The sequence below is a fragment of the Burkholderia sp. KBS0801 genome, assembly GCF_005937855.2.
Lineage (GTDB): Bacteria > Pseudomonadota > Gammaproteobacteria > Burkholderiales > Burkholderiaceae > Burkholderia > Burkholderia ambifaria.
In genome coordinates, this window is sequence record NZ_CP042177.1 from 3,014,485 (window position 1) to 3,471,888 (window position 457,404).

The following is a 457,404-nucleotide window of genomic DNA, read 5'->3' on the forward strand; positions in this document are numbered from 1 at the left end:
CGAGTACGGCATCACCGGGAATTTCGCGTCGAGTTCGACGTCGATCGTCGTCTTGAAGATGTGACGGATCATGTCTTCGAACAGGTCACGGATTTCCTGCTCGCCGAGGAACGACGTCTCGCAGTCGATCTGCGTGAATTCCGGCTGGCGGTCGGCGCGGAGGTCCTCATCGCGGAAGCACTTGGTGATCTGGTAGTAACGGTCGAAGTTCGCGACCATCAGCAGCTGCTTGAACAGCTGCGGCGACTGCGGCAGCGCGAAGAACTGGCCCGCGTTCACGCGCGACGGCACGAGGTAGTCGCGCGCGCCTTCCGGCGTGCTCTTCGTCAGCATCGGCGTTTCGATGTCGATGAAGCCCTGCTCGTCGAGGTACTTGCGCGCTTCGATCGCGACGCGGTAGCGCAGGCGCAGGTTGTGCTGCATCTGCGGACGGCGCAGGTCGAGCACGCGGTGCGTGAGGCGCGTTGTTTCCGACAGGTTGTCGTCGTCGAGCTGGAACGGCGGCGTGACCGACGCATTCAGCACGTTCAGTTCGTGACACAGCACTTCGATCTTGCCGCTCTTCAGGCCGGCGTTGACCGTGCCTTCCGGACGGTTGCGCACGAGACCCTTGATCTGCACGCAGAACTCGTTGCGCACGCCTTCGGCGGTCGCGAACATTTCCGCGCGATCCGGGTCGCACACCACCTGCACGAGGCCTTCACGATCGCGCAGGTCGATGAAGATCACACCGCCGTGATCGCGGCGGCGCTGCACCCAGCCGCACAGCGACACGGTTTGGCCCAGCAGGTGTTCGGTCACGAGACCGCAGTATTCAGTACGCATCGACATGATGTTTGCTTTCGTTCGGTTTGATCAACGGGTGCCGCAACGCGCGGCCCGGGCGATGATTCTTTACTTACAGCGGCGGCTCGACGGGGCGGCGGGCGGGCACCGGAGCCGGCGCCGAAGGCGCCACGACGCCCATCGAGACGATGTACTTGAGCGCGGCATCGACCGACATGTCGAGTTCGATGACTTCGCTCTTCGGGAGCATCAGGAAGAAGCCCGACGTCGGGTTCGGTGTCGTGGGCACGTACACGCTCACGTACTCTTCCGTCAGATGGTTGACCACGTCGCCGCCGGGCGCGCCGGTCAGAAACGCGATCGTATACGAGCCGCGACGCGGGTATTCGATCAGCAGCGCCTTGCGGAACGCGTTGCCGCTGCTCGACAGCAGCGTGTCCGACACCTGCTTGACGCTCGTGTAGATCGGCCCGACGACCGGGATGTGACGCACGACCGCGTTCCACCACGTGACGAGCTTCTGGCCGATGAAGTTCTGCGTGGCCAGCCCGACGACGAAGATGAACGCGAGCGTCAGCACCGCGCCGAGCCCCGGCAGGCGGAAGCCGAGCGCCCGCTCCGGCTGCCACGATTCGGGCAGCAGCAGCAGCGTCTGGTCCATCGTGCCGATGATGAGACCGAGCACCCACAGCGTGATCGCGAGCGGGACGAGAACCAGCAGGCCGGTCAGAAACACCGATTTCAGGGTCGTCTTTTTCATCATCTGCCGTCAATGAACCGCGCCGGAAGCGCGGTGTGGACGCGGCCCGGACGGGCCGCGACTGTCAACTGCCGGCGGCGGGCGCCGCAGCCTGGGCCGGCGCGGCGCTCGTCGTCGTACTTTCGGAACTCGTGGCGGCTGCCGCCGGCGCCGCGGCGGCGGGTGCCGCAGCCCCCGCTTCGCCCGTTGCCGTCGCCGGCGCGCTGGTGCCGCCCGAGCCACCGCGGAAATCGGTGACATACCAGCCGGAGCCCTTCAGCTGGAAGCCGGCGGCGGTGACCTGCTTGCGAAAAGCATCCTTCCCGCATTCGGGGCACTGCGACAGCGGCGCGTCGCTCATCTTCTGGAGCATGTCCTTCGCGAAACCGCACGCTTCGCATCGATAGGCGTAGATCGGCATGATATTTTTCCCGCGGAAACTGGAAACGGCTTGCAAAACCTTGAATTATATCCGAAACCCCGGCGCGCTCCGGCAACGGCCGCGACGCACCGGGCTTCAGCGACGGCGCCACGTGAGCCAGCGCTCGTGTCCTTCGAACACGGCCAGCGAATCGGTCACGGGCAGATCCTCGATCAGCTCGAAGTGCGGCGCGAGCAGCGCATCGAGTTCGGCGCGCTCAATGCCGAACGGCGGGCCCTTCGGTTTCTTCGTCACGAAGAAATAACCGGCCAGCAACGCGCCGGCGGCCAGCAGTTCGGCCATCCGCGCCGCATAGCCGGCGCGCAGGCTCGGCGGCAGCGCGCACAGGAACGCGCGCTCGTACACCCACTGCACGTCGAACGGCGGCCGATACACGAAGAAATCGGCCTGCTCGACGACGTCCGCATGCACGCCGAGCTGCGCCTTCGCGGCCGCCACCGCCTGCGCGGCGAAATCGATCGCGCGCACGGGCCAGCCGGCCTGCGCGAGCCAGCCGGCCTCCTGCGCACTGCCGCAGCCGGGAATCAGCACCGCGCACGGGCCGAGCCGCTGCGCAAACGCGCGAAAGCCGGCCGGCACGCCGCCGAATTCCCACGGCGTCACGCCGCGCGCGAAACGCTCGTCCCAGAACGATGCGTCGCTCGGGTCGCGCGTCGCGAAATCGGCGGCGCCCGGCGTGGACGGTTGCTTCGGTTCGGACATCGCGCGGCTCCTTTCGGTCACGCGCCGTACGCGAGCGCGAGCAGCACGCGCGCGACGAGCGCCCCGACGCCGACGGCAAGACCGAAAATCAGCAATGCCTGCAACAGCCGGTTGGTCCGTTTCTGCTCGATGAGGACCTGACGCATCAGGTCCTCGCTCGCCGCACGCGGCGCATCGTGGCGCGCCGCCATCGCGTGGTGGATCAGGCGCGGCAGTTGCGGCAGCGTCTTGCTCCACTGCGGCGCCTCGACCTTGAAGCGCTCGTACCAGCCGCGCAGGCCGATCTGCTCGGTCATCCAGCGCTCGAGATACGGCTTCGCGGTCTTCCACAGGTCGAGTTCGGGGTCGAGCGAGCGGCCGAGCCCCTCGACGTTCAGCATCGTCTTCTGCAGCAGCACGAGCTGCGGCTGGATCTCGACGTTGAAGCGGCGCGACGTCGAGAACAGGCGCATCAGCACCTGGCCGAGCGAGATGTCCTTCAGCGCGCGGTCGAAATACGGCTCACACACCGCGCGGATCGCGCTTTCGAGTTCCTCGACGCGCGTCTCGGGCGGCACCCAGCCCGATTCGAGGTGCAGTGTCGCGACGCGGTGGTAGTCGCGCTTGAAGAACGCGAGGAAGTTCTGCGCGAGGTAGTTCTTGTCGAAATCCGACAAGGCGCCCACGATCCCGAAATCGAGCGCGATATAGCGGCCGAAAGTCTTCGGATCGAGACTCACCTGAATGTTGCCCGGGTGCATGTCCGCATGGAAGAAACCGTCGCGGAACACCTGCGTGAAGAAGATTTCGACGCCTTCGCGCGCGAGCTTCTTGATGTCGACGCCCGCGGTGCGCAGCGTCTCCACCTGGCTGATCGGCACGCCGGTCATGCGCTCCATCACGAGCACCTGCGACGTCGAGAAATCCCAGAACATCTCGGGCACGAGCAGCAGGTCGAGGCCCGCGAAGTTGCGGCGCAGCTGGCTGCCGTTCGCGGCCTCGCGCATCAGGTCGAGCTCGTCGTGCAGGTACTTGTCGAATTCGGCGACCACTTCGCGCGGCTTCAGGCGCCGGCCGTCGGCCCACATGCGCTCGGTCCACGTCGCGATGTCGCGCATCAGCGCGAGGTCGGAATCGATCACCGGCAGCATGTTCGGGCGCAGCACCTTGACCGCGACGGCCTTGCCCGCGTGCACGCCCTGCTTCAACTTCCCGAAATGCACCTGCGCGATCGACGCGCTCGCGATCGGCTCGCGCTCGAATTCGTCGAACAGCTCGTCGACCGGCGCGCCGAGCGACTTCTCGATGATCGCTATCGCGACAGCCGAATCGAACGGCGGCACCTGGTCCTGCAGCTTCGCGAGTTCGTTCGCGAAATCGACCGACAGCAGGTCGCGGCGCGTCGACAGCACCTGGCCGAACTTCACGAAGATCGGGCCGAGGCTCTCGAGCGCGTGACGCAGCCGGACGGCGGGCGGGTCGGAATAGCGGCGGCCGATCGTCGTGAGCCGCAGCAGCAGCTTCACGCGCCGGTCGTCGATCCGGGACAGCATCACCTCGTCGAGGCCGAAGCGGATGACGGTGTAGACAATCTTGATGAAACGGAAAATGCGCATGCCCTGCGGCCCCTCAGTGCGCGCCGCGCGGGCCGGAACCCGTGCGCGCGCCGATTTTTTGTTCGAGTCGCTCGATCCGTTTTTCGACCCGTGCGAGCGCATCGCGCGCACGCGCCAGTTCGGCGTCGAAGCCGCCGAGCACCGTGCGCCGAACGACTTGCGGGTTCTCGTCGAGCCAGTACTCGGCGACGGAATCGAGCACGTTGCGGCCGGTGCGGCGCGCGCGCGCGCCGGCGTCGCGCACGACCGTCGCGATCCGGTGCGCCGCCGCGTCGCCGACCAGCTTCGCGAGATCTTCTTCAGGTTCCCAGCGCAGGTGCTCGGCCAGCTTCGCGATCTGCGTCGCGAACTCCGCGTCGCCCTCGATCTTCACGTGCTTCATCACGGCCGGCTGGCCGCCCTGCAGGAACGCGGCGAGCGTGTCGCCCGCGAGCGCGATCGACACGTCGACGTGTTGCGCATCGTGCGCGTCCACCGCGGACAGATAACCGTCGGGCTGCACGAGCAGCGTGAGCGTGACGGGCGGCACGTCGAGCCGGGCGGTCTTGCCCGCGTAGGGGATCAGGCGGTCGCGCGCCCACGATTCGCGCGCGAGCAGGTGATTGACAGCAGCAGCAAAAGGCTTGGCGGCAAAGGTCATCGGGCTGGGAAAGAAAAACCCGCGCAGGCCGGGCGCCTACGCGGGTTTCTATTGTAACGTCGGATCGTCGGCAGACCGCGGCCAACCGCACACCCGGGCGGCAAGCGGTCGCAGTGCGACGACCGTCGCCCGGGCAGCCGGCAAGCCGGCCGCCGGCCACGCTCAGTGCGTGTTGATCTGCTGGATACCCGCGAGCAGCCAGCCCTGGCTGCCCGACTTCGACAGGTTCCACACCTCGTCGAGCGGCGCGGCCGGCGCATTCGCCGACTCGCGGATCAGCCCGTGGAAGCGCACGCTCGCCGACTGCTCGATGCCGCGATCCTCGATCGCGACCAGCTCCGCGTCGAGCTGCACGACATCGGTCTGGTTCGCTTCGTTGCCGCGCGAATCGAGATCGATCTTGATCTCGGCGAACATTTCAGGCGTCGTGAACTCGCGGATGTCGGCCAGGTTGCCCTGGTCCCATGCCGCCTGCAGGCGCACGAAGTAGACCTTCGCGCTACGCAGGAACGCTTCGGTGTCGAAGCCGGCCGGCACCTGCAGCGGTGCGGCCGCCATCGCGCCCGCCGCACCGGCAGCCGCTGCGCCGCCGCCGAACACGCCTTGCGCTTCGTTCGCATAGCTGCTGCCGCTGCCCGCATAGTTGTTGCCGGTGCTGCCCTGCTGGAACGACGGGCTTTGCGAGTAGCCACCCGACGACGATGCCGAGCCGCCGACCGAATATGCCGGCTCCTGCGAACGGCGGCGGTTCATGAACTTGCGGACCAGCCAGATGCCGATCATCGCGAGCAGTGCGATCACGATGACGTTCGCCATCATGCTCGCGAACGCGCCGCCCAGGCCGAAGTGCGACAGCAGCGCCGCGATGCCGAGGCCGGCCGCGAGACCGGCGATCGGCCCGAGCCAGCGCGAGCGGTTCGGCTGCGCGGCCGGCGCCGGGGCGGCCGGGTTCGCGCGCTGCGCCTGATTCGGTGCGGCCTGCTGCATCGGCTGCTGCGCGGGCGGCGTGGCCTGACGCTGCGTGACGGTGGAACTCTGACGGCCGATGCTGCGCCCGCCGCCCATGCGCTTGGCCTCGGCGTCGAGCGATGCGAACGTGCCGGCCGTGAGCAGGCCGACCATCAGCAGCGTGCCGGCCCGTCGAGCCCACGGCTTCGACGGCTTGCTACGGTTGAACAACGAACGCGATTCGGACATCAGTTTCTCCAGATGTAAGACGAATGTATGGGAAGAACCCCTTAGTACTTGGTTCCTAGGTGTAAAGCTACCACGCCACCTGACAAATTGTAATATTTGACGGCATCGAGGCCCGCTTGTTCCATCATCGTCTTCAGCGTGTCCTGATCGGGGTGCATCCGGATAGATTCAGCAAGATACCGGTAACTTTCAGCATCTTTCGCGAACTTGTCGCCAAGCCACGGTAATACTTTGAAAGAATACAGATCGTACGCTTTTTTCAGCGGATCCCAGACTTTCGAGAATTCCAGCACCATCACGCGGCCGCCGGGCTTCGTCACGCGGCGCATCTCGGCGAGCGCGGCGTCCTTGTGCGTCATGTTGCGCAGCCCGAACGCGACCGTGACCACATCGAAGTAGTTGTCCGGAAACGGAATTTTCTCCGCGTCGCACAGCAAGGACGGCGTCACGATGCCCTTGTCGAGCAGCCGGTCGCGGCCGACGCGCAGCATCGATTCGTTGATGTCGGTGTGCCAGACTTCGCCCGTCGGCCCGGCCGCCTTCGCGAACGACTTCGTCAGGTCGCCCGTGCCGGCCGCGATGTCGAGCACCTTGAAGCCGGGGCGCACGTTGGCCTGCGCGATCGTGAACGCCTTCCACGCGCGGTGCATGCCGGCCGACATCAGGTCGTTCATCAGATCGTAGTTGCTCGCGACCGAATGGAACACGCCCGCCACTTTCTTCGCTTTTTCGGTTTCCTCGACGCTTTCGAAGCCGAAGTGGGTTTTACTCATCGCGTTGATCCTCAGTAAATGGCAAGACGGCGCCGAGCGGGCGCCGTCGATTTCAGTGGCAGTGGCCGTGCGGCGCGGGTGCCGCCTGCATCGGCGCGTCGCGCTCGACGCCCGCCGCCTTCAGTTTGTCGAAATAGTCGCGCCACAGCGCGTCCTGCTGCGTCGCCAGTTCGTACAGCAGATCCCACGAGTAGATGCCGGTCGAATGGCCATCGGAGAACGTCGGTTGCAGCGCGTAGTTGCCCACGCCCTCGAGCGCGGTGATCGTCACCTCGCGCTTGCCGGTCTGCAGCGTCTCCTGGCCGGGCCCGTGGCCGCGCACCTCGGCCGACGGCGAATAGACGCGCATCAGCTCGAACGGGATCCGGAAGTTCTCTCCGTTCGGGTATTGCAATTCGAGCACGCGCGACACCGCGTGCACGACGACGCCGGACGGAATCGGCGTCGTGGAAGTCAAACCGCTCATGGCTGCCTCGAATCGGTCGTTCGTTGAATTTCCTCGCGCACCGCATTGTGCAGCAGCGAGGCCTGCGCCGCGCGCGAGCGCAGCAGCGCCTCGGACACGCTGCGCTGGCGCGGCGCCCAGACGGGCTGCGGGAAATGGGCGTCGTTCGAGAAGCGCGGGATCACGTGCCAGTGCACGTGCGGCACCATGTTGCCGAGGCTCGCGAGATTCACCTTGTTCGGCTGCATCACGCGGCGCACCGCACGCTCCACCGCATACACGATGCGCATCAGGTGTGCCCGCTCGGGCTCGCCGAGATCGGAGAACTCGGCCACGTGCGCGCCCCAGATCACCCGGCAGAAGCCCGGGTAGTCGTGCTCGCCCGCCGCGAGGACGACGCGCAGCATGTCGTCCTGCCAGAGCACCTCGCCGCCGTCTTCACGGCAAAACACGCATTCCATCGTCGCTCCCATGTGCACGGGCGCCGGCGCTCATGCGCCGGCGCCCGCTCATCCCAAGCCCGGTCGGGCGGTCGTCATGCCCGCATTAGACCAGCACGCGCTCGATCCCGCCATTGTTCGCGTGTGCGACATAGTCGGCCATCCAGTTCTCGCCGAGCACCTGGCGCGCGATTTCGACCACGATGTAGTCGGCCTCGATGTTCGCGTCCTCGTTGTAGCGCGACAGGCCCTGCAGGCACGACGGGCAGCTCGTCAGGATCTTCACGTCCGGGCCGTTCGCGGCGGCGGCCTGCGCCGGCGCGTCGCCGGCCACGACCGGGATGCTGCGCAGCTTCGCGGCACCCTTGCGGATTTCCTCTTCCTTGCGGAAGCGGACCTGCGTGGAGATGTCAGGACGCGTGACCGCGAGCGTGCCCGATTCGCCGCAGCAGCGATCGTTCTTCTCGATCTTGTAGCCGTCCTTCTCCGCGCCCATCAGCTCGTTGACGAGCTTGACCGGATCCATCGTCTTGATCGGCGTGTGGCACGGGTCGTGATACATGTAGCGCGTGCCCGTCACGCCGTCGAGCTTCATCCCCTTCTCGAGCAGGAACTCGTGGATGTCGATGATCCGGCAGCCCGGGAAGATCTTGTCGAATTCGTAGCCTGCAAGCTGGTCGTAGCAGGTGCCGCACGACACGACCACCGTCTTGATGTCGAGGTAGTTCAGCGTGTTGGCGACCCGGTGGAACAGCACGCGGTTGTCGGTGACGATCTTCTCGGCCTTGTCGTACTGGCCCGAGCCGCGCTGCGGATAACCGCAGCACAGGTAGCCCGGCGGCAGCACCGTCTGCACGCCCGCTTCCCACAGCATCGCCTGCGTCGCGAGGCCGACCTGCGAGAACAGGCGCTCGGAGCCGCAGCCCGGGAAGTAGAACACCGCTTCCGAATCGACGGTGGTCGACTTCGGGTTGCGGATGATCGGCACGATCTTGTTGTCCTCGATGTCGAGCAGCGCGCGCGCCGTCTTCTTCGGCAGGTTGCCCGGCATCTTCTTGTTGACGAAGTGGATCACCTGCTCGACCACGGGCGGCTTGCCGACCGTCGCCGGCGGATGCTGCGTCTGCTTCGTCACGACCTTCTTCAGCATGTCGTTCGCGAAGCGCTGCACCTTGTAGCCGACGCCCATCATCGCGCCGCGCGCGAGGTTGATCGTCTGCGGGTTGGTCGCGTTCAGGAAGAACATGCCCGCCGCATTGCCGGCGTTGAATTTCTTCTTGCCCATCTTGCGCAACAGGTTGCGCATGTTCATCGTGACGTCGCCGAAGTCGATCTTCACCGGGCACGGCGTCGCGCACTTGTGGCACACCGTGCAGTGGTCGGCCACGTCGTTGAACTCGTCCCAGTGCTTGATCGACACGCCACGGCGCGTCTGTTCCTCATACAGGAACGCCTCGACCAGCAACGAGGTCGCGAGGATCTTGTTGCGCGGGCTGTACAGCAGGTTCGCGCGCGGCACGTGGGTCGCGCACACCGGCTTGCACTTGCCGCACCGCAGGCAGTCCTTCACCGAATCGGCGATCGCGCCGATGTCGGACTGCTGCATGATCAGCGACTCGTAGCCCATCAGCCCGAAGCTCGGCGTGTACGCGTTGCGCAGGTCGGCGCCGTCGAGCAGCTTGCCCTTGTTGAAGCGGCCGTGCGGGTCGACGCGCTGCTTGTACGCGCGGAATTCGGCGATCTCGTCGTCGGTCAGGAACTCGAGCTTCGTGATGCCGATCCCGTGCTCGCCGGAGATCACGCCGTCGAGCGAGCGCGCGAGCTTCATGATGCGTGCGACCGACGCGTGCGCGTCCTGCAGCATCTCGTAGTTGTCGGAGTTGACCGGGATGTTGGTGTGGACGTTGCCGTCGCCCGCGTGCATGTGCAGCGCGACGAACACGCGGCCGCGCAGCACGCGCTTGTGGATCGCCTGCGCTTCGTCGAGGATCTGCTTGAACGCGCCGCCGTTGAAGATCGCGCGCAGCTCCGCGCGAATCTCCTGCTTCCACGAGATGCGGACCGTGCGGTCCTGCGTGATGTGGAACACGGTCGCGCCCGGCTGGTCGTCAGCACGGTCGGCGAACTTCTCGGCGAGCGCCTCGTAGCCGAGCTGCACGAGGTAGTGCTGCGCCTCGCGCAGCGGCTGGTCGAGGCGGTCGCGCACGAATTCCCAGCGGGCACGCACGCGCTTGAGCAACTCCAGCGCCTGCTGCACGCGATCCTCGAGCAACTCGGCGCTCGGGATCTCGTTCGCGTCGTCGGTCTTGCCGAGCGGCAGGTTGCCGCCGCGGAAGAACGCCTCGAGCGCGTCGACCAGCTGCAGCTTGTTCTTCAGCGACAGCTCGATGTTGATCCGCTCGATGCCGTCGGTGTACTCGCCCATCCGGTTCAGCGGGATGACGACGTCCTCGTTGATCTTGAACGCGTTCGTGTGCTTCGCGATCGCGGCCGTGCGGCTGCGGTCGAGCCAGAAGCGCTTGCGCGCCTCCGCGCTGACGGCGACGAAGCCTTCGCCGCTCTTGCCGTTCGCCATCCGGATCACTTCGGACGTCGCTTGCGCGACCGCATCGGCGTCGTCGCCGACGATGTCGCCGATCAGCACCATCTTCGGGAAGGCGTTGCGCTTGCTCTTGGTCGCGTAGCCGACCGCGCGCAGGTAGCGCTCGTCGAGGTGCTCGAGGCCCGCGAGGATCGCGCCGCCCTGCTTCGACGTCTCGAACAGGTAGTCCTTGATTTCGACGATGCTCGGGATCGCCTCGCGCGCCTGGCCGAAGAATTCGAGGCAGACGGTGCGCGTGTGCGCGGGCATCTTGTGCAGCACCCAGCGCGCGGACGTGATCAGCCCGTCGCAGCCTTCCTTCTGCACGCCCGGCAGGCCGGCGAGGAACTTGTCGGTGACGTCCTTGCCGAGGCCTTCCTTGCGGAACCGGCGGCCTTCGATCTCGAGCATCTCGGTCTTCAGCAGCTTCTCGCCCGGCGCATATGCGCCGTCGAACCACTTCAGCTCGAAACGCGCGACCGCGATGTCGTGGATCTTGCCCTGGTTGTGCTCGTGGCGCGTGACTTCGAGCCAATTGCCCTCCGGGTCGACCATCCGCCACCAGGCCAGGTTGTCGAGCGCGGTGCCCCACAGCACGGCCTTCTTGCCGCCGGCGTTCATCGCGACGTTGCCGCCGATGCACGATGCGTCGAGCGAGGTCGGATCGACCGCGAACACGTAGCCGGCCGCTTCGGCCGCTTCCGTCACGCGGCGCGTGACGACGCCCGCGCCGGAGAAGATCGTCGGCACCTTGTGCGCGACGCCCGGCAGTTCGGTAAGCTCGACCGCGCCGAGCTGTTCGAGCTTCTCGGTATTGATCACCGCGGAGAACGGCGTGAGCGGCACCGCGCCGCCCGTGTAGCCGGTGCCGCCGCCGCGCGGGATCACGGTCAGGCCGAGCTCGAAGCACGCCTTGATCAGCGCCGCGATCTCGGCTTCGGTATCGGGGGTCAGCACGACGAACGGGTATTCGACGCGCCAGTCGGTCGCATCGGTCACATGCGACACGCGCGACAGCCCGTCGAAGCGGATGTTGTCCTTCTGCGTGCAGCGGCCGAGCGCCTTGGTCGCGCGACGGCGCAGGTCGGCCATCTTGTCGAATTCGTCGGCGAATTCGTCGACCGCGCGCTGCGCGGCGGCCTCGAGCATCTCGACACGTTCCGCGCGTTCGCGGCCGGCGTCGTCGTGGTGCGCGGTGAGGTCGGCGCGGCGGCGCTTGCCGATCTCGGTCAGGCGGTGGTTCAGCGCCTCGATCAGGAGCGCGCGGCGCTTCGGGTTGTCGAGCAGGTCGTCCTGCAGGTACGGGTTGCGGCGCACGACCCAGATGTCGCCGAGCACTTCATACAGCATCCGGGCCGAGCGGCCCGTGCGGCGTTCGGCGCGCAGCTCGTCGAGCACCGACCACGCGTCCGCGCCGAGCAGGCGGATCACGATCTCGCGGTCGGAGAAGGACGTGTAGTTATAGGGAATCTCGCGCAGTCGGGGCGCGGGGTCGGCGGCGACGGCGGCGGCCGCGCCATGCGGATCGAAAACTTGTGGTGCGTTCATGTTCGGACGACTCGGAGGGCCGATACACCGTGCACGGGCGTCGGCAAGCGCGTAGGCGCAATCTTGGGGAAATCTGTTCTGTTGCCAGGCGCGCGATTATTTCGCATGGGGCCGGAGCGGGTCTGGACTCACCGTTCCGGGTTGGCAGGGCCTGGCGGCACTCGGAGCCATCAGCACGATCGCGCGCGGCGCGCATGCCGTTCCGCCGCAGGGCTGGCTGCGCGCGGCGTCGGCTTCAACGGGGCGATCCGAGGGTGCCTCTGCATCTTCCGATCCTTGATTCAAAACAGAATTCTAACCCATGATCGCGCCGTCCGTGACAGGCCGGACAGGTCGTGGGGCTTTCGCCGCAACCCGCACCAGGCCTGGTTCGGCACGAATTCGCAGCGGCATTTGCCGTCCGTCCGGTCGGTAACCATGCGGTTAAGCCGGTAAACAGGGACGCGTCGCGCCGCAAACACGGCCGCCGCCGCGGTTTCGCGACGGTGCGCCCGGCATGCCGCTTGCGTGCGGGCGGACCCTTGGCGCTATCATTGACCTTTTACCGTCTGCTTCCGCACCGCACGCGAGCGCCCATGGCATCCCACGATTACCTGAAGAAAATCCTCACCGCGCGCGTCTACGACGTCGCGCTCGAGACGGAACTCGAACCCGCCCGCAACCTGTCGGCCCGACTGCGCAACCCCGTTTACCTGAAGCGCGAGGACAACCAGCCGGTGTTCTCGTTCAAGCTGCGCGGCGCGTACAACAAGATGGCGCACATTCCGGCCGACGCGCTCGCGCGCGGCGTGATCACGGCATCGGCCGGCAATCACGCGCAGGGCGTCGCGTTCTCGGCTGCCCGGATGGGCATCAAGGCCGTGATCGTCGTGCCCGTCACGACGCCGCAGGTGAAGGTCGACGCGGTGCGTGCGCACGGCGGCCCGAGCGTCGAGGTGATCCAGGCGGGCGAGTCGTACAGCGATGCGTATGCGCATGCCGTGAAGGTACAGGCCGAACGCGACCTCACGTTCGTCCACCCGTTCGACGATCCGTACGTGATCGCCGGCCAGGGCACGATCGCGATGGAAATCCTGCGGCAGCACCAGGGCCCGATTCACGCGATCTTCGTGCCGATCGGCGGCGGCGGCCTCGCGGCCGGCGTGGCCGCGTACGTGAAGGCGGTGCGGCCGGAGATCAAGGTGTTCGGCGTGCAGGCCGAGGATTCATGTGCGATGGCGCAGTCGCTGGAGAAAGGAGAGCGGGTCGAGCTGAGCGAAGTCGGCCTGTTCGCGGACGGCACCGCGGTGAAGCTCGTCGGCGAGGAAACCTTCCGGCTCTGCAGCGAATTCCTCGACGGCGTCGTGACGGTCGACACCGACGCGCTGTGCGCGGCGATCAAGGATGTGTTCCAGGACACGCGCAGCGTGCTCGAGCCGTCCGGCGCGCTCGCGGTCGCGGGTGCGAAACGCTACGCGGAACGCGAAGGGATCGAGAACCAGACGCTCGTCGCGGTCACGTCCGGCGCGAACATGAACTTCGACCGGATGCGTTTCGTTGCCGAACGCGCGGAAGTCGGCGAGGCGCGCGAAGCCGTGTTCGCGGTCACGATCCCCGAGGAGCGCGGCAGCTTCAAGCGCTTCTGCTCGCTCGTCGGCGAACGCAACGTCACCGAGTTCAACTATCGGATCGCCGATGCGCAGGCCGCGCATATCTTCGTCGGCGTGCAGATCAAGCGGCGCGGCGAATCGGCGGAGATCGCCGCGAACTTCGAGTCGCACGGCTTCAAGACCGTCGACCTGACGCACGACGAGCTGTCGAAGGAACACATCCGCTACATGGTGGGCGGCCGCTCGCCGCTCGCGCTCGACGAACGCCTGTTCCGCTTCGAATTCCCGGAACGGCCGGGCGCGCTGATGAAGTTCCTGTCGTCGATGGCGCCGGACTGGAACATCAGCCTGTTCCATTACCGCAACCAGGGTGCAGACTACAGCTCGATCCTCGTCGGGCTGCAGGTGCCGCAGGCCGATCGCGCCGAGTTCGAACGCTTCCTCGCGGCGCTCGGCTATCCGTATGTCGAAGAGAGCGCCAATCCGGCGTATCGGCTCTTCCTGTCGTAAGGCTTCGTGCAATGAATCCCGAACACTCCCCGCTCGGCAAGGCCACCGCCTATGCCGCCCAGTACGACGCGTCGCTGCTGTTCCCGATCCCGCGCGCCGGCGCGCGCGAGCAGCTCGGCATCACGTCGGCGCTGCCGTTCTTCGGCACCGACATCTGGAACGCGTACGAACTGTCGTGGCTCAACGCGCGCGGCAAGCCGCAGCTCGCGGTCGCGACGTTCTACGTGCCGGCCGAATCGCCGAACATCGTCGAATCGAAGTCGTTCAAGCTGTATCTCGGCTCGTTCGCCCAATCGAAGTTCGACTCGCTCGACGCGGTGCGCGACACGTTGAAGCGCGACGTGTCGGCCGCGTGCGGCGCGAGCGTGTCGGTGCAGCTCGTGTCGCCGCACGATTTCGGCAAGCTCCAGATGGAAGAGCTCGACGGGCTGTCGCTCGACCGGCTCGACCTCGACACCGACGTATACGAACCGGATCCGTCGCTGCTGTCGGCCGCGCAGGAAGAAGCGCCGGTCGAGGAGACGCTCGTGTCCGACCTGCTGCGCTCGAACTGCCCGGTCACCGGCCAGCCCGACTGGGGCAGCGTGCAGATCCACTACGTGGGGCCGCAGATCGACCATGCGGGCCTGCTGCGCTACATCATTTCGTTCCGCAATCACACGGGCTTTCACGAGCAGTGCGTCGAGCGCATCTTTCTCGACATCCTGCATGCGTGCAAACCGTTGAAGCTGGCGGTGTATGCGCGCTATACGCGCCGCGGCGGGCTGGATATCAACCCGTTCCGCACGAATTACAACCAGCCGATGCCGGATAACGCGCGGACTGCGCGGCAGTAACGGCGCCTGGCGGGCAATCGCCGCGAGCCGCAGCCACCGGCAATCACGAGCCCGTAACGAAACAGCCCCGCCGGCTCGCGCCGACGGGGCTGTTTTGCTGTGCACGGGAAGCGCGCGTTACTTCGCCGGCGCCTTGTAAGCAATGCAATCGACCTCGACCTTGCAGTCGATGACCATGCTCGACTGCACGCACGCACGCGCCGGCGGATGCTCGCCGAAGTACGACACGAACACCTTGTTGAACGACGCGAAATCGCGCGCGTCGTCGAGCCACACGCCGCAGCGCACGACGTGCTCGAGGCCGTAGCCGGCTTCCTTCAGGATCGCGATCACGTTCTCGATCGTCTGCTTCGACTGCGTGACGATCCCGCCTTCGACGACTTCGCCGTTCACCATCGGCGTCTGGCCCGACACGTACAGCCAGCCGTCGGCCTCGACCGCGCGTGCAAACGGCATCACCTGGCCGCCGGTACCCTTCGCTTCGCCCACGCCATATCGCTTCATCGTTTCACTCCTGGTTTGTCGACCGGCATCGGCACGTCAGCGCCCGCGCCAGCCCATGCAACGCACGGTTGCGGATGCGCGCGCCGACATGGCGCACGCGGCAAATCGGTTGGAGACCGCGCTCAGAACGCGGCGTCGGCACTCGCCGGCACGCGCTCGCCGCGTGCGACGAAACCGCCGGCGCGCTCGCCGGTCGGCTGGCCGTTCTCATAGGTCAGCACGCCGTTCACCCACACGGCGTCGATCCCGTGCGCGGGTTGCTGCGGCTTGTCGAACGTCGCGGCATCGATCACGCGCGCCGGATCGAACAGCACGAGATCCGCGTGGTAGCCGACCTGCACTTCGCCGCGCCGCGCGATCCCGTAGCGGCGCGCGGACAGCGACGTCATCTTGCGGATCGCTTCCTCGAGCGGCAGCAGGTTCGTGTCGCGCACGTAATGACCGAGCACGCGCGGGAACGCGCCCCACAGCCGCGGGTGCGGCAGCGGATCGTTCGGCAGGCCGTCCGAGCCGACCATCGTCGCCGGGTGCGACAGGATCCGGCGCACGTCGTCCTCGGACATGTTGTGGTACACGGCGCCGGCCGGGCGGATCCGCTGCGCGGCCTCCTGCTCGGTCACGCCCCAGTCGGCCGCGATCGCCTTCAGCAGCTTGCCGGCGACTTCCGGATGCGGCTCCGACCACGTGATCGTGATGTCGATGTCGCCCGTCACCTGCTTCAGGTCGAGCGTCGACGAGCTGCGGCTGTACGGATAGCAGTCGCAGCCGACCGGCTGGTAGCGGCGCGCGCCTTCGAGCGACGCGAGCACCTCGGTGCTGCGCCCCCAGTTCGACGGGCCCGCGCACTTCAGGTGCGAGATCACGACCGGCACCTGCGCGTGACGGCCGACGCGATACGCCTCGTCCATCGCGTCGAGGATCGCGTCGAATTCGGTCCGCATGTGCGTCGTGTACAGCGCGCCCGCATTCGCGAGCGGCTCGGCGAGCGCCATCACTTCCTCGGCCGGCGCCGCGAACGCGGAGCCGTAGGCCAGGCCCGACGACAGCCCGAGCGCGCCGTTCGCGAGCGCCTCCTCGAGCTGCGTGCGCATCCCGGCGATTTCGCCGTCGGTCGCCGCGCGGTCGAGGCGGTCCATCTGGTTGTTGCGCAGCGCGGTGTGCCCGACGAGCGCCGCGACGTTGACGGCCGGACGCGCATCGTTCACGGCCGCGACATAGGCGGCGAAGGTCGGGTAGCGGAACGCGTCGCGATCGCCGAGCAGGTTCATCGGATCGGGCGGATCGCCGGCGAGCATCACCGGCGACGCGCTGATCCCGCAGTTGCCGACGATCACGGTCGTCACGCCCTGCGAGATCTTCGGCAGCATCTCCGGCGCGCGGATCACGTGCGTGTCGTCGTGCGTGTGCACGTCGACGAAGCCCGGCGCGAGCGCGCGGCCGTTCGCATCGACGACGGTTTCGGCGAGCCAGTTCGACAGGTTGCCGATGGCCGCGATCACGCCGTTGCGGATCGCGACGTCGCGCGTGACGGGCGGCGCGCCGGTGCCGTCGTACAGCTGCGCACCGACGATCAGCGTATCGGCGGCTTCGGGATGCGAATGCATGGTCAGTCTCCTACCGGTTGACGGTCTCCGCCGCCGCGGTGCGCATCGAGCGCATGCTTGATGCGGCGCAGCGATTCTCGGCCCGCATCGCCGAGCCGCAGCGCGACTCCGGTGACGAGCACGTCTATCGCCATCATCATCGCGTAGCGCGATGTCGAAGGCTTGTAAATGAAATCGGTTTCGAACGCGACGACCGGGATCAGGTGGTCGGCAAGCTTCGCGAGCGGCGAAGCCGGCGCGGTGATCGCGATCAGCGTCGCGCCGTAACGCTTCGCGAGGCGGCAGCTCTCGAGCAGCTCGGGCACGCGCCCGCTCACCGACAGCGCGACGACCACGGCGTCGCGCGACAGCGTCGCGGCCACCATGCGCTGCAGCAGGCTGTCCTGGTAGCTCGCGACCGGCCGGCCGAAGCGCACGAGCCTGAAGCGCAGCTCGTCGGCGAGCGCGGTCGAACCGCCGCCCTGCCCGTACACGTAGACCATCTTCGCGCCGGCCAGCAGGTCGGCCGCCGCGTCGAACGACGTGTTGCGCAGCAGCTGGTGGTTGTGCGCGAGCGCCACGCGGATCTCGTCGTAGACGACCGATGCCGGGCTCGCGTCTTCGTCGGGATGCGCGTCGGACGGCACGAGGAAGCGCTGGCCGACGGCCGCGGCCTGCGCGACGAGCACCTTCAGCTCGCGCACGTCGCGGCAGCCGACGGCCTTCGCGAAACGCGTGACCGTCGCGACGCTGACCCCCGCGTCGCGCGCCAGCGCGCCGATGCTCGCATGCGCGGCGCGCGCGAGATCGGCGAGGATGTATGCCGCGACCTTGCGTTCGGCTTCGCGCAGCTCGGGCGCGCATTCGGCGATGCGCGCGACGATATCGAGAAGCGGCGGGGCGACCGCAGCCGTGGGGTCGGCGGCGAACGGCGTTGACGGGGTGGTTCGCGAATTCATCTGCTGAAAGGGTGGGCGCTTTATGTTACTAAATAACATCACCGCGCCGATGCTACTTTCTGTACCATCGGCATGTCAACTTCAGTGCAATGTATAGTGATGATGGAGCGGGATGACATGAAAGTTACAAACTATCAGGAACCGACAATCAATCCGTTGGGCAAGGGGCTCGGCAATCTGCCGAGCGCGAGCGTGCCGCTCGGCGACGCAACCCGCCTCGAGTGGAACCTGCTCGCGGAAGACGTCAGCCTGCCGGCCGCGGTGCTGTACGCGGATCGCATCGAACACAATCTGAACTGGATGCAGGCGTTCGTCCAGCAGTACGGCGCCCAGTTCGCGCCGCACGGCAAGACGACGATGGCGCCGCAACTGTTCCGCCGCCAGCTCGCCGCCGGCGCATGGGGCATCACGCTCGCGACCGCGCACCAGACGCAGGCCGCGTATCACGGCGGCGTGCGGCGCGTGCTGCTGGCGAATCAGCTGGTCGGCCGCCAGAACATGACGATCATCGCGGAGCTGCTGTCCGACCCCGACTTCGAATTCTTCTGCCTCGTCGATTCGGCCGACAGCGTCGACCAGCTCGGCCGCTTCTTCGGCGACGCGAAGAAGACGCTGAACGTGCTGCTCGAGCTCGGCGTGCCGGGCGGCCGCGCGGGCGTGCGCGATGCCGCGCAGCGCAAGGCCGTGCTCGACGCGATCGCGCGCTATCCGGACACGCTGAAGCTGGCCGGCATCGAACTCTACGAAGGCGTGCTGAAGGAGGAAGGCGAGATCCGCGCGTTCCTGCAGGACGCGGTCGCGCTCACGCGCGAACTGGCCGAAGCCGGCCGTTTCGCGCGCACGCCGGCGATCCTGTCGGGCGCCGGCTCGGCATGGTACGACGTGGTCGCGGAGGAATTCGCGAAGGCGTCCGACGCCGGTTTCGCGGAAATCGTGCTGCGTCCGGGCTGCTACCTGACGCACGACGTCGGCATCTACAAGAAAGCGCAGACCGACGTGTTCGCGCGCAATCCGATCGCCCGCAGGATGGGTGAAGGGCTGCTGCCGGCACTGCAGCTGTGGGCGTACGTGCAGTCGGTGCCGGAGCAGGATCGCGCGATCATCGCGCTCGGCAAGCGCGATGCGGCGTTCGACGCGGGCCTGCCCGAGCCGGCGCGCCACTTCCGCCCGGGTCGCGACAGCGCGCCGCGCGACATCGCCGCGAGCGAAGGATGGGCGGTCACCGGGATGATGGACCAGCACGCGTACCTGCAGATCCCGCCGGGCGCGGACGTGAAGGTCGGCGACATGGTCGCGTTCGACATTTCGCATCCGTGCCTGACGTTCGACAAGTGGCGCCAGCTGCTCGTCCTCGATCCGCAATTCCGCGTGACGGAAGTCGTCGAAACCTTCTTCTGACGCCCCGCGCATGCCGCCCCGCCGCCGCGCGGGGCGGCCGTCACGCGCGCTTCAATCTGCCGGAGTACACTGCGCTTTCGTCCTCGGGGCCGCTTCGCCGCCGTAGCGCCTGTCTGCCGCGCGCGGCGCGAACGGCCCTCAATGCTGTTCAATGGAGAAAGCCATGGCCGCGAAGAAGATCCTGTTCCTGACCGGCGATTTCGCCGAAGACTACGAAACGATGGTGCCGTTCCAGGCGCTGCAGGCCGTCGGCCATCACGTCGATGCAGTCTGCCCGGGCAAGCGCGCGGGCGACAAGATCAAGACCGCGATTCACGATTTCGAGGGCGACCAGACCTACACCGAAAAGCCCGGCCACCTGTTCACGCTGAACGCGACGTTCGACGACGTCGATGCGTCGGGCTACGACGCGCTCGCGATCGCGGGCGGCCGCGCGCCCGAGTACCTGCGCCTGGATTCGAAGGTGATCGCGCTGGTGCGCGCGTTCGCGGAAGCCGGCAAGCCGATCGCGGCGATCTGCCATGCGGCGCAGCTGCTCGCGGCCGCCGACGTGATCCGCGGCAAGCGCATCTCGGCCTACCCGGCCTGCGCGCCCGAAGTAAAGCTCGCCGGCGGCGAATACGCGGACATCCCGGTCGATGCGGCCGTGACCGACGCGCCGTTCGTTACCGCACCCGCGTGGCCCGCGCATCCGGCCTGGCTCGCGCAGTTCCTCGTGCTGCTCGGCACGCGCATCGAGTTGTAAATGCAGTTGAAATGAGGTGAAGTGAAACGCCGGGCGGCGGCGAGTTCGTGCGCCCGGTGCGCCTCGCCCACCCCGCCCCAGGTGCCGCGCCGGCCGCAACCGAACGCCGTGTGCGCGCCGTCGCGCCGCTTGCCGCCCTGCTCTTCAATGCGATGCCGGCGTCGAGCCGACATCCGCGATCCGCGCCTCCAGCATCGCCAGCGCGCCCGACAGCGCATTCAGCACGTCGTCCGGCAGTTGCGCCATCGTCTGTTCGAGGAACGCCTTGCGGCGCGGCAGGCACGCGTCGAACGCGGCGCGGCCGGCGTGGGTCAGCGTGACGTTGGTCACGCGGTTGTCGCGCGCATCGGACGCGCGCTCGATCCAGCCGAGCGCGTCGAGCGATTTCAGCTGGCGCGTGAGCGCGCCCGGATCGATGCGCAGCACTTCGACGAGCTTCTTCTGCGACGCATGCCCGTCCATCGTGTGCAGCGCGACCATGATCCGCCAGCGCGGCATCGGCTGCCCGACGTTCGTTTCGAACGCGGTCATGAACGCGCGATACGTGCGTCCGAATTGCTGCAAGATCGCGACGCGGTCCTGTTCTTCCATGCGGTGAATTCGTGTCCGGTGAATCGTTGAATCGGTCAATCGGCCGCGACATGCGGCTCGATCTTGCGCCGCAGCGCGATCGGCGGCACGCGGCGGCACTGCCACACCGACACCACGGCGACGACGGCCGCCATCGCGACACCCAGGTGAATCGCGCCAACCAGCGATTCGCGGGCCGCTTCCAGCAGCAGCGCGCCATTATGCCCGGCGCGGGTCAGCTCCGCGACGAGACCGCCTTGCGCGGCGCGGTCGATCAGGATCTGCGGATCGGCGAGCCGCGCATGCCATTGCAGCGCGTGGTCGCCCGACAGCGCATCGCGCACGCCGCTCGAATACATCTGGTTGACGAGCGTGCCCGTCAGCGCCGTGCCGAGCATCCCGCCGACCATCCGCAGCGACTGCAGCAGCGCGGTCGCGATGCCAAGGTGCTCGCGGCCGGCCGTCTGCTGCGCGAACACGGTAAGGTTGGGCAGCACGAAACCGAGACCGATGCCGCCGGCGACCATCAGCGCCATCAGCATCCAGGTCGGCGTCGCGTGGGTCGACACGACGATGCCCGCGCACGCGATCGCGAACAGCACGAAACCGACCTGCAGCATCGCGTTCGGATGGCGGATGCGCGTGATGACGCGGCCGTTCATGATGCTGCCGATCGTGATGAACACGACGAGCGGCGTGATCACGAGCCCCGCCTCCTTCGGCGACATCCCGAAGCCGCCCTGGAACAGCAGCGGCGCGTAGAACAGCAGCGAGAACATCGAGAAGCCGGCGAGGATCGCGAGCACGAACAGCGCGGACAGCGCGCGGTTGCCGAACATGTCGAACGGCAGGATCGGCTGCGCGCAGCGCTTTTCCCAATGCCACAGCCCGATACCGGCGCCGACCGCGACGAACAGCAGCAGCGACGCCCAGCTCGTGACGCCGTACTTCGGCAGCCATTCGACGAACAACTGCAGCGCGCCGAGCGACAGCGCGATCAGCAGCGCGCCCGGCCAGTCGAGGCGCATCTTGCGGTCGTGCTCGACATGCCGCAGGTGCGGCAGGTAGCGCCACACGAAGAACAGCGAAAGCAGGCCGACCGGCAGGTTCACGTAGAACACCGAGCGCCAGCCGAACGACTGCGTCAGGATCCCGCCGAGCGACGGCCCGACCGCGTTCGCGATGCCGAACGCGGAACTCATCAGCACCTGCCAGCGCAGCCGCACGACGGAATCGGGGAACAGGTCGGGAATGCACGCGAACGCGGTGCCGACCAGCATCCCGCCGCCGATCCCCTGCAGCCCGCGCGCGAGCACCAGGTACAGCATGTCGTTCGCCATTCCGCATAGCACCGATGCGCCGGTGAACACGACGATCGACGCGATGACGAACGGCTTTCGGCCGTAATAGTCGCCGAGGCGGCCGAAGATCGGCACGGTGATGACGGAACTGAGCAGGTACGAGGTCGCCACCCACGCGTACAGGTCGAAGCCCCTGAGTTCGGCGACGATGGTCGGCAACGCGGTGCCGACGACCGTCTGGTCGAGCGCGACGAGCATGGTGACGAACGAGATCCCGATCATCGCCAGCAGCGATTCGCGGAACGGCAGGACTTGCCCGCTCGAATGGTGGGCGGCAGTATGGACGGCCATTTTTTGTTGATGCAACTTTTGACGAGTCAAACAATCTTAAAATTCTAGCACGCCGGAGTAATCTAGGATGGCGACGGTTCACCCGGCCCCGGCCGCCAAGGAGAAAGATGGAACCGATTTCAATCACGCCTGCCGCGACGCTGTCGCCGGAGGATCAGGACGCGCTGCGGCGCGCGAAGCAGGTGCTGGAAAGCCCGTCGCTGACGATGAAGCTGACGGGCATGCTGGGCGCGCCGGTCGAGAAAATGATCGCGCGGCTGCCGGACTTCGCGACCGGCAAGATCAACGACGCGACGCAGCTCGCGCTGCGCAAGTGCCTGAACATCGCGCTGCGCACGCTCGGCAAGCCGCAGACGCCCGATGCCGAGCCGGACAAGCCGAGCAACCTGCTGCACAAGCTCGCGGTCGCGACGACCGGCGCCGCCGGCGGCGCATTCGGCTTCCTCGCGCTGCCGGTGGAGCTGCCGGTGACGACCACGCTGATCTTCCGCTCGGTGTGCGACATCGCGCGCAGCGAGGGCGAGGACCTGGGCTCGGTGGATACGCAGCTGCAGTGCCTGGCCGTGCTCGGCATGGGCGGCAACCCGGACAAGGACGAAGAGGACGCCGATCTCGGCTATTTCGTGCTGCGCGGCGCGCTCGCGCAGGCGATTTCGAAGGCGTCGTCGGACATCACGACGAAAGGGATCGCCGCGCACAGCTCGGCGGCCGTGTTCAAGCTGGTGCAGACGGTCGCGTCACGCTTCTCGGTGCAGGTCACCGAGCAGATGGCCGCGAAGTCGATCCCGGCGATCGGCGCGGTGCTCGGCGCGACCGTCAACACGCTGTTCATCGACCACTTCCAGCAGATGGCGCACGGCCACTTCACCGTGCGCCGGCTCGAGCGCAAGTACGGCTCGGTGGCCGTGAAAGCCGCGTATCACGCGATCGACGGCTCGCCGACGCGCTGAACCGCCCGCTCGATCGCAACGCGGCGCAGGAACGCGGCCGCCCGGTCGAGCGCGTCGCGCGACTCGGGCACCATCGGCGCGTACAGCTGCCACACGTGCGGCATGTCGGGCCACACCTCGAGCTCCACCGGCACGCCGGCGGCCTTCGCCTTGTCGGCGACGCGGCGCGAATCGTCGAGCAGCACCTCGGTGCTGCCGACCTGGATAAAGAGCGGCGGCAACCCGGTGAAATCCGCATAGAACGGCGACGCGTACGGATGCGTGGCCGACGCATCCCCCAGATACAGCTTCGCCGCCTTCGGCAGCGCCGCGCCCGCGAACATCGGGTCGGGGCCGTCGTTGCTGCGCATCGTGCCGCCCGTGCCGGCCAGGTCGGTCCACGGCGAGAACAGGATCGCGCCGGCCGGCAAGGGTTCGCCGCGGTCGCGCAGCGCAACGAGCGTCGCGAGCGCGAGGCCGCCGCCCGCCGAATCGCCGCCGAACACGATCGATTCGGGCGGCGTGCCGAGCGCGAGCAATTGCCGGTAGGCGGCCAGCGCGTCGTCGAGCGCGGCCGGAAAGCGGTTTTCGGGAGCGAGCCGGTAGTCGAGCGAGAACGCGCGCACGCCCGCGCGCTTCGTGAGGCCGAACACGAGCGGTCGATGGGTTTTCGTCGAACAGAAGTAGTAGCCGCCGCCGTGGAAGTACAGCAGCGTGCGGCCGGGCCCGCGAGTAGCGACCGCGTCGGTGCGTTCGAGCCATTCGCCGCGCAGCGGCGCGTCGCCAGGGCCGTAGCACTCGCGCAGCCGGTAGCCCGACGGCGCGCGACGCGGCACGATCATTCTCAGGTCGGTGAAGCGCCGCGCGCGGGCAGGATCGAGCACCGGGCGCGTCGTCTCGGGACGAAACTGCCAGCGCAGCAGCCAGCACGCGAACTTGCTTTGCCAACTCATCGAACACACTCCGTCATCGCAGGGTCACGATGGTACGTGCGATCGCCGCCGCGCCGCTCGACGGGAGCCTCTATATCAAACGCCGGCGCCCGGCCGGCCGGCTCAGTTCGCCGGCATCATCTGGCCGCGGATCTCGCCGGACGGATGCTCCTTCGTGTGCACGTTGAAGTACCACTTGCCGCTCATCAGGTCGGTCACCTGCGCGTCGGTGAGCTCCTTCGCACCCTTCATCGGGCTCGCCAGCTCGTCCTTCGGGACCGGCACCTGCACGCCGGCGTTCTGGCCGACCGGCGCGGGCCCGTGGAAGTGCGCGGCGGTCGCCGGCCCGGTGAGGTGTTCGTACGTCGCCGTCCAGTGCAGCATGTGGGTGGCCGTGTCGTAGGTGGCGTCGACGGCGCCGGAGCCCTTCGTCGCGGTGGGCGGCACCTCGCTCGACGGCTGCAGGTTGGCGGACAGGCGCACCGTTTCGGCAGCGGCACCGCCGGCGGCCAGCACGCCCGCGAACAACGCCACCTGGAGCAAACGCAGCTTCGGCATGAATCCTCCTTGAACGACGTGGTACGCCACCCGGACGGGGGCGTGACATGATGGTAGTCGATCGCCGCCGATCCGGCAGCCCCATGCGGCGTCGGCGCGTGCCGGAATCTGGAACAGACCTTTCCAGCCGGAGCGCTGAATCCGCGCGCGGCCTTTCGCTACACTTCGTTTCACAGTTGCTTGTTTCCTTCGTCCGAAGGAGTCTGCGAGTATTCACGCGGCCATCCGGCCGCGTTTTTTTTGCCGGCGCGGCACGGCTACCGTCCGACACGACGACGCAACGACGCACCGCGCACCACACGATGCGTAACAGGTTGTTGTGCAAACCCGCGTCGACACCGGCCCTGCCCGCGCGGGACAATGCCCCCCGTATTGTCGTGACTGGAAAGTGAACCGTGCCGGCCCGTCTCCCGATGCCCTGCCCGACCCGCCCCGTCCGTGTCCGCCCGCTGCTGGCCAGCCTCTGCTCCATCGCCGCGTTTTACGGCGCACCTGCCAACGCGCAGGAATTCTCGCTGTTCGCCGGCTCGCTGTGGGGCGGCGGCGACCGCTCGTATGCGTGGGCGTTCGACTATCAGGAAGGCTTGAGCGCGCATACCGCGCTCGGTTTCACCTGGTACAACGAGGGTCACATACCGAATCACCATCGCGACGGCCAGGCCGTGCAGTTCTGGGGCCGCGTGCCGCTCGAGAATCGCCGCTTCGTGCTGTCGGCCGGCGTGGGCCCGTATCGCTACTTCGACACCGTGCCGGCCGGCGAAGGCCGCGGCTACTCGAACACGCACGGCTGGGGCGTGCTGATGAGCATGCGCGCCGCGTATTACACGTCGCACCGCTGGATTACGCAGCTGCAGCTCAATCGCGCGCAGGTGTTCAGCGGCCCGGCCACGACGTCGGTGATGTTCGGCGTGGGCTACCAGCTCGATGCGCCCGACACGCCGGGCCCGCGCGACACCGCGCTGCCGCGCACGCGCAAGGTCACGAACAACGAAGTCACCGCGATGCTCGGCGAGACGATCCTCAACAGCCGCTCGTCGCCGTCGACGCTCGGCGGCAGTCTCGAATACCGGCGTGGTCTCACCCGCTCGATCGACTGGACCGCGACGTGGTTGTACGAAGGCGCGAAACAGGGCGTCCGTCGCAACGGCATCGCATCCGAGCTGTGGCTCACGCGCGCATTCCTGAACGACAAGGTCACGCTGTCGGCCGGCGCTGGTGCGTACGTCACGGTCGATCAGCACAATCGCGCAGTCGAGCCGAACGCGGGCGGCGGCCGGCTCTCCGGCATCGTGTCGATTTCGGCGAGCTACCGGATCTCCGACCGCTGGCTCACGCGCGTCACGTGGAACCGCGTGGTCACGCGCTACGACCGCGACACCGACGTGATCCAGGCCGGCCTCGGCTACCGGTTCTAGCCGGCGCGCGGCGCGTGCCTCACGCGCGATAGCCGGGATCGATACGATCGACGATGCGCTGCAATGCGTCGAACGCGTCCTGCCCCGCGCCGTGCTTCGGATCGAAATTCAGCGAATCGCGCACGCAGCCCTCGAGCACCGGCAGCGCGATCGGCAGCGCGTCGCCGATCGCATGGGTCGCGACCTGCACCTCGCACGCGCGATTGAGCAGCCACATCAGCGAGAAGGTCTGCGCGAGCGTCGCGCCGATCGTCACGGGCCCATGATTGCGCAGCAGCAACACGGGCCGCCCGCCGGCGCTCTCGACGATGCGCCGCCCTTCCTCGAGATGCACGGTGATGCCCTCGAAATCGTGATACGCGATCTTCCCGTACAGCTGCGCCGAGTAGAAGTTCGAGAACGACAGCCCGTCGCGCGAGCAGCACACGGCCATCGTCGGCGTCGTATGCACGTGCATCACGCAGTGCGCGTCGGGCAGCGCCGCATGGATCGCGCTGTGGAACGTGAAGCCCGCCGGGTTGATCGGCCAATCGGAATGGCCGATCACGTTGCCGTCGATGTCGATCTTCACGAGGTTCGACGCGCATACCTCGCGGTAATGGAGCCCGAACGGATTGATCAGGAAATGGCCGTCCTCGCCCGGCACGCGCAGCGAGATATGGTTGTAGATCAGCTCGGTCCAGCCGAGATGGTCGAAGATCCGGTAGGCGGCCGCGAGCTGCACGCGCGCCTGCCATTCGGCCTCGGAGAAACGGGCGGGACGCGTGAACGGCTGGTTCGGTACACGTTGCATGGGGCACTCCGGTGGCGGACGGGCGCGGCCGCGCGGGCGGCGGCGCGCATCGTCGGTCGCCTGCTGGCGTCGCACGCGGCGTGGGCTGCGTGGCGGCTGGTTCGGCGTCGTCAGGCGTCGTCAGGCGTCGTCAGGCGTCGTCAGGCGTCGTCAGGCGTCATTCGGCGCCGGTCCGGCCCGCATTGCGCGAGCCGTCCGCCGGCGCCGTCACGATGCGCACATCGTTGCGCGCACAACCATATCACCTTTCCGCGCGCACCGGAATCGCGGGTTTGGCCTGAGTCGTTCCGGCCCTTACAGCTGGTCGTCGACCGGCAGCAACATGAAGATGCCGGTCATCACGTTGCGCATCAGCCCGGCATGCGGATCGACGTGATACGTGGTCGGCTGACCGCCGTCGACGCCGGTCCATTCGAGCGCGGGCCGGCCGCCGTCAGTCTGCTTCGCGAGCGTGACGCGATAGCTTTCGTCGGGCTGCGTCACGCGCGCGAAGATCGCCGCGGCCTGCTGCGCGAGCACCGGGCTGTGGATCACGAGCGCGAGCTCGGTGTTGAGGTGCGCGGAGCGCGGGTCGAGGTTCAGCGATCCGATCACGAGGATTTGCCGGTCGATCACGTACGCCTTCGCATGCAGGCTCGCACGCGAGCGCGAGCCGAACAGGCGGGCAGGCTGCTGGTCCGGCTGCGCCTTGAATTCGTACAGCTCGACGCCGCGCTGCAGCAACGGGATGCGATAAGGCGCATAGCCGGCCTGCACCGCGACCGCGTCGGTGGCGGCGAGCGAATTCGTGACGATCGCGACGCGCACGCCGCGCGCGGTCGTATCGCCAAGGATCTTCACGCCGGCGTCGTGCGGCACGAAGTACGGCGAGAACGCGAGGAATTCCTTGCGCGCGCCGCGCGTGAGCTCGCCCAGGCGCTGCATCGGCGGGCTCACGTACGCGTCGGTCGGCCGCGCGATCTTGTCCGGCGCATCGACCTTGAATTCGGCCGGCGCCCACACGAGCTCGAGCTGGTCGCGCGCGATCTGCTGCGCGAGCGGCGTCGCGTTCAGCGGCTTCGCGTTGTACGGATCGGCGTTCTTGCGCCAGTGCTCCCGCAGCTCGTCGCGCATCGCGTCGAGATCCTTCGGATCGAACTTCTGATGATTCAGCACGCGCAGCGGATAGCTGCTCGCGCTCGCCCAATAGTCGTCGAAGCTCTTCGAGATGTCGTGCGTCACGGGGCCGGCCGCGAGCACGTCGAGATCGCGGAACTGCAGCGTCGGGCTCGCGCTGAAGTACTGGTCGCCGAGATTGCGGCCGCCGACGATCGCGAGCTGGTTATCCGCGATCATCGCCTTGTTGTGCATCCGGCGCGTGAAGCTGTCGATCCGCGTGAAGAAGTTGGCCGTGCGCTCGACCATGCCGCGCTGCGACGCGCCGAACGGGTTGAACACGCGGATCTCGATGTTCTGATGCGTATTCAGCGCGGCCATCACGCGGTCGATGTCGTCGAAGTTCAGGTCGTCCACCAGCATCCGCACGCGCACGCCGCGATCGGCCGCGTACAGCGCCGCGCCGAGCAGCAGCTTGCCGGTCGTATCCTCGGTCGCGATGTAGTACTGCATGTCGAGCGTCTTCGTCGCCGCGCGCGCGAGCGCGATGCGCATCTGCAACGCGGTGGCGCCGTCGGCCAGCAAGCGGAAGCCCGACTGCCCCGGATGCGCGGCTTCCGGCGCGGCGAGCGCATCGCGCAGCGGGGTCGCGGTATCGGCAGACAACGCGTGGGACACGGGGCGATCGAGCGAGGTGGCGGGCGGGTGCGTCGCGCAGGCGACGAGCGGCAGCAGCGCGCAGACGATCAGCGCGCGGGCCGGGCGGCACACGGCGCGCCACGACAGCGAGGCCGGTGCGCGCCGAATCAAAGACGTAAGCACGGAAACTTCCTCGACAGGCGGATCAATGGGTCCGCGATCGCCGCGGCGCGCGGCTGACAGGCGGCTCCAGCCGATTCTAGTGGGCGCCGGATGAACCGGTCAATCGCGCGGCCGCAGCGCGGGTGGCGCCGCGCCGCAGCAAAACGCGCGTCGCCCGCGGCGCGCGCCCCGGCCCGGCGGCCTGCGGCTCGCGATCGTCCGCCATACGGCCTGAGGCGGCCATGGTCCAACCAATCTCACGGCGCGTCGCCGCTTCGCTCGAAGTGGCTGCGCACGTAGTCGATATGCGTCTGCATCGCGGTGCGCGCCTCCTCGGGCCGCTGCGCGCAGATCGCGTCGCACACCACCCGGTGCTGCTGCAGCAACAGCTCCGATGCCTGCTCATGCGTCGTCATCCCCGCGACGTTGATCGAGATGTGCTCGCGCAGCATCCCGATCACGCTCGTGTGCAGGTGCAGGAACATCGTGTTGTGCGACGCGAGCGCGATCGCCTCGTGCAGCTTCGCATCGGCCGACGCCTCGACGGCCGCATCGTCGTTCGCGTGCGCGGTTTCGAGCTCGCGCAGCAGCGCGCGGATCCGGCGCCGGTCGCTCGCGTCGGCGCGCAGCGCGGCGAAATACGCGGTCGCGCCTTCGAGCACGCGACGGAATTCGAGAATGTCGTCGCGCAACGCCGGGTGGTCGGCGACCAGCTGGCCCCACGGCGACGCGATGCCCGCGCGCAACTGGTCCGTCACGTACACGCCCGCGCCGCGCCGGCTCTGCAGCAGCCCGCGCGCGACGAGCCGCTGGGTCGCCTCGCGCACCGTATTGCGCGCGACGCCGTACTGCTGCGCGAGCACGCGCTCGGCCGGCAGCCGCGCGCCGGCCTGCCACGTGCCGTCGAGCAGCGCCGTCTCGATCTTGCGCATCACTACTTCGGTCCGGCCCCGTGCCGTCATCGCCGCCATCGCCGTCTCCCCATCCGAATATCCCGTCGCGCCGATTGGCCCAACCAATTTGAGCTTCGGCGCCGTCGCGGGAATTATGCAGCGAAAGCGAAATCGTCGTCCCGCATGCGCATGCCGGGCCGCCGCACCTGGAGCGAGACATGAACGAAAGGCACTACCCCACCGCCGCCCCCGCGCACGTCTACCTGTTCGCGACCTGCCTGGTCGACCTGTTCGTCCCCGAAGCCGGGCTCGACACGGTGCGCCTGCTGGAACGCGAAGGCGTGACCGTGCACTATCCGCGCGGCCAGAGCTGCTGCGGGCAGCCTGCGTACAGCAGCGGCAATCCCGACGAGGCGCGCCGCGTCGCGGCCGCGCAGCTCGACCTGTTCGCCGAGCCCTGGCCGGTGATCGTGCCGTCCGGTTCGTGCGCGGGCATGATCCGGCACCATTGGCCGGCGCTGTTCGCCGACGATCCCGTGCACGGCCCGAAGGCCCGCGCGATCGCGGAGCGCACCTACGAACTCGCCGAATTCCTCGTCAATGTGCTTCACGTGCGGCTCGATGCCGTCACCGCGAACGCCGGCCCGGACGAACGCGTGGTGCTGCACACGTCGTGCGCGGCGCGCCGCGAGATGGGCACCCGCGTGCACGGCGTCGCGCTCGTCGATGCGCTGCCGGGCGTCACGCGCATCGAACACGAACGCGAATCGGAATGCTGCGGCTTCGGCGGCACGTTCTCGCTGAAACATCCCGACATCTCCGGCGCGATGGTGAGCGACAAGGTCACATCGGCCTGCGCGACCGGTTGCGAGCGCCTCGTGTCGGCGGACTGCGGCTGCCTGCTGAACATCGGTCACGCGGCCGAGAAGGCTGGCGCGCCCCTGCCCGTCGAACATCTCGCGAGCTTCCTGTGGCGCCGCACGGCAGGCGCCGGCTCGCTGCGCGGGGATTCGCAATGAGCGCGCGCGACGCGATCCTCGCGCGCCTGCGCGCCGCCGCGCCCGGCGTCGCCGCAAACGCCGCACCGGCGCTCGACGCGCGCATCGACACGCATTACGCCGCGCGGCGCGCGCCTGCCGCATCCGACCCGCTCGCACTCGCGCGGACGATGCAGGCCGCGCTCGCCGCGTCGCATGCCGACGTCTGGTGCGCGAGCGCCGACGCGTGGCCCGCGCAGCTTGCCGCGCGTCTGGCCGACGCCGGCGTGCGCCGCCTGCTGCTCGATCCGGCCCGCGCCGAATCCGCGGCGCTCGCACGGGCGCTGCCCGACGCGGTCGCGCCGGTGCCGTTCGACCGGCCGATCGACGCGTGGAAAGCCGAGCTGTTCGACACGATCGACGCGGGCTTCACCATCGCGCGCTCGGGCATCGCGACGACCGGCACCGTCGTGCTCGCGCCCGATGCCGGCACGCCGCGCACGGTGTCGCTGGTGCCGCCGCTGCACATCGCACTCGTCCACGCGAACACGCTGCATGCCGACCTCCACGCGGCCGTGCACGCGGAGCGCTGGCACGCCGGCATGCCGACCAACGTCGTGCTGGTGTCGGGCCCGTCGAAGACGTCCGATATCCAGCAGACCCTCGCGTACGGCGCACACGGCCCGCGCCACCTCTGGGTCGTGATCGTCACCGGGCCGGCCGCCGAACCGGCCGCCACCGCCTGCCAGGAGCTGCCGCGATGAGCGACCAACCGCTGCAATTCGTCACCCCCGGCGACTTCAAGGCCCGTGCGCGCGCCGCGCTCGACGATCCCGCGCTGCGCCAAAGCTTTCGCGGCGCGATGGACTTCCTGCAGGGCAAGCGCACGTCCCAGTTCCCCGACGACACCGAGCTGCAGCAGTTGCGCGATCTCGGCGAAGCCGTGCGGCGGCACGCGCTCGCGCAACTGCCGGCGCTGCTCGAACAGCTGGAGGCAAAGCTCAGCGCCGCCGGCGTGCAGGTGCACTGGGCCGAGACGGCCGCCGACGCGAACGCGATCGTGCTCGGCATCGCGCAGGCGAATCACGCGCGCCGCGTGATCAAGGGCAAGTCGATGGCGAGCGAGGAAATCGAGCTGAACCATTACCTCGCGGATCACGGAGTCGACTGCATCGAGTCCGACATGGGCGAGTTCATCGTGCAGCTCGCGGGCGAGAAGCCGTCGCACATCGTGATGCCGGCGATCCACAAGACGCGCGGCGACATCGCCGAGCTGTTCGAGCGGCACATCCCCGGCACGCGCTACACGGAGGACGTCGACGAGCTGATCCAGACCGGCCGGCGCGCGCTGCGCCGCGCGTTCGCCGAGGCCGACATCGGCCTGTCCGGCGTGAACTTCGCGGCGGCCGACACGGGCACGCTGTGGCTCGTCGAGAACGAAGGCAACGGCCGGCTGTCGACCACCGTGCCCGATACGCACGTCGCGATCATGGGGATCGAGAAGGTCGTCGAGAAGCTCGAGCACATCGTGCCGCTGTCGAGCCTGCTGACGCGCTCCGCCACCGGCCAGGCGATCACAACCTACTTCAACCTGATCTCGGGCCCGCGCCGCGACGGCGAACGCGACGGCCCGCGCGAGCTGCATCTCGTACTGCTCGACAACGGCCGCACGCAGGCGTATGCGGACGAACAGCTGCGCGCGACGCTGCAGTGCATCCGCTGCGGCGCGTGCATGAACCATTGCCCCGTCTATACGCGCATCGGCGGCCACGCCTACGGGACGACCTATCCGGGCCCGATCGGCAAGATCATCTCGCCGCACCTGCTCGGCCTCGACGCGACGGCCGACCTGCCGACCGCGTCGACGCTGTGCGGCGCGTGCGGCGAAGTGTGCCCGGTCCGGATTCCGATCCCGCAGCTGCTGGTGCGGCTGCGCACCGAGGCGAACCGCAAGCCCGACGAGCCCGTCGCGCATCCGCTGCGCGGCCAGGGCGCGAACTACAACCGCGCGGAAGACCTCGTGTGGCGCTTCTGGTCGGGCGCGTTCGCGCATCCGCGCGCGTATCGCGCGTTCCGCTGGACCGCGACGCGGCTGCGCGCGCTGACGCCCACGAAGCAGATGGGCTGGACGCAGCACCGCACGCCGCTCGAGCCGGCGCCGCGCAGCCTGTCCGACCTGCTGCGCGCGCGCGGCCAGCCCGAATAGACACCCCGCTTTCAAACCCGTACCCGATAAATCCATGGAGGAGACAACCATGCAGGTTTGGCATCAGATCTACACGCCGCTCGGCAGCCTCGGGCTGTCGGCGTTCGTCGCCGCAATTCCGATCATCTTCTTTTTCATCGCGCTCGCCGCCTTGCGGATGAAGGGGCACGTGGCCGCCGCGATCACCCTGCTGCTGTCGCTCGGCGTCGCGATCGTCGCGTACGGGATGCCCGTGCCGCAGGCGCTCGCGGCGGCCGGCTTCGGCTTCGCGTACGGCCTGTGGCCGATCGCGTGGATCATCGTCGCGGCCGTGTTCCTGTACAAGATCGTCGTGAAGACCGGCCAGTTCGACATCATCCGCGCATCGGTGTTGTCGATCACCGACGACCAGCGGCTGCAGATGCTGCTGATCGGTTTCTCGTTCGGCGCGTTTCTCGAAGGCGCCGCCGGCTTCGGCGCGCCCGTCGCGATCACGGCCGCGCTGCTCGTCGGCCTCGGTTTCAAGCCGCTGCACGCGGCCGGACTGTGTCTGATTGCAAACACTGCACCGGTCGCGTTCGGCGCGATGGGCATTCCGATCATCGTCGCCGGGCAGGTGACGGGCATCGACCCGCTCCACATCGGCGCAATGGCCGGCCGCCAGTTGCCGCTGCTGTCGCTCGCGGTGCCGTTCTGGCTCGTGTTCATGATGGACGGGCTGCGCGGCGTGCGCCAGACGTGGCCGGCCGCGCTCGTCGCGGGCGGCAGCTTCGCGATCACGCAGTACTTCACGTCGAACCACATCGGGCCCGAGCTGCCGGACATCACGTCGTCGCTCGTCAGCCTCGTGTCGCTGGCCGTGTTCCTGAAGGTCTGGCAGCCGAGCAGCGCGAAGCAGACGGCAGGCGGCGTCGTCGCGTCCGGCGGCGGCGCGGCGCTCGCGGGGTTCGGCGCGGGCGGCAACGGTTCGGGCGCAAGCCGCCAGGCGTCGCCGTACACGCTCGCGCAGACCGTGCGCGCGTGGTCGCCGTTCCTGATCCTGACGGCCGTCGTCACCGTGTGGAGCATCGCGCCGTTCAAGGCGCTGTTCGCCGCGCACGGCGCGCTCGCGTCGACCGTCCTGAAGTTCCATGTGGCCGGGCTCGACCAGCTCGTCGTGAAGACCGCGCCGATCGCCGCGACGCCGAAGGCACTCGACGCGGTGCTGAAGCTCGACCTCGTGTCGGCGGTGGGCAGCGCGATCCTCGTGACCGCGCTGATCTCGATGGCGCTGCTGCGGATGAAGCCGCGCGACGCGCTCGTCACGTTCGGCGAGACGCTGAAGGAACTCACGCGCCCGATCCTGTCGATCGGCCTCGTGCTCGCGTTCGCGTTCGTCGCGAATTACTCGGGGATGTCGTCGACGCTCGCGCTGATGCTGGCCGGCACCGGCGCCGCGTTCCCGTTCTTCTCGCCGTTCCTCGGCTGGCTCGGCGTGTTCCTGACCGGCTCGGACACGTCGTCGAACGCGCTGTTCTGCTCGCTGCAGCAGGCAACCGCGCACCAGCTCGGCGTGCCCGAGACGCTCGCGGTCGCCGCGAACACGACGGGGGGCGTGACCGCGAAGATGATCTCGCCGCAGTCGATCGCGGTGGCATGCGCGGCGACCGGCCTCGTCGGCAAGGAATCCGATCTGTTCCGCTTCACGGTGCGCCACAGCCTGCTGTTCGCGGTGATCGTCGGTGTGATCACGCTCGTGCAGGCCTACGTGCTGCCGGGAATGGTGCCGTAAGCAGGCGGCGCGGCCGCTTTCCGGGCCCTCAAAAACAAAACCCCACGCCCGAGAGAGCGTGGGGTTTGATTCATCCCGGGCGCCGGACGAAGCCGGCGCCGCGATCGGCGATCAGCTGCCCTTCGCGATGCGATCCTGGATGTGCTGCGCACGGCTCGACGACGACGGGTGCGAGCTCATCATCGAGCTCTTGCCGCCATCGAGTTGCGCGAGTTTCTGGAACGCGGTGACGAGGCCCTTCTGGTTCATGCTCTTTTGCTTCATCAGGTCGAACGAGTAGTCGTCCGCCGCGCTTTCCTGCGTCTGCGAGAACTGCGCGTTGATGAACTTCTCGGTGATGTCGCCGAGCTGCGAGCTCGTCAGGGCCGCGACGCCCGGCGATGCCGCGCCGGCCGCGGTGCGCGCCGCGCTGACCGCGTAGGCGGTCTGCATCGCCTTCTTCGAGTGACCCAGTGCGACGTGGCCCATTTCATGACCGATCACGCCGCGCAGTTCGTCGTCGTTCATCATGTCCATCAGGCCGCTGTACACGCGCACGCAGCCGTTGCCCATCGCCCAAGCGTTGACGTCCTTGGTCATGTAGACCTTGTAGTTGATCTTCTGGCCGTTCAGCGTCATGTCGCCGAAGCCCTTCATCACCTTCGTCAGACGCTTCGCGTACGCGCTGTTCGGCGCGGCGATCTTCGATTCGGCGTCGCTCGCCTTGCACGAGTCGTTCGACAGTGCCGCGATGTCGCTGTCCGACAGCGTCGCCGCCTTGAACAGGCTGGTCCCCGCCGACGTCAGGTTGTTCGCGTCGAGATTCTGCACGCCCCCGCATGCGCTCAACAGGAACGCCATGCCACACGCTGCCGCTGCTTTCTTGATATGCATCCCGGATCCCTCGGTAGTTGTAGTTGGGAGCGGCGATTTTGCATAATCCGGCAGAAAATTACCAGATGTTTACATCGAATGACAGATTGATGACCAGTCGATCCGGAATGAACGGCGCGCTTTCTCGGCGGATTAATGACGAACCGGCAGTCAATCGCCGCGGCCGGGCGACCGGCTGAACGCCGAACGCGGCCGCCGCATCAGCCGCCGCGCGGCCAGCATCGGCAGCCGCAGCACGAAACCGGCGAACAGCCGCAGGTGCATCCACGCGAGCAGCGCGTTGTCGCGACCGTAGTGGAAATGCGACACGCCGCCCTCGTGCGCGCCGAAGTAGCGCACCGGCGCCTCTATGCGGATCGGCCGCACGCCGGCCCAGCACAGCCGCACGGCCGCTTCCGGATCGAAGTCGAAGCCGCGCATCCACGGCTGCCGATGCATGATCGCGGCGAGCGGCGCGACCGGATACACGCGAAAGCCGTACAGCGAATCGCCGATCCCCGCCCACAGCGTCTCGAGGTCGGCCCAGCCGTTCGACAGCCGCCGGCCCTGCACGCGCAGCTGCGGCGCGCTCGCGTCGAACTTCGGCAGGCCGAGCACCATCGCATCCGGGCTGGCCTGCGATGCGGCCATGAATTCGGGAATCAGCCCGGCCGGATGCTGGCCGTCGGAATCCATCGTCAGCACGTGCGTGAAGCCGCTCGCGGCCGCCGCGTCGAGGCCGGCCAGCACCGCCGCGCCCTTGCCGCGGTTCTCCGGCAGCACGATCACGCGCAGCCCCGGATCGCGCTCGGCCATCGCCTGCAGCCGCTCGGCACTGCCGTCGGTACTGCCGTCGACGACGACCCACACCGGATTCCACTGCGCGCGGGCGTTGCGTACGGTCGTGTCGACCTTGAGGCCCGGGTTGTAGCTCGGAATCAACACGAGATGGGTGGACGACGCGTGCAGCTTGGACATGGGAACGGCCGATTGCGAAGACGATGATCCTGACAAAAGTGTATGACCTGCGGGCGCGCGCCGACAGGCTTCCTCGACGTCGCCCGCATGCGGCGACGGTTCGCGCAGCGACAGGCCCGCGCGCTTCACGACGGTTGCTCCAGCGGATGGCCGGCGCTCGCGTCGATTTCGACCAGCAGATCGTCGCGGCACACGTGCGCGTGGACGAACAGCGCGCGCACGTCGGCGCCGGCCGCATCGCGCAGCGCGCGTTCGATCGCGGCGAGCGCCGCGGTGTCGCCGGCGTCGCGCACGTAGACGCGATAGCTCAGGTCCGCGAGCGTGAACGGGCCGTGCCCCTGCCGTGCGGCCTGCTCGAGCACGGCCGCGAGATTCGCGATCGTCTCGCGCGTTTGCGCGACGACGTTGCCATGATGCACGGTGCGGTGACCGACGATGCTGGCGGTGCCCGATATGAACAGCAGCGGTGCCGCGTCGCCGCCGGTCCATGCAGCCGCGCGCGCGAACGTCGGCGCACGCGGGCCGTACTCGGCCGGGTAGTGATACGCGCTGACCTGGCGCGGGTTCTCGACCGGATCGGCCGGCGTGCGGCTCGCGATGAAATGGATCGCGAGCGGCGCGGCCGGCGGCGTGTCGCCCGCGGCCGGCACGACCGAACCGAGCGCGCAGGCGGCCGGCACGCCGCCCGTCAGCGCGCGGCGGCACGCGTCGAACGCGCGCTGCCTGCCGATATTGAACTGACGATAGCGTTCGATCCCGAACTGATGCGCATTGATCGCCGGCACCGTGTTCCAGATGCGCAGCGGATGCGGCAGATCGAGCGTATCGAGCACGTCGAACAGCGCGCGGTACGCATCGTATGTCGCGCGTTCGAGCGGCGTGCCGCCGTCGCGATCGATATCGGCCGGTTCCTGCGTTTCCTGCACGACGATGCTGCCGAACACGAGCCCCGCGGTTTCGCTGTAACGGTACTGCAGCGTGCCGCGTCGCGCGCTGCGCAAGTCGGACGCGTCGCACTGCCAGATTTCGCAGACCGCGTCGCCGCGCGCGTGGCCGCCGGCGTCGAGCAGCGCCATCGGCACCGGTGCGAGCGGCAGCTCGGGCGCAGCGACGGCGAGCATGCGTGCCATCGCATCGGCCGGCGATCCGGCCGCGCCGATGCACACCGCGCCCAGCGCGCCGGGAAACAGGTGCTCGAATGCGTCGCCGCGCTGCCGCGCAGCGTGCAGCAGCGCGGCCAGCCGTGCGTGATCGATCCGGGCGAGTCGCAGCGCATGGCTGACGCCATTCGCCGCGGGCGGGATGCCCGCTCGCGATGCGGCAGGCGCGGCTGCCGTGTGTCCGGGCGCGACCGCATTCGGGGCGGACGACAGGGAACACGCTCGCCGTTCGGCGTCGACTGGATGCACTGACACTTCGATTTCCTCACTATGCGGCGCAGGCTCGCGGCATGGGGGCCACGCGCCGCGTTGCGCGCCGTTGCTTCGCGTCAAGCCGACGCCGCGCGCGTCGTCATGCGAGCCCGCCGTTGACGGACAGCACCTGACCCGTCACATAGGCGGCCGCATCGGATACCAGATACGCGACCATCGCAGCGACTTCGTCGGGCCGGCCCGCGCGTTGCGCCGGCACGAGCTGCCTGATCCGTTCGGCGGGAAACGCATGGTCGGTCATCGGCGATTCGATGATGCCGGGCGCGACCGCGTTCACCGTGATGCCGCGCGACGCAAGCTCCAGCGACAGCGATTTCGTCGCGCCGATCAGCCCCGCCTTCGCGGCCGCGTAGTTGACCTGCCCGCGATTGCCGGTCACGCCCGCGACCGACGCGATGTTGACGATCCGTCCGCGCCGCGTGCGGATCATCGGCAGCAACAGCGGCTGCGTGACGTTGAAAAAACCGTTGAGCGTCACGTCGATCACGCTGTGCCATTGCCGGCGCGACATGCCGGCCATCGGCGCGTCGTCATGAATGCCCGCGTTGTTGACGAGGATCTGCACCGGCGCGTCGTCGACGAACGGCGCGAGCGCGGCGAGCGTCGCGTCGCCATCGGTCACGTCGAATGCAATCGCGTGCGCGGTACCGCCGGCCGCTGCGATCTGCTGCGCGACCGTCTGCGCCTGCGCGAGATTCCGGTTCGCGTGCACCCAGACTTCGTGACCGGCCTGCGCGAGCGCCATGCAGATCGCCTGCCCGAGTGCGCCGCTGCCGCCCGTTACGAGCGCCCGCATCGACTTGCTCCGTTCATCGCGTTTCACCTCGATCGACGCGGCGGCATGTCGTCCAGCGACGGCCGCCGCGTGCGGTAAATCATCCGTGTGCCGCGCCGTGCGCGCCCGTCACTTCGTGCGATGCGCGGCGACGTATGCGGCGAGCGCGCCGAGCGTCGCGAAGATCTGTTTGTTGTCCGGATTGTCCGAGCGCAGCTCGAAGCCGTATTTCTTCGAGATCAGCAGCGCGATTTCGAGGATGTCGACGGAGTCGAGCCCGAAGCCCTCGCCGTACAGCGGGGTCCCGGCCGTCACCGTTTCGAGCGGGACGTCTTCGAGATTCAGTTCGCCGATGATCAGCGTGGCGAGCTCTTGTTCCAGTGCGTTCATCATGCTTGCGGGCAGGCGGCCCATGGCAGCGGGAGGCATCCGGAAACGGCAACCGTCATGCATGCCCGGCGCGTGCGAAGCGCGCGAATCTCCGTCCCTCCGGCGTCTGCCGGCTTCCCCGCCTGCGTTATTGGGGGTCGTTTGTAAAAGTTACGCGGATTCTAGTTGATGGGTATCGGTGCGTATACCGCGAATGGTTACAGACTGAAGGGCCGCGCCGCGGCCGGTTTCGGGCCCCGATCGCAGCAGACGCTTGAGCCGCTTCGGATCGAAATGGATCGCCGCCGCGAAAGCGTCGGTGCGCTGCCATACATTCGGTTACAAAACCCGGCCGCACCGGTCTCGAACGGCCACGCAGCGGCCCTAAAATGGCGAGCACGACAGCCGGCCCGGACAAGCGTCCGGGCCGCCATTCATATGATGTTTGACGGCCCGACGAACGCGTCCGGCCCCCCGATACGCCCGATGTTTCCAGCAGCCATGCCGCGCCCGTCCGTTTGCCTCGCCCCCGTTTGCCCGCCGGTGCTCCACCATGCCACGGCCGCCGGCGGCGATGCGCGCCCACGTCGCGCGCCGGGAGCGCCGCGATGAGCACGCCGCTCGCGATCGTGCGCGGTGTCGGTGCGCTCGCCGCGGTGGCCGCGTACCAGGTCGGCGCGCATTACGCGGCCGCGACGCCCGGCGCGCATGGCGTCGGTCTCGCGATGGCGCTCGTGCCGCCGCTGCTGCTTGCGCTCGGTGCGGCATGGCGCTCGCCGAGGCGCGCGTGGCTCGTGCCGGCGTGGCTACTGGCCGCCGTCGCGCTGTGGGCCGCGCGCATCCCGCTCGCGCGCCATTTCGAATGGGGGCTGTATCTGGAACACGCGAGCTTCAACCTCGCGATGGCGCTGCTGTTCGGCCGCACGCTCGCGGCGGGCCAAGTGCCGCTGTGCACGCGTTTCGCGACGATGATCCACGGCACGATCACGCCGGCCGTCGCGCGCTACACGCGGCGCATCACGCTCGCGTGGACGCTGTTCTTCGTCGCGATCGCCGCCGTGTCGACGCTGATGTTCGCGATCGCGCCGATCGTCGCGTGGTCGACGTTCGCGAACTACCTGTCGCTGCCGCTCGTCGCCGTGATGTTCGCCGCCGAGCACGCGTGCCGGCGCTTCGCATTGCCGCACGAAGCGCGGCCGCGGATGATCGACGCGGTGCGCGCGTACCGCGCGTCGGCCCAACCGTCACGATGAATTCATGGCCGGCGTGGCGCCGCATCGCGGCCGCGCCGGTCACCGCTTCCCGCTCTAGCCGATTTATGCCGACTCACCCGCTGGTATTCCATTCCTCGCCTGACCAGACGATCGCCTGGCGCGACGGCACGCCCGTCACCGTGCGCGCGTTCGTCGCCGACGTCGCGCGCGTGGCCGCCGCGCTGCCCGCTGGCGGCCACGTGTTCAACGTGTGCCGCGACCGCTACCGCTTCGCGGTCAGCCTGTGCGCGGCGCTCGTCTCCGGCAGGATCAGCCTGCTGCCGTCGACGCACACGCCGGAGATGGTGCGCCAGCTCGCGTCGTTCGCACCGGACGCGTTCTGCCTGCACGACGCGCCCGACTGCACGATCGACCTGCCGCGCTTCGCGTATCCGGACGCCGCGGCCGGCGACCTCCCCGACGACGCCCCCTGCGTGGTGCCGCGGATCGACGCGGCGCGGATCATGGCGTACGTGTTCACCTCCGGCTCGACCGGCGCGCCGGTGCCGCACCGCAAGACCTGGGGCTTCCTGGTCGGCTGCGTGCGTGCGGCGGCCGACCGCCTCGGCCTGCTCGACGGCCGCGCGGCCACGCTGATCGGCACCGTGCCCGCGCAGCACATGTACGGATTCGAGTCGACGGTGCTGCTCGCGCTGATCGGCGGCCTCGCGTTCAGCAACCGCCAGCCGTTCTATCCGGGCGACATTCGCGACGAACTCGACGCGATCCCGCAGCCGCGCGTGCTCGTCACGTCGCCGATCCACCTGCGCGCACTGCTGTCGGCCCGCCATGCGCTGCCGCCGGCCGCGCTCGTGCTCTCGGCCACCGCGCCGCTGTCGGAAAAGCTCGCGTGCGAAGCCGAGGCCGCGCTAGGCGCGCCGCTCGTCGAGATCTACGGCAGCACCGAGACCGGCCAGATCGCGACGCGCCGCACGTCGCAGGGCGCGACCTGGCAACTGTTCCCGGACATCCGGCTCGACACGCGTGATGCGCACGACGCGTCGCACGGCGACGCCGCGGCCGACGACAGCGGCCCGACCGTGTGGGTATCGGGCGGACACGTCGAGGCCCCCGTGCCGATGGGCGACGCGCTCGAGCTGCTCGGCGACGGCCGATTCCTGCTGCACGGCCGCAAGGCGGACCTCGTCAACATCGCCGGCAAGCGCACGTCGCTCGCCTATCTGAATCATCAACTGAATGCGATTGCCGGCGTCGTCGACGGCGTGTTCTTCATGCCGGACGAAGCCGCGCCGGCCGATGCCGATGCGGCCCGCGAACCGGTCACGCGCCTCGTCGCGCTCGTGGTCGCACCGACGCTTGCCGCGGCCGATCTGCAGCGCGCGCTGCGCGAACGGATCGATCCCGCGTTCATGCCGCGTCCGCTCGTGTTCGTCGATGCATTGCCGCGCAACGAAACGGGCAAGCTGCCGCGCGACGTGCTCGCCGCGCTCGTCGCACGGCACACGCGCGCCGCCGCGACCGACGGGGGCGAGCGCAGCGAGACGGATGCGCCGCTCGCGTTCACGATTCCCGCCGATCACCCGGCGCTGCCCGGTCATTTCCCCGGTCATCCGATCGTGCCGGGCGTCGTGCTGCTCGATCACGCGATCGCCGCGCTCGGCGCATCGCTGAACCGCCCGCTGGACACGTGGCGGCTGGCTTCCGCGAAATTCCTGAGCCCGGTCGCGCCCGGCGAACCGCTCGATCTCGCGTTCGATGCGGCGGCCGGCGGCGCGATCCGTTTCACGCTGCGCGCCGGCGCGCGCGACGTCGCGACCGGCGTACTGTCCGCGCCGCCGGCCGCACGGGACGGCGCGCAGCCATGAAGCGCACCGCATGGGCCGAGCGCCAGGAACGCAGCAACGCGGCGCTGCTGCGCGCGATGAGCTGGATCTCGCTGCGGTTCGGCCGGCAGCCGTCGCGCGTCGTGCTGCACGGCATCGCGGCCTATTTCGTGCTGTTCTCGCCGGTCGCCCGCGCGGCGTCGCGCGACTACCTGCGCCGCGTGCTCGGCCGTCCGGCGCGCTGGCGCGACGTGTACCGGCACGTGTTCACGTTCGCGGCGACGATCCACGACCGCATCTACCTGATGAACGGCCGCTTCGACCTGTTCGACATCCGACTGCACGGCGAAACGCGGGTGGACGACGCGCTCGCCGGCGGGTGCGGCGCAGTGCTGATGGGCGCGCACCTCGGCAGCTTCGAAGTCGTGCGGGCGATCGGCCGCACGCGGCCGGACCTGCGGGTCGTCGTCACGATGTTCGAAGAGAACGCGCGCAAGATCAACGCGACGCTCGCCGCCGTGAATCCGGCCGCGAAGCCGGAAGTGATTCCGCTCGGGCAGGTCGACTCGATGCTGAAGGTGCGCGAGCGCCTCGACGCGAACTGCATGGTCGGGATGCTCGCCGACCGCACGCTGCTCGACGACGCGGCCGCGTCGATGCGGCGGCTGCCGCTGCTCGGCGCGCCGGCCGCGTTCCCGCTCGGGCCGCTCTACATGGCCGCGATGCTGCGGCGCCCGGTACTGTTCATGACCGGCCTCTATCGCGACGGCAATCGCTACGACGTGCACTTCGAGACGCTCGCCGACTTCTCCGACGTGCGTCGCGACACACGCGCGGCGGCGGTCGATGCGGCGCTCGCGCGCTACGTCGCGCTGCTCGACCGGTATTGCCGCGCGGCCCCGTACAACTGGTTCAACTATTTCGATTTCTGGCAGACCGGCGACGCCGCCGCGCGCCGCGACGATGCGTGCGCGTGCACCGGGCTGTCCACCCCGAGGGATTCCGACGCATGACCGCCGTTCGCCGCTTCCTGTCACTGTTGCCGCTGCCGTTCCTGCTCGCGCCGCGCCACGCCGCGCGCGTGTTCGCCGTCGCGTCGGCCGTCGCGCTCGCGCTGCCCGCGCACGCGGCCGACACCGGTTCGGCATGGACCCTCGACCGGCTGATGTCGACGCTCGCGCAGCACAAGTCCGGCCGTGCGACGTTCACCGAGACGAAGACGCTGTCGATCGCCGCGCAGCCGCTCGAATCGTCGGGCGAACTCGTGTTCGTCGCGCCCGACCATCTCGAGAAACACACGCTGAGCCCGAAGCCCGAACATCTCGTCGTCGACGGCGACATGCTCACCGTCGAGCGCAACAACCGCAAATTCACGCTCGCGCTCGCGCGCTACCCCGAGCTCGGCGCCTTCATCGACAGCATCCGCGCGACGCTTGCCGGCAACCGCTACGCGCTCGAGCAGGTCTACAAGGTCGCGCTCGCCGGCCGTGGCGACGACTGGACGCTGACGCTCACGCCGCTCGATTCGCGGATGCTGAAGGTCATCAGCACGATCACGCTCGACGGCACGCGCGACGTGTTGCGCAGCGTCGCGATCCGGCAGGCCGACGGCGACCATTCGACGATGCACCTGCAACCCGTCCCGGCGAACTGATGGACGAACGCACCCAGCCGCCCGCCCCCGTCACCCGACGCCTGCCCGCGTGGCGGCAACGCGCGGTGCTCGTGTGGCTGCTCGCGCTCGTCGCATGCGGGATCGCGATCGCCCGCGCGAATTTCACGGCCGACCTGTCCGCGTTCCTGCCGCGCGCGCCGAGCGCCGGGCAGCGCGTGCTCGTCGAGCAACTGCGCGACGGCATCGTGTCGCGGCTGATCCTCGTCGCGATCGACGGCGGCGATGCGGCCACGCGCGCCGCGCTGTCGCGGCGCGTCGCCGGCACGCTGCGCGCCGACCGGCAATTCTCGGCGATCAACAACGGCGAGGCCGTGAACGACGCACGCGACCAGCAGTTCGTGTTCGATCATCGCTACCTGCTGAGCCCGGCCGTCACGCCGCGACGCTTCAGCGCGGACGGCCTGCACCAGGCGCTCGGCGACAGCCTCGACCTGCTGGGCTCATCGGCGGGCCTCGTCGCGAAGGCGATGCTGCCGCGCGACCCGACGGGCGAAGTGACCGCGCTCGTCGACCAGCTCGACAGCGGCGCGCAGCCCGCCGTGCGCGACGGCGTGTGGGCGTCGCGCGACGGCGCGCGCGCCGTGCTCGTCGTGCAGACGGCCGCGGCCGGCTCCGACACCGACGCGCAGGCACGCGCGATCGACGCGGTGCGCCGCGCGTTCTCCGCCGCGACGCAAGCTCTGCCGAACCCGGCCGCGTACACGCTCGCGATGACCGGCCCCGGCGTGTTCTCGGTCGACACGCGCGACACGATCCGGCACGACGTCGAGCGGCTGTCGACCGCGAGCCTCGTGCTGATCGTCGCGCTGCTGCTGACGCTGTACCGCTCGCCGCGCACGCTCGTGCTGGGGCTGTTGCCGGTGCTGACCGGCATCGCGGCCGGCATCGCGGCGGTCAGCGTCGCGTTCGGCACCGTCCACGGGCTGACGCTCGGCTTCGGCACGACGCTGATCGGCGAGGCCGTCGACTATTCGATCTACCTGTTCGTGCAATCGTCGCAGGCCGGCTCGCGCGGCGCCGCACGGCCCGCCGACGCGATGCGCGCGTGGCTCGCCGCATACTGGCCGACGATCCGGCTCGGCGTGCTCACGTCCGTGTGCGGCTTCGCGTCGATGCTGTTCTCCGGCTTTCCGGGTCTCGTACAGCTCGGGCTCTATTCGATCGCCGGGCTGACGGCCGCCGCGCTCGTCACGCGCTACGTGCTGCCGCACCTGCGCGGCGAGCACGTAGCGATTCGCGACGTGTCGCGCATCGGCGCGGTGCTCGCGCGTGCGGCCGCCGCGGCGCCGCGGCTGCGCTGGCCGCTCGCCGTGCTCGTGCTCGCCGCGTGCGCGACGCTCGTGCTGCATCGCGATGGTCTGTGGAGCCGCGAGCTCGCGGCGCTCAGCCCCGTTCCCGCCCGTGCGCAGGCACTCGACGCACGTCTGCGCGCCGATGTCGGTGCACCGGACGTGCGCTACCTCGTCGTGATTTCCGCGCCGAGCGAACAGGTCGCGCTCGAACGCGTGGAACGGGTCGCCGCGCAATTGCAGCCGCTCGTCGATCGCGGCGTGCTCGCGGGTTTCGAAAGTCCCGCGCGCTACCTGCCGAGCGACGCCGCGCAGCGCGCGCGCCGGGCCAGCCTGCCCGACGCGGACGCGCTCGCCGCGCGCATGCGCACGGCCGTCGCGAACCAGCCGATCTCGGTCAGGCCAGAGGTGTTCGCACCGTTCGTCGCCGATGTCGAAGCCGCGCGCCACGCGCCGCTGCTCACGCGCGCCGACCTGCGCGGCACGTCGATGGCGCTCGCCGTCGACGCGTTGCTGACCGAGCGCGCGGACCGCTGGAGCGCGATGCTGCCGCTGCGCGCGCCGGACGCCGCTCGCACCGCGCCAACCGCCGCGCCGGCACTCGATGCCGCGCCGATCCGCGCGGCCGTCACGCGCGCCGGCGTACCCGACGCGCTGTTCGTCGACATGAAGGCCGAGGCCGACCGCCTGTACGTGGACTACGTGCACGAGGACATCCGGCTGTCGCTCGCGGGTTTCGCGGCGATCGCCGTGCTGCTGCTGATCGCGCTGCGCTCGCCGCGCCGCGTCGTGCGCGCGCTCGCGCCGCTCGTCGCGGCCGTGTTCGTGGTGACGGCCGGCTTCGCGCTCGCCGGCGTGCAGCTGACGATCCTGCACCTCGTCGGGATGCTGCTGATCGTCGCGGTCGGCTCGAACTATGCACTGTTCTTCTGCAAGCGCGACGACGCGCAGCCAGTCACGCCATACACGCTCGTATCGCTGCTGATCGCGAACCTCGCGACGGTCGCCGGCTTCGGCCTGCTCGCGCTGTCGCGCGTGCCGCTGCTCGAAACCTTCGGGCTGACCGTCGGCCCCGGCGCGATGCTCGCGCTGGCGTTCGCGGCGATTCTGGCGCCGCGCGCCGCGGCCACGAACGGCCGTCCCCATGATCCGACAGGAGCTCGCGCATGAACGCGCCGTCATCCGTTTCACCGCCGCAGCCCGGCGATGCGCGCCGCTGGAAGCCGACGCCGCTGATCGCGGGCACCGCCGCGCTGCATGCGGGCGCGCTCGCGGCCGTCGTCGCGCAGCCGGCCGCGTGGCCGTGGGCCGCCGGCGGCGTGGTCGCCTCGCATCTCGCGCTGACAGCCGCCGGCCTGTGGCCGCGCAGCGCATTGCTCGGGCCGAACTGGACGCGGCTGCCGGCCGGCGCCGGCCGCCGGATCGCGCTGACGATCGACGACGGCCCGGACCCCGACGTCACGCCGCGCGTGCTCGACCTGCTCGATCGTTACGATGCACGCGCGACGTTCTTCTGCATCGGCGACCTCGCGCGACGCCATCCGCAGTGGATCGAAGCGATCGTCGCGCGCGGCCACGCGGTCGAGAACCACAGCCAGCGGCACCGGCATACGTTCTCGCTGTCGGGCCCCGCCGCGCTGCGGCGCGAAATCGCCGCCGCACAGCACACGCTGACCGAGATCGCCGGCACGCGACCGCGCTTCTTCCGCGCGCCGGCCGGCCTGCGCAATCCGTTTCTCGAGCCGGTGCTCTGCGAGCTCGGCCTGCAGCTCGCCAGCTGGACGCGACGCGGCTTCGACACGCGCGAGCACGATGCGGACACCGTCACGCGCCGCCTGCTGAACGGCCTGGCGCCACACGACATCCTGCTCGTGCATGACGGCCACGCGGCGCGCGATGCGCGCGGCGAACCGGTCGTGCTCGACGTGCTGCCGGCGCTGCTGCGCGCGGCCGCCGACGCACGGTTGCAATGGACCACGCTGCGCGCCGCGCTCATGCCCGAGCCGCCCGAATCGCCCGGCCAGCCGGGGATGCCGGCACCCCCGTTTGATAAAATCTGACCATGCCCGGCGGGATTCGCCAGCCCTGCTGCGGCGCCCGTTCCGGCCACCGGATGCGACCCTCGTGAAACCTCTGCTGCTCTCGCACTTCACCGCCACCAGCTGCATCGGCCGCGGCCTCGGCGCGACCCTCGACGCGCTGCGCCACGCGCGCGGCGCGCTCACGCCGTGCGACTTCGAACGCGCCGAACTCGACACGTGGATCGGCTCGGTGGACGGCGTCGATGCGCAGCCCGTGCGCGCGGATCTCGCCGACTTCGACTGCCGCAACAACCGCCTCGCGCAGCTCGGCCTCGTTCAGGATGGCTTCGACGCGCGCGTCGCCGCGGCCGCATCGCGCCATGGCGCCGCACGCGTCGGCGTGTTCATCGGCACGAGCACGTCCGGCATCCTCGAGACCGAACGCGCGTACGAGCAACGCGATCCGGCGAGCGGCGCACTGCCCGCCGGGTTCCGCTATGCGCACACCCACAACCCGTATTCGCCGGCCGCATTCGTACGCGCGTATTTCGGGCTGCGCGGGCCGGCGATGGCGATCTCGTCCGCGTGTTCGTCCGGCGCGAAGGTATTCGGCTCCGCGCGCCGGATGATCGAAGCGGGGCTGATCGATGCGGCCGTCGTGGGCGGCGTCGATTCGCTGTGCCTGACGACGCTGTACGGCTTCAATTCGCTCGAACTGCTGTCGCGCCGGCCGTGCCGGCCGTTCGACGTCGCGCGCGACGGCATCTCGATCGGCGAGGCCGCCGCGTTCGCGCTGCTCGAACGCGTGCCGGACGCACGCACCGCGCTCGATGACGACGCGATCCTGCTGCTCGGCGTCGGCGAATCGAGCGATGCGCATCACATGTCGTCGCCGCATCCGGACGGCCTCGGCGCGCGCGTCGCGATCGAACAGGCGCTCGCATCGGCCGGCCTCGATGCGAGCGACATCGACTACGTGAACCTGCACGGCACCGCGACGCCCAGCAACGACGCCGCCGAAAGCCGCGCGGTGGGCGCGCTGTTCGCGCGCACGCCGTGCAGCTCGACGAAGGGGGCGACCGGTCACACGCTCGGCGCCGCCGGCGCGCTCGAAGCCGTCGTCGGCGCGCTCGCGCTGCGCGAGCAGTTCGTGCCGGCCGGCGTCAACACGACGCAACCCGACCCGGCGCTGGCCGCCGACTACGTGCTCGCGAGCCGCGACGCACACCTGCGTGCGGTGCTGTCCAATTCGTTCGGCTTCGGCGGCACGAATTGCAGCCTGATCCTCGGCCGCGCCGAGCACGCCCGCCGCCGGGAGCCGACATGACCGTCACCGCCTTCATCGAAAGCGTCGGCCTCGTCGGGCCGGGACTGAACGACTGGCCGCACGCGGCCGACGTGCTCGCGGGCCGCACCGCCTATGCGAGCGCGCGCACCGTGCTGCCGCCACCGGCCGGCCTGCCCCCGGCGGAACGCCGCCGCACCGGCCCCGTGGTGCGCGTCGCGCTCGCGGTCGGCCTCGAGGCGGCAGCCGCGAGCGGGCGCGATCCCGCCACGCTCGCGACCGTGTTCAGCGCGTCCGGCGGCGACGGCCAGAATTGCCACGCGATCTGCGAGACCCTCGCCGGCGACGACCGCCACCTGTCGCCCACGCGCTTTCACAACTCCGTGCACAACGCGCCGGCCGGCTACTGGAGCATCGCCACCCGGGCGATGGCCACGTCGAACGTGCTGTGCGCGCACGACGGCAGCTTTGCCGCGGGCCTGCTCGAGAGCCTGTGCCAGGTCGCGGTCGATCGCGTGCCGAGCCTGCTGATCGCCTACGACACCGACTATCCGGAGCCGCTGCGCGCGGTGCGGCCGATCGTCGACGCATTCGGCGTCGCGTTCGTGTTCGCGCCCGACGCAAGCGAACGCACGCTCGCGCGCATCGACGTGCAGCTGACCGACGCGCCGGCGACGACGCTCGCGAACCGCGAACTCGACGCGCTGCGCACCGGCAATCCGGCCGCGCGTGCGCTGCCGCTGCTCGACGCGCTCGCCGCGCGGCGTGCGACGCGCGTCGTGCTCGACTATCTGGAAGACACGCACGTGCAGGTCGATATCGCGCTGCCCGATGTGGCCGCGGAGCACGCGCGATGACGGCGCCCGTCTCGACGCCAACGCCGCCGACGCCGACGCTCGATCGCGCCTGGATCGCCGCGCACATCCCGCACGACGGCGCGATGTGCGTGCTCGATCGCGTCGAAGCATGGGATGCCGAGCGCATTCGCTGCAGCGCGACGAGCCACCGCGATCCGCACAATCCGCTGCGCTCGCGCGGCCGGCTCGCGTCGGTCTGCGGAATCGAATATGCGGCGCAGGCGATGGCCGTGCACGGTGCGCTGCTCGGTGCGCAACAGAAGCACACGGAACATGCGCGGCCGCGCGCAGGTTATCTCGCGAGCGTGCGCAACGTCGACGCGTTCGTCGATCGGCTCGACACGTTCGCGCTGCCTCTCGTCGTCGACGCCGAACGCATCGGCGGCGACGACCATTCCGTGCTGTACGGCTTCGCGCTGCGCTGCGGCGATCGCGTGCTGCTCAGCGGCCGCGCGGTGGTGATGCTCGATGCATCGGCGGTCGGCGCACGCGTTCCGCCACAGTTCGGCCACGCAGGCCCCCGATGAATTTGCCCAAGGAAACCAGGTCGTGAAAGCACGTCAGTTCATTTGCACCGCAATCGTTCTCGCGCTGATCAGCCCGATCGCGCACGCGGACATGTCGGAAGTGAAGCAGGACATCAAGCGCGATTCGAAGGAAGCCGCGCACAAGACCGGCGAGGCCGCGCGCAGCTTCGGCCATGCGACCGCAAGCGCCGCGAAGACGGTCGGCCACGGCATCGCGCATGTGTCGCGCGAGGGCTGGGATGCCACCAAGCGCACGACGAAGCGAATCTTCCACAAGAACGATTCGGGCGAAGGCGCGCAGAAGAGCGATTGAGTGTGAGCGTCCCGCGCAGCGCAGGCAGGATGCGCGGGATGCGGCACGACGCTTGAGTGCGCCGCTGCCGCACCGCCACCGTCATCGCGCGCCGCTGCGCGTGCGGCGCGCCGGCCTGCGCGCGAGGCACTTGCCGTACGCGACGAACCAGCAATCGCGATGATCGAAATTTCGCAGCAGCCGCGCGCGGCGCCGCTCGAGCCAGTGAAGCGCGATCGCCATCGTCAGCGCGACGGCCAGTGCCGAGCCGCCGATCGCGAGTCCCATCCAGGTTTCACCCATGCCTCCTCCGGAATGCGAGGCCGGTGTGGCGCGCCTGCCGCGACGCGGTAGCCGAAGCGCGGACGCACACGGCCCGCCGCATGTGCGGCGAACCTGCGTCCGTGATCCATCACCGCGCGCATGCCGCGCCGCTCCGGCGCTGGATACAGCGGGAGCACGGCCCGGACGCGCGCGCGAACGCCGCCCGGGCCGCCGCGCGTCACTGCATGTGCTGGCCGCCGTTGATCGCGATGTTGGAGCCCGTCACGAAGCCGGCCTCCTCCGAGCACAGATACGCGACCAGCCCCGCGACTTCCTCGGGCTTGCCGAGCCGGCCCGCCGGAATCTGCGGGAGGATCTTCGCATCGAGGATGTCCTGCGGGATCGCCGTCACCATCTTGGTCGCGAGATAGCCTGGCGACACGGTGTTCACCGTCACGCCCTTGCGCGCGGTCTCGAGCGCGAGCGATTTCGTGAAGCCGTGCATGCCGGCCTTCGCGGCCGCGTAGTTGGTCTGGCCGACCGAACCCTTCGAGCCGTTGACCGACGCGATGTTGACGATGCGTCCCCAGCCGCGCTCGACCATGCCGTCGCAAACCGGCTTCGTCATGTTGAACACGGAATCGAGGTTGGTGCGGATCACCGCATCCCAGTTGACCTTGTCGAGCTTGCGCAGCGTCATGTCGCGCGTGATGCCCGCGTTGTTCACCAGGATGTCGACCGGGCCGACTTCCCGGACGATCTTCTCGATGCATTGCTGGCACGAATCGTAATCGGCCACATCCACCGGATATGCGTGGAATTCGCGACCGGCCGCGTGCATGTCGGTCAGCCAGCGATCGGCACCGGTATTGTTCGGCGAATACGTGACAACGACCTGGTAGCCAGCGTCGTTCAACCGGATGCTGATCGCTTCGCCAAGACCGCCCATCCCACCCGTCACAACTGCAATTCGCTTAGTCATCCTATTAGTTACCGAGAAGTAAAGTAATCAATGGTGCGCGGCGACGACATGGCACATGCCGCCGCCCCACCGCTTCGATGCGCGCCCGCCCGCGTGGCTGACGCGGCGCGCACCGGAACATCACCCCTGTCGCGGGTTGCCCGTTGCGCGCGCAACCTGCTTCGCGCGTGCGCGGCGCAGCCCTGCGCCGCACGCGTGCATGCTCGTCAGGCCTGACTCAACCCCGTTCGACCGCGAGTGCGACACCCATCCCGCCGCCGATGCACAGCGACGCCAGCCCGCGCTTCGCGTCGCGCTTGACCATCTCGTGCAGCAGCGTCACCAGGATCCGGCAGCCCGACGCACCGATCGGGTGACCGATCGCGATCGCCCCGCCGTTCACGTTCACCTTCGACGTGTCCCAGCCCATCTGCTTGTGCACCGCCAGCGCCTGCGCCGCGAATGCCTCGTTGATTTCCATCAGGTCCAGGTCGCCCGGCGTCCAGCCCGCACGCTCCAGCGCGCGACGCGATGCCGGCACCGGGCCCATGCCCATCACGCTCGGATCCACGCCCGCGTTCGCGTACGCCTTGATCCGCGCCAGCGGCGTCAGGCCCAGCGCCGCCGCCTTCTGCGCCGACATCACCAGCACCGCCGCCGCGCCGTCGTTCAGCCCCGACGCGTTCGCCGCCGTCACCGTGCCTTCCTTCGCGAACGCCGGCTTCAGGCCCGCCAGCGATTCCGCCGTCACGCCGTGACGCACGAACTCGTCGGTCGCGAACTGCAGCGGCTCGCCCTTGCGCTGCGGAATCGACACCGGCACGATCTCGTCGTTGAAGCGGCCGGCCTTCTGCGCGGCTTCCGCCTTGTTCTGCGACAGCGCCGCGAACGCGTCCTGCTCGTCGCGCGTGATCCCGTATTCCTTCGCGACGTTCTCCGCCGTGATGCCCATGTGGTACTGGTTGTACACGTCCCACAGGCCGTCGACGATCATCGTGTCGACCAGCTTCGCGTCACCCATCCGGAACCCGTCGCGCGAGCCCGGCAGCACGTGCGGCGCCGCGCTCATGTTTTCCTGGCCGCCCGCGATCACGATCTCCGCGTCGCCCGCCGCGATCGCGTTCGCCGCCAGCATCACGGCCTTCAGGCCCGAGCCGCACACCTTGTTGATCGTCATGCCCGGCACCGCGCTCGGCAGGCCGGCCTTGATCAGCGACTGACGCGCCGGGTTCTGCCCCGAGCCGGCCGCCAGCACCTGGCCCATGATCACTTCGCTCACCTCTTCGGGCTTCACGCCCGAGCGCTCCAGCACCGCGCGAATCACCGTCGCGCCCAGTTCCGGTGCCGCGATCTTCGCGAGCGAGCCGCCGAATTTGCCGACCGCGGTCCGCGCGGCCGATACGATCACTACGTCCGTCATGTTCAGTTCCTGCTTTGAAATCAGTGGGTCGATCCGAATCGTGTGCCGGTGCCGGCACCGCACTGCGGCCGGCGACGGCGCGCGAGCGCCGCGCGGCTCGCGATGCGGCTGCACGTTCGCGCGCGCATGCGCGCGGCACATCCGCGTGCTCCCGCCGTGTCCGGGCACGCCGCGGCGAGCGGAAAGTTCGCCGGCCGCCACGCGGCACACGCGGCGGCCGGCGCCTTCCGGCACCGCTCACTCGTGACTCGTGTCGCGCCTGCGCGCGACACGCGCTCACGCAGCGGAGTCGCGCGAAGCCGCTTCCTTGCGTGCGGCGGCGGCCGTCTGCTTGGCACCGCGCGCCGCCGTTTCGCTGACCGCGTCGAAACCGCTTTGCGCGGCCTCGATCGCCTGCCCCGCCGCTGCGCGCACGGTGTCGGCCGCGGCCGTCGCCGCGGACAGCGCCGAGTTCAGCGCGGCGACCACCGGGGCCGAACCGGCCGGCGCGTGCTTCGACAGTTCGCCGAACACGTCCTTCATGCGCTTGTCGTTCTGCTCGTACTGAACCTGCGCGACCTTCGCCCACTCGGCCTGCGTCGACACCGCGATGTCGAACAGATGGCGGCCGTACGCGACCGCCTTGCCGGCCGCTTCCTGCGGAACGGCGACCTGCTGCGCGAAGCCTGCGGCCGGGTTGCTGATATTGAACGCGTTCTTCAGCTTGTCCTCGTACTCCTCGAGCGCCGTCTTGGCCGCCTGTACATTGAGTTCGACGACAGCCTCGAAACCGTTGATGGCCGGACGGGCAAGCGCGAACCATGCGGCGATTCCGGACTGGTAATCGGCGGCGAGTTTTTCGGGGGCAAATACGGACATCGGGTATGCTCCTGTTGGCAATTGCGAGAGACGACACAAGGAAATGGAAGTCAGATCGACAGCCTGCTCCCTTATTTTCAACCCGCACCCGGCATTGAATGCGAGAAGTTGAAGAAGGCATTTTAGATGCATTAATTGTCAATTAAATGGCATTAATGCTAGGTGAAAACCCTTACCCCTCAAATGACCGCCTCCCGGCCGGGCGTGCAATGGGGTCGGGCCGCAACGCCTCACACTTAAACGATTTTCTTAATTTTACAGCAGCACACACCGACTGCGTCGCAATATTTACCGCGTCATTATTTCCGTTATGGGAAAATAGGTGTGCATGAAAACCGCCCAATCCGCTATGTAATCGTTTTTTCTTTTGGCTGATTCTGAAATCGTTATCGCGATTATTTCCGAAATCGTAATCGGAATTACTAACAAACAATTCAATCATCGGATGAATTGCCGCGATAATGCCGGCGGCGTCACCCGACCAGCTCGCGATGCAGCGCGCGAAACTCCTGCGCGAGCTTGTGCGCCGGCTCGAGATGGATCACCGGCGTCGACTGCTGATGCGACTCGCGGATCTTCACCGACGCCGACAGCCGCGACGCGAGCACCGGCAATCCTTCTTCGATGAGTTCGTCGACCAGCCGCTGCGGGAGGCTCGCACGCGGCTGGAACTGGTTGATGACGATCCCTTCGACCTCGAGCGCCGCGTTGTGGTCCTGCTGGATTTCCTTCACGTTCTCGAGCAGCGTGTAGAGCGCGCGGCGCGAGAAGTCGTCGCAATCGAACGGAATCAGGCAGCGCTCGACCGCGATCAACGCCGAGCGCGTGTAGAAGTTCAGTGCGGGCGGCGTGTCGATGTAGATCGCGTCATAGGTGTCGAGCTCGTTCAGCGCGTCGCGCAGCTTGTAGATCTTGTAGCGCGACTCGAGCTTGCCGTGCAGCGTGTCGAGATCCGGATGCGCGGGCATCACGTCGAGCCCGTCGAACGGCGTCGGATGGATGAACGACGCGACGTCGACCGGCCGGAAGTTGAACGTCAGCGCCGTCTCGAAGAATTCGGCCACGCCGGGATGCACGTCGCTCGCGGCGTCGCCGAGCAGATAGCGCGTGGAATTCGCCTGTGCGTCGAGGTCGATGACGAGCGTGCGCAGTCCTTCGCTCGCGCTGATCGCCGCCAGGTTGCAGACGATCGTCGATTTGCCCACGCCGCCCTTCTGGTTGAATACGACCCGCCGCATGGTGTCTCCTTCGATCGAAACGTCGAAAGAAGCAGTTTAGCCGGTCAATCGTGGCGACGGGGTGACATAAGTCAGATGCGCGGCACCGCACCAGAAATGAAAACGTTGCCGGCACGCGGCGCGCCCGCAGCGGAAGGGGCTGAAATGTTGCAGCGCCGCATAGGCAATGCTAAACTAGGGGAAAACCCTTAGTTCAAGCTCGCGAAGGAGCAATCGTGTATCCCGTATTTTCGTTCCTGATGGACATGCTGCCGGGCCGTAGCAAGGCGACGTTCGCGCCCGCGGCCAAAGTGAATCGCGTCACGTTCACGGGCACAGTCGACCGCAGCGACGGCGTGGTCCTGTCGGTCGACGGTAGCGACGCGTTGGTGCGGTGGCCGAAGGGCGGAAAGTCGGTCGAGCGCGTGAGCAATCTGGTCGCGATCACGGAAGCGTAATTCGCTATTCTCCGGGCGCGCTCGGCGCCCGTTCGGCGTGCATGCGACGCCATCGCATCGATGGCTCCGCCGAAGGCCGTTGTCGATGCCATCGGCACTTCACGAATTGCGTATCACGTCACGCCAGCCTCCGTTCGATGGAACGAAGCCATCCGGTTAGGCGCGTCCCGCCCGCATCGAAAAACCTGCACACGAAAAAAGACCCGAAGCTCCAGGCCAAATCACTGATTTAGCTCGGAGGTTCGGGCCCGTCCCTACAGCGGGAACCAACGTTCCGCTTAGAACGGAATATCGTCGTCCATCTCGTCGAAGCCGCCGCCTGCCGGCGCGCTCGGACGGCTCTGGCCGCCGCCTGCTGCGCCGCCGCGCGGTGCGCCACCGGCACGGCTACCGCCGCCGCCACCGCCGCGCTCCATCTGCTCGCCGCCGCGACCGCCGCCGCCACCGCCACCGTAGCCGCCGCCGTAACCGCCTTCGTCACTGCCGCCACCGCCGCCGCCCGCGCCGCCACGGCCGCCGAGCATCTGCATCTGGTCGGCGACGATTTCGGTCGAGTAGCGATCCTGGCCGTCCTGGCCCTGCCACTTGCGCGTGCGGATCCGGCCTTCGATATAGACCGACGAGCCCTTCTTCAGGTATTCGCTGACGATTTCGGCGAGACGGCCGAAGAACGCCACGCGGTGCCACTCGGTCATTTCCTTGAAATCGCCGCTCGCCTTGTCCTTGTAGCGATCGGTCGTCGCGAGACGGATGTTCGCAACCGCGTCGCCGCTCGGCAGGTAACGGACTTCAGGATCGGCGCCGAGATTGCCGACGAGGATGACCTTGTTGACGGATGCCATGTGTTTCTCCAGTAAATTCGATGCCGGGCCGCCCGCGACAGACGTCGGAGCGGCCCGCCGGACAAGCCGGCGAGCGCCGCCCGTGCGTGTCCGAAAAGTAGGTTCAGGCCTTGCGCGGCGGCGCTTTCATGCTGGCCGCGATTATAAGCCACGCCGCCACGAGCCCAGAGCACGCGTAGAAGACGGTGTTCGCGCCGCCGTGCTTCAGCAGCCAGCCGCCCACGATGCCGCCGAGCGCGAGCCCGATCGATTGCGTGGTGTTATAGACGCCCGTGGCCGCGCCCTTGCGCGAACCGGGCGCGAGCTTCGACACGAGCGACGGCTGCGATGCTTCCAGGATGTTGAAGCCCAGGAAGTACACGAACAGGATCGCCGCCACAATGAGAATGGTATGCGGTGCGCTGCCCAGCAACAATTGGCCGATCAGGATAGCGAGGATCCCGCCGAGCAGCACCGGCTTCATCTTGCCCCGTTTTTCCGCGACGATGATCGCCGGGACCATCATCACGAACGCGAGTCCCATCACCGGCAAGTAGACCTTCCAGTGCGCGGCGACCGGCAGCCCGCCGTCGACCAGCAGGCGCGGCACGACGAGGAACAGCGCGGTCTGCGTCGCGTGCAGCACGAGCACGCCGAAGTTCAGGCGCAGCAGCTCGCCGTTGTGCAGCACCTCGGCGAACGGCGCCGGCACGTGCACGGGCTTCGCCGCGTCGGGCACGATCCACACGACGACGCCGATCGCGAGGATCGACAGCACGCCGACGATCGCGAACAGCCCGCTCATCCCGACCCAGTGGAACACGATCGGCGCGCCGACGATCGCGACCGCGAACGACACGCCGATCGAGCCGCCGACCATCGCCATCGCCTTGGTGCGGTTCTGCTCGGAGGTCAGGTCGGCGATGAACGCGAGCACCGCGGACGACACGGCGCCCATCCCCTGGATCACGCGACCGACGATGATCCACGTGATGTCGTGCGCGAACGCGGCGACGAAGCTGCCGAGCGCGAAGATCACGAGGCCCGTGGCGATCACCGGCTTGCGACCGAATTTGTCGGACGCCCACCCGTAGAAGATGTAGAACAGCGACTGCGTGACGCCGTAGGCCCCGAGCGCGATGCCGACGAGCAGCACGTTGTCGCCGCCCGGGATGGTTTTCGCGTAGACCGAGAACACCGGCATGATCATGAACAGGCCGAGCATGCGCAGCGCGAAGATCGCCGCGAGCGACGTGGTCGCGCGCAGTTCGGGCGCACTCATGCGGGAAGACGTGGCGGACGGATTGGACATCGGGAATGAATTTCGAATGATCGGAATGTCCGCCCGGCGGCGGGCGGCGGAGGATCAGGGCCACCGGCCCGGCAGGCCTGGCTGGCGCTTTCCGGGACGTCCCACGGGCAGCCCGCGGGCCACCCGAAGCCGTGCGGCGCGGCCGCTTCCCCGGCGTGGGCACCGCCTTGCTGCCAGTTGCTGCAAAGGCTGGGGGCCCCGAACGACGGCCTCGAAAAGCCGTTATAGTAGCAGGTTTGGTTCCCTCCATTTTCGCCAGGTTCATGGAACAGATCCGTATCCGTGGGGCACGCACCCACAACCTGAAAAACGTCAATCTCGACCTGCCGCGCCACAAGCTGATCGTGATTACCGGGTTGTCCGGGTCGGGCAAGTCGTCGCTCGCGTTCGACACCCTTTATGCAGAGGGCCAGCGCCGCTACGTCGAAAGCCTGTCCGCCTACGCCCGCCAGTTCCTGCAGTTGATGGAGAAACCCGATGTCGACCTGATCGAGGGGCTGTCGCCCGCGATCTCGATCGAGCAGAAGGCGACGTCCCACAATCCGCGTTCGACCGTCGGCACGGTCACCGAGATCCACGACTACCTGCGACTTTTGTTCGCACGTGTCGGCACGCCGTACTGTCCCGACCACGACATCCCGCTCGAGGCGCAGAGCGTGTCGCAGATGGTCGACGCGGCGCTCGCGCTGCCCGAGGAAACCAAGCTGATGATCCTCGCGCCCGTCGTCGCGAACCGCAAGGGCGAGCACGCCGAGCTGTTCGAGGACATGCAGGCGCAGGGCTTCGTGCGCTTTCGCGTGCGCTCCGGCGGCGGCACCGCGAACGAAGGCGTCGCGAAGATCTACGAGGTCGAGTCGCTGCCGAAGCTCAAGAAGAACGACAAGCACACGATCGACGTCGTCGTCGACCGCCTGAAGGTGCGCCCGGACATGAAGCAGCGCCTCGCGGAATCGTTCGAGACCGCGCTGCGCCTCGCCGACGGCCGCGCGATCGCGCTCGAGATGGATACCGACCACGAGCACCTGTTCAGCTCGAAGTTCGCGTGCCCGATCTGCTCGTACTCTTTGCAGGAGCTGGAGCCGCGCCTGTTCTCGTTCAACAACCCGATGGGCGCGTGCCCGGAGTGCGACGGCCTCGGCCAGATCACGTTCTTCGACCCGAAGCGGGTCGTCGCGCACCCGTCGCTGTCGCTCGCCGCGGGCGCCGTGAAGGGCTGGGACCGCCGCAACCAGTTCTACTTCCAGATGCTGCAGAGCCTCGCGGCGTTCTACGAATTCGACATCGACGCCGCGTTCGAGGATCTGCCGGAAAAGATCCGCAAGGTGCTGCTGTTCGGTTCGGGCAAGCAAACGATCCCGTTCTCGTACATCAACGAGCGCGGCCGCACGACGATCCGCGAGCACGTGTTCGAAGGGATCATCCCGAACCTCGAGCGCCGCTACCGCGAGACCGATTCGGTCGCGGTGCGCGAAGAACTCTCGAAGTACCAGAACAACCAGCCGTGCCCGTCGTGCGAAGGCACGCGGCTGCGCCGCGAGGCGCGCCACGTGCGGGTCGGCGCGGGCGACTACGCGCGCGGCATCTATGAAATCAGCGGCTGGCCGCTGCGCGACGCGCTCGGCTATTTCGCCGGCCTGTCGCTCGACGGCGCGAAACGCGAGATCGCCGACAAGGTGATCCAGGAAATCGTCGCGCGCCTGACCTTCCTGAACAACGTCGGCCTCGACTACCTGTCGCTCGAGCGCAGCGCCGAGACGCTCTCCGGCGGCGAGGCGCAGCGGATCCGGCTCGCGTCGCAGATCGGCTCGGGCCTGACCGGCGTGATGTACGTGCTCGACGAGCCGTCGATCGGCCTGCACCAGCGCGACAACGACCGCCTGATCGCGACGCTCAAGCACCTGCGCGACCTCGGCAACTCGGTGATCGTCGTCGAGCACGACGAGGACATGATCCGCACGGCCGACTACGTCGTCGACATGGGCCCCGGCGCGGGCGAGCACGGCGGCGTGGTGGTCGCCGAAGGCACGCCGAAGCAGGTGCAGTCGAACCCGCAGTCGCTCACGGGCCAGTATCTGGTCGGCAAGCGCACGATCGAGTATCCGGACGAGCGGTTCGCGCCCGATCCCGAGCGGATGCTGCGCATCGTCGACGCGCACGGCAACAACCTGAAGCACGTCGACCTCGAGTTGCCGGTCGGCCTGCTGACCTGCATCACCGGCGTGTCGGGCTCCGGCAAGTCGACGCTGATCAACGACACGCTGTATCACGCGGTCGCGCGCCACCTGTACGGCTCGTCGGCCGAGCCGGCGCCGCACGAGGCCATCGAGGGCCTCGAGCACTTCGACAAGGTGATCAACGTCGACCAGTCGCCGATCGGCCGCACGCCGCGCTCGAACCCGGCCACCTACACGGGCCTGTTCACGCCGATCCGCGAGCTGTTCTCGGGCGTGCCGACCGCGAAGGAGCGCGGCTACGATCCGGGCCGCTTCTCGTTCAACGTGAAGGGCGGCCGCTGCGAGTCGTGCCAGGGCGACGGCGTGCTGAAGGTCGAGATGCACTTCCTGCCGGACGTCTACGTGCCGTGCGACGTATGCCACGGCAAGCGCTACAACCGCGAAACGCTCGACGTGCATTACAAGGGCAAGAACATCAGCGAAGTGCTCGACATGACGGTCGAGCAGGCGTACGAGTTCTTCAGCGCGGTGCCGGTGATCGCCCGCAAGCTGAAGACGCTGCTCGACGTCGGCCTCGGCTACATCCGCCTCGGCCAGTCGGCCACGACGCTGTCGGGCGGCGAGGCGCAGCGCGTGAAGCTGTCGCTGGAGCTGTCGAAGCGCGACACGGGCCGCACGCTGTACATCCTTGACGAGCCGACCACCGGCCTGCACTTCCACGACATCGCGCTGCTGCTCGAGGTGATTCACCGGTTGCGCGACCAGGGCAACACGGTCGTGATCATCGAGCACAATCTCGACGTGATCAAGACGGCCGACTGGGTGATCGACCTCGGCCCCGAAGGCGGTGCCGGCGGCGGCCAGATCATCGCGCAGGGCACGCCCGAGGAGATCGCGAAGACCAAGGCGAGCTTCACCGGCAAGTACCTCGCGCCGCTGCTCAAGCGTTCGCCCCGCAAGGCGGCGGCCGGCTGAGCGCTTCCGTTCCCGCGCGCGGGCGCCCCTGCCGGCGCCCGCCCCGTGGCGCCGGCCCCCTCGTTTTCCCTTCTGCGTATACACCACGAGCCAAACTGTCCCGTGACAGACCATAATGGCGGCTATACTTTACGGTCGTAAGGTTCGCTATCCGCACCAATCCGGTGCGACGCCGGGCGAGCACCGTCCTGCCGCCCACCGCGCGGCGCGACACACGAACGACAGGAATCCACGATGGAGAAGCAACAAGAGTCGCGCGACGCGCAGAGCCGCGAGCCACACCTGCGCAGCGTGCGGCTGACGAGCGACTTCAGCCTGCCGAAGCTGTCGGCGATCGAGATCGGCAGCTATCTGTTCGCCCTCGTCGCGATGGTGCTCGTCATCGAACTCAAGCTGCTGGGCGGGCTGCTGGCCGGCCTGCTGGTCTATCAGCTGATCCACACGATCGCCCCGGTGATCGAACGCCACACGACGAGCATGCGCGCGCGCTGGGTCTCCGTCGTGCTGCTGTCGATCGCGATCGTCGGCGGGCTCACGGGCCTGACGATCGGCATCATCGATCACTTCGAGCACACGGTACCGAACTTGCAGAGCCTGCTCGGCCAGCTGATGCAGATCGTCGAGCAGACGCGCGCCCGCACGCCGGCCTGGATCGCGAACCTGCTGCCCGTCGACGTCGAACAGATGAAAGCCAAGGCGGCGCTGCTGATGCACTCGCACATGGATCAGCTCCAGCAAGGCGGCAAGAGCGTCGCGCGCGGCTTCGGCCATGTGCTGTTCGGGATGATCATCGGCGCGATGATCGCGATCGGCGTCGAGCACGGCAAGGTGCGCCGGCCGCTGTCGACCGCGCTCGTCACGCGCGTGTCGCGCTTCGCCGAATCGTTCCGCCGGATCGTGTTCGCGCAGATCAAGATCTCGGCGATCAACGCGGCCTTCACCGGCATCTACCTGCTCGTCGCGCTGCCGATCTTCCACCAGCGGCTGCCGTTGTCCAAAACGCTCGTGCTCGTCACGTTCATCGTCGGGCTGCTGCCGGTGATCGGCAACCTGATCTCGAACACGCTGATCGTCGCGGTGTCGCTGTCGGTCAGCATGGGCACCGCGATTGCATCGCTCGCGTTCCTCGTCGTGATCCACAAGCTCGAATATTTCCTGAACGCGAAGATCATCGGCGGCCAGATCGAGTCGCGCGCGTGGGAGCTGCTGCTCGCGATGCTGATCATGGAAGCCGCGTTCGGGCTGCCGGGCGTGATCGCCGCGCCGATCTTCTATGCGTACCTGAAGCGCGAGCTGTACATGCTGCGGCTGATCTGACGCGCCGCGCGTCACGCGATAAACAAAAACGCCGCGCCCCATCCAGGGCGCGGCGTTGTTACTTGCGGGCAGGCGGACGGCCGATGGCCGACGCGCACCGCCGATCAGCGGAACACGACGGTCTTCGTCCCGTTCAGCACGATCCGGTGTTCGACGTGCCACTTCACCGCACGCGCGAGCGTCACGCACTCGACGTCGCGGCCGATCGCGGTGAGCTGGTCGGGCGTCATGCTGTGGTCGACGCGCTCGACTTCCTGCTCGATGATCGGGCCTTCGTCGAGGTCGGTCGTCACGTAGTGCGCGGTCGCGCCGATCAGCTTCACGCCGCGGTCGAACGCCTGGTAATACGGCTTCGCGCCCTTGAAGCTCGGCAGGAACGAATGATGGATGTTGATCGCGCGGCCGGCGAGCTGCTGGCACATGTTCGGCGACAGGATCTGCATGTAGCGCGCGAGCACGACGAGATCGGCCTGGTGCTCGTCGATCACTTCCAGCACGCGCGCCTCCTGCGCGGCCTTCGCCGCATCGGACGAGCCGCCCACGAGCGGGAAGTGATGAAACGGGATGTTGTAGCTCGCCGCGAGCTGGTAGAACTCCTTGTGGTTCGACACGATCGCCGGGATCTCGATCGGCAGCTGGCCGGTGCGGTAGCGGAACAGCAGGTCGTTCAGGCAGTGGCCGATCTTCGACACCATGATCACGACGCGCGGCTTCACGGCCGCGTCGTGCAGCTCCCAGCGCATCGCGAACTGCTCGGCGAGCGGTGCGAATTCCTGGCGCAGCATGTCGAGCGCCGACGCGGCATCCGCGCCGTCGGCATCCTGCTCGAAGTGCACGCGCATGAAGAACTCGCCGGTGCGGCTGTCGCCGAACTGCGCCGAGTCGAGGATGTTGTTGCTGCGCTCGAACAGGAAGCCCGAGACCGCATGAACGATGCCGTGCCGGTCAGGGCACGACAGTTTCAAGATAAAGCTGTGATCGGTCGACATGACCGCTACTCCCTTCGTTTCGGTATTCGTCAAATAGGCCGTTCGGCGCGTTACGCGGCCGGCGCGAACAGCGCGTCGATGCCCGCCGCGTCGGCCGCCGCGAGCCAGCGGTGGCGCAGCAGCGTGTCGAGTATCGCGAGGCTCGCATCCATCGTCGCGCGGCCTTCGCGCAACCAGCCGATCACCTCGGGCACGCCGGCCAGCAGGTGCTCGGCCACTTCGCCGTCCTGGTTGTGCGGCGCAAAGTCGCGCGGCAGCGGCAGGTCGTACACGAAGATCAGTTCGGACTGCGTGCCTTCCGGCAGCGAGCACAGCACCTGCACCGCCCGGCCCGCGATCGCGCGCGCCGCCAGTTCGGCCGGCATGCCGGCCTCTTCCCAGCATTCCTTCGCGAGCGTCTCGTGAACGCCCAAGCCCCAGCCGATGCCGCCCGCGACGACGTTGTCGAGCATGCCGGGGTCGGTGGCCTTGGTCGCGCTGCGGCGGCCGAGCCACATCTGCGGCGCGGCGGGCGAACCCGGCGCAGCCGCATATTCTACGATGCCGTTCAGGTGCACCGCATAAGTCTGCGTGCCGAAAAAACGCGACGCGGCGCGCTCGATATACGCGAGCGGCGGATCGTCGAAGCGGTTGCGGATCGCATAGATCTCGTCGCGCCAGCCGGGAATCGCGCCTTCGGCCGCCAGCGCGCCGATCGCGCTCGCGAGCGCCATGCTGCGCGCATCGACCGTGTCATAGCGCGCCGACAGCACGACGCGCTCGTCGCTCAGCTCGAACACGTCGGGCCAGCGCTCGAGCTTCGCGACGTCGCGGCGACGCACCCAGCCGACCTGCTCGCCCGCGATCTCGAAACGCAGGTGCGCGGCCGGATCGAAGCGGCGCGCGGCCGCAATGCACGGAAACGTCATCGGGTTCAGTCCTTCAGCGCCACGCGGATGCCGATCGCGATGAAGGTCGCGCCGGCGATCCGGTCGAGCCACACGCCGGCCTTCGGACGGCGCTTCAGCCATGCGCCGATCGCGCCCGCGCCGACGCCGAACAGCGAGAAGATCGCGGCCGTCTGCAGCATGAACAGCGCGCCGAGCTCGAACATCTGCAGCGTTACGCCCTGCGCGCCGTGCGGATCGACGAACTGCGGCAGGAACACGACGAAGAACAGCGTGACCTTCGGGTTCATCAGGTTGCCGATCACGCTCTGCCGGAAGATCGCGCGAAGCGGCTGCGGCGCACGCGCATGCGCATTCGCGAGGCCCTGGCTGCGCAGCGCCTTGATGCCGATCCACACGAGGTACGCGGCACCCGCGAGCTTGAGCATCTGGAACGCGACCGGCGACGAGCGCAGCACGGCCGCGACGCCGAGCGCCGCGAGCGTCGTATGGAACAGGATCCCGGCCGTGAAGCCGAGCGCCGCGACGAAGCCGGCCGCGCGGCCCTGCGAGATGCCGCGTGCGAGCACCTGCAGGTTGTCGGGACCGGGCGCGAACGTGATCGCGATCGACGTGGCGAGAAACAGCATGAAGTTGGGCATCGTGACCTCGCGGCGTGGGCCGGCGTTCAGTGGCCGGCGAATTCGGTGACGGTATAGACGGGCAGCCCCGCGTTGTGCAGCAGCGTCGAGCCGCCGAGATCGGGCAGGTCGATGATCGCCGCGCCCTCGACGACGACCGCGCCAAGCCGCTGCAGCAGGTTGCGCCCCGCCATCATCGTGCCGCCGGTCGCGATCAGGTCGTCCATGATGATCACGCGGTCGCCGGGGCGGCACGCGTCCTCGTGGATCTCGACCGTCGCGCTGCCGTATTCGAGGTCGTAGGATTCCGAGCGCGTCTTGTACGGCAGCTTGCCGACCTTGCGGATCGGCACGAAGCCGACGCTCAGCTCGTACGCGACGATCGGCGCGATGATGAAGCCGCGCGCGTCGAGACCCGCGACGTAGTCGAGCTTCGCATCGACATAGCGTTCGACGAACAGGTCGACGAGGATGCGCAGCGCCTTCGGGCTCTGCAGCAGCGTCGTGATGTCGCGGAACTGCACGCCCGGCTGCGGCCAGTCGGGCACGGTGCGGATCTGGCTATGGATGAAGGCGACCGGATCGAGCGGTGCGCCCGGCGACGAATGCGGCATGAAACTCTCCGAAAAAAACGGTGCGCGAAGATCGGGCACCGTTTCGAATCAATACGGGTCAGGTCAACGAAGCGCGACTCAGGCGACCGCGGCCGGCGGCTCGCGCCGATGGCGCGACAGCCGCTCTTCCGCGAGCGCGAGCGCTTCGGGCAGCCCGCGCAGCACGACGATGTCGCTCGCGCGCAGCTTGGTCAGCGGGTCAGGTTCGACACCGCGGATCCCGTGCCGGCGGATTGCCGTGACTTCCAGCCCGAGCGCATACAGCCCGAGCTCCTCCAGCGAGCGCCCGACCGCGTCCGCGCGCGCGTCGACCGGCACCGATTGTAGCCGCACCTGCTCGTGATCGTCGTCGTCCGCGTCGTCCGCGCCGTGGAAATAGCCGCGCAGCAGCCGGTAGCGCTCGTCGCGCATCTCCTCGACGCGCCGCACGACCTTGCGCATCGGCACGCCGACCAGCACCAGCGTGTGCGACGCGAGCATCAGGCTGCCCTCGACGATTTCCGGAATCACCTCGGTCGCGCCGGCCGCGAGCAGCTTCTCGAGATCGGCGTCGTCGACCGTGCGCACGATCGCCGGCAGCGTGGGCTCCAGCTCGTGCACGTGGTGCAGCACGCGCAGCGCGGACGGCGTGTTCGCATACGTGATCGCGACGGCCGCCGCGCGATGGATACCGGCCGCGAGCAGCGACTCGCGACGCGCGGCGTCACCGAACACGACCGATTCGCCGGCCGTCGCGGCCGCGCTCACGCGATCGGGATCGAGGTCCAGCGCGACGTACGAAATGCCTTCCTGCTCGAGCATGCGCGCCAGGTTCTGGCCCGCGCGGCCGTAGCCGCAGATGATCACGTGGCCGCGTTGCTTGAGGCTTTGCGTCGCGATCCGCGTCATCTGCAGCGACTGCTGCATCCATTCCGTCGACGACAGCCGCATCACGATCCGGTCGGCGTTCTGGATCAGGAACGGCGCGGCGAGCATCGACAGCAGCATCGACGCGAGGATCGCCTGCAGCAGCGTCGAATCGACGAGATGCCGGTCGAGGATCAGGTTCAGCAGCACGAAGCCGAATTCGCCGGCCTGCGCGAGCCCGATGCCGGTGCGCATCGCGACGCCCGGCGTCGCGCCGAACAGGCGCGCGAGCCCCGCGATCATCGTCCCCTTGAACAGGATCTGCCCGACGAAGAAGCCCAGCACGAGCAACGGGTGCTCCCAGATCACGCGCGCATCGAGCAGCATCCCGGTCGTCACGAAGAACAGCCCGAGCAGCACGTCGCGAAACGGCTTGATGTCCTCTTCCACCTGGTGACGGAACGGCGTCTCGGAGATCAGCATTCCCGCGATGAACGCGCCGAGCGCGAGCGACAGGCCGAAGCGGTCGGTGATGAACGCGGCGCCGAGCGTGATGAGCAGCAGGTTCAGCACGAACAGTTCCTGCGAGCGGCGCCGCGCGACCACGTTGAGCCAGCGCGTCATGAAGCGCTGGCCGATGACGAGCAGCAGCGCGAGCGCGATCACGATCTTGACCGCCGCGAAGCCGAGCGTGATCGCGAGATCCTTCGACGACTCCGCGCCGAACGCGGCGATCACGATCAGCAGCGGCACCACCGCGAGATCCTGGAACAGCAGCACGCCGAAGATGTTGCGGCCGTGCTCGGTCTCGATCTCGAGCCGCTCGGCGAGCATCTTCGACACGATCGCCGTCGACGACATCGCGAGCGCGCCGCCGAGCGCGACGCTGCCCTGCCACGTGATGTGCACCCAGCGCTCGAACAGCGCGCCGAGCGCGACCGCGAGCACGAGCGTCACGACCACCTGCAGCAGCCCGAGCCCGAACACGAGCCGCTGCATCGCCCTCAGCTTCGCGAGCGAGAATTCGAGGCCGATCGAGAACATCAGGAAGACCACGCCGAATTCCGCGAGGTGCTCGGCCCGTTCGAGGTCCGCGGCGATGCCGAATGAGTGCGGGCCAACCAGGATGCCGACGGTCAGGTAGCCGAGCATCGGCGGCAGGTTCAACGAACGAAAGACGACGACGCCCACCACCGAGGCCAGCAGCAGCAGCAGGGTCATTTCGAGCGGGGAAATCACGGGCAAAGCGTCCTCGTTCGTCGGGGCCACGGCAATGCGGGCGCGGGTGGTGGCGGGGGGCAAACGACCTCGGACGAGTCCGAAGGCGCGGCGCGGCGAACAAACGCCTTTGCTATACTCCGCGCATGATAGCGAAAATCAATGATGACCGGGCGCTCGCGCTCGCCCGCGACGTGCTCGACATCGAGGCGGACGCCGTGCGCGCGCTGCGCGACCAGCTCGACGGCGACTTCGTGCAGGCCGTCGCGCTGCTGCTCGGCTGCCGCGGCCGCGTCGTGGTATCCGGCATCGGCAAATCGGGGCATATCGCCCGCAAGATCGCGGCCACGCTGGCAAGCACCGGCACGCCGGCCTTCTTCGTCCACCCGGCCGAGGCCAGCCACGGCGATCTCGGCATGGTCACGTCGGACGACGTCTTCATCGGCATCTCCTATTCCGGCGAGTCGGAAGAGCTCGTCGCGATCCTGCCGCTCGTCAAGCGGATCGGCGCGAAGCTGATCGCGATCACGGGCCGCGCGGAATCGAGCCTCGGCACGCTCGCCGACGTGAACCTGAACGCCGCGGTGTCGAAGGAAGCGTGCCCGCTGAACCTCGCCCCCACCGCGAGCACGACCGCCGCGCTCGCGCTCGGCGACGCGCTCGCCGTCGCGGTGCTCGACGCGCGCGGCTTCGGCTCCGAGGATTTCGCGCGCTCGCATCCGGGCGGTGCGCTCGGCCGGCGCCTGCTCACCCATGTGCGCGACGTGATGCGCTCGGGCGACGACGTGCCGCGCGTCGGGCTCGACGCCACGCTGTCGGACGCGCTGTTCCAGATCACCGCGAAACGGCTGGGCATGACGGCCGTGGTCGGCGCCGACGGCCGCGTGGCCGGCATTTTCACCGACGGCGACCTGCGCCGCGTGCTCGCGCGCGAAGGCGACTTCCGCACGCTGCCGATCGTCGACGTGATGACGCGCGAACCGCGTACGATCGGCCCCGAACATCTCGCGGTCGAGGCCGTGGAACTGATGGAGCGCCACCGGATCAACCAGATGCTGGTGGTCGATGCCGACGGCGCGCTGATCGGCGCGCTGAACATGCACGACCTGTTTTCGAAGAAGGTGATCTGATGAGCGCAGCGCTGACTGCGGCCGAACGCGCGAGCCGCGTGAAGCTGATGATTTTCGACGTCGACGGCGTGCTGACCGACGGCGGCCTGCTGTTTACCGCGGCCGGCGACGCGATGAAGTCGTTCAATTCGCTCGACGGCCACGGCGTGAAGCTGCTCGGCGAGGCCGGCATCGCGACCGCGATCATCACCGGCCGCAACTCCGAGATCGTCGCGGCGCGCGCGAAGGAAATGAAGATCGCGCACCTGTTCCAGGGTGTCGAGAACAAGCTCGCCGTGTTCGCCGAGCTGACCGCGTCGCTCGACATCGGCGCCGACGCATGCGGCTACATGGGCGACGACTGGCCCGACCTGCCGGTGCTGCTGCGCTGCGGCTTCGCGGCCGCGCCGGCCAACGCGCACCCCGAGGTGATCGCCCGCGCGCACTGGGTGGCCGAGGCCCGCGGCGGCCACGGCGCGGTGCGTGAAGTCTGCGACGCGATCCTGCGCGCGCAGCGCCGCTACGACGCGCTGCTCGCGGCTGCCTGCGGAGCCTGACGGATGAACACGCATTTCCGTTGGACCCAGTTGCTGCCGCTGATCGCGGTCGCCGCGCTCGCGGGCATCACGTGGTGGCTGCTGCAAGCGACGCTGCCGCCGCCCGGCGAGGGCACCGCGCGGCCGAAGCGCCATACGCCCGACTATTTCGCGGACAACTTCTCGGTCACCGAGCTCGACCAGTCGGGCACGACCCAGTACCGGCTGACGGCCGCGAAGCTGATCCACTATGAAGACACCGACAACAGCGACCTGACCGCTCCGGCCATGCGCGCGTTCCAGCCCGGCAAGCCGGTCGTCACGACCACCGCGAAGCGCGGCACCGTCAACGGCGACGTGTCGATCGTCGACTTGTACGACGACGCGCGCATCCTGCGCGTGGCCGGCGGCGGCGATCCGCAGATGCAGGCCGATTCCCAGCATTTCCGGATCTTGGTCAATGACGATGTGATCCAGACCGAAAAGCCGGTTAAACTTCAGCGCGGCCTGTCGCTCGTCAACGCGACCGACGGCATGAAGTACAACAACGTCACCCGGGTCATCGAGCTTTACGGCAACGTGCGCGGCACGATCGCCGCGGCGGACACGTCCGGCGGCTCGAAAGGTCAATCCAGGTGACGCATCCCTCACGTGACTGCATGAACGAACCGTTCCCTCGACAGAATTCCGGCGGCGCTGCGCGCGCCGTCCGCGCCGCGCTCGCCGCGACGCTCGTGGCGCTCCCGCTCATCGGGCTGGCGCCGCTCGCCCATGCCGAGAAGGCTGACCAGAACAAGCCGATCAACGTCGAGGCGGACAACCTCACCTACGACGACCTGAAGCAGGTGACGGTCGCGACCGGCAACGTCGTGATCACGAAGGGCACGATCATCATCAAGGGCGATCGCGTCGAAGTGCGCCAGGATCCGGAAGGCTATCAGTACGCGACGTCGTTCGGCAGCGGCAAGAAGCACGCGACGTTCCGCCAGAAACGCGAAGGTCTCGACGAGTACATCGACGGCGACGCCGAGCGCATCGACTACGACGGCAAGCAGGATCTGACGACCCTGACGACCGCCGCGACCGTGCGCCGCCTGCAGGGCACGTCGACGATCGCCGACACCGTGCACGGCAGCGTGATCACGTACGACGGCCAGCGCGACTTCTACACCGCGAAGGGCGGCAAGGACGTCGCGGCGCCGGGCAATCCGAACGGCCGCGTGCGCGCGATGCTGTCGCCGAAGAGCGGCGGCCCCGGGCAGCTGAACGGCGCGCCGGCGAAGCTGTCGCCGTCGACCACGATCCAGGGAGCGCCGGGACAATGAACGCGCTACCGAATCGCCAGCCGGCCGGCGCGACGAGTTCGCTCGTCGTGCGCAACCTGAAGAAACGCTACGGCTCGCGCACGGTCGTCAAGGACGTGTCGCTCGACGTGAAGAGCGGCGAAGTCGTCGGCCTGCTCGGCCCGAACGGCGCCGGCAAGACGACGTCGTTCTACATGATCGTCGGCCTCGTGCCGCTCGACGCGGGCGAGATCTCGCTGAACGGCAGCTCGATCAGCCTGCTGCCGATCCACAAGCGTGCATCGCTCGGCCTGTCGTACCTGCCGCAGGAAGCGTCGGTGTTCCGCAAGCTGACCGTCGAGGAAAACATCCGCGCGGTGCTCGAGCTGCAGCATGGCGACGACGGCAAGCGCCTGTCGAAGGACGCGATCGCGGCGCGCACCGAGGAGCTGCTCGACGAACTGCAGATCGGCCACCTGCGCGAGAACCCCGCGCTGTCGCTGTCGGGCGGCGAACGCCGTCGCGTCGAGATCGCGCGTGCGCTTGCGACCAGCCCGAACTTCATCCTGCTCGACGAACCGTTCGCCGGCGTCGATCCGATCGCGGTGCTCGAGATCCAGAAGATCGTCAAGTTCCTGAAGCAGCGCAACATCGGCGTGTTGATCACCGATCACAACGTCCGCGAAACGCTCGGCATCTGCGACCACGCGTACATCATCAGCGACGGTTCGGTGCTCGCCGCCGGCGCGCCCAGCGAAATCATCGAAAACGAAAGCGTGCGCCGCGTGTACCTCGGCGAACACTTCCGCATGTAACCTCCCCTTTTTGTGGCTGGCAGCACCCCGCCCGGCATCGCCGCGCGGGGCGGCGCCCGTGCGCCCCGCGCGGCGGCCCTCTCCGCGGCCGGGCGCCGCGCCGCGCGTAATCGCCGATGGCTCAATGCGGGTCGGTCGTGGCAAACTGCCGGTATGACTCCCTCTCTGCCATGAAAGCCAGCCTTCAACTCCGCCTGTCGCAACACCTGGCGCTGACCCCGCAACTGCAGCAGTCGATCCGGCTCCTGCAACTGTCGACGCTCGAACTGCAGCAGGAAGTCGCGATGGCCGTCGCGCAAAATCCGTTGCTCGAAAACGAAGACGAATGGATCACGAGTCCGCTGCGTGTCGCGTCGGACGGATCGCTGATCGCACAGGGGCCTTCCGGACAGAACATCGAGCCGGGCCCCGCGAACGGCAGCAGCCCGTCGAGCGAGCGCACCGAGCGCGACGAGCCGGCCGGCGCCGACGAATACGACGGCTACGGGTCGGGCGACGCCGGCGACGGCCCGCAGTGGAATCTGGACGAGTACGGCCGCTCGAGCGGCGCGTCGGACGATGACGACCTCCCGCCGCTGCAGGTGCAGGAAGCCGCGACGTCGCTGCGCGACCACCTGTCCGCGCAGTTGCGCATGACGCAGGCCAGCCCGCGCGATCGCGCACTCGTGATGTTCCTGATCGAATCGCTCGACGACGACGGCTACCTGACCGCGTCGCTCGACGAAGTGCTCTCCGACCTGCCGCCGGAACTGGAAGTCGACTGCGACGAACTGAATGCTGCGCTCGCGCTGCTGCACAGCTTCGACCCGGCCGGGGTCGGGGCCCGCTCGGCCTCCGAATGCCTGAAGCTGCAGTTGCTGCGCCTCGATCCGTCCCCCACCCGCACGCTCGCACTGGAGATCGTGTCGCAGCACCTCGAGCTGCTCGCGGCGCGCGACTTCACGCGGCTGCGCAAGCACCTGAAGGCGAGCGACGACGCGCTGCGCGACGCGCACGCGCTGATCCGCTCGCTGGAGCCGTTCCCAGGCGCCGCGTACGGCAAGGCCGAGGCCGACTACGTCGTGCCCGACATCATCGTGAAGAAGGCCGGCCAGGGCTGGCTCGCGGAACTCAATCCTGAAGTGATGCCGCGCCTGCGGATCAACAACCTGTACGCGAACATCCTGCGCAACAGCCGCGGCGATCCGTCGGCCGGGTCGCTCAAGCAGCAGCTCCAGGAAGCACGCTGGCTGATCAAGAACATCCAGCAGCGATTCGACACGATCCTGCGTGTCGCGCAGGCCATTGTCGAACGTCAAAAGAATTTCTTCGCGCATGGTGAAATCGCCATGCGCCCCTTGGTTTTGCGGGAAATAGCTGATACGCTGGGCCTACACGAGTCGACTGTCAGCCGTGTGACAACAGGCAAGTACATGCTGACCCCGTTCGGTACACTGGAATTCAAGTACTTCTTCGGGTCACACGTTTCGACCGACACCGGAGGCGCCGCATCGTCGACCGCCATCCGAGCCCTGATCAAGCAACTGATAGGAGCTGAAGACCCAAAATCGCCACTTTCGGACAGCCGCATTGCCGAGCTGCTGGCAGAACAGGGTTTCGTGGTTGCGCGCCGCACGGTTGCCAAGTATCGCGAAGCCCTCAAAATCCCGGCAGTGAATCTGCGCAAGTCTCTTTAGCCTGCTGCCTGCCCGGCGGCAGGCGTCTTCCGGCCACCGCGCACACGGGGGACAGCCGGGCGACCTGTCCGCGAATTTGCCGCCACGTGCGGCAAGGGCAAGTCGACCGGAGCGCCGCCTCGATGCGGCCGGGTGGTCACTCGCTTGGAGAAGCACTATGAACCTGAAGATCAGTGGACATCATCTCGAAGTCACGCCTGCAATTCGCGAATACGTGATCACCAAGCTGGACAGGGTGCTACGCCATAGCGATCAGGTGATCGATGGCACTGTGATCCTCTCGGTCGACAACCACAAGGAAAAGGACAAGCAGCAGCGCGCGGAAATCAATCTGCACCTGAAGGGCAAGGACATCTTCGTCGAAAGCGCAAACGGCAACCTCTACGCTGCGATCGATCTGCTGATCGACAAGCTGGATCGCCAGGTCGTCAAGCACATGGAGCGTCTGCAGACCCATGCGCACGACCCGATCAAGCTGCAGCCGTCGATCGACCAGATCGAACTGCCGCCGCAATAACGTTCACCGCAACACCCACGCCGCCCGGTTCGCCGGGCGTTTTTTTTGAGTCCGAGCGGCAGTGGTGCGACCGGTCCGTCCATGCCGCGCCACGCACGCGCCTGTGCTCTATAATGTCCCGGTTATCGCCGGGGGGCGTTGGGTGCGGTAGCTGCCTTGCAGGTTGCCGATGCCAAACGCCTTGATATCGCCGAACATGGAAAATCAGTCTGCCGCCGCAAGGAGACCCCAGGCCGCCCAATCGCCTGCCAACATGAATCGCCTAGCCAAAATCCTGCCCATAGAGAACGTCGTCATCGACCTCTCCGTCACCAGCAAGAAACGCGTCTTCGAACAAGCCGGGCTGATGTTCGAGAATCAGAACGGCGTCGCCCGCAGCACCGTCACGGACAACCTGTTCGCGCGCGAGCGCCTCGGCTCGACCGGGCTCGGCGAGGGCGTCGCGATTCCGCACGGGCGCATCAAGGGGCTCAAGCACCCGCTCGCCGCGTTCGTGCGGCTCGCCGATGCGATCCCGTTCGAAGCGCCCGACGGCCAGCCGGTCGGTCTCCTGATTTTCCTGCTCGTCCCCGAGCAAGCTACTCAACAGCACCTCGAGATCCTGTCGGAAATCGCGCAACTGCTATCCGATCGCGACGCACGCGAGCGTCTGCACAACGAAACAGATCTCGCCGAGTTGCATCGCGTGCTCACTCAGTGGCAACCTTGAGTTGATCCGGGCGGAATATTTTCCCGAACGAGGCGGCACGCGCCGCCGTCCAGGGCCGCCCGGCGCCGGTCCGGCATGGCGACGCCCGTCGCCGCGCACATGCACCGGCTCATTGGAGTGACGAAAGTCATGGATACGTCCAGCATCAACGCCCAGAGCATCTTCGACGACAACGCGGCCACGCTGAAACTGAGCTGGCTGACGGGGCATGAAGGCTGGGAGCGCGGTTTTTCGGCCGACACCGTCGCCAACGCGACGTCGAGCGCCGACCTCGTCGGCCACCTGAACCTGATCCACCCGAACCGGATCCAGGTGCTCGGCGAAGCCGAAATCGACTACTACCAGCGGCAGACCGACGAAGACCGCTCGCGCCACATGGCCGAGCTGATCGCGCTCGAACCGCCGTTTCTCGTCGTCGCCGGCGGCGCCGCCGCGCCGCCCGAACTCGTGCTGCGCTGTACGCGCTCGTCCACGCCGTTGTTCACGACGCCGATGTCGGCCGCCGCGGTGATCGACAGCCTGCGGCTCTACATGTCGCGCATCCTCGCACCGCGCGCGACGCTGCACGGCGTGTTCCTCGACATCCTCGGGATGGGCGTGCTGCTCACCGGCGACTCCGGGCTCGGCAAGAGCGAACTCGGCCTCGAACTCATCAGCCGCGGCCACGGCCTCGTCGCCGACGATGCCGTCGACTTCGTCCGACTTGGCCCCGATTTCGTCGAAGGCCGCTGCCCGCCGCTGCTGCAGAACCTGCTCGAAGTGCGCGGCCTCGGCCTGCTCGACATCAAGACGATCTTCGGTGAAACCGCCGTGCGCCGGAAAATGAAGCTGAAGCTGATCGTCCAGCTCGTGCGCCGCCCGGACGGCGAATTCCAGCGGCTGCCGCTGGAAAGCCAGACGGTCGACGTGCTCGGCTTGCCGATCAGCAAGGTCACGATCCAGGTTGCGGCCGGCCGCAACCTCGCGGTGCTGGTCGAGGCGGCCGTGCGGAACACGATCCTGCAGCTGCGCGGCATCGACACGTTGCGCGATTTCATGGATCGGCAACGACTCGCGATGCAGGATCCCGACAGTCAGTTCCCCGGCAAGCTCGTGTAACCACCCCGCGCCGGCCTCGCAGCGCCGACGCGTCGAGCCGGTGCTATGATGAAACGTCAGGATTCTCAGCTTCCCATGCGTATCGTCCTCATCACCGGCATCTCCGGCTCAGGCAAGTCCGTTGCGCTGAATGCGCTTGAAGACGCAGGCTACTACTGCGTCGACAACCTGCCGCCGCACGTGCTCCCAGAACTCGCCCGCTACCTGGCCGATGGCGGCCAGCATCGGCTCGCGGTCGCAATCGATGCGCGTTCCAGCGCGTCGCTCGACGAATTGCCCGGCCTGATCCGCTCGCTGTCGCTCGAGCACGATGTCCGCGTGCTGTTCCTCAACGCGAGCACGCAGGCGCTGATCCAGCGTTTCTCCGAAACACGCCGACGCCACCCGCTGTCCGGTTCGCCGTCGCACGACGCGAACATCGGGCTGCTGTCGTCGCTCGAGGAAGCGATCGAGCGCGAGCGCGACCTGGTCGCGCCGCTCGCCGAATTCGGTCATCAGATCGATACGAGCACCCTGCGCGCGAACGTGCTGCGCACGTGGGTCAAGCGCTTCATCGAGCAGAAGAACAACGACCTGATGGTGATGTTCGAGTCATTCGGCTTCAAGCGCGGCGTGCCGCTCGATGCCGACCTGATGTTCGACGTGCGCGCGCTGCCGAATCCGTACTACGACCACGAGCTGCGCCCGCTCACCGGGCTGGACCAGCCGGTCATCGCCTTTCTCGACGCACTGCCGATCGTCCACCAGATGATCGACGACATCCATGCGTTCCTGATGAAATGGCTGCCGCACTTTCGCGAAGACAACCGCAGCTACCTGACCGTCGCCATCGGCTGCACGGGCGGTCAGCATCGCTCGGTGTTCATCGCGGAAACGCTCGCCGCGCGCCTTGCGCACGATGCGAACGTGATCGTGCGGCATCGTGACGCGCCAGTGGATGTCGACGCGTCGTCGCGGCTCGTCACCGAGGTCGACCGACCTTAGCGACACCGCCCTCTCCCCGGCGCGCCATGTCCACCCTATCGACCACCCTGATCGACCTGCCGCTGTTTCCGCTGCACACGGTGCTGTTTCCCGGTGGCTGGCTGCCGCTCAAGGTGTTCGAGGCGCGCTATCTCGACATGTCCCGCGCATGCCTGCGCGACGACGCACCGTTCGGCGTGTGCCTGCTCAAGAGCGGCCCCGAAGTCGCGCAGGACGGCGCCGTGTCGGTGCCCGAGACCATCGGCTGCATGGCGCGCATCACCGAGTGCGATACCGGCGAATTCGGGATGCTGTACCTGGAGGCGATCGGCACGCAGCGTTTCGAGCTGCTGTCGTATCGCATCGAAGGCAACGGGCTGCTGGTCGGGATCGCCGAGCCGCTGCCCGACGACATCCCGCTCGAAGGCGAGCAGGCGCTCGCGCAATTCGGCTCGTGCGCCGAGGTGCTCGAGCGCATCATCGAAGCGCTGAAGAAATCCGAACCGGGCAAGCTGCCGTTCGCCGAACCGTTCCGCCTCGACGATCCGAGCTGGGTGTCGAACCGCCTCGCGGAACTGCTGCCGCTCGACCTGCGCGCGCGGCAGAAGCTGATGGAGTTTCCGGACGTCGGCGCGCGGATCGATGCCGTGCACCACGTGCTCGACCGGCACGGATGGCTGTAGGTATCGGCTGCCTGTCACATCGCAGCGGTGCCGACGCCGCACGTCGCCGAACGGATGGATGCTCCGCGGCGACCGGGCGCCTCCCTTTCTCTCTTTCGTTACAGCAGCGGCCCGCTCAGCGCATCGAGCAGCTTGCGCACCGGCGCCGGCACGCCGTAAGCAGCGAGCCCGCTCAGCGGCACCCACGCCGTCTCGGCATCCTGCGCGTGCGCGGCCGGCAGCCCGCCGTTCGTCATGTCGCTCAGCCGCGGCTCGATCTCGAGCCTGAAATGCGTGAACGTGTGCGTAAACGGTGCGAGCGGCACCGGGCCGCCGCCGCCGAAGCCGCGTGCGAGTGCCGCGAGCGCGGCATCGCCGTCCGCCTGCGGCAGGCACCACAGGCCGCCCCAGATACCGGCTGGCGGACGCCGCTCGAGCAGCACGGCGTCGCCGTCGCGCAGCACGAGCATCCAGGTCTTGCGCGTCGGCACGGCCTTCTTCGGCCGCGCGGCCGGCAGTTCGCGCTGGCGGCCCGTCGATTGCGCGACGCAGTCGCCCACGAACGGACAGCGCGCGCAATCCGGCTTGCCGCGCACGCACAGCGTCGCGCCGAGATCCATCAGCCCCTGCGTATAGGCGCTCACGTCGGCCTCGTTCGCGGCATCGGGCAGCAGCGATTCGGCCAACGCCCACATGTCGTTCTCGACACGCTTCTCGCCCGGAAAGCCTTCGACGCCGAACACCCGCGCGAGCACGCGCTTCACGTTGCCGTCGAGGATCGTCGCGCGCGCACCGTACGCGAACGATGCGATCGCCGCGGCCGTCGAGCGGCCGATGCCCGGCAGTTCGGCGAGCGCGTCGGGCGTCGACGGGAATACTCCGCCATGCTCGGCGACGACGACCTGCGCGCAGCGGTGCAGGTTGCGCGCGCGCGAGTAGTAGCCGAGGCCGGCCCACAGCGCCATCACGTCGTCGGCCGGGGCGGCCGCGAGCGCGGCGACGTCGGGAAAGCGTTCGAGAAAGCGCAGGTAGTACGGGATGACCGTCGATACCTGCGTCTGCTGAAGCATGATTTCCGACAGCCAGATCCGGTACGGATCGCGGGTGTTCTGCCACGGCAGGTCGTGGCGGCCGTGCGTGCGCTGCCATGCGATCAGGCGCGTGGCGAACGTGCGGTGCAGCGGCGTGACGGGGAACGGAGCGGGAGCAATGCGGGGCGGCTTCAAGTGTTCGAATCTTCGGAAAAAGGTTTCAACGGGGCTCAACGCTGGCAGGTCGGGCAGAAATAGGTCGAGCGCTGGCCCTGCACGATCTGGCGGATCGGCGTGCCGCATACGCGGCAAGGCAGCCCCGCACGGTCGTAGACGAAGCAGTCGAGCTGGAAATAGCCGCTTTCGCCGTTGCTGCCGACAAAGTCGCGCAACGTGCTGCCGCCGCGCTCGATCGCGTCGGCGAGCGTCGCGCGCACCGCGTCGGCCAGTCGCTCGTAGCGCGGCAGCGATACCTTGCCGGCGGCGGTCGTCGGCCGGATGCCGGCGCGAAACAGGCTCTCCGACGCATAGATGTTGCCGACGCCGACGACCATGTCGCCCGCGAGCAGCGCCTGCTTGACCGACACCGTGCGCCCGCGCGTGCGCGCGTGCAGCAGCGCGCCGGTGAACGCCGGCGAGAACGGCTCGACGCCGAGGCTCGCGAGCAGCGGATGCGCATGCACGTCGCCCGCTTCGCGCGCGTGCCACAGCACGGCGCCGAAGCGGCGCGGATCGCGAAAGCGCAGCACGAACTCGTCGAAGATCCAGTCGATGTGGTCGTGTTTAGCGGCGACCGGCACGCCGGCCGCGGGCAGCACGCGCAGCGTGCCCGTCATGCCGAGATGCACGATGAACCAGCCCGCGTCGACCTCGAACAGCAGGTACTTGCCGCGACGCTCGACGGCGAGCACCTCGCGCGCGCGCAATTGCTCCGCGAGCCCCGCCGGCACGGGCCAGCGCAGCATCGCGGTACGGACGTCGACACGCTCGACGCGGCGGCCCGCGACAAAGGGCTCGATGCCCCGGCGCGTGACTTCGACTTCTGGCAACTCTGGCATGTTTTGCGGGTCTGAAACGGCATTCACGATCGTGCGTGTATTGTAGCGAGCGCGTTACAATCGGTTGAAACATCGAACGGATTTCCATGACTCTGCCCTCGAAGCTGCTTCTGAAGCGCCCCGCCGCCGAGCACGGCGCGCGCGTCTTCCCGGTCCGCCGTGCGCTCGGCGCCGCGCTGTTCGCCGCCTGGACCCTCACCGCCTTCCCGGCTCACGCGCAGGATCCGGCATCGGACGACGCGCAGCCGCAGGGCGCGTTCGAGCATGTGATGGCGGACGAGCAGAAGAATCTCCCCGGCGTCCCGCTGACGAGCCAGATCGTCTACCAGGTGCTGGCCGCCGAAGTCGCGCTCCAGCGCAACCAGCCGGCGCCGGCCTACCAGACCTATCTCGCCCTCGCCCGCGACACGCGCGATCCGCGCATGGCGCAGCGTGCGACCGAGATCGCACTGGGCGCGCAAAGCCCGGCCGATGCACTGTCCGCGGCCAATCTGTGGCGCCAGTACGCGCCCGATTCGAATCGCGCATCGCAAGTCGACGCCGCGCTGCTGGTGCTCGCCGGCAAGCCGGCCGACGCGCAGCCGATGCTCGCGCGCGAGCTGGCCCGCGCGACCGGCGAAACGCGCGGCCCCGCGATCCTCGCGCTGCAGGCGCTGCTGGTACGCGGCTCCGACCGCGTCGGCGGCCTCGCGGTGCTGAAGGACATGCTGAAGAACGACATGAACCGCCCCGAGGCGCAGCTCGCGATCGCGCGGCAGCAACTGGCGGTCGACGACAAGGAAGGCGCGGCGCGCTCGCTGAAGCAGGCGCTGCAGATCCGCCCTGACTACCTGCCGGCGGCGCTGATGCTGTCGCAGATGGGCCCCGCGGAGCGCGCGGCCGGCATCGCGTCGTTCGAGAAATATGTTCAGCAGAATCCGAAGTCGCGCGATGGGCGGCTCGCGCTGTCGCAGCTCTATCTCGCCGACGACCGCCTCGACGACGCGCAGAAGCAGTTCGAGACGATGCGCAAGCTCGACTCGAAGGACCCGACGCCGCTGATGGCGCTCGCGCTGATCAGGATCCAGCAGAAGAAGCTCGACGACGCGAGCGCGTACCTGAAACAGTACGTGCAGCTCGGCGACAAGCAGTCGAACCTCGACGTCGGCCAGGGCTACATCTACCTCGCGCAGATCTCGATCGAGCAGGGCAACGACGCGCAGGCGTCGCAATGGCTCGACAAGGTCGACCAGACGAGCCAGCACTATCTGCCGGCGCAGATCACGCGCGCGCAGCTGCTGCAGAAACAAGGCAAGACCGACGCGGCCCGCAAGGTGCTCGACGATCTGCCGATCAGCGATCCGCGCGATGCGGCCGTGGTCGCGCGCACCGACGCGTCGATCCTGTTCACAGCGAAGCGCTATCCGGAAGCCGAGGCACGGCTCGGCCAGGCGGTCCAGGACTTCCCGGACGATCCCGACCTGCGCTACGACTACGCGATGGCGGCCGAAAAGACGGGCCACTACGCGACGATGGAAAAGCAGCTGCGCGAGCTGATCCGCACGCAGCCCGACAACCCGCAGGCGTACAACGCGCTCGGCTATTCGCTGGCCGATCGCAATCAGCGCCTGCCGGAGGCCAGCAAGCTGATCGACAAGGCCCTGTCGCTCGCGCCGAACGATGCGTACATCATGGACAGCCTCGGCTGGGTGAAGTACCGGATGGGCGACACGACCGGCGCGGCCAAGGTGCTGCAGCGCGCGTTCGAGTTGCAGCCGAACGCCGAGATCGGCGCGCACCTCGGCGAAGTGCTGTGGAAAAGCGGCGCGCAGGACGACGCGCGCATCGCATGGCGCGCCGCGCAGAAGCTCGAGCCCGACAACGACACGCTCGTGCAGACGCTGAAGCGCCTGCAGATCAACGGCCTCTGATGCGGATGTTCCCGATGCTTTCCCTGTCTTCCCGCGCGCTGCGCACGCTGGCCACGGCCGGCGCGGCGCTCGCGCTCGCCGGCTGCGCGAGCACGCCGCCGTCGGCGAACGCGCCGGCCGGCGCCCCATTGCAGACGGCCGCGACGCATGCATACCATGGCCGCTTCGCGGTGCAGTACAACGACCGCCTCGGCAGGCAGCAAAACGTGTACGGCAACTTCGACTGGCTCGAGCACGGCGACGACGTGTCGCTCGAGCTGCGCAGCCCGCTCGGCCAGACGCTCGCAATCGTGAAATCGACGCCGCAGACCGCAACGCTAGAACTGCCGAACCGCCAGCCGCAATACGCGACCGACGTTGGCGAGCTGATGCAGAACACGCTCGGCTTCTCGCTGCCGCTGGCCGGCCTGCGCTACTGGCTGCTGCCGACTCCCGCGCCCGCGACGCCCGCGCAGACGGTGCGCGACCCGGCCGACACGACGCACGTGAAGCAGATTCGCCAGGACGGCTGGACGATCGATTACCTCGCCTACGCGGACGCACCGGCCACCGGCGTCAAACGCGTGAACCTCGTGCGCGCGACGCCGCCGCTCGACATCAAGCTCGTGCTCGACCAATAAGCACGTGAACCTAGCCCCGACATACGCATGACCGATTCGACCCGCTCGCTGCGCAATTGCCTTGCGCCCGCGAAACTCAACCTGTTCCTGCACATCACCGGCCGTCGCCCGAACGGCTATCACGATCTGCAAAGCGTGTTCCAGTTGCTGAACTGGGGCGACACGCTGCACTTCACGCTGCGCGACGACGGTCGCGTCGCCCGCGTCACCGACGTGCCGGGCGTGCCAGAGGAAAGCGATCTCGTCGTGCGCGCGGCCAATCTGCTGAAAGCGCATACGGGCACCGCGGCCGGCGTCGACATCGAGATCGACAAGTGCCTGCCGATGGGCGCGGGCCTCGGCGGCGGCAGCTCCGACGCGGCCACGACGCTGCTCGCGCTGAACCGCCTGTGGCAGCTCGACCTGTCGCGTACGGAACTGCAATCGCTCGCGGTAAAACTCGGCGCCGACGTCCCGTTTTTTGTTTTTGGAAAAAATGCGTTCGCAGAGGGTATCGGAGAAGAATTAGCTGAGGTAGAATTGCCGACTCGCTGGTTCCTGGTTGTGACGCCGCGAGTTCATGTCCCCACCGCTGAAATTTTTTCAGATGAGTTGTTGACAAGAAATACGAAGCCAGTCACAATTGCTGACTTTCTTGCACAGCAAAACAGCGATGCGGGATGGCCAGACAGTTTCGGCCGGAACGATATGCAGCAAGTTGTGACAAGTAAGTACGCGGAAGTTGCGCAGGTGGTCAAATGGTTGTATAATGTGACCCCCGCGAGGATGACCGGCTCCGGAGCAAGCGTGTTTGCAGCGTTTCAAAGCAAGCACGAGGCAGAAGCGGCGAAAGCCCAGCTGCCCACCGGTTGGAACGGTGCAGTTGCCGAGAGCCTGAACGAGCATCCGCTCTTCGCTTTCGCGTCATGAAGTTTTGCTTTGCCGGATGGCCTACAAGTCCGGTGAAGTTATCAGTTGAGTGTAGGGGAGTCGCCAAGTTGGTCAAGGCACCGGATTTTGATTCCGGCATGCGAGGGTTCGAGTCCTTCCTCCCCTGCCAAAAATTTTCCCGCATTTCCCGCCCAAGCCTGAAGCAGGTGCACGATGAGCAGCCACAGCCTTGATGGCCTGATGGTCTTTACTGGCAACGCGAATCCCGCGCTCGCACAGGAAGTCGTCAATATCCTTGGAATCCCCCTCGGCAAAGCAATGGTCAGCCGTTTCTCCGACGGCGAGATTCAAGTCGAGATCCAGGAAAACGTGCGCGGCAAGGACGTCTTCGTCCTGCAATCCACGTGCGCGCCGACGAACGACAACCTGATGGAACTGATGATCATGGTCGACGCGCTCAAGCGTGCGTCCGCCGGCCGGATCACCGCTGCCATCCCCTACTTCGGCTATGCCCGCCAGGACCGTCGCCCGCGCTCGGCGCGCGTCGCGATCTCGGCGAAGGTCATCGCGAACATGCTGGAAATCGCCGGCGTCGAGCGGATCATCACGATGGATCTGCACGCCGACCAGATTCAAGGCTTCTTCGACATCCCGGTCGACAACATCTACGCAACGCCGATCCTGCTGGGCGACCTGCGCAAGCAGAACTACGCGGATCTGCTCGTCGTGTCGCCGGACGTCGGCGGCGTGGTCCGCGCCCGGGCACTCGCGAAGCAGCTCAACTGCGATCTCGCGATCATCGACAAGCGTCGTCCGAAGGCGAACGTCGCCGAAGTGATGAACATCATCGGTGAAGTCGAAGGCCGCACCTGCGTGATCATGGACGACATGGTCGACACCGCCGGCACGCTCTGCAAGGCAGCGCAAGTCCTGAAGAATCGCGGTGCGAAGCAGGTGTTCGCGTACGCGACGCACCCGGTTCTGTCGGGTGGCGCCGCCGAGCGTATCGCCGCATCGGAACTCGACGAGCTGGTCGTCACCGATACGATCCCGCTGTCGGCCGAATCGCTGGCCTGCTCGAAGATCCGCTCGCTGACTAGCGCGAGCCTGCTGGCAGAAACGTTCTCGCGAATCCGTCGCGGCGACTCGGTGATGTCGCTGTTCGCGGAATCCTGATCGCGTAACGACAAAAAAAGCATGCGCGGAAAGCGAAGCGGCAACGCTTCGCTTTTTGCACAATCGGACGGGATAGACGAAACCCCGCCCGTTTCATCAGGGGCCGCCATTTCGCCGGCCCCGTTTTACTGCCTGGTCGCGGGCAGCTAATGGAGAATCACATGAAAGTCGTCGCTTTCGAGCGCCAAGAGCAAGGTACGGGTGCGAGCCGCCGCCTGCGCAACGCTGGTAAGACCACGGGTATCGTCTACGGTGGCGAAGCAGCCCCGCAAAAGATCGAACTCGATCACAACGCGCTGTGGCACGCACTGAAGAAGGAAGCCTTCCACTCGTCGATCCTCGATCTCGAAGTGGCCGGCCAGTCGCAACAGGTTCTGCTGCGCGACGTGCAATACCACCCGTTCAAGCAACTCGTGCTGCACGTTGACTTCCAACGCGTCGACGCGAAGAAGAAGCTGCACACGAAGGTGCCGCTGCACTTCCTGAACGCTGAAGTCAGCCCGGCAGTGAAGCTGTCGAGCGCAGTCGTCTCGCACGTCGCGACGGAAATCGAAATCGAGTGCCTGCCGTCGGCACTGCCGGAATTCCTCGAAGTCGACCTGTCGAAGATCGAAGCAGGTCAGTCGCTGCACGCGAAGGACATCGCTCTGCCGAAGGGCGTGGCGCTGGTCGCGCACATCGACGCGGAAAACCCGGTTGTCGCATCGGCGACGATCCCGGCTGGCGCCGTGTCGGACGCAGCAGGCGAAGGCGAAACGCCGGCTGCCTAAGGGCTGCCCACGCGCTGCCCACGCGCCCGTTCGATCCGTTTCACGAAACGATCGACGCAACCCGCCGCGGCTCGCCCGGCGGGTTTTTCTTTTTCTGCGCCCAGGCGGCGCTGCCGCCTACGAAACGTCATGATCAAACTGATCGTCGGCCTCGGCAATCCCGGGGCGGAATACACCGCGACGCGTCACAACGCCGGCTTCTGGCTGGTCGACCAGCTCGCCCGCGAAGCCGGCGCGACGCTGCGCGACGAGCGCCGCTTCCACGGCTTCTACGCGAAAGCGCGCCTGCACGGCGAGGAAGTCCACCTGCTCGAGCCGCAAACCTACATGAACCGCTCCGGCCAGTCGGTCGTCGCGCTCGCGAGTTTCTTCAAGATCCTGCCCGACCAGATCCTCGTCGCACACGACGAGCTCGATCTGCCGCCCGGCACCGTGAAGCTGAAGCTCGGCGGCGGCAGCGGCGGCCACAACGGCCTGAAGGACATCTCCGCGCACCTGTCGTCGCAGCAGTACTGGCGGCTGCGCATCGGCATCGGCCATCCGCGCGACCTGATTCCGGAAGGCGCGCGTGCCGGCGCGAAGCCCGACGTCGCGAACTTCGTGCTGAAGCCGCCGCGCCGTGAAGAGCAGGACGTGATCGACGCATCGATCGAGCGCGCGCTCGCCGTGATGCCGATGGTCGTCAAGGGTGAGCTCGACCGCGCGACGATGCAGCTGCATCGCAACTGAATCCGCACCGGCATGGTGCAACGTGCCGTCCGGCTGCGCCGGGCGGCATTTCGGCCCCGTGCAATTGCGCACCGTGCCGTCCACATGCGGTAATCTGGTCGTTTTTGCCCGTCAGGAGCCAAGCGGTGAGCCGTTACTGGAGCGACGTCGTTCAGCAACTCGTGCCTTACGTGCCCGGCGAACAGCCCGCACTCGCACACCCCGTCAAGCTGAACACCAACGAGAATCCCTATCCGCCTTCGCCGCGCGTCGTCGCGGCGATCGCACGCGAACTCGGCGACACCGGCGACACGCTGCGCCGCTATCCCGATCCGCTCGCGCGCGCACTGCGCGAGACGGTCGCGGCCCATCACCGCATCAAGCCCGAACAGGTCTTCGTCGGCAACGGCTCCGATGAAGTGCTCGCGCATGCATTCCAGGCACTGCTCAAGCATGAGCGGCCGCTGCGCTTTCCCGACATTTCGTACAGCTTCTATCCGACCTACGCGCGCCTGTACGGCGTCGACACCACGATCGTGCCGCTCGCGGACGACTTCTCGATCCGTGTCGAGGATTACCTCGACGACGCGGGCGGCGTGCTGTTTCCGAATCCGAACGCGCCGACCGGGCGCGCGCTGCCGCTCGCGGACATCGAACGCATCGCGGCCGCGAACCCGTCGTCGGTCGTGCTGATCGACGAAGCGTATGTCGATTTCGGCGCGCAATCCGCGATCACGCTGATCGACCGCTATCCGAACCTGCTGGTCGTGCACACGACGTCGAAGGCGCGCTCGCTCGCGGGCATGCGCGTCGGTTTCGCGTTCGGCGATGCGGCGCTGATCGACGCGCTCAATCGCGTGAAGGACAGCTTCAATTCCTATCCGCTCGACCGGCTCGCGCAGGCCGCCGCCCAGGCCGCATACGAAGACACCGACTATTTCGACGCGACCTGCCGGCGCGTGATCGACACGCGTGCGCGCCTCACGCACGCGCTGGAGGCGCTCGGCTTCGACGTCGTGCCGTCGGCCGCGAATTTCGTGTTCGCGCGCCATCCCGCGCACGATGCGGGCGCGATCGCGGCAAGGCTGAAGGATCGGGAAATTTTCGTGCGGCACTTCCGCGCGCCGCGCATCGACCAGCACTTGCGCATCACCGTCGGCACCGACGCGGAATGCGACGCGCTCGTCGCGGCGTTGCGCGAACTGATCGGCTGAAGCACAAGCGGGAAGCGCAACCGGCGCCGAGAGGCGCCGGTCAAGGAAATCGTGACGTCGTGACGCGCGCGTCGCGACGGAGTCAATGCGAGGTCACGCTTGGGTCACTGCGCGTCGTCGCCCTTCGCGGCGGTCAACGCGTGATACTTCTCCATCAACTGCGCGTGCGATTCGTCATGCTGCGGATCGCGCGGAATGCATTCGACCGGACACACCTGCTGGCACTGCGGTTCGTCGAAATGGCCGACGCACTCGGTGCACTTGTTCGGGTCGATCACGTAGATATCCGGGCCCATCGAAATCGCGCCGTTCGGGCACTCGGGCTCGCATACGTCGCAATTGATGCACTCGTCGGTAATCATCAAGGACATACTGATCTCACTTCTTCAGGCCAGCGGCCGGCTTCGCAATGAAACCGGCCGGCGCCGCGTCACGCGGCCGGGCCTCCCATCGCGGCGACTTTCTCGGTCAACCACTTCTCGACGGACGGGAACACGAATTTGCTGACATCGCCGCCCAACTGCGCGATTTCGCGCACGATCGTCCCCGAGATGAACTGGTATTGATCGGACGGCGTCATGAACATCGTCTCGACGTCGGGCAGCAGATAGCGGTTCATCCCCGCCATCTGGAACTCATACTCGAAATCGGACACGGCGCGCAGGCCGCGCACGATCACGCGCGCGTTGTTGGTACGGACAAAGTCCTTCAACAGGCCCTTGAACCCCATCACCTTCACGTTCGGATAATGGCCGAGCACCTCGTTCGCAATCTTCAGACGTTCTTCCAGCGAGAAGAACGGCTTCTTCGCGCGGCTGTCGGCCACACCGACCACCAGCGTATCAAAAATGCTCGACGCACGCCGCACGAGGTCTTCGTGCCCGCGCGTCAGCGGATCGAACGTACCGGGATACACGGCGACTACCATGTCGCTCCTCCTGTCATCACGCAAACGGGGTGGCAGCCGTGCGATGCGCACGCCACTGCCGAGATGGGCACGCGTCGCCTCTCCGGCGCGCCGCCTCGTATGGAACGCGCATTATTCATCATTTTCGCGCTGCAGCAAATGGTAGTGAACCGCACCGGCCTTGCCGTGCTTGACCACCTGCCAGCCGGCGAGTGCTTCGTGCACGGCCGGGTCGAGTTGCGCCCCCGTCTCGACGTAGAGCAAGCCGTCCGGCGCGACGAGCGGCGCCGCCAGCGCGATCACGCGATCGAGCACGGCCGGCTCGCCGAACGGCGGATCGAGGAACACGACGTCGAATGCGCCCGGGGTCAGCCCGGCCGCGAGCCGCAGCGCGTCGGCTTCCGCGACCTCGACCGAGCGCGCGCCGAGCTTGTCCTTGATCGCGCGCAGCTGCTGCGCCGCGCGCGGGTGGCGCTCGACCATCACGACGCTCGTCGCGCCGCGCGACGCGGCCTCGAACCCGAGCGCGCCGGTGCCCGCGAACAGGTCGAGGCAGCGCCGGCCGTCGAGATCCTGGCCGAGCCAGTTGAACAGCGTCTCGCGCACGCGATCGGGCGTCGGCCGCAGGCCGTCGAGATCGAGCACGGCGAGCGGCGTGCGTTTCCAGTCACCGCCAATGATGCGGATCGTGTGCGGCTTGCCGCGGCCGGAGGAGGCCGCCGGGCGGCCGGAAGAGGAACGGGACATACGGAATATCGACGACGGAGGGACCGGGTGCGCACGGGGGCGCACCGCCAAACAGGCGCACGTTACCACAGCGGCGGCACCGGCTGACGCGAGTGCCTCGCCGCACTGATAAAATGCACGGTTTCGGCCGCCGTGCGCACGCCCGACAGCCCCTGCCGCGCGCCGACCCGCGCCCCGCCCTCTTCCCGACGTCAGACCATGTTCAGCTTCTTCAAACGATTCAAGAAAACGCAGGAGTCCGACTCCACGGAATCGCAATCGGCCGACGCGCTGCAACCGGACGAGCCGTCCGACGCGCCCGCAGCCGATGCCCGTCAGGCGATCGAAGCCCCGCCCCCCCCCGCGCAACCGCGACCGGCCGCGCCGGCCGTCGTGATGACGGTCACGCCGACCAACGACGGTAGCGACGACGTCGTCGAAGCGGTCGAGATCGTGCCGCCGCCGACGCAGGACGCCTCCGCGAAGAAATCGTGGCTCACCCGCCTGAAAACGGGGCTCGCGAAGACGGGTTCGAGCATCACCGGCGTGTTCGTCAACACGAAGATCGACGAGGATCTGTACGAGGAACTCGAAGCCGCGCTGCTGATGTCCGACGCCGGCGTCGATGCGACCGAGTACCTGCTCGGGGCGCTGCGCGAGAAAGTGAAAACGGGCCGGCTGACCGATCCGCAGCAAGTGAAGAGCGCGCTGCACGACCTGCTCGTCGAACTGCTGAAGCCGCTCGAGAAATCGCTGATGCTCGGCCGCGCGCAGCCGCTCGTGATGATGATCACGGGCGTGAACGGCGCGGGCAAGACCACCAGCATCGGCAAGCTCGCGAAGCATCTGCAGAGCTTCGACCAGTCGGTGCTGCTGGCCGCGGGCGACACGTTCCGCGCGGCCGCGCGCGAGCAGCTGGCGGTCTGGGGCGAACGCAACAACGTGACGGTCGTCCAGCAGGAAAGCGGTGACCCGGCCGCGGTGATTTTCGACGCGGTCAGCGCCGCGCGCGCGCGCAAGATCGACGTGATGATGGCCGACACGGCCGGCCGCCTGCCGACGCAGCTGCACCTGATGGAAGAGCTGAAGAAGGTGAAGCGCGTGATCTCGAAGGCGCACGACGGCGCGCCGCACGAGGTGCTGCTCGTGATCGACGCGAACACCGGCCAGAACGCGCTCACGCAGGTGAAGGCCTTCGACGATGCGCTCGGCCTCACGGGCCTGATCGTCACGAAGCTCGACGGCACCGCCAAGGGCGGGATTCTCGCCGCGATCGCGCGGCAGCGCCCGGTGCCCGTCTACTTCATCGGCGTCGGCGAGAAGGTCGAGGACCTGCAGCCGTTCAGCGCCGTGGAATTCGCGGACGCGCTATTCGACTGAACACCGCCGGCCCGCATCGCACGGGGCGCCTTCGGGCGCCCTTTTTTTCATGCGCGCCGGAAACCGCCAGCCTCGGCCGCGGCCGGGGCATCGCGCGGTGTCACTCGGCGTTCACTCGGCGTCGGGCTGCACGCCGGGCTCGGCGGCCTTGAATGCGTCGAGCGTCGACGCGTAATCGGCCACCCGCTGGATCGTCGGGAAGCGCGTCGTGTCGATCGAGAAACGGTTCGCGTTGAACACCTGCGGCACGATGCAGATATCGGCGAGCGTCGGCGTGTCGCCGAAGCAAAGCTTGCCGGTGCGCGGATCGTTCGCGAGGCGCGTCTCGAGCGACGCGAAACCCGCCTCGATCCAGTGCCGATACCATTCGCTCTTCGCTTCCTCCGGCACCTTCAGCGTGTGCTTCAGGTACTTCAGCACGCGCAGGTTGTTCAGCGGATGGATCTCGCACGCGACCTGCAGCGCGATCGCCCGCACATACGCGCGGTCGACCGGCTGCTTCGGCAGCAGCGCGGGTTCGGGATGCGTTTCCTCGAGATATTCGATGATCGCGAGCGATTGCTGCAGCGTGGCATCGCCGTCGATCAGCGTCGGCACGACCGCATCCGGATTCACCGCACGGTACGCGTCCTTCAGTTGCTCGCCGCCGTCGCGCAGCATGTGCACGGGCACCGTTTCGTACGGCAGCTGCTTCAGGTTCAGGGCGATCCGCACGCGGTACGACGCGGAACTGCGGAAATAGCTGTAGAGCTTCATGGGATGTCTCTCGTAGTCGTATTCGGCCGGCGACGGCAAGCGCAGGGCACCGCCGGGAACCCGAGTTTAGCGCGCCGCGCGGTGCCGACGCGCGGGGCCGCGCGCTTGGGCGAGCCACGCCCATGCGATACTCGGGGCATTCCTTACCGTTCACAGCGCGGCCCGATGCCGGCCGCCCGCCCCACGCCGATGACCGCTCCCCACGACTCCGCAGCCTCGCCGTTCCCTTGCGCCCGCTTCATCAAGGAAATCGGCCGCGGCCCGCACGGCGCACGCGCGCTGTCCGCCGAAGACACGTTCGAGCTCTATCGCGCGATGCTCGATGGCCGCGTGTCGGACGTCGAGCTCGGCGCGATCCTGATCGCCTATCGCCTGAAGGGTGAAAGCGCCGACGAACTGGCCGCGATGCTCGCCGCCGCGCAGGCGTCGTTCGAACCCGTGCACGTGCAGGACGCCGCGTTCCGCCCGGTGTCGATTCCGAGCTACAACGGCGCGCGCAAGCAGCCAAACCTGGTGCCGTTGCTCGCGTTGCTGCTCGCGCGCGAAGGCGTGCCGGTGCTCGTGCACGGCGTCGAGCGCGATCCGGGCCGCGTGACGAGCGCGGAGATCTTCTCGGCGCTGTCGATCGCGCCGTCGACGTCGCACGACGCGATCGAGGACACGCTCGCCGAGCGCCGCGTCGCGTTCGCGCCGATCGAAGCGCTGGCGCCGCGCATCGCGCACCTGCTGTCGATGCGCCGCGTGCTCGGCGTGCGCAACTCCACGCACACGCTGGTGAAGATCCTGCAGCCGTTCGCGCCGGCCGGGCTGCGGCTCGTCAACTACACGCATCCGCCGTACCGCGAGAGCCTCGCGCAACTGTTCCGCGATCATCCGGACGCCGCGCTCGGCGGTGCGCTGCTCGCGCGCGGCACCGAAGGCGAAGCGGCGGCCGACACGCGTCGCCAGGTGCAGGTCGACTGGCTGCACGACGGCGTATGCGACACGCTGATCGAGGCCGAGCGCTCGTCGACCGACGCGCCGCCCGTCGCGCTGCCCGAATCGCGCGACGCGGCGACCACCGCCGCGTGGACGGACGCCGTGCTGCGCGGCGAAATTCCCGTGCCCGGCGCGCTTGCGCGGCAGGTCGCGACGATCGTGCGGATCGTCCGGACCGCAGCGTAAACGGCACCCGGGTCGGCGCCACCCGGGTCGGCCCTTTCGTGCCGACCTTTGAACCGACCATTTGACACGCGCACGCATCCTGGCATAGAGTTGTCGCCATGCGTTCCTTTCCGAACACCCTCCGAATTACCTCCGGCCGCCTAGCGCGGTCGCTATCGCTACGACTAGCCTAAGGCTCTCGTAGCGCCGTGTGCTGTCCGCACGGTCCCTCCAGCAGTTCCTCGCAGCACCCTTCTCGCAGTTTTTACAACCCGAAGTCGTCAGCACTCGTCCGTCTATCCGTCGGTCGATTCGCGAAGATCATCCGCATCCGCCGCGCATTCCCTGCGCCACGGTGCGAGGCAGCGCCAACCGTCGCTCCTGCCGCCCGTCTTCGCTCGCGACTTGAGATCCGAGGCCCAGAAGATGAAGCGCAACCCGCAAGACAAGTACCGTCCGTTCGAACCCGTCCGCCTCAATGGCCGCCGCTGGCCGACCCGCACCATCGAGCGTGCGCCGGTCTGGATGAGCACCGACCTGCGCGACGGCAACCAGTCGCTGATCGAGCCGATGAGCATCGAGCAGAAGCTGGAATTCTTCGACATGCTGGTTGCGATCGGTTTCAAGGAAATCGAAGTCGGCTTTCCGTCGGCGTCGCAAACCGACTTCGATTTCGTCCGCAAGCTGATCGACGACAAGCGCATCCCCGACGACGTGACGATCGAAGTGCTCGTGCAGTCGCGCGAAGACCTGATCGCGCGCACCTTCGACGCGCTCGAAGGCGTGCCGCGCGCGATCGTGCACCTGTACAACGCGATCTGCCCGTCGTTCCGCCGCATCGTGTTCGGGATGTCGAAGGACGACGTGAAAGCACTCGCGGTCGACGGCACGCGGCTCATCAAGGAACATGCGGCGGCCCGTCCGGACACGTACTGGACCTACCAGTACTCGCCGGAAACCTTCAGCATGACCGAACTGACGTTCGCGCGCGAAGTGTGCGACGCGGTCGCGCAGGCATGGCGGCCGACCCGCAATCACAAGATGATCGTCAATCTGCCGGCGACCGTCGAAGCCGCGAGCCCGAACGTGTTCGCCGACCAGATCGAGTGGATGGACCGCAATCTCGCGTATCGCGACAGCATCGTGCTGTCCGTGCATCCGCACAACGATCGCGGCACCGCGGTCGCGGCCGCCGAACTCGCGCTGCTCGCGGGCGCCGACCGCATCGAGGGCTGCCTGTTCGGCAACGGCGAGCGCACCGGAAACGTCGATCTCGTCACGCTCGCGCTGAACCTCTATACGCAGGGCATCGACCCGGGCCTCGATTTCTCCGACATCGACGCGGTGCGCCGCGTGGTCGAGCGCTGCAACCAGATTCCGGTGCATCCGCGCCATCCGTACGCGGGCGACCTCGTGTTCACCGCATTCTCCGGCTCGCACCAGGACGCGATCCGCAAGGGTTTCGCACAGCAGCGGCCCGACGCGGTGTGGGAAGTGCCGTACCTGCCGATCGACCCGGCCGACCTCGGCCGCAGCTATGACGCAGTGATCCGCGTGAACAGCCAGTCCGGCAAGGGCGGCGCGACGTTCCTGCTCGAACGCGGGATGGGCTTCACGCCGACGCGCCGCGTGCAGATCGAATTCAGCCACGCGGTGCAGACGCTCGCCGACGCGTCCGGCGAGGAAGTGACCGGCGATGCGATCTGCGCGCTGTTCGCCCGCGAATTCTTCGAGACCGCCGGCCCGGCCGCGCGCCACGGCGACGCCGCGCGCTGGCAGAACCGCGACATCGCGGCTGCGCCGCCGGCCGACGCGACGCCCGAAGATGCCGTGCAACGGATGGCCGCGGCCTTCGCGACGGCAGCCGGCGCGACGATCGACGTCGCGTCGTGCGAACACACGCGCACGACGGACGGCAGGATCGCGGTATCGGTCGGCTGCCGGATCGGCGATGCGCCGCTGCGACATGGCGTGGGCGTGCACGCCGATGCGGCGAGCGCGGCGCTCGACGCGGTCGTCAGCGCAATCAACCGCTCGGGCTGGCATTGCGCCGACCGACGCGCGGCGGCCTGAGCACCGGGTTTCACTTCAGGGTTCGAACGTCCGGGAGCGGGGCGGACCGCCCGTGCGCCGCGCAATCCGCGCCGCACGGGCCAGCAAAAAGCGGCCCAGGAGGCCGCTTCGGTGGGGACATGAAAAGGAGCGCCACGCGCGCTCATGTCTCGGTCGCGCACCGCGTCGCCTGCCACGCCAGCAGGCGCCAGTGGCCCTGCTCGTGGGTGTGGACGGCCGTATAGGCGATCGGAAACACCAGCCCGCCGTTGTTCGTTTCCATCTCGATCAGCGCGCGCCCGGTGACGACGCAGGTGGCGTCGCCGAGGGTCAGCAGGTCCTGCGACTGGATTTCGATCTGGCGATAGCGGCGGCGGCCGGCGACGATTGCGTCGATGAACTGCTGCTTGGTTTCGCGTTTGCCGTTGGTGTGCACGAAGAACACCTTGTCCGACAATTGCGCGTCAAGCGCCTCGCCATCGCCGTCGACCATCGCCCGGAACCGATCGCGCTCGAGGGCGCGAATCGCATCGACCACCTTCGTCATCGCCTGACTCCTCGGCAACGCGCCCGCCGTGCGCGGGCGTGCGGATCAGAAGTTGTACTGCACGTAGAACTGGTGGAAATTTATACCAGGATTCGGCTCTTTGATACCCGCGTTAGACACATGTTGAAAACGGTAACCGAGCTGATATTGTTGGCGTTCTCCGAACTGCGCGCCGACGCCGACGACATCCGCAAACTGGAACGAGGTCGACAACGACAGATCGTTCGAGATCGTCGGGTGAGTGAGGAAGCGGATGCCGGCGCCGGCCTCGATGAACGGGCGAACCTGGCCCGCGCTCTTGATGAAACGGAACATCGGCGTCGCGCCGAACTCCCCGATATTGGCGTGAACGTTGCCGCCCGTATGCCAGTAGCCCGCGTGGCCTTCCATTACGAACGCGAAGTGCCAGCCGCCGATTTCCCACCAGTTCCAGCCCGGATCCCACACCACCGCGAGATCGGCCTTGTCGATCCCGTGGCGATCGGAAAACCCGCCGCCCGCCTGGATTCCCCACCGGTCCGCGAATGCGGCGCCCGATCCCCCGAGCAGCGATGCCGCCAGCAGCGCATCCAGCGCAAGCCGGCGAGGGGACCGGCGATTCTTCTTATTGTTCATCTGACACTCCAACTTTGCGGGTTGAATGGAGCCTTGCCGCAGCGGCCGGCCCGAGCGAACTGAATGGTATGGTAAAGGACTTTTCGGATCGGCATCACGAAGCGAAATTGTTTGCTTCCAAAACTACAAAAATCGAAAACGTCTACTGATTACCATCAGAAACAACGGTTTACGGAACTTCCACCGGCAGCCTCGGTCGCAAATTAGACTATCGACTCGACAAGTTCGATAGAAAAACCGGGAACTCGGATGCCCACGCGCCCTCTAAGGATTAGCACTCGGATTCCGGGAGTGCTAAGATGGGCCCCGGAATCTCATCCGAGACCAGGGGTTTGTCCCTGATTCCAAAGGAGTTTTTTTAGTGAGCCACGCCCTGACCCTTCCGAACACCCTGAGCCCGACGCCGGCCAAGGCCGAATCGGCAGGCTCGCTGGCGCTCGCAACTCAATCGATGTTGCCGGGCCAGCTTGGCAACATCGACGCGTATATCCAGGCCGTCAACCGGATCCCGCTGCTGACCGCCGAGGAAGAACGCCGCTATGCGACCGAATTCCGCGAAGACAACAACCTCGACTCGGCCCGCCGCCTCGTGCTGTCGCACCTGCGGCTCGTCGTGTCGATCGCGCGCAACTATCTCGGCTACGGCCTGCCGCACGGCGACCTGATCCAGGAAGGCAACATCGGCCTGATGAAGGCGGTGAAGCGTTTCGACCCGACGCAAAACGTGCGCCTGGTGTCGTACGCGATCCACTGGATCAAGGCCGAGATCCACGAGTACATCCTGCGCAACTGGCGGATGGTGAAGGTCGCGACGACGAAGGCGCAGCGCAAGCTGTTCTTCAACCTGCGCAGCCACAAGAAGAGCATGCAGGCGATGACGCCCGAGGAAATCGACGGCCTCGCGCAGGAGCTCAACGTCAAGCGCGAAGACGTGACCGAAATGGAAACGCGCCTGTCGGGCGGCGACATCGCGCTCGAGGGGCAAGTGGACGACGGCGAGGAGTCATATGCGCCGATCGCCTATCTGGCCGATTCGCACAACGAGCCGAGCGCCGTGCTCGCCGCGCGTCAGCGCGACATGCTGCAGACGGACGGCATCGCGCAGGCGCTCGAGGCGCTCGACGCACGCAGCCGCCGGATCATCGAGGCGCGCTGGCTGAATGTCGACGACGACGGCTCGGGCGGCTCGACGCTGCACGATCTCGCCGCCGAATTCGGCGTGTCGGCGGAACGCATCCGCCAGATCGAAGCGAGCGCCATGAAGAAGATGCGCACCGCCCTCGCCGAATACGCATAAAGCCGCGACTCAGCACGCTTCACCCAAAACCGCTGCCCGACCGGCAGCGGTTTTTTTTCGTCTGTCGTTTCGGTGGTCGCCGCGCTGATTAATCGAGTTATTGAGCGGCTATCGGACGGTTTCCCGCCCCATCCGCATACCGTTGATCTACCTCAAGTTTTGACCCGCGATTCGCGACGGTCTGCCGCAGCGGGGCACTCGGCAGCGGAAAGCCGGCGTTTTAAAATTGGCATGTCGGCTTAAAAGGATTAAAACAGCTTAAGTGCCGTCATAAAGCCGACGTAAAGTCGCCCCAAAACCCACGTAAATCGATTCAGGATAATCGCCTTGATCTCGATCAACAAAGAGCCTGCGCCGCCTCCCCTGCAGGCCGCCGGCACGATCGGCTGGCGCGCGCGCATCGCCGCGTGGGCGCGCGGCCCGACCCTCATGCGCGACATCACGCTGGTGCTGATCGTCAAGCTGATCCTCCTGATGTCGCTCAAATACGCATTCTTCAATCATCCGCAGGCCGAGCACATGTCGCTGCCGCCTGCCGTCGTCGCCGAGAAGCTGCTCTCGGTGCCGGCTCCTGCATCTACCGAGGGAGACCACCATGATAAGTAGCGAAGTCGTCGATCTGTCACGTCTACAGTTCGGCATCACGGCGCTCTACCACTTCCTGTTCGTGCCGCTGACGCTCGGCCTGTCCTGGCTGCTCGTCATCATGGAAGCCGTCTACGTGATGACGGGCAAGCAGGTCTACAAGGACATGACCCAGTTCTGGGGCAAGCTGTTCGGGATCAACTTCGCGATGGGCGTGACGACCGGCATCACGCTCGAATTCCAGTTCGGCACGAACTGGTCGTACTACTCGCACTACGTCGGCGACATCTTCGGCGTGCCGCTCGCGGTGGAAGGGCTGATGGCGTTCTTCCTCGAATCGACGTTCGTCGGCCTGTTCTTCTTCGGCTGGAACCGCCTGTCGAAGGTCAAGCACCTGATGGTCACGTTCCTCGTCGCGCTGGGCTCGAACCTGTCCGCGCTGTGGATTCTCGTCGCGAACGGCTGGATGAACAACCCGGTCGGCGCGGCGTTCAACTACCAGACGATGCGCATGGAGATGACGAGCCTGTTCGACGTGCTGTTCAACCCGGTCGCGCAGGTGAAGTTCGTGCACACCGTGTCGGCCGGCTATGTGTCGGCGGCGATGTTCGTGCTCGGCGTGTCGTCGTGGTACCTGCTGAAGAAGCGCGACGTCGACTTCGCGCTGCGCTCGTTCGCGGTCGCGGCCGGCTTCGGCCTCGCGGCGACGCTCTGCGTGATCGTGCTCGGCGACGAATCGGGCTATACGACCGGCGAAGTGCAGAAGATGAAGCTCGCCGCGATCGAATCCGAATGGGAAACGCAGCCGGCGCCCGCGTCGTTCACGCTGATCGGCATTCCCAACCAGGAAGAGCAGCGCACCGACTATGCGATCAAGATCCCGTACGCGCTCGGCCTGATCGCGACGCGCTCGATCGACGAACCGGTGATCGGCCTGCGCGAGCTCGCGAAGCGCAGCGAGGAGCACATCCAGAGCGGGATGCTCGCGTACGGCGCGCTGCAGAAGATCAAGCAGGGCGACACGAGCGAGGCGACCCGCGCGTCGTTCGACCAGCACAAGCAGTATCTCGGCTACGGGCTGATGCTCAAGCAGTTCACGCCGAACGTGACGGACGCGACGCCCGAGCAGATCAAGGCCGCCGCGAAGAAGACGATCCCGCCGGTCGCGCCCGTGTTCTTCTCGTTCCGGATCATGGTGGCCCTCGGCTTCCTGTTCGTCGCGACGTTCGTTGCCGCGTTCTGGTTCTGCGCGCGCCGCGAGCTGCTGCAGGACAACCGCCGCTGGTTCCTCCGCTATGCGGTGTGGGCGATTCCGCTGCCGTGGATCGCGATCGAATTCGGCTGGATCGTCGCCGAGCTCGGCCGCCAGCCGTGGACGATCGCCGGCGTGCTGCCGACGCATCTGTCGGCGTCGAGCCTGCAGCCGAGCGACCTGTACCTGAGTCTCGCCGGCTTCATCCTGTTCTACACCGCGCTGTTCGTCATCGAGATCAAGCTGATGTTCAAGTACGCGCGCCTCGGCCCGTCGTCGCTGCATACCGGCCGCTATCACCACGAAATCGCCGCCGGCGAGCGTGCCACGGTTTGAGCACGCGCCTGCAACGGAACAAGGAATCGCTATGGACTATGCAACTCTCAAGCTGATCTGGTGGCTGCTCGTCGGCGTGCTGCTGATCGGCTTCGCCGTCACCGACGGCTTCGACATGGGCGCGACCGCGCTGCTGCCGTTCCTCGGCAAGACCGACGACGAGCGCCGCATCATCGTCAACACGGTCGGCGCGACGTGGGAAGGCAACCAGGTGTGGCTGATCACGGCCGGCGGCGCGATGTTCGCCGCGTGGCCGCTCGTCTACGCCGCGTCGTTCTCCGGCTTCTACTTCGCGATGCTGCTCGTGCTGTTCGCGCTGTTCTTCCGGCCGGTCGGCTTCGACTATCGCAGCAAGCGGCCGGACCCGCGCTGGCGCGCGGGCTGGGACTGGGGCCTGTTCGTCGGCGGCTTCGTGCCGGCGCTGGTGTTCGGCGTCGCGTTCGGCAACCTGCTGCAGGGCGTGCCGTTCAAGTTCGACAGCGACCTGCGCGTGACCTACTACGGCGGCTTCTGGGCGCTGCTGAACCCGTTCGCGCTGCTCTGCGGGCTCGTCAGCCTCACGATGCTCGTCGCGCACGGCGCCGCGTTCATCAAGATGAAGACCGACGGCGTGATCGCGCGCCGCGCGTCGATCGCACTGCGCGTGTCGGCGCTCCTGGCGGTCGTGCTGTTCGTGCTGGCCGGGGTGCTGGTCGCGTCGACGATCGGCGGCTTCCACATCACGCACGCCGCGCCGAACGACACGGTCGCGAACCCGCTGCTGAAGGATGTCGCCGCCGGCTCGGGCCTGTGGCTCGCGAACTACGGCGAGTATCCGTGGATGATCGCGGCGCCGCTGGTCGGGATCGCGGGCGGCCTGCTCGCGCTGCTGCTCGCCGGCTCCAGGCAGGAAAAGACGGCGTTCTTCTGCACCGGCCTGATGATCACCGGCGTGATCCTGACCGCGGGCTTCTCGATGTTCCCGTTCATCATGCCGTCGTCGCTCGACCCGCGCAGCAGCCTGACCGTGTGGGATTCGACGTCGAGCCACATGACGCTGCAGGTGATGCTGTTCGCGGTGATCGTGTTCCTGCCGATCGTCCTGCTCTACACGAGCTGGGTCTATCGCGTGATGCGCGGCAAGGTCACGCGCCAGACGCTCGAAGAGAACGAACACTCGATGTATTGAACCCGGCCGGGGGCGCACGCGCCCTCGCCCACCGTTTCGCAAGGAGTCGGATCATGTGGTATTTCAGCTGGATTCTCGGTATCGGCGTCGCGCTGTCGTTCGGCATCGTCAACGCGATGTGGCTCGAAGCGCGGCAGAAACCGCAGGAAGCGCCGGTGCGCGCACGCCGCGACTGACGCGTGCGCGCCAGCGGCGGCGCACCTCGCCGCGCCGCCGCCGCGTCTGGAACGAACCTCGCTTCATGCGAGGTTTTTTTCGTCCGAACGGTCAGAGGGGCGCGCGGCCGGTCGATCCCAATTTAGCGCCAGATTGATACCACTTGAATACCAATAAAAGGTTTCATATGATCGTTGGACGCGGCCGCCAACAGGCCGAATCCATTTGAGTGGGGGAGACATGCGAATCCCGTGTGGGGCGTGCGCGTCGCGTCGCCGCTTGCGTGCGGCGGCTGCTGGCCAGGTGACGGCGCTCGCCGTTGCCGTCGCGCGCGACCACCCCGATACCACCGGCGACGTGCGCATCCACGCCGCTCCCTCTGCCGCCCCTTCCCGATGAACGCGCCGACGTGCCCTCGCCGATCGGATCGGCACGCGTGCCCGCCTCCCGTTCCGTAACGCACGCGACTCGCGTGCCGAATACGTCCGGCGCAACCGCCTCGCGCCGGGCGCTGGTGTCCCCGCAGCTCCGTTGAAAGACCCGACCGCGGCGACGTCGTCCCACGACGCCGCGACGCTCCCCTTTTTTCTCAGGAGTTCGAATGAAGAGCACGTTGCCCTCCCTGCTGACCGGCTTGCTGATCGCGGCGCTGTTGCCGGCCGCGACCTGCGCCGCGCCGGTGCAAACCGCCGCCGGCGCGATCGCCGGCACCGCCCGGGCGGCCATGCAGCCGGCCGATCTCGCGGCATTGCTGTCGAACGGCCTCGCGTTGCGCGTATCCGTGGACAACAACCACGCGGCCGCGGCCGGCGTGCCGTGTGCGGACCTTGGCGCCGATGGCGCGGCCTGCGCGACGGGCCGCCTGTTCCTGCAGAACCGCGGCCACCAGCCAATCGCCGACGGCGGCTGGAAACTCTACCTGCACAGCATCCGCCGCCTGCTGCGCATCGACCGTCCGGGCTTCGCGCTACGCCGGCTCACCGGCGACCTGTACGAGCTGACGCCGCAGCCGGGATCGGTACGGCTCGCGCCCGGCGAACGCATCGAGCTGCCGTTCGTCGCCGAATACTGGGTGCGGCGCTACAGCGACGTGATTCCGCGGCCGTACGTCGTCGTCGACGGCGCACCGCCCGCGGTGCTCCGCTACAACGACACCGACAACGAGCTTCGCTACGTCGAATCGCTGCCGGCCGACGCGCAGAACAACTCGACGGGCAACGCGCCGACCGTCGCCGCGCGGCCCGACGCGAGCCGCGCACTGCCGAGCGTGAAGCGCGAGCAGCCGCTGCCCGGCGCGCTCGATCTGCGCGGCGTCGAGCTCTTGCTGGCCGGGATGCCCGACGCGCAGGTCGCGGCGCTGCGCGAGCGCGCGACGACGCTCGGCCTGGACGGCGCACGCGTGCCGGTGCTCGGCGCGGTCGCGCCGCGCCGGCTGCCGGCCGACATCGCGACGCCGGGCGGCTACCGGCTCGCGATCGGGCCGCGCGGCGTCCTCATCGAAGGCTACGATCGCGCGGGCCTCTACTACGGCGTGCAGACGCTGTTCTCGCTCGCGCCGGCCGGCGGCGGCACGATCCCGGCGCTGCTCATCGAGGATGCGCCGCGCTTCACGCATCGCGGGATGCACGTCGATCTCGCGCGCAATTTCAAGCAGCCGGCGACGCTGCGCCGCCTGATCGACCAGATGAGTGCGTACAAGCTCAATCGCCTGCACCTGCACCTGTCGGACGACGAAGGCTGGCGCATCGAGATTCCCGGCCTGCCCGAGCTGACCGACATCGGCGCGCGCCGCTGCCACGACCCGAGCGAGACGCGCTGCCTGCTGCCGCAACTCGGCTCCGGCCCCGACAACCGCTCGGGCGGCGGCTACCTGACGCGCGCCGACTACGTCGCGCTCGTGCGCTACGCGGCCGACCGCTTCATCGACGTGATTCCCGAAATCGACATGCCCGCGCACGCGCGCGCGGCCGTCGTGTCGATGGAGGCGCGCTACCGCCGGCTGCATGCGGCCGGCCGCGACCAGGACGCGAACGCGTACCGGCTGCTCGATCCGCAGGACACGTCGAACCTGACGACGGTGCAGTTCTACGACCGGCGCAGCGACCTGAACCCTTGCGTGCCGGGTGCGCTCAACTTCGCGTCGAAGGTGATCCGCGAGATCGCGACCATGCATGCGGACGCGCAGGCGCCGCTGCGCATCTGGCACTACGGCGGCGACGAAGCGAAGAACATCCTGCTCGGCGGCGGCTTCCAGCCGTTGAACGGCACCGATCCGAACAAGGGGCGCATCGACCTCGCCGCGCAGGACAAGCCGTGGGCGCGCTCGCCCGCGTGCACGGCGCTGCTCCAGCGCGGCGAGATCAAGTCGATCGACGAGTTGCCGACGCGCTTCGCGAAACAGGTGAGCGCGGCGGTCGACGCGAACGGGATCGGCACGATGGCCGCGTGGCAGGACGGCATCAAGCACGCGAGCGGGCCGCAGGACTTCAGCACGCGGCACGTGATGGTGTCGCTGTGGGACACGATCTTCTGGGGCGCGTCGGACAGCGCGCGCGACCTGAGCGGCAAGGGCTACCAGGCGGTGCTGGCGCTGCCCGACTACCTGTACTTCGACTTCCCGTACACGCTGAACCCGCGCGAACGCGGCTATTACTGGGGCTCGCAGGCGACCGACGAGTACAAGGTGTTCTCGCTCGCGCCGGAGAACCTGCCGCAGAACGCCGAGGTGATGGGCGATCGCGACGGCAACGCGTTCGAGGTGACCGGCACGGGTCCTGCGCCGCGCATCGAAGGCATCCAGGGTCAGGCCTGGGGCGAGGTGATGCGCAACGACACGTTCCTCGAGTACATGGTGTATCCGCGCCTGCTCGCGCTCGCCGAACGCGCGTGGCACCGCGCCGACTGGGAGCTGCCGTACACGGCCGGCGTGCGCTACAAGCGCGGCGACACGCACCGCGTCGACACGGCCGCACTGCAGCGCGACTGGGCCGGTTTCGCGACGCTGGTCACGCAGCGCGAATTGCCGAAGCTCGACCGTGCCGGCATCGGCTATCGGAAGCCGACTTTTACGCTGACGAACCCGTGAACGGTCGAGTGGCTCAGCGGTCGAGCGGCTGACCGGCTGACCGGCTGACCGGCTGACCGGCTGACCGGCTGACCGGCTGACCGGCTGAGCGATGCGGACGAACGCATCGCGCATACGCCCCCGCCAATAAAAAACGGCTTGCGACGCATCGCAAGCCGTTTTCGTTTTGCTGCCCTGCGAACCGGCGGACCGGGCCGGTCTCAGCGCATCAGGCGGGTTGCGCGGCCGCGCCGCCGCCCGTCGACGGCAGACGTGCGCCGAACTGTTCGGCGTAGCGTGCCGCCGCGTTGCCGCAGACGATGTGGAACGTGTCCGGCGACACCCATGCGACGTCGAGTGCACCGAGGCGATCACGATCGACCGCCGATGCGTCGCGCACGACGACACGCAGGCGCGTGGTCGCGATCGCGTCGAGCGTTGCGACGTTGGTCGCGCCGCCGAACACCGCGAGCCAGCGCAGCGGATCGGGATCGAGCGGGCCGGCCGCCGCGCCCGTGACCGGCTGCGCGGCCGCGGCCGTGACCGGCGCCGCGGCACCGCTCGCGCCGCTGCCGATCGCCGAACGCATCTCGTCGGCAATGATGTCGGCCTCGGGCCCGATGATCACCTGCACGCTGTTGCCGCCGCGCTTGAGCACGCCGCGCGCGCCGATCGACTTCAGTTCAGGCTCCGACACCTTCTCCGGGTCGACGACGCTCAGGCGCAGGCGCGTCGTGCATGCGTCGACGACCGTCAGGTTGCCCGCCCCGCCGAGCGCGGCGATGTAGCGCAGCGCACGCGGCGCTGCCGCCGCGGCACCGGCGGCCGGCGCGACGAAACCGCCCGACGCGAACGACTCGGTCGCCGCATCGGCGGAGGCCGGCTCGCGGCCCGGCGTCGCCATGTTGAACTTGCGGATGAAGAAGCGGAACAGCCCGTAGTACGCGACACCGTACGCGATGCCGAGCGGAATCGCGATCCAGCCCTTCGTCGACAGCCCGTAGTTCAGCACGTAGTCGATCGCGCCGGCCGAGAACGTGAAGCCGAGCTTCACGCCGAGCAGCTGGCAGATCGCGAGCGACAGCCCGGTGAGCACCGCGTGGATCACGTACAGCACCGGCGCGAGGAACATGAAGCTGAATTCGATCGGCTCGGTCACGCCGGTCAGGAACGACGTGAGCGCCATCGAGAACAGCAGGCCGCCCACCATCGCGCGGCGCTCCTTCGGCGCTTCGTGCAGCATCGCGAGACACGCGGCCGGCAGGCCGAACATCATGATCGGGAAGAAGCCGGCCATGAAAGTGCCCGCGGTCGGGTCGCCCGCGAAGAAGCGGTGCAGGTCGCCGTGCACGATCTCGCCGCCGGCCGGCGGCGTGAAGTTGCCGAACACGAACCACGCGAGCGAGTTGATGATGTGGTGCAGGCCCGTGACGAGCAGCAGGCGGTTCAGGAAGCCGAACACGAACGCGCCGATCGCGCCCGCCGTCGTCAGCCACTGGCCGGCCGCGTCGATCGCATGCTGGACCGGCTGCCACACGTAGCCGAACACGATGCCGAGTATCACGCATACCAGCCCCGTGATGATCGGCACGAACCGCTTGCCGCCGAAGAACGCGAGGTAGTCCGGCAGCTTGATGTCCTTGTAGCGGTTGTACAGCAGCCCCGCGACCACGCCCGCGATGATCCCGGACAGCACGCCCATGTTCAGCTTGGGATCGATGTCCTTCATGATCGCGGTTTCGATCAGGTAGCCGATCGCGCCCGCGAGCGCCGCCACGCCGTTGTTGTCCTTCGCGAAACCGACCGCCACGCCGATCGCGAACAAGAGCGGCAGGTTGTCGAAGATCGCGCCGCCGGCGTCGGCGATCATCTTGATGTTGAACACATCGGGCTGCCCGAGCCTCAGCAGGATGCCGGCGACCGGCAACACCGCGATCGGCAGCATCAGCGCCCGGCCCAGGCCCTGTATCTTCAGAAACGGATTCCCGTCCATTCAGTCCTCCAGTCCATGTCTCGTCGTTAATCGTCGTTGAACGAATTGCTTTCGTGGTGAAACGGGTCGCGCGCCCGCCGTCGACGTTCAGTCGAGCGGCCAGACCTCGCGGCTTGCTGCCCTTACCGCCTGTGCCGAGTCGAGTGCGAGCAGATCCTGCGCACGCTGGCGACACAGCTGGTAATCGAGACGGCGCACGCGCGCCTTGATGCCCGGCACCGACACCGGATCCACCGACAGTTCGGTCACGCCGAGGCCGACGAGGATCGGTACCGCGAGCGGGTCGCCGCCCAGCGCGCCGCACACGCCGACCCACTTGCCATGCTTCGCCGCACCCCGCACCGCGATATCGATCAGGCGCAGCACGGCCGGATGCAGGCCGTCGGACTGCGCGGCCAGATCGGCCTGGCAGCGGTCCATCGCGAGCGTGTACTGCGTCAGGTCGTTGGTGCCGATCGACAGGAAATCCGCGTGCTGCGCGAGCTGGTCGGCAAGCAGCGCCGCCGACGGCACCTCGATCATCACGCCGACCTCGATCGGCTCGGTGCGGCCCTGCGCACGCGCGAATTCGTCGATGCGCTTGCGCAGCCGCACGAGTTCGCCCGCATCCGTCACCATCGGCAGCAGGATGCGCACCGCGCCGAACGGCCGCACCGCGAGCAGGCCCTGCAGCTGATCGTCGAGCAGGTCGGGGCGCACCTGCGCGAGGCGGATGCCGCGCAGGCCGAGCGCCGGGTTCGGTTCGGGCGGCAGCGTCAGGTAGTCGACTTCCTTGTCGGCACCGACGTCGAGCGTGCGGATGATCGCGGTGCGGCCCTGCAGCGCGTCGACGATCGACTGGTAGCTCTGCTGGTGCTCGACTGCGCTCGGCGCGGACTGGCGATGGATGAACATCAGCTCGGTGCGCAGCAGGCCGATCGCGTCCGCGCCGTTGTCGACCGCGGTGTTCGCGTCGTCGAGCGTCGCGATGTTCGCGGCGACCTCGATCGCACGGCCGTCGATGGTCGCCGCGGCGGCGCCGGCCATCTGCCGGTTCGCTTCGCGCACGCCGTCGAGGCGCTGGCGTTCGTGGCGCGCGCGCTCGACGTCGAGCGCGGTCGGTGCATGTTCGAGACGGCCCGCGCTCGCATCGACGACGACCTGCGTGCCGTCCGGAATCGCGTACAGCGCGTCGCCGACCGCGACGAGCGCCGGAATGCCGAGCTGGCGCGCGATGATCGCCGCATGCGACGTCGCGCCGCCGCGCGCCATCACGAGCGCGGTCACGCGCTGGCGGTCGAGCGACGACAGGTCTGACGGCGTGAATTCCTCGGCGGCAAGAACGGCCTCGTCCGGCAGCGCGCGCGTCGCGCCGCTGGTGTGGCCGAGCGCACGCAGCACGCGCTTCTCGATGTCGCGCAGGTCGGCCGCGCGCTCGGCGAGCAGCGCGTCGTCGAGCTTCGACAGCGTGTCGATCTGCGCGCGGATCGTCGCGCGCCACGCGAAGCCCGCGCTCTTGCCGAGGCTGATCTGGTCGCGCGCCGCGTCGACCAGCGTCGGATCCTCGAGCAGCACGCGATGCACCGCGAAGATCCCCGCCTCGCCCACCGCGCCGCGCGCCGACGCGTTGCGCACCGTTTCGTCGAGTTCGGCGTCGACCGCCTTCAGCGCCTGGTCGAGCCGGCGGCTTTCCGACGCGGGCGTGCCGGACGCCTGTTCGGGCGGCACGATGTCCGCATCGTCGAGACGCACGAGCGTGCCGACCGCGATGCCGGGCGCCGCGCATACGCCCGCGAGCGTGTTCGGGTCGAGCGACGCGCCGGTATTGCGCGCGACCATCTGCGGCGCGGGCGAACGCAGCCGCGCCGGCTTCTCCTCGACTTCGCCGTGCGCTTCGCGCAGCAATTCACGTTCGACCGCTTCGACGGCTTGCTGCGCGTGCGCACCGCGGCCGATCAGTTCGATCGTCGCGCCTTCGCCGGCGCCGAGGCCGAGCAGGCCCACGACGCTCGTGATCGACGCCTTGCGGCCATCGAACTGCACGTCGACCGTCGCGTCGATGCCGCGCACGGATTCGCGCGCCCGTGCGGCCGGGCGTGCATGCAGGCCGCCCGGCTGCGTCAGCACGAGCTCGCGGCGCACTTCCTGCATCGCCGCGGCGCCGGCCTGCGCCGCCTGCGCGGCGGCTTCGCCCTTGCCGCGCAGCGTCAGCAGCGGCGTCTCGCCGGCGGTCGCGAAACCGCTCGCGCGCTCGACGACCTCGAACGCGTCGGAGTTCGCGATCGCGATCACCGACACCAGCGAATGCGCGCTGCGCGCGACCGCGTCCTGGTCGAATTCGATCAGCAGGTCGCCCGCCGCGACCCGCGCGCCGGCTTCGACATGCGCGGTGAAACCCTGCCCGTTCAGCTCGACGGTATCGATGCCGATGTGCAGCAGCACTTCCGCGCCTTGCGGCGTCGTGATGGTCAACGCATGGCCGGTGCGCGCGAGATGCGACACGACGCCGGCGCACGGCGCGACGAGCTTGCCCGCGAGCGGGTCGATGCCGATGCCGTCGCCGAACATCCCGCCGGAGAACACCGGATCGGGCACATCGGCCAGCGCGACGATCGGCCCGGTCAGCGGGGCATGCAGGACGATCGGATCATGGGTGGAACTCTTCAACTGGGACTCCTCGGCGCGTCTCATCGGCTGTCTCGGCTATCAGTGCGTTTCGGTGACTTTGTTCAGGTGGCGCGGCGTGTCGGGATTGCGGCCGCGCGCGACGGCGAGATCCGCCGCCATCACGTAGAACGAAAGAATGGCGGCGATCGGGTCGAGCGCCGAATGGGCGGACTGCGCCAGCGGCAAGGTCGCGCCGGGCGTGCCGGCAGGCGCCGCGAGCAGCACGGCGGCGCCGCGTGCGCGCATGTCCTGCGCGAGCTGCAGCAGGCCGGCCTGCTCGGGCCCCGGCGGCGCGAACACCAGCAGCGGATAGTCGCGGTCGATCAGCTCCATCGGGCCGTGACGGACTTCGGCGCTCGAGAACGCCTCGGCCTGGATGCCGGAGGTTTCCTTCAGTTTCAGCGCGGCTTCCTGCGCGATCGCAAGACCCAGGCCGCGGCCGATCACGATCATCCGTTCGACGTCGGCGAGCGCGGCGACGGCCGGCGACCAGTCGAGCTGGCCGGCTTGCGCGAGCACGTCGGGCAGGCCGCGCAACGCGGTCACCAGCGCGGCGTCGCGCTGCCAGTAGGCGACGATCTGCGCGGACAGCGACAGCATCGCGATATAGCTCTTGGTCGCGGCCACCGACAGCTCGGGGCCGGCCAGCAGCGGCAACTGGTGCTCGCACGCGTCGGCGAGCGGCGACGGCAGCACGTTGACGGCGGCGACGGTACGCGCGCCGGCTTCGCGCAGCGCGGCCATCGTGTTGACGAGATCGGGGCTCTTGCCCGACTGGGAGAAGGCGAGCGCGAGCTGGTCCTGCACCTTCAGCGGCGCCTGCTGCAGCGTCGCGACCGACATCGGCAGCGACGCGACGGGCACGCCGAGGCGGCTCATCGTCAGGCTCGCGAAATAGCTGGCGGCGTGATCCGAGCTGCCGCGCGCGACCGTCAGCGCGACGGCCGGCGGGTGATCGAGCAATTGGCCGGCGAGCGCTTCGACGCGCGTGGTGTCGGCGAGTTGCGCGGCGACGACCTGGGCGGACTCGCGCGCTTCGTTAAGCATATTCGACAATCGATTCTCCTTCGACGTAGGTCGCGGTGAGGTTCAGGTCGCGGTCGAACACGACGAGGTCGGCCCACGCGCCGCGCGCGAGGCGGCCGCGATCGGCGATGCCGAGATAGTCGGCCGCATAGCGCGACATCCGGTTCGACACGTCGGCGATCGGCAGACCGAGCGACACGAGGTTGCGCAGCGCCTGGTCCATCGTCAGCGTGCTGCCGGCGAGCGTGCCGTCGGCGAGCCGCACGCCGCCGAGGCACTTCGTCACGTGCTGGCTGCCGAGCCGGTATTCGCCGTCGGGCATGCCGGTGGCCGACGTGCTGTCGGTCACGACGTACAGGCGCGGGATCGCGCGCAGCGCCGCACGAATCGCACCGGGGTGCACGTGCAGCAGGTCGGGGATGATTTCCGCGTACTCGGCATGCGCGAGCGCCGCGCCGACGAGGCCCGGATTGCGGTGATGCAGCGGCGACATCGCGTTGAACAGGTGCGTGAAGCCGCATGCGCCGTGCTTGAGCGCGGCGACGGCGTCGTCGTAGGTCGCGAGCGAGTGGCCGAGCTGCACGCGCACGCCGCGCGCGGCCATCTCGCCGATGATCTCGATGTGGCCGGCGATTTCCGGCGCGAGCGTGACGACGCGGATCGGCGCGATCGACAGGTACTTCAGCACTTCGTCGAGCACGGCCGACACGGCGGCGTCCGGCTGCGCGCCGAGTTTGCCGGGGTTGATGTACGGCCCTTCGAGGTGCACGCCGAGCACGCGTGCGCCACCGGGCGTGCGGGTGCGCGCGACGCTGCCGAGATTGGCGACGACCTCCATCAGTTCGTCGCGCGGCGCGGTCATCGTCGTCGCGAGCAGGCTCGTCGTGCCGAACTGCGCATGCGTGCGGGCGATCGTCTCGATCGCGTCGCCGCCTTCCATCACGTCGGCGCCGCCGCCGCCGTGCACGTGCAGGTCGATGAAGCCGGGCAGGATGTACGGCGCGTCGTTCTTCGCGGGATCGGCGGGCGTGCCGTCGAGCGTGGTGATGCGGCCGTTCTCGCTGTCGAGCGAACCGTGAATCCAGCCGTCGGGGGTAAGGATGTTTCCAGTCAGCATGACGTTTCTCTTGATGATCTGGTGACGCGGACATCCGCGTCGCGATTTGCAAATCCGTTGCGCTTCGTTCGTTCCGTCGCGCACGGCGCGCGGGCAGTCTCGCGCGTCAGCGTTTCAGTTCCGCGACGAAGTCGTAATAGTCGTCGCGGCAATACGTTTCGGTCACTTCGATCGCGCGCTGGTCGACGCCGTAGCCGATGCGCGTGATCACGAGCAGGGCCGAGCCCGGCTTCACCGCCATCCACTTCGCGATCTCGTGCGTCGCGTTCGCCGCGCGAAAGTGCTGCAGCGCGCGCACCACGGTCATTCCACGCGCGTCGAGGTATTCGTACAGCGACGCGCCGAGCGCCAGCGGGTCGGGCACCACCGCGGCCGGCAGCGTCGAATGCTCGACGGCCATCACGATGCCGTCCGCGCGGCGCAGCCGTTCGAGTCGCGCGACCGTCGCGCCGGGCGCGAGGCCGAGATGCGTGATCTCATCGCGGCTCGCGGCGCGCAGCGTGCGCGACAGCCACACCGAATCGGGCACGAAGCCGCGCTGCTGCATCTTCGCGGTGAAGCCGACGAGACGCGACAGCGGATCGGCGACACGCGGCGTGATGAAGCTGCCCGCGCCGCGCGCCCGCTTGATCAGCCCCTGCTCGACCAGCAGCGCGAGCGCACGGCGGGCCGTGATCCGCGATACGCCGACCGACCCCGACAGCAGCCGCTCCGACGGCAGCGCCTCTCCGGCCCGCCATGCGCCGGCGTGAATCGCGCTCGCCAGGTTGCGGGCGAGCTGCAGATACAGCGGCGTGTCGTCGAGGGGATCGGGCGCCAGTTCGGACCAGCCGGTTTCCATGTGCCTCCGGGTGTCGGACGACGATCTCGGACCGTCGAAAGTGAACGCATTATATAACCACAATAATACCAGTCAACGAACTGGTATTAGCTCGGCGGAAATCGCCGGAAGCCTTGCCCGGCAAGCGTTTTAGTAGCGGGAAAGCCTTTGTTTACAACGCGATGCGGGATAGGGATTTACCCGGACTGGTATGCAAGGGGACAGTTCCGGGGCGTGATTCGGCCGGTTTTTGGCGGCGAATACGAGGCTCGGATAGAACCAGTTGAGCCGACTGGTATGCATCGCGCGAGGCTGGCGGCACGGCGCCCGCGGACCTCAATGGAATTCGCGGCTCGATGTGCGCAGGCCGCCGAGCAGCGGCGTCAGATCCTCGAAATGCTGCGCGACGAGGTGCCTCACGTCGCTGACGACCTGCCACACGCCCGACACCGCGAGCAGCCGCGAATCGAGTGTTTCGCGGCGCTGCCGCGCGAGCAGCTCGGGTCGCACGATCACGTTCACGCACCCCGTTTCGTCCTCGAGCGTCATGAACATCACGCCTTTCGCGGTGCCCGGCATCTGGCGGGCCGTCACGATGCCGCACGCGCGCGCGAGCCGGCCGTCGGAGCGATCGTGCAGCTCGGCCGCGGACGACAGCCGCTGCGCGCGCAACGCGGGCCGCAGCAGTGCGACGGGATGTCGGTTCAGCGTGAGGCCGGTGGTGTCGTAGTCGGCGAGGATGTCGTCGGCTTCCGACGGTGCGCCGAGCGCGGGTTTCTCGGCTTCGTCGATCGGCGCGGCGGCGAGCAGGTCGCGCTCGGGTGCCGCGGCAACGGCCTGCCACAACGCATCGCGACGATGGCCGGCGAGCGTCGCGAGCGCGTTCGCGGCGGCAAGCGCCTCGAGATCGCGGCGTTCGAGTTGCGCGCGGCGGGCCAGCACGTCGACGTTGTCGAACGGGCCGGCCGCGCGTGCCGCTTCGATCCGGCGCGCGGCTGCTTCGCCGAGGCCGCGCACGAGCGACAGGCCGAGCCGCACGGCGGGCTGACCGTGGGGAGGCGGCTGGTCGGGCAGCGCTGCGAGCGACGCTTCCCAGTTGCTGAGCGTGACGTCGATCGGCAGGACCCGCACGCCGTGACGCTTCGCGTCCTGCACGAGCTGCGACGGCGGGTAAAAACCCATCGGCTGGCTGTTCAGCAGCGCGGCGAGGAAGATCGCCGGTTCGTGGCATTTGAGCCAGCTGCTGGCATAGGCGAGTTTCGCGAAGCTGGCTGCGTGGCTTTCGGGGAAACCGTATTCGCCGAAGCCCTTGATCTGCTCGAAGATCTGCTCGGCGAATTCGCGCGTGTAGCCGCGTTCGAGCATGCCGTCGACGATCTTGTCGTGATACGGGCCGAGATCGCCCCTGCGCTTCCAGGCCGCCATCGCACGACGTAGCTGGTCGGCCTCGCCGGGCGTGAAACCGGCTGCGACGATCGCGATCTGCATCACCTGTTCCTGGAAGATCGGAACGCCGAGCGTGCGTTCGAGCACGTCCCTGAGCGCATCGCTCGGATAGGTGATCTCCCCTTCCTCTTCCCCCGCCTTGATCCTGCGCCGCTTCAGGTACGGATGCACGGCGCCACCCTGGATCGGCCCCGGCCGCACGATCGACACCTCGACCACCAGATCGTAATAGTTGCGCGGCTTCAGGCGCGGCAGCATCGACATCTGTGCGCGCGATTCGATCTGGAACACGCCGACCGTATCGGCGCGGCAGATCATGTCGTAGGTTGCTTCGTCATCCTGCGGAATGTGCTTCAGCGTGAACGGCTGGCCGTCCTCCTGCGGCCCGCGCCACGCGGTGCGCAGGTCGAAGGCGCGATGCAGCGCCGACAGCATGCCGAGTGCGAGCACGTCCACCTTCATCAGCCCGAGCGCCTCGAGATCGTCCTTGTCCCACTGGATCACGCGCCGCCCGTCCATCGCCGCGTTCTCGACCGGCACGAGCCGCGTGAGCTTGCCGCGGCTGATCACGAAGCCGCCCGAGTGCTGCGACAGGTGACGCGGAAAGTTCAGCAATCGGCCGGCCAGCTCGGCCCACGCGCGAATGATCGGCGTGGCGGGGTCGAGCCCGGTCGACGCGAATTGCTGCAGCAGGTCGCGACTGCCGTCGAACCAGCGATGCGCCTTCGCGACGCGATCGACCAGCATCGGATCGACACCGAGCGCCTTGCCGGTTTCGCGCAGCACGCCGCGCGGGCGATACGTCGAGACGGCCGCCGCGAGCGCGGCGCGATCGTGTCCGTATTTGTCGTAGATATGCTGGATCACCTCTTCCCGGCGCTGATGCTCGAAGTCGACGTCGATGTCGGGCGGCTCGCCGCGCTCCTCGCTGATGAAGCGCTCGAACAGCATCGTGCTCTGCTCGGGATTCACCTCGGTGATGCCGAGGCAATAACACACGACCGAGTTCGCCGCCGAACCGCGGCCCTGGCACAGGATGTTCTGGCTGCGTGCGTATTTGACGATGTCGTAGACGGTCAGGAAGAACGGCTCGTAGCTCAGCCGCGCGATCAGGTCGAGTTCATAGCGGATCTGCCTCTCGACTTTCTCCGGAATGCCCTGCGGATAACGCGCGGCGGCCCCCGCGAAGGTTTCCTGTTCCAGATGGCGCGTCGGCGTGAGCCCTTTCGGCACGATCTCGTCGGGATACTCGTACTGAAGCGAGTCGAGCTTGAAATCGCACGCATCGAGAATCGCGCAGGTCTCGTCGAGCTCCTCCGGCGAAAACAGCTTCGCGATGCGCCCACGCGCGCGCAGATGCTGTTCCGCATTCGGCGCGAGCGCGTACCCGCACTCGGAAACCGGCATCCCGACGCGGATCGCCGTCATCACGTCCTGCAGCGGCTTGCAGGAGCGCCGATGCATCGTCACGTCGCCGAGCGCGACGATGCGCACGCCGCGCCGCTCGCCGGCCGCGCGAATCTCCTCGCGCTGCGCGCCGTCGAGCGGGCGCTGCAGTTGCACGAGCCCGAGTCGCGCCCGCGCGCCGAACGTCGCGCGAAACCAGGCGACCTGCGCATCGAGTACGTCCGCGCGCACCGGATACGTGGGGACGAGAATCGCGAAGCAGTCGGGCATGCCGCGCAAGTGGGCGAACTCCGCGGGCGGCGCCGACAGCATCCTCGACGTCAGCCGGTACGTTCCCTTCGGCGACGCCATGCGCCGCCACGAGATCAGCTCGGACAGGTTGCCGTAGCCCTCGCGGTTCTGCGCGAGCAGCACGAGCCCGAACGCGCCGGGGCCCGGATCGTGGCCGGGGGCGACTTCATCGGGCGTCACTTCGAAGAACGAACCGACGATCAGCGGCAGCCCTTGGGCCTTCGCCGCGACATGCATGCGCGGTGCGCCGGCGAGCGAGCATTCGTCGGTGATCGCGATCCCGCGATAGCCGAGCTCGGTGGCGCGCTCGACCAGTTCCTCCGCATGCGACGCGCCATGCAGGAACGAGAAGTTCGAACGACAGAACAATTCCGCGTAATCGGGCAGCCAACTGAATTCCGCAACCATCGCCGCTCACCCGAACAGGCCGTGCAGGAACCAGTGCGGATCCGCCTGGCTGCTCAACCGTTCCTGAAAGACCCAGTAGCACGCGCCGGCCTCGTCCTGCGCGACGTAGTAATCGCGCGCCGCGAGCTGACCGTCGAACCACCCCGCCTCGATCCGCTCGGGCGACGACATCATCCTGAGCGGCGTATGGAACACCGGCCGGTTCGCGCGCATCAGCAGCGGCTGCGGCTCGGCCAGCAGCCACGCGGGACGCGGCGGCGCGGCCGGCAGGCCGCCGGGCGGCTTGCCGGCCTGCGCATCGAGCGGCAGCCAGCGGTTCGCCGCTTCGGGCCGGTGATCGGCAACGGGCGCCGCGCGCAGCACGTTCTCCGTGCCGAGCCGCGCGACCAGCAGCTCGAACAGCCGCGCCCGCGTCTCTTTCGTGCCGCCCGGCTCGGGAAAGAGATCGTCGGCCGGCGGCGCGACCGATTCGACACGCGTGGCCGTGAGCCGCACCGCGATCACCGCGGCCGGCAACTCGACGCGCGCGAGCCGCTCGCCGAGCAGCCGCATGAAGTGCGCTTCGTCGCGCACGGGTGCGGCGAACGCGAGTTCGAGCGGCGTCGGCGGCACGGCCTGGCGGCCGCGCTCGTGCTCGAGCTCGAACGTCATCGCGGCCAGCGACAGCTGCCGCGCGGCCAGCCAGCCGCAAAGCTGCACGACGAGCCGCCGCGCGACGAACAGCACGGCTTCCGCGTATTCGACGCGTTCCGCCAATTCGAGCCGCACGTCGAACACGGGCGGCACGGCCATCCACGCGAGCGGCTCGACCGCATCGCCGTACGCGCGATCGAGCGCGGCGAGCAGCGCCGGACCGCAGCGGCGCTGCAGCCCCGCGCGCGGCAGGCGGCGCAGATCGGCGAGCGTGCGGCAGCCGAGGCCGTCGAACCAGCCCGCATACGGGCGCGCGTCGGGCAGCAGCACGCACGGCAAACGATCGAGCGCACGGACGAGCGAAGCCGGCCCGGCCACGCGGCGCCGGGCCCGCGCACGCGCCGACGTGCGCGCGAGCAGCCACGCGCCGCGCCCGGTCGGCGCGGCGGACAGGCGCGCCGCATAGCCGAGCGCCGCGAGCGTCGCGCGCACCTGGCGGCACAGCGACGGCAGGCCGCCGAACAGGCGCAGGCTCGGGCCGACATCGACGAGCAGCGTCGCTTCGTCGTCGAGCGCGACGCACGGCGAGAAGCGCAGCAACGCGAGCGCGACCGCGCGCAGCGCATCGGCCTCGCGGGCGGGATCGCGCTCGACGAGCCGCGTGTCGGGCGCGAGCGTCAGCACGCCGCCGCGCTTCATGCCCGCGCGCACGCCGTGCCGGCGCGCGGCCGCATCGGCGATCAGCACGACACCCTGCTCGAGCACCGCGCAGCCGGCCGCACCGGTCTCTGCGTCAGACGGCGGCGGGGCGCACACGTCGAGCGGCAGGCGCGGCAGATGGATGCCGAGCAAGACGCGCATAGCGGCTCTCCACGATGGGCGATGGCAAATCGAGCGTGAGCGGCTCGCTGCACGCGGGCCCCCGACGCTTGACGATGTCGAGCGACACACCGCCCGGCACCGGATGCAGCGCGACGCGCAGCACGGCCGGCGACGGCTGCCGCGCGGCCGCCAGCGGGCGCAGCATCACGAACAGCGTGTCGCCGGTGCGAGCGGCCGCGAGATGCAGACGCCGCAGCGCGTCGGGCCGCGCGTCCTCCCAGAGCAGCAGCGCACCGCAGCAGCCCGTCTTGAGCGCCTGCTCGGCGGCCCACAACGCATCGGTGCGGCTGCCGGCGCGCAGCCACAGCAGCGCGTCGGACGGCACGCCGAGACCGGCCAGCGCGCTCGCATGCGGCGAGTGCGGCGGCGCGACGAGCGCGAGCGGCCGCCGTGCGCTGACGGTACGCGCGAGCGCCGGCGCGAGCAGCCGCATCTCGCCGCAGCCCGGCTGCGCGGCCAGCAGTTCGACGAGGCCGCCGACCGGCCAGCCGCCGCCCGGCAGTTCGGCGGACAGCGGCGCGAAGCCCGTGTCGATCGTGCGCGGACCGCCGCGCGCCAGCTGCGAGCCACGCCAGAGCGATGGATGAAGGGATTCGGGAGAAATGGAGGATGCGAGCATGACGCCACCCACAACTGTATGGATATACAGTATATGGCAATGCGCTCGCGTCGCACAGTACTGGTACGAAACCGGGTATTTTCGTCAGAGGAAAAACCGGGGAAGCCGGCGGTGGGTCCGCGCCGGTATTGGCGCAACGCGTCAGCCGCTCTTGCCGCTTTACGTTATGCTGTCCGCCGACCCCATCCCCACCATCGGAGGGCACATGAAACGGGCGATCCGTGCGATCGCGTGCGCGGCCGTCACGCTGGTGCTACCGGGCGCGGCATTCGCGCTGGGCGACGACTACGCGCAGTACGACGACTGCATGCTCAACGCGCTGCGCGAAAGCCGTAACGGCGCGGCGGCCCAGCTGATCCAGCGCTCGTGCGATGCGCTGTACCGCAACAACGCGATGCTGCTGCCGCGCGAGCGGCGCTTTCACGAATGCGTCGTGCAGTCGCTGCCAGGCGTACGCGACAACTACGCGATCCAGCAGATCATGTCGATCTGCTCGCGGCGCGGCGAGATGTGAAGGCGCGCGAACACCGCGCGGTCGCCCCGCCTTTACGCGCACCGATATGAAAAAAGGTTTGCGCGATGTTACGCAGCAACGCCGCACAGCGCTCCTGTCAGGCCGTACACAAACTCGGTGAGCCGTCAGTCGTAGAGCCAGCGTCCCGCTTTGGCCGATGCGATCAGCATTCGAACATTCAGATCCGGAACACGATGAATCACTTTTTTCTTAAACGGATTGATCAAATCAAAAAATGAAGAATCATCTTCCGGGTAATATTTTTTTATGTCGAATCTGCTCATATCAACATTAAACTCCACCGAATACTCCCGCATCAACTCCTCGACCTCACAATCATCAAAATTCAAGTCCAGGTCCAAATCGGTATTTTCTGTTATCTCATCAACCATGAATGATACGGAGAATCCGGACTTTTTCCTTATAAACTCAACCACCCTTTTCTCAAGATCTACCATAACCTATCCCCCTCCCTTGCAACTCTATTGTAGTGGTCCATCGTCTTGCCGGCGATAATATAAATATCGCTTGCGAGAATTACCCAACCAAGCACGGGGATCGTTCTTCCTACGAAGGTTCCGATGTTTCTAACCAACCTGATTTTCAAATTTCGCACGGGCCCGCCTACCAGTGTTGGTAACTTCAAACCAAACGGGAATTGAGCCTTTTGAAAAACTCTTCTTGAGTATTTGCTTGCACGCGAAGTCCCCTGTATTGCGTCGCTCGGCTTTGCCCTGGTCGGCAAATTACTTCTACCAAGCAAGATCATACCAACCGACACGGCATCATCGACGCCCAACTGATTCATCGTTTCGTCAACCATGATCCAGAAGAACAACTCTCCCGCAGTCAGATTGACCATCCCATAGTAATGGTAGGCCTCATTCAATTTCTCGACAGCATCCATTCAGCGCCCTCGTTCGTAATTTTTAAAAATGTTTTTTAGTCTAACGAAGACGCACGATTACCGCACGGAAAAAACCGATCGATCTATTGGCCGACCGCACCGCAACGATGATGGAATTTCATGCGGAATGAATCGTTATTCGGTTCGACGTGAGCAATGACGGGGCACGGCGGGATGCCAGAGAGAGAAAGTGCATAGCGATTCCGAATTCGAGCGGTCGCGCACATGTTTCATACCAATGTGTCGAACCGTTACCAAACGGCTTTTATCCATGAACGCCCATGCCATTGCGGCGTGTAATCTTCACGCTGCCCCTGCATCTCGAAAGCATTCCGATTGCAAACAAAAAAGGCCTGCACACGTGCAGGCCTTCATTCGATCAATAGATCGCGTTCAGAACGACGCGACCATCGAGCCCTTGAACTGCTTCTTGATGAATTCCCGCACTTCCGGCGACTGATACGCCTTGACCAGCTTCTTCACCCACGGCTGGTCCTTGTCCTTCGCGCGCACGGCGATCACGTTCGCGTACGGGCTCGTCAGCGATTCGAGCGCGATCGCGTCCTTGGTCGGCTGCAGGTTGGCGGCGAGCGCGTAGTTCGTGTTGATCACGGCCGCGTCGACGTCCGACAGCACGCGCGGCAGTTGCGCGGCGTCGAGCTCGGAGATCTTCAGCTTCTTCGGGTTCTCGGCGATGTCGAGCACCGTCGCGTTGTTGCCGCCCGTGCCGGCGCCCGCCTTCAGCTTGATCACGCCTTGCGTCTGCAGCAGCAGCAGCGCGCGGTTCTCGTTCGACGGATCGTTCGGCACCGCGAGCTTCGCGCCTTGCGGCAGGTCCTTCAGCGACTTGAACTTCTTCGAGTACACGCCGATCGGCGAGATGTACGTCAGGCCCGCGGTGACAAGCTTGTAGCCGCGCTGCTTCACCTGGCTGTCGAGGTAGGGCTGGTGCTGGAAGCTGTTCGCGTCGAGGTCGCCCGAATCGAGCGCCGCGTTCGGCTGCACGTAGTCGTTGAACTCGACGACCTTCACGTTCAGGCCTTGCTTCTCCTTCGCGACCTTCTGCACGACCTGCCACACTTCCGAATCCGGACCGGCCACCGTGCCGACCTTGATCACCTTGTCTTCGGCCTGCGCACCCGCCGACAGCGTCAGCGCGGCACCGGTGGCCAGCACGGAAAATACCTTCAGGAGACTGCGACGCTTCATCTGTTTCTCGCTTTCTTGCTAACTGAAAATGGGGGCGCGATACGGGTATGCCCGGACTCGCAGGAAGGGGCAAATGGTGTCACAGGATCGGCCGGAAGTGAAATACATCCCGCTCATATGGGTATGCACCGCGGCCGTGCCCGCGGCGTGCGGGCGACTCGGCCGTTAGTTGCACTTCAGCGAAGGCCGGCGGCATCGCCGACCCGGAATGCGCCGATCGCGCCGCGCAGCCGGCCGGCCTGCTCCTGCAGCGACGCCGCGGCCGCGGCGGCCTCCTCGACGAGCGCCGCGTTCTGCTGCGTGACCTGATCCATCTGCGTGACCGCGCGCCCGACCTGCGTGATGCCGCTCGCCTGCTCTTCCGACGCGGCCGCGATCTCGCCCATGATGTCGGTCACGCGCGCGACCGCCTGCAGGATCTCGCCCATCGTCGTGCCGGCCTGGCCGACCAGCGTCGAGCCGTTGCGCACGCGCTCGACCGAAGCGACGATCAGCTCGCGGATCTCCTTCGCGGCCGTCGCGCTGCGCTGCGCGAGCGAACGGACCTCGCCCGCGACCACCGCGAAGCCCCGCCCCTGCTCGCCGGCGCGCGCGGCCTCGACCGCCGCGTTCAGCGCGAGGATGTTGGTCTGGAATGCGATGCCCTCGATCACGCCGATGATGTCGGCGATCTTGCGCGAGCTGTCGTCGATCTCGCTCATCGTGCCGATCACACGGTTCACGACGTCGTTGCCCGCCCGCGCGATCTCCGATGCGTTGTTCGCGAGCCCGCTCGCCTGCCGCGCGTTGTCGGCGTTCTGCTTCACCGTCGCGGTCAGCTGCTCCATGCTCGCGGCCGTTTCTTCCAGCGAGGCGGCCTGCTCCTCGGTGCGCTGCGACAGGTCGTCGTTGCCGGACGCGATCTCGCGGCTCGCCGACGCGATCGACTCGGCCGACTGGCGGATCCCGCCGATCGTCGCCTGAAGGCGCGCCTGCATGTCGCGCATCGCCGCCATCATGCTCGTGCTGTCGCCCGCACGCACCGGCACCGGCCGCGTCAGGTCGCCCTGCGCGATGCGACTCGCCAGCGCGGCCGCTTCATCGGGCTCGCCGCCGAGGCTGCCCCGCACGTTGCGGATGATCACGAGCATCGCCGCGCTGATCACGAAGCCGATCACCAGCACGACCGCAAGGTGACCGAACAGCGTCCGGTAGTAGACGGTATCGATGTCCTTCAGAAATACGCCGCTCGAGATGTTCCAGTCCCACGGCGCGAAGCGCGTGACGTAGCTGATCTTCGGCACCGCGGTCTCGCTGTGCGGCAGCCGGCCGCGATACTCGGCGAAGCCGCTGCCGGTCGCCTTCGCGGCATTCAGGATCGTGACGAACAGCGGCTTGCCGTCCGGGTCGAGATAGTCGCCGACCTGCGTGCCAACCAGCTTGGGCAGCGTCGGATGCATCAGCACGATGGGTTTCGAATCCATCACGAACACGTAGCCCGACTCGCCGTAGCGCATCGCCGCCAGGCTCGCGAGCGCGTCGCGCTTCGCGTCGGCCTCGGGCAGCGTGCCGCTCTGCGCGAGCGCGTGATAGGCGTTGACGATGCCGGCCGCCGATTCGACCAGATTGGCGATGCCGGCCTTGCGTTCGGCAAGCATCGTCGCGCGCGTCTCGTACGCGCTCCATGCGCCGACGCCGAGTAGCCCGACCCATACCAGCGCAAGCGCGAGCCACAGCTTGCGGTTCAAACTCATTCTGCTCATCTGCGTGCCTCGTCGAAGTCGATGCCGCGATGCGCGCGAACGGCCGGTCGCGCGCAAACGGTTGCCCCCGTATTTACGGCAGCGAGACTTACAACTTGAATACACGCGGCCGACGCACGACGGCCGGCACGACATGGAGCAGCCGCTGTGCTAAAAAGACCGGCTGGCCGGCGCGACACGCGCCGGCGACATTCCGGGGCCATCCATGTACGTCATCGACATCCATTACCACGCGTCGCTCGAACACATCGACGATGCGCTCGAACGCCACCGTGCGTATCTGCAGCCGCTGTTCGAGCGCGGCATCTTCATCGCGGCGGGACCGAAGGTGCCGCGCGAAGGCGGCGTGATCCTCGCGGCCCGCATCGATCGCGACGAACTGGACGCGATCCTCGACACCGATCCGTTCGTGACCGAAGGGCTCGCGACGTATCGGGTGACCGAATTCAAGATCACGCGTGCCGCGCAGGGTTTCAACGTGCCGGCGCTGCCGTAACCCGCGCGCGCCGCTGCACGTGCGCAAGCACGCCGCCGCGGCAGCGCGAGGCGGTGAATGCAGATCGAGGGAAAGAGGGAAGCATGCGTGACGGCGCGTCGCGGCCGTCACGCGTGTCGCCGGGCGGGCGCCCGGGCGATGCGGCGCGCGCCGCTCAGTCGACCAGCAGTTTCAGGTCGTGGACCCACGGGCCCGGGCCCTGGCCGTCGCGCACGAACAGGCGCAGCTTGCCGTCGCGATCGAACACGTAGCTCGCGGCGGTGTGATCCATCGTGTAGCTGCCGGGCGTCTTGCCGGGCACCTTCGCGTAGTACACGCGGAAATCCTTCGTGACCTTCTTGAGCTGCGTTTCGTCGGCCGGCCGCAGGCCGATGAACGACGGATCGAACGCGGGCACGTACTGGCCGAGCAGCGCGGGCGTGTCGCGCTCCGGATCGACGGTGACGAACAACACCTGCACGCGCTTCGCCGCGTCGGGCCCGAGCTGCTTCAGCGCCTCGGACAGTTCGGCCATCGTCGTCGGACACACGTCCGGACAGTGCGTATAACCGAAGAACATCACGACGGCACGGCCTTTGAAGTCGGCGAGCGTGCGCACCTTGCCGGTCGTGTCGGGCAGCGAGAAATCGCTGCCGAACTGCGTGTTGCCGGTGATGTCGAGATTCTGGAATTTCGGCGCGTTGTCGCAGCCCGCGAGCAGCGTGGCTGCCGCGAATGCGCAGGCGAGCATCCAGCCTTGGCGCGCGCGGCGCCCGAACCGTGAATGGAGCATTGCGTTCAAACCGTGCGGTTACACGCCGAGCAGCGGGCGCGCATAGTGATCGACGAGCAGCGCGGCGAACAGCAGCGACAGGTAGACGATCGAGTAGCGGAAAGCCTTGCGGGCGAGTTCGTCCGAATAATCGCGGTAGATCTTCCACGCATACGCGAGGAACACCGCGCCGAGCAGCACCGCGCTCGCCAGGTAGACGACGCCGCTCATCCCGGAGATGAACGGCATCAGCGTGACCGCGAACAGGATCACCGTGTACAGCAGGATGTGCAGCCGCGTGAATTTCTCGCCGTGCGTGACTGGCAGCATCGGCAGGCCCGCGTTTTCGTAATCCTTGCGGCGATAGAGCGCGAGCACCCAGAAATGCGGCGGCGTCCACACGAAGATGATCAGCACGAGGATCCACGCGTCGCCGGGCACCGCGCCGGTGACCGCGGCCCAGCCGAGCGCCGGCGGCATCGCGCCCGACGCACCGCCGATCACGATGTTCTGCGGCGTCATCGGTTTGAGCAGCAGCGTATAGACCACCGCGTAGCCGACGAACGTCGCGATCGTCAGCCACATCGTCAGCGGGTTCGTGAACGTATACAGAGTCCAGGCGCCGACGCTGCCGAGCACCGCCGAGAACAGCAGGATCTGCGGCGTCGTGATCTCGCCGCGCGCGGACGGACGCCACGCGGTGCGGCGCATCATCGCGTCGATCTTCTGTTCGACGAGGCAGTTGATCGCGAACGCGGCGCCGGCCAGCAGCCAGATGCCGATGGTGCCGCCGATCAGCACATGCCACGGCACCATGCCCGGCGTCGCGAGAAACATGCCGATCACCGCGCAGAACACCGCGAGCTGCGTGACACGCGGCTTCGTCAGCGCCATGTACTGCGAAAACCGGCTACCGGGCGATTGGGAGAGGGTGCTTTGCATGGGGACGGTCACGCCGGGGCGGCGTCGCGCGCGGGCTGCACGACACGGCCGGGGCGGCTTGAAAGGATGCGAAAGTTTAACATGACGACGAGCAGCAGCAGGATCGCGGCGCCGCCGTTGTGCGCGACGGCGACCGGCAGCGGCCACTGCAGCACGATGTTGGTCAGGCCCGTCAGGAACTGCAGCACGACGACCAGCAGCACGCCGTTCGCCGGCCGCCGCAGCGACTCGAAGCGGCGCATCTTCAGCGCGAACGCGACCAGATACGCGACGACGACGAAGGCGAACGTGCGATGGGTCCAGTGGATCGCGACCAGCGCGTCCTGCGTGATCGCGTCGCCGTCCTTCGTCATCCCGAGCGCGCGCCACAGATGGAAGCCCTGGCCGAAGTTCATCGACGGCAGCCACTGGCCGTTGCAGGTCGGGAAATCGGTACACGCGAGCACCGCGTAGTTGGTGCTCACCCAGCCGCCGAGCGCGATCTGCACGACCAGCAGCACCAGCGCCGCGAGCGCGGCCGCGCGGTAGCGGCCGGCCTCCGGATCATGCGACGGCAGCGGCGTCTGCCGCGCCGCGAGCCAGCCGAGCGTGCCGAGCAGCGCGAGACCAAGCAGCAGATGGGTCGTGACGATCACCGGCTGCAGCTTCATCGTGACCGTCCACGCGCCGAACACGCCCTGCACGACGATCAGCAGCAGCAGGCTCGTCGGCCACCACGGCGAGACGTGCAGCGGGCGGCGGCGCAGCCGCGCGGACCATGCGATCACGACCTGCGCGATGATCAGCACGCCGATCGCCATCGCGAAATAGCGATGGATCATCTCGATCCACGCTTTCGTCATGCTGACGGGGCCGGTCGGCATCGCCTGGTGCGCGGCCGTGATCGCGGCGTGCGCGATGAACGGCGACGACGTGCCGTAGCAGCCGGGCCAGTCCGGGCAGCCGAGCCCCGAATCGGTCAGCCGCGTGAAGCCGCCGAACATCACCAGGTCGAGCGTCAGGAACGTGGTGATCCACACCAGCTTGCGGAACTTGTCGTCGTCGGCCTTCACCCACACGTACGACAGCGGCAGCAGCGCGATGCACAGGCCGATGAGGCCGAGTTGCAGTAGATACGACATCGAATGGTTGCCTCGCTGTCTCGCCTTAGCCGATGCTCGACCACTTCAGCAGCTTCGTGACGTCCGCCTTGATCTTGCTGGGGTTCGGGTTCTTCGGGAAACGCATCATCAGGTTGCCGTTCGGATCGACCATGTAGAGGTGGTCGCTGTCCTTCGTGCCGGCGTCGGCCGGCAGCCATGCGGCGACCGCGGCCGGATCGGCGACCAGCCGGCGCGTGTCCGGGTAGGCTTCCAGCACCTTCGGCGGCACCGCGCCCGCATCGCTGCGCAGCCACACCATCGTGAGCCGGTGTCGCTCGCCCGCCTGCGTGACGCGGATCTGGCGCATGAAATAGAGCTTTTGCGCGCATGCGTCGTCGCACGCGCTGCGGTCGGTCATCACGAACAGCCACACGCCGCGCAGCGACGACAGCGGCACCGTCTTGCCGGTTTCGTCGGTGACCTGCAGGTCGGCCGGGATCGGCCGCTGCGGCTCGATCAGCGTGCCGTAGTTGGTCGAGCCGCCCTTCGGCTTGATCACGTAATAGGTGAAATACGACGCGAGTATCGGCGCCGCGCACACGAGCCCGAGCAGCACGAGCATCCAGCGGCCGCGCTTGCGGGCCGCCGGCGAAACCGGCGTCGCGGCCGGACCCTGACGGGAAGATTGCATGGACAAATCAGACCTCTCGAAACGAACCCGCGGCGCCGCCGCCGCGTCCGGGCATGGCGCTCACGCGCCGGCCGACTTCTTCGCCGCACGCCGCGCGGCGTACAGGCCGAAGCCGAGCGCGGCGGCCGCCATGGCCCACCACTGAAACATGTAACCGTAATTGCGCTCGACGCCGGTCGTCGCCGCCGGCCAGTCGCGCACGAGCTTGTCGCCGTCGTCGCTCGTCTGCTGGATCACGAACGGCTGCAGCGGCAGCCCCGTTTCCTTCGCATACGCGGCGACGTCCAGGTTCTGCCGGATCTTCTGGTGCGCGGCCGAGCCGCCTTCGCCGAGTTCGAACGCACGCGACGCGTCGGCGCGCGCGATGCCTTCGATCTCGATGTCGCCGTCGGGCGTCGCGAACGGCTCGATCGCCGTGCGATCGGCGATGTTGCGCGGCAGCCAGCCGCGGTTCACCAGCACGACGCCGCCGCCCGAGAGTTTAAACGGCATCACGACGTAAAAACCCGGCTGGTCGTTATACGGCCGATTGTCGAGGAACACCGCCTGCTCCGGCATGAAACGGCCCCTCGCCCGCACGCGGTGGAACTCGATCGACGCGAGCGGAATCGGCTGCGCACCGACGTCGATGGGCGCCGCGTGCTCGTAGCGCACGATGCTCGCCTGCAGCGCTTCCTTCTGGTGCGCGCGCTCGCGCTGCCAGAACCCGAGGCGGATCGTGACCGCGACGACGACGAGAATCAGCAGCGCAGGCAGCCAGCGGATCTTCATCGGGCCGCCCGCCGGGCGCATTCGCGAAAGCGAAGTGCGATAATTATCCTCTTCCTTTCGAATTGCCGTCGTCCGGTTCGTGTCATGCACATCCTCGTTCCCATCGCCTTCGTCCTCATCATCGCCAGCATGGGCTCGGCGCTCTACTTCATGATGCACGACCGCGGCCATACGAAACGCATGGTCTGGTCGCTTGCCACCCGCGTCGGGCTGTCGGTATCGCTGTTCCTGTTCATCCTGTTCGCGAACTGGATGGGCTGGATCCATTCGACCGGCCTGCCGATCGGGCGTTGATACATTCGTCACGGCAGCTGCCGTGACATTTCGCCGCATGGCGGCGCCACCAAGCAAAAGCGCCGCCTGACTGAGTCGCGGCGGCGCCGGGGGCGTCGAGCGCAAGCAGCCGGCCGCTGCGTCGCCTTCGCCAATGAAAACGGCCCGCGCATCGCTGCGCGGGCCGTCGTTCCATTTACAGCCAGTAGACGACGACGTACAGGCCAAGCCAGACGACGTCGACGAAGTGCCAGTACCACGCAGCGCCTTCGAATGCGAAGTGGTGATCCGGCTTGAAGTGGCCGCGGATCATCCGCACCAGCACCACCGCGAGCATCGTGCCGCCGAGGAACACGTGGAAGCCGTGGAAGCCCGTCAGCAGGAAGAATGTCGAGCCGTACACGCCCGAATTCAGCGTCAGGTTCAGTTCGTTGTACGCGTGGTAGTACTCGAAGCCCTGCAGGAACAGGAAGCAGATACCGAGCGCGAGCGTCGCGGCCAGCCAGGCGATCGCCTTCTTGCGGTAATCGTCGCGCAGCGCGTGGTGCGAGATCGTCAGCGTCACGCCCGACGACAGCAGGAACGCGGTGTTCAGCGTCGGGATCGGCCACGGGCCCATCGTCTTGAAGTGACCGGCAAGCGCGGCGGGGCCTTCGTTCGGCCACACGGCGGAGAAATCCGGCCAGATCAGCTTGTAGTCGAGGCTGCCGAGCTGGTGCAGCGCGATTTCACGCGCATAGAACAGCGCACCGAAGAACGCGCCGAAGAACATGACTTCCGAGAAGATGAACCAGCTCATGCTCCAGCGGTACGACTTGTCGACGTTCTTGCCGTAATGACCGCCTTCCGACTCGGCGATCGCGTCGCCGAACCAGTGATACAGCGTGAAGAGCAACCACAGCAGGCCGAGCAGCGCCGTGTACGGCGCCCAGTCGTGACCGTTGATCCACAGCGCCACCGATCCGAGCATGACCAGCAGGCCGACGGCCGCGCTGATCGGATGCTGCGACGGATGCGGCACGAAATAGTACGGGGTCTGGTTTTGACCGCTCATGCTTGATTCTCCACTTCAGTCCAATTTATGTACCGGAAACCGCTCCGGCTGTATTTCTTGCGCGGCGCGACCGCCGCCGCTCTTTCCCGCACGCGGCGCCCGGGCGCCACGCACTGCATTCTTTCGTGGCCGCGGGCCTCAGCCCACGACCGCACGCACGATCAGGATCAGCACGCCGATGAACACGCCGGCCGCGATCAACGCGACGATCAGCACGTGCAGCGGATTGAGCTGCGTCGCATCGGCCTCCAGGTCGCGCCGCTTGCGCACCCCGAAGAACGACCACAACACCGCGCGCACCGCCTGGCCGAACGACCCGCTCCGCTTGGTCTCCGTCATCGCCCCGTCTCCATCGTCATGCGTCCGGTTTCGCCGCGCCCTGCGCCGCCGTCTTGCGCGGTGCCGGCGCCGGCTCGGCCGGCGTATTCAGTTCGAAGAACGTGTACGACAGCGTGATCGTCTTCACGTCCTTCGGCAGTTTCGGATCGATCACGAACACCACCGGCATCTTGCGCGACTCGTTCGCGGCCAGCGTCTGCTGCGTGAAGCAAAAACACTCGATCTTCTTGAAGAACTCCGTCGCCTGCTTCGGCGCGTAGCTCGGAATCGCCTGCGCCACCACCGGCCGGCCCTGCCCGTTGGTCACGTCGTAGACGATCGTCGTCAGTTCGCCCGGATGCACGTCGAGGCTGTTGTGCTCCGGCTTGAAACCGAGCGGGCCGCGCGCATTCGCATCGAACTCGACCGACACCGTGCGGCCATAGTCGACCTGCGAGTTCTTCGCCTCGCGCTCGCTGACATCCCGCTGCACCAGGTTGTTGATGCCGGTGATCTGGCAAATCGCGCGATACATCGGAATCAGCGCGAAGCCGAAGCCGAACATCAGTCCGGCCACGACGAAGAGCTTCACCAGCATCGAACGATTGAACGCGCGATCGGCGGCGCCCTCTTCCGGCTTCGACATACGACGACTTCCTCGCTACTGCGTCAGTTACTGCATCAGTGGGTGGACAGCCACCACTGCTTGATCACGACACCCACGAAAAAAACGGCGGCGATGACGAGCAGGGTGAGGCCGAGCCGCTTGTTGCCCGCGCGAATCTGCTCGGGCGTTCGTCTTTCTTGTGGATTCCGGTTCATCTGAAACTTCGCTGAAACTCGATTCCGCGCCCGCCGCTGCCCGCCTGCGCGGCAGGCAGCGGCGGAACGCCGGGTGAAACTTATTCGACGTGCGGCGGTTGCTCGAACGTGTGGAACGGAGCCGGGCTCGGCACCGTCCATTCGAGGCCCGTCGCGCCATCCCACGGCTTGTCCGACGCCTTTTCCAGCTCGCCGCCACCACGGTAGGCCGGCAGCGCGACCGCAAACAGGAAGTACACCTGTGCGAGGCCGAAGCCGAATGCGCCGATCGTCGCCACCTGGTTGAAGTCCGTGAACTGCGCCGGGTAGTCCGCATAGCGGCGCGGCATGCCCGCGAGACCGACGAAGTGCATCGGGAAGAACGTCAGGTTGAAGAAGATCATCGACGCCCAGAAGTGGATCTTGCCGCGCGTCTCGTTGTACATCCACCCCGTCCACTTCGGCGCCCAGTAGTACCAGCCCGCGAACAGCGCGAACAGCGAGCCGGCCACCAGCACGTAGTGGAAGTGCGCGACCACGAAGTAGGTGCCGTGGTACTGGATGTCGAGCGGCGCCATGGCCAGCATCAGGCCCGTCAGGCCGCCGAACGTGAACACGAACAGGAAGCCGATCGCGAACAGCATCGGGGTTTCGAAGGTCATCGAGCCGCGCCACATCGTCGCGAGCCAGTTGAACACCTTCACGCCCGTCGGCACTGCGATCAGCATCGTCGCGTACATGAAGAACAGCTGGCCGGTGACCGGCATGCCCGTCGCGAACATGTGGTGCGCCCACACCATGAACGACAGGATCGCGATCGAAGCCGTCGCGTACACCATCGAGCTATAGCCGAACAGCGTCTTGCGTGCGAACGCCGGGATCACCTGCGACACGATCCCGAACGCCGGCAGAATCATGATGTACACCTCGGGGTGGCCGAAGAACCAGAAGATGTGCTGGTACATCACCGGATCGCCGCCGCCTGCCGCGTTGAAGAACGACGTGCCGAAGTGGCGGTCGAACAGCACCATCGTGATCGCGCCTGCCAGAACCGGCATCACGGCGATCAGCAGGTAGGCCGTGATCAGCCACGTCCATGCGAACATCGGCATCTTCATCAGCGTCATGCCCGGTGCGCGCATGTTCAGGATCGTCACGACGATGTTGATCCCGCCCATGATCGACGACGCGCCCATGATGTGGACCGCGAAGATCGCGAAGTCCATGCCCGGGCCCATCTGGGTCGACAGCGGTGCGTACAGCGTCCAGCCGGCGGCCGTCGCGCCGCCCGGCGCGAAGAACGAACCGACCAGCAGCACGGCCGCGACCGGCAGCAGCCAGAAGCTGAAGTTGTTCATCCGCGCGAATGCCATGTCGGACGCGCCGATCTGCAGCGGAATCATCCAGTTCGCGAAGCCGACGAACGCCGGCATGATCGCGCCGAACACCATGATCAGGCCGTGCATCGTCGTGAGTTCGTTGAAGAACTCCGGACGCATGATCTGCAGGCCCGGCTCGAACAGCTCGGCACGGATGCCGAGGGCCATCACGCCGCCCGACAGGAACATGATGAACGAGAACAGCAGGTACAGCGTACCGATGTCCTTGTGGTTGGTGGCGAACAACCAGCGCCGCCAGCCATGCGGTGTTTCGTGCGCGTGGTCGTCGTGCGCGTGGTCCGCGACTACGTCGTGCCCGATGCTAGACATGAGAATCTCCTAATGCGAATACGTCGACTAACTCAGCGACACGTCAAGCCGCCGGCCCGATCTCGACTCGCCGGGCTTCCTTCGCGTCAGCCCCGCCCGTGATCGTTTCCGGCTTTTTGAGAATAATGTGGTCTTCCGCCACGCCTGCTGCCTTCAGCGCGTCGCGCACGGCCTGCGCACGATGCTTGGCGAGTTCGGCGTTCGCGTCGGCCGAGCCCGTCTTGTCGGTGAAACCCGACAGCGCGAGCTTCGCGTCCGGATGTGCCTTCGCATAGTCGGCCGCTGCGGCGATCGCCGCCTTCGCGTCGGCCGGCAGCACGCTCTTGCCCGTTTCGAAGTAGACCGTCGACAGCGCGGTCGATGCCGGCGCCGCCGCCGATGCCGCCGCCGACTGCTCGGCCGCGCCCGACGCGGCTTGCGCCGGTGCCGAGGCCGCTTCGGCCGGTGCCGCGGCGCCTGCCGCGTCTTCCGGCATCTTGCCGTTGCGCGCGTCAGCCACTTGCTTCGGCTGCAGCAGATCGTTCTTGTGGTTGCCCCACGAGTTGCGCTCGTACGTGACGACCGATGCGATGTCGAGGTCCGACAGCGACGCCCACGACGGCATCGCACCCTTGCCGTGCAGCACGCGCTCGACGTGGCCGGCGATCGGACCGTTCACGATCGGGCTGCCGTCCATCGCCGGGAATGCGCCGAGGCCCTTGCCGCTCGCCTGGTGGCAGGCCGCGCAGTTCGCCTTGTAGACTTCCTCGCCGTGCGCGACGAGTTCGGCCATCGTGTAGACCTTGTTCGGATCGACCGCGGCGCCGGCCAGCTTGGCCTTCTGCGCGGTGACCCACTTCGCGTAGTCGTCGTCCGACAGCACAACGACTACGACCGGCATGAACGCGTGTTCCTTGCCGCACAGCTCGGTACAGAAGCCGCGGAACGTGCCGACCTTGTCGGCCTTGAACCACGTATCGCGCACGAAGCCGGGGATCGCATCCTGCTTCACGCCGAATGCGGGCACGTACCACGAGTGAACGACGTCGTTCGCGGTCGTGATGATGCGGATCTTCTTGTTGACCGGCACGACGAGCGGATTGTCGACTTCCTGCAGGTACGTCTCGGTGATCGGCTTCTTGCCCATCACTTCGTCACGCGGCGTGCTGAGCGTCGACAGGAAGCCGATGCCCTCGCCCGGGCCCTTCACGTAGTCGTAGCCCCACTTCCACTGGTAGCCGGTGACCTTGATCGTGAGATCGGCGTTGGTCGTGTCCTTCATCGCGACGACGGCCTTCGTGGCCGGCAGCGCCATCAGCACGACGATGACGAACGGCACGATCGTCCAGATGATCTCGACGGTCGTGCTTTCATGGAAATTGGCGGCCTTGTGGCCTTTGGATTTGCGGTGCGCGAAGATCGAATAGAACATCACGCCGAACACGCCGACGAAGATCACCGTACACAGGATCAGCATCATCGTGTGGAGATCGTAGAGCTCCTCGGCGATCTTCGTGACCGGCGGCTGAAAGTTGATCTCGTTGACGCGGGGGCCGCCCGGGCTATCACCGACCGCCAGAGCAGCGCCGGCAAAGAGCAATCCGCTGCATGCCAGCACGCCCGTGAGGGCTCGCTTGATTGTTTTCATAGCATCCTTACCCAAAATTTCCATTCAAACCCCTCCCCCGTCGCAAGCCGCCGGCCTGTTCCGGCCGGTGCCCGCGCCTCGTCAGCCGCAGCGCCTGAGCGACACGCGCAGTTCGTCGGCGAACTGCGCACGCTTGTGCTGCGCGAGATGCTGCCCGATTACGACGGTCTGCCCGCGCGATACCAGTCGAATCGGATCGCGTGGCGTCGCACCCGGCTCGACCCGCACCCAGCGCGGGTTGAATTCGATCTGCGTGAACCGCTCCGCATCCATCCGCTCGATCACGAGCCGGTGCGGAAACAGCCTGATGCGCTCGTAATCGACCGCATGACGGGCATAGATCGCAAACGCGACACCTACCGCCAGCAATTCGATTCCGGTGAAGGGCATGACGAGCCAGGCCCCACGCCACATCAGCAATGCCGCGATCACCAGCGAGAAGCTCGCGAGCGACGCGTAAAACAGCACGAACTGGCGCGGCGACACCGAACAATTGCGTTTCATGAGCCAGTCTGCGAGGACCGGTTCACCGTTCGTCGTCTCCGCCAAACCCCTCGCTGCTCCCATCGCCGCCTCACGCGAATGGCATGCGATGCATGCCTGCATCGGACTCGTCGCCCCGTATTGCGGGGACCCCGGGACGACAAGCTGACGCATTATAGGCGGGTTCAATGGCATCCACAAGCAAGCGGCTATCGGCCCGCGAGCCAAGCGCCACAAGCTTTCCGGCCGTTTTTCGCGTCAATTCGACCCCGCTTTGCACCGCTAATTTCGGACATAACAAAACCCCTCTTTACCGCTTTACCGATTCTTCGGACGTCCCTTGCCGATATCTTCGATGCGCACGATCCCGTGCCCCTCGGCAGTCGTGCGCGGCACGGCCTTCCACGCGTGGCCGTAGATCACCTCGAACGTGAGCGGAATGGTGCCGTCCGCGCGCCGGCGCGCCTCCAGCGCGTCGCCGAGCGCCGCGCGAAAGCGTCGCGTCGCGCGCTGCGGCGCCGCGCGCTCAAACGGGTAGGCGCCCCAGCGGCGCACGTCGGCCAGCAGGGAATCGGGTGTCTTGTACGTGACGGTGAGCACTTCCTGGTCCATCACCGGAATCTCGAAGCCGCTCTCGACGAGCATGTCGCCGAGGTCGTGCATGTCGACGAAATCGATCACGCGCGCCGCGGGCGGCGCGACGCCGAGCGCCGCTTCGGCTTCCGCGCAGGCCGCGCGCAATTCGCGCAACGTGTCGGGGCCGAGCGTGCTGAACATCAGCAGGCCGTTCACGCGCAGCACGCGCTGCCACTCGGGGAACACCGTGTCGGGACGCGAATGCCAGTGCAGCGCGAGATTCGACCAGATCAGGTCGAACGCGCCGGCCGCGAACGGCAGCGCCGAGAAATCGGCGTGCGCGACGCGCGGGCCGCGCTGGCCCAGTGCCCGGCCGAGCGACGCGGGCAGCCAGCGGCGCCAGCTCGTCTGCTCGACCTCGCGCTGCCCCGCCCGCGCGAGCATCGCGCCGGACAGGTCGACGCCGAACACCGGGGCTTCGGGAAAGCGCGCGCGCAGCGCCGGCAGGTCGTCGCCCGCGCCGCAGCCCGCATCGAGCACGGCCGCGGGGCTCACCTTGATGTATTCGAGGCGCTCGTTCATCCGCTGCGCGATCTCGCGCGGCAGGAACGCGACCGCGTCGAACGCGGCGGCACGGCGATCGAAGATCCGCCGCAAACGCCGGGCGTCATTGGCCGGACGGCCTGTTGAAGTCGAAGCTGGGGACATGTCGGGCACACTGGCGAAGAGCCCGAAGTATACTCGCTCGCCTCGCGGCCTTCAGCGAGACGGGGCCCCCAGGAGTCTTTCGCGAATGGATCGCCGTTTCGCCCCGCGCCAGATGCGCGTCGTTTTGTCGCAGGTTCGCGCGCTCGCCGTGCGCGTCGTCGCGCTCGCGTTGCCGAATCGGTGCGCACTGTGCGGCAATTTGTCACACGCCGTGATTTGCAGCGCCTGCGACGCCGCGTACTGGAATGAAGCGCGACTGCGCTGCGACGTCTGCGCGGTGCCGCTCGGCAGCGGGCGGCCGCGACCGCGCGGCTCCCGTGGCCGGTACGCCGGCGCCGCGGCTTCGTTCGCCTACCGGTGCGATGCATGCCGCGCGACACCGCCGCCGTTCGACGCGACGCTCGCGCTCGCCGATTACCGCGCGCCGCTCGACGGGCTCGCGCGCGGGCTGAAGTTTCATGCGCGGCTCGCGCTCGGCGCGGAATTCGCGGCCCGGCTCGCGCAGCGGATCGACGACACGGACGCGCTGCGCGCCGCGGGCGGCTTCGACGTGATCGCGCCGGTGCCGCTGTCGCACGGACGGCTCGTCGGGCGCGGCTACAACCAGGCGTGGGCGATCGCGCGTCCGCTCGCGCGCCGGCTCGGCGTGCGCGCCGACGCGACGCTGCTCGCGCGCGTGACCGAAACCGCACCGCAGTCGCGGCTCGACCGGCGCGCGCGGCGCGACAACGTGATCGCCGCGTTCGCGGTGACGGACGATCTCGCCGGCTGCCACGTGGCGCTCGTCGACGACGTGATGACGTCCGGCGCGACACTCGCGGCCGCCGCGCATGCATTGAAGACGGCGGGCGCCGCGCGCGTGACGAATCTGGTTGCGCTGCGCACCGCCAGGGATTAATTAGATAGAGAGGCCGGCCGCCCGCACGCGGCGACGGCCGTCACGAACCGGCCGGCAGGGAAGGCGTGCACGTTGCGCCGCCCCGGCCGGTCCAGCCAGACCCAACCATGTTCAACGTCATCCTCGTCGCTCCCGAAATACCGCCGAACACCGGTAACGTGATCCGCCTGTGCGCCAACACCGGCGCGCGCCTGCACCTGATCGAGCCGCTCGGCTTTCCGCTCGACGACGCGAAGATGCGCCGCGCGGGCCTCGACTATCACGAGTACGCGGAAATGCGCGTGCACCGCGACTGGAACGCATTCGTCGCGGCCGAAGCGCCCGATCCCGCGCGAATGTTCGCGTTCACGACCCGCGGTTCGGGCCGCTTCCACGACCACGCGTTCGTGCCGGGCGACTGGTTCGTGTTCGGCTCGGAAACGCGCGGCCTGCCGGCCGACGTGCTCGAGCGCTTTCCGAACGAACAGCGCGTGCGCCTGCCGATGCGGCCGGGCAATCGCAGCCTGAACCTGTCGAACACGGTCGCGGTGGTCGTGTTCGAGGCGTGGCGCCAGGCCGGCTTCGAAGGCGGCGCCTGATACGCCCAGCCCGGCTCGCCCGTCCGCACGCGCTAGCTGCGCGCTAGCCGCGCGCGATACAGGTCGTAGATGTCGGATGAAAAACACGCGAACACCACGCGTGCGAGGTTCGGCGCCTGCGGCACCATGTCCACGACCGTGCCGACCGCTATGTCGACGGCCTCGTCGGCCGGATAGCGGTATATGCCGCAGCTGATTGCAGGGAATGCGATCGATGTCGCCGCAACCTCTTCTGCCAGCTCGATCGCGCGCCGGTAACACGCGGCGAGCAGATCGGCCTCGCCGTGCCCGCCGCCGTGCCACACCGGGCCGACTGCATGAATCACGTACCGCGCCGGCAGCCCGTGGCCGCGCGTGAGCTTCGCGTCGCCGGTCGCGCAGCCGCCAAGCGTGCGGCATTCGGCCAGCAGGCCCGGGCCGGCCGCGCGATGGATCGCGCCGTCGACACCGCCGCCGCCGAGCAGCGAACCGTTCGCGGCGTTGACGATCGCGTCGACGTCGAGCGTCGTGATGTCGACGAGTTGCGCGTCGAGCGTGGTGGAACCGATCCGAAGCATGACACCCTCCCGAAATGCCCGAGACTGTTCAAGCGTAGTGCGCTTTGGCGCCGCCCGCTTTGCGCGAGCGCGCGCGGCCGCAAGAAATCGGTGGGTTTCGTCGCCGTTATTCGGCGCGCGCGTCGCGCCGCAGCAGGCCGCTGACTGCATCGCGCGGTGCGACGCCGTCGAACAGCACGCCGCACACGGCTTCGGTGATCGGCATTTCGATCGATTGCGCGCGCGCGAGCGCGAGCACGGCCTGCGCGCAGCGCACGCCTTCGGCCACGTGGCCGAGCGCACCGAGGATGTCGTTCAGCGAGCGGCCGGCCGCCAGTTGCAGGCCGACCGTGCGATTGCGCGACAGGTCGCCCGTCGCGGTGAGGATCAGGTCCCCGAGGCCCGTGAGGCCCGTGAAGGTTTCCGCGCGGCCGCCGAGCGCGACCCCGAGGCGCGACATTTCCGCGAGGCCGCGCGTGACCAGCGCGGCGCGCGCGTTCAGCCCGAGCCCGAGCCCGTCGGCGATGCCGGTCGCGATCGCCAGCACGTTCTTCACCGCGCCGCCGACCTCGACGCCGACCACGTCGTCGCCCGTGTAGATCCGCATCGCGCCGTGATGGAACGCGGCGAGCGTGCGCTCGCGGCATTCGGCGGACGTGCTCGCGACCGTCAGCGCGACGGGCAGCGCAAGCCCGACCTCGCGGGCGAAGCTCGGCCCCGACAGCACGCCATTGCTGTGCTGCCCCGGCAGTTCGGCCGCGATCACCTGATGCGGCAGCAGATGCGTATCGGCCTCGAAACCCTTGCAGACCCACACGACATGCGCGGGCACGCAGCCCGCGTCGCGCATCGCGCCGAACAGCGTGCGCAGGCCGGCCACCGGCGCGGCGATCACGCACAGCGCATCGTCCGCTGCGCCGTGCGCGAGCGCGGCGCCGAGATCGGCGTCGTAGCGCAGCGCATCGGGCAGCGCGATGCCGTCCAGATAGCGGGAATTTTCGTGCCGGGCCTGCAGCCCGGCGATCAGCGCGGCGTCGCGCGCCCAGAGAAGCGTATCGTGCCGCGCGGCCAGATGGCCCGCGAGCGCGGTGCCCCAGGCACCGGCGCCGAGAACGGCTACTTTCATACCCAGCACCGGTCCGGAGTGAAACGTCAGTTCAGCGTCGTGCCGTTCGGCGCGCCATTCGGCGCGCCTGCTGCGCCGGCCTGCTGCTGAAGCTGCGCGAGACGCTGCTCGTACAGCGCCTGGAAGTTGATTTCCGCCAGGTGGATCGGCGGGAAGCCCGCACGCGTGATTGCGTCGGCGATGTTCGAGCGCAGGTACGGGAACAGGATCGTCGGGCAGGCGATGCCGACGAGCGGGTCGAGCTGTTCGTCGGGAATGTTGCGAATGTCGAAAATGCCGGCCTGCTTCGCTTCGATCAGGAACGCGACCTTGTCCTTCACCTTCGCGGTGACGGTGCCCGACACGACGACTTCGAACACGCTTTCCGCCAGACGCTCGGCCTTCACGTCGACTTCGACTTCAACCGACGGCATGTCCTGCTCGAGGAAGATCGCCGGCGAATTCGGCTGCTCGAGCGACATATCCTTCAGGTAGACGCGCTGGATGTTGAAGAACGGTTGATTTTCGACGTCGGACATGGTGTTTCCCTAAAAGTGGTGACGAGGCGGCCCGGCTTCGCGCCGGCCGCCTCGGTTGGATCCTGCGCGCCCAAGCCGCGGCGCGGCCGGCGGCCATTCTGCCCTAATCAGGCGGCTTGCAGAAGCGGCAAGAGGCCGCCTTCGCGGTCGAGCTTCGACAGATCGTCGTAACCGCCGACGTGCGTGTCGCCGATATAGATCTGCGGCACCGTGCGGAGGCCCGTGCGCGTCATCATTTCCTCGCGGCGGGCCGGATCGCGGTCGATCAGCACCTTCTCGATCTGCTCGACGCCGCGCAGCTTCAGCAGGCGCTCGGCCTGAATGCAATACGGACACACCTGCGTGCTGTACATCAATACCTTGCTCACTTCGCGACTCCTTGTTTGACGACCGGCATCCCGGCCTGCTGCCACGCGGCGACGCCGCCCTCGAGCACGTGCACCTCGGCATAGCCCGCCGCCTGGACCTCGCGCGCCGCCTTCTGCGACTGCTGGCCGTTCTGGCAGACGAGCAGCACCGGGGTGCTCTTGTTTTTAGCGACCTGCGCAATTTTCGCGCCGATCTCGCCGGCGGCGACCTGGCGCGCCGACGGCAAATGGCCGGCAGCGAAGTCGGTCGCCGCCCGCAGGTCGATCACGACTGCGTTGCGGCGATTGATGAGCTGCGTCGCCTCCGCCGCCGACAGGCCGCCGCGGCCGCGACGCAGCGCGGGCCATGCAAGCAGGCCGCCGGAAACCAGCAGGATCGCGATAAGGGCCAGGTTCGTGTAATTGGTAAAGAACGTCACGGAATGCCGCCGGAAAAAGAGAAATCGGAAAAGGACAATCCCGCCATTATAAAATAACCATCTTGCGCGATGGCGGACCCGGGCCGGGTACCGCGCGACGCGCCCCGCTTCCCTATCACTACCGACCGCAAGATCCATGTACAAACTCGTTCTCATCCGCCACGGCGAATCGACGTGGAACAAGGAAAACCGCTTCACCGGCTGGGTCGACGTCGACCTGACCGAACAGGGTCGCAACGAGGCCTACCAGGCCGGCGAACTGCTCAGGGAGGCCGGCTACACGTTCGACATCGCGTACACGTCGGTGCTCAAGCGCGCGATCCGCACGCTGTGGCACGTGCAGGACCGGATGGACCTGATGTACCTGCCGGTCGTCCACTCGTGGCGCCTGAACGAGCGCCACTACGGCGCGCTGTCGGGCCTGAACAAGGCGGAAACGGCCGCCAAGTTCGGCGACGACCAGGTGCTCGTGTGGCGCCGCAGCTACGACACGCCGCCGCCCGCGCTCGAGCCGACCGACGAACGCGCGCCGTTCAACGACCCGCGCTACGCGAAGGTGCCGCGCGAGCAGCTGCCGCTCACCGAGTGCCTGAAGGACACGGTCGCGCGCGTGCTGCCGCTGTGGAACGAATCGATCGCGCCGGCCGTCCGCTCGGGCAAGCAGGTGCTGATCGCCGCGCACGGCAACTCGCTGCGCGCGCTGATCAAGTACCTCGACGGCATTTCGGACAGCGACATTGTCGGCCTGAACATCCCGAACGGCGTGCCGCTCGTGTATGAGCTCGACGAAGACCTGAAGCCGCTCAAGCACTACTACCTCGGCGACCAGGACGCGATCGCGAAGGCGCAGGCCGCCGTCGCGAAGCAGGGCAAGGCGGGCTGACACCCGTCACACCCGGCGGGCCGCGTCGCGCGGCCTGTCCGGGGCCCGCCCGGGCGTGCGGTGGCGCGAACCTTCGCGGCCCATATGCTGTCGAATCCGCTTTCGAATCCGCTGCGCGTCCGGCGGCCCCCGGCCAAGGCCCGGGGGCCGGGGCCTCGGGAGCGCCGGACCTGGACCATTTCCGCAGCGTTCCACTGAGTAATCGGACGAACAGTTATACTTGTCCGCTACATCCCCGCTACCGCCACGCGCTTCCCGACCGCACCAGACTCTCTATGCGAATGAAATTGAAGAACATCGGCCTGATTGCCGCGGGCCTCGCCACGGGCGTGTTCGCCACGCTGCAGGTTTCGGCGTCGGCCGAGCAGACCGCCACTGCGCCGCTTCCCCTCGACCAGCTCCGCCTGTTCGCGGAAGTGTTCGGCCAGATCAAGCGCGAGTACGTCGAGCCGGTCGACGACAAGAAGCTGCTGACGGCGGCGATCAAGGGCATGGTGTCGAGCCTCGACCCGCATTCGTCGTTCCTCGACAAGACCGACTATGACGAGCTGCAGGAGCAGACCAAGGGTCGCTTCGCGGGTCTCGGCATCGAGATCTCGCAGGAAGACGGCCTCGTCAAGGTGATCTCGCCGATCGAGGACACCCCCGCGTTCCGCGCCGGCATCCGTCCGGGCGACCTGATCACGCGCATCAACGACAAGCCGGTGCGCGGCATGACGCTCGACAAGGCCGTCAAGCAGATGCGCGGCGAGCCGGGCACCAAGGTCACGCTGACGATCTTCCGCAAGAGCGACGACCGCACGTTCCCGGTCACGGTCACGCGCGCGGTCATCCGCGTGCAGAGCGTGAAGATGAAGCTGCTCGACCCGGGCTACGCGTACATCCGGATCACGAGCTTCCAGGAGCGCACGACGCCCGATCTCGCCGCGAAGCTGCAGGACATCGCGCGCCAGCAGCCGAACCTGAAGGGCCTGATCGTCGACCTGCGCAACAACGGCGGCGGCCTGCTGCAGAGCGCGGTCGGCGTCGCCGGCGCGTTCCTGCCGCCCGACTCCGTCGTCGTGTCGACCAACGGCCAGATCCCGGATTCGAAGCAGGTCTACCGCGACACCTACGACAACTACCGCCTGCCGTCCTTCGACGGCGATCCGCTGAAGAACCTGCCGCCGGTCTTCAAGACCGTGCCGATGATCGTGCTGACGAACGCGTATTCGGCGTCCGCGTCGGAAATCGTCGCCGGCGCGCTGCAGGATGCGAAGCGCGCGCAGATCATGGGCAAGACGACGTTCGGCAAGGGCTCGGTGCAGACGGTCCGTCCGATGACGGCCGATACCGCGCTGCGCCTGACGACCGCCTACTACTACACGCCGAGCGGCCGTTCGATCCAGAACAAGGGCATCACGCCCGACGTGCCGGTCGATCAGTACGCGGACGGCGATCCGGACGACGTACTCGTGACGCGCGAGGTCGACTACACGAACCACCTCGCGAACACGCAGGATCCGAACGAGAAGAAGGAACAGGAAGAGCGCGAGCAGCGCCGGATGGACCAGCTGCGCGTCCTCGAAGAGCAGAACGACAAGAAGACGCCGGAGCAGCGCCAGAAGGACCGCGATCGCAAGCCGATCGAGTTCGGCAGCGCCGACGACTTCATGATGCAGCAGGCGCTCAACAAGCTCGAAGGCAAGCCGGTGCAGGAATCGAAGTCGCGCCTCGCCGAGAGCACGACGAAGAGCCCGGCCACCAAGGCCGCGACGCCCGCGAAGGCGTCGGGCGCGAAGGCCGCCGCACCGAAGCCCGCGTCGGCACCGCAGTAAGCGCCGGCCGGCATCCGACGGGCCATCGCGGGAAGACCGCGATGGCCCGTTTTTCATGCGCGCCTAAAATAACGCTACGTCCGCCGCCTCGCTCACGACTTCCCATGAACGACGATCAACTCCTTCGCTACTCCCGCCACATCCTCGTCGACGAAATCGGCATCGAGGCGCAACAGCGCTTCCTCGACGCGCATGCGCTGGTCGTCGGCGCGGGCGGGCTCGGCTCGCCGGCCGCGATGTATCTGGCGGCCTCCGGCGTCGGCACGATCACGCTGGTCGACGCCGACACGGTCGACCTCACGAACCTGCAACGGCAGATCCTGCACGCGACGGCCTCGGTCGGGCGCAGCAAGGTCGAATCGGGACGCGACACGCTCGCGCGGCTGAACCCGGAAGTGACCGTGCATGCGGTCGCGGCGCGCGTCGACGATGCGTGGCTCGACGAACACGTGCCGCAGGCGGGCGTCGTGCTCGACTGCACCGACAACTTCGCGACGCGCCATGCGATCAACCGCGCATGCGTCGCGCACGGCGTGCCGCTCGTGTCGGGCGCCGCGCTGCGCTTCGACGGCCAGATCAGCACGTTCGACTTCCGCGACCCGGCCGCGCCCTGCTACGCGTGCGTGTTTCCGGAAGACCAGCCGTTCGAGGAAGTCGCGTGCGCGACGATGGGCGTGTTCGCGCCGACGGTCGGGATCATCGGCGCGATGCAGGCCGCCGAAGCGCTGCGCGTGATCGGCGCGATCGGCACGACGCTCAGCGGCCGGCTGATGATGCTCGATTCGCTGCGGATGGAGTGGACGACGATGAAGATCGCGCGCCAGGCCGACTGCCCCGTGTGCCAGGGCCGGCACTGACGCGCGCGATGCATGCGCCGGACGGGCGCATGCGTGACCGTGACGTTTCGCTACGTTCGCGGCGGTTTCACCGCGCGCCCTGCGTCGCCTAGGCGGCCGCGTCGTCCGCGCGCGGTTCCGCGACCGCCAGGCGCTTGAGCGCCGCCTGCACTTCCTCGGGCTCGAACGCGGCCAGCACGTCGGCCGTCGGCTTCTCGAGCGCCTTCAGATGCGCGCGCAGGATCTCCTGCTTCACGACCAGCAACTGGCTCGGGTGCATCGAGAATTCGGTGAGCCCCATCCCGAGCAACAGGCGCGTGAGCGTCGGATCGCCCGCCATCTCCCCGCACACCGACACCGATACGCCCGCGCGCTTCGCTTCGCGCAGCGTATAGGAGATCAGGTGCAGCACCGCCGGATGCAGCGGGTCGTACAGGTGCGCGACCGCGTTGTCCGCACGGTCGATCGCGAGCGTGTACTGGATCAGGTCGTTGGTACCGATCGACAGGAAGTCGAAGCGCTTCAGGAACAGCGGCAGCGCGATCGCCGCGGCCGGGATCTCGATCATCGCGCCGATGCGCACGTTCGGGTCGTACGCGAGCCCCGCGTCGTCGAGCTGGCGCTTCGCCTCGCGGATCAGGTCGAGCGTCTGGTCGATCTCCTGCGCGTGCGCGAGCATCGGGATCAGGATCTTCACCTGCCCGAACGCGGACGCACGAAGGATCGCGCGCAGCTGCGTGAGGAACATCTGCGGCTCGGACAGGCTCCAGCGGATCGCGCGCAGGCCGAGCGCTGGGTTCGGCGCCGTCTCGTAGCCTTCGTCGAGTGCCTCGAGCGGCTTGTCCGCGCCGACGTCGATCGTGCGGATCGTCACCGGCATGCCCTTCATCCACTCGACCGCACGCTTGTACGCGGCGAACTGCTCCTCCTCTTCCGGCATCTCCTTCTGATGCATGAACAGGAACTCGGAGCGGAATAGCCCGACGCCGACCGCGCCGGCCTCGACGGCGGCCTTCGCGTCGTCGGGCAGCTCGATGTTCGCGTACAGCTCGATCTTGGTGCCGCACAAGGTTTGCGTCGGCGAGAACTTCAGGCGCTGCAGCTTGCGCTGCTCCAGCAGCTTCTCGGACTGGCGGTACGAGTATTCCTCGAGGACGATCGGCGCGGGATCGACGATCACGATCCCCTGGTCGCCGTCGACGATGATCAGGTCGTCCTGGCGGATCAGCGCACTCGCATGCTGGACGCCGACCGCGGCCGGAATGCCGAGGCTGCGTGCGACGATCGCCGTGTGCGACGTGCGGCCGCCGAGATCGGTGACGAACGCCTGGAACGACTGCGACTTGAACTGCATCATGTCGGCCGGCGCGATGTCGTGCGCGACGACGATCATCTCGTTCTGGCCGCGCGCGGCCGCGCGATCGAGCGCCTGCGACGCGGACGGCGCGCCGGCGAGCGCCTTCAGCACGCGCTCGACCACCTGTTCGATGTCGGCCTTGCGCTCGCGCAGGTATTCGTCCTCGATGTCGTCGAAGTGGCGCGTGAGCAGCTCCAGCTGCTCGGTCAGCGCCCATTCGACGTTGTAGCGGCGCGTGCGCACCAGATCGATGGTTTCCTGCACGAGCATCGCGTCGCTCAGGATCATCGTGTGCACGTCGATGAACGCGCCCACTTCGCTCGGGGTGTCGTCGGTCAGGTCGGCGCGCAGCGCGTTGAGTTCGCGATGCACGACCTCGCGGGCCGTGCGAAAACGCTCGACCTCGGCGTCGATCTGGTTCGCCTCGATCAGGTAATGGGCGACGTCGAGCGCCGCCGGCGCGATCAGATACGCTCGCCCGATCGCGATACCACGTGAGACGGGAATGCCATGCAGCGTGAAGGACACGCGCACCTCCTCTGTACAAGTAAAGCCGCGGCACACCGCTGCGATGCGCTTATGACCCCGGGTAGCGATTATAAATTCCGTCCCTCCATGCTGGCTGCATGCACCGCAGCATTGTGCGTTCCGCACCAATGCTCGGGACGAAAAAAATGCCGCGGAAAACGCGGCATTCTGCTCGGAAACGGCAACGATCCCGCGCGGGGATCACTGACCTTCGCCGAATTTGTCCGCGATCAGCTTGAGTAGCGCATCCATCGCTTCGCGCTCGTCGGGACCTTCGGTCTCGATCGTCACCGTGCTGCCGATGCCCGCCGCGAGCATCATCACGCCCATGATGCTTTTCGCGTTGATCTTGCGCCCGTTGCGCGTCATCCAGACTTCCGACTGGAAGTTGCCGGCCAGTTGCGTAAGCTTGGCCGATGCGCGTGCATGGAGCCCCAATTTGTTGACGATGGTGGTTTCTTGTTGAAGCATGATTCTCGGTCGGGTCGGTCGAGGCCGCCGGCGAGGTGCGGCGGCTCGGTCTAAAACGGGAAAACGGGCGGTCAGTGCGATTCGGTGCGCGGTTGCGGCTCGGGCGGAATCGGCGCGCACTGGCCGCAGCCGGCTTCGGTCGGCGGCGGCGGCGTGCCGGCCGCCACTTCATGGACGCCCTTCGCGCCGCCGGACAGCGCCTTGTCGACGAGCTTGTCGAGCGGCACGGTACGGTAGCAGACGGCCCGCACCAGCATCGGCAGGTTTACGCCCGCCAGCACGCGCACGTTGTCGAGCTTCGCGAGCTGGCCCGCGATGTTCGCGGGCGTCGCGCCGTACATGTCGGTCAGCACGACGACGCCGTTCTCTTCCCTGAGCCGCGCGAGCTCCGCGTGCGCGAACGCCATCACCTGGGTTGGGTCGCTGTCCGCCAGCACGTCGATACAGCCGATGCGCGCGGGCACGCCGCCGTAGATGTGCGCGATGCAGTCCCGCAACGCGGTGGCGAGCGGCGCGTGCGCGATGATCAGAATCCCGGCCATGTCAGACCGCCTCCGGCCGCCCCTGGCGGGCCGACGCCCCGCGGCGGGGCCACGAGCATAGCGAGTATGGGAATCGTTTCATGTTCAGCCTTGCAACGGTTTCGGCCCGACCGCCGGGCCTTCGGCGCGCTGGTCGCGGCACCGGGCAAGCGGGCATTGTAGCAGGCCGGTCGAACGGCTCCGGCGACGGGGGGCCTGCGCGGCCGCCGCCGGAATTGCGCGCGAAGCGGGCTACGCGGCCGCCCGCTCCAGCGCGTCGATGAACATCGCGGCGACGTCGAAACCCGTCTGCTCCATGATTTCGCGGAAGCACGTCGGGCTCGTCACGTTCACCTCGGTCAGCCAGTCGCCGATCGCGTCGAGCCCGACCAGCAGCAGCCCGCGCGCGGCGAGCACCGGCCCGAGCGTCTCGGCGATCTCGCGGTCGTGCGGCGTCAGCGGCTGCGCGACGCCCAGCCCGCCCGCGGCGAGATTGCCACGCACCTCGCTGCCCTGCGGGATCCGCGCGAGCGAATACGGCACCGGCTCGCCCGCGATCAGCAGGATGCGCTTGTCGCCGGCCGTGATCTCGGGGATGAACTTCTGAATCATCAGCGAGCGCGTGCCGTCATGACCGAGCATCTCGATGATCGCGCCGAGATTCATCCCGTCGGCCTTCACGCGGAACACACCCATCCCGCCCATCCCGTCGAGCGGCTTCACGATCACGTCGCCGTGCGCGGCGTGGAACGCACGCAAGCGCGCGGCGTCGCGCGTGACGAGCGTCGGCGCGACGAACTGCGGAAACTCGCCGATCGCGAGCTTCTCCGAGTGATCGCGGATCGACTGAGGTTTGTTGAACACGCGTGCGCCTGCACGCTCGGCCAGCTCGAGCATCCAGGTCGCCGTCACGTACTCCATGTCGAACGGCGGATCCTTGCGCATCAGCACCGCGCCGAACGACGTCATCTGACGCGATTCATGGGCGCCCGCCTCGTACCACGGATGGCGATGAAGATCTGTCGTGTCGCCGACGATCGTCACGCGCTGCACGTCCGCCTCGACGCCCGAGCCCGTCCATGCGAGCTGGTGCGGCTGGCATGTGTACACCGCATGCCCGCGCCGCGCGGCCTCCGCCATCATCGCGTAGGTCGAATCCTTGTAGATCTTGAAGCGCTCGAGCGGGTCGGCGATAAAGAGAATGTCCATGCGGGTCCTGTACGTAGCGAAGCCGTTACACCTGGATGGCTTCGGGATCGGTCTTTTCCAGTTCGATCGACGACGCGATCAGCGACAGGCGCGCGACGACGCCGTACATGTAGAAACGGTTCGGCGGCGCGGCGCCCGGCTTGGCGCCGGCATCCGGCAGCGCGGTATGCTCGAAGCCGAGCGGCACGTAGTGCATGCCCGGCGCGTTCAGGTTCTGGTCGCGCTCGCGGCCGCCGTGCGTGCGGTAGAAGCCGCCGACCACGTAACGGTCGATCATGTACACGACCGGCTCCGCGACTTCGTCGCCGACGCGCTCGAACGTATAGACGCCTTCCTGCACGATCACGTCGCGCACCGCGAGGCCGGCCTTCGACTCGGCCATCTGCGTGCGCTCGGCCTTCGACATCCGGCCGATCTCGGCCGCATCGTGCACGGTCATCACGCCGCGCCCGGCGGTGCCCGCGTCGGCCTTCACGACGACGTACGGCTTTTCGCTGATCCCGTATTCGCGGTACTTGCGCGCGATCTTCTTCAGCACGCCGTCGATCGCGTCGGCGAGCGCCTGCTCGCCTTCATGCGCCTGCCAGTCGACGCCTTCGACATGCGCGAAATACGGATTCACCATCCACGGATCGACGCCGACCATCTTCGCGAACTTCTTCGCGACGTCGTCGTAGCACGAGAAGTGCGTCGACTTGCGGCGCACGGCCCAGCCGGCGTGCAGCGGCGGCAGCAGATATTGCTCGTGCAGGTTTTCCAGCACGGCGGGAATCCCGGCCGACAGGTCGTTGTTCAGCAGGATCGAGCACGGATCGAAATTCTTCAGGCCGAGGCGGCGCTGCGAACGCTCGAGCGGTTCGAGCACGATCTTCTGGCCGTCGGCCAGCGTGATCGGCGTCATGTCGGTGATGCTCGGATCGAGCGAGCCGAAGCGCACGTTCAGGCCGGCCTGGCGCATGATCGTCGCGAGCCGCGCGACGTTTTCCAGGTAGAACGCGTTGCGGGTCGGCAGTTCGGGAATCACGAGCAGGTTCTTCGCGTCCGGGCAGATCTTCTCGATCGCGGCCATCGCGGCCTGGACAGCGAGCGGCAGCACTTCGGACGGCAGATTATTGAATGCGCCGGGGAACAGGTTCGCGTCGACGGGCGCCAGCTTGAAGCCGGCGTTGCGCAGGTCCACCGAACAATAGAACGGCGGGGTGTGTTCCTGCCATTCGAGCCTGAACCAGCGTTCGATCGCAGGCGTCGCGTCGAGGATCTTCTGCTCGAGTTCGAGCAGCGGACCGTTCAACGCGGTAACGAGGTGGGGAACCATGAATCACTCGCGAGCGGGAGAATGAAGATTGTAGAGCAATTGCTCTGCCCATTTGGGGATTGTTCCCGGCTTCACAAGGATTTGGAGGAAGTTTTCGGCTATTGACCCGATAGGTCGAAGGGTTATGCGCTGCGGCGGCGCGGCGCAGGAGAAAAAAACGCCCGCCGGGTGGGCGGGCCGAAGTCGCTGCGCTCATTCGTGGCGGGCGCCGTCTGCGCGGCGGCCCGCCGTGATCCGTACGACTTATTCGACGTGCTCGCCGTGCAGCACCACGTCGAGACCTTCGCGCTCTTCCTCTTCGCTCACGCGCAGGCCGATCGTCAGGTCGATCAGCTTCAGCAGCACGAAGCTCAGCACGCCGCTGTATACCAGCGTGATCAGCACGCCCTTCGCCTGCAGCAGCAGGCTGCCGTCGAAACCGCCGATGTCCTTGACCGCGAACACGCCGGTCAGCAGTGCACCGAGCACCCCGCCCACGCCGTGCACGCCGAACGCGTCGAGCGAATCGTCGTAGCCGAGCTTCGACTTGAGCCACGTCGCCGACCAGTAGCACACGACGCCGGCCGCGATGCCGATCACGAGCGCACCCGGCACGCCGACGAAGCCGGCCGCCGGCGTGATCGCGACGAGACCCGCGACCGCACCCGAGACGATGCCGAGCACCGACGGCTTGCCGTGCGTGAGCCACTCGGCGAACATCCAGCCGAGCGCCGCGCACGCCGTCGCGATTTGCGTCGTCAGCATCGCGAAGCCGGCACGGCCGTCGGCCGCGACCGCGGAACCCGCGTTGAAGCCGAACCAGCCGACCCACAGCATCGAGCCGCCGATCATCGTCAGCACGAGGTTGTGCGGCGCCATCGATTCACGGCCGAAGCCGACGCGCTTGCCGAGCATCAGGCACGACACGAGGCCCGCGATACCGGCGTTGATGTGCACCACCGTGCCGCCCGCGAAGTCGAGCACGCCGTCCGCCGACAGCCAGCCGGTCGGCTCCCACACCATGTGCGCGATCGGCACGTAGACGATCAGCGACCAGAGCGTCATGAACACGAGCATCGCCGAGAACTTCATCCGGTCGGCGAACGCGCCGCAGATCAGCGCCGGCGTGATGATCGCGAACGTCATCTGGTAGACGAAGTAGACCGATTCCGGAATCGTCGTCGCCAGGTGGCTGACGGTCAGCGTGGTCGCCTTGTCGCCCTTCACGTACGTCATCCCGTGCAGGAACACACGCGACAGGCCGCCGATGAAGCCGTTGCCCGGCGTGAACGCGAGGCTGTAGCCGACCACCGTCCACAGCACCGTGATCAGCGCGGTGATCGCGAAGCTCTGCATCACGGTCGCGAGCACGTTCTTCTTGCGGACCATGCCCGCGTAGAACAGCGCGAGGCCGGGGATCGTCATGAACAGCACGAGCGCGGTGGACGTCAGCATCCACGCGGTGTCGCCGGCGCTGATCTTCGACGAATCGACGGAGAACGGCGCGGTCGGCGCGGCGGGTGCGGCCGGCGCGGACGCAGCCGCGGCAGCCGATGCGTCGGCGGCCGACGCGGGGGCGGCGGCAGCAGGCGCCGAAGCGTCGGTGGCAGCCGGGGCCGAAGCGGCCGAAGCGGCCGGCGTGGCGGCTGCCGTTGCATCGGACGCCATTGCGGCGGGCGCGGACGCGGCCGAAGCCGCGTCGTCGGCGAGCGCGGGGCCGACACCGGCCGCGATCAGCGAGCCTGCCATCAGCAGGGACATCAGAAGTTTGCGCATCTCGGGTTTCCTCTTGTTGCTTGTCTTTGTCTGTTACAGCGCGTCTGCGCCGGTCTCCCCGGTCCGGATCCGGATCACCTGCTCGATCGGCGTGACGAAGATCTTCCCGTCGCCGATCTTGCCGGTGCGCGCGGCCCGCTCGATCGCTTCCACCGCCTGGTCGACGAGATCGTCGGACACGGCCGCCTCGATCTTCATCTTCGGCAGGAAATCGACCACGTATTCGGCGCCGCGGTACAGCTCGGTATGCCCTTTCTGGCGTCCGAAGCCCTTCACCTCCGTCACCGTGATGCCCGAGACGCCGAGCGCGGAGAGCGCTTCGCGCGTCTCATCGAGCTTGAACGGCTTGATGATTGCGGTAATCAGTTTCATGAAGTCCTCTCGCTGGGTGGTCCCGTCGAATTGGTTGGAATGGTGTGACGGTCTCTTCCCAGCAACTCGCATGCCATGTTTGCGCGAGGACCGTCTCGAACGGCTCCGAAAGGGGGGCGCATCACCCGTTGAAAGGTGGGGAAGCCCGGCCGAACGGTCAACGTGGGCCCGGTTTGCTGGCGCGTCGAAAGGATCGTTGCTAGAGTGCACGCACGTCCCGGTTCACCGGGCCATTCACCCATGCGGGCGCCATGCCCGGAATTCGCGCCAGCGGCGCACCATTTCCGGTCATGCGTGCATCATGGGCACGTACGCAACTGAAGATGCACATTTTTTGTGCAAGGAAGGGATATCTCATGAAGCAACCCAGCGATGTTTTCAACGACCTGCAGTCGCGCGTCAGCGACCTGCTGAAAAACTCGCCGGCCAAGGATGTCGAGCGCAACGTGAAGGCCATGCTGTCGCAAGGCTTCTCGAAGCTCGATCTCGTCACGCGCGAGGAGTTCGACACGCAGGCACAGGTGCTCGCCCGCACCCGCGTGCGTCTCGAGGAACTCGAAAAGCGCGTCGCGGAACTCGAGCAGAAGCTCGCAGCGCCCCAGGCCTGACGCCCCCCTGACCGACCGGTCCGGGCGCGGGCCGCCTCGTGCGGCCCGCGCCTGCCCCGCCAGTCGGCCAGTCAGCAAGCCGTTTCGTCGTTCCGTCGTTCTTCGCAGTCCCCCGCTCTTCGCTGTTCCTCGTTCTTCGCTGTTCGTAATTCCTCGTTCTTTCTCGCGCCACGCCGGCAAGCGCGCACCGATTCCTCCGATTCCCGCGGCATGCGGCCCCGAACGGCCGTTGCCCGTCCGATTCATTTACAGGAGCCTCGCCATGTCGCTCGCCGTGGTGCGCAGTCGCGCGCCGGCGGCCGGCCGCGCGCCGGACGTCACCGTCGAAGTCCATCTTGCCAACGGGTTGCCGTCGTTCTCGATCGTCGGCCTGCCCGATCTCGAAGTCCGCGAAAGCCGCGAGCGCGTGCGCGCCGCGCTGCAGAACTGCGGATTCGAATTCCCTGTGCGCCGCATCACGGTCAACCTCGCACCGGCCGACCTGCCGAAGGAGTCCGGCCGCTTCGACCTGCCGATCGCGCTCGGCATCCTCGCCGCGAACGGCCAGATCCCGGCCGATGCGCTGGCCGGCCGCGAATTCGCGGGCGAGCTGTCGCTGACCGGCGCGCTGCGGCCGATGCGCGGCGCGTTCGCGATGGCGTGCGGCGCGGCACGCGACTGGCGCGCGGGTGAAACCGGACCGGGCGTCGGTTCCGGCGCGATGTCCGACCCGGCGGCCGCGTCGCGCCCGCCCGAGCTGTACCTGCCGCTCGACAGCGCCGCCGAGGCCGCGCTCGTGCCGGGCGTCACGGTATTCGGCGCGCCCGACCTTCCCGCGCTGTGCGCGCACCTCGCCGGTGCGCCGGACGCGCGGCTCGCACCGGTCGCGGCGCCCTGCCTCGACGGCGAGCCGGCGCCGGCCGCCCCCGATCTCGCGGACGTCATCGGCCAGCGCGGCGCCCGGCGCGCGCTCGAAGTGGCCGCCGCGGGCGGGCACCACATGCTGATGATCGGGCCGCCCGGCGCCGGTAAGTCGATGCTGGCCGCGCGGCTGCCGGGCCTCCTGCCGCCGCTGACCGACGACGAGGCGCTGACGTCGGCCGCGCTCCTTTCCGCGAGCCGCATCGGCTTCTCGCCCGCGCAGTGGCGGCGGCGGCCGTTCCGCTCGCCGCACCATTCGTCGAGCGCCGCCGCGCTGGTCGGCGGCCGCAATCCACCGCAGCCGGGCGAGATCACGCTCGCGCACCTCGGCGTGCTGTTTCTCGACGAGCTGCCCGAATTCGACCGGCACGTGCTGGAAATGCTGCGCGAGCCGCTGGAAGTCGGCCGCATCACGATCTCGCGCGCGGCGCAGCAGGCCGATTTCCCTGCCGCGTGCCAGCTGATCGCCGCGATGAATCCGTGCCCGTGCGGCTGGCACGGCGATCCGTCCGGGCGCTGCCGCTGTTCGCCGGACGTCGCCTCACGCTATCTGCGCAAGCTGTCGGGGCCGCTGCTCGACCGGATCGACATCCAGATCGACCTGCCCGCGCTGTCGCCGGCCGAACTCGCCGCGCGCGCGACGGCGCACGGCGAATCGAGCGCCACGGTCGCCGCGCGGGTCGCCCAGGCGCGCGCGCTGCAGTTCGAGCGGCAGGGCAAGACGAATCACATGCTGAGCGGGCGCGAGACCGATGACCTGTGCCGCCCGACCGACGACGGCGAGCGGTTGCTGCGCGAGGCAGGCGAGCGCTTCGGCTGGTCGGCGCGCGCGTATTTCCGCGTGCTGAAGGTCGCGCGGACGATCGCCGACCTGGCCGGCGACCCGTTGCCGACGGCCGCGCAGATCGCCGAGGCGATCCGCTACCGGCGCGCGCTCACGGCGCTGTGAGCGCTTTCGGTGGACAAAATCCGGCTGTCAAGACTTGACTTATGCACAATTTAGCGAATCTGGCCCCGGATCGCCGCTCGCGAGCGCGTTGCCATCGCGAAATTCGTATCTCTTTGTTTCCATTGATTTTTCTCAAATGGCACCGAAGTTGTGAAATGCGCCGGAAGGCCGGCTGGTGCGGCTTTGCGCAAGATTCGCCCGACTTTTCAACAAAGTTATCCACATGCGCTGTGGATAGCTGAAAAATCCCCGCAAAATCCGGAGATTAGCGTCGAAAGCTGCGAATGAACTTTCAGTTGTCACAACGTGTCAGAGCGCCGTCGCCGGCCGGTGTCAGTCCAGTTTGAACGAGCCGAAAAACTGGTCGAGCTGTTCCTGGGCGAGCGGCCCGTCGGCGATCACGACGGCCTGATACGCATGCCGGCCGCGCGCCACGAGCCGCGCGACGATCGTCTTGTGCGCGTGGTCGCCGCCGCTGGCCGCGCCCGCGATCCGCAGTTCGAGCCCGTTCACCGCACCGCCGGCCGCGAGCGGCACCGGCACCGACGCCGTCCGCGGCGCGCCGTCGAGATTGCGCGACAGCCCGGCGCGCAGGAACTCGAGCGCCGCGCGACGCGTGTCGTCGCGCTCGTCCGGCAGCGTCAGCGTGCCGACCGCGAACACCGCGCCGTCGACGTGCGCGGCCTGCATCCGCATCGGCATCGATGCGCCGCCCACCGCTATCGGGTGGTCCTCGACGGTCGGCTTCGCCGGCAGGTCGATCGTATAGCCGGCGTCGTTGTGCAGCGTGCGCCAGTCATAGGACGGCGAGCACGCGGCCAGCGCCGCGCTCACGCACGCGAGCGCGGCGAACTGTCGCAGCGGACGAAAAAGGGGGCGCAACGAATCGATGACTTCCTTCGGCATGGCAGGGATCGAGCAGGCAAAACGCTCATTATCCGCGAAGGCTGACACCGCGGATCCGTGGCCGCCACCGGTGCGTGCCGCGCATTCGCGCTAAAATGAGCGCCGAATTTCGACGTCCTTTGCATCGATCCGCGTCATCGACCGACTCCGAGAGCACCAGATGAACACCACGCCTCCCGCCCAGCGCCGCACCGGCCCCGCCCGCTATATCGTGGCGGCGGTCGTCGTCGCGGCCATCGCCGTTGCCGGCTTCTTTGCGTTCAACGGCAAGTCCAGCGTGCCGGACGCCACGTTCACGCTGCTGTCGGGCCAGAAGGTGTCGACGGCCGGCGACCTGAAGGGCAAGGTCTATCTCGTCAATTTCTGGGCGACGAGCTGCGCGACCTGCATGCAGGAAATGCCGCAGATGGTCGAGACCTACAATCGCTTCAAGGGTCAGGGGCTGGAATTCGTCGCGGTCGCGATGAACTACGATCCGCCGATGTACGTCGCGAACTATGCGCAGACGCGCCAGCTGCCGTTCAAGGTCGCGCTCGACGACGGCAGCGTCGCGAAGCAGTTCGGCAACGTGCAGCTCACGCCGACGACCTTCGTCGTCGACAAGAACGGCAAGATCCTGAAGCGCTACGTCGGCGCACCGCAGTTCGCGGAACTCGACGCGCTGCTCAAGAAGGCGCTCGACGGCAACGCGGCCTGAGCGCCGCCGCTCGATTCCGCTCGCAGGGTGCCCGCAGCCCTGCTCCGCAAAACGGACCGCACTGCGGTCCGTTCGTTTTTCAGCGCTCGGTTTCGCCTTTCGCCGACAGCCCGTAGCGCTTCATCTTCTCGTACAGCGTCGCCTTGCCGACATGCAGCCGGTCGGCCGTCGCGGCGACCGCGCCGCCCGTCTGGTTCAGCGCCTGCGCAATCACCGCACGCTCGAACTGCTCGATGCGCTCCTTCAGCGTCTGGTCGCTCTCGGCATCGTCACCGCTCGCGCCCGCATCCTGCGGCATGTCGGCGACGCCGAGCACGAAGCGGTCCGCCGCGTTGCGCAGCTCGCGCACGTTGCCGGGCCAGTCGCGCTGCATCAGGCTCGCGCGCTGCCGGTCGGTCAGCACCGGGGCCGGCCGCCCGTAGCGCACGGCCGCGTCTAGCATGAAGTGCTCGAACAGCGGCACGATGTCCTCGCGGCGCTCGGCGAGCGGCGGCAGCGCGATCGTCACCACATTGAGCCGGTACAGCAGGTCGCGCCGGAACGTGCCGGCCGCGACGAGCTCGCTCATGTCGCCCTTCGCGGCCGCGACGACGCGGCAGTTCACGCGGATCGGCTGGTTCGAGCCGAGCCGCTCGAGCACGCCGTCCTGCAGCACGCGCAGCAGCTTAACCTGCAGCGCGAGCGGCATGCTTTCGATTTCGTCGAGGAACAGCGTGCCGCCGGACGCATATTCGAGCTTGCCGACGCGGCGCTTCGCGGCACCCGTGAACGCGCCTGGCTCGTAGCCGAACATCTCCGACTCGAACATCGGCTCGGGCAGCGCGCCGCAGTTCACCGCGATGAACGGTTTGTCGCGCCGCGGCGACAGCTCGTGCAGGCTGCGCGCGATCAGCTCCTTGCCGGCGCCCGTGTCGCCGTTGATCAGCACCGAGGCGTCGGTGGGCGCGACGTTCGCGATCAGCTTGCGCACCTGTTCGATCGCCGGGCTGCGGCCGATGATGCGCGGCGCGACGATGTTCTGCCCGGCCAGCTCGCGCCGCAGCGCATGGTTCTCGAGCACGAGTTCGCGCCGCTCGAGCGCGCGGCGCACGGTCTCGATCAGCCGTTCGGCCGCGAACGGCTTTTCGATGAAGTCGTACGCGCCGTCGCGCATCGCCTGCACGGCCATCGAGATGTCGCCGTGGCCGGTGACGAGGATCACCGGCACGTCGGGCACGCGCTCGCGGCACTGCGCGAGCAGGTCGAGCCCGCTCGCCCCGGGCAGCCGGATGTCGCTGACGATCACGCCGGCGGTTTCCGCGACGATCGCCTTGTCGGCCGCCTCGGCCGATTCGAACCCGACGACGTCGAACCCCGCGAGCTGGAGGCTCTGCACGCTCGCCCGGCGAACGAGCGCATCGTCTTCGATATAGATCACTTGCAGCCGGTTGGCCATCGTAGTCACTTGCTCCTGGCACGCCGCGCGGCGCGAAGCGCGCGCGGCTCTCGTTGATGCCGGTCGTGCGGCGAACGGGCCCTAGCGCGAGCCCGCCGGCTCGGACAGGGAGTCCGGATGATGCGTGCGCGTGCGCCGCAGCGTCAAGACGAACAGCGCGCCGCCGGACGGCGCATTGCGCGCGGTCAGCGCGCCGCCCGCGTCGCTCGCGATCGACGACGAGATCGCGAGGCCGAGCCCGAGCCCGCGCCCCATTTCCTTGGTTGTGAAGAACGGTTCGAACAAGCGCGGCAGCAGGTCGGGCGCGATACCCGGGCCGTTGTCGCGCACCTCGACCGCCAGCGTCGCGACCGACACCGCGATCGTCACTTCGATCGCCGGCGCCGTGACACCCGCGACCGCGTCGAGCGCGTTGCCGAGCAGGTTGATCAGCACCTGTTCGAGGCGCAGGTCCTCGCAGCGGGCGACGAGGTCCGGATAGTCGCGCGCGAGGTCGAGCGGCGCATCCTGCGCGGGCGACACGGTCGCATCCTGCAGCGTCAGCGTGAGGGTGACGCCGCGCAGCCGGTCGCCGAGCAGCGACAGCACGCTGCGCAGCGCGCGCACGACCAGCGCCTGTTCGTTGCGCGGCTTCGCGCGGCCGACGAACAGCTTCAGCTGGTTGGTGATCTTGCCCATCCGCTCGGTCAGCGCGGCGATCGCCTCGAGGTTCTCGCGCGCGGCTGCCTGCTCGCCGCGATCGAGCAGCACGCGCGTGTTGTCGGAGAAGCTGCGCAATGCCGCGAGCGGCTGGTTCAGTTCATGCGTGATGCCGGCCGCCATCTGGCCGAGCGCGGCGAGCTTGCTCGCCTGAATCAGTTCGTCGTGCGCAGCGCGCAATTCCTGTTCCGCGCGGATCCGGTCGCCGACTTCCTTCTGCAATTGCTCGTTCGCTTCCGACAGATCGGCCGTGCGTTCCTCGACGCGCCGGTTCAGCTCCGCATACGCCTGCTGCAGCAGCGCGCGGCCGCGGATCATCTCGCGCACGCGAGCGCGGCGCATGCGCCAGTAGAACGCGAGCAACGCCACCGACACGAAGCCGAAGCCTGTGACGATGGTCGCGTTGCGCGCATCGGCGTCGATCGGTGCGATCGGCGCGAGCGTGACGAGCAGCCAGTCGGGTTCGCCGATCCGCCGCTTGCTGGCCAGGAAGCGCGGTGCGCGCAGGCCCGGGCCTACGCCGGCCGCGCCGAGGCGCACGATCTCCGCGTCCGCGCCGAGCACCTGCTCGACGCGCAGCGGCAGCGGCGTGACGGGCTGCTGCGCGTACTGGCGCGTCTCGTAGATCGACGCGGCGACGGGGCCCGTCAACGGATGCAGCGTGTGGTATTTCCACGCGGGCACGGACGAGAGAAACACGACGCCGTGATCGTCCGCGACGACGAGCGGTTCGGACGCGTCGGCGCCCTGGAACCATTCGAGATTGAGTTTCACGACGACGACACCCACGATCTTGCCGTCGCGCCGCACCGGCTGCGAGATGTAGTAGCCGGGGTCGCGCGAGATCGTGCCGATCCCGAAGAAGCGGCCGACCCGGCCGTTCATCGCGTCGATGAAATAAGGACGGAAGCGGTATTCGATCCCGACGAAGCTGTCGGGCGCGCGCCAGTTGCTGGCGGCGACGCACAGGCCGTCCGCGCCGACCACGTAGGTGACGGTCGCGTGCGCGTGTTCGTTGAGATCTTCGAGATAGCGGTTCGCGCGCCCGGTGAAATCGGCGCGCTTCGGCTCGGCGAGCAGGTCCTGCACGTACGGATGGCTGCCGAGCAGATAAGGCAGCGATTCGTAGCGGTCGAGCGTGCTCTTGAGCGCGTTGGTGGTGCGGTCGACGCGCACCGCGGCGTTGCGCTGCAGCTCCGCGACGCCGCGCCGCCACGTGATGGTCCACGTCAGCGCGCACGCCGCCGCGAGCGCGACGGCAAGCACGACGAGGATGAGCAGGCGGCGCTTCACGGACGTGACTTCCTGGCGATGCGGATCGCCTATTGTGTCATAGGGCTCCGCATCACCGGCCCGACCGCCCCGGCCGCCGCGCGGCGCGGCGGCCGCGGGCGGACCCGCCGCCTGCTCGTTCATGGTGTCAGACGCCGGCCGCCTCGGTCGTCTTGACTTCGCCGCCGCCGGCCAGCGCCTGGCGCAGCTTGTTGCGGTCGAGCTCCTTCTCCCACGCCGACACGACCACCGTTGCGACACCGTTGCCGACGATGTTGGTCAGCGCGCGGCATTCGCTCATGAAGCGGTCGATGCCGAGGATCAGCACCATGCCCGACAGCGGGATCGTCGGCACGACGGCGAGCGTCGCGGCGAGCGTGATGAAGCCCGCGCCCGTGACGCCGCTCGCACCCTTCGACGTCAGCATCGCGACCGCGAGCAGCGTGAGCTGCTGCATCCACGTCAGTTCGATGTTGGTCGCCTGCGCGATGAACAGCACGGCCATCGTCATGTAGATGTTGGTGCCGTCGAGGTTGAACGAGTACCCGGTCGGCACGACGAGGCCGACGACCGAACGCGAGCAGCCGGCCTTCTCGAGCTTTTCCATCAGCTGCGGCAGCGCGGCTTCCGACGAGCTCGTGCCGAGCACGATCAGCAGCTCTTCCTTGATGTAGGACACGAAGCGGATGATCGAGAAGCCCGTGACGCGCGCGATCGTGCCGAGCACGACCAGCACGAACACGATCGACGTCAGGTAGAACGTGCCGATCAGCTTGAGCAGCGGCACCAGCGAGCCGACGCCGTACTTGCCGATCGTGAACGCCATCGCGCCGAACGCGCCGATCGGCGCCAGCTTCGTGACGATGTGCACGATGCCGAACAGCACGCGCGTGAGACCGTCGATGAAGTCGGTGACGACCTTGCCGCGCTCGCCGAGGTGCGCGAGCACGCTGCCGAACAGCAGCGCGATCAGCAGGATCTGCAGGATTTCGCCCTGCGCGAACGCATCGACCATCGTGTTCGGGATGATGTGCAGCAGGAAGTCGACCGTCGACTGGCCGTGCGCCTTCGCCGCGTACGATGCGACGGCCTTGCCGTCGAGCGTCGCCGGATCGATGTTGAAGCCGACGCCCGGACGCAGGATGTGCGTGGCCGCCAGGCCGAGCAGCAGCGCGAAGGTCGACACGACCTCGAAGTACAGCAGCGCCTTGCCGCCGACGCGGCCGACCTTCTTCATGTCCTCCATGCCGGCGATGCCGGTGACGACCGTACAGAAGATGATCGGCCCGATCACCATCTTGATCAGCTTGATGAAGCCGTCGCCGAGCGGTTTCATGTCGGTGGCGAGCGCCGGGTAGAAGTGGCCGAGGATCACGCCGACGATGATGGCGAAAATCACCTGCACATAGAGCACTTTGTAGAAGGGTTTCTTCTTCACGATGGTTCCTGCTGAAGTAGATGAGCCGGTGGAAACGGCGTCACGCGCGCAGGCGAATGTCAGGGGAAAGAAACATTCGCCCGCGCGGCTGCCGTGCCGCAACAAGCGATGCCTCAAGTCATCCGACAGGGGAGGAAGGCATTGGTCATCGATTGTCTCCTTGTTTAATAGTCAGGCCGGGGGGACGGCCGTGCTGTTTATATCGCAAGGTCGATGCCAGGTTTCCGGAACCCCTCAAGCCGTTGTTTTCATTGTATTTCTCATAATGCGGCAGGCAAGGAAATCCGGGATTCCGGATTTCCGGAAAATATCCGTCCGGTGATCCGGACGGATTCGGCCATTCATCGGACGGATCAGTGCTGCACGGCGCGACTGGCCAGCACGCCCGTCTGCGCGTAGAACTCCTGCTGCGCGAACGCGTCGCGCTCGCGCCGCGCGCGCTCGCCGCGATCCGCGAGCGAGCCGACGACGATCCCGACGAACGCGAGCGGCACCGACACGAGCGCCGGGTTGTCGAGGAACACCGGCGCATGCGCGTGGTGCAGCACGTCGACCCACACCGACTTCGACAGCACGGTGAGCGCGACCGCCGACGCGAGGCCGAGGCCGCCGCCGAGCACCGCGCCGCGCGTCGTCATCCCGCGCCAGAAGATCGACATCGCGAGCACCGGGAAATTCGCGCTGGCGGCCACCGCCGCGACGAGGCCGACCATGAACGCGACGTTCACGTGCTCGAACAGGATCGACAACGCGATCGCGATCGCCGACAACCCGATCGTCGCCGCGCGCGAGATGCGCATTTCCAGCCGCTCGTCGGGCTTGCCGCGCGCCCACATCTGCGCATACAGGTCGTGCGAGATCGTGGTCGCGCCGGCGAGCGTCAGCCCGGCGACCACCGCGAGGATCGTCGCGAACGTGACGGCCGCGATGAAGCCGTAGAACCAGTTGCCGCCGACCGCCTGCGCGAGCTTCACCGCGACCATGTTCGAGCCGCCGAGCAGGTCGTGCGTCAGGTTGAACGTGCCGTTCGCGCCGAGCCGGAAGAATTCCGGATGCTGCGCGAGCAGCACGATCGCCGAAAAACCGATCACGAAGGTCAGCAAATAGAAGTAGCCGATGAAGCCCGTCGCGTACAGCACCGACTTGCGCGCCTCCTTCGCGTTCGGCACCGTGAAGAAGCGCATCAGGATGTGCGGGAAGCCGGCCGTGCCGAACATCAGCGCGATGCCGAGCGACAGCGCGTTGGCCGGATCGCGGATCAGCTTGCCGGGGCCCATGATCGACAGCGCGCCCGGATGCACGGCCACCGCGCGGCGGAACATCTCGTCGATGCTGAAGCCGAATTCCCCGAGCGCGAGCAATACGAGCAGCGTCGCGCCGCACAGCAGCAGCACGGCCTTGATCACCTGCACCCAGGTGGTCGCGGTCATCCCGCCGAAGAACACGTAGACGACCATCAGCACGCCGACGATCAGCTCGGCCGTGCCGTACGACAGCCCGAACAGCAGCTGGATCAGCTTGCCCGCGCCGACCATCTGCACGACCAGGTACAGCACGACGATCGTCAGCGCGTTCGCGGACGTCAGCAGCCGGATCGGCCGCTGCGCGAAGCGGTACGCGACCACGTCGACGAACGTGAACTTGCCGAGATTGCGCAGCGGCTCGGCGATCAGGAACATCACGAACGGCCAGCCGACCAGGAAGCCGATCGAGTAGATCAGCCCGTCGAAGCCGAACATGAACACCATCCCCGAGAGCCCGAGGAACGACGCGGCCGACATGTAGTCGCCCGCGATCGCGAGCCCGTTCTGCAGCCCGGTGATGCCGCCGCCGGCCGTGTAGAAATCGCGCGTCGAGCGCGTGCGGCGCGCGGCCCAGCGCGTGAGTGCGAGCGTCGCGAACACGAACGCGAAGAACATCGCGATCGCGACCGGGTTCAGCTCCACCTTGTCGGGCATCGGGCCCGCGACGGAGCTCGCGTGCGCGGCGGAGGAAACGAGAACGGCCAGCGCGCCGAGCGCGCTTGAAGTGAGTCGCATGGGGGCCTCCATCAGGAACGCTGCAGGATCGCGGCGACGCGGCGGTCGAACGCACGGTTCGCACGCAGCACGTACCACGCGGTCAGGCCGATCGCGACCAGGATGATCGCGACGCCCGCGACGATCCCGACCGTGGTCGTCGCGCCGCGGTACAGCGGCGCGGCCAGCACGTGCGGCGCGAGCGCGACGAGCAGGATGAAGCCGTAGTAGGTGGCGATCATCAGCGCCGTCAGCGTGAAGCTGAAGCGGCGCCGCGCACGCACGAGCTGCTGGTAGTCACGGCATGCCGTGACCGATTCGATGACGGAAAGCTCCATGGTGTCTCCAGTGTCGCCTCGTCGTCGCGAGGCGTGTCTGTTGGATGGCCGGCGCGTCGACTGCTCCGCCCGCGCCGCGGCGGCAAAAGCGGTCTACACGATGCGCTCGGCGCGCAGCCGCGCCAGCTCGTCCGTCGACATCCCCAGCCAGCCGCCGAGCACGTCGTCCGTATCGGCGCCGAGCACCGGCGGCGCACCGCGCACCGGCAGGCGCGCGCCGTCGAAGCGGTACGGCGGCGCGAGCACGTCGACGCCGCCCGCGACCGGATGCGGCTGCCGCGTGACGAGCCCCGCGCGGGTCGCGCGCTCGGACGTCAGCGCATCGTGCAGCCCGAGCACTTCGCCGCACGGAATGCCCGCGCCGGAAAGCGCCGCGAGCAGCATCGCGCGCGGCCGGCGCGCAAGCTCGCGGCGGAGCTCCGGCAGCAGTTCGGCGCGATTCGCGGAACGGCCGAGGTTGGTCCTGTAGCGTTCGTCCGCGGCGAGGTCAGGCCGCTCGATCGCGTCGCAGAAACGCGCGAACTGCGTGTTGTTGCCGACCGTGATCACGAGCGGGCCGTCGGCCGCATCGAACACGCCGTACGGCACGATCGACGGATGCGCATTGCCGTAGCGCGGCGGATCCTCGCCCATCAGCAGCGCGTCGAGCCCGTAGTACGCGGTGATCATCAGCCCGCAGTCGAACAGCGCCATCTCGATGCGCCGTCCGCGCCCCGTCGCATGGCGCTCGTACAGCGCGGCGAGGATCGCCTGCGCCGAATACATGCCGGTGAACAGGTCGACCGCCGCGACGCCGAACTTCAGCGGCGGCTGGCCGGCCTCGCCGTTCAGCGCCATCAGCCCCGCCTCGCCCTGCACGACGAGGTCGTAGCCGGGCCGCGCGGCCTCCGGGCCCGAACGGTCGTAGCCCGAGATCGCGCAATGCACGAGCCGCGGATTCAGCTCGGCCAGCGCGTCGTAGCCGAGCCCGAGCTTTTCCGCGCCGCCCGCCTTGAAGTTGTGGATCAGCACGTCGGCCTGCGCGGCGAGCTCGCGCGCGATGCGCTGCCCGGCTTGCGTCTGCAGGTCGACGCAGATCGACCGCTTGCTGCGGTTCACGCTGTTGAAGTAGGTCGTCTCGGTGTCGCCGATCCGCAGCCCCCAGTCGCGCGTGTCGTCGCCGCGCGCCGGATGCTCGATCTTGATCACGTCCGCGCCGAAATCGGCGAGCACCATCGCGCTCCACGGGCCCGCGAGCACGCGCGAGAAATCGAGCACCTTCACGCCGGCCAGCGGCAATGCGCGCGGGTCGTTCGTCATCGTTGTCTCCTCCATTCGCGTCGTTCGTCTTTACTGTTTCGACAGCGCGATATAGCGCGCGAGATGATGATCCTCGTCGCCGAGCTGGTGATCGATCATCACCAGCCGCTTCGCGTAGTGCGACAGCGGCAGCTCCCACGTCATCCCGATGCCGCCGTGCAGCTGGATGCTTTCCTCGGCGACCAGCGTGCCGATCCGGCCGATGCTGTACTTGGCCGCCGCGAGCGCACGCTCGCGCACCGCACGCGGCGCATCGAGCTGCGCGGCCGCGTTGATCACCGCCGAGCGCGCCTGCTCGACTTCGAGCAGCAGGTCGGCCATCCGGTGCTGCAGCGCCTGGAAGCTGCCGATCGGCATCCCGAACTGCTTGCGCGTGCGCAGGTAGTCGAGCGTGTATTCCTTCGCGATGTCCATCGCGCCGAGCGCTTCGGCCGACAGCGCGAGCAGCCCGTAGCCAAGCACGCGTTCGAGCAGCGCGGCGCCCGCTTCGCCGTCGTGCGCACTCGGCCCGCCGAGCGCGGCGTCGGCCGGCAGCGCGACGCGCCCGAAACGCACTTCGGCCGCACGGCCGCCATCGATCTTCCGGTAGTCGCGCAGCGACACGCCCGGCGCGTCGGCCGGCACGACGAACAGGCCGATGCCGGCTGCGTCGTCGTCGTGACCGGACACGCGCGCGCTGACGACGAAGAGTGCCGCCGGCGCGGCCTGGTCGACGACGCCCTTCGCGCCCGTCAGCACCCAGCCGTCGCCGGCACGCTCGGCGCGCGTGCGCACCGTCGTCAGTTCGTAGTGCGAGCCCGGCTCGTCGTGCGCGAACGCGGCGCTCGCGCTGCCGTCGATCAGCGCGGCAAGCCGCTCGCGATGCGCGGCGCCGCCAGCGAGCGACAGCGCGCGGCCCGCGAGCAGCGCGCCGAGGAACGGCTCGACGACGAGCCCGCGCCCGAGGCATTCGAACACCACGGCGATGTCGAAGCCCGCGCCGCCGAAGCCGCCGTCGGCCTCGGCAAACAGCGCGCCGACCGCGCCGAGTTCGGCGAAGCGCTGCCACATCGTGCGATCGAACCCGTCGGCCGACTGCGCGATGCGATCGCGCACCGGGAACGCGTACTGTTCGGCGATGAAGCGGTTCAACGTGTCCGCCAGCATCCGGCGGTCTTCTGTGTGCTGGAAATCCATCGTCGCGCTCCTCGTTACAGCCCGAGCATCATCTTCGCGATGATGTTCTTCTGGATCTCGTTCGAGCCGCCGAAGATCGACAGCTTGCGGTTGTTGAAGTACTGCTGCGCGGCGCTCGGGGCCTCCTCGGGGCCGACCGGCTCGCCGGCGTAGTCGGCGTCGAGCGCGCCGTCGACGAACGGCTGCGCGTACGGCCCCATCGCGCGGCGCATCAGCGCGGTGATCTCCTGGCGGATCTGCGTGCCGCGGATCTTCAGCATCGAGCTCTCGGCCCCCGGCACGCCGCCGCCCGCGACCGCGGCCAGCACGCGCAGGTTGGTCGTGCGCATGTTCTCGAGCTCGATCTCGACGCGCGCGACGCGCGCCGCGAAGAACGGATCGTCCGCGAGCGGCCGGCCGTTCTTCGTGACCTTCGCGGCCACCGCGCGCAGCCGCTCGAGCGCGGCCGTCGAGAAGCCGATGCCGGCGATGTTGGTGCGCTCGTACGTGAGCAGGTATTTCGCGCAGGTCCAGCCGCGGTTCTCTTCGCCGACCAGGTTCTCCACGGGCACGCGCACGTCGGTGAAGAACACTTCGTTCACCTCGTGCTCGCCGTCGAACGTGATGATCGGACGCACCTCGACACCCGGCGTGTTCATGTCGATCAGCAGGAAGCTGATGCCCTCCTGCTTGCGCACGTCGGTCGCGGTGCGCACGAGACAGAAGATCATGTTCGCGTAGTGCCCGAGCGTGGTCCATGTCTTCTGGCCGTTCACGACGTAGTGATCGCCGTGGCGCACCGCGCTCGTCTTCACCGACGCGAGATCGGAACCGGCGCCCGGCTCCGAATAGCCCTGGCACCACCAGTCGGTGCCGTCGAGAATGCGCGGCAGCCAGTGGCGCTGCTGCGCTTCGCTGCCGTACTTGATCAGCACGGGCCCGAGCATGTTGACGCCGAACGGGACGATGCGCGGCGCACCCGCGAGCGCGCATTCGTTGTCGAACAGGAATTTCTGCGCGACGCTCCAGCCGGGGCCGCCGAACTCGCGCGGCCAGTGGCTCGCGAGCCAGCCGCGGGCGTTCAGGATCGCGTGCCATTCGCGCATGTCATCGCGCGTCAGATGCAGGCCGCCCTTCACCTTGCGCGCGGTGCGCGCCGGCAGTTCGGCGGCGAGAAAGCGCTGCACGTCAGCGCGGAACGCTTCCTCTTCGGGAGTGAAATTGAGGTCCATCGTAAGTCCGTTGCGAAGGCGGTGGGCGTTCAGTCGATGTGGTTCAGGCTCGCGAAATCCGCGCCGCGCTCGACCAGCTCGACGATCAGCGGCGAAGGCTTCCAGAACAGCGGATCCTCGTTCGCGAACGCGCGAATGTCGGCGAGCACGTTCGCGAGGCCGACCGTGTCCGCGTAGTGCATCGGGCCGCCGCGATAGCGCGGGAAGCCGTAGCCGTGCAGGAACACCGCGTCGACGTCGAGCGGGCGCAGCGCGATCTTCTCGTGCACGACGTTCGCGCCTTCGTTGATCATCGCGGCGAGGTAACGGCGCAGGATCTCGTCGTCGCTGAACGCGCGCGGCGTGATGCCCTTTTTCGCGCGCTCGTCGGCGGCGATGGCCTCGACTTCCGGGTCCGGCGTGCCGACGCGCGCGCCGTCCGGGTACAGGTAGTAGCCGCGCGCGGTCTTCTGCCCGAACCAGCCGCGCTCGCACAGCCGGTCGGAAATTTCCACGTAGCGCGCGCGTGGGTCGCGCGTCGCCGCGCGGCGCTTGCGGGTCGCCCAGCCGATGTCGCCGCCCGCGAGGTCGACGACCTGGAACGGTCCCATCGGAAAGCCGAATTCGCGCACCGCGCGATCGATCTGGTACGGCGATGCGCCGTCCTCCATCAGGTAGTCGGCCGCGGTGCGGTAGACCGCGAGGATCCGGTTGCCGATGAAGCCGTCGCACACGCCCGCGCGTACCGGCGTCTTCTTCAGCTGCTTCGCGAGCGCGAACGCCGTCGCGACGACCTCCGCGCTCACGCGTGCCGGCACGACGATCTCGAGCAGCTTCATCACGTTGGCCGGCGAGAAGAAATGCAGGCCGATCACGTCGGGCGGCCGGTCGATGCTGGCCGCCAGCTCGTCGATGTCGAGATACGACGTGTTGGTCGCGAGCACCGCGCCCGGCTTGCACACGCGCGCGAGTTCGGCGAACACCGCCTTCTTCACGGCCATGTCCTCGAACACGGCCTCGATCACGACATCGGCCTGCGCGAGCGCGTCGTACGACGTGCTGCCCTTGAAGCGCGCGAGCCGCGCCGCATGCGCGGCCGGCGTCATCCGGCCCTTCGCGACGAGACCGTCGTAGACCTTCTCGACGTGTGCGCGGCCGCGTGCGAGCGACGCTTCGTCGCGCTCGATCATCGTCACGGGCAGCCCGGCATCGAGCGCCGCGACCGCGATCCCCGCGCCCATCGTGCCGCCGCCGACCACGCCGATCCGCTCGACCGGACGCGCGCTCGCGCGGCGCGCCTCGGGCGCCTTCGCCGCCTCGCGTTCCGCGAAGAACGCGTGCACGAGGCCCGCGCGCTGCGGGCTGTCGATGCACTGCAGGAACAGGCTGCGTTCGAGCTTCATCCCCGCGTCGAACGACTGCGTGAGCGCGGCCTCGACCGCGTCGACGATCTTCGCCGGCGAGAACAGCCCGCGCGACTTCTTCGGCAAATCGGCGCGCGCCGCGTCGATCGCGGCCTGCGCGCTCGCGCGATCGGCGAGCCCCCGCGCCTCGCGCGTGCGCCGTGCCGGCGCACCGAGCGACACGAGTTCCTGCGCATAGGCCAGGCCTTCGGCAAGCGTGTCGTCGCTGTGCGCGAGACGGTCGACGAGGCCGAGCGCGAGCGCTTCGTCGGCGCTTGCGTGACGCCCCGTCAGCATCAGGTCGAGCGCGGCCTTCGCGCCGATCAGGCGCGGCGCGCGCTGCGTGCCGCCGGCGCCCGGCAGCAGGCCGAGCGTGACTTCGGGCAGCCCCAGCTTCGCGCCGGGCACCGCGAGCCGGTAATGCGCGGCGAGCGCGACCTCGAGGCCGCCGCCGAGCGTCGCGCCGTGCAGCGCGACCACGACCGGCTTCGCGCTCGACTCGATTTGCTCGCACACGTCGGGCAGCGACGGCGGCATCGGCGGCTTGCCGAATTCGCGGATGTCGGCGCCCGCGATGAAGTTGCGGCCGGCGCCGACGATCAGCACCGCGCGGATCACGTCGTCGGTCTGCGCTGCGTCGAGCGCGTCGACCAGGCCGCGCCGCACGTCGGCGGACAACGCGTTGACGGGCGCATGGTCGATCGTGACGACGAGCACCTTGTCGCGCCGTTCGCGCGTGACGATCCCGGCGCGGGAGGGTTCGGGGGAAGCGGTTGAATTCATCGTGTCTCCAGTGCGGTACGCCGGGCGGCAGCCGCGGGACGGGCCGGCCGCGCCCGTTCCGCGCTCCCGCGCGGCGGGAAACGATCCGGCGTGGTTGCCGGGGATGACTCGATTCTCGATTGATCGAGATTCATTGACAATTCCCGCATGCCTTTACAAGCTGTCAAGTCTGACTTGACACTGAATGCTTTCGAACCGTTAAACGGGCCAGAGCAGGAGACACCGGACATGGACCTGAACGCGCTGACGCTGCTCGTCGAGATTCTCGACGCGGGCAATCTGAGCAAGGCCGCGCGGCGGCTCAAGGTGAGTCGCGCGAACGTCAGCTACCGGCTGAACCAGCTCGAACGCTCGATCGGCCAGCAGCTCGTGCGCCGCACGACGCGCCGCATCGAGCCGACCGAGATCGGGCTGAAGCTGTACGAGCACGGCCGGCGCATCCGCAACGAACTGCTCGCCGCGCAGGAGTCGGTGACGACGCTCGGCCAGGACCTGCAGGGTCGCGTGCGACTGTCGGTGCCGAGCGGCTACGGGCAGATGGTGATGTCCGACTGGCTGCTCGCGTTCAAGCGGCTGCATCCGGGCATCGTGCTCGACGTGGTGTTCGAGAATCGCGTGGAAGACCTGATGCGCGACGAGATCGACATCGCGGTGCGCGTGATGCCGGAGCCGCCGCAGAACCTCGTCGCGCGCGACATGGGGGCGGTGCGCTACGTTGCGTGCGCGTCGGCCGCGTTCGCGGCCGCGCACGGGATGCCGGCGAGCCTCGGCGCGCTGGCAGCCGCGCCGGTCGTCACCGCGACGGTGATGGGGAGGCAGTTGCGGATCGCCGCGTATCTTGGCGACGAGCGCCACGAGGTGCTGCTCGAGCCGACGCTGATTTCGGAGAACTTCCTGTTCCTGCGCCAGGCGATCCTCGCCGGGATCGGCGTCGGCATCGTGCCCGACTACGTGGTGCAGGACGACATGCGGCGCGGCACGGTCGTCACGTCGCTCGACGCGTACCGGCTCAGCATCTTCGGCACGCACATGTACATGCTGTACATGCCGAACCGGCACCACACGCGTGCGACCGCAACCTTCATAGAGTTCATCCTCGAACAGGCCGGAAAGACCGGCCGGGGCGGGCCGGGCGCGATGCGTCAGGGTTTCCTGTCGGATGACAACCCGCCGGCCGCGCGGCGACAATAGCGCGCCGCCCGTGCGGAGCGCGTGCCGCGCACACGCCGCCTCCTTCGAATTCACCGTTGCCGAGGGTTCAATGTTCGATCGGATTCGTCCGCATTCGCGTCCCTGGACGCTCGCCGCCGCAGTCGCATTCGCACTCGCCGCCTTCGGTGCCGGCTGCACGTCGCCGTCCGCGCCGTCGGGCGCGGTCGTGCCGGTCGCCGCCGCATCGGGCGCCGCGGTGCCGCTGCCCGGCGTTCACGCGCCCGAGCTGTCGTCGGGCTGGACCGACAAGCCGGGCTGGACCTCGCAGCACGCGATGATCGCGGCCGCGAACCCGCTCGCGACGCAGGCCGGCTACGACATGCTGAAGGCCGGCGGCACCGCGATCGACGCGGCGATCGCGACGCAGATGGTGCTCGCGCTCGTCGAGCCGCAATCGTCGGGCATCGGCGGCGGCGCGTTCATGCTGTATTTCGACGGCCACGCGACGCAGGCGTACGACGGCCGCGAGACCGCGCCGGCCGCCGCGACCGAGCGCCTGTTCTACGGCCCGACCGGCCAGCCGATGCGCTTCTACGAAGGTGTCGTCGGCGGGCGTTCGGTCGGCACGCCGGGCGTGCTGCGGATGCTCGACGCCGCGCATCGCGCGCACGGCAAGCTGCCGTGGCGGCGGCTGTTCCAGCCCGCGATCCGGCTTGCCGAGCACGGCTTTACGATCAGCCCGCGGCTGGCGATGCTGATCGCGAACGACAAGTACCTGATGAACGACCCGGCCGCGCGCGCGTACTTCTACAACGACGACGGCACGCCGAAGGCGGCCGGCACCGTGCTGAAGAACCCCGCGCTCGCGACCGTGCTGCGCCAGGTCGCCGACCGCGGCGCGAACGCGTTCTACAGCGGCGCAATCGCGCGCGACATCGTCTCGAAGGTGCGAAAGCACCCGACCAATCCGGGTCTGCTGTCGCTGCAGGATCTCGCGCGCTACAAGGCGAAGGTGCGTGCGCCGCTGTGTACCGACTACCGGCGCTCGGTGGTGTGCGGGATGCCGCCGCCGTCGTCGGGCGGCCTCGCGATCGCGCAGATGCTCGGCATCCTCGAGGCGATGCCCGACTGGCAGCAGATCGGCGCGCAGAAGCCGGTACGCAACCAGGTCGGCTACGAGCCGACGCCGTTCGCCGCGCATCTGTTCAGCGAGGCCGGCCGCCTCGCGTTCGCGGATCGCGCGCGCTACGTCGCCGATCCCGATTTCGCGCCGCTGCCGGGCGGCAGCTGGGCGAGCCTCACTGACAAGACCTATCTCGCGCGGCGTGCGCGCCTGATCGGCGACAACAGCATGGGCATCGCGCAGGCCGGCACGCCGCAGGGCGCGACGCTCGCGCTGGCCGACGACCGCAGCCCCGAATTGCCGTCGACCTCCGACATCGCGATCGTCGACCGCTACGGCCAGGCGCTGTCGATGACGACCAGCGTCGAGGACGCGTTCGGTTCGCGGCTGATGGTGCGCGGCTTCATGCTGAACAACCAGCTCACCGATTTCTCGTTCGTGTCGAGCGAGAACGGCCGGCCGGTCGCGAACCGCGTGCAGCCCGGCAAGCGGCCGCGCTCGGCGATGTCGCCCGAGCTCGTGTTCGACCAGAAGACGAAGCAGGTGACGATGATCGTCGGCTCGGCGGGCGGCCCGGCGATCATCAACCACGTCGCGAAAACGCTGATCGGCGTGCTCGACTGGGGGATGACGATGCAGCAGGCGATCGCGCTGCCGAACGTCGGGTCGACGAACGGGCCGACGCAGCTCGAGCGCGGCCGCGTGTCGGACGCGCTCGTCGACGGGCTGAAGGGGCGCGGGCACGACGTGCAGGTCGTCGAGATGAACTCGGGACTGCAGGGGATCCAGCGGCTGAACGTCCAGGGGCAGACGGTGTGGTTCGGTGGGGCGGATCCGCGGCGGGAAGGGGTGGCGATGGGGGATTGAGGCTGGCCGGTAGCGGCGGCGCGCATGCGCCGCCTGCTTCGCGTCACCCCCACCCCTTCCACGGCACCACCCGCCGCTCGACCCACCTCATCGCGAGATCGAACAGCCACGCGATCGCGCCGATGATCAGGATGCCCATCACGACGATATCGGTGCGCAGGAAGCTCGATGCATTGAGCACCATCTGCCCGAGCCCGGCCGTCGCGGCGACCATCTCGGCCGCGACGAGCGTCGTCCAGCCGAACCCGATCGCGATCCGCAGCCCGGTGAGGATTTCCGGCAGCGCGGCCGGCAGCACGATGTGGCGCACGATCTGCGCGAAGCTGCCGCCGAGCGAATATGCGGCATTGATCTGCTCGACCGTCGCCGCGCGCACGCCTGCGCGCGCGGCCATCGCGATCGGCGCGAAGCACGCGAGGAAGATCACGACCAGCTTCGCCGTCTCGTCGATGCCGAACCAGATGACGACGAGCGGCAGGTACGCGAGCGGCGGCAGCGGCCGGTAGAACTCCAGCAGCGGATCGAGCACGCCGCGCGCGATGCGGCTCACGCCCATCAGGATGCCGGCCGGCACGCCGATCGCGGCCGCGAGCACGAACGCCCCGAACACGCGCGCGGCACTCCACAACAGATGCTCCGACAACGGCAGGCCGCCCTGGATGTGGCCGTGCCACGCGTCGACGAACGCCGCCCACACCGCTTCCGGCGCAGGCAGGAACAGCGGCGGCAACCACTGCCGATGCGTCGCGACCCACCACAGCACGGCCAGCGCCGCGACCGTTGCCGCGCTCAAGGCCGCCGTCCTGCCCTGCCCCGGCAACCGGTAGCGATGCGATGCGCGCGCGGGACGCGCCGCGTGGTCACGCTGCGTCGCGCGCTGATCCAGCCCGAACTCCGCGGCCGCTCGATCGGCCGCCCGCGAATCCTGCGTGCTCATGTCGTCCTGCCTGTGCAATGGTCTGATCCGGCCGCGCCCGACGGACGCGCCCTGTCGCGCGAACTCATGCGTCACGCGCTCTCCGCGACCGCCTCGTCGCGATGCAGGTACGCGATCAGCCGCTCGCGCCATTCGATGAAATCCGGCGACGACTTCACCGCGCGCGCATCGCGCGATTCGACGTAGCGCCGCGCGAACGGCAGCTCGAAGGTTTCCGCGATGCGACCGGGGCCGGGCGTCATCACGACGAGGCGCGTCGCGAGGAACAGCGCCTCCTCGACGTCGTGCGTGATGAAGAACACCGTCTTGCCGGTACGCGCCCACACGTCGAGTACGAGCGCCTGCATCGTGCCGCGCGTCATCGCGTCGAGCGCGCCCATCGGTTCGTCCATCAGCAGCACGTGCGGATCGCTTGCGAGCGCACGCGCGATGCCGACCCGCTGCTGCATCCCGCCCGACAGTTCGTACACGCGCGCATGCGCATGGCGCTCGAGGCCGACGAGCGCGAGCATCTGGTGCGAGCGCGCCTCGCGTTCGGCCTTCGACACGCGTGCGAAACGCAGCCCGAGCGCGACGTTCGCGAGCACGTCGAGCCACGGCAGCAACGCATATTTCTGGAACACGACGCCGCGATCGGCGCCGGGGCCCGTGACCGGCACACCATCGACGCGCACGTCGCCCGTCGTAGGCGCGACGAAGCCGGCCATGCAGTTCAGCAACGTCGTCTTCCCGCACCCCGACGCGCCGAGCGCGACGACGAATTCACCGGAGTCGATGCGCAGGTCGACGCGCGCGAGTGCCTGCGTCGTCGGCCGACCGCGTTCGCCCGGATAAGAGACCGAGACCTGACGGACTTCCAGCGTGCTCATGATCGAGGGCTCCGCGATGAGTGGCCTGGGATGTCTGAGCTACCGCGCTCAGCGCGCGGCCTTCTGCACGAATTGCGGATCGACGCCGACCGAGTAGTCGGCGAGCACCGCCTGGATCGTGCCCTGCGATTTCAGGAACGCCGCGGTGGCCGCGAGCGACTTCGCGGCGCCCGACTGCGCACCGCCGCCGAGCCACGTCGGCGACGCCTGCTCGGCCGGCGTCGGGAACGCGTAGAGCGCGAGGCTTGCCGGCACGTCCTGCGCGTTCGCGCCCGACACCTTCGCGACCGCCGCGACCTGCGGCGAGCCGGCCTGCCACGCGGCGGTGTGCGCACGGTAATCGGCGTCGGCCGCCGCGAGCACCTTCACAAAGCGCGCGACGAACTCGGGATTCTCGCGCGCGAACTTGCGGCTCACGACGAAGCCGTCGAAGGTCGCCTTGCCGCTTTCCTTCGCGACCCGGCCCGACGTCGTCAGCACCGTGCCCGACTGCTTGACCTTCGCGAGCACCGGATCCCAGATGTAGGTCGCGTCGATATCACCGCGCGTCCAGGCGGCCGCAACCTCGGGCGGACGCAGGTTGACGATCTTCACATCGTTCGGATTCACGCCGGCGGCCTGAAGCGCGACGAGCGTATGGAAATGCGACGTCGACACGAACGGCACGCCGATCTTCCTGCCCTTCAGCGCGGCGATGCTGGTCACGCCGGAGCCGTTGCGCGCGACGAGCGCCTCGGCGTCGTTGATGTTGTCGAGCACCCAGAACAGCGAGATGTCGAGCCCCTGCGACAGGCCGGCCGCGATCGGGCTCGACCCGGCTTCGCCGAGCTGCACGGAGCCCGACGCGAGCGCGCGGATCACGTCGGCGCCGCTGTCGAGCTTGCGGAACGTGACCTTGTAGCCGGTCGCCTTTTCGACTTCACCGCTCGCCTGCGCGTAGCGCCACGGCACGACCATGTCCTGGTACGCGATCACGACCTCGCGCGATTCGGCGTGCGCCGCGCCGAGCGCGGCAAAGGCGGTCAGCGCGACGGCGGCGCGGCGGATGAAGCTGAAACGGGACATGCGGCTCTCCTTCGGAATACGGGCATTGCTGCGGGAGAGCCGACTTTACGAGCTTTGCGCGCGGCGGGAGCGAACTTATCCTGCGAAGCTATCGATGATGTTTCGGCTTTGCTTTTCATGCTTTATTGAATGCGATCGTCGATTGAGCGTCGATTAGTGTGTGGAGATACGGGCTGCAAGTTCCCCTCCAAATCGACGATAGAAACAATCGCCGGTGTCTCAGCGGTGCTGTTGGACACGCATGGATACCGACGCCGCACATCTTCATGTGTCGCGTCGGCCAACTGCGGTTGACGCACTCCGTCATACGAGAGCAACAAGGAAGAACGCGATGACTCGCGAGACGGGCCGGACCAGAACGTAAATTCTGGGACCGCCAACATAAAACTCGAGCTCGATTCTCTGACAAATCCCTAGTTTCCGGATCGAATGTCTCGATTAGATCACCAATCCAGTTCACCTATCACCCACCATGTGTTCCGCCGACTCTCCAGATAACATTTCGTACAAATCCCATATCAATTCGGCAAAGTAAACGTTAGCTTTCCGTATCAAACGAATAATCGTTTGATATTCGATCTGATAAAAATCACGCAAAAAGTTGCGCACAGCACAACATCGCGAGGAACCATGGAAAATGCAATTCCGATGTACCAGCCTGATCCGACTTCCAATACAGATAGTCTACCTTTTCACTTCCCAATGGAACTCGCCGAATACCGAAAGGATGGCATCATAAAGAAATTTCGAGATGAATGGAGTGTAAGCGAACACGCCGCCTGCGACATCTTCGAGGAAACTAAGAAATTCCTTTTTCTGGCGGATTATGCACAGAAGCATTGCGTCACCTTCGAAATCGACGAGGCTGTCCTCATCATCGACAAGATGTGGCACACCTTTATTCTCTTCACTAAAGAATATGCCGAGTTCTGCGATACATTTTCGGCAGAATGCTACATCATATTCCTTTCTGTCGAGCACATCTCGTGGAGAAGATTAGAGACCTGTCCTCTCGCGGTATCAGCCTATCTGAGTACAAGCGAGGGCGGCTTCAGCAGCAAATCGACATCATCCACGCGACCTTCGGCATCGAAACCGTAAGAAAGTGGTATGTCGAATTCGGCAACTCCTATTCGCTACAAAAACTCAACACCATCCAGCGCCCGGTTTACCACGAAGATCTTGTCCACATCGGATTTCCTATGGATCTCGAAGCAGCAAGATCCTTGACTCCGACTGCGTTGATCGAAGGAATCATCCAGCGGCAGAATCCATCCATGTACTGTGGGGGGCACGGTTGCGGCGTCTATTGCTCATGCAACTCAAATAAGAGTTTGTATTCCTGATCGGAAAATTGTCGATCACGATTTCAACGCGCGTCATGGACATACCATCCGGACCCTGCAAGTCGCAAGCGAAGGCGTCACTCACTTCCCGCCAACGCGACCGCATGGTGCCAAGTCTCGTTCATGACGCTCCCGCTCGGCAATCCTTCCCATTGCGCCTATTTTGAATAGACACACTAAACATGCCTCTCGCCTGCCATCATTGATATATCGATATCGCGGCCTGCTTTCCGTCATTCTCATCGCGTCCGCCGCTACAGCAACGCTCAATACCTCATTGGGCGCGCTTCTTAAATTGTTGACAGAAAGCATTCAGGATAACAGCACGCACGGCATCTACTTATTCGTTTTATTTTTTTCAATTCAACGCCTACTGCTTCCCATCTGCGGAGGGATTACTACATTCGCGTCCAACCTCCTTGCGGTGAGATTGGAAAATGACATCAGAGACGCATGGTATAAACATGTCATCAATCTGGACTCCAATTTCTCAAGACAGAAAAATTCCGGCGAGTTGCAAAAGAGGCTTCAAGACGCGATCGGGTCGGTACGTTCGTTTCTGAACAACACGCTGCGCTCCACGCTATCCATCACTCTCGAATTTATTTCGATCATTGCGTTCACCCTATTCTTGATAGGACCAAGCGCAAGTCTGGCGCTCGTACTATGCGGCGCAATTTATTCGACCTACATCATCAAGGTCACTCGTACTCGCGTGCCACTCATTCGGAACATATCGGAAGCAGATGCGGCATGCTCTGCCTTCATGCATGACAGCTTCATCAACGCCGCACCGATCTCGCCGGAGGCGACCTCGATGCGCGCGGGGAAGCATTCACTGCTCTTGACGATGCTGGCGAAAAAGCGGATTGATCACGCAACGGATCTACTGAAAGACAGCATCTGGGCAGCCATACTTTGCGGCGGCATGGCGTACGTAGCTCTGTCATGGTTCGACAGTGACGGCATCGGAAGCATAGGCGCCACGATCATGCTTTCCACGGGATTGGCCCATATGATTTCACAGATAAACTCACTCGGATTCAACTATAGAAATATCCTACACGCCAAAGTTGATATTGAAAGAATATCGGGCGCACTCACCCAACCGAAGATAGACCAGCGCCAGCTTATTGCAGTTAACATCCAAACAACGGATCACATTCACTACCAAGTCCAAAATCTTATTTTATTTGGCCATCGAGACGGGCAAGCATACCCCGTCACTGGCGATATCTTCATTCGAAAAGGTCACATTAATTCGATGAGAGGGGACAGTGGGATCGGCAAAAGCACACTCACGCGATTCATGAGAGGCGAAATCACTCCGCCGGCCGCGAAGATTTTTTTATGCGGCGTCGATATGTCGTCTATCGCGCGCGATTCTTTGCTCCGGTCGATTTCCTCTACATCGCAAGAAAGCATCATCTTCAATGAATCCATCCGTAGCAACCTACGCTACGGAAACCCCAACGCCCATGACAAAGAATTGATTTCAACACTATCGTCTGTAGGGCTGGATAAATTTTGCAGCACAGATGGTCTAGATTTTATCATTGGCGAAAAAGGGGGACTATTATCCGGGGGCGAACGGCAGCGACTGGGAGTCGCCAGAGCGCTCTTGCAAAACGCCGATTTGATTATTCTAGATGAGCCGTTCTCGGGGTTGGACACTGCTGGCGCAATCAGTTTGGCCTCTTTAATTGCGGATTTGTCGAATCGCGTCTACGTTCTTCTTATTCTTCACCAGAACCCTCACCAATTGTTCGACACTTCGAACAACCCGCTCAACACCTTCGCCCTCACGGTGAATTCCGATCTGAAAACGCTGGAGATTACTCGTGAATAGAACCCTCTTCCCAAACTTCGATCTCAATTTTTTCATCAAACATGTGCTACATATTCGCCCACATCAGCTTGGCGCCGTGATGCAAAAAGACCTACCTGATTGGAACGCCGTAAACGCTCTACTAGAAAGTGGCTTACTAGACTACCCCAGAATAAGAATTAGCAGCGCCGACATGGAATACGCCCGCGGATATTGCGGATTTATAAGATACAACTCAAATCCACGTGGCGGAAGGTTCGCGACAATCATGCCCGATTTTTTGTATCGCGCACTGGATGATGGCTGCACCATAATCATCGACGGATGCCAGGATTATTTTCCATCCGTCCTTTCACTGACTGCCGAAATCGAACACATCCTAAAATGCCAATCTTGGGCAAATCTCTATATTTCTACTCAATCCGCAACGAGCTTTGGGTGCCATTTTGACGATCACGATATTATTTCAGTGCAGCTGTCTGGAAAAAAGCGCTGGCACATCTATAAGCCAACGTATATTTCCCCAAACAGAGGGGACAAGAGTTTCTATCTCGACCCTCCAACCGGCTCGCCTGATCACTTGGAAAATCTGCCAACGGGATCCAGCCTATATTTACCCTCCGGATACTGGCACAACGTCGAAACCGTCTCACCGCACTCAATGCATATAACATTTGGCCTCGATTTTCCAAGAAAATTGGATATCGTCCACGCCATAGCCAATCAACTTGGACTTAACGATATTTTTCGCGGCGCCGTTAATTTCGATCCGGATTCACCCGATTTTTATATCTTCCGAGAAAACATAATCAACGCAATCCGAGAGATTAACTTGGAAGAGTGCATGAAAAATGCCATCGAGATTCACAAAAAGCGACGCCCAACGTTCAACCTCCCTAATTATCAAATCAACACCAAAGATCAATAACCCAGCAAGCAAAACATTCAACCCAACCGAATCTCATGAAGCACAAATACAGCTTATTACAGATGCGGGATGTTTGGATCGACGCCTACATGAACGGCGACATCGATCAGCTTAATTTCGTAGAAAGCAGCCATTTCTTCATAAAACGAGGAAGTCGGATATTGACGAAGCCTCAGCAACTATCATATATACAGCGGCATCTTTCCGAGCAAACTTGGCGTAATTTTGGCCTGCACGTTCACGACGAAATCATGGAAATCACGCAAAAACCACAATGGGCGTCGTTTTCCGGCATCGGCTCGATGCGACGCGATGGAAGAATACTTACCACGTTTGATTTTCTAGAGCTATGGTTAATCTTCGAGGATCGGTGGCAAATAGCAGCGCTTTGCTATGACGAAAATGATCGCGAAGGCCGAACAACAGCAGATCAACCGAATCACGCATAACAATGCGTCGACGCCTCCTGCAATCGTTTGCCTATGATAAACATGAATGATTCACCGATGACCTCCCCCCGATTTGCTGGTGCTCGACGCAGCGCCGATGTTATCCAGCGCTTGCGCAAACATCCTGCCGAAATCTGGCACCGCGGTGTGCGGGTCACCGACGTTACCATCGACCCCGCATTCAAAAATGGGGTGGCGACCTTGGCCGGGCTCTACGATTACCAATGGAACGCCGAGGAAATCCTGCTTGAGACGGGCCCCAGAGGTACGACGGTCAATCGCTCGTTCGGCATTCCCCGCACCGCCTCAGACCTTGTTTCGCTTGGCAACGCCCTTCAGCATAGCGCCCAATACAGCATGGGGATGCTCGGGCGAGAACCCGCGTATCTGAATCGCGCGATATCCTCTTTCTCAGGAAGTGCAGCAGTGTTCGGCGCTTCCGATCGAGCATATGGCGTAAATGCGATCCGATACCATGATTTCATTCGCGAAAACGACCTGTCGCTGACCCACACGCTCCTCAATCCACGCCCGGACCGCCTGGTCGGTCCAGCATTCCAGGTTGATGCTGCGGTTGCCACTCACGTGTGCCAGGAACGAGATGACGGTATCGTAATACGCGGCGCACGTCTGCTGGCGACTCTGCCGTTCGCCGATGAGATTGCGCTCTTTCCCGCGCGCTTGATGGATCATTCTGACCAGTCGAAGTCGTATGCATTTGGCTGCGCGCTCCCGACTGCGACGCCCGGCCTGCGCTTCGTCTGCCGCGACTCGGTAGATTACGGATTCAGCACTGCGGATCACCCGCTTAGCGCTCGATTCGAGGAAATGGACGCAGTCGCGATCTTTGACGATGTGTTTGTTCCCTGGGAACGCGTCTTTTGCTATCGAGATATCGACATTTGCAATATGGCCTATATGGCCACCGGTGCGACTGCGCACATGGCTTATCAAGTAGTTTGCAAGAATATCGTCAAGACTGAGTTTCTCCTCGGTCTGGTCTCCCTGATGATCGAAGGATCCGGGCTTGAAAGATTTCAGCACGTTCATGAAAAAATGGCCGAAATCTGGGTCAACCTTGAAACTTTGAAGGCCTTCAGGTATGCGGCCGAAGCCGGTGCCCACAACAATGCCTTCGGGATGCTCGTTCCGGCCTGGGATCCGCTAGACGCTGCTAGAAATCTGTATCCTCGCCTCTATCCCAGAATGGTCGAGATCATTCAGCAACTGGGAGCCAGCGGCCTCGTTTCGATGCCGTCCACGATATCTCTCAATGGACCGCTTGCCGCCGACATCAGACGTTATTACGAAGCAGCCCGCATGGACGCCTACGATCGGATTGCGCTGTACCGGTTGGCGTGGGACACGGCGATCTCGGCATTTGGCGGGCGCCAAATCCTATATGAGCGCTTCTTCTTCGGTGACCCTGCCCAGATGGCGTCGCGCCTGTTTAGAGAAAAGGACTGTTCCGAGGCAATGAACCGGGTAAGAGCATTTCTGGTGCGTTCGTGAAAAGCATGGCAATTTCTCGTACCAGATTATTTAACGCCTGGGCCGCCAGAAATAGCTGTTCGCGGGATATTGAAACAAAAACTGAATAAAAAACCCGCGTCGCGGGTTTTTTATTCATTGAGCGTCAGCGAGCTGATCAGACCACCCCGGCCCCATGCGCCTGCAGATCGGCGTGATAGCTCGAACGCACCATCGCGCCAACCGCCGCGTGCGTGAAGCCCATCTTGTATGCCTCTTCCTCGTACATCCTGAACGTATCCGGATGCACGTACGCACGCACCGGCAGGTGATGCTCCGACGGCTGCAGGTACTGGCCGATCGTCAGCATGTCGACGTCGTGCGCGCGCAGGTCGCGCATCACCTGCAGGATTTCCTCTTCGGTTTCGCCGAGGCCGACCATCAGCCCCGACTTCGTCGCGACGTCCGGATGCAGCGCCTTGAAGTCCTTCAGGAGCTTCAGCGAGTGCGCGTAGTCCGAACCCGGGCGCGCTTCCTTGTACAGGCGCGGCACCGTTTCGAGGTTGTGGTTCATCACGTCGGGCGGCGCCGCGTTCAGGATCGAAATCGCACGGTCGAGACGGCCACGGAAGTCCGGCGTCAGGATCTCGATGCGCGTTTCCGGCGATTGCTCGCGCACTTCGCGGATGCACTCGACGAAGTGGCCCGCGCCGCCGTCGCGCAGGTCGTCGCGGTCGACGCTCGTGATCACCACGTACTTGAGCTTCAGCGCGGCGATCGTGCGCGCGAGATTCTTCGGCTCGTCCGCGTCGAGCGGATCGGGGCGGCCGTGGCCGACGTCGCAGAACGGGCAGCGGCGCGTGCACTTGTCGCCCATGATCATGAACGTCGCGGTGCCCTTGCCGAAGCATTCGCCGATGTTCGGGCAGCTCGCTTCCTCGCACACCGTATGCAGGTTGTGCTCGCGCAGGATCGTCTTGATCTCGTTGAAGCGCGAACTGCCGGTGGCCGCCTTCACGCGGATCCACTCCGGCTTCTTCAGCTTCTCGATCGGAATGACCTTGATCGGGATCCGCGCCGTCTTCGCCTGCGCCTTCTGCTTGGCGGTCGGATCGTAGGCTGCGGTCGCGGCCGAATCGGCCGGTGCGGGGGAAGCAGTAACGTCAGTCATTCGAATGTTCCAGTGCCTGCGGCTTGTCGGCGGCCGCGGATTCGCCATCGAGGTTGGCAATCAGACGCCCCACCAGCGTGTGGGCGACGTCGTTCCAGTCGGCGGCAACCTCGAGGCTCGCCATGTCGACGGTTTCCAGTCCGGCATAGCCGCACGGGTTGATCGCAAGGAACGGGCGCAGATCCATCTTCACGTTCAGGCTCAGCCCGTGATAGCTGCAGCCGTTGCGGATCTTCAGCCCAAGGGCCGCGATCTTCGCGCCTTCGTGCACGCCGGATGCCACGTAGATGCCCGGCGCGCCCGCCTTGCGGACCGAAGCGAGATTATACGCCGCGAGGGTTTCGATCACGGCCTCCTCGATCTTCGTCACGAGCGTGCGCACCATCAGCTTGCGCCGGCGCAGGTCGAGCAGCAGGTAGACGACGATCTGGCCGGGGCCGTGGTAGGTGATTTGTCCGCCGCGGTCAACCTTGACGAGCGGCACGCCGCTGTCGGCCACCAGCAGGTGGGCCGGGTCGCCGGCCTGGCCGAGCGTGTAGACGGGCGGATGCTCGACGACCCAGATTTCGTCGCCGGTGTCGGCCGTGCGCGTGTCGGTGAACGCACGCATCGCGTCGAAGCTCGTCTCGTACGCCTCGCTGCCCCGCCAGCGCACGGTGACCGGCACGGCGGGCTGAACCGGAGACCCGGCGGGCGATTCGGAAACGGCGACGGGCGTGGACACGATGGGAACCGGCGAGACGGACATGGGCGGTAGTTTACCGAAAACCCATGGGTCTCGCCGGCCGGGAAAAGGGACGGATCCGGGGGATCCGTCGGAGGAAAGGTCCGTCAGACGGTGCGCCAGCCGTCGTGGAGCAGCGCATTCACGCGGTTGCGCAGCCGCGCCAGCACGCCGCGCGCGACTTCCGCGGCCGGCCGCGACACCGAGAACGCCACATGGGCGCCCTGCCCGCTTTCCGCGCTGAGCCACAGCCGCTCACCGCGGCGAAGCCGAAGCGTCTCGCCGTCGACCAGGAAGTAGTCTTCGACGTCGTTGCTGCGCGTCGCCCACACCGGCCCGCATTGCACGGTCAGACGCGTGCTGCGTTGCACCTTCATCGGCACGGTTTCGCCCGCCGGGATTTCGAACGTGATGCTTGAAGAAATTTCTTGCATGATCGACTCCGCCAATAAGTGCTTCGATGGCTACAATCGTAGTCACTTAAAGGCGCCTGACCAAACGACCAATTTTCACGTCAATGTGAGGAAAATTAGCAAATGGACCTCCGCCAGCTCCCTGCGCTGAACGCCATCCGCGCGTTCGAAGCCGCCGCCCGTCACGAGAATTTCTCGCGCGCCGCCGACGAACTCTTCGTCACGCACGGCGCGGTCAGCCATCAGGTGCGCGCGCTCGAGGAGGAGCTGGGCGTGCAATTGTTCGCGCGCAACGGCAAGCGGCTGTGCCTGACCGGCGCCGGCATGCGCTACGCGCAGCAGGTGCGCACCGCGCTGATGATGCTGGCCGACGCGACGCGCGAGGTGCGGGCAAGCGACCGCGACCGGCGGCTGGTGGTGTCGATGCTGTCCTCGTTCGCCGCGCGCTTCGTCACGCCGCGCATCGGCACGTTCATCGAGCGGCATCCGGAAATCGACGTCGAACTGCAGTCGACCAACAATCTGACCGATTTCGCGCGCGACGACGTCGACCTGGCGATCCGCTTCGGCTTCGGCAACTATCCGGGGCTGCACGTCGAGCCGCTGTTCGACGAAGTGTTCTTTCCGGCGTGCGCGCCGACGTTGAACGGCGGCAAGCTGCCGCAGACGCCCGCCGATCTCGTGCACTACAACCTGCTGCGCTCGGACGACGAGCTGTGGCGGCCGTGGTTCGACGCGGCGGGGCTCGACACGCTGACCGAGCCGAAACGCGGGATTCTGTACCAGGATTCGTCGAACCTGCTGCTGGCTGCGATCGAAGGCCAGGGCATCGCGCTGGTGCGGCGCTCGCTGGCGGTGCACGACCTGCTCGACGGGCGCCTCGTGCGCCTGTTCGACATCGACGGGGCGAGCCCGTGGCACTATTTTTTCGTGTGTCCGCCACCGCTGCTGAACGCGCCGCGCGTGCAGGCATTCAGGGCGTGGATGTTCGAGGAAGTCGCGCAATTCAAGCTGCTGTGCGACGAACTGGATGCGCGGCGCGCGGCGGGGAAGACCCCCGCCGAGTGCGCGCAGGAAGGCGGATGGAAGGGCTAGGGGCTGTTCCCGCTAATAACGGGCTTGCGCTGGCCCCACGAATGATTTTTCCAAACAAGGGGAACAGGCCCTACAGCACAACCTTGACCATAGGATGGCCGGTCAAGGCGCGGTAGATGTTGTCGAGCTGTTCCTGGCTCGTCGCCCGAACGGTGATCGTGAGGCCGGTGTAGTTACCGCCGCTCGACACACGCTCCTCGATCTTTTCCACGTCGATCTCGTTGTCGTGAACGGCCACGACCTTGAAGATCGTGTCCTTGAATTCCGGGTGCGCCTTGCCCATGATCTTGATCGGGAAATCGCACGGAAACTCCAGCAGCGACTCCTTCCGGGTATCGATCGCGCCGGTGACCTCGATGGTTTTGGTCGGTTCGCTCATCATTTCCTCCGGGTTAGGTCAAACTGTTCAAACTCGCGCGCTTTCGCACGCTGATACGCGTCGTACAACGCCGCGAACACGGGGCCCGGCTTGCCGCCCTGCACGGGCAGCTCGTCGAGCGACGTGACGGGCAGGATTTCCTTCGTGGCCGACGTGATCATGATCTCGTCCGCCGAGCGCAGCTCGACCTCGCTGATCTCGCGCGCGACGAACGGAATCCCGCATTGATCGGCCAGCTCCTCGACGAGCGCGTAGCGGATCCCCTCGAGGATCTTGTTGCTGCGCGGCGGTGCCATCAGCTCGCCGTTCTTCACGATCCACACGTTCGACGACGACCCTTCGGTCACCTTGTCGTCACGCAGCTGGATCGTCTCGAACGCATCGCGTTCGGCCGCATGCTGCGCCATCAGCACGTTGCCAAGCAGCGAAATCGACTTGATGTCGCAATGCAGCCAGCGGCGATCCTCGGCCGTCACGCAGCGCACGCCGCGCGCGCGCTCCTCGTCCGACGGCAGGCGCAGCGGGCTCGTCATCGCGAACACCGTCGGCACCGTATTCGCCGGGAACGCGTGGCCGCGCTTCGCGACGCCGCGCGTCACCTGCAGGTAGACGAGCGCGTTGCCGTCGCCCAGGCCTTCCGCGTTCGCGGCGACCAGGCGCTCGATCAGCGCGCGCCAGCCGGCCGCGTCGTGCGGGTTGTCGATGCCGATCTTCTTCAGGCTGCGCGCGAGCCGGTCGAGATGCTGTTCGATCCGGAACGGCACGTGCGCGCCGTCGTGCGCATAAACGGGGACAACTTCATACACGCCATCGCCGAAGATGAACCCGCGGTCGAGCACCGGCACACGGGCTTGCGACAGCGGCACCAGTTCCTCCTGCGACGACACGCTGAGGTAGACGATCGGTTCGAATTCGGCTTGGCTCATAGCTATACCAGATGGGGATGAAGTCGTGAAAACAAAGGCCCGTCGCGCTTACTTCTTCTTGCTGAACATCAGCAGGATCGAGTCCCAGATACGCCCGAAGATACCCGCTTCCGGCACCGCCTGCAGCGCGACGACCGGGTACTCCGACAGCGTCTTGCCGTCGGCGACGAGCTTCACGGTACCGACCTGCTGGCCTTCCGCGAGCGGCGCGATCAGCGGCGCGTTGACGTCGACTTCCGGCTTCACCTTGTCGCCCAGGCCGCGCGGCACGGTCACCCACTGGTCGCTCTTCACGCCGACCTGCACGGTGTTCTCCTTGCCCTTGTAGACACGCGGCGTCGACATCGCCTGGCCACCCTTGAACAGGCGCACCGCGTCGAACGCGCTATAGCCGTAGTTCAGCATCTTCATGCTGTCCTGCGTGCGCTCGCCTTCCTTCGGCTCGCCCATCATCACCGACACGAGACGGCGCTGGCCGTCGACACCCGGGATCGCGCGCTTGGCCGATGCGATCAGGCAGTAGCCGGCCGCTTGCGTGTGGCCCGTCTTCAGGCCGTCGACCGTCGGATCCAGCCACAGCAGCCGGTTGCGGTTGCCCTGGCGGATGTTGTTGTACTTGAATTCCTTCTCCGAAAAGATGCCGTAGTACTGCGGAAAATCGCGGATCAGGTGCGCGGACAGCTTCGCGAGGTCGCCGGCCGTCGTGTAGTGGTTTGGATCGGGCATGCCGTTCACGTCGGCGAAGTGCGTGCCCTTCATGCCGAGGCGCTGCGCCTCGGCGTTCATCAGCGTGACGAACTGCCCTTCGCTGCCGCCGACCAGTTCGGCCAGCGCGATCGCGGCGTCGTTGCCCGACTGGATGATCATCCCGTACACGAGGTCGTGCACCGACACCGGCTTGTTCGCCTCGATGAACATGCGCGACTCGTCGAGGCCGACGCGGCGCACTGCCTCGCTCGGCGTGATGATCTGCTCCATCGAGATCTTCTTCTTGTCGAGCGCCTCGAACACCAGGTAGGCCGTCATCAGCTTCGTGAGCGATGCGGGCTCGACGCGTTCGTCGGCGTTGCCCGATGCGAGCACCGTGTTGCTCGTCGCATCGACGAGCACCCACGAGCGCGCGTTCACGCCCGGCGGCGGCACCGCGCCCGGCATGAAGGTCGCGGGCGCGCCGGTGAACTGCTCGGCGGCGGCCGGCGCCGCGTGCGCGGCCTTGGCCTTGGCGGCCGGCTTCGCCTCGGCGACGACGATCGTCGATGCGAGCGCGACGGGCAGCATCACGCCCAGCGCGACGTTGCGCGCGGCGGTGCCGAAGGCGATGGAAGAAGCGAGGGACTTGAGGCCTTGGGGAGACAGACGCATGATCGATTCAGGCTGGTGGCAGAAAGTGCGGCGCGAAACGCGCAGGGTTGAACGGCAAGGCGGCGGGCGTTCCGGGCATTCGTCCGACTGCGTCGGACGGCGCGAAACGCGCCGGTTGGACTCGTGCGGACGCGTTCGGTTCGCGGCCGTCGCGAGCGGGCTGACAGGCGGCGAAACGAGCGCCGCATGGGCCCGGCCGGGCCGCGGGCGACGCGAAATGCGGCCATTATACGTGGCCGCGAACGACGTTTTCGCGAACCGTGCGGGTGGCCGCACGCGGGATTCGGGAGGATAGCGCGGCTTCGCTGCGGCCAATCGCGCTCGAAGTCGCGCGAAATGCGTGCGCGGGCGCGGTGCGGAAAGGGGGCGCCGCGCTACACGCATCGATGCTTCAACGTATCAACACTTCAACGCCACGCGTCGACAATGATGCGCTTGAGCACGTGCAGCTTTCGATGGAAGAAATGCTCGGCGCCGGGGATCACGACGACCGGCAGCTCCTGCGGCCGCGCCCAGTCGTAGACCGATCCGATCGGCACCGTGTCGTCGGTTTCGCCGTGGATCACGAGCGTGTTCTCGGGCACGTCGGCGACCTGCCAGCGGCTCGCGGCCGTGCCGACGAACACCATCCGCTCGATCGTCTCGCCCGCGTCGCGCAGCCGCTTCGCGACATGCGACAGCACGAAGGTGCCGAACGAGAAGCCCGCGAGCACGAGCGGCAGCTCCGCATGGGCCGGCTGCGCGCGCATGTGCGCGAGCACCGCGAGCAGGTCGTCGGCCTCGCCGATGCCGTTGTCATGCACGCCCTCGGTCGCGCCGACGCCGCGGAAGTTGGACCGGTACACCACGTAGTTGAGCTGGACCAGCGTGCGCGCGAGCGTTTGCGCGACCTTGTTGTCCATCGTGCCGCCGAACAGCGGATGCGGGTGCGCGACGAGCGCGATCCCGCGCGGCGCGGCGCTGCCGTCGCGCACGGCGTCCGGCAGGTCGACCGCGATTTCGATCTGCCCGGCCGGGCCGGCGATCAGCGACTTCTGCGTATGAACGTTCATTCGGCCGGCCCGCTCAGATCTTCAGGCGGTCGACGACCTTGCCGTCGCGCAGGTGCGATTCGACGATCTCGTCGATGTCGGCCTGGTCGACGTACGTGTACCACGTGCCTTCCGGATACACGACCATCACGGGCCCTTCCTCGCAGCGGTCGAGGCAGCCGGCCTTGTTGATGCGGACCTTGCCCGGCCCCGCGAGGCCGAGTTCCTTCACGCGCTTTTTCGCGTATTCCTGCATGGCCTGCGCATTGCATTGCGCGCAGCTCGGACGCTCGGCGCCCGGTTCGCGCTGATTCAGGCAGAAAAAGACGTGGTGCTGGTAGTAGGAATCCATGATGGTGACGAGCGGCCCGGCGCGGTGCTGGGCGGAAAGAGGGGCGATTGCCGTCGCGCGCGGCAACGGATGTGCGGACGATTATAACGACCGGCGCGTGCCGCTGCCGGCGAGCGGGCCGTGGCCGCCCTGCCCCGCGCGCTGCCTCAGCACGTCAGCGCCGCAGCGCGCCCGGCAGCCACGCGTGCTCGACCCGCTGGCCGAGCCAGATCAGCGCCGCGTAGGGCCAGATCCATGCGAGCCAGCGCGCGATGCTGTTGAAGTGCACGTAGCGGCCCTGCCGCCAGCCCGACAGCGTGAAGTCGAAGAACGGGTTGACGGGCAGCAGGTTGACGAGCGCCACGCCGGCCAGCAGCGCAGCCGCCGCGAGCAGCGCGCGCCACGTGGCCGGCACGCGCAACGCGACCAGCGCCGCCGCGAAGCCGAGCTCGATGCCGAGCCGCGCGCCCGGCGTCGCCCACACGACGACGAGGCCGGTGCTCGACTGCATGAAGGTGGCGCCCGCCTTCAGCGCGAGCGACGCCGCGACGAACGCGATCAGGAGTCGCACGCGCGGCGCGCCGGCGCGCATCGCGAGCGATGCGATCGCCAGCGCGGCGAACAGCATCAACCCGCCGAGCACGGCTTCCCACGCGGAGTCGGACAGCCAGCCGTCGACGCGCTCGGGCCACTCGCTCACGCGCCACGCGGCCGGCAGCCACGCGAGCAGCGCGTCCTGCATCGAGCCGTCGGCGCGCTCCCACAATGCGGCCGGCCAGTCGCCGATGCCGAACAGGAACGGCGACGGAAACAGGATCGCGAATGGCCACAGCGCGGCGAGCAGCAGCGGCGTCGCGCCGTCGGTCTCGAACCATGCGAAGCGCAGCCGGCGCAGCGCGCCGCGGTCGAGCAGCGCGCCGGTGGCCGGGGCCGCGAGCGCGGCGCCGAACAGCGCGCCGAGCGCGTTGGCCGCGAGGTCGAGATTCGACGCGACGCGCATCGGCAGGTAGGTCTGCAGCGCCTCCATCGCCCCCGACAGCAGCACGCCGAGGCCACCCACGATCAGCGTCGCGGCCACGCCGCGCCAGCGCGGATGCAGCGCGAGCACGCCGAGTGCGCCGAACGGCAAATAGCCGAGCACGTTGGTCACCACGTCGAACGCGGTCACATAGCGCTGCATCGGCGCGAACAGGTAGTCGAACGGCCCGATGCCGAGCGACAGCCAGCCGTCGAACGGATACAGCGACGCATAGACGATGAGCGCCGCGTACGCGGCGAACGCCTGTCGCGCGAGCGACGACGCGCGCGGCGTGACCGGCGCGCTCATCGCGGCTGCACGCTGCGCGTCACGGGTTGCCCGCGTACGCCTGCACGCCGACCCAGGCGGCGATCTGCGACACGAGCTCGTCGCTCGCGGCCGCGAGCGCACGCGCGCCGCCGGCCGCATCGGGCGTGCTCGACGGTGCGCGCGCGACGAACGTGCGCTGGCCGAGCACCTTGCCGTCCTGCATCAGCGTCGCGCGCGCGGTGACCGCGCCGTGACTCTGCGACTCCCCGTCGAACACCTGCTCGAATTCGTTCAGGTCGACCTTCAGCGTCGGTGCGCGCACGCCGTCGGAGCCTTCGAGCACCGCGCCGCGCGACGACAGCGCGCCGCGCAGCCGCTGCGTGAGCAGTTGCGCGGGCGGTGCGGTCCAGCGGCTGTCGCGATAGACGGCCGTGCGCTGCGCATCCGCATACGTGAGGCGGTAGACGAACTTGTCGGTGTCGAGCGCGTCGGGCGCGGCGACGTCGAGCACCTTCAGCGCGGGGCCCGTACCGGCCGTCACGACCGACGCGGCCGGCCCGAGGTCGTAGCGGACGTTCGACAGCGCCGCGCCGTTGCCGGCGCAGCCGGCGGCGAACGCGAGCATCAGTATCGCGAGTGCGGTCGCGGCCGGACGCAGCGCGCGATCAAGGATTCGTGGCATGGCATGTTCCTGCATGATGTTTCCGGTTTCGAGGGCGTCAGTGCCCGGCCTCGCTCAGGGCCGGGCGATCGATGGGCTGGCGCCGCGCTTCATTTGCCGGCCGCCGCACCCTTGCCCGGCCAGACGAAGCCTGCTTCGCCAGGCCCCGGCGCGGCGCCGGGCGAACCGAACAACAGACTGCTCGGGTTGCGGCCGAGTTCACCGGCGACGTCCTTCAATTGCCGCGACGCATCGCCGACGCTGTCCGCCAGCGTGTTGAAACGCGGCAGCGTGTCGTACTGGACCCGCGCGTTCAGGTCGTTCAGCGCGACGCCGACCTGCTCCGCGGCCGAGCCGGCCTTGTTCAGGTTCGACACGAGCGGCCCGTTCGGCTGCAGCAGCGTGTTCGCGGATGCCATCGCGCGATCGACCTGGTGCATCGTCTGCGGCAGCGCGGCCACCGCCGGCGCGAGCTGCTTCGACAGCGTCGCCGCGCCGTCCGCCGCGTGCTGCAGGCTTTCGGCCGTCGCGCGCAACTGCTCGCGCATCTCCGGCGACATCAGCGCGTTCGCGCTTTCCGCCGCCTGCTCGAGCTGCCGCAACAGCACGTCGCCGCGCTCCTGGATCTGGTCGAACAGGCTCGGCCGCATCGGAATCTGCGCGATCGACTTCGGCGACGACGGCAGCGGCGCCAGGTCGCGGCCGGTGTCCTCCAACTGCACGAACGCGATGCCCGTCACGCCCTGGAAGCCAAGGCTGCCGTAGGTCGACTGCGTGATCGGCGCATCACGGTCGACGAGAATCCGGATCCGGATCTGGCCCGGATGCGTGCGGTCGAAGCCGATCGACTGCACCTTGCCGACGTCGAGCCCGCGAAAGCGCACGGCCGCATCGGGGAACAGGCCCGTCACGTTGGTGCGCGCGAGCAGGTCGTACGGCACGCGCACGGTGCGGTCGACGTTGAACCAGAACACGGTGCCCGCGATCGCCAGCGTCAGCGCGATCGTGAACAGGCCGGCCCAGAACGCATGTGATTTGTTTTCCATCAGCAGATTCCTTGTCCTTGCCGGTTACAGCTCGACGCTCGAGAGCGCCGGTTCGAGGGCGGCCTTCGGCAGCTTCGCGCGTCGCTCGGGCGGCAGCGCCTGCAGTGCGCGGCGCCCGCGCAGCCCCAGGAAATATTCGTGGATGAACGGGTGGTCGACGTTCGCGGCCTCCTCGACCGGCGCGGCGACCAGCACCTTGCGATCGGCCAGCACCGCGACGCGCGTCGACAGCGCGACCATCGTGTCGAGGTCGTGCGTCACCATCACGACCGTCAGCCCGAGCGTGCGGTGCAGCGTCGCGATCAGCTCGACGAATTCGTCGGATGCCTGCGGGTCAAGCCCGGCGGTCGGCTCGTCGAGGAACAGCAGTTCCGGCTCCAGCGCGATCGCGCGCGCGATGCCGACCCGCTTCACCATCCCGCCCGACAGCGCGGCCGGCATCTTCGACGCGTGCTTGCACGGCAGCCCGACCATCTCGAGCTTCAGCATCACGATGTCGTGCAGCAGGTCGGGCGGCACGCGGCCGAGCTCGCGCAGCGGCTGCGCGACGTTGTCGAACACCGTCATCGACGAGAACAGCGCGCCCTGCTGGAACAGCATCCCCGAGCGCGTGCGCATCATCCGCGCGCTCGCATCGTCGATCTTCGAGGTGTCCTCGCCGAACACCTTGATCGTGCCGGACGTCGGCCGCTCGAGGCCGAGGATCTGCCGCACGAGCGTCGTCTTGCCCGACCCCGAGCCGCCGACGATCGCCACGATCTCGCCGCGCCGCACGTCGAAATCGAGCTTCTGGTGAATGATGTTGCGCCCGTAGCGCTTCGTCAGGTTGCGCACCTCGATCACGAAGTCGCCGCCGGACGCGGCGGCCGATCCGGCGCTGGCTGCCGCGGTATGGGCGCTGGCGGCACCGGCCGCCGGGTCGTTCGACGTGTTCATCCGAGCCCCACGTTCTGGAACATGATCGCGAACACCGCGTCGGCGAGGATCACGACCGTGATCGACGAGACGACCGACGTGGTCGTGCCTTCACCGAGGCTTTGCGAGTTCGCCTTGATCCGGAAACCGAAATGGCATGCGACCAGCGCGATCAGCATGCCGAACACGACGCCCTTGCCGACGCCGATGTACAGGTTCGCGATCGGCACGACGCCCGGCAGCGAGCGCACGAAATAGTTGATGTCGATCCCGAGCACGAATTTCGCGGCGAGCGCGCCGCCGGTCAGCGCGATGATGTTGGTCCACATCACGAGCAGCGGCATCGCGACGCCGAGCGCGAGCACGCGCGGCAGGATCAGCCGCAGCCCGTGCGGGATGCCCATCACGCGCATCGCGTCGAGCTCCTCGGTCACGCGCATCACGCCGATCTGCGCGGTGATCGCCGAGCCCGAGCGGCCCGCGACGAGGATCGCCGACAGCACCGGGCCGAGCTCGCGGATCACCGACAGCCCGAGGATATTCACGATGTAGCGGTTCGCGCCGAATGTCTGCAGCTGCTGCGCGGACAGATAGCTGAGCACGATGCCGATCAGGAACGCGACCAGCGCGGTGATCGGCAGCGCCTGCGCGCCGGCGCTGTAGATGTTCGCCGAGGTTTCCTTCCACGGCATCGTCTTCGGACGGCGCAGCACCGACAGCGCGTCGAGGATCACCAGGCCGAACATCGCGATGCCGCCCTGCAGGTGCTCGGCGAACGCGAACAGCATGAAGCCCAGGCGCGTGATCGGGCCGAAGTGCACGACGCGCTCGGGCGCCTCGCGCTGGCTGTCGAGCCGCTCGATGCGCTCGAAGATCGTGCGCTGCGTGGTGCTCAGCGCGACGCCGTCCGGCAGCTTGCGGCCCCACACGCGCCACAGCGCCTGGCCGCCGACGTGGTCGAGCCGTTCGATGCCGGACAGATCCCATTCGCTCACGCGCCCGGACGCGATGCCCGCGACGCGGCGCGCGACCGCGCCCCGGTTGCGCGCGAGCGCGAGCGCGGTCCATTGGCCGTACAGGCGCACCGTCTGGCCCTGGCCGCCGGCGTCGACCGACAGGCCGGGAGGAGTCTCGAAGTCCAAGGCGGGTTGTTTGCAAAAGGATGACAGCGGCCATTGTAGCGAACCGCCCGGCGCAGCGACGTGAGGATTTCCGTCGCGGCGCCCGGCCGGCGCGCCGGCCCGCGGCGCCCGCCTGCACGTGCCGGCCCGGATCGGCTTGCCCCGCGCGCGCCTTTCATTCCTCCGTCATGTTTCCTTTCGATACTCTCACGCGCGCACATCAGGCCGTCGGCGCCCGCGCCGCCATTTCGTTGCGCACTTCGCGCTTCATCGTCGCGACTCATAGAACAGAACACGAAACAGGACAACCGATGCGTCTCCCCCCGCTTTCCCGCCGCCGCGCGGGCTTCGCCGCCGCGCTCGCCAGCCTTGCCTTCGCCCTCGCCGGCTGCGGCGGCGACGACGTCACCGCTCCGCCGTCGCAGGCCCAGGCGCCGGCCGGCACGACCGCCACGCTCGCGCTGCTCGAAACGACCGACCTGCACACCAACGTGCTGTCGTACGACTATTTCAAGCTCGCCGCCGACAACTCGCTCGGCTTCGAGCGCGTGTCGACGCTGATCGCGCAGGCGCGCGCGCAGTACCCGAACACGCTGCTGCTCGACAACGGCGACACGATCCAGGGCACCGCGCTGTCGGACTACCAGGCGCTCGTCAAGCCGATCGGCTGCGACCAGACGCTCGCGATCTACAAGGTGATGAACGCCGCGAAGTTCGACGGCGGCGGGATCGGCAACCACGAGTTCAACTACGGGCTGCCGTACCTGTCGCAGGTGACCGGCAACACGTTCGACGTCGACGGGCTGCCGGCCCCCGCGCAGCAGAAGAAGTGCGCGGGCCCGAACTTCCCGCAGGTGCTCGCGAACGTGATCAGCGCGAAGACCAACGCGCCGCTGTTCACGCCGTACACGATCCTGACCCGCACGGTGACGGCCGTCACGCCTGACGGCAAGACCGTCAGCGCGCCGGTGAAGGTCGGTATCATCGGCTTCACGCCGCCCGCGATCATGAACTGGGACAAGCGCTGGCTCGACGGCAAGGTCTATACGACCGGTCTGAAGGAAGCGGCCGAGAAGTACATTCCGGAGATGCGCGCGAAGGGCGCCGATCTCGTCGTCGCGATCTCGCACGGCGGCCTCGACAACTCCGCATACTCGCCGACGATGGAAAACGGCAGCTGGTGGCTGTCGAAGGTGCCCGGCATCGACGCGATGCTGATCGGCCACTCGCACCAGGTGTTCCCGGACGCGAACAGCACCGTGCCGCAGTTCAACCTGCCGGGCGTCGACAAGGCGAAGGGCACCGTCAACGGCGTGCCGACCGTGATGGCCAACTTCTGGGGCAAGCATCTCGGCGTGATCAAGCTCGGCCTGAAGTTCGACGGCCACGCGTGGAGCGTCGACAAGTCGCTGACGACCGTCGAGGCGCGGCCGATCCAGAACGCGGACAAGAGCTACGTCGCCGCCGACCCGTCGGTCTCCGCCGCGATCGCCGCCGAGCACCAGGCGACGATCGACTACGTGAAGACGCCGATCGGCTCGACCGACTACCGGATGAACTCGTACTTCGCGGACGTCGGCGATCCGGGCGCGATCCAGATCGTCAACGAGGCGCAGGCCGACTACGTGCGGACCTACGTGCAGGCGAACCTGCCGCAATACGCGTCGCTGCCGGTGCTGTCGGTCAGCGCGCCGTTCAAGAGCGGCTTCGGCGGCGGCAGCGACTACACCGACGTCGCGCCGGGCGCGCTCGCGATCAACAACGCGGCCGACCTGTACCTGTACCCGAACACCGTGTACGCGGTGAAGGTGAGCGGCAGCGACGTGAAGAACTGGCTCGAGACAGCCGCGAAGCGCTTCAACACGATCGACCCGACCAAGGCGACCGTTCAGCCGCTCGTCGGCAGCTTCCCCGGCTACAACTTCGACATGTTCACGTCCGCCGATCTCGCTTACGAGATCGACGTCACGCAGCCGGTCGGCAGCCGGATCAGGAACCTGACGTACCAGGGCGCGCCGATCGACCCGAACGCGCAGTTCATCGTCGCGACCAACAACTACCGCGCGAGCGGCGGCGGCAACTTCCCGGGCCTCGACGGCAGCAAGACGATCTTCGCGTCGCCCGACGCGAACCGCGACGTGCTGATCTCGTTCATCAAGAAGCGCGGCGCGATCACGCGCGCGGCGGACGGCGCGCAGCGCAGCTGGCGCTTCACGAAGCTCGCGAGCTCGGTCGCGCACGTGCGGTTCACGTCGGCGCCGAATCGGCTCGGCGACGCGGCGGCAGCCGGCCTCAGCGGCCTCACGCAGGTCGCGGCCGACGACGGCTCGGGCAAGAACCTCGCCATCTACGAGATCGACCTCACGCAATGACCATGAGACCCGCGATGCAACCGATCCGGACGATGCGGCCGGCCGAGGCCGGCTTCACCGCCGCCGCGCGGCGCCTGCTGCGCGCGAAACTCCCGCCGGCCGCGTTGCTCGCGGCGGCGGCCGTGACTGTCGCGGCCGTCGTCGCGACAACCGGCTGGCGGGCCGCCGGCCCCGCGCCGAGCGCCGCGCAGCTCGAAGAGTGGCAGGCGATGGTCGCGCAGGCCGTCGAGCCGCATGCGCTCGCGCGGTTGCGCACCCTCGCACGGCGCGGTTCGGGCGACGCGCAGGCGGCGCTCGGGATCGCGCTCGTCGATGCGCGCGAGCCGGGGCTGCGCGACGAGGGGCGCGGCTGGCTGGAAACCGCCGCGGACGGCAAGACCGACTCGCCCGCCGCGCGACGCGCGCAGCTCGCACTCGGCAAGGCCCTGCTGCTCGGCAGCGGCGACATCCCGAAGGACTACGCCCGCGCCCGTGCGCTGCTCGGCGAGGCGGCCGGCCAGGGCGATCCGGCCGCCGCGTACTACCTCGGGCTGATCTATCGCAGCGGCTACGGCACCGCGGCCGACCCCGTGCAGGCCGCGCACTGGTTCGAACTCGCGTCGCGCGCGGATATCCCCTCCGCGGACTTCATGCTCGCGAACGCGTACCGCGACGGCAGCGGCGTGCCGCGCGACGAAGCGCGGGCGCTTGCGCTGTATCGGCGTGCGGCGGAACACGAGCTGCCGGAAGCCGTGCAGACGCTCGCGATGGCGTATCGCAATGGCGAGCTTGGGCTCAAGCCCGATGCGGATGAATTCCACGCGCAGTGGATCGAGACCGCGCATGCGTTGAAGCATCCGGTCGTGGCGCCGTGAGGGTGTTGCTGCGACGCCGGCGCGAATACGCGTCGGCAGAATGATGCCGGTCCGGCGGCGCGCTAATCCTCGTGGGGCGCCTCCCGGGCCCCGCACTGAATTGCAAGGCCTCAGCGCGCAAGCAAACGCGAAACATAGGGTTCAAGGTAGAACAGGCCCGCGAGTAGCGTCCCGATGCCGAGCGTGGCACTCCATCTCTTGCACGACCAGCGCCTGTAAGCCATTGCATTGACGACGCCGAAAAACACGGCAGGCCCCAGCAAGTACGCGAAAAACACCCCCCCCTGCCACCATGAGACCGGACACTTATCGAGCTCGTAGCAACCGCGAGCCGGCGTGCTTGGGAGTTTCGGCCAACTTATATGGCTGTATGTGTACAGATAAAACCAGGTCAACAGCAATCCGCCAACGGCCCCACAAAGCGTGATCGCAAACCGCTTCACTTGATCTCCCAAAGTGAGAATCCAATGTGGACGGGCCGCATGCGCATGGCGCACCGTCATTGCTTCCGGTTCGGCACGGACGTACCACATGGATTCTCGCAACCATCCGATGAACACGCGGGAATGAACTCAATCTCTATCTGATTGCGTTGATCCGGAGCGGTAACGGAGTTGCTACGCCAAATTTTAGATTCGGTGTGAATTCTCTCTTCTGAAACACCGAGATCGACCAGATATGCCCGAACAGCGTTGGCTCGGTCGCGGGCAATTGCAATTGCGTCATGCTCGTGTTCGCCTGAATATCCGTAAATCACCACGGGGCCGTTGTTCGCCACACTGCCCCGGACGGTAACCAACAAACTGGCGAGTGCAACCCGGTCGGCATTCGAAATATTCACGATGCCGTGGTCAAGCTTACTTGCGTATTGCAAGGCAAAACTACAAGCGAACGCATCACTTGGCCCGCATAGCGCCGCAAGACTAATCGACGCACAAGATATACCATGCAATATTGTCCGCATTCCTGATTGCCATTGTGGGATCTTCTTTCGCAAGACGTCGACTGAGGAATTGTCCATAGGTGTTCTTGTAGTCAAACGCTCCAAACGTATCCAAAAAGTGCGCGCATTCATGAACGATGGTAAGTTGCATCGAGGACAACGTGCCCACACTCGTGTCCGGCAGTTCACAGAACTTTGGGTTGAGCGATATCGTATGCGTTGCAGTATCGGGACCGCAAACGTGGGCAACTTCACCTGCTAGATTTTTGGTATTCGGTGTACACCCCAGCGCCCGATCAAGCTCCGGATCGGAGCGAACGAAATTTCTTGCGGTCAATCCATTCATCACCGTGATCAAGGAAACCAGTCCGTCTACCAATACACGTCGAGTGGACTCATCGGCGATCCCGAACCATTCCCTGACTCTTGCCCGCGCAGGTTCTTTCCAGGCATCGAGCTCGTAGATTCGGTGCGTAATTATTGTTACGGCATCGTCACGCAAAGTCAGAACCTTCTTCCGAAATTCCGCATCGGTCATGTTGTCACAGATTGGTGGGCCGTCGACTGCCAACAAGAGCTCCACCTTGGAGCCATGTGTAGTGTTCGTCATGGCTGAGCTGTGCACAGTCACGTATTCGTAGTCGTCATGAGGCATTGTTGTTCTCGACTATTTCGATTCTCAGTCTCTCCGCGTAGCGCGTCGCAACGCGCTGTGTGTGGCCCGTACTATCAGTCATACCACTGAGGACGCGACCGGAACTGGTATGTATTCGGTATGGCACGCATGCCAAGGGCTGGCCGGTCTTTGCATTCTTTAATACATACTGCTCGTCGTATTGCTCACCAGCGAATGGCGGAGCAGAATGTTCGTTTCCCCGCGCCGCCGGCTCCGCCGCATACTCGTCGCCAACAAACATCTTCATACTCCGCTCGGCATAGAAAACAGGCGGCGGGCTGCACCCGCATGCGTTGATGTCCCCACTCAACGCCCATCGCTGACCATTGGGCGCCGTGCCGGACAAGCGCGGACCTGCCGGAGCAATAAACCCTTCCCGCTTGCAGGCCGTGCAGTAGGTTTTCATATAGAGCGTGGCAATCTGCACGCGCGGCGGCGGATTGGAACAGGTGACGAATTCGAGTCCTTCCGCGATCGTGGCACTGCCGCCTCGATCGCCCCTGGCAAGGAAGTAGCGGATCATTCGATGTCACCTGAACTGACCGCAATCAAACGACTGCCGCCCGCGGAAGCACCCGTTGCCACAAACTCGACGGCTGCCAGCCTACCGGGGCGGCCCCTGCCATGATCGGCCACGAACCAGCGGTCGGCAGCAGCCCATGAAAGCCCCGGCGACAATTGCTTTTCACGATTCATCTGGATTCCCTCTCGTCGCTGAATGGTGCAAATCTCATCGCACCAAAATGCGCGATCGGCATAAGAGAATCAATCTGACGAATTCGAAATCCTAATAAATTGGCATCGGTCGACCAGCAGTTTTCCTTTTAGCTCGCCTCCGCACGACGGCCCCCAATGACACTTTTCTCAACCAGACAACAGAAAACGAGCGCCCAGCGTCGCACGTCGATCGGGCCCTGTACTTCGAGCAAGATGACGTCCGCCCCGACTGCCGACTTTATTAGCGCCCTGTCGCTACAATATGCGCCATGAACGCCCCCACCTCCTCCGACACGCCCGATACCGGTGACGCGCGCATCGCGCGCAACCGGCTCGAGGCGCACCTGGATGCCGCGCCGCGCGCGTGGCCGCTCGACATCGTCGCCGCCACCGGCTCGACCAATGCCGACGTCGCGACGCGCCTGAAGGCGCTGCCGCGCACCGCGAGCGCGCTGCCCGCGCCGCTCGTGCGCGTCGCGTTCGAGCAGACAGCCGGCCGCGGCCGGCAAGGCCGCCCGTGGTTCGCGCAACCCGGCAATGCGCTGCTGTGCTCGGTCGGCTGCATCGTGCCGCGCCCCGTCGACGCGCTCGCCGGTCTCAGCATCGCGATCGGCGTCGCGCTCGCGGAAGGGCTCGCCGCGCTGCCGCTCGACGCCCGCTCGCGTATCGCCCTCAAATGGCCGAACGACCTGCTGCTGACGGCCTCCGACGACGGTACGTCGCACATCGTCGGCAAGCTCGCAGGGATTCTGATCGAAACCGTGTGGAGCACCGCCGACGCGACCGCCGTCGTGATCGGCTTCGGCATCAACGTGCGCGGCGCGGAAGCCGTCGCCGCGCAGGTCGAAGCGCTGCGCGCGCGCGAAGCGACGCTCGCGAGCGGGCTGCCGCCGGCCGCGCTGTCGGCCGCGTGCGCATCGGCCAACCTCACCGATACACTCGCCGCCGCACTGAACGCGCTCACGCCCGCCCTCGCGCAGTTCGGCACCGACGGTCTCGCACCGTTCCTGCCGCGCTGGCACGCGCTGCACGCGTACGCCGGGCGCGAAGTCGTGCTGCTCGAACAGGGCGTCGAACGCGCGCGCGGCATCGCGACGGGCATCGACGCGACCGGCCAGCTGCTGCTCGACACGCCCGACGGCGTGCAGGCAATCGCGGCCGGCGACGTATCGCTGCGCGAAGCGCAATGAACAAGCCGCATCTGCTGATCGACGCCGGCAACAGCCGGATCAAGTGGGCGCTCGCCGACGCGCGGCGCACGCTCGTCGACACGGGCGCGTTCGGCCATACGCGCGACGGCGGCGCCGATCCCGACTGGTCGGCCCTGCCGCGTCCCCATGGCGCATGGATCTCGAACGTCGCGGGCGCCGACGTGGCCGCACGGCTCGACGCGCTGCTCGATGCCCGCTGGCCGGGCCTGCCGCGCACGACGATCCGCTCGCGGCCCGCGCAATGCGGCGTGACGAACGGCTACACGACGCCCGACCAGCTCGGCAGCGATCGCTGGGCCGGCTTGATCGGCGCACGTGCGGCGTTTCCGGGCGAGCATCTGCTGATCGCGACGTTCGGCACGGCGACGACGCTCGAAGCGCTGCGTGCGGACGGTCGCTTCACCGGCGGGCTGATCGCGCCGGGCTGGGCGCTGATGATGCGCGCGCTCGGCACGCACACCGCGCAGTTGCCGACGCTGACCACCGACATCGCGAGCGGGCTGCTCGCCGGCGCGCAGGCCGAGCCGTTCCAGGTCGATACGCCGCGCTCGCTGTCGGCGGGTTGCCTGTACGCGCAGGCGGGGCTGATCGAGCGCGCATGGCGCGATCTCGCCGATGCGTGGCAGGCGCCCGTGCGGCTCGTGCTGGCAGGCGGTGCGGCGGACGACGTCGCGCGCGCGCTCACGCTGCCGCATACGCGGCACGACGCGCTGATCCTGTCGGGCCTTGCGTTGATCGCCGCGGAAGGGGCGGCGCAGGATTGACGAAAACTGGCCGGCGTCGCACCGACCGCGTCGACGGATGCCCGGCTGCGCGCATCGTCACAGGAAGGATGGAAGAACGGGCGCGGTGTGTGCGCCCATGCAGGCAGCCGGCCGCTCACGCGGCCCGGCCGTCGCGAACGATCGCCGGCTGCAACGGCAACCTTTGCCATGCGGCCGGCGCGACTGAACGGTTGAACGACTGAACCACGACGAGGAGTGTCGACGATGCTGCGCTGGCTGATCGCTGTTCTCTTTCTCGCGAACCTGCTCGCGTTCGTGGCCGTGCGCGGCGTGTTCGGGCCGCCGCCGGCGGCCGGCGCGCGCGAACCGGGCGTGCTGTCCCGGCAGGTGCGGCCCGATGCAGTGCATGCTATGCCGCTCGCGCAGGCGACCGATCAGCCCGTGATCGGCGCACCGATCGCCGCGCCGGCCCTCACGGCAGAGCCGCTCGCGGCATCCGCGCCCTGACGGCGCGGCACACGCCTCAGGACTGCTGCGCGCGCACCTTCTTCAGCAGCGCGGTGGTCGAGCGGTCATGCGCGAACGGAATCGCGAGCGCACGGCCGCCCCAGCCGCGCACGATGGCCGATTCCGGCAGCGCGTCCATGTCGTAGTCGCCGCCCTTCACGAGAATGTCCGGACGGACGGCCTCGATCAGCGACACCGGCGTCTTTTCCTCGAACTTCACGACCCAGTCGACGCTCTCCAGCGCCGCGAGCAGCGCCATCCGGTCGTCCTCGCGGTTGATCGGACGGTCGTCGCCCTTGCCGAGCATGCGCACCGACGCATCGCTGTTCACGCCGACGATCAGGCACGCGCCGAGCGCCTTGGCGTCGGCGAGATACGTGACGTGGCCACGGTGCAGGATGTCGAACACGCCGTTGGTGAACACGACGGGCGAAGGCAGCGAAGCGCGCAGGGCAACCAGGGCGTCGCGGGTGATCAGCTTGCGTTCGAAGGTGGCGGACATGATGGAGTTCGGATGGCGTGAGCGGCGCGCGGTGCACGTCGCGACAGGACGCGGCGGCGCCAGATAATAAAAAGCCCGCCGGAGGGCCGGGCGGGCTTCATGCAGGAATTCACTGCGACGATCGCAACCGGCGGAGCGTCACGGCGGCTGCGCCGCCGCGCGGCGTCAGGCCGGTTGCGCGGCCGACGACGGGCCGCTTTCGGACTGCAGGCGGCCGGTGACTTCCTTGCGATAGCGGTTCAGCTCCTGCGCGGTCGCGAACGTGCGCTCGAACAGGATCGACAGGTTGTGCAGGATCCGGTCGACGACCTTCTTTTCCCACTCACCGTCGAAGCGGATCTGCTCGTCGAGCCAGCGCTCGAGCCATTCCGGATCGGGCAGGCGCGACTGCACGGTGTCGCGCGGGAACAGCGCCTGGTTCACGTGCAGGTTGGTCGGGTGCAGCGGCTTCTCGGTGCGGCGCGCCGATGCCATCAGCACGCCGATCTTCGCGAACGCCGCGCGCGCGACGTCGCCGCAGTTGTTCAGCGCCTTCTTCATGTAGCGCAGGTAAGCGCCGCCATGGCGCGCTTCATCGCGCGAGATCGTTTCGTAGATGTGCTTGATGACCGGCTCGGTGTGCCAGTCGGCCGCGCAGCGATACCAATGGTTCAGGCGGATCTCGCCGCAGAAGTGCAGCATCAGCGTCTCGAGCGGCGGCGCCGGATCGAACTGGAAGCGCACCGCGTGCAGCTCTTCCTCGGTCGGCACCATTTCCGGCCGGAAGCGGCGCAGGTATTCCATCAGCACGAGCGAATGCTTCTGCTCCTCGAAGAACCACACGCTCATGAACGCGGAAAAGTCGCTGTCGTGCTGGTTGTCGCGCAGGAACATTTCCGTTGCGGGCAGCGCCGACCATTCGGTGATCGCGTTCATCTTGATCGTCTTCGCCTGCTCGTCGGTGAGCAGCGAACCGTCGAACTTGTCCCACGGAATGTCCTTCTCCATGTCCCAGCGGACAGCTTCGAGCGACCTGTAAAGTTCCGGATAAAGCATGGTGTTCATGATGGTCCCACCCCTGTTCTGCGCAATGCGACTTCTCTAAACGTGACTGTTGCCGCGTACGCGCGCGAGCGCGCTTTTCGCAGCCAAGACTCTAATTTTACGCGGGAATCCAGCCGCCGGACGCAGATTCCAAATCCGGCTGCCAGGCGGCCGCGCCGCCGCCTCGACGCACGCCGCAGCCCCCGCTCCGCTCGAACGGAGCCGGCCGTGCGTGCCTCATGTGGGGGGCCGGCGCAAGCCGGCTCGTTGACGAGCCGGCCCCGGCGTCACACGGCTTCCGGACGGGTTCTCCGTACGGCTGCCGGACGGCAGGCTGCTCGATATGGTGTATACGGCGGCGGCCATGATAGCACGCACCCATGACGGTTCCGAGACGCCGGCCCGGTCGCGCGCCGCCCACTGCGGTGCGGCGATCGGTCGCGGGCAGGCGTCGCGAAAACGCAACCGATCTGTAAGGCGCACCTGCTTCAGCGCCGTTTCCGCGACCGGACTCGCGTCAGACCCGTATTTCGCCCGTCGCGATGCCGCCCTCCGGCGGCGTGCCGGTCGGCGGCGCGCTGCAGCCGTCGGCGCCCGCGATCCAGCTCGCCAGCGTGTCGCGCTGCGCGCGCCCGTCGCGGTAGCCGAGCTCGATCAGCTCGCGCGTGAACGCCTCCTCGAACAGCAGGTAGCTCGCGAACGACGCGCCGGCCGGCTGGCTGCCGCCGATCGCGCCGAGCAGCCCGCGCATCGTCGCCGGCATCTGCTTCAGGTGTTTCGCGGCGATCAGCTCGATGGGCTCGGACGGCGCGATCGCGAGCACGTCGACGTGCCGCCAGCCGCTGTCCACCTCGACCTGCTGCGGCAGGTGCTCGATCATCCGGTTGATGTGCTCGATGCGCTCGATGTCCGCGCCGATCGAGTCGAGAAACACGCTCGCGAGCACCTGCTGGCCGATCTGCGCGAGCGTCGGATAGCCGCGCACCCGCCCCGAACCGTTCGCGGCGGGAATCTCGGGCCGCGGATCGGCCGCGCCGATCACGACGATCCGGTTCGCGCCGAAGTGGATCGCCGGCGACAGCGGCGCGACCTGCCGGATCGACCCGTCGCCGAAGTACTCGACCTGTCCGTCGAGCACGAGCGGCACGGCCGGGAACACGAACGGAATGGCCGACGACGCGAGCAGGTGCGACGCCGACAGGTCGACGAGCCGCGCGGTGCGCTGCGCGCGCCGCCATGCCTGGATCGGCTCGGCGGCCTGGTAGAACGTCAGGTGCCGGCCGCTCGAATAGCTGAGCGCCGTGATCGAGAGCGCATGCAGCAGCCGGCTCTCGAGCATCTGCTCGATCCGGTGGAAACTCAGCTCGCGCTGCAGCAGGTGCGCGAGCGGCGCGTTGTCGAGCAGCCCGCGCGGCGAACGGCGTGCCGCCCAGCCGAAGCTCATCGCCGCGAGCCAGCGTGCACCCGCCGCCGCGATGCCGAGCCAGTCGGTGCGATACACGTAGTCCGCGCGCAGCGGCTCCCAGAATTCGAGCAGGCGCCGCACGCCGTGCGAAAAATCGTCCGCGTGGCTCGCGATCGACGTTGCATTGATCGCGCCGGCCGACGAGCCGCATACGACCGAAAACGGCACCGTATGCCGCTGCGGATCGGCCTCGCGCGCGATCTCGGCCAGCGCCTTCAGCACGCCGACCTGGTAGGCGGCGCGGGCGCCGCCCCCCATCAGAACGAGCGCGAGCCGCATGATCGACCTGCCATCCGGTTCGCGTCAGGTCGAGCGCTTCGGCGGACGCGTTTCGGGCGACGAAGCGGCCGCCGCGCGCGCCGCGGCCGAACCGGACGGCTTCGCGCGCTTCGCGGCCGGCTTGCGCGGCGCGGCGGCAGCGGCCGGTGCGGGCGGTTCCGCCGGCGTCGTCGGCGCGGCCTGCGCGGGCGACGCATCGTCCGGCTGATCGGCCTGCACGCCCGGCTGCGTCATCGCAAGGCTCGCGAGCTGGTTGAACTGCGCCTGCAGCAGGTTCCACCAGCCGGCCGGGTCGAATGCCTGCTGCGCGGCGTCGCCTGCCGGCGGCGCGTCGGCAGCGCCAGCACCCGGCGCTTGCTGCGCATCGGCGCGCGGCGCGGACGCCGCTTGCGCGGCCGCGACCGCGGCTTCCTCGGCCGCCGACATCGAGCTCTGCGCGAATGCGCCGAACGCGCGCAGCGTCGCGAGCGTCGCGCGCTGCACCTCGAGCGCCTGGATCGCGGACTGCAGCATCCCGAGATTGAGCTTGAGCCATTGCTCGACCGCGCGCAGATCGGTGATCCGCTTGTCGAGCTCCTCGACGCTCGTGAGCGGCGCCATCATGTCGGACATGCTCGACAGCGACGGCGGCAACCCCGAGGCGGCGCCCGGAAACGACGCCATCCCGCCGAACGGCGACATCCGCATCATGTCCCACATCCGGTCGAGCATGTCGGCGGGCTTGAAACCGGCAAAGCCGGCGAAAGGATTGGAGCCGGAGGCTTCGTTCGTCATTACGGGCATCCTGGTTGACTGGGTGAGCGAAGCGGCCGGCACGGGTCGCGCGGCCGCCCTGGTTCGATGATAGCGCGCGTCAGAACGGTGCGTCGCCGGGGAAATCGGGCGGGCGCCGCTCGCGCAGCGAGCGGATGCCTTCCTGCACGTCGGGCCCGGAGAAGCCCATGAATTCGAGCGCGAGCGACGTATCGAAGGTCGGCCCGGCGCTGCGCAGCCAGTTGTTCAGCGCGTACTTGGTCCAGCGGATCGCCGACTGCGACCCGTGTGCGAGCCGCTCCGCGACTTCGTACGCCTTCGGCAGCAGGTCGGCCGGCTCGACCGCGAGCGACACGAGGCCGATCCGCTCGGCCTCCTCGCCGTTCACCGGCTCGCACAGCAGCAGGTAGTACTTCGCCTTCGCCATCCCGCACAGCAGCGGCCACACGATCGCCGCATGATCGCCGGCCGCGACGCCGAGCCGCGTATGACCGTCGATGATGCGCGCATCCTTCGCGGCGATCGAGATGTCGGCGAGCAGCCCGGCGACGAGCCCCGCGCCGACGGCCGGGCCGTGCATCGCGGAGACGATCGGCTTGCTGCAGTTGATCACGTTGTAGACGAGGTCGCGCGCCTCGCGCCACACGCGTGCGCGCACGTCGAAGTCGTTCGCCATCGCCTCGACGAGCGCGAGATCGCCGCCCGCCGAAAAGCCCTTGCCCTCGCCGCGGATCACCGCGACGCGCGTGTCGGGATCGCGGTCGACGTCGCGCCAGATGTCGGCGAGTTCGCGATGCATGCGGTCGTTCGCGGTCGCGAGGCCGCTGCGGTTCGCGCCCTCGCCGCTCATCACGATATCGAGCACGCCATGCTCGCGGCGCGTCACCTTCAATGCTTCGTAACCGCCGTATGCGGCAAGATCGGCCATGCGCAGCTCCCGGTGCTTGAGGCGTTTGAAACGCCTGAATCGAGTGTAGCCAAGCCCGCGCGGGCAAACATCGGGCGAAACCCGGCGCGCGGGCCGGAGCCGGGCTTCGCGCGTGCGTCAGGCCGCGCCGTCGGGCGGTGCGACCGACTGCTCGATCGCGCCGAAGATCGACTTGCCGGCCGAGTCGAACATCTCGATGCGCACGGTGTCGCCATAGCGCATGAATTCGGTCTGCGGCGCGCCGTGCTCGATCGTCTCGAGGCAGCGCTTCTCGGCGATGCAGCAGTAGCCGCGCTTCGCGTCCTTGTTCGACACGGTGCCCGAGCCGACGATCGAGCCGGCACGCAGGTTGCGCGTCTTCGCCGCATGCGCGACCAGCTGGCCGAAGTGGAACACCATGTCGGTGCCCGCGTCGGGCTGGCCGACCTTCCTGCCGTTCCAGTGGACGATCATCGGCCGGTGCACGCGGCCTTCGCGCCATTCGTCGCCGAGCTCGTCGAGGGTCACCGCGACCGGTGCGAACGCGGTGGCCGGCTTGCTCTGGAAGAAGCCGAAGCCCTTCGCGAGCTCGGCCGGAATCAGGTTGCGCAACGACACGTCGTTCACCAGCGTGACGAGCCGCACGGCCTTCAGCGCGTCGTCGGGCGATGCGCTCATCGGGACGTCGCCGGTGATCACCGCGACTTCGGCCTCGAAGTCGATGCCCCACTCCTCGGACGCGCAGACGATGTCGTCGCGCGCGCCGAGGAAGTCGTCGCTGCCGCCCTGGTACATCAGCGGATCGGTCCAGAACTCCGGCGGCATCTCGGCGCCGCGCGCGCGGCGCACGAGCTCGACGTGATTCACGTACGCGGAACCGTCGGCCCACTGGAACGCGCGCGGCAGCGGCGCCATGCAGTTCGCCGGATCGAACGCGAACGCGTTGCGTGCGCGGCCGTGATTCAGCGCGTCGGACAGGTCGCGCAGTTGCGGCGCGTAGAACGCCCAGTCGTCGAGGACGCGCTGCAGCGTCGGTGCGATCGCATCGGCGATCGCCGCGGTGTGCAGGTCGCGCGACACGACGATCAGCTGGCCGTCGCGCGTGCCGTCCTTCAGCGATGCAAGTTTCATGGGGTGTCTGCCGTTGTAGTGACGATGGAGGGAATCTATTTTACGATGGTGAATCCGCGCGGCGCGCCACGATCGTGCGTGCCGCTTTCGTCCCGACCCTTGCCGCCTTGCCGCGCCCCCGTTGCCCATGCCCGCCAACCCGCTTCCCGACGACGATCTCGCTGATTCCGACACCGACGACACCGGCTCCGGCGAGCATGGCGAAGGCGGCGAGAAGGTCCGCTCCGGCATCCAGTCGATCGAGGTCGGCTTCCGCCTGCTTGAGGTGCTGACGAGCGAGCCGCGCGCGATGATGCTGCGCGACCTCGCGCAGCGCGCGGGCATGAGCCCTGCGAAGGCGCACCGCTATCTGGTGAGCTTCTCGCGGCTCGGCGTCGTGTCGCAGGATCCGGTGTCGGGCCGCTATGAACTCGGCGGCTTCGCGCTGCAGATGGGCCTCGCGCGGCTCGCGCGCGTGGACGGCGTGAAACTCGCGCGAATCGCGCTGACCGAGTTGCGCGACCGCGTCGACCAGACCGTCGGCATCGCGGTGTGGGGCAATCAGGGCCCGACGATCGTGCACTGGATGGAATCGAGCCACCCCGCGAAGGCGTCGCTGAAGCTTGGCGACGTGATGCCGCTGCTCGGCTCCGCGACGGGCCTGCTGTTCGCCGCGTACCTGCCGCGCAGCAAGACCGCGGCGATGCTCGAACGCGAGCTCGCCGACACGCGCCGCTCGCCGCATCACGGCGGCCCGCGCACGCTCGACGAGGTCGACGCGGTGCTCGCGGACGTGCGCGCGCATCAGGCCGCGCGCGTCGAAGGGATGCTGCTGCCGACGATCCACGCGTTCTGCATGCCGGTGTTCGATGCGGTCGGCGAGCTGGCGCTCGCGATCGTCGCGCTCGGTCAGGAAGGCACGTTCGACATCGCGTGGGGCGGCGAGATCGACACCGCGCTGCGCGCGTGCGCGCAGAAACTGTCTTACGAACTCGGCTATAGTCCTGACGCGCGCGACGCCTGACACGCGACGCGCGCGACACCCGGGCGAATGCGCGCGATGCAGCGCGAACGCGCGGCGCGGCCGGCGGTCCGATGGGTGTGACGTGCGGTCGTGACGTGCCATTGCGACGTGCCGTTGCGATGTACGTCATGCACGATCCGCCACGACTGCCCCAACCCTGTTCCGTTTTCGCCGATGCCGCCTGCCGACACCCGTTCTCGTCACGTCCTGCCCCGCCACTGGCTGCGCGCGGGCATCGCGATCGTCGTCGTGCTGGTGCTGCACGCGCTCGCCGCGTTGTGGCTGACGCGCAACCGCGAATCGTTCACGCCGCCCGCGCCCGCCGAGATCCCGGTGCAGATCGAATTGCTGAAGCCGCGGCCGATCGAGCGCCAGCCCGCGCCGAAACCGGTCGAACCTCCAGCCGAACATCATGCCGAGCCTGCGCCGGCGAAGCCTGCTCCCGCCGCACCGAAGCACGCGCCGTCGCCCGAGCCCGTGCTGACGTCGACGCAGACGGCCGAGCACGGCGAGCCGCCGCCTGCCGCCGCCGCCTCCGCCGCGAGCGGCACGGCAGGCGCATCGGACGCGAATGCGGCACCGGCCGAGGGCGCGAGCAGTGCCGCGACGCCGGGCCCCGCGACGAGCGGCGTGAAGTTCGTGGCGCCGTCGTCCGGCGATCTGCAATACGATACGTTCTACAACGGGATGCAGAACATGATCGGCACGATCCACTGGCGCACCGACGGACACATCTACGACCTGTCGGTGTCGATGCCCGTGCCGTTCGTCGGTCCGTTCACGTACCGCAGCGAAGGCCGCATCGACGCGTTCGGTGTGGCCCCCGATCGATATGTCGAGAAACGCGGCAAGCGCCCCGAGGACATCGCGATCTTCAACCGCGAGATCCGCCAGGTCGTGTTCACCCGCACGCCAAATAACGCACCGCTGCCCGACGGCGTGCAGGATCGCTTCAGCATGCTGATGCAGTTGTCGGGGCTCGTGCGCGGCAATCCGTCCGCGTACCAGCCGGGCGTCACGCAGCAGTTCTTCGTAATCGACAACAACAGCGGCGAGACGTGGCCGATCACGGTGATCGGCGACGAGGACGTGCAGACGCAAACCGGCATCGTCCGCGCGCGGCACTTCATGCGCCTGCCGCGCCGCGCCGGCGACACGCGCCGCATCGACATGTGGCTCGCGCCGTCGCTCGACTGGCTGCCCGCAAGGCTCGTACAATCGGAACCGAACGGCGCGCAAATCGAATTGCTTTGGCATGGCCGGCTCGCGCCGCCGGACGCACCGGCCGACGGGGTGACGCCACGCGCAACAAATGCGCCCGACAGCGCGCCCGATAGCACCCCGGCCGCCGTGGCACCCGCCGCAGAGCCGGCACAACCCGCGCCGCCGGCGGACGTGCAACCATCGGCGCCCACGGGTTCATCGCCCGCGTCGACGCCGCCCGCGCCGTGATGATCCATAGATCGGCAATTTCGACCGATTAAAGTTGTTGGCCGAAATGGCCGATGACACTCTTTAACAACTATTTCAGTGCACCGGATCACAATAAGAAACGTTTGATAGACATCGGCTTCTAACCAATACACCCCACGCAAACGGGAGAACGGGGTGTGCAGCGCAAGCCCCTTGAAACCGGCACAGCCTGCCCCACCTACGGAGCAACAAGGCCAGATGCCACTGCGAAGAGGAGTGCCGCCATGCAAATGATCTACAACAGCCCCAATTACTGCGTCGTCGAATTTGCGCCGCAGGCCGGTCACCATCTGATGAATGCCGGCGGATATGAAATCGTCGACAAGAACGCGCAGCGCGAAATTTTCATCGACGGCGAACTTGCCGAGCGTTTCCGCGCACACGTGAAGCAGCTGATCGAGGACGAGCCGTCGCTCGACGAAGTGGACGAATTCCTCGGACAGTTCGACAGCCTGATGATGATGCCCGTCGTCCTGCACTGACGACATCCGGTCCGGCGCATCGCCGGGCCCATCGCCGCGCACTGCGCGGCGCCGCGAGCACTCTGATCCACGCCCCCGTCCGGTTCGCCGGCGGGGGTTTTCGTTTGATGGGGCCGTGTGCGGCCGGGCGTGCCTTCGTTGCGCGAACAACGCTCGCCCGCACGCTTCGCGCCGGCCCCGCTGCCCACGCCGCGCGAGCCCGGGCGGCGCCCCTGCGCACCGGCTACAATGACGGTTTTCCCGTCTTCGCCGGTCTTCCGCCATGTCTGCGACCCCTCTCGCTGCTTCCGTCCCGCTCGACGCGCCCTACACGCGCGGCGCCGAACTGCCCGCGCTGCTGAAATCGCGCATCCTCATCCTCGACGGCGCGATGGGCACGATGATCCAGCGCTACAAGCTCGACGAGGCCGCCTATCGCGGCGAGCGCTTCAAGGACTTCCCGCGCGACATCAAGGGCAACAACGAGCTGCTGTCGCTCACGCAGCCGCAGATCATCCGCGAGATCCACGACCAGTACTTCGCGGCCGGCGCGGACATCGTCGAAACCAATACGTTCGGCGCGACGACGGTCGCGCAGGCCGACTACGGGATGGAAGACCTCGTCGTCGAGATGAACGTCGAATCGGCGCGGCTCGCGCGCGAATCGGCCGTGCGCTACGCGACGCCCGACAAACCGCGCTTCGTCGCGGGCGCGATCGGGCCGACGCCGAAGACGGCGAGCATCTCGCCGGACGTCAACGACCCGGGCGCGCGCAACGTCACGTTCGACGAGCTGCGCAGCGCGTATTACCAGCAGGCGAAGGCGCTGCTCGACGGCGGCGTCGACCTGTTCCTCGTCGAGACGATCTTCGACACGCTGAACGCGAAGGCCGCGCTGTTCGCGCTCGACGAATTGTTCGAGGACACCGGCGAGCGCCTGCCGATCATGATCTCGGGCACCGTGACCGACGCGTCGGGACGCATCCTGTCGGGCCAGACGGTCGAGGCGTTCTGGAATTCGCTGCGCCACGCGAAGCCGCTCACGTTCGGCCTGAACTGCGCGCTCGGCGCGGCGCTGATGCGCCCGTACATCGCCGAGCTCGCGAAGCTGTGCGACACCTACGTGTCGTGCTACCCGAACGCGGGCCTGCCGAACCCGATGAGCGACACCGGTTTCGACGAGACGCCGGACGTCACGTCGGGCCTGCTGAAGGAATTCGCGCAAGCCGGGCTCGTGAACCTCGCGGGCGGCTGCTGCGGCACGACGCCCGAGCACATCGCCGAGATCGCGAAGGCGCTCGCCGACGTGAAACCGCGCCGCTGGCCGAGCCACTACAGCGACGCCGCCTGACCGACCGCCCCAACGCCCGCCCTACCTCACACGAATTCGCACCGCCATGACCGATCACATGATGCGCCTTGCCGGCCTCGAGCCGTTCAACGTCACGTCCGGGACGCTCTTCATCAACGTCGGCGAACGCACCAACGTCACCGGCTCGAAGGCGTTCGCGCGGATGATCCTGAACGGCCAGTTCGACGAGGCGCTCGCCGTCGCGCGCCAGCAGGTCGAGAACGGCGCGCAGGTGATCGACATCAACATGGACGAGGCGATGCTCGATTCGAAGGCGGCGATGGTGCGCTTCCTGAACCTGATCGCATCCGAGCCGGACATCGCTCGCGTGCCGATCATGATCGACTCGTCGAAGTGGGAAGTGATCGAGGCCGGCCTCAAGTGCGTGCAGGGCAAGGCGATCGTGAACTCGATCTCGCTGAAGGAAGGCGAGGAAGCGTTCCGCCATCACGCGAACCTGATCCGCCGCTACGGCGCGGCCGCGGTCGTGATGGCGTTCGACGAGACGGGCCAGGCCGATACCTACGCGCGCAAGACCGAGATCTGCAAGCGCTCGTACGACTTCCTCGTGAACGAAGTCGGCTTCCCACCGGAAGACATCATCTTCGACCCGAACATCTTCGCGGTCGCGACCGGCATCGAGGAGCACAACAACTACGCGGTCGACTTCATCGAGGCGACCCGCTGGATCAAGCAGAACCTGCCGTACGCGAAGGTGAGCGGCGGCGTGTCGAACGTGTCGTTCTCGTTCCGCGGCAACGACCCGGTGCGCGAGGCGATCCACACCGTGTTCCTGTACCACGCGATCCAGGCGGGGATGGACATGGGCATCGTGAACGCGGGCCAGCTCGGCGTGTACGCCGATCTCGACCCGGAGCTGCGCGAGCGGGTCGAGGACGTGATCCTGAACCGCCGCGACGATTCCACCGACCGCCTGCTCGAGATCGCCGACAAGTTCAAGACCGGCGCCGCGAAGAAGGAAGAGAATCTCGAGTGGCGCAACCAGCCGGTCGAGAAGCGCCTCGCGCACGCGCTGGTGCACGGGATCACGAACTTCATCGTCGAGGACACCGAGGAGGCGCGCGCGGCCATCGCCGCGGCCGGCGGCCGCCCGATCAACGTGATCGAAGGCCCGCTGATGGACGGGATGAACGTCGTCGGCGACCTGTTCGGCCAGGGCAAGATGTTCCTGCCGCAGGTCGTGAAGTCGGCGCGTGTGATGAAGCAGGCCGTCGCGCACCTGATCCCGTTCATCGAGGAAGAAAAACGGCTGCTCGCGGAAGCGGGCGGCGACGTGCGCGCGAAGGGCAAGATCGTCATCGCGACCGTGAAGGGCGACGTGCACGACATCGGCAAGAACATCGTGTCGGTCGTGCTCCAGTGCAACAACTTCGAAGTCGTCAACATGGGCGTGATGGTCCCGTGCAACGAGATCCTCGCGAAGGCGAAGGTCGAGGGCGCGGACATCATCGGGCTGTCGGGCCTCATCACGCCGAGCCTCGAGGAAATGGCGTACGTCGCGTCCGAAATGCAGCGCGACGACTACTTCCGCGTGAAGAAGATCCCGCTCCTGATCGGCGGCGCGACGACCTCGCGCGTGCACACGGCCGTGAAGATCGCGCCCCATTACGAAGGCCCGGTGGTCTACGTGCCCGACGCATCGCGCTCGGTGTCGGTCGCATCGAACCTGCTGTCGGACGAAGGCGCAACGAAGTATCTCGACGAACTGAAGTCGGATTACGAACGGATCCGCGAACAGCATGCGAACCGCAAGGCCCAGCCGATGGTCACGCTCGCCGAGGCGCGCGCGAACAAGACGAAGGTCGACTGGGCGGGCTACCGGCCCGTGAAGCCGAAGTTCATCGGCCGCCGCGTGTTCAAGAACTACGACCTGAACGAGCTCGCGAACTACATCGACTGGGGCCCGTTCTTCCAGACCTGGGATCTCGCGGGCCCGTACCCGGCGATCCTGAACGACGAGATCGTCGGCGAATCGGCGCGACGCGTGTTCTCCGACGCGAAGTCGATGCTCGCGCGCCTGATCCAGGGCCGCTGGCTCACCGCGAACGGCGTGATTTCGCTGCTGCCGGCGAACACGGTCAACGACGACGACATCGAGATCTACACCGACGATTCGCGCTCCGAAGTGCTGCTCACGTGGCGCAACCTGCGCCAGCAGAGCGTGCGTCCGGTGGTCGACGGCGTGATGCGCCCGAACCGCTCGCTCGCCGACTTCATCGCGCCGAAGGAATCGGGCGTCGCCGACTACATCGGGATGTTCGCGGTCACGGCCGGCCTCGGCGTCGACGTGAAGGAAAAGCAGTTCGAAGCCGACCACGACGACTACAGCGCGATCATGCTGAAGGCACTCGCCGACCGCTTCGCGGAAGCGTTCGCCGAGGCGATGCACGCGCGCGTGCGCCGCGAGCTGTGGGGCTATGCGAGCGGCGAAACGCTCGACAACGATGCGCTGATCGCCGAGAAGTACGCGGGCATCCGCCCGGCGCCCGGCTACCCGGCCTGCCCCGACCACCTCGTGAAGCGCGACATGTTCGCCGCGCTGCATGCGGAGGAAATCGGGATGAGCGTGACCGAATCGCTGGCGATGCTGCCGGCCGCGAGCGTGTCGGGCTTTTATCTCGCGCACCCGGACAGCCGCTACTTCTCGGTCGGCAAAATCGGGCAGGATCAGCTGGACGACTACGCGCGGCGGATGTCGCTGTCGCTCGCCGACGCCCGGCGCGCGCTCGCGCCGCAACTCTGACCGAGGCCGGCGGGCGGCCAGCCCGCCATTTCATCAGAGGAAATGAAAAGCCCGCTCGAAAGCGGGCTTTTTTTGCGTTGCCGACGACCTTTCGATCGGGCGGGCAAGGAAGCTCAGAAGCCCCAGTGCACGTCGGCCTGGCCGGCCTTCGCTTCGCGCAGCATCGTGAGGAAGGGTGCGACGCGCTGCGCGAGGCTTGGCGGCACTTCATGGTGCGCGTGGTCGTCGTCGTCCTCGTGGAAGTGGCCCGCGTGCTCGGCGCGCTCCTGCTTCGCCTGCGCGACCGCGCCTTCCAGCTTGGCGATTGCGTGGTCCAGTTCGTCGTGCGTAATCACACCGCGCTCGCCCAGCTGCTTGCCGACGAGACCCAGCACATACACGGCGAAATCCTTCAGCACGTCGAGATCCTGTGCCGCCTTGCTCTTGAACGTAATCATGACAATTCCCTTTTCATCTTGTTGTGCCTGCCCGGCGCGGTTGGGGGGACGCCGGCAGACCGGCGTGCGGCCTCGCGAAGCCGGGGCGCCTGAGCGGCATATTAGCACCTGTTAAAATTCTGCGATCCCTGAAACGCGCGCTTAAAAAGCGCGCCGGCCGGCCGGTGTTTCCGGCAGCCACCAACGAAGCCTTCTACCAGCATGCTGCCAGCACACAAACAGACCCTCGAAGCCCTGCTCGCGGATAGCGTCACGCAGGTCGCACACGCGCTGAAAGGCGCCGACGCAGCGTTCGTCGCCCCGGCCATCACGCTGGAGCGCCCGAAGGTCGCCGCGCACGGCGACGTCGCGTGCAACGTCGCGATGCAGCTCGCCAAGCCGCTCGGCGCGAACCCGCGCCAGCTCGCCGAGAAGATCGTCGCCGCCCTCACGGCCCAGCCGGCCGCGCAAGGGCTCGTCGACGCCGCCGAAATCGCCGGCCCCGGCTTCATCAACCTGCGCCTGACGGCCGCCGCGAAACAGGCGGTGATCGCCGCCGTGTTCGAGCAGGGCCGCGCGTTCGGCACGTCGGACCGCGAAAAGGGCAAGCAGGTGCTGCTCGAATTCGTGTCGGCCAACCCGACCGGCCCGCTGCACGTCGGCCACGGCCGCCAGGCGGCCCTCGGCGACGTGCTCGCGAACGTGATCGCGAGCCAGGGCTACGCGGTGCACCGCGAGTTCTACTACAACGATGCGGGCGTGCAGATCGGCAACCTGGCGATCTCGACGCAGGCGCGCGCGCGCGGCCTGAAGCCGGGCGACGCGGGCTGGCCGGAAGCCGCGTACAACGGCGAATACATCGCCGACATCGCCCGCGACTACCTGAACCGCGAGACGGTCGCCGCGAAGGATGGCGAGCCGGTCACGGGCGCGGGCGACATCGACGATCTCGACGCGATCCGCAAGTTCGCGGTCGCGTACCTGCGTCACGAGCAGGACATGGATCTGCAGGCGTTCGGCGTGAAGTTCGACCAGTACTACCTCGAGTCGTCGCTGTACAGCGAAGGCCGGGTCGAGAAGACGGTCGACGCGCTGGTCAAGGCCGGCATGACCTACGAGCAGGACGGCGCGCTGTGGCTGCGCACGACCGACGAAGGCGACGACAAGGATCGCGTGATGCGCAAGTCGGACGGCACGTACACGTACTTCGTGCCGGACGTCGCGTACCACGTGACGAAATGGGAGCGCGGCTTCACGCAGGTGATCAACATCCAGGGCTCGGACCACCACGGCACGATCGCGCGCGTGCGCGCGGGCCTGCAAGGCCTGCACATCGGCATTCCGAAGGGCTATCCCGACTACGTGCTGCACAAGATGGTCACCGTGATGCGCGACGGCCAGGAAGTGAAGCTGTCGAAGCGCGCGGGCAGCTACGTGACGGTGCGCGACCTGATCGAATGGTCGGGCGGCGCGGCGCCGGGCCAGGAAGCGGCACCCGACCTGATCGACGAGGCGACCATCACGCGCGGCCGCGACGCGGTCCGTTTCTTCCTGATCTCCCGCAAGGCCGACACCGAATTCGTGTTCGACATCGACCTCGCGCTGAAACAGAACGACGAGAATCCGGTCTATTACGTCCAGTACGCGCATGCGCGCATCTGCTCGGTGCTCAACGAACTGAAGTCGCGCTACAACGTCGACGTGGCGCAGCTGCCGGGCGCCGACCTGTCGCAACTCACGAGCGCGCAGGCCGTGTCGCTGATGCAGAAGCTCGCCGAGTATCCGGACATGCTCACGCACGCGGCGAAGGAACTCGCGCCGCATGCGGTCGCGTTCTACCTGCGCGATCTCGCTGGTGAATTCCACTCGTTCTACAATGCGGAGCGCGTGCTGGTCGACGACGAAGCGCCGCGCAACGCGCGCGCCGCGCTCCTCGCCGCGACCCGGCAGGTGCTCGAGAATGGTCTGGCGGTGCTCGGCGTGTCCGCGCCCGCCAAGATGTAAGCGGCCCGAACCGGGCAGCGAATGGCCGGGGCAGGAGCGCCTGCCCCGGCCTTTTCACGATTCTTTTTGCAGGTGACTCAAGCAATGGCACAACCACGCCGAACTTCGAAGCAATCGAAACAAGCCGGAGGGACATTTCTTGGAATCGTGCTGGGCCTGATCGTCGGCCTCGCGATCGCGGTGGTGGTGGCGCTCTACATCACGCGTTCGCCGTCGCCGTTCGTGTCGAAGGTCGCACCGCCGCCGACCGACACCGGCGCGAGCCAGCCGCAGCAGTTCGACCCGAACCGCGCGCTGCAGGGCAAGACGCCCGGCCAGCCGGTGCCGCAGGCCGCGCAGCCCGCGCCGCCCAACACCGCGCCCGGGCAGGCCGCGAACCAGACCCAGGGCGGCCTGCTGCCCGAACCGCAGATCGTCGAGGTGCCGCCGTCGGGCAACGCGAACGGCTCCAACACCACGGCCTCGAACAATGCGCCGTCGGGCAACGGCGTCGCCGTCGCGCCGAAGCCGGCCGACAACACGCCGCCGCCGAAGAAGACGCAGCAAGCGCAGCAACAGCAGCAAGGCGGCGAGGATGATCTCGCGCGCTTCGCCGCGCAGAAGCAGGCGCAGCAGGCGGCCGCGCAGAAACAGCAGCAACAGCAACTGGCCGCGAACACGCCGAAGCCGGCGCCGTCCGCAACATCCGCCACGTCCGCCGCGGCAGCGAAGCCGCCGACCGCGAACGACGCGAACACCGGCTACTTCCTGCAGGTCGGCGCGTACAAGACGGAAGGCGACGCCGAGCAGCAGCGCGCGCGCCTCGGCTTCCAGGGCTTCGAGTCGAAGGTGTCGAAGCGCGATGTCAGCGGCGTGACCTATTTCCGCGTGCGCGTCGGCCCGTTCTCGAAGTTCGAGGATATGAACTCGGCCCGTCAGCGGCTGTCCGATGCAGGTGTCGACACGGCGGTGATCCGCTTCACGAAGCAGTAAGCAACCAGCCGCGCCCACGCAGAACCCGTTACGTTTCGTCATCCGAGCAACTGATTCGACGCTTACAACATGAAAAAACTACTTAGCACGCTCCTTCTGTCCCTCGGCCTGGCCGCCGCGGGCTTCGCCCACGCGTCGCCCGCCGCGCCCGTGTCCGGCAAGGACTTCGAGGTGATGAAGTCGCCGCAGCCGGTGTCCGCGCCGGCCGGCAAGGTCGAGGTCATCGAATTCTTCTGGTACGGCTGCCCGCACTGCTACGAATTCGAGCCGACGATCGAGGCCTGGGTGAAGAAGCAAGGCAACAACATCGACTTCAAGCGCGTGCCGGTCGCGTTCCGCGACGATTTCATCCCGCACTCGAAGCTGTTCTACGCGGTGTCCGCGCTCGGCATCTCGGAGAAGGTCACGCCGGCGATCTTCAACGCGATCCACAAGCAGAAGAACTACCTGCTGACGCCGCAGGCGCAGGCCGACTTCCTGGCGACGCAGGGCGTCGACAAGAAGCAGTTCATGGACGCATACAACTCGTTCAGCGTGCAGGGCCAGGTGAAGCAGTCGGCCGAGCTGCTGAAGAGCTACGCGATCGACGGCGTGCCGACGGTCGTCGTCCAGGGCAAGTACAAGACAGGCCCGGCCTACACGAACAGCATCCCGGGCACCGCTCAAGTGCTCGATTACCTCGTGAAGCAGGTTCAGGACAAGAAGCTCTGATCCCCGCCCGCGCGCCGGCATGACTACTCCGCTGAAGGTCTTCATCACCGGCGCGTCGAGCGGCCTCGGCCTCGCGATGGCCGAGGAATACGCCCGCCAGGGCGCCACGCTCGCTCTCGTCGCGCGCCGCACCGATGCCCTCGATGCGTTCGCGCGGCGCTTCCCCAAGCTGTCCGTCTCCGTCTACAGCGCCGACGTGCGCGACGCCGATGCGCTCGCGACGGCCGCCGCGTCGTTCATCGCCGCGCACGGCTGCCCTGACGTCGTGATCGCGAACGCGGGCATCAGCCAGGGCGCCGTCACGGGCCAGGGCGACCTCGCCACGTTCCGCGACGTGATGGACATCAACTACTACGGGATGGTCGCGACGTTCGAGCCGTTCGTCGGCCCGATGACGGCCGCGCGCCACGGCACGCTGGTCGGCGTCGCGAGCGTCGCCGGCGTGCGCGGCCTGCCCGGCTCCGGCGCGTACAGCGCGTCGAAGTCGGCCGCGATCAAGTATCTCGAGGCGCTGCGCGTCGAGCTGCGCCCGGCCGGCGTCGGCGTCGTGACGATCGCGCCCGGCTATATCCGCACGCCGATGACCGCGCACAACCCGTACCGGATGCCGTTCCTGATGGACGCCGATCGCTTCGCTGCGCGCGCGGCGAAAGCGATCGCACGGCAGCACGCGTTCCGCGTGATTCCGTGGCAGATGGGCGTCGTCGCGAAGGTGCTGCACGTGTTGCCGCGCTGGCTCTACGACCGCCTGTTCGAGAAGGCGCCGCGCAAGCCGAAGGCCGGCGCGCACTGACGAGTCGGCGGTCCGGCCCGCGCGACACGCGCCGGGCCGCATCGCCGCATCGAAGCTTCGATTTCGCGGCACTTCCCGCGGCGTCCGCACAGATCCGCCGCGTTCCCCGACGCGCCGATCTCCCCCTCTCCGCCGCCCGGCCCTCCCGCCGCCTCCGCAGCACCTTCTGCCGCATCAACACCCGTTCCGTCGCGAAAGCAGCCGTTTTTCGGTCAATTCACCGCGTTCCGGCGCCTTTTTTCACGCGCCGCGCGCTTTGCCGGTATGCTGTTCGCCAGCCGCGCCGGCCCCGCCCGCTTCCGGGCCGCGCCCGCATCCCGTCACCCAGCAAAAAGCACAAGCCACGTGGGAGATCCTATGCACGTCAAGCTGTTCGCCGCGGCCGCGGTCGCCGCAGCACTCGCCGCCCCCGGCCTCGCCGCCGCCAAGCCGCTCACCGTCTGCACCGAATCGAGCCCGGACGGCTTCGACGTCGTGCAGTACAACTCGCTCGTCACCACCAACGCATCGGCCGACGTGATCTTCAACACGCTCGTGTCGTACGACGAAGCCGCGAAAAAGGTCGTGCCGGCGCTCGCCGACAAATGGGAAGCCAGCGCCGACGGCCTCACGTACACGTTCCACCTGCGGCCGAACGTCGCGTTCCAGACCACCGACTACTTCAAGCCGGGCCGCCCGCTGAACGCGGACGACGTCGTGTTCACGTTCTCGCGGATGCTCGACGATGCGAACCCGTGGCACAAGGTGGCCGGCGCGAGCGGCTTTCCGCACGCGCAGTCGATGGGCCTCGTGAAGCTCGTGAAGTCGGTCACGAAGGTCGACGACAACACCGTTAAGTTCGTGCTGAACGAGCCGAACGCGACGTTCGTGTCGATCCTGACGATGGGCTTCGCGTCGATCTACTCGGCCGAATACGCAGACCAGCTGCTGAAGGCCGGCAAGCAGGCCGACCTGAACGCGAAGCCGGTCGGCACCGGCCCGTTCGTGCTGAAGAGCTACACGAAGGACGCGCTGATCCGCTACGACGTGAACCCGACCTACTGGGGCGCGAAGCCGAAGGTCGACCGGCTGATCTACGCGATCACGCCGGACGCGTCCGTGCGCATGCAGAAGGTGAAGGCCGGCGAATGCCAGATCGCGCTGTCGCCGAAGCCGCAGGACGTGCTCGCCGCGAAGCGCGAAAGCGCGCTGAAGGTCGTTCAGACGCCCGCGTTCATGACCGCGTTCGTCGCGCTGAACACGCAGAAGAAGCCGCTCGACAACGAGAAGGTGCGCGAGGCGCTGAACCTCGCATTCGACCGCGCGACCTACCTGAAGGTCGTGTTCGACAACACGGCGACGGCCGCGAACAACCCGTATCCGCCGAACACGTGGAGCTACGCGAAGGACATCGCGCCGTATGCGTACGATCCCGCGAAGGCGAAGCAGCTGCTCGCGTCGGCCGGTTTCCCGAACGGCTTCTCGACGACGATCTGGACGCGCCCGACGGGCAGCGTGCTGAACCCGAACCCGAAGGCCGGCGCGGAACTGCTGCAGGCCGACCTCGCGAAGATCGGCGTGAAGGCCGAGGTGAAGGTGATCGAATGGGGCGAGTTGATCAAGCAGGCGAAGCTCGGCCAGCATGACATGCTGTTCATGGGCTGGGCCGGCGACAACGGCGATCCGGACAACTACCTGTCGCCGCTGTTCAGCTGCAACGCGGTGAAGTCGGGCATCAACTTCGCGCGCTTCTGCGACGCGCAGCTCGACAAGCTGATCGCCGACGGCAAGGCGACCGCCGACCAGGCCAAGCGCGCGAAGCTGTACGAATCGGCGCAGAAGGTGATCCACGACCAGGCGCTGTGGATTCCGCTCGGCTACCCGACCGCGGCGGCGCTCACGCGCACGAACGTGAGCGGTTATCGCGTGAGTCCGTTCGGACGGCAGAACTTCACGACCGTCTCCGTGCAGTAACCGTGCGTGGCGCGCAAGCGACGGCATCCCGGCCCGTCGCTTGCGGCCCGCGCGGCGCGCTTGCTACACTGCGCGCTCATTCCTCATACCGGACGCCAGCCAAAGTGAACAACTAAGCCTTCCCAAAAATGTTTTCGCCGCCGTGCCACGCATGCCGCGCGAAGGGTTTCACGCATTTTCGGAGGTGCTTATGGCTGCTGCCACGCCCATCGGCGCGCTCGTCGCGCTTCATCACGTTTCCTTCCGCTTCGACGACGGCGTCACGCTGTTCGATTCGCTCGACCTTTCCATCGATCGCACGCCGACGGGCATCGTCGGCCGCAACGGCGTCGGCAAGAGCCTGCTCGCGCAACTGATCGCGGGCCGGCGCACGCCCAGCGCGGGCACGATCGACCGGCACACGCCCGTCGTGTACGTCGCGCAGCAGCACGACGACGCGCCGGCCAGCATGCGCACCGTCGCCGAAATCGCAGCGCTCGATGCGCCGCTCGCGGCCCTTGAACGCCTGGCGGACGGCCGCGCGCACGCGCCCGACTTCGACCTGATCGGCGATCGCTGGGACCTGGCCGAGCGGCTGCGCGCGGCGCTCGACGCGGCCGGCCTGCACGACGTGCGCGCCGACACGCCGGCGCACGCGCTGAGCGGCGGCCAGCTCGCGCGCGTCGCGCTGATCGGCGCATTGCTGTCGGAGGCCGGGCTGCTGGTGCTCGACGAACCGACCAACCATCTCGATGCAGCGGGCCGCGCGTGGCTGCGCGCGGCGCTCGACGGCTGGCGCGGCGGCGTCGTCATCGTCAGCCATGACCGCGCGTTGCTCGCGCACGTGCAGCGCATCGTCGAACTGACGCCGCACGGCGTGCGCGCGTATGGCGGCAACTACGCGCTGTACCGCGCCCAGCGCGACGCGGAACAGGATGCCGCACAGGCCGCGCTCGAGCATGCGCACGCGGAGCGCGGGCGCGTGAAGCGCCGGCTCGAACAGGAACACGACACGATCCAGCGCCACGCGGCCGGCGCGCTGCGCGACGCGAAGACGGCCAACCTGTCGTCGATGGCACGGCAGCGTCGCAAGGGCGCGGCACGCAACATCATGGGGCAGGTCCGGCGTCATCAGAACGACTTCAAGGCGACGCTCGACGAGCGCGTGCAGGAGGCGGCCGCACGCGTCGAAGCCGACGCGCCGGTGCTCGTATCGTTGCCGGGCACCGAGGTCAGCGCCCGCCGCCAGCTGTTCACGCTCGAGCGTGCGCAATTGCCGTGGCATGCCGCCGGGCGCGCGGACGCGATCACGTGGTCGGCCAGCGGCCCGGTGCGCATCGCGCTGACGGGCCCGAACGGCTGCGGAAAATCGACGCTGCTGCGCATGCTCGCCGGCGAACTCGCGCCGCGCTCCGGTGCATGCACGACGCATGTGAGCGCCGCGTATCTCGACCAGCGGCTCGCGCTGCTCGACCCCGAGCGCTCGATCGTCGAGCAGTTGGGACTGCTCGATACGCCGCTCGCCGAAGGCGACCTGCGCAGCCGGCTCGCGCTGCTGCAGCTCGATGCCGCACGCGCGACGCAGCCGGTGCATCGCCTGAGCGGCGGCGAACGGCTGAAGGCCGCGCTCGCGTGCGCGTTGTGGCGCGGCACGCCGGCGCAGCTGCTGCTGCTCGACGAGCCGACCAATCACCTCGATCTCGAATCGGTGCGCGCGATCGAAGCCGCGCTGGCGGGCTTCCCCGGCGCGATCGTGGTCGCGTCGCACGACGCCGCGTTTCTTGCGGCGCTCGAACCGACGCACACGATGCAATGGCAGCGCGACGGGTGGCGTTACGAACCCGTCGCGTGATTGGTGCTCACGATCGCTCGCCTTTGCGCATGACGTGCGGATTGGAATCGGCGAGCCGCCGCCTGAAAAGGCGCTTCGATTCGCGCACGCCAGGCGGGGCGCATGGCGCATGAAGCGAAAACGACGGCGACGTTGCGTCGCGCATTAAGCGGCCGGAATCGGCGCGCCGCTGCCTGACAAGCCGCTTCGATTCGCGCACGCCAGCCGGGGCGCATGGCGCTTGAAACGCAAAGGACGGCGACGTAGCGTCGCCCATCGAGCGGCCGGAGCGGTCAGGCCCTCGCGTAGCGAATCACGCCGTCGTCACCGTGCTCGCGCACGAGCTCACCCGCGAGCCACAGCAGGTTCAGGTGGGCGAGCGCCTCGCCGAGCGCGAACGTCATCTGGTGGATGTCGAGCTCGCGGCGGCGGAACATGATCGGCACGATGTCGGCCGCACTCATCGGCTTCTCCGCGCACGCGACGCGCACTTCCTCGAGCCGCGCGTCGTGGTGTGCGCGCAGTTGCGCGATGCGCGTGCGCACGCCGCGGAACGGCTTGCCGTGCGACGGCAGCACGAGCGTGTCGGGCGCCATCGTTTCGTAGCGGCCGAGCGATTCGAGGTACAGCGCAAGCGGGTTCGCTTCCGGTTCGAGATCGAACACGGACACGTTGGTCGAGATGCGCGGCAGCACCATGTCGCCGGAGATCAGCACGCCGTCCGCTTCGCTGTGCAGCGCGCAATGTTCAGGCGAATGGCCGTAGCCGGTGACGACGCGCCAGGTGCGCGCGCCGATCTTCACCGCGTCGCCTTCGCGCAGGCGCCGGTAGCGCGGCGGCACGGCCGGCACGAGATCCGAGTAGTAGCTGCGGCGGCTGCGCAGCTTGTCGAGCGCGGCCGGATCGGTCAAGCCGTGGCGCGCGAAGTGATCGGCCGCGGCCGCGCCGCCGGCGTTCGAGCCGTTGCCCGCCGCCATCAGGCAGCCGAACATGTATTCGCCGAGCGTCATCCACAGCCGCACGTTCCAGCGGCCTTGGTCACCGCCTTCGCACAGCCAGTTCGCGAGGCCGAAGTGATCGGGGTGGCAGTGCGTGACGAGCACGCGCAGCACCGGCAGCCCGTCGAGATGCCGATCGAAGATCTGTTCCCAGTGCGTACGGATCGCCTCCGACGAGATCCCGCAGTCGACGATCGTCCAGCCGGCCTGCCCGTCGATCTCGTCGCGCAGCAGCCAGAGATTGATGTGATCGAGCGAAAACGGCAGCGGCATGCGCAGCCAGCGCACGCCGGGCGCGACCTCGAACGTGTCGCCCGCGGCGGGCAGCGTGTCGGCGAAGGGATAGTCGAGTTGGTGTTCCAGTGCATTCATCGGTCGGGGGTCTCGTCGTTGTCGTTGCAAATGCACCTGCAAATGCGGGTACGCATGCGGGGGGAATAGCGAGTGCACGAGCGCGCGGGCGGCAGGCCGCGGCGGGCATCGCGTCGATTCTATCGCCGTCGCGCGAAACGCGTGCCCGGCGGGCGTCGGCCGGGCAAAAAAGTTCGTGTCAGAATCGGTTCCGTACCCGTATCTTTACGCGAAGATGCACCGAATGGCATGCAACCGCGCACAAACCGCGCATTGACGGCACTTGGCGCCGGACCCCGAAACCCGTTGAAATGCCGACTTGGGCGCTAAAATGGCGGGTGCTTACAGTCCCTCTCGAACGAGCCTGCACGCAATGAATCACTTCCCCAAGCTGCTGTCGTCGCAGATCGGTTTCGACGTCGCGCAGACGATGCTCGAAAACTTCGACCGTCACTACCGGATCTTCCGGGAAGCCGCGGTCGACGCGAAGACTCTATTCGAGCGCGCCGACTGGCACGGGCTGCAGCGGCTGGCGCGCGAGCGGATCACGTCGTACGACGATCGCGTGCAGGAATGCGTCGAGGTGCTGCAGGACGAATACGACGCGGAGAACATCGACGACGAGGTCTGGCAGCAGATCAAGCTGCACTACATCGGCCTGCTCACGTCGCACCGCCAGCCCGAGTGCGCGGAAACGTTCTTCAATTCGGTGTGCTGCAAGATCCTGCACCGCTCGTATTTCAACAACGATTTCATCTTCGTGCGGCCCGCGATCTCGACCGAATACCTCGAGAACGACGAGCCGGCCGCGAAGCCGACCTATCGCGCGTACTACCCGGGCACCGACGGGCTCGCGGCCACGCTCGAGCGCATCGTCACGAACTTCCAGCTCGAGCCGCCGTTCGAGGATCTTGCGCGCGACATCGGCTGCGTGATGCAGGCGATCACCGACGAATTCGGCGAGTTCGACGCCGCGCCGAATTTCCAGATCCACGTGCTGTCGTCGCTGTTCTTCCGCAACAAGAGCGCGTACATCGTCGGCCGCATCATCAACGCCGATCGCGTGCTGCCGTTCGCGGTGCCGATCCGCCACATGCGCCCGGGCCTGCTCGCGCTCGACACCGTGCTGCTGCGCCGCGACCTGCTGCAGATCATCTTCAGCTTCTCGCACTCGTATTTCCTCGTCGACATGGGCGTGCCGTCCGCGTACGTGGATTTTCTCTGCACGATCATGCCGGGCAAGCCGAAGGCCGAGATCTACACGTCGGTCGGCCTGCAGAAGCAGGGCAAGAACCTGTTCTACCGCGACCTGCTGCACCATCTGTCGCATTCGAGCGACCGCTTCATCATCGCGCCCGGGATCAAGGGCCTCGTGATGCTCGTGTTCACGCTGCCGTCGTTCCCGTACGTGTTCAAGATCATCAAGGATCACTTCCCGCCGCCGAAGGAAACGACGCGCGAGCAGATCATGGAGAAGTACCAGCTCGTGAAGCGCCACGACCGTCTCGGACGGATGGCCGACACGCTCGAATATTCGAGCGTCGCGCTGCCGATCTCGCGGCTCGACCATGCGCTCGTGCGCGAGCTGGAGAAGGAGGTGCCGTCGCTGCTCGAATACGAGGACGGTAACCTCGTGATCAAGCACCTGTACATCGAGCGCCGGATGATCCCGCTCAACCTGTACCTGCAGAACGGCACCGATGCCGAGATCGAGCACGGCGTGAAGGAGTACGGCAACGCGGTGAAGGAGTTGATGAAGGCCAACATCTTCCCCGGCGACATGCTGTACAAGAATTTCGGCGTCACGCGCCACGGCCGCGTCGTGTTCTACGACTACGACGAGATCGAGTACCTGACCGACTGCAACGTGCGGCGCGTGCCGCCGCCGCGCAACGAGGAAGACGAACTGTCCGGCGAACCGTGGTATACCGTGGGCCCGCACGACATCTTTCCGGAAACCTACGGACCGTTCCTGCTCGGCGACCCGCGCGTGCGGGCCGTCTTCATGAAGCATCACGCGGACTTTTTCGAAGCCTCGCTGTGGCAGGCCAGCAAGGACAAGCTGCTGCAGGGCGAGCTGCCCGATTTTTACCCGTACGACGTGTCGCTGCGTTTCAGCGTGCGCTACCCCGATCGCTTCGACTCGACGCCTGACGCCGGCGACGGCGACAGCGCGGGCGACGCGCAGCGCGCTGCGTGACGCAGGCCGAATCGCACGCCCGGATCCAATCGTATCGAACCGTTATCGACCCGCTTTCCGCCAACGGAATCCACACCCGATGAATACTCAAGACAATCCGCTTTCACACCTGTTCGACAACAACGACGCCTGGGTCAAGCGCCAGCTCGCCGACGATCCCGACTTCTTCGCGCGTCTCGCCGACCAGCAGGCGCCGGAATATCTGTGGATCGGCTGCTCGGATTCGCGCGTGCCCGCGAACCAGATCATCGGCCTGCCGCCGGGCGAAGTGTTCGTGCACCGCAACATCGCGAACGTCGTCGTGCATAGCGACCTGAACTGCCTGTCGGTGATCCAGTTCGCGGTCGACATCCTGCGCGTGAAGCACATCATGGTCGTCGGCCACTACGGCTGCTCGGGCGTGAATGCGGCCCTGCACAACCGCCGCGTCGGCCTCGCCGACAACTGGCTGCACCACGTGCAGGACGTGCGCGAGCGCCACGCGGCGCTGCTCGACGAATGGCCGGTCGGCGAGGCGCGCTATCGCCGCCTGATCGAGCTGAACTCGATCGAGCAGGTCGTCAACGTGTGCCGCACGACGATCGTCAACGACGCATGGGCGCGCGGCCAGTCGCTCACCGTGCACGGGCTCGTGTACGGCGTGCACGACGGGCGGATGCGCAACCTCGGGATGGCCGTGTCGAACTTCGACGCGCTCGACGAAACCTACCGGCGCTGCGTCGCGGCGCTCACCGCGCGCGGCCAGCATGCGCCGGACAACGACATGGTCGCGGCCGACGCCGCGCAGCTCGACGACGTCGCGCAGGCGGTCGCCGATACGCTCAAGCCGTCGTGCGGCGACGCGAAGTAACCGGCGCAGGCGCGGCGCACGCGCCGCGCGTCCTCCGGCTGAAGATGCACGCGAGCCTGGCCGCGACGGGTATCGAACTGATCTGACACCGACACTGCCGCCACGGCGGTGCAACGCAAAGGAGCGGCGAACATGAAAACCGTACTGATCGTCGGCGCATCGCGCGGCCTCGGGCGCGAATTCGTCCGGCAATATCGCCGCGACGGCTGGAACGTGATCGCGACTGCGCGCGACGACGCATCGCTCGCCGCGCTGCGCGAACTCGGCGCGCAAGCCCATGCGCTCGACATCGCGCAACCCGAACAGATCGCGGCGCTCGGCTGGAAGCTCGACGGCGAACGGCTCGACGCGGCCGTGCTCGTGTCGGGCGTGTACGGGCCGCGCACCGAAGGCGTCGAGACGATCGGCGCCGAGGATTTCGACGCGGTGATGCATACGAACGTGCGCGGGCCGATGCAGCTGCTGCCGATCCTGCTGCCGCTCGTCGAGGACGCGCGCGGCGTGCTGGCCGTCGTGTCGAGCCGGATGGGCAGCATCGCGGAAGCGACCGGCACGACCGGCTGGCTGTACCGCGCGAGCAAGGCCGCGCTGAACGACGTGCTGCGCATCGCGTCGCTGCAGACGCGCCACGCCGCGTGCATCTCGCTCCATCCCGGCTGGGTGCGCACCGACATGGGCGGCGCGCAGGCCGCGATCGATCCGGAAACCAGCGTGACCGGCATGCGCCGCGTGATCGCCGAAGCCGGCGCGGACGTGTCCCGGGCCAACGGCCGTTTCTTCCAGTACGACGGCGTCGAGCTCAGCTGGTGAGCCGGCATGACAACCCGGCGTCGTTAATTCACGATTCGCATGATTTTGAACCGACCTGACGCGTGCCCGTGCGGCGGCGCGTCCCCCACTCCTGCCGGCAAAGCCCCGGCGCCGCGCTATGCGGCGTGCTGCGGGCGCTTCATCGACGGCGGCGAAGCCGCGCCCACCGCGCTCGAGTTGATGCGCTCGCGGTACAGCGCGTACGTGCTCGGCGCGACGGACTACCTGCGCGCGACCTGGGACGCGCGTACCTGCCCGGCCGATCTCGATGCCGACCCGAATGCGCCCGACGCGCCGCGCTGGCTCGGCCTCGCGGTCAAACGCCACGCGCTGCTGGACGAACGGCACGCGGAGGTCGAGTTCGTGGCCCGCTACAAGGTCGGCGGACGCGCGTACCGGCTCCACGAGACGAGTCGCTTCGGCCGCGACGAGCACGGTTTCTGGCGTTATGTCGACGGTGAAGTAAGTGAACGCTGACAAATAGTTGCCCTGTCAGACGCCGGGTAATTCCCGCATTGCACAACCTGAATTTGTCGGGCTACGATGGCCCTCGGATCGGTCATGTTGCATGGCAGGGCTTACGAATGGCGTTCAGCAAAGTATTGGTGGGATGGATGGCGGCCTGTGCGCTGTCGGCCGCTCAGGCCGGTGCGCTGCCGAACGCAAATACCGGCGCCGCCGCGGCCGCCGGCTCGCTCGCCCATGCCGAGCGCTTCGATTACGGCGATTCGCGCCTCCCGCAGGTCGCCGCGAACCTCAACGAACAAGTCATCGGCATTCCGGCCGATGCGTCGGGCACCGTGATGCTCGAGGCCACGCTGTTCAAGCCGGACGGCCCCGGCCCGTTCCCGCTCGTCGTCTTCAACCACGGCAAGAACACCGGCGATCTGCATCTGCAACCGCGCAGCCGGCCGCTCGCGTTCGCCCGTGAGTTCGTGCGCCGCGGCTATGCGGTGATCGCGCCGAACCGCCAAGGCTTCGCCGGGTCGGGCGGCACGTACCAGCAGGAAGGCTGCAACGTCCGCAAGAACGGCCTCGCGCAGGCCGCCGACGTCGCCGCGACGGTCCGCTACATGTCGCGTCAGTCGTACATCGATGCGTCGCGCATCGTCGTCGCCGGCACGTCGCATGGCGGCCTCGCTTCGGTCGCGTACGGCACCGAAGCGGCGCCCGGCGTGCGCGGCATCATCAACTTCTCCGGCGGGCTGCGCCAGGATCTCTGCGACGGCTGGCAGCGCAATCTCGTCGAAGCATTCGACCAGTACGGCGCGCATACGGCCGTGCGCTCGCTGTGGCTGTACGGCGACAACGATTCGGTGTGGACGCCCGCGCTCGTCGCGCAGATGCACGACGCGTACGTGTCGCACGGCACGCAGGCGCAATTCATCGATTTCGGCCGCTACAAGGACGACGCGCACCGGCTGATCGTCGATCGCGACGGCGTGCCCGTGTGGTGGCCGGCCGTGCATGCGTTCCTCGCGGACCTGAGCCTGCCGACCTCGGTACGCTATGCGGTCGCGAACCCGCACGAACCGAATGCGACCGGCTACGCGTCGATCGATGCGGTCGATGCGGTGCCGTTCCTCGATGCGGCCGGCCGCGAAGGCTATCGCCGCTTCCTGAGCCAGCATCCGAGCCGCGCGTTCGCGGTGTCCGCCGAAGGCGCGTGGTCGTGGGCCGAAGGCGGCGACGACCCGATGGCGCTCGCGCTCGACAACTGCACGAAGCAGGGTGCGGGTGCATGCCGGCTGTATGCGGTCAACGACCGCGTCGTGTGGAATGCGAGCGCGACGCAGACGGCCGACAACGGCGACGCCGATACGCACGCGCTGGCTTCGCGCTGACGCGCGAATCGCGATGCCCGGCGATCGGGCGCGTTTCGGCATCGTCTCCTTCGCTTCTGTCCCTGCTCCCCCTTCGCCCGTCCCACGCATCGGCGTCGCGCCTCGCGCCCCTTTTCCCTTCCCGCCCCGATTTTTCGGCTTCGCGCGCCTGTCCGCCCACCGATTTTTTCTGTCCGGGGGTCTCACTCGAACGTCGTCATCTGCGCTCATTTCTGGACATCTGGCGCGTACCGTTCCGAGCACCCCGGATCTGCGCCGAACTCCCGCCGAGCAAGGCTGGGCGGCGTTTGTAACCGGTAGTGCAACGCGCGGCGGAACACGCTAATCTCAGCGCGTTTTCCGTCTGTCGCCGCGCGGCATCCGTTCGATGCCCGCCGCCGTTTTACCCCCGGAGTCGCCTTGAGTACGCCAGCCACCGACGACTGGGTCGCGCGCAGCCTGCGCGCGGTCTGGCATCCCTGCACCCAGATGAAGCACCACGAGCGCCTGCCGCTCATTCCCGTCGCGCGCGGCGCGGGCGTGTGGCTGTACGACCGCGACGGCCGCCGCTACTTCGATGCGATCAGCTCGTGGTGGGTGAACCTGTTCGGCCATGCGAACCCGGACATCAACGCAGCACTGAAGGACCAGCTCGACACGCTCGAGCACGCGATGCTCGCCGGCTGCACGCACGAGCCGGCGATCGAGCTCGCCGAACGGCTGCATGCGCTCACCGCGCGCACGCTCGGCCACGCGTTCTTCGCGTCGGACGGCGCGTCGGCGGTCGAGATCGCGCTGAAGATGAGCTTCCACGCGTGGCGCAACCGCGGCCGCGCGGACAAGCGCGAATTCGTGTGCGTTGCGAACAGCTATCACGGCGAGACCATCGGCGCGCTCGGCGTGACCGACGTGGCGCTGTTCAAGGATGCGTACGATCCGCTGATCCGCCACGCGCACGTGGTCGCGTCGCCCGACGCGCGTGGCGCGCTGCCGGGCGAAACGGCCGCCGACGTCGCGGGCCGCGCGCTCGACGACGTGCGGCGCCTGTTCGCCGAGCGCGCGGAGCGGATCGCCGCGCTGATCGTCGAGCCGCTCGTGCAATGCGCGGCCGGCATGGCGATGCACGATCCGTCGTACGTGCGCGGGCTGCGCGCCCTGTGCGACGAATTCGGCGTACACCTGATCGCCGACGAGATCGCGGTCGGCTGCGGCCGCACCGGCACCTTCTTCGCGTGCGAGCAGGCCGGCGTGTGGCCCGATTTCCTGTGCCTGTCGAAGGGCATCAGCGGCGGCTACCTGCCGCTGTCGCTCGTGCTCACGCGCGACGACGTGTTCGCGGCCTTCTACGATGACGACACCACGCGCGGCTTCCTGCATTCGCATTCGTACACCGGCAACCCGCTCGCATGCCGCGCGGCAGTCGCGACGCTCGACCTGTTCGCGCGCGACGACGTGCTCGCCGCAAACGCGCGCAAGTCGGCCTCGATGCGCGCCGCGCTCGCACCGCTCGACGCACATCCGCAGGTGCGTCACCTGCGCGAGCGCGGCACGCTGTTCGCATTCGACGTCGCGCTCGACGGCGACGCGGCACGCGGCTTCTCGCGGCGCTTCTTCGAGCGCGCGCTCGAACGCGAACTGCTGCTGCGTCCGATCGGCACGACCGTGTACCTGATGCCGCCGTACGTGATGAGCGACGACGACATCGCGTGGCTCGCGCAGCGCACGCGCGACACGCTGGATGCGACGCTCGCGGAGATCATGCAATGACACGAACGGCCCCCAGCTCACTTCGCTCGCTGCCCGCCGAGGGGGCGGCAGCAACGGATCTGCTCGATACGCTGCAGCGCGGCCTAGCCGAACTCGACGCGCAAGGGTTGCGCCGCGTGCGCCGCACCGCCGACACCGCGTGCGACGCGCACATGCGCGTCGACGGCCGCGACATCGTCGGCTTCGCGAGTAACGACTATCTCGGCCTCGCCGCGCATCCGGCGCTCGTCGCCGCGTTCGCCGAAGGCGCGCGGCGCTATGGCTCCGGCAGCGGCGGCTCGCATCTGCTCGGCGGCCATTCGCGTGCGCACGCCACGCTCGAGGACGAACTCGCCGGCTTCGCGGGCGGCTTCTCCGATGCGCCGCGCGCGCTGTACTTCAGCACCGGCTACATGGCGAACCTCGCCGCGATGACGGCGCTCACCGGCAAACACGCGACGATCTTCTCCGATGCGCTGAACCACGCGTCGCTGATCGACGGGATCCGGCTGTCGCGCGCGAACGTGCAGGTCTACCCGCATGCGGACATGGCCGCGCTCGCCGCGCTGCTCGACGCGTCCGACGCCGAAACGAAACTGATCGTCAGCGACACCGTGTTCAGCATGGATGGCGACATCGCGCCGCTCGCCGAACTCGTCGCGCTGGCCGAACGCCACGGCGCGTGGCTCGTCGTCGACGACGCGCACGGCTTCGGCGTGCTGGGGCCCCAGGGCCGCGGCGCGCTCGCGGCCGCCGCGCTGCGCTCGCCGAACTTCATCTACGTCGGCACGCTCGGCAAGGCCGCCGGCGTCGCGGGCGCGTTCGTGATCGCGCACGAGACCGTGATCGAATGGATGATCCAGCGCGCGCGCAGCTACATCTTCACGACCGCCGCGCCGCCGGCCGTCGCGCATGCGGTATCGGCGAGCCTGAAGGTGATCGCCGGCGACGAAGGCGACGCGCGGCGCGCGCACCTCGCTGCGCTGATCGAGCGCACGCGCGCGCTGCTGCGCATGACGCGCTGGCAGCCGGTCGACTCGCACACGGCGGTGCAGCCGCTCGTGATCGGCAGCAACGACGCGACGCTTGCGGCGATGCGCTCGCTCGACGCGCACGGCCTGTGGGTGCCCGCGATCCGGCCGCCGACGGTGCCCGCCGGCACGTCGCGGCTGCGCGTATCGCTGTCGGCAGCACATTCGTTCGACGATCTCGCACGGCTCGAAGCAGCATTGATCGAAGCCAGCGACGGGCAGACCCGGCGGGATGCAGAACAGCCCCCACGCTCACTGCGTTCGCTGCCCCCCGAGGGGGCTGCAGCCTCCCTTGGGGCGGCCCGGCGGGAGACTGCGGCATGACCGCCCCGCTCTCGCTGTTCGTCACCGGCACCGACACCGAAATCGGCAAGACCTTCGTCTCGGCTGCGATGCTGCACGGCTTCGCGCGGCATGGCCTGCGCGCGGCCGCGCTGAAGCCCGTCGCCGCCGGCGCGTATGAACGCGACGGCGTGTGGCGCAACGAGGACGCCGACCAGCTCGACGCAGCTGCGAACGTCGTGCTGCCGCCCGAGCTGCGCACGCCGTTCCTGCTGAAGGCGCCCGCCGCGCCGCACATCGTCGCCGCGCAGGAAGGCGTGACCCTCGATATCGACACGATCGTCGCGAGCCACCGGGAAGCGCTGACGCGCGCGGACGTCGTCGTCGTCGAGGGCGTCGGCGGCTTCCGCGTGCCGCTCACCGACACGCAGGACACGGCCGATCTCGCGGTCGCGCTCGGCCTGCCCGTGGTGCTCGTCGTCGGCGTGCGGCTCGGCTGCATCAGCCATGCGCTGCTCACCGCCGACGCGATCGCCGCGCGCGGCCTACGCATCGCCGGCTGGGTCGCGAACCATGTCGACCCGGCCATGTCGTACGCCGACGAGAACGTCGCGACGATCCGCGACTGGCTCGCGCGCGAGCATCGTGCGCCGCTCCTCGGCCGCATCGCGCACCTGCGCCCGGCCGCCCCCGAATCCGCCGCGGCGATGCTCGACATCGCCGCGCTCGTCGACACGCTGCGCCGCGCGCAGCATTGACGCCCCGATCCCCGCATTCACGACAGGAAAACCACCATGACCCAAGTCCAGACCGCCGCCGTGCAACCCGACGCGATCCCCGTGGCTGCCCCGGCGCCGCAGCGCTGGCGCGTCGCCGACGTCGTCGCGCTGTTCGAGCTGCCGTTCAACGACCTGATGTTCCGCGCGCAGCAGGTGCATCGCGAGCACTTCGACGCGAACGCGGTGCAGCTGTCGACGCTGCTGTCGATCAAGACGGGCGGCTGCGAGGAAGATTGCGGCTACTGCTCGCAATCGTCGCACCATGACACGGGCCTGAAGGCCGAGAAGCTGATGGACGTCGACGCGGTACTCGACGCCGCGCGCGCGGCGAAGGCGAACGGCGCGAGCCGCTTCTGCATGGGCGCCGCGTGGCGCAACCCGAAGGAGCGCCACATGCCGGCGCTGACCGAGATGGTGCGTGGCGTGAAGGAACTCGGCCTCGAAACCTGCATGACGCTCGGCATGCTGGAAGACGAGCAGGCGCAGGAACTCGCGAACGCGGGCCTCGACTACTACAACCACAACCTCGACACGTCGCCGGAGTTCTACGGCCAGGTGATCTCGACGCGCACCTACCAGGATCGGCTCGACACGCTGGACCGCGTGCGCGATGCGGGCATCAACGTGTGCTGCGGCGGCATCATCGGGATGGGTGAATCGCGCCGCGAACGCGCGGGCCTGATCTCGCAGCTCGCGAACCTGAACCCGTATCCGGAATCGGTGCCGATCAACAACCTCGTCGCGATCGAAGGCACGCCGCTCGAAGGCACCGCGCCGCTCGACCCGTTCGAATTCGTGCGCACGATCGCGGTTGCGCGCATCACTATGCCGAAGGCCGTCGTGCGCCTGTCGGCCGGCCGCGAGCAGCTCGACGACGCGATGCAGGCGATGTGCTTCCTCGCGGGCGCGAACTCGATGTTCTACGGCGACCAGCTGCTGACGACGAGCAACCCGCAGACGCAGCGCGACCGCGCGCTGTTCGAGCGCCTCGGCATCCGCGCGAGCCAGGCCGACGCGCTGGCGGAGAACGCGTAAGCCGCTGCATCGTAGTCGGCATGCAGACGAAAAAGCCGGGGCATGCCCCGGCTTTTTCTTGCCCGATCGTCCGCATCGGGTCGCCCTGCCCGTCGCGAAACATGCGCGTCACACGTGCGCCGCCGCGCCGTCGAGCGCCGCGCGCACGCGCTCGACCTGCTGGGCGTCGACGGGCGCCAGCACCTCGCCGCGCACCCGCACGCCCGAGCCGAAATGCACCGCGCGCACGCCGGTCGCGCGGACGAAATCGCCGACCGCATCGACCGTGAGCCCGGAGCCCGCCAGCACCGTGCAGGTCGAGCCGGCCGACTGCCGCACCATCCGCGTGATCGTCGCGACGGCGTCGAGCACCGACGGATGGCCGCCCGACGTCAGCACCGACGTGACGGCCGGCACGCGCAGCAGCGCGTCGAAGGCGGCGTTCAGGTCGCGCGACACGTCGAACGCGCGATGGAACGTCAGGTCGCGCCCGTCAGCGGCGGCCGCGATGCGGGCGAGCGCGTCGAGATCGACGTCGCCGCGCGCATCGAGCGCACCGAACACGACGCCGTTCGCGCCGGCCGCGACGGCCGCGCGCACGTCGCGTTCGATCACGCGCAGGTCGTCGGCGTCGTAGACGAACGAGCGGCTGTGCGCTCGCACGATCACGTTGACCGGAATCGGCACCGCGGCCACGACGGCCTCGATCAGGCCGACGCTCGGCGTGAGGCCGCCTTCGGTGATCGCGGTCACGAGTTCGAGGCGGTCGGCGCCCGCGCGGGCGGCGGCCTTCGCGTCGCCGACGGTCGTGGCGATCACTTCGAGGAGGACGGAGGAACGGGCGGTACGGTTCATCGGCGGCTCGCGAATCGTCAGGACAATTCGCGCATCCTAGCCGAGCGGCGTGAACCGCGCCAGCGCGACGCCCGCGCTATGCGCCGCCGGCCTCCTCGTCGACCCAATCGATATCGCCGCACAGCACGTGCTGCGCGTCGCCGATACGCACGGCCACCGATAGCGTCACGCACGGCTGCGCCTCGTTGATCGACAGGTACGGACGCGTCACCTGCACGCGCCCCGGCTCGGCGATCGCCGTGCGGAAGTACGGCCGGCGCAGCCAGTTCGCCCCCTGCGCATCCGACAGCGGCGAGAAGCGCGCCTCGGCGAGCGCGCGGTCCGCCCGCAGCACGACGTTGCGGCCCGCCTGGCGGCCCCGCGCGTCGAGCAGGAAGCAGCGCGCGGCGGCGTCGAGCGCGAGGAAGTTCCAGCACACCTCGTCGAGCGGCTCGCCGGCCGCCACCCGCTCGGCCGCGCGCTCGAATGCGCGCAGGTACGGCGCGAGCCGCTGCGCGTCGCGCCGCTCGCGCGCTTCGGTCTGCTCACGAAAGCGCTCGGTCAGCTCGCCGATGCAGCCGGTCGCCGCCGCGCTGTCGGGCAGCCCGGGCGCCGGGCGGCCGAAGTAATAGCCCTGCACGAAATCGGCCTCGCACGACAGCGCGATCTGCGCGTCGTGCTCGGTCTCGATCCCTTCGACGAGCACCAGCTTGCCGGCCTCGTGCAGCAGCGTGACGAGCCCGTGCAGGATCGCGGTGAGCCCCGTGCGGTGCGCCGCGTGGGACAGCATGATCCGGTCGAGCTTCACGATGTCGGGGTTCAGCTGCCAGATCCGCTCGAGGTTCGAGTGGCCGGCGCCGAAATCGTCGAGCGCGATCAGGAAGCCCTGCGCGCGGAACTCGCGCACGGCGTCGGCGAGCCGCTCGACATCTTCCGCGCGCTGTTCGAGCACTTCGAGCACGACGCGGCGCGGCGGCATGCCGATCCGCTTCAGGTTCGCGAGCAGCGCGGCGGCCTGGAACGGATCGGTGAGCACGCCCGGATGCACGTTGAGAAACAGCCACTCGCGCTCGGCGCCGAGCAGCGCGAAGTTCTCGAGGTGCAGCGCCTGCGCGAGCCGGTCGAGCTGCAGCAGCTCTCCCTGGCGCGCGGCCTCGCCGAACACGTCGAGCGGCGACACCGCGCGGTCGAGCGCGTCATGCGCGCGCAACAGCGCCTCGTAGCCCACCGCACGCTGGTGCGACAGGCTGAAGATCGGCTGGAACACGGTCGTGAGCGACAGGTCGCGGTGGCGCGTCGCCAGGCGTTCGAGCCCGGAGCTCATTTCCCGCTCGAAACGATACGGCGACGCGGTGGCCGGGCGCTCCTGCTGCACGATCGTCATGGCTTCCTCCTGGCGGTGCAGCCGAACGCGGCGGTGGTTCGAGATGGCGCGCGCAATGTCATGGTCGAATCCTCGGTTGTCCGGCCGGTGCCGGACGGTACGCAAGCATCAAGCAAGCTTCGTGCAAGGGCTGAACACGCGCGCCACGCCTACGTGCGGCGCCGCCGCACCAGCGTGGCGCGGGCCGGATGCACCGTTTGCGTGCACGCGCACCGGCGCACTCGAACGCACCCGTCACACCGTCACGCTAAACTCCGTCCGATCGTTTCATTCTCCACAATTGCCGTATCGATGGAAATCGTCTTCACAGTCCTGATTCTGCTGCTCACCGTCGCGCTGTCCGGCGCGGCCACGCGCCTGTTGCCGTTGCGGCTTCCGCTGCCGCTGATGCAGATCGCGTTCGGCGCGATGCTCGCGTGGCCGAAGCTCAACCTGCACGTCACGTTCGATCCCGAAATCTTCATGCTGCTGTTCATCCCGCCGCTGCTGTTCGCGGACGGCTGGCGGATTCCGAAACGCGAGCTGTATCTGCAGCGCCGCGCGATCCTGATGCTCGCGTTCGGGCTCGTGTTCATGACCGTACTCGCAGTCGGCTACTTCGCGCACTGGCTGATACCCGAGTTGCCGCTGCCGATCGCGTTCGCGCTCGCGGCCGTGCTGTCGCCCACCGACGCGGTCGCGCTGTCGGGCATCGCCGGCCGTGGCCGGATTCCGCCGCAGCTGATGCACATCCTCGAAGGCGAGGCGCTGATGAACGACGCGTCGGGCCTCGTCGCGCTGAAGTTCGCGGTCGCGGCCGCGCTCACGGGCGTGTTCTCGCTGCGCGACGCGTCGATCACGTTCGTGATCGTCGCCGCCGGCGGCCTGGCGACGGGCGCGATCGTCGCGTGGCTGTTCAGCGCGCTGTCGACGCGCTTCCTGAACGCCGAGCAGGAAGGCGACCCGGCCCCCGGCATCGTGATGACGCTGCTCGTGCCGTTCGCCGCCTACCTGTTCGCCGAGCACCTCGACCTGTCGGGCGTGCTCGCGGCCGTGTCGGCGGGGATGATGATGAACTACACGAGCTTCTCCCGCAAAAGCACCGTGGCGTCGCGCGTGCGTGCCGAAAGCACGTGGGCGATGATCGAGTTCGTGTTCAACGGCATGGTGTTCATCATGCTCGGGCTGCAGTTGCCGCACATCATCGGCCGCGCGCTCGTCGACGCGCACCACACGAGCGACGCGCTCGTCGGCCGGATGATCTTCAACGTGTGCGCGATGATGCTCGCGCTGTATGCGATCCGCTTCCTGTGGGTGTGGCTGCTGCGCTGGATCGCGAGCCGCCGCGCCGCGCGCCACGGCCTCGCGGGCACGATGGCCGGCGTCCGCACGATCGCGGTGATGACGGTCGGCGGCGTGCGCGGCGCGGTCACGCTCGCGGGCGTGCTGTCGATTCCCGTCGCGCTGTCCGACGGCGCACCGCTGCCGGGGCGGGACACCGCGATCTTCGTCGCGTCGGCGGTGATACTCGGCTCGCTGATCGTCGCGGTGATCGGGCTGCCGCTGCTGCTGCGCGGCGTGCGCTCGACGCGCAACCCGCTCGCCGACGAGGAACGCACCGCGCGCGCGGCCGCCGCGCAGGCCGCGATCCGCGCGATCGACTCGTCGCACGATGCGATCTCGGCCGATCTCGACGAATCGGGCGCTGCGCGCTGCGCCGACATTTCCGCGCGTGTGATGGATCAGTATCGCCGGCGCCTCGCCGCACTCGCCGAGGACGGCCCGACGCCGCGCGCGGAAGCGAAGCAGACCGAGACGATGGAACTGCAGATGCGGATCGCGGCGGTGCGCGCGGAACGCTCGGTGCTGTACCGGCTGCGCGGCGAAAGCAAGATTTCCGACGAGACGCTGACGAAGCTGATTCGCGAGATCGACCTGTCGGAAACCGCGCTGTCGACGCGCAAGAAAGGGATCGTCTAGCAGGATGTTGAGGTATCCCCGTCGCGGCGCGGCGGGGGAGGATGACAGGCCCTATGCATCAGTTTTTTTGGCGCCATCCTTACTACGCCACCGCCAGCAAGCCCATACACCTACCCCACCCAGCATAATGACGGCCGACGAAACAAGAAAGGCCAGATCTGTCTCCTGCGGCCCGGTTTTCGCCCCATAGATCCAAATCAATCCACGCCACACCGGGCTCGAAAAGTTGACGGCTGTATCTGGGTGTGTCCCCCACCAGATCGCATTAAGAAAAATCACGATCAGCAGACCGATCACAATCGCCAAACGCTTGAAAAGTGTTCTCATGAAACGGTCAACACACCATACGCCTTGAGGGCCGACCCGGGAACCGAAATCTTCGGCACGTTCGTCAATATCGAGCGAATGCGGACCCAATCGCTTCTCTGTTCAATCGTGACACAACCTTCACTGACTCCAAGGCGGCCTTTTGGATGCAATCTCAATTGGCTTCGTACAATCTTGTCACAAAGGACCTTGTCATCGTCGATGTTTCCATCGATCGCATACAGCGCATACCAGTCGGATTTATCGTTTCCGTTGAGGTTCAGCCACTCCATGAACGGACCGACCACACCTCCTGATTGCCGATCAAAGATGTAATAATGTCCAACCGGGATGGCGCCGAATTTTGGCGTACAAACGAGAGAACGATTATTTACGTGCAATCCACTTCCTGAAAATGCAGGAAACGACAAGGCACCTATCCTGAATTCGCTCATCGGCTCATTATTTAATTTGAACATGCATTGAATCATTCAACCCACCAATTACGATTAGCAAAAAATCTCGAATATCAGTTACTTCGGATCTCGGCAGTCTACTAGCAAATACATCTCGAAAAAAACGCTCAAGCACAGTCAACGATTTGTGCGATCTGCACCCGTCCGTTCGCATGGACGCTGACGAAGCTGATCCGCGAGATCGACGCGTCGGAAACGGCGCTGTCGACTGACGATGGGGCCGCGCAGCGGCCTGCTACGACGCCCGTCGCATGCAACACGCCACTAGACGTCTCCCTCTAGAGGCCGGTATTCAATCGGCGACATATTCAAAAAACTTAAACGAGACATCCGTATCCTGTGTTGCGGGCCGTCACGATACCGGCGCCCGCATGCGTGCCGGGCCTGGCATTCCATCCGGCCCGCTCATCCCATGTGTCTTCCGCGAACGTCGAGGGCCGGACGCATTGATCCGGCGCGCGTGCATTTCGCCGCGCCCCGTGCCTCTTTAATCGCAATCCTAATCAAAACGCGGATGCCATTCGCCTCAAAACGCGTAAGCCCATGATCAAACCCATCTCGCTTCAGAGCCGCCGACGATTTCTGGCGCAAGGCACCGCCATGCTCGGCAGCGGCATGCTGTCCGCCTGCGGCGGCGATTCGATCGACTCCAACGCCTCGGCCCGCTTCGCCGACGACTTCGTGTGGGGCGTCGCCACCGCCGCGCCGCAAATCGAAAGCCGCGACGGCCGCGGGCGCAGCAACTGGGACGTGTTCGCCGACCAGCCCGGCACGATCGCCGACGGCTCGACGAATGCGCGCTGCATCGAGTTCGAGAAACGCTACCCGGGCGATCTCTCGCTGCTCGCGAACGCGGGCGTCCAGGCATTCCGGTTCTCGACCGCGTGGCCGCGCGTGCAGCCGGACGGCCCCGGCGCGGCGAGCGAAGCGGCCTCGCAACCTACGATCGCATGGTCGACGCGATGCTGGAGCGGCACCTCACGCCCTACCTGACGCTGTTTCACTGGGACATCCCGGTGTGGGCCGGCGATTTTCGCGATCGCGACATCGCGTACCGGCTGGCCGACTACGCGCAGCAGGTGTCGCGCCGGCTCGGCGACCGGGTCAAGCACTGGATGATGCCGAACGAGCCCAACGGCGTCGCGCTGTCCGGCTATGCGTACGGCGCGTCGCCGCCGCGCGCGCAGTCCATGGGGGCGATGTTCGCCGCGATCCATCATCAGAACCTCGCGCAGGGGCTCATGTTCCAGGCCGTGCGTTCGAACGTGCGCGGCGCGGCGCAGATCGGCACCACGATCAGCGGGCGGCCGGTGCATGCGGCAACGAATGCGGCCGCCGATCAGGCCGCCGCCGCGCAGTTCGACGCGATCTGGCATCGCGCGTTTCTCGACCCGCTGTACGGCAAGGGCTATCCGGCCGAGCTGCAGGCGGCGCTGGCGCCGCTCGTCCAGCCGGGCGACATGGCGACGATCGCGGCGAACCCGGATTTTCTCGGCGTGCAGTATTACAACTGCTTCTACGTGAAGGCCGGCGCCAACGGCACGGGCTTCGCGCTGGCCGCCAGCCCGGCGAATGAAACCCAGACGCTGGGATATCCGGTCGAACCGTATGGGATGTCCGAGAGACCGGCTTCGCGATCGCCGAGCCCGCGCCGAGCGGCGGCATCGTCGACGACGGCCCGCGTATCGACTACCTCGCGAGCTACCTGAACGCCGCGCACGACGCGTATCGGCAGGGCGTGCGCCTCGGCGGGGTGTTCTACTGGGCCGGAATGGATAGCTGGGAGTGGTCCAGCGGCTTCGCGAAGAAATTCGGGCTGATCCACGTCGACCCGGCAACGCAGCAACGTTCCCCGAAACGCAGCCTCGCGTACTACTCGCGCTGCATCGCAGGCAATCGCGTCGCGTAGGCCACGCAGGCGCCGGCGCAGGCCGGCAGGCGGGCGAACCTACGCGCCCGCCTCCCCACGGCGCCCCGCCAGCCGTCGCGCGGGCGCGTCGCTCCCCGGTCCCCCGCAACGAATCGCCGCGCCGCCCGTTCGCATTACTTCGCGACGACGACCGGAATGCCCTTCAGCATCCCCGCGCCCTTCATCTCGTCGAGCGCGTGCTGCACGGCCGCGCTCGTCGCCGCGTCGATGCCGAGTTGCAGCGCGAGCTCGCGCTCCGTACGCTTCACGCCGGCCAGATTGCGCACCTTCACGTGCCCGAAGCCGCGCACGCGGGCGTGCAGGTCGGCCAGCTGCGCGACCTGCGCGGCATTGCCGGCGGTCAGCGCGGCGAGCGCGCGCGTGAGCGTCGTCTCGTAGTCGTCCGCGAGCGCGCGCTCCATCCTGCGCTCGGCCGTGCGGCCGAACGGATCGAACCACGTGCCGCGCAGGCTGCGCACGCGGGCCAGCATGCCGAACACCGGCCACATCCACTGGCCGAACACGCGCTTCTTCGGCGCGCTGCCGTCGCGTCCCGCCTTCGCGACCGTCGGCGGCGCCAGGTTGAACTTCACGCGATAGTCCTGCCCCGGCACGCCTTCGAACTGCGCTTCGAGCGCCGTGCGGAACGCGCCGTCCGCATACAGCCGCGCGACCTCGTATTCGTCCTTCACCGCGAGCAGCCGGTAGAACGTCGTCGCGACCGCACGCGTCAGCGCGTCGTCGCCCTTCGCGCGCGCCGCGTTCACCAGTGCACGGTAGCGCTCGACGTAACGCGCGCCGCCGTATGCGTCGAGACGCGCTTCACGATCGGCGATCAGTTCGGCGAGCGTCTCCGGCGCGGCCTGCGCGGCCACCGTGTGACGCGCGTTCCACAATGCGTCGAGGCCCGCCGCGTCGCCGGCCGCCATCCGGCCGATCGAGAACGCGAGCTTGTTCATCGGCACCGCGACGTTGTTCAGTTCGATCGCGCGCATCATCGCGGCGAGCGACACCGGCACGAGGCCGAGCTGCCACGCGTAGCCGAGCATCAGGATGTTCGCGCCGATCGAGTCGCCGAGGAACTTCGCGGCGAGCGCCTGCGCGTCGCAACTCGACAGGTAGCCGTCGCCGGCCGCGTGATGCATCTTCTCGAGCAGCGCATCCGCGTGCAGGTTCGCGTCGGGATCCTGCACGAACGACGCGTTCGGAATCCGGTGCGTGTTGACGACGATCCGCGAACGCTCGTGGCGCACCGTCTGCAGCGCCTCGGCACTCGCGCCGACGACCATGTCGCACGCGAGCAGCACGTCGGCCTGCTGCGTGTCGATGCGCACCTGGTTCAGCCACTGGTCGCTCGACGCGATCCGCACGAACGACAGCACCGAGCCGCCCTTCTGCGCGAAGCCCATGAAGTCGAGCACCGATGCGCTCTTGCCTTCGAGATGCGCGGCCATGCTGATCAGCGCGCCGACCGTCACGACGCCCGTGCCGCCGACGCCCGTCACGAGCATGTCGAACGGCGCCGCGTCGAGATGCGTCGCGGGCACCGGCAGCGCGTCGACGCGTGCGGCGAGCGCCGCTTCGTCGAACGCCGCGCCCGCGGCCTTCTTCAGCGCCGCGCCTTCGACCGTCACGAAGCTCGGGCAGAAGCCGTTCACGCACGAGTAGTCCTTGTTGCACGACGACTGGTCGATGCGGCGCTTGCGGCCGAGCGGCGTCTCGAGCGGCTCGACCGACAGGCAGTTCGACTGCACGCCGCAGTCGCCGCAGCCTTCGCACACCGCGTCGTTGATGAACAGGCGCTTGTCCGGGTCGGGGAACTCGCCCTTCTTGCGACGGCGACGCTTCTCGGCCGCACAGGTCTGGTCGTAGATCAGCACGGTGACGCCCGGCGTCTCGCGCAACTCGCGCTGCACCGTGTCGAGCTCGCTGCGGTGATGGAACGTCGTGCCGGCCGGGAACTGCCCGTGATGGCCGTCGTACTTCTCCGGTTCGTCGGACACCACCACGAAGCGCGACACGCCTTCCGCCTCGACCTGCCGCGCGATCTGCGGCACCGAGATGCTGCCGTCGACCGGCTGGCCGCCCGTCATCGCGACCGCGTCGTTGTAGAGGATCTTGTACGTGATGTTCGCCTTCACGGCGACCGCCTGGCGGATCGCGAGGATGCCCGAGTGGAAGTAGGTGCCGTCGCCGAGGTTCTGGAACACGTGCTTCGTGTTGGTGAACATCGCGTGCGCGGCCCAGTCGACGCCCTCGCCGCCCATCTGGATCAGGCCCGTCGTGTCGCGCTCCATCCACGACGCCATGAAGTGGCAGCCGATGCCGGCCTGCGCGATCGAGCCTTCCGGCACCTTCGTCGACGTGTTGTGCGGGCAGCCCGAGCAGAAGTACGGCGTGCGCTTCACCGCGTCGGCTTCGTTCGACAGGATCCGCGGCGCGACGAGATCGACGACGCGTTCGCGGCGATCGAGCGCCGGCTTGTGGCGCGCGAGCCATTCGGCGAACACCGGCAGGATCCGCGACGGCCGCAGCTCGCCCAGTTCGGACAACAGGCAGGCACCCGTCGCATCGTGCTTGCCGAGCACGCGCGGGCGCGCGCCGTCCGCGCGGTTGTACAGGTAGTCCTTGATCTGCTGCTCGATGACGGGGCCCTTCTCCTCGATCACCAGCACTTCGGCGAGCCCGTCGACGAAGGTCTCGATGCGCGTCATCTCGAGCGGATACGACAGGCCGACCTTGTAGATCCGCACGCCGGCCGCGTCGAGGTCGGCCACCGTCAGGTCGAGACGGCGCAGCGCTTCCATCAGGTCGAGGTGCGCCTTGCCGCAGGTGACGATGCCGACGTTCGCCTGCGCGCTCGGGGCGATCCACTTGTCGATGCTGTTGCTGCGCGCGAAGTGGCGCACCGCGTCGAGCTTCGCGGCGAGGCGCGCCTCGATCGTGAGGCTCGGCAGGTCGGGCCAGCGGTTGTGCAGGCCGCCCGCCGGCGGCGTGAAGCCCGCCGGCGCCGGCCATTGCGTCTGGAGCGCGTCGAGGTCGACGGTCGAGCCGGACTCGACCGTCTCCGAGATCGCCTTGAAGCCGACCCACGCGCCCGAATAGCGCGACAGCGCCCAGCCGTACAGGCCGAACTCGAGCATGTCGGCGATGTTCGACGGGTTCACCACCGGCATGTGCCACGCGATCATCGCGAAGTCGCTCTGGTGCGGCATCGACGACGACACGCACCCATGGTCGTCGCCCGCCACCACCAGGACGCCGCCGTGCGGCGACGAACCGTATGCGTTGCCGTGCTTGAGCGCGTCGCCGGCGCGATCGACGCCCGGGCCCTTGCCGTACCACATCGCGTACACGCCATCGACGGTGCGCTCCGGGTCGGCCTCGACGCGCTGCGTGCCGAGCACCGCGGTGCCGCCGAGTTCCTCGTTGATCGCGGGCAAAAAGCGCACGCCGCTGCCGTCGAGCAGCTTCTGCGCCTTCCACAGCTGCTGGTCGACCATCCCGAGCGGCGAGCCGCGGTAGCCGCTGACGAAGCCGGCCGTGTTGAGCCCCTGCGCGACGTCGGATGCGCGCTGCATCAGCAACAGGCGCACCAGCGCCTGCGTGCCGGTCAGGAAGATCCGGCCGCGCGTGGCGGTCAGGTTGTCGGTCAGACGATAGTCGGATAGAGCGGGCGTACCGTCGACAGGCAGGCGGGCGGTCATGGGGGATGTCTCCTGATTGTGCTGTTCTGGGCCGCGCGCCGGGGCGTCGGACGACGCCGGCCGGAGGTGGCTGGATGGCTCTATTTTTTCGCGGGGAGACGAGAAAGTTTTTTCTCATCTTGCTCGGCGGGTGCTGAAGTGAGAAAAACTGCGCAGGTTTCGGGCGGGAATTGAGAGAGTTTTCGCGCGGGGTGGTGGGCGGCGATTGGGGTGGGTCGGGAGGGGTGGGCGCTTGCGTCGAAATGGCGGGGGACGAGCTGGGCGCGGGCCGCGGGTGCTCGCGGCCCGTGCGACAAGGGTTTGGGCGGGAAACGGCGGCGTGCTCACCGATGGATTTCACAGCGTTCGGATTGGTTGCTGGCGCGGGATGTCCACAATGCCGCGGCTATGGGCCGAGTCGGTGATCGCGCTCACCGTTCGATCGCACAGGGTTTCGAGTCGCGTCAGGTGCCGGATGTCCACACCTCAATCGGTCCGCAGCTCAAGCGGATTCCGACGCTCACCATTGAAATCCACAGCGCGACGAGTCGATGCCGGCAGGAGATATCCACACCGCCGCATCCCTGCTTCGCCGCTGCGATGGTCGCCCTCACCTTCCGGATGCACAGGGTCGTGAGTCGATTCGGCGGCAGGATATCCACATGTTGGTCCGGCCTTGGTGCAAGCCGTTGGGCAGTCGAATGAGACAGCCGGTACGGGTGTAGATATCGCCGCCCGCGGACACTCAAAACGCTGTGAATTTCGACGGTGAGCGTCGGCACGCGCTCGAACGCGGGTGTCGATTCGGGTGTGGACAGCGCGATCCGCGACAACTCAAAACGCTGTGAATTTCGATGGTGAGTGACGGCACGCGCTCGAACAAGGGTGTCGATTCGGGTGTGGACAGCCCGCCCCACGACGACTCAAAACACTGTGAATTTCGATGGTGAGTGGCGGCGCGCGCTCGAACAAGGGTGCCAATTCGGGTGTGAACAACCCGCTCCGCGACGACCCTAAACCCTGTGAATTTTGACGGTGAGGGACGGCGCGCGCTCGAACAAGGGCGTCCAATTCGGGTGTGAACAGCCCGCTCCGCGACGACCCTTAACGCTGGAACTTTGACGATGCGTGACGGCAGACAATCAAACGAGTACGCCGACTCGGGTGCGAATCGCTCGACTCACGACGATGCCAAACACTGTGGATTCCGGCAGTGAGCGACGACACGACGATCGAACAACGGCGCTGATTCGGGTGCGGATAGCCCAACCCGAGACCAGTCGAGACGCTGTGAAATTCAACGGTGAGCGCGGGCATCCTGACGCACGACGGCGCACCGTCTCGGCGCGAACAGCCGCGCCCGCAACCGCTCGGCGGCCCATGGTGCGCCCCGATTCGCGCAGACGCGGCCGAGCCGCATGCACGCGCCCTCACCGCTGAAATACACAGCACGTCGACTGGCTTCGGCGGCCGGCTATCCACATCGGCGCATGGACGCGAACGGCACGCGCGATCGCGAGTGCGGTTAGAATGCGCGCCCCTCGAAGCCGTGTCGAAGATCGGAAACGGGCACGCGGCTCGATCGGCCGCCGACGCTCACCATTGAAATACACAGCGCTTCGAGTGAATTCGGCTGCGAGATATCCACACCGTGATACGGGTCCGGATCTATCGCCGATCCGCGCGTGCCGTTAGAATGCGCGGCGCCCCGAATTCTCGCGCGACACCCGCGCGACGCCTGGAAATCCGCACCAGGCAAGCCTCACGCGCAATCGGTCACCGACGCTCACCCTTCGAAAGCACAGCATTTTTCGTCGTTCGGGGTCGCGGTTGTCCACGCGCTGCGTCGCGCTCACCGATGAAAAGCACAGCGTGCCGAGTGATTTGGAGGCCGGGATATCCACAACCGACGCCGCGTAGGAATGCGCCGCCGGCGCATCGGCACCATCGGCGCATGCATCTGCCCGCGACTGGTGTCGAATGCCGGGAAGCCCCGCCGATTCTGCCTCTGGCCACACACTCACCGTTCGCATCCACAGCGTTTTGAGTGCACCGAAAACCCGGTTGTCCACATGCGCGCCACCGCGGGACAACCTCGTAGGCTCCCTCACTCGGCAATCGAACGGGTGATCCGCGCCGGGTTTCCGCCGACCAGCGTATTCGGCGGAACGTCGCGCGTCACGACGGAACCCGCGCCGACCACCGCGTTCTCGCCGACCGTCACGCCGCCGATGATCGTCGCCCGGCCGGTTCGCATATCGTTCGGCCGGGCTGGCCGTCGCAAGCGTCGGCGCTATTTCGACGGCAAGTCGGATATGGCGTTGCGTAGCTGCTCAACGCGTCTGCTGTTGAGTTCCGCGACACAGGCCAAGCGCCCCATTTCGTGGGCGTTACCCGCTCCACCGCCACTCAGCGAAGCGGAGAATTCACATTGCGCCGCGCGATACTTCACGAATTCCTTATTCGATGCCGCCAAGGCCACCTCGGATGCGTGAATATATTTATTATCTTCATCCCATTTTTTTATGACAGCGAGCGCATCGTCTTCAGCTTTTTTTAAATATACTCGACTTTCACTGGCCTTCTTCGCAAGACAATCCTTCATTCCAGCCTGCGAATAAGCACCACACTGCTCGTACAGATCCTTCTCAGTATTGACGGTGTTGTCGGATGCGGCGATCGAGAGTAACGGAAACGATAGCGCAAACCCAAAGCCGATACTTCTTATTGCACGCATGAAGTCTCCTTTCCCTTTCTCACCACGTTCCACCGCTCTTCGCTGGCTCTTGAACCGCCATATTTTCACCTTCCGGTTGGATTGGTTATGTTGATGCGCATCGGACCCATACCCGACACGTCAGCACCGAAATAAAAACACAAGGAACAATGCACGTTCTCCGTTTGCATTTCAATTTTCGAGATATCTGCCGAACAACCGAAGGACAACGAGAAAGCACTCAAAGCCGGATAGATGCGAGAAAAAAGATGGCAAAAGGTCAACAGCCCTTGTCCGGTAGCGGTGCCCAAGCGTCGTCGCCCCATGGGCGGCGCGCGTTCCACCGAGCGCGTCGCACACTCGGTCACACAACGAACGACACATTCGGCGAACCGACTCGACTACACTGAACCGTCACCGCCTATATGGAGCACGCGATGAAGCTCTACTACTGGCCCAAAACCCGGGCATTCCGGGCGCTGTGGATGCTGGAGGAAATCGGCGCCGTCTACGAGCTCGTGCCGATCGACCTGCGTTCGCACGAACAGGGCAGCGACGCGTTCGTCCAGGTCAATCCGATGGCCAAGCTGCCCGCGCTCGACGACGGCTGCGAGCCGTTCGCCGAATCGGGCGCGGTGCTGCTCTATCTCGCCGATCGCTGCCCGGGCGCCGGGCTCGGCATCGCGCCCGACGATCCGCTGCGCGGCCGCTTCCTGCAGTGGATGTTCTTCACACCCACCTGCCTCGAACCGGCGATGGCCGAGAAATTCACCGGCGCCTCGGGCAATCCGGTCGCGTTCGGCTGGGGCAACATCACGCGAGTGCAGCGTGCGCTCGCGCAAACGCTCGCCCACAGCCGCTGGCTCGTCGGCGACCGCTTCACCGCGGCCGACCTGCTGCTCGCCAGCACGCTGAAGATTGCGTTCGACGCGCACCTGCTGCCGCACGAAGGCGTGCTCGGCGACTACGTCACGCGCGCCGAGGACCGCGACGGCCATCGCCGCGCGGTGGCGGTCGAACAGCGCGAAGCGGCGCGTCTGCTGCATCCGTGACGCGTGCGCGGCGCGGCGGTCGGCGGCGGCGGTTGCGGCGGCCGCATCCGGGCGCCAGCGCCCGTTAGCGCCGGTCGCCAACGTCATGCAGCGGGCCCTGACGCCTGCGCCGCCGGGCCGCCCTCGATCACGCCCGGCGAACCGCGTTCGTCGCTCTCCACGTCGACCGGCACGACCTCGTGAAAATGCGTGTAGTCGATATGCGTGATGCCGCCTTCGTCATGCATCAGGTCGACGTAGCGGTGACGCCAGCGGATGTCCGCATGCGTCCATGAGTAGCGCGCCTGCATGACCTGCGCGGTCGTCTCGTCGGAGCCCTCGATCGTGATCAGCAGCGTCGCGTCGCGCGCGGCGAGCGATTCGGCCGTCTCGCCGAACAGCGGGCTCGTTTCGTCGATCACGTGCATCAGGTTCCAGCCGAGCAGGAAGATCGGATGCTCGCTGCGCACAAGCGGCAGGTCGTGGATCTTGCGCAGCGTGTAACCCTCGTGCGTCCCCTCGACGCGCATCAGCCGCAGCTTCGCCTGCGCTTCGGCGATCACGTTCTGGCGCGCATTCGCGGCACGCACCATCAGCGTCATTCGCCCGTTCAGCGGGCGCACGATCGCCAGCCGCGCGAACAGGATCTTCGCCTGCGGCCGCGAAAACCGTGCGAACACGAGCCCGGTCGCCAGCGCGATGCCCGACATCCCGATGAAGATCTCGAAGGTCGAGACCACGTGCGCGTAGACGGTCTGCGGATGCATGTCGCCGTAGCCGACCGTCGCGAGCGTCTCGACGCTGAAGAAGAACGCGCCGACGAAGCCGGCCGGCGACTGGTTCGCGATCGCGTCGTGGCCAAGCAGATAGAGCGCCGCGAAGCCGCCGTTGAGCAGCAGGAACAGTATCGCGAGCGACAGGAAGAATACGGGCCAGCTCACCGTCAGCGCACGGTGATAGAGGTCGCGCCAGCCCAGCGGCGGCATCCCGTATGCGACAACAGGGCGGGTGCCCGACCAGAGCTTGCGGCCACGGCCGCGGGAAGCTGGGGAGGACGAATCGACGTTCATCGCGCAAGGCCGGAAGCAAGAAGGCGATGAGCGTAGCACGCGGGGCGGCGGCCGGGAATGCGCAACGATGCGGGGCGATGGGCGGCCTTGCGCGTGCGGCGCGAGCGATGCGTAGCGGCCTTGCGCGTGCCGGCGCGAAAAAAAGCCGGCCGCATCGGCGGCCGGCTGCGCGGTCATCCTGCCGGCACGCACGCGGCGTGCGGCGTGCCGCCTACTTGCGGTCGACGATCACGCGATCGAACGTGCCGCCGTCGGCGAAGTGGGTTTTCTGCGCGTTCGCCCAGCTGCCGAAAACCTGCTCGACGCTGAACGTCTTCAGCGGCTTGAACTCGGCCGCATGCTTCTTCAGCACACTCGCGTCGCGCGGGCGCAGATGGTGCTGCGCGATGATCTCCTGCGCCTGCGGCGTGTACAGGTAGTCGAGATACGCCTGCGCGATCTTGCGCGTGCCCTTCTTGTCGACGACCTTGTCGACGACGGCGACGGGCGGCTCCGCGAGGATGCTCGCCGACGGGTACACGGCGTCGAATTCCGCCCCCGACGCGCCCGTGTCCATCAGCGCGACTTCGTTCTCGAACGTGACGAGCACGTCGCCGATGCCGCGCTGCGTGAAGGTCGTCGTCGCGCCGCGGCCGCCCGAATCCAGCACCGGCACGTTGCGGAAGATCGCCTTCTCGAAGTCGAGCGCCTGCTGGTCGGTCGCGCCCTTCTGCTTCTGGTAGCCCCACGCGGCGAGATACGCGTAGCGGCCGTTGCCGGACGTCTTCGGGTTCGCGATGATCACCTGCACGCCCGGCTTCGCGAGATCGCTCCAGTCCCTGATCGCCTTCGGGTTGCCCTTGCGCACGAGGAACACCATCGTCGTCGAGTACGGCGAGCTGCTGTCGGGGAAGCGCGCGCGCCAGTCCTTCGGCAGCAACTGGCCCCGCTCGGCGAGCAGGTCGATATCGTTCGGCTGGTTCATCGTCACGACATCGGCCTGCAGCCCCTGCAGTACCGACAGCGCCTGCGCGCTCGACGCGCCGTGCGACTGCTTGATCGTCACGGTTTCGCCCGTCTTCTGCTTGTACGCGGCGGCGAAGCCCGAGTTGATGTCCTTGTACAGCTCGCGCGTCACGTCGTACGACACGTTCAGGATCGACGTGTCCGCGTGCGTGGCCGTTGCCGCCACGACCAGCGCCGCCGCGGTGCCCGTGTGCAGCCAGCGACCGATTCCCTTGATGCTTGCCATCGTGATATGCCCCGTTCCAGTGGTGTTGAAGGTGCGTGACGGCACGCGTGCGCGCTGTCATCGAAACGTAAGCGGGCATTCTAGCGGCCGGGCGTCGCGCGCCTTCCAATCTGTCGTGGAAAGCAAATCTCGAATTCTGCTAACCGGCGCATGCACGCTCGCGTGCGCGCCGGATCCGATGTTAAGATCGCCGCTCAGCCCTTTTCACGGTTCATCCATGTCCGCTGCCCTGCGCTCGTCGTCGATCCTTGCCGCCATCGCGGCAGGTGCGCGCGCGGCCGGGCTGAAACTGAAAAAACGACTCCTCGACTGACGGGGACGTCGCGTCCCGTCAGGCGAATGCCGGACGGGATGCCCGCAGGTCGTTTCTTTTTCCTTGCTCGCACGCCTCGCTCCGGCACATCGCCGGCGGAACGGTTCCTTCCCACTCCGTTTCCACCATGAGGCTTTGCATGCACACACGTTTCGAAGGTATCTGGCTGCCCATCGTCACGCCGTTCCACGACGGCGAGGTCGACCACGGCGCGCTCGCGCGACTCGCGCGCCACTATGCAGCCGCCGGTATCGCGGGTTTCGTCGCGGGCGCGACGACCGGTGAAGGCGTGCTGCTCGACGCGCGCGAGCAGGACGCCGTGTTCGCGACGCTGCGCGACGCGGTGCCCGGCCTGCCCGTCGTCGTCGGGCTCACCGCGAGCGCGACGCACTCCGCGGCCGCCCGCGCACGCGAGCTCGCCGCGCTGCAGCCCGACGGGCTGCTCGTCACGCCGCCCGTCTACGTTCGGCCGACGCAGGACGGCATCCGCCGCCACGTCGAAGCGATCGTCGACGCGGCCGACCTGCCCGTCCTCGTCTACAACATCCCGTACCGCACCGGCGTGAACGTCGAACTGGAGACGCTGCAGGCGCTCGCGCGCGACCCGCGCGTCGCGGGCATCAAGGAATGCGGCGGCACGCTCGAGCGGATGAGCCGGCTCGTGCACGACACGCCGCTCGCCATCCTTTCCGGCGACGACAACCAGAACTTCGCCGCGCTGTGCGCCGGCGCGCACGGCGCGATCGCGAGCAGCGCGCACGTGCTGCCCGAGTGGCATGTGCGCATCCATGCGCTGCTGCGCGACGGCCGGCTCGCGGACGCGCGCGACCTGTCGGTCGCGCTGCAGCCGCTGGTCGCGGCGCTGTTCGCGGAGCCGAATCCGGCCCCGGTGAAGGCGGTGCTCGCGGCGCAGGGGTGGTGCGAGGACGGGTTGCGGCTGCCGTTCGTGCCGGCGAGCGACGGGTTGCGGGACAGGCTGGCCGAAATTCTCGCCACGCTCGGGGAAATCGCGCCGGACAGCGCCGTCGCATAGGCCGGGCGCGACGCGCGGCTCGGATGATGGGCGCTGCTGACGAAGCGTTCATTCGCATGCCTGATCGCTCCATTCGGCCGATCGGCAGAGGCGTGCCGATGCATACCGAGCCGCGGCTCCGGTACGTTCCGTTACGCCGCAAGCATCGCCACCTCTGCCTGCGTCGCGTCCCGCACCGCCTGCGCGACGATCCGCGCGAGCCGTTCGACGGTCGGCGTCGCCGACGACGTCCGCCGCAGCAGCATCAGCGGCAGGCTCGGCAGTTCGGGCAGCCCGAACGACGCCGCGTCGAGCACGCGCACCGACGCGGGCAACCCATAATGCGAGCGCACCGTCAGCCCGAGGCCGGCTGACGCCGCGGCCCACAGCCCGGCCAGGCTCGGCGTCGTGAACGCGACGCGCCACGGCACGCCCGCGCGGTCGAGCGCGTCGGTCGCCGCGCCGAAGAACCGGCACGGCCGGTCGAACACGACGAGCGGCAGCGGCTCGCCCGACGCGCGCATCACACGCAGACTCGCGTCGCCGTCGTCGGCCGCCTCCGCCGGGCCGCCGCCGTCCGGCATGCCGAAGCCCGCCGCGCCGACCGCCGCGATCCACTGCATCGGCACCTGCGCGATCGCGTCGCTGTCGATGCCCGCGCGCGACACGAGCGTCGCCGACGCCGGGTCGCCCCACACTAGCGCGAGATCGAGCTGGTTCGCGTCGAGCCGCTCGAGCAGCTCCGCGTTGCGCGCGACGCGCGCCTCGATCCTCACCTTCGGATGCGCACGCGCGAACCGCCCGAGCACGTCGGGCAGGATCGCCTCGCCGAAATCCTCCTGCAGGCCGACCCGCACCCAGCCGTCGAGATTCACGCCGCGCACGGCCGCGGCCGCTTCGTCGTTCAGTTCGATCATCCGCCGCGCATAACGCAGCATCGCGTCGCCGGCGTCGGTCAGCGCGAGCCCGCGCCCGGCCTTCACGAACAGCGGCGTGCCGGCCTGCTCCTCGAGCTTGCGGATCTGCGCGCTCACCGCCGACGACGAACGCGCGACGCGATCGGCAGCCTTCGCGAAGCTGCCGAGATCCACGCCCGCCACCAGGCTGCGCAACGCGGCGACGTCGAAGTTCGGTCGAGCCAGCGCGGCGTCGGGTGCCGCGAGCGGCGTCGCGCCATGGGCATTGTGTTGTCCGGACATGTCAACCATCCCGTTTTATCGAACGATTCATCAAAAACTTTCCGATTTTCAGGATGAATGTAGGTCGCCACACTGGTGATGTCAATTTCCGAACGGGCTTTGTCGCCATGGATACCTCCTGCCTCGCTTCCCCATCCTCGCCGGCGCACGACGCGCGCGGCCCGGCCCACCGCTGGCGCGTGCTCGCGGCCGGCGTCGCCGCGAACATGAGCTTTTCCGCCGCCGCGGCCGGCATTCCGACCACCGCCGTGTGGATGCGCTCGGCCTACCACCTCGACAACGGCGCGCTCGGCCTCGTGCTCGGCGCGCTCGGCTTCGGGGTCGCGCTGTCGGAGCTGCCGTGGGGGATCGCCGCCGACCGTTTCGGCGACCGTCGCGTGTTGCTCACCGGCCTCGTCGCGACGGCCGCGATGCTGGCGCTGATGGTGATCGCGATCGTCCCGAGCGCGCACGCGGTGCCGCCGCTCATGCGCGTCGTCGCGGCGATGTGCTGCGTCGGCCTGCTCGGCGGCAGCGTGAACGGCTCGAGCGGACGCGCGGTGATGCGCTGGTTCGGCGAGCGCGAACGCGGGCTCGCGATGAGCATCCGCCAGACGGCCGTGCCGCTCGGCGGCGGCGTCGGCGCGGCGCTGCTGCCGTCGCTCGCGTCGCATGCCGGCTTCGCCGCGGTGTACGGTGCGCTGATGCTGCTGTGTGCCGGATCGGCGGCGCTGACGTGGCGCTGGCTGCACGAACCGCCCCACGCGCCGGCCACCGCGCACGGACCCGCCGCGCACCGCCCTGCCGCGCAGCAACCGCCTGCCGCAGCCACGCGCAGCCCGCTCGCGAGCGGCCGCGTGTGGCGCATCGTGCTCGGCATCGGCGCGCTATGTGCGCCGCAGTTCGCGGTGCTCACGTTCGCGACCGTGTTCCTGCACGATTTCGGCCGGCTCGGCCTCGCCGGCATCAGCGCGGCGATGGTCGCGCTGCAGGTCGGCGCGATGGTGATGCGGGTCTGGAGCGGTCGTCATACCGACCGGCACGGCAACCGGCGCGCGTATCTGCGCGGGTCGGTGTGCGTCGCGGCCGGATCGTTCGCGCTGCTCGCGGCGGCCACCGCCGGCAGCCCGCACGTGCCGCTCGCCGCGATCGTAGCGATTCTCGTGTTCGCCGGCATTTGCGTGTCGGCATGGCACGGCGTCGCGTACACCGAACTCGCGACGCTCGCGGGCGCGAACCATGCGGGCACCGCGCTCGGGATGGCGAACACGATCGTCTATCTCGGGTTGTTCGCCACGCCGCTCGCGATTCCGCCGCTGCTCGCCGTCAGTTCGTGGAGCGTGGTCTGGCTCGCCGCCGCGCTGATCGCTGGCGCGACCTATCCGCTGTTTGCCCGCTAGCGGGGGCCGGCGCGCCGCCGGCTTGCCAAACCCGCACGGGCGTTCAGAACGTGTACACGGCCGACAGCATCGCCGAGCGGCCGTCGCCGAGCTCGACCGCGGACGATCGCGATTCGCTCCCCGACACCTGCCGCACGCGTTCGACATACGCACGGTCGAACAGGTTGTCGACGTTCAGCTGGAAGCGCAGCCGGCGGCTCACCTCGTAGCCGGCCATCAGGCTATGCAGCCAGTACGCGCCAAGCTTGCCGTCGCCTTGCGACGTTACGTTGCGCCGGCCGACGAAGTGCGAGCCGTAGCCCATCGTCCAGCCCGCCGGCAATCGATAGGTCGTCCACACGTTGAATGCGTGCCGCGGCGTGTTGCCGAGCGCCTGGCCCTCACGGCGCGGCGTGGCCGGCGAACTGAGCGTGACGCTCGCCAGATACGTGTAGTTCGCGAACAGGTCCCAGCGCGGCGTCACCTTGCCGGCGGCGCCGAGTTCGACGCCGCGCACGCGTTGCCGGCCCACGAGCGCGTAGCTGCCGTCGGCCATTCGTTCGCGCGCGTTCTTCTTTTCGGTCTGGAACAGCGCGCCGTTCAGCGCGATGCCCGCGAGCCCTTCCCATTTCGCGCCGAGTTCGAAGCTCTCGTTTTTCTCGGGGGCGAGCGCGCCGGTCGCCGCGCTCACGCCGGAGCCGGTGGTGACGAGAAATTCGGCGGACGGGTTGAACGACGTGCCGTAGGCGAAATACGCGCGGCCGTTATCGGTCGGCTTGAACACGAGAGCCGCGCGCGTGCTCAGATGACGATCGTCGCTGTCCGCGCGCTCGGTTGGTTTGCCGGCCGGCGTACTTTCCGCCCAGCCGTCGATCCAGTCGTGCCGCAGCCCGACGTCGACGTCCCAATTGCGGCCGAGTGAGATCGTGTCGAACGCGTACAGCGCCTTCACGACGAGCGCCGTGTCGTTGCGCGCGCTGTCCTGGCGCCGCGCGGGCCCTTGCCAGACGCCCGGCGGGGCGGCGAGCGCGAAACCGTCGGCCGGATAGAAGCGGTTGAGCCCGTACGAATAGGTCGTGCGGCCGTACGTTTCCCGCGAGATCTCGAAGCCGGTGACGAGCGTGTGCCCGATCCCGAGCGTCGCGAACTCGCTCGTGATGTTCGTCTGGTTCGCCCACATCGTGGTCGATGCATCGCGGCCGTAGCCCTGCGGCCCGGCCGGCTTGTAGCGCCCGGGCGGCAGCCCCTGCAGGTTCACGTGCGACGCGGAAATCACGGTGTCGCGATTCAGGTGCGCATAGCGGCTCAGGTTCTGCACCTTCAGGCCGGACGACACGTCGTGTTCGGCCTTCACGGTGAACGCGTCCGACGTGATGCGTTCGCGATCGAGATTGCGCCAGCCGAAATAGCTGTCGCGCGATACGCCGGCCAGCACCTGGCCGTTGTGCGCCGGCAACCCGTAGTCGGGCAGGTTGTTGTCGTACTGGTGAAAATAGCCGAGCGTGACGCGCGTCGGCGTGCCGAGACCGAACGCCAGCGACGGCGCGACGCCCCAGCGCCGCTTGCGGATGTCGTCGCGGCCCGGCACTTCGTTGACGTGCGCCATCGCGTTCAGGCGGAACGCCGCCCGATCGTCGGTGCCGGGCAGCGGCCGGTTCGCATCGAGCGTCACGCGGCGGTAGCCGGACGTGCCGAGCATCGTGCCGGCTTCCGCGGACGCGCCGGCCTTCGGCGTCTTGCTGACCAGGTTCACCGAGCCGCCCGTCGTGCCCGCGCCGCCGAAGACCGAGTTCGGCCCCTTGATGACTTCGACCGCCTCGATGTTGAACAGGTCGCTGCGATTGTTCTGAGCGCTGTCGCGCAGCCCGTCGATCTGCATATTCGCATTCGCGCCGAAGCCGCGGATATTGAACATGTCGCCCGAACCGCCGCCGCCCTCTCCGGCGTTGAACGTGATGCCCGCGACGTTCGACAGCGCCTCGCGCAGGCTCAGCGCCTGCTGTTCGTCGAGCACCACGCGCGGCACGACGGTGATCGTCTGCGGCACGTCGAGCAGCGGTGTCGCATATTTGGCGGAACCCGAGCGGTCGACGCGCGAACCCGCGTCGCGCTCGCCGTGAACGAAGATCGGGCTCAGGTGCGGCGCGTGCCGCGGCTCGCCCTCGTCCGCGCAGGCCGGCGCGGCCGCACAGGTCATCATCGCGAATGCGACGGACGCGCTCGCGCGGCGCGGCGGCGTCGCGCGTGACTGAATACAACGGCTCATGTTCACTCCATTCCATTGTTGAGAATGATTCTCATTACAATGGAATGGGCGCGACAGGGCAATTGGACACGTCCGAACTTCGTTATCCGAACGACTCGTCGAACGACTCGTCGAACGAAGCGGCCATGCCGCCGACCGGCCCGCCGCGGCCGCGTGTCAGACCTGCTCGCGCGCCAGCGCGCGCCGCGCGGCCGGCCGCTCGGCCTCGCGCTGCGCATGCGCGGTCCACGCGGGATGCCGCGTCATGTCGAGCCCGATCGCGACACCCCAGCGATACAGCACCAGCAGGAACGGATCGACGATCGAATGACCGCCCGGCTCGGCCCACGTGCGGCCGTCGGCGAGCGCGGCTTCGATCGATGCGTTCGCGGCGTCGATCAGATCGCGCCCGTGCGCGCTGATCGCGCCGTGCAGCGCAGGATCGCCGATGAAGCGCCCCGGCCGCCACAGCGTGCCGTAGCCGACACCGTGCACCCAGCCGACCAGCCAGGCGAGCCATTCGTGGCAGCGCGCCTCGCGCAGCGGATCGTCGAGCGGCAGCAGCCGCGCGTCCGGATGACGGCGCGCGAGATACGTGAGGATCGCGGGCGTTTCGGTCAGCACGCGCGGCTCGCCGGGAATCGCGAGCACCGGCACGCGCGCCTTCGGGTTGATCGCGAGATAGCGCGCGTCGAGATTCTGCCGCTCGCGCACGGACACGATCTCGACGTCGAACGGCGCGCCGGTTTCCTCGAGCGCGATGTGGGCGGCGAGCGAACACGCGCCCGGCGAAAGATAGAGACGATATGCGTTCATGGATGGCGTTGCCCGGCGGGCCCGTTGAAAGACGGAACCGAGTGTAGGTGCGCGCGGCCGGCCGCCACAAACGATGAATTGTCGTGCTCGGGCATTAGTGCTACTAATGCGTGATGCGACGCATCCACCTTCCCCCGCTGCAGACGCTGCGTGCGTTCGAAGCCGCCGTGCGGCAGCAGAGCTTCACGCGCGCGGCCGACGAACTCGCGCTCACGCAGGGCGCGGTCAGCCAGCACATCCGCACGCTCGAGGCGCAGCTCGGTCATCCGCTGTTCACGCGCGAGCGCAACGGCGCCACGCCGACGCATGCCGCGCATGCGCTCGTGCTGCAGGTGCGCCAGGGCCTGAGCGTGCTCGAACGCGCGTTCGAGCCGGCGCTCGCCGTGCGCGACCGCCCGCGCACCTGCGACGTCACGTTGAACGTGAGCGTGCTGCCGAGCGTCGCGGAGCGCTGGCTCGCGCCGCGCCTGCCGCGCTTCGCGGCCGCGCATCCGCACATCGCGATCGCGCTGCATCCGGACGCGGCGCTCGCGCCGCTGCGCAAGCGCGACCGCATCGACGTCGCGCTGCGCTACGGGCCCGGCACCTGGCCGGGTGTCGTCGCCGAGAAGCTGATGAACGAGACGGTCTTTCCGGTCGCGAGCCCCGCGTACCGCAATCGCGACGGCATCGCGCCGCGCACGCCGGCCGATCTCGTGCGCGCGACCCTGCTGCGCCACCCCGCGCAGCCGTGGGAGCCGTGGTTCCAGGCCGCGCGCCTCGACCTCGTCGAATCCGCACGCGCGCCGCGCTTCACCGATGCGAACGCGTTGATCGACGCGGCGCTGAAAGGACGCGGCGTCGCGCTCGCGCGCCGCTCGCTGATCGAACCCGAACTCGCGGCCGGCACGCTCGTGCGCGTGTCGGCGGTGCGCGTGACCGACGTGTATGCGCACTACGTGGTGTGGCGCCCCGGCCATCCGCACGAAGCGGCGATCCGCACGTGGCTCGACTGGCTGCGCAGCGAAGTGCGGCGCAGGACGCCGCGCCGCTGACGCGCTCAGGCCCGCGCCGGCATCGTCACCTTGTCGAGCGTGATCGGCAGATCGCGCACGCGCACGCCGGTCGCGTGATAGACGGCGTTGGCAATCGCGGCCGGCACGCCGGTGATCCCGATCTCGCCGATACCGCGGATGCCGAGCGGATTGAAGTGCGTGTCGCTCTCGTCGACGAAGGTCACGTCGAACTCGCCGATATCCGCATTCACCGGCACGTGATATTCGGCGAGGTTCGCATTCGTGAAGCGGCCGTGCCGCACGTCGAGATGCGAACCTTCCTCGAGCGCGGTGCCCAGCCCCCACACCATCCCGCCGAGCAGCTGGCTGCGCGCGGTCTTCGCATTGAGCACGCGGCCGACGCTGTACACGCCGACGATGCGCGGCACGCGGATCGTGCCGAGTTCGGCGTCGACGTGCACTTCCGCGAACACCGCGCCGAACGAGTGGGATGCGTAGCGCGACTTCTCGTCGCCCGGCTTCGTCGTCGCCTGCGCGTCGATCGGACGGCCGCCCGCCCGCGCGATCACCGCCGCGGCCGGATCGCGCCGCGACGGGTCGCCGCGATGCACGAGCCAGCCGTCGTCGACCGTCACGTCGTCGGCCGCCGCGCCGTGCAGCGGCGAGCCCGGATCGGCGATCGCCAGCGCGATCAGCTTCGCGCGCGCCTGCAGGGCGGCCTCGCGCACGGCCGGCGCGACGCTCGCCGCCGATTGCGAGCCGCCCGACACCGGGGCACGCGGCAGGCTCGAATCGCCGAGCACGAAACGCACGTGTTGCGGCGCGAAGCCGAGCGCGTCGGCGGCGACCTGCGTCATCACCGTGTAGGTGCCGGTACCGATGTCCTGCGTGCCCGACGCCACTTCGGCCGTGCCGTCCGGCAGGATGCGCGCACGCGCGGCCGCCTCGCTGCGGTTCGCCGGATACGTGGCGGCCGCCATCCCGAGGCCGATCAGCGTGTCGCCGTCGCGCATCGTGCGCGGCGCGCCGGTGCGACGCGACCAGCCGAAGCGCTGCGCGCCGACGCGGTAGCACTCGCGCAGCTTGTTGCTCGACCACGGCTTGCCGTCCTGCGGATCGACCTCGGCATAATTCGCGAGCCGCAGCGCGACCGGATCCATCCCGAGCCGCCACGCGAGCTCGTCCATCGCCGACTCGAGTGCGAACGAGCCGGGCGTCTCGCCGGGCGCGCGCATGAACGTCGGCGTGCCGACGTTCAGCGCCACGATCCGGTGCGTGGTCGCCTGGTTCGGCACCGCATACATGATGCGCGTCGGCATCCCGCACATCTCCGTCCAGTCCTCGAAGGTCGACGTGGTGACGATCGAGTCGTGGCGCATCGCGGTCAGCGTGCCGTCGTGGCGGGCGGCCAGCACGATGCGCTGTTCGGTGAACGGCCGGCCGCCGACCGGGCCGAACATCTGCGGCCGCGTCAGCGCGAGCCGGACCGGGCGACCGACCTGCTTCGCGGCCATCGCGCACAGCGACACGTGCGACCACGACGATCCCTTGCAGCCGAAGCCGCCGCCGAGGAACGGTGAAATCACGCGGACCTGTTCCGGTGCGATGCCGAAGACCGCGGCCACCGCGGTGCTCGCGCCCGACACGCCCTGCGTCGCATCGTGCAGCGTGAGCGTCGGCCCGTCCCAGTGCGCCATCGTCGCGTGCGGCTCGATCGGGTTGTGATGCTGCATCGGCGTCGTGTAGGTCGCGTCGATGCGTACCGCGCCTTCGCGCAGGCCCGCGTCGACGTCGCCGCGCTGCGTGTCCATCGCGCGCCCCTGCTGCTTCGGCGGCACGCGCGCGGCGCCCTTCTCGCGTGCGAAATCGAGCGCGGCGCCGCTCGCGCGATAGCGCACCCGCACCGCATTCGCGGCATCGGTCGCGTGCTCGAGCGTGTCGGCGACGACGACCGCGACGGGCTCGTTGCTGTAGCGCACCGCGTCGTCCTGCAGCAGCGTGAGCCGGCGCCCGGCGGGAGGCGACAGCGGCGGGCGGCCGCCGTTCGGCAGCCGCATCGCGTTCTCGTGCGTCATCACGAGCAGCACGCCCGGCATCGCGCGGGCGCGCGCCGTGTCGATCGACTCGATGCGTCCCGATGGAATCGTGCTGGTCACGAGCACCGCATGCGCGAGCCGCGCATCGGCAAACTCGGCCGCGTAACGCGCGCCGCCCGTCACCTTGAGTTCGCCGTCGACGCGGTCGAGCGGCTGTCCCGTCAACGTGTTCATGCGGCACCTCCCGTCGCGCCGGCGGCGAGGGTCACCGCGCGCACGATCGCGCGCTGCGCGAGCGCGACCTTGAATCCATTACCCTGGAGCGGACGCGCATCGCGCAGCTCGAGCGCGGCCGCCTCGCGCAGCGCGGCTTCGGTCGGCGCGCGACCCACGAGATGCCGTTCCGCGGCCGTCGCGCGCAGCGGCTTGTGCGCGACGCCGCCGAGCGCGATCCGCGCCTCCGCGATGCGCGGGCCGTCCATCCGCAGCGCGGCGGCCACGGCCACCAGCGCGAACGCGTAGCTCGCGCGGTCGCGCACCTTCAGATAGTGCGCATGGTCGGCGAAGCGCGGCGGCGGCAGGTCGACCGCGGTGATCAGTTCGCCGGGCTCGAGCGTCGTGTCGAGATCGGGCCGATCGCCGGGCAGCCGGTGAAACGACGCGAACGGAATCTGCCGCGCGCCGTGCGAGCCGCTCACCTGCACGACGGCGTCGAGCGCCGCGAGCGCGACGCTCATGTCCGACGGGTTCACCGCCACGCACTGCGCGCTCGCGCCGAGTATCGCGTGCATCCGGTTGTGGCCGCCGATCGCCGCGCAGCCGCTGCCCGGCGCGCGCTTGTTGCATTGCACGAACGCAGTATCGTAGAAATACGGACAGCGCGTGCGCTGCATCAGGTTGCCGCCCACGGTCGCCATGTTGCGCAATTGCGCGGACGCGCCGGCGAGCAGCGCTTGCGACAGCAGCGGATAGTCGGTGCGAATGCGCGGATGGTCGGCCGCGTCGCTGTTGCGCACGAGCGCACCGATGCGCAGCCCGCCGCCGGGCAGCGCATCGACCGAGTCGAGGCCGGCGATGCGCGTGATGTCGATGAGCGCGACGGGCCGTACGACGCCGCCCTTCATCAGGTCGAGCAGGTTCGTGCCGCCGCCGATGAACGCCGCGCCCGGCCGCTGCGCCGCCCGCACGGCAGCGGCGACGTCGGTGGCGCGTTCGTAGGAAATCGCTTCCATTGCGGTGCCCTCCGTCGGCTAGCCGCGCGCCGCGTGCGCGGCGCGCACGGCGGCGACGATGTTCTGATACGCACCGCAGCGGCACAGGTTGCCGCTCATGCGTTCGCGGATTTCGTCGTCCGACAGTTGCGCTGGATGCCGCCGTACATCGTCGGTAACGGCGCTCGCGGCCCCGGACGAGAACTCGTCGAGCAGCGCGGTCGCGGAGCAGAGCTGGCCGGACGTGCAGTAGCCGCACTGGAACGCATCGTGTTCGACGAACGCACGCTGCACGGGGCTCAACACGCCGCCGCGCGCGAGGCCCTCGACGGTCGTGATCCGCTCGCCTTCGTGCATCACCGCGAGCGTCAGGCACGCGTTGATGCGCCGCCCTTCCACGAGCACCGTGCAGGCGCCGCACTGCCCGCGGTCGCAGCCCTTCTTCGTGCCCGTCAGGCCCGCATATTCGCGCAGCGCGTCGAGCAGCGTGACGCGTGGTTCGAGTTGCAGCGTGTATGCACGCCCGTTGATGTCAAGATGCACCGGTTGTGCCGGGACCGGATCGCGGTGCGAGGCAGCCGGGCCGGACGCAGCGTGTGCGGGCTGCGGATGAACGTGCGATGCGGCGCTGACCGTCGCGGCCGCGGCTGCGGATTGCAAAAAGCGGCGCCGTGCGGCACTCGACGGCGTATCGTGCGGCAACGGCAGCGCCGCTGCATGGCCGGGCGCGGGTGTCGGCGCGCCGGCATCGCGCGCCGGTTCGGCGGACGGGGAATCGGATCGATCGCTGGACATGACTTCTGCTCGCTCCATGGGGTGAATGGATGCAGATGTGCCGCCCGTGCGCGGATGGCCGCGCGCGACGGCACGCGCATCGGCGCAGTTAGCAATTCCGGTGCCGCGGGTATGTGCGGGTAGCGCCCCAACGCGCGGCGCCGGCATCGATACGCGGCGCGAACGCGCGGCAAACTGGCCGCGCCGCCTTTCTTGACGCATGCATGGCACGACGCTGGCGCGTAGCTGATCGTGCGCTGGCAAAGCGGCAAAAACGCCCGCTTTTCGGCGTGATTCGCGGCGCATCGACCGCCGATTGCCGATCGCATTCGGCGCGCCGCGCACACGGCAGGCATTGCAATGAATCCGTCGTCGCATTGCACACGCGTGTAAATACGCGCGGCCGCCGCGTCCGCTGGAAAATTCCACCATGCGTGCATGCGATGCTTCGCGAAAGCATCCGGTCAGCTTCGCGAAAGCCTTTCGCGATCACGCCCCGGTTGCAAACGATTCACCGAATCGTCGCATCGCATCGGCATACTGGAAATCGTTTCCCGATCCGCCTGCCAGGAGAGAAGTCATGCGTCGCGTTGCCCTCGTCGTCGTTCTGTGTGCCGCCACCTTCGTCGCCGCCTGCAGCGACGACGCGCCGCACGACGCGCACACGGCCGACGGCTCGCCACCGGCCGGCGCATCGTCCGGCTCCGCGAGCGCATTCAACAGCGGTGCAGGCGCGAGCGCCGCAGCGTCGGAAGCCGCACCGCTCGCGCCGCCCGTCGTCCACTACCCGCCCGACGATGACGACGACGCCAAGCCCGCGACGAACGCGGGCGCATCCAGCGTCGCCGCGTCGTCGTCGCACTGATCCCGCCGTTCCTGTCCCCGATCGCAGAACCGAGGTGAAACAACATGACGTCATCCAGCCGCCGCCGTTTCCTGCATACCGTCGCACAATCGGCGGGCGCCGCCGTCGCGCTCAACGCGTTTCCTGAATCGATCCGCCGCGCGCTCGCGATTCCGGCCGCGCGCGGCACCGGCACGATCCGCGATGTGCAGCACATCGTCGTGTTCATGCAGGAGAACCGCTCGTTCGACCATTACTTCGGACACCTGCGCGGCGTGCGCGGCTACAACGACCGCTTCCCGATCCCGCTGCCGAACGGCAAGCCGGTGTGGTACCAGCCGTCGAAGGAAGACCCGACGAAACCGGTGCTGCCGTTTCGGCTCGACACGAAGACGACCAGCGCGCAGTGCCTCGGCGCGCTCGACCATTCGTGGGCGAAGACTCACGCGGCGATCGACGGCGGCCGCTACGACCAGTGGCCCGCGAACAAGACCGACATGACGATGGGCTATCACGTGCGCGAGGACATCCCGTTCCACTATGCGCTCGCCGATGCGTTCACCGTGTGTGACCACTACTTCTGCTCGCTGCCGGGGCCGACGCACCCGAACCGCGCGTACCTGATGACGGGGACGGTCGATCCGACCGGCAAGTTCGGCGGCCCGCTGCTCGACAACGCCGACTACGTCGACGGCGACCTGCCGCCCGCGTACCAGTTGCTGTCGTGGACGACCTTCCCCGAACGGCTCGAAGCGCACGGCGTGTCGTGGCAGATCTACCAGCAGGGGCTCACCTGGGCCGACCCGTACAACGGCAACTACGGCACGAACATCCTGCAGAACTTCACGAACTTCATCAACGCGAAGCCGGGCTCGTCGCTGTACCAGCGCGCGCAGACGGTGCGCACGCTCGACAACCTGAAGGACGACGTGATCAATGACCGGCTGCCGCAGGTGTCGTGGCTGCTGCCGCCCGCCGCGTTCTCCGAGCATCCGAAATACACGCCGGCGTACGGCGCGAACTACACGTCGCAGATCCTCGACGCGCTGACGTCGAATCCGGACGTGTGGGCGAAGACCGTGCTGTTCATCATGTACGACGAGAACGACGGCTTCTTCGACCATGTCGTGCCGCCGCAGCCGCCCACCTCCGCCGCGCAGGGCGCGTCGACCGTGACGACCGACGGCGAGCTGCATACCGTCGTGAACCCGGGCCGCGGCGGCAGCTACACCGCCGACGGGCTGCCGTACGGCCTCGGGCCGCGCGTGCCGATGACGGTCGTGTCGCCGTGGTCGAAAGGCGGCTTCGTGTGCTCCCAGGTGTTCGACCACACGTCGGTGATCCGCTTCATCGGCGAGCGCTTCGGCATCGACGAGCCGAACATCACGCCGTGGCGCCGCACCGTCTGCGGCGACCTCACCGCCGCGTTCGACTTCCGCTCGTCGGATGCATCGTTTCCGTCGCTGCCCGATACGAGCCAGTACCGCTCGATCGCCGACCAGCAATGCACGTCGCAACCCGCGCCCACCGTGCCCGCGACGCCGTCGCCGATCGTCCCGCAGGAACCCGGCGTGCGGCCCGCACGCGCGCTGCCTTACGAACTGCATGTGAACGCGAGCATCTATGGCGGCAACACGCTGCGCATCGAGTTCGCGAACCGCGGCAACCAGGGCGCGCACTTCCAGGTGTACGCGACGAACCGCACCGACGGTCCGTGGCGCTACACGGTCGGCGCGCGCCGCGTGCTGCACGCGGACTTCGACCTGACGGAGACGAACGGCGTGTATGCGTTCTCGGTGTACGGGCCGAACGGCTTCGTCCGGATGTTCGCGGGCAACGTGTCGGCCGCGACCGCGCGCCGCCGCAACCACGCGCAGCCGGAGGTGAAGGCCGGCTACGACATCGCGAACGGCAACCTGTACCTGAAGCTGCGCAACCATGGCGCGGGCCACGTCACGCTGACGCTGGCCGACAACGCATACGGCGCGCCCGCGCGTCAGGTGACGCTGCACGGCGGCGACGAACGCGTCGAGCAGTGGGCGCTCGCATCGAGCCACCACTGGTATGACGTTACGGTGAGCGATGGCGCGAACGGCACGTTCTCGCGCCGCTTCGCGGGCCACGTCGAGAACGGCCGGTCGAGCTACTCGGATCCGGCCGCGGTGGCGCCCGTCGCCGCGTCGTAGCGGCGCGACGACGCTGCGCGGCGGCCGCTGCGCAGCGCGTGCCGGTGAGTGTCAGATCGCGTGCGCGAGCGCGCGGTCGACGAGCGCGGCGTCGAAGCCGTCGTCCGCATCGCGAAAGCGCAGCGGCGCCGCGCAATGCACCAGCGTGTCGACGAAATATTTCGCGCGCGGCCACGGCCCGAAGCCCGCTGCCGTGTTGATGTGCCCCGCGTCGCCGAGGTTCACGAATGCGCTGCCGAGCCGCTGCGCGAGCGTGCGCGCATCGGCGAGCGGCATCCATGGATCTGTCTCGCTGCCGATCACGATCGACGGCACCGCGAGCCGGCGCGCGTCGAACGACCCGGCGAACGTGAATTTCCTCGGACTGGCCGGTGCGACGAGCAGCACGCCCGCGACGTCGGCCGCCTGCGGCCATTGCGCGAGCGCATGCGCGGCCGCGAGGCAGCCGAAGCTGTGCGCGGCCAGCACGAACGGGCCGCGCTCGCGCTCGAGCAGCGCGCGCACCGACTGCGCCCAGCGGGCGAGATCCGGAGCGTCCCAGTCGGCCTGTTCGACCCGCAGCGAACGCGGGAACTGCCGCTCCAGCCAGGTCTGCCAGTGGGCGCCTTCGCTGCCGTGCAGGCCCGGAACGGTCACGAGCCGCGGCGGCCACGCCGATTTGCTGCATGCGCGCATGATTGCCCTCGCTTGCTTTGCTTGGAGACGAGGTTCGATTGTGGCGCGCCGCGCGCGACGGCCGAACCAATATTTTGTGCTTTGCTTCTGCGCGCGACGGGCACCGGGGACGGCCACCGGCGATGGGCACCCGGCGACGGCCGCCGCGGATGGCTACCGACGATGCGCGCCCAACGAGGCCGCCGTCGGCCACCCGCGCGAGCCGCGCCGCGCGCACCGGCGGCCCCTCGGCGGCGCAACCCGCCGCGAAACCGTAGAATGTGGGCTTCCCGCTTGCCATGCATCGGATCGAAACCCGCGCGCCACCGCGCCGGTGCCGATCGACAGGAGACGCCCGATGTCCGCTACGCCCGCCGGCGCGCTGCGCCCGTTCCATCTCGCCTTTCCCGTATCGAGCCTCGCCGACGCGCGCGCGTTCTACGGCGGCCTGCTCGGCTGCCCCGAGGGCCGCAGCTCGGATCACTGGGTCGACTTCGACTTTTTCGGCCACCAGCTCGTCGCGCATCTGGCGCCGGACGAAACCGGCGCGAGCGCGGTGAATCCGGTCGACGGCGACAACGTGCCCGTGCGCCATTTCGGCGTCGTGCTGTCGATGGACGAATGGCATGCGCTCGCCGATAAACTGAAGGCCGCGCACACGCGCTTCGTGATCGAGCCGCACATCCGCTTCAAGGGCGAGGTCGGCGAGCAGGCGACGATGTTCTTCCTCGATCCGTGCGGCAACGCGCTCGAATTCAAGGCGTTCGCCGACATCGGCCAGCTGTTCGCGAAGTAAGCGCATGAAGATCCTGTTCTACTCGCCGCACCAGGAAGCCGACGCATGGCGCGACGCGATCGCGCAGGCGCTGCCCGACGCGAAGCTGCGCGCATGGCAGCCGGGCGACACGGCCGCCGCCGACTACGCGCTCGTGTGGCGCGCGCCGCGCGAGCTGTTCGCGCCGCGCGACGGCCTGCGCGCGATCTTCAATCTCGGCGCGGGCGTCGACGCGCTGCTCGCGCTCGAGCGCGCGCATCCCGGCACGCTGCCGCGCGACGTGCCGCTGGTGCGCCTCGAGGATTCGGGCATGGCGCAGCAGATGATCGAATACGTGACGCACGCGGTGCTGCGCTACCTGCGCCGCTTCGACGAATACGAGGCGCTGCAGCGCGAGCACCGCTGGCAGGTGCTCGAACCGCATCCGCGCGCGCACTTCACCGTCGCGGTGCTCGGCCTCGGCGTGCTCGGTGCGCAGGTCGCGCAGGCGCTCGCCGCGCTCGGCCTGCCGGTGCGCGGCTACAGCCGCAGCCCGAAGCAGCTCGACGGTATCGACACCTTCGCGGGCGACGACGCATTCGACGCGTGCATCGACGGCGCGAAGGTACTCGTGAACCTGTTGCCGAGCACGCGCGATACCGACGGGATCCTGTCGGCGCGCACCTTCGCCCGGCTCGCGCCCGGTGCGTACCTGGTGAACGTCGCACGCGGCGCGCATCTCGTCGAAGCCGACCTGCTCGACGCGCTCGCAAGTGGCCAGCTCGCCGCGGCGACGCTCGACGTGTTCCAGCACGAGCCGCTGCCGGCCGATCATCCGTTCTGGCACGCGCCGCGCATCACGATCACGCCGCACTGTTCGGCCGAGACGCTGCGCGACGAAGCCGTCGAGCAGATCGCGGGCAAGATCCGCGCGCTCGAGCGCGGCGAGCGGGTCGGCGGCGTCGTCGACTACGCGCGCGGCTACTGAATTCCGCCTACACAAACTGGAGACAACCATGACGTTCCCCACCGCCGTCAAGATCGTCGAAGTCGGCCCGCGCGACGGGCTGCAGAACGAAAAGACCTTCGTGCCGACCGACGTGAAGATCGCGCTCGTCGACCGGCTGTCGCGCGCCGGTTTCCGCAACATCGAGGCCGCGTCGTTCGTGTCGCCGAAATGGGTGCCGCAGATGGCCGACGGCGCCGACGTGATGGCCGGCATCGAGCGCCGCGCGGGCACCGTGTATTCGGTGCTCACGCCGAACCTGAAGGGCTTCGAGAACGCGCTCGCCGCACGCGCGGACGAAGTGGTGATCTTCGGCGCGGCGAGCGAGGCGTTCTCGCAGCGGAACATCAACTGCAGCATCGCGGAAAGCATCGCGCGCTTCGAGCCGGTCGCGAAGGCCGCGAAGGATGCCGGCGTGCGGTTGCGCGGCAGCGTGTCGTGCACGCTCGGCTGCCCGTACCAGGGCGAGGTGCCGGTCGCGTCGGTCGTCGACGTCGTCGAACGCTTCGCCGCGCTCGGCTGCGACGAGATCGACATCGCCGACACGATCGGCGTCGGCACGCCGAAGCGCACGCGCGAAGTGCTGTCGGCCGTCACGCGCGTGTTTCCGCGCGAACGGCTGTCGGGCCATTTCCACGACACCTACGGCCAGGCGCTCGCGAACATCTACGCGGCGCTGTTCGAAGGGATCGAGATCTTCCACGCATCGGTTGCCGGCCTCGGCGGCTGTCCGTACGCGAAGGGCGCGACCGGCAACGTCGCGACCGAGGACGTGCTGTACCTGATGCAGGGCCTCGGCATCGACACCGGCATCGACCTCGCGCAGGTGGTCGCCGCCGGCGACTTCATCTCGAACGCGATCGGCCGCGCGAACGTGTCGCGCGCCGGCCGCGCGCTGCTCGCGAAGGCGCAGAGTGCGACCGACGCGCCGAGCTGCGTCTGACCCCGACACTCACGGATTCTCCATGACGACACCCACTTCATTTGACTCCCTCCCCGATTCCGCGCGACGCGTCGCGCTGCTGCTGCGCGAGCGCGGGCACTCGAAAGGCATCGTGATGCTCGCCGAAACCGGCAAGACCTCCGCCGAGGCCGCGGCCGGGCTCGGCTGCTCGGTCGCGCAGATCGCGAAGTCGATCCTGTTTCGGCGCGAATCGGACGGGCTGCCGGTGCTCGTCGTCGCGAGCGGCGTGAACCGCGTCGACGAGAAGAAGGTCGCCGCCCAGGTCGGCCCGGTCGGCCGTGCCGATGCGAAGTTCGTGCGCGACCACACCGGCTACGCGATCGGCGGCGTGTGCCCGATCGGCCATCTCGTCGAACCGGTCACGCTGATCGACGCCGACCTGCTCGCGCTCGACAGCCTGTGGGCGGCCGCCGGCCATCCGCATGCTGTGTTCAACCTGTCGCCGCAGGAGCTCGTCTCGTTGACCGGCGCACCGGTCGCCGACGTCGCGTTGAGGAACGACGCATGAGCGACGTGCCGGTGGTGGTCGGCACGGTCGCGTCGCCGTGCACCGACGTCTGCAGGATCGACCCGCGTACCGACTGGTGCGCGGGCTGCCTGCGCACGCGCGACGAGATCAAGGGATGGCGCGCGTCGGACGACGACGCGAGGCGCGCGCTGCTCGCGCGGCTCGATGCGCGGCGGCGCTTGCTCGCCCGGAGCGGCGCATAAAAAAATGCCGTTCGGCCTGTCTGGCGAACGGCATGAGATCGGAATCCTGTGAACGTGATCAACGTCACAGCCGCATCATACGAGCGACGCTGCGGCGTCGCATCGGGTGTTTCCCTACAACTTCCTACGGCCTTGTTCGCGGGCAATCGGCGTTCCCGGACGCGGCGCCCACAGGCGCGGCAAACGGCCCCGTCAGCGAGCCGAAACAGCCCGCAGAATCGCCCCCCGAATCGCTCGAACGTTTCAGTTGCCGACGCTCGCGCGACGCGCGGGCACGATGCGCCAGCCGAGGTTCACACCGGCCGCCGCGAGCAGGATCAGCAGCGCGCCGAGCACCTGCGTCCACGCGAGCGTCTGCCCGAACGCGACGCGATCGACGATGATCGCGACGACCGGATAGACGAACGACAGCGCGCCCGTCATCGCGACCGGCAGCTTCTGGATCGCGCCGTACAGCAGCACATACATCACGCCGGTGTTCACGACGCCGAGCACGACGAGATCGAGCCACTGCGCGGGCGTCGCGGGCAACGTGCCGAAGTGGGCGAACGGCGCGAGCAGCACGATGCCGAGGCCGGCCTGCAGCAGCGCGAGCAGATGCGGCGGCGTGCCCTTCAGGTGCTTCGTGACGATCGACGACACCGCGTACAGGAACGCCGCGCCGAGCGACAGCGCGACGCCTTCGAGATATTCGCCGGGTACCGCGAGCACTGCCGGCTCGACCCGCACCACGCACACGAGCCCGACGAAGGCGAGCGCGAGCCACGTGATCGTCGATGCGCTGATCCGTTCGCGGAACACGATCGCGCCGAGCGCGACGAGCATGAACGGCTGCGTGTTGTAGACGGCGGTCGCCATCGAGATCGACGCGCGTGAATACGCGGCGAACAGCAGCAGCCAGTTCGCGACGATGGCGACGCTGCCGAGCGTTGCGAGCGCGAGCATGCGCGGCGAGAACAGCGCGCGGCGCAGGAAGCCGAGCGCCGCGCAGACGATCGCGAGCGTCGCGGCGCCGAACAGGCAGCGGAAGAACACGACGTTGGTGAGCGGTTGCTGCGACGACATCACGAGCCAGCCGATCGTGCCGGACATCATCATCGCGACGACCATCTCGGCGGCGCCGCGGCGGGTTTCGTTCGAGGCCATCAGGGACTCCATTCGACGAGAGAAGATGACTTCGATTCTAGGAACTTGCTTTCCGCGCATCCACGACTAAACTGAAGCGAAACCACCGATTCACCTTCGAAAGCAAAGCGATCATGTCGAAACGCCTTTCCCCACCCGCCGTCGCGTCACTGGATGCGACCGACCGCGCGATCCTCGCGGCGCTTGCCGAGGATGCGCGCATCGCCACCAGCGAACTGGCGCGGCAGATCGGGCTGTCGGCGCCCGCGACCGCCGACCGCGTGCGGCGGCTCGAAGCGCAGGGCGTGATCGCGGGCTTCACCGTCGAGCTCGACCCGCGCGCGCTCGGCTACACGCTGCAGGCGATCGTCCGCGTGAAGCCGCTGCCGGGGCAGCTGCATCTGGTCGAGGAGGTGTTGCGGCGGATTCCCGAATTCGTCGAATGCGACAAGGTGACCGGCGAGGACTGCTTCATCTGCCGGCTCTACCTGCGCACGATCGGGCACCTCGACGACATCCTGTCGAAGGTGACGGAGCGCGCGGAAACGAGCACGGCGATCGTGAAATCGACGCCCGTGCCGCGCCGCCTGCCGCCGCTCGTCGAAGACGACGCCGCGCGCCGCTGACCGTCGGCGCTTGCCGCCGCGGCCGGCGCCGCTCACGCCGCCGCGTCGCGCGCGTCGAAGAACGCGAGCAGCTCGTCGACCAGCGCGACAGGCGCCTCTTCCGGAATGTAGTGCCCGCAAGCGAGCGCGCGGCCGCTGACGTCGCGCGCGACGCGCCGCCATTCGTCGAGCGGATCGAAGCAGCGGCCGACGATCCCGCGCTCGCCCCACAGCACGCGCAGCGGGCACGCGACCTTGTTGCCGCGCTCGAGATCCGCGCGGTCGTGTTCGAGATCGATCGTCGCCGACGCGCGGTAGTCCTCGCACATCGCATGCACGGCGCCCGGCTGCGCGAGCGCGGCGCGATACGCGGCGAGCGCCTCCGGCGCGAACGGCGCGAGCCCGGCCGAACGGTTGCCCATCACGCGCTCGATATACGCATCGGTGCGGCCTTCGATCAGCGTTTCGGGCAGCGGCGCCGGCTGGATCAGGAAGAACCAGTGGAAATACGCGGTCGCGAACGCACGGTCCGTTTTCTCGTACATCGCGAGCGTCGGCGCGATGTCGAGCAGCATCATCCGTTCGACGGCCGCCGGATGATCGAGCGCGAGCCGGTGCGCGACGCGCGCGCCGCGATCGTGCGCGCACACGTGAAATTGCTCGAAGCCGAAATGCCGCATCACGGCGACCTGGTCGGCCGCCATCGCGCGTTTCGAATACGGCGCATGCCGCGCGTCGCTCGGCGGCCTGCCCGACGCGCCGTAGCCGCGCAGGTCGGTCGCGATCACCGTGAAGTGATTCGCCAGCGTCGCGGCGACGCGATGCCAGATCATGTGGGTCTGCGGATGGCCGTGCAGCAGCAGAAGCGGCGGCCCCGCGCCTCCTTTGACACCGAAGATGTCGGTGTCCTGCATCGTCACGCGAAACGATGCAAACGCGTCAAACGACATGGTTTGTTTCTCGTCGGTTTGTTATGGCGGGTATTGTAGGAGCGCGCAGCCGGCTGCTGCGCGCGGCAGCCGCCCGAATGCGTAGAAAGAGAACACTCACTCGATTGTCGCCACGCCGCGCCGTTTGCTAAGCTCGCGTAGAATCGCACGACCGTTCGTATTAATATGGGCGCAGCGCTACGCCGCTACACTCGAAGCACCGTTCGACCGCCAAGCATGCATGCCGAAGCCGGCGCGATCGCGCCGGCCCCGGCCGCCCCTCGAGACTGGAGACATCACATGGCATTGCCCGCCGTCCTGCAGAACCTGACGCTGCCCGTCATCGCGTCGCCGATGTTCATCGTCAGCTACCCCGAACTCGTGCTCGCGCAATGCAAGGCGGGTATCGTCGGATCCTTCCCCGCGCTCAACGCCCGTCCGGCCGAACTGCTCGACGAGTGGCTCACGCAGATCCAGTCCGAGCTCGCCGGCCACAAGGCGAAGCACCCGGACGCTGTGATCGGCCCGATCGCGGTCAACCAGATCGTCCATCAGTCGAATGTGCGCCTCGAGCATGACGTGCGCGTGTGCGTCGAGCACAAGGTGCCGATCTTCATCACGAGCCTGCGCGCGCCGGCGCGCGAGATCGTCGACGCGGTGCACAGCTACGGCGGCATCGTGCTGCACGACGTGATCAACCTGCGCCATGCGCAGAAGGCGCTCGAAGCCGGCGTCGACGGGCTGATCCTCGTCGCGGCCGGCGCCGGCGGCCATGCGGGCACGACGTCGCCGTTCGCGCTCGTCGGCGAAGTGCGCAGGATGTTCGACGGCCCGATCGTGCTGTCCGGTTCGATCGCGAACGGCGGCTCGATCCTCGCCGCGCAGGCGATGGGCGCCGACTTCGCGTACATGGGCACGCGCTTCATCGCGACGCAGGAAGCGCACGCGGTCGAGGACTACAAGCACGCGATCCTCAACGCGAAATCGTCCGACATCATCTATACGAACCTCTTCACCGGCGTGCACGGCAACTACATCCGCGAGAGCATCGAGAAGGCCGGCCTCGATCCGGACGCGCTGCCGGAATCGGACAAGACGAAGATGAATTTCGGCGGCGACAAGACGAAGGCGTGGAAGGACATCTGGGGTGCCGGCCAGGGCGTCGGCCTGATGGACGACCTGCCGAGCGTCGGCGAGCTCGTCGAGCGGATGAAGCGCGAGTACGACGACGCGAAGGCCCGGCTCGGCATCGCACGCTGACGCACGCGGCGGGTTGCTTCACCGCCGCGCATCCGCGCATCACATCGGACCAGAAACGAAAAAGCGCGAACCGCACAACGGCTCGCGCTTTTTTCATGTCCGCCCGCGGGCGGCCAGCGCCGGTCAGCCCGCGCGCTTGATCCGCGTGATCGGCAGCACGCGCAGGTGCGATTCGATCGACGGGCACAGCGACTGCCCTTCGAAACGCGCGGCAAGGAAGTCGACGAACGAGCGCACCTTCGCGGACACGTGGCGGCGGCTCGCATACACCGCATAGATCGGCGCCTCGTGCGGGGGCACCGAATCGAGCAGCACCGGCACGAGCCGGCCGGATTCGATGTCGTCGCCGACCACCTCGGTGCCGAGCAGCGCGATGCCCGCGCCCGCGAGCACGGCCGCGCGCAACCCTTCGAGGTGGTTCACGATCAGGTTGCCGTTCAGGTTCACGCGCGACGCGGCGGCCGCGTCGATCACCAGCGAATCGAGCATCGTCGAATTCGAATCGCGGCGCAGGTAGTTGTGGTGCGCGAGATCGGCGATCGTCTGCGGCGTGCCGTGCTTCTCGAGATATTCGGGCGACGCGACCAGCAGGATGTGCGCGGTCGCGATCTGCCGCGCGACCAGCGACGAGGATTTCAGTCCGTTCGGCGCCGCGCGCACCGCGACGTCATAGCCTTCCTCGATCAGGTCGACCACGCGATCGGACAGCGTCATGTCGACGACCACGTCCGGGAACCGGCCCGCATAATCGGTGACGGCCTGCATCACGTGCCGCAATCCGAACGCGGACAGCGACGTCACGCGCAAGCGGCCCTGCGGCACGACGCTCGCGGCGCCGACCGCCTGTCCGGCTTCGTCGAGTTCCGACAGCGCCTGCACGAGGCGCTCATAGTATTCGCGTCCCGCCTCGGTCGGCGCGACGCGTCGTGTCGTGCGATGCAGCAGCCGCGCGCCGAGCTGCTGCTCGAGATGCATCACGTGCTTGCTCGCCATCGCGGCCGACATCTGCATGCGCTCCGCCGCGCCGACGAAGCTGCCCACTTCGACGACGTAGCGAAACACATTCATGCTGACGAGGGTATCCATCGAACTAGCTCGCAATTCCTGGGAATCATGCAATTACGAGATAGGGTAACAAAGGCAAGGAAACCAAAAGGTCAACAATGGCAAAACGGCGCAACAGTAAGCGGCGCCGTTTTGGGGCGGGAAACGGGCGGGCGGCACGCGCGGTGCTGATTCGCGCCCGCCATCGTCTCGTCAGAACTTTGCGCGGATGCCTGCGCCGAACGTGTTGCCGCTCGACAGGCCGCTGATGTGGTCGTTCATGTACGCGGCGTAAACGTCGGTGCGCTTGGACAGCGGATAGTCGTAGCCGACGGCCCAGGTCTGGCGCGTCTGGTCGAGGCCGCCGCCGTCGCGCGAGTACGCATACGACGCCATCGCGTTGCCGACGCCGAGCGGCACCGATACGCCGCCCTGCGCGGTATTCACGTGCCAGCTGCCGGCAACCTGGTCGTTCTTCGTATACATATACTGGCCGAACAGCTTCACGTACTTCAGGTCGTAGGTCGCGCCGACCAGCCCGATCCCCTGGCTCTTCATGCCGGTCACGAGCGAGCTCAGGTCCTGCGGGCCGTTGTTGAAGTTCACGTATTGGTAGACGGCGGTCGCGGCGAACGGGCCGTTCGCGTAGTTGAACTGCGCGCTCCACTTCTTCGAGCGGTTGTCGCCGGCCGTGTTGCCGAGCGCGTACATCGCCCCGAAATTCAGGCCACCGAACGAAGGCGACGTGTACGACAGCGCATTGTTCCAGCCCGAATCACCCACCGCGCCCTGGTCGCTCGGATAGGTCGGAAACGTGCCGAGGCCGAGGAACACGTGGTACACCATCGGCGAGAAGGTGTACGAGTCGTAGAACGGGTTGAACAGGATCGTCGACAGGAACAGGTGCGTCGTCAGGCGGCCTGCCGTCACCGTGCCGTACGGCGAGCTGACGCCGACGTACGCGTTGCGCGCGAAGAACGTATCGCCCTGGAAGCGTCCGAACTGGCCGTTCTGCGCGCGGAAGAAGCTCTCCAGCGTGAAGATCGCCTTGTAGCCGTTGCCAAGATCCTCCGCACCGTGCAGGCCCCAGTACGAGGTCGACATCCCGCCGCCCGACACGTTCCACGCGCGGTCGCCGCCCGGGAACTTGGTTGCGCCGACCCATTCGTCCACCTGGCCGTAGAGCGAAACGCTCGACTGCGCGTGGACGGGTGCGGCGGCCGCCACGCAGGTGGCCGCGGCGATCAGCTTGACGGACGTGCGCGACGCACGGCGAGCGAATGCTTTCATGGGATCTCCAGGTTTTGTCGAATGTCGATAAGTGGCGCGAGCGTTGTTTTTTGGAGCCGATTGCTTGCGTCGTATGGGGCGCAGCCATCTTTACGGATCATTTGTCCGGTCAAAATTGCGCGCACTTATTGCGGGTATAGCGGCGGCATTAACTTCGCGGAATCGACACATGGCCGCACGCGTCACCGCGGGCCCGCGCGGGGCAGGCACGCGACGGGACGGCCGCGGAACGGCGCCCGTGCCGGGCGCGAAAGATAGCGCAATGCGGGGGGAAAATCAGCGGAAATCTGCGCACGACTGTGGCGAATTCGCATCACAGCCGGCGAGGGACGAGCGCGCGGGGCGCTCAACGAACGCGCGGTGCGCTCAGTTTCGGTAGAACGGGGAGAAATACGGCGAGTGGGCGGCAGGTTCTTCCTGCGAGCGCGGGGGCGGCATCGGACGGCCGCCGCGCTCCTCGTTGTAGCGCGCGACGTCGGCGCGGATCGAGCCGGCACGCATCGGCACGTTGCCGCCGCCCGGCGGGCGCGGCATCTGGCGGGAGTCGGCGCTGATCGGGCGATACGGGCTTTGCGCGGCGTAATGGCCGTAAGACGGCGTCGGCCGCAGGCCCCAGCGGGATCCGTAGCCGCTCACGCCGCCGGCACGCGCGCCGCCCGGCGGCAACGCCCGGCGCCAGACCTGCGCGCTGGCGGCCGACTGGCCGTACGCGCGCATGTCGCCGCCGCCGAAACCGTGGCCGCCGAACGCATGACCGCCGTGCGGCGGTTGCGCGAGCGCGAACGGCATCAGCAGCGTGCCGAGCACGCCTGCCACCCATCGTCCGACCTTCAGTTTCACCCGTTCCGTCATCATTCATTGCCTGTTACCGCTCGCCGCCGGTGTTTTTCGGCTGACGCAAGCCTTTCAGCAGTAATTTATGAGCGGTCCGAAACGGTGTCGAGCCAAAAAGTGTTAGGTCGCCGGCATCGGTGTAACACCATGTTACTGCTAGGTTTTTTCACTTCCGCGGCCAATCGTGGAAGAACATTCTTCTGCCCATTCGCGCGCCGGCCGGTGGCCCTGCCGCATGCACGAGACTCATCAATCGATTCTCACAATGAATTTGTCTATTGAATGACCAGCCGGGACAATATCGGCTTCGCGCGCGATGCGCGCCGCCGTTTCCGAATCTAGCTCCCGATGGCCCGTCCCCGCTTCCTTCCCGACAACTTCACGCTCGCGCTCGTCGGCACCGTCGTGCTCGCGAGCCTGTTGCCGTGCCGCGGCCCGGCCGCCCATGCGTTCAACTGGGCGACCAACATCGCGGTCGGCCTGCTGTTCTTCCTGCATGGCGCGAAGCTGTCGCGCGAAGCCGTCGTCGCGGGGGCGACCCACTGGCGGCTGCATGCGGTCGTGCTGCTCAGCACGTTCGCGCTGTTCCCGCTGCTCGGCCTCGCGCTGAAACCCGTGCTGCAACCGCTCGTCACGCCGACGCTCTATGCCGGCGTGCTCTTTCTGTGCACGCTGCCGTCGACGGTCCAGTCGTCGATCGCGTTCACGTCGATCGCGAAGGGCAACGTGCCGGCCGCGGTGTGCGCGGCGTCCGCGTCGAGCCTGCTCGGCATCTTCGTGACGCCGGCGCTCGTCGGGCTGATGATCACGTCGCAGTCGGCCGCGGCCGCGTCGCCATGGAGTACGGTCGGCAGCATCGTGCTGCAGCTGCTCGTGCCGTTCGTCGCCGGCCAGCTGCTGCGGCCCGTGATCGGCGGCTGGATCGAGCGCAATCGCGGCGTGCTGCGCTTCGTCGACCAGGGCTCGATCCTGCTCGTCGTCTACGTCGCGTTCAGCGAGGCCGTGAACCAGGGGCTGTGGCACCAGATTCCGGCGCGCGCGCTCGGCGGCCTGCTGGTGGTCAACGTCGTGCTGCTCGTGATCGCGCTGGTGCTGACCACGATCGTCGGCAAGCGGCTCGGCTTCAACCGCGCTGACCAGATCACGATCATCTTCTGCGGGTCGAAGAAGAGCCTCGCGGCCGGCGTGCCGATGGCGAAGGTGATCTTCTCCGCGCAGGCGGTCGGCGCGATCGTGCTGCCGCTGATGCTGTTCCACCAGATTCAGCTGATGGCGTGCGCGGCGCTCGCGCAGCGCTGGGGCGCGCGCGACATGAGCGGCGAGCGCGACGGCGAGGATGCCGCGGCCGGCACGGCGCGCACGCAGGGTACGCTGAACGCGGGCAAGCGCTGACGCGGAGGCGGCGCGGCTGGCCCCGGATGCCGCGGCGGGCACAGCGCGCACGCAAGGCACCCTGAACGCGGGCAGGCGCTGACGCGGCACCTGCGCGCCCGGCATGGCTAGCCGCGCCAGGGTAGGCACTTTTCCGCTCCCGCCTCGGCCCCCGCGTCGTTCCCTTTCAGCCCCCACGCGACGCCTGCACCATCGACGTGCATCGCGTCACGAAATCTTCATTCAATTCTTCGCGCGCGCTGCCGTTAAAGTCGGGCGTCCCGTCGCCTCGGCCGCACTCCCCCATGCCCGCGCCCCATCCTGACTCGTCCGTTGCTCCCACCACGCGCCTGATCGCGGAGCGTGCGCTCGCCGCCGTGTTCCAGCCGATCGTCGACCTCGGCTCGGGCACGGTCGTCGGCTACGAAGGCCTGATCCGCGGCCCGCGCGGCACCGACCTCGAACCGCCGGCCGCGCTGTTCGCGCAGGCCGCCCGCGACGGCACGACCATCGCGCTCGAGCAGGCGGCCGCGCTCGCCTGCCTCGACGCGTTCGCGGCGCTCGGCTGCGACGGCAAGCTGTTCCTCAACTTCAGCGCGGGCACGATCGTGCAACTCGTGCGCGAACGCGAGCGCGCGCGGCAACTGCTCGGTCGGGCGGGCGTCGGCGCCGAGCGCATCGTGATCGAGCTGACCGAGCAGACCGCGATGCCGGACGTCGCGCGCATCGAGCCGGCGGTCGCGTCGCTGCGCGACGCCGGCATCCAGTTCGCGCTCGACGACTACGGCACCGCGAACGCGAGCATGAACCTGTGGTTGCGCCTGCACCCGGATGTCGTGAAGATCGATCGCTTCTTCATCCACGACATCGCGCGCGACCCGCTCAAGTTCGAGGCGGTCAGGGCGATGCAGCACTTCGCGCACGCGAGCGGCGCGCAGCTGATCGCGGAAGGCATCGAGAACGCGAGCGACCTGATCGTCGTGCGCGACATGGGCATCTGCTGCGTGCAGGGCTTCCTGCTCGGCCGGCCCAACGCGCGGCCGTCGCCGGTCGTCGCGCCGGCCGCGCGCGACGCGATCCGCACCCCGCACATCGCGGTGTTCCCCGGCGCGACGCGCACCGCGCGGCCGGCCGGCACGATCGCGGCGAAGATGCTCGTGCCCGCGCCGGCGCTGCCGCGCGATGCGACCAGCAACGACGTGCTCGACCTGTTCAACCGGATGCCCGGCCTGCACGCGGTCGCGCTCGTCGAACGCGGGCGGCCGGTCGCGCTCGTGAACCGGCGCGGCTTCATCGACCGTTTCACGCTGCCATACCATCGCGAGGTGTTCGGGAAGAAGCCGTGCCTGCAGTTCGCGAACGACGCGCCGCTGATGATCGACAACGCGACGTCGGTCGAGCAGCTCGCGATGCTGCTCGCAAGCCACGACCAGCGCTATCTCGCGGACGGTTTCGTGATCACCGAGCACGGCCGCTACCTCGGGCTCGGCACCGGCGAGAGCCTCGTGCGCGCGGTGACCGAGATGCGCATCGAGGCCGCGCGCTACGCGAATCCGCTGACCTTCCTGCCCGGCAACATCCCGATCAGCGCGCACATCGACCGCCTGCTGGAGCGCGACGCCGGCTTCCATGCGTGCTACGTCGACCTGAACCAGTTCAAGCCGTTCAACGATCAGTACGGCTACTGGCAGGGCGACGAAGTGCTGAAATTCGCGGCGACGGTGCTGGCCGGCGTGTGCGATCCGCAGCGGGATTTTCTCGGGCACGTCGGCGGCGACGATTTCCTGGTGCTGTTCCAGCGCGACGACTGGCGCGCGCGGGCGACCGACGCGATCGCGCGCTTCAACGACGGCGCGCAGCGCTTCTACACGCAGGCCGACCGGCTCGCAGGCGGGCTGCGCGGCGAGGACCGCCACGGCAACCCCGCGTTCTTCGGCTTCGTGACGATGGCGATCGGCGCGGTCGGCGTGCCGGCAGGCGCGCACGGCGCGATGCGCTACGGCAGCGACGAGATCGCGTCGGTCGCGGCGCTCGCGAAGCGGCGGGCGAAACAGCAGCCGGGCGGGCTCGCGGTCGTCGATCTCGATGCGGGCCGCGCGGCGCTGCGCGAGCGCGGGGAGCCGCCGCTCGCGGCGGCGGGTTGAATGGGAGGCTTACCTTGCCTTTTCCGCGTTTTGTTTAGTATTTTTAGTAACGGCGTTTTCGCAGATTAGCACGTAAAAACCCGTTATTTCCGGGTATTCCCCGGTTATCCGGCCCGAATTTGGCGCAGAGTTTTACTATACAATCGCCGTCACCCTAAACAAACCGGATCCCGAACGATGGGCACCACCATTCGCGACGTAGCGCGGGCGGCAGAGGTCTCGATCGGCACCGTCTCCCGCGCGCTGAAAAACCAGCCGGGCCTGTCCGAAGCCACGCGCGCGCGCATCGTCGAGATCGCGCAGCGGCTCGGTTACGACCCGGCCCAGTTGCGCCCGCGCATCCGCCGCCTCACCTTCCTGCTGCACCGCCAGCACAACCGCTTTCCCGCCAGCCCGTTCTTCTCGCACGTGCTGCACGGCGTCGAGGACGCATGCCGCGAGCGCGGCATCGTGCCGACGCTGCTCACGGTCGGCCCGAACGACGACGTGCTGCGCCAGATGCGCCCGCACGCGCCGGACGCGATCGCGGTGGCCGGCTTCATCGAGCCCGAGACGATCGAGGCGCTCGCTGCGACCGGCCGCCCGCTCGTGCTGATCGACCTGTGGGCGCCCGGCCTGCGCTCGGTGAACATCGACAACGCGACGGGCGCGGCGCTCGCGATGCGCCACCTGCTCGCCACCGGCCGCTCGCGGATCGCGTTCATCGGCGGCTCCGCCGCGCACTACAGCATCGCGCAGCGCGCGATCGGCTACCGGCGCGCGTTCTTCGAGGCCGGGCGGCTGTTCGACCCCGCGTACGAGGTGACGATCGACGCCGGGCTCGACCCCGACACCGGCGCCGCGCGCGCGATGCAGCAACTGCTCGACGCGCCGGGCCCGCGCCCCGACGCCGTGTTCGCGTACAACGACGCCGCCGCGCTGGCCGCGCAGCGCGTGTGCATCGCGCGCGGCGTGCGGATTCCGGAAGACATCGCGATCGTCGGCTTCGACGACATCCCCGCCGCCGCACACGCGAACCCGCCGCTCACGACGCTCGCCGTCGACAAGGAAGCGCTCGGCCGCCGCGGCGTCGAACTGCTGCTCGCCGAAGCGCCCGAGCGCACCGAGATCTCCCTGCCCGTCGAGCTGATCGTGCGGGCCAGCAGCCAGCCCGCCGGCTCACCGGCACTCGATACCGCCACGGTCACCGAATCATGAACATGCCCCCGGTCCAATCCCGCACGGCCACACCGGCCAACCACGCGCAAGCGGCGCCGTTCGTCGCGAGCTTCCGCGATCCGTCGTTCCTGCTGTCGCACATCGAGGACACGCTGCGCTTCTACGCGACGAACGCGTTCGATCCGACGGGCGGCTTCTACCACTACTTCCGCGACGACGGCAGCGTCTACAACCGCACGTCGCGGCATCTGGTCAGCAGCTGCCGGTTCGTCTTCAACTACGCGATGGCGTACCGGCATTTCGGCGATCCGCGCCATCTCGAGTACGCGCGCCACGGGCTGCGCTTCCTGCGCGACGCGCACTGGGACGACGACCTGCAGGGCTACGACTGGGAACTCGACTGGCGCGACGGCGCGAAGCGCGAGACGCTCGACGCCACGCGCCACTGCTACGGTCTCGCGTTCGTGCTGCTGGCCGCCGCGCACGCGACGATGGCCGGCATCGACGAAGCCCGTGCGCTGATCGCGTCGACCTTCGAGCTCGCCGAACACCGCTTCTGGGATGCGGCCGCGGGCCTCTATGCGGACGATGCGACGCCGAACTGGCACGTGTCGTCGTACCGCGGCCAGAACGCGAACATGCACATGACGGAGGCGCTGCTCGCGGCCTACGAGGCGACCGGCCACGTCACCTACCTCGACCGCGCGGAGAAGCTCGCGACCCATGTCACGCAGCGCCAGGCCGCGCTGTCGGGCGGCCTCGTGTGGGAGCACTACCATGCGGACTGGTCGGTCGACTGGGACTACAACAAGGAAGACAGCTCGAACATCTTCCGTCCGTGGGGCTTCCAGCCCGGGCACCAGACCGAATGGGCGAAGCTGCTGCTGATCCTGGAGCGGCACCGCCCGCTCGACTGGCTCGTGCCGCGCGCGGCCGAGCTGTTCGACGCGGCCCTCACGCACGCGTGGGACGCCGATCACGGCGGCCTCTGCTACGGCTTCGGCCCCGACTTCACGATCTGCGACCACAACAAGTATTTCTGGGTGCAGGCGGAAACCTTCGCGGCGGCCGCGATGCTCGGCGCGCGCACCGGCAGCGAGCGTTTCTGGGACTGGTACGACGAAATCTGGCGCTACAGCTGGGCGCATTTCGTCGATCACCGCTACGGCGCGTGGTACCGGATCCTCACCTGCGACAACCGCAAGTACAGCGACGAGAAGAGCCCGGCCGGCAAGACCGACTATCACACGATGGGCGCGTGCTACGACGTGCTCGCGACCCTCGCGCGCGCGGCGCGCAGCGAGCCGACGCAATGAGCGGCGGCACGTTTCCGGCATTCGTGTCGGCGGGCGACATCCTGACCGACATGGTGCGCGCGGGCGACGCGCAGTGGACCTCGGTGCCGGGCGGCGCCGGCTGGAACGTCGCACGCGCGGTCGCACGGCTCGGCGTGCCGAGCGCGCTCGCGGGCGCGATCGGCGAGGACTGCTTCTCCGACGTGCTGTGGCGCACCAGCGATGCGGCCGGGCTCGACCTGCGCTTCCTGCAGCGCGTGCCGCGCGCGCCGCTGCTCGCGATCGTCCACGAGACCCGGCCTCCCGCGTACTTCTTCATCGGCGATGCGAGCGCGGACCTCGCGTTCGACCCGGCGCGGCTGCCGGCCGGCTGGACCGAACACGTGCGATGGGCGCACTTCGGCTGCATCAGCCTGGTGCGCGAACCGCTCGCCAGCACACTCGTCGCGCTCGCGGCCGACCTCCACGCGCGCGGCGTGAAGATCAGCTTCGATCCGAACTACCGGAACCTGATGACGGCCGCGTACCGGCCGACGCTGGAGAAGATGGCCGGCCTGGCCGACCTGATCAAGGTGTCCGACGAGGACCTGCGCCACCTGTTCGGCGGCGACGGCCCCGACGCGGTCGACGCGGTGCGCGCGCTGAACCCGCGCGCGGCCGTGCTCGTCACGCGCGGCGCGCAGGCGGCGACCCTTTACGCGGATGGCGACGTGCTGGAGGCCAGCCCGCCACGCGTCGAGGTGGTCGACACCGTGGGCGCGGGCGACGCGTCGATCGGGGGCCTGCTGTTCAGCCTGATGGCCGCGCCGCAGCGGCCGTGGCGCGAGCATCTCGCGTTCGCGCTCGCGGCGGGCGCGGCCGCGTGCCGGCATACGGGCGCGCACGCGCCGACGCTCGACGAGGTCGTGGCGCTGCTCGAACGGTGACGGCATGGAGTCGCACGCGGCGGCGCGCTGATCGGTCGCCGATTAGCGGCGCTGTACATGCTGCGCCGCAGTGCTACGATGAAGTGTCCTATTGCGGGAGAGGCACGATGGACACGAACACGTTCACGAAAGGCATCTACACGGCCAAGGCGCATACGCAGCACACCGCCAACGGGCAATACCAGGGCTACGTGATCCTCGCCCGGGACGACGGCGACGAGACGGAGAACATGCGCTACGACGTCCACACGACGAGTCCGAGCGAGGAAGAGGCGTTCGACGAAGCGAAGGCGCTCGCGCACCGGATCCTCGGCGAAATCGAACTGTGATGCGCGAACTGTAATGCGCAGGACCATCACGCGCGCGCCGCGGCCGGACCGCGACGCGCCGCCGCATGCGGCGCGGCTCAGAGCAGCCGCGCGACCATCGACACCAGCAACGTCACCACCAGCGTCGACATGAACGGGAACGGGTAGCGCCGCCCGCCGAGCGTCAGCGTGACGTCGCCCGGCATCCGCCCGACGCCGAGCTTGCCGAGCCACGGCCAGCAGCGCGTCAGGATCATCACCGCGAAGAACGACGCCATCAGCCAGCGCAGCATGCTAGGGCCTGTTTCCATATGGAACGCGCATGCGTTGCCACGAGAACGGCCGCTCGCGAGGCGCGCGACGCCGCGAATACTGGACGTATTCGCAAGGAGCGCAACGCGGCGAGCGGCCGTTCTCGTGGCAACCCCAAATTAAAAAAATCATGTCACGGGAATGCCCGAAATCGCCCGTATGGCGGCGTCGCTCGTCGCTTGTTTGGCGCGGCCAAACGGCGCTCCTCACTCCTTGCCCTACGAGCGATTTCGGGCATTCGCATGTGCGTTCCATATGGAAACAGGCCCTCGCCCCGTCAGAGCGCGTGCGAGCGGTCGCCGCGCGCGAATGCGTCGAGCGTGCCGTCGATCCCGCGCGAGAAGGCGATCACCTTGAACAGCTCGCCCATCTCGGCTTCCGAGATCAGCTTCTGCACCGCGTTCGCGGCCGGCAGGAACTGGTGGATGTCGGACGGATCGATCGCGGCCAGCGCGTCGGTGATGCCCGCGTTCAACAGGAAGCGCGCCTGCGACGTGTAGCCGAGCAGGTCGGCGCCGGTGCCGACGCCGGCGTTATAGATGCCGGTGAATTCGACGTGCGCGGTGATGTCCTGCAGCCCCGGGTACAGGAACGCGTCGTCGTGCGCGTGGTGGCGGTAATGGCACATGAGCGTGCCGCGGTCGCGCTGCGGATGGTAGTACTCGTGCGCGGGAAAGCCGTAGTCGACCAGCAGCACCGCGCCGCGCGCGAGCATCGTGCACACGGTGCGCGTGAACGCGAGCGCGGCTTCGTGCGTCTCGGTCACATAGCCGTCGTCGACGTCGAGCGTCGCGAGCACCGGCGGCAGGCCGGCAGCGCCGACGGGCCGGTCGCCTAACACGAACGCGTGCCGCGCGTCCAGCGTAACGCCGCGCTCGAGCCACGCGCCGCCCGACTTCGCGAACAGCCGCACCGGCATCGCATCGAGCACCTCGTTGCCGACCACGACGCCGTCGAAGCGCTCGGGCAGCGCGTCGAGCCAGCGCACCTTGCCGGCGAGCGCCGGCGCGGTAGCCGCGATCGTGTCGCGCTGCCGTTCGCGCAACTCGCCCGACAGATCGACGATCAGGTATTCGTCGAGTTCGACGTCGAGCGCATCGAGTGCCGCGAGCAGCCCGGCCGCGAGCTTGCCCGTGCCCGCGCCGAACTCCATCACGTGACGCGTGCCGCTCGCCGCGAGCGCGTCCGCGACGGGATTCGCGAGCGTCTGCGCGAACAGCGGCGACAGCTCGGGGGCCGTCACGAAGTCGCTGCCGTCGTCGGCGCGGCGTCCGAACTTGCGCGCGCCGCCGCTGTAATAGCCGAGGCCTGGCGCGTACAGCGCGCGCTCCATGAAGCGGTCGAACGGCAGCCAGCCGCCGGCCGCCGCGATCTCGTCGCGCAGTTGCGCGGCGAGCATTTCGGACTGCGCGAGCGCGTCAGGGCCGGGAGCAGGTAAACTAGCGGATTCGTGAGCTTTCGGGTTCATCCCGGCATTGTAAATGACCGTTTCAGCCGATACGTCGACCCCGCGCATCGCGCTCGTCGCAGGCGCGCTGGACAGCGCGGCCGACGCCGCGTCGCTCGGTCGTGCGCTCGCGACCGCCTTCGCGCAGCGCGGCTGGGACGTCGCGCTGCAACGCAGCGCCGGCGCGCCGCGCGCGGCCGGCGACGCGCTCGTCGCCGAAGTCGCCGCCCGCGGCCGCCGCGCGGCGGTGCTCGACGCCGATCTGGCCCTGGAAGCCGACGCGGGCGCGCTGGTGGCCGCCTGCGGCGCGGCGCTCGGCCGGCCCAAGTGTGCGGTGTTCGTGAGCGCGTGCGCCGGCACCGACGACGCGCAGACGGTGAACGGCGCAGCGCTCGCCGACGCGCTGGCCCGCAACGTGACGGCGCCGCTCGCACTGGCCCGCGCGCTCGCCGATGCGACGCCCGACGCCGCGCGCGACGATGAAACGCTGCGCGCGTGCGTGATCCACGTGCTGGACCAGGCGCTGTTTCACCCGGCGCCGGCCCGGCTGTCGCACGCGCTTATGCAGGCCGCGCTGAACCGCGCGACCGCCGCGCTGGCGCTGGCCCTCGCGCCGAAGGTGCGCGTCGCGGCGCTCGTGCGCGGCCACGCGCCGCACGCGGACGACATCGCGGCAGCGGCCTGCTATCTCGCGAGCGCGCCCGGCGTCACGGGCGCGACGCTGACCGTCGACGGCGGCGAGCACCTGGTGCCGCCCGCCGCCGGCCCGAAAGAATGAACTGCGCGGACCGCGCGGCCTGATCGCCGCCGTCCGCGCCGCTTTGCGTGCGCGCACGCCAATTTGACTGGGACGACCATGTTTTCCGCTCTCCTGCACCCCCGCCTCGCGGACTGCCGCAGGCTCTACCTGCGCGACTACGAGGTGCACATGAAGATCGGGGCCTTCGAACACGAGAAGCGCGGCGAGCAGCGCGTCGTCATCAACATCGACCTGTTCGTGCCGCTCGCGCTGTCCACCCCCGTCGACGACCGGCTGCATGAAGTCGTCGACTACGACCTGATGAAACAGAGCGTCGCGCAGTGTCTCGCGCGCGGCCACATCCACCTGCAGGAAACGCTGTGCGACGCGATCGCCGCGAACCTGCTGGCGCACGACATCGTGCGCGCGGTACGTGTCCGTACCGAGAAACCGGACGCCTATCCGGACTGCGATGCCGTCGGCGTCGAAGTCTTTCGCATCAAGGACGAGGAGCGCGCATGAACGCCCCCCACATGCATGACACGGCGGCCGATGGCGCCGCCATCGAAGCCACCGTCGCCGACATCGCCGACACCGGCCGCCGCGCGCTGACGCGCCGCGAGCAGAAGGAAGCGTACGAGAACAACAAGCTGTTCAAGCGGATCGTGCGCCAGGTCGGCCAGGCGATCGGCGACTACAACATGATCGAGCAGGGCGACAAGGTGATGGTGTGCCTGTCGGGCGGCAAGGACAGCTACGCGATGCTCGACGTGCTGCTGCGCCTGCGCGAGCGCGCGCCGATCGACTTCGACATCGTCGCGGTCAACCTCGACCAGAAGCAGCCGGGCTTCCCCGAGCACGTGCTGCCCGAATACCTGACGCAGATCGGCGTGCCGTTCCACATCGAGAACCAGGACACCTACAGCATCGTCAAGCGGCTCGTGCCCGAAGGCAAGACGACCTGCTCGCTGTGCTCGCGGCTGCGCCGCGGGATCCTGTACCGCGTGGCGGGCGAGCTCGGCGCGACCAAGATCGCGCTCGGCCACCACCGCGACGACATCCTGCAGACGTTGCTGCTCAACATGTTCTACGGCGGCAAGCTGAAGGGGATGCCGCCGAAGCTGCAGTCGGACGACGGCAAGAACGTCGTGATCCGCCCGCTCGCGTACGTGAAGGAGACCGATCTCGAGAAATTCGCGGAGCTGCGCGAATTCCCGATCATCCCGTGCAACCTGTGCGGCAGCCAGCCGAACCTGAAACGCGCGGAGATGAAGGCGCTGATCCGCGACTGGGACAAGCGCTTCCCGGGCCGCGTCGACAACATGTTCAGCGCGCTCGCGAACGTCGTGCCGTCGCACCTGATGGATACGACCCAGTTCCCGTTCGCGTCGCTGCGCGCGACCGGCCAGGCCGACCCGCAGGGCGACATCGCGTTCGACGAGGAACCGTGCGCGTCCGGCGACGACACCGCCGCCATGAGTGACGGCGCCCGGCCGATCGCGGCCCGACCGATCTCGATCGTCCAGTTCGACGACCTCTAAGCAGGGCCCGAACGCCCGCCGGAACCGCGGCCCGCGGCCGTGTTCCGGCGCTGTCGCCCCGCCGCGACAGGCCCGGAACGCCAGGGGCCGCATGCTAAAATGGTCGGCTTCGAACTCCTCTGACAGCTGGCGCCATGAATATCGTGATTTTGGCGGCAGGCACCGGCAAGCGCATGCGTTCCGCGCTGCCGAAAGTGCTCCATCCCCTGGCCGGCAGGCCGCTCCTCTCCCACGTCATCGCCACCGCGCGCACGCTGCAGCCGTCGCGGCTCGTCGTCGTCGTCGGGCATGGCGCCGAGCAGGTCCAGACCGCCGTCGCCGCGCCCGACGTCCAGTTCGCGGTGCAGGCCGAGCAGCTCGGCACCGGCCATGCGGTGCGCCAGGCACTGCCGCTGCTCGATCCCGCGCAACCGACGCTGGTGCTGTACGGCGACGTGCCGCTCACCCGCGCGTCGACGCTGCGGCGTCTGGTCGACGCCGCGCGCGAAGGCAGCTACGGGATTCTGACCGTCACGCTCGACGATCCCACCGGCTACGGCCGCATCGTGCGCGACGCGGCCGGCTTCGTCACGCGCATCGTCGAGCAGAAGGATGCGTCGCCCGAACAGCTGAAGATCGCCGAGATCAACACCGGCATCATCATCACGCCCACGGGCCAGCTGGCGATGTGGCTCGGCGCGCTGAAGAACGAGAACGCGCAGGGCGAGTACTACCTGACCGACGTCGTCGAACTCGCGATCGAGGCCGGCTTCGACGTCGTCACGTCGCAGCCCGACGACGAATGGGAAACGCTCGGCGTGAACAGCAAGGCGCAGCTCGCGGAGCTCGAGCGCATCCATCAGCGCACCATCGCCGATGCGCTGCTCGTCGACGGCGTCACGCTCGCAGATCCCGCGCGCGTCGACGTGCGCGGCACGCTGCGCTGCGGCCGCGACGTGTCGATCGACGTGAACTGCGTGTTCGAAGGCAACGTGACGCTCGCCGACAACGTGACGATCGGCCCGAACTGCGTGATCCGCAACGCGTCGGTCGGCGCCGGCACGCGCATCGACGCTTTCACGCATATCGACGGCGCCGAGCTCGGCGCGAACACCGTGATCGGCCCGTACGCGCGGCTGCGCCCGGGCGCACAGCTCGCGGACGAAGCGCATGTCGGCAACTTCGTCGAGGTGAAGAACGCGGTGATCGGCCACGGCTCGAAGGCGAACCACCTGACGTACATCGGCGACGCCGACATCGGCGCGCGCGTGAACATCGGCGCGGGCACGATCACCTGCAACTACGACGGTGCGAACAAGTTCCGCACCGTGATCGAGGACGATGTGTTCGTCGGCTCGGACACGCAACTGGTCGCGCCGGTGCGCGTCGGCCGCGGCGTGACGATCGCGGCCGGCACGACGATCTGGAAGGACGTCGCCGAGGGCGTCCTCGCATTGAACGAGAAGACGCAGACCGCGAAGAGCGGTTACGTCCGCCCGGTCAAGAAGAAGAGTTGACATCACGCGGGCGCTCCACGGCGCCCGTTTCCACATAGAGGGTAAGTTTCATGTGCGGCATTGTCGGCGCAGTTGCGCAGCGTAATATCGTTCCGGTGCTGATCGAAGGATTGCGGCGCCTCGAATACCGTGGCTACGATTCGTGCGGTGTCGCCGTGCTCGAGCCGGGCGCACCGAAGCGCGCGCGCAGCGTCGCGCGCGTCGCCGATCTCGACGCGCAGGTCCACGAATCGCACCTCGAAGGCACGACCGGCGTCGCGCACACGCGCTGGGCAACGCACGGCGCGCCCGTCACGCACAATGCGCACCCGATCTTCTCGTCGAACGCGCTCGCGCTGGTGCACAACGGCATCATCGAGAACTTCGAGACGCTGCGCGACGCGCTGCGCGCGAAGGGCTACGAATTCGTGTCGCAGACCGACACCGAAGTGATCGCGCACCTCGTGCACAGCCTGTATCGCGGCAACCTGTTCGACGCCGTGCGCGAAGCCGTGCAGCAGCTGCACGGCGCGTATGCGATCGCGGTGACCCACAAGGACGAGCCGCACACGGTCGTCGGCGCGCGCCAAGGTTCGCCGCTCGTCGTCGGGCACGGCGACGGCGAGAACTTCCTCGCGTCCGACGCGCTGGCGCTGGCCGGCAGCACCGACCGCTTCACGTTCCTCGAGGAAGGCGACGTGTGCGAACTGTCGCTCGACGGCGTGAAGATCGTCGACCGCCACGGCGCGCTCGCGCAGCGCGAGATCCGCGTCGTGAGCGCGTACGGCGGCGCGGTCGAGCTCGGCCCATATCGCCACTTCATGCAGAAGGAAATCTTCGAGCAGCCGCGCGCGATCGGCGACACGGTGCCGCAAACCGACGCGTTCGACGCGACGCTGTTCGGCGACGCGGCCCCCGCCGCGTTCGCTAACATCGACAGCCTGCTGATCCTCGCGTGCGGCACGAGCTACTACTCGGGCCTTACCGCGAAGTACTGGCTCGAATCGATCGCGAAGATCCCGACCCAGGTCGAGATCGCGAGCGAATACCGCTACCGCGAGTCGGTGCCGAACCCGCGCCAGCTCGTGCTGGTGATCTCGCAATCGGGCGAGACGGCCGACACGCTCGCCGCGCTCAAGCACGCGCAGTCGCTCGGCCACACGCATACGCTCGCGGTGTGCAACGTCGCGACGAGCGCGATGGTGCGCCTCACCGAGATGCAGTTCCTGACGCACGCGGGCACCGAGATCGGCGTCGCGTCGACGAAGGCGTTCACGACCCAGCTCGTCGCGCTGTTCGTGCTGGCCGCGACGCTCGGCAAGCTGCGCGGGCACGTCGACGCCGCGCAGGAAGCGGAATTCCTGAAGCAGCTGCGCCACCTGCCGGCCGCGTTGAACAGCGTGCTCGCGCTCGAGCCGCAGATCATCGCGTGGTCGGAGGAATTCGCACGCAAGGAGAACGCACTGTTCCTCGGCCGCGGGCTGCACTATCCGATCGCGCTCGAAGGCGCGCTGAAGCTGAAGGAAATCTCGTACATCCACGCGGAGGCCTATCCGGCCGGCGAACTGAAGCACGGGCCGCTCGCGCTCGTCACGGAAGCGATGCCGGTCGTCACGGTCGCGCCGAACGACACGCTGCTCGAGAAGCTGAAGTCGAACATGCAGGAAGTGCGGGCGCGCGGCGGCGAGCTGTACGTGTTCGCGGATGCCGACACGCAGATCGTCAACGACGACGGCCTGCACGTGATCCGGATGCCGGAACACTACGGGCAGCTGTCGCCGATCCTGCACGTCGTGCCGCTGCAACTGCTCGCGTATCACACCGCGTGCGCGCGCGGCACCGATGTGGACAAGCCGCGCAACCTCGCGAAGTCGGTGACGGTGGAGTAAGTAATCGGCGCAGCGCAGTCCGGCGCGCCGACCAGACTGACGGAGAGACCATGGTAAGACTGTTTGGATGCGGATTGCTGGCGCTGACTTTCGCGTCGACGGGCTGGGCGGCCGAGCACTACGTCGAAGTCTGGAACCCGCCCGAGGCGCGTCAGCCGGCAGCGCGGACGCCGGATGCCCGTATGCCGGATGCCCGTATGCCGACCGCGCACGCCGGCGGCAAAGCCGTCGAAAAGCATGCGAGCGTGCAGCCGAAGGCCGCGGTCAAGCCGCACAATCGCCGCGTCGCGCAAGCCGTGAAGGCCGCCCCGCATCGTCCGCCCGCCGCGACGGTCGAGGCGCCGGTCGCACCGCGCCCGGTCGCGCAGCCCGCGCCGGGCCGGCTCACGGTGATGCAGCCGGCCGCGCCCGACACGCCGCACGCGCTCAATTTCTCCCACATCCCGCGGCAATACACGCCGGACGGCAACGTGCTGCGCGTCGGCACGAACGCCCGTTCCGCGAAGGTGACGCGATAATGGAAGCGCAGAGCTATCACGGCTACCAGATCTGGGGCCACGCCATCCTGCAGCAGGACGAGATCCTGCAGCCCGAACGCTTCGCGGCGAGCGGCACGATCACGCAGAACAATCGGCTCGTCGAAGCGTCGGGCGTGCTCGGCGTGTTCGATACCGAGGACGAAGCGCGCGAAGCGGGACTCGAATGGGCCCGCGCATGGATCGACGGTCATCGCTGAACGAGCCACGCGCGAACCGTCAACGCAAGGAAAAGGGGCGTCCACGACGCCCCTTTTTGCATTCAGACCTGCCGCAGTTCAGGCGACCGGACGCGGCGGCCTCATGGCCGTGCGCGGGCGGCCGACGAGCCGCGTGAGCACGACGATCGCGACCAGCGTGACCACGTACGCGACGATCTGGATCCCCGCCGGACGCGCGGTATAGCCGACCAGCGTATGCAGCGCCTTCCCGACGATGCTCGATTCCTTGAGCAGCCACGACGTGTCCCACACCGTATCGCCCCACGACGGCACGAGCCCCGCCGCGAGCAGGAAGCCGGCGCACTGGCTCGCCATCCCCGCCGCGAGCAGCACGATCAGCGCGTTGGTGACGGAGAACAGGCGCTTCAGCGGAATCTGCAGCAGCCCCGCGTACATCGCGTAGCCGAGCCCGGCTCCGCCGAGCACGCCGAGCAGCCCGCCGACGATCATCTGCGGCGTCTGTCCCGGGTCGCCCGCCGCGATGCCGTACAGGAACAGCACGGCCTCGGAGCCTTCGCGCAACACCGCGACGCCGACCACGATCGCCAGCCCCGTCAGCGGCCGGCTGCCGGCCGCGACGGCACGCCCGACTTCGCCCATGTGCAGCGCCATCTCGCGGCCGTGGCTGCTCATCCAGATGCAGTGCCACGCCAGCATCAGCGTCGCGACGAACATCACGCCCGCGTTGAAGACTTCCTGCCCCATGCCGGACGCCCATTGCGAGATCACGTCGGCGAACGCGGCGATCAGGCCCGCGCCGATCACGCCGCCGACGAGCCCGCCGCCGACCCACCAGCCGCGCCGCGGCACGCCCTTCGTGGCGGCCATCACGATCGAGACCACCAGCGCGGCCTCGAGCACTTCACGAAAGACGATCAGGGCGGTCGACAGCATGGTGATATCCGCTTACTTGACGGTCAGGTGCGTCTTCGACTGCGCTTCGTGATACTCGTCGTGGAACTCGTAGGTGCCGGCCTTCAGCGGCCCGACGAGAATCTCGACCGACTTGCCGGCCGGCACGACCTTCTCCGCCTTGAAATCGTCGCTTTCGAATTCCGCGGGCGTCGCATCGAGGTTCTTGACGACGAACTTCACCTTCTTGCCGGCCGGAATCGTCACGCCGTCGGGCGAAAACTTGTGGTCCTTGAGCGTCAGGTTGACGACGTCGTCGGCCGCGAAGGCGGACGTTGCCGATGCGCCCAGGAGTGCCAGTGCGAAGCCGATGGCGAAACGAGTCATGGTGGTAATGAAAAGAAATATCGAGGGGAATCGATACTAAGATCGATTCGCATTTTCAACTCGGAGTACCCTTACTGGGATCATGGAGATCGTGCGGCGCCGATTCCGCATGCGCCTTGCCGCGCAAGGCTTCGCCAGATTTCGCCAACAATGCGCAGTCGTCAATCGGGAGAAGTTCGGGATGACGCGCGCAGGTAAGCCACCCATTCATCAGACTTCATGTTTACAAACAGCTGTTGCGTGACCGCACCTCATGAACGCGCTTGACCTTCCCACCATGGCAAGCTTCATGCTGGATGTATTCGTCAATCGTCAACTCAGGAGAACACGATGGAATTCGAAGTCCAGGACATGACCTGCGGCGGCTGCGCCAATGCGATCACGCGCGCCGTGACGGCGGCGGACCCTGCCGCGAAGCTCGACATCGACGTGGCCGCGAAGATCGTGAAGGTCGAATCGGCGCAAGGCGCCGCGCGCGTGCAGTCGATCATCGAGGCCGCGGGCTTCCACCCGGCACTGCGCTCGGCCTGACGCGGGTGCCTCACACGCGGGCGCAGTGCCGCTCGGCACCGCGCCCGCATACCGGCCGCGTCAGCGCAGCCGGATCAACGTCGACTTCAGTTCGGTGTACTTCTCGAGCGCGTGCAGCGACTTGTCGCGGCCATTGCCCGACTGCTTGTAGCCGCCGAACGGGAAGTTCATGTCGCCGCCCTCGTCGTAGCAGTTCACCCACACCGTGCCCGCGCGCAGCCGGCGCGACACGTCGTGCGCGGTCGTCAGATCCGACGTCCACACGGCCGCCGCGAGCCCGTACTCGGTATCGTTAGCGATCCTGACCGCCTCGTCGATGTCGTCGAACACGATCACCGACAGCACGGGACCGAAGATCTCCTCGCGCGCGATCCTCGCGTCTGGCTTCACCTCGAACACCGTCGGCTCCACGTAGAAGCCGCCCGATGCCTCGTTCACGCGTGCGCCACCCGTGACGAGCGTGCCTTCCTTGCGCCCGGCGTCGATGTAGCCGAGCACGCGCTCGAGCTGGACGCCGTCGACGATCGCGCCCATCGATACCGACGGATCGAGCGGGTTGCCCGGCACGTACGCACGCGCGGCCGCGACCAGCTTTTCGATGAACGCTTCCTTGATGTCGCGATGCACGAGCAGGCGCGAGCCGGCCGTGCACATCTCGCCCATGTTGTAGAAGATCGCGCCGGCCGCGGCCTGCGCGGCGCGGTCGAGATCCGGACAATCGGGCAGCACGATGTTCGGCGACTTGCCGCCGAGTTCGAGCCACGCACGCTTGAGGTTCGACTGCGCGGCGTACTGCATGATCAGCTTGCCGACCGCGGTGGAGCCGGTGAACGCGATGCAGTCGACGTCGCGATGCAGTGCGAGCAGCTTGCCCGGTTCGCCCGCGCCCGGCACGACGTTGAACACGCCGGCCGGGATGCCGGCCTCGAATGCGAGCTGCGCGACGCGGATCGCGGTCAGCGGCGACTTCTCCGACGGTTTCAGCACGACGCTGTTGCCGGCCGCGAGCGCCGGGCCGAACTTCCATGCGGCCATCAGGATCGGGAAGTTCCACGGCACGACGGCCGCCACCACGCTGACCGGCTCGCGCGTGACGAGACCAACGAGATGATGGTCGGCCGGCGCGACTTCGCCGCCGACCTTGTCGATCGCTTCGGCGAACCACTCGACGCAATACGCGGCGCCCGGCACGTCGACCGTCGTCGTATCGCCGATCGGCTTGCCCGCGTCGAGCGTCTCGAGCAGCGCCAGTTCGTCGAGATGCTCGCGCATCAGCGCAGCCCAGCGCAGCAGCACGGCCTTGCGTGCGCGCGGGTTCAGTCCGGCCCACACGCCGGCGTCGAACGCGCGGCGCGCGGCCGCCACCGCGGCGTTCACGTCGGCTTCGCCGCAATCGGCCACCTTCGCGAGCACGCGGCCGTCGATCGGGCTCACGCAGTCGAACGTCTTGCCGCCGTGCGCGTCGCGCGACGCGCCGTCGATGAATGCGCGCCCTTCGATCTCGAGCGACGCCGCCTTGTCCTGCCAGTCAGCCAAAGTCAACTTGTTCATCAGGATGCCTCAATTGTCGTGGCATTCGCGCAGCAGCGCGCCGCGCAATGGCAACACTGCCGGCGGCGAATGCGGTGATGCGCGGTCAGAAGGTGGCCGGCGAATTGGCCGACACGACCTCGCAGAGCTGTTCCGCGCTGGGATTGCGAAAACGGTGCGGCAAACGGCTTTCGAAGTAGTAGCCGTCCCCGGGGTCGAGCAGCCAGGTCGCGCTGTCGACGGTGAGCTCCAGCCGGCCCGACACGACCACGCCGCCCTCGTGCCCCGCGTGCACGAGCATCTCCGGCCCGGTATCGGCAAGCGGCTGGTAAATCTCGCGCATGATGCACATGTTGCGGTCCTTCACGCCCGCGCCGACGAGGTGAAACGCGAGCGTGTCGTTGCCGAGGTTCGGCATCTCGTCACGGCGCGACACGACCGAGCGCGACTCGACCAGCTCGAATGTGAAGAACTCAGCGAGACTCATCGGGATGCATTCGAGCAGTTTCTTCAGCGAGCCGACCGACGGGCTCACGCGGCCCTGTTCGATCAGCGAGATCGTGCCGTTGGTCACGCCGGCCCGCTTCGCGAGTTCGCGCTGCGACAGGCCATGCTTGTTGCGCACGAAACGCAGGCGCTCGGCGACTTCGGTAGACATCGATTCGGTTTCGGACACGATAGTAGTGCGGTGAAAAGGTGAAGCGACGCGTTGGGCAGCCGTTGAATATTCTAATCACTTTATGCCGCGCATCAGCGGGGAAAACCCTGAAAGGCGTTCGAAATAATGAACACCCGACACCGCATTCCATTTACGAATATTTTGTTCGGAGTGCCTCGGGAAAGCCCTGACACGACACCGTCAAAAAACATTTGACGCCGTTTTTGACTCGTATATGCTGGCTCTCAGGTCAGCGTCATTGGTCATTCATCGGCACCGAAACACGTTATCGCAACGTAAAAAACGATGCCGAACGATGCAAATGACGCAGGCCCGACACCTCGATTATTTTAAACGCCCCGCGCGCCGAAACGATCAGGTGTTCAATACTTTCAACAAACCAGTCGAGTGTAATCGTGAGAGTCCGTGGCCCTCTGGTGAGGTGGGATCGAGGCGATGTGCGAAGTTTGCGCAGCGCTGCTCCCGCTTCCGATGGCAGTTGCGGCTGGCATAGTCCTCGCCTGCTGCACCTGTCGATCTACACCATCCTGTCCCGTCGTTCCGTTCGGCGTCACAACGCCGTATCCGCACGTGCATTCGTGGCCGTCGATACCGACGAAGTCGCGTCGCTGCTGCCATAGCGCCTCTCCCCCTTTTCTCGTCGTCCGTTTCAGCTGCCTGTTCGTCTGCCGCCGCTTTCGCGCGGTGACGGAACGCGTTCGCGCATCGATTGCCGCGTCGCGCATCGCAACGAAACGAACGACGGCCTGACCGTCGCGCACAGCGCGGGCCGCCACGCGACCCCGTCGTGCCCATTCATCAGCTGCCTTCGCGCTCTGCGCCAGGCTGCGGGGCTTTGTCGCGCCCGCGTTTTTGCGTCTTCGGCGCAACGCACGTGCAAGCCTTATGGACAACTGATTGACGTCATGGAAAGGAAACCCCTCGTCGGCATCACCGCCGACTTCACGCAGATCGGCGCACACGCGTCGCACACGGTCGGCGACAAGTACGTCGCGGCGATCGTCGACGGCGCGCATGCGTTCGCGATGGTGCTGCCCGCGCTCGGCGATCGCCAGTCGGTCGACGACGTGCTCGACACGGTCGACGGCCTGCTGTTTACAGGCAGCTATTCGAACGTCGAGCCGCACCGGTACGGCGGCGAGCCGAGCATACCGGGCACGAAGCACGACCCCGCGCGCGATGCGACGACGCTGCCGCTGCTGCGCGCGGCGATCGCGGTGGGCGTGCCGGTGCTCGCCGTATGCCGCGGCTTTCAGGAGCTGAACGTCGTCTGCGGCGGCACGCTGCATCAGCATGTGCACAAGGTGCCGGGCCTCGCGGATCACCGCGAGGACGACGCCGCGCCGATGGAGTCGCAATACGGTCCCGCGCACGTCGTGCACCTGACGCCCGGCGGCAAGCTGCATGCGCTCGCCGGCGGACGCGATGAAGTGCACGTGAACTCGCTGCACAAGCAGGGCATCGCGCGGCTCGGTTCCGGCCTCGCCGTCGAAGCCGTCGCACCGGACGGCCTGATCGAGGCCGTGAGCGTCGTCGACGCACCGGCTTTCGCACTCGCCGTGCAATGGCATCCGGAATGGCGGCATGCGCAGGACCCGCTGTCGAGCGCGATCTTTCGCGCGTTCGGCGACGCCTGCCGCACCCGCCGCGCCGCCCGCACGCACACCACGGCCGCTGCCGCGCTCGCCTGAGCGCGCCGACCCACACACCGAGAACGGACATGCAAGACATGGAAGACTTTCTTAGACAGCACCGGATCACCGAAGTCGAGGCGATCATTCCCGACATGGCCGGCATCGCACGCGGCAAGATCACGCCGCGCAACAAGTTCACGTCCGGCGAATCGATGCGCCTGCCGCAGGCCGTGATGGTGCAGACCGTCACCGGCGAATATCCGGAAGACGGGTCGCTGACCGGCGTGACCGACCCCGACATGGTGTGCGTGCCCGACACGTCGACGATCCGCCTGATCCCGTGGGCCGTCGACCCGACCGCGCAAGTGATCCACGACTGCGTGCACTTCGACGGCTCGCCGGTGGAGATCTCGCCGCGCTACGTGCTGCGCCGCGTGCTCGCGTTGTACAAGGCGAAGGGCTGGAAGCCGGTGGTCGCGCCGGAGCTCGAGTTCTACCTGGTCGACATGAACAAGGACCCGGACCTGCCGCTGCGCCCGCCGGTCGGCCGTACGGGCCGCCCTGAAACGGGCCGCCAGTCGTATTCGATCGAGGCCGTCAACGAGTTCGATCCGCTGTTCGAGGACATCTACGAGTACTGCGAAACGCAGGGGCTCGACATCGACACGCTGATCCACGAAGTCGGCGCCGCGCAGATGGAGATCAACTTCATGCACGGCGACGCGCTGTCGCTGGCCGACCAGGTATTCCTGTTCAAGCGTACGGTGCGCGAGGCGGCGCTGCGGCACAACATGTACGCGACGTTCATGGCCAAGCCGATGGAAGGCGAGCCGGGCTCCGCGATGCACGTGCACCAGAGCATCGTCGACGAGGAAACCGGCCGCAACCTGTTCACGTCGCCGGAGACGGGCGGTGCGACCTCGCTGTTCTACAACTACCTCGCCGGGCTGCAGAAGTACACGCCCGCGCTGATGCCGATCTTCGCGCCGTACATCAACTCGTATCGCCGGCTGTCGCGCTTCATGGCCGCGCCGATCAACGTGCAGTGGGGCTACGACAACCGCACGGTCGGCTTCCGCATCCCGCACTCGGGCCCGGCCGCACGCCGCATCGAGAACCGGATCCCCGGCGTCGACTGCAACCCGTACCTCGCGCTCGCGGCGACGCTCGCGGCCGGCTATCTCGGCATGACGCAGCGCCTCGAGCCGACCGAACCGCTCGTCAGCGACGGCTACGACCTGCCGTACCAGCTGCCGCGCAACCTCGAGGAAGGGCTCACGCTGATGGCCGCGTGCGAGCCGCTCGGCGAGATTCTCGGCCACAAGTTCCTGAAGGCGTATTTCGCGCTGAAGGAAACCGAATACGAAGCGTTCTTCCGCGTCATCAGCTCGTGGGAACGCCGTCATCTGCTGCTGCACGTGTAAGCGCGCGCACGAACGTAAAGGAATACGGAGGAAACATGACGTACCGCAACGAATCAGCGTGGATCCAGCCGGCCGCACCGGCCGTCGCGCCGCGCACGACGCAGGCCCGCTCGACCGCCGAATACCGCGCGCTCGACGCCGCGCACCACATCCACCCGTTCTCGGACATGGGCGCGCTCAATCGCGCGGGCAGCCGCGTGATCGTGAAGGCCGACGGCGTCTACCTGTGGGACTCGGACGGCAACAAGGTCATCGACGGGATGGCAGGCCTCTGGTGCGTGAACGTCGGCTACGGCCGCAAGGAGCTCGCCGACGCCGCGTATCGCCAGCTGCAGGAACTGCCGTTCTACAACACGTTCTTCAAGACCACGCACCCGCCGATCATCGAACTGTCGGCGCTGCTCGCGGAAGTCACGCCCGCCGGCTTCAACCACTTCTTCTATTGCAACAGCGGCTCGGAAGGCAACGACACCGTGCTGCGCGTCGTGCACCAGTACTGGCGAGTGCAGGGCCAGCCGCAGAAGAAATACGTGATCGCGCGCAAGAACGGTTATCACGGCTCGACGATCGCGGGCGGCACGCTCGGCGGGATGGGCTACATGCACGAGCAGATGCCGTCGAAGGTCGAGCACATCGTGCACATCGACCAGCCGTATTTCTTCGGCGAGGCGCAAGCCGGCGAGACGCCCGAAGCGTTCGGCCTCGCACGTGCGCAGCAACTGGAGGCGAAGATCCTCGAACTCGGCGCGGAGAACGTCGCCGCGTTCATCGGCGAGCCGTTCCAGGGCGCGGGCGGCGTGATCTTCCCGCCGTCGACGTACTGGCCGGAAATCCAGCGGATCTGCCGCAAGTACGACATCCTGCTCGTCGCCGACGAAGTGATCGGCGGCTTCGGGCGCACCGGCGAATGGTTCGCGCACCAGCACTTCGGCTTCGAGCCGGATCTGATCACGATGGCCAAGGGCCTCACGTCGGGTTACGTGCCGATGGGCGCGGTCGGCATTCACGAGCGCATCGCGCGGCCGATCATCGACAACGGCGAATTCAATCATGGCCTCACGTACTCGGGGCACCCGGTGGCGGCAGCCGTCGCGGCTGCGAACCTGAAGCTGCTGCGTGACGAAGGAATCGTCGAGCGCGTGAAGAACGACACGGGCCCGTACTTCCAGGCGCTGATGCGCGAGACCTTCGCGCGTCACCCGATCGTCGGCGAGGTGCACGGCCACGGCCTCGTCGCGAGCCTGCAGCTCGCCGAAGCGCCGGCCGAACGCCGGCGCTTCGCGAACGGCGGCGACGTCGGCACGATCTGCCGCGACTTCTGCTTCAACGGCAATCTGATCATGCGCGCGACCGGCGACCGGATGCTGCTGTCGCCGCCGCTCGTGATCTCGCGCCAGGAAATCGATGAACTCGTATCGAAGGCGAAGAAGGCCGTCGATGCGACCGCCCGGCAACTGGGCCTTTCGTAACGACCTTGCCTACGGGCGTGCGGCGGGCGCCGCACGCCACCATCATCCAGGGGAATTCCACCATGCGTTCCAGCTTTCTTCGCCAAGCCTGTTCCGTTGCCGCCCTTGCCGCCGCGGCCGCGTTCACGTCGGTCGCCAGCCCGTCGGCGCATGCCGATGAGCTGAACATCTACAACTGGTCCGACTACATCGCCCCGGACACGATCCCGAACTTCCAGAAACAGACGGGCATCCACGTCAAGTACGACAACTACGACAGCGACGACACGCTGCAGGCGAAGCTGCTGGCGGGCAGCTCGGGCTACGACATCGTCGTGCCGACGTCGAACTACATGGCCAAGCAGATCCAGGCCGGCGTTTACCAGAAGCTCGACAAGTCGAAGCTGCCGAACCTCGCGAACCTCGACCCGCTGCTGATGAAGATGATCGCCGATGCCGACCCGGGCAACCAGTACGGCGTGCCCTGGGCCTACGGCACGGACGGCATCGGCTACAACGCGCAGGCGGTGAAGAAGGCGCTCGGCGACAAGGCGCCGGTCGACAGCTGGGCACTGGTGTTCGATCCGGCCAACATGGAGAAGCTGAAGAGCTGCGGCGTGTCGTTCCTCGACCAGGCCGTCGACGTGTTCGCGGCCACGCTGCAATACATGGGCAAGAACCCGAACAGCACCAACCCCGGTGACTACCAGGCAGCCTTCGAAGTCCTGAAGAAAGTCCGCCCGTACATCACCCAGTTCAATTCGTCCGGTTACATCAACGACCTCGCGAACAACGACGTGTGCGTCGCGCTCGGCTGGTCGGGCGACATCGGCATCGCGCACCGCCGCTCGGCGGAGGCGAAGCGCGCGTACGACATCAAGTTCGCGAACCCGAAGGAAGGCGGCCTGCTGTGGTTCGACGTGATGGTGATCCCGAAGGATGCCCCGCACCCCGAGGCCGCGATGAAGTGGATCAACTACGTGTCCGACCCGAAGGTCAACGCGGCGATCACCAACACGGTGTTCTACCCGACCGCGAACAAGGCCGCGCATCAGTTCGTCACGCCGGCCGTCGCGCAGGACCCGACCGTCTATCCGCCGGAAGACGTGCTGAAGAAGATGGTGCTGATGAAGCCGATGCCGTCCGACATCCTGCGCCTCGAGAACCGTCTCTGGGCGCAGTTGAAGACGGGCCACTGACCGCGATCCGTCACGGCGGCGCAGGCATCGGTTGAACGCCTGCCCGCCCGGAATCCGCGGACTCTCCGTCTGCCCGCGCGCACCGCGCGCCCTGTTCCATCCGGCACGAGCCGTTGTCCGCGAGTCGCGTTGCGCGCCTCGCGCGGGGACGCTCGCGCCAGCAATCCGTGAAGAACGAATGGTGACTCCCATGCAATCGATACCCTCTTCCGCTGCCGTCCGCCAGACCCAACCGGCCGCCGCGGCCCGTTCGAAGAACGATGCCTTCGTGCGCATCGAAAACGTCGTGAAGAAGTTCGGCGACAGCACCGCCGTCGACAACGTGAACCTGACGATCGCGAAGAACGAGCTGTTCGCGCTGCTCGGCAGCTCGGGCTGCGGCAAGTCGACGCTGTTGCGCATGCTCGCCGGGCTCGAGACGGCCACGTCCGGCAAGATCCTCGTCGACGGTGAAGACCTCGCGTCGCTGCCGCCGTACCGCCGCCCGGTGAACATGATGTTCCAGTCGTACGCGCTGTTCCCGCACATGTCGGTCGAGTCGAACGTCGCGTTCGGGCTGAAGCAGGAAGGCACGCCGAAGAACGAGATCAAGGAACGCGTGGCCGATGCGCTCGCACTCGTGCAGATGAGCAAGTACGCGAAGCGCAAGCCGCACCAGCTGTCCGGCGGCCAGCAGCAGCGCGTCGCGCTGGCCCGCTCGCTCGTCAAGCGCCCGAAGCTGCTGCTGCTCGACGAACCGATGTCCGCGCTCGACAAGAAGATCCGCCAGAAGACCCAGCTCGAACTCGTGAACATCATCGAGAAGGTCGACGTGACCTGCGTGATGGTCACGCACGATCAGGAAGAGGCGATGACGATGGCGAGCCGCCTCGCGGTGATGAGCGAAGGCAAGATCGTGCAGATCGGCACGCCCGGCGAAGTGTACGAATACCCGAACAGCCGCTTCTCGGCCGAGTTCATCGGCTCGACGAACCTGTTCGAAGGGCGCGTGGTCGAGGACGAGCCCGATCACATCTTCGTCGAGAGCGACGACCTCGAAGCGCGCATGTACGTGAGCCATGGCGTGACCGGCCCGCTGGGGATGCCGGTCGGCATCTCGGTGCGGCCCGAGCGCGTGCATGTGTCGCGCGACAAGCCCGGCTCGCATCACAACTGGGCGCGCGGCGTCGTGACCGACATCGCGTACATGGGCAGCTACTCGCTGTATCACGTGCGCCTGCCGAGCGGCAAGACGGTCGTATCGAACCTGTCGAGCTCGCACCTGCTGCACGACGGCGCGCCGTCGTGGAACGACGACGTGTTCGTGTCGTGGTCGCCGGCCAGCGGCGTCGTGCTGACGCAGTGAGGACGACATGATCAGAACTTCCGCTTCCACTCCGTCCGCGCCGGTGTCGACCGCTGCGGCAAGCAGCAGCGCCGGCGCCGGCCGCGCGCGCCGCGGCCGCTTCGCCGCGCTGTCGCGCTTCCTGCCGTCGGGCCGCAACGTCGCGATCGGCGTGCCGTTCCTGTGGCTCACGATCTTCTTCGCGCTGCCGTTCGTGCTGGTGTTCAAGATCAGCTTCGCCGACCAGGTGATGGGAATCCCGCCGTACACGTCGCTCGTCGCGTTCAAGGACGGCGTCGTGCACTTCGCGCTGCAGCTGTCGCACTACGCGTTCCTGCTGCAGGACGACCTGTACATCGCGACCTACCTCAGCTCGCTGAAGATGGCCGCCGTGTCGACGGTGCTGTGCCTGCTGATCGGCTACCCGATGGCGTACTACATCGCCCGTGCCGAACCGGGCCGGCGCAACGTGCTGATGATGGCCGTGATGCTGCCGTTCTGGACGTCGTTCCTGATCCGCGTGTACGCATGGATCGGAATCCTGAAGGACGACGGCCTGCTGAATCACACGCTGATCGCGCTGGGCATCATCCACTCGCCGCTGCGCCTTTATCACAGCGACGCCGGCGTCTACATCGGGATGGTCTATTCGTATCTGCCGTTCATGATCATGCCGCTCTATGCGCACCTCGTGAAGATGGACCTCACGCTGCTCGAGGCCGCGTACGACCTCGGTGCGAAGCCGTGGGTCGCGTTCACGCGCATCACGCTGCCGCTGTCGAAGAACGGGATCATCGCCGGCAGCCTGCTCGTGTTCATTCCGGCGGTGGGCGAGTACGTGATTCCGGAACTCCTCGGCGGCGCCGACACGCTGATGATCGGCCGCGTGATGTGGGATGAGTTCTTCAACAACATGGACTGGCCGATGGCGTCCGCGGTGACGGTCGCGATGGTGCTGCTGTTGCTGGTGCCGATGGCGCTGTTCCAGTACTACCAGGTCAAGGAACTGGAGGACGCGAAATGATCAAGCCGAACAAACCGCTGTCGACGGGCGTTCTCGCCTTCGGCTTCCTGTTTCTGTACATCCCGATCATCAGCCTGGTCGTGTACTCGTTCAACGAGTCGAAGCTGGTGACGGTGTGGTCGGGCTTCTCGCTGAAGTGGTACGCGGCGCTTCTGGAAGACGACGAGCTGCTCACCGCCGCGTGGCTGTCGCTGAAGATCGGCCTGCTGACGGCCACCGCGTCGGTCGTGATCGGCACGTGGGCGGGTTTCGTGCTCGCACGCTTCGGCCGTTTCAAGGGCTTCACGCTGTACACGGGGATGATCAACGCGCCGCTGGTGATTCCGGAAGTGATCCAGGGGATCTCGCTGCTGTTGCTGTTCGTTGCGCTGGAGCAGATGTTCGGCTGGCCGAAGGGGCGCGGGATGGTGACGATCTGGATCGGTCACGTGATGCTGTGCGTGTCGTACGTGGCGATCATCGTGCAGTCGCGCGTGAAGGAGATGAACAAGTCGCTCGAGGAAGCGGCGCTGGATCTGGGCGCGACGCCGCTGAAGGTGTTCTTCGTGGTGACGCTGCCGCTGATCTCGCAGGCGCTGCTGTCGGGCTGGCTGCTGTCGTTCACGCTGTCGATCGACGATCTGGTGCTGTCGGCATTCCTGTCCGGGCCGGGCTCGACGACGCTGCCGCTGGTGGTGTTCTCGCGCGTGCGGCTCGGCCTGAATCCCGAGATGAATGCGCTGGCGACGCTGTTCATCACGGCGGTGACGATCGGCGTGATCGTCGTGAACCAGATGATGATCGCGCGCGAACGGCGTCGGGTGGCCGACCTGAAGGCGGCGTTCGCGGCGGCCTGACGCCCCTTCCCCCCATCCATCGATAACAAGACCTGCGCGCCGCGCGTTTGCGGCGCGCACCGAAACGCAGATCGACAGGCACACGACAAGGAGAATCCGCAATGAAGAAGAAACTGATCTGCCTGCTGGTGGCCGGCGCGTTGCCGGGCATCGCGCTGGCCGGCTCGACCTCCGCCGAAATCAAGGCATTGCAGGCGCAGGTGGCTGCGCTGCAGAAGCAGATGAAGGCCATGCAGGCGCAGCTCGCCGCGAAGCCGGGCGGCGCACCGCTCGCGCAGGCGGGTGCAACGGCCGCGCCGAAGCCGGTGATCGTGGCCGCCGATCCGGCCTCGCCCGACTATGGCCGTGCGCAGGCCGCGCTGACCAACGACGAAGTCAGCGAAATGAAGCAGCAGATCGCCAACCAGCAGCTGAAGGTCGACTCGCTGACGGACGCGGCCAGCACCGGGCCGCTCGCCGGGCTGTCGGTGACGGGCTACATCGACCCGACCTACATCTACAACCGCGCGGCCGGCACGTCGTCGTTCCTGTTCGCGAACCACGAGAACGCGTACAACTACTTCAACAGCACGTTCGGCGACCTGTACCTCGACATCAAGAAGACCTTCGGCGTCGGCCCGATGGCGCCGTCGGCCGAGATCACGCTGATGCCGAACCGCGGCAACGGCATCACGCTGCTGCAGAACTCGCGCGGCTCGATCACCGACAACCTGCTGAACACCGCGGTCATCAACGTGCCGATCACCGCGTCGACCACGCTCGTCGCCGGGCTGATCCCGAGCTTCGGCGGCTACGAGGTGCAGCAGTCGAACCAGATGCTCACGCTCACGCACAACCTGCTCTACGACTTCTCCGATCCGGGCAGCTACGTCGGTGCGGGCGCGAACTACACGAAGGGCAACTGGGCGTGGAAGTTCTTCGTCGGCAACGAGCAGTACCGCACGTACGGCTCGGTCACGCAGACGGGCACCAACGCGCTCGGCGACCCGATCACGACCAGCAACAAGGTGCCGACCTTCACCGCGCGCGCCGACTACACGTGGTCGAGCGCACTCGACATCGGCGGGTCGTTCAACATCGGCCGGCAGACGCTGGCGAGCGCGATCGATGCGGACGGCAACGTCCACTATGGCCCGGGCGGCGCCGCGCCGAGCGCATATGGCACATTCTTCTTCGGCGAAGTCGACGCGACCTACACGCTGGCCGACATCCAGTACAACGCCGAGCTCGACTACGGCCAGCAGCAGCATGCGGCGTACAACGGCGGGCTCGCGCAGTGGTACGGCCTGTCGCTGCTCGCTCACCGCAAGTTCAACGCGCCGGTGGTCGGCCGCATGGGCGTGACGCTGCGCTACGATGCGCTCGTGAACCGCAAGAACGGTGGCGGCGGCGGCGGCATCGCGCTGAACGGCAACGGGATGGATCCGTCCAACGGCTTCGGTGTCGACGCGGACTGCCTCGCGACGTCGACGGCGAACGGCGGCCTGGGCTTCGACTGCAAGGGTGCGGTTCGCCAGGACGTCGCGCTCGACCTGCTGTTCTATCCGACCCAGCAGATCACCGTGAAGGTCGAATACCGGCACGACTGGGCGAACAACAAGGTGTTCCTGCGTAACGACGGTTCGTACGGCAAGTCCAACGACCTGCTCGCGACGCAGTTCATCTATTCGTTCTGACGCTGGCCGCGCAGGGCGCCGTGCCGCACGCATGGCGTCCCGCGCCGTTTCACCCGGCCGGACCGCAGTGCGTCGCGCACTGGCGCCGGCCGTCTTCGAGGGAGTCGGTTTGATGACGCAGTCTTTCACCCGCCGCGCCGATGCGCTCGCGCGCGACTCGTACTACGAAGCAACCGTCACGCGGCCGGTGGTTGACGACCCCGCGCTGGAGGACGCGATCGACGTCGACGTGTGCGTGATCGGCGCGGGCTTCGCGGGCCTGTCGACGGCGCTCGATTGCCGCGCGCGCGGGCTGTCGGTCGCCGTGCTCGACGCGCACCGGCCCGGCTGGGGCGCATCGGGTCGCAACGGCGGCCAGGCGATCACGGGTTTCGCGAAAGACGAGGTGATCGAGCGGCAGCTCGGCGCCGCCGGGGCACGCGCCGCATGGTCGCTGTCGCTCGACGGCGTCGCGCTGATCGCCGAGCGTATCGCGCGCTACGGGATCGACTGCGACTTCATGCGCGGCTACCTGACGGTCGCGACGAAGCCGCGCCGCATCGACGACCTGCGCGCATGGATGGACGCCGCGACCTCGCGCTGGGGCCATCCGTCGCTGTCGTGGCTCGACACCGGCGAGATCCACGCGCGCATCGCGTCGTCCCGCTATCTGGCCGGCGTCTACGATCCGCTGTCGGGTCACCTGCATCCGCTCAAGTATTGCCTCGGCCTCGCCGATGCCGCACGCCGCGAAGGCGTCGCGCTCCATGCGCATACGCCCGCGCTCGAGGTCGTGCGCGGCGCGCGGCCGGTCGTGCGCACGCCGTCGGGCGAGGTGCGCTGCCGCTTCGTCGTGTCGTGCTGCAACGCGGGCCCCGGCGGCATCCTGCCGCCCGCGACCGCCGCGCGCATCGCGCCGATCGCGTCGTACATCATCGCGACCGAACCGCTCGGCCGCGCGCGCGCCGACGCGCTGATCGCACAGCGCGAAGCCGTGTGCGACAACAACTTCTTCCTCGACTACTTCCGGCTGTCGGCCGACCACCGGATGCTGTTCGGCGGCCGCGCGAACTCCGCGGGCGCATCGCCCGACACGCTCGCCGAAACGATCCGGCGGCGCATGGTCGGCGTGTTCCCGCAGCTCGCCGACGTGCGCGTCGATCACGCGTGGGGCGGCTTCGTCGACGTCACGCGCAACCGCGCGCCGGACTTCGGCGCGCTCGATCCGAACTTCTTCTACGTGCAGGGCTTCAGCGGACACGGCGTCGCGCTGGCCGGCATCGCCGGGCGCGCGATCGCCGGCGCGATCGCGGGCGACACGCGCGCGTTCGACCTGTTCGCCCGGTTGCGCCACCGGCGCTTTCCCGGCGGCGACGCGTGGCGGCAGCCCGCGCTCGAACTCGGGATGCTGTACCACCGCGTGCGCGAGCTGTTCTGAGCCTTCTTTCTCCGTTCTCCTGACCATGCAGACATTCGCCAATCAGCCGCACGTCGCGTCGTACTACGCGGCGAGCGCCAACGATACGACCCGCCATGCGCCGCTCGCCGGCGCGACCGACGCCGACGTGTGCGTGATCGGCGCGGGCCTCACCGGTTTGTCCGCCGCGCTCAACCTCGCCGAGCGCGGCCATTCGGTGACCGTGCTCGAGGCGTCGCGGGTCGGATGGGCGGCGAGCGGACGCAACGGCGGCCAGCTGATCGGCGGCTTCGCGTGCGACATCGACACGTTCGCCAACTTCATGCCGGAAGGCGACGTGAAGCGGATCTGGGACATGGGGCTCGAAACGCTGTCGCTCGTGAAGTCGCGCATCGCGCGGCACGACATCGACTGCGCGCTCGTGCCCGGCTACCTGACCGCCGCGAACACCGAGCGCGACGCCGATGCGCTGAAGCGCTGGCGCGACGACGCCGCGAAGCGCTTCGGCTACGACCGCTTCCATTTCGTCGAAGCCGACGAACTCGGCGACTACGTGCAGTCGGCGCGCTATCGCGGCGGCCTGTATGACCCCGACAGCGGCCACCTGCATCCGCTGAACTACACGCTGGGGCTCGCGCGCGCGGCGGCCGACGCCGGCGTGCGGATCCACGAGGACAGCTGCGTGACGCGCGTGCGCGACGTCGCGGGCGGCCATGTCGTCGAAACGGACCAGGGGCACGTGCGTGCGCGCTTCGTCGTGCTCGCCTGCAACACCTACGTCGGCACGCTCGCGCCCGCGCTGTCGAGAAAGATCATGCCGGTCGGCACCTACGTGATCGCGACCGAGCCGCTCGGCGAAGCGCGCGCCGCCGCGCTGATGCCCGCGCGCGCGGCCGTCTGCGACAGCCGCTTCGTGCTCGACTATTTCCGGCCGGCGCCCGACACGCGGCTCGTATGGGGCGGCAAGGTCAGCTATTCGACGCGGCCGCCGCGCAATCTCGCCGCCGCGATGCGCGCGGACATGCTGAAGACGTTCCCGCAGCTCGCGGACGTGAAGGTCGACTACGCATGGGGCGGCTTCGTCGACATCACGATGAACCGCGCGCCGCACTTCGGGCGTGTCGCGCCGACGATGTATTTCGCGCAGGGCTTCTCGGGGCACGGCGTGAACACGACCGCACTCGCGGGCAAGCTGATCGCCGAGGCGATCGACGGCCAGGCGAGCCGCTTCGACCTGTTCGGCAGGATCCGGCATCGCGACTTCCCCGGCGGCGCGACGCTGCGCACGCCGGCGCTGGTGCTCGCGATGAGCTGGTACCGGCTGCTCGACGCGCTTGGCGTGCATTGAGCGTCGTTCCGCGGCGATGCGGCGCAAGCGTTGAACGCCGCCGCACGCCGACGCAAAATGAAAACGGCCGCGCAACGAGCGCGGCCGTTCGATCGAATCGCATCACGTCGGCTTGATGGCGGCGCGACGGGCGAACACGGTGCCCGTGCGCTGCGGCCGACTTGCGCTCAGTCCGTTCCGTACTTCGGCGAATGCGGACCGTACAGCAGCCCGTTCGGCGGGCCGGCCGACAGCATCCGCGTGCTGGTGTACGCGGCGACGCTGTGGCTTTGATCCATCAGCGTGTTCGCGATCTGCTTGACCGCAGCCGTCACGAGCATGCCGATCAGGCCGCCGCCGCCGCTGTTGCCCCCTTCATCGCTGCTCGCGCTCGCGCGGCCCTGCCACAGCACGTCGCCGGTACGCAGATCGACAAGCTTCGCCGAGGCCGACACGACCGTTGCGCTCGCAAGGATCCGGTAGACGGTGCCGTACTGCGACACCTTCGAATACAGCGCGGCATCGGCACCGAAGATCTCGCGCAGCTTCGCGGGCGATGTCTGCTGGATCTCGGCCGCGTTGGTCAGGCCGTTCTGCTTGAACGTTTCGTCCATCACGGCGACCGGCACCACGTAGTAGCCGGATTCGGCGAGCGGCAGCGTCATCTGCGACAGCATCCCGTAGGTCGCCGTCACGTCGGACGTCTCGTTGATGGGCGGCAACACGAGGATCGAGCGCGGCTGGCTCTTCTTGAACGCCGTGTAGTCGGGTCGTTTCACCGGCTGCGCGCACGCGCTCAGCAGCGCGACGATCGACAGCACGGACATCAGTTTGAATGAGAGTGTCTTGAACATGGCGGGCGCGTCACGGTTTGGCGGTGGTCGGGGCAGGATCCTTCTGGCCGGCGATCGCCTGGGCGGCTGTCTTCTGATCCGCGGTCTTCGGCGCGCCGGTCTTTTTCTTCAGCAGGAAATCCATGTAGGTCGACGATTCCGGAAACAACTGCTTCTCGGCCTGCAGCTCCTGTTCGGCCTGCTGCTCGTTGCCGACGCTCGCGTACAGCATCCCCAGATGCGCGTGGAAGCCCGGCGGCGGCGTATGGCCCTTCGCGCGAATCTCCTGCAGCGCCTTTTCGAGCGCGTCGATCTGCTCTTGCGGGGAGCTCTGCCCCTTGAAGTATTCGTACACCTGCGGCTGATAGCCGGTCCACTGATAGAGCGGCGGCGTGGAGCTCGCGCATCCGGCGAGCAGCAAGGCGGCGGCCGTTGCCGGCAGCCAGTTACCCCGTTTCATGGTCTGTTCTCTTCTTGATGTCGTGGTGAATCGTTTTAGCGCGGCGCCACCCCGGCGCCGCGCTGCGGCATGGGCTGCGACGCTTACTGCGGCGCCTTCAGCGTACCGGCGTCGACCTGGTCGACGAGGTGGTTAACGGCTTCCTGGATCGCGAGGTCCAGCACCTTGCCGTTGAGCGTGGAATCGTAACCGGCGGTGCCACCGAAGCCGATCACTTCGCGGTTCGACAGGCTGAACTCGCCGGCGCCCTGGCTCGACGCGACCACTTCCGACGTCGTCGTATCGACGATATTCAGGTTGACCTTCGCATATGCGACCTGCGTCTTGCCGCGGCCGAGAATGCCGAACAGCTGGTGATCGCCAACGTCCTTGCGGCCGAACTCGGTCACGTCGCCGGTCACGACGTAGTTCGCGCCCTTCACGGCCTGCGCCTTCTTCATGAAGCCTGCTTCCTGCTTGATCTCGTCGAGGTTCTCGCGATCGAGCACGTTGAAGCGGCGGCTCTGCTGCAGGCGCGTGACGAGGATCGTCTTCGCCTGTCCGCCGAGGCGGTCGATGCCGTCCGAGAAGATGCCGCGCATGTAGCTCGAGCGGTTGTCGAACTTGCCGACCGCGATCGCGACGGGCTTGCCCGCATACGGCTTCTGCGCGCTGCTCACGGCCGGCACGTCGAGCGTGCGCGACGATTCGGTCGCGCAGCCGGACAGCGCCGCGACGAGCGCCGCCGCCACGAGAACGGTGCGTCGTGTCTGAATGTTCACTACTGGTCTCCTTGCGTGAAAAGATTGCCCGAAACGGGCACGCCGGCTCACTGACGAACCGGCGGTGGATGCGGTGATCGAAACGGCTGGGGTGCGCATCGGCGCGTGCGACTTCATCGCGCGGAGGGCGATGGAGATGGCGGCGTGCAAAGGGAAAGTGCGCGCAACGGACGTGTTGCGGCAAGACGCGAACGGGCGGCGCATGGATCGACACCCCCGCGCCCGCCGGCTACCCCGTGATTCTGCTTACTGCGCTGTTGATCGCGCATGATCGGCCCCGTATATGATCTTGCGTGATCATACCAAGCCTGATTATCGAGCCCGCATTTCCCGAGAAGAATTGACGATCTCTACGAATGCCCGCAAATCCGTGATACACGACGCGCAACCGAAGCCGGCGCTGACAACACGCGCCGGCGCGCCGGTTACCGCTAATCGGCCACCTTCTGCCGCAGCGTCACGAACTCCTCGGCCGCGGTCGGGTGAATGCCGATCGTGTCGTCGAACTGCGCCTTCGTCGCGCCCGCGCGAATCGCGATCGCGATGCCCTGGATGATTTCGCCCGCGTCGCGGCCGACCATGTGCGCGCCGACCACGCGCTGGCTGTCGCGCGCGACCACGAGCTTCATCAGCGTGCGTTCGTCGCGGCCCGACAGCGTGTGGCGCAGCGCCTTGAACGACGTGCGGTAGATGTCGAGCTCGCCGTACACGCCGCGCGCATGCGCCTCGGTGAGCCCGACCGTCGCGACCTCGGGCTGGCTGAACACCGCGGACGGCACCCATTCGTGATCGGTCGCGGCGCGGCGGCCGCCGAACAGCGTCGCCGCGAGCAGCGCGCCGTCGCGCGTCGCGACGGGCGTGAGCTGCGGCCGCGACGTCACGTCGCCGATCGCATGGATCGATGCGACCGACGTCGCCGAATACGCATCGACCGCGATCGCGCCGCGCGCGTCGAGCAGCACGCCCGCGCGCTCGAGCCCGAGCCCCTCGACGTTCGGCACGCGGCCGGTCGCATAGAGCACGGCGTCGTACGGCCCGTGCTGCGCATCGCCGACCCGCACGCCGAGCGCGCCGTCGTCCGCGCGCACGATCGATTCGACCACCGTGCGCGCGTGGATCGCGACGCCCTGCTTGGTCATTTCGTCGGTCAGGAAGTGCCGCACGTCGTCGTCGAAGCCGCGCAGGATCTTCTCGCCGCGATAGAACAGGTCGACATGGCTGCCGAAGCCGTTGAAGATGCCCGCGAACTCGACGGCGATGTAACCGCCGCCAACCACCGCGATGCGCTCGGGCAGCTTCGCGAGCGACAGCGCCTCGCGCGACGTGATCGCATGCTCGATGCCGGGCCGCGGCGGCAGCGACGGCCGCGAGCCGGTCGCGATCGCGATGTGGCGCGCGCGGATCGTGCGATCGCCGATCGCGACGGTATGCGCGTCGACGAGCGTCGCGCGCCCCGCGTGCATCTCGACGCCGGACTGTCGCAGCAGGTTGATGTAGATGTCGCTGAGCCGGTTGATCTCGCGATCCTTCGCGGCGATCAGCGCGGGCCAGTCGAGCGTGCCGGCGCCGAAGGTCCACCCGAAGCCCTTCGCGTCCTCGAGCTCGTGCGGGTAATGCGATGCGTAGACGAGCAGCTTCTTCGGGATGCAGCCGCGCAGCACGCAGGTGCCGCCGATCTGCTCCTCTTCCGCTATCCCGACGCGCGCGCCGTATGACGCCGACATCCGGGCGAGCCTCACGCCACCGGAGCCGGCCCCGATGACGAACAGGTCGTAGTCGAATTCCATCGCAAGCCCTCATCGCAGTTCGGATGACGGCACGATAGCAAGATTCCGGCATTCGTGCGGGACGTGGCGCCGTTCGCGCGCCCCATAAAAAACGGCGAGAGACATCGCCTCTCGCCGGTCAAACCAGCTGCCGGGTGTGCCATGCGTCACCGATCGACCACATGCCCGACCTGCCGGCCGCGCGGCGCCGGTCCGCCCGGGCGCGCGAACGGCGTACCCGCGGCGGGCCCGCCGCCATGCTCAGGCCTGCGACGCGTCGCTGCCGTCCGTCGCCTGCGTATCGTCTGCCTGCTCGGGCTGCCCTTCCTTCTTCTCGAGCATGCCTTCGATCGCCTCGGCGCCCTTGAAGCCGGCGACGGCCGCTGCCGCCTTGGTCAGCAGGCCCGCGTCCGGGTCGAGCTTCTCGGCTGCCTCGACGGCCGCCACGGCGCCGGCGATTTCACCGACGGTGTTCAGGATACCCATCGTCATCCCCTTTCAAGAAAATCGTGAGCGCATCGTCCCACGAAAAAAACCGGCAGACCGTGTTTGTCATCGCCGGATACACAAGTTACGCACCGGGCCGGCCGCACACGAAAACGCGCGCCGAAAACGACGCCCGCGCGAATCGCGTCGCACGGCGGACCCTGCACGCAGCGTAGCGGAAACGCTTCGCGCGCACTGTCAAAGTATGTTCCGGATTCCCGACGGAACCCTTACGGCCGAGTCGTTTCCGATGGAGCGATCGCTGAATCGCCGTGCGCGCGCGACAAGTTCGTGTGACGAAAAAAAAAGAGGCTCCCGCGGGAGCCTCTTCGATGTGCGCCGAGCCGAAGCCCGCGCGTGTGTTTTCCGATTTTCTTCAGAAGATATTGCGCAGGCCGATCGCGATGCCGGTCTGGTTGCTGCGACCCGGCAGCTCGACGTTCGCCGCGCCGTTCGTCTTGTTGAAGTCGACGGTGCCGTAGACTTCCGTGCGCTTGCTCAGCGCGTATTCGGCGATGCCGACGATCGCGTAGCGGTTGCCGCTCGCGAGCGTGCCGTTCGTGGTCATCGCGTTGCGCATGTGGTCGTAGTAGAACGCGCCCGTCAGCGTCAGCGGCGTGCTGACCTGCCAGCTCACGCCCGCGAACGGACCATCGTCGATCCGGCCCGTGCCCTTCGCGACCGGGATCGACTGCTGCGCGAGCAGGCTGTCGACGAAACCGGTGTCGTCCTTCGAGCGCAGGTAGCCCGCATAGACCTTTGCCTTGCTGAACGCGTACACGACGTTCGCGTGGTAGATCGTCTGCTTGCGTGCGGAGTTGTCGCTGTTCTGCTGCGCGCCGGCCGCGATGCTCAGCGGGCCCGCCACGTACGACAGCGACACGCCCCATGCATTGCCCTTGCCGAGCGAGCCCGGGATCTGGCCGGAGAAGCCGCCCGCGCCGGTCGATTCGTAATTCGTGCCCGTCGAGTACATCGCCTTCGCGGTCAGGCCCGCGAACTTGCCGGTGTACTTGATCTGGTTGTCCGCATACAGGCCGCCACCCAGCGCAACCGGCAGCCACGCGTTTTCGAGGTAGTTGCCGACCGTCAGCGGATCGTAGGTGTCCGCCAGCAGGTCGAACAGCGGGGTCTTCTGGCGGCCGAGGGTCACCGTGCCGTACGGGCTCTGCAGGCCGACGTACGCTGCGCGGTTGAACAGGCGGCCGCTGTCGGCGAATCCGCCGTTCTGCAGGTTGACGCCGCTTTCGAGGTTGAACACGGCCTTCAGGCCGCCGCCGAGGTCTTCCGTGCCGTAGATGCCGAAGCGGCTGTTCGTGATCGCGCCGTTGGCCATCGACAGCAGGCCGTCGTTCTTCGCGTTTGCGTTGGTCAGGTAACGGATGCTGGCGTCGGCGACGCCCCACAGCGTGACCGAGCTTTGTGCTGCTGCGTATTGGCTGGCGAAGGCCAGCGCCGCGCCCCCTGCGATAGCTGCGAGTCGGGTGGTCTGCTTCATGAGCTTGCCCTTTTTGTTGGTGTCTCCATTCATGGCCGGCCGCGTGCGCGGCCGGGTGGCGATCGCGGAACGCTCATGGCGTGCGCGATGTGGGCTGAATCATAAGACGAGTGCGCGCGCTGAAAGAAATTGAAAAGCGTGGCAGCGCGCGATTTTGTCGCCCGGGCGCAACGTTTAACGCGCGGGGTTTGCGTCGCGTGGCGCGTGGCCGGCGGGATGGCTGCCGTTGCTGCCGTTGCTGCCGTTGCTGCCGTTGCTGCCGTTGCTGCCGTCGCTGCCAGCGCCGCTCTCACCACCGCCCGCGCGCCGCCGCGCCCGCCGCACGATCTCCGCGAACGCGCCGACGAGCAGCAGCACCGCGCCCCACAGCGCGACGTCCGGCACGAGCCGCGTCACGAGGCCGCCGATCACCGCGCCGGCCAGGAAACAAAAGCTGATCGTCGCGAGCAGCGCCGAGTCGTGCAGCGCGTGCACGTCGTAGCGCGGAATCAGCCCGACGAACAGCTTCTGCGCGGCGCGCCGCAGGTTGCCGGTCGTCATCACCGACGTGTACGACAGTTCCTCGAGATGGGTGAACGACAGCGTCTGCAGCGTCGCGACGAACGAGATGCCTGGAATCAGCCACGCGCTCGACGCGCCGACGAGCCCGCTCGCGGCGAGGCCGAGAAACGCGATCTCGACGATCAGGCTCACGAACGCGGTGTGACGCATCCAGCCGCGCTGCGCGGCGAGGCCGAACAGGTGCGCGACGAACACCGCGACCACGAAGCCACCGAGCGGCGGCACGTGATGCAGCGCCTCCGCCCATTCGCCGGCCGAGACGTTGATGCCGAGCAGCGCGACGTTGCCGGTCATCGTGTTCGCGAACACGTGGCCGTGACCGACGTACGTGTATGCGTCGAGGTAGCCGCCGGACAGCGTGAGCAGCGCGGCGACGGTGAGGTTGCGGCTGGCGCCGTCGAGATCCATCGATCCTCCCGTGGGGCGCGCCGTCCGGCCGCGCGAGGCGAGGCGGGCGGCGCCTGATTCATCGGTTCCGGCGGGTGCCGAACGTCGCGGCTTGAGCGCGGCCGCGCCAACATAATTGGTCGGCGTCGGGGCGCGCGCATACCGCCATCGCGAATGTCGGTGCCGGAAAACCGGCCGAGTATACCGGCCGCCTTCGCCGGCCACCTTGCCGCCTCCCGCGCCCCGCTTCACCCCGACCCGCTGCTCTCTCGACACGCCGCCGCATGCCATGACACCCGCGAAGTTCTTCCTGCGCTACACCGTGATCCCGTTCTTCGCGATCGTGCTGGTGGCCGTCTGGGCGTTCAACCGCGAATCGGGCGAAGTCGATGCGCGCCAGTATGCGGCGCTGGTGGCGGCCTATCCGTCGTTCACGCCGAAGCTGAAGCGCGAGGTGTCTGACGCGATGCGCGGTCGCGGCAGGCTCGGCAAGGCCGACTACGACGCGATCATGCGCGACGCGCTCGACGCCGGTTACGTGATGGACTGGCCTGCCGCGACGGACGACGTCGGCGGCGAGCGCGGCCGGCTGCTCGGCCTCGTGAACGGCGGCCGGCCGGCGTCGCCGTAGCGTGCGATCACGCGCGGCATCGGTCGCCTGCCGCCGATCGGCTCCCGCTCACTGACCGATGCCGGTGAGCCCGATCAGCGCGCCGGCCGCGAGCAGCCACAGCGGATGGATGCGCGTGCGCCATGCGAGCACCGCGCATGCGGCGGTGATGCCCCACTGGATCGCGGTGCGGTTCGACGCTTCCGAGATCAGCACCGCGCTGGCCGCGACGAGCCCGGCCGTGACCGGCATCAGCCCCTGCTGCACGTAGCGGCGCCACGGGCGGTCGCGAAAGCGCTCCCATGCATGCAGCGCGAGCACTGTGACGATCGAGGACGGCCCGAACTTCGCGATCGACGCGACCAGCAGCCCGGCCCAGCCGGCCACGTGCCAGCCGACCAGCGACACGATCATCATGTTCGGCCCCGGAGCGGCCTGCGCGAGCGCGAACAGCGCGGTAAACTCGTGCGCGCTCATCCAGTGATGGACGTCGACTACCTGCCGCTGCATCTCCGGCAGGATCGTGTTGCCGCCGCCGAACGCCAGCAGCGACAGCTGGCTGAAGATCGCCGCGATCGCGATCAGCGTGTCGTTCATGACCGGCCTCCGTCGCGGGCGGCGGTGCGTTGCGATGCCGGCATATCGCGGCGCCGCGACGCGAGCCAGATGCTGACGGGCGTCAGCACCAGCATCGTGGTCAGCAGCGGAACGCGCAGCACCGCGATCGCGACGAACGCGAGCGCCGCGATGCCTGCCGCCGTGCGCGGCGCGTGCCGCAGCGGCTTCGCGACCTTCACGGCCATCGCGACGAGCAGGCCCGCGGCCGCGGCGGCGAGCCCGCCGAACAGGTGCTGCACGCGCGGATCGCCCTGCGTCTTCGCATACAGCACGCCGAGCGCGACGACCACGAGCGTCGGTCCCGCGATCAGCCCGAGAATGCCGGCGAACGCGCCCGCGACGCCGCGAAAGCGCATGCCGACCGCGACCGACAGGTTGATCACGTTGCCGCCCGGCAGGAACTGGCACAGACCGAGCAGATCGGTGAATTCATCGGCGGACAGCCATTTGCGCTCGTCGACGATCGTGCGCCGCGCGAACGGCAACGCGCCGCCGAACGACATCAGGCCGAGCGACAGGAAGCCGGTGAACAACTCGGCGAGGCCGATGCGGCGCGCGGGCGCTGCAGGCGGCGGGGAAACGGATTGCATGGGGCTCCTCATCGAACGGTGCCCCGAGATTACCGCCGTTCGGAATGCCGGCAAAACGATTTTATCGACGCACCCTTGTGATCTAGAATCACAAGCATGGCACGCGATCTCCCGCCCTTTTCCGCGCTTCGGGCCTTTGAAGCAGCGGCCCGACACGAAAGCTTCAGCGCCGCCGGTGACGAGCTGCATGTGACTCACGGTGCCATCAGTCGGCAGATCGCCGGCTTCGAGGCGTGGCTCGGCAAGCCGGTGTTCCACCGCTACGGCAAGCGCGTGAGGCTCACCGATGAAGGCCGCCGCTATCTGGATACCGTGCGCGCCGCGTTCGACAGCATCGCGCTCGCCACCGAGCAGTTGCGCAACACCGGTGCCGCGCGCGTGCTGCGCATCAATGCGCTGCCGACCTTCGCGATGAAATGGCTGCTGCCGCGCCTGTCGCGGTTTCAGCGCGACGTGCCGAACGTCGAGCTGAAGCTGTCCACGTCGAACGCGCCGCTCGACGCGCTCGACGGCTTCGACGTCGCGATCCGCCGCGGCCCCGGCCACTGGCCGAACTGTACGAGCGGCCACTTCCTCGACGAAAGCGTGATTCCGGTCTGCAGCCCCGCGCTGCTCAAGCGCGCGCCGATTATCCGCGCGGACGATCTCGCCCGGCACGTGCTGCTGCATTCGGATACGCGGCCGGAAGGCTGGCGCGACTGGTTCGCGGCGGCCGGCGTGACGCCGAAGGGGCGCAAGCGGCAGTCGTTCGACCACTTCTATCTGGCGCTGCAGGCGGCCGTCGACGGGCTGGGCGTCGCGCTCGGCCCGCTGCCGCTGATCGACGACGAACTCGCGAGCGGGCGCCTGGTGATGCCGCTCGACGGGCCGCGCATCGCGACGCGCAGCTACTGGTGGATCGCGCCGCGCGCGCCGGCCGACGATCCGCTCGTCGCGCAGTTCTGTGCGTGGCTCCAGGCGCAGTCGAACACTGGCGCGTGAGGGCGCACCAGCGGGCGGCATTGCACCGCCCGCACCCCAATCAAACCACCGGCCCCGGTTCCTTTTCCTTGCGCAGGATCGCGTACAGGATGATCGCGCCGAACGTCGCGGTGCCGATTCCGCCGAGCCCGAAGCCGCCGATCTTCAGCGAGAAGTCGCCGGCGCCAAGCACCAGCGTGACAGCCGCGACGATCAGGTTGCGGTTGTCGGAGAAGTCGACCTTGTTGACGACCCAGATCCGCGCGCCCGTCACCGCGATCAGCCCGAACACGACGATCGACACGCCGCCGAGCACCGGGCCCGGAATCGTCTGGATCACCGCGCCGAACTTGGGCGAGAAGCCCAGCCCGATCGCGATCAGCGCGGCGACCGCGAACACCAGCGTCGAATAGATCCGCGTGACGGCCATCACGCCGATGTTCTCCGCGTAGGTGGTCACGCCCGTGCCGCCGACGCTGCCCGACACGATCGTCGCGAGCCCGTCGCCGATGAACGCGCGACCGACGTAGCGGTCGAGGTTGTGGCCCGTCATCGCGCTGACGGCCTTGATGTGGCCGAGGTTCTCGGCGACGAGGATCACCGCGATCGGCGCGAGCATCAGCATCGCGTGCGGATCGAACACGGGCGCCCGGAAAGCCGGCACGCCGAACCACGCGGCATGCGCGACGATCGAGAAATCGATCGGCTTGCCGAGGCCGATCGCGTTGGTCGCGATCGCGTACAGCGCGTACGCGATCGCGAGCCCGACGAGGATCAGCAGGCGCTGCATCATCCCGCGCGCGAACACCGCGACGCCGCCCACGCACAGCACCGTGACGAGCGCCATCACCGAGTCGAACGTCGAGGCCGACACGCCCTTGACCGCGATCGGCGCGAGGTTCAGCCCGATCACCGCGACCACCGCGCCGGTGACGACGGGCGGCATCAGCGTCTCGATCCAGCGCGTGCCGATCGCCTGCACCAGCGCGCCGAGCGCGACGTACACGACGCCGCACGCGACAATCCCGCCGAGCGCGACCGCGATGTTCGGGTTCGGGCCGCTGCCGCCGTAGCCCGTCACCGCGATCACGAGGCCGATGAACGCGAAGCTCGAGCCGAGGTAGCTCGGCACGCGGCCGCCGACCAGCACGAAGAACAGCAGCGTGCCGATGCCCGACATGAAGATGCACAGGTTCGGGTCGAAGCCCATCAGCAGCGGCGCGAGCACGGTCGAGCCGAACATCGCGACGACGTGCTGCACGCCCATTGCGACCATCTGCGGCCACGCGAGGCGTTCGTCGGGACCGACCACGCGCGCCGCGCCGGTCGATTGCACCCGCCAGCGCGGGAAGTAGGAATCGGACATGGGGAAAAAGTGCTCCTGTCGAACGCCGGCTGCGGACGGTGCGCCGGTCTGGAAATCTGGCGCGAGTTTACGGAGCGGAAATGGGGCTGGCAAGCGCGAACCGCCGTCAACGGCCGCGGGGCAGGCGCCGGGCCGGCGCGATCACTCGTGCAGGCCGGCCGCGGTCGTGGCCATGGCCGGCAGCGACCGCCCAGCGCGCCGCGCGACGTAAGCGGGCGCTCACATCGCAGCGGGCGCCGCGGGCATCACGGATTGATGTACTGGAACAGCGACAGGTTCTGCAGCTGCACGTAGGCCTTCTGCGCGCCGGTCAGCGCGTTCTGCACCTGCAGATACTGGCTGATCGTCGTCGTCATGTTGGTGCTGGTCAGGTCCGTCAGGTTGCTGGTCGTCTGCAGCGACGCGGTCTGGTTGACGGCCTGCATCGCCTTGACCTCCTGCTCGCGGCCGCCGACCGACGCCTGGATCGTCGTCACGTTGCGCATCGTGTTGCCGAGCTTGATCGAGCCCGTCATCAGCGCGTTCGACAGCGCCGCGGCGGCAACGGGGTTGCCGGTCACGGGCGTCTTCAGCGCCGAGATCATCGAGTCGAGCGTCGAGAACACGTCCGCGCCGCCGCTCGCCTGCGGGCCGGGCGTCACGGCGAACGTGTCGCCGGCGGCCGGCGTGCCCGACACCGCCACCGTCATCCCGCCGCCGAGCGCGATCGACGCGCCCGCCGTGTACGCCTGCGCGGCTGTGGTGGTCGGCGGCTTGGCCGAGTTGTCGGTCACCGTGTAGGTCGGCGCGGCGGGCGTGCCGCCGAACGCGATCGAGAACTGATGGCCGTTGGTCGCGGCCGACGGGGTCGTGACCGTCACCGCGGTGATCGTGCCGGTGCCCGTGTTGGCGGCGCCGGCCGACGGCACCGGGGCGCTGCCGAGCGACGGCACCGACATGAACACCGCCGAACCGGTGTCGCCCTGCGCCACGCTGCTCGAATCGCCGATCTGCACCTGGCGCGTGCCCGAGTCGCCGACGTAGCTGACGCTGCCGTTCGGGCTGCTGGTGAACGGCGCCGACGAATTGTTCAGGCCGGCGAACAGGTAGTTGCCGGCCCCGTCGTTCGAGTTCGCGAGCGTCATCAGTTGGTCGCGATAGCCTTGCAACTGCGTCGCGAGCGCCGAGCGGTCGCTGTCGGCGAGCGAGCCGTCGCCGGCACGCACGACGAGCGTCTGCACGCCGGTCAGCACGCCGCTCACGCTCTGCAGCGCCTGGTCCTCGGCCTGCAGCGACGCGAGCGCCGCGGTCTGGTTGGTCGCGTACTGCGACAGCGTCGCCGACGTCATCGACAGCTGCACGGCCTGCGCCGCGCCGACCGGGTTGTCGGCCGGCGTCTGCAGGCTCACGCCGCTCGCGATCTGCTGGTACAGCTGCGCGAGCTGCGCCTGCTGATCGTTCATCTGGGAAACGTTCAGCTGAAAGAACTGGGCGCTGGAAATTCGCATCGCTTCTATTCCTCGAATCCGGTCAGTTGAACAGGCCGAGCACGGTCTGGAACAGCGTCGCCGCCGTCTGGATCACCTTCGCGTTCGCCTGGTAAAGCTGCTGGTACTGCATCAGGTTCGCCGCTTCCTCGTTCTGGTTCACGCCCGACACCGACTGCTGCGCGGTCGTGATCTGGCCGACGAGCGAGGTCTGCGCGGCGCTCGACGATTTCAACTGGCTCGCCGTGTTGCCGATCGCGTTCACGTAGTTCGCATACGCGCCGGTCAGCGTCGTCGTGCCGCCGCCGAGCGACTTCGCGGTGACGAGCTGCGACAGCGCGAGCGCGTTGGAGCCGTCGCTCGTGCCGCCCGCGTAAGGCCCGATCGTGAAGGAGTCGCCGTCCGACGGCGCGCCGGACAGCGTGACGGTCACGCCGTTCATCACGCCCGCCGGCGCCGGCTGCGTGGTGCTCGTGATCGTCAGCTTCGCGCCGGCCGTCGCGTCGTACGGCACGCTGTCGGTCGGGCTCGTGATCGTCACCGAGGTGGGCGGCGTGCCCGCGATCGTCACCGTGGTGCCGGCCTGGAAGCCCGACAGCGACTTCGACGCCGCGTCGTAGGTGAGCTTGGTCGGCGTCGTCGGGACCTGGTAGCCGGCGCTCACCGCGCCCTGCGTGATCTTGCCCGTGCCGAGGTTGGTGCTCGACGCCGCCGCGACCACCGGCGACGCCGCCGCGATCGCCGAACCGCTCGTCGTCGCGAGGCCGAAGCCGTTCAGCGCGCCGCGCGTCGGCAGCACGGTGAACTGGTCGCCGGCATTCATCGAGCCGGACGCGAACGAGAAGGCCAGCCCGCCGATCGATGCCGGCATCGACGTCGACTGGCCGACCACCGACCCGCTCGCGCGATCGGTCAGCGTGTAGTTGGTGCCGTCGTACGACAGCGTGTAGTCGCTCGTCGTCGGCTGCGCTGCGTTGGCGAACGAGACGGACAGCGACGCGTTGCCGGTATTGCCCTGGTTCGAATAGACGGCCGGGTTCGCGACCGCGAACAGGTTGCCGCCCGGCTTGCCCGACAGGTCGATGCCGAGCGCGTTCTGCCCGTTGACCTGCGCGGCGAAGCTGGTCGCGAGCGCGCCGAGCTGCGCTTGCGCGGGGTCGAGCGTCTGGCTGCGGAACGCGAGCAGGCCGCCGAGCGTGCCGCCCGACAGCGACGTATCCGGCAGCGCCTGGTTCGGGCCCGGCGGGTTCGCGCCGGCGATCCCCTGCGACACGACGGTCAGCTCGCTCGGATCGGACGGCGACGTGACCGTCGCGAGCTGATAGCTCTTGTCGGCAACGACGAGCGGCTGGCCGCCCGCGAGGAACACGCTGTAGCCGCTGTCGTTGCGCACGACCTGCACGCCGGCGAGGCTCGACAGGTTCGACACCGCGAGGTCGCGCTGGTCCATCAGCTGGTTGGGCGGCTGCCCCTGGCTGCTCGCCGCCGCGATCTGCTGGTTCAGTTGCGCGATCTGCGACGTATACGTGTTGATCTGCGACACGGTGCTGGTGAGCTGCGTGTTCACGCTCTGGCGCAGCGCGTCGTACTGCTGGCCGGCCGCCTTGAGTTGATCGGCGAGCACCTGCGCGTTGCTGATCGCGGTCTGCCGCACCGACGGATCGGACGCATTGTTCGCGACGTTCTGCAGCCCGGTGAAATAGCCGGTGATCGCGGTCGAGATGCCGGCCGTCGGGCTGCCGACGTAGTTGTTCAGCTGCGCGACGAGCGAATACCACGTCGACAGCGCGCCGCCCTGCGACTGCGCGCTGTTCAGCTGGTCGCTCAGGTACTGGCTGTACTGCCGCTGCACGGTGACGGTGTTCACGCCTTGCGGCATGTAGCCGCTCGACGTGTACTGACCGCTCGCCTCGGCATAAACGGGGCGCTCGACCGAATAGCCGGGCGTCGCGGCGTTGCTGATGTTCTGACCGGTCGTCGTGAGGCCCCAGAGCGCGGCATTGAGGCCGCTGACGCCGAGGTTCATGAGTGTGTTGGACATGCGCGATCCTGATGAGCCGGCCGCGCTGCGGCCGCCGGGTTGCGTGACTCCCGGTATAACGGCCGCGGATCGGAAAAATTGAGGAAAAAATGCACGCGCGACGCGCGCTCGCGCGTCGCCGGTCGAGGGCCGCGGCGGGCGCTGCCGGCGCCGCTGCGAAGGCGGCCCCGAGCGGGGCCGCGAGGGGGTGCGTCAGGCCCGCGCGAGCGAGCGGCGCTTCATCTCGAGCTGCGTGATCAGGCGCTGCAGCGTGTTCTCCGCGCTGCCCGGCAGCGACATGAAGCGAAAGCCGAGCTGGTAGCGCCGCGAACCGTTCGGCATCTGCGTCGAGCGCTGCGACACGAGACGCAGCTCGAGCGACAGCTTGCCGTGGCCGGTCAGCTCGAGCTCGACGTCCGGCAGCAGCGTGCCGACCTCGAGCGCCTCGACGCGCTCGTCGGCCGTGCGCAACCCGACGCCGCCCAGCGACAGGTTATGCACCTCGAACACGAAGCTCTCGCCGTCCGGCAGCGTGCCGCGGCACAGGAACGGATCGACGATCGGCGCATCGACGCGGAAGTACTCGCGGCGCTGGATGCACATCAGCACGTCGGGGAAATCGGCGACGAACGCGGGCAGCCCCTCGTAGCGCGTCTCGCGCGGCGTGCTCGTGGTGAATTCGACGCGCACGCCCTCCGGCGCGGCCGAGAACGTGCAGTGCGACGCGGCGAGGATGCTGGCGTTTTGCTCGGACAGCGCACCCCAGTCGAACGTGAACGTGCGCGCGCCGACGTCGACCTCGAGCAGGCGCGTGACCAGCTGACCGCCCGGGTACTGGACGGTCAGGAAGTCGCCGCGGTTCACGAGATTGCGCAGCTGCACGCCGATCTCCAGCGGATTGCGGCGGGCGTAGTCAGGCCCGGAATGGCCCGCATCCAGGCTCGGATCGGTCGACGTTTCGATATTCATGGCTAGCCGGTTTTCTTGTCAGGGCGCCCGGACGACCGGTGCGCAGTAAAACCGGGCCAGAACAGGGCCCGGTTGCAGGTCTCACACACTTAGCGGCAGTGCTCACCGAAAGTTTAGATCGAATTGCCGATATTTTTCGCGCAAACGTTGAAACCGCGCGCGGCGGGGTGCCGGGCGCGGTCCGAAAGGCGGCGGAACGGGGCCTGCCCGTCAGCCGATCTGCTGCATGATCGAGATCAGCTTCTTCGCGTAATTCGGGTCGGTCGCGTAGCCGGCCTTCTGCATCCCGTGCGCGAAACCCTCGACGCTGCGGCTCGCGCTCAGTACGCCCGCGTAGCGCGGGTTGTTCTTCAGCAGGTTCGCATAGTCGGTCATCGCATGCTCGTACGAATCATACGCGCGGAACTTCGCGACGACGCGCCGCGGCGTGCCGTTCACGTACTCGGTCGTCAGCGCCGACACCGTGCGGCCCGTCCAGCCCTTGTTCGCCTTGATGCCGAACACGTTGTAGCTCGTCGAGCCGTCGCTCGCGCGGATCTCGCGCTTGCCCCAGCCCGATTCGAGCGCGGCCTGCCCGACGATGAAGCGCGCCGGAATGCCGGTGCTCGCGCTCGCCGCCTGCGCCGGCGCGGCGAGCCGGTCGACGAACGCGTCGGCGTCCTGCACGCCGCTCGCGCCCTTCAACGGCGGCGTGAGCGCGCTGCCGGCCGAGTAGCCGCGCGCGCCGGCGAGCCCGCCGTTGTTCGCCGCGTTCGCGTACGCCCGCGCCATCGCATTCATCGCGGCGAGGCTGCCTTCGTTGCCCGACGTGCCAGCGCCGGCCGCGCCCAGGCCCGCCGCACCCAGCCCGGCCGCGCCGGCGTCGGCCGCCGTGCCGCCGCCCTGCCCCGCGTTGCGCATCAGCTGCTTCATCAGCGCGTCGGCGACGCCGATCCCGCGCTTCGACATCTGCTGCGCGAGCTGCTGGTCGAGCATCGACGTGTACATCTTCGACGTGTGCGAATCGAGCAGGCCACCGTCGGGCGTCGCGTCGCGCATGCTCTTGAGCATCATCTGCGTGAACATCGCGTCGAACTGGCCCGCGACCGCCTTCGCGCCGGCCTGCGGCGACTGCCTCGCCTGCGCGCGCAGCGCATCGAAGCCCTGCACGTCGAGCGCGAAGCGCTGGGTGAGATCGTTCGCGTCGGGAAGGTTCGCTGCCATTTAGATCACCTCAAGATCGGCGCGCAGTGCGCCGGCCGCCTTCATCGCCTGCAGGATCGACATCAGGTCCGCCGGCGTCGCGCCGAGCGAGTTCAGCGCCTTCACGACGTCGGCGAGGTTCGCGCCGGCCGTCACCATCTTCAGCGCCCCGTTGTCCTGCTTCAACTGGATCTGCGACTGCTGCGCGACCACCGTCTGCCCGTTCGAGAACGGCCCCGGCTGCGACACCACCGGCTGCGTGTTGACGACCACCGACAGGTTGCCGTGCGCGACCGCGCAGCTTTGCAGCGTCACCATCTGGTTCATCACGATCGAGCCGGTGCGCGCGTTCAGGATGACCTTCGCGGCGGCCTTGTCCGGGCTCACGTCGAGGTTCTGCAGGCGCGCCATGAACGCGACCTGCTGCGCGGAATCCGCCGGCGCGGCGAGCTGGATCGTGCGGCCGTCGAGCGCCGTCGCGGTGCCCGGGCCGAAGCTCGAATTGACCGCGGACACGATCCGCTGCGCGGTGCCGTAGTCCATGTCGTTCAGCTGCAGCTGCAGCACGCCGTTCATCTGCGCGATCGCGTTCGGCACCGAGCGCTCGACGATCGCGCCGCCGACGATCCGGCCGGCCGCGAGCTGGTTCACCTGGACGCGGCTGCCGTTCGCGCTCGCGCCCGCGCCGCCCACCGCCATGTTGCCCTGCGCGAGCGCGTACACCTGCCCGTCCGCGCCTTTGAGCGGCGTGAGCAGCAGCGTGCCGCCGCGCAGGCTCTTCGCGTTGCCGAGCGACGACACGGTCACGTCGAGCGCCTCGCCCGGCCGCGCGAACGGCGGCAGCGTGGCGGTCACCATCACCGCCGCGACGTTCTTCAGCTGCATGTTGTTCAGCGACGACGGGCCGCCGTTGGCCGACCCGTTGTTGATCGAGATGCCGAGGTTCGCGAGCATGTTCGCGAGCGTCTGCGTCGTGAACGGCGTCTGCATCGTCTGGTCGCCCGTGCCGTCGAGGCCGACGACGAGGCCATAGCCGATCAGCGGGTTGTCGCGCACGCCCTGGATCTGCGCGAGATCCTTCAGGCGTTCCGCGTGCGCGCCCGGCGCGCCGAACGCGCATGCGGCCAGCACGAGCGCGGCGGCGATCCGCGCGACGGCCTGCGCGCGGGACGACAGTCGATGGAAAAGAGGCTGCGGCATCGTCATCACCACGGTGCGAGGTTGAGGAAGAAGCGCTGCAGCCAGCCCATCGTCTCGGCTTCGTTGATATAGCCCTTCGACGAGTATTCGATCTTCGCGTCGGCGACCTGCGTCGAGTAGACCGAGTTCGCGCCCGAGATCGTGTTCGGGTTGACGACCCCCGAGAAGCGCACGAACTCGTTGCCCTGGTTGATCAGCATCTGCTTCTCGCCGCTGACGACGAGGTTGCCGTTCGGCAGCACGTTGGTGACGGTCACGGTGATCGTGCCGTTGAACGTGTTCGCAGCACTCGCGCCGCCCGTCGCCGCGAACTTGTTGGCGCCGGCCGCCGACATGTTCGCCTTCGCGAACAGCCCGCCGAGGAAGCCGGCCGTCGGCACGCTGAAGTCGGTGTTGCCCTGCCGGTTGGTGTTCGCCCCCGACGACTTGGTCGCGTTGATGTTCTCCGCGATCATGATCGTCAGGATGTCGCCAACGTTGCGCGGCCGCTGGTCCTCGAACAGCGGCCGGCCCGCGTAGCCCGGGTTGTAGATCGAGCCGGGCGCCTGCATCGACATCGGCATCGGCGGCTGCGCCGTCATCGGCTGCTGGATGATCGGATCGCGCGGAATCTGCGCGCAGCCGGCGAGCGCGGCCACCGCGAGCGCGCACACGGCGCGCACGGGGGCTGACGGGAGGAGGCGAACCTGCTTCATGGCGACGACTGGACTTTCCGGTTAGCTCTTCATCTGCGTGACGGTCTGCAGCATCTGGTCGGACGTCGTCACGGCCTTGCTGTTGATCTCGTACGCACGCTGCGTCTGAATCATGTTGACGAGCTCCTGCACGACGTTCACGTTCGACGCCTCGACGTAGCCCTGGTTGAGCACGCCCGCGCCGTTCAGGCCCGGCTGCGCCACGTTCGGCGCGCCCGACGACGTGGTTTCGGCGAACAGGTTCTCGCCCTTCGCCTCGAGGCCGGCCGGGTTGATGAAGGTGGCGATCTGCAACGAGCCGATCTGCACCGCGTTGCTCGAGCCCGGCTGCGTGACCGACACGACGCCGTCCTTGCCGATCGTCAGCGACTGCGCGTTCTGCGGCACGGTGATCGCCGGCAGGATCTGGTAGCCGCTCGACGTGACGAGCTGGCCCTGCGCGTTGGTCTGGAACGAGCCGTCGCGCGTGTACGCATTCGTGCCGTCCGGCATCAGCACCTGGAAGAAGCCCGCGCCGTTGATCGCGACGTCCTTCGAGTTGCCGGTCTGCGTGAGCCCGCCCTGCGTGTACAGGCGCTCGGTCGCGACCTGCTGCACGCCGGTGCCGAGCTGCAGGCCCGACGGCAGCTCGGTCTGCTGCGTCGAGTTCGCGCCCGGCTGGCGGATGGTCTGGTACAGCAGATCCTCGAACACCGCGCGCGACGCCTTGAAGCCGTTCGTGCTGGTGTTCGCGAGGTTGTTCGAGATCACGTCCATCTGCGCCTGCTGCGCATTCATGCCGGTGGCGGCAATGTAGAGCGAACGGTTCATGTTGAATCTTCTCCTGGTAGCGAGGGCCGTGCCGCTCAGCTGAAGTTGAGCAGCTGGTTCGCCGACTGCTCGTTCTGGTCGGCCGTCTGGATCAGCTTCGACTGCAGCTGGAACGCCCGTGCGTTGTCGATCATCGCGACCATCGCGGTCACCGGATTCACGTTGCTGCCTTCGAGCGAATTCGGCGTGACGACCACGCTCGGGTCGCTGTCGGCCGGATTGCCGTCGGCGGTGCGGAACAGCCCGTCGTTGCCGCGCGAAAGCGTGGCCGGATCGGGGTTCACGAGCTTCATCTGGTCGACGATCGCGACCGCCGTCGGCGGGTCGCCCGGCATCAGCGCGGACACCGTGCCGTCCTTGCCGATCGTCACTTCCGCGTTCGGCGGCACCGAAATCGGGCCGCCGTTGCCGATCACCGGCAGGTTGCTCGCGTTGACGAGCTGGCCGTTTTCATCGACGTGCAGGTTGCCGGCGCGCGTGTACGCCTCGCTGCCGTCGGCCGTCTGCACCGCCAGCCAGCCGGCGCCCTGCACGGCGACATCGAGCGGGTTGCCCGTGCGCGTGATCGGACCCGGCGCGTAGTCGGCGCCGGGCGTCGACGCGAGCACGTAGGTGCGCGTCGTCGTCGGATCGCTCGTGCTGCCGTCGCCGAAATTCATCGGCACCGCGCGGTAGGTCGCGAGCTGCGCGCGAAAACCCGTCGTCGACGCGTTCGCGAGGTTGTTCGCGACGATCGCCTGCTGGTCGAGCGACTGCGACGCGCCCGTCATCGCCGTGTAGATCAATCGGTCCATGGCTGCCGGTTATCCGCGCGTTACAGGTTGATGAGCGTCTGGTCGACGGTCTGCTGCGTCTTGATCGTCTGCGCGTTCGCCTGGTAGTTGCGCTGCGCGGTGATCAGGTTGACGAGCTGCGACGTCAGGTCGACGTTCGAGTTCTCGAGCGCGCTGCCCTGCAGCACGCCGTGGTTCGTGCTGCCCGGCGCGGAGATCTGCGGCACGCCCGATGCGGAGGACTCCGCATACTGGTTGCCGCCGAGGTTCACCAGCCCGTTCGGGTTGTTGAAGTTCGCGAGCGCGATCTGGCCGAGCACGGCGGTCTGGCCGTTCGAGTAGTTGCCGGTCAGCTTGCCGTCGGCACCGATCGAGTAGGTCGTCAGCGTGCCGCTCGCGTAGCCGTCCTGCGCGAGGTTGTTCACGCCGTCCTTGCCGCCGTACTGCGTCGTCCCGGTCAGGTCGAGCGTGAGGCTTTGCGGCGTCGCCGAGCCGTCGGTGTTCGGCACGGTGAACTGGAACTGGCCGAGCGACGTGGTCGGCGCCGCCGGCGTGCCCGTCGTCGTGCTCTTGATCGCGCCCGACGTATCGAACGTGACCGTGCCGAGATCGGTCGTCGCGCCGCCCTGGACGCCCGCGTACGCTTCCCACGTGCCGGCCGCCGACTTCACGAAGTACATGTTGACCGCCTGCGAACCGCCGAGCGAGTCGTACACCTGGATCGACGTCGAGTAGTTGTAGGTCGTGCTGTCGGTCGCGCTGAACGGCGTCTTGGTCGGCACCGTGTCCTGCGAGTTCAGGTTGAACTGGCCGGTAATCTTGGTCGTCGCGGTCGGCGCGATGTTGGTCGTCGGCGCCTGCAGCGGCACGGTCTGCGCGGTGTTGATCACGCCGCCCGAGCCAGCCGTGTAGCCCATCAGGTTGCGGCCTTGCGAGTCGACGATGAAGCCGTTCTTGTCGCGCTGGAACGTGCCGTCGCGCGAGTACGTCGTCACGCCGTTGTTCGACATCTGGAAGAAGCCGTTGCCGTTGATCGCGACGTCGAGCGACGAGTTCGTCGTGTTGATCGTGCCCTGGCCGAACTGCTGCTGTACCGACGCAAGCCCCGTCCCGATCCCGATCTGCGTGTTGACCGACGTCGCGATCGAGTTCGCGTACATGTCGGAGAACTGCGCGGTGCTCGACTTGAAGCCGACCGTGTTCGCGTTGGCGATGTTGTTGCCGATCACGTCGAGCGCGTTCGATGCGCCGGCGAGGCCGCTCAGACCCTGTTGATAACCCATTTCGGTCTCCGTTTTCGAGAAAGCTGGATCAGTTGGTGGTGGTGGCGTCGGAGGTCGACGACGATGCGGTGTTCGGGAAGATCGACGCGACCTGGGTGAGCCCCACGGTCGTGCCGTTCGACAGCACGAGCCCCGCCGTGCCGTCCGCCTGCTTGATCACGCTCTGTACCTGCGCGGCCGCGAGCACGGTCGGCGCATACGTCTTGCCGTCGCTGCCCGTGTATTGCGCGCTCACGGTGTACTTGCCGTCCGGCAGCGCGTTGCCCGCTGCATCGGTCGGCGTCCAGTTGAACGGCACCGTGCCGGCCGACTGCTTGCCCGCGTTGATCGTGTTGACGACGGCGCCCGAGCTGTTCTTCACGGTGATCGTCAGGTTCGACACGTCGTTCGCGAGCGACACGCCGAACGGCGACGCCGCGCCGCCCTTCACCGCGACGCCGTTGCCCGGCGCGAGCACGTTCGTGCCGATCAGGAGCGCGGCCTGCGTCTGCTGGCCGGCCGCGAGCTGGCTCGACAGCGACGTGAGCGACGTGTTGAGCTGCGCGATGCCGCTCACCGTGTTGATCTGCGCGAGCTGCGACGTCATCTGCGAACTGTCGACGGGGCTCGTCGGATCCTGGTTCTGCAGCTGCGTGACGAGCAGCTTCAGGAACGTCGCCTGCAGGTCGCTCGCCGACGTGCCGGTCGTCGACACGTTGCGGGTGTTCATCGTGTCGGTCGGCAGGGTCGACACGTTGGTGCCGTTGCTGCCGATCGTCGTGCTGGTGGATGTCATCCTGAATGGCCTTGTGTCGGAACTGTCGGGTCTGGGGTCTCGATGTGTCGGTATCTCTGTGTCGAAGCGCGCCCGGCGCGGCTTACGAGCCGATCGTCAGCGTCTTGAGCATCAGCGTCTTCGCGGTGTTCAGCGTCTCGACGTTGGCCTGGTACGAGCGCGACGCCGAGATCATGTTCACCATCTCCTGCACCGGATCGACGTTCGGCATCTGCACGTAGCCGTTCGCGTCGGCGGACGGGTTCGCCGGGTCGTAGGTCGACTTCATCGGCGACGGATCGTCCATCACCTTCGTCACGCGCACGCCGCCCACGCCCTGGCCGGACGCGGTGCGCGCGCCGCCCATCGGGTCGGTCGCGAACACGACCTGCTTGGCCTTGTACGGCTTGCCGTCGGGGCCGGTCGCGCTGTCGGCGTTCGCGAGGTTCGACGCGGTGACGTTCAGGCGCTGCGATTGCGCGGACAGCGCCGAACCGGCGACGCCGAAGATGTTCATCAACGAGGGCATGAGGGCTCCTTGTTCGGGTACGGAAAGCGCCGCGCGCTTACGAGTTCGTCGAGATCGCGGCGATCATCGCCTTGATCTGCTGGGTCATCACGGTCATCCCGGTTTCGTAGTGCAGCGCGTTGTTCGCGAACTGCACGCGCTCGACGTCGAGATCGACCGTGTTGCCGTCGAGCGACGGCTGCAGCGGCATCCGGTATTGCGAACGACCGTAGTCGTCGGCAGGGCCGCCCGTCGGAATCAGCTTCGCGGCGCCGGCCATGTGGCCCGGCGCCGTCGATACCATCGTCATCCCGCTCGCCACGCCGGCCGGCTGCGCCATCGGCAGCTGCGCGGCGTTGCTCGGCGCGAGGCCGCCGTGGGTCTGCTTCAGCGAGCGCGCGAGGGTCGACGCGAAATCGACGTCGCGGGCCTGGTAGCCCGGCGTGTCGGCGTTCGCGATGTTCGACGACAGCAGTTCCTGCCGATAGGCGCGCACGTCGAGCGCCTGGCGGCCGAACGCGAATTCGGCATCGAGTTTGTCCAGCATGTGTGCGTCTCTCCGTATGAAGCGCTGCACGCCCGTTGCGCCGGATGGCGACCCAAGGGGCTTTTTTCCATGACAGCGATGGTAGGCGTCGCGCGCAACCGGCAATCGGGCGAATAACGCGGCAAAGGCCCCCTCTATTCATCGTTTGCGCGACGGCCCCGCTGCCTAGAATGCGATTCGGATCAACGGTTTCGAGGACACGGCGATGACAGGCAGCGCACTTCGCGGGAACGACGGACGCCGGACGCGCGTGCCGCGTGCGTACGCGCTCGCCGCGGCGCTGTGGCTCGCGGTGCCGGCGGCGCACGCGGACGACGGGATGATCGTGATCCCCGGACGCGGCGAGACGGCCGAGACGGCGCTCGCGCATGCGAATGCGGCGAGCGGCGGGCAGTTCGGCGGGAATGCGGGGATGGCGTCGGGCGCGGCGGTGGGTGCGGCGTCGGGCGCGGGAACGGTGTCGGGCGCGGGCATGGCGATGGCGGGCGGTGCGGCCGGCACTGCCGCGGCTGCCTACGCGGCGCAGCCGGCCGGCTCGATGGTCGTGACGAGCGTTCCTCCGCCGGCCGTCGTGCCGGCGCCTGCACCGCGCGCCGTCTACGCGGCCGCACGCATGAACACCGGTTACGGCGCGCCGCGCGCGGCCGATCCGGGCGCCGTCGCGACCGTCGTCGCCGGTACTGCCGAACCCGCGTCGAATCCCGCGCGTGCGGCGATCGCCCCGCGCGTCGCGGCAGCGCGCCCCCTCCCGGCCGCACCGGCCCCGCGCGCGCCGACGGCGTCAACCACCGCGGCCCAGGCGGCCGCCGCGCCCCAGCCGGCGACGCCGCCCGGCCAGCAGGACCCCGACGCGATCCGGCGCACGGCCCTCGCGTTCCTCCAGCAGCAGATCGCCGGCCTGCCGGGCAAGAGCACCGCGACCGTCGCGGCCGCGTTTCCGCGCGGGCTCGCCGCGTGCACGACGCTCGAGCCGTTCCTGCCGACCGGTGCGCGCCTGTGGGGCCGCACGACGGTCGGCGTGCGCTGCGCGGGCGAACGGCCGTGGACCGTCTACCTGCAGGCGAAGGTTGCCGTGCAGGCCACCTATTACGTCGCCGCGCGGCAGATCGCGCCGGGCGAGCCGCTCACCGCGGCCGACCTCGTCGCGCGCGACGGCGACCTGACGGTGCTGCCGCTCGCGGTGATCACCGATCCCGCGCAGGCGGTCGGCGCGACCGCGCTAGCCCGGATCTCGGCCGGGCTGCCGCTGCGCCAGGACATGCTGAAGAGCGCCGCGTCGGTGTCGGCCGGCCAGACGGTGCGGGTCGTCGCCGCCGGGCCCGGCTTCACGATCTCGGCCGAGGGCAGCGCGCTCGCGAACGCGGCGCCGGGCCAGTCGATACGGGTCAGGATGGCCGCGGGGCAAATCGTCACGGCGATCGTCAAGGACGCCGGCACCGTGGAAATTCCGCTGTAGGGGCGGATCCCGCCGCAAGATTGCAAAGAATTGTTTATTCGGAGCCTGTCGGGCTCACGATGCTAAAGTTCGGGCCGACCCGGCCGTTATCTGGGTCATACCGTACAGGAAACCCATCGTGAAGATCGATTCCACTCCGAAACCGAGCCCCCTCGCGTCGACCGGCAACGGCGCGACCCGCGCGCAATCCGGCGCGGCTTCGTCGTCCGCGCAGACGGCCGACGCAGGATCGACCGGCGGCGACACGACCGTGAACCTGTCGGGTCTGTCGGGCCAGCTGCGTTCGCTGTCGGCCTCCGGCAGCGCCGACATCGACACGGCCCTCGTCCAGTCGATCAAGGACGCGCTGAACGACGGCACGCTGACGATCGACGTGAACAAGATCGCCGACGGCGTATTGAATACCGCCCGCGACCTGCTGCAACAGCAGCGCTCGCAGGGCAACTGAGCCGGCCCGGGGCCCGTCACGCCCTGACCGGTCCCCTGGTTTGCCGGCATGCGCCACCGCGTGCCGGCGCGACGAGCATGACGCGATGAGAGAAGAGCTGCTGGCCACGGTCAACGACGAACACGCGACGGTCGAAGCGTTCGCGTCCCTGCTCGCCTACGAGGAAAAGGCGCTCACGACACCGGAGCCGCTCGACATGCTGCCCGGCATCGTCGAGAAGAAGAGCGTGCTGATCGACCGGCTCGCGCAGCTCGAGCGCACGCGCGACACGCAGCTGTCCGCGCTTGGCTTTCCGGCCGGCAAGAAAGGCATGGACCAGGCCGCCGAGCGCGATGCACGCCTCGCCGGCCGCTGGCAGTTGCTGCTGCAGGCTGCCGAACGCGCGCGCCAGGCCAATGCGACCAACGGGATGCTGATCCGGATCCGGATGGACTACAACGAGCGCGCGCTCGCGGTGCTGCGCTCGGCTCCCGCGCCGGCCGGCGTGTACGGGCCCGACGGACGCGTATCGGCGCTGATGCGCTGAAACGCTGACGTACCTGTCACGCCGACGCTCTGATGTACTGATCAGGTCGTCGCTCCGACGTACCGATCATGCCGGGACCCCGACGCGCCGATCACGCCGGCACCCCGACGCACCGATCATGCCGGCGCTCCGACGCGCCGGCCGCGCGCGCGCCCTCCCCGCCTTACAGCAGCGGACACGCAGTGACCTGCGTGCCGCGTTCCACGCAAAGCCGTTCGTAGTCGCGCAGGTACGCACGCTCGCCGTCGTCCAGCAGCTCGATATCGATCAGGTCCCAGTCGTAGCCGACGGTGACGATGTTCTCGAACGAGACGGTGTCCGATGCGTCGTCGTCCGCGCGCACGATCACGATGTTCTCGATCCGCACGCCGCCCTTGCCCGGCACGTAGATGCCCGGCTCGACCGAAATCACCGCATTCGGCACCAGCCCGTACTTCGCGCCCGGCGCGAACCGCACGCCGCCCTCGTGGACGTGGATCCCGACGCCATGCCCGGTGCCGTGGCCGAAATCGTAGCCATGGTCGCGGCACACCTGCCGTACCGCTGCATCGACATCGCCGCCCGTGGCCGTCTTCGGGAAGCGCGTGACGAGCCCCTTGATGCAGGCCTTCAGCGCGACCGTATAGATCTCGCGCTGCCACGGCTGCGCGACCGTTTCCGGCCGCGTGCGACGCAGAACGACCCGCGTGCAGTCCGTCGCGAAACCGGCGTCGTAATACGCGCCGCTGTCGAGCAGCACGAGTTCGCCTTCCGTCAGCTCGACCTCGGCGCTCGCCGTCGTGTAGTGCGCGAACGCGCTGTTCGCGCCGTTCGCCGCGATCGACGGGAACGTCAGCGCGACCGCCGAACGCGCGCCGTACGCGTCGTTGATCGTGCGGGCCAGGTCGTATTCGGTATGGCGCCGCCCCGGCTCGCCGGTCTTCGCCCAGCGCATCGTTTCGGCGATCGCCGCCGAACTGCGCGCGAATGCGTCGCGGAACCGGTCGAGCACCGCCGGCGTCTTGCTCGCCCGCATCGCCTCGACCGGGTTGAAATCGGCGTGGCGCGCATGCGGCCACACGCGGCGCACCGACTCGACGAGCGCGCAGTTGACCGATTCGAAGCCGTAGCACACGTGGTCGACCGCGCATGACGCGAGGAAGCGCTCGAGTTCGGCGAAGTCGCGCCGGATCACGTGCAACGCCGGATACGACGCCAGCTCGACCGGGCACCGGTCGCAGCCTTCCGGCAGGAACAGCACGACCTGCGCGCCGACCGCGAACAGGAAGCCCAGATGCGACGACACGTTCGGGACGTGATAGCCGCGGCTGTTCAGCAGGTACGCGAGATCGTCCGACGCACACGTGAAGAATGCGGTCTTGCCGGGCGCCGCGCCGGTGTGCGCGGCGAGCCGGCGGTTCAGCGCGTCGAGGTTCTGCGCGACGCTCGCGCCGGTCATCGTGTCCGGCAGCTCGAAGATCGGCCGCTCGACCACCCAGCCCGGCAGCGCGATCGCGCGGTCGATCTCGCGCTCGACGAGACTCGTCCAGTCGAACGACGCGGGCTGCGTCTGCTCGAGGAGCCGATCGCGCTGCGCGACACTGATCCGCAGCGCGTCGTAGCCGACCCGCGCGAGCCGGCTCGCGTGCACGACCAGCCAGTCGGCCAGCGCCTGCCAGATCGTCACGTTCATCCCGAGCTTCTCGATCCGCACGTGCGCCGGGTCGCACTGCCGTTCGGCCTGCAGGTGATAGCGGCCGTCGACGAACAGCACGAACGGCGGCACGCCGAGCGCCTGCGCGGTCGCCGCGCTCAGGAAGATCCCGCAGCCGGCCGAGCCGTCGAAGCCCGACAGCGCGTAGCGCGGGTTGTTGCTGCGCGGCAGGTATTCGGTGATGTATTCGTCCTGCGACGTGACGACCACGGCGTCGAGCCGCAGCGCGTCGAGCGCGCGCGACAGGCCGCGCTGCGTGTCGGCGACGCACGCGTCATACGGGGGAAGGCCGGAGAAGCTGTATTTCAGTCGATCGATCATCGGATACCCGCTAATGATTGTTGTCGGCAGCCGGCGGTGTCACGCGGCATCGCGCACGCGGCGCGCCGCCCGGGCGCGGACGACGCAAGGCCCCGCGGGCAGCCGGGCGGCGGCGCCGCAGCGCCGTTCCGGCGCCGGTCTCGGGAAAAATTTTTGTCCCACTTAACTTTGTTTGATGCGTCGACAGAATCTAGAGCACGCTCAAATTGAGGTCAAGCCAAAATTTTCGTAGGGCTAAAATTACCGGCACGGCGCGAAGGGTGCGCCGCCAGGCGCGGCGTGGCGCCGTGCGGGCGCCACCGCGCGGTACAATGCGCCGGCATCGCCGTCCCGACGGCCATGCGTCGTGCGCTTCGCGGAACGCAACGTCCCGGCGGCTGCATCGCCCTTCCGCTCGCCTCCCGACTCGTTGTCACGAAAGAGATTCATGGATTCAGACCTCATGCGTATCGGCCAGCGCATCCGGCGCCTGCGCCGGGAAGCGAAGAAGACGCTGCTGGAAGTCGCGACCGAGGCGAACCTGTCGATCGGATTCCTGTCGCAGGTCGAGCGCAATCTCACCGGGATCTCGCTGTCGTCGCTCGTCAACGTCGCGACGGCGCTGAACGTGCCGCTCGGCACGCTGATCGAGCAGCCGCGCCAGGCGCAGCCCGACTCGCGCGCGGGCCGCCGCGAACCGTACGCGGTCGACGCCACGTCGCAATGGTACGAACGGCTGTCGACCACCTTCGATGGCAGCCAGATCCACGCGCTCAAGGTCCGGATGATGGAGGGCTACCGTTCGGAATGGGTCGCGCACGGCGGCGACGAGTTCGTGTACGTGCTGACCGGCCGCGTCTGCTACACGATCGGCAAGAAGGATTACCCGCTGTCGCCCGGCGACTCGCTGCACTTCGACGCGCGCAAGCGCCATCGCGTCGCGAATGTCGGCGACGGGCCGGCCGAACTGATCGCGGTCGGCACGCTGCCGCTCTTCGACGACAGTTGCGCCGAGTTCGGATCCGCGACAATGGAAATCAGGCCGCCCGCGCGCGATGCCGGGCCGACGCCGGGCGAGCCGCGCGTGAGCCGCCGCGAACAGGCGCAGCAACGCGAACAAGAGCACGACGCGAACGCGGCCGCGCCTGCCGTCCTGCCGCCCCGCGTGGCGGTCAAGCCGGCGGCCAAGCCCACTGCCGGCAAGCCGCGCGCGACCACGGGCAAACGCCCGGCCGCCGCCACCCCGGCCCGCGCCACTGCCCGCACGAAGCAATGACGGCTGGCGGCCGGGCGACGCACCGCGCCACTCGTTTGGTCCGCGCTATTCGCCGATCGCCAGCGCCTGCTTGACGGCCTCGACCCGTGCGCGATGCACGGCGTCCTTGATCTGCATCACATCGTCGCCGACACCGCGCGCGATCGCGCCCGCGTCGACGCTGCGCGCCGCCACCAGCGCCACGCGCAGCCGCTCGGCCTGCGGATACGGCTGCGTGTCGAGCCCGAGCCGGCCGCGGGCATCCGATTCGCACGCCTGCAGCATCTCCGCGAAGCGCGCCGGCTTGCGCAGCGCATCGCTGCGCTCGAAGAACCGCACCAGCGCGGCCGCGCCCATTTCCATCACGCGATGCAGGTTGCCGTGCTCGCGCGCGACCACCAGCGCCAGATCGCGGCAATCGTTCGGCACGCGCAGCCGCTCGCACAACGGCTTGATGAGCTCGACGCTGCGGCCTTCGTGGCCGACATGGCGCGGCAGCACGTCGGCGGGTGTCGTCGCCTTGCCGAGATCGTGCGTGAGCGCCGCGAAGCGCACCGGCAGCGAGTAGCCCTGCTTCGCCGCGTAGTCGACGACCATCATCACGTGCACGCCGGTGTCGACTTCCGGGTGGTAGTCGGCGCGCTGCGGCACGCCCCACAGCGCGTCGACCTCGGGCAGGACGCGCGCGAGCGCGCCGCATTCGCGCAGCACCGCGAACATCCGCGACGGCTTCGCCTCCATCAGCCCGCGCGCGATTTCCTGCCACACGCGTTCGGCCACCAGCGCGTCCGCTTCGCCGGCGTCGACCATGCGCCGCATCAGCGCGAGCGTGTCGTCCGCGACCGTGAAATCCGCGAAGCGCGCGGCAAAACGCGCGATCCGCAGGATTCGCACCGGATCCTCGACGAACGCGTCGCCCACGTGCCGGAACACGCGCGCGCGCAGGTCGGCCTGTCCGTCGAACGGATCGATCACCGGCCCGACCAGCGCGCCCTCCGGGCTCACTTCGCGCGCCATCGCGTTGATCGTCAGGTCGCGCCGCGCGAGATCCTCGTCGAGCGTCACGTCCGGCGCGAAGTAGAACTGGAAGCCGTGATAGCCGGCCGCCGTCTTGCGCTCGGTGCGCGCGAGCGCGTATTCCTCCTGCGTGTCCGGATGCAGGAACACCGGGAAATCCTTGCCGACCGGCCGGAAGCCCTGTGCGACCATCTGCTCGGGCGTCGCGCCCACCACCACGTAGTCGCGGTCCTGCACCGGCACGCCGAGCAATTCGTCGCGGATCGCTCCGCCTACTGCGTAGATGTTCATGGGTTCGGTTCGTATTCGGCAATCACGTTGGTTTCGCGGCGCGCGGCGTCGATCCAGCGCTGCACGGCCGGCAGCGCGGTCACGCGCGCGGCATACCCGGCCGCTTCCGGCGACAGCGCCGGCGCATACGTGTTGAAGCGCATCACGACCGGCGCATACATCGCATCGGCGATCCCGAATTCACCGAACAGGAACGGCCCGCCCGATGCCTCGATGCACGCGCTCCACAGCGCGTCGATACGCGCGACGTCGGCCAGCGCATCGGGCGTCGTGCCGCGTCCCGGCATCGACGCGCGCACGTTCATCCCCATCTGCGCGCGCAGCGCGGCGAAGCCCGAGTGCATCTCGGCCGAGATGCAGCGCGCGTGCACGCGCTCCAGCGGATCGGCCGGCCACATCGGGAATTGCGGATAGCGCTCGGCGAGCGTCTCGGCGATCGCGAGCGAATCCCAGATCGCGGTGCCGTGATCGTCGATCAGGCACGGCACCTTGCCGGTCGGCGAATACTCGCGGATGCGCGCGACCGTGTCGTCGCGGCGCAGTTCGATCGCGATCTCGTCGAACGGGATCCCGAAATGCGCGAGCAGCAGCCACGGCCGCATCGACCACGACGAGTAATTCTTGTCTCCAATGACGAGTTTCATGGCGGTGTTCCGAAAGGCGCGAAAGTGAATGACGGAAAGCGGCGGCCCGCGGCGCCTAGCGGCGCGAGCGGAACCAGTCGAAGCGGGAGCGCTGCGCGCCGTCCCCGAGATACGCGGGCGCGATGCTCTCGAGACTCGCGGGCGACAGCCCGAGTTCCGGCGCGAGCGGCCCTGACAGCACGTTGGGCACCGACATCGACGCGAGATTGTCGCGCGTGATCACCGGCTCGCCGGGCAGGCATTCGAACACGCGCGCCTGCAGCTGCGCAAGCGCGTCGGGCAGCCGCACGATGCGTGCCTGCCGGCCGACCAGCGTGCCGCAATAGCGCACCAGCTGCTCGAGCGTATAGACGGTCGGACCGCCGAGCTCGTAGGTTTTGCCGTGCGCGGCCGTGAGATCGAGCGTGTTGACGAACGCGCTCACGACGTCACCGACGAACACCGGCTGGAAGCGCGCGTCGGGCATCGCGAGCGGGAGCACCGGCAGCGTGCGCTGCAGGTTCGCGAATGTGTTGAGGAATCTGTCGCCGGGGCCGAACACCACCGACGGGCGGAAGATCGTCAACGCGAGCGAATCGGTCGCCGCGACCGCATGCAGCGCGGCCTCGCCGTCGCCTTTCGAGCGCTGGTACATGCTCGCGCCGTGCGAATCGGCGCCGAGCGCGCTCATGTGCAGCACGCGCTGCACGCCGACTTCGACGCATGCGGCGGCCAGCGCGGCCGGCAGCGCGACGTGCGCGCGCTCGAAGCCGGGCCCGTATGGCGTGCCGCGGCCGTCGTGCAGCACGCCGACGAGGTTGATGGCCGCGTGCGCGCCGGCGACGAACCGGGCCAGCGTGCGCGTGTCGAGCGCATCGAGTTCGACGATCTCGACCGGCAGCATCTGCAGGTGGCGAGCATGGTCGCGCCGCCGCGTGCCGATCCTCACGTGCTTGCCGGCGTCGATCAGCGCATTGACGAGCCGGCTGCCGATGAAGCCGGTGCCGCCCAGCAGCGCGACGGTCTGGCGATCCATGGTCGAGTCCTCCAACGGGCGGTTCACGCTGATGACGGGCTTGCGAACGAGCCGTGCCGGCTGTCCCCAGCGGGGCTTCCGTCGGTGCGCATGCAAGAAGCGGGGGCGCGCCGTCCGGCCGAGCTTGACGAGCGACGCGCAGCGCCGCGATGCGGCCGGCCACGCTCGCGCCCCTGACCAGGAGAATCATAGACGGGGCTGGCCCGTCATGAGCGTGGACAGCCCCTCGAGCATACTGCCGCTACTCAGGCGGCAGTATGAAGATTGCGGATCAGGGCGAGATCATGCCCAGGCGTTTCTTCAACGACTGCGGTTTGCCCTCGAAGAGCGCCGCGTAGTAGACGGTGTTCGACAGCACGTTCTTCACGTAGTCGCGCGTCTCGTTGAACGGAATCGTCTCCGCGAAGATCGCGCCTTCGACCGGCTGCGTCAGCACCTGGCGCCACTGGCGCGGCCGGCCCGGGCCCGCGTTGTAGCCGGCCGTCGCCAGCACCGGCGAGCTGTCGAAGTTGTTGTAGATGTCCGCCAGATACCAGGTGCCGAGCTGGATGTTGGTATTGATGTCGTGCATCTGCGCACGTGAGATCGTGCCCATCCCGAGCTTCTTCGCGACGAGCTGCGCGGTGGCCGGCATCAGCTGCATCAGCCCGCCCGCGCCGACGGAAGAACGCGCGTTCGTGATGAAGCGCGATTCCTGGCGAATCAGCCCGTACGCCCATTCGATGTCGAGGCCGGTCGACTGCGCGTAGCGCTCGACGATGTCGCGGTACGGCGACGGGTAGCGCAGCGTGAAGTCGTGCTCGGCCTTCGTGCGGTCGGCCGTATTGACCGTGCGGTCGAGCAGGTCGACGCGCTTGCCGTATTCGGCGGCCGCGAGCAGCTGGCGATCGGTCATCCCGCGCAGCGGCCAGTTCCATTCGCGATTGCCTTCGAGGCGCAGGTTCAGCGCATAGAAGCGCTGCGCGAGCGCGAAGCCCGGGATCTTGCTCATCGCACCGATCTCGGCGTCGCTCACCTTCGTGCGCGGCGGGACGCTCGTGCGCTGGCCGAGCTCTTCGCCGGCGAGCTGCCCGTAGAAGTTGTACTGGCCGGCGACCTGCTCGAATTCCTGGTTCGCCTGCAGCGTGTCGCCGCTCTGCTTGAGCGCGCGCGCATGCCAGTAGATCCAGGCCGGATCCTCGCGCAGCGACGGCGGCATCTGCTCGATCGACCAGCGCACCATCGGCCAGTTGCCGGCGAGCAGCGCGGCGCGCGTGCGCCATTCGTAGCCGGGATTCGACAGCGACGCGTTCGCGGATTTCGCATACCAGACCGACGCGAGCGGCGAGCGCTTGATCGCGCCCTGGTAGCCGATCGCGCCCCACGCGATCGCCTGCTCCGGCTTAGTGAGCGAGCCGGCGACGGACGTCAGCATCCCTGCCGCCGCGTCCGGATCGTTGCGCGCCATGCGGCTAAGCGCGATCAGCGCGAGCTGGTGCGACGCCGCGTCGGGGCCGACGCCGCGCGCGAGATACAGCGGCGGCGCGCTGGTCGCCTGGTCGAAGCCGACCGGGCGCGCGCCGAGCGCGTCGACGATCTTGCCGCCGAGCGTCGTGTAGTTCTGCTCGTACGCGAGGCGCGCCTGCTGCCACACGTCGTCGCTCGTGAACTGCTGGTTGACCGTCAGCGCCGTAATCAGGTCGACACAGGCGTCGCCGTAGTATTTCGGCTCGACGAGCAGCGCGCGCGCCGCGTCGGCGACGTTCTCGCCGCGCGCCGCGCGCGATTCGAGCGCGTAGCACTTGACCTGCGTGTCGTCGTCGAGCACGAAGCGCTTGTACTGGTCGTCGAAGTTGCGCCAGTCGTGGCGCGCGCCGAGCACGAGCAGGTAGTCGTTGCGCATGCGATCGGCGATCGCCTGTCCGTCGTAGCGCTGCAGGAACGACTGCACGGGTGCGTCGGGCGCGTCGACACGTGCGCGGCCCATCGAATCGAACAGCTGCGGCTTGATCTGGAAATACTCGACGTAGGACGGGACCGGATAGTTCGGGATCAGCGACGCGAGCTGCGCGGCCTTCGCGGCGTCGTTGCGGCGTGCGGCTTCGCGAAGCTGCACGAAGATCTGGTCATCCCCGGCGAGCGTGTCGTCGCCCGGTGCGGCGCACGCGGCCGTGCCCGCGACGAGCGCGGCGGCAGAAAGCGTGAGCGCGACCGCGCGATATACTCGGAAAAGGCTGTTCGACATCGTTTTGAATGGAGCACGAATTGAGCGAAAGCATAGCATGCAACCCTGTGCCGAACCCGAAGGTTGCACTGCGTAAAACGCTGGCCGGCGCGCGTCGCGACGCCGCGTCGCAGCCCGCCGCGAACGCCGCGCTCGACGCGCGCCTGCGCGCGTTGCTCGAACGCCTCGCGCCGCGCACGGTCGGCTTCTACTGGCCGCTGCCGGGCGAATTCGACGCGCGCGACGCGGTGCTCGCGTGGTCCGCGGCCGGCATCGGCCGCCGTGCCGCGCTGCCGGTGATCGGCGAGCGTCACACGCCGCTGGCGTTCCATGCGTGGGATACGCATACGCCGATGCGCGAAGGGCATCACCGGATTCCGGAGCCGGCGTCGGGGGTCGTCGTCGTGCCCGACCTGTTGCTGATTCCGTGTGTGGGATTCGATCTGGAGCGCTACCGGCTCGGCTATGGCGGCGGCTACTACGACCGCACGCTCGCGGTGTGGCCGGGCGACACGCTGCCGGTGACGGTCGGCATCGCCTATGAAGCGTGCCGCGTGGATGCGCTGCCGGCCGAGGCCCACGATCTCGCGATGCGCTGGATCGTGACCGACGGCGCGCTTTACCCGGCCGCCGGATGACGCGGCGCGCGACACCGCACCAGCGGCATGCCGCGCGTCACCGCGTTCACCGTCCCGTTCGCAATCGTTTACAGCGAGGCCGCCGCGCGCGCGGCCGTATCGTAGAGGCCCGATGCGTGGCGCAGCAGTTGCGCCGCGTCGCCGATCTGCGCGTTGGTGAGGCCGCTGTCCTTCAGCGTCTCGATCAGGCAATGCTCGCGCACCTCGCGATACTTCAGGCACAGCTCGCGGCCCGCGTCGGTCGCGAAGAAGAACACTTCCTTGCCGCTCTTCTCGCTCTTCACATAGCCGCGCGCGATCAGTTTTTTCAGCGCATAGGTCGCGACGTGCGTATCCTCGATATTGAGCACGAAGCAGATGTCGGCGAGCTTCTTCTTGCGTTCGCGATGGCTGACGTGATGCAGCAGCGACACCTCGACCGCCGTCATGTCCTTCGCGCCCGCGGCCGACATGCAGCGCACCATCCATCGGTTGAATGCGTTGCCGGCCATGATGAGGCCGTATTCGAGCTCCGACAGCTCGGCGCTCGACTCGGAAACGAGGTGTTCGGATGACACGATCTTGGTCGCAGGACGCTTCATGGAAAGGCGGCGCAAGCCGGATGACAGGGTGTGCCGAGTGTACGACAGAAGGCCCGGCATACGGGCTAGGCGAAAACGCTTATTGGGAAGTTGTCGATATTTTATCGACAATGTGCGCTAACATTGCCGTCCGAACCGTGCCAGTCCGATGACGCAACCCCGCATTTATCCGCTCGGCGATGCCGCCCTCGTCTGCGAGGTGCCGCCGCCCGCCACGCTCGATTGCCAGCGCCGCGTCTGGGCCGTCGCCGAGGTCGCGCGCGCGTGGCCTGACGTGATCGACGTCGTGCCGGGCATGAACAATCTGACGATCGTGTTCGACGCGCTCGCCGCGACGGCCGAGTCGCTCACGCCGGCGCTGCGCGACGCGTGGGAAACCGCCGACGTCGAGCACGCGGAGGGCCGCGAGATCGAGATTCCCGTCGAATACGGCGGCGCCGCCGGCCCCGACCTGCCGGCCGTCGCCGCGCACACGGGGCTGTCGGCCGACGAAGTCGTCGCGCGCCACGCGGCCGGCGAATACGTCGTGTTCTTCGTCGGCTTCCAGCCGGGCTTCGCGTATCTCGGCGGCCTCGATGCGTCGCTGCACACGCCGCGCCGCGCGGCGCCGCGCCTCGAGGTGCCGGCCGGCTCGGTCGGCATCGGCGGTGCGCAAACAGGCATCTATCCGGCCACGTCGCCCGGCGGCTGGCAACTGATCGGCCGCACGTCGCACGTGCTGTTCGACCCCACGCGGGCGCAGCCGACGCTGCTGCTGCCCGGCGACCGCGTACGCTTCACCATTGCCGGAGTCGACGCGACATGAGTCAGAACACCGCACCGGGCACGATCGAGGTCGTCCGCGCCGGCCCGCTGTCGACCGTGCAGGATCTCGGCCGCCGCGGCACGCGCCATCTCGGCGTCGCGCAGGGCGGCGCGCTCGACGGCCTCGCGCTCGAGGTCGGCAACCGGCTGGTCGGCAATCGCCCCGACGCGGCGGCCGTCGAAATCACGATCGGCCCGGCCGCGTTCCGCTTCACGCGCGCGACGCGCATCGCGATCACCGGCACCGAATTCGGCGCGACGCTCGACGGCAAGCCCGTGTATTCATGGTGGAGCCTGCCGGTCGAGGCCGGGCAGACGCTCGTGCTGCCGGCCGCGAAGCGCGGAATGCGCGGCTACCTGTGCATCGCGGGCGGCATCGACGTGCTGCCGATGCTCGGCTCGCGCAGCACCGATCTCGCGTCGCGCTTCGGCGGCCTCGGCGGCCGCGCGCTGCGCGACGGCGATCGGCTCCCGGTCGGCGTGCCGCCGGCCGGCGCCGGCTGCCTCGCGGCCGATGCGCCCGAATTCGGCGTGAAGGCGCCCATGTGGTGCGCGTTCGTGCGCGTCGACGAACCCCCGCGCCGCCACCACCGTCCCGCGCACGCGCCGTGGGCGATGCCCGTGCGCGTGCTGCCGGGCCCCGACTACGCGTCGTTCGCGGCCGATTCGCAGCAGGCGTTCTGGGACGAGGAATGGCTCGTCACCGCGAACAGCAACCGGATGGGCTATCGCCTCGCCGGCGCCGAGCTCGTGCGCGAGCGGCCGGTCGAGCTGCTGTCGCACGCGGTGCTGCCCGGCACGATCCAGGTGCCGCCGAACGGCCAGCCGATCGTGCTGATGCACGATGCGCAGACCACCGGCGGCTACCCAAAGATCGGCACGGTGATCCATGCGGATCTCTGGAAACTCGCGCAGGCGCGACTGAACCTGCCGATCCGCTTCGTGCGCACGACACGCGACGCCGCGCGCGCCGCCCTGAGCGCGGAACGTGCGTATCTGCGGCAGATCGACGTCGCGATCGAGATGCGCGAGGAAACGCGTCGCCGCGAGCAATCGCGCGCGGCGTGACAATGTCGTAAGCAACAAGGAGGACGCGCCACGCCATCCGTGGACGACGAACATCATGGAAATCGATCTGAATGCCGATCTCGGCGAAGGATGCGGATCGGACGAGGCGCTGCTCGACCTCGTCACGTCGGCGAACATCGCGTGCGGCTGGCATGCAGGCGGCGCCAATGCGATGCGCGACTGCGTGCGCTGGGCCGTGCAGAAAGGCGTGTCGATCGGCGCACACCCGAGTTTTCACGATCCGGAGAATTTCGGGCGCAAGGAAATGCAGCTGCCGGCCGGCGACATCTATGCGGGCGTGCTGTACCAGCTCGGCGCGCTGTCGGCGATCGCGCAGGCCGAAGGCGGCCGCATCGCGCACGTGAAGCCGCACGGCGCGCTGTACAACCAGGCCGCGCGCGACCCGCTGATCGCCGACGCGGTGGTGTCCGCGATCCACGACTTCGATCCGTCGCTCGCCGTGTTCGGGCTCGCCAACAGCGTGTTCGTCGCGGCCGCGCGCCACGCGGGGCTCGCCGCGGTGGAGGAAGTGTTCGCCGATCGCGGCTATCGCGCGGACGGCTCGCTCGTGCCGCGCAGCCAGCCCGGCGCGCTGATCGACGACGAGAATGCCGTGCTCGCGCGCACGCTCGACATGGTGCGCGAGCGGAAGGTGCGCGCGGTGAGCGGCGAGTGGGTGCCGCTCAATGCGCAGACAGTCTGCCTGCACGGCGACGGCCCGCATGCGCTCGCGTTCGCGAAGCGGATTCGCACGGCGCTCGAAGCGGCGGGTGTCGACGTGGTCGCGCCCGGCGCGCTGCAGGCCGACGAAGACGCTTGAAAAGCGCGCAAGAGCAGCTGCCGTCTCACCAAAACCGTCGCACAAAAGAAAAAAGCGCCCTGGTGGCGCTTTTCTGTTGGCACGATCGCCGCGGACTTCGCCGTCTGTCGATTCGCCCCCCGAAACCGCCTGTCGACGGTGACCGGAAACCTGCTCCGGATTAAAAAACGTCCGCCGCCGCCCGAATACTGCTTCCCCCGGTCGGACGACGGAACGTCGCTTATCCGCAAGTCTGCCGCATGCATTTGTTGTACCGACGATGTTTGGCCCCGCCGTGCATGCAGACACTCCGTGGCCGGCACGCGCATCACGTGCCGGCTACGCTAACCCCGCGCTTTGTTTTCTGCTACCCCGTAGAACTTATCTATTCTTTTCATTTTTTCAACTTGTGGGATGAAGAATAGAGATTCGCGGAACGGGATGTCAATGGTCTTAAACGCTATTTCCTGAGGATTCGAGGGTTTTCCTTATCGGACCGCGCGGCCGCGCAGGCGCTTCACACCGCGCGCGCGACGTCGATCAAACAGGGGAGGATCGGTGCGCGGCACCCGGCGCGATCAGTTCGCGTCGACCCGGTATCCTTGCCGGCGCAACAATTCAAGCACGCCGCGCGGGCCGCCCAAATGCAGCGCGCCGATCGCGACGAATACCGGCCGGTCCGGCGCGGCGATTGCCGTCATCCGTGCAACGAAGCGCCGGTTGCGCTCGTACAGGATCTTGTTGTCGATCGACGCCGACAGCGCCTTCGAACGGGCCAGCCGCTCGCTCTTCGCGACCGCCCACGCGGCGATCGCATCGGCGTCGCCAATTTGCCACAGCCGGTGCAGCGCCTTGATGTCGGCGGCATTCTGCGCCGGTGTCTGCACCATGTCCTGCGCGAGCATCTCGCGCTGCTCGGCGAGCGTCAGCCCGGTGAACGCGCGCATCTGCTCGGCCAGCGTCTCGAGCCCGATCACGCGGCCGCCCTTCTTCTTCAGGAACACGTTCTGCAGCTGCGCCTCGGTGCCGTATTCGGTCTGCAGGCCGGCCGACAGCGAGTCGTAGGTCTCGACGACGAGCGCCGCGAGCCACGGCCGCATCCGGCGGATCTCCGCGAGCGCGGCCGGATTGCCGCGCAGGCGCGCGGCGAGCCGCTGCCACAGCGGTTCGGGCAGCAGGCGCTGCAGGCACGGGTAGCGACAGACGCCGTACTTCGACACGTCGTCCTGCGATTCGAGCAGATCGTCCGGCGACAGCTCGAGCGCGAGCGTCGGCGACGCGGCGAGCGCCCCGAGGATGCGCGGCCGGAACGGTTGCGCGCTCGGATAGTCGGACGGGTCGCCCGTATGCAGCGTGCCGAGTACGTACAGCGTGACGCGGCCGCGGGTGGCGACATAGAACGGCATGCGCGCGGGCTGCACGCGCACCGTGCCGCGCGCGACCGTGCCGTTCGACACGGACGGCGCGTGGAAGCCCGGCAGGCTCAGGCCGGGCGGCGGAACTTGCGACGGATGGATCGGCGAACTCGACGGCGCGCGCCCTTGGGCACGTGCGGCGTCGGCCGGGACCAGCACGCTGGCGGCCACGCACGCGCCGGCCAGCGCCGCGCCCGTGACCGTGCGCACGCTCCAGCGCCGTGCGTTGCGGCACGCGCGCATCACGCGCGCGCTGCCGGCCCCCGAACGGCGCACGTCTGACGCGCGCGCCGCCAAACCATCAGGCATTCGCCTCCCCCACCTCCTCGGCGCGATGGCAGGCCACACGGCGTCCGTCGACGTCGCGCAACTGCGGTTCCTCGACACGGCACCGCTCGATCGCGTACGGGCAGCGCTGGTGAAACGCGCAGCCCGACGGCGGATTGAGCGGCGACGGCAGCTCGCCTTGCAGCTTGATCTGCACGCGGCGGTCTTCCTCGAAGATCGCCGGCGTCGCCGACATCAGCGCGCGCGTGTACGGATGCCGCGGCCGCGCGTAGATCGTCGCCTTGTCGCCGAGCTCGGCGACGCTGCCGAAGTACATCACCATCACGTCGTCCGCGACGTGCTCGACCACCGCCAGGTTGTGCGAGATGAACACGTAGCTGGTTTTGAACTGCTCCTGCAGATCCATGAACAGGTTCAGGATCTGCGCCTGGATCGACACGTCGAGCGCGGACACCGGCTCGTCGGCGACGACGATGCGCGGATCGAGGATCATCGCGCGCGCGATCGCGACGCGCTGGCGCTGCCCGCCCGAGAACATGTGCGGATAGCGCTTCGCGTGCTCGGGCCGCAGCCCGACCGTGCGCATGATCTGCGCGATGCGCGCCGCGCGTTCGGCGGCCGTCAGGTTCGCGTTGATCTCGAGCGGCTCGCCGAGCGTCTGCTCGACGGTCTTGCGCGGGTTCAGCGACGCGAACGGATTCTGGAACACCATCTGCACGCGCCGGCGCAGGTCGGCGACCGTCTCGCGGTTCGCACCGGCCACGTTCTTGCCGTCGATCACCAGGCTGCCCGCGGTGGGCGTCTCGATCATCGTGAGCTGGCGCGCGAGCGTCGATTTCCCGCAGCCCGACTCGCCGACGACCGCGAGCGTCTTGCCGCGCTTGAGCGTGAACGACACGCCGTTCAGCGCCTTCACGGTGCCCTGGCCGAACATCCCGCGCTTCACCGAGTAGTGCTTCGCGAGGCCGTCCGCGATCAGCACCGCTTCCTCGTCGTGCGGCGTGGCACGCGTTTCGTGGACTGCGTTCATCGTGCGCCTCCCGTCAGGTCGAGGTTGGAAATATTCAGCGGCTTGATGCAGCGCGCACGCATCGCATCGTTGGCCGGCACCAGCGTGTCGAGCGCCGGACGCGCCTTGCGGCAATCGTCGACGACATACTTGCAGCGCGGCGCGAACAGGCAGCCGGACGGGCGATCATCGCGGCCCGGCACCATGCCCGGCAATGCGGCAAGGCGACGCGCCCCCTTATTGTGCTCGGGAATCGCGGCGAGCAGCGCTTCGGTGTACGGATGATGCGGCGCACGGAAGATGTCCGGCACGCGATTGGTCTCGATGACCTCGCCCGCATACATCACCGCGACGCGCTGCGCGACCTCCGACACCACGGCCAGGTCGTGCGAGATCAGCACGAGCGCCATCCCGCGCTCCTTCTGCAGCTTCACGAGCAGATCCATGATCTGCGCCTGGATCGTCACGTCGAGCGCGGTGGTCGGCTCGTCGGCGATCAGCAGCTTCGGGTTGCACGCGACCGCCATCGCGATCATCACGCGCTGGTTCATCCCGCCCGACATCTGGTGCGGGAACGCCGTGATGCGGTTCTTCGCATCGGGAATGCCGACCTGGTCGAGCAGCTCGAGCGCGCGCCGGTGCAGCGCGTCGCCGCGCAGTCCTTCGTGCAGCTTCAGCACCTCCTTGATCTGGTAGCCGACCGTGTAGCTCGGGTTCAGGCTCGACAGCGCGTCCTGGAACACCATCGCGATGTCCTTGCCGACGATCTTGCGGCGCGCCTTCGGCGACGCCTTCAGCAGGTCCACGCCGTTGAACGTGACCTCGTCGGCCGTCACCTTGCCCGGCGCGTCGATCAGGCCCATCAGCGCCATCATCGTCACGCTCTTGCCCGAGCCCGATTCGCCGACGACGCCCACCACCTCGCCCGGCGCGACCGACAGGTTGATCCGGTCGACAGCGGGCAGGCCGTTGAAGTTCACCGCGAGATTGCGGATAGTCAGTAGATCTTGGCTCATGGTCAGGCCATCCGCTTCAGTTTGGGATCGAGCGCGTCGCGCAGCCCGTCGCCGAGCAGGTTGATCGCGAGCACCGAAATCAGGATCGACAGGCCGGGCATCGTCACGATCCACCATGCGTTGTCGATGTAGTCGCGCGCGGACGCGAGCATCGCGCCCCACTCGGCGGTCGGCGGCTGCACGCCGAGGCCGAGGAAGCCGAGCGCGGCCGCGTCCAGAATGGCCGACGAGAAGCCGAGCGTCGCCTGCACGATCAGCGGCGCCGTGCAGTTCGGCAGCACCTGCGAGAACATCAGGCGCACCGTGCCGGCACCGGCCACGCGCGACGCCGTCACGTACTCCTTCTGCAGTTCGCCGAGCGCCGACGCGCGCGTGAGACGCACATAGGCCGGCAGCGCGACGATCGCGATCGCGAACATCGTATTGGTGAGGCCCGGGCCGATGATCGCGACGACCGCGACCGCGAGCAGCAGCGACGGCAGCGCGAGCAGCACGTCCATGATGCGCATCACGGGCGTGTCCGCCCACTTCTGGAAGAACGCGGCGACCAGGCCGAGCACGATGCCGGGGATCAGCGCGAGCACGACCGACACGAAGCCGATCCAGAACGACATCCGCGCGCCGAACATCAGGCGCGAAAGAATGTCGCGGCCCGCTTCGTCGGTGCCGAGGATGAAGTGCCAGTTGCCGCCTGCGAGCCACGCGGGCGGGATCTTCACGTAGTCGCGGTATTGCTCGACCGGGCTGTGCGGCGCGATCAGCGGGGCGAGCAGCGCGACCAGGATCAGCACCAGCACGACGATGCCGGCGCCGACCGCGCCGCGGTTGCGCGAGAAGTTGGCCCAGAACTCGCGCAGCGCGAGCGCACGGCCGCCGGCCGGCGCGGATTCGCTCGGCAGGGTGTTTTGCAGATTGCTCATGGAATTACCTCGTGTGGCGGATGCGCGGATTCAGCACGCCGTACAGCAGGTCGACGACCAGGTTCACGACGATCACGAGCGTCGCGATCAGCAGGATGCCGCCCTGGACGACCGGATAGTCGCGACGGCCGATCGCATCGATCAGCCACTTGCCGACACCGGGCCACGAAAAGAGCGTCTCGGTCAGCACGGCGCCCGCGAGCAGCGTGCCGATCTGCAGGCCGATCACGGTGACGACCGGGATCAGCGCGTTGCGCAGCGCATGCACGACGACCACGCGCGCGGGCGACAGCCCCTTCGCGCGGGCGGTGCGGATGTAGTCCTCGCGCAGCACTTCGAGCATCGACGAGCGCGTCATCCGCGCGATCACCGCGAGCGGGATCGTGCCGAGCACGATCGCGGGCAGGATCAGGTGGCTGACCGCCGACTTGAACGCACCTTCGTCCGGCGCGAACAACGCGTCGATCAGCATGAAGCCCGTCGGGTGCGGGAAGTCGTATTCGACCGCGATGCGCCCCGACACGGGCGTCCAGCCGAGATACGAGGAAAACACCATGATGAGGATCAGCCCCCACCAGAAGATCGGCATCGAGTAGCCGGTGAGCGCGGTGCCCATCACGCCGTGATCGATGGCCGAGCCGCGTCGCAGCGCGGCGATCACGCCGGCCGGCAGGCCGACCGCGAGCGCGAACACGAGCGCGCACAGCGACAGCTCGACGGTCGCCGGGAAGCGTGCGAAGAATTCGCCCGCGACGCTGGTGTTGGTGATGATCGACGTGCCGAGGTCGCCGTGCAGCGCACGGCCGATGTAGTGGATGTACTGCAGCGGCAGCGGCTGGTCGAGGCCGAGCCGTTTCATTGCCTCCGCATGCATCGCGGGATCGACGCCGCGCTCGCCCATCATCACTTCGATGGGGTCGCCCGGTATCAGGTGAATCAGCGCAAACGCCAGGATGGTGATGCCGATGAAGGTCGGGATCACCATGCCCACGCGGCGCAACACGAAAGTGAACATGATGCGTCTCGTATTTTCTTGTGGGAAATGTGCGACCGGCGACGGGAAGCTTTTGGCCTCCCGCCGCCGGATGAATAGTGCCTTCTCGATCTATGCAGACAGCTTACACGGGTCGTGTTACTTCACGCCGACACCGTCGAAGCGGGCGTAGCCGAGCGGCTCGATGCGCATGTCGACCACGTTCTTGCGTACCGGCTGGTAGACCGTCGAGTTCGCGATCGGCGAGAACGGCAGCTGCTGCGCGAAGATCTGCTGAGCCTGCGTGTAGATCTTCGTGCGCGCGTCCTGGCCCGTCGTCGTGCGGCCCTTCTGGACCAGCTCGTCGAACGGCTTGTAGCACCAGTGCGAGAAGTTGTTGCCCTTGATCGCCTCGCAGCCGAGCAGCGTGCCGAGCCAGTTGTCCGGGTCGCCGTTGTCGCCCGTCCAGCCGATCAGCATCGTGTCCTGCTCGCCCGTGTGCGCACGCTTGATGTACTCGCCCCACTCGTACGTGACGATCTTCGCCTTCACGCCGATCTTCGCCCAGTCGGCCTGGATCATCTCGGCCATCAGGCGGGCGTTCGGGTTGTATGCGCGCTGCACCGGCATGGCCCACAGTGTGATGTCGAAACCGTTCGGGAAGCCTGCCTTCGCGAGCAGCGCCTTCGCCTTCGCGGTGTCGTACGCGGGCATCTTCAGGTTCTTGTCGTACGACCATTGGGTCGGCGGCACCGGCGCGGTGGCGGCCTGGCCCGCGCCCTGATAGACGGATTCGAGGATCGCCTTCTTGTTGATCGCCATGTCGAGCGCCTGACGCACCTCGAGCTTGTCGACCGGCTTGTGCTCGACGTTGTACGCGAGGTAGCCGAGGTTGAAGCCCGGCTGCGACGGCATGTCGATGCCCGAGTCGGCCTTCAGCGTCGCGATGTCGGCCGGCCGCGGATAGCTCATCACCTGGCATTCGTTGCGCTTGATCTTCTGCACGCGCACGCCCGGATCGGGCGTGATCGAGAAGATCAGCTTCGACAGCTTCACCGCGCCCTTCTTCCAATAGTCAGGATTGCCGTCGAAACGGATCGTCGCGTCCTTCGTGTAGCTGCGGAAGATGAACGGGCCCGTGCCGACCGGCTTCTGGTTGATGTCGGCGGCCTTGCCGGCCTTCATCAGCTGGTCGCCGTATTCGGCCGACAGGATCGACGCGAATTCCATCGCCATGTTCTGGATGAACGGTGCGTTCGGTTCGGCCAGCGTGAACTTCACGGTGTACGGATCGACCTTCTCGATCTTCGTGATCAGCTTGTCGAGGCCCATGTCGGTGAAGTACGGGAACGACACCGGGTAGGCCTTGCGGAACGCCTGGTTCGGATCGAGCATGCGCTCGAACGAGAACACGACGTCGTCCGCGTTGAATTCACGCGTCGGCTTGAAGAAGTCGGTCGTGTGGAACTTCACGCCATGACGCAGGTGGAACGTGTACACCTTGCCGTCGGACGAGACGTCCCACTTCTCCGCGAGGCCCGGCTCGACCTTCGTGCCGCCGCGCTCGAATTCGACGAGCCGGTTGTAGACGGTGAACGTGGCGGCCGTGAAATCGACGCCGGTCGTGAATTGCGCGGAATCAAAACCCGCCGGGCTGCCTTCTGAGCAGTAGACGAGCGTTTTGTTCGGGATCTGTGCGAATGCAGAACCCGCGACGCCGAGCGATGCCGCTGCCACGCCTGCAATGGCGGTAACACGCAGGGTGTGCAACAGACGGTTGTATTCCATGTTTCCTCCAGGTTTCCAGATCGGAACCGGTCCCCCAGGGGCCGGGTACGCGGATATTACTTGAGCTAGCGATTCTGCAACAAGCTGGAGAAAAAACTCTTCTAGACGCAATTCCGCGGGTTTTTGCGGATGTCTGGCACACGCGAAAAGTGCCTCTGCACGCGCGGGCGGCCATTTCGCCGATCCGGCGCGTGTTTCCTTCGTCAACTAAACAATTTGTACGCGCCGATAGCGGCACGTCAGCCCGTTTTCGGGCCATGCCGCGCGCATTGTTGCAGTGTTGGAAACGATGCGGTGCCCGCACTGCACGCGGGATCAGTCCGGCGCGTCGAGATCCGCGTTGCGCGCGGGCACGAACGCGACGGCGACGATCGACAGCGCGAGTCCCGCCATCACGTAGTAGGTGGGCGCGAGCGGCGTGCCCGTCGTCTTGATCAGCCACGTGACGATGAACTGCCCGAACCCGCCGAACAGCATCACCGCGACGTTGTACGCGATCGACAGCCCGGTCGAGCGCACGTTGGCCGGGAACAGCTCGGCGATCATCGCGCCGAACGGCCCGTAGTAGCCCGCGAGGGTCACCGACAGCACGGCCTGCACCGCGATCAGCCGCCCGATGCTCGGCGCGGCGTCGAGCCACGCGAACAGCGGGTACATCAGCGCGAGCGTCAGCACGAGCGACCACAGCGACAGCCCCTTGCGGCCGATGCGGTCCGACCACGCGCCCGCGATCGGCGACAGCACCATCAGCAACAGATTGCCGATGATCACCGCGTAGAACGATTCCGCGTACGGCAGCTTCAGTTGCTTCACCGCGAAGGTCGGCAGATAGCTGATCAGCACGTAGATCGTGACCGTCAGCGCGATCACCGAGCCGAGCCCGCACAGCACCTCGCGCGGATAGCGCGTGAACACTTCGCCGAGCGTCGCGCGGCGCGCGCTTTGCTGTGCATGCAGGAATGCTTCGGAATCGGCGAGATGACGGCGGATATAGAAACCGATCGGACCGATCACGAGCCCGAGGATGAACGGCACGCGCCAGCCCCAGCTGCGCAGCGCGTCGTGCGACAGCCCGCGCGTGATCGCCGCGCCGACCAGTGCGCCGATCAGCAGCGCGGCCGCCTGGCTCGCCATCTGCCAGCTGCCGTAGAAACCGCGTTTCGAGAATGGCGCGGCTTCGATCAGCAGCGCGGTCGCGCTGCCGAATTCGCCGCCGGCCGAGAAACCCTGCAGCAGGCGGCCGAGCACGATCAGGAGCGGGCCGCCGATGCCGATCGCCGCATAGGGCGGTGCGATCGCGAGCAGGAAGATGCCGGCCGTCATCAGCAGGATCACGAGCGACAGCGCGGCCTTGCGGCCCGCGCGGTCCGCATAGAGCCCGAACACGATGCCGCCGATCGGGCGCATGAAGAATGCGACGCCGAACGTTGCGGTGGTCAGCAGCAGTGAAGAATATTCACTGGAAGTCGGGAAGAACAATTCGGCGATCACGACCGTCATGAAGCCGAACACCGTGAAGTCGTACCACTCGAGCGCATTGCCGATCACTGCCGCCACGACCGCGCGCCGGTTCAGCGCACGCTCGGGCCGCGCCGTTTTCGTTGAATTCGCAATCGTCGCCATGCGTGTCTCGTCCTCGTGAATTCGCCGTGTCGGGCGGTGCGGCGCGCGGAGGGGCCGCGGCGCGCTGGTGTGCAGCGAGTGTAGAAAGCGACGGAACCGTTTTCAAGCATAAAAAACGCCCGCCATCTTCCGATGGCGGGCGTTTCGCGGTTTTCGCCACATTGCGGCACCGCACGATGCCGCTGTGCACGTCAACCCATCTTCGAGAATGCGCTGCACCAGCCCTTCGCCGACACCTGCTTGCCGGGGAACGCGCCGCACGGGCCCGAGGCGGAGCCCTTCTTGCCCTGGTACAGCATGCAGGCCGCGCAATCCTGGCCCGCTGCGTATTTCGGATACTTCGTCTTGTCGACCTTCGTGGCATCGGCCTTGTAGCCGAGCGCCACGGCGGTCGGATCGGTTTCCGACAGCATCGGCGCATCGGCCAGCGCTTCGCGCGACAGCGCCAGCGCGGACACGGCGCCAATGCTCGTGATCAGGAAACTCCGACGGGTTGTTTTCATGGGGGACTCGCTCCAACGTTATTGGTTTGAAAGCCGTTCTGTCGACAGCCGTTCGACAGAATAACCGCCATGCAGACAAATGTGCGCGCCGAAATGCCGGAGATAAGAGATTTCACACGGGGCGTCGCACGGTCGGCGCCGCCCGTGCGCATCACGCGTTCGACGTCATGTCGCCGACGCGCTGCGCGAGCGCGAGCGACGCGGTCAGCCCCGGCGACTCGATGCCGAACAGGTTCACGAGCCCGCGCACGCCGTGCTGCGCGCCGCCCTGCACGATGAAATCGGCCGGGGGCTCGCCCGGCCCCGCGAGCTTCGGACGGATCCCGGAGTAAGCCGGCTGCAGCGCGTCGTCGGGCAGTTCGGGCCAGTATGCGCGGATCGACGCGTAGAACGCCTGCGCGCGCGCCGGATCGACTTCGTAGCGCAGCGCATCGACCCATTCGACGTCCGGGCCGAAGCGCGCCTGCCCGGCCAGGTCGAGCGTCAGGTGGATGCCGAGCCCGCCCCGCTCGGGCATCGGATACACGAGGTGCGAGAACGGCGCCCGCCCGGACAGGCTGAAGTAGTTGCCGCGCGCGAGATAGAGCGGCGGCACCCAGTGCGGATCGAGGCCGCGCGTGCGGCGCGCGAGCGCCTGCGCGCCGAGGCCCGCGCTGTTGATCACGCACGCCGCCTCGATTTCGGTCGGCGCGTCGCCACCGGTGCGCACGACGAAGCGGCCGCCGCGCAGCACGTCGATCGACTCGACCGGGGATTTCAGCACGCACGTCGCACCGTTGCGCTGCGCGTCGCCGAGCAGCGCGAGCATCAGCTGGTGGCTGTCGACGATGCCGGTGGACGGCGAGAACACCGCCTCCACGCAGTCGAGCGCGGGCTCGAGCGTCTGCGCCTCGGCGCGCGTGAGCGGCAGCAGGTCGAGCACGCCGTTTTCCGCCGCGCGCGCGGCGAGCGCCTTCAACTGCTTCACCTGCGCGACGCTCGTCGCGACGATCAGCTTGCCGATGCGCCGGTGCGGCACATGATGCGTTTCGCAGAATTCGTACAACAGTTCGCGCCCGCGCACGCACGACATCGCCTTCAGCGTGCCGCGCGGGTAGTAGAGCCCCGCGTGAATCACCTCGCTGTTGCGCGAGCTCGTGCCCGTGCCGATCGCATCGGCCGCCTCGAGCACGATCGTTTCACGCCCGCGCGCGGCCAGCTCACGCGCGATCGCAAGACCAACGACACCTGCGCCGATCACCACACAATCCGTCTGATCCATGGCGTTTCGCGTCGCTCACGCGTCGAGGGGAGAGAAAGGGATTGTACGTCCCGGTTCGCCCGCTTGCCGAACCATGTGTATCGGCATGTACGCGCGCGAACCGCGGCGAACCGAGCGCCGCCGCCTCAGAACCCGATCGGTCGGCGCTTCGCGGCCCCCTCGTCGGCGCGGATGTCGGACGGTGCGATCACGTCGCGGCCGTCGAGCCGCGCGGCGCCGAACGCATGCAGCAGCGCGCGGCGCATCGTGCGCGGCGGCGTGGCGGCGAGCACGTCGAGCGCGTCGTCGTCGAGCGTGTCGGGGAAGCGCTGCCCCCACGCGTGCGACGTGCGGATCTCGTCGTAGATCGTCTGCGCGATCCGTCGCGCGCCGGCCGCATCCGGCGGCGCGATCTCGTACACGTTCATCCGGTTCAGCAACGGCTCCGGAATCGCCTGCGCTTCGTTCGCGGTCGCGATCCAGATCACGTTGCCCGCATCGATCGGCACTTCGGCGAATTCGTCGACGAACGCGCGCGCCGTGTCGTGCTCGAGCAACGCATACAGCGCGCCGAGCGGATCGTATTGCGCGTCGCTGCCGGCCTTGTCGATCTCGTCGACCGCGATCACCGGGTTCGCGTAGCTGCCGTTGACGAGCGCCTCGAACACCTTGCCGGGCTTCGCGTTCTTCCATTGCGACGACGCGCCCGACAGGATCCAGCCGGCCGTCAGCGAACTCATCGGCACGTAGTGATACGCGGTGCCGAGCAGCTTCGCGAGCGCCTTCGCGAAATGGGTCTTGCCGATGCCGGGCGGCCCGAGCAGCAGGATCGGCATCAGTTCGAGCCGGTCGTCGGTCTCGAGGCACAGCGCGACCTGCTTGCGCACGTCGTCGAGCGGCTCGGTGAAATTGGGCAGCGCGTCGCCGAGCTCGTCGAACGACGGCATCCGGTTCGGCTTCACGCAAAAGCGCAGATTGCCCGTCTTGAGCATCCGCTCGTAGGTGGCGCGCAGTGCGTCGCTCGCGCTCTCGTTCAAGTCGTTGAGCGCGGTCTCGACCTGCTCGAGGTCGTACACCGTGCTGAAGGATGCCACCGCCAGTTCCTGTTTCACCATCGCCGTCGTCATACCAACCTCGCTCCTGCTGCCATCACACGACCATCAGACCCTTACGATTTCAGTGTAGCGATCCCGCATCGGCGTGCAAGCAAGCAGCCGTCCGACACTGCTGCTAACACCGCGCGCGCACTGCAGTGTCGGGCCGCGCGGCGTATCATCGACGGTTCACCGGCCGTCGCGCCGGTCCGGCTACGATCCGGACGCGAGCGAAAACGCCTCGTTACCGAGCGCGCGAGCGTCGCAGGGTTCGCGCGGCTTTTTCGCTTGAAAACGCGTGACGCGCACCTACCTTTCTATCAGGACCGGATCGTGCTGCGAACCCGCGGCGACGCGTCCTGTCACACCACCGTCCAAATCGATCGGGCGTAAGATGTGCGTCCATTCCCCGCTACCCCGCGTTTCCGGAGAAGTTTCATGCTGAAACACGGCCTGGCCGTCCTGCTCGCGAGCGTCGCGCTCGCGGCCCATGCGCAGAGCCCCGCACCGGCCGCCGTCGCATGGGAGATCCAGGTGGTGCGCGACGGTCAGACGATCGACACGTTCCAGCAGCGCACCACCGTCGGTCAAACCCGCACCGACACCCATCGCTATCCGTCCGCCGTGCCCGTCGGCTGCGGCAATGCCGCGCGCGTCGTGCCGACCGAGCGCTCGCGCTCGGTGACGGTCGCGCCGCTCACCGTCGACGACGCCGCGCACACGGTGTCGCTCGCGCTCGACGTGCAGGAAACCCTCGACGACGAAAACGCGACGCGCAGCGATCCGTGCGTGCCCGCGTCGCCGCGGCAGATCGTCGCGAGCCATCCGGGGTTGTCGGTCGGCGGCGAGGCCTGGACCGACTGGACGCTCGTCGAACAGCATCCGCATCTCGTCTACCGCGTGCGTGCGCGCGTCGCGAAGGACTGAGCGCCATGTCCGCCGACGCCCTGTCCCTGCCGTTCGCCGAACCGCACGCCGCGCCCGACGAAATCACCGCGGTCAGCTGGAACCTGCACAAGGGCCGCTCGCCGCTCGGCTTCACCGCGTGGAATGCGATGCGCAACTGGATGCAATCGACGCACGCCGACGTGTATTTTCTGCAGGAAGCGATGGCGCGCCGCATGCCGCGCCCGATGCTTGCAACCGGCTTCGGCGCACCGATCGACGACGCGGTCGACGACGTGTGGCACTGCCAGGCCACCGAGATCGCGCAGGCGCTCGACTGGCAGATCGCGCTCGGGCCGAACGTGTTCAAGCCGTCGTGGCGGCACGGCAACGCGATCCTGTCGCCGCACCCGCTCGACCTCGGCGGCCGCTGGGACATCTCCGCGCACCGCTTCGAGCGGCGCGGGCTGCTGGTCGCGCGCGCGACGCTCGCCGGCGCGCGGCCCGTCACGCTGCTGTGCGCGCACCTCGCGCTCACGCGCGCCGCGCGGCTGCGCCAGATGCACTGGATCGCGCACTGGATCGTGCGCAACGCAGGCGACGATCCGCTCGTGCTCGCCGGCGACTTCAACGACTGGCGCAACGATTCGGTCGCGTTGTTCGGCGAGATCGGAATGTCCGAGGTCGCGACGCTGCTCGGCCAGTCGGGCCGCACGTTCCCCGCGTTCTCCCCGGCGCTTGCGCTCGACAAGATGTTCGTGCGCGGGCTGACGCCGCTCGAATGGCAGGCGCCGTCCGGCGAAACCGCGTGGCTGTCCGACCACCTGCCGTATATCGCGCGGCTGCGGCTCGATCCGCGGTGACGCACTGACGCCCTTGAAGCCCTGACGCCGCAAGCGCGGTTGCACGGCGCGCGCTACAGTAGCGCTTTGCCCGCCCGCCGCCGCGTCGCCATGAGCTACCTCCCGATCCTGCTGCAAATCGCCGTCGTCTACCTCGTCGCTGCGATCACGCCCGGCCCGAACTTCTTCATGATTTCGCAACTGTCGCTCGCCGGGCGGCGCAGCCTCGGCGCGGCGTCGGCACTGGGCGTGGGCACTGCATCGATCGCGTGGGCGACGCTCGCGATGCTCGGCCTCGCAGCCGTGCTGCATCAGGTCGAATGGCTGTACGAGACGATCCGGATCGGCGGCGCCGTCTATCTCGTGTATTTCGGCATCAAGCTGCTGCGCTCGGGCGTGCGCCGCGACGCGGCGCCGGTCGACACCGCAGCCGCGAGCGCGCCGCTGGCCGCGCCGCACCTGCGCGACTATCTGCGCGCGTATCGCAGCGGCCTGCTCACCTGCCTGACCAACCCGAAATCGTGCGCGTTCTGGACCAGCGTGTTCGCGGCGATGCTGCCCGCGCACGTGCCGCTGTGGTTCAACGGCGCGGTGCTGGTGACGATCGGCGTGCTGTCCGCCGGCTGGTATTCGTGCGTCGCGTTCCTGTTCGCGAGCCCGCGTGCGCAGCGCGGCTACCGGCGCGTGCGGCGCCCGCTCGACGCGCTGTGCGGCGTTGCGCTCGTCGGTCTCGGCGCGAAGCTCGCGGCCGATCGTTGAAAGCCCATTGAAATGATTCGTTGCGCCAAATCCGCGCAGCCGGGCGGGTCAAGCCCGCATCGGTCCCAAGCAGGGTAAAATAGCCAGTTCCTCAAACGTCTGTCATCGAGAAGGCGCGTGTCCGACGCGCCGGCCGGCCGATCCGCGATCGGGCCGACGCACTCGGTTTTTTTGCCCGTTTTTGGGCCCGTTACACGCGTTCGCTACGCGCGTCCGTTTTCAAAGCCATGAGCAAATACGACACCGCCACCGTCCAATCCGTCCATCACTGGACCGACACGCTGTTCAGCTTCACCTGCACCCGTGAGCCGAGCCTGCGCTTCAACAACGGCGAATTCACGATGGTCGGCCTCGAAGTCGACGGCAAGCCGCTCGCGCGCGCCTACTCGATCGTCAGCCCGAACTACGAAGAGCACCTCGAATTCTTCAGCATCAAGGTCCAGAACGGCCCACTGACGTCGCGCCTGCAGCACCTGAAGGTGGGCGACTCGGTGCTGATCGGCAAGAAGCCGACCGGCACGCTCGTCGCCGACAACCTGCTGCCCGGCAAGACGCTGTGGATGCTGTCGACCGGCACGGGCCTCGCGCCGTTCATGTCGATCATCCGCGATCCGGACATCTACGACCGCTTCGACAAGGTCATCCTGACGCACACCTGCCGCCTGAAGGGCGAGCTGGCGTACATGGACTACATCAAGCACGACCTGCCCGGCCACGAGTACCTCGGCGACATCATCAAGGAAAAGCTCGTCTACTATCCGACGGTCACGCGCGAAGCGTTCGACAACGAGGGCCGGATCACCGACCTGATCGCGACGGGCAAGCTGTTCACGGATCTCGGCGTGCCGGCGTTCTCGCCGGAAAACGACCGCGTGATGCTGTGCGGCAGCACCGCGATGCTGAAGGACACGACCGATCTGCTGAAGCAGGCTGGCCTGGTCGAAGGCAAGAACAGCGCACCGGGTCACTATGTGATCGAGCGCGCATTCGTGGACTGATCGCTCCCCGAATTTGTGCGGCATCAAGAAACCGGAGCAAAAGCTCCGGTTTTTTTTCGTCCCCACTTGGCGAATTCGTAACAAACTGCGACCATCTCATCTCAAATAGTTACATTTTGATACGGGCGGCCCCGGTGCTTTCGTGTCGGTGTTTTTCCTACAACAGGTTCGTTCCGATTATTCACATTTACCCTTAAATGTCCGCCCGACATGACCTTTTCCGATTTTTTGGGATATTATTCGGCCCGCGCGGTTGCTGTTCGGATGGTCATTGAAGGGTCGGAGTCAAACGTTACAAGATGTAACTTTTGTTACCTCGGCACGGGGCGACTCTCTGGCGGCTGCCGTCATCGAAACGGCAGCCAATCCACGCAGCCAGCCGGTGTGTGAATCGCTTTCTGACAGCAGGGAGAGTCATGGATACGTCGCTCAACGCGCCCCCCGGCGCCCACGCCCCGTTCCCGTCGCGGCCGCTCGTGCACAGCCGCATCGCGGCCGCACCCGTGGCCGAAGCCCTGCCCAAGCGCGACGCATCCGCCGCCCGGATCGCGACGCTGTCCAGCCAATTGATGGCAGCCGACGAAGCCGCCCGCCGCCATCTGGCCGGCGAGTTGCATGACGGGCTCGGCGCCGAACTCACCGCCGCCCGATTCGCGCTCGCAAACGTTCAAACGTGGCTGCCGGCCGATGCGCCCGAAGGCTGCCTGCGCGCGCTCGAACTGGCGCAGCAGGCACTCGACGCCGCGACCGACGCGAACCGCCGCCTGATCGACGAGCGCGACACGCCGGCGCTCGACGGCGGGCTCGTCGGCGCGCTGTCGACGTGGGTCGGCAGCCACGCGGCCCGCACCGGCCTGCGCACGAGCTTCGTCTGCGCGGCCGACGCACGGCTCACGCAGCTCGCCGGCGCGAGCGCGCTTGCGATCTTCCGCGTCGCGCAGGAAGCGCTGTCGAACGTCGCGAAGCATGCGCGCGCGGCGTCCGTCGACGTGCGGATCGACACGGACGGCTCGCATCTGTCCCTGATCGTCACCGATGATGGGACCGGTTTCTCGCGCCACCGGCGTGTCGGCTACGGCCTCGCCGGCATGCGCGCACGCTGCGAGGCGTTCGGCGGCAGCTTCGACACGCGCGCGCCGGAATCGGGCCGCGGCACGCGCATCACCGCGCGTTTCGCATGGAACTCGCTATTCGCGGTGCCGGCCGCCGCGCGCCGCGCGTCGCGTTCGTGAGGTCGCGATGAGCCTGAACATCCTGCTCGTGGACGATCACGCGATCGTCCGGCAAGGGGTCCGCCACCTGCTGATCGACCGCGGCGTCGCGCGCGAAGTGACCGAAGCCGAGACCGGCAGCGATGCGGTGGCCGCCGTCGACCGCCAGACCTTCGACGTGATCCTGCTCGACATCTCGCTGCCGGACACCAACGGCATCGAGTTGCTCAAGCGCATCAAGCGCAAGCTGCCGGGCACGCCGGTGCTGATGTTCTCGATGTACCGCGAGGACCAGTACGCGGTGCGCGCGCTGAAGGCCGGCGCGTCCGGCTACCTGTCGAAGACGGTGAATGCCGCGCAAATGATCGGCGCGATCCAGCAGGTCGCGGCCGGCCGCAAGTACGTGAGCCCGGCGATGGCCGAGGCGCTCGCCGAATACGTGTCGTTCGAGAACGAACCGCTGCCGCACGAGAAACTGTCCGATCGCGAATACCAGACGCTCTGCATGCTGGCGTCGGGCAAGCGCCTCACCGACATCGCGAACACGCTGTCACTGTCGGTGAAGACGGTCAGCGTGTACCGGTCGCGGCTGCTCGAGAAGATGCGGCTGTCGAACAACGCGGAACTGACGTTCTACGTGATGAGCAACCGGCTCGTCGACATGGCGCCCGCGTCGGGCGGCTGATTCATCGGATTCACCGGAATCGCGCGAGGCGCGCCGCGCCGGCCGGCCCAGGTCGCCGCCGCTGCGTGCAAGCGCTTGTTTTCTCGGACGATTCCGCCGCGCGCCGCTGCACCGCAGCGGGGCTTGCGCGCCAAATCGGCTAAAATTGCGGGTTTTCTTTCCCTCACTCGGCGCCGCCGCGTTCGCGCGCGCTGGAGACTCATCCGCAATGTCCCTCTTCCGCAAGAAAAACGTCGATCGCATGATCGCCGGCGCGCACGGCGCCGGGCTCAAGAAAGCGCTCGGCGCAATCGACCTCACCTTCCTCGGCATCGGCGCGATCATCGGCACCGGGATCTTCGTGCTGACTGGCACGGGCGCCGTTCAGGCCGGCCCCGCGCTGATGCTGTCGTTCGTGATCGCGGCGATCGCGTGCGGCCTCGCGGCGCTGTCGTACGCCGAATTCGCGTCGACGATTCCGGTCGCGGGCTCGATCTACACGTACTCGTACGCGACGCTCGGCGAGCTCGTCGCATGGATCATCGGCTGGGACCTGATGCTCGAATACGGCCTCGCGGCGTCGGCCGTGTCGGTCGGCTGGTCGGGCTACCTCCAGTCGCTGCTGCAGGGCTTCGGGCTCGCGCTGCCCACCGTGCTGACGGCCGCGCCCGGCGCGATCCCCGGGGTCGTCACGTGGTTCAACCTGCCCGCGTTCCTCGTGATGCTGGTGATCACGACGCTGCTGTCGATCGGCATCCGCGAGTCGACCCGCATCAACAACATCATGGTGTTCATCAAGGTGTCGGTGGTGCTGCTCGTGATTGCGGTCGGCCTGTTCCACGTGACGCCCGCGAACTGGAAACCGTTCATGCCGCACGGCTGGAACGGCGTGTTCGGCGCGGCGGCCGTGATGTTCTTCGCGTTCATCGGCTTCGACGCGGTGTCGTCGGCGGCCGAGGAAGTGAAGAATCCGAAGCGCGACCTGCCGATCGGCATCATCGCGTCGCTCGCGGTGTGCGCGGTGCTGTACGTGACGGTCGCGGCGGTCGCGACCGGCATCGTGCCGGCGGCCCAGTACGCGAACGTGTCGCACCCGATCTCGTACGCGCTGCAGATCGCCGGCGAGAAGTGGGTCGCGGGCTTCATCGATCTCGGCGCGGTGCTCGGCATGCTGACCGTGATCCTCGTGATGAGCTACGGCCAGACGCGGATCATCTTCGCGATGTCGCGCGACGGGCTGCTGCCGGCGATGCTGTCGCGCGTGCATCCGCGCTTCGCGACGCCTTTCCTGACGACCTGGCTCGTCGGCCTGTTCTTCGGGCTGATCGCCGCGCTCGTGCCGCTGAACGTGCTCGCCGAGCTGATCAACATCGGCACGCTCGCCGCGTTCTCCATGGTGTCGATCGCGGTGCTGGTGCTGCGCCGCACGCACCCGGAGCTGCCGCGCGCGTTCCGCTGCCCGGGCGTGCCGGTGGTGCCGATCCTCGCGGTCGCCGCGTGCCTGTTCCTGATGCTGAACCTGCAGCCCGTCACGTGGGCCGCGTTCGGCATCTGGCTCGTGATCGGCCTCGTGATCTACTTCCTGTATTCGCGGCACCACTCGAAGCTCGCCCGCGGCCACGCGGACTGACATCCGGCTGCGACGCGCCGCGTCGCTCCGCTGCAACGGCGCACCCGCCTCGCGGGCGCGCCGTTTGCATTTGTGGGGCGGCGGGCAGCGTGTGCGGGCGGCCTGAACGGGTCGTCCGAACCGTTCCTCCCGATCCCCGCCACCGATCGGCCACGCGCCGGCGCACGGCAAGCAAGGCTGCGGCGGGCGCGTCATAATGCGCCCAATCAATGAGGTAACGACGATGGAAAGTGTGGATCTCGACGTGCTGAAGTCGAGCGCGCGCTGGCTCGACGAAGGGCGCCGCGTGCTGCTCGTGACGGTCGTGAAGACGTGGGGCTCGTCGCCCCGCCCCGAAGGCGCGATGCTCGCCGTGCGCGAAGACGGGCTCGTGGTCGGCTCCGTGTCTGGCGGGTGCATCGAGGACGACCTGATCGCCCGCGTGCATGCGAGCGGCATCGCGGCCGATGCGCGCCCGGAAGCGGTCAAGTACGGCGTGACGGCCGAGGAAGCGCACCGCTTCGGGCTGCCCTGCGGCGGCACGATCCAGCTCGTGCTGGAGCCGCTCACGCGCGACAGCGGGATTGCCGCGTTGTGCGCCGAGGTGGAAGCCGGCCGGCTCGTCACGCGCACGATGACGCTGGCGACCGGCCGCGCGTCGCTGTCGCCCGCGCAGGCAACCGACGGGCTCGCGTTCGACGGCGAACGGCTCGTGACGATCCACGGCCCGCGCTACCGGATGCTCGTGATCGGTGCCGGGCAGTTGTCCCGCTATCTGTGCCAGATCGCGGTCGGGCTCGACTACCAGGTGACGGTCTGCGATCCGCGCGAGGAGTACACGGATGCGTGGGACGTGCCGGGCACGCGGGTCGTGCACACGATGCCCGACGACACCGTGCTCGACATGAAGCTCGACGCGCGTTCGGCCGTGATCGCGCTCACGCACGACCCGAAGCTCGACGATCTCGCGCTGATGGAGGCGCTCAAGACGCCCGCGTTCTACGTGGGCGCGCTCGGCTCGCGGCGCAACAACGCGGCGCGGCGCGAGCGGCTGCTCGAATTCGACCTGAACGACGCGGAACTGGCGCGGCTGCACGGGCCGGCCGGCATCTACATCGGCAGCCGCACGCCGCCGGAAATCGCGATCTCGATCCTCGCCGAGGTCACGGCCGCGAAGAACAACGTGTCGCTGCCGACGATCCTGCAGGTCGAGGGGGCGAAGGCCGCCCGCGAGATCGCGGCCAACAACGGCGCGACCTGCGGCCTGTGAGGGCGGCCGGCGCGGGCAGCCGCGCAGGGCCGTCGCGCCGGAGGCGCGCACCACGCGGCGGCGCACGGCCGACACGCCGGATGCGCGCATCGCGCGCCGGCACCGGGCCGGCGCGTTTAAACCGTTACGTCAGGTACGTTACGTCAGGCAAGGCCCGCGGCGAGCGCCGCGGCGACCGAGCCGACCACCAGCACGACGCCGACCGTGCGGCGCTTGTTCAGCTCCGTCCACAGCAGCACGCCCGTCAGCGACAACAGGATCAGCGAACCCGCGATCGTGTCCATCAGCAGCACCCAGCCGAGATTCATGCCGACGCCGCGATGCAGGTTGTTCAGCGTCGTCAGGAACGTGTTGCCGGTGCGCTTCACCGACACGTAGCCGTTGCCGACCCAGTATTCGGCCTGCAGGTTCTGGTGCGGCCCGAACAGCCCCATCTGCCAGTGCTCGGGCTGCATCACGCGCTTGTCGCCCCACGCGACCGGCTGCGCGGGTTCCTTGCGCACACGGCCCGGCCGGCCGTCGAAGTGCAGTTCGTGCTGCAGCCACTTCGTCATCGCCGCGGGCGACTTCGGCGCCGGGTCCGGCAACGCGATCTGCATCTGTTCGACCTGCGGTTCGCCGGTCGAGATCTTCAGCGGCGGCGCACGGTGGTTGAGCAGCACGCCCGTCACGCCGAACAGCAGCCCGAGCACCGCGCCCCATAGCCCGACCCAGCCGTGCACTTTGCGCAGCCATTTGATGAAAGTCGCGCGGCGCGAACGCTGGCGGCGCGCCGCCAGTTCGGCGTCGCTCAGCGGACGTGCGGCCGGATGCGGCACGGTGAGGTCCGCGGGAGGCATGCCCGCCTGCGGCGGGGCGATCGTTTCGGGCGCGTTCACGCGAGAAGGTCCATTCGTTCAAAGCAACGGGCGACGCACGGAAAACGCGCGTCGCCCGGATAACGTGAAAATGAGAATGGATATCATTACACAAATGACGCGACGGCTCAATCTGTCCGCGCACGGCAGGCGGGCCGACAAACTCCGGCGATGACCGATAAAGCAGGCGGATTGCGCACCGATCGCTGGCAATAGAATAAAAATACCGACGAAATGATTGCGAAAGACTGCGACAGCCATTCGCAAGAAACCCGACCGTCGAATACTTCAGCGGCGCAGCGGCGGCAGCGGAAAGCGCGGCGCGGCGTCGCCCGGCCCGGGCTCGGCGCGATCGAGCGAATACAGCCACGCGAGCAGGTCAGCAACCGCCTGGTAAAGCTGCGGCGGAATCCGGTCGTCGAGGTCGACCTGCATCAGCAGCGACACCATCTCCGGCGCGGTATGCACGTACAGCCCCGCATCGCGTGCCCGGGCGACGATCATCTCGGCGAGCAGGCCGTATCCCTTCGCGACCACGCGCGGCGCGGCATCGCCGCCTTTCGGATCGTAGACGAGCGCGGCCGCGCGCTTGCGGGACGCCATGCTCATCGCGGCGTCTCGTCGTCGGCGCCTGGCGTGCCGCCAGGCGCGCTGCGCGCATACGCGGCGGCGGCCGCGTGCGCGACGAGCGGGTCGAAGCCGTCCGGTTCGTCGCCGACCGCGCGGATCGACAATCCGCCGAGCCGCAGCCCCGAACCCTCGAACCGCTGCCGCAGCGCGGCCTCGTGGCGCGTGAGCCGGTCGGCGCCCGCCGAATTCGCGCGCAGCCGCGCGACGAGCTGCGCGCCGTTCAACACCAGTTCCGCGTCGACCGTCCCGAGCGACGGCAGCGTCAGCGTCAGCCGCGTGCGCCACGCGATCCCGTCCCCCGCATCGTCGCCGCCGCGCGACGCGTGGCCGCTGGAATCATCGGGCTCGATCGTCCAGTCGAGCCGCGCGCCGGGCCATGCCTCGCCCGCCCAGCGGAACTGGTCGGTCGCCAGCGCATCGAGCTGCTGCCGCACGATCGGCACGGCGGCCGGATGCACGGGAGCAGCCGATGCCTGCGCCTGCGGATCGGCCGACGCGGCGGCCAGTTCGGCGCGCGCGGGCGTCCAGTGCACGTCGGGATGGTCGCCGAGCGGGTCGGTCGTTGTGGCCGCGCTCGACGCCATGCTCGGCCGGACGACCGCCGGCGCGTTCTGCGCGGGAGCGAGCGAGTGCGGAGCCGCACCGCCCGGCGCGGGCGCGCCCGGCTGCACGGCGGTTCGCGCGGCCGCCGGCAGCGGCAGACGCTGCGCGAGCAGTTCGTCGAGCACATCGGGCGCGTCTTGCTGCGCGGCATCCGGGGCCGGCTGCACCGGCTCGGCCGTGAGGCGCGCCTGCGGCTCGCGCATCAGCGCGGCGAGCGGGCGCTGGCCGGCCAGCCACTGCGCGAGATGGGATTCGTAAAAGAGGCCGCTTTCGCTCACGGCCTGCGCGAGCGCCGCGCGCAGCGCGGCGACGGGCGGCGCGTCCGACGCGGCGCGCGCGGCCGCGACGTCGGAGGCCGGCAATGCAGCGGAAGAAGATGCGACAGACGCAGCAGGACCAGCGGCCGGCCGCGCGTCGAGCGGCACGGCCGCCGCGCTCAGCAGCACGGACGGATCGGCCAGCAGCGGCGTACGTCCGGCGATCACGGGCGTCGCGGCCCCGCCCGAGCGCGAGATCGCGTCGAGCACGAGCGCGACGTCGGACAACGCGGTCTGCGCGGATGCCGGCGGAGCGACCGGCGAGCCGCCCGCCGGCGCCGCGGACGATGCGCCGGCGCCGGGCGTGCCGACCTGCGACGCCGCCCCGCCGCCGGCCGACGGCGACACGGTGCCGCTCAGCAGGCTGTCGAGGCGGCTCGCCAGCAGGGCGGCCGCAACGGAGTCGATACCGGTCATGATCGGAGCCTGCTCACCTCAGCCACATCGTTGCGAAGCCGGGCGCGACAACCGCCGCGCCGGCAAACGGGCACTAGCCGCGCGCGCGGTAGAGATCGGTCAATACCTTGGTCGAGCGCCGCGCCTCGAACAGCGCGGACAGCCGCGCGACTTCCGGGCTCGCGAGATCGCGGATCGCGGCGTCGTCGGCGAGGATGCGGCGGATCAGCCCGAGCTTGCGGCCGAGGTCCGATTCGTCGAGCGCGACGCCCGGATCGGCCTCCTTCAGCCCGTCGACGAGCCGCAGGAATTCGGCCTGCAACTCCGGCAGCGCGCTCCAGTCGGCACCGCGTGCCGCGCTCAGCATGCGGCCCGACACGGCCGCGAGCGCCTCGTAGCGGGCGAAGTATTCGGCCTTGAGATTCATCGCGCCGCGTCCGCCGCCTGTTGCGCGGTCATCCGCGCGACTTCGGGGGCGATGCCCGTCCACGCTTCCTCGAGGGTGGCGAGCAGTCCATCGACCTCGACCAGCATCGCGTCGCTCGCGTGCATGTTGGCTTCCAGCAGGCGCCGCACGATATAGGCGTACAGCGCGTCCAGGCGGCCGGCGATCTCGCCGCCCGCATCGCGGTTCAGCGCCGCCTGCAGCCCGCTCTCGACGATCCCGATCGCCTTGCCGATCGCTTCGCCGCGTGCGGGCACGTTGCCCTGCTGCAGGTGCATGCGCGCGAGCGCGATGGCCTGCCGCGCGCCCTGGTACAGCATCGCGATCAGCCGGTGCGGGGAGGCGCCCATCACCCCCGTCTCGACGCCGACACGCGCGTACGCACTGGCTCCAGCGTGTCCTGGGGAAAACATGCGCTTCTTCTCCTTGTGATGCGTTGGCTATGCGGAAGCCGCCGCCCTGCGTTGCACGACGCGGCCTTGTACCGGAGTTATCGGAAGGGAATTGAAAAGCTTTAGGCGCGCGGGCCGCCAGCCCGGCCGCCGCGGCGTGACCGGCTCGTCACACCGACATCTGCATGATGTCGTTGTACGCGCTCACGAGCTTGTTGCGGACCTGGAGCCCGAACTGGAAGCCGATGTTGGCCTTCTGCATGTCGACCATCACGTCGTTCAGCGACACGTTGGCCGCGCCGACCTCGAACGCCTGCGCCTCGCCGAGCGCGTGCTGCTGGTCGCCGCTGATCTTGTCGAGCGACGCCTTCATCGCGCTCGCGAACGTGCCGGCCGTCGCGGCGCCCGAGCCGGCGAGCGCCGCCGTCGGGCTCGCGACGCCGCCGCCCGCCTGCGCGGCCATCGCCTGCATCTGTTGCAACACCGAACCGATTCCGCTGACGTTGGCAGTCATGCTGTCCCCACACATAAGAGAAGAGACCCGGGCCCACCGGGCGTTTGCGCCGGCGCCGCACCACGCGCACCATGCCGGATCGCGAAAAAGGATAGCAGCGCGGCGCCCGCCAAAGCCGCGAAAGTACGGGGGAAACCCCGCTCTTTTCGGTCGATCGGAGTCGCGCCCGGATCCCGATAATCGCAACGTGTCATTGTCCGTCCGCTCGTCCGAGCGGCTCAGTCGTCCCGCTCCGGAGAAACTCCACGCATGGATTCGCAGGCCAACTCGCTGATCAACCCCGACGCCCGCACGGGCCTCGCCAGCCCGGTGCCAGGCGCCACCGCGGCCGCCGCGTTGCCGGGAGCAGGCGGCGCCGGCGCGGACTTCGGGTTCGGCGGTTTCGCGGAACGCATCCCCGGCATTTCGCGGATGAAGGGCAACCCGAAGCTGCCGTTCGTGATCGCCGTCGCGTTCGCGATCGCCGCGATCACCGCGCTCGTGCTGTGGAGCCGCGCGCCCGACTATCGCGTGCTGTACAGCAACCTGTCGGACCGCGACGGCGGCGCGATCATCACCGCGCTCCAGCAGGCCAACGTTCCGTACAAGTTCGCCGACGCCGGCGGCGCGATCCTCGTGCCGTCGAACCAGGTGCATGAAACGCGCCTGAAGCTCGCCGCGCTGGGCCTGCCCAAGGGCGGCTCGGTCGGCTTCGAGCTGATGGACAACCAGAAATTCGGCATCAGCCAGTTCGCCGAGCAGGTGAACTACCAGCGCGCGCTCGAAGGCGAGCTGCAGCGCACGATCGAATCGATCAACGCGGTGCGCGGCGCGCGCGTGCATCTCGCGATCCCGAAGCCGTCGGTGTTCGTGCGCGACAAGGAAGCGCCGAGCGCGTCGGTGTTCGTCGACCTCTACCCGGGCCGCGTGCTCGACGAGGGCCAGGTGCAGGCGATCACGCGGATGGTGTCGTCCGGCGTGCCCGACATGCCGGCGAAGAACGTGACGATCGTCGACCAGGACGGCAACCTGCTGACGCAGACCGCGTCGGCCTCCGGCCTCGACGCGAGCCAGCTCAAGTACGTGCAGCAGGTCGAGCGCAATACGCAGAAGCGCATCGATGCGATCCTCGCGCCGATCTTCGGCACCGGCAACGCGCGCTCGCAGGTCAGCGCCGACATCGACTTCTCGAAGCTCGAGCAGACTTCGGAAAGCTACGGCCCGAACGGCACGCCGCAGCAGGCCGCGATCCGCAGCCAGCAGACCAGCAGCGCGACCGAGCTCGCGCAGGGCGGCGCATCGGGCGTGCCGGGCGCGCTGTCGAACACGCCGCCGCAGCCGGCCTCCGCGCCGATCGTCGCCGGCAACGGCCAGAACGGCGCGCAGTCGACGCCCGTCAGCGACCGCAAGGACCAGACCACCAACTACGAGCTCGACAAGACGATCCGCCACGTCGAGCAGCCGATGGGCAACGTGAAGCGGCTGTCGGTCGCCGTCGTCGTCAACTACCAGCCGGTCGCCGACGCGAAGGGCCACGTGACGATGCAGCCGCTGCCGCCGCCCAAGCTCGCGCAGGTCGAGCAGCTCGTGAAGGACGCGATGGGCTACGACGAGAAGCGCGGCGATTCGGTGAACGTCGTGAACAGCGCGTTCTCGAGCGTCGGCGATCCGTACGCCGACCTGCCGTGGTGGCGCCAGCCGGACATGATCGCGATGGCGAAGGAAGCCGCGAAGTGGCTCGGCATCGCGGCAGCCGCGGCGGCGCTCTATTTCATGTTCGTGCGCCCGGCGATGCGCCGCGCGTTCCCGCCGCCCGAGCCGGTCGCCCCGGCGCTCGCGGCGCCGGACGATCCGGTCGCGCTCGACGGCCTGCCCGCCCCGGACAAGGCCGACGAGCCCGATCCGCTGCTGCTCGGCTTCGAGAACGAAAAGAACCGCTACGAACGCAACCTCGACTACGCGCGCACGATCGCCCGCCAGGATCCGAAGATCGTCGCCACCGTCGTGAAGAACTGGGTGTCCGATGAACGCTGAAGGCCTGACCAAGAGCGCGCTGCTGCTGATGTCGATCGGCGAGGAAGAGGCCGCTGAAGTATTCAAGTTCCTCGCGCCGCGCGAGGTGCAGAAGATCGGCGCCGCGATGGCCGCGCTGAAGAACGTCACGCGCGAGCAGGTCGAGGGCGTGCTGCAGGAGTTCGCGAAGGAAGCCGAGCAGCACACCGCGCTGTCGCTCGATTCCAGCGAGTACATCCGCTCGGTGCTGACCAAGGCGCTCGGCGAGGACAAGGCCGGCGTGCTGATCGACCGGATCCTGCAGGGCAGCGACACGAGCGGCATCGAGGGCCTGAAGTGGATGGACTCGGGCGCGGTGGCCGAACTGATCAAGAACGAGCATCCGCAGATCATCGCGACGATCCTCGTGCATCTCGACCGCGACCAGGCGTCCGAGATCGCGTCGTGCTTCACCGAGCGGCTGCGCAACGACGTGCTGCTGCGGATCGCGACGCTCGACGGCATCCAGCCGGCCGCGCTGCGCGAGCTCGACGACGTGCTCACCGGCCTGCTGTCCGGCAGCGACAACCTGAAGCGCAGCCCGATGGGCGGCATCCGCACCGCGGCCGAGATCCTCAACTTCATGACGAGCAATCATGAGGAAGGCGTGCTCGAAAGCGTGCGCCAGTACGACGCCGACCTCGCGCAGAAGATCGTCGACCAGATGTTCGTGTTCGAGAACCTGCTCGACCTCGAGGATCGCGCGATCCAGATGGTGCTGAAGGAAGTCGAGTCGGAAACGCTGATCATCGCGCTGAAGGGCGCGCCGCCCGCGCTGCGCCAGAAGTTCCTCGCGAACATGTCGCAACGCGCGGCCGAACTGCTCGCGGAGGATCTCGACGCGCGGGGCCCGGTGCGCGTGTCGGAAGTCGAGACGCAGCAGCGCCGCATCCTGCAGATCGTGCGCAACCTCGCCGAGAGCGGTCAGATCGTGATCGGCGGCAAGGCGGAAGACGCATATGTCTGATTCCGTGCGCGATCGGGCCGCCACCCTCACCGCGTACCAGCGGTGGGAGATGGCGTCGTTCGATCCGCCGCCGCCCCCGCCGCCGCCCGACGACGCGGCCGCGGCCGCCGCCGCGCTCGCCGAGGAACTGCAGCGCGTGCGCGACGCCGCGCATGCCGAAGGCCATGCGGCCGGTCACGTCGAAGGCCAGGCGCTGGGTTACCAGGCCGGTTTCGACCAGGGCCGCAAGCAGGGTTTCGAGGCCGGGCAGGCCGAAGCCCGCGAACAGGCCGCGCAGCTCGCGGCGCTCGCCGCCTCGTTCCGCGAAGCCGTGTCGAGTGTCGAGCACGATCTCGCGTCCGATCTCGCGCAGCTCGCGCTCGACATCGCGCAGCAGGTCGTGCGTCAGCACGTGAAGCACGATCCCGCGGCGCTCGTCGCGGCCGTGCGCGACGTGCTCGCCGCCGAACCGGCGTTGTCCGGCGCGCCGCACCTCGCGGTGAATCCGGCCGACCTGCCCGTCGTCGAAGCCTATCTGCAGGACGATCTCGATACACTCGGCTGGACCGTGCGCACCGACACGTCGATCGAGCGCGGCGGCTGCCGCGCGCACGCCGCGACGGGCGAGGTCGACGCGACGCTGCCCACCCGCTGGCAGCGCGTCGCCGCCGCGATCGGCAAGGTGAGCGCATGGTGACGCCCACGCCCGAATCGATCCTGTACGACGGAATGACGCCGCTCGAGCGCGAACTCGCGCTCGCGTCGTTCGGCCCCGACGGCGCGCATGACGCGGCACACGGCGCCGCTCCGCACGCGGCACCCGCTGCGGACGAGGCGCCGCGCGCCCCGCACAATCCGCATCTCGCGCACTGGCGCACGCACCTGAACGGGCTCGCGACGCGCAGCCACCGCGCGCTGCCGCTGCGGCCGTGCGGGCGCCTCACGCGCGCCGCGGGCCTCGTGCTCGAGGCGATCGGGCTGCGCCTGTCGGTCGGCGCCGAATGCACGATCGAACTGCCGCCCGGCAGCACGCTGCCGCACGCGGAAGCGGAAGTCGTCGGGTTCTCCGGCGATCGCCTGTTCCTGATGCCGACCACCGACGTCGCGGGCGTGCTGCCCGGCGCGCGCGTGTGGCCGCGCGAAAGCGCGCCCGTCGCCGATCCGCTCGCGGGCGCCAAACGGCTGCCGGTCGGCTGGGAGATGCTCGGGCGTGTCGTCGATGCGTCGGGCCGCCCGCTCGACGGCCTCGGCCCGCTGGCGTCGAAGGTCGACGCTTCGCTGTCGGCGCCGTCGATCAACCCGCTCGATCGCGAGCCGATCCACCACGTGCTCGACGTCGGCGTGCGCGCGATCAACGCGCTGCTCACCGTCGGCCGCGGGCAGCGGATGGGCCTGTTCGCGGGTTCCGGCGTCGGCAAGTCGGTGCTGCTCGGCACGATGGCGCGCTACACCAGCGCGGAAGTGATCGTGATCGGGCTGATCGGCGAACGCGGCCGCGAAGTGAAGGAATTCATCGAACAGATCCTCGGCGAGGACGGGCTCGCGCGCTCGGTCGTCGTCGCGGCGCCGGCCGACGTGTCGCCGCTGCTGCGCATGCAGGGCGCCGCCTACGCGACCTCGCTCGCCGAGTATTTCCGCGACCAGGGCAAGCACGTGCTGCTGCTGATGGATTCGCTGACGCGCTACGCGATGGCGCAGCGCGAGATCGCGCTCGCGATCGGCGAGCCGCCCGCGACCAAGGGCTATCCGCCGTCGGTGTTCGCGAAGCTGCCCGCGCTCGTCGAGCGCACCGGCAACGGGCCCGAAGGCGGCGGCTCGATCACCGCGTTCTACACGGTGCTGACCGAAGGCGACGACCAGCAGGACCCGATCGCCGACTCGGCGCGCGCGATCCTCGACGGCCATATCGTGCTGTCGCGCGCGCTCGCCGAGGCCGGCCACTATCCGGCGATCGACATCGAGGCGTCGATCAGCCGCGCGATGACCGCGCTGATCGACGAAACGCATCTCGACCGCGTGCGGCAGTTCAAGCAGATGCTGTCGCGCTACCAGCGCAATCGCGACCTGATCGCGGTCGGCGCGTATGCACCGGGCCGCGACGCGCAGCTCGACCGCGCGATCGCGCTCTATCCGCGCATCGAATCGTTCCTGCAGCAGGGCTTTCGCGAATGCGCGCCGTTCGCGTCGAGCCTCGCCGGGCTCGATGCGCTGTTCGACGTACACGGAGGCTGATTCCGATGGCACACGGCTTTCCCCTTCAACTGCTGCTCGACCGCGCGCAGGAAGATCTCGACACGGCCACGAAGCAGCTCGGCACCGCGCAGCGCGACCGCACCGCGGCCGCCGAACAGCTCGACGCGCTGCTGCGCTATCGCGACGAATACCACGCGCGCTTTTCGCAGTCCGCTCAGCACGGGATGCCGGCCGGCAACTGGCGCAATTTCCAGGCGTTCATCGATACGCTCGACGCGGCGATCGCGCAGCAGCGCAACGTGCTGGCCGCGGCCGAACTGCGCATCGACGAGGCGCGCCCGAACTGGCAACAGAAGAAACGCACCGTCGGTTCATACGAAACCCTGCAGGCGCGCGGCGTCGCGCAGGAAACGCAGCGTGCCGCGAAGCGCGAACAGCGCGACGCCGACGAACACGCCGCGAAGATTCTGCGCATGCGGGCCGACGCGGCCCGCTCGGCGTAACCGCTCACCGCTTTCGAACGAGAGAATCGCCATGCCTCCCCTGCCCCTGCTCGGCGCGCTGCTCGACACCGCCGGCACCGCCATCAAGGCCGTCCGCGGCGCGGGTTCGTCCGCCGCCGCGACGTCCGCCGGCAACGATGCCGCAACCAGCCCGGCCGCCGTGCCGTTCGCGCAGACGCTGAAGCAAAGCGTCGGCACACGGCACGACACGGCGAATGCCGGCAAGCCGGATACCGCGACGCAACAGGCGTCGTCGACGTCGCCCGCCGGCGCGAAGCCCGCCGACCGCGTCGACGACAAGCCGACCGACGACGCGAATGCAACGCCCAATGCCGACGCCGCCGCGCTCGCCGCGGCCGCCGCCGTTCAGGCGCAACTGCAGGCGCGCGTGAACGACGCGGCGCCGGCCGGCGCCGCTGCCGATACCGCCGCCACGGCCGCGCAAACGACGGCCGTGTCCGGCCAGCCCGATGCCACGGCCGCGCTGACGAATCATGCAAGCAAGGATGCGGCCGCCGACCCGGCGTTGCCGGCGTCGGGTCGCGAAGCGCTGCAAGCTGCGCTGGCGAAACTGACGGGCGGCGCGGGTGCGATCGCGATGCCCGCGACGGGCACGGCAGCAGCAACGGCCGCGACAGCGCCGGCATCGACGACGTCCGCATCGGCCGCCGCCGCGCCGCTGACGCCGAAAGTCCCGACCTTCGACCGCACGCTCGCCGACGCGAAAGGCGCGCTCGCGACGCAGCCGACGCCCACGCAAGCGACCGCCCAGGCGCTGCAGGCCGGCGCCACCGGCCAGCCGGCCGCGCATGCGCTCGCGGCCACCGAGGAAGCTGCCAGCCCGGCCGCCGACGCATCGGTCGCCGCCGCCGCGACGGCTGCAGCAGCCGCGCAGGCTAATCTCCAGGCATCGCCCGCCGCGAGCTCGCTCGCCGCGGCCAACGCCCATGTGCTGGCCCCGCATGTCGGCACCGCCGACTGGACCGACGCGCTGAGCCAGAAGGTCGTGTTCCTGTCGAATGCGCATCAGCAGAGCGCCGAGCTGACGCTGAACCCGCCGGACCTCGGCCCGCTGCAGGTCGTGCTGCGTGTCGCGGACAATCACGCGCATGCGCTGTTCGTCTCGCAGCACGCGCAGGTGCGCGACGCGGTCGAAGCCGCGCTGCCGAAGCTGCGCGAAGCGATGGAAGCGGGCGGGCTCGGCCTGGGCAGCGCGACCGTCAGCGACGGCGGCTTCGCGTCGCAGCAGCAGAACCCACAACAGAGCTTCGCCGGCGGCCGGCCGTCGCCGCGCGCACGCGCCGGATCGTCAGCCGTCGACGCACCGGTCGACGCTGCGCAATCCGCAGCGGCCGGCGCGAGCGTGAGCCGCGCGGGCCTCGTCGATACGTTCGCCTGAGCATCGCGCCGCTCGCGTGCCGGTGCGCGCCGCTCAGCGGCCGTGCACCGCCGCGGCCGCCTCGCCGCGCGGCACCGCGCCCTTGCGCGTCGCGACGATGAAGTCCGCCGCGCGTTCGCCGATCATCACCGACGGCGCATTCGTGTTCCCGCCGATCAGCGTCGGCATCACCGACGCGTCCACCACCCGCAGCCCGTCGACACCTCGCACGCGCAGTTGCGGATCCACGACCGCGCGCACATCCGAACCCATCCGGCAGGTGCCGACCGGGTGATAGATCGTGTCGGCGTGCGCGACGATCGTCGCGCGCAGCTCGGCTTCGCTCTGGTCCACCCGCGTGTACAGCTCGCGCCCGCCCTGCGACGCGAGCGGCGCCTGCGACAGGATTCGGCGCATCGCCTGCGCACCGCGCACGAGCAGGTCGAGATCGTGCGTATCGCTGAAGAAGCGCGGATCGATCAGCGGCGCGTCGCGCGCATCGCCGCTCGCGAGGGCGACCGTGCCACGGCTGAACGGGCGCAGCGCGCACACGTGCAGCGAATAGCCGAAGCCCCAGTGCATCTTGCGGTTGTGGTCGTCGACCAGCGCCGTGCAGAAATGGAGTTGCAGGTCAGGTCGGTCGAGCGACGGATCGCTCTTGATGAAGCCGCCGGCCTCCGCGACGTTGCTCGTCATCATCCCCGTGCGGCTCGAGAAATAGCGCGCGAGCGCCGGCGTCATTTTCGCGAGGCCGCGCAGGCAGATGCCGACCAGCTCCGATGAATTCACGCGCGTGTTGATGATGAAGTCGATATGGTCGATCAGGTTGGCGCCGACGTCCGGCGCGTCCTGCACGATCGCGATCCCGTGCCGGCGCAGCTGCTCCGCCGGACCGATCCCCGAGCACATCAGCAGCTGCGGCGAATTGAACGCGCCGGCCGACAGGATCACCTCCGCCCGCGCGCCGAGCGTCTCGACGCGTCCGTCGCGCGACACCACGACGCCGACCGCGCGCTTGCCGTCGAAGCCCACGCGCAGCACCGTCGCATCGGTAATCACATGCAGGTTCGGCCGGTTGCGGCCATAGATATACGCACGCGCGACGCTGCAGCGCGAGCCGTCGCGATGCGTGACCTGATAGAAGCCGACGCCTTCCTGCGTCGCGCCGTTGAAATCGTTGTTCAGCGGATAGCCGGCCGCGTGCGCGGCCTGGATGAATCGTTCGGAGAACGGATTGCGAAAGCGCAGATCGGAAACCGTCAACGGGCCGTCCGCGCCGTGCCATGCATCGGCGCCGCGCTCGTTGCCTTCCGCGCGGCGGAAATACGGCAGCACGTCCTGCCAGCCCCAGCCCGTTGCGCCGAGCTGGGCCCACTCGTCGTAGTCGCCCGGATGGCCGCGCGTGTAGATCATCGCGTTGATCGCGCTCGAGCCGCCCATTCCGCGCCCGCGCGGCTGGTAGCCGCGACGGCCGCCGAGGCCCGGCTGCGGCACCGTCTCGTAACCGTAGTTCGTGCCGAGCTTGAACGGCACGAGCGCGGCGATCCCCACCGGCATGTTGACGAGCAGGTTGCGCTCCGTGTGCGGGCCGGCCTCGATCAGCGCGATCGTCGCGTCGGGGCATGCATCGGCGAGGCGGCTGGCGACGCTCGAGCCGCCCGATCCGCCCGATCCGCCGCCAACGATGATGTAGTCGTATTGCATGTCACGTCTCCTTCGTGTCATGAACGGCGCCCGGCGCGGCCGGCTCCCGCTTGTAATGTTCGGGCATTGTAGGAATGGCCGTCGCGCGCGCGGCACGCCGATTCAAGAGCGATTCCTCTAAACGCCCGCGTGAACTAAATTTAAGATGTATCGATCGATGCGACGCGATGCACCGGCCGCGAGAAGCCGCGCCGTCGTGAAACTGGGGAGACGATGATGCAGCGCGACGTTCTGCAGGCCGCGTGCCGACCGGGTGGTCCGGACGCACCGCGCGCGGCCCGCATTTCATTTCAAACGGACGCCCAAATGGTTGCGACCGGCACCGTGCGCGCGGACGGTCGAAATCGAACGACGCAACGTATGGCCGACCGTTTGGATGGCCCGTCGAATGAGCGATCCGACCTGCCGGTGCGCAGGTCGCCGCGCGCATCGCGCCGCCCTGCTTCGGTGTGCGCGCAAGCGCCCGCTGCGTGCCATCGCGCGGCAGCCGGAAATCGCATCGGGCCGTACGCGCGCACCCTGCCACCCCGTTTTCCGACGCGAACACCGTCGCGCGGATGCGACGCTTGCCGCACGCCGCACCCTGTTTTCACCCGCGCATCGCATCCGGCCCCGCGCCGCGCGACGCGCGCCACCCTGATCCGCCCCGCCACGCGCGCCGAGCGCTCACGTGCGGCCTGACTGCTGGCCGACGTGCCACGCCCCACTGGAGGAGACGACATGAAGAACGACCTGCCCGAACTGGCCCCGCAAGCGCTGCCGTCGGTCGATGCGCTGACGGCGCTGCTGCGCGATCAGCGCGCGGCCTACCTGCGCACGCCCTATCCGGAGTGGGACACCCGTTCGCAGCACCTGCGCGCGCTGCGCACGATGCTGCTCGATCACGCGGATGCACTCGCCGACGCGATCAGCGCCGACTTCGGCCACCGCGCGAAGCAGGAAGTGCTGCTGTCGGAAATCTGGATGGCGAAGGAAGAGATCGATGATGCGCTCAAGCACGGCAAGCGCTGGATGAAGCCGATCAGCAAGCCGATGAACAAGTGGCTGCGGCCGGCGCGCGCGAAGGTGCTGCCGCAACCGCTCGGCGTGGTCGGCATCGTCGTGCCGTGGAACTATCCGATCCTGCTCGCGGCCGGGCCGCTGATCTGCGCGCTCGCGGCCGGCAACCGCGCGATCATCAAGATGTCCGAACTGACGCCGCGCACGTCGGCGTTGTTCGAGCAACTGATCGCGAAGACCTTCTCGCGCGACCACGTCGCGGTCGTGAACGGCGATGCCGAGATCGGCGCCGCGTTCAGCGCGCTGCCGTTCGATCATCTGCTATTCACCGGCTCGACGCATGTCGGCCGCCACGTGATGCGCGCCGCGGCCGACAATCTCACGCCCGTCACGCTCGAACTCGGCGGCAAGTCGCCCGCGATCATCGGCCCGAATGCGCGCTTCGATGCCGCGGTCGACGCGATCATCGGCGGCAAGACGCTCAACGCGGGCCAGACCTGCATCGCGCCCGACTACGTGCTGCTGCCGCGCGGGATGGAAGCCGCGTTCATCGAGCGCGCGCGGGCGCGCTTCGCCAAGCTTTATCCGGATTTGTCGACCAACGGCGACTACACGACGATCGTGTCGCCGCGCCATTACGCGCGGCTGCAGCAGCTTGCGAACGACGCGCAGGCGGCCGGCGCGCAACTGCATCCGCTATCGGACGCGCAGTCCGATCCCGCGTCGCGCCGCTTCGTGCCGTGCGCGGTCACGCACGTGCCGGCCGCGTCGCAGCTGATGCAGGAGGAAATTTTCGGGCCCTTGCTGCCGCTCGTGCCGTACGAGCGGCTCGACGAGGCGATCGCGTACGTGAATGCGCGCCCGCGCCCGCTCGCGCTGTACCTGTTCGACGAGGATGGCGGCACGGTCGAACGCGTGATGCGCGAAACGATCTCGGGCGGCGTGACCGTCAACGACGCGCTGCTGCACATCGCGTGCGGCACCTTGCCGTTCGGCGGCGTCGGCGCGAGCGGGATGGGTGCGTATCACGGCTACGACGGCTTCGTGACGTTCTCGAAGATGAAGCCCGTGCTCACGCAGGCGCGCCTGAATACCCGAGGGCTGATCGCGCCGCCTTACGGCAGGCGCTTCGCCGCGGTGATCCGGATGATGCTGAAGTTCTGAGCGATGCGGGCCGCGCGCGATGCGTGGCGGCCCGCGCTGAACATGCCGCGCGGCGACGCTGCCGCGCTCGCCGTCACACGGGTCACACGGGCCAGAGCGGCCCTTCCTGCATCGCGCCGATCTGCTCGCGCAGCTCGAGTACGCGTGCTTCCCAGTAGCGATGCGTGTTGAACCACGGGAACGCGGCCGGAAACGCCGGATCGTCCCAGCGGCGCGCAAGCCACGCCGCATAGTGGATCAACCGCAGCGTGCGCAGCGCTTCGACCAGATGCAGCTCGCGCGGCTCGAATTCGCAGAAGTCCTCATAACCGGCGAGCAGATCCGCGAGCGCGCGCGACGCGCCTTCGCGATCGCCCGGCAGCAGCAGCCACAGGTCCTGGACCGCCGGCGCCATCCGGCTGTCGTCGAAGTCGACGAAATGCGGCCCCGCGTCGGTCCACAGCACGTTGCTCGGATGGCAATCGCCGTGCGTGCGCAGCAGGCGAATTTCGCCCGCACGCTCGAACGCGGCCTCGACGCCTTCCAGCGCGAGCGTGACCGCCGTCTCGTACGCGGGTCGTACATCGTCGGGAATGAAATCGTGCGCGAGCAGGTAGTCGCGTGGCTCGTAGCCGAACGTGCGGATGTCGAGCGCCGGACGCGCGACGTAAGGCTGCGTCGCGCCCACCGCGTGAATGCGGCCGATGAAGCGGCCGAGCCATTCGAGCGTGTCGCTGCGGTCGAGATCGGGCGCGCGGCCGCCGCGCCGCTCGAAGATCGAGAAGCGGAAGCCGTCGAACGCGTGCAACGTGCGGCCGTCGAAGGCGGTCGCGGGCACCACCGGAATCTCGCGCGCGGCAAGTTCGGCGACGAATGCGTGTTCTTCGAGGATCGCGTCGTCCGACCATCGCTCGGGCCGGTAGAACTTCGCGACGACGGGCGAGCCGTCTTCGATGCCGACCTGATAGACGCGGTTCTCGTAGCTGTTGAGGGCGAGCATGCGCCCGTCGGTGCGCAGCCCGGCCGGCATCAGCACGCTGTCGAGCGCGTCGAGCACGCACTCGGGCGTGAGGCCGGCGAACGGCGGGCCGGCGGGAGCAGCGGGGGCGGAAGTGGCGTCTGTCATGCCCCGCATTGTGCCGTCAGCCGCGCCGAAACACGAGCGTCCGATGCGGCATGCGCGCTCAGTGGATAGCGGCGCCGGCCGGCAGCACGGATTCGCCGGTGTCGATCAGGTCCTCGAGAAAGAACGGCTCGGTGTTGAGTTCTTTCGACTCGCCCGGCACGCCCGCGTACCAGGTCACCATGGCCATGTCGCCCAGAAGGCGCTGGACGATGCCGCGCGCGCCCTTGGGCACCGCGATATGGGTAGTGCAGACAATCGACCCGACATGCATGATGGTTCCCCACTCTTGAATCTTGAAACCCGGCCCACTGACGAGCCGGCAAATGCACGATCCGCGCCGCCCTCGGCGGGGTGTTGCGCATGATCCCATTGTTCCCGGTTTATCGAAGCGCGAAAAGAAGAAGAAGCGGGCGAAGTGCCGCGAATTCGTCGAATGTCTCCAATCAACCACTGCGTCGCGCGTGCGCTTGCACGGGCGGATACCCCCATCATACCCTGTCGAATGTGACTGTCCGCCGAATCGCGCCGGCCATGCGATACGCGCTCGAATTATCAGATGCTCGCGCTCGATGGCGTGCCCGCAGTCGGCATGGCTGCGCCGGCGCGAACGCAGCGCCACCGCATGACGTTCGCGCACGCAGCCGCGCCTTTGCGCAGACAGTTGCGCCGGATGGCCGCCTTGCGGTACCGTTGAAGCTCATTCGCGTTCAAGCGCATTTCGACACGATGCATCCGTTCACGTCCGCACTCGCTCAATCCCGGCCGCAGTTCGACTCGCGGCCGCAGGCGTGCGCGCATCCGTCGGTCCTTCCTCCTCCTGTCGCACCGCCGCGCGTCGGCGCCGCGCCGCCCCCGCCGGCGGCACGCGTCGGCTGACCAGCCGGCTTTCGCTTTTTCGTTTTCCATTCGCCCGTTTGCAGCCGTTCGTGCGTCGTCACGCACGGCGCGTTGCCGCGCGCGACATGGAACGTATCGATCCGTTCGACAGGTGGATTCACATGGTTTCGTTCAAACGCGCGCTCGCCGCGCATGGCGTGACGTCGCTCTTCGTGCTGCTGTGGAGCAGCGGCGCGATCTTCGCTGAACTCGGTCTGCGTCACGCATCCGCGTTCGTCTTTCTCACCGCACGTTTCGCGCTCGCGTCACTCGTGCTGCTCGTCCTCGCCGTCATGCGCGGCCGCTGGCTGCCGCCGCGCGGCGAGCGGCGCATGGCCGCGCTGACCGGCCTGCTGATGATGGGCGGCTATTCGATCTTCTACCTGCTCGCGCTCGATCAGGGGATCGCACCGGGCGTGCTCGCGACGATCCTCGGCGTGCAGCCGATCGTCACGCTCGCGATGGTCGAGCGGCGCTGGCAACCGATACGCGTCGCGGGGCTCGCGCTGTCGCTGGCCGGCCTCGCGCTCGTCGTGTGCCGCGGCGTGGGCGGCGCCGGCCTGCCGATCATGGGCGTCGCCTGCGCGCTCACGGCGCTCGCCGCGCTGACCGTCGGCTCGCTGCTGCAAAAGCGCGTACGTGCGGCGCCCGGCGACGTGCTGCCGCTGCAGAACGCGATCGGCCTCGCGCTGTGCGTGGCGATCCTGCCGTTCCGGCCCATCGCGTTCGATGCGAGCTGGGCGTTCGTCGTGCCGCTGCTGTGGCTCGGCATCGTGATCTCGGTGGTCGCGCAGTTGCTGTTCTACCGGTTGATGCAGCGCGGCGATCTCGTCAACGTGACGAGCCTGTTCTATCTCGTGCCCGTCGTCACCACGCTGATGGACGCGGTCTGGCTCGGTAACCGGCCGGCGCCGCTCGCGCTCGCCGGCATGGCGGCGATCGTCGCGGGGCTCGTGCTCGTGTTCCGCACACCGACCGCTCGCGCGCAACCCGAGCGCGCGTAAGCGGACGGCCGCCACACCCGCGAGTGCGGCGGCCGTATCGAACACGTACGACGTTTCGGCGCAAACGGAAAGGAGCCGGAAAGCCATGCGCAAGGCATTCGTCTGATTCCACGGGGAAATGCAGAATTCCCGGGGTTTTCCGCATACTTTTAATGGTTCGGATAGCGAAAAACGCTGCGCGGTTGCCTATACTCGAACTGTCGGCCCCCTCGCAATCGGTCCGGCACACATTAGAAATGCCCGGCATGGGGCGGGTACAGGCGCGTACGCCTGCGCCGGCCGACTATGGAGACACGCATGACGACCTATTTCACGATCGGCGACTTCATCCTGTTGATTCCGATGGCGCTGGCCGGCGCGCTATTTCTCGGCGCGGTGCCGTGCGCGACCCAATTCCGTCACAACCTGCTGCGCGTGCTCGGCGTGATGCTCGGCGTCGGCGTTGCGGTATTGCTCGTCGAAGGCCTTCCCGCACTGCTGTAGCCACGCGTTCGCGCGCCGGTCACATCGCTGCAGCGACGTGACGGCTTGCTTGCGTGCACCGCGATTACGGGATGCGATCGTTCGCATCCCGTATCGACTGTCCTCGCTACGTCAGATCGCCTGATCGGTGGACGGCTTTTCCCACAGATTGATGCCGCCTTCGGTCGCATGACGATCGATCTCCGCGAGTTCGTCGGCCGAGAATTCGAGGTTCTTCAGCGCGCCGACGTTTTCACGCACCTGCTCCGCACGGCTCGCGCCGATCAGCGCCGACGTCACGCGGCCATTGCGCAACACCCACGCGAGCGCCATCTGCGCGAGGCTTTGTCCGCGCCGCTGCGCGATGCCGTTGAGCTCGCGCACGTGCTCGAGGTTGTCCGCGCTCAGGTGATCCTGTTTCAGCGAACCGCCGCCCGGCTTGTTGACCCGCGCATCGGCCGGCACGCCGTTCAGGTACTTCGACGTCAGCAGCCCCTGCGCGAGCGGCGTGAACGCGATGCTGCCCGTGCCGATCTCGTCGAGCGTCCCGAGCAGATCCTGCTCGATCCAGCGGTTCAGCATGTTGTACGAAGGCTGGTGGATCAGCAGCGGCACCTGGTATTGCGCGAGCAGTTCGGCCATCTCGCGCGTCTTCGCGGCCGAGTACGACGAGATGCCGATGTACAGCGCCTTGCCCTGCCGCACGGCCGACGCGAGCGCGCCGGCCGTTTCCTCGAGCGGCGTGTGCGCGTCGAAGCGATGCGAATAGAAGATGTCGACGTAGTCGAGGCCCATCCGCTGCAGGCTCTGGTCGAGGCTCGCGAGCACGTACTTGCGCGACCCGCCACCGCTGCCGTACGGCCCCGGCCACATGTCCCAGCCGGCCTTCGTCGAGATCAGCAGTTCGTCGCGGTACGGCCGGAAATCTTCCTTCAGCAGGCGGCCGAAATTGGTTTCGGCGCTGCCGTACGGCGGCCCGTAGTTGTTCGCCAGGTCGAAGTGATTGATGCCGAGGTCGAACGCGGTGCGCAGGATGTCGCGCTGCGTGTCGATCGGCGTCGAGTCGCCGAAGTTGTGCCACAGGCCGAGCGACAGGGCGGGCAGTTTGAGCCCGGATTTGCCGCAGGTGCGGTATTGCATGTCGGCATAACGTTCGGAAGCTGCTTCATAGGCCATGGGTCGGTTCCGTCAGGACGTCGGGGGAAGGGACGCGCGCCGCACGCGAGCATCGCGCGCCGGCGGCGAAGGAAACAACGACGGCTATGGTAGCGAACGCGGCGCGAGCCTGCACGGCAATGGACGCGACCGCGCGCGTCGCCTACACTGCGGCGTCTCGAATCACCGTTACAGCGAGGTTGGTATGTCCCGGGTCATCTCGGTTGCACTGCTCGTCGGCGGCGTCGTGCTGCTGTATTTCGGCGGCCAGTCGTTCCATTCGATCAACGACAACATGTCGCGCTTCTTCACCGGCTCGCCCGCCACGAAGACGATCCTGCTGATCGCCGGCGGCGCCGTCGCTTCGCTGATCGGCCTGATCGGCCTCGCGATGCCGGGCAACAAGCGCTGATCGGGGAGCCGCGCGGCTCGCGACGACTCGCGGTGCGCGAGCGGTTCAAAACGCAACGGGCGGCCCAGGCCGCCCGTTTCTTCATCCGCCCGCGCGGCCGCAACGCCGCAACGCCGCAGCGCCGCAGCGGGCGACCGGCTGCGGGCGACCGGCACGGCGGCATCGCCGTGCGAACCGCTGCTAGAACTGCACTTCCGGCTTCGTCGCCGAACGGGTGCCCGGCACCGGCCGGTTGCTCACCCCGTGATACGTGTAGACGAGCGAGAACTTCACCTGGTCGGAGCGGTTCTGCCCCGCCGAATGCAGCGTGTTGCAGTGGAAGAACACGACGTCGCCCGTCTGGAGCGGCGGGCAGGTTGCCGCATCGATCATCTTGCGGTTCCCCGGCAGGTCGCTGCGGAAGAACTTCGCGTCGTCGAACGCTTCCGGCCCGAATTCGGCCGTGTGCGACCCGGGCACCAGCCAGAGCGCGCCGTTTTCATTCGTTTCCGGCCCGAGCGCGAGCCACACCGACACCATGTCCGCGCGTTCGAACGACCAGTAGCGGAAGTCGCGATGCCAGCCCGTCAGGCTCCCGTACGCGGGATGCTTCGTCATCATGCAGTTGTGATGCGTGCGCGACAGCACCGGCTGCTCGCCGAAGTACTCGCGCATCCACGCGCCGATTTCGGGCGCGATCGCGCGCTCGGCGAACGCCGGATCGCGCCCATAGGCGTCCAGCAGCCGCCGCACCGTGTGCCCGCCCGGCGCGTGCTTGGACTCGGGCGCGCCCGGGTAGCGCAAATCCGCCTCGAACTCGATCGGCTCCGCCGCTTCCTGCAACTGGCGCTCCGCGATGCGCTTGAGCGCCGCGCACTGCGCTTCGCCGACGAGGCCGCGCGCGACGACGAAACCACGTTCGCGCAATTCCGCGACTTGCGCGCGGATCGATTCCGACTGCAATGAAGACGACATGGGATGCCAGACGTTTATTGTGTGAATTTGACGATTGTAAATCGGCGCCGGATACCGCGAACAGCGCCATTGTCGTGCGCAGGGGCATGCCAATCGCGGATTTGATCGCGATCAAGGGAACTGTACGGCGCGGCGCGAGCCTCAGCGACAGGCGGTATGCGGCGACTCGCTTGCGGCACAAGGGTTTATCGCGACTTTTGCGCGTCATGAAACCCTTGTAGCCTGTCGCGGCCTGTCAATTCTGGCGGGCGCGGCGCGCAACGACTTTCGGTAAGATCCGTTGCGTCATCCGAGGCCGTTCATACCAGTGCGCTCTTCAAGGGCGCCATCCATACAAGCGAAGCATCGTTCACATGCCATTCCGTCTGACTTCCCGTTTCAACCGCGCTGCGAAGCGCGTCGTGCCGTCCGCTCCCGCCCGCTCGCTGCGCCATCACCGCGCCCGCACGCAGGCGCTCGCCAGGCACACGCACGCGCACAGCCGGCTGGACGGCATCCGTGCGTGGTTCCACGCATTCCTCTCGATGATGAGCGCGCAGGCGTTCGCACGCCGCGCCGGCCTGCGTTCGCTGCTGCAGAAGCCGTCGTCGCTGCGCGCGCTCGCGCTGCGCCGCACGCTCGGCCCGCAGCGCCGCATCAACCGTCCGCGCCGCCTCGCGGCCAGCAATGGGTGGTTCGGTTTCAGTGCACGCTGAAACCGCGCCGGCGGGCAGTGCCCGCCGCGATCGCCGTCATTTCGCCGGCACTCGACACGCATAAAAAAACCCCGGCATGCCGGGGTTTTTCGTTTCAGGCGGGACGCCGCTTACGCGACGCGTGCCGTCGGCTCCACGCCGGCCGCTTCGGCCAGCACGAGTGCCTTGTCGGTTGCTTCCCACGAGAATTCCGGCTCTTCGCGGCCGAAGTGGCCGTAAGCTGCCGTCTTCTCGTAGATCGGGCGCAGCAGGTCGAGCATCTTGATGATGCCCTTCGGACGCAGGTCGAAATGCTCGCGCACGAGCTTCGTGATCACGGCATCCGACACGCGGCCCGTGCCGAACGTGTTGACCATCACCGAGGTCGGCTCGGCGACGCCGATCGCGTACGACACCTGGATCAGCGCGCGCGATGCAAGGCCTGCCGCGACGATGTTCTTCGCGACGTAGCGGCCGGCATACGCTGCCGAACGGTCGACCTTCGACGGATCCTTGCCCGAGAACGCGCCGCCGCCGTGCGGTGCGGCACCGCCGTACGTGTCGACGATGATCTTGCGGCCCGTCAGGCCGCAGTCACCCTGCGGGCCGCCGATCACGAACCGGCCGGTCGGGTTCACGAGGAACTTGATGTCGCCCTTGATCAGGTCGGCCGGCAGCGTCGGCTTGATGATTTCCTCGATCACGGCTTCGCGCAGCGCCGGCAGTTCGATGTCCGGTGCGTGCTGCGTCGACAGCACGACGGTGTCGATCGAATCCGGGCGGCCGTCGACGTAGCGAACCGTCACCTGCGACTTCGCGTCCGGACGCAGCCACGGCAGGCGGCCGTCACGGCGCAGGCTGGCCTGGCGCTCGACGAGGCGGTGCGACAGGTAGATCGGCAGCGGCATCAGTTCCGGCGTTTCGTCGCATGCGTAACCGAACATCAGGCCCTGGTCGCCCGCGCCTTGATCGAGGTTGTCGTCATGGGCGCGATCGACGCCTTGCGCGATGTCGGGCGACTGCTTGTCGTACGCGACGAGCACCGCGCAACCCTTGTAGTCGATGCCGTAGTCGGTGTTGTCGTAGCCGATGCGCTTGATCGTGTCGCGCGCGATCTGGATGTAATCGATGTTCGCCGTCGTGGTGATTTCACCGGCCAGGACGACGAGACCCGTGTTGCACAGCGTTTCGGCCGCAACGCGGGAATATTTGTCCTGCTCGAGGATGGCGTCGAGAATCGCGTCCGAGATCTGGTCCGCGACTTTGTCCGGATGGCCTTCGGAGACGGATTCGGACGTGAAGAGATAATCGTTTGCCACTTTTTCAGGCTCCTGTGTGGTTACGGTTGGTTTCACGTAGCCAGCTTCGTTGGGCCTGAAGCGGCGACGCTTTAGCGGATTACCAGGACCGGGCAGCGCGCTTCGCGCCAGCCGGCTTCGCCCCGCAAGTTGTCAGTTAACTCGGCGAAGCCCGTATTATAGCGACTTTCGTGAATTGTCACAGAGCGCCGCCCGTGCTGTATCGCCCGCTGTCCTCCCCCCCTGTTCGCAACGTGCCGGCCAGCCGGCCCCACGGAGATTCCGCATGCTAGGCCGCCTCGGCACGCATCTCGCCATCGGCTTTCTGAAGCTGCTCGCCCTGCTGCCGTACGGTGTGACCGCGCGCTTCGGCGATGGCCTCGGCTGGCTGCTGTACCAGATTCCCAGCCGGCGAAAGCGCATCGTACATACCAATCTGAAACTCTGCTTCCCCGACTGGAGCGACGAACGGCGCGAGGAAGTGGCCGGCCAGCATTTCCGCCATGCGATCCGCAGCTACGTCGAGCGCAGCTATCAGTGGTTCGCGTCGGAAGAGGCCTACCGCAAGCTGTTCACGATCGACAGCGAGATCGACCTGAGCGATCCGGACATGCCGCCCACGCTCCTGCTCGGTCTCCATTTCGTCGGCATCGAGGCCGGCTCGATGGCGCTCAATCTCGCGCTCGACCGGCCGTGCGGCTCGCTCTACACGCCGATGAAGAACCCGGAAATCGACGCCGCCGCCAAAGCCGGCCGCAGCCGCTTCGGTGCGGAACTGGCGGGCCGCGCGGACAGCGCGCGCATCGTGCTGCGCTGGCTGCGCGACCGCAAGCCCGTGATGCTGGGCGCCGACATGGACTACGGGCTGCGCAACTCGACGTTCGTGCCCTTCTTCGGCGTGCCGGCCTGCACGCTGACGGCCGTCGGCCGGCTCGCGAAGACGGGCCGCGCGCAGGTCGTGCCGTTCATCGGCGAGGTGCTGCCGAACTACAAGGGCTACCGGCTGAAGGTGTTCAAGCCGTGGGACCACTACCCGACCGGCGACGACGATCTCGACGCGCGGCGGATGAACGAATTCCTCGAGCAACAGATCCCGCTGATGCCCGAGCAGTACTACTGGGTTCACAAGCGCTTCAAGACGCGCCCGCCCGGCGAGCCGAGCCTGTACTGACCCTGCCGGGCGACCGCGAGCGTGCCGTCATGCGCTCGCCGGCCTCCGCAAGCCCCGCTTTGAGACGCAGCGCGATTTCCGGCGCGATGCCGGCATGGCCGTGCAGGACGCCCCTGTCCGCTGCATGTATCATTTGCGGCTGAGATCAGCACGACGAACGACGCCGCCCGGCATGCCCGCCGGCCATTCGCGTCGTGCTGGCCGCCTTGTTCGTCATGGAATTCCGGACCCAGTGAAACTCTCGTTCACCAAGATGCACGGCGCGGGCAACGACTTCGTCGTGCTCGACGGCTATTCGCGTGCGTTGCCGCCGCTCACCGAAGCGCAGGTGCGTGCGCTCGCCAACCGGCACTTCGGCATCGGCGCCGACCAGTTGCTGCTCGTCGAAAAGCCGACCGTCGACGGCGCGGATTTCAAGTACCGGATCTTCAATTGCGACGGCGGCGAGGTCGAACACTGCGGCAACGGCGCACGCTGCTTCGTGAAGTTCGTCAGCGACCGCGGGCTGACCGACAAGCGCAGCGTGCGCGTGCAGGTCATGAAGGGCCTGATCACGCTGACGCTGCAGGACAACGGCGAAGTCGTCGTCGACATGGGCGCGCCCGTGTTCGCGCCGGCGCAGGTGCCCTTTGATGCGTCGGGCCTCGACGGCCGCGCCGAAGGCCGCGACACGCTGTGGCCGCTGGACGTCGGCGGCGCGACGCGCTGGATTTCGGCGGTGTCGATGGGCAATCCGCATGCGGTGCAGGTCGTTGACGATGTCGAAGCGTATCCGGTGCTGGAAGAAGGCCCGCTGATCGAGCGCCACGCACGCTTCCCGCAGCGCGTGAACGCCGGCTTCATGCAGATCGTGTCGCGCCACGAAGTGAAGCTGCGCGTGTACGAACGCGGCGCAGGCGAGACGCTCGCGTGCGGCACGGGCGCGTGCGCGGCGGTCGCGGCCGGCATCCGGCGCGGCCTGCTGGATTCGCCCGTGACCGTCCATACGCACGGCGGCACGCTGACGATCGGCTGGGACGGCGCGCGCGACGAAGCCGCCGCGCTGATGATGGCCGGGCCCGCCGCGACCGTGTTCGAAGGCGAGATCGACCTCACCGCCTGACCCTGCAACGTCCTTGATAACTGAACGCTCCAGCCACATGAACGATCGCGAAGTCGCCGACTACCTGCTCGCCAATCCCGAATTCTTCGCGCAGCATGCCGAACTGCTCGCGACGATCCGCCTCGCGAACCCGCACGGCAAGGCCGCGATCTCGCTGCAGGAGCGGCAGATGGAGATGCTGCGCGACAAGAACAAGCATCTCGAGCGCCGGCTCGCCGAGCTCGTGCGCTACGGCCACGAGAACGACAGCCTGTCCGCGAAGTTCAGCCGCTGGACCGCGCGCGTGATCGCGGAACGCGACCCGTACGCGCTGCCGCGCACGATCGCCGAAGGCATCGCCGACGTGTTCGACGTGCCGCAAACCGCGCTGCGCGTGTGGGACGTCGCCGACACCTACGCGCAGGCCGATTTCGCGCGCCAGGTCGGCGAGGAAGTGCGGCTGTTCACGAACGGGCTGTCGACGCCGTACTGCGGCGCGAACACCGGTTTCGAGGCCGCCCAGTGGCTCGCGCCCGCGCTCGCGGCACCGGCCGCGAATGCGGCGGAAGGCGCCGAAGCCGCGCCGGCCGGCGACGGCGCGGCCACGTCGGTCGCGCTGCTCGCGCTGCGCGCGCCGCTCGCCGGCACCGATGCGCCCGCGTTCGGCCTGCTCGTGCTCGGCTCGCCCGACCCGCGCCGCTTCCACGACGGAATGGCGACCGACTTCCTCGCGCAGATCGCGACGCTTGCGAGCGCCGCGCTCACGCGCCTGCTGCCGCACTGATGTCGCGCCCGCGATGACCGACGATCCGATCGCCGCCTACCTGTCGAACCTGAAGCACGTCAGGCAGCTGTCGGAACACACGCTGCGTGCGTACACGCATGAACTCGACGAACTGAAGAAGCTCGCCGCCGGTCGCCCGCTCGACACGCTGACGGCCGTCGACATGCGCGGCGCGGTCGCGCGCGCGCATGCGGGCGGATTGTCGGCGCGCTCGATCTCGCACCGGCTGTCCGCCTGGCGCGCGTTCTACCGCTGGCTCGCGCAGCACATCGAGATGCCCGCGAACCCGGTCGCCGCCGTGCGCGCGCCGAAGCGCCCGAAAACCTTGCCGAAAGCGCTGTCGGTCGACGACGCCTCGGCGCTGATGGACGCGCCGCTCGCCGGCACGACCGAAGGCATCCGCGATCACGCGATCCTCGAGCTGTTCTATTCGTCGGGGCTGCGCCTCGCCGAACTGGTCGGGCTCGACGTCATGTACACGCAGGCCGACGGCTACCGCTCGGCCGGCTGGCTCGATCTCGCCGAAGCCGAAGTCACCGTGCGCGGCAAGGGCAACAAGGAACGCAAGGTGCCGGTCGGCCGCAAGGCGATCGATGCGCTGAACGCGTGGCTCGCGGTGCGCGGCGAATTCGTGAAGCACGACCCGCATCCGCTGTTCGTGTCCGTGCGCGGCAACCGGATGGCGCCGGGCGTCGTGCGCGACCGCGTGAAGCGCGCGGCGCTCGCCGCGGGCATCCCCGCCAACGTCCACCCGCACGTGCTGCGCCATTCGTTCGCGACGCACGTGCTGCAGTCGAGCGGCGACTTGCGCGCGGTGCAGGAACTGCTTGGCCACGCGAGCATCTCCGCGACGCAGGTCTACACGTCGCTCGACTTCCAGCACCTCGCGAAGATTTACGACAGCGCGCATCCGCGCGCGAAGAAGCGCGACTGACGCGCGTCCCGTGTTACCCGCCGCGCGCGGCGGCCGGCCACGGCCGGCGTCGCGCACGGCCCATTTCGATCTCATCATGCAAACCGTCACCCTCAAGCCGTCCAAGGAAAAATCGCTGCTGCGCCGCCATCCGTGGATCTACGCCAATGCGATCGACCGCGTCGACGGCAAGCCCGCGCCCGGCGCGACGGTCATCGTGCGCACGCACGACGGCCGCTTCCTCGCGCGCGGCGCGTACAGCCCGCAGTCGCAGATCCGCGTGCGCGTGTGGAGCTTCGACGAGAACGAGCCGATCGATCACGCATTCTTCAAGCGCCGCGTGCAGCGCGCGGTCGCGCACCGTACGACGATGGTGTCGGGCACGGGCGCGGTGCGGCTCGTGTTCGGCGAGGCCGATGGGCTGCCGGGGCTGATCGTCGACTACTACATCGCGGACACGGCCGAAGCCGGCGCCGCGCCGCGCGGCCAGCTCGTCTGCCAGTTCATGGCCGCGGGCGTCGAAGCATGGAAGGACGCGATCGTCGCGGCGCTCGCCGGCGCGACCGGCTGCCCGAACGTGTACGAGCGCTCGGACGTGTCGATCCGCGACAAGGAAGGGCTCGAACAGACGACCGGCGTGCTGGCGGGCGATGCGCCGCCCGCGACGCTGATCGCGAACGAAAACGGCGTGCGTTATCACGTCGACGTGCCGAACGGCCACAAGACGGGCTTCTACGTCGACCAGCGCGACAACCGCGCGCTGGTCGCGCAGTACGCGGCCGGGCGCGACGTGCTGAACTGCTTCTGCTACACGGGCGGCTTCTCGCTCGCGGCGCTCAAGGGCGGCGCGAAACGCGTCGTGTCGATCGACTCGTCGGGCGATGCGCTCGCGCTCGCGCAGCAGAACGTCGTGGCCAACGGCTTCGACGCCGAACGCGCGACCTGGCTCGACGCCGATGCATTCAAGACGCTGCGCCGCCTCGTCGACGAAGGCGAGCGTTTCGACCTGATCGTGCTCGATCCGCCGAAGTTCGCGCCGACCCGCGACAGCGTCGATCGCGCGGCGCGCGCCTACAAGGACATCAACCTGAGCGGCTTCAGGCTGCTGCGCCCGGGCGGCCTGCTGTTCACGTACTCGTGCTCGGGCGCGATCGACATGGACCTGTTCCAGAAGATCGTCGCGGGCGCGGCGGCCGATGCGAAGGTCGACGCGCGCATCCTGAAGCGGCTCGGCGCGGGCGTCGACCACCCGCTGCTCGCCGCGTTCCCGGAGGGCGAATATCTGAAGGGCCTGCTGTTGCAAATCGTCTGATCGCCCCGATCTTGGCGGACAACCCGGCACGCCAGCCCGATCTGGCGGGCCAGCGCTTTCGCCTGTCGTCCGGACGACGGGCGGGGGCTTGACAGGTATGTTTCAATGGATGGTTGTGCGCCCCCGCTCGCAGCGGGCGGCGCGACGCACATCCTGGTTTTGACCCCGATTCACGAACCACAGGCGACCGACATGGCCACTCCCGTCACCATCCTCACCGGCTTCCTCGGCAGCGGCAAGACGACGCTGCTCAAGCGCATCCTGAACGAACAGCACGGCATGAAGATCGCCGTGATCGAGAACGAGTTCGGCGAAGAGAACATCGACAACGAGATCCTCGTGCAGGACTCGAACGAGCAGATCATCCAGATGAGCAACGGCTGCATCTGCTGCACGATCCGCGGCGACCTCGCCCGCGCGCTCGGCGATCTGGCCGCGAAAAAGCGCGAAGGCAAGCTCGACTTCGACCGCATCGTGATCGAAACCACCGGCCTCGCGAACCCGGGCCCCGTCGCGCAGACCTTCTTCATCGACAGCGAAATCGCCGACGACTTCCTGCTGGATGCGGTCATCACGCTCGTCGACGCGAAGCACGCGAACGCGCAGCTCGACGAACACGAAGTCGTGCAGCGCCAGGTCGGCTTCGCCGATCGCCTGTTCATCACGAAGTCGGACCTCGTCGACGACCAGACCGTCGCCGGTCTCAAGCACCGCCTGATGCACATGAACCCGAAGGCGACGATCAAGATCGTCAACTTCGGCGAAGCCGACATCAAGGAAATCTTCGACCTGCGCGGCTTCAACCTGAACGCGAAGCTCGAGATCGACCCGGATTTCCTCGCCGAGGACGACCACGCGCACGCTCACCACGATCACGGCCATGATCACGATCACGCCGATTGCGACCACGATCACGGCCAATGCGCGCACGATCACGACCACGGTCATCACCACCACCACGCGCACCACGACGACAAGATCAAGTCGTTCGTGTATCGCAACGACCGCCCGTTCGACCCGAACAAGCTGGAAGACTTCCTCGGCGGGATCCTGCAGATCTACGGCGAACGGATGCTGCGCTACAAGGGCGTGCTGTACATGAAGGGCGTCGATCGCAAGGTCGTGTTCCAGGGTGTGCACCAGATGATGGGCAGCGACCTCGCCGCGAAGTGGCTGCCGGTCGAGAAGAAGACCAACAAGATGGTGTTCATCGGCGTCGATCTGCCGCAGGACCTGATCACCGACGGCCTCGACGCCTGCCTCGCCTGAGCGTTCAGGCCCCCGGCATCGGGTGCCTTCCGCGCGGCCGCCTTCAGGGGCGGCCGCGGTGCTTGGCGGGCGCCTTGCGCGGCAAGGGTTTCACCGTCATCGCTTTTTCGCGATTTGCGCGTTATATTTTCTAGATATTGGCGCAGCCGACGGGGATCGACCCGATACGGCGCCCGCTTGCGATTCAGTTACAATACGTGCCCGCTGGAGTACGGCAATAACAGGTCCGGTTCTTGCTGAACCAATACCGGGCGTCGCAACCGCGCCGGATCGCCCATCCGCCACCCGGCCGCGGCCGATGCGATTTGCCGCGCAGCACCGGTTCGCCGCGCGCAAATCAGCGCCAGGCCTGTCCTGGTATTTGAGAACCGGTTTTCCAGAGGCTTTCGGCCCCGCGGCGGCAGATCGCAAATGATTGCAAGCGCGGTTGCGGGTAATCCCAAAGTGCAGGCAATATCTCCTGATTTGCCGCACATTGAAGAAGCAAGCAGATGACGAAGAAACTCTTGACCGAAGCCGAAATCCTGAAGATGAGCGACAAGGATTACATGAATGAGGATCAGCTCGCCTTCTTCAAAAATCGGCTCGAACAGTTGCAGGCGGACATCCTCAAGAATGCCGGCCAGACGACCGAGAATCTGCGCGAGACGGTGATCGTGCCCGACCCCGCCGATCGCGCGACGATCGAGGAAGAGCACGCGCTCGAGCTGCGTACGCGCGATCGCGAACGCAAGCTCCTCAAGAAGGTTCAGCAGTCGCTCGCCCGCATCGATTCCGGCGATTACGGCTGGTGCGAGGAAACCGGCGAGCCGATCGGCATCCCGCGCCTGCTCGCGCGTCCGACGGCCACGCTGTCGCTCGAGGCGCAAGAGCGCCGCGAGCTGCGCCAGAAGCTGTTCGGCGACTGATCGAGCGGCGTTCCGCTCTGACACGCTGCTTCCCGGAAGCGCGCGGCCTGCCGCGCGCTTTTTGTTTTTCCGGCGCCGGCTCCCGGCCGGCCGATTTGCCCCTTCCACCTCTTGATATCCCGGCGCCCGCCCTAAAATGAAACGGACGCGCGCCGGGCCGCTCCCCGGCGCACTGCGATTCACGCGGCGGCGCCTCGCGCCGCCCGACTCTTCCCCGTTTTTCTCAAGGAACGCAGATGGAGCAATTTCACGGCACGACCATCGTTTCGGTCCGGCGCGGCGACAAGGTCGCGCTCGGCGGCGACGGCCAGGTAACCCTCGGCAACATCGTCATGAAGGGTGGCGCGCGGAAAGTGCGGCGGATCTACAACAACCAGGTTCTGGTCGGATTCGCGGGCGGCACCGCCGATGCGTTCTCGCTGCTCGATCGCTTCGAGGCGAAGCTCGAGAAGCACCAGGGCAATCTGACCCGCGCGGCCGTCGAGCTCGCGAAGGACTGGCGCACCGACCGGATGCTGCGCCGCCTCGAGGCGATGCTGATCACGGCCGATGCCACCACCACGCTCGTGATCACCGGCAACGGCGACGTGCTCGACCCGGAAGGCGGCATCTGCGCGATCGGCTCGGGCGGTGCGTACGCGCAGGCCGCGGCCCGCGCGCTCGCGGAGAACACCGAGCTGTCCCCGCGCGAAATCGTCGAGAAGTCGCTCGAGATCGCCGGCGACATGTGCATCTACACGAACCACAACCGCATCATCGAAACGATCGAGTAAGGACCGCACCATGAGCACCATGACCCCTGCCGAGATCGTCTCGGAACTCGACAAGCACATCATCGGTCAGGCCAAGGCGAAGAAGGCCGTCGCGGTCGCGCTGCGCAACCGCTGGCGCCGGCAGCAGGTCGGCGAGCCGCTGCGCCAGGAAATCACGCCGAAGAACATCCTGATGATCGGGCCGACGGGCGTCGGCAAGACCGAAATCGCGCGCCGCCTCGCGAAGCTAGCCGATGCGCCGTTCGTCAAGATCGAAGCGACCAAGTTCACCGAAGTCGGCTACGTCGGCCGCGACGTCGACAGCATCGTGCGCGACCTGATCGAGATCTCGGTCAAGCAGACGCGTGAAGCCGAGATGCGCAAGGTGCGCAGCAAGGCGACCGACCAGGCGGAAGACCGCATCCTCGACATCCTGCTGCCGCAACCGCGCGCGGTCGGCTTCGGCGGCAACGCCGATCACGCGAACGACGACAACAACGCGACGCGCCAGACCTTCCGCAAGCGCCTGCGCGAAGGCCAGCTCGACGACAAGGAAGTCGAGCTCGACCTCGAGCAGCCGTCGGCCGGCATGGACATCATGGCGCCGCCGGGGATGGAAGAGATGACCGAGCAGATCCGCTCGATGTTCTCGAACCTCGGCAGCGGCAAGAAGCAGCGCCGCAAGGTCAAGATCAAGGAAGCGCTGAAGCTGCTGACCGACGAGGAAGCGGCGAAGATGCTCAACGACGAGGAAGTGAAGACGAAGGCCGTGCAGAACGTCGAGCAGAACGGCATCGTGTTCCTCGACGAGATCGACAAGATCACGTCGCGCAACAACGAAGGCAGCGGCGGCGAAGTGTCGCGCCAGGGCGTGCAGCGCGACCTGCTGCCGCTCGTCGAGGGCACGACCGTCAACACGAAGTACGGGATGGTGAAGACCGATCACATCCTGTTCATCGCGAGCGGCGCGTTCCACCTCGCGAAGCCGAGCGATCTGATTCCCGAACTGCAGGGGCGCTTTCCGATCCGCGTCGAGCTCGACTCGCTGTCGGTGGAGGATTTCGAGGCGATCCTCGACGCGACCGACGCGAGCCTCGTCAAGCAGTACCAGGCGCTGCTCGCCACGGAAGACGTGCAACTCGAGTTCGCCGCGGACGGCATCCGCCGCCTCGCCGAGATCGCGTATGCGGTCAACGAGAAGACCGAGAACATCGGTGCGCGCCGGCTGTACACGGTGATCGAGAAACTGCTCGAGGAAGTGTCGTTCTCGGCCGGCAATCACGCCGGCGAGTGCGTGACGATCGACGCGACGTATGTCGACCGCGCGCTCGGCGAAGTGGCGCAGGACGAGGATCTGTCGCGCTACGTGCTCTAACGCGCGCGGCGGCGAATGCGAAACGGGCGACCCGACGGGTCGCCCGTTTTCGTTGGTGCGTCAGCCAGACGGTCGAGCACGGCCCGCCCGCATGCGCGATTGCCCATCGCAACCCGCAGCGCCCGTCGTACGGCATCGACACCCGCCGCGACGACCGCGGCGCGCCGCTTACTGGCGCACCGGCTTCTTCGCGAGCTTGCGCTGCAGCGTGCGGCGGTGCATGTTCAGCGCGCGCGCGGTGGCCGAGATGTTGTTGTTGTTCTCCGCGAGCACGCGCTGGATGTGCTCCCATTCGAGCCGGTCGACCGACAGCACGACCGGATTCTCGAGCGCCTCGTCGGCCTGCACTTCGCTGGCGTTGGTCTGCAGCGCGGCCAGGATCGACTCGATGTTCGCCGGCTTCGCGAGATAGTTGTCGGCGCCCTCCTTCACGGCCTGCACGGCGGTCGCGATGCTCGCATAGCCGGTCAGCACGAGGATCCGCGCGTCGGGTTGCAGGTCGCACAGCGGCGCGATCAGGCTCAGCCCCGAATCCTCGCCGAGATGCAGGTCGACGGTGATGAACTGGAACTTGCCGCCGGCCGCGAGCCGCAGCGCCGCCTCCTTGTCGTGCGCCTGCTGGACCGCATAGCCGCGGCGCTCGAGACCGCGCGCGAGCGTGCCCGCGAACACCTCGTTGTCGTCGATCACCAGGAAATTGTTCTCGCTCATGTGGTTTCTCCGTCTACGTGTTGGTTGAGGCGGCCGGCGCCGCGATGCGCGCTACCGGCAGGCGCAGCACCGCGCGCGTGCCGCGGCCCGGCGAGCCGGCTGCGCGGCTGTCCGGCGCGGCTGCCGCCCGTTCGGTCGTGCGCTGGCCCGACGCGGCAGCGGCGTGACCATTCATGCCGCCGGCGGCGCGCCCGTTGCCGCCGGCCGCGCGCGGCGTGACATCGGACAGCTCGATCTCGCCGCCCAGGCGCACGGCCGCGCTGAACGCGAGGTACAGCCCGACTCCGTGTCCGCCCTGCGTGCTGTCGACCGGCATCGCGCCGAGCGATTCGCGCAACGCGGCCGGAATGCCCGGGCCGTCGTCGCATACTTCGAATTCGATCTGGTCGGCCGCCCGCTCGTTGTGCGCGAGCTTCGCGGCCAGCGTCACGCGATGCGGGCTCGCCCGCGCGGCGTTGTCGAGCAGGATCGTCAGGATCTGGCCGGCCGCGACCGTGTCGTCGAGCGCGACGCCCGACGGGCGCGCGCCCAGCAGTTCGAACTGCACGTGCGGATGCCGCAGGCGCCAGTGCTCGACGAAGGTATCGAGCCAGTCGTCCACCGGCTGGCGGCTCGCCGGCGCGCTCGCGCGGCTGCGCAGGCGCGCGAGCGCCGACGTGCAGAGCGTCATCTGCTCTTCCAGCACCTTCAGGTCGGCCTCGTAGCGCGCCAGCCCCGGATCGGCGCGTGCCGCGTCGCGCAGCTCCTCCGCGAGCATCGCGATCGTCGACAGCGGCGTGCCCATCTCGTGGGCGACGGTGGCGGCCTGCACGCCGAGCGCGACCGCGCGCTCGTCGCGCAGCAGGTGCGCCTGCGCTTCGCCGAGCGCCGAATCGCGCTGGCGCAGCGCGTTCGACATGCGCGCGACGAACCACGCGATCAGCCCGACGCTGACCATGAAGTTCACCCACATCCCGGTGCGGTAGTAGTCGAACAGGTTCGCCGGGTTATCCATGTTGAGCGGCACCGAATCGAAGCCGAGCGCCGCGTAGCACGCGACCGCGAACGCCGCGAGCCAGATCATCAGGTGCCACGGCAGCACGGCCGCTGCGATTGCCAGCGACGGCAGATACAGCGACACGAACGGGTTGGTCGTGCCGCCCGACAGGAACAGCAGCGCCGACAGCGCACCGAGGTCGACCCACAGCTGGCCGAGCAGCTCGAAATCGGTCTCGGGCCGCGCGCGCAGCACGCGCACCCAGGTCAGCGCGTTGAAAACGATTTCGAGCGCGATGACCATCAGCATCGCCGGCAACGGCAGGTGCACGCCGAAATAGGTCTGCACGACGCCGATCGTCGCGAGCTGGCCGATGATCGCGAGATTGCGCAGCCAGAACAGGTGACTGAGGTTGACGCGCCCGGTGGTGGTGATTCGTTGCATCCGAGCAGTTTACCCGTTTAGCGCGCGGCGCCTCTACCGGGGGCCGGATCGTGGCGGATGAATACACACAGGAACGCATCAAGGCACGGCCCGACAAGCCGGCGTCTCGGCCGGTCGCACGAGCCTGCGCCGTCAGCCGGCCGCACCGGCCATGCGCTGGGCGATCTCGTCGGCGAGGCACTCGGGGCACCGGCAGCGCGTGCCGGCCGCCGGCGGCACGCCGCAGGGCACGACCGGCATCGACGCGCACCAGCAGTCGAACGGCTGGGTACCGGCGCCGCAGTCGAAGCCGCGCCCGCAGTGCGGGCAGCGCGCGCGGCGTGGGGTCGAACGAGTGTCGACGGCGGAATCGGTCATGGCGAAGGCGCGGTAACGGGCATGAACGTCACCCTACGCGACAAGCATAGCGCGGCGGACGGATTTTGCACGTCGGCCGGTCGGCCGATGCGTCCCGCAAAACACGTCCGGGCACACGCGCCGCCCGCCCCGCCTGCGGCGCCGTCGCGAGGCCCGGCGCCATGGCCGGCGGGCCGCCGCGTATGGCCCGCGGCCCGCGACACCGACCGTCCGGCCAGCCCAAAAACCCGATGCTGCGCTGCGCCACTCCTGTACAATTCGCCCTGTTTCAACCGTTCCCAGCCAGAGCTGCCGCCATGTCCGAGCCCATCGACCTCTCGCAGATCGCCCCCACGCTGAAAGCAGAAATCCTCGCGGAAGCGCTGCCGTACATCCGTCGCTACCACGGCAAGACCGTGGTCATCAAATACGGTGGCAATGCGATGACGGAAGAGCGGCTCAAGCAAGGCTTCGCGCGCGACGTGATCCTGCTGAAACTGGTCGGCATCAATCCGGTGATCGTCCACGGCGGCGGTCCGCAGATCGATCAGGCACTGAAGAAGATCGGCAAGGCCGGCACCTTCATCCAGGGCATGCGCGTCACCGACGAAGAGACGATGGAAGTCGTCGAATGGGTGCTGGGCGGCGAAGTGCAGCAGGACATCGTGACGCTGATCAACCACTTCGGCGGCCATGCGGTGGGCCTGACGGGCAAGGATGGCGGCCTGATCCACGCGCGCAAGCTGCTGATGCCGGATCGCGACAACCCGGGCCAGTACATCGATATCGGCCAGGTCGGCGAAGTCGAGGCGATCAATCCGGCCGTCGTGAAGGCGCTGCAGGACGACGCGTTCATCCCGGTGATCTCGCCGATCGGCTTCGGTGAGGACGGCCTGTCGTACAACATCAATGCCGACCTCGTCGCCGGCAAGCTCGCGACCGTGCTGAACGCCGAGAAGCTGCTGATGATGACCAACATCCCCGGCGTGATGGACAAGGACGGCAACCTGCTGACCGACCTGTCGGCACGCGAGATCGACGCGCTGTTCGAGGACGGCACGATCTCGGGCGGCATGCTGCCGAAGATCTCGTCGGCGCTCGACGCCGCGAAGAGCGGCGTGAAGTCGGTCCACATCGTCGACGGCCGGATCGAGCACTCGGTGCTGCTGGAAATCCTGACCGAGCAGCCGTTCGGCACGATGATCCGCTCGCATTGAGCGCACGCCGCCTGCCCAAGCGTTCCGACCTGCCGGCGTCGCTGCGACGCCGGCGCATCTCCCGCAGTCGGCCGCGTGCCGGCGCGCCGGTCTGGCTGTTCGATCTCGACAACACGCTGCACCACGCATCGCACGCGATCTTTCCGGAGATCAACCGCGCGATGACGCAGTACATCATCGACACGCTCCAAGTCGGGCGTGCCGAGGCCGACCGCCTGCGCACCGGCTACACGCAGCGCTACGGCGCCGCGCTCCTCGGCCTCACTCGCCATCATCCGATCGATCCGCACGACTTCCTGCGGGTCGTCCACACGTTTGCCGACCTGCCCGCGATGCTGCGCGCCGAGCGCGGCCTCGCGCGCATCATCGCCGCGCTGCCGGGTCGCAAGTTCGTGCTGACCAACGCGCCGGAGAACTACGCGCGTGCGGTACTGCGCGAGCTGCGCATCGAGCGGCTGTTCGAACGCGTGATCGCGATCGAGCACATGCGCGACCGGCGCACCTGGCGCGCGAAGCCCGACCACACGATGCTGCGCCGCGCCTTGCGTGCCGCGAATGCGCGGCTGGCCGACGCGATCCTCGTCGAAGATACCCGCAGCCATCTGAAACGCTACAAGCGGCTCGGCATCGGTACCGTATGGATCACCGGCCACCTGCCGGGCCATCTTCCGAGCATCGGCCGTCCACATTATGTCGACCAGCGCATTCGTTCGTTAAAATCGCTCCGACTGGGCACACGATCGGGGCGACAGAAATGCAGCCGACTTACCCGCAGGACCAAGCCGTAAAGGAAGACCATGCCACGCCGTCCCGCCCGCGCCCGAAGCCGGGCGAGCGGCGCGTGATGATCCTGCAGACGCTCGCCGCGATGCTCGAGGTGCCGAAGCCCGAGAAAATCACGACCGCCGCGCTCGCGGCCCGGCTCGACGTGTCGGAAGCCGCGCTCTACCGGCATTTCGCCAGCAAGGCGAAGATGTACGAAGGGCTGATCGAGTTCATCGAGACCACGTTCTTCGGCCTCGTCAATCAGATCGCCGCGCGCGAACCCGACGGCGTCCTGCAGGCCCGCGCGATCGCGATGATGCTTCTCAATTTCGCCGTGAAGAACCCCGGGATGACGCGGGTGCTGACCGGCGAGGCGCTGGTCGGCGAAGACGAGCGGCTCGCCGAGCGCGTCGAGCAGATGCTGGAACGAATCGAAGCGTCGCTCAGGCAGGCGCTGCGGCTCGCGCAGCTCGACGCGGGCGCCGGCGACCGATCGGCCGCGACCGCGCCGCTGCCGGCTGATTACGACCCGTCGATGCGCGCCAGCCTCATCGTCAGCTATGTGCTCGGTCGCTGGCACCGATACGCGAAAAGCGGTTTCGGCAAACCACCGACCGAACATGCGGACGCGCAACTGCGGCTGATCCTGCAGTAGGCGACGACGCGCGCGTATCCGACCCGGCTTGAGCCGCCGGATGGTGCGAGCGCATCTTCGCGTGCGACTTCGGCATGCGTCAGTCGTCCGCGTACGACGCGCGGAACATGAAGGCGTCGGCAGGTACCGCGCCCGCATCGACCAGTTCGAGGTCGACCCGCGTGAGCGTACGCTTCGCCGCCAGCGCATCCAGCCACTGCGCGGCGAGCCGCGGCAGCACGTGCTGCTCGATGAAGCCGATCAACAGGCGCGCGCCCGTTTCCTGGACAAGGCAGCGTTCGACGATGTAGTCGAGCACCGCAGGCGCATAGCCGAACGCCACACCGTGCCCGTCGGCCATGCGCGTCACCACACGATCCAGATGCAGTTGCACGATCTGCGCCAGCGTCGCCTGCGCGAGCGGCCTGTACGGCACCACGGTCACGCGGCCGAGAAACGCGGCCGGGAACGTCTTGAGCAACGCCGGCCCGAGCGCCGCGCACAGCGCATCCGTGCGAGGCGCGAGCGCCTCGTCCGAGCAGAGGCTCGTGATCAGGTCGGAGCCCGCGTTGCTGGTCAGCAGAATCGTGGTGTTGCGGAAATCGATGTAGCGTCCGTCGCCGTCCTCCATATACCCCTTGTCGAACACCTGGAAGAACATTTCGTGCACGTCGGCATGTGCCTTCTCGATCTCGTCGAGCAGCACCACCGAGTAGGGCCGGCGCCGCACCGCCTCGGTCAGGACGCCGCCCTCGCCGTAACCGACATAGCCGGGCGGCGCCCCCTTGAGCCCGGACACGGTGTGAGCTTCCTGATACTCGCTCATGTTGATCGTGATCAGGTTCTGCTCCCCGCCGTACAGCGCCTCGGCCAGCGCCAGCGCCGTCTCGGTCTTGCCGACGCCCGACGGACCGGCCAGCATGAATACGCCGAGCGGTTTTTTCGGATCCGTGAGCCCTGCGCGCGCAGTCTGCACGCGCTCGCCGATCTGCTGCAGCGCGTCCGGCTGGCCGATGACGCGCGCCGCGAGCGTGTCAGGCAGCGTGCGCACCGCGGCGACCTCGTCGGTGACCATCCGGCGCACCGGAATGCCGGTCCAGTCGGACACGATCGCCGCGACGATCGCTTCGTTCACTTCAGGGAACACGAACGCCGTCTCGCCCTGCTGCTCCGCGAGCGCGCGCTCGAGCACCTGCAGCCGGTCGGCCGGCACGCCGGAGGCGGCGTCGCGTGTGGTCTCGCGTGCGCTCAACAGCGCTTGCGCGGCGTCGGCCTGCGCGCGCCAACGCGCCTCGACGTTCGCCGCCTCGCGTTCCAGCTCGGCGATGCGCGCCTGTGTGCGGGCCAGCGCGTCCGTGTCGCCCAGGCCGATGGATCGCTCCTGGTCGAGCAGATCGCATTCGACTTGCGCCGCCAGCAGGCGCTGGCGCACGTTCTGCAACTCGCGCGGCGGCGCGTGCTGCGACAGCGCCACGCGCGCGCAAGCGGTGTCGAGCAGACTGATCGCCTTGTCGGGTAGTTGCCGTGACGGAATGTACCGATGCGACAGCGTCACCGCCGCGCGAATCGCTTCGTCGAGCACGACGACGCCGTGATGTCGCGAGAAGGTGCGCGCGAGCCCGCGCACCATGTCGATCGCCGCCGCTTCCTCGGGCTCCGGCACCTGGAGCACCTGGAAGCGCCGCGTCAGCGCCGGGTCCTTTTCGATATGGCGCTTGTATTCGGCCCAGGTCGTCGCGCCGATCGTCCGCAGCGTACCGCGTGCGAGCGCCGGCTTCAGCAGGTTCGCCGCATCGCCGGTGCCGGCCTGGCCGCCGGCGCCGATCAGCGTATGAATTTCATCGACGAACAGGATGACGGGCACCGCCGACTTCGTCGCCGCCTCGAGCACGCCCTTCAGACGCGCCTCGAATTCGCCCTTCATGCTCGCGCCGGCAAGCAGTGCGCCGACGTCGAGACTCAACAGGCGCACGTCGGCCAGCTTCGGCGGCACGTCGCCGTCGACGATCGCGCGGGCCAGACCTTCGACCACGGCCGTCTTGCCGACCCCGGCCTCGCCGGTCAGCAGCGGATTGTTTTGACGCCTGCGCAACAGCACATCGATCATCGTGCGGATCTCGAGCTCGCGGCCGACTACCGGATCAATCTCGCCCGCCCGCGCGCGCGCAGTCAAATCGCTGCAGTACTGCTCGAGCGGCGAGCCGCCACCGGCTGCCGGCGCCAGCGCGCCCGCGGCCTCGCCGGGCACCGCGCCACCGAAGTCGGTGCCGTCATACGGCGCATCCGCCGCCTCCGGCGAGCCGTCGATCCACGCGGGCAGCATCTCGCCCAGGCTTTCCAGCGGGATCTTGCCGAACGCCGGAGAGATCGACAGCAGCACGCGGCGCAGTTCGGGCGTCTTGACGAGCGCGGCGACGAGCCATGCGCCGCGAATGCGGCGGTCGCCGAAATCCAGGGAGGCCAGCACCCACGCGCGCTCGACGGCCGTTTCGATATGGTGCGAGAAGTCGCTGATCGAACTCGCACCGGCCGGCAGCGCGGCGAGCGCGCGCAGCACGTCCCGATCGAGTGTCTCGGCGTCGATGTCGCAATGCCGGATGATCCGCTGGAGGTCGCCGTCGGGCACCTGCAGCAGTTGATGCAGCCAATGCACCAGTTCGACGTAAGGGTTGCCGCGCAGCTTGCAGAAAGTCGTGGCGGATTCGACGCTTCGGAACAGCGAATGCCCGAGTTTGCCGAATAAGGCCTGCCTTGAAATTGTCATGAGATGGATCTGGAAATAAGTCGTGCCGCACGCAAGGGCAATGTGAATACGGTCACGCCCTCCGTCGCCGCGGATACTAAATCAAAACCGCCAACGTTACCTCTCACATCACTCACGAATCAATCGGACAAGTATTATTTTTCATCACGCTTGTTCACGAAAAGGATCGCATCGCCGCCTCCCCGTGCGGTCGTCCCAAATCACCTCACACGGCGTCCCGACGGCCCGCATCGCCGCCACCACGCGGGCCGCGACGTCAACGCCGCAGCCACGCCGCCCCCGATTTTCGCAGCCTCGCACGAGACACCGCCCGGACATTTAGAACAATTCCGATATACCTCAAAACCTGCGCACGATAATATTCCCGTTTAAACCGTCGACCGCGCTTTCACCCTTATCGGCACCCCGGATTATCTCGAATTAATCCGACGCGAAGCGCTCCTTTATCTCGAATTAATGAGGCACGTGCGCAATGCCGCTGCACCGCTAAAACCTTCGCTTTTTACTGATCAACCGCTATGTCGAAAATGAGCAGCAGCACGGCTCGCGATCCCGATTGCACGACGCCCGACCGCCAACCGGCCGATCCCACGCCGCCGTTCGCGAAGCTGGTCCGGCGGGGCGGCCGCGCGCCGCGCGCGCCGGTGCAGCACGCGCTCGGCCGGGATCGCTGCGCGTATTCGGCGTCGTCCGGCGTGTTCGCCACGGTGTCGGGCGATGCGAATCCGCTCGCCGACCATGTCGTCTTCCTCATCGACGCCGACGGCCGCATCCAGTTGGAAAATCATTGCGAAGCGCTCGCCTGCCGCGTCGGCGCCACCGTGGTGCCGCTGCATCGCGCATGTGAGGTTCCGTTCGGCACGACGATCACGGTCGGCGTCGACGAGCTGACCATCGGCCTGCCGTCCTCCGCCGTCGCGCAGGACGACGCGCCGGCCCCCGTCGACCTGATCGCGCTGGGTAATGCGCTGCCCCGCACCGAGCCGGGCGGCTTCGTCGATCTGACGGCGCTGGCCGACCTGCAACCGAACGGCGACCTGCCGCTCACCGTGCTGGACGAGGAACCGCTCGGCGTGGTCACGCCGGTCTCGCCCGATCTCGACAATGGCGACCCGCTCGAGGCGCTGCTCGCCGAATACCGGCGGGCGCTGATCCACCGCGAGCGGTCCGCCGCGCACGCGATGAAGGAAATAGAGCCGCCGCAGATCGCGGTCCCGCTGCCGCCCGATCCATTCCTCGATACCGAGCGCTATCGGACCGGCTCGCTGTTGAACGATCTGCTCGACACGCGCCAACAAATCGATCTGGTGCTCGGCGACATGAACCCGTTCCTGTCCGATCAGTTTTTCGTCGACGACGCACGCCACGACGTCCTGCATCTGCTCGCGCCCACGCAACGGCGGCGTCTGCACTTTCCGCCAGCAGCGCTGCTCGCGCGTCGCGAGCACCACCTGGTCAGCGTCGATAGCCACTTCCCGATGCTGACCACCTTCACCGACACTTCAACGACCGAACAACATGACGATGAACGCCCCTGATACCACCACGCCAGCCACTGGCCGCCCAGCAGTGCAGAACCTGCTGCAGGCCCAGTCGCTCGACGCGCTGAAAGAGCAAACCATCGAAGCGGTGCGTCAGCGGCCGTCCGACCCGTCCGAACGCTGGCTGCTGTTCCAGCTGCTGTGCGTCGACGGCGACTGGGAACGCGCGCTCAAGCAGTTGCAGACCTGGGCAACACTGGAGCCCGAAGGCACTGCACGCGCGCAGCTGCATCGCGGCCTCATCGAAGGCGAGATGTTCCGCACGGAGGTATTCGCCGGCACGCGCACTCCCGGCTTCGTCGACGAAGCCACGCCCGCGTGGATCGACCAGTTGCTGCAGGCGAATGTCCGGCTCGGCGCCGGCGACGTGGCGGGTGCCGACGCGCTGCGCGAGGCCGCGCTCGACGCGGCGCCAGCCAGTCGAGGCGAAAGCGCCGAAATGGGTGACTTCGCATGGCTGACCGACAGCGACACGCGACTCGGCCCCGTTTGCGAAATGGTCGTTGCAGGCGGTTACCGGTGGATTCCGTTCGCCCGCATCAAGTCGCTCACGCTCACCCCGATCGGCACGCTGACCGATCTCGTATGGCGGCCTGCCACGCTGATCCTGCGCGATGCCACGGTTCTCAGGGGGTACGTGCCGACCCGCTACCCGGGCTCGGAGCATGGTCCCGCCGCCGTCCGGCTCGCGCGCGAAACCCGCTGGCAGGACATCGGCGAAACGAACGTGATCGCACTCGGACAAAAAACCTGGACGACCAACTGCGGCGACTGGGGCCTGCTGGATATCGGCGGCTGCCGCTTCACCGATGAAGACGCAGATGGCACGTCATCCTGAAGATCAGCACCGGCCCGCGTACCTGCCGTCCTTGCTCGACCGGCTGCAGGACGACGCGCCGCAGGCTCGCCATGAAGTCGCGCGCGCGTATGCACCGAGCGGCGAAGGCATGCGCCGGATCATCCAACGCGACCTCGCGCTGCTACTCAACGCGACCAACCTCGACGGCGAGCTCGACTCCGCACGGTACCCGCAGGCCGCCGCGTCCGTCGTCAACTACGGCGTGCCGCCGTTGTCGGGAAGCTACCTGAGCGACCGGAACTGGGAAACGATCGAGACACTCGTCAAGACCGCGATCGTCCGTTTCGAACCCCGCCTGCTCCCCGATTCGATCGCGATCCGGCCCCTCGCAGGGCGCGAAGCCGCCAGTTACAACAAGCTGGCATTCGAGATTCGCGGGCTGATGCAATGGTCGCCGTACCCCCTCGAGTTCCTGATTCAAAGCACCTTCGATATCGAATCGAACAAGGTGACGCTCGATCCGGGCGCTCGCATCGAACATTGATATGGATCCCAGATTTCTCGACCACTACAATCGCGAACTGACCTACATGCGCGAGCTGTCGGCGGAGTTCGCCGCACAGCATCCGAAGATCGCCCGCCGGCTCGGCATGCACGGCATCGAAACGGCCGATCCTTACGTGGAGCGGATGATCGAAGCGTTCTGCTTCATGTCGGCGCGTACGCAGCTCAAGCTCGACGCCGAATTCCCGCGCTTTACGCAACGCCTGCTCGAGGTCGTGTATCCGAACTACGTTGCGCCGACGCCGTCGATGGCCGTGGCGAAGCTACGCCCGAGCCTGCGCGAAGGCAACTTCAGCAAGGGCTTCACGGTGCCGCGCCACAGCGTATTGCGCTCGTCGATCCCACCGGGCGAACGGACCGCCTGCGAGTTTCGCAGCGGTCATGAAATCACGCTTTGGCCGATCGAGATCGTCGACGCGAAGCTGACCGCCGTGCCGCCGGACCTTCCCGACCTGCAGCGCATGCTGATGCCACACATGCGGCTGCGCGGCGCGCTTCGGTTGCGGCTGCGCACGGTCGGCGAAATCAAGTTCTCGCAGATCAGCGGGCTCGACCGGCTGTCGCTCTATATCGGCGGCGACGAGCGGATCGCGTCGCATCTGTTCGAACTGGTCCATGCCGGCGGCATCGCGTCGGTCGTGCGCGCACACGGCGCTACCCGCGACGATTGCACGTTCGTCCCGAAGAATCCGGTCGATTTCGAGGGCCTGCGCCCCGACCAGAGCCTGTTGCCGCAAATGTGGAATACGTTCCACGGGCACAATCTGCTGCACGAGTACTTCACTTGTCGGCAGCGCTTCTATTTCTTCGTGCTTACGCAGTTGCAGGCCGGCCTTTCGAAGATCGACGGCAACGAAGCGGAAATCGTGCTACTGCTCGACCGACTGCCGGACGAGCTGACGGCCCACGTCGATGCGTCGAGCTTTCAGTTGTTCTGCACGCCGATCATCAACCTGTTTCCGCGACGCACCGACCGGATCGAGATCAATCGGGCGCTGACCGCGTTCCACCTGATTCCGGACCGCAGCCGCCCACTCGACTATGAAGTCTTCTCGGTATCGCGGGTATTCGGCCAGAAAGCCGAAACGTCGACCGAAGTGACGTTCAATCCGCTGTACCAGACGCTACACAGTGATATCGGCAATTACGGGCGTTACTTTTCGATTCTGCGCGAGCCGCGCGCGATGTCGGCCAACGCGCGCAAATACGGCACCCGCAGCGAGTACGTCGGCACCGAAGTATTCGTGTCGCTCGTCGATCAGGCCGAAGCGCCCTACGACGACGCGATCCGCTATCTGTCCGTCGACGCGTGGCTCACCAACCGCGACCTGCCGCGCCTGATTCCGCGCAACGGGTTCAGCGACCTCACGATGCAGGACTCCGTGCCGATCGAAGGCGTGAGTCTCGTGCATCCGCCAAGCACGCCGCGCGAGCCGTACGCGACCGGCGAAACCGCATGGCGGCTGATTCGCCAGTTGAGCTTCAACTACATGCCGCTCGCGGAGCTCGATCATCGCGACGGCGGCCAGGCCCTGCGCAACATGCTGCGACTGTTCGTCGGAACGAGCGAACACGAACAGCGCACGCAGATCGAGAGCCTCGTCGGCGCGCGCACCGAACCGGTCGTTCGACGCCTGCCCGGCCACGGGTTGCTCGTCTACGGGCGCGGCGTACGCTGCGAACTGACCGTCGACGAGAGCGGCTTCTCCGGTGTGAGCCCCTATCTGTTCGGCCTTGTGCTCGAGCAGTACCTGGCGCGACACGTATCGATCAACGTCTTTACCGAGACGGAACTGCGCTCGATGCAACGCGGCGTCGTGACACGCTGGAAGCCGCGCATGGGCGGACGGGGAGCGGTGTAACCGATGGATACATTCGACTCGACGCCCGTCGACGACCGCTCGCCGCTGCACCCTGACTCGCTGCGCGTGTGGTTCGACGAGCGCACGCCGTGGCAGGCGGGTTTCCTGAGCCTGCTGCGCACGATCAGCGCGCGCGATGCAACCCAGCCGCTGCCCGGCACGGCACGCCTGCCGAGGCAGGAGCCTTTTCGCGTCGGCCAGCAACCGTCGATGGCGTTCGCGCCGCGCGAAGTCGCGGCGCTCGACGTGCAGGGCGGCCGGCTGGACGTCCGGCTCTTCGGGCTCGGACTGTGGGGGCCGCAGGGCCCGCTGCCGCTTCACATGACGGAACTGGCGTATAGCCGTGCGGAGAGCCATCAGGACAAGACGCTCATTGCATTCGCCAATCTGTTTCATCACCGGGCGCTCACGCTGTTCTACCGGGCGTGGGCATCCGCACAAGCGACCGTCTCGCTCGACCGGCCGTCGCAGGAGACGTTCTCGTTCTATATCGGCAGCCTGATGGGCACCGATCCGGCCGAAGCCGCGCGTACGCACCCGCCTCCGCATGCGCGCTATGCGGCCTCGGCGCACCTGGTGCGCGAGGCACGCAATCCGGACGGCCTGGCCGCGACGCTGTCCCATTACTTCGGCGTACCTGTGGCCGTCGACGAATTCGTGTCGCACTGGATTCAGATCGCCGGCCCCGAGCGCTGCCTGCTCGGCGCGCCCGCACCGTCGACGATCATGGGCGAGGGTGCGCTGCTGGGTGACATGATCCCCGATTGCCAGCACAAGTTCCGTCTCGTGATCGGGCCGCTCGATCTCGACCAGTACCTGCGTCTGACACCGCATGGCGATGATCTGCCGACGCTGGTCGACTGGGTCCGCGCGTTCGTCGGTCTCGAATATGACTGGGAAATCAAGCTGCTCGTCAAGCCGCGCGCCGCACCGCCCGCGCGCGCCGACAGCTCTCACCGGCTGGGCTATTCGACCTGGCTCGGGGAATCCATGGACGACAAACCGGTCGTCGGCATGGTGTTCGAGCCCGAGAAATACTGCGATCAACTGGAGAACCCAGCATGAATGCTCCCACCCCTGATGCGCTTGCGCGCTATATCGATCTTCTCGAGCCCGTATCAGCTGAAGACCCGTGCGGCCCCGACCTCGAATACGATCCGGCCTTCGTCATGCTGCAAGCGGCCGTCGCGCCACGCCCCGATGCCCAATATGGCGATTTCGTCGATGCGCCGCAGCAGGCGAATTGGGCCGAGGCCGAGCGCGATTGCCGCGCGTTGCTGCTACGCACGAAGGACCTCCGGCTGCTCACGATCCTGATCCGCTGCCGGATCCGCCAAAGCGGCGCCGAAGGGCTGCGCGACGGCGTAGCGGTGCTGCTGCAGATGCTCGAACGCTACGGCGAGGCATTGCATCCGACGCCGATGCTCGACGGCGAACGCGATCCGATCGTCTACTCGAACGCGATCGCCGCGCTCGCCGACGCCGACGCGGCGCTGGCTGACGCCCGCGACATTCGGCTGCCGAAAACCGCCGGTCTGCAACTGCAGTTGCGCGACATCGAGAAAGCGTTTGCGGTCCCGCGCGCGAAGGACGCGCTCGCGCCGGAATCGGCGAGTCGGCTGCTCAGCGAACTGTGGAACCGGCGCGACGCCGCGATCGTCGCACTGGCGGATGCGCAACGCGCCGTCGCCGAGATCGTCGCTTTAACACACGACACGTTGCAGGCCGATGCGCCCGATCTCGATGGCGTCGTGAAACTGCTGCAGCCTTTCGCGCAGACGGCCCTCGACGCTGGCCGCGCACCGACCGCCGCCGGTCCGTCCGATGCACCGGCGGAGCCGGCTTCGGCATCGGATGCGACGGCGAGCCTCCCCACCGAAGCGACGCCCCGCGAGGCCGACGCCCCGGCCCCGAGCGCACGCGCCCCGCGCCCGATGGATCGCTGGAGCGCGCTCGCGGCGATTCAGGAAACGCGTCTGTGGTTCGAGCAAAACGAGCCGAGCAGCCCCGTCATCGTGCTGCTCCGGCAATCCGAACGAATGGTCGGCAAGCGCTTTTCGGAGCTGGCGAACGTCATCCCAGCCGAGCTTCTCGCGCAGTGGGATGCCATCGACGTCTGAGCGCCGCGCCCCTCTCATCGTCTTCAGCGCATGGTCAAATGATGAAAAAAACCCGAGTTATCCTCGCTGCCGCGTGTCTGCTGCCAGCGTCGCCGGCCGTGCTGGCGGCGTGTCGGCCCATTACCCAAGAGGAGTCAGCGAAGTGGGCCGAAACACGGCCGATGCCGAACCAGATATTGACGATATTCAATATCAGCTTTCCAGCCGGGGTCGTCGACATCGACCCCGATCTGCCGATCGGCAGCCCGCTCGTCAGCGGTGAGTCCGCCCCCACGCCCGAGATGATTTTCATCGCCTGCGATCCGCCGACCGGCGCAATCAATGTTGACTTCATGACCCCTCCCAAGCTTTCGTCGCTGGGCGGCAAGATTTACGATACCAACGTGCCAGGAGTCGGGTTTCGGCTCAACTACGTTCGCGCCAGCGGCAGCACCAGCGTCGTGCCTTACACGAACAACTGGACGGAAAATCCGTCCACCCCGGGCACACAACCGGTCAACTACGGCAACGGCGCAAAATACAGAATCGATCTGGTCAAGACCAGTAACGACATCCCGAGCTTTTCGACGACAAGCTTTGGCCATGTCGCCCGAACCTATGGCGATGGCAATCCCGGTGTGGCCGTAACCAACATCTACTCCGGCAACGTGTCGCTCCGGGTGTTGCCGAGCTGCCGCGTCGACAGCAGCACGCTGAACATCGACTTCGGCCAGTTCGGCCCCTATGACGTTTCGCAGACAACCGGCCCGACGCGCCCCGTGAACTTCCGGGTGCTCTGCTCGGGCCCGACGCCCCCGGCGTCGATCACCGCCACGCTGAGCGCGCCTCGAGACTTGGACAACCCCGCGCTGATCCAGAATACCGGCGCCCAGCACCTCGCGATCCGTCTGCGCGACAAAACGACCGGTGCCCTGCTCAAGCCCGGCGACGCGAGCAGCGCGCTCGTTCAGAAGCCGGGGGGCGCGATGGAGTCAGGCTTCGATCTCGAAGCCACCGTGCTGCGCGTGGGCAACCAGCCGCCCACCACGGGCAAGATCGACGCGACCTCCGTCATCACGCTGGACATCCTCTAACTTCTCCAACGGATTCACGAAACCCGACTTATCGACACCATGGAACGCACCATTTTCGTCCAGATCGCCAGCTATCGCGATCCACAGTTGATCCCGACGCTGCTCGACCTGATCGAGCGCGCCACCCGCCCGGACCAGCTCCGCATCGTCGTGTGCTGGCAGCACGCACTGGACGAGACCATCGGCGCCTTCTTCGCGCACGGCTTCTCGCGTTGGCACGCGCGCCACGATGGCGCGTTCCCGACTCATACGCTTTCCTATCGAGACGCCATCGTCGAGCTGATCGATGTGCCCCATCAGCAGTCCCAGGGCGCCTGCTGGGCACGCAATCTGATCCAGCAGCAGTACCACGACGAGCGCTACACGCTGCAACTCGATTCTCACCACTACTTCGTCGACGCGTGGGACGATCTGGCCATCGCGATGCTCGAATCGCTGCGCCCGCGCAGCGCGAAGCCGCTCCTTACCACCTACCTGCCCGGCTTTCAGCCCGGCGCCCAGCGCGACACGCTCCCCCATACGCCGACCGGCCTGTATTTCCAGCGCTTTATGCCGGAAGGCGTGCTGTCGCTTCGTTCAGGCTGGCTCGATAACTGGCAAGCGTTGGAGGCGCCTGTCCCGGGCGCGTTCTACAGCGCTCACTTCGCTTTTGCGGATGGCCATTTCGCCGTCGATGTCCGGCATGATCCGAGCTACTTCTTTCTGGGCGAGGAAATCTCGATCGCCGTTCGTGCCTTCACGCACGGCTACGATATCTACATCCCGCATCGCGTCCTCGCCTGGCACGAATACACGCGCGCCAGCCGAGTCAAGATTTGGGACGATCACACGCCCGAGGCACAAGCCAGCGGCCTCGTCGCGGAGAACTGGCATGCACGCAACGACCGTTCCTTTGAGCGAAACCGGGCACTGCTCGGCGTGGATGGCGCGTTGTCCGATGGCATGGATTTCGGGCCGTACGGTCTCGGGACCGAGCGCACGCTCGCACAATACGAAGCCTACGCGGGCATCAGCTTCGCCCATCGCGGCGTGCGCCGGGAAACGCTCGATGGTTTACCGCCGATCCTCGATACGCCGGTTTGCACATCCGACGAAGAATACAAGGCCACGCTGCTGCGCGCCCACGATTTCCGCGTCTGGGCGCATCGGGCCCGGTTCACGGATATCCTGCCGCAGCTCGATCATTTCCGCATGAACGCCCATGCGCAGGACGGGACGGTGATTCACCACGGCGAAATGCTCGATGCCGGCCAGTTTCACAAGCACATCAAGCGTGAATGGTTCGACATGCATCTGTACTTCGCCACCGGATTCGAACAAGTTCCCGACCATTACACGATCGAATTATTCGCCCGCGACGGGACGCTGCTGCGCGAACTCCAACGCTCGATCTAATTTAACTTCGGCGCAAGGCGTGGCCGCAATACCGGCCGACGCCGGGAAAACGCCGCCTGCTTCACTGAAACAAATCGGGGGGCGACCGGCCCCCCATTGATACGCGTCCCGCTTTAACGGTCCAGCCACGCCAGCCATTCGCCGCCCGGAATGACATCGCGCTCGTCGATGCCGCCTGTCAACCGCGTCGACAGATCAATCGGCCCTTCCGCACACGATGCGCCGTCAACGTCCTCCTTCGGCCGTCTCAGCGAAACGGCGCTACCGTTCGGGTTCGCGACGCTCAACGGGCTCGACACGTAGCGGTACGGGCTCACGCCCGCCGGTGCGGAACGGTCCGGGCGGAGATAACGGCCCACATCGGGATCGTAGTAGCGCCGGCCATTCAAGTGCAGCCCGGTCTCGTCGTCCAGGTACTGCCCCGCAAACCGCAACGGCTGCCGCACCGGCGTCGCCAGTTGAGTCCACGGTATCACCTGCCCCCATGCCTTGTAACGGCCGCTCCACACGAGCTTGCCCGCTTCGTCGGTCAGCGCGACCGCCGTGCCGGCGAGATCGGTCTGGTAGTAATACACGTGCATCTCGGAAAAGGTGCCGTCGTCCCTGCGTCGCCGGTCCACGCAGGCAAGCGGCGCATAACCGACGGCCCCGTCCCGTGCCGGCTGATACAGATAAATCCGCACGTTCTCGCCCGTCGTTTCCTGGACGAGGCGCTCCCCATGCCAGACAAAGCGCGTGACCTCTGCGTTCTCGTCCGAGCGCAGTGCCCCACCCGCGTGCGATTGTCCGACCGATTTACCGACGCGGCGCCCCAGCGCATCGTAGCGGTAACGCACCTCGCCGCGCCGGCTTCGCACGCTCATCAACCGGCCGTCCGCGTCCCATGTGAACGTCTGTTCATCCGCCGCGCCGCGCTTGGCGACGACCTGCCCCCACGCATCGTATTCGTAGCGATAACCTCGGCACTCGCGTAGTCGATGATCGGGATAGACGGCGGGTTGCCATCCGGTGCGCGGCGTATCGAGCAAGTTGCCCGCTGCATCCCACATGAAATATTCGATGCCGATCTCATCCGAGACGACGCGCAGCAGGCAGCCGCGACGATCGTAATCGTAATAGGTCCGGCCGTTGAAACGGTCGTCGACCTGCACGAGATTGCCGGCCGGACTGTAATGAAACTCCCGCCAGAATTCGGCGCTGCCCGGCAACATCTCGTTATCCGACGTTCGGATCACCGTCATCGCGAACCAGCGCTCGAGCGACCCGCCCGCATAAACGGAACGTAGATACAGTTCCCCCTGGGAGCGCAACAACTGACGCGTGGCCGCCTCGTAACCGAGCGCGGCGATGCCGCGCATCTCGTCGCCGTGGCCCAGCCCGATGAGCGAGACCATGCCCGCGTCGTCGCGCTCCGATTTCACGACGTGCCCGTCCGGCAGCGTCACGGCGGCGAGCCGCCCGGCGTCGTCATACGCGTAGCGCAGTGCGCCGTGCATGTCATGCTCCGCAGTCAGACGCCCGGCCGAATCGTATTCGAAGCGAAGTGTGTCGGGTTCGACGCCGATCGCCGCCCCCGCTTCGGTCGGCAGGCAGTGGATCATCCCCAGCATGCCGTCGCGTACATACGTGTAGCGATAGCGGGCATGTTCGGTATCGCGGCCGACCATCCGTCCGAGCGCATCGTTCGCGAAAGTTTCGGTGCGCGTCTGTCCGTCCGACGTCGCCGTGATCTGCTGCAGATCGCCCGATGCGGCATAACTGAACGAGCGGGTCACGCCGTCCGCGTCGACGATCGACGTCAACCGCTCGACCGGGTCCCAGGTCAGGCGCTGAATCCCGCCGTTGCCGGCGACGGTGCGAACCCTGCGGCCATGTGCATCTAATTCGTGCGCCGTGACGTTGCCTTCCTCGTCCACCGCGCTCACCACGCACCCGTACTGGTCGCGATGCCAGTGCCGTGCCTGCCCGTCAAGGCCGGTCGACGTGGTCAACTGCCCCGCGGCGTTCCAGATCCGCCGCTCCTGCCGGCCGTCCGGCAGCGTAACGGTCAACGGCCGCCCGAGCAGATCCGGCTCGATCTGCGTCACGGCTCCGAACGGGTCCGTGACGGCCACGACATGTCCGTTGCCGTCGCGCCGATAGATCACCGTGCGCCCCGCGGCGTCGGTCCGCTTCGACACGAGCCCGCGCCCGTCGTATTCAAGCACGACGGCGCCGCGCTGCTCGTGCGTGTCGGTCCGAACCTGGACGCCATCCTGTTCCGAATACGTCGTCTGAGTAACGCCGTCGGACGGCGACTGGAACTGGGTCGGCCGCAATTCGTCGTCGCGCTGCCAGAGCCACGTCCGGCCATCTTGCAGGCGAATGCTCAGCGGCTCGCGGCTCGCGAACGCGTAGACCGTCAAGCGTTCGCCGCTCAACGGCACCTCCTCACGGATTGGGCGGCCCAGATTGTCGTTGACGACGGACACCCGCCGCTCGCCCGGCAACGTCAGTTCGCTCGGCCAGCCCGCGTTGTCGTACTGGAACGCATACCGCCGTCCGTCGAAATCGACATAAGCGAGCACGCGACCACGCGCATCGTATTGCCAGTGTGCCGTATGGCCAAACACGTCGGTCGCTTGCGTACTACGTTCGGCCAGTTCGTACGTGCAGTGCTCGCGCGCCCCGCGGCACGTCGAGCGCTCAACGACGCGCGACGCACCGCCGATCGTCTGCCACGTGTAGCGCATGGTCTGTCGAAGCGGACCGATTTCCTCGACCATGCGACCGCTGTCGTCGTAGGCGAAGCCGCGCACGACATCACCGAGCCGGTTGCGCACCTCGGCCAGCCGGCCGTGCTTGTCGTACCCGTAGCGAACAAGAAAGCCGGTCGGTCCGCCATCGACGCATTCGATGCCGGTCAAGCGTGACCCGTCGCGCCCGTAGTGCATCCGAAGTTCATGCCCGCAGGTGCCGCGCATGCGGAGCAGGCGCCCGCCGTCCCAGATGCAGCCCACCCGGCGGCGCCCCAGATCCTCGACATACTTGATGCGTGCGACGCCGTGTTCGTCGAATTCCCCGAAGACGGTGTAACGCGGCGTCAGATCGGCGACAACGATGCGGTCGTCCGGCAGTCGGGCCACATGGAGCTGTTCGGACGAAACGATGATCTGGTAGCCGCGTTCGGGCATGGGCAGCGACACGATCCGGCCCTGCTCGTCGATGTAGTCGAGCCGGTTGTCGTCCCGGCGTCGCAGCGTGACGTCCCAGGCAGTACGCCAGCCGAGCCCGAGCATGCCGTCCGCGGACAGCGCACTCGAATAGAACCTCGCCCAGTGGATCGGCAAACGACCGGGCAACCTGAAGTCGACCTCGTTTCGCGACAGGCAAATCTTGTTGCCCGAAACCATGTCGACCGACTCGCAGAGGAGGCCGGACAACGCCCGCTCCACCCCGTGGCGGCCGGCCAAATCACCCGGCTGCCCGCGATGACGATCGAGGCGCGGCGCGATGTCGAGCGACTCCAGCACCGTGCCCTGCAACCCGGCAAGCACGCCGCCCAACCCTCCAATTCCACTCATTTGAACTCCCTGACCTCTCGTTACCCGCCGATGAACACGTCGTCGGACCCCGATGCGACCGGGGCGCCGCAGGACGTCGAGCACGCAACGAATGCCGCCTGCGAACCGTTGATGAATACGGACCCCGAACCGGTCACGACCGCTTGGGCCGAACAATGAACGCCGCAAACCGCGACGCTGCCGACATACGCGGCCGATATCCCGTTGGTGAACACGTCACCCGAACCGGTCACGATCGCTCCGCCATGGCCTATCGCGTCACCGACTCTGGCTGCTGGATTGCTCATGGTGAATTCTCTCCCAGTAAAACCCATCACTTTGGTGTCGCCGCACCCGTGCAGGGTGCGGCGACACACGGCTTAGCCACGAAATCAAAATTCCGATTCCGGTGGCTCTTCGCTTGGCGGCGGCGTCTCGCTTGGCGGCGGCGTCTCGCTTGGCGGCGGCGTCTCGCTCGGCGGCGGCGTTTCGCTCGGCGGCGGCGTTTCGCTCGGCGGCGGCGTTTCGCTCGGCGGCGGCGTCTCGCTTGGCGGCGGCATTTCGCTCGGCGGCGGCGTCTCGCTCGGCGGCGGCGTCTCGCTCGGCGGCGGCGTCTCGCTCGGCGGCGGCGTCTCGCTCGGCGGCGGCGTCTCGCTCGGCGGCGGCGTTTCGCTCGGCGGCGGCGTTTCGCTCGGCGGCGGCGTTTCGCTCGGCGGCGGCGTTTCGCTCGGCGGCGGCGTTTCGCTCGGCGGCGGCGTTTCGCTCGGCGGCGGCGTCTCGCTTGGCGGCGGCGTTTCGCTCGGCGGCGGCGTCTCGCTCGGCGGCGGCGTTTCGCTCGGCGGCGGCGTCTCGCTTGGCGGCGGCGTTTCGCTCGGTGGCGGCATTTCGCTCGGCGGCGGCGTCTCGCTCGGCGGCGGCATTTCGCTCGGCGGCGGCATTTCGCTCGGCGGCGGCATTTCGCTCGGCGGCGGCATTTCGCTCGGCGGCGGCATTTCGCTCGGCGGCGGCATTTCGCTCGGCGGCGGCATTTCGCTTGGCGGCGGCATTTCGCTCGGCGGCGGCATTTCGCTTGGCGGCGGCATCTCGCTTGGCGGCGGCATCTCGCTTGGCGGCGGCATCTCGCTTGGCGGCGGCGTCTCGCTTGGCGGCGGCATTTCGCTTGGCGGCGGCATCTCGCTTGGCGGCGGCATCTCGCTTGGCGGCGGCGTCTCGCTTGGCGGCGGCGGCTCAACGCTCGGCGGCGGCGGCGGCGGCGGAACAACTGTCGGCGGCGGCGGCGGCGGCGGCAAAGTCGGCTTGGTCATCCTAAACATGAAATTCGGGAACGGAATCGGCGGAATCGCCCCACCCCCGCCCCCACCACCCGCACCGCCGTCGCCGCATCCAGGATTCAACTGCAGCGGCGAACCCTGAACCACGACCTCGTTACTGCCGACGATTCGGATCTTCGTGCCGACCAGCTTGATCGTGCCGTCGGCCGTCATGTTGATGGCCGATGCACCACACACGATGGAAAGCGCGCCACCGACGTTCAGCGCATAGGCACCGCCCACCGACGTCGACATTGCACCGCCCACCGCAATCGCGTACGCACCGCCGACGTTCAACGCGCACGCACCGCCGATCATCGTCGACTCGGCGCCGCCCACCGCGTAGCTGGCGACGCCGCCCACGATACTGCTGAACATCCCGCCCACCGCACGCGTGTGCGTGAGCCCCACGCCCATCGACAGATTCACACCGACGGTGTGCGATTCGTTGTTCTTCGTCAGGCGGTTCATGTCCCGCTCCGCCTGCATGTGGAATTCCTCGGAACCCTTCTTGTCTTCGAACCGGATGCCGCTGTAGTTTTCGCGGCCGCCCGTGATCGTCTTGCTCTTGAAGCCGCTTTTCGTGGCTTCCGCAGGCAGATCCCACGGCGGCGGCGTCACGGTGTTGTACAGGCTGCCGAGAATCAACGGACGATCCGGATCGCCATTCATGAAGCCGACGATCACTTCCTGCCCGATTCGTGGAATATAGATGCCACCGAAATTCACGCCTGCCCATGCCTGGCTGACACGGACCCAGCACGAATCCGTCGCATCGTTGCGTGCATATCGGTCCCACAGGAAGCGCACCTTCACGCGGCCGAACTCGTCCGTCCACACCTCGTGTCCCGGCGGACCCACGACAATCGCCGATTGCGGACCACTCGTGGTCGGCTTCGGCGTCTCGCGCGGCATCCGGAACACTTCGCTCGTCGGCTGTACGATCAGCTCGTTATTGCATTCGTACCGGTAACCGCTACCAGATTCGTCGGCGATCTCGGTCAGCATCAACGCCGCTTCGATGATCAAGTACTCGCGGTTGGCTTCCTTGTGCTTATGTTTCGTCAGCGTAAAGGTTTGGCCGCACGCAAGACCTCGCACGTTTCCCTTGCCGAACGCACGCGTGCCGGGCGCACGCCGTTCCTCCATCCGGACCCGGCTGATCAGGTCGCCATGCTTGCTGTCGGTGTAGTCGCCCGGCCACTCGAACAACTCACCTTCGCCCCAATTCGTTTCTCGCGGCTGATGGTTCGACGTCACGAGCAGCGCCCTCGGCCGCGTGAAGTCGAAATCGTCGACCACCACGCGCCCCGGCCGCAGCGATTCGTCCGTCGAGAAATAGTTCAGATACTCGATGTCGATCTTGCCGCCTTCCGGGTGATGCCTAATTTCGTGATAGGCGGCACTCGGCGAGCGGCGATGCGCGCCGATGTGATCGCACAGCACGAGCCGATGCTTGCCGTCGGAGTGCTCGAAGAACCAGTAGATCCCCCACTCCTCCATCAGGCGCTGGATAAAATCGAAATCCGTTTCGCCGTATTGCACCTGGAACGCCCGCGGCTCATTGCGCGTGCTCTCGCCCTGCACCGTGTACTTGTCGACGTCGAGACGCTTGTCGACCGGATACGGATAATCACTCAGCACGGTGTCGATGATCTCGACCACCGTCTTGTCCTGAAAGATCTTGTAGTCGCTCGTCAGCGTCGCGAGCCAAAGCCAGGGCCGCAACACGATCCGATAAACGTTGTAGCGCCCTTCCGTGCGCAGGAAACCGGCCTTCACGACGAGGCCGCTGATTTCCCGGCCGCCGGCGCCGACGCCGCCTTCCACGCCTGTTCCGATGCCCTCCAGTTGAACACTGACGGTCATCTCCGTGCCGATCATCGCCTTCAAGTCGAGATTCGCACTGGTCGACAACGGCACGTGAAAATCATCCGGCGTGCGCAGCAGCAACTCGTACGTGTAAAGTTTCCCGAGGTGTTCTCCACCGCGAAGCGACAGGAACCGAAGCGCGGGCTTGCCAAGCAGCCGTGGCATCGCATCGCTGCGAATCACCACCGTGCGCTCCTGATTGACCAGTCCTTCCGAAGAATTGATTGACATGCGATCTATTCGCTCCCACTCACCCAAAACAAAGATGCGCCCGCGCGCATTCCCCTATATCCCTGTGCGCTTGTCGTACCGCGCCACCGTGATGCCACTGCCTGCGTCATGTGCCGGCCGCGCGCACCGGATACCGGATGCGCACCGCCGCGAGCTTGAGCAGCACGTCGATCAGCAAATCGGCGCCGATACTTGTCGCGGCATCGACCAGATAGCTGGCGGCCAGCTCGAGATCGCCCGGCTCGCGCGCATCGATCACTTTCCGTCCGAACGCAACGACGCGCCGCATGCAGTAGACCGCGCGCAAACTCGGAATCGACGGTGCCCCGTCCGCGGGATCGATGGCCACTACCCACTCGACCGGCGCCGCATGTACGCCCAGCCATTCGCCCAGCGTGCTCGCAATCGTCGACAGGTTGCCGCTGCCGCATAGCGCCGCCACCTTCGCGTCGTCCACCCCACGCAGTTGCCAGGCGGCCAACCACAACGTGCGTTCGAGCTTCTTGATATGCGGCATGCGACGAAATGCGACCCGTTCGCGATACTCGCGATGCCGGCTGCGCAGCGTCGTGCAATTCGAAGCGATCGCCCGCTCGAGCATTCGTGTGTCCAGCTCGTGCTCGCTCGGCAGTTGATCGAACGTGTACGTATCAGCGTTCCGTATGTTCATGAATCCGCCCTTGCTCGATATCGACAGCGCGTTGCCCGCCGTGACCGGACTCCGGTTCGCCGGCGCCGCGCCCGGTAGCCGCTTCGCACGCCGGCGCACGGGTGACCCGCCACTGATCGACAAAACCGCCGCGATCGTCCTGTTGCCAGAACCATCCGCCGTCGCACTGCGCCACACATCGCGGCCAGGCCGTCCACGGTGCCTCGGGCACGCCGGTCAGCACACGTGCCGGATCGTCGTCGCGCTCGGCCGGTCGCGCTTGCGAGGCCCCCGGCGACACGGCCGCCTTTCGGCCGCGACCGCCCAGGCGCGGCCACGCGAACGCGTGAGCCGCTCGCCACAGCGCGTCCAGTTGCGCATGCAACGACGCCACCGACATATCCGCGGCCGCGGGTTGCGCGCGCGGCGGCACATGCTTCGCGAGTAGGCGCGCCATCTGGAACAGCACACCACGTGGTTCGCGCAGCCGGCGTTCCAGCCAGCGGCGCGATACGGCACAGCAGACGATGCACGGATGACGCCGTCCAGCCCGATCGCACGAAGCAGCCATCACGCCAACGACATAGCGCCCGTCGCCAAACGGCGAGCATGCGGGGGTCAGCACGAAACTCCATGGCAACGCGTGCGCGCCCCCTTCGCCGGATAGATGCGTGATCCAGTCGGGATGACGCGTGAGCCAGTGTTGCCATTGCAGCGCCTGCACGACGGTCGTTCGGTAGCGAACCTGCTCCCCGGACGCGGGAAGACGCCCCCACAGCGCGGGCATGCCAACCGTCACGCGAGCCCCCCCGGGCAATGAAAGCCCGTGAGCAGGTTGCTCGTCAGCGGATTCGACTGGCCGCTCGTCATCAATTCGAGCGCCGCATGCCGGCCATCGAAATCGAAACCGAGGGTCAGACGGCTGGCCGATGCCGTGCCGGTCAACCGGCCGCGCTCGATCAACCGGAACAGCGCCCAGGGCCCCGTCGCGACGATCGTCGACGTATCCGGCCGGATCGCCGGCTTTGCCGCGATCTCGGCCACCGCACCGCCGCGCGGCCCGGGCCAGCTCAGCGCGAACGGCGTGACAGGGCCGTGCACGTAGCGCTGCGTCTGACCGTCGATGTCGATCAGCAATTCGGTGATCTCGGGATCGATCGCGGCCACCTTGGCATCCATCTTCCACGCCATCCGCTTCGCGCCCTGATCGCGGAAGAACACTTCGCGGATCGCGGCCGCGCGTTCGAACGGCGCGAGGCTCGGGCCCTTGATCGGCGGCATGCCGGGGCTCAGCGACTTGTAGCGCCAAGGCTTTGCGTTCGTATCGACATAGCTCGCCAGCGATTTCTGGAAGAATTCGTCGAATACGCCACCCGCCGCGAACATCCGGTTGAAGTCCTCCACATCGACTTCCTGACTGCTACGCACGAATGGGTATTTCCCGTCGATCGTGCGCCGGCAACTTTGCCCGACGCTCGTATCGACCTGCATCGCGAGCAGCCCGCCGACCTCCTGCCCGACCTTGTCGGCCACCTGCGTCGCGATGCCGCCCAGTACGAGCTGCAATGGCGCGGGCAGCTTTTCGGCCTCCGTCTGCAACGTCGTACCGATATCCAGCGCCGGCGGCATGCTGTTGGCCGACAGTGCGTTGCTCGCGACGACGAGGCGCGTGTATTGCTCGTTGATCAGCGTCAGAATCGCGTCGAGTTGCAACGCCTTGCCGCCCCCGGAGATCGGCTTGTCCGTCATCGCCGGGCCGCTGCCGGTGTCGGCCTGTCCGGTGGTGACTTCGCGCAGCGCTGCAAAGCGGTTGTCGACGAACTCCTTTTCGAGCCGCGTTTCGGGCCGCTGCGCGGCAATCTTCGCGGCCTCGATCGCCGCGGTCCGCGCCGCGGTCGATTGGCGGCCAACCGCCGTCAGCGCGAGATCGTTCAGCGACGATGGGTCCTGTGCATTGATCACCGACAGCGACGTTTCCCTGACCACCGCACGCGCCAGCCTGACCAGCGGCGAATCGGGCGCGGCGAGCGCGCGCAGCGTCGCCTGATCGAGCGCCAGCGTGCCGTCGCGACCATTCTCGCCACTGGTGGCCGGCCGAATGTCCGCGAGAAACTGTTGCCAGTAGTTCCCGTAATCGATCAGATACTGGCGGCGAATCTCGTCGGCAAGCGACGATCTCGACGTCACGACACGCATGCCCTGGATCGACGCGGTCAGGTCGGTGCGCTTGGCGGGACGGCCCATGACCCAATCGTCGTCGGCCTGCGCGCGCGCCAGAAATTCCGGCAGGCGCCGACTGAACAGCGCGTGGTAACCGTCGTACGTGTAAAGCCCCGGCACGCCTTGTTCGAAGCGCGAGCCATCCACCAGCTTGAAGAGCGACGCACCCTGCAACCCGAGTGCCTGCGCGAGCGTGAAGTTGTCGGGTGCCTCTTTCTCCATCGCACCGATCGCCCGTTCATAGAGGCGTTTCGGCGCCGGATTCTGGCTCAGGAAGAGTCGCGCCCGCTGCACGAGCGCGGCATCCTGTTTCATGGACGGCGTGACGGGCCGTTCGTCGACGAACAGCGCCTCCAGGTGGCGCGTCATCGCATTGCGCCCTCCCATCGCCGCCGCGCTGTCCGAGCGCTCCCAGTCACGCAATACCCATGCTCGCACGGCCTTCGCGTCGTAATGCTCGGCGTCGTACAACATCAGATAGATGGCCAGCGTCCGGTACACATCGTCAGAGTTTTGCGCTGCGATCTGCGTGTTCAGCTCGCTTTCGACGCGCGACACGATTTGCGGCATCAATGTCTGCTTCAGCAGGCTCAGATAGGTCGTGTCCGACGCGGTGACGATGGCCGGAACGACGTACAGGCCATAACGGTAAGCGAGCCCCGGCGCGTCGAGATCGAGATCGCCGTAGCGCGGCAGATCCCTCGATCTGTCCAGCAGACCGCCGATCGCCGACGCCTTCGGCGCCTTGTTGTACGCCGCGGCGTGCACGGCGAGCGCCGAGGTCTTGCCGGCAATCGCCGACAAATAGTTCTGGTTGTTTTCGTGACTCACCGTCAACGCGAACGCGAGCCAGACGAACACGGCCGCGGTCAGCAGATGACCGGCCCAGCGCATCGTTCTGAAGCGTATCTCCCACTTCAGGTCGGCACGGACCAGATGCGCCTCCGGCACGATCACGTGCTGAAACACATTGCGCAGGAAGAAACTCCGATGCCCTGCTATCGCCCCGTCGCCGCGCGCTTGCGCTGCCGTGTCGCTGACCGTACGAAGGCGCGCGAGCTTGCGTTTCAGCCGCTGCAGCACCGTCTCGCGATCGACGGCCACCATCTGGTCCGTCTGCTCGGCGCTCGTGAAATACACGCCGCGCAGCATGTTCTGCAACTGCGCGTCGTCATAGCGGGAATCGAGGAACACCAGTTCGACCAAATCCGCAACCAGCATCGACAGACCGCGGAATTCCTGTGCGAGCGGGTACAACCGCTTGCGACGATCGCTCTCGTATTCTTCCAGCAAGCGGTTGTTCACGCCGGCATCGATCCGCGCTTCGAGCAGCGCCAGCTCGTGCACGCAGTGACGTCGCAGCCCGTCGACACTGGCCTCGCCCGACTCGTCACACGGCAGCGTAAAGCCCCAGATCTGCGTGCGCCCGTCCGCCGTCAGCGACTGGAAATATTCGGTGAAGCCGGGCAGCAGGTCCAGTTTCGTCACGAACACGTATACCGGGAAACGAATCCCCAGTTGCTGGCGCAGCTCGCCGAGACGGGCGCGCAGGCTTGCCGCGAGCGCGGTGCGCTCCGCCTCCGACCGGTTGACCAGATCCGCGACGCTGACCGTCAGGATCGCGCCGTTGAGCGGCACACGCGGTCGATGCTTGCGCAACTGACCGAGCAGCTCCTTCCATTCCGCGGCATTGATCGTCGTGGCCGTTTCGTCCGCTGCGTCGTCCTGTTCGACGTAGCGGCCGGCGGTGTCGATCAGCACCGCCTCGTTCGCGAACCACCAGTCGCAGTTCGCGGTGTGCTCGATATCGTGCGCGGACATCGCGCCCATCTGATCGGTCAACGGAAACTGCAGGCCCGCGCCGAGGATCGCGGTCGTCTTCCCGGCTCCCGGCGTCCCCAGCATCATGTACCACGGCAATCCGTACAGATGGCGGTCCACCTCGAGCCAGCGACGCCACCCGAGCGTGCCGCCACGCAGGCGCTTCAACTGCGCAATCGCCTTGGACACCACCATGGCGACCGCGCGCACCTCGTCGCGGCCGATTTCGACCGGCTGATCGCCCTTCGGCTCGAGAAAGCGCTTCAGCAGCGCATCGTTCGACCGCAGCGCCTGCCACAACTTGTAGAGCCCGTAGACGGCATAGCAGAACACGATCGCGGCGACGATCAGCACACGTACCCAGATCGGCTCGAGCGGATGATGCTCCGCGAATCCGAACAACGGCCCGACATGCCAAAGCGCGACGCAAAGCGCGATCACCCAGATCGGACTCAGCGGCCACCGCCGCAGCCACAGGACGAGCAGGCACACCAACAGCGCAATCACGATCGAACGGATCACGGCGCCGGCGAACGGATGCAGTTCGCCGAACACGAACAAGGGTCCCAGGAACCAGACCGCCACGCACGCCAGCAGCATCGCCACGCACGCCAGCATCCGCCACGAAACCAACCATCTGAAAAGACGTTTCAAATAAGACATGCTGAATTCCGGTACTACAGGGTGACCATGATTTCGACGCGGCGGTTGAGTGCTCTGCCTGCCGCCGTCGCGTTATCGCCAACCGGCTGGGTGTCACCCTTGCCGACCGCGCGAATCCGCTCCGCCGGCGTGCCGTCCCGCTGCAGGATCTGTGCGACGAACTCCGCACGCTTTTCCGACAAAACCTGGTTGTCCGCGAAAGCCGCGCTACGAATCGGCTGATTGTCGGTATGTCCGCTCACGAGCACGTTGCCGCCGACGCGCGCCACTTCGCTCGCGACCTTGTTCAGGATGGGCTCGATCTCCGGCAGCACCGCGCTCTTGCCCGACGCGAACATCGAATCGCCCCGGAACACGACGATACTGCGGCGATCGTCCTCGTCGACGGTCACCAGGCCGCGCGCGATCTCGTTCCGCAACAGCTGCGACAGGCGCAGGCGCTGCGGCGCGGACGCGAGTCGCTCCTTGCCGATCTCGAGAATGCGCGTCTCCAGCACATGGCGCTGGGTCAGCAGGTGGTACTGGTAAAACACGAACAGCGCGAACAGCGCGAGCGCCGCGACGGCGGCGGACGCCCAGACCGGCACGCTGCGCAGCAGCGGCAGCTTGCCGGGGGGCGCGCCCCGCCAGTGCGGCGACAACTCGGGCTGAAGCGCGTCGCGCGCGCCGGTGATGAGCGTCCACAGACGTTGGCGGATCTGTTCGAGATAGCGACGGCCGTCGGCCATCACGCTGTAGCGCCCCTCGAATCCGAGCCCGAGCACGCGATACAGGATTTCCAGGATGTCGACGTACTCCTGGGGATCGGTCGCCATCCGGCCGATCAGCAGGAAGAATTTCTCGCCTCCGTCGACTTCACCCTCGAACGTGATCAGCAGACTTCGCGCTGCCCATACGCCGCCTCCGCCCCAGCTCGTGCGGTTGGCCGCCTCGTCCAGCGCGGTGCACAGACAGTAGCGGACGACCGCCATGTGCTTCCATGGCAGATCGGCCTTGTCGCACACCTTCTGGAACAGGCTGACCTCGCGTACGAGGAGCGTGCGCAGTCCTTCCACCGCTTCCGATGTATCGAGCGTCGCCGGCATGTCGGCGAGCATTCTGAGCAACGGTCGCGCCGCCTCGAGCAGCGGATTGGCGGCCGCCCGCACCTCGTCGAGACGCTGCTGGATATCCACGACCGCATCGAACTCGCCGGGATCGACGGCTGGGCCCGATGCGCGTCTTTCCTCGCCGCCGCGCTCCTTCTGCGGATCAAGCACCGTCCCGGAATCGCCCGCCAGAAAGTCGAACGCGTCTTTGTCGAACGTACCGGAGTTCATTTATGGCGCACCCCCCAGAGCTCGAGCTTCAACTCGGGGAAATGACCGGCGATGTGCATCGCGAGTCCGCCCTGTTGCGCGATCTGCTCCCAGAACGGTCCGCTGCGCGACAGCTCGTAATAGATGTAGCTCGAATTGAACGGAATCTGCCGCGGAGGCACCGGCAGCGGCACCATCGTCAGGCCCGGCAGGTGCGAACGAATGAGCTCCGGCAAACGCTGCGGCTGGCTGATCTTCGTCTGCGCCGCGAATTGCTGCTGGAGCACGTCCGGCGACATCTGCGCGCCGACCGCCAGCACGAGGCTCGAATAGCCCGACAGTTCGGCCGGCATCACCGCGGCGACGCGGATGCCATGCGGCTGCTCGGTGAGCGGGATCGGCTGCGCACCGCGGATCAGCACCTGGTTGAGCAGATAGTGGACTTCTTCGACGAGCGGCCGGATGCTCGCAAACAACTGCGCATGATCGTAGCCCGGTGTCGGCAGAGGACGACGCGTCTGCGGACGAACGAACGTCGACAGTTCGCCCGCCATCATCGCGAGTTCGCGATAGAACACCATCGGCGGCGTCTCGCGAATCCGGCAGATATGCTCGAGCAGCGGCTCATAGCGATTCAGCACCTGCAGAAGCAGGTAATCGGCCACTTCCGCCGCGGCGCCCGCACGCCCGTCGCTACCCGACAGGCGGGTGGCCAGTGCATCGGCGCGCAGCTTCGTAAGACCATGCAATTGCGTCGCCCATTCGCGCAGCAGCGGGTCGGCGCCATACTGGCTGACCGGTGGAATGTGATCGGTGACGTGCAGCGACACCGAGCCGTCCGCACGCAGCGTCTTGATGCGCGTCAGCGCGATGCCGATCCACGACTGCGTCAGTTCCTTCTCGGGCAGCAGTCGCAAGCGCAGGTTCGCCAGCTGCACGGGCTTGGGGCCTTGACCGATCGTGTTGCTGTCCCGCAGCTCGTTTTCGAATGCCAGATAGCGAGCCAGCGATGCCGTCTCGTCGCGAAACACCGTCTCTTCGGTATTGGGCAGGCGCAACGGGACGGCCAGATAGATCACCTGGTTCTGGTGCTCGGGCGCGATCGTCAGCGGCGGCGGCGGCGGCGCATGCGCCGGCACGTCGAATGGCGTGCCGTCGGGAAACACGCCGGCTCCGCTCTTGAATACGAGTTTGCCGAATGCCAGCGACTCCTGGTCGATCTCGAACTGACTGAACCCCCAGAAGAACGGGCTGAGCGGCGCGGAACGCTTGTGCGCGAAATGTTCGAAATAGCGCTCTTGCTGCTGGAACAGTTGTGGCAGCAGGAAAAGACCCTCGCTCCACACGACCTTGTTATGCCAACTCATGTCAATCCAATTCAGTAACCAGAACGGCCCGCTGGCCGATATCCACGTTCAGTTTGATTTTCGTGCGCGCCGTCAGCACCCGAAGCCATGCTTCGTCCGGCGGCGGCGGCATGCGATACGTTCCGCGCCACACCGACTTGCCGAGCTCACGGTATCCGGCCAGCACGCCGATCGCAGTCGTCGCGCTGTTCATGCGCCGGCGAATATCCCGGACGTCTCCCGGACGCAGCACGAACTCGTCGATCACGATCGCGTCTTCGCCCAGCACTTTCTTGCTGTCGTTTTGCAGCGAGAAGAAGTCGGCGTTGTCGAACGTATATGCCGACTTCAATTCATAGATTCTCACCATGATCGGCGCGGGCCGCCCCAGCTCGTCCGGATTGACGCCATCGCTCACCTTGATCTTCAGATTCAGCGACGCGGCCAGTTCCTTCCGGGTCGGCACGCCTCCGCACGCAGTAAGCGACAACAATGTCAGTCCGGTCGCGATACGTTTGAGCGCATTGCGGCGCGTCGCCATACGTGGCGGAAATCGAGAAAACATATGGAAGATCCTGTCGTACCCGGGGCAGCCGTTGACCAAGGCGTCTGTGCATCACGAAGACGCCTTGGTCAACGGCCTGCGACGCCGCCGGCGCGAGCGCCGACGGCGTCGCCCTCAACTACGGGCGCCGACGCTTAGGCCGCGTTCCGCTTGATGTCGAACGTCGCCGTGATCGCACCGCCGCTGCCGCCTTGCGCGTTCTGCACGACGTATTCCTGCTTGAGGCGCGAGAACGACAGGCGCACGATTTCGCGCGGCCGCGACTCGTCGGCCGCAACGCCAGCCGGGCTCACGTGCGTCACCAGCACGTCATTCATCGTCAACAGGATGTATTCGAGCGGATTCCCACCCGCCTTGCGTACCGTGAGCTTCGCTTGGTCGATGTGCTTGCCCAGCAGACAGTACTGAATCAGGTTCGGGCTCGCACGATCGATGTAGTGCTCGAATTGCAGATCGTCCACGGTAGCCCGGCCGGCGCCGCCGCCCGAGCCCAGGTGCATGTTCGATTGCTGCGATACGCTCCACGACCAGCTCAAGACCTCAATTTCGTCATGGTGAGTAGCATCCTTGGATTCGCCGTCGATTCCGTTGATCTTGAGGAAAATGTCGTGTGCCATGGCATCACTCCTTACGTCTTGGTTAAATTTTTAGTAGGCCTAACTTGATGATCAGGAATATTTACAGAGCGCCTGATCACCGCTCCCCGGGTCAAACGCCGCGCCGGGATCTCGGAACGACGATCTGCTCGACGCAATGTTCAGCGCGCCGGACGGGGTTCCGCGTTCAGCAGCCGGCCCCGCGGCAATTGCGTGCCGCGATCAGGCAGCGGCCTTGACCGACGGAAGCTTCGCGACGAGCCGCAGCGACACGGTCAGACCTTCCAGCTGGAAGTGCGGGCGCAGGAAGAATTTCGCCTGGTAGTAGCCGGGGTTGCCCTCGACTTCTTCCACGACCACCTCGGCAGCGGCCAGCGGGCGACGCGCCTTGGTTTCCTGAGACGAGTTCGCGGGATCGGCGTCAACGTAGTACATGATCCATTCGTTGAGCCATTGCTGCATTTCGTCGCGCTCCTTGAACGAGCCGATCTTGTCGCGCACGATGCACTTCAGGTAGTGCGCGAAACGCGAGCACGCAAACAGATACGGCAGGCGCGCGGAAAGATTCGCGTTGGCCGTCGCGTCCGGATCGTAGTACTCGGCAGGCTTCTGCAGCGACTGTGCGCCGATGAACGCCGCGTAATCGGTATTCTTGCGGTGGATCAGCGGAATGAAGCCGTTCTTCGAAAGCTCCGCCTCGCGCCGGTCCGAAATCGCGATCTCGGTCGGGCACTTCATGTCGATGCCGCCGTCGTCGGTCGGGAACGTATGGCACGGCAGATTCTCGACCACGCCGCCGCTCTCGACGCCGCGAATCAGCGTGCACCAGCCGTAGTGCTTGAACGACCGATTGATGTTGACCGCCATCGCATAAGCCGCGTTCGCCCACGAGTACTTGCGGTGATCCGAGCCGTCGGTCGACTCTTCGAAATCGAATTCGTCGACCGGATTGGTGCGAATGCCGTACGGCAGCCGCGCGAGGAAGCGCGGCATGGCAAGACCAATGTAGCGAGAGTCTTCGGAGTTACGCAGCGAGTTCCACGGTGCGTACTCGAGGTTCTGCGTGAAAATCTTGGTCAGATCGCGCGGGTTCGCGAGCTCCTGCCACGAATCCATCTGCAGCACGGACGGCGACGCGCCCGTAATGAACGGTGCGTGCGCGGCCGCGGCGACCTTGCCGATCGATGCGAGCAGATCGACGTCCGGCGGCGTGTGGTCGAAATAATAGTCGGCCACCAGGCAGCCGTACGGCTCCCCGCCCAACTGTCCGTATTCCTCTTCGTAGATCTGCTTGAAGAACGGGCTCTGATCCCAAGCCACGCCCTTGTAGCGCTTCATCGTGCGACGCAGGTCTTCCTTGGACACGTCCATGAAGCGGATTTTCAGCTTCTCGTCGGTTTCCGTGTTGGTCACGAGATGATGCAATCCACGCCACGCGCTTTCCAGCTTCTGGAAATCGTCGTGGTGCAGAATCAGGTTGATCTGCTCCGACAACTTGCGGTCGATCTCGCCGATGATCGCCTCGATACTCTTGTAGGCGTCGTCCGACATCGTCACCGAATTGGCCAATGCCTGCTCGGCGAGCGTCTTGACGGCAGACTCCACCGCCTCGCGCGCCTGTTCGGTCTTGGGCTTGAACTCACGCGACAACAGCGCGTTGAAATCCGATTGGGCTCCGAGCTGCGCCTCGGCAGCGCGCGCCTGCGATTCACGTACAGCCATTTTTATCTTTACCTGTGTTAGATCGTGGTTTACCGTCCGGGACCGCGTTACTGTTCTTGCGGCTCCTGAGCGTCCTGCTTCCGTGCTTCAGGCTTCGGTGCCTTGGCGAGCGCGCTCAGCAGCGCCGGGTCCTTCAGCACCTTGCTGACGAGATTCTCCGCGCCCGATTTGCCGTCCATGTAGGTCTGCAGGTTGGCGAGCTGCGTGCGCGCGTCGAGCAGCTGCGACAGCGCATCGACATTTCGCGCAATCGCGGCCGGCGAGAAGTCGTCCATGCTTTCGAACGTGATGTCGACCAGCAGCTGGCCGTCGCCCGACAGCGTATTCGGGACCGAAAACGCGACGCGCGGCTTCATCGCCTTCATCCGCTCGTCGAAGTTGTCGATGTCGATGTTGTAGAACTTGCGATCGCTGACTGCCGGCAACGACTCCAGCGGCTTGCCGGACAGATCGGCGAGCACGCCCATCACGAACGGCAGCTCCACCTTTTTCTCGGAGCCGTAGATCTCGACGTCGTACTCGATCTGGACGCGCGGAGCACGATTTCGCGCAATGAATTTCTGTGCACTGCTGGATATGGCCATAAACTTTCCAGATGAATTCAGATTGGGTAAAAATCAATGAGCGAATGCTCGGCCGTTTCGCCCTTTCAGCGTAAACTTCGGGCATCTTACGGCAGTCGTCGGCGGCCATATATAGGACCGGTACTAACTTAATTGCCTACAATTGGATATATAACAATTGTTCAAATAAATCTTTATCTCAATAAATGGGCGGGCCGAAAACACCGGCTACGGTCGAGATAAATCCCTGCCTGGAATAACCGCGCCCGCGGCGCGGATGAATCGTTGCGATGCCGCGGGCCGGGGGCTGCGCAAGACGGCCGGACTGCCATGGTGATGAAGCGATGCGCTCGTGCCTCGAGCGCATGCCGACGCGGTCAATGACGCACGCCGTCCGGGATCAGCGAAACGTCGACACGCCTGTTCAATGCCCGGCCCGCCTCGCTGCGGTTGTCCGCGATCGGACGGATGTCGCCCATTCCTTGAATCGCGAAACGCGCGACCGACAACCCGCCTTCGGCGACAAGCCAATCGCGGATCGCACGCGCCCGTGCTTCGGACAGCCGAAGGTTCGCGTCGGCCGATCCCTCACTGTCCGCATGCCCCTCGATCAGCACGCGCTGGTCCGGATTCTCGCGGATCAGCCGAAGCACATGCGCCAGTTCGCGACGTTCGTGAGCAGGGGAAAATGTTGCCTTGCCGCTTGCAAACAGCGAAAGGCTATCGATCTGTACGGTCGTGAGCGGCGGCTGATAGGCCGTCAGCGCTACGTCGACGCGAGGCAACAGCGCGCGCCCCGGATATAGTCCCCAGCCCGCGCCGAACGGCGCGCCGTCGCGCAGATTGCGCGCCACTTCGTCGCGCGCCGCACGCAGCCGCTCGAACGAGTCGATCGACGCGGTGATCCGGACGGCCGGCGTGTTCCAATAGGCAGACAGGTCATCCGAGATCCGCTCGACGATCCGATAATTCACTGCGCCCGATATGGCCACGGCTACGGTCGTGGCAACCACACTCGACAGCAGCACGTGTGACGCGAGCGGCCACTCCCTCCGGTTGACCGGCGATGGCAGCAGGTGCCGCTTGGCCGGACCCGCTGAACCTGGAGCCGACGCGTGAATACGCGGCAGCGGAAGCGGCCCCGCCACCGGCTTCGTCACGCGTGGCTGCAGGCCGGTTCTGGCAATCAGCCAGCGGGTCCATGCGCCCGGCCGAATCGGCGTATGGTCGATGTCCGCCAGCGAAGCGCCCTGTAGCGCAAACGGCACGGTATTCGACAACGCGGAGATCGACGACAGCAACGCCGCCTCGTCGAGCCATTCGAATACCGCGAGCCCCAGTGCGCTCCGCACGGCCGCCTCGGCGTGCCGCGACTCGGCCAGGCTGCCGCGGATCGCCGGCAACCGGTCGGACAGCCCGATTGCCTCCGTGACGTGCGGAGCGTTGAATTCGAGCGCATCGCCAAACCATCGCGTTTGCGGCGTGCCGTCCTCGCCCGGCCCCAGACACGCATACACCGCGACGTGACAAGGCAACACGCATTCGGGATGGCAGTACGCCGCCTGCAGTGCAATGCGCCATTGCGCGAACTCTCGACGCAATACGCTTTCGTCATCGCCCTCCGGTACCACCGGCAGCAGCGCGGCGTCCGGGAAACGCCCTCGCGCCGCCTTGACTTGCGTCATTACATCGTTCAGCCGCGCCGGCGTATCGGCCAGCAGCCACACCGCCCGGTCGTCGCGCCTGAGCGTCGCCCGCCCGCCGTCGCGTGGAAACAGCGCGGCCGCATAGGGCCCGACGACGACGATCACCTCGAGTTCGCGCGCCGTGCTGCCGATCGCTTGTTCGGCAGGCTCGGCGGAAGCCTCCACCGGGCGCCGACGCTCGCGCCAAGCGGCGCCCCCCATCGCGAACGCGACAGCCAATGCGATGCATAACGCGCTCTGCCAATCGGGCAGCCCGGCCAGTGCCCACGCGCCGCCGAACACGACGATCGGCATTGCGATCCAGACGAGTACGGTCTCCTTCATCGATCGCATGCTCATTGGCGCCCTCCGTCGCCGTTCTGCGCAACGCGCGGGCCCGAGTCGGGCAAGCGCTCCACCGCACGCCACAACGAGACGTCGCAGAAGATCCACACTGCCGTCAGCACTACCATTGCCAACAACACCGGCCGAAGCGGCCCCCATGCACGCGCCGCGACAGCGGCAACCGAGCTCGCCAACCACGATGATGGCTGCTGCGGCGGATTCGCCGCGTCGGCCCCGCGCGTTTCTGCCGGCGATGTCCCGGGACACGGGGTGCTCAGACACGCCCGAAGCGCGTCGCGTTCCTGCGACGACCCAAGCCCTAGCAGCGCCGTATACATATTCAGCAACGCCGCTTCCGAACCCGCACCGTTCAGCAACGCGTCGATTTGCGCGCCGGGTCGCGCCGCGCCGCTGTGCGCGCGATGAAAGCGGAACAGCAGCGTCTCGCGCAACCACTCGTCGCGCCTGACTGCCGGCAGGTGGCGCAACGTCACCTCGTCCAGCAACGCGCATTGCGCGATGCCGACGTCGCGCACGACATCGCTTGCCCGGCCGTCGTCGCGCATCGCCTGCTCGAGCCGCTCGACGAGCCCGATACAGCGCGCGCGCCAGGCGTGGACTTCCGGCATCGACGCACCCTGCGCGAGCAGCGCGATATGCAGTACGGTCTCTTGAAGCGACGCGCGCAACGCGGCGCCTGAACTGTCCAATGTCATGCGAATAGCAAGAAGAATTGTCGGTGAAACGCCATCACGGCATTTGAATCACGAACGTCGCATACGTACGCACCGAGCCGGCGCGTGTCGCGCCGGTCGCGTAGTACTGCGCGCCGAACGGCACCTGCGTCGTGGTCGACGCATCGACGTTCACGGTCTGCATCGTCGCCGCATTGCCGACCTGAATCGGCGAACCGTCACCGTTCATTAACTGGACCTGGACATTTTGGGCGCTTGCCGGATCGCTCGGCGTTTCGACGTCGAGATTGCCGTTCGCATTCGTCGTGGCGCCCCGTTCAAAATAGACGCGGACCGCCTCGATGCTGCCGTCGCAGCGCAACGGAATGGTGAAGGCCGTGGAGCCTGCCGTCTGTCCCGCCGAGGCGAGCGACGACGTCGAAATGCGTGGTAGCCTGATCGTCTGCTTTTCCTGGCCGCCCACGATCGTGCACGTCACCGAGTTATACGAGCCCTGAAACTTGACCGTGACGGTCGGATTGCCCGCCCCCCAGGCGACACCGCACGCGCCGGCGAACATCGCGGCCGCGGCGCCCGATGCGATGCATCGGATCCATTTCGATGCGTGCGTGCATATCATTTTGTCCATGAGTCCTGTGCCTTCCCTTGACGCACGCGCGTCATTGCATCGCCGCCGTGTCGCAGCGCAAGCGCACGCGCGTCGCCATCTTGATCTTCCCCGCATTCGCCGATGCGGCCGGTACCGCATAAGGCAAGCTGCACCGGTCCGCGGGACCGATTCCCCACTTCGCGGTCAGTTCGCCGGAGCCTTCCAGCCCGCGCAGGAACGCCATGCCGCCTTGGCCGACGCCGCCGACCGATTTGCCCGCGGCATCGAACAATTGAGTGCCCATCGGCAGCGGCGAGCCATCCTGCCGCTCCATCGTCGCGAACACCGGACGCCCCCGCACCGTGCTCATCTTGACGAATACGACGGAGTTGTAGCGCGGCACCACTTCCTCGCTCGTGTTCCCGAGTTCGACGTCGTCGGGAAGTCTGGATGGGTCGATCTCGACCGTGTTGACGCGATACGGCGTGAGTGACGGAATCACCGCGTAGCCGAAACGATCGATCGATGCGCCTTGTCCGTTGACGATCTGCCCGCCGGTCGCGCCCTTCGCCTCGATCAACGCCGCCGCCGGACCGAGCGGCGGGCTCAACGTGACACCGCCCCGATGGATGATCATCGCGCCGTTCGCGCCGAGCGACGCCTGACGCATCTTGTTGCTGAGCGACGCGTTCGCGCTGTAGGTGCCGACAGACGACCGATAGGTCCCGTAGCCGCCGAACGACGACAGCGCACTCGTATCGCCCCCGGCGATGCGCGATGCGGTGACCCCGTAGTTGAACGGCGCGATGGTTCCCTTGCTGCCGGACATGTCCATCTGAATGGCGCTATTGCCGCTCGAATCACGCGAGGCCGACGTGGTCAATGAATTGAAGACGGGGCTCTTCGTGTACGTCTGCTTGCCGAGCGGGATCGTCAAATTGATCCCCACCTGGGTAACCGTCCGGTCGTCGCCGTTACGGGCACGCTGCGCATACACCGAATACGACATGCGCCTGAATGTGCTGTTGAAGCCGACCTGATACTGCAGATCCCTTCCCCGCTGCCCGCCCCAATAGTCCTGCGAACTTCCCGTGACATAGAGGGCACTTCGATCGCCCAGGCGCTGGTTGACATTGAGTTGCAGACGCGTCCTGGCCCGATAGTTGTACTGACCAATCGAACCACTCCAATCCCTGCGTGCGTTCACTGCATCCTGGAGACTGAAGAAGTTCGAGGTCGAATAGCGGTACGCGGCCACCGAAAAATTGGTTCCCGTCGGCTCCAGCATCTTGCTGTAGGTGATACGCGAGCTGAGACCGTGGTAGGTGCGCCGACCCGGCACACTCGTGTGCGCGGACGTGACGTCGAACGCGAATGCGCCGACCGACGTATTGAGCGCCACCCCAAGCACGCCGGAACCGTAACCTGTCGACGACAATGCGCCGGCGTAGGCGGTGACGAGATTCGTTATGCCTCGCTGGTAAACCAGTTGTGCCACCCACGGCTTCACATCGACGGCATTGTCCCGATACTGACCGACCGTGACGTTGAAACGGTGCCGCCCCGGCCGCAACAGTTGCGGAACGGCGGCAAACGGCACCGAGAAGCGCCGCACGCGCCCGTCCGATTCCGTGACCGTCACGTCGAGATCGCCGCCGTACCCCGTGGCGGGAAGATCGTTGAATTCGAACGGCCCCGGCGACACGGTTTCCTCGTAGACCGTGTTGGCCCCTTGCCGCACGACCACGCGCGCGTTGGTGTCCGCGACGCCGCGAATGGTCGGCGCATAAGCCTGCAGCGAATTCGGCAGCATGCGGTCGTCGCTCGACAACTGGACACCGCGCACGCCGAACGAATCGAATACGTCGCCGCTCGTGAAGCTGTCGCCGAGCACGATCTGGCTGCGCAGCGCCGTGATGTCCCGCTGAACGAAGGTTTCGAGGCTTCGCCACGAAACGCCCGCACTTCGGCTCGCCCAGTTCAGCGTCGAGCGGTGACGGAAACGCCACGGCCCGATATTCACACCCGACTGCAGACCGGTATACAAGCTGCTGAAGTTGTGGCCGAAAAAGTTGCTCTCGCTCGTGTATCCGTTGACGTTGTACTGCAGCAGACCGACGTTGATCCCTTCGTCCCAGCGCGACGGATCGACATAGCCGTAGGCCCTCTTGCTCATCACGGTCTGCGGAATCGTCACATCGAGCGTCAGATCCGCGCTGTCGAACGAGTAGGTCGCGTCGGGTATCGTGTCGCGCAGCGCGAGACAGGCGTCGGGCGCCGATTCGTGTGCGGCCGGCGCGCCAGCATCGTCGTCCTGCTTCGATCGCCGACGCTGCCTCGCGAGCTTGTCGCCGTCGACGCCCAATTCCTCGAGCGTCGCGAGCGTGAAGCATGGCATCGCAACATCGCTGCCGGGCACCGCGAGGAACAGCACGTCGCGACGTCCCCGCCCTTTGCCATTGACCGTCACGTCGACCGCATAACTGCCCGGCTCGACCGGATTGCCTTTCGCAAAACGCGACAGGTCGACGCCACCGCCAGCGAACAGCCGCGGGTTGAACGCCACCGCCGCCGGCTCCGTCGGCGCGCGAGCCGCGACCTGCATCACCGGATCCGTGTTGGTGCGAGCCGCGACCTGCATGACCGGATCCGTGTTGGTCCGAGCCGCCACGATCATCACCGGCTCACCGCTCGCTTGCTGACCGACGTCGGGCCAATCCAGTTCTACCGCGCCCGCGTCATCGCCAGAAAAACCGATGCCAAACGCCAGACTGACCGCCAAAGCCACCCGCCGGCGGCGAAAGACGCTCAGATCGACATCATGGCCACCGCCAAGCGCGAAATTTCTTGCTGCTTGAACCACTCTTCGATCCTCGTCGTTTCCGAAACAGTCGGCTGGTTATTGGACGGTGGCCGTGCCCGCCACCTCCGCACCGTAATCGTTGAGCAGCTTGTACGAAACCGTGCCTCGCGCGAACGTGCGATGCGCGCCCTGCGGTTGCGTGAACGACACATGGTCGAACGGCGGCACCATGGCCGGGTCGAACTGGATTTCGGTGTCGGCCGCCTTCAGCACAACACGGCCGAACGACACGTAATAAGGTGAGGGATTGTCGACGCTCAGGACGCTCTGTCCTTTGTCGTCATGCACGACCTGCCACTTCAGCAACTGGCCCGAAGGCCCGTCCTGAAGCGCGGCCGGGCGGAAAAACAGCTTGATGCGGGTACGAAAGGCCAGTTGCAGCAGGTTCGTTTCTTCCGCGTTGGTGGGCTTCGGCGGAATCTCCTGCACGTTGAGCCAGAACACCGACTCGCGATCCGCCGGCAAATCCGTGCCCGTATACATGATGCGCAACGTCTGCCCTTTTTTGGGTTCGACGCGAAACACCGGCGGCATCAGCACGAACGGCACCTTGATCTCATCGGGATTCGCATCGGCACGACCGTCGTCGACCCACGCCTGTACCAGCACGGGCGCCGTCTCGACGTTGGTCAAGCGCACATTGACTTCGCGATTTTGCTCAGGGTAGACAACCCGCGTGCCCGTGATCACGATCGCCGCCTCGGCCGACAGCGCCATTGTGCCCAACACGCAAGCCGCCACGACGCCCTTCCATTTCCCTAACTGCACACCTGCCTCCTTGATCGATCGTCGCAACGGACTCCGAAGGCGACAGAAAGACCTCCGGAGCCTGCCTGCGGGCTACTTGCGATGCGGGATCACAGATAGGCGAGCGTGAAGCGAGCGAAGGTATTCACCTTACCCGCCCCGGACTCGCCGGTCGCGTAGTATTGGCCACCGTAGAGCATCGTCGCGCCACGGTCGTCGCCCGCGCCCGTTACATCGAAGTACGCACCGGTCGAGCCCGCGCGGATGCCGGTACCATCCGAGTTGACCAGTTGAACGACGACGTTCTTCGCACCATCCGCGAGCAGATTCTTGAGGAAGCCGGTAGCCGGATCCATGTTGGTCATCTCGAAGTGAGCGGCGACCTTGGCCACGTCGGCGGCGCACTTCGTCGCGGTGATATCGAACGACGTCGAGCCGGCCGTGTCGCCCTTCTTCGCCAGAGCGACCGTCGACACCTTCGGCAGCAGCACTTTCTTGTCTTCGTCCCCGCCCTTGATCGAACACGTGCTGGCCGTCAGTTCGCCGTCGAACGTCACCTTGCCTTGCGTGACGGCTGTCTGCGCGAACGCCGGCGATGCAGCCAGCACGCCCATCAGCATCGCAGCGGAAGCACCCAATACCTTCTTCTTCATTTAATACTCCTACTTAAATTGAAATACGCCGAACCGGCTGACCGGGTTCACGAGGCGCCACATCGCCCATCTGCGTCATGGTTATCCCACTCAATCGAACCCGCGAAAAATATTATCAATCCCCTAACATGGGGGATATAGGACAAGTTCAAACCTCAACGGAATCCGAGCTGCCCCTCGTAAAAGACCGAGTGAATTGAGTGATTTTTCAGGAAAGCGATGGTTCGCTGCCCGAATGCCGAGCGCGATCGCTTTCGGCAATGCAGGCATTTCAGCGCTGCCGAAACGCACAAGCGCTCGCGCGGCGCCCGATGCCGCGCGTCAAAACACGTGATCGATTGTCGCCGCGCGCTTTTGATCGGTATCGAGAGCCGTCCCGCTCGACGCCAGAATCACGCTGGTCGAGACGTCGCGGTATGCGCGTTGCCGCGGCATGTCGATCTCGATCGTGCGATGCTGCGCGGCCGCCACCGGGGCCATGATGTTGTCGTAGACCGGATCGCCTCGGCGTAGGCGACCATACCGCTGATCTCCCACGGTCGCCATCGTCGCTGCCCGCCAGCCGGTGTCGCGCCCCCCATCGACGGCATGCGCCACGTCGCGTGCGATCCGGAACGGCCTGTGCACCCCCGCGGACACGCGCCTGTCCGTCTCGGTCCGGACCAGCGCCGCCGCGATCTCCACCGCGCCCGGCAAACCGGAGACAACCGTCGGTCGCTGCGCAACATGCGACTCGTGCGCCGACACGCCGCGCATATCGGCGACGATCGTCGGGAGTCCTTCGGATGCACGTCCATTCTTGCCGCCGCGTGCGCCACGATCGGACCGGCTTCGGTCGCTCGCGCCAAGCACTGCATCCGTGGAGACCCGCATCGCCACGCGCCACTCCCGCGAAGCGAACGCCGTGCCGCGCTGCGAGCGCGCGTCGAAGCCGGAGACCTGCGCCGCGCGCTGTGGCACGCTCGCCGATATCGACGGCGCGGCAGGCCGCGGGTCATCAAGCGACCGGGTCGATGCGGCCCCGCTCGGCGACGGCAGCGAGCGGGACGCGAAGGCTGCCGTTCCCATCCGCAGATCGGTCGACAAGGCACTCGCGTGCGTGGAGCCTGCGCCGGCCTCCGCGTTCGGCAACGCCGCCAAAATCGGCTTCAACGTATCGAGCGAGCCGGCCGGCGACCGAGACTCGATGAACGCCGCATGGCGCTCGGACAGCGCTTGATATGCGACCTCCCCACCCAGCGTGGGCAACGCGATGCTCGGCGGCACGACCGGCCGCGGACCGGCAAGGTCGAACGGAAACGGAAACCGCGACGCCTGCGACGCGACGCTGCCGGTCGTTCGAGCCGCGAGCGATGGCGCGTCGTCCGGCAGCGGGTGCGCTCGCGCGTACGCGACCTGATCCGCATAAAACGGTACGCCGGCCAGGCCGGGGCCCGATGCATTGCCACCGTCGGAGCTCGCCGTGCGAACGTCACCGGCCTCGTCGTGCGCGGGTGCATCGCCGAATGCGGCGTAGCGCGCGAGCGCGTCGGCCACCTGATCGGCATAGAACGGGGAATCCGCAGGCCCGGCCAGTTGGACAGCAACGCCCGGCAACGGCGGCAGGTCCGGCGCCGCGACGCGGGCCATGCGCTCACCGTCGATCGTCCGCGCGCGCGGCGACGCGGCGGCGCCCGTATAACTGAGCACCGGGCCGCCGCGATGCGGCCGGAACAGATCGAAGCGTTCGTCCGGCAGCGGACCATCCGGCAGCGGTGGCCGGTCAGCCAGCATGTCGACCGCATACGAGCCGCCGAGCAGACGATCGTCGAGTCCGGCGACGATGGCCGGACGCCGCGCCGGCGCGACGGGGCCCGCACGAAACGCGGCCGGAGCCGGGATGGGCTTGGGCGCCTGCTTTTCGTCGACGCGCAGTCGTATGGGCGGCTCGGCCCGTTCTTCGGCATCGCGCACGCCTGGTGCCGGTGCGGGTGCCGACGACGACGCGGGCATCGGCGACGCGCGTGGCGCCTCAGACACCGGGGCCTGCGTCGTTCCTGCATCGTCCGGCGCACACGACCCGAGGTACGGCGCGGTGACCATCAACGCAGCAGTCATGACGCCCCTGCCGCCCGCGCTTCGCTTCGCCCATTCCGCCGCTGCAATTCCCACGCGCCGGCCTGCCCTGCTCGTTCCGTTCATCATGCTCGTATCGGCCGCACGCCTGCCCGCTGGTGTGCGCCTCGCTGTTCCCGTTCTAAGTGAGCCGAAAATCTAGCCAAGTTAACCGGCCTCAACAATGGGACAGCCGTTTGAAACTGGCCGCAAGATGCGCAGACATGTCCGATTTATCAGCATGCAACGCTGCTGTCCGAGGCAGCCGCGTCCGTTCCGGATGCGGCCATCGGGACCGGTATCGAAAATCCAACGCTCGACGCAGCCGCCAGCGACCTATCGCGCCGTCGCTCCGGTTGCCGCACGGTTCATGCAATTGCACGTTGCAGCGTTCGTTGGCTCCGCAAAATTCGAACTCGTCCAATTTCAAAACTCGCCCGCACACACTACTTTTCACCCGTTACGACAAAGAGGTGAACGGGTGAATCGTCATCGTTTTCCATTTTCCCAAGCACGCAGCGGCCGGCGTCTCGCGCATTCCGCGCTGATCGCCGGCGCCGTGATCCCGTGGCCGTCGGCTGCGCAAGTCGTCAGCGGCCCGCAACAGGCCAACGGCGTCGAGCTCGAAGTCGCGCCGGGCGACTATTCGACATCCCAAACCGGCCAGTCGGTCCTGTCCGCGATCAACGGCGGCCACCTGACGACCGCCGGCAAAACGCGCGTGTTTTCGACAGGCCACGTCGCGGCGGGTGTGGCCGCATCGGGTGCCAGTTCGCGCGTGGAACTGCGCGATACCGAAATCCGTACGCGCGGCCGCACCAGCGTCGGCATCGACGTCCGCAAGGGCGCCAGCGCGTCCGCGGCGCGCACGTCGATCGATACCGATGGCGACTTCGCGCACGGTGCCTACGTGTACGGCGCCAACGGCCGGCTCCGCATCTCGGACAGCGTGATCGTCACGCGCGGCAAGGAAAGCTCGGGCATCGCGGTGAATGGCGCGCCGGGCGGCACCGTCGACGTCGCCGATACGTTGATCAGAACCAGCGGCCTGTTCGCGACCGGCCTGTCCATCAGTTACGACGGCGCGCGCGCCACGCTGGATCGCACAGATATCCGGACGGACGGCGACTACGCGTCGGTGCTGTACCTGCCGAGCGCGTCCACCGTCGCGTTCAACGACTCGTACCTGGAAACCGGCGGCGAAGCCGCCGTCGGCATCGATACCCGCGAGGGCGACGTCGCACTTGCACGCACGCGCGTCGTCACGCACGGCACCAGCGCGCACGGGCTGTATGCGTCGAAGGAGTACGTCGGCACGCCTGTCATCGACGCGATCGATACGCACGTGACGACCACCGGCGACCGCTCGATCGGCGCGATCGCGCGACTCGGCGGCAAGATCGCGATGACGCGCGGCAGCATCGAAACCGACGGCGACCGTGCGCGCGGCGCGATGTCGACCGGCACGGACTCCGTCGTCGCCCTCACCGGCATGACCGTCGACACACACGGCACCGGGGCCACCGCGCTTCATGCAAGCGCCGGCGGAAAGATCGACCTGTTGCGCACCGACGCGCGCGCAAGCGGCGACGACGCCTATGCGGCGGGCGTGTACGACGGCGCTCTGACCATCGACGACGGTTCGCTCGTCAGCGAGCGCCACGGCGCAATCGACGCGTCCGGCGCGACAATCATGCTGCGCAACGGCACGCACGCCAGCGGCGGCAACGGCACGTTGCTGTCCGTCCACGCGCAAACCGGCGCGCCCGTGCGGCTGACGCTCGACACCGGCTCGCATGCCGACGGCGACATCGTGAATCACCCCGCCGACGACGGGCACCCGACGCATGCGATCACAGACGTCGTCCTGTCCAAGGCGTCCTCCTGGACCGGCGCGACCGACGCGGTACGCGCGCTGTCGCTCGACACGAACAGCCGCTGGACCGTCACCGCGAACTCGTCGGTCGGCTCCGTCGCGCTGAACGACTCGACGATCGCATTCGCCGATCCGGCTGCCGGCGCGCCGGCGACGCCGCGCACGCTCGTCGTCACCGGCGACTACGCCGCGCGCAACGGCAAACTGGTCCTCCACACGACGCTGCAGGACGACGCATCCCCCACTGACCGTCTGGTGATCGACGGCGGCCACGCGTCTGGCGACACCGGCGTCGTCATCAAGCGCGCGGGCGGAGACGGCGCGCCAACGACCGTCGGCATCCCGATCGTCGAAACCCGCAACGGCGGCACGACGGATGCGTCGGCGTTCGCGCTCGACGCGGCGTCGGACGGCTACCGGCAAGGCTTCGGCACGCTGTCGGCCGGCGGCTACGACTACATGCTCGCGCGCGGCGGCAACGGCGGCAAGGCCGACGACTGGTACCTCGTCTCCGCCGCGAAGCCCGAGCCACCCCAGCCACCACAACCGCCCCAGCCGCCCGCGCCCGGCGATTCCGAGCCGCCCGTGTTCCCCGAAACCACACCCCCGACGCGCTCCGTCGCGCCGGAGCCCGACGCCTATCTGGCGAACGCCGATGCCGCCGCGATGATGGCCGTCCATTCGCTGCATCAGCGCGAGGATCGCTCGCTTCGCACCGGCGGCGCCGCATCGGGCCCGCTCGACGGCGCCGTGTGGCTGCGTACCGAAGGCCAGTTCACGTCGATATCGGGCGGGGGCCGCAGCGTGTCGGGCAACGGCCGGCTCGTGCATGCGGGCGCCGACCTGCTCCGCTTCGACGACGGCCGCGGCGGCAGCATCCGGGCCGGCGTGATGGGTATGTACGGCAGCCAGACGAACTGGTCGACCCGGCCGCTGTGGAATGCCGTCGAGCAGCGCACCGCCGATGCCACCGCGCGCGGCAGCGTCGAAGGCTACAACGCCGGGCTATACGGGACGTGGTACGGCAATCGCGACATCCTGTCCGGCCCGTACGTCGATGCGTGGTTCATGTACGGCGCATATGCGAACCGCGTCGGCGGCAGTCTCGCCGGGGATTCGTACCGGTCGCGCACCGTCACCGGGTCGCTCGAGGCCGGCCATTCGTTCCGCGTCTACGAGCGCGGCGACACGCGCTTCTTCGTCGAACCCGAGGTACAGCTCGTCGTCTCCGACTACCGCGCGGCGGCTCACCGTGCCGCGGGCGGCTACGTCGACGGACAGGGCTCCACCGACGTGCTGACCCGCGTCGGCGTACGTGTGCATGGCGTCACCGCGATCGCGCCCGGGCGCGAACTGCGACCGTTCGTCGAAGCGAACTGGTGGCACGGCCCCGGCTCGCGATCGCTGACGCTCGACGGCAACGCGTTCTCGTTCAGCGTGCCGCGCGACCGCGCCGCGTTTAGAATCGGCGCGACCGGGCAGGTCTCGAAACGCTTCACGGTGTCGGCCAGCCTCGGCGTGGAAGCGAATTTGTCCGACTACGCGGTGGTCAAGGGCGAGTTCACGGCGAAGTACCGCTGGTAGCAGGGAACGGCGCGCGGCGCCGTCGCACGCAGGCAGGCGCGCCGCGTACGCGTCACGCGTCCAAACGCGCGTTCCGCGATTTCCGCTATACTTTGCCGACTGCCGCCACCTGGCGGCAGGTCGGAAGCGCGCCGATTTGCTGACTCGATTGCGGGCGCGCGAACCGGCCGGGCCTTGATGCGTCGTGGTCCCGGCAGGTTCACTACAAATGCGGCTAAAGAGGTCGTCAGCCGCGCACCTTCGCCTCCGCGCCTCGCCGACACCGTTTAGCCGCCCAGTCATAAGGCGGAACGAATGGAATCGATCGGCATCGTCGCTCCACAGACCATGCACTTCGCCGAACCACTGCGCTTGCAAAGCGGCAGCGTGATCGGCAACTATCAGCTCGTCGTCGAAACGTACGGCGAGCTCAACGCCGCGCGTTCGAACGCGGTGCTCGTCTGCCACGCGCTCAACGCGTCGCATCACGTCGCCGGCGTCTACGCGGACGATCCGCGCAGCACCGGCTGGTGGGACAATCTGGTCGGCCCGGGCAAACCACTCGACACCAACCGCTTCTTCGTGATCGGCGTGAACAACCTCGGCTCGTGCTTCGGCTCGACCGGCCCGATGAGCATCGACCCGTCGAGCGGCAAGCCGTACGGCGCGCGCTTTCCGGTCGTCACCGTCGAGGACTGGGTGCACGCGCAGGCGCGGGTCGCCGACGCATTCGGCATCGAGCGCTTCGCCGCGGTGATGGGCGGCAGCCTCGGCGGGATGCAGGCGCTCGCGTGGAGCCTGATGTATCCGGAGCGCGTCGCACACTGCATCGACATCGCGTCGACGCCGAAGCTGTCCGCGCAGAACATCGCGTTCAACGAAGTCGCGCGCTCGGCGATCCTGTCCGATCCCGACTTCCACGGCGGCGACTATTACGCGCACGGCGTGAAGCCGAAGCGCGGCCTGCGCGTCGCGCGGATGATCGGCCACATCACGTACCTGTCCGACGACGACATGGCCGAGAAATTCGGTCGTGCGCTGCGCCGCGCGGACGGCGCGCTCGATGCGTACAACTTCAGCTTCGACGTCGAGTTCGAGGTCGAGTCGTACCTGCGCTACCAGGGCGACAAGTTTGCCGACTACTTCGACGCGAACACGTACCTGCTGATCACGCGCGCGCTCGACTACTTCGATCCGGCCAAGGCGTTCGACGGCAACCTGACGGCCGCGCTCGCGCACACGCAGGCGAAATACCTGATCGCGAGCTTCTCGACCGACTGGCGCTTCGCGCCCGCGCGTTCGCGCGAGATCGTGAAGGCGCTGCTCGACAACAAGCGCACGGTCAGCTACGCGGAGATCGACGCACCGCACGGCCACGATGCGTTCCTGCTCGACGACGCGCGCTATCACAACCTGCTGCGCGCGTATTACGAACGAATCGCCAACGAGGTAGGCGCATGAACCAGCAAGCCCTGAACTCCCTGTCCGCGCGCGCAGACTTCCGCACGATCGCGCGCTGGGTCGAACCGCGCTCGACGGTGCTCGACCTCGGCTGCGGCGACGGCTCGCTGCTCGCGCTGCTGATGGAAGAACTGGACGTGACCGGCTACGGGATCGAGCTGAACGACGCGGGCGTGCTCGCGAGCGCGAAGAACGGCATCAATGTGATCCAGCAGAACCTGGAAGACGGCCTGCGCCTGTTCGAGGACCACAGCTTCGACATCGCGATCCTGTCGCAGACGCTGCAGACGATTCACCAGACGGCCGCGATCCTGCGCGAAACCGCGCGGGTCGGGCGCGAATGCATCGTGTCGTTCCCGAATTTCGGCTACTGGCCGCATCGGCTGTCGGTACTGAACGGCCGGATGCCGGTGTCGAAGTCGCTGCCTTACCAATGGCACAACACGCCGAACGTCCGGGTGCTGACGATCGAGGATTTCGAGGCGCTCGCGCCGGAAGTCGGCGTCACGATCCTCGACCGCGTCGTGCTGCATGAAGGCCAGCCGATTCGATGGGGAGCGAACTGGCGTGGTAGTCTTGCTGTCTATCGCGTCAAGCGCAGCTGAGCCCGGGGGCCGTTGACGGATGATCCGGCCCGCACGCGCGTGCGGCCGCCCCCTTCTGCGCCGCTCGCGCCGCCTGCGCTGCCGCCGCAATCAGTCAACGCTACCCAGTTCCATTCCATGTCCAAAACGCCACACGAGGCGCCCGCGCTCACCGCTCACGAGGACCACCCCGGCTGGCGAGCCTATCTGAACACGCACATGCTGATCTGCGTGTTCCTCGGGTTCACGTCCGGTCTGCCCCTGTTCACGCTCGTCTACCTCGTGCAGGCATGGCTGCGCTCCGAAGGCGTGAACCTGAAGGAAATCGGCCTGTTCGCGCTGATCCAGTTCCCGTATACGTGGAAATTCCTGTGGGCGCCGCTGATGGACCGCTACATCCCGCGCCTGCCCGGCTGGCGGCCGGGCCGCCGGCGCGGCTGGCTGCTGCTCACGCAGCTGCTGGTCGCGGGCGCGATCGCGACGCTCGGCTTCGTGTCGCCGCGCGACTCGATCTGGACGGTCGCCGCACTGACGACGCTCGTCGCGTTCTTCGGCGCGAGCGCCGACATCGTGATCGACGCGTACCGCCGCGAACTGCTGCGCGACACCGAGCAGGGCCTCGGCAACGCGGTGCACGTGAACGCCTACAAGCTCGCCGCGCTGATTCCCGGGTCGCTGGCGCTGATCCTGTCCGATCACCTGCCGTGGGACGCCGTGTTCGCGATCACCGGCGCGTTCATGTTGCCGGGCATCCTGATGACGCTCGTCGTGCGCGAGCCCGAAGTGGTCGGCACGCCGCCGCGCAACCTGCGCGACGCGATCGTGCTGCCGTTCCGCGAATTCATCCAGCGCGACGGCTGGGCCGGCGCGCTGCTGGTCATCGCGTTCATCTTCCTGTTCAAGATCGGCGACACGATGGCGACCACGCTGTCGACGTCGTTCTTCCTCGACATCGGCTTCACGCGCACCGAGATCGGCATCGTCGCCAAAACCACCGCGCTGGTCGCGAGCGTCGCCGGCGGCATCATCGGCGGCGTGTGGCTCGTGAAGATCGGGATCGGCCGCGGGCTGTGGATCTTCGGCGCGCTGCAGATGGTGTCGACCCTCGGCTTCGCGTGGCTCGCGCAGCTCGGCCCCGGCTCGCCGGTGCTGGCCGTGCTGTACGACTTCACGGTATCGACGAGCCACGCGATCGCGTCGGCGCTGTCGGCGTTCGGCATCGTCGTCACGCCGCAGTTCAGCCCGATGACGGTCGCGCTCGCGATCGTCTACGGCGTCGAAACCTTCACCACCGGCCTGACGATGGCCGCGTTCGTCGCGTACATCGCGAGCACGACCGACCCGCGCTACACGGCCACGCAGTTCGCGCTGTTCACGAGCCTCGCGTCCGTGCCGCGCACGCTCGCGTCGGCCGCGAGCGGCTTCATCGTCGCGAAGATCGGCTGGTTTGACTACTTCATCGTGTGCACCGCGCTCGCGATCCCCGGCATGCTGCTGCTGTTCAAGATCGCGCCGTGGAACGGTGTCGCGCGCAACGGCGAGGCGAGCCGTGCGCAATGATCGCCTGCTTCGCGCCGCACGCGTCGCCGCCGCACTGAGCGTCGGCGCCGCGGCGCTCGGTGCGGCGGCAAGCACGCATCCGACCGACGCCGGGGCAGCCGCGGCCGGCTCCGCGGCGGCTGCGCCGTCCACGCCGGCGACCACCGTCGCGCCGTCCGCCGCCGAAGCCGCGCAGCCGAGCGGCGCGGCCGTGACGGCGAAAGCCTATACGCCGACGCCGCAGCAGGTCCGCTACGGCGACGCGATCGCGTTCCGCACGCTGATCCCGTCGCCGCTGCTCGAACAGCTGACCGCGAGCGAATACGCGCAGATCGTGCAAACGGCCGCCGACAGCGACCGCCTGCTGCCGGCGAATCAGCCGCGCGTGAAACGCCTGCGCGCGATCGTCATGAAGCTGGCGCCGTATTCGGTGAAGTGGAACGACCGCGTGAAGAGCTGGGCGTGGGACGTCAATGCGATCCGCTCGCGCGACATCCGCGTCACGTGCCTGCCGGGCGGCAAGGTGCTCGTGTACGGCGGGATGCTCGATCGCGTCCGCCTGAACGACGACGAGCTCGGCGTGCTGCTCGCGCACGGCATCGCCCATGCGCTGCGCGAACACGCACGCAGCAATCTCAGCACGGCGTCGCAAACGTCGCTGCGCGCGGCCGCGCTGCCGCCGCTGTTCGGCGTCGGCGATCCGCTGCCGCAGGCGCTGAACCTCGGCGCACGTCTGCAGACGCTGCGCTACGACCCGACCGACGAAACCGAAGCCGACGTGATCGGCGGCGACATCGCCGCCCGCGCGGGGTTCGATCCGCGCGCGGCGATCACGCTGTGGGACAAGCTCGCGGCGGCCACCCGCGCGAACAAGACGTCGGGCTTCATCTATACGCATCCGTACGGCGCGACGCGGCGGCAGGATCTGCTGAACCGGCTGCAGGACCTGATGCCGCTGTATGCGAAGGCGACGGGCAAGCGCGTCGACACGCTGCCCGACTATGCGGGCATCAGCGCGCAGCGGCGCAAGGTCGCGCGGCGCTGAGCATCGCCGCAGGCCGCGGCTTTCCGTCGGGCATCACCGGCGCGTGACGCGGCGCTACGCGCCGACGTCCGATTCGACCGGCCGGCTGCCGCTCTCGCGCATCCAGCGCACTTCGTCACCGGGGCTGCGGCCGAACATCCGCTTGAACTCACGGCTGAACTGCGACGCGCTCGCATAGCCGACCCGCGCGGCGGCGGCACCCGCACCGACGCCGTCCAGTCCTGCACCATCATCAAGCGCGCCTGGTGCAGGCGCGCGGCCTTCACATACTGCATCGGCGACGTCGCCGTCACGTGCTTGAACTGCGCGTGGAACACCGCGAGGCTCATCCCGGCCTCGCGCGCGAGCGTCTCGACATCGAGATCGGCCTTCAGGTCCGCATGGATGCGCCGCAGCGCCTTCGCGACGCGGCCGAAATGATGCTGCTGGGCGAGCGCCGCGCGAATCGCGTCGCCCTGCGCGCCCGTCAGCACGCGGTATGCGATCTCGCGCATGATCGCCGGCCCGAGCACGCAGGTGTCGTGCGGCGACGCGAGCGCTTCGAGCAGCCGCACCACGGCGTCGGCGAGCGGCGCATCGAGCGGCGTCGAATAGACGCCGTGCGGCTCGCTGACCGCCGCGCCGAGCGTCTCGTCGAGCAGGATCGCGAGTTCGGCGATCACCGCGAGATCGACGCGGATCGAGATCGCGAGAAACGGCTCGTCCGGGCTCGCGAAGGTTTCGCATTCGAACGGCAGCGGCACCGACAGCACGAGATACTGCTGCGCGTCGTAGACGAACGAGCGGTCGCCGAGATAGCCGAGCTTGCGGCCCTGGCACACGACGATGATGCTGGGCTCGTACAGCACCGGCATGCACGGCACGGGGCGTGCTCACGCGGAAGAAGCGCACGCCGTCGAGCGCCGCCAGCGTATCGCCCTCGTTCGGCGCGAGGCTCGAATGCAGCTCGATCATGCGGCGCCGCACACGGTCGCCCATATCGTCGAAAAGGGGCTGGAAGCTCATCGGCGTCGTCCTGTCCGGCAAGAGAATCTGGCTTGCAATGTAGCACTTTGAAAGGGTTTTGACGGCTGTTGGCGTGCAATTCGAGAGGAATGGGCAAATCTTCCAGACCTTCGTGTATTTCGCCGCGGCGGCTCGCTCCGTACGATGGGCACCTGTCTCGCCGCGTCGCCACATGGCGCGGCGGCAGTCTGTTTCGCCGGATGTTTTCCCGGACAAGGAGCCCCCTGCATGAGCACAACCTACGCTTACGCGGCGACCGATGCGCAATCGCCGCTCGCCCCGTTCGAATTCCAGCGCCGCGCGCTGCGCGACCTCGACGTCCAGATCGAGGTGCTCTACTGCGGCGTCTGCCACTCGGACCTGCACCAGGCCCGCAACGAATGGCGCAACACGATCTACCCGGTCGTGCCGGGCCATGAAATCGTCGGCCGCGTGACCGCGACCGGCCCGCAGGTGTCGCGCTTCAAGGTCGGCGAGCTGGTGGGCGTCGGCTGTCTCGTCGATTCGTGCCGCACCTGCCCGAGCTGCGCGGAAGGCCTCGAACAGTATTGCGAGAACGGCTTCGTCGGCACCTACAACGGCCAGGACCGCGTGACGGGCGACATCACGTACGGCGGCTATTCGACGCAGCTCGTCGTCGACGAAGCATTCGTGCTGCGCGTGCCCGACACGCTGGACCCGGCCGGCGCCGCGCCGCTGCTGTGCGCGGGGATCACGACCTACTCGCCGCTGCGCCAGTGGAACGTCGGGCCCGGCAAGAAAGTCGGGATCGTCGGCCTCGGCGGGCTCGGCCACATGGGCGTGAAGCTCGCGCGCGCGATGGGTGCGCACGTCGTGCTGTTCACGACCTCGCCGTCGAAGATCGAGGACGGCAAGCGGCTCGGCGCGCATGAAGTGGTGATCTCGAAGGACGAAGCGCAGATGAACGCGCACCTGAACAGCTTCGACTTCATCCTGAACACGGTGGCCGCGCAGCACGACCTGAACCCGTTCCTGCACCTGCTGAAGCGCGACGGCACGATGACGCTCGTCGGCGCGCCGGAACATGACCATCCGTCGCCGCAGGTGTTCAACCTGATCTTCAAGCGCCGCCGCCTCGCGGGCTCGCTGATCGGCGGGATCGCGGAAACGCAGGAAATGCTCTATTTCTGCGCGGAGCACCGCATCACGTCGGATATCGAAACGATTCCGATGCAGCAGATCAATGCCGCTTACGAGCGCATGCTCAAGAGCGACGTGAAGTATCGCTTCGTGGTGGACATGGCGTCGCTCAAGCAGTAACGCAGCAAGCGCCGCCGCCAAGCGAAACGGGCCGCATGTTCGACATGCGGCCCGTTTTGCATCCGGCAACCGGTCGGCCCGGCCGCTACGCGTAGCGCGTAGCGCCGACGATCACTTCTTGTAGTCGTAATCGACCGTCAGCGGCGCGTGATCGCTGAACTTGATGTCCTTGAAGATCGACGTGCGCTTCGCGGTGCCGGCCACGCCCGGCGTCGCGATCTGGTAATCGATCCGCCACCCGACGTTCTTCGCGTACGCCTGGCCGCGGTTGCTCCACCACGTGTACTGCTCGGGGCGCGGGTCGAGCGTGCGGAATACGTCGACATAGCCGACATCGTCGAACAGCTGCGTGAGCCACGCGCGCTCTTCCGGCAGGCAGCCCGAGTTCTTCTGGTTGCTCTTCCAGTTCTTGATGTCGATTTCCTTGTGGACGATGTTCACGTCGCCGCACAGGATCACCTCGCGCTTGCTCTTCAGCTCGGCGAGATGCGGCATGAACTCGTCCATGAAGCGGTACTTCGCCTGCTGACGCTCTTCGCCGCTCGAGCCGGACGGCACGTACACCGACACGACCGACAGCTTGCCGTAGCGCGCCTCGACGTAGCGCCCCTCGGGATCGAATTCGCTGCTGCCGAAGCCGATGATCACGTCATCGGGCTCGTGGCGGCTGTACATGCCCGCGCCGCTGTAGCCCTTCTTCTCGGCGTGGTGGAAATAGCTCCTCAGGCCATGCGGCTCGACGAAGTCGGCCGGCAGGTCGTCGGCCGATACCTTGATTTCCTGCACGCACACGCAGTCGGCGTTCTGTTCGCCGAGCCATTCGAAAAAGCCCTTCTTCGCGGCGGAGCGGATGCCGTTCAGGTTGGCGGTAATCACTCGCATCATGTCGGGTTCCGTTGTTCAGTTCAGTTCGATGTGTTTGACAGGTTCGCAGCCTAGCGGATCTTCACGCCTTCGAGCTCCGGCTTCGGCGGCGGGAATTCGAGCTTCATGTCGGTCATCGTGCGCAGCAGCAGCTCGGCGATCATCACGTTGCGATGGGTTTTGGAGTTCGCCGGGATCACGTACCACGGCGCATGCTCGGCCGAGGTTGCGGCGAGTGCGTCGCGGTACGCCGACTGGTAGGCATCCCAGTGCTTGCGCGCGTCGAGATCGGCGATGTCGAACTTCCAGTGCTTGGTCGGATCGTCGATGCGCGCCTGCAGCCGCTCGCGCTGCTCGTCCTTCGAGATGTGCAGGAAGCACTTGACGATCGTCGTGCCGTTCTCCGCGAGCATCGTCTCGAAATCGCAGATCTGCCGGTAGCGGCGCTCGCATTCCTTGTCACTGATGAGCTGGAGCACGCGCGGCACGAGGACGTCCTCGTAGTGGCTGCGGTTGAAGATCGCGAGTTCGCCCGCGGCCGGCGCCTGCGCGTGCACACGCCACAGGAAGTCGTGCGCGGCCTCGATCGGCGTCGGCGCCTTGAACGGCACGATGCGCAGGCCGAGCGGATCGACGTCGCGAAACACCGCGCGCACGGTGCCGTCCTTGCCGCTGGTGTCCATCCCCTGCAGCACGAGCAGCACGCGCTTCTTCTGCTGCGTGTGCAGGCGCTCCTGCTGCACGTCGAGCTCCGTCGACACGGCGCTGAGCCGTTCGCGATCGGCATCCTTCGAGCCCGACGAGAACGGCTTCGCGGCCGGATCGAATGCATCGAGCCTGAATGCGGCAGCTTCCTTGTCACGCGTGCTGTACGGCACGCGGAAATCGTCGAGCGACGGTTGTTTCGCCATTCGTTCCTCCGTTGGACGGTGCGATGCACACGCTCACACGATAACGCATGCACCAAAGCGACGGGCCGCCCCGAACAGGTTCGGCGGCGGCCCGTCGTCAGGCGCGGTTCAGGCGCGCGGCCATGTTCAGCCGAGCTTCTTCTTCAGCAGTTCGTTGACCTGCTGCGGATTGGCCTTGCCCTTGGTCGCCTTCATCGCCTGGCCGATCAGCGCATTGAACGCCTTTTCCTTGCCCGCGCGGAATTCCTCGACCGACTTCGCGTTCGCGGCGAGCACCTCGTCGATGATCGCTTCCAGCGCGCCGGTGTCGGAGATCTGCTTCAGGCCCTTCGCGTCGATGATGCGGTCGGCCGCGGCTTCGTCGGTCGCCTTCTCGTCCCAGATCGCCGAGAAGATTTCCTTCGCGATCTTGTTCGAGATCGTGCCGTCGGCGATGCGCTGCAGCACCAGCGCGAGCTGCGCCGCCGACACCGGAATCGCGTCGATCTCGATGCCGTCGCGGTTCAGCTGCGACGACACGTCGCCCATCAGCCAGTTCGCGGCGATCTTCGCGTTCGCGGCGCCGGCCTTCGCGACCACGGCCTCGAAGTACGCGGCCATCGCCTTGCTCGACGTCAGCACGCCGGCGTCGTACGCGGACACGCCATATTGCTCGACGAAGCGCTGCTGCATCGCGGCCGGCAGTTCGGGCATCCCGGCCTGCACGCGCTCGATCCAGTCCTGGCCGATCACGAGCGGCATCAGGTCGGGGTCGGGGAAGTAGCGGTAGTCGTGCGCGTCTTCCTTGCTGCGCATCGAGCGCGTTTCGCGCTTGTCCGGATCGTAGAGGCGCGTTTCCTGCACGACTTCGCCGCCGTCCTCGATCAGCTCGATCTGGCGACGCACTTCGTAGTTGATCGCTTCTTCAAGGAACCGGAACGAGTTCAGGTTCTTGATTTCCGCGCGCGTGCCGAACTTTTCCTGGCCGACCGGCCGCACCGACACGTTCGCGTCGCAGCGGAACGAGCCTTCCTGCATATTGCCGTCGCAGATGCCGAGCCACACGACGAGCGCGTGCAGCGACTTCGCATAGGCCACGGCCTCGGCCGCGCTGCGCATTTCCGGCTCGGTGACGATCTCGAGCAGCGGCGTGCCCGCGCGGTTCAGGTCGATCCCGGTCATGCCGGCGAAGTCTTCATGCAGTGACTTGCCCGCATCTTCCTCGAGGTGCGCGCGGGTCAGGTTGACCGTCTTCTCGTACGCCGGCTTGCCGGCCTTTTCGTTGGCGGGCACCTGGATCGTGATCTGGCCGCCCTGCACGACCGGAATCTCGTACTGGCTGATCTGATAGCCCTTCGGCAGATCGGGGTAGAAATAATTCTTGCGCGCGAAGATGCTGCGCGGCGCGATGGTCGAGCCGATCGCGAGGCCGAAGCGGATCGCCCGCTCGACCGCGCCGCGGTTCAGCACCGGCAGCACGCCCGGCAGCGCCAGGTCGACCGGGCACGCCTGCGTGTTCGGCTCGGCGCCGAACTGAGTCGGTGCGCCGGAGAAAATCTTCGAGACGGTCGACAGTTGCGCGTGCGTCTCGAGACCGATGACGACTTCCCATTGAGTCATGTGCTTACACTCCCGCCGGAACTTGCTTGTGCCAGTCGGTCGCGCGCTGGAACGCGTCGGCGACCTGCAGCATCCGGGCTTCGTTGAAATAGTTGCCGATGATCTGCAGACCGACCGGGCGTTTCGCGTTCGCGCCCGCGCCGAAGCCGCACGGCACGCTCATGCCGGGCAGGCCCGCGAGGCTCACCGACAGCGTGTAGATATCCGCGAGATACATCTGCACCGGATCGTCGCCCTTCGCGCCGAGATCCCATGCGACCGTCGGCGACGCCGGGCCCATGATCACGTCGCAGGACTTGAACGCTTCCTGGAAATCCTGCGCGATGATGCGGCGGATCTTCTGCGCCTGCAGGTAGTACGCGTCGTAGTAGCCGTGCGACAGCACGTAGGCGCCGACGAGAATCCGGCGCTTCACCTCGGGGCCGAAGCCTTCGGCGCGCGACTTCTTGTACATGTCGAGCAGGTCGCCGTACTGCGCGGCGCGGTGGCCGAAGCGTACGCCGTCGAAACGCGACAGGTTCGACGACGCCTCGGCCGGCGCGATCACGTAGTACACGGGAATCGACAGTTCGGTTTTCGGCAGCGACACCGGCACGAGCGTCGCTCCGAGCGCCTCGTATGCTTTAAGCGCCGCGTCGATCGACGCACGCACGTCGTCGGCGAGGCCGTCGCCGAAATACTCGTTCGGCAGACCGATGCGCAGCCCGGCAAGCGGCTTGCCCGCGTCGTTGCCGGCCGCCCACGGCTGGCCGAGGTGGCGCGTGAAATCCTCGTCTTCACGCTCGAGGCTCGTCGAGTCGCGCTCGTCGAAGCCGGACATCGCGTTCAGCAGCAGCGCGCAGTCGGACGCGCTCTGCGCCATCGGGCCGCCCTGGTCGAGCGACGACGCGAACGCGATCATCCCGTAGCGCGACACGCGGCCGTAGGTCGGCTTGATGCCCGTCACGCCCGCGAACGACGCGGGCTGGCGGATCGAGCCGCCGGTGTCGGTGCCGGTCGCGGCCGGCGCGAGGCGCGCGGCGACGGCGGCCGAGCTGCCGCCCGAGCTGCCGCCCGGCACCGCGTTGGTATCCCACGGGTTCTTCACCGCGCCGAACGCGGAGTTCTCGTTCGACGAGCCCATCGCGAACTCGTCCATGTTGGTCTTGCCGAGCGTGACCATGCCGGCCGCCTGCAGGCGGGCGACGACGGTCGCGTCGAACGGGCTCTCGTAGTTCGCGAGCATCTTCGAGCCGGCGGTCGAGCGCCAGCCGCGCGTGACGAACACGTCCTTGTGCGCGATCGGCAGGCCGGTCAGCGCGCCGCCCGCGCCGCGCGCGAGTTCGGCGTCGGCGGCCTTCGCCTGCGCAAGGGTGAGGTCGGCGTCGACGTGGACGAACGCGTTCAGGTCGCGTGCCGCGTCGATCCGTTTCAGGTAGAGCTGCGCGAGCTCGACGGCCGAGCATTCCTTGGCGGCGAGCGCGGCGCGCAGTTCGGTCAGGCTTTTTGCGTGCATTGAGTGGTTTTCCTGGGAATTCTGGGTGGCGCGCGGCGCGGCGCCGGCGCGCTTGTCATCGAATGCTTACTCGATCACCTTCGGCACGAGGTAGAGGCCGTCCTGGACGGCCGGCGCCGGACGCTGGTTGTCGTCGCGATTGACGACTTCCGTCACGGCGTCCTCGCGCAGGCGCTGCGCGACTTCCTGGATCTGTTCGATCGGGTGGGCGAGCGGCGCGATGCCGGCGGTGTCGACCGCCTGCATCTGTTCGACGAGGCCGAAGAATTCATTGAGCTGGCCGAGCATGTGCTCGGCGTCGGCGTCGGCCATTTCGAGTCGCGCCAGGTGCGCGATGCGTTTCACATCGGTCAGGGTCAGGGCCATGCGATCACCGGAAAAACAAGACTGCCCAGCGCATCAAAGGCAGCGCTGCGGCGGGGGGTTGGAGGGTGCGATCCCACCCTCAAAAATCGGGGCCGAAGCGGCAAAAATACCGCCCGTTTCGATTCAAATACCGTGAAATTATAAGGTATCATTACGCGTTCGACCCAAACCCGGCAGCCTTTTCCCGCACCGTTTCGCCTCGTTTCGGCAAGCCGTGCGTGCTTCGTGCGATCCCCGGTAGACATCACTCGCAGCTTCGTGCGCCGCGGCGGCC

415 protein-coding genes, 1 tRNA gene and 3 pseudogenes (1 of these 419 only partly in view) are annotated in these 457,404 nt (G+C 67.6%); 191 read left to right on the forward strand and 228 right to left on the reverse strand.

The genetic code is table 11. The features are described 5' to 3' along the window. The 11 genes from aspS to FFI87_RS14385 all read right to left on the reverse strand — a co-directional run. A protein-coding gene (gene aspS, locus FFI87_RS14335) for an aspartate--tRNA ligase (protein WP_006477843.1) crosses the window boundary here: on the reverse strand, positions 1-831 show its start. Its footprint begins 972 nt before the window's first position; only the first 831 of its 1,803 coding nucleotides appear in the window; it begins with the start codon at positions 829-831; the stop codon falls past the left edge of the window. Between the two features lie 67 nt (positions 832-898). Next, positions 899-1,549: a DUF502 domain-containing protein gene (locus FFI87_RS14340; RefSeq protein ID WP_006751501.1), complete on the reverse strand. Its 651-nt coding sequence runs from the start codon at positions 1,547-1,549 to the stop codon at positions 899-901. A 61-nt stretch (positions 1,550-1,610) separates the two neighbouring features. After that, positions 1,611-1,946, reverse strand: a complete 336-nt coding sequence (locus FFI87_RS14345; RefSeq protein ID WP_138848456.1) for an FmdB family zinc ribbon protein — start codon at positions 1,944-1,946, stop codon at positions 1,611-1,613. A 96-nt stretch (positions 1,947-2,042) separates the two neighbouring features. Next, the gene (locus FFI87_RS14350; RefSeq protein WP_138847169.1) at positions 2,043-2,669 is read right to left on the reverse strand and encodes an SAM-dependent methyltransferase; all 627 of its coding nucleotides are present in this window, start codon (positions 2,667-2,669) and stop codon (positions 2,043-2,045) included. A gap of 17 nt (positions 2,670-2,686) precedes the next feature. Then, positions 2,687-4,264, reverse strand: coding sequence for a ubiquinone biosynthesis regulatory protein kinase UbiB (gene ubiB / locus FFI87_RS14355; RefSeq protein ID WP_012364689.1), 1,578 nt, complete (start codon positions 4,262-4,264; stop codon positions 2,687-2,689). A 13-nt stretch (positions 4,265-4,277) separates the two neighbouring features. Beyond that, positions 4,278-4,904 (reverse strand): SCP2 domain-containing protein, encoded by a 627-nt coding sequence (locus FFI87_RS14360; protein WP_012364690.1) that lies wholly within the window; start codon positions 4,902-4,904, stop codon positions 4,278-4,280. 162 nt (positions 4,905-5,066) lie between these two features. After that, positions 5,067-6,101 carry a Tim44 domain-containing protein gene (locus FFI87_RS14365; protein WP_012364691.1) on the reverse strand — a complete coding sequence of 345 codons (1,035 nt, stop codon included), beginning with the start codon at positions 6,099-6,101 and terminating at the stop codon, positions 5,067-5,069. Between the two features lie 41 nt (positions 6,102-6,142). Then, complete coding sequence (gene ubiE / locus FFI87_RS14370; RefSeq protein WP_011657902.1) at positions 6,143-6,874, reverse strand: bifunctional demethylmenaquinone methyltransferase/2-methoxy-6-polyprenyl-1,4-benzoquinol methylase UbiE; 732 nt, start codon at positions 6,872-6,874, stop codon at positions 6,143-6,145. Between the two features lie 52 nt (positions 6,875-6,926). Beyond that, positions 6,927-7,340 (reverse strand): gamma-butyrobetaine hydroxylase-like domain-containing protein, encoded by a 414-nt coding sequence (locus FFI87_RS14375; RefSeq protein WP_011657903.1) that lies wholly within the window; start codon positions 7,338-7,340, stop codon positions 6,927-6,929. Beyond that, positions 7,337-7,780 (reverse strand): HIT family protein, encoded by a 444-nt coding sequence (locus tag FFI87_RS14380; RefSeq protein WP_011657904.1) that lies wholly within the window; start codon positions 7,778-7,780, stop codon positions 7,337-7,339. Before FFI87_RS14380 ends, FFI87_RS14375 begins: the two co-directional genes overlap by 4 nt. An 85-nt stretch (positions 7,781-7,865) precedes the next feature. Continuing rightward, positions 7,866-11,888 (reverse strand): DUF3683 domain-containing protein, encoded by a 4,023-nt coding sequence (locus FFI87_RS14385; protein ID WP_138847167.1) that lies wholly within the window; start codon positions 11,886-11,888, stop codon positions 7,866-7,868. A 575-nt stretch (positions 11,889-12,463) separates the two neighbouring features. On the opposite strand from FFI87_RS14385, the gene ilvA reads away from it, so the two are divergent. Both ilvA and queF read left to right on the forward strand, forming a co-directional pair. Continuing rightward, on the forward strand, positions 12,464-13,987 hold the full coding sequence (gene ilvA, locus FFI87_RS14395; protein ID WP_138847166.1) for a threonine ammonia-lyase, biosynthetic: 1,524 nt from the start codon (positions 12,464-12,466) through the stop codon (positions 13,985-13,987). 11 nt (positions 13,988-13,998) lie between these two features. Continuing rightward, on the forward strand, positions 13,999-14,823 hold the full coding sequence (queF, locus tag FFI87_RS14400) for an NADPH-dependent 7-cyano-7-deazaguanine reductase QueF (protein ID WP_138847165.1): 825 nt from the start codon (positions 13,999-14,001) through the stop codon (positions 14,821-14,823). A 117-nt stretch (positions 14,824-14,940) separates the two neighbouring features. On the opposite strand, the gene FFI87_RS14405 is transcribed toward queF, so the two are convergent. From FFI87_RS14405 to FFI87_RS14415, 3 genes are all read right to left on the reverse strand, one after another. Then, the gene (locus tag FFI87_RS14405) at positions 14,941-15,327 is read right to left on the reverse strand and encodes a RidA family protein (protein WP_006751946.1); all 387 of its coding nucleotides are present in this window, start codon (positions 15,325-15,327) and stop codon (positions 14,941-14,943) included. A gap of 122 nt (positions 15,328-15,449) precedes the next feature. Next, positions 15,450-16,931 (reverse strand): N-acyl-D-amino-acid deacylase family protein, encoded by a 1,482-nt coding sequence (locus FFI87_RS14410; protein WP_138847164.1) that lies wholly within the window; start codon positions 16,929-16,931, stop codon positions 15,450-15,452. Between the two features lie 2 nt (positions 16,932-16,933). After that, positions 16,934-17,869, reverse strand: a complete 936-nt coding sequence (locus tag FFI87_RS14415; protein ID WP_138847163.1) for a MurR/RpiR family transcriptional regulator — start codon at positions 17,867-17,869, stop codon at positions 16,934-16,936. Between the two features lie 117 nt (positions 17,870-17,986). Here FFI87_RS14415 and FFI87_RS14420 point away from each other — a divergent pair, with 117 nt between their 5' ends. Further along, positions 17,987-19,267 (forward strand): amino acid deaminase, encoded by a 1,281-nt coding sequence (locus FFI87_RS14420; protein WP_138847162.1) that lies wholly within the window; start codon positions 17,987-17,989, stop codon positions 19,265-19,267. 163 nt (positions 19,268-19,430) lie between these two features. Beyond that, on the forward strand, positions 19,431-20,012 hold the full coding sequence (locus FFI87_RS14425; RefSeq protein WP_006759688.1) for a DJ-1/PfpI family protein: 582 nt from the start codon (positions 19,431-19,433) through the stop codon (positions 20,010-20,012). 144 nt (positions 20,013-20,156) lie between these two features. On the opposite strand, the gene FFI87_RS14430 is transcribed toward FFI87_RS14425, so the two are convergent. Then, entirely contained in the window at positions 20,157-20,603 is a 447-nt protein-coding gene (locus tag FFI87_RS14430) for a MarR family winged helix-turn-helix transcriptional regulator (protein WP_012364697.1), read from the reverse strand. Between the two features lie 35 nt (positions 20,604-20,638). Beyond that, complete coding sequence (locus tag FFI87_RS14435) at positions 20,639-22,234, reverse strand: MDR family MFS transporter (protein WP_138847161.1); 1,596 nt, start codon at positions 22,232-22,234, stop codon at positions 20,639-20,641. Between the two features lie 107 nt (positions 22,235-22,341). On the opposite strand from FFI87_RS14435, the gene FFI87_RS14440 reads away from it, so the two are divergent. Beyond that, positions 22,342-23,184 carry an EcsC family protein gene (locus FFI87_RS14440; RefSeq protein ID WP_012364699.1) on the forward strand — a complete coding sequence of 281 codons (843 nt, stop codon included), beginning with the start codon at positions 22,342-22,344 and terminating at the stop codon, positions 23,182-23,184. On the opposite strand, the gene FFI87_RS14445 is transcribed toward FFI87_RS14440, so the two are convergent. Continuing rightward, a complete protein-coding gene (locus FFI87_RS14445; protein WP_138847160.1) occupies positions 23,154-24,116 on the reverse strand; it encodes an alpha/beta hydrolase in 963 nt (320 codons plus the stop codon). The genes FFI87_RS14440 and FFI87_RS14445 overlap by 31 nt on opposite strands. Before the next feature lie 102 nt (positions 24,117-24,218). Next, positions 24,219-24,653, reverse strand: a complete 435-nt coding sequence (locus FFI87_RS14450) for a CHRD domain-containing protein (protein WP_012364701.1) — start codon at positions 24,651-24,653, stop codon at positions 24,219-24,221. A gap of 413 nt (positions 24,654-25,066) precedes the next feature. Between FFI87_RS14450 and FFI87_RS14455 the strand changes: the two genes are divergently transcribed. Then, the gene (locus FFI87_RS14455) at positions 25,067-26,068 is read left to right on the forward strand and encodes a hypothetical protein (protein ID WP_138848454.1); all 1,002 of its coding nucleotides are present in this window, start codon (positions 25,067-25,069) and stop codon (positions 26,066-26,068) included. Positions 26,069-26,087: 19 nt separating this feature from the next. Here the strand turns inward: FFI87_RS14455 and FFI87_RS14460 are convergent, their stop codons facing one another. The 3 genes from FFI87_RS14460 to FFI87_RS14470 all read right to left on the reverse strand — a co-directional run bounded on the left by FFI87_RS14460 (position 26,088) and on the right by FFI87_RS14470 (position 29,728). Continuing rightward, complete coding sequence (locus tag FFI87_RS14460) at positions 26,088-26,861, reverse strand: class II aldolase/adducin family protein (RefSeq protein WP_012364703.1); 774 nt, start codon at positions 26,859-26,861, stop codon at positions 26,088-26,090. Positions 26,862-27,155: 294 nt separating this feature from the next. After that, a complete protein-coding gene (locus tag FFI87_RS14465; RefSeq protein ID WP_138847159.1) occupies positions 27,156-28,778 on the reverse strand; it encodes a phospholipase D family protein in 1,623 nt (540 codons plus the stop codon). A 236-nt stretch (positions 28,779-29,014) separates the two neighbouring features. Then, positions 29,015-29,728 carry a FadR/GntR family transcriptional regulator gene (locus tag FFI87_RS14470; RefSeq protein ID WP_011657917.1) on the reverse strand — a complete coding sequence of 238 codons (714 nt, stop codon included), beginning with the start codon at positions 29,726-29,728 and terminating at the stop codon, positions 29,015-29,017. A 140-nt stretch (positions 29,729-29,868) separates the two neighbouring features. On the opposite strand from FFI87_RS14470, the gene FFI87_RS14475 reads away from it, so the two are divergent. Genes FFI87_RS14475 through FFI87_RS14490 form a run of 4 tightly spaced genes read left to right on the forward strand, consistent with a single transcriptional unit; the run spans position 29,869 to position 34,583 of the window. Beyond that, a complete protein-coding gene (locus tag FFI87_RS14475; protein ID WP_138847158.1) occupies positions 29,869-30,669 on the forward strand; it encodes a (Fe-S)-binding protein in 801 nt (266 codons plus the stop codon). Beyond that, on the forward strand, positions 30,666-31,391 hold the full coding sequence (locus FFI87_RS14480; protein WP_138847157.1) for a lactate utilization protein C: 726 nt from the start codon (positions 30,666-30,668) through the stop codon (positions 31,389-31,391). The genes FFI87_RS14475 and FFI87_RS14480 overlap by 4 nt, the downstream gene beginning before the upstream one ends. Then, entirely contained in the window at positions 31,388-32,833 is a 1,446-nt protein-coding gene (locus tag FFI87_RS14485; RefSeq protein ID WP_138847156.1) for a LutB/LldF family L-lactate oxidation iron-sulfur protein, read from the forward strand. Before FFI87_RS14480 ends, FFI87_RS14485 begins: the two co-directional genes overlap by 4 nt. A 49-nt stretch (positions 32,834-32,882) precedes the next feature. Next, positions 32,883-34,583: a lactate permease LctP family transporter gene (locus FFI87_RS14490; protein ID WP_012364708.1), complete on the forward strand. Its 1,701-nt coding sequence runs from the start codon at positions 32,883-32,885 to the stop codon at positions 34,581-34,583. A gap of 111 nt (positions 34,584-34,694) precedes the next feature. Here the strand turns inward: FFI87_RS14490 and FFI87_RS14495 are convergent, their stop codons facing one another. The 5 genes from FFI87_RS14495 to FFI87_RS14515 all read right to left on the reverse strand — a co-directional run bounded on the left by FFI87_RS14495 (position 34,695) and on the right by FFI87_RS14515 (position 39,035). Next, complete coding sequence (locus FFI87_RS14495) at positions 34,695-35,456, reverse strand: M48 family metalloprotease (RefSeq protein ID WP_012364709.1); 762 nt, start codon at positions 35,454-35,456, stop codon at positions 34,695-34,697. A 150-nt stretch (positions 35,457-35,606) separates the two neighbouring features. Beyond that, on the reverse strand, positions 35,607-36,413 hold the full coding sequence (locus FFI87_RS14500; RefSeq protein WP_012364710.1) for a glycosyltransferase family 2 protein: 807 nt from the start codon (positions 36,411-36,413) through the stop codon (positions 35,607-35,609). Between the two features lie 125 nt (positions 36,414-36,538). After that, positions 36,539-37,828, reverse strand: coding sequence for an endoribonuclease L-PSP (locus FFI87_RS14505; RefSeq protein WP_138847155.1), 1,290 nt, complete (start codon positions 37,826-37,828; stop codon positions 36,539-36,541). 97 nt (positions 37,829-37,925) lie between these two features. Further along, a complete protein-coding gene (fabG, locus tag FFI87_RS14510) occupies positions 37,926-38,642 on the reverse strand; it encodes a 3-oxoacyl-ACP reductase FabG (RefSeq protein ID WP_138847154.1) in 717 nt (238 codons plus the stop codon). 108 nt (positions 38,643-38,750) lie between these two features. Beyond that, positions 38,751-39,035 (reverse strand): phosphopantetheine-binding protein, encoded by a 285-nt coding sequence (locus tag FFI87_RS14515; RefSeq protein WP_138848453.1) that lies wholly within the window; start codon positions 39,033-39,035, stop codon positions 38,751-38,753. Between the two features lie 563 nt (positions 39,036-39,598). On the opposite strand from FFI87_RS14515, the gene FFI87_RS14525 reads away from it, so the two are divergent. The 10 genes from FFI87_RS14525 (at position 39,599) to FFI87_RS14570 (ending at position 49,994) form a co-directional block, all read left to right on the forward strand. Then, on the forward strand, positions 39,599-40,243 hold the full coding sequence (locus tag FFI87_RS14525; RefSeq protein ID WP_138847153.1) for a hypothetical protein: 645 nt from the start codon (positions 39,599-39,601) through the stop codon (positions 40,241-40,243). 65 nt (positions 40,244-40,308) lie between these two features. Next, a complete protein-coding gene (locus FFI87_RS14530; protein ID WP_138847152.1) occupies positions 40,309-42,069 on the forward strand; it encodes an AMP-binding protein in 1,761 nt (586 codons plus the stop codon). Beyond that, on the forward strand, positions 42,066-43,040 hold the full coding sequence (locus FFI87_RS14535; RefSeq protein WP_138847151.1) for an acyl-CoA synthetase: 975 nt from the start codon (positions 42,066-42,068) through the stop codon (positions 43,038-43,040). Before FFI87_RS14530 ends, FFI87_RS14535 begins: the two co-directional genes overlap by 4 nt. Then, the gene (locus FFI87_RS14540; RefSeq protein WP_138847150.1) at positions 43,037-43,681 is read left to right on the forward strand and encodes an outer membrane lipoprotein carrier protein LolA; all 645 of its coding nucleotides are present in this window, start codon (positions 43,037-43,039) and stop codon (positions 43,679-43,681) included. The genes FFI87_RS14535 and FFI87_RS14540 overlap by 4 nt, the downstream gene beginning before the upstream one ends. Next, entirely contained in the window at positions 43,681-46,161 is a 2,481-nt protein-coding gene (locus FFI87_RS14545; protein ID WP_138847149.1) for an MMPL family transporter, read from the forward strand. Before FFI87_RS14540 ends, FFI87_RS14545 begins: the two co-directional genes overlap by 1 nt. Further along, positions 46,158-47,051: a polysaccharide deacetylase family protein gene (locus FFI87_RS14550; protein WP_138847148.1), complete on the forward strand. Its 894-nt coding sequence runs from the start codon at positions 46,158-46,160 to the stop codon at positions 47,049-47,051. Before FFI87_RS14545 ends, FFI87_RS14550 begins: the two co-directional genes overlap by 4 nt. Positions 47,052-47,115: 64 nt before the next feature. Beyond that, entirely contained in the window at positions 47,116-48,339 is a 1,224-nt protein-coding gene (locus tag FFI87_RS14555; RefSeq protein WP_138847147.1) for a beta-ketoacyl-[acyl-carrier-protein] synthase family protein, read from the forward strand. Next, on the forward strand, positions 48,336-49,154 hold the full coding sequence (locus FFI87_RS14560) for a beta-ketoacyl synthase chain length factor (RefSeq protein WP_138847146.1): 819 nt from the start codon (positions 48,336-48,338) through the stop codon (positions 49,152-49,154). Before FFI87_RS14555 ends, FFI87_RS14560 begins: the two co-directional genes overlap by 4 nt. Beyond that, positions 49,151-49,681, forward strand: a complete 531-nt coding sequence (locus tag FFI87_RS14565; RefSeq protein ID WP_138847145.1) for a hotdog family protein — start codon at positions 49,151-49,153, stop codon at positions 49,679-49,681. The genes FFI87_RS14560 and FFI87_RS14565 overlap by 4 nt, the downstream gene beginning before the upstream one ends. A gap of 22 nt (positions 49,682-49,703) precedes the next feature. Next, a complete protein-coding gene (locus FFI87_RS14570; protein ID WP_012364722.1) occupies positions 49,704-49,994 on the forward strand; it encodes a hypothetical protein in 291 nt (96 codons plus the stop codon). A gap of 81 nt (positions 49,995-50,075) precedes the next feature. Here the strand turns inward: FFI87_RS14570 and FFI87_RS14575 are convergent, their stop codons facing one another. The 5 genes from FFI87_RS14575 to FFI87_RS14595 all read right to left on the reverse strand — a co-directional run bounded on the left by FFI87_RS14575 (position 50,076) and on the right by FFI87_RS14595 (position 54,714). Then, the gene (locus tag FFI87_RS14575; protein ID WP_006755826.1) at positions 50,076-50,276 is read right to left on the reverse strand and encodes a hypothetical protein; all 201 of its coding nucleotides are present in this window, start codon (positions 50,274-50,276) and stop codon (positions 50,076-50,078) included. A 199-nt stretch (positions 50,277-50,475) separates the two neighbouring features. Further along, positions 50,476-51,219, reverse strand: a complete 744-nt coding sequence (gene phbB, locus FFI87_RS14580) for an acetoacetyl-CoA reductase (protein ID WP_138847144.1) — start codon at positions 51,217-51,219, stop codon at positions 50,476-50,478. Positions 51,220-51,436: 217 nt separating this feature from the next. Then, the gene (locus FFI87_RS14585; RefSeq protein WP_126228517.1) at positions 51,437-52,618 is read right to left on the reverse strand and encodes an acetyl-CoA C-acetyltransferase; all 1,182 of its coding nucleotides are present in this window, start codon (positions 52,616-52,618) and stop codon (positions 51,437-51,439) included. Positions 52,619-52,894: 276 nt separating this feature from the next. Further along, on the reverse strand, positions 52,895-53,476 hold the full coding sequence (gene phaP, locus FFI87_RS14590; RefSeq protein WP_138847143.1) for a TIGR01841 family phasin: 582 nt from the start codon (positions 53,474-53,476) through the stop codon (positions 52,895-52,897). A 473-nt stretch (positions 53,477-53,949) separates the two neighbouring features. Then, entirely contained in the window at positions 53,950-54,714 is a 765-nt protein-coding gene (locus tag FFI87_RS14595; protein ID WP_011657940.1) for a ParA family protein, read from the reverse strand. Positions 54,715-54,929: 215 nt separating this feature from the next. Here FFI87_RS14595 and FFI87_RS14600 point away from each other — a divergent pair, with 215 nt between their 5' ends. Continuing rightward, positions 54,930-55,151: a hypothetical protein gene (locus tag FFI87_RS14600; RefSeq protein ID WP_012364725.1), complete on the forward strand. Its 222-nt coding sequence runs from the start codon at positions 54,930-54,932 to the stop codon at positions 55,149-55,151. A gap of 278 nt (positions 55,152-55,429) precedes the next feature. Here the strand turns inward: FFI87_RS14600 and FFI87_RS14605 are convergent, their stop codons facing one another. Then, positions 55,430-55,993 carry a single-stranded DNA-binding protein gene (locus FFI87_RS14605; RefSeq protein ID WP_138847142.1) on the reverse strand — a complete coding sequence of 188 codons (564 nt, stop codon included), beginning with the start codon at positions 55,991-55,993 and terminating at the stop codon, positions 55,430-55,432. A gap of 103 nt (positions 55,994-56,096) precedes the next feature. After that, positions 56,097-57,284, reverse strand: a complete 1,188-nt coding sequence (locus FFI87_RS14610) for an MFS transporter (protein WP_034176676.1) — start codon at positions 57,282-57,284, stop codon at positions 56,097-56,099. A 263-nt stretch (positions 57,285-57,547) separates the two neighbouring features. Here FFI87_RS14610 and uvrA point away from each other — a divergent pair, with 263 nt between their 5' ends. Together uvrA and FFI87_RS14625 are read left to right on the forward strand one after the other, a co-directional pair. Continuing rightward, positions 57,548-60,433 (forward strand): excinuclease ABC subunit UvrA, encoded by a 2,886-nt coding sequence (uvrA, locus tag FFI87_RS14620; protein ID WP_012364727.1) that lies wholly within the window; start codon positions 57,548-57,550, stop codon positions 60,431-60,433. 234 nt (positions 60,434-60,667) lie between these two features. Further along, complete coding sequence (locus tag FFI87_RS14625; protein WP_011657954.1) at positions 60,668-61,750, forward strand: AI-2E family transporter; 1,083 nt, start codon at positions 60,668-60,670, stop codon at positions 61,748-61,750. A gap of 104 nt (positions 61,751-61,854) precedes the next feature. Here FFI87_RS14625 and purU read toward each other — a convergent pair whose 3' ends face one another. The 5 genes from purU to FFI87_RS14650 form a co-directional block, all read right to left on the reverse strand. After that, positions 61,855-62,739: a formyltetrahydrofolate deformylase gene (purU, locus tag FFI87_RS14630; RefSeq protein ID WP_138847141.1), complete on the reverse strand. Its 885-nt coding sequence runs from the start codon at positions 62,737-62,739 to the stop codon at positions 61,855-61,857. Positions 62,740-62,789: 50 nt separating this feature from the next. Then, positions 62,790-63,647, reverse strand: a complete 858-nt coding sequence (locus FFI87_RS14635) for an NUDIX hydrolase (protein ID WP_012364728.1) — start codon at positions 63,645-63,647, stop codon at positions 62,790-62,792. A gap of 5 nt (positions 63,648-63,652) precedes the next feature. Next, complete coding sequence (locus FFI87_RS14640) at positions 63,653-64,267, reverse strand: LysE family translocator (RefSeq protein ID WP_012364729.1); 615 nt, start codon at positions 64,265-64,267, stop codon at positions 63,653-63,655. Positions 64,268-64,293: 26 nt separating this feature from the next. Continuing rightward, a complete protein-coding gene (locus FFI87_RS14645) occupies positions 64,294-64,860 on the reverse strand; it encodes an adenine phosphoribosyltransferase (RefSeq protein WP_138847140.1) in 567 nt (188 codons plus the stop codon). Between the two features lie 78 nt (positions 64,861-64,938). Further along, the gene (locus tag FFI87_RS14650) at positions 64,939-66,945 is read right to left on the reverse strand and encodes a monovalent cation:proton antiporter family protein (protein WP_041489955.1); all 2,007 of its coding nucleotides are present in this window, start codon (positions 66,943-66,945) and stop codon (positions 64,939-64,941) included. Between the two features lie 125 nt (positions 66,946-67,070). Between FFI87_RS14650 and kdsD the strand changes: the two genes are divergently transcribed. The 11 genes from kdsD to FFI87_RS14705 all read left to right on the forward strand — a co-directional run bounded on the left by kdsD (position 67,071) and on the right by FFI87_RS14705 (position 76,313). Further along, positions 67,071-68,054 (forward strand): arabinose 5-phosphate isomerase KdsD, encoded by a 984-nt coding sequence (kdsD, locus tag FFI87_RS14655; RefSeq protein WP_006752621.1) that lies wholly within the window; start codon positions 67,071-67,073, stop codon positions 68,052-68,054. Beyond that, positions 68,054-68,590: a KdsC family phosphatase gene (locus FFI87_RS14660; protein WP_011657961.1), complete on the forward strand. Its 537-nt coding sequence runs from the start codon at positions 68,054-68,056 to the stop codon at positions 68,588-68,590. The genes kdsD and FFI87_RS14660 overlap by 1 nt, the downstream gene beginning before the upstream one ends. Before the next feature lie 3 nt (positions 68,591-68,593). Further along, a complete protein-coding gene (gene lptC, locus FFI87_RS14665; RefSeq protein WP_138847139.1) occupies positions 68,594-69,208 on the forward strand; it encodes an LPS export ABC transporter periplasmic protein LptC in 615 nt (204 codons plus the stop codon). Positions 69,209-69,228: 20 nt separating this feature from the next. Continuing rightward, positions 69,229-69,894: a lipopolysaccharide transport periplasmic protein LptA gene (lptA, locus tag FFI87_RS14670; protein WP_011657963.1), complete on the forward strand. Its 666-nt coding sequence runs from the start codon at positions 69,229-69,231 to the stop codon at positions 69,892-69,894. Further along, positions 69,891-70,667 (forward strand): LPS export ABC transporter ATP-binding protein, encoded by a 777-nt coding sequence (gene lptB, locus FFI87_RS14675; protein ID WP_006752625.1) that lies wholly within the window; start codon positions 69,891-69,893, stop codon positions 70,665-70,667. The genes lptA and lptB overlap by 4 nt, the downstream gene beginning before the upstream one ends. A 170-nt stretch (positions 70,668-70,837) precedes the next feature. Beyond that, entirely contained in the window at positions 70,838-72,343 is a 1,506-nt protein-coding gene (locus FFI87_RS14680; RefSeq protein ID WP_138847138.1) for an RNA polymerase factor sigma-54, read from the forward strand. Positions 72,344-72,500: 157 nt separating this feature from the next. Next, positions 72,501-72,860, forward strand: coding sequence for a ribosome hibernation-promoting factor, HPF/YfiA family (gene hpf, locus FFI87_RS14685; RefSeq protein ID WP_006477786.1), 360 nt, complete (start codon positions 72,501-72,503; stop codon positions 72,858-72,860). A gap of 169 nt (positions 72,861-73,029) precedes the next feature. Next, entirely contained in the window at positions 73,030-73,569 is a 540-nt protein-coding gene (locus FFI87_RS14690) for a PTS sugar transporter subunit IIA (RefSeq protein WP_006752627.1), read from the forward strand. Between the two features lie 129 nt (positions 73,570-73,698). After that, on the forward strand, positions 73,699-74,667 hold the full coding sequence (hprK, locus tag FFI87_RS14695; protein ID WP_010090664.1) for an HPr(Ser) kinase/phosphatase: 969 nt from the start codon (positions 73,699-73,701) through the stop codon (positions 74,665-74,667). A 75-nt stretch (positions 74,668-74,742) separates the two neighbouring features. Next, entirely contained in the window at positions 74,743-75,651 is a 909-nt protein-coding gene (gene rapZ / locus FFI87_RS14700; RefSeq protein WP_041489859.1) for an RNase adapter RapZ, read from the forward strand. A gap of 26 nt (positions 75,652-75,677) precedes the next feature. Beyond that, entirely contained in the window at positions 75,678-76,313 is a 636-nt protein-coding gene (locus FFI87_RS14705; protein WP_138847137.1) for an LON peptidase substrate-binding domain-containing protein, read from the forward strand. A 98-nt stretch (positions 76,314-76,411) separates the two neighbouring features. On the opposite strand, the gene mutY is transcribed toward FFI87_RS14705, so the two are convergent. Together mutY and mutM are read right to left on the reverse strand one after the other, a co-directional pair. Next, positions 76,412-77,518, reverse strand: coding sequence for an A/G-specific adenine glycosylase (gene mutY / locus FFI87_RS14710; RefSeq protein WP_138847136.1), 1,107 nt, complete (start codon positions 77,516-77,518; stop codon positions 76,412-76,414). 35 nt (positions 77,519-77,553) lie between these two features. Then, on the reverse strand, positions 77,554-78,381 hold the full coding sequence (mutM, locus tag FFI87_RS14715; protein WP_006759023.1) for a bifunctional DNA-formamidopyrimidine glycosylase/DNA-(apurinic or apyrimidinic site) lyase: 828 nt from the start codon (positions 78,379-78,381) through the stop codon (positions 77,554-77,556). A gap of 86 nt (positions 78,382-78,467) precedes the next feature. Between mutM and FFI87_RS14720 the strand changes: the two genes are divergently transcribed. From FFI87_RS14720 to hisC, 8 genes are all read left to right on the forward strand, one after another. After that, positions 78,468-80,291, forward strand: coding sequence for a tetratricopeptide repeat protein (locus FFI87_RS14720; RefSeq protein ID WP_011657971.1), 1,824 nt, complete (start codon positions 78,468-78,470; stop codon positions 80,289-80,291). After that, complete coding sequence (gene lolB / locus FFI87_RS14725) at positions 80,291-80,911, forward strand: lipoprotein insertase outer membrane protein LolB (RefSeq protein WP_138847135.1); 621 nt, start codon at positions 80,291-80,293, stop codon at positions 80,909-80,911. Before FFI87_RS14720 ends, lolB begins: the two co-directional genes overlap by 1 nt. Positions 80,912-80,938: 27 nt before the next feature. Continuing rightward, positions 80,939-81,820 carry a 4-(cytidine 5'-diphospho)-2-C-methyl-D-erythritol kinase gene (gene ispE, locus FFI87_RS14730; protein WP_012364737.1) on the forward strand — a complete coding sequence of 294 codons (882 nt, stop codon included), beginning with the start codon at positions 80,939-80,941 and terminating at the stop codon, positions 81,818-81,820. 53 nt (positions 81,821-81,873) lie between these two features. Continuing rightward, positions 81,874-81,950: transfer RNA gene (locus FFI87_RS14735), tRNA-Gln, on the forward strand. A gap of 44 nt (positions 81,951-81,994) precedes the next feature. Then, the gene (locus tag FFI87_RS14740; protein ID WP_006753281.1) at positions 81,995-82,957 is read left to right on the forward strand and encodes a ribose-phosphate pyrophosphokinase; all 963 of its coding nucleotides are present in this window, start codon (positions 81,995-81,997) and stop codon (positions 82,955-82,957) included. A gap of 161 nt (positions 82,958-83,118) precedes the next feature. Continuing rightward, on the forward strand, positions 83,119-83,727 hold the full coding sequence (locus tag FFI87_RS14745) for a 50S ribosomal protein L25/general stress protein Ctc (protein ID WP_006753282.1): 609 nt from the start codon (positions 83,119-83,121) through the stop codon (positions 83,725-83,727). Positions 83,728-83,856: 129 nt separating this feature from the next. Beyond that, entirely contained in the window at positions 83,857-84,456 is a 600-nt protein-coding gene (pth, locus tag FFI87_RS14755) for an aminoacyl-tRNA hydrolase (protein ID WP_006760396.1), read from the forward strand. A gap of 125 nt (positions 84,457-84,581) precedes the next feature. Continuing rightward, positions 84,582-85,649 carry a histidinol-phosphate transaminase gene (hisC, locus tag FFI87_RS14760; RefSeq protein ID WP_138847134.1) on the forward strand — a complete coding sequence of 356 codons (1,068 nt, stop codon included), beginning with the start codon at positions 84,582-84,584 and terminating at the stop codon, positions 85,647-85,649. A 104-nt stretch (positions 85,650-85,753) separates the two neighbouring features. Here the strand turns inward: hisC and FFI87_RS14765 are convergent, their stop codons facing one another. The 3 genes from FFI87_RS14765 to rsmD form a co-directional block, all read right to left on the reverse strand. Then, positions 85,754-86,020, reverse strand: a complete 267-nt coding sequence (locus FFI87_RS14765) for a YfhL family 4Fe-4S dicluster ferredoxin (RefSeq protein WP_006760398.1) — start codon at positions 86,018-86,020, stop codon at positions 85,754-85,756. Positions 86,021-86,079: 59 nt separating this feature from the next. Then, positions 86,080-86,577 (reverse strand): pantetheine-phosphate adenylyltransferase, encoded by a 498-nt coding sequence (coaD, locus tag FFI87_RS14770; protein ID WP_006398238.1) that lies wholly within the window; start codon positions 86,575-86,577, stop codon positions 86,080-86,082. A gap of 111 nt (positions 86,578-86,688) precedes the next feature. After that, positions 86,689-87,303 (reverse strand): 16S rRNA (guanine(966)-N(2))-methyltransferase RsmD, encoded by a 615-nt coding sequence (gene rsmD, locus FFI87_RS14775; RefSeq protein WP_012364739.1) that lies wholly within the window; start codon positions 87,301-87,303, stop codon positions 86,689-86,691. Positions 87,304-87,501: 198 nt separating this feature from the next. Between rsmD and ftsY the strand changes: the two genes are divergently transcribed. Further along, complete coding sequence (gene ftsY / locus FFI87_RS14780; protein WP_012364740.1) at positions 87,502-88,662, forward strand: signal recognition particle-docking protein FtsY; 1,161 nt, start codon at positions 87,502-87,504, stop codon at positions 88,660-88,662. Positions 88,663-88,773: 111 nt separating this feature from the next. Here the strand turns inward: ftsY and maiA are convergent, their stop codons facing one another. Next, entirely contained in the window at positions 88,774-89,418 is a 645-nt protein-coding gene (gene maiA / locus FFI87_RS14785) for a maleylacetoacetate isomerase (RefSeq protein WP_012364741.1), read from the reverse strand. Between the two features lie 189 nt (positions 89,419-89,607). On the opposite strand from maiA, the gene ybiB reads away from it, so the two are divergent. Both ybiB and leuA read left to right on the forward strand, forming a co-directional pair. Then, positions 89,608-90,582 (forward strand): DNA-binding protein YbiB, encoded by a 975-nt coding sequence (ybiB, locus tag FFI87_RS14790; RefSeq protein WP_138847133.1) that lies wholly within the window; start codon positions 89,608-89,610, stop codon positions 90,580-90,582. A gap of 405 nt (positions 90,583-90,987) precedes the next feature. Continuing rightward, a complete protein-coding gene (gene leuA / locus FFI87_RS14795; RefSeq protein ID WP_138847132.1) occupies positions 90,988-92,634 on the forward strand; it encodes a 2-isopropylmalate synthase in 1,647 nt (548 codons plus the stop codon). Between the two features lie 142 nt (positions 92,635-92,776). Here the strand turns inward: leuA and FFI87_RS14800 are convergent, their stop codons facing one another. Further along, entirely contained in the window at positions 92,777-93,160 is a 384-nt protein-coding gene (locus FFI87_RS14800) for a nuclear transport factor 2 family protein (protein WP_011657982.1), read from the reverse strand. Positions 93,161-93,205: 45 nt separating this feature from the next. Then, positions 93,206-93,775, reverse strand: a complete 570-nt coding sequence (locus FFI87_RS14805) for an acyloxyacyl hydrolase (protein WP_012364744.1) — start codon at positions 93,773-93,775, stop codon at positions 93,206-93,208. A gap of 361 nt (positions 93,776-94,136) precedes the next feature. Between FFI87_RS14805 and rpoH the strand changes: the two genes are divergently transcribed. From rpoH to FFI87_RS14845, 6 genes are all read left to right on the forward strand, one after another. After that, the gene (rpoH, locus tag FFI87_RS14815) at positions 94,137-95,072 is read left to right on the forward strand and encodes an RNA polymerase sigma factor RpoH (protein ID WP_006753294.1); all 936 of its coding nucleotides are present in this window, start codon (positions 94,137-94,139) and stop codon (positions 95,070-95,072) included. 327 nt (positions 95,073-95,399) lie between these two features. Then, the gene (gene cydP / locus FFI87_RS14820) at positions 95,400-95,678 is read left to right on the forward strand and encodes a cytochrome oxidase putative small subunit CydP (protein WP_138847130.1); all 279 of its coding nucleotides are present in this window, start codon (positions 95,400-95,402) and stop codon (positions 95,676-95,678) included. Continuing rightward, the gene (locus FFI87_RS14825; protein ID WP_138847129.1) at positions 95,668-97,245 is read left to right on the forward strand and encodes a cytochrome ubiquinol oxidase subunit I; all 1,578 of its coding nucleotides are present in this window, start codon (positions 95,668-95,670) and stop codon (positions 97,243-97,245) included. Before cydP ends, FFI87_RS14825 begins: the two co-directional genes overlap by 11 nt. 31 nt (positions 97,246-97,276) lie before the next feature. After that, on the forward strand, positions 97,277-98,413 hold the full coding sequence (cydB, locus tag FFI87_RS14830) for a cytochrome d ubiquinol oxidase subunit II (RefSeq protein ID WP_012364747.1): 1,137 nt from the start codon (positions 97,277-97,279) through the stop codon (positions 98,411-98,413). A gap of 53 nt (positions 98,414-98,466) precedes the next feature. After that, a complete protein-coding gene (gene cydX, locus FFI87_RS14835) occupies positions 98,467-98,589 on the forward strand; it encodes a cytochrome bd-I oxidase subunit CydX (RefSeq protein WP_006483737.1) in 123 nt (40 codons plus the stop codon). 581 nt (positions 98,590-99,170) lie between these two features. Next, complete coding sequence (locus FFI87_RS14845; RefSeq protein ID WP_138847128.1) at positions 99,171-101,654, forward strand: family 20 glycosylhydrolase; 2,484 nt, start codon at positions 99,171-99,173, stop codon at positions 101,652-101,654. Between the two features lie 208 nt (positions 101,655-101,862). Here the strand turns inward: FFI87_RS14845 and nagE are convergent, their stop codons facing one another. The 8 genes from nagE to imuA form a co-directional block, all read right to left on the reverse strand. Next, positions 101,863-103,626 carry an N-acetylglucosamine-specific PTS transporter subunit IIBC gene (gene nagE / locus FFI87_RS14850; protein ID WP_138847127.1) on the reverse strand — a complete coding sequence of 588 codons (1,764 nt, stop codon included), beginning with the start codon at positions 103,624-103,626 and terminating at the stop codon, positions 101,863-101,865. Positions 103,627-103,713: 87 nt separating this feature from the next. Beyond that, a complete protein-coding gene (ptsP, locus tag FFI87_RS14855; protein ID WP_138847126.1) occupies positions 103,714-106,296 on the reverse strand; it encodes a phosphoenolpyruvate--protein phosphotransferase in 2,583 nt (860 codons plus the stop codon). A gap of 15 nt (positions 106,297-106,311) precedes the next feature. Beyond that, positions 106,312-107,319 (reverse strand): SIS domain-containing protein, encoded by a 1,008-nt coding sequence (locus FFI87_RS14860; RefSeq protein WP_041489861.1) that lies wholly within the window; start codon positions 107,317-107,319, stop codon positions 106,312-106,314. Further along, positions 107,312-108,415 carry an N-acetylglucosamine-6-phosphate deacetylase gene (gene nagA, locus FFI87_RS14865; protein WP_012364752.1) on the reverse strand — a complete coding sequence of 368 codons (1,104 nt, stop codon included), beginning with the start codon at positions 108,413-108,415 and terminating at the stop codon, positions 107,312-107,314. The genes FFI87_RS14860 and nagA overlap by 8 nt, the downstream gene beginning before the upstream one ends. Before the next feature lie 106 nt (positions 108,416-108,521). Next, complete coding sequence (locus tag FFI87_RS14870) at positions 108,522-109,256, reverse strand: GntR family transcriptional regulator (protein WP_012364753.1); 735 nt, start codon at positions 109,254-109,256, stop codon at positions 108,522-108,524. 315 nt (positions 109,257-109,571) lie between these two features. Continuing rightward, positions 109,572-112,787 carry an error-prone DNA polymerase gene (locus FFI87_RS14875; protein WP_138847125.1) on the reverse strand — a complete coding sequence of 1,072 codons (3,216 nt, stop codon included), beginning with the start codon at positions 112,785-112,787 and terminating at the stop codon, positions 109,572-109,574. A 6-nt stretch (positions 112,788-112,793) separates the two neighbouring features. Beyond that, positions 112,794-114,281, reverse strand: a complete 1,488-nt coding sequence (locus FFI87_RS14880) for a Y-family DNA polymerase (RefSeq protein WP_138847124.1) — start codon at positions 114,279-114,281, stop codon at positions 112,794-112,796. Continuing rightward, complete coding sequence (gene imuA, locus FFI87_RS14885) at positions 114,214-114,921, reverse strand: translesion DNA synthesis-associated protein ImuA (protein WP_012364756.1); 708 nt, start codon at positions 114,919-114,921, stop codon at positions 114,214-114,216. Before imuA ends, FFI87_RS14880 begins: the two co-directional genes overlap by 68 nt. 205 nt (positions 114,922-115,126) lie before the next feature. Here imuA and FFI87_RS14890 point away from each other — a divergent pair, with 205 nt between their 5' ends. Continuing rightward, complete coding sequence (locus FFI87_RS14890) at positions 115,127-115,435, forward strand: VF_A0006 family four-cysteine protein (RefSeq protein WP_006752045.1); 309 nt, start codon at positions 115,127-115,129, stop codon at positions 115,433-115,435. A 125-nt stretch (positions 115,436-115,560) separates the two neighbouring features. Here FFI87_RS14890 and FFI87_RS14895 read toward each other — a convergent pair whose 3' ends face one another. The 4 genes from FFI87_RS14895 to FFI87_RS14910 all read right to left on the reverse strand — a co-directional run bounded on the left by FFI87_RS14895 (position 115,561) and on the right by FFI87_RS14910 (position 119,293). Next, on the reverse strand, positions 115,561-115,893 hold the full coding sequence (locus FFI87_RS14895; protein ID WP_012364758.1) for a DUF1493 family protein: 333 nt from the start codon (positions 115,891-115,893) through the stop codon (positions 115,561-115,563). Beyond that, positions 115,887-116,342 (reverse strand): STM2901 family protein, encoded by a 456-nt coding sequence (locus tag FFI87_RS14900; protein WP_138847123.1) that lies wholly within the window; start codon positions 116,340-116,342, stop codon positions 115,887-115,889. Before FFI87_RS14900 ends, FFI87_RS14895 begins: the two co-directional genes overlap by 7 nt. A 393-nt stretch (positions 116,343-116,735) precedes the next feature. Beyond that, positions 116,736-117,551, reverse strand: a complete 816-nt coding sequence (locus FFI87_RS14905; RefSeq protein ID WP_138847122.1) for a MetQ/NlpA family ABC transporter substrate-binding protein — start codon at positions 117,549-117,551, stop codon at positions 116,736-116,738. Between the two features lie 176 nt (positions 117,552-117,727). Then, positions 117,728-119,293 carry a methyl-accepting chemotaxis protein gene (locus tag FFI87_RS14910; RefSeq protein ID WP_138847121.1) on the reverse strand — a complete coding sequence of 522 codons (1,566 nt, stop codon included), beginning with the start codon at positions 119,291-119,293 and terminating at the stop codon, positions 117,728-117,730. Between the two features lie 205 nt (positions 119,294-119,498). Between FFI87_RS14910 and FFI87_RS14915 the strand changes: the two genes are divergently transcribed. Further along, the gene (locus FFI87_RS14915; protein ID WP_105832978.1) at positions 119,499-119,789 is read left to right on the forward strand and encodes a YciI family protein; all 291 of its coding nucleotides are present in this window, start codon (positions 119,499-119,501) and stop codon (positions 119,787-119,789) included. A gap of 154 nt (positions 119,790-119,943) precedes the next feature. On the opposite strand, the gene FFI87_RS14920 is transcribed toward FFI87_RS14915, so the two are convergent. Genes FFI87_RS14920 through FFI87_RS14940 form a run of 5 tightly spaced genes read right to left on the reverse strand, consistent with a single transcriptional unit; the run spans position 119,944 to position 124,026 of the window. After that, the gene (locus tag FFI87_RS14920; RefSeq protein WP_006752050.1) at positions 119,944-120,561 is read right to left on the reverse strand and encodes an SCO family protein; all 618 of its coding nucleotides are present in this window, start codon (positions 120,559-120,561) and stop codon (positions 119,944-119,946) included. 18 nt (positions 120,562-120,579) lie between these two features. After that, positions 120,580-121,482 (reverse strand): heme o synthase, encoded by a 903-nt coding sequence (gene cyoE / locus FFI87_RS14925; RefSeq protein ID WP_006752051.1) that lies wholly within the window; start codon positions 121,480-121,482, stop codon positions 120,580-120,582. 8 nt (positions 121,483-121,490) lie between these two features. Next, a complete protein-coding gene (locus FFI87_RS14930) occupies positions 121,491-122,603 on the reverse strand; it encodes a COX15/CtaA family protein (protein ID WP_138847120.1) in 1,113 nt (370 codons plus the stop codon). 25 nt (positions 122,604-122,628) lie between these two features. Further along, positions 122,629-123,255: an SCO family protein gene (locus FFI87_RS14935; RefSeq protein ID WP_011658000.1), complete on the reverse strand. Its 627-nt coding sequence runs from the start codon at positions 123,253-123,255 to the stop codon at positions 122,629-122,631. Between the two features lie 60 nt (positions 123,256-123,315). Beyond that, complete coding sequence (locus FFI87_RS14940) at positions 123,316-124,026, reverse strand: SURF1 family protein (RefSeq protein ID WP_041489957.1); 711 nt, start codon at positions 124,024-124,026, stop codon at positions 123,316-123,318. A gap of 84 nt (positions 124,027-124,110) precedes the next feature. On the opposite strand from FFI87_RS14940, the gene FFI87_RS14945 reads away from it, so the two are divergent. Beyond that, entirely contained in the window at positions 124,111-124,320 is a 210-nt protein-coding gene (locus FFI87_RS14945; protein ID WP_006752055.1) for a twin transmembrane helix small protein, read from the forward strand. Positions 124,321-124,495: 175 nt separating this feature from the next. Here FFI87_RS14945 and FFI87_RS14950 read toward each other — a convergent pair whose 3' ends face one another. From FFI87_RS14950 to FFI87_RS14980, 8 genes are all read right to left on the reverse strand, one after another. Then, positions 124,496-125,353, reverse strand: a complete 858-nt coding sequence (locus FFI87_RS14950) for a cytochrome c oxidase subunit 3 (protein WP_012364765.1) — start codon at positions 125,351-125,353, stop codon at positions 124,496-124,498. Positions 125,354-125,491: 138 nt separating this feature from the next. Next, positions 125,492-125,692 carry a DUF2970 domain-containing protein gene (locus FFI87_RS14955; RefSeq protein WP_006752057.1) on the reverse strand — a complete coding sequence of 67 codons (201 nt, stop codon included), beginning with the start codon at positions 125,690-125,692 and terminating at the stop codon, positions 125,492-125,494. Between the two features lie 16 nt (positions 125,693-125,708). Beyond that, a complete protein-coding gene (locus FFI87_RS14960) occupies positions 125,709-126,317 on the reverse strand; it encodes a cytochrome c oxidase assembly protein (RefSeq protein ID WP_006760729.1) in 609 nt (202 codons plus the stop codon). A 35-nt stretch (positions 126,318-126,352) separates the two neighbouring features. Further along, positions 126,353-126,493: a cytochrome oxidase small assembly protein gene (locus FFI87_RS34485; protein ID WP_006752059.1), complete on the reverse strand. Its 141-nt coding sequence runs from the start codon at positions 126,491-126,493 to the stop codon at positions 126,353-126,355. Between the two features lie 80 nt (positions 126,494-126,573). Continuing rightward, positions 126,574-128,181 (reverse strand): cytochrome c oxidase subunit I, encoded by a 1,608-nt coding sequence (ctaD, locus tag FFI87_RS14965; RefSeq protein ID WP_012364767.1) that lies wholly within the window; start codon positions 128,179-128,181, stop codon positions 126,574-126,576. Positions 128,182-128,224: 43 nt separating this feature from the next. Further along, the gene (gene coxB, locus FFI87_RS14970) at positions 128,225-129,832 is read right to left on the reverse strand and encodes a cytochrome c oxidase subunit II (RefSeq protein WP_138847118.1); all 1,608 of its coding nucleotides are present in this window, start codon (positions 129,830-129,832) and stop codon (positions 128,225-128,227) included. Between the two features lie 57 nt (positions 129,833-129,889). Continuing rightward, the gene (locus FFI87_RS14975) at positions 129,890-130,414 is read right to left on the reverse strand and encodes a DUF2244 domain-containing protein (protein ID WP_011658003.1); all 525 of its coding nucleotides are present in this window, start codon (positions 130,412-130,414) and stop codon (positions 129,890-129,892) included. Between the two features lie 195 nt (positions 130,415-130,609). Continuing rightward, the gene (locus FFI87_RS14980) at positions 130,610-131,575 is read right to left on the reverse strand and encodes a methyltransferase domain-containing protein (protein WP_138847117.1); all 966 of its coding nucleotides are present in this window, start codon (positions 131,573-131,575) and stop codon (positions 130,610-130,612) included. A gap of 85 nt (positions 131,576-131,660) precedes the next feature. Here FFI87_RS14980 and FFI87_RS14985 point away from each other — a divergent pair, with 85 nt between their 5' ends. Together FFI87_RS14985 and trmL are read left to right on the forward strand one after the other, a co-directional pair. Then, positions 131,661-132,473 carry a ComF family protein gene (locus tag FFI87_RS14985; protein ID WP_138847116.1) on the forward strand — a complete coding sequence of 271 codons (813 nt, stop codon included), beginning with the start codon at positions 131,661-131,663 and terminating at the stop codon, positions 132,471-132,473. Positions 132,474-132,580: 107 nt separating this feature from the next. After that, positions 132,581-133,051: a tRNA (uridine(34)/cytosine(34)/5-carboxymethylaminomethyluridine(34)-2'-O)-methyltransferase TrmL gene (trmL, locus tag FFI87_RS14990; RefSeq protein ID WP_126228555.1), complete on the forward strand. Its 471-nt coding sequence runs from the start codon at positions 132,581-132,583 to the stop codon at positions 133,049-133,051. A 32-nt stretch (positions 133,052-133,083) separates the two neighbouring features. On the opposite strand, the gene FFI87_RS14995 is transcribed toward trmL, so the two are convergent. The 5 genes from FFI87_RS14995 to FFI87_RS15015 form a co-directional block, all read right to left on the reverse strand. Next, a complete protein-coding gene (locus FFI87_RS14995; RefSeq protein ID WP_138847115.1) occupies positions 133,084-133,608 on the reverse strand; it encodes an O-acetyl-ADP-ribose deacetylase in 525 nt (174 codons plus the stop codon). A gap of 106 nt (positions 133,609-133,714) precedes the next feature. Next, on the reverse strand, positions 133,715-134,713 hold the full coding sequence (locus tag FFI87_RS15000; protein WP_006752067.1) for an NAD(P)H-dependent glycerol-3-phosphate dehydrogenase: 999 nt from the start codon (positions 134,711-134,713) through the stop codon (positions 133,715-133,717). Positions 134,714-134,739: 26 nt separating this feature from the next. After that, a complete protein-coding gene (gene secB, locus FFI87_RS15005; protein WP_006752068.1) occupies positions 134,740-135,231 on the reverse strand; it encodes a protein-export chaperone SecB in 492 nt (163 codons plus the stop codon). 107 nt (positions 135,232-135,338) lie between these two features. Beyond that, a complete protein-coding gene (gene grxC / locus FFI87_RS15010; protein ID WP_138847114.1) occupies positions 135,339-135,599 on the reverse strand; it encodes a glutaredoxin 3 in 261 nt (86 codons plus the stop codon). Next, a complete protein-coding gene (locus FFI87_RS15015; protein WP_012364774.1) occupies positions 135,596-136,018 on the reverse strand; it encodes a rhodanese-like domain-containing protein in 423 nt (140 codons plus the stop codon). The genes grxC and FFI87_RS15015 overlap by 4 nt, the downstream gene beginning before the upstream one ends. 136 nt (positions 136,019-136,154) lie before the next feature. Between FFI87_RS15015 and gpmA the strand changes: the two genes are divergently transcribed. From gpmA to FFI87_RS15030, 3 genes are all read left to right on the forward strand, one after another. Next, the gene (gene gpmA, locus FFI87_RS15020; protein WP_012364775.1) at positions 136,155-136,901 is read left to right on the forward strand and encodes a 2,3-diphosphoglycerate-dependent phosphoglycerate mutase; all 747 of its coding nucleotides are present in this window, start codon (positions 136,155-136,157) and stop codon (positions 136,899-136,901) included. Between the two features lie 275 nt (positions 136,902-137,176). Beyond that, the gene (locus FFI87_RS15025; protein WP_041489862.1) at positions 137,177-138,718 is read left to right on the forward strand and encodes a S41 family peptidase; all 1,542 of its coding nucleotides are present in this window, start codon (positions 137,177-137,179) and stop codon (positions 138,716-138,718) included. Positions 138,719-138,822: 104 nt separating this feature from the next. Continuing rightward, positions 138,823-139,575 (forward strand): HesA/MoeB/ThiF family protein, encoded by a 753-nt coding sequence (locus FFI87_RS15030; protein ID WP_138847113.1) that lies wholly within the window; start codon positions 138,823-138,825, stop codon positions 139,573-139,575. Between the two features lie 88 nt (positions 139,576-139,663). Here FFI87_RS15030 and ptsP (FFI87_RS15035) read toward each other — a convergent pair whose 3' ends face one another. The 7 genes from ptsP (FFI87_RS15035) to FFI87_RS15065 all read right to left on the reverse strand — a co-directional run bounded on the left by ptsP (FFI87_RS15035) (position 139,664) and on the right by FFI87_RS15065 (position 147,082). Further along, complete coding sequence (ptsP, locus tag FFI87_RS15035; RefSeq protein WP_012364778.1) at positions 139,664-141,439, reverse strand: phosphoenolpyruvate--protein phosphotransferase; 1,776 nt, start codon at positions 141,437-141,439, stop codon at positions 139,664-139,666. A gap of 201 nt (positions 141,440-141,640) precedes the next feature. Continuing rightward, entirely contained in the window at positions 141,641-141,910 is a 270-nt protein-coding gene (locus FFI87_RS15040) for an HPr family phosphocarrier protein (RefSeq protein ID WP_006477716.1), read from the reverse strand. A gap of 71 nt (positions 141,911-141,981) precedes the next feature. Continuing rightward, positions 141,982-142,452: a PTS sugar transporter subunit IIA gene (locus FFI87_RS15045; RefSeq protein ID WP_006752076.1), complete on the reverse strand. Its 471-nt coding sequence runs from the start codon at positions 142,450-142,452 to the stop codon at positions 141,982-141,984. 231 nt (positions 142,453-142,683) lie between these two features. After that, on the reverse strand, positions 142,684-143,640 hold the full coding sequence (gene gshB / locus FFI87_RS15050) for a glutathione synthase (protein ID WP_006752077.1): 957 nt from the start codon (positions 143,638-143,640) through the stop codon (positions 142,684-142,686). A 25-nt stretch (positions 143,641-143,665) separates the two neighbouring features. Next, positions 143,666-144,955, reverse strand: coding sequence for a glutamate--cysteine ligase (gshA, locus tag FFI87_RS15055; RefSeq protein WP_006752078.1), 1,290 nt, complete (start codon positions 144,953-144,955; stop codon positions 143,666-143,668). Between the two features lie 243 nt (positions 144,956-145,198). Next, positions 145,199-146,710 (reverse strand): ammonium transporter, encoded by a 1,512-nt coding sequence (locus tag FFI87_RS15060; protein ID WP_138847112.1) that lies wholly within the window; start codon positions 146,708-146,710, stop codon positions 145,199-145,201. Between the two features lie 33 nt (positions 146,711-146,743). Further along, positions 146,744-147,082, reverse strand: coding sequence for a P-II family nitrogen regulator (locus FFI87_RS15065; RefSeq protein ID WP_006398175.1), 339 nt, complete (start codon positions 147,080-147,082; stop codon positions 146,744-146,746). 356 nt (positions 147,083-147,438) lie between these two features. Between FFI87_RS15065 and FFI87_RS15070 the strand changes: the two genes are divergently transcribed. Beyond that, positions 147,439-147,690: an accessory factor UbiK family protein gene (locus FFI87_RS15070; RefSeq protein ID WP_006489451.1), complete on the forward strand. Its 252-nt coding sequence runs from the start codon at positions 147,439-147,441 to the stop codon at positions 147,688-147,690. A gap of 262 nt (positions 147,691-147,952) precedes the next feature. Then, positions 147,953-149,539 (forward strand): YifB family Mg chelatase-like AAA ATPase, encoded by a 1,587-nt coding sequence (locus FFI87_RS15075; RefSeq protein ID WP_138847111.1) that lies wholly within the window; start codon positions 147,953-147,955, stop codon positions 149,537-149,539. Positions 149,540-149,872: 333 nt separating this feature from the next. Here the strand turns inward: FFI87_RS15075 and FFI87_RS15080 are convergent, their stop codons facing one another. Continuing rightward, a complete protein-coding gene (locus FFI87_RS15080; RefSeq protein WP_138847110.1) occupies positions 149,873-150,445 on the reverse strand; it encodes a hypothetical protein in 573 nt (190 codons plus the stop codon). Positions 150,446-150,605: 160 nt separating this feature from the next. Here FFI87_RS15080 and FFI87_RS15085 point away from each other — a divergent pair, with 160 nt between their 5' ends. Then, entirely contained in the window at positions 150,606-151,142 is a 537-nt protein-coding gene (locus tag FFI87_RS15085; protein WP_006754800.1) for a TlpA disulfide reductase family protein, read from the forward strand. Between the two features lie 79 nt (positions 151,143-151,221). Here FFI87_RS15085 and FFI87_RS15090 read toward each other — a convergent pair whose 3' ends face one another. From FFI87_RS15090 to FFI87_RS15130, 9 genes are all read right to left on the reverse strand, one after another. Further along, a complete protein-coding gene (locus FFI87_RS15090) occupies positions 151,222-152,577 on the reverse strand; it encodes a sigma-54-dependent transcriptional regulator (protein ID WP_011658019.1) in 1,356 nt (451 codons plus the stop codon). Positions 152,578-152,658: 81 nt separating this feature from the next. Beyond that, positions 152,659-154,692, reverse strand: a complete 2,034-nt coding sequence (locus FFI87_RS15095; RefSeq protein WP_138847109.1) for an ATP-binding protein — start codon at positions 154,690-154,692, stop codon at positions 152,659-152,661. A gap of 4 nt (positions 154,693-154,696) precedes the next feature. Further along, on the reverse strand, positions 154,697-155,986 hold the full coding sequence (locus FFI87_RS15100) for a dicarboxylate/amino acid:cation symporter (protein ID WP_012364784.1): 1,290 nt from the start codon (positions 155,984-155,986) through the stop codon (positions 154,697-154,699). A 353-nt stretch (positions 155,987-156,339) separates the two neighbouring features. Further along, the gene (locus tag FFI87_RS15105; RefSeq protein ID WP_012364785.1) at positions 156,340-158,025 is read right to left on the reverse strand and encodes a cation acetate symporter; all 1,686 of its coding nucleotides are present in this window, start codon (positions 158,023-158,025) and stop codon (positions 156,340-156,342) included. An 11-nt stretch (positions 158,026-158,036) separates the two neighbouring features. Further along, positions 158,037-158,342, reverse strand: coding sequence for a DUF485 domain-containing protein (locus FFI87_RS15110; protein ID WP_006754805.1), 306 nt, complete (start codon positions 158,340-158,342; stop codon positions 158,037-158,039). 93 nt (positions 158,343-158,435) lie between these two features. Beyond that, positions 158,436-159,641: a CaiB/BaiF CoA transferase family protein gene (locus tag FFI87_RS15115; protein WP_138847108.1), complete on the reverse strand. Its 1,206-nt coding sequence runs from the start codon at positions 159,639-159,641 to the stop codon at positions 158,436-158,438. A gap of 30 nt (positions 159,642-159,671) precedes the next feature. After that, entirely contained in the window at positions 159,672-160,817 is a 1,146-nt protein-coding gene (locus tag FFI87_RS15120) for an acyl-CoA dehydrogenase family protein (RefSeq protein WP_138847107.1), read from the reverse strand. Between the two features lie 14 nt (positions 160,818-160,831). Beyond that, the gene (locus FFI87_RS15125) at positions 160,832-162,028 is read right to left on the reverse strand and encodes an acyl-CoA dehydrogenase family protein (RefSeq protein ID WP_012364789.1); all 1,197 of its coding nucleotides are present in this window, start codon (positions 162,026-162,028) and stop codon (positions 160,832-160,834) included. A 29-nt stretch (positions 162,029-162,057) separates the two neighbouring features. Further along, positions 162,058-164,193, reverse strand: coding sequence for a 3-hydroxyacyl-CoA dehydrogenase NAD-binding domain-containing protein (locus tag FFI87_RS15130; protein WP_138847106.1), 2,136 nt, complete (start codon positions 164,191-164,193; stop codon positions 162,058-162,060). A gap of 228 nt (positions 164,194-164,421) precedes the next feature. On the opposite strand from FFI87_RS15130, the gene FFI87_RS15135 reads away from it, so the two are divergent. Beyond that, entirely contained in the window at positions 164,422-165,384 is a 963-nt protein-coding gene (locus tag FFI87_RS15135; protein WP_138847105.1) for a LysR family transcriptional regulator, read from the forward strand. A 70-nt stretch (positions 165,385-165,454) separates the two neighbouring features. Next, the gene (ggt, locus tag FFI87_RS15140) at positions 165,455-167,335 is read left to right on the forward strand and encodes a gamma-glutamyltransferase (RefSeq protein ID WP_138847104.1); all 1,881 of its coding nucleotides are present in this window, start codon (positions 165,455-165,457) and stop codon (positions 167,333-167,335) included. A gap of 43 nt (positions 167,336-167,378) precedes the next feature. Here the strand turns inward: ggt and FFI87_RS15145 are convergent, their stop codons facing one another. From FFI87_RS15145 to tauA, 3 genes are read right to left on the reverse strand one after another with little or no spacing between them, the layout of a single operon-like run. Continuing rightward, positions 167,379-168,404 carry an ABC transporter permease gene (locus tag FFI87_RS15145; RefSeq protein WP_261378338.1) on the reverse strand — a complete coding sequence of 342 codons (1,026 nt, stop codon included), beginning with the start codon at positions 168,402-168,404 and terminating at the stop codon, positions 167,379-167,381. After that, a complete protein-coding gene (locus tag FFI87_RS15150) occupies positions 168,344-169,141 on the reverse strand; it encodes a taurine ABC transporter ATP-binding protein (RefSeq protein WP_138847102.1) in 798 nt (265 codons plus the stop codon). The genes FFI87_RS15145 and FFI87_RS15150 overlap by 61 nt, the downstream gene beginning before the upstream one ends. 48 nt (positions 169,142-169,189) lie before the next feature. Then, the gene (tauA, locus tag FFI87_RS15155; RefSeq protein ID WP_138847101.1) at positions 169,190-170,206 is read right to left on the reverse strand and encodes a taurine ABC transporter substrate-binding protein; all 1,017 of its coding nucleotides are present in this window, start codon (positions 170,204-170,206) and stop codon (positions 169,190-169,192) included. 630 nt (positions 170,207-170,836) lie between these two features. Here tauA and FFI87_RS15160 point away from each other — a divergent pair. From FFI87_RS15160 to hpaB, 5 genes are all read left to right on the forward strand, one after another. Beyond that, complete coding sequence (locus tag FFI87_RS15160; protein WP_222430037.1) at positions 170,837-171,307, forward strand: hypothetical protein; 471 nt, start codon at positions 170,837-170,839, stop codon at positions 171,305-171,307. 408 nt (positions 171,308-171,715) lie between these two features. Next, the gene (locus FFI87_RS15165; RefSeq protein ID WP_138847100.1) at positions 171,716-173,401 is read left to right on the forward strand and encodes an ATP-binding cassette domain-containing protein; all 1,686 of its coding nucleotides are present in this window, start codon (positions 171,716-171,718) and stop codon (positions 173,399-173,401) included. Beyond that, positions 173,394-174,308, forward strand: coding sequence for a JmjC domain-containing protein (locus tag FFI87_RS15170; protein ID WP_138847099.1), 915 nt, complete (start codon positions 173,394-173,396; stop codon positions 174,306-174,308). Before FFI87_RS15165 ends, FFI87_RS15170 begins: the two co-directional genes overlap by 8 nt. Positions 174,309-174,343: 35 nt before the next feature. After that, on the forward strand, positions 174,344-174,757 hold the full coding sequence (locus FFI87_RS15175; RefSeq protein WP_138847098.1) for a hypothetical protein: 414 nt from the start codon (positions 174,344-174,346) through the stop codon (positions 174,755-174,757). Positions 174,758-174,799: 42 nt separating this feature from the next. Further along, on the forward strand, positions 174,800-176,269 hold the full coding sequence (hpaB, locus tag FFI87_RS15180; RefSeq protein WP_232517962.1) for a 4-hydroxyphenylacetate 3-monooxygenase, oxygenase component: 1,470 nt from the start codon (positions 174,800-174,802) through the stop codon (positions 176,267-176,269). A gap of 136 nt (positions 176,270-176,405) precedes the next feature. Here hpaB and lipA read toward each other — a convergent pair whose 3' ends face one another. The 3 genes from lipA to FFI87_RS15195 all read right to left on the reverse strand — a co-directional run bounded on the left by lipA (position 176,406) and on the right by FFI87_RS15195 (position 178,556). Then, entirely contained in the window at positions 176,406-177,398 is a 993-nt protein-coding gene (gene lipA, locus FFI87_RS15185) for a lipoyl synthase (protein ID WP_138847097.1), read from the reverse strand. Next, positions 177,391-178,146, reverse strand: a complete 756-nt coding sequence (gene lipB, locus FFI87_RS15190; RefSeq protein ID WP_012364793.1) for a lipoyl(octanoyl) transferase LipB — start codon at positions 178,144-178,146, stop codon at positions 177,391-177,393. The genes lipA and lipB overlap by 8 nt, the downstream gene beginning before the upstream one ends. Positions 178,147-178,229: 83 nt before the next feature. After that, entirely contained in the window at positions 178,230-178,556 is a 327-nt protein-coding gene (locus tag FFI87_RS15195) for a DUF2917 domain-containing protein (RefSeq protein WP_006760318.1), read from the reverse strand. A gap of 102 nt (positions 178,557-178,658) precedes the next feature. On the opposite strand from FFI87_RS15195, the gene FFI87_RS15200 reads away from it, so the two are divergent. After that, positions 178,659-179,630, forward strand: a complete 972-nt coding sequence (locus tag FFI87_RS15200) for a transcriptional regulator GcvA (protein ID WP_006753861.1) — start codon at positions 178,659-178,661, stop codon at positions 179,628-179,630. 70 nt (positions 179,631-179,700) lie between these two features. Here FFI87_RS15200 and FFI87_RS15205 read toward each other — a convergent pair whose 3' ends face one another. From FFI87_RS15205 to FFI87_RS15250, 10 genes are all read right to left on the reverse strand, one after another. Further along, positions 179,701-180,009, reverse strand: coding sequence for a YbeD family protein (locus FFI87_RS15205; RefSeq protein WP_006760320.1), 309 nt, complete (start codon positions 180,007-180,009; stop codon positions 179,701-179,703). Beyond that, positions 180,009-180,935 (reverse strand): D-amino acid aminotransferase, encoded by a 927-nt coding sequence (locus tag FFI87_RS15210; RefSeq protein WP_138847096.1) that lies wholly within the window; start codon positions 180,933-180,935, stop codon positions 180,009-180,011. The genes FFI87_RS15205 and FFI87_RS15210 overlap by 1 nt, the downstream gene beginning before the upstream one ends. Before the next feature lie 48 nt (positions 180,936-180,983). Then, a complete protein-coding gene (locus tag FFI87_RS15215) occupies positions 180,984-182,297 on the reverse strand; it encodes a D-alanyl-D-alanine carboxypeptidase family protein (RefSeq protein WP_012364796.1) in 1,314 nt (437 codons plus the stop codon). A gap of 407 nt (positions 182,298-182,704) precedes the next feature. Continuing rightward, positions 182,705-183,349, reverse strand: coding sequence for an alpha/beta hydrolase (locus FFI87_RS15220; protein WP_138847095.1), 645 nt, complete (start codon positions 183,347-183,349; stop codon positions 182,705-182,707). A 13-nt stretch (positions 183,350-183,362) separates the two neighbouring features. Continuing rightward, positions 183,363-183,680 (reverse strand): (2Fe-2S) ferredoxin domain-containing protein, encoded by a 318-nt coding sequence (locus tag FFI87_RS15225; protein ID WP_006755914.1) that lies wholly within the window; start codon positions 183,678-183,680, stop codon positions 183,363-183,365. A gap of 154 nt (positions 183,681-183,834) precedes the next feature. After that, on the reverse strand, positions 183,835-184,986 hold the full coding sequence (locus tag FFI87_RS15230) for a VanZ family protein (RefSeq protein WP_138847094.1): 1,152 nt from the start codon (positions 184,984-184,986) through the stop codon (positions 183,835-183,837). A gap of 19 nt (positions 184,987-185,005) precedes the next feature. Further along, positions 185,006-185,629, reverse strand: a complete 624-nt coding sequence (locus tag FFI87_RS15235; RefSeq protein WP_138847093.1) for an ABC-type transport auxiliary lipoprotein family protein — start codon at positions 185,627-185,629, stop codon at positions 185,006-185,008. An 89-nt stretch (positions 185,630-185,718) separates the two neighbouring features. Then, a complete protein-coding gene (locus FFI87_RS15240; protein WP_012364800.1) occupies positions 185,719-186,654 on the reverse strand; it encodes an MlaD family protein in 936 nt (311 codons plus the stop codon). Positions 186,655-186,678: 24 nt separating this feature from the next. Further along, positions 186,679-187,590 carry an ABC transporter ATP-binding protein gene (locus tag FFI87_RS15245; protein ID WP_138847092.1) on the reverse strand — a complete coding sequence of 304 codons (912 nt, stop codon included), beginning with the start codon at positions 187,588-187,590 and terminating at the stop codon, positions 186,679-186,681. Further along, a complete protein-coding gene (locus FFI87_RS15250) occupies positions 187,587-188,711 on the reverse strand; it encodes an MlaE family ABC transporter permease (RefSeq protein ID WP_012364802.1) in 1,125 nt (374 codons plus the stop codon). Before FFI87_RS15250 ends, FFI87_RS15245 begins: the two co-directional genes overlap by 4 nt. Before the next feature lie 290 nt (positions 188,712-189,001). On the opposite strand from FFI87_RS15250, the gene FFI87_RS15255 reads away from it, so the two are divergent. Further along, positions 189,002-191,062 carry a bifunctional 2',3'-cyclic-nucleotide 2'-phosphodiesterase/3'-nucleotidase gene (locus FFI87_RS15255; protein ID WP_012364803.1) on the forward strand — a complete coding sequence of 687 codons (2,061 nt, stop codon included), beginning with the start codon at positions 189,002-189,004 and terminating at the stop codon, positions 191,060-191,062. 14 nt (positions 191,063-191,076) lie between these two features. Next, on the forward strand, positions 191,077-191,916 hold the full coding sequence (locus FFI87_RS15260; protein ID WP_138847091.1) for a tetratricopeptide repeat protein: 840 nt from the start codon (positions 191,077-191,079) through the stop codon (positions 191,914-191,916). A gap of 499 nt (positions 191,917-192,415) precedes the next feature. Here FFI87_RS15260 and FFI87_RS15270 read toward each other — a convergent pair whose 3' ends face one another. Genes FFI87_RS15270 through FFI87_RS34490 form a run of 4 tightly spaced genes read right to left on the reverse strand, consistent with a single transcriptional unit; the run spans position 192,416 to position 194,231 of the window. Next, a complete protein-coding gene (locus FFI87_RS15270; protein WP_222430038.1) occupies positions 192,416-192,790 on the reverse strand; it encodes an OmpA family protein in 375 nt (124 codons plus the stop codon). A gap of 49 nt (positions 192,791-192,839) precedes the next feature. Next, on the reverse strand, positions 192,840-193,514 hold the full coding sequence (locus tag FFI87_RS15275) for a M35 family metallo-endopeptidase (protein WP_138847088.1): 675 nt from the start codon (positions 193,512-193,514) through the stop codon (positions 192,840-192,842). After that, the gene (locus FFI87_RS15280) at positions 193,504-194,058 is read right to left on the reverse strand and encodes a hypothetical protein (protein WP_138847087.1); all 555 of its coding nucleotides are present in this window, start codon (positions 194,056-194,058) and stop codon (positions 193,504-193,506) included. Before FFI87_RS15280 ends, FFI87_RS15275 begins: the two co-directional genes overlap by 11 nt. Continuing rightward, the gene (locus FFI87_RS34490) at positions 194,055-194,231 is read right to left on the reverse strand and encodes a hypothetical protein (protein WP_186381705.1); all 177 of its coding nucleotides are present in this window, start codon (positions 194,229-194,231) and stop codon (positions 194,055-194,057) included. Before FFI87_RS34490 ends, FFI87_RS15280 begins: the two co-directional genes overlap by 4 nt. A 290-nt stretch (positions 194,232-194,521) precedes the next feature. Here FFI87_RS34490 and FFI87_RS15285 point away from each other — a divergent pair, with 290 nt between their 5' ends. The 3 genes from FFI87_RS15285 to FFI87_RS15295 all read left to right on the forward strand — a co-directional run bounded on the left by FFI87_RS15285 (position 194,522) and on the right by FFI87_RS15295 (position 196,695). Further along, positions 194,522-195,442 (forward strand): biotin--[acetyl-CoA-carboxylase] ligase, encoded by a 921-nt coding sequence (locus FFI87_RS15285; protein ID WP_138847086.1) that lies wholly within the window; start codon positions 194,522-194,524, stop codon positions 195,440-195,442. Further along, positions 195,439-196,227, forward strand: a complete 789-nt coding sequence (locus tag FFI87_RS15290; protein ID WP_012364806.1) for a type III pantothenate kinase — start codon at positions 195,439-195,441, stop codon at positions 196,225-196,227. The genes FFI87_RS15285 and FFI87_RS15290 overlap by 4 nt, the downstream gene beginning before the upstream one ends. 225 nt (positions 196,228-196,452) lie before the next feature. Further along, positions 196,453-196,695 carry a hypothetical protein gene (locus FFI87_RS15295; protein ID WP_012364807.1) on the forward strand — a complete coding sequence of 81 codons (243 nt, stop codon included), beginning with the start codon at positions 196,453-196,455 and terminating at the stop codon, positions 196,693-196,695. Between the two features lie 16 nt (positions 196,696-196,711). Here the strand turns inward: FFI87_RS15295 and rfaE2 are convergent, their stop codons facing one another. From rfaE2 to FFI87_RS15330, 6 genes are all read right to left on the reverse strand, one after another. Next, the gene (rfaE2, locus tag FFI87_RS15300; protein ID WP_105787132.1) at positions 196,712-197,197 is read right to left on the reverse strand and encodes a D-glycero-beta-D-manno-heptose 1-phosphate adenylyltransferase; all 486 of its coding nucleotides are present in this window, start codon (positions 197,195-197,197) and stop codon (positions 196,712-196,714) included. 165 nt (positions 197,198-197,362) lie between these two features. Next, on the reverse strand, positions 197,363-198,241 hold the full coding sequence (locus tag FFI87_RS15305; RefSeq protein WP_138847085.1) for a ferritin-like domain-containing protein: 879 nt from the start codon (positions 198,239-198,241) through the stop codon (positions 197,363-197,365). Between the two features lie 496 nt (positions 198,242-198,737). Continuing rightward, complete coding sequence (locus tag FFI87_RS15315; RefSeq protein WP_138847084.1) at positions 198,738-199,964, reverse strand: patatin-like phospholipase family protein; 1,227 nt, start codon at positions 199,962-199,964, stop codon at positions 198,738-198,740. A 24-nt stretch (positions 199,965-199,988) separates the two neighbouring features. Continuing rightward, complete coding sequence (locus FFI87_RS15320; RefSeq protein WP_138847083.1) at positions 199,989-200,738, reverse strand: PhaM family polyhydroxyalkanoate granule multifunctional regulatory protein; 750 nt, start codon at positions 200,736-200,738, stop codon at positions 199,989-199,991. A gap of 79 nt (positions 200,739-200,817) precedes the next feature. Beyond that, positions 200,818-201,645: an enoyl-CoA hydratase/isomerase family protein gene (locus FFI87_RS15325; RefSeq protein ID WP_138847082.1), complete on the reverse strand. Its 828-nt coding sequence runs from the start codon at positions 201,643-201,645 to the stop codon at positions 200,818-200,820. A gap of 117 nt (positions 201,646-201,762) precedes the next feature. Next, positions 201,763-202,755 (reverse strand): fumarylacetoacetate hydrolase family protein, encoded by a 993-nt coding sequence (locus tag FFI87_RS15330; protein ID WP_138847081.1) that lies wholly within the window; start codon positions 202,753-202,755, stop codon positions 201,763-201,765. Between the two features lie 127 nt (positions 202,756-202,882). On the opposite strand from FFI87_RS15330, the gene FFI87_RS15335 reads away from it, so the two are divergent. The 5 genes from FFI87_RS15335 to metH all read left to right on the forward strand — a co-directional run bounded on the left by FFI87_RS15335 (position 202,883) and on the right by metH (position 209,807). Then, the gene (locus FFI87_RS15335; RefSeq protein ID WP_012364812.1) at positions 202,883-203,758 is read left to right on the forward strand and encodes an IclR family transcriptional regulator; all 876 of its coding nucleotides are present in this window, start codon (positions 202,883-202,885) and stop codon (positions 203,756-203,758) included. A 174-nt stretch (positions 203,759-203,932) separates the two neighbouring features. Continuing rightward, positions 203,933-205,210: a DUF3108 domain-containing protein gene (locus tag FFI87_RS15340; protein WP_138847080.1), complete on the forward strand. Its 1,278-nt coding sequence runs from the start codon at positions 203,933-203,935 to the stop codon at positions 205,208-205,210. 245 nt (positions 205,211-205,455) lie between these two features. Continuing rightward, positions 205,456-205,713, forward strand: coding sequence for a DUF3567 domain-containing protein (locus FFI87_RS15350; protein ID WP_006477667.1), 258 nt, complete (start codon positions 205,456-205,458; stop codon positions 205,711-205,713). Positions 205,714-205,975: 262 nt separating this feature from the next. Further along, positions 205,976-207,043, forward strand: coding sequence for a homocysteine S-methyltransferase family protein (locus FFI87_RS15355; RefSeq protein WP_012364814.1), 1,068 nt, complete (start codon positions 205,976-205,978; stop codon positions 207,041-207,043). Between the two features lie 46 nt (positions 207,044-207,089). Beyond that, entirely contained in the window at positions 207,090-209,807 is a 2,718-nt protein-coding gene (metH, locus tag FFI87_RS15360; protein WP_186381706.1) for a methionine synthase, read from the forward strand. A 113-nt stretch (positions 209,808-209,920) separates the two neighbouring features. On the opposite strand, the gene FFI87_RS15365 is transcribed toward metH, so the two are convergent. Next, the gene (locus FFI87_RS15365; protein WP_012364816.1) at positions 209,921-210,244 is read right to left on the reverse strand and encodes a DUF1840 domain-containing protein; all 324 of its coding nucleotides are present in this window, start codon (positions 210,242-210,244) and stop codon (positions 209,921-209,923) included. Between the two features lie 201 nt (positions 210,245-210,445). On the opposite strand from FFI87_RS15365, the gene argS reads away from it, so the two are divergent. From argS to FFI87_RS15395, 6 genes are all read left to right on the forward strand, one after another. Further along, positions 210,446-212,227: an arginine--tRNA ligase gene (argS, locus tag FFI87_RS15370; RefSeq protein WP_138847079.1), complete on the forward strand. Its 1,782-nt coding sequence runs from the start codon at positions 210,446-210,448 to the stop codon at positions 212,225-212,227. An 84-nt stretch (positions 212,228-212,311) separates the two neighbouring features. Continuing rightward, positions 212,312-213,199, forward strand: coding sequence for an SPOR domain-containing protein (locus FFI87_RS15375; protein ID WP_138847078.1), 888 nt, complete (start codon positions 212,312-212,314; stop codon positions 213,197-213,199). A 69-nt stretch (positions 213,200-213,268) separates the two neighbouring features. Further along, on the forward strand, positions 213,269-213,910 hold the full coding sequence (locus FFI87_RS15380) for a thiol:disulfide interchange protein DsbA/DsbL (RefSeq protein WP_138847077.1): 642 nt from the start codon (positions 213,269-213,271) through the stop codon (positions 213,908-213,910). A 19-nt stretch (positions 213,911-213,929) separates the two neighbouring features. Next, complete coding sequence (locus tag FFI87_RS15385) at positions 213,930-214,703, forward strand: SDR family oxidoreductase (RefSeq protein WP_012364820.1); 774 nt, start codon at positions 213,930-213,932, stop codon at positions 214,701-214,703. A gap of 357 nt (positions 214,704-215,060) precedes the next feature. Then, positions 215,061-216,656: an ABC transporter substrate-binding protein gene (locus tag FFI87_RS15390; RefSeq protein ID WP_138847076.1), complete on the forward strand. Its 1,596-nt coding sequence runs from the start codon at positions 215,061-215,063 to the stop codon at positions 216,654-216,656. A 190-nt stretch (positions 216,657-216,846) separates the two neighbouring features. Beyond that, entirely contained in the window at positions 216,847-218,487 is a 1,641-nt protein-coding gene (locus tag FFI87_RS15395; RefSeq protein ID WP_138847075.1) for an ABC-F family ATP-binding cassette domain-containing protein, read from the forward strand. A gap of 272 nt (positions 218,488-218,759) precedes the next feature. Here the strand turns inward: FFI87_RS15395 and FFI87_RS15400 are convergent, their stop codons facing one another. Further along, complete coding sequence (locus FFI87_RS15400; RefSeq protein WP_138847074.1) at positions 218,760-219,836, reverse strand: MBL fold metallo-hydrolase; 1,077 nt, start codon at positions 219,834-219,836, stop codon at positions 218,760-218,762. A gap of 352 nt (positions 219,837-220,188) precedes the next feature. Between FFI87_RS15400 and aceK the strand changes: the two genes are divergently transcribed. The 9 genes from aceK to bioB all read left to right on the forward strand — a co-directional run bounded on the left by aceK (position 220,189) and on the right by bioB (position 230,371). Then, positions 220,189-222,015: a bifunctional isocitrate dehydrogenase kinase/phosphatase gene (gene aceK / locus FFI87_RS15410; protein WP_138847073.1), complete on the forward strand. Its 1,827-nt coding sequence runs from the start codon at positions 220,189-220,191 to the stop codon at positions 222,013-222,015. A gap of 79 nt (positions 222,016-222,094) precedes the next feature. Beyond that, positions 222,095-222,865: a carbonate dehydratase gene (can, locus tag FFI87_RS15415; protein ID WP_012364825.1), complete on the forward strand. Its 771-nt coding sequence runs from the start codon at positions 222,095-222,097 to the stop codon at positions 222,863-222,865. A 132-nt stretch (positions 222,866-222,997) separates the two neighbouring features. Beyond that, the gene (locus tag FFI87_RS15420) at positions 222,998-223,675 is read left to right on the forward strand and encodes an SDR family oxidoreductase (RefSeq protein ID WP_012364826.1); all 678 of its coding nucleotides are present in this window, start codon (positions 222,998-223,000) and stop codon (positions 223,673-223,675) included. A 39-nt stretch (positions 223,676-223,714) separates the two neighbouring features. Further along, a complete protein-coding gene (locus FFI87_RS15425; RefSeq protein WP_138847072.1) occupies positions 223,715-224,152 on the forward strand; it encodes a YchJ family protein in 438 nt (145 codons plus the stop codon). 107 nt (positions 224,153-224,259) lie between these two features. Further along, positions 224,260-225,519, forward strand: coding sequence for a dienelactone hydrolase family protein (locus FFI87_RS15430; RefSeq protein WP_012364828.1), 1,260 nt, complete (start codon positions 224,260-224,262; stop codon positions 225,517-225,519). Positions 225,520-225,918: 399 nt separating this feature from the next. Next, positions 225,919-227,265, forward strand: a complete 1,347-nt coding sequence (gene bioA / locus FFI87_RS15440) for an adenosylmethionine--8-amino-7-oxononanoate transaminase (RefSeq protein ID WP_138847070.1) — start codon at positions 225,919-225,921, stop codon at positions 227,263-227,265. Then, entirely contained in the window at positions 227,262-228,599 is a 1,338-nt protein-coding gene (gene bioF, locus FFI87_RS15445; protein WP_261378342.1) for an 8-amino-7-oxononanoate synthase, read from the forward strand. Before bioA ends, bioF begins: the two co-directional genes overlap by 4 nt. Beyond that, positions 228,596-229,315, forward strand: a complete 720-nt coding sequence (gene bioD, locus FFI87_RS15450) for a dethiobiotin synthase (protein WP_138847069.1) — start codon at positions 228,596-228,598, stop codon at positions 229,313-229,315. Before bioF ends, bioD begins: the two co-directional genes overlap by 4 nt. Positions 229,316-229,351: 36 nt before the next feature. Then, positions 229,352-230,371: a biotin synthase BioB gene (bioB, locus tag FFI87_RS15455; protein ID WP_138847068.1), complete on the forward strand. Its 1,020-nt coding sequence runs from the start codon at positions 229,352-229,354 to the stop codon at positions 230,369-230,371. 108 nt (positions 230,372-230,479) lie between these two features. On the opposite strand, the gene FFI87_RS15460 is transcribed toward bioB, so the two are convergent. Together FFI87_RS15460 and FFI87_RS15465 are read right to left on the reverse strand one after the other, a co-directional pair. Then, positions 230,480-231,205: a copper homeostasis protein CutC gene (locus tag FFI87_RS15460; protein ID WP_138847067.1), complete on the reverse strand. Its 726-nt coding sequence runs from the start codon at positions 231,203-231,205 to the stop codon at positions 230,480-230,482. Between the two features lie 76 nt (positions 231,206-231,281). Next, positions 231,282-232,568 carry an EAL domain-containing protein gene (locus tag FFI87_RS15465; RefSeq protein WP_012364834.1) on the reverse strand — a complete coding sequence of 429 codons (1,287 nt, stop codon included), beginning with the start codon at positions 232,566-232,568 and terminating at the stop codon, positions 231,282-231,284. A 291-nt stretch (positions 232,569-232,859) separates the two neighbouring features. On the opposite strand from FFI87_RS15465, the gene FFI87_RS15470 reads away from it, so the two are divergent. Further along, entirely contained in the window at positions 232,860-234,527 is a 1,668-nt protein-coding gene (locus tag FFI87_RS15470; RefSeq protein WP_012364835.1) for a Na+/H+ antiporter, read from the forward strand. A 51-nt stretch (positions 234,528-234,578) separates the two neighbouring features. On the opposite strand, the gene FFI87_RS15475 is transcribed toward FFI87_RS15470, so the two are convergent. Then, positions 234,579-234,854, reverse strand: a complete 276-nt coding sequence (locus FFI87_RS15475) for a hypothetical protein (protein ID WP_175739988.1) — start codon at positions 234,852-234,854, stop codon at positions 234,579-234,581. Then, a complete protein-coding gene (locus FFI87_RS15480) occupies positions 234,851-235,312 on the reverse strand; it encodes a DUF2778 domain-containing protein (RefSeq protein ID WP_315852875.1) in 462 nt (153 codons plus the stop codon). Before FFI87_RS15480 ends, FFI87_RS15475 begins: the two co-directional genes overlap by 4 nt. A 612-nt stretch (positions 235,313-235,924) precedes the next feature. Here FFI87_RS15480 and FFI87_RS15485 point away from each other — a divergent pair. Continuing rightward, positions 235,925-237,018, forward strand: a pseudogene (locus FFI87_RS15485) (glycoside hydrolase family 1 protein). Then, on the forward strand, positions 236,973-237,218 hold the full coding sequence (locus FFI87_RS34860) for a family 1 glycosylhydrolase (protein WP_261378574.1): 246 nt from the start codon (positions 236,973-236,975) through the stop codon (positions 237,216-237,218). The pseudogene FFI87_RS15485 and the gene FFI87_RS34860 overlap by 46 nt, the downstream one beginning before the upstream one ends. A gap of 134 nt (positions 237,219-237,352) precedes the next feature. On the opposite strand, the gene FFI87_RS15490 is transcribed toward FFI87_RS34860, so the two are convergent. The 4 genes and pseudogenes from FFI87_RS15490 to FFI87_RS15505 form a co-directional block, all read right to left on the reverse strand. After that, entirely contained in the window at positions 237,353-240,925 is a 3,573-nt protein-coding gene (locus FFI87_RS15490; RefSeq protein ID WP_138847065.1) for an indolepyruvate ferredoxin oxidoreductase family protein, read from the reverse strand. 1,670 nt (positions 240,926-242,595) lie between these two features. After that, the gene (locus tag FFI87_RS15495) at positions 242,596-242,976 is read right to left on the reverse strand and encodes a hypothetical protein (RefSeq protein ID WP_138847064.1); all 381 of its coding nucleotides are present in this window, start codon (positions 242,974-242,976) and stop codon (positions 242,596-242,598) included. Positions 242,977-243,011: 35 nt separating this feature from the next. Further along, positions 243,012-243,146 (reverse strand): annotated as a pseudogene (locus FFI87_RS15500) (sugar O-acetyltransferase); the annotation flags it as partial. A 51-nt stretch (positions 243,147-243,197) separates the two neighbouring features. Further along, entirely contained in the window at positions 243,198-243,641 is a 444-nt protein-coding gene (locus FFI87_RS15505; RefSeq protein WP_138847063.1) for a lysozyme inhibitor LprI family protein, read from the reverse strand. Positions 243,642-244,057: 416 nt separating this feature from the next. On the opposite strand from FFI87_RS15505, the gene FFI87_RS15510 reads away from it, so the two are divergent. Then, positions 244,058-244,672 (forward strand): glutathione S-transferase family protein, encoded by a 615-nt coding sequence (locus FFI87_RS15510; protein ID WP_012364839.1) that lies wholly within the window; start codon positions 244,058-244,060, stop codon positions 244,670-244,672. Between the two features lie 83 nt (positions 244,673-244,755). Here FFI87_RS15510 and FFI87_RS15515 read toward each other — a convergent pair whose 3' ends face one another. Together FFI87_RS15515 and FFI87_RS15520 are read right to left on the reverse strand one after the other, a co-directional pair. Then, positions 244,756-245,721, reverse strand: coding sequence for an ion channel (locus tag FFI87_RS15515; RefSeq protein WP_138847062.1), 966 nt, complete (start codon positions 245,719-245,721; stop codon positions 244,756-244,758). 211 nt (positions 245,722-245,932) lie between these two features. Beyond that, entirely contained in the window at positions 245,933-246,952 is a 1,020-nt protein-coding gene (locus tag FFI87_RS15520) for a sulfate ABC transporter substrate-binding protein (protein ID WP_138847061.1), read from the reverse strand. A gap of 452 nt (positions 246,953-247,404) precedes the next feature. Here FFI87_RS15520 and dapA point away from each other — a divergent pair, with 452 nt between their 5' ends. Further along, the gene (gene dapA, locus FFI87_RS15530) at positions 247,405-248,298 is read left to right on the forward strand and encodes a 4-hydroxy-tetrahydrodipicolinate synthase (protein ID WP_138847060.1); all 894 of its coding nucleotides are present in this window, start codon (positions 247,405-247,407) and stop codon (positions 248,296-248,298) included. 131 nt (positions 248,299-248,429) lie between these two features. Here dapA and FFI87_RS15535 read toward each other — a convergent pair whose 3' ends face one another. Next, complete coding sequence (locus tag FFI87_RS15535; RefSeq protein ID WP_138847059.1) at positions 248,430-249,476, reverse strand: LysR substrate-binding domain-containing protein; 1,047 nt, start codon at positions 249,474-249,476, stop codon at positions 248,430-248,432. Between the two features lie 107 nt (positions 249,477-249,583). Between FFI87_RS15535 and FFI87_RS15540 the strand changes: the two genes are divergently transcribed. Then, entirely contained in the window at positions 249,584-250,855 is a 1,272-nt protein-coding gene (locus tag FFI87_RS15540) for an MFS transporter (RefSeq protein WP_138847058.1), read from the forward strand. Positions 250,856-250,898: 43 nt separating this feature from the next. On the opposite strand, the gene FFI87_RS15545 is transcribed toward FFI87_RS15540, so the two are convergent. Further along, positions 250,899-253,100 (reverse strand): TonB-dependent receptor, encoded by a 2,202-nt coding sequence (locus FFI87_RS15545; protein ID WP_138847057.1) that lies wholly within the window; start codon positions 253,098-253,100, stop codon positions 250,899-250,901. A gap of 156 nt (positions 253,101-253,256) precedes the next feature. Then, a complete protein-coding gene (locus FFI87_RS15550; RefSeq protein WP_012364846.1) occupies positions 253,257-253,895 on the reverse strand; it encodes a glutathione S-transferase family protein in 639 nt (212 codons plus the stop codon). 113 nt (positions 253,896-254,008) lie between these two features. Here FFI87_RS15550 and FFI87_RS15555 point away from each other — a divergent pair, with 113 nt between their 5' ends. Then, on the forward strand, positions 254,009-254,929 hold the full coding sequence (locus FFI87_RS15555) for a LysR substrate-binding domain-containing protein (protein WP_138847056.1): 921 nt from the start codon (positions 254,009-254,011) through the stop codon (positions 254,927-254,929). A 5-nt stretch (positions 254,930-254,934) separates the two neighbouring features. Here the strand turns inward: FFI87_RS15555 and FFI87_RS15560 are convergent, their stop codons facing one another. From FFI87_RS15560 to FFI87_RS15570, 3 genes are read right to left on the reverse strand one after another with little or no spacing between them, the layout of a single operon-like run. Then, positions 254,935-257,160, reverse strand: coding sequence for a xanthine dehydrogenase family protein molybdopterin-binding subunit (locus tag FFI87_RS15560; RefSeq protein WP_138847055.1), 2,226 nt, complete (start codon positions 257,158-257,160; stop codon positions 254,935-254,937). Then, the gene (locus FFI87_RS15565; RefSeq protein WP_138847054.1) at positions 257,157-258,158 is read right to left on the reverse strand and encodes an FAD binding domain-containing protein; all 1,002 of its coding nucleotides are present in this window, start codon (positions 258,156-258,158) and stop codon (positions 257,157-257,159) included. Before FFI87_RS15565 ends, FFI87_RS15560 begins: the two co-directional genes overlap by 4 nt. 18 nt (positions 258,159-258,176) lie before the next feature. Then, a complete protein-coding gene (locus FFI87_RS15570) occupies positions 258,177-258,932 on the reverse strand; it encodes a 2Fe-2S iron-sulfur cluster-binding protein (protein WP_138847053.1) in 756 nt (251 codons plus the stop codon). 559 nt (positions 258,933-259,491) lie between these two features. On the opposite strand from FFI87_RS15570, the gene FFI87_RS15575 reads away from it, so the two are divergent. Next, entirely contained in the window at positions 259,492-259,776 is a 285-nt protein-coding gene (locus tag FFI87_RS15575) for a hypothetical protein (protein WP_138847052.1), read from the forward strand. 44 nt (positions 259,777-259,820) lie between these two features. Then, a complete protein-coding gene (locus tag FFI87_RS15580) occupies positions 259,821-261,941 on the forward strand; it encodes a phosphocholine-specific phospholipase C (protein ID WP_138847051.1) in 2,121 nt (706 codons plus the stop codon). Positions 261,942-261,992: 51 nt separating this feature from the next. On the opposite strand, the gene FFI87_RS15585 is transcribed toward FFI87_RS15580, so the two are convergent. Beyond that, positions 261,993-262,616: an RBBP9/YdeN family alpha/beta hydrolase gene (locus tag FFI87_RS15585; RefSeq protein ID WP_138847050.1), complete on the reverse strand. Its 624-nt coding sequence runs from the start codon at positions 262,614-262,616 to the stop codon at positions 261,993-261,995. A 337-nt stretch (positions 262,617-262,953) separates the two neighbouring features. Here FFI87_RS15585 and FFI87_RS15590 point away from each other — a divergent pair, with 337 nt between their 5' ends. From FFI87_RS15590 to FFI87_RS15610, 5 genes are read left to right on the forward strand one after another with little or no spacing between them, the layout of a single operon-like run. Then, complete coding sequence (locus FFI87_RS15590) at positions 262,954-263,391, forward strand: VOC family protein (protein WP_006762228.1); 438 nt, start codon at positions 262,954-262,956, stop codon at positions 263,389-263,391. Positions 263,392-263,395: 4 nt separating this feature from the next. Further along, on the forward strand, positions 263,396-264,337 hold the full coding sequence (locus tag FFI87_RS15595) for a 2-hydroxyacid dehydrogenase (RefSeq protein WP_138847049.1): 942 nt from the start codon (positions 263,396-263,398) through the stop codon (positions 264,335-264,337). Between the two features lie 28 nt (positions 264,338-264,365). After that, positions 264,366-265,298 carry a hydroxymethylglutaryl-CoA lyase gene (locus FFI87_RS15600; protein WP_011658093.1) on the forward strand — a complete coding sequence of 311 codons (933 nt, stop codon included), beginning with the start codon at positions 264,366-264,368 and terminating at the stop codon, positions 265,296-265,298. Between the two features lie 22 nt (positions 265,299-265,320). After that, on the forward strand, positions 265,321-265,827 hold the full coding sequence (locus FFI87_RS15605; protein ID WP_011658094.1) for a YbaK/EbsC family protein: 507 nt from the start codon (positions 265,321-265,323) through the stop codon (positions 265,825-265,827). Then, positions 265,824-266,030: a DUF1289 domain-containing protein gene (locus FFI87_RS15610; RefSeq protein WP_006754262.1), complete on the forward strand. Its 207-nt coding sequence runs from the start codon at positions 265,824-265,826 to the stop codon at positions 266,028-266,030. The genes FFI87_RS15605 and FFI87_RS15610 overlap by 4 nt, the downstream gene beginning before the upstream one ends. Positions 266,031-266,273: 243 nt before the next feature. Here the strand turns inward: FFI87_RS15610 and FFI87_RS15615 are convergent, their stop codons facing one another. Next, the gene (locus tag FFI87_RS15615) at positions 266,274-267,176 is read right to left on the reverse strand and encodes a DMT family transporter (protein ID WP_105834748.1); all 903 of its coding nucleotides are present in this window, start codon (positions 267,174-267,176) and stop codon (positions 266,274-266,276) included. 113 nt (positions 267,177-267,289) lie between these two features. On the opposite strand from FFI87_RS15615, the gene FFI87_RS15620 reads away from it, so the two are divergent. Continuing rightward, positions 267,290-267,781 (forward strand): Lrp/AsnC family transcriptional regulator, encoded by a 492-nt coding sequence (locus FFI87_RS15620; protein WP_006754260.1) that lies wholly within the window; start codon positions 267,290-267,292, stop codon positions 267,779-267,781. A 32-nt stretch (positions 267,782-267,813) separates the two neighbouring features. Here FFI87_RS15620 and FFI87_RS15625 read toward each other — a convergent pair whose 3' ends face one another. Beyond that, positions 267,814-268,710 carry an alpha/beta fold hydrolase gene (locus FFI87_RS15625; RefSeq protein ID WP_138847048.1) on the reverse strand — a complete coding sequence of 299 codons (897 nt, stop codon included), beginning with the start codon at positions 268,708-268,710 and terminating at the stop codon, positions 267,814-267,816. A 279-nt stretch (positions 268,711-268,989) separates the two neighbouring features. Here FFI87_RS15625 and FFI87_RS15630 point away from each other — a divergent pair, with 279 nt between their 5' ends. Next, positions 268,990-269,949 carry an NAD(P)H-dependent flavin oxidoreductase gene (locus FFI87_RS15630; RefSeq protein WP_138847047.1) on the forward strand — a complete coding sequence of 320 codons (960 nt, stop codon included), beginning with the start codon at positions 268,990-268,992 and terminating at the stop codon, positions 269,947-269,949. A gap of 123 nt (positions 269,950-270,072) precedes the next feature. Here FFI87_RS15630 and FFI87_RS15635 read toward each other — a convergent pair whose 3' ends face one another. The 3 genes from FFI87_RS15635 to FFI87_RS15645 form a co-directional block, all read right to left on the reverse strand. Further along, positions 270,073-271,035, reverse strand: a complete 963-nt coding sequence (locus tag FFI87_RS15635; protein ID WP_012364858.1) for a LysR family transcriptional regulator — start codon at positions 271,033-271,035, stop codon at positions 270,073-270,075. Between the two features lie 171 nt (positions 271,036-271,206). Beyond that, on the reverse strand, positions 271,207-272,283 hold the full coding sequence (locus tag FFI87_RS15640) for a porin (protein ID WP_012364859.1): 1,077 nt from the start codon (positions 272,281-272,283) through the stop codon (positions 271,207-271,209). Between the two features lie 366 nt (positions 272,284-272,649). Further along, entirely contained in the window at positions 272,650-273,135 is a 486-nt protein-coding gene (locus tag FFI87_RS15645) for a hypothetical protein (protein ID WP_041489960.1), read from the reverse strand. Between the two features lie 330 nt (positions 273,136-273,465). Between FFI87_RS15645 and FFI87_RS15650 the strand changes: the two genes are divergently transcribed. From FFI87_RS15650 to FFI87_RS15675, 6 genes are all read left to right on the forward strand, one after another. Next, on the forward strand, positions 273,466-274,509 hold the full coding sequence (locus FFI87_RS15650; protein WP_012364861.1) for a bile acid:sodium symporter family protein: 1,044 nt from the start codon (positions 273,466-273,468) through the stop codon (positions 274,507-274,509). Positions 274,510-274,793: 284 nt separating this feature from the next. After that, positions 274,794-276,632 (forward strand): EAL domain-containing protein, encoded by a 1,839-nt coding sequence (locus FFI87_RS15655; protein WP_138847046.1) that lies wholly within the window; start codon positions 274,794-274,796, stop codon positions 276,630-276,632. A gap of 177 nt (positions 276,633-276,809) precedes the next feature. Further along, the gene (locus tag FFI87_RS15660; RefSeq protein WP_006754117.1) at positions 276,810-277,829 is read left to right on the forward strand and encodes a LacI family DNA-binding transcriptional regulator; all 1,020 of its coding nucleotides are present in this window, start codon (positions 276,810-276,812) and stop codon (positions 277,827-277,829) included. Further along, positions 277,826-279,106, forward strand: a complete 1,281-nt coding sequence (locus tag FFI87_RS15665) for an AGE family epimerase/isomerase (protein WP_138847045.1) — start codon at positions 277,826-277,828, stop codon at positions 279,104-279,106. Before FFI87_RS15660 ends, FFI87_RS15665 begins: the two co-directional genes overlap by 4 nt. Continuing rightward, a complete protein-coding gene (locus tag FFI87_RS15670; protein ID WP_138847044.1) occupies positions 279,103-280,011 on the forward strand; it encodes a carbohydrate kinase family protein in 909 nt (302 codons plus the stop codon). Before FFI87_RS15665 ends, FFI87_RS15670 begins: the two co-directional genes overlap by 4 nt. A gap of 107 nt (positions 280,012-280,118) precedes the next feature. Then, the gene (locus FFI87_RS15675) at positions 280,119-280,340 is read left to right on the forward strand and encodes a hypothetical protein (protein ID WP_011658106.1); all 222 of its coding nucleotides are present in this window, start codon (positions 280,119-280,121) and stop codon (positions 280,338-280,340) included. A gap of 77 nt (positions 280,341-280,417) precedes the next feature. On the opposite strand, the gene FFI87_RS15680 is transcribed toward FFI87_RS15675, so the two are convergent. Together FFI87_RS15680 and FFI87_RS15690 are read right to left on the reverse strand one after the other, a co-directional pair. Beyond that, positions 280,418-280,612 carry a DUF2905 domain-containing protein gene (locus FFI87_RS15680; protein ID WP_138847043.1) on the reverse strand — a complete coding sequence of 65 codons (195 nt, stop codon included), beginning with the start codon at positions 280,610-280,612 and terminating at the stop codon, positions 280,418-280,420. 296 nt (positions 280,613-280,908) lie between these two features. Then, entirely contained in the window at positions 280,909-282,099 is a 1,191-nt protein-coding gene (locus FFI87_RS15690) for a class I SAM-dependent methyltransferase (RefSeq protein ID WP_138847041.1), read from the reverse strand. A 13-nt stretch (positions 282,100-282,112) separates the two neighbouring features. On the opposite strand from FFI87_RS15690, the gene FFI87_RS15695 reads away from it, so the two are divergent. The 7 genes from FFI87_RS15695 (at position 282,113) to FFI87_RS15725 (ending at position 288,458) form a co-directional block, all read left to right on the forward strand. Further along, entirely contained in the window at positions 282,113-282,856 is a 744-nt protein-coding gene (locus FFI87_RS15695) for an SDR family oxidoreductase (protein ID WP_138847040.1), read from the forward strand. Between the two features lie 78 nt (positions 282,857-282,934). Beyond that, positions 282,935-283,339, forward strand: a complete 405-nt coding sequence (locus FFI87_RS15700) for a dihydroneopterin aldolase (RefSeq protein WP_011658110.1) — start codon at positions 282,935-282,937, stop codon at positions 283,337-283,339. Next, positions 283,336-284,358, forward strand: coding sequence for a tRNA 2-thiocytidine(32) synthetase TtcA (gene ttcA, locus FFI87_RS15705; RefSeq protein ID WP_138847039.1), 1,023 nt, complete (start codon positions 283,336-283,338; stop codon positions 284,356-284,358). Before FFI87_RS15700 ends, ttcA begins: the two co-directional genes overlap by 4 nt. Positions 284,359-284,492: 134 nt before the next feature. Beyond that, entirely contained in the window at positions 284,493-285,854 is a 1,362-nt protein-coding gene (gene glmU / locus FFI87_RS15710) for a bifunctional UDP-N-acetylglucosamine diphosphorylase/glucosamine-1-phosphate N-acetyltransferase GlmU (protein ID WP_138847038.1), read from the forward strand. Between the two features lie 50 nt (positions 285,855-285,904). After that, on the forward strand, positions 285,905-287,722 hold the full coding sequence (gene glmS / locus FFI87_RS15715) for a glutamine--fructose-6-phosphate transaminase (isomerizing) (RefSeq protein ID WP_138847037.1): 1,818 nt from the start codon (positions 285,905-285,907) through the stop codon (positions 287,720-287,722). A 50-nt stretch (positions 287,723-287,772) separates the two neighbouring features. After that, positions 287,773-288,240: a hypothetical protein gene (locus tag FFI87_RS15720; protein WP_138847036.1), complete on the forward strand. Its 468-nt coding sequence runs from the start codon at positions 287,773-287,775 to the stop codon at positions 288,238-288,240. Beyond that, positions 288,240-288,458 (forward strand): hypothetical protein, encoded by a 219-nt coding sequence (locus FFI87_RS15725; protein ID WP_006754617.1) that lies wholly within the window; start codon positions 288,240-288,242, stop codon positions 288,456-288,458. Before FFI87_RS15720 ends, FFI87_RS15725 begins: the two co-directional genes overlap by 1 nt. Positions 288,459-288,536: 78 nt before the next feature. On the opposite strand, the gene FFI87_RS15730 is transcribed toward FFI87_RS15725, so the two are convergent. Both FFI87_RS15730 and FFI87_RS15735 read right to left on the reverse strand, forming a co-directional pair. Then, the gene (locus FFI87_RS15730) at positions 288,537-289,373 is read right to left on the reverse strand and encodes an FTR1 family protein (protein ID WP_138847035.1); all 837 of its coding nucleotides are present in this window, start codon (positions 289,371-289,373) and stop codon (positions 288,537-288,539) included. A 12-nt stretch (positions 289,374-289,385) separates the two neighbouring features. Further along, a complete protein-coding gene (locus FFI87_RS15735) occupies positions 289,386-289,718 on the reverse strand; it encodes a cupredoxin domain-containing protein (protein WP_006488047.1) in 333 nt (110 codons plus the stop codon). Positions 289,719-290,048: 330 nt separating this feature from the next. Here FFI87_RS15735 and FFI87_RS15745 point away from each other — a divergent pair, with 330 nt between their 5' ends. After that, complete coding sequence (locus FFI87_RS15745; protein WP_012364874.1) at positions 290,049-290,249, forward strand: heavy-metal-associated domain-containing protein; 201 nt, start codon at positions 290,049-290,051, stop codon at positions 290,247-290,249. A 60-nt stretch (positions 290,250-290,309) separates the two neighbouring features. Here FFI87_RS15745 and FFI87_RS15750 read toward each other — a convergent pair whose 3' ends face one another. Then, positions 290,310-291,800 carry an aldehyde dehydrogenase gene (locus tag FFI87_RS15750; RefSeq protein WP_138847034.1) on the reverse strand — a complete coding sequence of 497 codons (1,491 nt, stop codon included), beginning with the start codon at positions 291,798-291,800 and terminating at the stop codon, positions 290,310-290,312. Between the two features lie 85 nt (positions 291,801-291,885). Further along, entirely contained in the window at positions 291,886-292,437 is a 552-nt protein-coding gene (locus tag FFI87_RS15755) for a cupin domain-containing protein (RefSeq protein WP_006754613.1), read from the reverse strand. 458 nt (positions 292,438-292,895) lie between these two features. On the opposite strand from FFI87_RS15755, the gene FFI87_RS34865 reads away from it, so the two are divergent. From FFI87_RS34865 to FFI87_RS15810, 11 genes are all read left to right on the forward strand, one after another. Next, positions 292,896-293,078: a hypothetical protein gene (locus tag FFI87_RS34865; protein ID WP_006402789.1), complete on the forward strand. Its 183-nt coding sequence runs from the start codon at positions 292,896-292,898 to the stop codon at positions 293,076-293,078. 285 nt (positions 293,079-293,363) lie between these two features. Continuing rightward, the gene (locus tag FFI87_RS15765; RefSeq protein ID WP_138847033.1) at positions 293,364-294,149 is read left to right on the forward strand and encodes a gamma-glutamyl-gamma-aminobutyrate hydrolase family protein; all 786 of its coding nucleotides are present in this window, start codon (positions 293,364-293,366) and stop codon (positions 294,147-294,149) included. A 29-nt stretch (positions 294,150-294,178) separates the two neighbouring features. Beyond that, positions 294,179-295,516 (forward strand): glutamine synthetase family protein, encoded by a 1,338-nt coding sequence (locus FFI87_RS15770; protein WP_012364877.1) that lies wholly within the window; start codon positions 294,179-294,181, stop codon positions 295,514-295,516. Positions 295,517-295,551: 35 nt separating this feature from the next. Further along, positions 295,552-296,985 carry an aspartate aminotransferase family protein gene (locus FFI87_RS15775; protein WP_138847032.1) on the forward strand — a complete coding sequence of 478 codons (1,434 nt, stop codon included), beginning with the start codon at positions 295,552-295,554 and terminating at the stop codon, positions 296,983-296,985. Positions 296,986-297,047: 62 nt separating this feature from the next. Then, entirely contained in the window at positions 297,048-298,163 is a 1,116-nt protein-coding gene (locus tag FFI87_RS15780) for a polyamine ABC transporter substrate-binding protein (RefSeq protein WP_012364879.1), read from the forward strand. A gap of 190 nt (positions 298,164-298,353) precedes the next feature. Beyond that, positions 298,354-299,508: an ABC transporter ATP-binding protein gene (locus tag FFI87_RS15785; protein WP_011658123.1), complete on the forward strand. Its 1,155-nt coding sequence runs from the start codon at positions 298,354-298,356 to the stop codon at positions 299,506-299,508. Positions 299,509-299,518: 10 nt separating this feature from the next. Next, entirely contained in the window at positions 299,519-300,511 is a 993-nt protein-coding gene (locus FFI87_RS15790; RefSeq protein WP_138848449.1) for an ABC transporter permease subunit, read from the forward strand. Next, positions 300,508-301,347, forward strand: coding sequence for an ABC transporter permease subunit (locus FFI87_RS15795; RefSeq protein ID WP_105786537.1), 840 nt, complete (start codon positions 300,508-300,510; stop codon positions 301,345-301,347). Before FFI87_RS15790 ends, FFI87_RS15795 begins: the two co-directional genes overlap by 4 nt. Positions 301,348-301,448: 101 nt before the next feature. Continuing rightward, positions 301,449-303,023, forward strand: coding sequence for a DUF3138 family protein (locus FFI87_RS15800; protein ID WP_138847031.1), 1,575 nt, complete (start codon positions 301,449-301,451; stop codon positions 303,021-303,023). 112 nt (positions 303,024-303,135) lie between these two features. Continuing rightward, a complete protein-coding gene (locus FFI87_RS15805; RefSeq protein ID WP_138847030.1) occupies positions 303,136-304,440 on the forward strand; it encodes an NAD(P)/FAD-dependent oxidoreductase in 1,305 nt (434 codons plus the stop codon). Positions 304,441-304,465: 25 nt separating this feature from the next. After that, positions 304,466-305,767: an NAD(P)/FAD-dependent oxidoreductase gene (locus FFI87_RS15810; RefSeq protein ID WP_138847029.1), complete on the forward strand. Its 1,302-nt coding sequence runs from the start codon at positions 304,466-304,468 to the stop codon at positions 305,765-305,767. Between the two features lie 167 nt (positions 305,768-305,934). Here FFI87_RS15810 and FFI87_RS15815 read toward each other — a convergent pair whose 3' ends face one another. The 7 genes from FFI87_RS15815 to FFI87_RS15850 form a co-directional block, all read right to left on the reverse strand. Further along, a complete protein-coding gene (locus FFI87_RS15815; RefSeq protein WP_012364886.1) occupies positions 305,935-306,600 on the reverse strand; it encodes a DUF799 domain-containing protein in 666 nt (221 codons plus the stop codon). A 10-nt stretch (positions 306,601-306,610) separates the two neighbouring features. Next, complete coding sequence (locus FFI87_RS15820) at positions 306,611-307,039, reverse strand: DUF4810 domain-containing protein (RefSeq protein ID WP_012364887.1); 429 nt, start codon at positions 307,037-307,039, stop codon at positions 306,611-306,613. Between the two features lie 83 nt (positions 307,040-307,122). Continuing rightward, the gene (locus FFI87_RS15825) at positions 307,123-307,794 is read right to left on the reverse strand and encodes a CsgG/HfaB family protein (protein ID WP_185500359.1); all 672 of its coding nucleotides are present in this window, start codon (positions 307,792-307,794) and stop codon (positions 307,123-307,125) included. Positions 307,795-308,231: 437 nt separating this feature from the next. Beyond that, positions 308,232-309,587: a glutathione-disulfide reductase gene (gor, locus tag FFI87_RS15830; RefSeq protein WP_138847028.1), complete on the reverse strand. Its 1,356-nt coding sequence runs from the start codon at positions 309,585-309,587 to the stop codon at positions 308,232-308,234. A gap of 240 nt (positions 309,588-309,827) precedes the next feature. Next, positions 309,828-310,052, reverse strand: coding sequence for a hypothetical protein (locus tag FFI87_RS15835; protein WP_138847027.1), 225 nt, complete (start codon positions 310,050-310,052; stop codon positions 309,828-309,830). 376 nt (positions 310,053-310,428) lie between these two features. Continuing rightward, a complete protein-coding gene (locus FFI87_RS15845) occupies positions 310,429-311,550 on the reverse strand; it encodes a porin (RefSeq protein ID WP_105786542.1) in 1,122 nt (373 codons plus the stop codon). Between the two features lie 174 nt (positions 311,551-311,724). Further along, complete coding sequence (locus tag FFI87_RS15850) at positions 311,725-312,519, reverse strand: YoaK family protein (protein ID WP_138847026.1); 795 nt, start codon at positions 312,517-312,519, stop codon at positions 311,725-311,727. Between the two features lie 268 nt (positions 312,520-312,787). Here FFI87_RS15850 and FFI87_RS15855 point away from each other — a divergent pair, with 268 nt between their 5' ends. Then, positions 312,788-313,129, forward strand: coding sequence for a hypothetical protein (locus tag FFI87_RS15855; RefSeq protein WP_138847025.1), 342 nt, complete (start codon positions 312,788-312,790; stop codon positions 313,127-313,129). Positions 313,130-313,177: 48 nt separating this feature from the next. Here FFI87_RS15855 and FFI87_RS15860 read toward each other — a convergent pair whose 3' ends face one another. Further along, the gene (locus FFI87_RS15860) at positions 313,178-313,705 is read right to left on the reverse strand and encodes a chromate transporter (RefSeq protein WP_138847024.1); all 528 of its coding nucleotides are present in this window, start codon (positions 313,703-313,705) and stop codon (positions 313,178-313,180) included. Further along, complete coding sequence (locus tag FFI87_RS15865) at positions 313,702-314,316, reverse strand: chromate transporter (RefSeq protein ID WP_138847023.1); 615 nt, start codon at positions 314,314-314,316, stop codon at positions 313,702-313,704. The genes FFI87_RS15860 and FFI87_RS15865 overlap by 4 nt, the downstream gene beginning before the upstream one ends. A 96-nt stretch (positions 314,317-314,412) precedes the next feature. Between FFI87_RS15865 and FFI87_RS15870 the strand changes: the two genes are divergently transcribed. Beyond that, complete coding sequence (locus FFI87_RS15870; RefSeq protein WP_138847022.1) at positions 314,413-315,297, forward strand: transcriptional regulator GcvA; 885 nt, start codon at positions 314,413-314,415, stop codon at positions 315,295-315,297. A gap of 40 nt (positions 315,298-315,337) precedes the next feature. Here FFI87_RS15870 and FFI87_RS15875 read toward each other — a convergent pair whose 3' ends face one another. The 13 genes from FFI87_RS15875 to flgB all read right to left on the reverse strand — a co-directional run bounded on the left by FFI87_RS15875 (position 315,338) and on the right by flgB (position 328,849). Further along, a complete protein-coding gene (locus FFI87_RS15875; RefSeq protein ID WP_138847021.1) occupies positions 315,338-316,642 on the reverse strand; it encodes a solute carrier family 23 protein in 1,305 nt (434 codons plus the stop codon). A 245-nt stretch (positions 316,643-316,887) separates the two neighbouring features. Further along, positions 316,888-318,129: a flagellar hook-associated protein FlgL gene (gene flgL / locus FFI87_RS15880; protein WP_138847020.1), complete on the reverse strand. Its 1,242-nt coding sequence runs from the start codon at positions 318,127-318,129 to the stop codon at positions 316,888-316,890. Positions 318,130-318,151: 22 nt separating this feature from the next. Continuing rightward, a complete protein-coding gene (flgK, locus tag FFI87_RS15885; protein ID WP_138847019.1) occupies positions 318,152-320,149 on the reverse strand; it encodes a flagellar hook-associated protein FlgK in 1,998 nt (665 codons plus the stop codon). A gap of 192 nt (positions 320,150-320,341) precedes the next feature. Continuing rightward, on the reverse strand, positions 320,342-321,097 hold the full coding sequence (locus FFI87_RS15890) for a flagellar brake protein (protein WP_011658137.1): 756 nt from the start codon (positions 321,095-321,097) through the stop codon (positions 320,342-320,344). Between the two features lie 210 nt (positions 321,098-321,307). After that, positions 321,308-322,300 carry a flagellar assembly peptidoglycan hydrolase FlgJ gene (flgJ, locus tag FFI87_RS15895; RefSeq protein ID WP_105831956.1) on the reverse strand — a complete coding sequence of 331 codons (993 nt, stop codon included), beginning with the start codon at positions 322,298-322,300 and terminating at the stop codon, positions 321,308-321,310. After that, positions 322,301-323,479, reverse strand: a complete 1,179-nt coding sequence (locus FFI87_RS15900; RefSeq protein ID WP_041489963.1) for a flagellar basal body P-ring protein FlgI — start codon at positions 323,477-323,479, stop codon at positions 322,301-322,303. Positions 323,480-323,484: 5 nt separating this feature from the next. After that, on the reverse strand, positions 323,485-324,174 hold the full coding sequence (gene flgH / locus FFI87_RS15905; RefSeq protein WP_012364902.1) for a flagellar basal body L-ring protein FlgH: 690 nt from the start codon (positions 324,172-324,174) through the stop codon (positions 323,485-323,487). A gap of 21 nt (positions 324,175-324,195) precedes the next feature. Then, complete coding sequence (gene flgG / locus FFI87_RS15910; RefSeq protein ID WP_006755141.1) at positions 324,196-324,984, reverse strand: flagellar basal-body rod protein FlgG; 789 nt, start codon at positions 324,982-324,984, stop codon at positions 324,196-324,198. A 35-nt stretch (positions 324,985-325,019) separates the two neighbouring features. After that, complete coding sequence (flgF, locus tag FFI87_RS15915; protein WP_126228676.1) at positions 325,020-325,778, reverse strand: flagellar basal-body rod protein FlgF; 759 nt, start codon at positions 325,776-325,778, stop codon at positions 325,020-325,022. Between the two features lie 20 nt (positions 325,779-325,798). Continuing rightward, positions 325,799-327,040 carry a flagellar hook protein FlgE gene (gene flgE, locus FFI87_RS15920; RefSeq protein WP_012364904.1) on the reverse strand — a complete coding sequence of 414 codons (1,242 nt, stop codon included), beginning with the start codon at positions 327,038-327,040 and terminating at the stop codon, positions 325,799-325,801. Positions 327,041-327,068: 28 nt separating this feature from the next. Next, a complete protein-coding gene (locus tag FFI87_RS15925) occupies positions 327,069-327,815 on the reverse strand; it encodes a flagellar hook assembly protein FlgD (protein ID WP_012364905.1) in 747 nt (248 codons plus the stop codon). Between the two features lie 82 nt (positions 327,816-327,897). Then, positions 327,898-328,323: a flagellar basal body rod protein FlgC gene (flgC, locus tag FFI87_RS15930; RefSeq protein WP_006755137.1), complete on the reverse strand. Its 426-nt coding sequence runs from the start codon at positions 328,321-328,323 to the stop codon at positions 327,898-327,900. A 37-nt stretch (positions 328,324-328,360) separates the two neighbouring features. Continuing rightward, positions 328,361-328,849: a flagellar basal body rod protein FlgB gene (flgB, locus tag FFI87_RS15935; RefSeq protein WP_006755136.1), complete on the reverse strand. Its 489-nt coding sequence runs from the start codon at positions 328,847-328,849 to the stop codon at positions 328,361-328,363. Positions 328,850-329,054: 205 nt separating this feature from the next. Here flgB and flgA point away from each other — a divergent pair, with 205 nt between their 5' ends. The 3 genes from flgA (at position 329,055) to FFI87_RS15950 (ending at position 331,279) form a co-directional block, all read left to right on the forward strand. Beyond that, positions 329,055-330,305 carry a flagellar basal body P-ring formation chaperone FlgA gene (gene flgA / locus FFI87_RS15940; RefSeq protein WP_138847018.1) on the forward strand — a complete coding sequence of 417 codons (1,251 nt, stop codon included), beginning with the start codon at positions 329,055-329,057 and terminating at the stop codon, positions 330,303-330,305. A 118-nt stretch (positions 330,306-330,423) separates the two neighbouring features. After that, on the forward strand, positions 330,424-330,753 hold the full coding sequence (gene flgM, locus FFI87_RS15945; protein ID WP_012364908.1) for a flagellar biosynthesis anti-sigma factor FlgM: 330 nt from the start codon (positions 330,424-330,426) through the stop codon (positions 330,751-330,753). An 85-nt stretch (positions 330,754-330,838) separates the two neighbouring features. After that, the gene (locus FFI87_RS15950) at positions 330,839-331,279 is read left to right on the forward strand and encodes a flagella synthesis protein FlgN (RefSeq protein ID WP_006755733.1); all 441 of its coding nucleotides are present in this window, start codon (positions 330,839-330,841) and stop codon (positions 331,277-331,279) included. 163 nt (positions 331,280-331,442) lie between these two features. On the opposite strand, the gene FFI87_RS15955 is transcribed toward FFI87_RS15950, so the two are convergent. After that, on the reverse strand, positions 331,443-333,293 hold the full coding sequence (locus FFI87_RS15955) for a M24 family metallopeptidase (RefSeq protein WP_138847017.1): 1,851 nt from the start codon (positions 333,291-333,293) through the stop codon (positions 331,443-331,445). 427 nt (positions 333,294-333,720) lie between these two features. On the opposite strand from FFI87_RS15955, the gene FFI87_RS15965 reads away from it, so the two are divergent. Continuing rightward, on the forward strand, positions 333,721-334,548 hold the full coding sequence (locus tag FFI87_RS15965) for a helix-turn-helix domain-containing protein (RefSeq protein ID WP_138847015.1): 828 nt from the start codon (positions 333,721-333,723) through the stop codon (positions 334,546-334,548). Positions 334,549-334,593: 45 nt separating this feature from the next. Here FFI87_RS15965 and FFI87_RS15970 read toward each other — a convergent pair whose 3' ends face one another. From FFI87_RS15970 to FFI87_RS15985, 4 genes are all read right to left on the reverse strand, one after another. Continuing rightward, on the reverse strand, positions 334,594-335,835 hold the full coding sequence (locus FFI87_RS15970) for a multifunctional CCA addition/repair protein (protein WP_012364912.1): 1,242 nt from the start codon (positions 335,833-335,835) through the stop codon (positions 334,594-334,596). Continuing rightward, positions 335,832-336,479, reverse strand: a complete 648-nt coding sequence (locus FFI87_RS15975; RefSeq protein WP_138847014.1) for a glutathione S-transferase family protein — start codon at positions 336,477-336,479, stop codon at positions 335,832-335,834. The genes FFI87_RS15970 and FFI87_RS15975 overlap by 4 nt, the downstream gene beginning before the upstream one ends. Positions 336,480-336,534: 55 nt before the next feature. Continuing rightward, positions 336,535-337,494 (reverse strand): complex I NDUFA9 subunit family protein, encoded by a 960-nt coding sequence (locus tag FFI87_RS15980; RefSeq protein WP_138847013.1) that lies wholly within the window; start codon positions 337,492-337,494, stop codon positions 336,535-336,537. Between the two features lie 271 nt (positions 337,495-337,765). Next, positions 337,766-339,718, reverse strand: coding sequence for a lytic transglycosylase domain-containing protein (locus FFI87_RS15985; protein WP_138847012.1), 1,953 nt, complete (start codon positions 339,716-339,718; stop codon positions 337,766-337,768). Between the two features lie 8 nt (positions 339,719-339,726). Between FFI87_RS15985 and FFI87_RS15990 the strand changes: the two genes are divergently transcribed. Continuing rightward, a complete protein-coding gene (locus FFI87_RS15990; protein WP_138847011.1) occupies positions 339,727-340,335 on the forward strand; it encodes a 5-formyltetrahydrofolate cyclo-ligase in 609 nt (202 codons plus the stop codon). A 68-nt stretch (positions 340,336-340,403) separates the two neighbouring features. Here FFI87_RS15990 and FFI87_RS15995 read toward each other — a convergent pair whose 3' ends face one another. Beyond that, positions 340,404-340,916, reverse strand: coding sequence for a winged helix DNA-binding protein (locus FFI87_RS15995; RefSeq protein ID WP_006751934.1), 513 nt, complete (start codon positions 340,914-340,916; stop codon positions 340,404-340,406). Between the two features lie 148 nt (positions 340,917-341,064). Here FFI87_RS15995 and pxpB point away from each other — a divergent pair, with 148 nt between their 5' ends. The 3 genes from pxpB to pxpA are packed head-to-tail and all read left to right on the forward strand — an operon-like array spanning position 341,065 to position 343,608. Continuing rightward, a complete protein-coding gene (pxpB, locus tag FFI87_RS16000) occupies positions 341,065-341,721 on the forward strand; it encodes a 5-oxoprolinase subunit PxpB (protein WP_105786562.1) in 657 nt (218 codons plus the stop codon). After that, positions 341,718-342,788, forward strand: a complete 1,071-nt coding sequence (locus tag FFI87_RS16005; RefSeq protein WP_138847010.1) for a biotin-dependent carboxyltransferase family protein — start codon at positions 341,718-341,720, stop codon at positions 342,786-342,788. The genes pxpB and FFI87_RS16005 overlap by 4 nt, the downstream gene beginning before the upstream one ends. A 55-nt stretch (positions 342,789-342,843) precedes the next feature. Continuing rightward, positions 342,844-343,608, forward strand: a complete 765-nt coding sequence (gene pxpA, locus FFI87_RS16010) for a 5-oxoprolinase subunit PxpA (protein ID WP_011658155.1) — start codon at positions 342,844-342,846, stop codon at positions 343,606-343,608. Positions 343,609-344,165: 557 nt separating this feature from the next. On the opposite strand, the gene FFI87_RS16015 is transcribed toward pxpA, so the two are convergent. The 10 genes from FFI87_RS16015 to FFI87_RS16060 form a co-directional block, all read right to left on the reverse strand. Beyond that, positions 344,166-345,311 carry a TraB/GumN family protein gene (locus FFI87_RS16015; protein ID WP_012364919.1) on the reverse strand — a complete coding sequence of 382 codons (1,146 nt, stop codon included), beginning with the start codon at positions 345,309-345,311 and terminating at the stop codon, positions 344,166-344,168. Continuing rightward, entirely contained in the window at positions 345,304-346,320 is a 1,017-nt protein-coding gene (locus FFI87_RS16020; protein ID WP_138847009.1) for a peptide ABC transporter ATP-binding protein, read from the reverse strand. The genes FFI87_RS16015 and FFI87_RS16020 overlap by 8 nt, the downstream gene beginning before the upstream one ends. Further along, the gene (locus FFI87_RS16025; protein ID WP_105831971.1) at positions 346,317-347,315 is read right to left on the reverse strand and encodes an ABC transporter ATP-binding protein; all 999 of its coding nucleotides are present in this window, start codon (positions 347,313-347,315) and stop codon (positions 346,317-346,319) included. Before FFI87_RS16025 ends, FFI87_RS16020 begins: the two co-directional genes overlap by 4 nt. A gap of 2 nt (positions 347,316-347,317) precedes the next feature. Then, positions 347,318-348,235 carry an ABC transporter permease subunit gene (locus FFI87_RS16030; protein ID WP_138847008.1) on the reverse strand — a complete coding sequence of 306 codons (918 nt, stop codon included), beginning with the start codon at positions 348,233-348,235 and terminating at the stop codon, positions 347,318-347,320. Positions 348,236-348,239: 4 nt separating this feature from the next. Beyond that, positions 348,240-349,250, reverse strand: a complete 1,011-nt coding sequence (locus FFI87_RS16035; RefSeq protein ID WP_011658160.1) for an ABC transporter permease subunit — start codon at positions 349,248-349,250, stop codon at positions 348,240-348,242. Positions 349,251-349,367: 117 nt separating this feature from the next. Further along, positions 349,368-350,996 (reverse strand): ABC transporter substrate-binding protein, encoded by a 1,629-nt coding sequence (locus FFI87_RS16040; RefSeq protein ID WP_105831974.1) that lies wholly within the window; start codon positions 350,994-350,996, stop codon positions 349,368-349,370. A 315-nt stretch (positions 350,997-351,311) separates the two neighbouring features. Next, positions 351,312-352,619 carry an MFS transporter gene (locus FFI87_RS16045; RefSeq protein ID WP_011658162.1) on the reverse strand — a complete coding sequence of 436 codons (1,308 nt, stop codon included), beginning with the start codon at positions 352,617-352,619 and terminating at the stop codon, positions 351,312-351,314. Positions 352,620-352,810: 191 nt separating this feature from the next. Then, the gene (locus FFI87_RS16050) at positions 352,811-353,122 is read right to left on the reverse strand and encodes a high-potential iron-sulfur protein (protein WP_006751923.1); all 312 of its coding nucleotides are present in this window, start codon (positions 353,120-353,122) and stop codon (positions 352,811-352,813) included. A gap of 151 nt (positions 353,123-353,273) precedes the next feature. Beyond that, positions 353,274-354,383 (reverse strand): NAD(P)/FAD-dependent oxidoreductase, encoded by a 1,110-nt coding sequence (locus FFI87_RS16055; RefSeq protein WP_012364924.1) that lies wholly within the window; start codon positions 354,381-354,383, stop codon positions 353,274-353,276. A gap of 125 nt (positions 354,384-354,508) precedes the next feature. Further along, entirely contained in the window at positions 354,509-355,489 is a 981-nt protein-coding gene (locus FFI87_RS16060; RefSeq protein WP_105831977.1) for an AAA family ATPase, read from the reverse strand. Positions 355,490-355,894: 405 nt separating this feature from the next. Here FFI87_RS16060 and FFI87_RS16065 point away from each other — a divergent pair, with 405 nt between their 5' ends. The 8 genes from FFI87_RS16065 to FFI87_RS16100 all read left to right on the forward strand — a co-directional run bounded on the left by FFI87_RS16065 (position 355,895) and on the right by FFI87_RS16100 (position 363,694). Next, a complete protein-coding gene (locus tag FFI87_RS16065) occupies positions 355,895-356,383 on the forward strand; it encodes a hypothetical protein (RefSeq protein ID WP_138847007.1) in 489 nt (162 codons plus the stop codon). A gap of 5 nt (positions 356,384-356,388) precedes the next feature. Further along, positions 356,389-357,204, forward strand: a complete 816-nt coding sequence (locus tag FFI87_RS16070) for an endonuclease/exonuclease/phosphatase family protein (RefSeq protein WP_011658166.1) — start codon at positions 356,389-356,391, stop codon at positions 357,202-357,204. A gap of 90 nt (positions 357,205-357,294) precedes the next feature. Continuing rightward, positions 357,295-357,942: a LysE family translocator gene (locus tag FFI87_RS16075; RefSeq protein WP_138847006.1), complete on the forward strand. Its 648-nt coding sequence runs from the start codon at positions 357,295-357,297 to the stop codon at positions 357,940-357,942. A 227-nt stretch (positions 357,943-358,169) separates the two neighbouring features. Next, positions 358,170-358,940, forward strand: coding sequence for a ferredoxin--NADP reductase (locus tag FFI87_RS16080; RefSeq protein WP_006751917.1), 771 nt, complete (start codon positions 358,170-358,172; stop codon positions 358,938-358,940). A 416-nt stretch (positions 358,941-359,356) separates the two neighbouring features. Continuing rightward, positions 359,357-360,172: a quorum system sensor histidine kinase RqpS gene (rqpS, locus tag FFI87_RS16085; protein ID WP_138847005.1), complete on the forward strand. Its 816-nt coding sequence runs from the start codon at positions 359,357-359,359 to the stop codon at positions 360,170-360,172. Positions 360,173-360,179: 7 nt separating this feature from the next. After that, positions 360,180-360,836, forward strand: a complete 657-nt coding sequence (rqpR, locus tag FFI87_RS16090; RefSeq protein ID WP_012364928.1) for a response regulator transcription factor RqpR — start codon at positions 360,180-360,182, stop codon at positions 360,834-360,836. 208 nt (positions 360,837-361,044) lie between these two features. Then, positions 361,045-362,445, forward strand: coding sequence for an amino acid permease (locus tag FFI87_RS16095; protein ID WP_012364929.1), 1,401 nt, complete (start codon positions 361,045-361,047; stop codon positions 362,443-362,445). A gap of 223 nt (positions 362,446-362,668) precedes the next feature. Continuing rightward, positions 362,669-363,694, forward strand: coding sequence for an XdhC family protein (locus FFI87_RS16100; RefSeq protein WP_006751913.1), 1,026 nt, complete (start codon positions 362,669-362,671; stop codon positions 363,692-363,694). Between the two features lie 143 nt (positions 363,695-363,837). Here FFI87_RS16100 and FFI87_RS16105 read toward each other — a convergent pair whose 3' ends face one another. The 6 genes from FFI87_RS16105 to fliE form a co-directional block, all read right to left on the reverse strand. Further along, positions 363,838-364,572, reverse strand: a complete 735-nt coding sequence (locus FFI87_RS16105) for a PepSY-associated TM helix domain-containing protein (RefSeq protein WP_012364931.1) — start codon at positions 364,570-364,572, stop codon at positions 363,838-363,840. A gap of 267 nt (positions 364,573-364,839) precedes the next feature. Then, positions 364,840-365,160, reverse strand: a complete 321-nt coding sequence (locus FFI87_RS16110; RefSeq protein ID WP_006757824.1) for an EscU/YscU/HrcU family type III secretion system export apparatus switch protein — start codon at positions 365,158-365,160, stop codon at positions 364,840-364,842. Further along, positions 365,157-366,518 (reverse strand): flagellar hook-length control protein FliK, encoded by a 1,362-nt coding sequence (locus tag FFI87_RS16115; protein WP_138847004.1) that lies wholly within the window; start codon positions 366,516-366,518, stop codon positions 365,157-365,159. The genes FFI87_RS16110 and FFI87_RS16115 overlap by 4 nt, the downstream gene beginning before the upstream one ends. 73 nt (positions 366,519-366,591) lie before the next feature. After that, positions 366,592-366,924 carry a flagellar protein FliT gene (locus tag FFI87_RS16120; protein WP_006756024.1) on the reverse strand — a complete coding sequence of 111 codons (333 nt, stop codon included), beginning with the start codon at positions 366,922-366,924 and terminating at the stop codon, positions 366,592-366,594. Beyond that, positions 366,921-367,355, reverse strand: coding sequence for a flagellar export chaperone FliS (gene fliS, locus FFI87_RS16125; RefSeq protein ID WP_006756023.1), 435 nt, complete (start codon positions 367,353-367,355; stop codon positions 366,921-366,923). Before fliS ends, FFI87_RS16120 begins: the two co-directional genes overlap by 4 nt. Before the next feature lie 148 nt (positions 367,356-367,503). After that, positions 367,504-367,848 (reverse strand): flagellar hook-basal body complex protein FliE, encoded by a 345-nt coding sequence (gene fliE, locus FFI87_RS16130; RefSeq protein WP_006761724.1) that lies wholly within the window; start codon positions 367,846-367,848, stop codon positions 367,504-367,506. Between the two features lie 249 nt (positions 367,849-368,097). Here fliE and fliF point away from each other — a divergent pair, with 249 nt between their 5' ends. The 6 genes from fliF to FFI87_RS16160 are packed head-to-tail and all read left to right on the forward strand — an operon-like array spanning position 368,098 to position 374,920. Further along, complete coding sequence (gene fliF, locus FFI87_RS16135; RefSeq protein ID WP_138847003.1) at positions 368,098-369,861, forward strand: flagellar basal-body MS-ring/collar protein FliF; 1,764 nt, start codon at positions 368,098-368,100, stop codon at positions 369,859-369,861. Then, complete coding sequence (fliG, locus tag FFI87_RS16140; protein ID WP_006753019.1) at positions 369,851-370,846, forward strand: flagellar motor switch protein FliG; 996 nt, start codon at positions 369,851-369,853, stop codon at positions 370,844-370,846. The genes fliF and fliG overlap by 11 nt, the downstream gene beginning before the upstream one ends. Continuing rightward, entirely contained in the window at positions 370,839-371,522 is a 684-nt protein-coding gene (fliH, locus tag FFI87_RS16145; RefSeq protein ID WP_138847002.1) for a flagellar assembly protein FliH, read from the forward strand. The genes fliG and fliH overlap by 8 nt, the downstream gene beginning before the upstream one ends. Continuing rightward, a complete protein-coding gene (gene fliI / locus FFI87_RS16150; protein WP_012364936.1) occupies positions 371,516-373,057 on the forward strand; it encodes a flagellar protein export ATPase FliI in 1,542 nt (513 codons plus the stop codon). Before fliH ends, fliI begins: the two co-directional genes overlap by 7 nt. A gap of 5 nt (positions 373,058-373,062) precedes the next feature. Continuing rightward, positions 373,063-373,521 carry a flagellar export protein FliJ gene (gene fliJ / locus FFI87_RS16155; RefSeq protein WP_006753016.1) on the forward strand — a complete coding sequence of 153 codons (459 nt, stop codon included), beginning with the start codon at positions 373,063-373,065 and terminating at the stop codon, positions 373,519-373,521. A gap of 31 nt (positions 373,522-373,552) precedes the next feature. Further along, on the forward strand, positions 373,553-374,920 hold the full coding sequence (locus FFI87_RS16160) for a flagellar hook-length control protein FliK (RefSeq protein WP_138847001.1): 1,368 nt from the start codon (positions 373,553-373,555) through the stop codon (positions 374,918-374,920). Between the two features lie 33 nt (positions 374,921-374,953). Here the strand turns inward: FFI87_RS16160 and FFI87_RS16165 are convergent, their stop codons facing one another. Beyond that, complete coding sequence (locus FFI87_RS16165; RefSeq protein ID WP_138847000.1) at positions 374,954-376,603, reverse strand: GMC family oxidoreductase; 1,650 nt, start codon at positions 376,601-376,603, stop codon at positions 374,954-374,956. A gap of 720 nt (positions 376,604-377,323) precedes the next feature. Between FFI87_RS16165 and FFI87_RS16170 the strand changes: the two genes are divergently transcribed. After that, the gene (locus FFI87_RS16170) at positions 377,324-378,766 is read left to right on the forward strand and encodes a coniferyl aldehyde dehydrogenase (protein ID WP_138846999.1); all 1,443 of its coding nucleotides are present in this window, start codon (positions 377,324-377,326) and stop codon (positions 378,764-378,766) included. An 82-nt stretch (positions 378,767-378,848) separates the two neighbouring features. On the opposite strand, the gene FFI87_RS16175 is transcribed toward FFI87_RS16170, so the two are convergent. Next, positions 378,849-379,871 carry a serine/threonine protein kinase gene (locus FFI87_RS16175; RefSeq protein ID WP_138846998.1) on the reverse strand — a complete coding sequence of 341 codons (1,023 nt, stop codon included), beginning with the start codon at positions 379,869-379,871 and terminating at the stop codon, positions 378,849-378,851. 58 nt (positions 379,872-379,929) lie between these two features. Continuing rightward, complete coding sequence (locus FFI87_RS16180) at positions 379,930-380,142, reverse strand: hypothetical protein (protein ID WP_006753011.1); 213 nt, start codon at positions 380,140-380,142, stop codon at positions 379,930-379,932. Between the two features lie 727 nt (positions 380,143-380,869). Between FFI87_RS16180 and FFI87_RS16190 the strand changes: the two genes are divergently transcribed. After that, positions 380,870-381,751: a DMT family transporter gene (locus FFI87_RS16190; protein WP_138846996.1), complete on the forward strand. Its 882-nt coding sequence runs from the start codon at positions 380,870-380,872 to the stop codon at positions 381,749-381,751. A 297-nt stretch (positions 381,752-382,048) separates the two neighbouring features. After that, the gene (locus FFI87_RS16195) at positions 382,049-382,234 is read left to right on the forward strand and encodes a hypothetical protein (protein ID WP_011658187.1); all 186 of its coding nucleotides are present in this window, start codon (positions 382,049-382,051) and stop codon (positions 382,232-382,234) included. 111 nt (positions 382,235-382,345) lie between these two features. On the opposite strand, the gene mgrA is transcribed toward FFI87_RS16195, so the two are convergent. After that, a complete protein-coding gene (mgrA, locus tag FFI87_RS16200; protein ID WP_138846995.1) occupies positions 382,346-383,389 on the reverse strand; it encodes an L-glyceraldehyde 3-phosphate reductase in 1,044 nt (347 codons plus the stop codon). Positions 383,390-383,573: 184 nt separating this feature from the next. Here mgrA and FFI87_RS16205 point away from each other — a divergent pair, with 184 nt between their 5' ends. After that, a complete protein-coding gene (locus FFI87_RS16205; RefSeq protein WP_006753007.1) occupies positions 383,574-383,780 on the forward strand; it encodes a DUF3185 family protein in 207 nt (68 codons plus the stop codon). A 180-nt stretch (positions 383,781-383,960) separates the two neighbouring features. Here the strand turns inward: FFI87_RS16205 and FFI87_RS16210 are convergent, their stop codons facing one another. Continuing rightward, entirely contained in the window at positions 383,961-384,734 is a 774-nt protein-coding gene (locus FFI87_RS16210; protein WP_012364943.1) for a phytanoyl-CoA dioxygenase family protein, read from the reverse strand. Between the two features lie 353 nt (positions 384,735-385,087). Between FFI87_RS16210 and FFI87_RS16215 the strand changes: the two genes are divergently transcribed. Further along, positions 385,088-385,429 carry a hypothetical protein gene (locus FFI87_RS16215; protein ID WP_138846994.1) on the forward strand — a complete coding sequence of 114 codons (342 nt, stop codon included), beginning with the start codon at positions 385,088-385,090 and terminating at the stop codon, positions 385,427-385,429. A gap of 110 nt (positions 385,430-385,539) precedes the next feature. Here the strand turns inward: FFI87_RS16215 and metK are convergent, their stop codons facing one another. Further along, a complete protein-coding gene (gene metK / locus FFI87_RS16220; protein ID WP_006753004.1) occupies positions 385,540-386,727 on the reverse strand; it encodes a methionine adenosyltransferase in 1,188 nt (395 codons plus the stop codon). A gap of 265 nt (positions 386,728-386,992) precedes the next feature. On the opposite strand from metK, the gene FFI87_RS16225 reads away from it, so the two are divergent. The 9 genes from FFI87_RS16225 (at position 386,993) to hslU (ending at position 396,271) form a co-directional block, all read left to right on the forward strand. Next, positions 386,993-387,877 carry a lipid A biosynthesis lauroyl acyltransferase gene (locus FFI87_RS16225; RefSeq protein ID WP_126228712.1) on the forward strand — a complete coding sequence of 295 codons (885 nt, stop codon included), beginning with the start codon at positions 386,993-386,995 and terminating at the stop codon, positions 387,875-387,877. 232 nt (positions 387,878-388,109) lie between these two features. Continuing rightward, the gene (dapF, locus tag FFI87_RS16230) at positions 388,110-388,979 is read left to right on the forward strand and encodes a diaminopimelate epimerase (protein ID WP_041489869.1); all 870 of its coding nucleotides are present in this window, start codon (positions 388,110-388,112) and stop codon (positions 388,977-388,979) included. Positions 388,980-389,016: 37 nt separating this feature from the next. Then, positions 389,017-389,742 carry a DUF484 family protein gene (locus FFI87_RS16235; protein WP_012364946.1) on the forward strand — a complete coding sequence of 242 codons (726 nt, stop codon included), beginning with the start codon at positions 389,017-389,019 and terminating at the stop codon, positions 389,740-389,742. Between the two features lie 13 nt (positions 389,743-389,755). Next, complete coding sequence (gene xerC / locus FFI87_RS16240) at positions 389,756-390,676, forward strand: tyrosine recombinase XerC (protein WP_138846993.1); 921 nt, start codon at positions 389,756-389,758, stop codon at positions 390,674-390,676. 76 nt (positions 390,677-390,752) lie between these two features. After that, complete coding sequence (locus tag FFI87_RS16245) at positions 390,753-391,967, forward strand: class I SAM-dependent rRNA methyltransferase (protein ID WP_138846992.1); 1,215 nt, start codon at positions 390,753-390,755, stop codon at positions 391,965-391,967. 192 nt (positions 391,968-392,159) lie between these two features. Then, the gene (locus FFI87_RS16250) at positions 392,160-393,236 is read left to right on the forward strand and encodes a CobW family GTP-binding protein (RefSeq protein ID WP_041489870.1); all 1,077 of its coding nucleotides are present in this window, start codon (positions 392,160-392,162) and stop codon (positions 393,234-393,236) included. Between the two features lie 491 nt (positions 393,237-393,727). Continuing rightward, a complete protein-coding gene (dksA, locus tag FFI87_RS16260; protein ID WP_006477498.1) occupies positions 393,728-394,144 on the forward strand; it encodes an RNA polymerase-binding protein DksA in 417 nt (138 codons plus the stop codon). Between the two features lie 236 nt (positions 394,145-394,380). Then, entirely contained in the window at positions 394,381-394,917 is a 537-nt protein-coding gene (gene hslV / locus FFI87_RS16265) for an ATP-dependent protease subunit HslV (RefSeq protein ID WP_006760749.1), read from the forward strand. A 10-nt stretch (positions 394,918-394,927) separates the two neighbouring features. Further along, a complete protein-coding gene (hslU, locus tag FFI87_RS16270; protein ID WP_138846991.1) occupies positions 394,928-396,271 on the forward strand; it encodes an ATP-dependent protease ATPase subunit HslU in 1,344 nt (447 codons plus the stop codon). A 168-nt stretch (positions 396,272-396,439) separates the two neighbouring features. Here hslU and FFI87_RS16275 read toward each other — a convergent pair whose 3' ends face one another. From FFI87_RS16275 to FFI87_RS16285, 3 genes are all read right to left on the reverse strand, one after another. Beyond that, on the reverse strand, positions 396,440-396,982 hold the full coding sequence (locus FFI87_RS16275) for a response regulator transcription factor (protein ID WP_011658200.1): 543 nt from the start codon (positions 396,980-396,982) through the stop codon (positions 396,440-396,442). Between the two features lie 13 nt (positions 396,983-396,995). After that, positions 396,996-398,402, reverse strand: coding sequence for an ATP-binding protein (locus FFI87_RS16280; protein WP_138846990.1), 1,407 nt, complete (start codon positions 398,400-398,402; stop codon positions 396,996-396,998). Positions 398,403-398,534: 132 nt separating this feature from the next. Beyond that, on the reverse strand, positions 398,535-398,759 hold the full coding sequence (locus FFI87_RS16285) for a cysteine-rich CWC family protein (protein WP_138846989.1): 225 nt from the start codon (positions 398,757-398,759) through the stop codon (positions 398,535-398,537). Between the two features lie 296 nt (positions 398,760-399,055). Between FFI87_RS16285 and argB the strand changes: the two genes are divergently transcribed. Genes argB through slmA form a run of 3 tightly spaced genes read left to right on the forward strand, consistent with a single transcriptional unit; the run spans position 399,056 to position 401,375 of the window. Then, positions 399,056-399,955 carry an acetylglutamate kinase gene (gene argB / locus FFI87_RS16295; protein WP_006754950.1) on the forward strand — a complete coding sequence of 300 codons (900 nt, stop codon included), beginning with the start codon at positions 399,056-399,058 and terminating at the stop codon, positions 399,953-399,955. Beyond that, positions 399,952-400,743, forward strand: a complete 792-nt coding sequence (locus tag FFI87_RS16300; protein WP_012364953.1) for a pyrimidine 5'-nucleotidase — start codon at positions 399,952-399,954, stop codon at positions 400,741-400,743. The genes argB and FFI87_RS16300 overlap by 4 nt, the downstream gene beginning before the upstream one ends. Then, on the forward strand, positions 400,710-401,375 hold the full coding sequence (slmA, locus tag FFI87_RS16305) for a nucleoid occlusion factor SlmA (protein ID WP_138846988.1): 666 nt from the start codon (positions 400,710-400,712) through the stop codon (positions 401,373-401,375). Before FFI87_RS16300 ends, slmA begins: the two co-directional genes overlap by 34 nt. 79 nt (positions 401,376-401,454) lie before the next feature. On the opposite strand, the gene tssH is transcribed toward slmA, so the two are convergent. Further along, on the reverse strand, positions 401,455-404,118 hold the full coding sequence (gene tssH, locus FFI87_RS16310) for a type VI secretion system ATPase TssH (protein WP_138846987.1): 2,664 nt from the start codon (positions 404,116-404,118) through the stop codon (positions 401,455-401,457). A 527-nt stretch (positions 404,119-404,645) separates the two neighbouring features. Between tssH and FFI87_RS16315 the strand changes: the two genes are divergently transcribed. The 8 genes from FFI87_RS16315 to FFI87_RS16350 are packed head-to-tail and all read left to right on the forward strand — an operon-like array spanning position 404,646 to position 413,472. Beyond that, the gene (locus tag FFI87_RS16315; protein WP_261378395.1) at positions 404,646-405,656 is read left to right on the forward strand and encodes a TagK domain-containing protein; all 1,011 of its coding nucleotides are present in this window, start codon (positions 404,646-404,648) and stop codon (positions 405,654-405,656) included. Then, positions 405,643-406,497 carry a type VI secretion system accessory protein TagJ gene (locus FFI87_RS16320; protein WP_409995098.1) on the forward strand — a complete coding sequence of 285 codons (855 nt, stop codon included), beginning with the start codon at positions 405,643-405,645 and terminating at the stop codon, positions 406,495-406,497. Before FFI87_RS16315 ends, FFI87_RS16320 begins: the two co-directional genes overlap by 14 nt. Next, positions 406,481-407,002, forward strand: coding sequence for a type VI secretion system baseplate subunit TssE (gene tssE, locus FFI87_RS16325; RefSeq protein ID WP_138846984.1), 522 nt, complete (start codon positions 406,481-406,483; stop codon positions 407,000-407,002). Before FFI87_RS16320 ends, tssE begins: the two co-directional genes overlap by 17 nt. A gap of 1 nt (position 407,003) precedes the next feature. Next, on the forward strand, positions 407,004-408,884 hold the full coding sequence (gene tssF / locus FFI87_RS16330) for a type VI secretion system baseplate subunit TssF (RefSeq protein WP_012364959.1): 1,881 nt from the start codon (positions 407,004-407,006) through the stop codon (positions 408,882-408,884). 3 nt (positions 408,885-408,887) lie between these two features. Further along, the gene (gene tssG / locus FFI87_RS16335; protein ID WP_138846983.1) at positions 408,888-409,949 is read left to right on the forward strand and encodes a type VI secretion system baseplate subunit TssG; all 1,062 of its coding nucleotides are present in this window, start codon (positions 408,888-408,890) and stop codon (positions 409,947-409,949) included. Continuing rightward, entirely contained in the window at positions 409,946-411,004 is a 1,059-nt protein-coding gene (locus FFI87_RS16340) for an ImpA family type VI secretion system protein (RefSeq protein ID WP_138846982.1), read from the forward strand. The genes tssG and FFI87_RS16340 overlap by 4 nt, the downstream gene beginning before the upstream one ends. Before the next feature lie 38 nt (positions 411,005-411,042). After that, positions 411,043-412,077: a fimbrial protein gene (locus FFI87_RS16345; protein ID WP_186381707.1), complete on the forward strand. Its 1,035-nt coding sequence runs from the start codon at positions 411,043-411,045 to the stop codon at positions 412,075-412,077. Between the two features lie 39 nt (positions 412,078-412,116). Beyond that, positions 412,117-413,472, forward strand: coding sequence for a GlcNAc-transferase family protein (locus FFI87_RS16350; RefSeq protein ID WP_138846981.1), 1,356 nt, complete (start codon positions 412,117-412,119; stop codon positions 413,470-413,472). Positions 413,473-413,585: 113 nt separating this feature from the next. Here FFI87_RS16350 and FFI87_RS16355 read toward each other — a convergent pair whose 3' ends face one another. From FFI87_RS16355 to FFI87_RS16445, 19 genes are all read right to left on the reverse strand, one after another. After that, complete coding sequence (locus tag FFI87_RS16355; protein WP_138848446.1) at positions 413,586-417,035, reverse strand: RHS repeat-associated core domain-containing protein; 3,450 nt, start codon at positions 417,033-417,035, stop codon at positions 413,586-413,588. Positions 417,036-417,055: 20 nt separating this feature from the next. Next, positions 417,056-417,322, reverse strand: coding sequence for a PAAR domain-containing protein (locus FFI87_RS16360; RefSeq protein ID WP_105785664.1), 267 nt, complete (start codon positions 417,320-417,322; stop codon positions 417,056-417,058). Between the two features lie 84 nt (positions 417,323-417,406). Further along, complete coding sequence (locus FFI87_RS16365) at positions 417,407-420,427, reverse strand: type VI secretion system Vgr family protein (RefSeq protein ID WP_144594376.1); 3,021 nt, start codon at positions 420,425-420,427, stop codon at positions 417,407-417,409. Between the two features lie 106 nt (positions 420,428-420,533). After that, positions 420,534-421,097, reverse strand: a complete 564-nt coding sequence (locus tag FFI87_RS16370) for a hypothetical protein (RefSeq protein ID WP_041489873.1) — start codon at positions 421,095-421,097, stop codon at positions 420,534-420,536. Continuing rightward, on the reverse strand, positions 421,078-421,863 hold the full coding sequence (locus tag FFI87_RS16375; RefSeq protein ID WP_138846979.1) for a TagF domain-containing protein: 786 nt from the start codon (positions 421,861-421,863) through the stop codon (positions 421,078-421,080). Before FFI87_RS16375 ends, FFI87_RS16370 begins: the two co-directional genes overlap by 20 nt. An 8-nt stretch (positions 421,864-421,871) precedes the next feature. After that, a complete protein-coding gene (tssM, locus tag FFI87_RS16380) occupies positions 421,872-425,780 on the reverse strand; it encodes a type VI secretion system membrane subunit TssM (protein WP_138846978.1) in 3,909 nt (1,302 codons plus the stop codon). A 14-nt stretch (positions 425,781-425,794) separates the two neighbouring features. After that, complete coding sequence (gene tssL, locus FFI87_RS16385; RefSeq protein ID WP_138846977.1) at positions 425,795-427,099, reverse strand: type VI secretion system protein TssL, long form; 1,305 nt, start codon at positions 427,097-427,099, stop codon at positions 425,795-425,797. Further along, positions 427,096-428,445, reverse strand: a complete 1,350-nt coding sequence (gene tssK / locus FFI87_RS16390) for a type VI secretion system baseplate subunit TssK (RefSeq protein ID WP_012364971.1) — start codon at positions 428,443-428,445, stop codon at positions 427,096-427,098. Before tssK ends, tssL begins: the two co-directional genes overlap by 4 nt. A gap of 1 nt (position 428,446) precedes the next feature. Then, positions 428,447-428,989: a type VI secretion system lipoprotein TssJ gene (gene tssJ / locus FFI87_RS16395; RefSeq protein ID WP_012364972.1), complete on the reverse strand. Its 543-nt coding sequence runs from the start codon at positions 428,987-428,989 to the stop codon at positions 428,447-428,449. A 134-nt stretch (positions 428,990-429,123) separates the two neighbouring features. After that, positions 429,124-429,606, reverse strand: coding sequence for an Hcp family type VI secretion system effector (locus tag FFI87_RS16400; protein ID WP_012364973.1), 483 nt, complete (start codon positions 429,604-429,606; stop codon positions 429,124-429,126). A gap of 201 nt (positions 429,607-429,807) precedes the next feature. Next, a complete protein-coding gene (tssC, locus tag FFI87_RS16405; protein WP_012364974.1) occupies positions 429,808-431,307 on the reverse strand; it encodes a type VI secretion system contractile sheath large subunit in 1,500 nt (499 codons plus the stop codon). 47 nt (positions 431,308-431,354) lie between these two features. Then, positions 431,355-431,891 carry a type VI secretion system contractile sheath small subunit gene (gene tssB, locus FFI87_RS16410; RefSeq protein ID WP_012364975.1) on the reverse strand — a complete coding sequence of 179 codons (537 nt, stop codon included), beginning with the start codon at positions 431,889-431,891 and terminating at the stop codon, positions 431,355-431,357. A gap of 356 nt (positions 431,892-432,247) precedes the next feature. Continuing rightward, the gene (locus FFI87_RS16415; RefSeq protein WP_261378405.1) at positions 432,248-433,858 is read right to left on the reverse strand and encodes an OmpA family protein; all 1,611 of its coding nucleotides are present in this window, start codon (positions 433,856-433,858) and stop codon (positions 432,248-432,250) included. Between the two features lie 53 nt (positions 433,859-433,911). Further along, positions 433,912-434,589 (reverse strand): DotU family type IV/VI secretion system protein, encoded by a 678-nt coding sequence (locus tag FFI87_RS16420; RefSeq protein ID WP_261378406.1) that lies wholly within the window; start codon positions 434,587-434,589, stop codon positions 433,912-433,914. A gap of 61 nt (positions 434,590-434,650) precedes the next feature. Further along, positions 434,651-435,214, reverse strand: coding sequence for a fimbrial protein (locus tag FFI87_RS16425; protein ID WP_138848444.1), 564 nt, complete (start codon positions 435,212-435,214; stop codon positions 434,651-434,653). Between the two features lie 40 nt (positions 435,215-435,254). After that, complete coding sequence (locus tag FFI87_RS16430) at positions 435,255-437,825, reverse strand: fimbria/pilus outer membrane usher protein (RefSeq protein WP_249177427.1); 2,571 nt, start codon at positions 437,823-437,825, stop codon at positions 435,255-435,257. A gap of 258 nt (positions 437,826-438,083) precedes the next feature. Further along, positions 438,084-438,764, reverse strand: a complete 681-nt coding sequence (locus FFI87_RS16435) for a fimbria/pilus periplasmic chaperone (protein ID WP_138848443.1) — start codon at positions 438,762-438,764, stop codon at positions 438,084-438,086. Between the two features lie 140 nt (positions 438,765-438,904). Beyond that, the gene (locus FFI87_RS16440; RefSeq protein WP_138846974.1) at positions 438,905-439,447 is read right to left on the reverse strand and encodes a fimbrial protein; all 543 of its coding nucleotides are present in this window, start codon (positions 439,445-439,447) and stop codon (positions 438,905-438,907) included. A gap of 321 nt (positions 439,448-439,768) precedes the next feature. Continuing rightward, complete coding sequence (locus FFI87_RS16445) at positions 439,769-441,544, reverse strand: hypothetical protein (protein ID WP_138846973.1); 1,776 nt, start codon at positions 441,542-441,544, stop codon at positions 439,769-439,771. A gap of 478 nt (positions 441,545-442,022) precedes the next feature. On the opposite strand from FFI87_RS16445, the gene FFI87_RS16450 reads away from it, so the two are divergent. The 5 genes from FFI87_RS16450 (at position 442,023) to FFI87_RS16470 (ending at position 449,609) form a co-directional block, all read left to right on the forward strand. Continuing rightward, entirely contained in the window at positions 442,023-445,001 is a 2,979-nt protein-coding gene (locus FFI87_RS16450; RefSeq protein WP_138846972.1) for an autotransporter outer membrane beta-barrel domain-containing protein, read from the forward strand. Between the two features lie 294 nt (positions 445,002-445,295). Beyond that, positions 445,296-446,441, forward strand: a complete 1,146-nt coding sequence (locus FFI87_RS16455; RefSeq protein WP_012364984.1) for a homoserine O-acetyltransferase — start codon at positions 445,296-445,298, stop codon at positions 446,439-446,441. Beyond that, positions 446,438-447,046 carry a methionine biosynthesis protein MetW gene (gene metW, locus FFI87_RS16460; protein WP_006755281.1) on the forward strand — a complete coding sequence of 203 codons (609 nt, stop codon included), beginning with the start codon at positions 446,438-446,440 and terminating at the stop codon, positions 447,044-447,046. The genes FFI87_RS16455 and metW overlap by 4 nt, the downstream gene beginning before the upstream one ends. Positions 447,047-447,163: 117 nt before the next feature. Then, entirely contained in the window at positions 447,164-448,585 is a 1,422-nt protein-coding gene (locus tag FFI87_RS16465) for an AmpG family muropeptide MFS transporter (RefSeq protein ID WP_138846971.1), read from the forward strand. Next, positions 448,575-449,609 (forward strand): M48 family metallopeptidase, encoded by a 1,035-nt coding sequence (locus FFI87_RS16470; RefSeq protein WP_138846970.1) that lies wholly within the window; start codon positions 448,575-448,577, stop codon positions 449,607-449,609. Before FFI87_RS16465 ends, FFI87_RS16470 begins: the two co-directional genes overlap by 11 nt. Positions 449,610-449,663: 54 nt before the next feature. Here FFI87_RS16470 and FFI87_RS16475 read toward each other — a convergent pair. Further along, a pseudogene (locus tag FFI87_RS16475) lies at positions 449,664-450,614 on the reverse strand (AraC family transcriptional regulator N-terminal domain-containing protein). A gap of 228 nt (positions 450,615-450,842) precedes the next feature. On the opposite strand from FFI87_RS16475, the gene FFI87_RS16480 reads away from it, so the two are divergent. Continuing rightward, entirely contained in the window at positions 450,843-451,895 is a 1,053-nt protein-coding gene (locus tag FFI87_RS16480) for an NAD(P)-dependent alcohol dehydrogenase (protein ID WP_138846969.1), read from the forward strand. Positions 451,896-452,006: 111 nt separating this feature from the next. Here FFI87_RS16480 and FFI87_RS16485 read toward each other — a convergent pair whose 3' ends face one another. The 5 genes from FFI87_RS16485 to gatC all read right to left on the reverse strand — a co-directional run bounded on the left by FFI87_RS16485 (position 452,007) and on the right by gatC (position 457,130). Next, positions 452,007-452,780 (reverse strand): exodeoxyribonuclease III, encoded by a 774-nt coding sequence (locus tag FFI87_RS16485; RefSeq protein WP_011658219.1) that lies wholly within the window; start codon positions 452,778-452,780, stop codon positions 452,007-452,009. 50 nt (positions 452,781-452,830) lie between these two features. Continuing rightward, positions 452,831-453,670 (reverse strand): polyphosphate kinase 2 family protein, encoded by an 840-nt coding sequence (locus FFI87_RS16490; protein WP_012364989.1) that lies wholly within the window; start codon positions 453,668-453,670, stop codon positions 452,831-452,833. 126 nt (positions 453,671-453,796) lie between these two features. Further along, on the reverse strand, positions 453,797-455,269 hold the full coding sequence (gene gatB, locus FFI87_RS16495) for an Asp-tRNA(Asn)/Glu-tRNA(Gln) amidotransferase subunit GatB (protein WP_012364990.1): 1,473 nt from the start codon (positions 455,267-455,269) through the stop codon (positions 453,797-453,799). A 4-nt stretch (positions 455,270-455,273) separates the two neighbouring features. Then, a complete protein-coding gene (gatA, locus tag FFI87_RS16500) occupies positions 455,274-456,764 on the reverse strand; it encodes an Asp-tRNA(Asn)/Glu-tRNA(Gln) amidotransferase subunit GatA (protein ID WP_012364991.1) in 1,491 nt (496 codons plus the stop codon). Between the two features lie 66 nt (positions 456,765-456,830). Next, positions 456,831-457,130 (reverse strand): Asp-tRNA(Asn)/Glu-tRNA(Gln) amidotransferase subunit GatC, encoded by a 300-nt coding sequence (gene gatC / locus FFI87_RS16505; protein ID WP_138846968.1) that lies wholly within the window; start codon positions 457,128-457,130, stop codon positions 456,831-456,833. Positions 457,131-457,404 lie beyond the last annotated feature (274 nt).

Excerpts from the sequence above, each read along its gene's own strand:
- FFI87_RS16025 (WP_105831971.1), bottom strand. The coding sequence starts at position 347,315 with ATGAGCCAAGATCTACTGACTATCCGCAATCTCGCGGTGAACTTCAAC.
- uvrA (WP_012364727.1), top strand. The coding sequence starts at position 57,548 with ATGGAACAGATCCGTATCCGTGGGGCACGCACCCACAACCTGAAAAAC.
- FFI87_RS15590 (WP_006762228.1), top strand. The coding sequence starts at position 262,954 with ATGTCCGCTACGCCCGCCGGCGCGCTGCGCCCGTTCCATCTCGCCTTT.
- FFI87_RS15460 (WP_138847067.1), bottom strand. The coding sequence starts at position 231,205 with ATGAACCGTACCGCCCGTTCCTCCGTCCTCCTCGAAGTGATCGCCACG.
- FFI87_RS14410 (WP_138847164.1), bottom strand. The coding sequence starts at position 16,931 with ATGCATTCGCATCCCGAAGCCGCCGATACGCTGATCGTCGGTGCGCAG.
- FFI87_RS14870 (WP_012364753.1), bottom strand. The coding sequence starts at position 109,256 with ATGGAAACCGGCTGGTCCGAACTGGCGCCCGATCCCCTCGACGACACG.
- flgA (WP_138847018.1), top strand. The coding sequence starts at position 329,055 with ATGACAGGCAGCGCACTTCGCGGGAACGACGGACGCCGGACGCGCGTG.
- hprK (WP_010090664.1), top strand. The coding sequence starts at position 73,699 with ATGGATACGTCCAGCATCAACGCCCAGAGCATCTTCGACGACAACGCG.
- FFI87_RS14475 (WP_138847158.1), top strand. The coding sequence starts at position 29,869 with ATGAACGAAAGGCACTACCCCACCGCCGCCCCCGCGCACGTCTACCTG.
- maiA (WP_012364741.1), bottom strand. The coding sequence starts at position 89,418 with ATGAAGCTCTACAGCTATTTCCGCAGTTCCGCGTCGTACCGCGTGCGG.
- FFI87_RS16375 (WP_138846979.1), bottom strand. The coding sequence starts at position 421,863 with ATGCCCGCGCTGTGGGGGCGTCTTCCCGCGTCCGGGGAGCAGGTTCGC.
- FFI87_RS14495 (WP_012364709.1), bottom strand. The coding sequence starts at position 35,456 with ATGCATATCAAGAAAGCAGCGGCAGCGTGTGGCATGGCGTTCCTGTTG.
- FFI87_RS16490 (WP_012364989.1), bottom strand. The coding sequence starts at position 453,670 with ATGGCGAAACAACCGTCGCTCGACGATTTCCGCGTGCCGTACAGCACG.
- FFI87_RS16315 (WP_261378395.1), top strand. The coding sequence starts at position 404,646 with ATGAGCAGCAGCACGGCTCGCGATCCCGATTGCACGACGCCCGACCGC.
- FFI87_RS15635 (WP_012364858.1), bottom strand. The coding sequence starts at position 271,035 with ATGGATACCCTCGTCAGCATGAATGTGTTTCGCTACGTCGTCGAAGTG.
- FFI87_RS16095 (WP_012364929.1), top strand. The coding sequence starts at position 361,045 with ATGTCCCTCTTCCGCAAGAAAAACGTCGATCGCATGATCGCCGGCGCG.
- FFI87_RS15065 (WP_006398175.1), bottom strand. The coding sequence starts at position 147,082 with ATGAAACTGATTACCGCAATCATCAAGCCGTTCAAGCTCGATGAGACG.
- FFI87_RS16195 (WP_011658187.1), top strand. The coding sequence starts at position 382,049 with ATGACGACCTATTTCACGATCGGCGACTTCATCCTGTTGATTCCGATG.
- fliI (WP_012364936.1), top strand. The coding sequence starts at position 371,516 with ATGGTGACGCCCACGCCCGAATCGATCCTGTACGACGGAATGACGCCG.
- FFI87_RS16065 (WP_138847007.1), top strand. The coding sequence starts at position 355,895 with ATGCTGAAACACGGCCTGGCCGTCCTGCTCGCGAGCGTCGCGCTCGCG.
- FFI87_RS16365 (WP_144594376.1), bottom strand. The coding sequence starts at position 420,427 with ATGTCAATCAATTCTTCGGAAGGACTGGTCAATCAGGAGCGCACGGTG.
- FFI87_RS16180 (WP_006753011.1), bottom strand. The coding sequence starts at position 380,142 with ATGCATGTCGGGTCGATTGTCTGCACTACCCATATCGCGGTGCCCAAG.
- gor (WP_138847028.1), bottom strand. The coding sequence starts at position 309,587 with ATGGAATTCGACTACGACCTGTTCGTCATCGGGGCCGGCTCCGGTGGC.
- flgE (WP_012364904.1), bottom strand. The coding sequence starts at position 327,040 with ATGGGTTATCAACAGGGTCTGAGCGGCCTCGCCGGCGCATCGAACGCG.
- FFI87_RS15975 (WP_138847014.1), bottom strand. The coding sequence starts at position 336,479 with ATGAAACTCGTCATTGGAGACAAGAATTACTCGTCGTGGTCGATGCGG.
- FFI87_RS14985 (WP_138847116.1), top strand. The coding sequence starts at position 131,661 with ATGGATCGCCGTTTCGCCCCGCGCCAGATGCGCGTCGTTTTGTCGCAG.
- tssB (WP_012364975.1), bottom strand. The coding sequence starts at position 431,891 with ATGGCCATATCCAGCAGTGCACAGAAATTCATTGCGCGAAATCGTGCT.
- FFI87_RS15090 (WP_011658019.1), bottom strand. The coding sequence starts at position 152,577 with ATGGCCAACCGGCTGCAAGTGATCTATATCGAAGACGATGCGCTCGTT.
- FFI87_RS15745 (WP_012364874.1), top strand. The coding sequence starts at position 290,049 with ATGGAATTCGAAGTCCAGGACATGACCTGCGGCGGCTGCGCCAATGCG.
- FFI87_RS15145 (WP_261378338.1), bottom strand. The coding sequence starts at position 168,404 with ATGGCGCGAGCGGCTGATCGCGTACCTGCATCGCGACGAGGCGGTCGC.
- FFI87_RS16400 (WP_012364973.1), bottom strand. The coding sequence starts at position 429,606 with ATGGCACACGACATTTTCCTCAAGATCAACGGAATCGACGGCGAATCC.
- tssH (WP_138846987.1), bottom strand. The coding sequence starts at position 404,118 with ATGACAATTTCAAGGCAGGCCTTATTCGGCAAACTCGGGCATTCGCTG.
- FFI87_RS16120 (WP_006756024.1), bottom strand. The coding sequence starts at position 366,924 with ATGAATCTCAAGGCCGAATACTTCGCCCGCTACGAGGCGCTCGCGGCC.
- FFI87_RS16280 (WP_138846990.1), bottom strand. The coding sequence starts at position 398,402 with ATGCAACGAATCACCACCACCGGGCGCGTCAACCTCAGTCACCTGTTC.
- FFI87_RS16215 (WP_138846994.1), top strand. The coding sequence starts at position 385,088 with ATGCCATTCCGTCTGACTTCCCGTTTCAACCGCGCTGCGAAGCGCGTC.
- FFI87_RS15195 (WP_006760318.1), bottom strand. The coding sequence starts at position 178,556 with ATGCAAGAAATTTCTTCAAGCATCACGTTCGAAATCCCGGCGGGCGAA.
- FFI87_RS15280 (WP_138847087.1), bottom strand. The coding sequence starts at position 194,058 with ATGATCCGCTACTTCCTTGCCAGGGGCGATCGAGGCGGCAGTGCCACG.
- FFI87_RS15420 (WP_012364826.1), top strand. The coding sequence starts at position 222,998 with ATGAAAACCGTACTGATCGTCGGCGCATCGCGCGGCCTCGGGCGCGAA.
- FFI87_RS14560 (WP_138847146.1), top strand. The coding sequence starts at position 48,336 with ATGACCGTCACCGCCTTCATCGAAAGCGTCGGCCTCGTCGGGCCGGGA.
- FFI87_RS15560 (WP_138847055.1), bottom strand. The coding sequence starts at position 257,160 with ATGAACACGTTGACGGGACAGCCGCTCGACCGCGTCGACGGCGAACTC.
- tssC (WP_012364974.1), bottom strand. The coding sequence starts at position 431,307 with ATGGCTGTACGTGAATCGCAGGCGCGCGCTGCCGAGGCGCAGCTCGGA.
- flgF (WP_126228676.1), bottom strand. The coding sequence starts at position 325,778 with ATGGACCGATTGATCTACACGGCGATGACGGGCGCGTCGCAGTCGCTC.
- FFI87_RS14585 (WP_126228517.1), bottom strand. The coding sequence starts at position 52,618 with ATGACGGACGTAGTGATCGTATCGGCCGCGCGGACCGCGGTCGGCAAA.
- FFI87_RS14575 (WP_006755826.1), bottom strand. The coding sequence starts at position 50,276 with ATGGGTGAAACCTGGATGGGACTCGCGATCGGCGGCTCGGCACTGGCC.
- phaP (WP_138847143.1), bottom strand. The coding sequence starts at position 53,476 with ATGTCCGTATTTGCCCCCGAAAAACTCGCCGCCGATTACCAGTCCGGA.
- FFI87_RS15105 (WP_012364785.1), bottom strand. The coding sequence starts at position 158,025 with ATGCGACTCACTTCAAGCGCGCTCGGCGCGCTGGCCGTTCTCGTTTCC.
- hpaB (WP_232517962.1), top strand. The coding sequence starts at position 174,800 with ATGAATGATTCACCGATGACCTCCCCCCGATTTGCTGGTGCTCGACGC.
- FFI87_RS15120 (WP_138847107.1), bottom strand. The coding sequence starts at position 160,817 with ATGGATTTCCAGCACACAGAAGACCGCCGGATGCTGGCGGACACGTTG.
- mgrA (WP_138846995.1), bottom strand. The coding sequence starts at position 383,389 with ATGGCCTATGAAGCAGCTTCCGAACGTTATGCCGACATGCAATACCGC.
- imuA (WP_012364756.1), bottom strand. The coding sequence starts at position 114,921 with ATGCTCGCATCCTCCATTTCTCCCGAATCCCTTCATCCATCGCTCTGG.
- FFI87_RS15385 (WP_012364820.1), top strand. The coding sequence starts at position 213,930 with ATGACTACTCCGCTGAAGGTCTTCATCACCGGCGCGTCGAGCGGCCTC.
- FFI87_RS15205 (WP_006760320.1), bottom strand. The coding sequence starts at position 180,009 with ATGAGCGAACCGACCAAAACCATCGAGGTCACCGGCGCGATCGATACC.
- FFI87_RS15150 (WP_138847102.1), bottom strand. The coding sequence starts at position 169,141 with ATGAGCACGCTGGAAGTCCGTCAGGTCTCGGTCTCTTATCCGGGCGAA.
- fabG (WP_138847154.1), bottom strand. The coding sequence starts at position 38,642 with ATGCGGGCGCTCGTAACGGGCGGCAGCGGCGCACTCGGGCAGGCGATC.
- FFI87_RS15540 (WP_138847058.1), top strand. The coding sequence starts at position 249,584 with ATGGATACCTCCTGCCTCGCTTCCCCATCCTCGCCGGCGCACGACGCG.
- FFI87_RS16455 (WP_012364984.1), top strand. The coding sequence starts at position 445,296 with ATGGAATCGATCGGCATCGTCGCTCCACAGACCATGCACTTCGCCGAA.
- tauA (WP_138847101.1), bottom strand. The coding sequence starts at position 170,206 with ATGTCCCGTTTCAGCTTCATCCGCCGCGCCGCCGTCGCGCTGACCGCC.
- FFI87_RS15855 (WP_138847025.1), top strand. The coding sequence starts at position 312,788 with ATGACACCCGCGAAGTTCTTCCTGCGCTACACCGTGATCCCGTTCTTC.
- ctaD (WP_012364767.1), bottom strand. The coding sequence starts at position 128,181 with ATGTCTAGCATCGGGCACGACGTAGTCGCGGACCACGCGCACGACGAC.
- FFI87_RS14935 (WP_011658000.1), bottom strand. The coding sequence starts at position 123,255 with ATGCAATCTTCCCGTCAGGGTCCGGCCGCGACGCCGGTTTCGCCGGCG.
- FFI87_RS14905 (WP_138847122.1), bottom strand. The coding sequence starts at position 117,551 with ATGAAGCGTCGCAGTCTCCTGAAGGTATTTTCCGTGCTGGCCACCGGT.
- cydX (WP_006483737.1), top strand. The coding sequence starts at position 98,467 with ATGTGGTATTTCAGCTGGATTCTCGGTATCGGCGTCGCGCTGTCGTTC.
- ubiE (WP_011657902.1), bottom strand. The coding sequence starts at position 6,874 with ATGAGTAAAACCCACTTCGGCTTCGAAAGCGTCGAGGAAACCGAAAAA.
- flgJ (WP_105831956.1), bottom strand. The coding sequence starts at position 322,300 with ATGGCAGCGAACCTTCCCGACGCGAACGATCTCACCCAGCGCTTCGCG.
- FFI87_RS15850 (WP_138847026.1), bottom strand. The coding sequence starts at position 312,519 with ATGGATCTCGACGGCGCCAGCCGCAACCTCACCGTCGCCGCGCTGCTC.
- FFI87_RS16445 (WP_138846973.1), bottom strand. The coding sequence starts at position 441,544 with ATGACTGCTGCGTTGATGGTCACCGCGCCGTACCTCGGGTCGTGTGCG.
- FFI87_RS14480 (WP_138847157.1), top strand. The coding sequence starts at position 30,666 with ATGAGCGCGCGCGACGCGATCCTCGCGCGCCTGCGCGCCGCCGCGCCC.
- tssG (WP_138846983.1), top strand. The coding sequence starts at position 408,888 with ATGGATACATTCGACTCGACGCCCGTCGACGACCGCTCGCCGCTGCAC.
- FFI87_RS15355 (WP_012364814.1), top strand. The coding sequence starts at position 205,976 with ATGTCTGCGACCCCTCTCGCTGCTTCCGTCCCGCTCGACGCGCCCTAC.
- FFI87_RS15600 (WP_011658093.1), top strand. The coding sequence starts at position 264,366 with ATGACGTTCCCCACCGCCGTCAAGATCGTCGAAGTCGGCCCGCGCGAC.
- FFI87_RS15095 (WP_138847109.1), bottom strand. The coding sequence starts at position 154,692 with ATGAACGAGCAGGCGGCGGGTCCGCCCGCGGCCGCCGCGCCGCGCGGC.
- tssE (WP_138846984.1), top strand. The coding sequence starts at position 406,481 with ATGGCACGTCATCCTGAAGATCAGCACCGGCCCGCGTACCTGCCGTCC.
- bioB (WP_138847068.1), top strand. The coding sequence starts at position 229,352 with ATGACCCAAGTCCAGACCGCCGCCGTGCAACCCGACGCGATCCCCGTG.
- FFI87_RS15375 (WP_138847078.1), top strand. The coding sequence starts at position 212,312 with ATGGCACAACCACGCCGAACTTCGAAGCAATCGAAACAAGCCGGAGGG.
- FFI87_RS15335 (WP_012364812.1), top strand. The coding sequence starts at position 202,883 with ATGCCCGCCAACCCGCTTCCCGACGACGATCTCGCTGATTCCGACACC.
- dksA (WP_006477498.1), top strand. The coding sequence starts at position 393,728 with ATGACGAAGAAACTCTTGACCGAAGCCGAAATCCTGAAGATGAGCGAC.
- gshA (WP_006752078.1), bottom strand. The coding sequence starts at position 144,955 with ATGGTTCCCCACCTCGTTACCGCGTTGAACGGTCCGCTGCTCGAACTC.
- FFI87_RS15650 (WP_012364861.1), top strand. The coding sequence starts at position 273,466 with ATGGCCCGTCCCCGCTTCCTTCCCGACAACTTCACGCTCGCGCTCGTC.
- bioF (WP_261378342.1), top strand. The coding sequence starts at position 227,262 with ATGACACGAACGGCCCCCAGCTCACTTCGCTCGCTGCCCGCCGAGGGG.
- FFI87_RS14950 (WP_012364765.1), bottom strand. The coding sequence starts at position 125,353 with ATGAGCGGTCAAAACCAGACCCCGTACTATTTCGTGCCGCATCCGTCG.
- FFI87_RS15230 (WP_138847094.1), bottom strand. The coding sequence starts at position 184,986 with ATGAGCGCGCCGGTCACGCCGCGCGCGTCGTCGCTCGCGCGACAGGCG.
- FFI87_RS14640 (WP_012364729.1), bottom strand. The coding sequence starts at position 64,267 with ATGCCCAACTTCATGCTGTTTCTCGCCACGTCGATCGCGATCACGTTC.
- FFI87_RS15800 (WP_138847031.1), top strand. The coding sequence starts at position 301,449 with ATGAAGAAGAAACTGATCTGCCTGCTGGTGGCCGGCGCGTTGCCGGGC.
- argS (WP_138847079.1), top strand. The coding sequence starts at position 210,446 with ATGCTGCCAGCACACAAACAGACCCTCGAAGCCCTGCTCGCGGATAGC.
- FFI87_RS15290 (WP_012364806.1), top strand. The coding sequence starts at position 195,439 with ATGAACAAGCCGCATCTGCTGATCGACGCCGGCAACAGCCGGATCAAG.
- fliH (WP_138847002.1), top strand. The coding sequence starts at position 370,839 with ATGTCTGATTCCGTGCGCGATCGGGCCGCCACCCTCACCGCGTACCAG.
- FFI87_RS15295 (WP_012364807.1), top strand. The coding sequence starts at position 196,453 with ATGCTGCGCTGGCTGATCGCTGTTCTCTTTCTCGCGAACCTGCTCGCG.
- FFI87_RS16225 (WP_126228712.1), top strand. The coding sequence starts at position 386,993 with ATGCTAGGCCGCCTCGGCACGCATCTCGCCATCGGCTTTCTGAAGCTG.
- FFI87_RS16015 (WP_012364919.1), bottom strand. The coding sequence starts at position 345,311 with ATGCCTGATGGTTTGGCGGCGCGCGCGTCAGACGTGCGCCGTTCGGGG.
- FFI87_RS16075 (WP_138847006.1), top strand. The coding sequence starts at position 357,295 with ATGAGCTACCTCCCGATCCTGCTGCAAATCGCCGTCGTCTACCTCGTC.
- FFI87_RS14490 (WP_012364708.1), top strand. The coding sequence starts at position 32,883 with ATGCAGGTTTGGCATCAGATCTACACGCCGCTCGGCAGCCTCGGGCTG.
- FFI87_RS15860 (WP_138847024.1), bottom strand. The coding sequence starts at position 313,705 with ATGAACGACACGCTGATCGCGATCGCGGCGATCTTCAGCCAGCTGTCG.
- FFI87_RS15260 (WP_138847091.1), top strand. The coding sequence starts at position 191,077 with ATGCAACCGATCCGGACGATGCGGCCGGCCGAGGCCGGCTTCACCGCC.
- FFI87_RS14880 (WP_138847124.1), bottom strand. The coding sequence starts at position 114,281 with ATGCGCGTCTTGCTCGGCATCCATCTGCCGCGCCTGCCGCTCGACGTG.
- flgK (WP_138847019.1), bottom strand. The coding sequence starts at position 320,149 with ATGTCCAACACACTCATGAACCTCGGCGTCAGCGGCCTCAATGCCGCG.
- lptA (WP_011657963.1), top strand. The coding sequence starts at position 69,229 with ATGAACGAACCGTTCCCTCGACAGAATTCCGGCGGCGCTGCGCGCGCC.
- FFI87_RS16060 (WP_105831977.1), bottom strand. The coding sequence starts at position 355,489 with ATGACGACGGCGATGGTGAAACAGGAACTGGCGGTGGCATCCTTCAGC.
- ttcA (WP_138847039.1), top strand. The coding sequence starts at position 283,336 with ATGAACGCCCCCCACATGCATGACACGGCGGCCGATGGCGCCGCCATC.
- bioD (WP_138847069.1), top strand. The coding sequence starts at position 228,596 with ATGACCGCCCCGCTCTCGCTGTTCGTCACCGGCACCGACACCGAAATC.
- FFI87_RS14550 (WP_138847148.1), top strand. The coding sequence starts at position 46,158 with ATGAACGCGCCGTCATCCGTTTCACCGCCGCAGCCCGGCGATGCGCGC.
- FFI87_RS16360 (WP_105785664.1), bottom strand. The coding sequence starts at position 417,322 with ATGAGCAATCCAGCAGCCAGAGTCGGTGACGCGATAGGCCATGGCGGA.
- FFI87_RS16250 (WP_041489870.1), top strand. The coding sequence starts at position 392,160 with ATGGCCACTCCCGTCACCATCCTCACCGGCTTCCTCGGCAGCGGCAAG.
- FFI87_RS15490 (WP_138847065.1), bottom strand. The coding sequence starts at position 240,925 with ATGACCGCCCGCCTGCCTGTCGACGGTACGCCCGCTCTATCCGACTAT.
- FFI87_RS16285 (WP_138846989.1), bottom strand. The coding sequence starts at position 398,759 with ATGACCGATTCCGCCGTCGACACTCGTTCGACCCCACGCCGCGCGCGC.
- flgH (WP_012364902.1), bottom strand. The coding sequence starts at position 324,174 with ATGAAGCAGGTTCGCCTCCTCCCGTCAGCCCCCGTGCGCGCCGTGTGC.
- coxB (WP_138847118.1), bottom strand. The coding sequence starts at position 129,832 with ATGGAAATTTTGGGTAAGGATGCTATGAAAACAATCAAGCGAGCCCTC.
- FFI87_RS14545 (WP_138847149.1), top strand. The coding sequence starts at position 43,681 with ATGGACGAACGCACCCAGCCGCCCGCCCCCGTCACCCGACGCCTGCCC.
- FFI87_RS14420 (WP_138847162.1), top strand. The coding sequence starts at position 17,987 with ATGAAAGTTACAAACTATCAGGAACCGACAATCAATCCGTTGGGCAAG.
- FFI87_RS14375 (WP_011657903.1), bottom strand. The coding sequence starts at position 7,340 with ATGAGCGGTTTGACTTCCACGACGCCGATTCCGTCCGGCGTCGTCGTG.
- FFI87_RS15690 (WP_138847041.1), bottom strand. The coding sequence starts at position 282,099 with ATGAACCCGAAAGCTCACGAATCCGCTAGTTTACCTGCTCCCGGCCCT.
- phbB (WP_138847144.1), bottom strand. The coding sequence starts at position 51,219 with ATGACTAAGCGAATTGCAGTTGTGACGGGTGGGATGGGCGGTCTTGGC.
- FFI87_RS14945 (WP_006752055.1), top strand. The coding sequence starts at position 124,111 with ATGCACATCCTCGTTCCCATCGCCTTCGTCCTCATCATCGCCAGCATG.
- FFI87_RS16480 (WP_138846969.1), top strand. The coding sequence starts at position 450,843 with ATGAGCACAACCTACGCTTACGCGGCGACCGATGCGCAATCGCCGCTC.
- pxpA (WP_011658155.1), top strand. The coding sequence starts at position 342,844 with ATGGAAATCGATCTGAATGCCGATCTCGGCGAAGGATGCGGATCGGAC.
- FFI87_RS15510 (WP_012364839.1), top strand. The coding sequence starts at position 244,058 with ATGAAGCTCTACTACTGGCCCAAAACCCGGGCATTCCGGGCGCTGTGG.
- FFI87_RS14895 (WP_012364758.1), bottom strand. The coding sequence starts at position 115,893 with ATGGTAGATCTTGAGAAAAGGGTGGTTGAGTTTATAAGGAAAAAGTCC.
- FFI87_RS15430 (WP_012364828.1), top strand. The coding sequence starts at position 224,260 with ATGGCGTTCAGCAAAGTATTGGTGGGATGGATGGCGGCCTGTGCGCTG.
- FFI87_RS16485 (WP_011658219.1), bottom strand. The coding sequence starts at position 452,780 with ATGATGCGAGTGATTACCGCCAACCTGAACGGCATCCGCTCCGCCGCG.
- flgL (WP_138847020.1), bottom strand. The coding sequence starts at position 318,129 with ATGCGAATTTCCAGCGCCCAGTTCTTTCAGCTGAACGTTTCCCAGATG.
- FFI87_RS14595 (WP_011657940.1), bottom strand. The coding sequence starts at position 54,714 with ATGCGGCGGGTCGTATTCAACCAGAAGGGCGGCGTGGGCAAATCGACG.
- pxpB (WP_105786562.1), top strand. The coding sequence starts at position 341,065 with ATGACGCAACCCCGCATTTATCCGCTCGGCGATGCCGCCCTCGTCTGC.
- FFI87_RS15925 (WP_012364905.1), bottom strand. The coding sequence starts at position 327,815 with ATGACATCCACCAGCACGACGATCGGCAGCAACGGCACCAACGTGTCG.
- FFI87_RS15135 (WP_138847105.1), top strand. The coding sequence starts at position 164,422 with ATGGACCTGAACGCGCTGACGCTGCTCGTCGAGATTCTCGACGCGGGC.
- FFI87_RS15060 (WP_138847112.1), bottom strand. The coding sequence starts at position 146,710 with ATGCGCAAACTTCTGATGTCCCTGCTGATGGCAGGCTCGCTGATCGCG.
- FFI87_RS14610 (WP_034176676.1), bottom strand. The coding sequence starts at position 57,284 with ATGTCCAATCCGTCCGCCACGTCTTCCCGCATGAGTGCGCCCGAACTG.
- FFI87_RS14530 (WP_138847152.1), top strand. The coding sequence starts at position 40,309 with ATGCCGACTCACCCGCTGGTATTCCATTCCTCGCCTGACCAGACGATC.
- FFI87_RS14705 (WP_138847137.1), top strand. The coding sequence starts at position 75,678 with ATGTCCACCCTATCGACCACCCTGATCGACCTGCCGCTGTTTCCGCTG.
- FFI87_RS15865 (WP_138847023.1), bottom strand. The coding sequence starts at position 314,316 with ATGCAATCCGTTTCCCCGCCGCCTGCAGCGCCCGCGCGCCGCATCGGC.
- aceK (WP_138847073.1), top strand. The coding sequence starts at position 220,189 with ATGAATCACTTCCCCAAGCTGCTGTCGTCGCAGATCGGTTTCGACGTC.
- FFI87_RS16210 (WP_012364943.1), bottom strand. The coding sequence starts at position 384,734 with ATGTCGTCTTCATTGCAGTCGGAATCGATCCGCGCGCAAGTCGCGGAA.
- FFI87_RS14995 (WP_138847115.1), bottom strand. The coding sequence starts at position 133,608 with ATGCTTCGGATCGGTTCCACCACGCTCGACGCGCAACTCGTCGACATC.
- cyoE (WP_006752051.1), bottom strand. The coding sequence starts at position 121,482 with ATGCAAAGCACCCTCTCCCAATCGCCCGGTAGCCGGTTTTCGCAGTAC.
- FFI87_RS16080 (WP_006751917.1), top strand. The coding sequence starts at position 358,170 with ATGAGCAAATACGACACCGCCACCGTCCAATCCGTCCATCACTGGACC.
- FFI87_RS16235 (WP_012364946.1), top strand. The coding sequence starts at position 389,017 with ATGAACGATCGCGAAGTCGCCGACTACCTGCTCGCCAATCCCGAATTC.
- FFI87_RS16035 (WP_011658160.1), bottom strand. The coding sequence starts at position 349,250 with ATGTTCACTTTCGTGTTGCGCCGCGTGGGCATGGTGATCCCGACCTTC.
- lipB (WP_012364793.1), bottom strand. The coding sequence starts at position 178,146 with ATGTCCGTCTCGCCGGTTCCCATCGTGTCCACGCCCGTCGCCGTTTCC.
- lptB (WP_006752625.1), top strand. The coding sequence starts at position 69,891 with ATGAACGCGCTACCGAATCGCCAGCCGGCCGGCGCGACGAGTTCGCTC.
- FFI87_RS15565 (WP_138847054.1), bottom strand. The coding sequence starts at position 258,158 with ATGGAAGCGATTTCCTACGAACGCGCCACCGACGTCGCCGCTGCCGTG.
- trmL (WP_126228555.1), top strand. The coding sequence starts at position 132,581 with ATGTTCAACGTCATCCTCGTCGCTCCCGAAATACCGCCGAACACCGGT.
- FFI87_RS34485 (WP_006752059.1), bottom strand. The coding sequence starts at position 126,493 with ATGAACCGGAATCCACAAGAAAGACGAACGCCCGAGCAGATTCGCGCG.
- coaD (WP_006398238.1), bottom strand. The coding sequence starts at position 86,577 with ATGGTAGTCGCCGTGTATCCCGGTACGTTCGATCCGCTGACGCGCGGG.
- FFI87_RS15400 (WP_138847074.1), bottom strand. The coding sequence starts at position 219,836 with ATGAATGCACTGGAACACCAACTCGACTATCCCTTCGCCGACACGCTG.
- FFI87_RS15550 (WP_012364846.1), bottom strand. The coding sequence starts at position 253,895 with ATGAACGCATATCGTCTCTATCTTTCGCCGGGCGCGTGTTCGCTCGCC.
- FFI87_RS14525 (WP_138847153.1), top strand. The coding sequence starts at position 39,599 with ATGAGCACGCCGCTCGCGATCGTGCGCGGTGTCGGTGCGCTCGCCGCG.
- FFI87_RS15320 (WP_138847083.1), bottom strand. The coding sequence starts at position 200,738 with ATGACGAACGAAGCCTCCGGCTCCAATCCTTTCGCCGGCTTTGCCGGT.
- FFI87_RS14500 (WP_012364710.1), bottom strand. The coding sequence starts at position 36,413 with ATGTCCAAGCTGCACGCGTCGTCCACCCATCTCGTGTTGATTCCGAGC.
- FFI87_RS14900 (WP_138847123.1), bottom strand. The coding sequence starts at position 116,342 with ATGGATGCTGTCGAGAAATTGAATGAGGCCTACCATTACTATGGGATG.
- FFI87_RS15395 (WP_138847075.1), top strand. The coding sequence starts at position 216,847 with ATGGCTGCTGCCACGCCCATCGGCGCGCTCGTCGCGCTTCATCACGTT.
- FFI87_RS14745 (WP_006753282.1), top strand. The coding sequence starts at position 83,119 with ATGAAAGTCGTCGCTTTCGAGCGCCAAGAGCAAGGTACGGGTGCGAGC.
- rqpR (WP_012364928.1), top strand. The coding sequence starts at position 360,180 with ATGAGCCTGAACATCCTGCTCGTGGACGATCACGCGATCGTCCGGCAA.
- FFI87_RS15070 (WP_006489451.1), top strand. The coding sequence starts at position 147,439 with ATGAAGCAACCCAGCGATGTTTTCAACGACCTGCAGTCGCGCGTCAGC.
- FFI87_RS16045 (WP_011658162.1), bottom strand. The coding sequence starts at position 352,619 with ATGGCGACGATTGCGAATTCAACGAAAACGGCGCGGCCCGAGCGTGCG.
- FFI87_RS15620 (WP_006754260.1), top strand. The coding sequence starts at position 267,290 with ATGTCGAAACGCCTTTCCCCACCCGCCGTCGCGTCACTGGATGCGACC.
- FFI87_RS15220 (WP_138847095.1), bottom strand. The coding sequence starts at position 183,349 with ATGAACGTTCATACGCAGAAGTCGCTGATCGCCGGCCCGGCCGGGCAG.
- FFI87_RS15130 (WP_138847106.1), bottom strand. The coding sequence starts at position 164,193 with ATGAATTCAACCGCTTCCCCCGAACCCTCCCGCGCCGGGATCGTCACG.
- purU (WP_138847141.1), bottom strand. The coding sequence starts at position 62,739 with ATGTCGACCGATCACAGCTTTATCTTGAAACTGTCGTGCCCTGACCGG.
- gatA (WP_012364991.1), bottom strand. The coding sequence starts at position 456,764 with ATGCACGCAAAAAGCCTGACCGAACTGCGCGCCGCGCTCGCCGCCAAG.
- rapZ (WP_041489859.1), top strand. The coding sequence starts at position 74,743 with ATGCGTATCGTCCTCATCACCGGCATCTCCGGCTCAGGCAAGTCCGTT.
- FFI87_RS15780 (WP_012364879.1), top strand. The coding sequence starts at position 297,048 with ATGCGTTCCAGCTTTCTTCGCCAAGCCTGTTCCGTTGCCGCCCTTGCC.
- FFI87_RS16020 (WP_138847009.1), bottom strand. The coding sequence starts at position 346,320 with ATGAACGCAGTCCACGAAACGCGTGCCACGCCGCACGACGAGGAAGCG.
- gatC (WP_138846968.1), bottom strand. The coding sequence starts at position 457,130 with ATGGCCCTGACCCTGACCGATGTGAAACGCATCGCGCACCTGGCGCGA.
- FFI87_RS15275 (WP_138847088.1), bottom strand. The coding sequence starts at position 193,514 with ATGCCTCATGACGACTACGAATACGTGACTGTGCACAGCTCAGCCATG.
- FFI87_RS16170 (WP_138846999.1), top strand. The coding sequence starts at position 377,324 with ATGAAGAACGACCTGCCCGAACTGGCCCCGCAAGCGCTGCCGTCGGTC.
- gpmA (WP_012364775.1), top strand. The coding sequence starts at position 136,155 with ATGTACAAACTCGTTCTCATCCGCCACGGCGAATCGACGTGGAACAAG.
- FFI87_RS15680 (WP_138847043.1), bottom strand. The coding sequence starts at position 280,612 with ATGCTGCGCTGGCTGATGGCGTCGTTCTTCGCGGTGATGATCCTGACG.
- FFI87_RS15835 (WP_138847027.1), bottom strand. The coding sequence starts at position 310,052 with ATGGGTATCCTGAACACCGTCGGTGAAATCGCCGGCGCCGTGGCGGCC.
- gatB (WP_012364990.1), bottom strand. The coding sequence starts at position 455,269 with ATGACTCAATGGGAAGTCGTCATCGGTCTCGAGACGCACGCGCAACTG.
- FFI87_RS15810 (WP_138847029.1), top strand. The coding sequence starts at position 304,466 with ATGCAGACATTCGCCAATCAGCCGCACGTCGCGTCGTACTACGCGGCG.
- ftsY (WP_012364740.1), top strand. The coding sequence starts at position 87,502 with ATGTTCAGCTTCTTCAAACGATTCAAGAAAACGCAGGAGTCCGACTCC.
- FFI87_RS15870 (WP_138847022.1), top strand. The coding sequence starts at position 314,413 with ATGGCACGCGATCTCCCGCCCTTTTCCGCGCTTCGGGCCTTTGAAGCA.
- FFI87_RS16370 (WP_041489873.1), bottom strand. The coding sequence starts at position 421,097 with ATGAACATACGGAACGCTGATACGTACACGTTCGATCAACTGCCGAGC.
- FFI87_RS15210 (WP_138847096.1), bottom strand. The coding sequence starts at position 180,935 with ATGAGCCAAGCCGAATTCGAACCGATCGTCTACCTCAGCGTGTCGTCG.
- hslU (WP_138846991.1), top strand. The coding sequence starts at position 394,928 with ATGAGCACCATGACCCCTGCCGAGATCGTCTCGGAACTCGACAAGCAC.
- FFI87_RS14340 (WP_006751501.1), bottom strand. The coding sequence starts at position 1,549 with ATGATGAAAAAGACGACCCTGAAATCGGTGTTTCTGACCGGCCTGCTG.
- FFI87_RS14440 (WP_012364699.1), top strand. The coding sequence starts at position 22,342 with ATGGAACCGATTTCAATCACGCCTGCCGCGACGCTGTCGCCGGAGGAT.
- FFI87_RS16055 (WP_012364924.1), bottom strand. The coding sequence starts at position 354,383 with ATGGATCAGACGGATTGTGTGGTGATCGGCGCAGGTGTCGTTGGTCTT.
- flgB (WP_006755136.1), bottom strand. The coding sequence starts at position 328,849 with ATGCTGGACAAACTCGATGCCGAATTCGCGTTCGGCCGCCAGGCGCTC.
- FFI87_RS15465 (WP_012364834.1), bottom strand. The coding sequence starts at position 232,568 with ATGACGATCGTGCAGCAGGAGCGCCCGGCCACCGCGTCGCCGTATCGT.
- FFI87_RS15890 (WP_011658137.1), bottom strand. The coding sequence starts at position 321,097 with ATGAATATCGAAACGTCGACCGATCCGAGCCTGGATGCGGGCCATTCC.
- FFI87_RS14605 (WP_138847142.1), bottom strand. The coding sequence starts at position 55,993 with ATGGCATCCGTCAACAAGGTCATCCTCGTCGGCAATCTCGGCGCCGAT.
- FFI87_RS14875 (WP_138847125.1), bottom strand. The coding sequence starts at position 112,787 with ATGGTTGCGGAATTCAGTTGGCTGCCCGATTACGCGGAATTGTTCTGT.
- FFI87_RS15970 (WP_012364912.1), bottom strand. The coding sequence starts at position 335,835 with ATGAACATCTACGCAGTAGGCGGAGCGATCCGCGACGAATTGCTCGGC.
- FFI87_RS15640 (WP_012364859.1), bottom strand. The coding sequence starts at position 272,283 with ATGAAAGCATTCGCTCGCCGTGCGTCGCGCACGTCCGTCAAGCTGATC.
- FFI87_RS15595 (WP_138847049.1), top strand. The coding sequence starts at position 263,396 with ATGAAGATCCTGTTCTACTCGCCGCACCAGGAAGCCGACGCATGGCGC.
- FFI87_RS15995 (WP_006751934.1), bottom strand. The coding sequence starts at position 340,916 with ATGAAGCGTCCTGCGACCAAGATCGTGTCATCCGAACACCTCGTTTCC.
- FFI87_RS15610 (WP_006754262.1), top strand. The coding sequence starts at position 265,824 with ATGAGCGACGTGCCGGTGGTGGTCGGCACGGTCGCGTCGCCGTGCACC.
- FFI87_RS15200 (WP_006753861.1), top strand. The coding sequence starts at position 178,659 with ATGGACCTCCGCCAGCTCCCTGCGCTGAACGCCATCCGCGCGTTCGAA.
- ggt (WP_138847104.1), top strand. The coding sequence starts at position 165,455 with ATGTTCGATCGGATTCGTCCGCATTCGCGTCCCTGGACGCTCGCCGCC.
- pth (WP_006760396.1), top strand. The coding sequence starts at position 83,857 with ATGATCAAACTGATCGTCGGCCTCGGCAATCCCGGGGCGGAATACACC.
- FFI87_RS16320 (WP_409995098.1), top strand. The coding sequence starts at position 405,643 with ATGAACGCCCCTGATACCACCACGCCAGCCACTGGCCGCCCAGCAGTG.
- FFI87_RS16050 (WP_006751923.1), bottom strand. The coding sequence starts at position 353,122 with ATGAAAACAACCCGTCGGAGTTTCCTGATCACGAGCATTGGCGCCGTG.
- FFI87_RS15700 (WP_011658110.1), top strand. The coding sequence starts at position 282,935 with ATGTTTTCCGCTCTCCTGCACCCCCGCCTCGCGGACTGCCGCAGGCTC.
- FFI87_RS16430 (WP_249177427.1), bottom strand. The coding sequence starts at position 437,825 with ATGCAGGTCGCGGCTCGCACCAACACGGATCCGGTGATGCAGGTCGCG.
- nagA (WP_012364752.1), bottom strand. The coding sequence starts at position 108,415 with ATGCTGACTGGAAACATCCTTACCCCCGACGGCTGGATTCACGGTTCG.
- FFI87_RS14350 (WP_138847169.1), bottom strand. The coding sequence starts at position 2,669 with ATGTCCGAACCGAAGCAACCGTCCACGCCGGGCGCCGCCGATTTCGCG.
- dapA (WP_138847060.1), top strand. The coding sequence starts at position 247,405 with ATGCACACACGTTTCGAAGGTATCTGGCTGCCCATCGTCACGCCGTTC.
- FFI87_RS14805 (WP_012364744.1), bottom strand. The coding sequence starts at position 93,775 with ATGAACAATAAGAAGAATCGCCGGTCCCCTCGCCGGCTTGCGCTGGAT.
- FFI87_RS14660 (WP_011657961.1), top strand. The coding sequence starts at position 68,054 with ATGAGCGCAGCGCTGACTGCGGCCGAACGCGCGAGCCGCGTGAAGCTG.
- mutM (WP_006759023.1), bottom strand. The coding sequence starts at position 78,381 with ATGCCAGAGTTGCCAGAAGTCGAAGTCACGCGCCGGGGCATCGAGCCC.
- ispE (WP_012364737.1), top strand. The coding sequence starts at position 80,939 with ATGACCGATTCGACCCGCTCGCTGCGCAATTGCCTTGCGCCCGCGAAA.
- FFI87_RS15505 (WP_138847063.1), bottom strand. The coding sequence starts at position 243,641 with ATGCGTGCAATAAGAAGTATCGGCTTTGGGTTTGCGCTATCGTTTCCG.
- FFI87_RS15585 (WP_138847050.1), bottom strand. The coding sequence starts at position 262,616 with ATGCGCGCATGCAGCAAATCGGCGTGGCCGCCGCGGCTCGTGACCGTT.
- FFI87_RS14460 (WP_012364703.1), bottom strand. The coding sequence starts at position 26,861 with ATGCAACGTGTACCGAACCAGCCGTTCACGCGTCCCGCCCGTTTCTCC.
- tssM (WP_138846978.1), bottom strand. The coding sequence starts at position 425,780 with ATGTCTTATTTGAAACGTCTTTTCAGATGGTTGGTTTCGTGGCGGATG.
- FFI87_RS15775 (WP_138847032.1), top strand. The coding sequence starts at position 295,552 with ATGACGTACCGCAACGAATCAGCGTGGATCCAGCCGGCCGCACCGGCC.
- glmU (WP_138847038.1), top strand. The coding sequence starts at position 284,493 with ATGAATATCGTGATTTTGGCGGCAGGCACCGGCAAGCGCATGCGTTCC.
- FFI87_RS15980 (WP_138847013.1), bottom strand. The coding sequence starts at position 337,494 with ATGGATCGCCAGACCGTCGCGCTGCTGGGCGGCACCGGCTTCATCGGC.
- secB (WP_006752068.1), bottom strand. The coding sequence starts at position 135,231 with ATGTCCGACGTCGAAAATCAACCGTTCTTCAACATCCAGCGCGTCTAC.
- xerC (WP_138846993.1), top strand. The coding sequence starts at position 389,756 with ATGACCGACGATCCGATCGCCGCCTACCTGTCGAACCTGAAGCACGTC.
- FFI87_RS15045 (WP_006752076.1), bottom strand. The coding sequence starts at position 142,452 with ATGGCCGGGATTCTGATCATCGCGCACGCGCCGCTCGCCACCGCGTTG.
- FFI87_RS16160 (WP_138847001.1), top strand. The coding sequence starts at position 373,553 with ATGCCTCCCCTGCCCCTGCTCGGCGCGCTGCTCGACACCGCCGGCACC.
- FFI87_RS15730 (WP_138847035.1), bottom strand. The coding sequence starts at position 289,373 with ATGCTGTCGACCGCCCTGATCGTCTTTCGTGAAGTGCTCGAGGCCGCG.
- kdsD (WP_006752621.1), top strand. The coding sequence starts at position 67,071 with ATGATAGCGAAAATCAATGATGACCGGGCGCTCGCGCTCGCCCGCGAC.
- FFI87_RS15030 (WP_138847113.1), top strand. The coding sequence starts at position 138,823 with ATGAACGACGATCAACTCCTTCGCTACTCCCGCCACATCCTCGTCGAC.
- FFI87_RS15110 (WP_006754805.1), bottom strand. The coding sequence starts at position 158,342 with ATGGAGCTTTCCGTCATCGAATCGGTCACGGCATGCCGTGACTACCAG.
- FFI87_RS15630 (WP_138847047.1), top strand. The coding sequence starts at position 268,990 with ATGGCATTGCCCGCCGTCCTGCAGAACCTGACGCTGCCCGTCATCGCG.
- fliE (WP_006761724.1), bottom strand. The coding sequence starts at position 367,848 with ATGACTGCCAACGTCAGCGGAATCGGTTCGGTGTTGCAACAGATGCAG.
- FFI87_RS15080 (WP_138847110.1), bottom strand. The coding sequence starts at position 150,445 with ATGCCGAAGGAAGTCATCGATTCGTTGCGCCCCCTTTTTCGTCCGCTG.
- FFI87_RS14800 (WP_011657982.1), bottom strand. The coding sequence starts at position 93,160 with ATGACGAAGGTGGTCGATGCGATTCGCGCCCTCGAGCGCGATCGGTTC.
- FFI87_RS15380 (WP_138847077.1), top strand. The coding sequence starts at position 213,269 with ATGAAAAAACTACTTAGCACGCTCCTTCTGTCCCTCGGCCTGGCCGCC.
- FFI87_RS15535 (WP_138847059.1), bottom strand. The coding sequence starts at position 249,476 with ATGTCCGGACAACACAATGCCCATGGCGCGACGCCGCTCGCGGCACCC.
- ilvA (WP_138847166.1), top strand. The coding sequence starts at position 12,464 with ATGGCATCCCACGATTACCTGAAGAAAATCCTCACCGCGCGCGTCTAC.
- FFI87_RS15605 (WP_011658094.1), top strand. The coding sequence starts at position 265,321 with ATGACGACACCCACTTCATTTGACTCCCTCCCCGATTCCGCGCGACGC.
- FFI87_RS14470 (WP_011657917.1), bottom strand. The coding sequence starts at position 29,728 with ATGGCGGCGATGACGGCACGGGGCCGGACCGAAGTAGTGATGCGCAAG.
- FFI87_RS16110 (WP_006757824.1), bottom strand. The coding sequence starts at position 365,160 with ATGAGCATGGCGTCCCGCAAGCGCGCGGCCGCGCTCGTCTACGATCCG.
- FFI87_RS15555 (WP_138847056.1), top strand. The coding sequence starts at position 254,009 with ATGCGACGCATCCACCTTCCCCCGCTGCAGACGCTGCGTGCGTTCGAA.
- ubiB (WP_012364689.1), bottom strand. The coding sequence starts at position 4,264 with ATGCGCATTTTCCGTTTCATCAAGATTGTCTACACCGTCATCCGCTTC.
- FFI87_RS14930 (WP_138847120.1), bottom strand. The coding sequence starts at position 122,603 with ATGTCGTATCTACTGCAACTCGGCCTCATCGGCCTGTGCATCGCGCTG.
- FFI87_RS16245 (WP_138846992.1), top strand. The coding sequence starts at position 390,753 with ATGCAAACCGTCACCCTCAAGCCGTCCAAGGAAAAATCGCTGCTGCGC.
- FFI87_RS14920 (WP_006752050.1), bottom strand. The coding sequence starts at position 120,561 with ATGCTCCATTCACGGTTCGGGCGCCGCGCGCGCCAAGGCTGGATGCTC.
- FFI87_RS15470 (WP_012364835.1), top strand. The coding sequence starts at position 232,860 with ATGGAAATCGTCTTCACAGTCCTGATTCTGCTGCTCACCGTCGCGCTG.
- FFI87_RS16425 (WP_138848444.1), bottom strand. The coding sequence starts at position 435,214 with ATGATATGCACGCACGCATCGAAATGGATCCGATGCATCGCATCGGGC.
- FFI87_RS14720 (WP_011657971.1), top strand. The coding sequence starts at position 78,468 with ATGACTCTGCCCTCGAAGCTGCTTCTGAAGCGCCCCGCCGCCGAGCAC.
- FFI87_RS15000 (WP_006752067.1), bottom strand. The coding sequence starts at position 134,713 with ATGAAAGTAGCCGTTCTCGGCGCCGGTGCCTGGGGCACCGCGCTCGCG.
- FFI87_RS15515 (WP_138847062.1), bottom strand. The coding sequence starts at position 245,721 with ATGAACGTCGATTCGTCCTCCCCAGCTTCCCGCGGCCGTGGCCGCAAG.
- FFI87_RS16175 (WP_138846998.1), bottom strand. The coding sequence starts at position 379,871 with ATGACAGACGCCACTTCCGCCCCCGCTGCTCCCGCCGGCCCGCCGTTC.
- FFI87_RS15330 (WP_138847081.1), bottom strand. The coding sequence starts at position 202,755 with ATGAAACTTGCATCGCTGAAGGACGGCACGCGCGACGGCCAGCTGATC.
- FFI87_RS15750 (WP_138847034.1), bottom strand. The coding sequence starts at position 291,800 with ATGAACAAGTTGACTTTGGCTGACTGGCAGGACAAGGCGGCGTCGCTC.
- metH (WP_186381706.1), top strand. The coding sequence starts at position 207,090 with ATGACCGATCACATGATGCGCCTTGCCGGCCTCGAGCCGTTCAACGTC.
- FFI87_RS14690 (WP_006752627.1), top strand. The coding sequence starts at position 73,030 with ATGCCAAACGCCTTGATATCGCCGAACATGGAAAATCAGTCTGCCGCC.
- FFI87_RS15720 (WP_138847036.1), top strand. The coding sequence starts at position 287,773 with ATGGTAAGACTGTTTGGATGCGGATTGCTGGCGCTGACTTTCGCGTCG.
- FFI87_RS15670 (WP_138847044.1), top strand. The coding sequence starts at position 279,103 with ATGAGCGGCGGCACGTTTCCGGCATTCGTGTCGGCGGGCGACATCCTG.
- FFI87_RS14645 (WP_138847140.1), bottom strand. The coding sequence starts at position 64,860 with ATGCCGCATTCGTCGCCGGGCGCACCGCTCGATCCGGTCGCCTTCATC.
- FFI87_RS15755 (WP_006754613.1), bottom strand. The coding sequence starts at position 292,437 with ATGTCTACCGAAGTCGCCGAGCGCCTGCGTTTCGTGCGCAACAAGCAT.
- FFI87_RS14380 (WP_011657904.1), bottom strand. The coding sequence starts at position 7,780 with ATGGAATGCGTGTTTTGCCGTGAAGACGGCGGCGAGGTGCTCTGGCAG.
- FFI87_RS15245 (WP_138847092.1), bottom strand. The coding sequence starts at position 187,590 with ATGAACACGTCGAACGACCCGGCGGCCGGTGCCGCCAGCGCCCATACC.
- FFI87_RS15815 (WP_012364886.1), bottom strand. The coding sequence starts at position 306,600 with ATGTTCAAGACACTCTCATTCAAACTGATGTCCGTGCTGTCGATCGTC.
- tssK (WP_012364971.1), bottom strand. The coding sequence starts at position 428,445 with ATGAGTTGGCATAACAAGGTCGTGTGGAGCGAGGGTCTTTTCCTGCTG.
- FFI87_RS15765 (WP_138847033.1), top strand. The coding sequence starts at position 293,364 with ATGGAAAGGAAACCCCTCGTCGGCATCACCGCCGACTTCACGCAGATC.
- FFI87_RS15735 (WP_006488047.1), bottom strand. The coding sequence starts at position 289,718 with ATGACTCGTTTCGCCATCGGCTTCGCACTGGCACTCCTGGGCGCATCG.
- FFI87_RS16005 (WP_138847010.1), top strand. The coding sequence starts at position 341,718 with ATGAGTCAGAACACCGCACCGGGCACGATCGAGGTCGTCCGCGCCGGC.
- FFI87_RS34490 (WP_186381705.1), bottom strand. The coding sequence starts at position 194,231 with ATGAATCGTGAAAAGCAATTGTCGCCGGGGCTTTCATGGGCTGCTGCC.
- fliF (WP_138847003.1), top strand. The coding sequence starts at position 368,098 with ATGGATTCGCAGGCCAACTCGCTGATCAACCCCGACGCCCGCACGGGC.
- FFI87_RS15575 (WP_138847052.1), top strand. The coding sequence starts at position 259,492 with ATGCGTCGCGTTGCCCTCGTCGTCGTTCTGTGTGCCGCCACCTTCGTC.
- FFI87_RS15215 (WP_012364796.1), bottom strand. The coding sequence starts at position 182,297 with ATGCGTCTGTCTCCCCAAGGCCTCAAGTCCCTCGCTTCTTCCATCGCC.
- FFI87_RS15315 (WP_138847084.1), bottom strand. The coding sequence starts at position 199,964 with ATGCGGCTCGCGCTCGTTCTGATGGGGGGCGGCGCCCGCGCCGCCTAC.
- FFI87_RS14980 (WP_138847117.1), bottom strand. The coding sequence starts at position 131,575 with ATGTCCCCAGCTTCGACTTCAACAGGCCGTCCGGCCAATGACGCCCGG.
- fliG (WP_006753019.1), top strand. The coding sequence starts at position 369,851 with ATGAACGCTGAAGGCCTGACCAAGAGCGCGCTGCTGCTGATGTCGATC.
- rsmD (WP_012364739.1), bottom strand. The coding sequence starts at position 87,303 with ATGTCCCGTTCCTCTTCCGGCCGCCCGGCGGCCTCCTCCGGCCGCGGC.
- FFI87_RS16340 (WP_138846982.1), top strand. The coding sequence starts at position 409,946 with ATGAATGCTCCCACCCCTGATGCGCTTGCGCGCTATATCGATCTTCTC.
- FFI87_RS14825 (WP_138847129.1), top strand. The coding sequence starts at position 95,668 with ATGATAAGTAGCGAAGTCGTCGATCTGTCACGTCTACAGTTCGGCATC.
- FFI87_RS15570 (WP_138847053.1), bottom strand. The coding sequence starts at position 258,932 with ATGTCCAGCGATCGATCCGATTCCCCGTCCGCCGAACCGGCGCGCGAT.
- cydB (WP_012364747.1), top strand. The coding sequence starts at position 97,277 with ATGGACTATGCAACTCTCAAGCTGATCTGGTGGCTGCTCGTCGGCGTG.
- fliS (WP_006756023.1), bottom strand. The coding sequence starts at position 367,355 with ATGTTTTCCCCAGGACACGCTGGAGCCAGTGCGTACGCGCGTGTCGGC.
- FFI87_RS16100 (WP_006751913.1), top strand. The coding sequence starts at position 362,669 with ATGGAAAGTGTGGATCTCGACGTGCTGAAGTCGAGCGCGCGCTGGCTC.
- FFI87_RS16440 (WP_138846974.1), bottom strand. The coding sequence starts at position 439,447 with ATGAAGAAGAAGGTATTGGGTGCTTCCGCTGCGATGCTGATGGGCGTG.
- lptC (WP_138847139.1), top strand. The coding sequence starts at position 68,594 with ATGAACACGCATTTCCGTTGGACCCAGTTGCTGCCGCTGATCGCGGTC.
- FFI87_RS15675 (WP_011658106.1), top strand. The coding sequence starts at position 280,119 with ATGGACACGAACACGTTCACGAAAGGCATCTACACGGCCAAGGCGCAT.
- FFI87_RS15900 (WP_041489963.1), bottom strand. The coding sequence starts at position 323,479 with ATGCCGCAGCCTCTTTTCCATCGACTGTCGTCCCGCGCGCAGGCCGTC.
- ybiB (WP_138847133.1), top strand. The coding sequence starts at position 89,608 with ATGACCGCTCCCCACGACTCCGCAGCCTCGCCGTTCCCTTGCGCCCGC.
- FFI87_RS16190 (WP_138846996.1), top strand. The coding sequence starts at position 380,870 with ATGGTTTCGTTCAAACGCGCGCTCGCCGCGCATGGCGTGACGTCGCTC.
- FFI87_RS15255 (WP_012364803.1), top strand. The coding sequence starts at position 189,002 with ATGCGTCTCCCCCCGCTTTCCCGCCGCCGCGCGGGCTTCGCCGCCGCG.
- rfaE2 (WP_105787132.1), bottom strand. The coding sequence starts at position 197,197 with ATGTCCGCCACCTTCGAACGCAAGCTGATCACCCGCGACGCCCTGGTT.
- flgC (WP_006755137.1), bottom strand. The coding sequence starts at position 328,323 with ATGCCCTCGTTGATGAACATCTTCGGCGTCGCCGGTTCGGCGCTGTCC.
- FFI87_RS14445 (WP_138847160.1), bottom strand. The coding sequence starts at position 24,116 with ATGAGTTGGCAAAGCAAGTTCGCGTGCTGGCTGCTGCGCTGGCAGTTT.
- FFI87_RS16275 (WP_011658200.1), bottom strand. The coding sequence starts at position 396,982 with ATGAGCGAGAACAATTTCCTGGTGATCGACGACAACGAGGTGTTCGCG.
- FFI87_RS15160 (WP_222430037.1), top strand. The coding sequence starts at position 170,837 with ATGGAAAATGCAATTCCGATGTACCAGCCTGATCCGACTTCCAATACA.
- FFI87_RS15545 (WP_138847057.1), bottom strand. The coding sequence starts at position 253,100 with ATGAGCCGTTGTATTCAGTCACGCGCGACGCCGCCGCGCCGCGCGAGC.
- FFI87_RS15085 (WP_006754800.1), top strand. The coding sequence starts at position 150,606 with ATGAACACCACGCCTCCCGCCCAGCGCCGCACCGGCCCCGCCCGCTAT.
- lolB (WP_138847135.1), top strand. The coding sequence starts at position 80,291 with ATGCGGATGTTCCCGATGCTTTCCCTGTCTTCCCGCGCGCTGCGCACG.
- FFI87_RS15990 (WP_138847011.1), top strand. The coding sequence starts at position 339,727 with ATGGAGCACGAATTGAGCGAAAGCATAGCATGCAACCCTGTGCCGAAC.
- FFI87_RS14635 (WP_012364728.1), bottom strand. The coding sequence starts at position 63,647 with ATGACGTTTCCGTGCATTGCGGCCGCGCGCCGCTTCGATCCGGCCGCG.
- FFI87_RS14960 (WP_006760729.1), bottom strand. The coding sequence starts at position 126,317 with ATGTCGAAGCCGGAAGAGGGCGCCGCCGATCGCGCGTTCAATCGTTCG.
- FFI87_RS16205 (WP_006753007.1), top strand. The coding sequence starts at position 383,574 with ATGTCCCGGGTCATCTCGGTTGCACTGCTCGTCGGCGGCGTCGTGCTG.
- FFI87_RS16040 (WP_105831974.1), bottom strand. The coding sequence starts at position 350,996 with ATGGAATACAACCGTCTGTTGCACACCCTGCGTGTTACCGCCATTGCA.
- leuA (WP_138847132.1), top strand. The coding sequence starts at position 90,988 with ATGAAGCGCAACCCGCAAGACAAGTACCGTCCGTTCGAACCCGTCCGC.
- FFI87_RS14625 (WP_011657954.1), top strand. The coding sequence starts at position 60,668 with ATGGAGAAGCAACAAGAGTCGCGCGACGCGCAGAGCCGCGAGCCACAC.
- hpf (WP_006477786.1), top strand. The coding sequence starts at position 72,501 with ATGAACCTGAAGATCAGTGGACATCATCTCGAAGTCACGCCTGCAATT.
- FFI87_RS14565 (WP_138847145.1), top strand. The coding sequence starts at position 49,151 with ATGACGGCGCCCGTCTCGACGCCAACGCCGCCGACGCCGACGCTCGAT.
- argB (WP_006754950.1), top strand. The coding sequence starts at position 399,056 with ATGTCCGAGCCCATCGACCTCTCGCAGATCGCCCCCACGCTGAAAGCA.
- FFI87_RS15875 (WP_138847021.1), bottom strand. The coding sequence starts at position 316,642 with ATGTCCGATTCCTACTTCCCGCGCTGGCGGGTGCAATCGACCGGCGCG.
- FFI87_RS15820 (WP_012364887.1), bottom strand. The coding sequence starts at position 307,039 with ATGAAACGGGGTAACTGGCTGCCGGCAACGGCCGCCGCCTTGCTGCTC.
- FFI87_RS15425 (WP_138847072.1), top strand. The coding sequence starts at position 223,715 with ATGATTTTGAACCGACCTGACGCGTGCCCGTGCGGCGGCGCGTCCCCC.
- rqpS (WP_138847005.1), top strand. The coding sequence starts at position 359,357 with ATGGATACGTCGCTCAACGCGCCCCCCGGCGCCCACGCCCCGTTCCCG.
- FFI87_RS15805 (WP_138847030.1), top strand. The coding sequence starts at position 303,136 with ATGACGCAGTCTTTCACCCGCCGCGCCGATGCGCTCGCGCGCGACTCG.
- FFI87_RS16165 (WP_138847000.1), bottom strand. The coding sequence starts at position 376,603 with ATGCAATACGACTACATCATCGTTGGCGGCGGATCGGGCGGATCGGGC.
- gshB (WP_006752077.1), bottom strand. The coding sequence starts at position 143,640 with ATGGACATTCTCTTTATCGCCGACCCGCTCGAGCGCTTCAAGATCTAC.
- FFI87_RS14385 (WP_138847167.1), bottom strand. The coding sequence starts at position 11,888 with ATGAACGCACCACAAGTTTTCGATCCGCATGGCGCGGCCGCCGCCGTC.
- FFI87_RS16350 (WP_138846981.1), top strand. The coding sequence starts at position 412,117 with ATGGAACGCACCATTTTCGTCCAGATCGCCAGCTATCGCGATCCACAG.
- FFI87_RS16070 (WP_011658166.1), top strand. The coding sequence starts at position 356,389 with ATGTCCGCCGACGCCCTGTCCCTGCCGTTCGCCGAACCGCACGCCGCG.
- FFI87_RS15365 (WP_012364816.1), bottom strand. The coding sequence starts at position 210,244 with ATGATTACGTTCAAGAGCAAGGCGGCACAGGATCTCGACGTGCTGAAG.
- FFI87_RS14360 (WP_012364690.1), bottom strand. The coding sequence starts at position 4,904 with ATGACCTTTGCCGCCAAGCCTTTTGCTGCTGCTGTCAATCACCTGCTC.
- FFI87_RS14430 (WP_012364697.1), bottom strand. The coding sequence starts at position 20,603 with ATGGAAGAACAGGACCGCGTCGCGATCTTGCAGCAATTCGGACGCACG.
- FFI87_RS15645 (WP_041489960.1), bottom strand. The coding sequence starts at position 273,135 with ATGACGGAACGGGTGAAACTGAAGGTCGGACGATGGGTGGCAGGCGTG.
- can (WP_012364825.1), top strand. The coding sequence starts at position 222,095 with ATGAATACTCAAGACAATCCGCTTTCACACCTGTTCGACAACAACGAC.
- FFI87_RS14680 (WP_138847138.1), top strand. The coding sequence starts at position 70,838 with ATGAAAGCCAGCCTTCAACTCCGCCTGTCGCAACACCTGGCGCTGACC.
- FFI87_RS14535 (WP_138847151.1), top strand. The coding sequence starts at position 42,066 with ATGAAGCGCACCGCATGGGCCGAGCGCCAGGAACGCAGCAACGCGGCG.
- FFI87_RS15785 (WP_011658123.1), top strand. The coding sequence starts at position 298,354 with ATGCAATCGATACCCTCTTCCGCTGCCGTCCGCCAGACCCAACCGGCC.
- FFI87_RS14365 (WP_012364691.1), bottom strand. The coding sequence starts at position 6,101 with ATGTCCGAATCGCGTTCGTTGTTCAACCGTAGCAAGCCGTCGAAGCCG.
- hslV (WP_006760749.1), top strand. The coding sequence starts at position 394,381 with ATGGAGCAATTTCACGGCACGACCATCGTTTCGGTCCGGCGCGGCGAC.
- FFI87_RS15725 (WP_006754617.1), top strand. The coding sequence starts at position 288,240 with ATGGAAGCGCAGAGCTATCACGGCTACCAGATCTGGGGCCACGCCATC.
- flgG (WP_006755141.1), bottom strand. The coding sequence starts at position 324,984 with ATGAACCGTTCGCTCTACATTGCCGCCACCGGCATGAATGCGCAGCAG.
- queF (WP_138847165.1), top strand. The coding sequence starts at position 13,999 with ATGAATCCCGAACACTCCCCGCTCGGCAAGGCCACCGCCTATGCCGCC.
- FFI87_RS14425 (WP_006759688.1), top strand. The coding sequence starts at position 19,431 with ATGGCCGCGAAGAAGATCCTGTTCCTGACCGGCGATTTCGCCGAAGAC.
- tssF (WP_012364959.1), top strand. The coding sequence starts at position 407,004 with ATGGATCCCAGATTTCTCGACCACTACAATCGCGAACTGACCTACATG.
- FFI87_RS14975 (WP_011658003.1), bottom strand. The coding sequence starts at position 130,414 with ATGCAGGCATGCATCGCATGCCATTCGCGTGAGGCGGCGATGGGAGCA.
- FFI87_RS15580 (WP_138847051.1), top strand. The coding sequence starts at position 259,821 with ATGACGTCATCCAGCCGCCGCCGTTTCCTGCATACCGTCGCACAATCG.
- FFI87_RS15025 (WP_041489862.1), top strand. The coding sequence starts at position 137,177 with ATGCGAATGAAATTGAAGAACATCGGCCTGATTGCCGCGGGCCTCGCC.
- FFI87_RS16355 (WP_138848446.1), bottom strand. The coding sequence starts at position 417,035 with ATGAGTGGAATTGGAGGGTTGGGCGGCGTGCTTGCCGGGTTGCAGGGC.
- FFI87_RS14485 (WP_138847156.1), top strand. The coding sequence starts at position 31,388 with ATGAGCGACCAACCGCTGCAATTCGTCACCCCCGGCGACTTCAAGGCC.
- FFI87_RS15770 (WP_012364877.1), top strand. The coding sequence starts at position 294,179 with ATGCAAGACATGGAAGACTTTCTTAGACAGCACCGGATCACCGAAGTC.
- FFI87_RS14765 (WP_006760398.1), bottom strand. The coding sequence starts at position 86,020 with ATGTCCTTGATGATTACCGACGAGTGCATCAATTGCGACGTATGCGAG.
- FFI87_RS14910 (WP_138847121.1), bottom strand. The coding sequence starts at position 119,293 with ATGAGCAGAATGAGTTTGAACCGCAAGCTGTGGCTCGCGCTTGCGCTG.
- FFI87_RS15625 (WP_138847048.1), bottom strand. The coding sequence starts at position 268,710 with ATGTCGTTTGACGCGTTTGCATCGTTTCGCGTGACGATGCAGGACACC.
- FFI87_RS15660 (WP_006754117.1), top strand. The coding sequence starts at position 276,810 with ATGGGCACCACCATTCGCGACGTAGCGCGGGCGGCAGAGGTCTCGATC.
- tssJ (WP_012364972.1), bottom strand. The coding sequence starts at position 428,989 with ATGTTTTCTCGATTTCCGCCACGTATGGCGACGCGCCGCAATGCGCTC.
- FFI87_RS14515 (WP_138848453.1), bottom strand. The coding sequence starts at position 39,035 with ATGGGCCGCCTGCCCGCAAGCATGATGAACGCACTGGAACAAGAGCTC.
- FFI87_RS15305 (WP_138847085.1), bottom strand. The coding sequence starts at position 198,241 with ATGAACACCATGCTTTATCCGGAACTTTACAGGTCGCTCGAAGCTGTC.
- FFI87_RS14955 (WP_006752057.1), bottom strand. The coding sequence starts at position 125,692 with ATGACGGAGACCAAGCGGAGCGGGTCGTTCGGCCAGGCGGTGCGCGCG.
- nagE (WP_138847127.1), bottom strand. The coding sequence starts at position 103,626 with ATGGACGGGAATCCGTTTCTGAAGATACAGGGCCTGGGCCGGGCGCTG.
- FFI87_RS16030 (WP_138847008.1), bottom strand. The coding sequence starts at position 348,235 with ATGAGCAATCTGCAAAACACCCTGCCGAGCGAATCCGCGCCGGCCGGC.
- FFI87_RS15285 (WP_138847086.1), top strand. The coding sequence starts at position 194,522 with ATGAACGCCCCCACCTCCTCCGACACGCCCGATACCGGTGACGCGCGC.
- FFI87_RS15350 (WP_006477667.1), top strand. The coding sequence starts at position 205,456 with ATGCAAATGATCTACAACAGCCCCAATTACTGCGTCGTCGAATTTGCG.
- FFI87_RS15075 (WP_138847111.1), top strand. The coding sequence starts at position 147,953 with ATGTCGCTCGCCGTGGTGCGCAGTCGCGCGCCGGCGGCCGGCCGCGCG.
- lipA (WP_138847097.1), bottom strand. The coding sequence starts at position 177,398 with ATGACTGACGTTACTGCTTCCCCCGCACCGGCCGATTCGGCCGCGACC.
- ptsP (WP_138847126.1), bottom strand. The coding sequence starts at position 106,296 with ATGAGACGCGCCGAGGAGTCCCAGTTGAAGAGTTCCACCCATGATCCG.
- FFI87_RS14890 (WP_006752045.1), top strand. The coding sequence starts at position 115,127 with ATGAAACGGGCGATCCGTGCGATCGCGTGCGCGGCCGTCACGCTGGTG.
- FFI87_RS15225 (WP_006755914.1), bottom strand. The coding sequence starts at position 183,680 with ATGGATTCCTACTACCAGCACCACGTCTTTTTCTGCCTGAATCAGCGC.
- FFI87_RS16345 (WP_186381707.1), top strand. The coding sequence starts at position 411,043 with ATGATGAAAAAAACCCGAGTTATCCTCGCTGCCGCGTGTCTGCTGCCA.
- FFI87_RS15480 (WP_315852875.1), bottom strand. The coding sequence starts at position 235,312 with ATGTTCAAATTAAATAATGAGCCGATGAGCGAATTCAGGATAGGTGCC.
- metW (WP_006755281.1), top strand. The coding sequence starts at position 446,438 with ATGAACCAGCAAGCCCTGAACTCCCTGTCCGCGCGCGCAGACTTCCGC.
- FFI87_RS15340 (WP_138847080.1), top strand. The coding sequence starts at position 203,933 with ATGCCGCCTGCCGACACCCGTTCTCGTCACGTCCTGCCCCGCCACTGG.
- FFI87_RS14540 (WP_138847150.1), top strand. The coding sequence starts at position 43,037 with ATGACCGCCGTTCGCCGCTTCCTGTCACTGTTGCCGCTGCCGTTCCTG.
- FFI87_RS15950 (WP_006755733.1), top strand. The coding sequence starts at position 330,839 with ATGAGAGAAGAGCTGCTGGCCACGGTCAACGACGAACACGCGACGGTC.
- FFI87_RS15325 (WP_138847082.1), bottom strand. The coding sequence starts at position 201,645 with ATGGCCGATCTTGCCGCATACGGCGGTTACGAAGCATTGAAGGTGACG.
- FFI87_RS15985 (WP_138847012.1), bottom strand. The coding sequence starts at position 339,718 with ATGTCGAACAGCCTTTTCCGAGTATATCGCGCGGTCGCGCTCACGCTT.
- FFI87_RS14345 (WP_138848456.1), bottom strand. The coding sequence starts at position 1,946 with ATGCCGATCTACGCCTATCGATGCGAAGCGTGCGGTTTCGCGAAGGAC.
- FFI87_RS15115 (WP_138847108.1), bottom strand. The coding sequence starts at position 159,641 with ATGACGAACGACCCGCGCGCATTGCCGCTGGCCGGCGTGAAGGTGCTC.
- FFI87_RS15695 (WP_138847040.1), top strand. The coding sequence starts at position 282,113 with ATGACCGTTTCAGCCGATACGTCGACCCCGCGCATCGCGCTCGTCGCA.
- FFI87_RS15520 (WP_138847061.1), bottom strand. The coding sequence starts at position 246,952 with ATGGCAAGCATCAAGGGAATCGGTCGCTGGCTGCACACGGGCACCGCG.
- FFI87_RS14860 (WP_041489861.1), bottom strand. The coding sequence starts at position 107,319 with ATGCTTAACGAAGCGCGCGAGTCCGCCCAGGTCGTCGCCGCGCAACTC.
- FFI87_RS15475 (WP_175739988.1), bottom strand. The coding sequence starts at position 234,854 with ATGAGAACACTTTTCAAGCGTTTGGCGATTGTGATCGGTCTGCTGATC.
- slmA (WP_138846988.1), top strand. The coding sequence starts at position 400,710 with ATGCAGCCGACTTACCCGCAGGACCAAGCCGTAAAGGAAGACCATGCC.
- FFI87_RS15655 (WP_138847046.1), top strand. The coding sequence starts at position 274,794 with ATGCCCGCGCCCCATCCTGACTCGTCCGTTGCTCCCACCACGCGCCTG.
- FFI87_RS16115 (WP_138847004.1), bottom strand. The coding sequence starts at position 366,518 with ATGACCGGTATCGACTCCGTTGCGGCCGCCCTGCTGGCGAGCCGCCTC.
- FFI87_RS16435 (WP_138848443.1), bottom strand. The coding sequence starts at position 438,764 with ATGGCGCTGTCGGCCGAGGCGGCGATCGTGATCACGGGCACGCGGGTT.
- FFI87_RS14915 (WP_105832978.1), top strand. The coding sequence starts at position 119,499 with ATGTACGTCATCGACATCCATTACCACGCGTCGCTCGAACACATCGAC.
- FFI87_RS14845 (WP_138847128.1), top strand. The coding sequence starts at position 99,171 with ATGAAGAGCACGTTGCCCTCCCTGCTGACCGGCTTGCTGATCGCGGCG.
- FFI87_RS14740 (WP_006753281.1), top strand. The coding sequence starts at position 81,995 with ATGAGCAGCCACAGCCTTGATGGCCTGATGGTCTTTACTGGCAACGCG.
- FFI87_RS15390 (WP_138847076.1), top strand. The coding sequence starts at position 215,061 with ATGCACGTCAAGCTGTTCGCCGCGGCCGCGGTCGCCGCAGCACTCGCC.
- FFI87_RS15040 (WP_006477716.1), bottom strand. The coding sequence starts at position 141,910 with ATGCTTCAACAAGAAACCACCATCGTCAACAAATTGGGGCTCCATGCA.
- FFI87_RS15235 (WP_138847093.1), bottom strand. The coding sequence starts at position 185,629 with ATGCCACGAATCCTTGATCGCGCGCTGCGTCCGGCCGCGACCGCACTC.
- FFI87_RS15240 (WP_012364800.1), bottom strand. The coding sequence starts at position 186,654 with ATGGAAAACAAATCACATGCGTTCTGGGCCGGCCTGTTCACGATCGCG.
- tssL (WP_138846977.1), bottom strand. The coding sequence starts at position 427,099 with ATGAACTCCGGTACGTTCGACAAAGACGCGTTCGACTTTCTGGCGGGC.
- FFI87_RS14450 (WP_012364701.1), bottom strand. The coding sequence starts at position 24,653 with ATGCCGAAGCTGCGTTTGCTCCAGGTGGCGTTGTTCGCGGGCGTGCTG.
- FFI87_RS16465 (WP_138846971.1), top strand. The coding sequence starts at position 447,164 with ATGTCCAAAACGCCACACGAGGCGCCCGCGCTCACCGCTCACGAGGAC.
- FFI87_RS15175 (WP_138847098.1), top strand. The coding sequence starts at position 174,344 with ATGAAGCACAAATACAGCTTATTACAGATGCGGGATGTTTGGATCGAC.
- FFI87_RS15125 (WP_012364789.1), bottom strand. The coding sequence starts at position 162,028 with ATGGACCTCAATTTCACTCCCGAAGAGGAAGCGTTCCGCGCTGACGTG.
- FFI87_RS14415 (WP_138847163.1), bottom strand. The coding sequence starts at position 17,869 with ATGAATTCGCGAACCACCCCGTCAACGCCGTTCGCCGCCGACCCCACG.
- FFI87_RS14455 (WP_138848454.1), top strand. The coding sequence starts at position 25,067 with ATGCCCTGCCCGACCCGCCCCGTCCGTGTCCGCCCGCTGCTGGCCAGC.
- FFI87_RS15845 (WP_105786542.1), bottom strand. The coding sequence starts at position 311,550 with ATGAAGCAGACCACCCGACTCGCAGCTATCGCAGGGGGCGCGGCGCTG.
- FFI87_RS15665 (WP_138847045.1), top strand. The coding sequence starts at position 277,826 with ATGAACATGCCCCCGGTCCAATCCCGCACGGCCACACCGGCCAACCAC.
- FFI87_RS14435 (WP_138847161.1), bottom strand. The coding sequence starts at position 22,234 with ATGGCCGTCCATACTGCCGCCCACCATTCGAGCGGGCAAGTCCTGCCG.
- FFI87_RS14405 (WP_006751946.1), bottom strand. The coding sequence starts at position 15,327 with ATGAAGCGATATGGCGTGGGCGAAGCGAAGGGTACCGGCGGCCAGGTG.
- glmS (WP_138847037.1), top strand. The coding sequence starts at position 285,905 with ATGTGCGGCATTGTCGGCGCAGTTGCGCAGCGTAATATCGTTCCGGTG.
- FFI87_RS15615 (WP_105834748.1), bottom strand. The coding sequence starts at position 267,176 with ATGGCCTCGAACGAAACCCGCCGCGGCGCCGCCGAGATGGTCGTCGCG.
- FFI87_RS15955 (WP_138847017.1), bottom strand. The coding sequence starts at position 333,293 with ATGATCGATCGACTGAAATACAGCTTCTCCGGCCTTCCCCCGTATGAC.
- FFI87_RS15795 (WP_105786537.1), top strand. The coding sequence starts at position 300,508 with ATGATCAAGCCGAACAAACCGCTGTCGACGGGCGTTCTCGCCTTCGGC.
- FFI87_RS14940 (WP_041489957.1), bottom strand. The coding sequence starts at position 124,026 with ATGAAGATCCGCTGGCTGCCTGCGCTGCTGATTCTCGTCGTCGTCGCG.
- FFI87_RS15965 (WP_138847015.1), top strand. The coding sequence starts at position 333,721 with ATGGATTCAGACCTCATGCGTATCGGCCAGCGCATCCGGCGCCTGCGC.
- fliJ (WP_006753016.1), top strand. The coding sequence starts at position 373,063 with ATGGCACACGGCTTTCCCCTTCAACTGCTGCTCGACCGCGCGCAGGAA.